This is a genomic window from Methylocystis iwaonis (assembly GCF_027925385.1).
GTDB lineage: Bacteria > Pseudomonadota > Alphaproteobacteria > Rhizobiales > Beijerinckiaceae > Methylocystis > Methylocystis iwaonis.
This window is the reverse complement of record NZ_AP027142.1, coordinates 931,762-1,385,337: the sequence shown is the minus strand read 5'-3', so window position 1 is coordinate 1,385,337 and position 453,576 is coordinate 931,762. Positions and strand designations below refer to the sequence as shown.

General features: G+C 64.2%; 410 protein-coding genes, 7 tRNA genes and 7 pseudogenes (1 of these 424 only partly in view). 212 read left to right on the top strand and 212 right to left on the bottom strand.

All coding sequences use genetic code 11. The features are described 5' to 3' along the window. Together QMG84_RS06625 and QMG84_RS06620 are read left to right on the top strand one after the other, a co-directional pair. A protein-coding gene (locus QMG84_RS06625) for an undecaprenyl-phosphate glucose phosphotransferase (protein WP_281931294.1) crosses the window boundary here: on the top strand, positions 1-367 show its 3' end. Its footprint begins 965 nt before the window's first position; 367 of the gene's 1,332 nt are visible here — the last part of the coding sequence; its start codon lies off the left edge, out of view; it ends in the stop codon at positions 365-367. A gap of 99 nt (positions 368-466) precedes the next feature. Further along, a complete protein-coding gene (locus tag QMG84_RS06620; RefSeq protein WP_165047983.1) occupies positions 467-721 on the top strand; it encodes a hypothetical protein in 255 nt (84 codons plus the stop codon). 146 nt (positions 722-867) lie between these two features. Here the strand turns inward: QMG84_RS06620 and QMG84_RS06615 are convergent, their stop codons facing one another. After that, positions 868-3,873, bottom strand: coding sequence for a hybrid sensor histidine kinase/response regulator (locus QMG84_RS06615; RefSeq protein ID WP_281931293.1), 3,006 nt, complete (start codon positions 3,871-3,873; stop codon positions 868-870). A 398-nt stretch (positions 3,874-4,271) separates the two neighbouring features. Next, on the bottom strand, positions 4,272-4,658 hold the full coding sequence (locus QMG84_RS06610; protein WP_281931291.1) for a hypothetical protein: 387 nt from the start codon (positions 4,656-4,658) through the stop codon (positions 4,272-4,274). A 314-nt stretch (positions 4,659-4,972) separates the two neighbouring features. On the opposite strand from QMG84_RS06610, the gene QMG84_RS06605 reads away from it, so the two are divergent. Further along, positions 4,973-6,004, top strand: coding sequence for a calcium:cation antiporter family protein (locus tag QMG84_RS06605; RefSeq protein ID WP_281931289.1), 1,032 nt, complete (start codon positions 4,973-4,975; stop codon positions 6,002-6,004). A 111-nt stretch (positions 6,005-6,115) separates the two neighbouring features. On the opposite strand, the gene QMG84_RS06600 is transcribed toward QMG84_RS06605, so the two are convergent. Beyond that, positions 6,116-7,096, bottom strand: a complete 981-nt coding sequence (locus QMG84_RS06600; protein ID WP_281931287.1) for a YihY/virulence factor BrkB family protein — start codon at positions 7,094-7,096, stop codon at positions 6,116-6,118. A gap of 91 nt (positions 7,097-7,187) precedes the next feature. Further along, positions 7,188-7,844: a glutathione S-transferase family protein gene (locus QMG84_RS06595; RefSeq protein WP_281931285.1), complete on the bottom strand. Its 657-nt coding sequence runs from the start codon at positions 7,842-7,844 to the stop codon at positions 7,188-7,190. Between the two features lie 114 nt (positions 7,845-7,958). Between QMG84_RS06595 and QMG84_RS06590 the strand changes: the two genes are divergently transcribed. Next, on the top strand, positions 7,959-9,173 hold the full coding sequence (locus QMG84_RS06590) for a polyhydroxyalkanoate depolymerase (RefSeq protein ID WP_281931284.1): 1,215 nt from the start codon (positions 7,959-7,961) through the stop codon (positions 9,171-9,173). 144 nt (positions 9,174-9,317) lie between these two features. Here QMG84_RS06590 and QMG84_RS06585 read toward each other — a convergent pair whose 3' ends face one another. Both QMG84_RS06585 and QMG84_RS06580 read right to left on the bottom strand, forming a co-directional pair. Continuing rightward, on the bottom strand, positions 9,318-9,581 hold the full coding sequence (locus QMG84_RS06585; RefSeq protein WP_281931282.1) for a hypothetical protein: 264 nt from the start codon (positions 9,579-9,581) through the stop codon (positions 9,318-9,320). 88 nt (positions 9,582-9,669) lie between these two features. After that, positions 9,670-10,002: a hypothetical protein gene (locus QMG84_RS06580; RefSeq protein WP_281931280.1), complete on the bottom strand. Its 333-nt coding sequence runs from the start codon at positions 10,000-10,002 to the stop codon at positions 9,670-9,672. 100 nt (positions 10,003-10,102) lie between these two features. Between QMG84_RS06580 and QMG84_RS06575 the strand changes: the two genes are divergently transcribed. From QMG84_RS06575 to QMG84_RS06565, 3 genes are all read left to right on the top strand, one after another. Further along, positions 10,103-10,804, top strand: coding sequence for an MOSC domain-containing protein (locus tag QMG84_RS06575; protein WP_281931279.1), 702 nt, complete (start codon positions 10,103-10,105; stop codon positions 10,802-10,804). Positions 10,805-10,857: 53 nt separating this feature from the next. Further along, positions 10,858-11,592, top strand: coding sequence for a class I SAM-dependent methyltransferase (locus QMG84_RS06570; protein ID WP_281931277.1), 735 nt, complete (start codon positions 10,858-10,860; stop codon positions 11,590-11,592). A 117-nt stretch (positions 11,593-11,709) separates the two neighbouring features. Beyond that, positions 11,710-12,612, top strand: coding sequence for a DMT family transporter (locus QMG84_RS06565; RefSeq protein ID WP_281931276.1), 903 nt, complete (start codon positions 11,710-11,712; stop codon positions 12,610-12,612). A 54-nt stretch (positions 12,613-12,666) separates the two neighbouring features. On the opposite strand, the gene QMG84_RS06560 is transcribed toward QMG84_RS06565, so the two are convergent. From QMG84_RS06560 to QMG84_RS06530, 7 genes are all read right to left on the bottom strand, one after another. Next, positions 12,667-12,750, bottom strand: a complete 84-nt coding sequence (locus tag QMG84_RS06560) for a PDDEXK family nuclease (RefSeq protein WP_281931936.1) — start codon at positions 12,748-12,750, stop codon at positions 12,667-12,669. A 361-nt stretch (positions 12,751-13,111) separates the two neighbouring features. Beyond that, complete coding sequence (locus QMG84_RS06555) at positions 13,112-13,366, bottom strand: Txe/YoeB family addiction module toxin (protein WP_281931274.1); 255 nt, start codon at positions 13,364-13,366, stop codon at positions 13,112-13,114. Further along, positions 13,363-13,617, bottom strand: coding sequence for a type II toxin-antitoxin system Phd/YefM family antitoxin (locus QMG84_RS06550; RefSeq protein WP_165047956.1), 255 nt, complete (start codon positions 13,615-13,617; stop codon positions 13,363-13,365). Before QMG84_RS06550 ends, QMG84_RS06555 begins: the two co-directional genes overlap by 4 nt. 51 nt (positions 13,618-13,668) lie before the next feature. Beyond that, complete coding sequence (gene lepA, locus QMG84_RS06545; protein ID WP_281931272.1) at positions 13,669-15,477, bottom strand: translation elongation factor 4; 1,809 nt, start codon at positions 15,475-15,477, stop codon at positions 13,669-13,671. Positions 15,478-15,618: 141 nt separating this feature from the next. Beyond that, on the bottom strand, positions 15,619-16,113 hold the full coding sequence (locus tag QMG84_RS06540; protein ID WP_281931271.1) for a hypothetical protein: 495 nt from the start codon (positions 16,111-16,113) through the stop codon (positions 15,619-15,621). A 235-nt stretch (positions 16,114-16,348) separates the two neighbouring features. Further along, positions 16,349-16,996: a hypothetical protein gene (locus QMG84_RS06535; RefSeq protein ID WP_281931270.1), complete on the bottom strand. Its 648-nt coding sequence runs from the start codon at positions 16,994-16,996 to the stop codon at positions 16,349-16,351. A gap of 180 nt (positions 16,997-17,176) precedes the next feature. Next, positions 17,177-17,449 carry a hypothetical protein gene (locus tag QMG84_RS06530; protein WP_281931268.1) on the bottom strand — a complete coding sequence of 91 codons (273 nt, stop codon included), beginning with the start codon at positions 17,447-17,449 and terminating at the stop codon, positions 17,177-17,179. Between the two features lie 252 nt (positions 17,450-17,701). Here QMG84_RS06530 and QMG84_RS06525 point away from each other — a divergent pair, with 252 nt between their 5' ends. The 3 genes from QMG84_RS06525 to QMG84_RS06515 are packed head-to-tail and all read left to right on the top strand — an operon-like array spanning position 17,702 to position 20,773. Beyond that, positions 17,702-19,540: a PAS domain-containing sensor histidine kinase gene (locus QMG84_RS06525; RefSeq protein ID WP_281931266.1), complete on the top strand. Its 1,839-nt coding sequence runs from the start codon at positions 17,702-17,704 to the stop codon at positions 19,538-19,540. Continuing rightward, on the top strand, positions 19,533-20,384 hold the full coding sequence (locus QMG84_RS06520; RefSeq protein WP_281931265.1) for a peptidoglycan-binding domain-containing protein: 852 nt from the start codon (positions 19,533-19,535) through the stop codon (positions 20,382-20,384). The genes QMG84_RS06525 and QMG84_RS06520 overlap by 8 nt, the downstream gene beginning before the upstream one ends. Before the next feature lie 47 nt (positions 20,385-20,431). Continuing rightward, the gene (locus QMG84_RS06515; protein ID WP_202073782.1) at positions 20,432-20,773 is read left to right on the top strand and encodes a DUF1491 family protein; all 342 of its coding nucleotides are present in this window, start codon (positions 20,432-20,434) and stop codon (positions 20,771-20,773) included. Positions 20,774-20,789: 16 nt separating this feature from the next. On the opposite strand, the gene QMG84_RS06510 is transcribed toward QMG84_RS06515, so the two are convergent. Both QMG84_RS06510 and QMG84_RS06505 read right to left on the bottom strand, forming a co-directional pair. Next, complete coding sequence (locus QMG84_RS06510) at positions 20,790-22,067, bottom strand: dicarboxylate/amino acid:cation symporter (protein ID WP_281931263.1); 1,278 nt, start codon at positions 22,065-22,067, stop codon at positions 20,790-20,792. 308 nt (positions 22,068-22,375) lie between these two features. Then, entirely contained in the window at positions 22,376-23,446 is a 1,071-nt protein-coding gene (locus QMG84_RS06505; RefSeq protein WP_281931262.1) for a DUF2336 domain-containing protein, read from the bottom strand. 203 nt (positions 23,447-23,649) lie between these two features. Between QMG84_RS06505 and QMG84_RS06500 the strand changes: the two genes are divergently transcribed. Further along, entirely contained in the window at positions 23,650-23,793 is a 144-nt protein-coding gene (locus tag QMG84_RS06500) for a hypothetical protein (RefSeq protein WP_202073785.1), read from the top strand. 270 nt (positions 23,794-24,063) lie between these two features. Then, the gene (locus tag QMG84_RS06495; RefSeq protein WP_281931260.1) at positions 24,064-26,319 is read left to right on the top strand and encodes a ComEC/Rec2 family competence protein; all 2,256 of its coding nucleotides are present in this window, start codon (positions 24,064-24,066) and stop codon (positions 26,317-26,319) included. A gap of 138 nt (positions 26,320-26,457) precedes the next feature. Here QMG84_RS06495 and lexA read toward each other — a convergent pair whose 3' ends face one another. The 3 genes from lexA to QMG84_RS06480 form a co-directional block, all read right to left on the bottom strand. Continuing rightward, positions 26,458-27,171, bottom strand: coding sequence for a transcriptional repressor LexA (gene lexA / locus QMG84_RS06490; protein ID WP_202073787.1), 714 nt, complete (start codon positions 27,169-27,171; stop codon positions 26,458-26,460). Positions 27,172-27,543: 372 nt separating this feature from the next. Next, positions 27,544-28,713, bottom strand: coding sequence for a L,D-transpeptidase family protein (locus tag QMG84_RS06485; protein WP_281931258.1), 1,170 nt, complete (start codon positions 28,711-28,713; stop codon positions 27,544-27,546). Between the two features lie 261 nt (positions 28,714-28,974). Next, positions 28,975-29,940 carry an acetyl-CoA carboxylase carboxyltransferase subunit alpha gene (locus QMG84_RS06480; protein ID WP_202073789.1) on the bottom strand — a complete coding sequence of 322 codons (966 nt, stop codon included), beginning with the start codon at positions 29,938-29,940 and terminating at the stop codon, positions 28,975-28,977. A 181-nt stretch (positions 29,941-30,121) separates the two neighbouring features. Here QMG84_RS06480 and QMG84_RS06475 point away from each other — a divergent pair, with 181 nt between their 5' ends. Both QMG84_RS06475 and QMG84_RS06470 read left to right on the top strand, forming a co-directional pair. Next, on the top strand, positions 30,122-30,994 hold the full coding sequence (locus QMG84_RS06475; protein ID WP_281931257.1) for an alpha/beta fold hydrolase: 873 nt from the start codon (positions 30,122-30,124) through the stop codon (positions 30,992-30,994). A gap of 163 nt (positions 30,995-31,157) precedes the next feature. Then, entirely contained in the window at positions 31,158-32,570 is a 1,413-nt protein-coding gene (locus QMG84_RS06470; protein ID WP_281931256.1) for a hypothetical protein, read from the top strand. A gap of 164 nt (positions 32,571-32,734) precedes the next feature. Here the strand turns inward: QMG84_RS06470 and QMG84_RS06465 are convergent, their stop codons facing one another. The 3 genes from QMG84_RS06465 to QMG84_RS06455 are packed head-to-tail and all read right to left on the bottom strand — an operon-like array spanning position 32,735 to position 38,275. Continuing rightward, complete coding sequence (locus QMG84_RS06465; protein ID WP_281931255.1) at positions 32,735-34,036, bottom strand: TolC family protein; 1,302 nt, start codon at positions 34,034-34,036, stop codon at positions 32,735-32,737. Then, complete coding sequence (locus QMG84_RS06460) at positions 34,033-37,149, bottom strand: efflux RND transporter permease subunit (protein WP_281931254.1); 3,117 nt, start codon at positions 37,147-37,149, stop codon at positions 34,033-34,035. Before QMG84_RS06460 ends, QMG84_RS06465 begins: the two co-directional genes overlap by 4 nt. A gap of 4 nt (positions 37,150-37,153) precedes the next feature. Further along, positions 37,154-38,275 carry an efflux RND transporter periplasmic adaptor subunit gene (locus QMG84_RS06455; protein WP_281931252.1) on the bottom strand — a complete coding sequence of 374 codons (1,122 nt, stop codon included), beginning with the start codon at positions 38,273-38,275 and terminating at the stop codon, positions 37,154-37,156. A gap of 249 nt (positions 38,276-38,524) precedes the next feature. Here QMG84_RS06455 and pepN point away from each other — a divergent pair, with 249 nt between their 5' ends. Continuing rightward, positions 38,525-41,173 carry an aminopeptidase N gene (gene pepN / locus QMG84_RS06450; RefSeq protein ID WP_281931251.1) on the top strand — a complete coding sequence of 883 codons (2,649 nt, stop codon included), beginning with the start codon at positions 38,525-38,527 and terminating at the stop codon, positions 41,171-41,173. Between the two features lie 123 nt (positions 41,174-41,296). Next, positions 41,297-43,726, top strand: a complete 2,430-nt coding sequence (locus QMG84_RS06445; RefSeq protein WP_281931250.1) for a PAS domain-containing sensor histidine kinase — start codon at positions 41,297-41,299, stop codon at positions 43,724-43,726. Here QMG84_RS06445 and QMG84_RS06440 read toward each other — a convergent pair. Beyond that, positions 43,630-45,036, bottom strand: a complete 1,407-nt coding sequence (locus tag QMG84_RS06440; RefSeq protein WP_281931247.1) for a sensor histidine kinase — start codon at positions 45,034-45,036, stop codon at positions 43,630-43,632. The genes QMG84_RS06445 and QMG84_RS06440 overlap by 97 nt on opposite strands. Before the next feature lie 158 nt (positions 45,037-45,194). Between QMG84_RS06440 and QMG84_RS06435 the strand changes: the two genes are divergently transcribed. After that, positions 45,195-45,653, top strand: a complete 459-nt coding sequence (locus tag QMG84_RS06435) for a hypothetical protein (RefSeq protein ID WP_281931246.1) — start codon at positions 45,195-45,197, stop codon at positions 45,651-45,653. A gap of 141 nt (positions 45,654-45,794) precedes the next feature. Here the strand turns inward: QMG84_RS06435 and QMG84_RS06430 are convergent, their stop codons facing one another. The 4 genes from QMG84_RS06430 to grpE all read right to left on the bottom strand — a co-directional run bounded on the left by QMG84_RS06430 (position 45,795) and on the right by grpE (position 50,097). Next, positions 45,795-46,478, bottom strand: a complete 684-nt coding sequence (locus QMG84_RS06430; protein WP_202073798.1) for a response regulator transcription factor — start codon at positions 46,476-46,478, stop codon at positions 45,795-45,797. A gap of 213 nt (positions 46,479-46,691) precedes the next feature. Further along, positions 46,692-48,200, bottom strand: a complete 1,509-nt coding sequence (locus QMG84_RS06425; protein ID WP_281931243.1) for a Do family serine endopeptidase — start codon at positions 48,198-48,200, stop codon at positions 46,692-46,694. A gap of 266 nt (positions 48,201-48,466) precedes the next feature. Then, positions 48,467-49,480: a magnesium/cobalt transporter CorA gene (gene corA, locus QMG84_RS06420; protein ID WP_281931241.1), complete on the bottom strand. Its 1,014-nt coding sequence runs from the start codon at positions 49,478-49,480 to the stop codon at positions 48,467-48,469. An 8-nt stretch (positions 49,481-49,488) separates the two neighbouring features. Beyond that, positions 49,489-50,097: a nucleotide exchange factor GrpE gene (gene grpE, locus QMG84_RS06415; RefSeq protein ID WP_281931239.1), complete on the bottom strand. Its 609-nt coding sequence runs from the start codon at positions 50,095-50,097 to the stop codon at positions 49,489-49,491. Between the two features lie 131 nt (positions 50,098-50,228). Here grpE and QMG84_RS06410 point away from each other — a divergent pair, with 131 nt between their 5' ends. Continuing rightward, a complete protein-coding gene (locus QMG84_RS06410) occupies positions 50,229-50,930 on the top strand; it encodes a hemerythrin domain-containing protein (RefSeq protein ID WP_281931238.1) in 702 nt (233 codons plus the stop codon). 277 nt (positions 50,931-51,207) lie between these two features. On the opposite strand, the gene QMG84_RS06405 is transcribed toward QMG84_RS06410, so the two are convergent. Together QMG84_RS06405 and gshB are read right to left on the bottom strand one after the other, a co-directional pair. Then, positions 51,208-54,015 (bottom strand): [protein-PII] uridylyltransferase, encoded by a 2,808-nt coding sequence (locus QMG84_RS06405; protein WP_281931237.1) that lies wholly within the window; start codon positions 54,013-54,015, stop codon positions 51,208-51,210. A 5-nt stretch (positions 54,016-54,020) separates the two neighbouring features. After that, positions 54,021-54,974 carry a glutathione synthase gene (gene gshB, locus QMG84_RS06400; RefSeq protein WP_281931236.1) on the bottom strand — a complete coding sequence of 318 codons (954 nt, stop codon included), beginning with the start codon at positions 54,972-54,974 and terminating at the stop codon, positions 54,021-54,023. A gap of 129 nt (positions 54,975-55,103) precedes the next feature. Between gshB and QMG84_RS06395 the strand changes: the two genes are divergently transcribed. Beyond that, positions 55,104-56,426 carry a methyl-accepting chemotaxis protein gene (locus QMG84_RS06395; RefSeq protein WP_281931234.1) on the top strand — a complete coding sequence of 441 codons (1,323 nt, stop codon included), beginning with the start codon at positions 55,104-55,106 and terminating at the stop codon, positions 56,424-56,426. A 1,117-nt stretch (positions 56,427-57,543) separates the two neighbouring features. On the opposite strand, the gene QMG84_RS06390 is transcribed toward QMG84_RS06395, so the two are convergent. From QMG84_RS06390 to QMG84_RS06380, 3 genes are all read right to left on the bottom strand, one after another. Then, positions 57,544-57,617: transfer RNA gene (locus QMG84_RS06390), tRNA-Cys, on the bottom strand. 88 nt (positions 57,618-57,705) lie between these two features. Further along, a complete protein-coding gene (locus QMG84_RS06385; RefSeq protein ID WP_202073805.1) occupies positions 57,706-58,419 on the bottom strand; it encodes an MgtC/SapB family protein in 714 nt (237 codons plus the stop codon). Between the two features lie 16 nt (positions 58,420-58,435). Continuing rightward, complete coding sequence (locus QMG84_RS06380; protein WP_281931233.1) at positions 58,436-58,921, bottom strand: cupin domain-containing protein; 486 nt, start codon at positions 58,919-58,921, stop codon at positions 58,436-58,438. A 368-nt stretch (positions 58,922-59,289) separates the two neighbouring features. On the opposite strand from QMG84_RS06380, the gene topA reads away from it, so the two are divergent. Further along, a complete protein-coding gene (gene topA, locus QMG84_RS06375; protein ID WP_281931232.1) occupies positions 59,290-62,163 on the top strand; it encodes a type I DNA topoisomerase in 2,874 nt (957 codons plus the stop codon). Between the two features lie 135 nt (positions 62,164-62,298). Here the strand turns inward: topA and QMG84_RS06370 are convergent, their stop codons facing one another. Both QMG84_RS06370 and QMG84_RS06365 read right to left on the bottom strand, forming a co-directional pair. Continuing rightward, a complete protein-coding gene (locus QMG84_RS06370; RefSeq protein ID WP_281931230.1) occupies positions 62,299-62,505 on the bottom strand; it encodes a hypothetical protein in 207 nt (68 codons plus the stop codon). A gap of 66 nt (positions 62,506-62,571) precedes the next feature. Continuing rightward, positions 62,572-63,834, bottom strand: a complete 1,263-nt coding sequence (locus QMG84_RS06365; RefSeq protein ID WP_281931229.1) for a sensor histidine kinase — start codon at positions 63,832-63,834, stop codon at positions 62,572-62,574. A gap of 338 nt (positions 63,835-64,172) precedes the next feature. On the opposite strand from QMG84_RS06365, the gene rnr reads away from it, so the two are divergent. Next, a complete protein-coding gene (rnr, locus tag QMG84_RS06360; RefSeq protein WP_281931227.1) occupies positions 64,173-66,455 on the top strand; it encodes a ribonuclease R in 2,283 nt (760 codons plus the stop codon). Between the two features lie 237 nt (positions 66,456-66,692). Here the strand turns inward: rnr and QMG84_RS06355 are convergent, their stop codons facing one another. The 5 genes from QMG84_RS06355 to glyA all read right to left on the bottom strand — a co-directional run bounded on the left by QMG84_RS06355 (position 66,693) and on the right by glyA (position 70,934). Beyond that, a complete protein-coding gene (locus QMG84_RS06355) occupies positions 66,693-67,298 on the bottom strand; it encodes a riboflavin synthase (RefSeq protein ID WP_281931226.1) in 606 nt (201 codons plus the stop codon). Then, entirely contained in the window at positions 67,298-68,422 is a 1,125-nt protein-coding gene (gene ribD / locus QMG84_RS06350; protein WP_281931225.1) for a bifunctional diaminohydroxyphosphoribosylaminopyrimidine deaminase/5-amino-6-(5-phosphoribosylamino)uracil reductase RibD, read from the bottom strand. The genes QMG84_RS06355 and ribD overlap by 1 nt, the downstream gene beginning before the upstream one ends. Then, complete coding sequence (nrdR, locus tag QMG84_RS06345) at positions 68,419-68,901, bottom strand: transcriptional regulator NrdR (RefSeq protein WP_202073813.1); 483 nt, start codon at positions 68,899-68,901, stop codon at positions 68,419-68,421. Before nrdR ends, ribD begins: the two co-directional genes overlap by 4 nt. Positions 68,902-69,068: 167 nt before the next feature. Continuing rightward, positions 69,069-69,491, bottom strand: a complete 423-nt coding sequence (locus QMG84_RS06340; protein ID WP_281931223.1) for a hypothetical protein — start codon at positions 69,489-69,491, stop codon at positions 69,069-69,071. Between the two features lie 165 nt (positions 69,492-69,656). After that, on the bottom strand, positions 69,657-70,934 hold the full coding sequence (gene glyA / locus QMG84_RS06335; RefSeq protein ID WP_281931222.1) for a serine hydroxymethyltransferase: 1,278 nt from the start codon (positions 70,932-70,934) through the stop codon (positions 69,657-69,659). A 387-nt stretch (positions 70,935-71,321) separates the two neighbouring features. Between glyA and QMG84_RS06330 the strand changes: the two genes are divergently transcribed. Further along, positions 71,322-71,990 (top strand): DUF3320 domain-containing protein, encoded by a 669-nt coding sequence (locus tag QMG84_RS06330; RefSeq protein WP_281931220.1) that lies wholly within the window; start codon positions 71,322-71,324, stop codon positions 71,988-71,990. Between the two features lie 302 nt (positions 71,991-72,292). Here QMG84_RS06330 and QMG84_RS06325 read toward each other — a convergent pair whose 3' ends face one another. Then, entirely contained in the window at positions 72,293-72,721 is a 429-nt protein-coding gene (locus tag QMG84_RS06325) for a hypothetical protein (protein ID WP_281931934.1), read from the bottom strand. A 291-nt stretch (positions 72,722-73,012) separates the two neighbouring features. Here QMG84_RS06325 and QMG84_RS06320 point away from each other — a divergent pair, with 291 nt between their 5' ends. Together QMG84_RS06320 and QMG84_RS21555 are read left to right on the top strand one after the other, a co-directional pair. Next, on the top strand, positions 73,013-74,368 hold the full coding sequence (locus QMG84_RS06320) for a MobA/MobL family protein (RefSeq protein WP_281931218.1): 1,356 nt from the start codon (positions 73,013-73,015) through the stop codon (positions 74,366-74,368). 215 nt (positions 74,369-74,583) lie between these two features. Beyond that, positions 74,584-74,775, top strand: coding sequence for a hypothetical protein (locus tag QMG84_RS21555; RefSeq protein ID WP_281931217.1), 192 nt, complete (start codon positions 74,584-74,586; stop codon positions 74,773-74,775). A gap of 96 nt (positions 74,776-74,871) precedes the next feature. Here QMG84_RS21555 and QMG84_RS21550 read toward each other — a convergent pair. Further along, positions 74,872-75,105: pseudogene (locus tag QMG84_RS21550) on the bottom strand (ATP-dependent nuclease); the annotation flags it as partial. A gap of 475 nt (positions 75,106-75,580) precedes the next feature. On the opposite strand from QMG84_RS21550, the gene QMG84_RS06310 reads away from it, so the two are divergent. Further along, positions 75,581-76,273 carry a hypothetical protein gene (locus QMG84_RS06310; RefSeq protein WP_281931216.1) on the top strand — a complete coding sequence of 231 codons (693 nt, stop codon included), beginning with the start codon at positions 75,581-75,583 and terminating at the stop codon, positions 76,271-76,273. A gap of 112 nt (positions 76,274-76,385) precedes the next feature. On the opposite strand, the gene QMG84_RS06305 is transcribed toward QMG84_RS06310, so the two are convergent. Continuing rightward, positions 76,386-76,814 carry a hypothetical protein gene (locus tag QMG84_RS06305; protein ID WP_281931215.1) on the bottom strand — a complete coding sequence of 143 codons (429 nt, stop codon included), beginning with the start codon at positions 76,812-76,814 and terminating at the stop codon, positions 76,386-76,388. Positions 76,815-76,878: 64 nt separating this feature from the next. Next, complete coding sequence (locus QMG84_RS06300) at positions 76,879-77,568, bottom strand: chemotaxis protein CheB (RefSeq protein ID WP_281931214.1); 690 nt, start codon at positions 77,566-77,568, stop codon at positions 76,879-76,881. A gap of 28 nt (positions 77,569-77,596) precedes the next feature. On the opposite strand from QMG84_RS06300, the gene QMG84_RS06295 reads away from it, so the two are divergent. Together QMG84_RS06295 and QMG84_RS06290 are read left to right on the top strand one after the other, a co-directional pair. Continuing rightward, positions 77,597-78,148 carry a recombinase family protein gene (locus QMG84_RS06295; protein WP_281931213.1) on the top strand — a complete coding sequence of 184 codons (552 nt, stop codon included), beginning with the start codon at positions 77,597-77,599 and terminating at the stop codon, positions 78,146-78,148. Beyond that, positions 78,145-79,125: a DUF2971 domain-containing protein gene (locus QMG84_RS06290; RefSeq protein WP_281931212.1), complete on the top strand. Its 981-nt coding sequence runs from the start codon at positions 78,145-78,147 to the stop codon at positions 79,123-79,125. The genes QMG84_RS06295 and QMG84_RS06290 overlap by 4 nt, the downstream gene beginning before the upstream one ends. A gap of 32 nt (positions 79,126-79,157) precedes the next feature. On the opposite strand, the gene QMG84_RS06285 is transcribed toward QMG84_RS06290, so the two are convergent. The 3 genes from QMG84_RS06285 to QMG84_RS06275 form a co-directional block, all read right to left on the bottom strand. Next, positions 79,158-79,727: a PIN domain-containing protein gene (locus QMG84_RS06285; protein WP_281931211.1), complete on the bottom strand. Its 570-nt coding sequence runs from the start codon at positions 79,725-79,727 to the stop codon at positions 79,158-79,160. Continuing rightward, positions 79,724-80,176, bottom strand: a complete 453-nt coding sequence (locus QMG84_RS06280) for an excisionase family DNA-binding protein (protein WP_281931209.1) — start codon at positions 80,174-80,176, stop codon at positions 79,724-79,726. The genes QMG84_RS06285 and QMG84_RS06280 overlap by 4 nt, the downstream gene beginning before the upstream one ends. Before the next feature lie 84 nt (positions 80,177-80,260). Then, positions 80,261-80,599, bottom strand: coding sequence for a hypothetical protein (locus QMG84_RS06275; protein ID WP_281931207.1), 339 nt, complete (start codon positions 80,597-80,599; stop codon positions 80,261-80,263). Positions 80,600-80,740: 141 nt separating this feature from the next. Between QMG84_RS06275 and QMG84_RS06270 the strand changes: the two genes are divergently transcribed. Then, complete coding sequence (locus tag QMG84_RS06270) at positions 80,741-80,926, top strand: ribbon-helix-helix domain-containing protein (RefSeq protein WP_281931205.1); 186 nt, start codon at positions 80,741-80,743, stop codon at positions 80,924-80,926. 28 nt (positions 80,927-80,954) lie between these two features. Here the strand turns inward: QMG84_RS06270 and QMG84_RS06265 are convergent, their stop codons facing one another. Beyond that, positions 80,955-81,356, bottom strand: coding sequence for a hypothetical protein (locus QMG84_RS06265; RefSeq protein ID WP_281931204.1), 402 nt, complete (start codon positions 81,354-81,356; stop codon positions 80,955-80,957). Between the two features lie 310 nt (positions 81,357-81,666). Here QMG84_RS06265 and QMG84_RS06260 point away from each other — a divergent pair. The 4 genes and pseudogenes from QMG84_RS06260 (at position 81,667) to QMG84_RS06245 (ending at position 85,109) form a co-directional block, all read left to right on the top strand. After that, positions 81,667-82,853 (top strand): IS3 family transposase gene (locus QMG84_RS06260; RefSeq protein WP_434085976.1). Its coding sequence is split into 2 segments (ribosomal slippage): positions 81,667-81,919 and positions 81,919-82,853, totalling 1,188 coding nucleotides; the frame shifts between segments, so codons are not numbered across the junction. Positions 82,854-82,873: 20 nt separating this feature from the next. Beyond that, a pseudogene (locus QMG84_RS06255) lies at positions 82,874-82,999 on the top strand (IS5/IS1182 family transposase); the annotation flags it as partial. A gap of 159 nt (positions 83,000-83,158) precedes the next feature. Next, the gene (locus QMG84_RS06250) at positions 83,159-83,635 is read left to right on the top strand and encodes a hypothetical protein (RefSeq protein ID WP_281931201.1); all 477 of its coding nucleotides are present in this window, start codon (positions 83,159-83,161) and stop codon (positions 83,633-83,635) included. Between the two features lie 1,012 nt (positions 83,636-84,647). Then, positions 84,648-85,109 (top strand): hypothetical protein, encoded by a 462-nt coding sequence (locus QMG84_RS06245; protein WP_281931200.1) that lies wholly within the window; start codon positions 84,648-84,650, stop codon positions 85,107-85,109. Positions 85,110-85,309: 200 nt separating this feature from the next. Here the strand turns inward: QMG84_RS06245 and bktB are convergent, their stop codons facing one another. After that, the gene (gene bktB, locus QMG84_RS06240; protein ID WP_281931199.1) at positions 85,310-86,497 is read right to left on the bottom strand and encodes a beta-ketothiolase BktB; all 1,188 of its coding nucleotides are present in this window, start codon (positions 86,495-86,497) and stop codon (positions 85,310-85,312) included. A 453-nt stretch (positions 86,498-86,950) separates the two neighbouring features. Here bktB and QMG84_RS06235 point away from each other — a divergent pair. Then, positions 86,951-87,913 (top strand): annotated as a pseudogene (locus QMG84_RS06235) (IS110 family RNA-guided transposase); the annotation flags it as partial. Between the two features lie 789 nt (positions 87,914-88,702). On the opposite strand, the gene QMG84_RS06230 reads toward QMG84_RS06235, so the two are convergent. Next, positions 88,703-88,903: a hypothetical protein gene (locus tag QMG84_RS06230; protein WP_281931198.1), complete on the bottom strand. Its 201-nt coding sequence runs from the start codon at positions 88,901-88,903 to the stop codon at positions 88,703-88,705. 83 nt (positions 88,904-88,986) lie between these two features. Here QMG84_RS06230 and QMG84_RS06225 point away from each other — a divergent pair. The 5 genes and pseudogenes from QMG84_RS06225 to QMG84_RS06205 form a co-directional block, all read left to right on the top strand. Next, a pseudogene (locus QMG84_RS06225) lies at positions 88,987-89,037 on the top strand (hypothetical protein); the annotation flags it as partial. Between the two features lie 134 nt (positions 89,038-89,171). After that, positions 89,172-89,444, top strand: a complete 273-nt coding sequence (locus QMG84_RS06220) for a DUF3363 domain-containing protein (RefSeq protein ID WP_281931197.1) — start codon at positions 89,172-89,174, stop codon at positions 89,442-89,444. Between the two features lie 117 nt (positions 89,445-89,561). Beyond that, positions 89,562-90,203, top strand: a complete 642-nt coding sequence (locus QMG84_RS06215; RefSeq protein ID WP_281931195.1) for a type IV secretory system conjugative DNA transfer family protein — start codon at positions 89,562-89,564, stop codon at positions 90,201-90,203. Between the two features lie 330 nt (positions 90,204-90,533). After that, complete coding sequence (locus QMG84_RS06210) at positions 90,534-90,671, top strand: hypothetical protein (RefSeq protein WP_281931194.1); 138 nt, start codon at positions 90,534-90,536, stop codon at positions 90,669-90,671. A 424-nt stretch (positions 90,672-91,095) separates the two neighbouring features. Beyond that, positions 91,096-92,757 (top strand): recombinase family protein, encoded by a 1,662-nt coding sequence (locus tag QMG84_RS06205; RefSeq protein ID WP_350356510.1) that lies wholly within the window; start codon positions 91,096-91,098, stop codon positions 92,755-92,757. Here QMG84_RS06205 and QMG84_RS06200 read toward each other — a convergent pair. From QMG84_RS06200 to QMG84_RS06165, 8 genes are all read right to left on the bottom strand, one after another. Further along, positions 92,714-92,790 (bottom strand) — tRNA-Met (locus QMG84_RS06200). The two genes, QMG84_RS06205 and QMG84_RS06200, sit on opposite strands and share 44 nt — an antisense overlap. 69 nt (positions 92,791-92,859) lie before the next feature. Beyond that, on the bottom strand, positions 92,860-93,651 hold the full coding sequence (locus QMG84_RS06195; RefSeq protein ID WP_202073818.1) for an NAD kinase: 792 nt from the start codon (positions 93,649-93,651) through the stop codon (positions 92,860-92,862). Positions 93,652-93,768: 117 nt separating this feature from the next. Beyond that, the gene (locus QMG84_RS06190) at positions 93,769-94,683 is read right to left on the bottom strand and encodes an ROK family protein (RefSeq protein ID WP_281931192.1); all 915 of its coding nucleotides are present in this window, start codon (positions 94,681-94,683) and stop codon (positions 93,769-93,771) included. Further along, entirely contained in the window at positions 94,680-95,453 is a 774-nt protein-coding gene (locus QMG84_RS06185) for a pentapeptide repeat-containing protein (protein ID WP_281931190.1), read from the bottom strand. Before QMG84_RS06185 ends, QMG84_RS06190 begins: the two co-directional genes overlap by 4 nt. A 410-nt stretch (positions 95,454-95,863) precedes the next feature. Continuing rightward, positions 95,864-96,322 (bottom strand): ribonuclease HI, encoded by a 459-nt coding sequence (rnhA, locus tag QMG84_RS06180; protein ID WP_281931188.1) that lies wholly within the window; start codon positions 96,320-96,322, stop codon positions 95,864-95,866. Further along, entirely contained in the window at positions 96,319-97,266 is a 948-nt protein-coding gene (gene thrB, locus QMG84_RS06175) for a homoserine kinase (RefSeq protein WP_281931187.1), read from the bottom strand. Before thrB ends, rnhA begins: the two co-directional genes overlap by 4 nt. A gap of 25 nt (positions 97,267-97,291) precedes the next feature. Further along, complete coding sequence (gene ispH / locus QMG84_RS06170; RefSeq protein ID WP_202073823.1) at positions 97,292-98,260, bottom strand: 4-hydroxy-3-methylbut-2-enyl diphosphate reductase; 969 nt, start codon at positions 98,258-98,260, stop codon at positions 97,292-97,294. 367 nt (positions 98,261-98,627) lie between these two features. Beyond that, positions 98,628-98,795, bottom strand: coding sequence for a Flp family type IVb pilin (locus QMG84_RS06165; protein WP_202073824.1), 168 nt, complete (start codon positions 98,793-98,795; stop codon positions 98,628-98,630). A 287-nt stretch (positions 98,796-99,082) separates the two neighbouring features. On the opposite strand from QMG84_RS06165, the gene QMG84_RS06160 reads away from it, so the two are divergent. Then, entirely contained in the window at positions 99,083-100,471 is a 1,389-nt protein-coding gene (locus QMG84_RS06160; protein ID WP_281931186.1) for a glutamate--cysteine ligase, read from the top strand. 45 nt (positions 100,472-100,516) lie between these two features. On the opposite strand, the gene QMG84_RS06155 is transcribed toward QMG84_RS06160, so the two are convergent. Continuing rightward, positions 100,517-100,831: a hypothetical protein gene (locus tag QMG84_RS06155; protein WP_281931184.1), complete on the bottom strand. Its 315-nt coding sequence runs from the start codon at positions 100,829-100,831 to the stop codon at positions 100,517-100,519. A gap of 240 nt (positions 100,832-101,071) precedes the next feature. Continuing rightward, a complete protein-coding gene (locus tag QMG84_RS06150) occupies positions 101,072-101,824 on the bottom strand; it encodes a 16S rRNA (uracil(1498)-N(3))-methyltransferase (RefSeq protein WP_281931182.1) in 753 nt (250 codons plus the stop codon). Positions 101,825-101,972: 148 nt separating this feature from the next. Between QMG84_RS06150 and QMG84_RS06145 the strand changes: the two genes are divergently transcribed. Both QMG84_RS06145 and ubiA read left to right on the top strand, forming a co-directional pair. Then, positions 101,973-102,422: a hypothetical protein gene (locus QMG84_RS06145; RefSeq protein ID WP_202073828.1), complete on the top strand. Its 450-nt coding sequence runs from the start codon at positions 101,973-101,975 to the stop codon at positions 102,420-102,422. Then, a complete protein-coding gene (gene ubiA / locus QMG84_RS06140) occupies positions 102,419-103,372 on the top strand; it encodes a 4-hydroxybenzoate octaprenyltransferase (RefSeq protein WP_281931181.1) in 954 nt (317 codons plus the stop codon). Before QMG84_RS06145 ends, ubiA begins: the two co-directional genes overlap by 4 nt. A 76-nt stretch (positions 103,373-103,448) precedes the next feature. On the opposite strand, the gene QMG84_RS06135 is transcribed toward ubiA, so the two are convergent. Continuing rightward, positions 103,449-103,745 (bottom strand): hypothetical protein, encoded by a 297-nt coding sequence (locus tag QMG84_RS06135; RefSeq protein ID WP_202073830.1) that lies wholly within the window; start codon positions 103,743-103,745, stop codon positions 103,449-103,451. 571 nt (positions 103,746-104,316) lie between these two features. Between QMG84_RS06135 and QMG84_RS06130 the strand changes: the two genes are divergently transcribed. Further along, positions 104,317-105,144 carry a L,D-transpeptidase gene (locus QMG84_RS06130; RefSeq protein ID WP_281931931.1) on the top strand — a complete coding sequence of 276 codons (828 nt, stop codon included), beginning with the start codon at positions 104,317-104,319 and terminating at the stop codon, positions 105,142-105,144. An 8-nt stretch (positions 105,145-105,152) separates the two neighbouring features. Here the strand turns inward: QMG84_RS06130 and QMG84_RS06125 are convergent, their stop codons facing one another. Beyond that, a complete protein-coding gene (locus QMG84_RS06125; protein WP_281931179.1) occupies positions 105,153-105,455 on the bottom strand; it encodes a NepR family anti-sigma factor in 303 nt (100 codons plus the stop codon). Between the two features lie 195 nt (positions 105,456-105,650). Here QMG84_RS06125 and QMG84_RS06120 point away from each other — a divergent pair, with 195 nt between their 5' ends. Then, complete coding sequence (locus tag QMG84_RS06120) at positions 105,651-106,424, top strand: bestrophin-like domain (protein ID WP_202073832.1); 774 nt, start codon at positions 105,651-105,653, stop codon at positions 106,422-106,424. A 179-nt stretch (positions 106,425-106,603) separates the two neighbouring features. On the opposite strand, the gene QMG84_RS06115 is transcribed toward QMG84_RS06120, so the two are convergent. From QMG84_RS06115 to QMG84_RS06105, 3 genes are all read right to left on the bottom strand, one after another. After that, the gene (locus QMG84_RS06115; protein WP_281931177.1) at positions 106,604-107,407 is read right to left on the bottom strand and encodes a cyclase family protein; all 804 of its coding nucleotides are present in this window, start codon (positions 107,405-107,407) and stop codon (positions 106,604-106,606) included. 174 nt (positions 107,408-107,581) lie between these two features. Then, a complete protein-coding gene (locus QMG84_RS06110) occupies positions 107,582-107,878 on the bottom strand; it encodes a hypothetical protein (RefSeq protein WP_281931176.1) in 297 nt (98 codons plus the stop codon). 258 nt (positions 107,879-108,136) lie between these two features. Beyond that, on the bottom strand, positions 108,137-108,415 hold the full coding sequence (locus QMG84_RS06105) for a hypothetical protein (RefSeq protein ID WP_281931174.1): 279 nt from the start codon (positions 108,413-108,415) through the stop codon (positions 108,137-108,139). Between the two features lie 482 nt (positions 108,416-108,897). On the opposite strand from QMG84_RS06105, the gene QMG84_RS06100 reads away from it, so the two are divergent. Further along, positions 108,898-112,329: an outer membrane beta-barrel protein gene (locus tag QMG84_RS06100; protein ID WP_281931172.1), complete on the top strand. Its 3,432-nt coding sequence runs from the start codon at positions 108,898-108,900 to the stop codon at positions 112,327-112,329. Between the two features lie 68 nt (positions 112,330-112,397). On the opposite strand, the gene QMG84_RS06095 is transcribed toward QMG84_RS06100, so the two are convergent. Beyond that, positions 112,398-113,150: a response regulator transcription factor gene (locus QMG84_RS06095; protein WP_281931171.1), complete on the bottom strand. Its 753-nt coding sequence runs from the start codon at positions 113,148-113,150 to the stop codon at positions 112,398-112,400. A gap of 562 nt (positions 113,151-113,712) precedes the next feature. Between QMG84_RS06095 and QMG84_RS06090 the strand changes: the two genes are divergently transcribed. Both QMG84_RS06090 and QMG84_RS06085 read left to right on the top strand, forming a co-directional pair. After that, on the top strand, positions 113,713-114,996 hold the full coding sequence (locus QMG84_RS06090; RefSeq protein ID WP_281931170.1) for a DUF763 domain-containing protein: 1,284 nt from the start codon (positions 113,713-113,715) through the stop codon (positions 114,994-114,996). Continuing rightward, positions 114,896-115,972, top strand: a complete 1,077-nt coding sequence (locus QMG84_RS06085; RefSeq protein ID WP_350356507.1) for a radical SAM protein — start codon at positions 114,896-114,898, stop codon at positions 115,970-115,972. Before QMG84_RS06090 ends, QMG84_RS06085 begins: the two co-directional genes overlap by 101 nt. A 12-nt stretch (positions 115,973-115,984) precedes the next feature. Here QMG84_RS06085 and glf read toward each other — a convergent pair whose 3' ends face one another. Then, positions 115,985-117,127 carry a UDP-galactopyranose mutase gene (gene glf, locus QMG84_RS06080; RefSeq protein ID WP_281931169.1) on the bottom strand — a complete coding sequence of 381 codons (1,143 nt, stop codon included), beginning with the start codon at positions 117,125-117,127 and terminating at the stop codon, positions 115,985-115,987. A 420-nt stretch (positions 117,128-117,547) separates the two neighbouring features. Here glf and QMG84_RS06075 point away from each other — a divergent pair, with 420 nt between their 5' ends. The 5 genes from QMG84_RS06075 (at position 117,548) to QMG84_RS06060 (ending at position 128,410) form a co-directional block, all read left to right on the top strand. After that, positions 117,548-123,316: a beta strand repeat-containing protein gene (locus tag QMG84_RS06075; protein ID WP_281931168.1), complete on the top strand. Its 5,769-nt coding sequence runs from the start codon at positions 117,548-117,550 to the stop codon at positions 123,314-123,316. Positions 123,317-123,502: 186 nt separating this feature from the next. Then, positions 123,503-125,539: an O-linked N-acetylglucosamine transferase, SPINDLY family protein gene (locus QMG84_RS06070; RefSeq protein WP_281931166.1), complete on the top strand. Its 2,037-nt coding sequence runs from the start codon at positions 123,503-123,505 to the stop codon at positions 125,537-125,539. Between the two features lie 25 nt (positions 125,540-125,564). Then, complete coding sequence (locus QMG84_RS06065; protein ID WP_281931164.1) at positions 125,565-126,911, top strand: DUF6250 domain-containing protein; 1,347 nt, start codon at positions 125,565-125,567, stop codon at positions 126,909-126,911. 165 nt (positions 126,912-127,076) lie between these two features. Next, complete coding sequence (locus tag QMG84_RS21380; RefSeq protein WP_350356506.1) at positions 127,077-127,433, top strand: DUF2946 family protein; 357 nt, start codon at positions 127,077-127,079, stop codon at positions 127,431-127,433. Positions 127,434-127,636: 203 nt separating this feature from the next. Beyond that, entirely contained in the window at positions 127,637-128,410 is a 774-nt protein-coding gene (locus QMG84_RS06060) for a methane monooxygenase/ammonia monooxygenase subunit C (protein WP_281931163.1), read from the top strand. A gap of 124 nt (positions 128,411-128,534) precedes the next feature. On the opposite strand, the gene QMG84_RS06055 is transcribed toward QMG84_RS06060, so the two are convergent. Together QMG84_RS06055 and QMG84_RS06050 are read right to left on the bottom strand one after the other, a co-directional pair. Continuing rightward, a complete protein-coding gene (locus QMG84_RS06055) occupies positions 128,535-128,873 on the bottom strand; it encodes a Rieske (2Fe-2S) protein (protein ID WP_281931161.1) in 339 nt (112 codons plus the stop codon). A gap of 115 nt (positions 128,874-128,988) precedes the next feature. Further along, on the bottom strand, positions 128,989-130,398 hold the full coding sequence (locus QMG84_RS06050; RefSeq protein ID WP_281931159.1) for an MFS transporter: 1,410 nt from the start codon (positions 130,396-130,398) through the stop codon (positions 128,989-128,991). 1,259 nt (positions 130,399-131,657) lie between these two features. Between QMG84_RS06050 and QMG84_RS06045 the strand changes: the two genes are divergently transcribed. Then, entirely contained in the window at positions 131,658-131,888 is a 231-nt protein-coding gene (locus QMG84_RS06045) for a hypothetical protein (protein ID WP_281931158.1), read from the top strand. Positions 131,889-131,936: 48 nt separating this feature from the next. Here QMG84_RS06045 and QMG84_RS06040 read toward each other — a convergent pair. From QMG84_RS06040 to QMG84_RS06030, 3 genes and pseudogenes are all read right to left on the bottom strand, one after another. Further along, positions 131,937-133,093: pseudogene (locus QMG84_RS06040) on the bottom strand (glutathionylspermidine synthase family protein). Then, positions 133,093-133,467 carry a hypothetical protein gene (locus QMG84_RS06035; RefSeq protein WP_281931157.1) on the bottom strand — a complete coding sequence of 125 codons (375 nt, stop codon included), beginning with the start codon at positions 133,465-133,467 and terminating at the stop codon, positions 133,093-133,095. The pseudogene QMG84_RS06040 and the gene QMG84_RS06035 overlap by 1 nt, the downstream one beginning before the upstream one ends. A 379-nt stretch (positions 133,468-133,846) precedes the next feature. Further along, a tRNA-Arg gene (locus tag QMG84_RS06030) sits at positions 133,847-133,923 on the bottom strand. A gap of 119 nt (positions 133,924-134,042) precedes the next feature. Between QMG84_RS06030 and QMG84_RS06025 the strand changes: the two genes are divergently transcribed. Further along, the gene (locus QMG84_RS06025) at positions 134,043-135,164 is read left to right on the top strand and encodes a methyltransferase (protein ID WP_281931155.1); all 1,122 of its coding nucleotides are present in this window, start codon (positions 134,043-134,045) and stop codon (positions 135,162-135,164) included. Between the two features lie 89 nt (positions 135,165-135,253). On the opposite strand, the gene pgi is transcribed toward QMG84_RS06025, so the two are convergent. Continuing rightward, a complete protein-coding gene (gene pgi, locus QMG84_RS06020; protein WP_281931153.1) occupies positions 135,254-136,894 on the bottom strand; it encodes a glucose-6-phosphate isomerase in 1,641 nt (546 codons plus the stop codon). A 174-nt stretch (positions 136,895-137,068) separates the two neighbouring features. Here pgi and QMG84_RS06015 point away from each other — a divergent pair, with 174 nt between their 5' ends. Then, complete coding sequence (locus tag QMG84_RS06015) at positions 137,069-138,112, top strand: hypothetical protein (RefSeq protein WP_281931152.1); 1,044 nt, start codon at positions 137,069-137,071, stop codon at positions 138,110-138,112. Between the two features lie 55 nt (positions 138,113-138,167). On the opposite strand, the gene QMG84_RS06010 is transcribed toward QMG84_RS06015, so the two are convergent. Together QMG84_RS06010 and QMG84_RS06005 are read right to left on the bottom strand one after the other, a co-directional pair. Next, positions 138,168-139,130: an L-threonylcarbamoyladenylate synthase gene (locus QMG84_RS06010; RefSeq protein ID WP_281931151.1), complete on the bottom strand. Its 963-nt coding sequence runs from the start codon at positions 139,128-139,130 to the stop codon at positions 138,168-138,170. Beyond that, complete coding sequence (locus QMG84_RS06005) at positions 139,127-139,879, bottom strand: proteasome-type protease (protein ID WP_281931149.1); 753 nt, start codon at positions 139,877-139,879, stop codon at positions 139,127-139,129. The genes QMG84_RS06010 and QMG84_RS06005 overlap by 4 nt, the downstream gene beginning before the upstream one ends. A 108-nt stretch (positions 139,880-139,987) precedes the next feature. Here QMG84_RS06005 and mtnA point away from each other — a divergent pair, with 108 nt between their 5' ends. After that, a complete protein-coding gene (gene mtnA / locus QMG84_RS06000; protein ID WP_281931148.1) occupies positions 139,988-141,082 on the top strand; it encodes an S-methyl-5-thioribose-1-phosphate isomerase in 1,095 nt (364 codons plus the stop codon). Positions 141,083-141,109: 27 nt separating this feature from the next. On the opposite strand, the gene QMG84_RS05995 is transcribed toward mtnA, so the two are convergent. Beyond that, entirely contained in the window at positions 141,110-141,757 is a 648-nt protein-coding gene (locus tag QMG84_RS05995) for a class II aldolase/adducin family protein (protein WP_281931146.1), read from the bottom strand. A gap of 76 nt (positions 141,758-141,833) precedes the next feature. On the opposite strand from QMG84_RS05995, the gene QMG84_RS05990 reads away from it, so the two are divergent. Next, a tRNA-Ile gene (locus QMG84_RS05990) sits at positions 141,834-141,909 on the top strand. Positions 141,910-142,062: 153 nt separating this feature from the next. On the opposite strand, the gene QMG84_RS05985 is transcribed toward QMG84_RS05990, so the two are convergent. Next, positions 142,063-142,458 carry a hypothetical protein gene (locus QMG84_RS05985; RefSeq protein ID WP_281931144.1) on the bottom strand — a complete coding sequence of 132 codons (396 nt, stop codon included), beginning with the start codon at positions 142,456-142,458 and terminating at the stop codon, positions 142,063-142,065. Positions 142,459-142,742: 284 nt separating this feature from the next. On the opposite strand from QMG84_RS05985, the gene QMG84_RS05980 reads away from it, so the two are divergent. Continuing rightward, complete coding sequence (locus QMG84_RS05980) at positions 142,743-143,573, top strand: sugar phosphate nucleotidyltransferase (protein ID WP_281931142.1); 831 nt, start codon at positions 142,743-142,745, stop codon at positions 143,571-143,573. A 467-nt stretch (positions 143,574-144,040) separates the two neighbouring features. On the opposite strand, the gene QMG84_RS05975 is transcribed toward QMG84_RS05980, so the two are convergent. From QMG84_RS05975 to QMG84_RS05935, 9 genes are all read right to left on the bottom strand, one after another. Then, entirely contained in the window at positions 144,041-146,530 is a 2,490-nt protein-coding gene (locus QMG84_RS05975; RefSeq protein ID WP_281931141.1) for an alginate export family protein, read from the bottom strand. Positions 146,531-146,871: 341 nt separating this feature from the next. Further along, complete coding sequence (gene tam / locus QMG84_RS05970) at positions 146,872-147,657, bottom strand: trans-aconitate 2-methyltransferase (RefSeq protein ID WP_281931927.1); 786 nt, start codon at positions 147,655-147,657, stop codon at positions 146,872-146,874. A gap of 26 nt (positions 147,658-147,683) precedes the next feature. Next, positions 147,684-148,778, bottom strand: coding sequence for a sulfate/molybdate ABC transporter ATP-binding protein (locus tag QMG84_RS05965; RefSeq protein WP_281931139.1), 1,095 nt, complete (start codon positions 148,776-148,778; stop codon positions 147,684-147,686). Position 148,779: 1 nt separating this feature from the next. After that, positions 148,780-149,673 carry a sulfate ABC transporter permease subunit CysW gene (gene cysW, locus QMG84_RS05960; protein ID WP_281931137.1) on the bottom strand — a complete coding sequence of 298 codons (894 nt, stop codon included), beginning with the start codon at positions 149,671-149,673 and terminating at the stop codon, positions 148,780-148,782. Beyond that, the gene (gene cysT / locus QMG84_RS05955; protein ID WP_202073864.1) at positions 149,666-150,529 is read right to left on the bottom strand and encodes a sulfate ABC transporter permease subunit CysT; all 864 of its coding nucleotides are present in this window, start codon (positions 150,527-150,529) and stop codon (positions 149,666-149,668) included. Before cysT ends, cysW begins: the two co-directional genes overlap by 8 nt. Continuing rightward, positions 150,526-151,488, bottom strand: coding sequence for a sulfate ABC transporter substrate-binding protein (locus tag QMG84_RS05950; RefSeq protein WP_246744963.1), 963 nt, complete (start codon positions 151,486-151,488; stop codon positions 150,526-150,528). The genes cysT and QMG84_RS05950 overlap by 4 nt, the downstream gene beginning before the upstream one ends. A 179-nt stretch (positions 151,489-151,667) precedes the next feature. After that, entirely contained in the window at positions 151,668-151,949 is a 282-nt protein-coding gene (locus QMG84_RS05945; RefSeq protein WP_202073865.1) for a hypothetical protein, read from the bottom strand. Between the two features lie 63 nt (positions 151,950-152,012). Then, on the bottom strand, positions 152,013-152,408 hold the full coding sequence (locus tag QMG84_RS05940; RefSeq protein WP_202073866.1) for an ArsC/Spx/MgsR family protein: 396 nt from the start codon (positions 152,406-152,408) through the stop codon (positions 152,013-152,015). Between the two features lie 148 nt (positions 152,409-152,556). Beyond that, positions 152,557-153,261: an SIMPL domain-containing protein gene (locus QMG84_RS05935; RefSeq protein WP_281931133.1), complete on the bottom strand. Its 705-nt coding sequence runs from the start codon at positions 153,259-153,261 to the stop codon at positions 152,557-152,559. Positions 153,262-153,372: 111 nt separating this feature from the next. Here QMG84_RS05935 and QMG84_RS05930 point away from each other — a divergent pair, with 111 nt between their 5' ends. From QMG84_RS05930 to QMG84_RS05915, 4 genes are all read left to right on the top strand, one after another. Continuing rightward, positions 153,373-154,053, top strand: a complete 681-nt coding sequence (locus QMG84_RS05930) for a glutathione S-transferase family protein (RefSeq protein WP_281931131.1) — start codon at positions 153,373-153,375, stop codon at positions 154,051-154,053. 85 nt (positions 154,054-154,138) lie between these two features. Beyond that, positions 154,139-155,263 carry a tRNA epoxyqueuosine(34) reductase QueG gene (gene queG, locus QMG84_RS05925; RefSeq protein WP_281931129.1) on the top strand — a complete coding sequence of 375 codons (1,125 nt, stop codon included), beginning with the start codon at positions 154,139-154,141 and terminating at the stop codon, positions 155,261-155,263. A gap of 96 nt (positions 155,264-155,359) precedes the next feature. Next, a complete protein-coding gene (locus QMG84_RS05920; protein ID WP_281931128.1) occupies positions 155,360-156,592 on the top strand; it encodes a hypothetical protein in 1,233 nt (410 codons plus the stop codon). A gap of 15 nt (positions 156,593-156,607) precedes the next feature. Then, the gene (locus QMG84_RS05915) at positions 156,608-157,615 is read left to right on the top strand and encodes a WD40 repeat domain-containing protein (protein ID WP_281931127.1); all 1,008 of its coding nucleotides are present in this window, start codon (positions 156,608-156,610) and stop codon (positions 157,613-157,615) included. 256 nt (positions 157,616-157,871) lie between these two features. Here QMG84_RS05915 and QMG84_RS05910 read toward each other — a convergent pair whose 3' ends face one another. Together QMG84_RS05910 and QMG84_RS05905 are read right to left on the bottom strand one after the other, a co-directional pair. Beyond that, on the bottom strand, positions 157,872-159,755 hold the full coding sequence (locus QMG84_RS05910) for an FRG domain-containing protein (protein WP_281931126.1): 1,884 nt from the start codon (positions 159,753-159,755) through the stop codon (positions 157,872-157,874). A gap of 289 nt (positions 159,756-160,044) precedes the next feature. Next, positions 160,045-160,569, bottom strand: coding sequence for a hypothetical protein (locus QMG84_RS05905; protein WP_281931125.1), 525 nt, complete (start codon positions 160,567-160,569; stop codon positions 160,045-160,047). A 111-nt stretch (positions 160,570-160,680) separates the two neighbouring features. Here QMG84_RS05905 and QMG84_RS05900 point away from each other — a divergent pair, with 111 nt between their 5' ends. Then, complete coding sequence (locus QMG84_RS05900) at positions 160,681-160,911, top strand: hypothetical protein (protein WP_202073873.1); 231 nt, start codon at positions 160,681-160,683, stop codon at positions 160,909-160,911. A gap of 23 nt (positions 160,912-160,934) precedes the next feature. Then, positions 160,935-161,756, top strand: a complete 822-nt coding sequence (gene thiD, locus QMG84_RS05895) for a bifunctional hydroxymethylpyrimidine kinase/phosphomethylpyrimidine kinase (protein ID WP_281931124.1) — start codon at positions 160,935-160,937, stop codon at positions 161,754-161,756. A 33-nt stretch (positions 161,757-161,789) separates the two neighbouring features. Here the strand turns inward: thiD and QMG84_RS05890 are convergent, their stop codons facing one another. Together QMG84_RS05890 and QMG84_RS05885 are read right to left on the bottom strand one after the other, a co-directional pair. Beyond that, positions 161,790-162,290, bottom strand: a complete 501-nt coding sequence (locus QMG84_RS05890) for an integrase core domain-containing protein (protein WP_281930873.1) — start codon at positions 162,288-162,290, stop codon at positions 161,790-161,792. An 8-nt stretch (positions 162,291-162,298) separates the two neighbouring features. Next, positions 162,299-162,982: a helix-turn-helix domain-containing protein gene (locus QMG84_RS05885; protein WP_281930871.1), complete on the bottom strand. Its 684-nt coding sequence runs from the start codon at positions 162,980-162,982 to the stop codon at positions 162,299-162,301. 211 nt (positions 162,983-163,193) lie between these two features. Between QMG84_RS05885 and QMG84_RS05880 the strand changes: the two genes are divergently transcribed. From QMG84_RS05880 to QMG84_RS05870, 3 genes and pseudogenes are all read left to right on the top strand, one after another. After that, on the top strand, positions 163,194-164,555 hold the full coding sequence (locus tag QMG84_RS05880; protein ID WP_281929448.1) for an IS4 family transposase: 1,362 nt from the start codon (positions 163,194-163,196) through the stop codon (positions 164,553-164,555). A gap of 426 nt (positions 164,556-164,981) precedes the next feature. Continuing rightward, positions 164,982-165,200, top strand: a pseudogene (gene rpsU, locus QMG84_RS05875) (30S ribosomal protein S21); the annotation flags it as partial. A gap of 113 nt (positions 165,201-165,313) precedes the next feature. Then, on the top strand, positions 165,314-166,180 hold the full coding sequence (locus QMG84_RS05870) for a tetratricopeptide repeat protein (protein ID WP_281931123.1): 867 nt from the start codon (positions 165,314-165,316) through the stop codon (positions 166,178-166,180). 348 nt (positions 166,181-166,528) lie between these two features. On the opposite strand, the gene QMG84_RS05865 is transcribed toward QMG84_RS05870, so the two are convergent. Beyond that, positions 166,529-167,236, bottom strand: coding sequence for a TerC family protein (locus QMG84_RS05865; RefSeq protein ID WP_281931121.1), 708 nt, complete (start codon positions 167,234-167,236; stop codon positions 166,529-166,531). 194 nt (positions 167,237-167,430) lie between these two features. On the opposite strand from QMG84_RS05865, the gene QMG84_RS05860 reads away from it, so the two are divergent. Next, entirely contained in the window at positions 167,431-167,850 is a 420-nt protein-coding gene (locus QMG84_RS05860) for a PRC-barrel domain-containing protein (protein WP_434085975.1), read from the top strand. Between the two features lie 73 nt (positions 167,851-167,923). Here the strand turns inward: QMG84_RS05860 and QMG84_RS05855 are convergent, their stop codons facing one another. Genes QMG84_RS05855 through dapF form a run of 3 tightly spaced genes read right to left on the bottom strand, consistent with a single transcriptional unit; the run spans position 167,924 to position 171,736 of the window. After that, on the bottom strand, positions 167,924-169,705 hold the full coding sequence (locus QMG84_RS05855; protein ID WP_281931119.1) for a CocE/NonD family hydrolase: 1,782 nt from the start codon (positions 169,703-169,705) through the stop codon (positions 167,924-167,926). After that, complete coding sequence (locus QMG84_RS05850; protein WP_434085986.1) at positions 169,650-170,828, bottom strand: MiaB/RimO family radical SAM methylthiotransferase; 1,179 nt, start codon at positions 170,826-170,828, stop codon at positions 169,650-169,652. The genes QMG84_RS05855 and QMG84_RS05850 overlap by 56 nt, the downstream gene beginning before the upstream one ends. A gap of 50 nt (positions 170,829-170,878) precedes the next feature. Further along, positions 170,879-171,736: a diaminopimelate epimerase gene (gene dapF / locus QMG84_RS05845; RefSeq protein ID WP_281931924.1), complete on the bottom strand. Its 858-nt coding sequence runs from the start codon at positions 171,734-171,736 to the stop codon at positions 170,879-170,881. A gap of 137 nt (positions 171,737-171,873) precedes the next feature. Between dapF and QMG84_RS05840 the strand changes: the two genes are divergently transcribed. From QMG84_RS05840 to QMG84_RS05830, 3 genes are all read left to right on the top strand, one after another. After that, on the top strand, positions 171,874-172,575 hold the full coding sequence (locus QMG84_RS05840; protein ID WP_281931117.1) for a GyrI-like domain-containing protein: 702 nt from the start codon (positions 171,874-171,876) through the stop codon (positions 172,573-172,575). 144 nt (positions 172,576-172,719) lie between these two features. Then, a complete protein-coding gene (locus QMG84_RS05835; RefSeq protein WP_281931115.1) occupies positions 172,720-173,040 on the top strand; it encodes a copper resistance CopC family protein in 321 nt (106 codons plus the stop codon). 1 nt (position 173,041) lies between these two features. Continuing rightward, a complete protein-coding gene (locus QMG84_RS05830) occupies positions 173,042-174,670 on the top strand; it encodes a copper resistance D family protein (protein ID WP_281931113.1) in 1,629 nt (542 codons plus the stop codon). Between the two features lie 124 nt (positions 174,671-174,794). On the opposite strand, the gene QMG84_RS05825 is transcribed toward QMG84_RS05830, so the two are convergent. Both QMG84_RS05825 and QMG84_RS05820 read right to left on the bottom strand, forming a co-directional pair. Next, positions 174,795-175,016, bottom strand: a complete 222-nt coding sequence (locus tag QMG84_RS05825; protein WP_202073881.1) for a helix-turn-helix domain-containing protein — start codon at positions 175,014-175,016, stop codon at positions 174,795-174,797. Beyond that, the gene (locus tag QMG84_RS05820) at positions 175,016-175,591 is read right to left on the bottom strand and encodes a DUF2975 domain-containing protein (RefSeq protein ID WP_202073880.1); all 576 of its coding nucleotides are present in this window, start codon (positions 175,589-175,591) and stop codon (positions 175,016-175,018) included. Before QMG84_RS05820 ends, QMG84_RS05825 begins: the two co-directional genes overlap by 1 nt. 241 nt (positions 175,592-175,832) lie before the next feature. Between QMG84_RS05820 and QMG84_RS05815 the strand changes: the two genes are divergently transcribed. After that, positions 175,833-176,462: a hypothetical protein gene (locus QMG84_RS05815; RefSeq protein ID WP_281931112.1), complete on the top strand. Its 630-nt coding sequence runs from the start codon at positions 175,833-175,835 to the stop codon at positions 176,460-176,462. A gap of 135 nt (positions 176,463-176,597) precedes the next feature. Beyond that, positions 176,598-177,317, top strand: coding sequence for an outer membrane protein (locus QMG84_RS05810; RefSeq protein WP_281931110.1), 720 nt, complete (start codon positions 176,598-176,600; stop codon positions 177,315-177,317). A 238-nt stretch (positions 177,318-177,555) separates the two neighbouring features. On the opposite strand, the gene carA is transcribed toward QMG84_RS05810, so the two are convergent. Then, the gene (gene carA, locus QMG84_RS05805) at positions 177,556-178,746 is read right to left on the bottom strand and encodes a glutamine-hydrolyzing carbamoyl-phosphate synthase small subunit (RefSeq protein WP_281931109.1); all 1,191 of its coding nucleotides are present in this window, start codon (positions 178,744-178,746) and stop codon (positions 177,556-177,558) included. Positions 178,747-178,985: 239 nt separating this feature from the next. Here carA and QMG84_RS05800 point away from each other — a divergent pair, with 239 nt between their 5' ends. Next, positions 178,986-179,435: a GatB/YqeY domain-containing protein gene (locus QMG84_RS05800; RefSeq protein ID WP_281931107.1), complete on the top strand. Its 450-nt coding sequence runs from the start codon at positions 178,986-178,988 to the stop codon at positions 179,433-179,435. 422 nt (positions 179,436-179,857) lie between these two features. On the opposite strand, the pseudogene QMG84_RS05795 reads toward QMG84_RS05800, so the two are convergent. From QMG84_RS05795 to QMG84_RS05785, 3 genes and pseudogenes are all read right to left on the bottom strand, one after another. Continuing rightward, positions 179,858-179,932 (bottom strand): annotated as a pseudogene (locus QMG84_RS05795) (hypothetical protein); the annotation flags it as partial. A gap of 65 nt (positions 179,933-179,997) precedes the next feature. Continuing rightward, positions 179,998-180,681, bottom strand: a complete 684-nt coding sequence (locus QMG84_RS05790; RefSeq protein WP_281930871.1) for a helix-turn-helix domain-containing protein — start codon at positions 180,679-180,681, stop codon at positions 179,998-180,000. Positions 180,682-180,824: 143 nt separating this feature from the next. Continuing rightward, a complete protein-coding gene (locus tag QMG84_RS05785) occupies positions 180,825-181,991 on the bottom strand; it encodes an IS4 family transposase (RefSeq protein WP_281927877.1) in 1,167 nt (388 codons plus the stop codon). A gap of 355 nt (positions 181,992-182,346) precedes the next feature. On the opposite strand from QMG84_RS05785, the gene clpB reads away from it, so the two are divergent. Then, a complete protein-coding gene (gene clpB / locus QMG84_RS05780; protein ID WP_281931106.1) occupies positions 182,347-184,974 on the top strand; it encodes an ATP-dependent chaperone ClpB in 2,628 nt (875 codons plus the stop codon). A gap of 162 nt (positions 184,975-185,136) precedes the next feature. Here clpB and coaA read toward each other — a convergent pair whose 3' ends face one another. From coaA to hisB, 9 genes are all read right to left on the bottom strand, one after another. Then, positions 185,137-186,099: a type I pantothenate kinase gene (gene coaA, locus QMG84_RS05775; protein WP_281931104.1), complete on the bottom strand. Its 963-nt coding sequence runs from the start codon at positions 186,097-186,099 to the stop codon at positions 185,137-185,139. After that, complete coding sequence (locus QMG84_RS05770) at positions 186,096-186,419, bottom strand: phosphoribosyl-ATP diphosphatase (protein ID WP_281931103.1); 324 nt, start codon at positions 186,417-186,419, stop codon at positions 186,096-186,098. The genes coaA and QMG84_RS05770 overlap by 4 nt, the downstream gene beginning before the upstream one ends. 148 nt (positions 186,420-186,567) lie before the next feature. Next, positions 186,568-187,344, bottom strand: coding sequence for an imidazole glycerol phosphate synthase subunit HisF (gene hisF, locus QMG84_RS05765; RefSeq protein ID WP_281931102.1), 777 nt, complete (start codon positions 187,342-187,344; stop codon positions 186,568-186,570). Then, the gene (locus QMG84_RS05760; RefSeq protein ID WP_281931100.1) at positions 187,344-187,640 is read right to left on the bottom strand and encodes a hypothetical protein; all 297 of its coding nucleotides are present in this window, start codon (positions 187,638-187,640) and stop codon (positions 187,344-187,346) included. The genes hisF and QMG84_RS05760 overlap by 1 nt, the downstream gene beginning before the upstream one ends. Further along, a complete protein-coding gene (locus QMG84_RS05755) occupies positions 187,637-188,017 on the bottom strand; it encodes a hypothetical protein (protein ID WP_434085974.1) in 381 nt (126 codons plus the stop codon). The genes QMG84_RS05760 and QMG84_RS05755 overlap by 4 nt, the downstream gene beginning before the upstream one ends. After that, a complete protein-coding gene (hisA, locus tag QMG84_RS05750) occupies positions 188,014-188,748 on the bottom strand; it encodes a 1-(5-phosphoribosyl)-5-[(5-phosphoribosylamino)methylideneamino]imidazole-4-carboxamide isomerase (protein ID WP_281931099.1) in 735 nt (244 codons plus the stop codon). The genes QMG84_RS05755 and hisA overlap by 4 nt, the downstream gene beginning before the upstream one ends. Next, positions 188,745-189,395 carry an imidazole glycerol phosphate synthase subunit HisH gene (gene hisH / locus QMG84_RS05745; RefSeq protein ID WP_281931098.1) on the bottom strand — a complete coding sequence of 217 codons (651 nt, stop codon included), beginning with the start codon at positions 189,393-189,395 and terminating at the stop codon, positions 188,745-188,747. Before hisH ends, hisA begins: the two co-directional genes overlap by 4 nt. Beyond that, complete coding sequence (locus QMG84_RS05740; protein ID WP_281931096.1) at positions 189,392-189,799, bottom strand: DUF2628 domain-containing protein; 408 nt, start codon at positions 189,797-189,799, stop codon at positions 189,392-189,394. Before QMG84_RS05740 ends, hisH begins: the two co-directional genes overlap by 4 nt. A gap of 43 nt (positions 189,800-189,842) precedes the next feature. Continuing rightward, positions 189,843-190,439 (bottom strand): imidazoleglycerol-phosphate dehydratase HisB, encoded by a 597-nt coding sequence (gene hisB / locus QMG84_RS05735; RefSeq protein ID WP_281931095.1) that lies wholly within the window; start codon positions 190,437-190,439, stop codon positions 189,843-189,845. Positions 190,440-190,850: 411 nt separating this feature from the next. On the opposite strand from hisB, the gene QMG84_RS05730 reads away from it, so the two are divergent. The 4 genes from QMG84_RS05730 (at position 190,851) to trpS (ending at position 195,062) form a co-directional block, all read left to right on the top strand. Next, positions 190,851-191,741: a hypothetical protein gene (locus QMG84_RS05730; protein ID WP_281931094.1), complete on the top strand. Its 891-nt coding sequence runs from the start codon at positions 190,851-190,853 to the stop codon at positions 191,739-191,741. A 223-nt stretch (positions 191,742-191,964) separates the two neighbouring features. Continuing rightward, positions 191,965-192,528, top strand: coding sequence for an ATP-dependent protease subunit HslV (gene hslV / locus QMG84_RS05725; RefSeq protein WP_202072308.1), 564 nt, complete (start codon positions 191,965-191,967; stop codon positions 192,526-192,528). Beyond that, on the top strand, positions 192,528-193,829 hold the full coding sequence (hslU, locus tag QMG84_RS05720; RefSeq protein WP_281931093.1) for an ATP-dependent protease ATPase subunit HslU: 1,302 nt from the start codon (positions 192,528-192,530) through the stop codon (positions 193,827-193,829). Before hslV ends, hslU begins: the two co-directional genes overlap by 1 nt. A gap of 198 nt (positions 193,830-194,027) precedes the next feature. Continuing rightward, a complete protein-coding gene (gene trpS / locus QMG84_RS05715; protein WP_281931092.1) occupies positions 194,028-195,062 on the top strand; it encodes a tryptophan--tRNA ligase in 1,035 nt (344 codons plus the stop codon). An 89-nt stretch (positions 195,063-195,151) separates the two neighbouring features. Here the strand turns inward: trpS and glcF are convergent, their stop codons facing one another. From glcF to QMG84_RS05700, 3 genes are read right to left on the bottom strand one after another with little or no spacing between them, the layout of a single operon-like run. Then, entirely contained in the window at positions 195,152-196,435 is a 1,284-nt protein-coding gene (gene glcF / locus QMG84_RS05710) for a glycolate oxidase subunit GlcF (RefSeq protein ID WP_281931091.1), read from the bottom strand. 1 nt (position 196,436) lies between these two features. Next, positions 196,437-197,654: a glycolate oxidase subunit GlcE gene (gene glcE, locus QMG84_RS05705; RefSeq protein WP_281931087.1), complete on the bottom strand. Its 1,218-nt coding sequence runs from the start codon at positions 197,652-197,654 to the stop codon at positions 196,437-196,439. Between the two features lies 1 nt (position 197,655). Next, entirely contained in the window at positions 197,656-199,149 is a 1,494-nt protein-coding gene (locus QMG84_RS05700) for an FAD-linked oxidase C-terminal domain-containing protein (RefSeq protein WP_281931085.1), read from the bottom strand. A 199-nt stretch (positions 199,150-199,348) separates the two neighbouring features. Here QMG84_RS05700 and QMG84_RS05695 point away from each other — a divergent pair, with 199 nt between their 5' ends. Further along, positions 199,349-199,759 carry a GlcG/HbpS family heme-binding protein gene (locus QMG84_RS05695; RefSeq protein WP_281931083.1) on the top strand — a complete coding sequence of 137 codons (411 nt, stop codon included), beginning with the start codon at positions 199,349-199,351 and terminating at the stop codon, positions 199,757-199,759. A 69-nt stretch (positions 199,760-199,828) separates the two neighbouring features. On the opposite strand, the gene QMG84_RS05690 is transcribed toward QMG84_RS05695, so the two are convergent. After that, a complete protein-coding gene (locus QMG84_RS05690; protein ID WP_202072299.1) occupies positions 199,829-200,134 on the bottom strand; it encodes a DUF3572 domain-containing protein in 306 nt (101 codons plus the stop codon). Positions 200,135-200,217: 83 nt separating this feature from the next. Between QMG84_RS05690 and QMG84_RS05685 the strand changes: the two genes are divergently transcribed. The 3 genes from QMG84_RS05685 (at position 200,218) to QMG84_RS05675 (ending at position 202,167) form a co-directional block, all read left to right on the top strand. After that, complete coding sequence (locus tag QMG84_RS05685; RefSeq protein ID WP_165053463.1) at positions 200,218-200,592, top strand: response regulator; 375 nt, start codon at positions 200,218-200,220, stop codon at positions 200,590-200,592. A 14-nt stretch (positions 200,593-200,606) separates the two neighbouring features. Then, positions 200,607-201,968, top strand: coding sequence for a PleD family two-component system response regulator (locus tag QMG84_RS05680; protein WP_281931081.1), 1,362 nt, complete (start codon positions 200,607-200,609; stop codon positions 201,966-201,968). Between the two features lie 123 nt (positions 201,969-202,091). Next, positions 202,092-202,167, top strand: a tRNA-Ala gene (locus QMG84_RS05675). Between the two features lie 420 nt (positions 202,168-202,587). Here QMG84_RS05675 and QMG84_RS05670 read toward each other — a convergent pair. Then, positions 202,588-202,740, bottom strand: coding sequence for a hypothetical protein (locus QMG84_RS05670; RefSeq protein ID WP_281931079.1), 153 nt, complete (start codon positions 202,738-202,740; stop codon positions 202,588-202,590). Between the two features lie 25 nt (positions 202,741-202,765). Between QMG84_RS05670 and QMG84_RS05665 the strand changes: the two genes are divergently transcribed. The 5 genes from QMG84_RS05665 to QMG84_RS05645 all read left to right on the top strand — a co-directional run bounded on the left by QMG84_RS05665 (position 202,766) and on the right by QMG84_RS05645 (position 209,569). Next, complete coding sequence (locus QMG84_RS05665; protein ID WP_202072296.1) at positions 202,766-203,335, top strand: hypothetical protein; 570 nt, start codon at positions 202,766-202,768, stop codon at positions 203,333-203,335. 207 nt (positions 203,336-203,542) lie between these two features. Further along, entirely contained in the window at positions 203,543-204,400 is an 858-nt protein-coding gene (locus tag QMG84_RS05660; RefSeq protein WP_281931078.1) for a xanthine dehydrogenase, read from the top strand. Positions 204,401-204,703: 303 nt separating this feature from the next. Continuing rightward, entirely contained in the window at positions 204,704-206,041 is a 1,338-nt protein-coding gene (locus tag QMG84_RS05655) for an ABC transporter substrate-binding protein (protein WP_281931077.1), read from the top strand. Then, positions 206,038-207,339, top strand: a complete 1,302-nt coding sequence (locus QMG84_RS05650) for a di-heme oxidoreductase family protein (RefSeq protein WP_281931075.1) — start codon at positions 206,038-206,040, stop codon at positions 207,337-207,339. The genes QMG84_RS05655 and QMG84_RS05650 overlap by 4 nt, the downstream gene beginning before the upstream one ends. Before the next feature lie 16 nt (positions 207,340-207,355). Then, positions 207,356-209,569 (top strand): TonB-dependent receptor plug domain-containing protein, encoded by a 2,214-nt coding sequence (locus tag QMG84_RS05645; protein WP_281931073.1) that lies wholly within the window; start codon positions 207,356-207,358, stop codon positions 209,567-209,569. 147 nt (positions 209,570-209,716) lie between these two features. Here the strand turns inward: QMG84_RS05645 and hypE are convergent, their stop codons facing one another. From hypE to QMG84_RS05560, 17 genes are all read right to left on the bottom strand, one after another. Further along, positions 209,717-210,799 (bottom strand): hydrogenase expression/formation protein HypE, encoded by a 1,083-nt coding sequence (gene hypE / locus QMG84_RS05640; protein WP_281931072.1) that lies wholly within the window; start codon positions 210,797-210,799, stop codon positions 209,717-209,719. Beyond that, the gene (hypD, locus tag QMG84_RS05635; RefSeq protein WP_281931071.1) at positions 210,757-211,881 is read right to left on the bottom strand and encodes a hydrogenase formation protein HypD; all 1,125 of its coding nucleotides are present in this window, start codon (positions 211,879-211,881) and stop codon (positions 210,757-210,759) included. The genes hypE and hypD overlap by 43 nt, the downstream gene beginning before the upstream one ends. Beyond that, positions 211,878-212,102, bottom strand: coding sequence for a HypC/HybG/HupF family hydrogenase formation chaperone (locus QMG84_RS05630; RefSeq protein ID WP_202072289.1), 225 nt, complete (start codon positions 212,100-212,102; stop codon positions 211,878-211,880). Before QMG84_RS05630 ends, hypD begins: the two co-directional genes overlap by 4 nt. Continuing rightward, complete coding sequence (gene hypF / locus QMG84_RS05625) at positions 212,093-214,384, bottom strand: carbamoyltransferase HypF (protein WP_281931069.1); 2,292 nt, start codon at positions 214,382-214,384, stop codon at positions 212,093-212,095. Before hypF ends, QMG84_RS05630 begins: the two co-directional genes overlap by 10 nt. Before the next feature lie 5 nt (positions 214,385-214,389). Continuing rightward, positions 214,390-215,322 (bottom strand): hydrogenase nickel incorporation protein HypB, encoded by a 933-nt coding sequence (gene hypB / locus QMG84_RS05620; RefSeq protein WP_281931067.1) that lies wholly within the window; start codon positions 215,320-215,322, stop codon positions 214,390-214,392. Beyond that, entirely contained in the window at positions 215,322-215,663 is a 342-nt protein-coding gene (gene hypA, locus QMG84_RS05615) for a hydrogenase maturation nickel metallochaperone HypA (RefSeq protein WP_281931065.1), read from the bottom strand. The genes hypB and hypA overlap by 1 nt, the downstream gene beginning before the upstream one ends. Beyond that, positions 215,656-216,783 carry a nickel-dependent hydrogenase large subunit gene (locus QMG84_RS05610; protein WP_281931064.1) on the bottom strand — a complete coding sequence of 376 codons (1,128 nt, stop codon included), beginning with the start codon at positions 216,781-216,783 and terminating at the stop codon, positions 215,656-215,658. Before QMG84_RS05610 ends, hypA begins: the two co-directional genes overlap by 8 nt. Then, positions 216,780-217,262 (bottom strand): [NiFe]-hydrogenase assembly chaperone HybE, encoded by a 483-nt coding sequence (hybE, locus tag QMG84_RS05605; protein WP_281931063.1) that lies wholly within the window; start codon positions 217,260-217,262, stop codon positions 216,780-216,782. Before hybE ends, QMG84_RS05610 begins: the two co-directional genes overlap by 4 nt. 36 nt (positions 217,263-217,298) lie before the next feature. Beyond that, positions 217,299-217,502, bottom strand: a complete 204-nt coding sequence (locus QMG84_RS05600) for a rubredoxin (protein WP_281931061.1) — start codon at positions 217,500-217,502, stop codon at positions 217,299-217,301. Beyond that, the gene (locus QMG84_RS05595) at positions 217,499-218,350 is read right to left on the bottom strand and encodes a hydrogenase expression/formation protein (protein ID WP_281931059.1); all 852 of its coding nucleotides are present in this window, start codon (positions 218,348-218,350) and stop codon (positions 217,499-217,501) included. The genes QMG84_RS05600 and QMG84_RS05595 overlap by 4 nt, the downstream gene beginning before the upstream one ends. After that, the gene (locus QMG84_RS05590; protein WP_281931057.1) at positions 218,347-218,784 is read right to left on the bottom strand and encodes a thioredoxin domain-containing protein; all 438 of its coding nucleotides are present in this window, start codon (positions 218,782-218,784) and stop codon (positions 218,347-218,349) included. Before QMG84_RS05590 ends, QMG84_RS05595 begins: the two co-directional genes overlap by 4 nt. A gap of 9 nt (positions 218,785-218,793) precedes the next feature. Further along, positions 218,794-219,093 (bottom strand): HypC/HybG/HupF family hydrogenase formation chaperone, encoded by a 300-nt coding sequence (gene hypC, locus QMG84_RS05585; RefSeq protein WP_281931055.1) that lies wholly within the window; start codon positions 219,091-219,093, stop codon positions 218,794-218,796. Positions 219,094-219,101: 8 nt separating this feature from the next. After that, positions 219,102-219,332 carry a hypothetical protein gene (locus tag QMG84_RS05580; protein WP_281931053.1) on the bottom strand — a complete coding sequence of 77 codons (231 nt, stop codon included), beginning with the start codon at positions 219,330-219,332 and terminating at the stop codon, positions 219,102-219,104. Between the two features lie 33 nt (positions 219,333-219,365). Beyond that, positions 219,366-219,929: a HyaD/HybD family hydrogenase maturation endopeptidase gene (locus QMG84_RS05575; protein WP_281931051.1), complete on the bottom strand. Its 564-nt coding sequence runs from the start codon at positions 219,927-219,929 to the stop codon at positions 219,366-219,368. Next, on the bottom strand, positions 219,929-220,657 hold the full coding sequence (gene cybH / locus QMG84_RS05570; RefSeq protein ID WP_281931049.1) for a Ni/Fe-hydrogenase, b-type cytochrome subunit: 729 nt from the start codon (positions 220,655-220,657) through the stop codon (positions 219,929-219,931). The genes QMG84_RS05575 and cybH overlap by 1 nt, the downstream gene beginning before the upstream one ends. An 11-nt stretch (positions 220,658-220,668) precedes the next feature. Then, entirely contained in the window at positions 220,669-222,459 is a 1,791-nt protein-coding gene (locus tag QMG84_RS05565) for a nickel-dependent hydrogenase large subunit (protein WP_281931048.1), read from the bottom strand. A 195-nt stretch (positions 222,460-222,654) separates the two neighbouring features. Then, positions 222,655-223,737, bottom strand: a complete 1,083-nt coding sequence (locus QMG84_RS05560; protein WP_202072275.1) for a hydrogenase small subunit — start codon at positions 223,735-223,737, stop codon at positions 222,655-222,657. 497 nt (positions 223,738-224,234) lie between these two features. Here QMG84_RS05560 and QMG84_RS05555 point away from each other — a divergent pair, with 497 nt between their 5' ends. From QMG84_RS05555 to QMG84_RS05545, 3 genes are all read left to right on the top strand, one after another. Further along, positions 224,235-225,017: an SDR family oxidoreductase gene (locus QMG84_RS05555; RefSeq protein WP_281931045.1), complete on the top strand. Its 783-nt coding sequence runs from the start codon at positions 224,235-224,237 to the stop codon at positions 225,015-225,017. Between the two features lie 73 nt (positions 225,018-225,090). Then, positions 225,091-225,621 (top strand): flavin reductase family protein, encoded by a 531-nt coding sequence (locus QMG84_RS05550; RefSeq protein WP_281931043.1) that lies wholly within the window; start codon positions 225,091-225,093, stop codon positions 225,619-225,621. A gap of 42 nt (positions 225,622-225,663) precedes the next feature. Beyond that, positions 225,664-226,722: an alkene reductase gene (locus QMG84_RS05545; RefSeq protein ID WP_281931041.1), complete on the top strand. Its 1,059-nt coding sequence runs from the start codon at positions 225,664-225,666 to the stop codon at positions 226,720-226,722. A gap of 277 nt (positions 226,723-226,999) precedes the next feature. On the opposite strand, the gene QMG84_RS05540 is transcribed toward QMG84_RS05545, so the two are convergent. Continuing rightward, positions 227,000-227,779, bottom strand: coding sequence for an SDR family NAD(P)-dependent oxidoreductase (locus tag QMG84_RS05540; RefSeq protein WP_281931039.1), 780 nt, complete (start codon positions 227,777-227,779; stop codon positions 227,000-227,002). Between the two features lie 431 nt (positions 227,780-228,210). Between QMG84_RS05540 and QMG84_RS05535 the strand changes: the two genes are divergently transcribed. Further along, positions 228,211-228,870: a hypothetical protein gene (locus QMG84_RS05535; protein ID WP_281931037.1), complete on the top strand. Its 660-nt coding sequence runs from the start codon at positions 228,211-228,213 to the stop codon at positions 228,868-228,870. Between the two features lie 196 nt (positions 228,871-229,066). On the opposite strand, the gene QMG84_RS05530 is transcribed toward QMG84_RS05535, so the two are convergent. Next, positions 229,067-229,143: transfer RNA gene (locus tag QMG84_RS05530), tRNA-Arg, on the bottom strand. A 160-nt stretch (positions 229,144-229,303) separates the two neighbouring features. Between QMG84_RS05530 and QMG84_RS05525 the strand changes: the two genes are divergently transcribed. From QMG84_RS05525 to QMG84_RS05515, 3 genes are all read left to right on the top strand, one after another. After that, positions 229,304-230,071, top strand: coding sequence for an alpha/beta fold hydrolase (locus QMG84_RS05525; protein WP_281931035.1), 768 nt, complete (start codon positions 229,304-229,306; stop codon positions 230,069-230,071). A 226-nt stretch (positions 230,072-230,297) separates the two neighbouring features. After that, the gene (gene cysE, locus QMG84_RS05520) at positions 230,298-231,146 is read left to right on the top strand and encodes a serine O-acetyltransferase (protein WP_202072269.1); all 849 of its coding nucleotides are present in this window, start codon (positions 230,298-230,300) and stop codon (positions 231,144-231,146) included. 1 nt (position 231,147) lies between these two features. Further along, the gene (locus QMG84_RS05515) at positions 231,148-231,741 is read left to right on the top strand and encodes a hypothetical protein (RefSeq protein WP_281931032.1); all 594 of its coding nucleotides are present in this window, start codon (positions 231,148-231,150) and stop codon (positions 231,739-231,741) included. A gap of 148 nt (positions 231,742-231,889) precedes the next feature. Here the strand turns inward: QMG84_RS05515 and QMG84_RS05510 are convergent, their stop codons facing one another. Then, a complete protein-coding gene (locus QMG84_RS05510) occupies positions 231,890-232,573 on the bottom strand; it encodes a L,D-transpeptidase (RefSeq protein WP_246744782.1) in 684 nt (227 codons plus the stop codon). A 234-nt stretch (positions 232,574-232,807) separates the two neighbouring features. On the opposite strand from QMG84_RS05510, the gene QMG84_RS05505 reads away from it, so the two are divergent. Both QMG84_RS05505 and QMG84_RS05500 read left to right on the top strand, forming a co-directional pair. Next, complete coding sequence (locus tag QMG84_RS05505; protein WP_281931030.1) at positions 232,808-234,610, top strand: family 1 glycosylhydrolase; 1,803 nt, start codon at positions 232,808-232,810, stop codon at positions 234,608-234,610. Next, positions 234,603-235,127 (top strand): hypothetical protein, encoded by a 525-nt coding sequence (locus QMG84_RS05500; RefSeq protein WP_281931028.1) that lies wholly within the window; start codon positions 234,603-234,605, stop codon positions 235,125-235,127. The genes QMG84_RS05505 and QMG84_RS05500 overlap by 8 nt, the downstream gene beginning before the upstream one ends. Before the next feature lie 128 nt (positions 235,128-235,255). Here QMG84_RS05500 and QMG84_RS05495 read toward each other — a convergent pair whose 3' ends face one another. Both QMG84_RS05495 and QMG84_RS05490 read right to left on the bottom strand, forming a co-directional pair. Continuing rightward, the gene (locus QMG84_RS05495) at positions 235,256-236,098 is read right to left on the bottom strand and encodes a DUF6456 domain-containing protein (RefSeq protein WP_281931027.1); all 843 of its coding nucleotides are present in this window, start codon (positions 236,096-236,098) and stop codon (positions 235,256-235,258) included. After that, positions 236,095-236,463 carry a helix-turn-helix domain-containing protein gene (locus tag QMG84_RS05490; protein ID WP_281931025.1) on the bottom strand — a complete coding sequence of 123 codons (369 nt, stop codon included), beginning with the start codon at positions 236,461-236,463 and terminating at the stop codon, positions 236,095-236,097. Before QMG84_RS05490 ends, QMG84_RS05495 begins: the two co-directional genes overlap by 4 nt. A gap of 116 nt (positions 236,464-236,579) precedes the next feature. Here QMG84_RS05490 and QMG84_RS05485 point away from each other — a divergent pair, with 116 nt between their 5' ends. Both QMG84_RS05485 and QMG84_RS05480 read left to right on the top strand, forming a co-directional pair. After that, on the top strand, positions 236,580-236,951 hold the full coding sequence (locus QMG84_RS05485) for a DUF6477 family protein (RefSeq protein WP_281931023.1): 372 nt from the start codon (positions 236,580-236,582) through the stop codon (positions 236,949-236,951). Positions 236,952-237,085: 134 nt separating this feature from the next. Beyond that, positions 237,086-237,889, top strand: a complete 804-nt coding sequence (locus QMG84_RS05480; RefSeq protein ID WP_281931021.1) for a hypothetical protein — start codon at positions 237,086-237,088, stop codon at positions 237,887-237,889. Between the two features lie 7 nt (positions 237,890-237,896). Here QMG84_RS05480 and yidD read toward each other — a convergent pair whose 3' ends face one another. Genes yidD through QMG84_RS05465 form a run of 3 tightly spaced genes read right to left on the bottom strand, consistent with a single transcriptional unit; the run spans position 237,897 to position 239,672 of the window. Continuing rightward, positions 237,897-238,208, bottom strand: coding sequence for a membrane protein insertion efficiency factor YidD (yidD, locus tag QMG84_RS05475; RefSeq protein ID WP_281931019.1), 312 nt, complete (start codon positions 238,206-238,208; stop codon positions 237,897-237,899). An 8-nt stretch (positions 238,209-238,216) separates the two neighbouring features. Then, on the bottom strand, positions 238,217-239,065 hold the full coding sequence (gene cysE, locus QMG84_RS05470; protein WP_281931017.1) for a serine O-acetyltransferase: 849 nt from the start codon (positions 239,063-239,065) through the stop codon (positions 238,217-238,219). Between the two features lie 10 nt (positions 239,066-239,075). Beyond that, the gene (locus QMG84_RS05465; RefSeq protein ID WP_202072260.1) at positions 239,076-239,672 is read right to left on the bottom strand and encodes a LemA family protein; all 597 of its coding nucleotides are present in this window, start codon (positions 239,670-239,672) and stop codon (positions 239,076-239,078) included. Between the two features lie 118 nt (positions 239,673-239,790). Between QMG84_RS05465 and QMG84_RS05460 the strand changes: the two genes are divergently transcribed. Beyond that, positions 239,791-240,213 (top strand): SufE family protein, encoded by a 423-nt coding sequence (locus QMG84_RS05460; RefSeq protein ID WP_281931015.1) that lies wholly within the window; start codon positions 239,791-239,793, stop codon positions 240,211-240,213. Positions 240,214-240,219: 6 nt separating this feature from the next. Here QMG84_RS05460 and QMG84_RS05455 read toward each other — a convergent pair whose 3' ends face one another. Continuing rightward, positions 240,220-240,453, bottom strand: a complete 234-nt coding sequence (locus tag QMG84_RS05455) for a DUF1674 domain-containing protein (RefSeq protein WP_281931013.1) — start codon at positions 240,451-240,453, stop codon at positions 240,220-240,222. A gap of 76 nt (positions 240,454-240,529) precedes the next feature. On the opposite strand from QMG84_RS05455, the gene QMG84_RS05450 reads away from it, so the two are divergent. The 6 genes from QMG84_RS05450 to QMG84_RS05425 all read left to right on the top strand — a co-directional run bounded on the left by QMG84_RS05450 (position 240,530) and on the right by QMG84_RS05425 (position 247,255). Next, complete coding sequence (locus QMG84_RS05450) at positions 240,530-241,939, top strand: RsmB/NOP family class I SAM-dependent RNA methyltransferase (protein ID WP_281931011.1); 1,410 nt, start codon at positions 240,530-240,532, stop codon at positions 241,937-241,939. 231 nt (positions 241,940-242,170) lie between these two features. Then, positions 242,171-243,337, top strand: coding sequence for an IS4 family transposase (locus QMG84_RS05445; RefSeq protein ID WP_281927877.1), 1,167 nt, complete (start codon positions 242,171-242,173; stop codon positions 243,335-243,337). Between the two features lie 214 nt (positions 243,338-243,551). Next, a complete protein-coding gene (locus tag QMG84_RS05440; protein WP_281931009.1) occupies positions 243,552-244,076 on the top strand; it encodes a hypothetical protein in 525 nt (174 codons plus the stop codon). Positions 244,077-244,265: 189 nt separating this feature from the next. Next, positions 244,266-244,532, top strand: a complete 267-nt coding sequence (locus QMG84_RS05435; RefSeq protein ID WP_281931008.1) for an ATP-dependent DNA helicase RecG — start codon at positions 244,266-244,268, stop codon at positions 244,530-244,532. Between the two features lie 387 nt (positions 244,533-244,919). Next, positions 244,920-246,620 carry an autotransporter outer membrane beta-barrel domain-containing protein gene (locus QMG84_RS05430; RefSeq protein ID WP_281931007.1) on the top strand — a complete coding sequence of 567 codons (1,701 nt, stop codon included), beginning with the start codon at positions 244,920-244,922 and terminating at the stop codon, positions 246,618-246,620. 62 nt (positions 246,621-246,682) lie between these two features. Beyond that, positions 246,683-247,255: a GNAT family N-acetyltransferase gene (locus QMG84_RS05425; protein ID WP_281931006.1), complete on the top strand. Its 573-nt coding sequence runs from the start codon at positions 246,683-246,685 to the stop codon at positions 247,253-247,255. 39 nt (positions 247,256-247,294) lie between these two features. Here QMG84_RS05425 and QMG84_RS05420 read toward each other — a convergent pair whose 3' ends face one another. From QMG84_RS05420 to QMG84_RS05400, 5 genes are all read right to left on the bottom strand, one after another. After that, positions 247,295-247,906 (bottom strand): class I SAM-dependent methyltransferase, encoded by a 612-nt coding sequence (locus QMG84_RS05420; protein WP_281931005.1) that lies wholly within the window; start codon positions 247,904-247,906, stop codon positions 247,295-247,297. Positions 247,907-248,070: 164 nt separating this feature from the next. After that, on the bottom strand, positions 248,071-248,577 hold the full coding sequence (locus QMG84_RS05415) for an RNA pyrophosphohydrolase (RefSeq protein ID WP_281931003.1): 507 nt from the start codon (positions 248,575-248,577) through the stop codon (positions 248,071-248,073). Next, positions 248,574-249,794, bottom strand: coding sequence for a divergent polysaccharide deacetylase family protein (locus QMG84_RS05410; RefSeq protein ID WP_281931001.1), 1,221 nt, complete (start codon positions 249,792-249,794; stop codon positions 248,574-248,576). The genes QMG84_RS05415 and QMG84_RS05410 overlap by 4 nt, the downstream gene beginning before the upstream one ends. 71 nt (positions 249,795-249,865) lie before the next feature. After that, positions 249,866-250,891, bottom strand: coding sequence for a Ppx/GppA phosphatase family protein (locus tag QMG84_RS05405; RefSeq protein ID WP_281931920.1), 1,026 nt, complete (start codon positions 250,889-250,891; stop codon positions 249,866-249,868). 212 nt (positions 250,892-251,103) lie between these two features. Then, complete coding sequence (locus tag QMG84_RS05400) at positions 251,104-251,895, bottom strand: dienelactone hydrolase family protein (RefSeq protein WP_281930999.1); 792 nt, start codon at positions 251,893-251,895, stop codon at positions 251,104-251,106. A gap of 243 nt (positions 251,896-252,138) precedes the next feature. Between QMG84_RS05400 and QMG84_RS05395 the strand changes: the two genes are divergently transcribed. The 11 genes from QMG84_RS05395 (at position 252,139) to QMG84_RS05345 (ending at position 264,782) form a co-directional block, all read left to right on the top strand. Beyond that, positions 252,139-254,094 (top strand): potassium transporter Kup, encoded by a 1,956-nt coding sequence (locus tag QMG84_RS05395; protein WP_281930997.1) that lies wholly within the window; start codon positions 252,139-252,141, stop codon positions 254,092-254,094. Between the two features lie 25 nt (positions 254,095-254,119). Further along, positions 254,120-256,042 (top strand): potassium transporter Kup, encoded by a 1,923-nt coding sequence (locus QMG84_RS05390; protein WP_281930995.1) that lies wholly within the window; start codon positions 254,120-254,122, stop codon positions 256,040-256,042. A 327-nt stretch (positions 256,043-256,369) separates the two neighbouring features. Beyond that, a complete protein-coding gene (locus QMG84_RS05385; RefSeq protein ID WP_281930993.1) occupies positions 256,370-256,492 on the top strand; it encodes an AbrB/MazE/SpoVT family DNA-binding domain-containing protein in 123 nt (40 codons plus the stop codon). A gap of 243 nt (positions 256,493-256,735) precedes the next feature. Then, a complete protein-coding gene (gene trpA / locus QMG84_RS05380; protein WP_281930992.1) occupies positions 256,736-257,626 on the top strand; it encodes a tryptophan synthase subunit alpha in 891 nt (296 codons plus the stop codon). After that, on the top strand, positions 257,623-258,486 hold the full coding sequence (accD, locus tag QMG84_RS05375) for an acetyl-CoA carboxylase, carboxyltransferase subunit beta (protein ID WP_281930989.1): 864 nt from the start codon (positions 257,623-257,625) through the stop codon (positions 258,484-258,486). The genes trpA and accD overlap by 4 nt, the downstream gene beginning before the upstream one ends. A gap of 21 nt (positions 258,487-258,507) precedes the next feature. After that, a complete protein-coding gene (locus QMG84_RS05370; protein ID WP_281930987.1) occupies positions 258,508-259,818 on the top strand; it encodes a bifunctional folylpolyglutamate synthase/dihydrofolate synthase in 1,311 nt (436 codons plus the stop codon). Between the two features lie 217 nt (positions 259,819-260,035). After that, positions 260,036-261,151: a (5-formylfuran-3-yl)methyl phosphate synthase gene (locus tag QMG84_RS05365; RefSeq protein ID WP_281930986.1), complete on the top strand. Its 1,116-nt coding sequence runs from the start codon at positions 260,036-260,038 to the stop codon at positions 261,149-261,151. 1 nt (position 261,152) lies between these two features. Next, positions 261,153-261,788, top strand: a complete 636-nt coding sequence (locus QMG84_RS05360) for an amino acid kinase family protein (RefSeq protein ID WP_281930984.1) — start codon at positions 261,153-261,155, stop codon at positions 261,786-261,788. Next, a complete protein-coding gene (locus QMG84_RS05355; protein WP_281930982.1) occupies positions 261,785-262,345 on the top strand; it encodes a flavoprotein in 561 nt (186 codons plus the stop codon). Before QMG84_RS05360 ends, QMG84_RS05355 begins: the two co-directional genes overlap by 4 nt. 444 nt (positions 262,346-262,789) lie before the next feature. Then, positions 262,790-264,208: a DUF6513 domain-containing protein gene (locus tag QMG84_RS05350; RefSeq protein WP_281930981.1), complete on the top strand. Its 1,419-nt coding sequence runs from the start codon at positions 262,790-262,792 to the stop codon at positions 264,206-264,208. Beyond that, entirely contained in the window at positions 264,192-264,782 is a 591-nt protein-coding gene (locus QMG84_RS05345) for a DUF447 domain-containing protein (RefSeq protein ID WP_281930980.1), read from the top strand. Before QMG84_RS05350 ends, QMG84_RS05345 begins: the two co-directional genes overlap by 17 nt. A gap of 82 nt (positions 264,783-264,864) precedes the next feature. Here QMG84_RS05345 and QMG84_RS05340 read toward each other — a convergent pair whose 3' ends face one another. From QMG84_RS05340 to QMG84_RS05325, 4 genes are all read right to left on the bottom strand, one after another. After that, positions 264,865-266,175 (bottom strand): IS4 family transposase, encoded by a 1,311-nt coding sequence (locus QMG84_RS05340; protein ID WP_281928760.1) that lies wholly within the window; start codon positions 266,173-266,175, stop codon positions 264,865-264,867. 178 nt (positions 266,176-266,353) lie between these two features. Beyond that, the gene (locus QMG84_RS05335) at positions 266,354-267,385 is read right to left on the bottom strand and encodes a hydantoinase/oxoprolinase family protein (protein ID WP_281930979.1); all 1,032 of its coding nucleotides are present in this window, start codon (positions 267,383-267,385) and stop codon (positions 266,354-266,356) included. A gap of 261 nt (positions 267,386-267,646) precedes the next feature. Next, positions 267,647-268,156, bottom strand: a complete 510-nt coding sequence (fae, locus tag QMG84_RS05330; protein WP_281930978.1) for a formaldehyde-activating enzyme — start codon at positions 268,154-268,156, stop codon at positions 267,647-267,649. A gap of 172 nt (positions 268,157-268,328) precedes the next feature. Next, positions 268,329-269,219 (bottom strand): NAD(P)-dependent methylenetetrahydromethanopterin dehydrogenase, encoded by an 891-nt coding sequence (locus QMG84_RS05325; protein ID WP_202072232.1) that lies wholly within the window; start codon positions 269,217-269,219, stop codon positions 268,329-268,331. Between the two features lie 389 nt (positions 269,220-269,608). Here QMG84_RS05325 and rpmB point away from each other — a divergent pair, with 389 nt between their 5' ends. The 3 genes from rpmB (at position 269,609) to QMG84_RS05310 (ending at position 272,457) form a co-directional block, all read left to right on the top strand. Next, the gene (rpmB, locus tag QMG84_RS05320) at positions 269,609-269,905 is read left to right on the top strand and encodes a 50S ribosomal protein L28 (protein ID WP_202072231.1); all 297 of its coding nucleotides are present in this window, start codon (positions 269,609-269,611) and stop codon (positions 269,903-269,905) included. A gap of 170 nt (positions 269,906-270,075) precedes the next feature. Then, positions 270,076-271,347 (top strand): family 1 glycosylhydrolase, encoded by a 1,272-nt coding sequence (locus tag QMG84_RS05315; protein ID WP_281930976.1) that lies wholly within the window; start codon positions 270,076-270,078, stop codon positions 271,345-271,347. Positions 271,348-271,431: 84 nt separating this feature from the next. Further along, entirely contained in the window at positions 271,432-272,457 is a 1,026-nt protein-coding gene (locus QMG84_RS05310) for an SDR family oxidoreductase (protein ID WP_281930974.1), read from the top strand. Positions 272,458-272,466: 9 nt separating this feature from the next. Here the strand turns inward: QMG84_RS05310 and mdh are convergent, their stop codons facing one another. Beyond that, entirely contained in the window at positions 272,467-273,429 is a 963-nt protein-coding gene (gene mdh, locus QMG84_RS05305) for a malate dehydrogenase (protein ID WP_202072228.1), read from the bottom strand. A gap of 271 nt (positions 273,430-273,700) precedes the next feature. Between mdh and QMG84_RS05300 the strand changes: the two genes are divergently transcribed. The 3 genes from QMG84_RS05300 to QMG84_RS05290 all read left to right on the top strand — a co-directional run bounded on the left by QMG84_RS05300 (position 273,701) and on the right by QMG84_RS05290 (position 275,436). Next, positions 273,701-274,246, top strand: a complete 546-nt coding sequence (locus QMG84_RS05300) for a hypothetical protein (protein WP_281930971.1) — start codon at positions 273,701-273,703, stop codon at positions 274,244-274,246. Positions 274,247-274,358: 112 nt separating this feature from the next. Next, positions 274,359-274,434: transfer RNA gene (locus tag QMG84_RS05295), tRNA-Lys, on the top strand. A gap of 240 nt (positions 274,435-274,674) precedes the next feature. Next, positions 274,675-275,436, top strand: coding sequence for an FkbM family methyltransferase (locus QMG84_RS05290; RefSeq protein WP_281930969.1), 762 nt, complete (start codon positions 274,675-274,677; stop codon positions 275,434-275,436). Positions 275,437-275,675: 239 nt separating this feature from the next. On the opposite strand, the gene QMG84_RS05285 is transcribed toward QMG84_RS05290, so the two are convergent. Beyond that, positions 275,676-276,746, bottom strand: coding sequence for a hypothetical protein (locus QMG84_RS05285; protein WP_281930968.1), 1,071 nt, complete (start codon positions 276,744-276,746; stop codon positions 275,676-275,678). 198 nt (positions 276,747-276,944) lie between these two features. Between QMG84_RS05285 and QMG84_RS05280 the strand changes: the two genes are divergently transcribed. The 6 genes from QMG84_RS05280 to QMG84_RS05255 all read left to right on the top strand — a co-directional run bounded on the left by QMG84_RS05280 (position 276,945) and on the right by QMG84_RS05255 (position 285,868). After that, positions 276,945-277,658, top strand: coding sequence for a hypothetical protein (locus QMG84_RS05280; RefSeq protein WP_281930966.1), 714 nt, complete (start codon positions 276,945-276,947; stop codon positions 277,656-277,658). 296 nt (positions 277,659-277,954) lie between these two features. Next, positions 277,955-279,130: an acetate/propionate family kinase gene (locus QMG84_RS05275; RefSeq protein WP_281930965.1), complete on the top strand. Its 1,176-nt coding sequence runs from the start codon at positions 277,955-277,957 to the stop codon at positions 279,128-279,130. 116 nt (positions 279,131-279,246) lie between these two features. Then, positions 279,247-280,275, top strand: a complete 1,029-nt coding sequence (locus QMG84_RS05270) for an HlyD family secretion protein (protein ID WP_281930963.1) — start codon at positions 279,247-279,249, stop codon at positions 280,273-280,275. 48 nt (positions 280,276-280,323) lie between these two features. Beyond that, positions 280,324-283,104 (top strand): ribosome-associated ATPase/putative transporter RbbA, encoded by a 2,781-nt coding sequence (gene rbbA, locus QMG84_RS05265; RefSeq protein ID WP_281930962.1) that lies wholly within the window; start codon positions 280,324-280,326, stop codon positions 283,102-283,104. Between the two features lie 2 nt (positions 283,105-283,106). After that, entirely contained in the window at positions 283,107-284,231 is a 1,125-nt protein-coding gene (locus QMG84_RS05260; RefSeq protein ID WP_281930961.1) for an ABC transporter permease, read from the top strand. A 59-nt stretch (positions 284,232-284,290) separates the two neighbouring features. Further along, the gene (locus tag QMG84_RS05255) at positions 284,291-285,868 is read left to right on the top strand and encodes an efflux transporter outer membrane subunit (RefSeq protein WP_281930960.1); all 1,578 of its coding nucleotides are present in this window, start codon (positions 284,291-284,293) and stop codon (positions 285,866-285,868) included. A 30-nt stretch (positions 285,869-285,898) separates the two neighbouring features. Here the strand turns inward: QMG84_RS05255 and QMG84_RS05250 are convergent, their stop codons facing one another. After that, positions 285,899-286,381: a hypothetical protein gene (locus tag QMG84_RS05250; protein ID WP_281930958.1), complete on the bottom strand. Its 483-nt coding sequence runs from the start codon at positions 286,379-286,381 to the stop codon at positions 285,899-285,901. A 62-nt stretch (positions 286,382-286,443) separates the two neighbouring features. Here QMG84_RS05250 and QMG84_RS05245 point away from each other — a divergent pair, with 62 nt between their 5' ends. From QMG84_RS05245 to QMG84_RS05230, 4 genes are all read left to right on the top strand, one after another. Further along, positions 286,444-287,262, top strand: coding sequence for an AraC family transcriptional regulator (locus QMG84_RS05245; RefSeq protein ID WP_281930957.1), 819 nt, complete (start codon positions 286,444-286,446; stop codon positions 287,260-287,262). Positions 287,263-287,790: 528 nt separating this feature from the next. Continuing rightward, positions 287,791-288,549 (top strand): helix-turn-helix domain-containing protein, encoded by a 759-nt coding sequence (locus QMG84_RS05240; RefSeq protein ID WP_281930955.1) that lies wholly within the window; start codon positions 287,791-287,793, stop codon positions 288,547-288,549. Positions 288,550-288,663: 114 nt separating this feature from the next. Next, positions 288,664-289,563 carry an isoaspartyl peptidase/L-asparaginase family protein gene (locus tag QMG84_RS05235; RefSeq protein ID WP_281930954.1) on the top strand — a complete coding sequence of 300 codons (900 nt, stop codon included), beginning with the start codon at positions 288,664-288,666 and terminating at the stop codon, positions 289,561-289,563. 72 nt (positions 289,564-289,635) lie between these two features. Then, positions 289,636-290,055 (top strand): DUF2267 domain-containing protein, encoded by a 420-nt coding sequence (locus QMG84_RS05230; RefSeq protein ID WP_281930953.1) that lies wholly within the window; start codon positions 289,636-289,638, stop codon positions 290,053-290,055. A gap of 208 nt (positions 290,056-290,263) precedes the next feature. On the opposite strand, the gene QMG84_RS05225 is transcribed toward QMG84_RS05230, so the two are convergent. Continuing rightward, the gene (locus QMG84_RS05225) at positions 290,264-290,551 is read right to left on the bottom strand and encodes a YMGG-like glycine zipper-containing protein (protein ID WP_202072213.1); all 288 of its coding nucleotides are present in this window, start codon (positions 290,549-290,551) and stop codon (positions 290,264-290,266) included. A 400-nt stretch (positions 290,552-290,951) separates the two neighbouring features. Here QMG84_RS05225 and QMG84_RS05220 point away from each other — a divergent pair, with 400 nt between their 5' ends. Genes QMG84_RS05220 through QMG84_RS05205 form a run of 4 tightly spaced genes read left to right on the top strand, consistent with a single transcriptional unit; the run spans position 290,952 to position 294,153 of the window. Further along, a complete protein-coding gene (locus tag QMG84_RS05220; RefSeq protein WP_281930951.1) occupies positions 290,952-291,884 on the top strand; it encodes a polyprenyl synthetase family protein in 933 nt (310 codons plus the stop codon). Between the two features lie 6 nt (positions 291,885-291,890). Further along, on the top strand, positions 291,891-292,640 hold the full coding sequence (locus QMG84_RS05215; RefSeq protein WP_281930950.1) for a DUF1345 domain-containing protein: 750 nt from the start codon (positions 291,891-291,893) through the stop codon (positions 292,638-292,640). Continuing rightward, positions 292,640-293,911: an MFS transporter gene (locus QMG84_RS05210; protein WP_281930948.1), complete on the top strand. Its 1,272-nt coding sequence runs from the start codon at positions 292,640-292,642 to the stop codon at positions 293,909-293,911. Before QMG84_RS05215 ends, QMG84_RS05210 begins: the two co-directional genes overlap by 1 nt. Positions 293,912-293,946: 35 nt before the next feature. Further along, on the top strand, positions 293,947-294,153 hold the full coding sequence (locus QMG84_RS05205; protein ID WP_281931918.1) for a type II toxin-antitoxin system HicB family antitoxin: 207 nt from the start codon (positions 293,947-293,949) through the stop codon (positions 294,151-294,153). Between the two features lie 210 nt (positions 294,154-294,363). Here the strand turns inward: QMG84_RS05205 and QMG84_RS05200 are convergent, their stop codons facing one another. From QMG84_RS05200 to dnaG, 3 genes are all read right to left on the bottom strand, one after another. After that, positions 294,364-294,993: a Uma2 family endonuclease gene (locus QMG84_RS05200; RefSeq protein WP_281930946.1), complete on the bottom strand. Its 630-nt coding sequence runs from the start codon at positions 294,991-294,993 to the stop codon at positions 294,364-294,366. A gap of 116 nt (positions 294,994-295,109) precedes the next feature. Next, the gene (rpoD, locus tag QMG84_RS05195; protein WP_202072208.1) at positions 295,110-297,128 is read right to left on the bottom strand and encodes an RNA polymerase sigma factor RpoD; all 2,019 of its coding nucleotides are present in this window, start codon (positions 297,126-297,128) and stop codon (positions 295,110-295,112) included. A 207-nt stretch (positions 297,129-297,335) separates the two neighbouring features. Beyond that, positions 297,336-299,243, bottom strand: a complete 1,908-nt coding sequence (gene dnaG / locus QMG84_RS05190; RefSeq protein WP_281930945.1) for a DNA primase — start codon at positions 299,241-299,243, stop codon at positions 297,336-297,338. Positions 299,244-299,414: 171 nt separating this feature from the next. Here dnaG and QMG84_RS05185 point away from each other — a divergent pair, with 171 nt between their 5' ends. The 3 genes from QMG84_RS05185 to QMG84_RS05175 are packed head-to-tail and all read left to right on the top strand — an operon-like array spanning position 299,415 to position 299,968. Continuing rightward, entirely contained in the window at positions 299,415-299,543 is a 129-nt protein-coding gene (locus QMG84_RS05185; protein WP_281930944.1) for a BrnT family toxin, read from the top strand. Positions 299,544-299,592: 49 nt separating this feature from the next. Continuing rightward, complete coding sequence (locus QMG84_RS05180; RefSeq protein WP_281930942.1) at positions 299,593-299,706, top strand: BrnT family toxin; 114 nt, start codon at positions 299,593-299,595, stop codon at positions 299,704-299,706. 34 nt (positions 299,707-299,740) lie between these two features. Continuing rightward, complete coding sequence (locus tag QMG84_RS05175; protein ID WP_281930940.1) at positions 299,741-299,968, top strand: BrnA antitoxin family protein; 228 nt, start codon at positions 299,741-299,743, stop codon at positions 299,966-299,968. Between the two features lie 61 nt (positions 299,969-300,029). On the opposite strand, the gene QMG84_RS05170 is transcribed toward QMG84_RS05175, so the two are convergent. Together QMG84_RS05170 and nikR are read right to left on the bottom strand one after the other, a co-directional pair. Next, positions 300,030-302,459: a TonB-dependent receptor gene (locus tag QMG84_RS05170; RefSeq protein WP_281930939.1), complete on the bottom strand. Its 2,430-nt coding sequence runs from the start codon at positions 302,457-302,459 to the stop codon at positions 300,030-300,032. 137 nt (positions 302,460-302,596) lie between these two features. Beyond that, positions 302,597-303,052 carry a nickel-responsive transcriptional regulator NikR gene (gene nikR, locus QMG84_RS05165; protein WP_202072203.1) on the bottom strand — a complete coding sequence of 152 codons (456 nt, stop codon included), beginning with the start codon at positions 303,050-303,052 and terminating at the stop codon, positions 302,597-302,599. A gap of 165 nt (positions 303,053-303,217) precedes the next feature. On the opposite strand from nikR, the gene QMG84_RS05160 reads away from it, so the two are divergent. Together QMG84_RS05160 and QMG84_RS05155 are read left to right on the top strand one after the other, a co-directional pair. Further along, on the top strand, positions 303,218-304,318 hold the full coding sequence (locus QMG84_RS05160; protein ID WP_281930936.1) for a HupE/UreJ family protein: 1,101 nt from the start codon (positions 303,218-303,220) through the stop codon (positions 304,316-304,318). 221 nt (positions 304,319-304,539) lie between these two features. Beyond that, positions 304,540-304,767: a hypothetical protein gene (locus QMG84_RS05155; RefSeq protein WP_281930934.1), complete on the top strand. Its 228-nt coding sequence runs from the start codon at positions 304,540-304,542 to the stop codon at positions 304,765-304,767. A gap of 139 nt (positions 304,768-304,906) precedes the next feature. Here the strand turns inward: QMG84_RS05155 and phaC are convergent, their stop codons facing one another. From phaC to QMG84_RS05135, 4 genes are all read right to left on the bottom strand, one after another. After that, entirely contained in the window at positions 304,907-306,937 is a 2,031-nt protein-coding gene (gene phaC, locus QMG84_RS05150) for a class I poly(R)-hydroxyalkanoic acid synthase (RefSeq protein ID WP_281930932.1), read from the bottom strand. Between the two features lie 231 nt (positions 306,938-307,168). Further along, complete coding sequence (gene ald, locus QMG84_RS05145; RefSeq protein ID WP_281930930.1) at positions 307,169-308,284, bottom strand: alanine dehydrogenase; 1,116 nt, start codon at positions 308,282-308,284, stop codon at positions 307,169-307,171. A gap of 122 nt (positions 308,285-308,406) precedes the next feature. Then, positions 308,407-309,036: an iron-containing redox enzyme family protein gene (locus QMG84_RS05140; RefSeq protein ID WP_281930928.1), complete on the bottom strand. Its 630-nt coding sequence runs from the start codon at positions 309,034-309,036 to the stop codon at positions 308,407-308,409. After that, positions 309,029-309,721 carry a hypothetical protein gene (locus QMG84_RS05135; RefSeq protein ID WP_281930926.1) on the bottom strand — a complete coding sequence of 231 codons (693 nt, stop codon included), beginning with the start codon at positions 309,719-309,721 and terminating at the stop codon, positions 309,029-309,031. The genes QMG84_RS05140 and QMG84_RS05135 overlap by 8 nt, the downstream gene beginning before the upstream one ends. 401 nt (positions 309,722-310,122) lie before the next feature. On the opposite strand from QMG84_RS05135, the gene QMG84_RS05130 reads away from it, so the two are divergent. From QMG84_RS05130 to QMG84_RS05120, 3 genes are all read left to right on the top strand, one after another. After that, positions 310,123-310,524 (top strand): DUF3775 domain-containing protein, encoded by a 402-nt coding sequence (locus tag QMG84_RS05130; protein WP_281930924.1) that lies wholly within the window; start codon positions 310,123-310,125, stop codon positions 310,522-310,524. An 86-nt stretch (positions 310,525-310,610) separates the two neighbouring features. Beyond that, positions 310,611-310,946 carry a small metal-binding protein SmbP gene (gene smbP / locus QMG84_RS05125; RefSeq protein ID WP_202072195.1) on the top strand — a complete coding sequence of 112 codons (336 nt, stop codon included), beginning with the start codon at positions 310,611-310,613 and terminating at the stop codon, positions 310,944-310,946. Positions 310,947-311,041: 95 nt separating this feature from the next. After that, positions 311,042-312,445, top strand: coding sequence for an amino acid permease (locus QMG84_RS05120; protein WP_281930921.1), 1,404 nt, complete (start codon positions 311,042-311,044; stop codon positions 312,443-312,445). Positions 312,446-313,063: 618 nt separating this feature from the next. On the opposite strand, the gene dnaJ is transcribed toward QMG84_RS05120, so the two are convergent. The 4 genes from dnaJ to dnaK all read right to left on the bottom strand — a co-directional run bounded on the left by dnaJ (position 313,064) and on the right by dnaK (position 316,863). After that, positions 313,064-314,182, bottom strand: coding sequence for a molecular chaperone DnaJ (gene dnaJ / locus QMG84_RS05115; RefSeq protein ID WP_202072192.1), 1,119 nt, complete (start codon positions 314,180-314,182; stop codon positions 313,064-313,066). Between the two features lies 1 nt (position 314,183). Then, positions 314,184-314,576 (bottom strand): HepT-like ribonuclease domain-containing protein, encoded by a 393-nt coding sequence (locus QMG84_RS05110; protein ID WP_281930919.1) that lies wholly within the window; start codon positions 314,574-314,576, stop codon positions 314,184-314,186. Beyond that, positions 314,573-314,863, bottom strand: coding sequence for a nucleotidyltransferase family protein (locus tag QMG84_RS05105; protein ID WP_281930917.1), 291 nt, complete (start codon positions 314,861-314,863; stop codon positions 314,573-314,575). Before QMG84_RS05105 ends, QMG84_RS05110 begins: the two co-directional genes overlap by 4 nt. 101 nt (positions 314,864-314,964) lie before the next feature. After that, positions 314,965-316,863, bottom strand: a complete 1,899-nt coding sequence (gene dnaK, locus QMG84_RS05100) for a molecular chaperone DnaK (protein ID WP_281930916.1) — start codon at positions 316,861-316,863, stop codon at positions 314,965-314,967. 320 nt (positions 316,864-317,183) lie between these two features. Between dnaK and QMG84_RS05095 the strand changes: the two genes are divergently transcribed. From QMG84_RS05095 to QMG84_RS05065, 7 genes are all read left to right on the top strand, one after another. After that, complete coding sequence (locus QMG84_RS05095; protein ID WP_202072188.1) at positions 317,184-318,278, top strand: efflux RND transporter periplasmic adaptor subunit; 1,095 nt, start codon at positions 317,184-317,186, stop codon at positions 318,276-318,278. Between the two features lie 12 nt (positions 318,279-318,290). Continuing rightward, positions 318,291-321,413, top strand: coding sequence for an efflux RND transporter permease subunit (locus QMG84_RS05090; protein ID WP_281930914.1), 3,123 nt, complete (start codon positions 318,291-318,293; stop codon positions 321,411-321,413). Further along, on the top strand, positions 321,410-322,024 hold the full coding sequence (locus QMG84_RS05085; RefSeq protein ID WP_202072186.1) for a TetR/AcrR family transcriptional regulator: 615 nt from the start codon (positions 321,410-321,412) through the stop codon (positions 322,022-322,024). The genes QMG84_RS05090 and QMG84_RS05085 overlap by 4 nt, the downstream gene beginning before the upstream one ends. Positions 322,025-322,127: 103 nt before the next feature. Beyond that, entirely contained in the window at positions 322,128-322,952 is an 825-nt protein-coding gene (locus QMG84_RS05080) for a carbon-nitrogen hydrolase family protein (protein WP_281930912.1), read from the top strand. Positions 322,953-323,171: 219 nt separating this feature from the next. Next, positions 323,172-323,507 carry an integration host factor subunit alpha gene (locus QMG84_RS05075; protein WP_202072184.1) on the top strand — a complete coding sequence of 112 codons (336 nt, stop codon included), beginning with the start codon at positions 323,172-323,174 and terminating at the stop codon, positions 323,505-323,507. A gap of 90 nt (positions 323,508-323,597) precedes the next feature. After that, positions 323,598-325,691, top strand: coding sequence for an ABC transporter ATP-binding protein/permease (locus tag QMG84_RS05070; protein ID WP_281930908.1), 2,094 nt, complete (start codon positions 323,598-323,600; stop codon positions 325,689-325,691). A gap of 229 nt (positions 325,692-325,920) precedes the next feature. Then, the gene (locus tag QMG84_RS05065; protein ID WP_281930906.1) at positions 325,921-326,643 is read left to right on the top strand and encodes an RlmE family RNA methyltransferase; all 723 of its coding nucleotides are present in this window, start codon (positions 325,921-325,923) and stop codon (positions 326,641-326,643) included. A 210-nt stretch (positions 326,644-326,853) separates the two neighbouring features. On the opposite strand, the gene QMG84_RS05060 is transcribed toward QMG84_RS05065, so the two are convergent. The 8 genes from QMG84_RS05060 to QMG84_RS05025 all read right to left on the bottom strand — a co-directional run bounded on the left by QMG84_RS05060 (position 326,854) and on the right by QMG84_RS05025 (position 335,022). After that, positions 326,854-328,200: a DHA2 family efflux MFS transporter permease subunit gene (locus QMG84_RS05060; protein ID WP_434085985.1), complete on the bottom strand. Its 1,347-nt coding sequence runs from the start codon at positions 328,198-328,200 to the stop codon at positions 326,854-326,856. A gap of 304 nt (positions 328,201-328,504) precedes the next feature. After that, positions 328,505-329,236 (bottom strand): RadC family protein, encoded by a 732-nt coding sequence (gene radC, locus QMG84_RS05055; RefSeq protein ID WP_281930902.1) that lies wholly within the window; start codon positions 329,234-329,236, stop codon positions 328,505-328,507. Then, positions 329,233-330,072, bottom strand: a complete 840-nt coding sequence (gene map / locus QMG84_RS05050) for a type I methionyl aminopeptidase (RefSeq protein ID WP_281930900.1) — start codon at positions 330,070-330,072, stop codon at positions 329,233-329,235. Before map ends, radC begins: the two co-directional genes overlap by 4 nt. 337 nt (positions 330,073-330,409) lie before the next feature. Next, positions 330,410-331,651 carry a hydroxysqualene dehydroxylase HpnE gene (gene hpnE / locus QMG84_RS05045; protein ID WP_281930898.1) on the bottom strand — a complete coding sequence of 414 codons (1,242 nt, stop codon included), beginning with the start codon at positions 331,649-331,651 and terminating at the stop codon, positions 330,410-330,412. Beyond that, entirely contained in the window at positions 331,648-332,514 is an 867-nt protein-coding gene (hpnD, locus tag QMG84_RS05040) for a presqualene diphosphate synthase HpnD (RefSeq protein ID WP_281930896.1), read from the bottom strand. Before hpnD ends, hpnE begins: the two co-directional genes overlap by 4 nt. Then, the gene (gene hpnC, locus QMG84_RS05035; protein ID WP_281930894.1) at positions 332,511-333,389 is read right to left on the bottom strand and encodes a squalene synthase HpnC; all 879 of its coding nucleotides are present in this window, start codon (positions 333,387-333,389) and stop codon (positions 332,511-332,513) included. Before hpnC ends, hpnD begins: the two co-directional genes overlap by 4 nt. Before the next feature lie 12 nt (positions 333,390-333,401). Next, positions 333,402-334,559, bottom strand: coding sequence for a glycosyltransferase (locus tag QMG84_RS05030; RefSeq protein WP_281930893.1), 1,158 nt, complete (start codon positions 334,557-334,559; stop codon positions 333,402-333,404). Positions 334,560-334,809: 250 nt separating this feature from the next. Next, positions 334,810-335,022: a ChaB family protein gene (locus tag QMG84_RS05025; RefSeq protein ID WP_281930892.1), complete on the bottom strand. Its 213-nt coding sequence runs from the start codon at positions 335,020-335,022 to the stop codon at positions 334,810-334,812. A 97-nt stretch (positions 335,023-335,119) separates the two neighbouring features. Between QMG84_RS05025 and QMG84_RS05020 the strand changes: the two genes are divergently transcribed. Next, positions 335,120-335,611, top strand: coding sequence for a hypothetical protein (locus QMG84_RS05020; protein WP_281930891.1), 492 nt, complete (start codon positions 335,120-335,122; stop codon positions 335,609-335,611). Positions 335,612-335,832: 221 nt separating this feature from the next. On the opposite strand, the gene pyrF is transcribed toward QMG84_RS05020, so the two are convergent. The 10 genes from pyrF to QMG84_RS04970 all read right to left on the bottom strand — a co-directional run bounded on the left by pyrF (position 335,833) and on the right by QMG84_RS04970 (position 345,424). Then, positions 335,833-336,525, bottom strand: a complete 693-nt coding sequence (gene pyrF, locus QMG84_RS05015; protein WP_281930889.1) for an orotidine-5'-phosphate decarboxylase — start codon at positions 336,523-336,525, stop codon at positions 335,833-335,835. 166 nt (positions 336,526-336,691) lie between these two features. Continuing rightward, entirely contained in the window at positions 336,692-337,306 is a 615-nt protein-coding gene (locus QMG84_RS05010; protein ID WP_281930887.1) for a class I SAM-dependent methyltransferase, read from the bottom strand. A gap of 209 nt (positions 337,307-337,515) precedes the next feature. Continuing rightward, positions 337,516-339,081 (bottom strand): hypothetical protein, encoded by a 1,566-nt coding sequence (locus QMG84_RS05005; RefSeq protein ID WP_281930886.1) that lies wholly within the window; start codon positions 339,079-339,081, stop codon positions 337,516-337,518. A 98-nt stretch (positions 339,082-339,179) separates the two neighbouring features. Further along, a complete protein-coding gene (locus QMG84_RS05000; protein ID WP_202072169.1) occupies positions 339,180-339,986 on the bottom strand; it encodes a MipA/OmpV family protein in 807 nt (268 codons plus the stop codon). Between the two features lie 329 nt (positions 339,987-340,315). After that, the gene (locus QMG84_RS04995; protein ID WP_281930884.1) at positions 340,316-341,566 is read right to left on the bottom strand and encodes a TadE/TadG family type IV pilus assembly protein; all 1,251 of its coding nucleotides are present in this window, start codon (positions 341,564-341,566) and stop codon (positions 340,316-340,318) included. 546 nt (positions 341,567-342,112) lie between these two features. Next, entirely contained in the window at positions 342,113-342,637 is a 525-nt protein-coding gene (gene gpt, locus QMG84_RS04990) for a xanthine phosphoribosyltransferase (RefSeq protein WP_281930882.1), read from the bottom strand. Beyond that, positions 342,634-343,383 carry a competence/damage-inducible protein A gene (locus QMG84_RS04985; RefSeq protein WP_281930880.1) on the bottom strand — a complete coding sequence of 250 codons (750 nt, stop codon included), beginning with the start codon at positions 343,381-343,383 and terminating at the stop codon, positions 342,634-342,636. The genes gpt and QMG84_RS04985 overlap by 4 nt, the downstream gene beginning before the upstream one ends. A gap of 99 nt (positions 343,384-343,482) precedes the next feature. Then, on the bottom strand, positions 343,483-343,836 hold the full coding sequence (locus QMG84_RS04980; RefSeq protein ID WP_281930879.1) for an HIT family protein: 354 nt from the start codon (positions 343,834-343,836) through the stop codon (positions 343,483-343,485). 447 nt (positions 343,837-344,283) lie between these two features. After that, positions 344,284-345,036, bottom strand: a complete 753-nt coding sequence (locus QMG84_RS04975) for a hypothetical protein (protein ID WP_281930878.1) — start codon at positions 345,034-345,036, stop codon at positions 344,284-344,286. Between the two features lie 16 nt (positions 345,037-345,052). Further along, entirely contained in the window at positions 345,053-345,424 is a 372-nt protein-coding gene (locus tag QMG84_RS04970) for a Rieske (2Fe-2S) protein (RefSeq protein ID WP_281930877.1), read from the bottom strand. Between the two features lie 240 nt (positions 345,425-345,664). On the opposite strand from QMG84_RS04970, the gene QMG84_RS04965 reads away from it, so the two are divergent. Both QMG84_RS04965 and shc read left to right on the top strand, forming a co-directional pair. Continuing rightward, on the top strand, positions 345,665-345,958 hold the full coding sequence (locus QMG84_RS04965; RefSeq protein WP_165051025.1) for a helix-turn-helix domain-containing protein: 294 nt from the start codon (positions 345,665-345,667) through the stop codon (positions 345,956-345,958). A gap of 30 nt (positions 345,959-345,988) precedes the next feature. Beyond that, on the top strand, positions 345,989-347,953 hold the full coding sequence (gene shc / locus QMG84_RS04960) for a squalene--hopene cyclase (RefSeq protein WP_281930875.1): 1,965 nt from the start codon (positions 345,989-345,991) through the stop codon (positions 347,951-347,953). 168 nt (positions 347,954-348,121) lie between these two features. Here shc and QMG84_RS04955 read toward each other — a convergent pair whose 3' ends face one another. Together QMG84_RS04955 and QMG84_RS04950 are read right to left on the bottom strand one after the other, a co-directional pair. Beyond that, positions 348,122-348,622: an integrase core domain-containing protein gene (locus QMG84_RS04955; protein ID WP_281930873.1), complete on the bottom strand. Its 501-nt coding sequence runs from the start codon at positions 348,620-348,622 to the stop codon at positions 348,122-348,124. Positions 348,623-348,630: 8 nt separating this feature from the next. Then, complete coding sequence (locus tag QMG84_RS04950; protein WP_281930871.1) at positions 348,631-349,314, bottom strand: helix-turn-helix domain-containing protein; 684 nt, start codon at positions 349,312-349,314, stop codon at positions 348,631-348,633. Positions 349,315-349,652: 338 nt separating this feature from the next. On the opposite strand from QMG84_RS04950, the gene QMG84_RS04945 reads away from it, so the two are divergent. Both QMG84_RS04945 and QMG84_RS04940 read left to right on the top strand, forming a co-directional pair. Further along, positions 349,653-352,631, top strand: a complete 2,979-nt coding sequence (locus QMG84_RS04945; RefSeq protein ID WP_281930869.1) for a bifunctional [glutamine synthetase] adenylyltransferase/[glutamine synthetase]-adenylyl-L-tyrosine phosphorylase — start codon at positions 349,653-349,655, stop codon at positions 352,629-352,631. Positions 352,632-352,720: 89 nt separating this feature from the next. Next, positions 352,721-353,608, top strand: a complete 888-nt coding sequence (locus QMG84_RS04940) for a peptidylprolyl isomerase (protein ID WP_281930867.1) — start codon at positions 352,721-352,723, stop codon at positions 353,606-353,608. A 218-nt stretch (positions 353,609-353,826) separates the two neighbouring features. On the opposite strand, the gene QMG84_RS04935 is transcribed toward QMG84_RS04940, so the two are convergent. Further along, positions 353,827-355,590, bottom strand: a complete 1,764-nt coding sequence (locus tag QMG84_RS04935; protein WP_281930865.1) for a patatin-like phospholipase family protein — start codon at positions 355,588-355,590, stop codon at positions 353,827-353,829. A 224-nt stretch (positions 355,591-355,814) separates the two neighbouring features. Here QMG84_RS04935 and argJ point away from each other — a divergent pair, with 224 nt between their 5' ends. From argJ to QMG84_RS04915, 4 genes are all read left to right on the top strand, one after another. Beyond that, the gene (gene argJ, locus QMG84_RS04930; RefSeq protein ID WP_281930862.1) at positions 355,815-357,062 is read left to right on the top strand and encodes a bifunctional glutamate N-acetyltransferase/amino-acid acetyltransferase ArgJ; all 1,248 of its coding nucleotides are present in this window, start codon (positions 355,815-355,817) and stop codon (positions 357,060-357,062) included. A gap of 465 nt (positions 357,063-357,527) precedes the next feature. After that, the gene (locus tag QMG84_RS04925; protein ID WP_281930860.1) at positions 357,528-358,046 is read left to right on the top strand and encodes a carboxypeptidase regulatory-like domain-containing protein; all 519 of its coding nucleotides are present in this window, start codon (positions 357,528-357,530) and stop codon (positions 358,044-358,046) included. Positions 358,047-358,054: 8 nt separating this feature from the next. Further along, positions 358,055-358,456, top strand: coding sequence for an 8-oxo-dGTP diphosphatase MutT (mutT, locus tag QMG84_RS04920; protein ID WP_202074147.1), 402 nt, complete (start codon positions 358,055-358,057; stop codon positions 358,454-358,456). 40 nt (positions 358,457-358,496) lie between these two features. Next, positions 358,497-359,882: a DUF2252 domain-containing protein gene (locus QMG84_RS04915; RefSeq protein WP_281930858.1), complete on the top strand. Its 1,386-nt coding sequence runs from the start codon at positions 358,497-358,499 to the stop codon at positions 359,880-359,882. Between the two features lie 264 nt (positions 359,883-360,146). On the opposite strand, the gene QMG84_RS04910 is transcribed toward QMG84_RS04915, so the two are convergent. Next, entirely contained in the window at positions 360,147-361,211 is a 1,065-nt protein-coding gene (locus tag QMG84_RS04910) for a sensor histidine kinase (protein ID WP_281930856.1), read from the bottom strand. A 272-nt stretch (positions 361,212-361,483) separates the two neighbouring features. On the opposite strand from QMG84_RS04910, the gene QMG84_RS04905 reads away from it, so the two are divergent. Continuing rightward, a complete protein-coding gene (locus tag QMG84_RS04905) occupies positions 361,484-362,650 on the top strand; it encodes an IS4 family transposase (RefSeq protein ID WP_281927877.1) in 1,167 nt (388 codons plus the stop codon). Positions 362,651-362,701: 51 nt separating this feature from the next. Here QMG84_RS04905 and parE read toward each other — a convergent pair whose 3' ends face one another. Further along, the gene (parE, locus tag QMG84_RS04900; RefSeq protein WP_202074145.1) at positions 362,702-364,717 is read right to left on the bottom strand and encodes a DNA topoisomerase IV subunit B; all 2,016 of its coding nucleotides are present in this window, start codon (positions 364,715-364,717) and stop codon (positions 362,702-362,704) included. Positions 364,718-364,791: 74 nt separating this feature from the next. Then, the gene (locus QMG84_RS04895; RefSeq protein ID WP_281930853.1) at positions 364,792-366,657 is read right to left on the bottom strand and encodes a putative bifunctional diguanylate cyclase/phosphodiesterase; all 1,866 of its coding nucleotides are present in this window, start codon (positions 366,655-366,657) and stop codon (positions 364,792-364,794) included. A 218-nt stretch (positions 366,658-366,875) separates the two neighbouring features. Here QMG84_RS04895 and QMG84_RS04890 point away from each other — a divergent pair, with 218 nt between their 5' ends. The 4 genes from QMG84_RS04890 to QMG84_RS04875 are packed head-to-tail and all read left to right on the top strand — an operon-like array spanning position 366,876 to position 370,578. Next, a complete protein-coding gene (locus QMG84_RS04890) occupies positions 366,876-368,108 on the top strand; it encodes a glycosyltransferase family 4 protein (RefSeq protein ID WP_281930851.1) in 1,233 nt (410 codons plus the stop codon). A 58-nt stretch (positions 368,109-368,166) separates the two neighbouring features. Beyond that, positions 368,167-369,132 (top strand): ABC transporter substrate-binding protein, encoded by a 966-nt coding sequence (locus tag QMG84_RS04885; RefSeq protein WP_281930850.1) that lies wholly within the window; start codon positions 368,167-368,169, stop codon positions 369,130-369,132. Next, the gene (locus QMG84_RS04880; protein WP_281930849.1) at positions 369,129-369,884 is read left to right on the top strand and encodes an ABC transporter permease; all 756 of its coding nucleotides are present in this window, start codon (positions 369,129-369,131) and stop codon (positions 369,882-369,884) included. The genes QMG84_RS04885 and QMG84_RS04880 overlap by 4 nt, the downstream gene beginning before the upstream one ends. After that, positions 369,835-370,578, top strand: a complete 744-nt coding sequence (locus QMG84_RS04875; protein WP_281931917.1) for an ABC transporter ATP-binding protein — start codon at positions 369,835-369,837, stop codon at positions 370,576-370,578. Before QMG84_RS04880 ends, QMG84_RS04875 begins: the two co-directional genes overlap by 50 nt. A 29-nt stretch (positions 370,579-370,607) precedes the next feature. On the opposite strand, the gene QMG84_RS04870 is transcribed toward QMG84_RS04875, so the two are convergent. From QMG84_RS04870 to QMG84_RS04860, 3 genes are all read right to left on the bottom strand, one after another. Continuing rightward, positions 370,608-371,144, bottom strand: a complete 537-nt coding sequence (locus QMG84_RS04870; protein ID WP_281930848.1) for a GNAT family N-acetyltransferase — start codon at positions 371,142-371,144, stop codon at positions 370,608-370,610. A gap of 146 nt (positions 371,145-371,290) precedes the next feature. Next, complete coding sequence (locus tag QMG84_RS04865) at positions 371,291-372,457, bottom strand: IS4 family transposase (protein WP_281927877.1); 1,167 nt, start codon at positions 372,455-372,457, stop codon at positions 371,291-371,293. A gap of 254 nt (positions 372,458-372,711) precedes the next feature. Beyond that, complete coding sequence (locus QMG84_RS04860) at positions 372,712-373,401, bottom strand: SDR family oxidoreductase (RefSeq protein WP_281930846.1); 690 nt, start codon at positions 373,399-373,401, stop codon at positions 372,712-372,714. 91 nt (positions 373,402-373,492) lie between these two features. Here QMG84_RS04860 and QMG84_RS04855 point away from each other — a divergent pair, with 91 nt between their 5' ends. Then, positions 373,493-374,569, top strand: coding sequence for a M48 family metallopeptidase (locus QMG84_RS04855; protein ID WP_281930845.1), 1,077 nt, complete (start codon positions 373,493-373,495; stop codon positions 374,567-374,569). A gap of 480 nt (positions 374,570-375,049) precedes the next feature. Here QMG84_RS04855 and rpoH read toward each other — a convergent pair whose 3' ends face one another. Further along, a complete protein-coding gene (rpoH, locus tag QMG84_RS04850) occupies positions 375,050-375,934 on the bottom strand; it encodes an RNA polymerase sigma factor RpoH (RefSeq protein WP_202072859.1) in 885 nt (294 codons plus the stop codon). A 215-nt stretch (positions 375,935-376,149) separates the two neighbouring features. Beyond that, the gene (locus tag QMG84_RS04845; protein ID WP_281930843.1) at positions 376,150-377,664 is read right to left on the bottom strand and encodes a helicase HerA-like domain-containing protein; all 1,515 of its coding nucleotides are present in this window, start codon (positions 377,662-377,664) and stop codon (positions 376,150-376,152) included. A 546-nt stretch (positions 377,665-378,210) separates the two neighbouring features. Between QMG84_RS04845 and QMG84_RS04840 the strand changes: the two genes are divergently transcribed. The 14 genes from QMG84_RS04840 (at position 378,211) to QMG84_RS04775 (ending at position 397,012) form a co-directional block, all read left to right on the top strand. Then, positions 378,211-378,855 carry an SCO family protein gene (locus QMG84_RS04840; protein WP_281930841.1) on the top strand — a complete coding sequence of 215 codons (645 nt, stop codon included), beginning with the start codon at positions 378,211-378,213 and terminating at the stop codon, positions 378,853-378,855. A gap of 280 nt (positions 378,856-379,135) precedes the next feature. Next, the gene (locus tag QMG84_RS04835; RefSeq protein ID WP_281930840.1) at positions 379,136-379,897 is read left to right on the top strand and encodes a M48 family metallopeptidase; all 762 of its coding nucleotides are present in this window, start codon (positions 379,136-379,138) and stop codon (positions 379,895-379,897) included. After that, positions 379,894-380,412 carry a DUF3280 domain-containing protein gene (locus tag QMG84_RS04830; RefSeq protein WP_281930839.1) on the top strand — a complete coding sequence of 173 codons (519 nt, stop codon included), beginning with the start codon at positions 379,894-379,896 and terminating at the stop codon, positions 380,410-380,412. The genes QMG84_RS04835 and QMG84_RS04830 overlap by 4 nt, the downstream gene beginning before the upstream one ends. 13 nt (positions 380,413-380,425) lie before the next feature. After that, on the top strand, positions 380,426-381,403 hold the full coding sequence (locus QMG84_RS04825; RefSeq protein WP_281930837.1) for a bifunctional enoyl-CoA hydratase/phosphate acetyltransferase: 978 nt from the start codon (positions 380,426-380,428) through the stop codon (positions 381,401-381,403). Positions 381,404-381,597: 194 nt separating this feature from the next. Beyond that, complete coding sequence (gene pheS, locus QMG84_RS04820; RefSeq protein ID WP_281930835.1) at positions 381,598-382,677, top strand: phenylalanine--tRNA ligase subunit alpha; 1,080 nt, start codon at positions 381,598-381,600, stop codon at positions 382,675-382,677. A gap of 19 nt (positions 382,678-382,696) precedes the next feature. After that, positions 382,697-383,011: a hypothetical protein gene (locus tag QMG84_RS04815; protein WP_281930834.1), complete on the top strand. Its 315-nt coding sequence runs from the start codon at positions 382,697-382,699 to the stop codon at positions 383,009-383,011. Then, positions 383,011-383,505: a hypothetical protein gene (locus tag QMG84_RS04810; protein WP_281930832.1), complete on the top strand. Its 495-nt coding sequence runs from the start codon at positions 383,011-383,013 to the stop codon at positions 383,503-383,505. Before QMG84_RS04815 ends, QMG84_RS04810 begins: the two co-directional genes overlap by 1 nt. Continuing rightward, positions 383,502-385,913: a phenylalanine--tRNA ligase subunit beta gene (pheT, locus tag QMG84_RS04805; protein WP_281930831.1), complete on the top strand. Its 2,412-nt coding sequence runs from the start codon at positions 383,502-383,504 to the stop codon at positions 385,911-385,913. Before QMG84_RS04810 ends, pheT begins: the two co-directional genes overlap by 4 nt. Positions 385,914-385,999: 86 nt before the next feature. Next, entirely contained in the window at positions 386,000-386,281 is a 282-nt protein-coding gene (locus QMG84_RS04800) for a hypothetical protein (RefSeq protein WP_281930829.1), read from the top strand. Positions 386,282-386,791: 510 nt separating this feature from the next. After that, positions 386,792-387,307: a 50S ribosomal protein L10 gene (rplJ, locus tag QMG84_RS04795; protein WP_202072868.1), complete on the top strand. Its 516-nt coding sequence runs from the start codon at positions 386,792-386,794 to the stop codon at positions 387,305-387,307. 45 nt (positions 387,308-387,352) lie between these two features. Beyond that, positions 387,353-387,730 carry a 50S ribosomal protein L7/L12 gene (gene rplL, locus QMG84_RS04790; protein WP_202072869.1) on the top strand — a complete coding sequence of 126 codons (378 nt, stop codon included), beginning with the start codon at positions 387,353-387,355 and terminating at the stop codon, positions 387,728-387,730. A 150-nt stretch (positions 387,731-387,880) separates the two neighbouring features. Then, a complete protein-coding gene (gene rpoB, locus QMG84_RS04785) occupies positions 387,881-392,023 on the top strand; it encodes a DNA-directed RNA polymerase subunit beta (RefSeq protein ID WP_281930826.1) in 4,143 nt (1,380 codons plus the stop codon). Between the two features lie 237 nt (positions 392,024-392,260). After that, a complete protein-coding gene (gene rpoC, locus QMG84_RS04780) occupies positions 392,261-396,436 on the top strand; it encodes a DNA-directed RNA polymerase subunit beta' (protein ID WP_281930825.1) in 4,176 nt (1,391 codons plus the stop codon). An 84-nt stretch (positions 396,437-396,520) separates the two neighbouring features. Next, a complete protein-coding gene (locus QMG84_RS04775; RefSeq protein ID WP_281930823.1) occupies positions 396,521-397,012 on the top strand; it encodes a P-loop nucleotide/nucleoside kinase family protein in 492 nt (163 codons plus the stop codon). Between the two features lie 456 nt (positions 397,013-397,468). Here QMG84_RS04775 and QMG84_RS04770 read toward each other — a convergent pair whose 3' ends face one another. After that, on the bottom strand, positions 397,469-398,269 hold the full coding sequence (locus QMG84_RS04770) for an enoyl-CoA hydratase (RefSeq protein WP_281930821.1): 801 nt from the start codon (positions 398,267-398,269) through the stop codon (positions 397,469-397,471). Between the two features lie 193 nt (positions 398,270-398,462). Between QMG84_RS04770 and QMG84_RS04765 the strand changes: the two genes are divergently transcribed. The 6 genes from QMG84_RS04765 to QMG84_RS04740 all read left to right on the top strand — a co-directional run bounded on the left by QMG84_RS04765 (position 398,463) and on the right by QMG84_RS04740 (position 405,215). Further along, on the top strand, positions 398,463-399,485 hold the full coding sequence (locus QMG84_RS04765) for an acyltransferase family protein (RefSeq protein WP_281930819.1): 1,023 nt from the start codon (positions 398,463-398,465) through the stop codon (positions 399,483-399,485). Between the two features lie 80 nt (positions 399,486-399,565). After that, positions 399,566-400,357: an SGNH/GDSL hydrolase family protein gene (locus tag QMG84_RS04760; protein ID WP_281930817.1), complete on the top strand. Its 792-nt coding sequence runs from the start codon at positions 399,566-399,568 to the stop codon at positions 400,355-400,357. Between the two features lie 24 nt (positions 400,358-400,381). After that, positions 400,382-401,128: an RluA family pseudouridine synthase gene (locus QMG84_RS04755; protein WP_281930815.1), complete on the top strand. Its 747-nt coding sequence runs from the start codon at positions 400,382-400,384 to the stop codon at positions 401,126-401,128. 170 nt (positions 401,129-401,298) lie between these two features. Next, positions 401,299-402,840 carry a TldD/PmbA family protein gene (locus tag QMG84_RS04750; RefSeq protein ID WP_281930813.1) on the top strand — a complete coding sequence of 514 codons (1,542 nt, stop codon included), beginning with the start codon at positions 401,299-401,301 and terminating at the stop codon, positions 402,838-402,840. A 3-nt stretch (positions 402,841-402,843) separates the two neighbouring features. Beyond that, positions 402,844-404,178: a TldD/PmbA family protein gene (locus tag QMG84_RS04745; RefSeq protein ID WP_281930811.1), complete on the top strand. Its 1,335-nt coding sequence runs from the start codon at positions 402,844-402,846 to the stop codon at positions 404,176-404,178. A gap of 47 nt (positions 404,179-404,225) precedes the next feature. Beyond that, positions 404,226-405,215: an ABC transporter substrate-binding protein gene (locus QMG84_RS04740; RefSeq protein WP_281930810.1), complete on the top strand. Its 990-nt coding sequence runs from the start codon at positions 404,226-404,228 to the stop codon at positions 405,213-405,215. Between the two features lie 185 nt (positions 405,216-405,400). Here the strand turns inward: QMG84_RS04740 and QMG84_RS04735 are convergent, their stop codons facing one another. Further along, complete coding sequence (locus QMG84_RS04735) at positions 405,401-406,711, bottom strand: IS4 family transposase (protein WP_281928760.1); 1,311 nt, start codon at positions 406,709-406,711, stop codon at positions 405,401-405,403. Positions 406,712-406,954: 243 nt separating this feature from the next. On the opposite strand from QMG84_RS04735, the gene QMG84_RS04730 reads away from it, so the two are divergent. The 3 genes from QMG84_RS04730 to QMG84_RS04720 are packed head-to-tail and all read left to right on the top strand — an operon-like array spanning position 406,955 to position 408,926. Continuing rightward, positions 406,955-407,716, top strand: a complete 762-nt coding sequence (locus QMG84_RS04730) for an ABC transporter ATP-binding protein (protein ID WP_281930809.1) — start codon at positions 406,955-406,957, stop codon at positions 407,714-407,716. Beyond that, the gene (locus tag QMG84_RS04725) at positions 407,713-408,489 is read left to right on the top strand and encodes an ABC transporter permease (protein WP_281930807.1); all 777 of its coding nucleotides are present in this window, start codon (positions 407,713-407,715) and stop codon (positions 408,487-408,489) included. Before QMG84_RS04730 ends, QMG84_RS04725 begins: the two co-directional genes overlap by 4 nt. Beyond that, positions 408,486-408,926, top strand: coding sequence for a GNAT family N-acetyltransferase (locus tag QMG84_RS04720; protein WP_281930805.1), 441 nt, complete (start codon positions 408,486-408,488; stop codon positions 408,924-408,926). The genes QMG84_RS04725 and QMG84_RS04720 overlap by 4 nt, the downstream gene beginning before the upstream one ends. Positions 408,927-409,196: 270 nt before the next feature. Here the strand turns inward: QMG84_RS04720 and QMG84_RS04715 are convergent, their stop codons facing one another. Beyond that, entirely contained in the window at positions 409,197-410,549 is a 1,353-nt protein-coding gene (locus QMG84_RS04715) for a L,D-transpeptidase family protein (RefSeq protein WP_281930803.1), read from the bottom strand. A gap of 227 nt (positions 410,550-410,776) precedes the next feature. Here QMG84_RS04715 and QMG84_RS04710 point away from each other — a divergent pair, with 227 nt between their 5' ends. Both QMG84_RS04710 and ychF read left to right on the top strand, forming a co-directional pair. After that, the gene (locus tag QMG84_RS04710) at positions 410,777-412,522 is read left to right on the top strand and encodes a di-heme-cytochrome C peroxidase (RefSeq protein ID WP_281930801.1); all 1,746 of its coding nucleotides are present in this window, start codon (positions 410,777-410,779) and stop codon (positions 412,520-412,522) included. A 121-nt stretch (positions 412,523-412,643) separates the two neighbouring features. Next, on the top strand, positions 412,644-413,741 hold the full coding sequence (ychF, locus tag QMG84_RS04705; RefSeq protein WP_202072884.1) for a redox-regulated ATPase YchF: 1,098 nt from the start codon (positions 412,644-412,646) through the stop codon (positions 413,739-413,741). A 236-nt stretch (positions 413,742-413,977) separates the two neighbouring features. Here the strand turns inward: ychF and QMG84_RS04700 are convergent, their stop codons facing one another. After that, entirely contained in the window at positions 413,978-414,862 is an 885-nt protein-coding gene (locus tag QMG84_RS04700; protein ID WP_281930798.1) for a GGDEF domain-containing protein, read from the bottom strand. A gap of 257 nt (positions 414,863-415,119) precedes the next feature. Next, on the bottom strand, positions 415,120-415,746 hold the full coding sequence (phaR, locus tag QMG84_RS04695; RefSeq protein WP_281930797.1) for a polyhydroxyalkanoate synthesis repressor PhaR: 627 nt from the start codon (positions 415,744-415,746) through the stop codon (positions 415,120-415,122). Positions 415,747-415,990: 244 nt separating this feature from the next. Between phaR and QMG84_RS04690 the strand changes: the two genes are divergently transcribed. The 3 genes from QMG84_RS04690 to QMG84_RS04680 all read left to right on the top strand — a co-directional run bounded on the left by QMG84_RS04690 (position 415,991) and on the right by QMG84_RS04680 (position 419,126). Then, positions 415,991-417,166 (top strand): acetyl-CoA C-acetyltransferase, encoded by a 1,176-nt coding sequence (locus tag QMG84_RS04690; RefSeq protein WP_202072887.1) that lies wholly within the window; start codon positions 415,991-415,993, stop codon positions 417,164-417,166. Between the two features lie 114 nt (positions 417,167-417,280). Next, positions 417,281-418,006, top strand: coding sequence for an acetoacetyl-CoA reductase (gene phbB, locus QMG84_RS04685; RefSeq protein ID WP_281930794.1), 726 nt, complete (start codon positions 417,281-417,283; stop codon positions 418,004-418,006). A 112-nt stretch (positions 418,007-418,118) separates the two neighbouring features. After that, positions 418,119-419,126 (top strand): lysylphosphatidylglycerol synthase transmembrane domain-containing protein, encoded by a 1,008-nt coding sequence (locus tag QMG84_RS04680; protein WP_281930793.1) that lies wholly within the window; start codon positions 418,119-418,121, stop codon positions 419,124-419,126. Positions 419,127-419,308: 182 nt separating this feature from the next. On the opposite strand, the gene QMG84_RS04675 is transcribed toward QMG84_RS04680, so the two are convergent. Beyond that, entirely contained in the window at positions 419,309-420,316 is a 1,008-nt protein-coding gene (locus QMG84_RS04675; protein ID WP_281930792.1) for a sulfate ABC transporter substrate-binding protein, read from the bottom strand. 144 nt (positions 420,317-420,460) lie between these two features. Here QMG84_RS04675 and QMG84_RS04670 point away from each other — a divergent pair, with 144 nt between their 5' ends. Then, positions 420,461-421,735 (top strand): T6SS phospholipase effector Tle1-like catalytic domain-containing protein, encoded by a 1,275-nt coding sequence (locus tag QMG84_RS04670; protein ID WP_281930790.1) that lies wholly within the window; start codon positions 420,461-420,463, stop codon positions 421,733-421,735. Between the two features lie 177 nt (positions 421,736-421,912). Here the strand turns inward: QMG84_RS04670 and QMG84_RS04665 are convergent, their stop codons facing one another. Further along, on the bottom strand, positions 421,913-422,107 hold the full coding sequence (locus tag QMG84_RS04665; protein WP_281930789.1) for a hypothetical protein: 195 nt from the start codon (positions 422,105-422,107) through the stop codon (positions 421,913-421,915). Positions 422,108-422,235: 128 nt separating this feature from the next. On the opposite strand from QMG84_RS04665, the gene QMG84_RS04660 reads away from it, so the two are divergent. Beyond that, positions 422,236-422,700, top strand: a complete 465-nt coding sequence (locus QMG84_RS04660) for a MarR family winged helix-turn-helix transcriptional regulator (protein WP_281930787.1) — start codon at positions 422,236-422,238, stop codon at positions 422,698-422,700. 34 nt (positions 422,701-422,734) lie between these two features. Further along, positions 422,735-424,027 carry an SCP2 sterol-binding domain-containing protein gene (locus QMG84_RS04655; RefSeq protein ID WP_281930785.1) on the top strand — a complete coding sequence of 431 codons (1,293 nt, stop codon included), beginning with the start codon at positions 422,735-422,737 and terminating at the stop codon, positions 424,025-424,027. Between the two features lie 3 nt (positions 424,028-424,030). Here the strand turns inward: QMG84_RS04655 and QMG84_RS04650 are convergent, their stop codons facing one another. Then, complete coding sequence (locus QMG84_RS04650) at positions 424,031-426,109, bottom strand: elongation factor G (protein ID WP_281930783.1); 2,079 nt, start codon at positions 426,107-426,109, stop codon at positions 424,031-424,033. 162 nt (positions 426,110-426,271) lie between these two features. Here QMG84_RS04650 and rph point away from each other — a divergent pair, with 162 nt between their 5' ends. The 6 genes from rph to QMG84_RS04620 all read left to right on the top strand — a co-directional run bounded on the left by rph (position 426,272) and on the right by QMG84_RS04620 (position 432,192). Further along, positions 426,272-426,985, top strand: a complete 714-nt coding sequence (gene rph, locus QMG84_RS04645) for a ribonuclease PH (RefSeq protein WP_281930782.1) — start codon at positions 426,272-426,274, stop codon at positions 426,983-426,985. Between the two features lie 183 nt (positions 426,986-427,168). Continuing rightward, complete coding sequence (gene rdgB / locus QMG84_RS04640) at positions 427,169-427,798, top strand: RdgB/HAM1 family non-canonical purine NTP pyrophosphatase (RefSeq protein WP_281930781.1); 630 nt, start codon at positions 427,169-427,171, stop codon at positions 427,796-427,798. 251 nt (positions 427,799-428,049) lie between these two features. Continuing rightward, positions 428,050-429,567, top strand: coding sequence for an aldehyde dehydrogenase (adh, locus tag QMG84_RS04635; protein WP_281930779.1), 1,518 nt, complete (start codon positions 428,050-428,052; stop codon positions 429,565-429,567). A gap of 174 nt (positions 429,568-429,741) precedes the next feature. Continuing rightward, positions 429,742-431,052: an IS4 family transposase gene (locus tag QMG84_RS04630; protein WP_281928760.1), complete on the top strand. Its 1,311-nt coding sequence runs from the start codon at positions 429,742-429,744 to the stop codon at positions 431,050-431,052. A gap of 148 nt (positions 431,053-431,200) precedes the next feature. Continuing rightward, positions 431,201-431,590, top strand: a complete 390-nt coding sequence (locus QMG84_RS04625) for a DUF779 domain-containing protein (protein ID WP_281930777.1) — start codon at positions 431,201-431,203, stop codon at positions 431,588-431,590. Between the two features lie 35 nt (positions 431,591-431,625). Continuing rightward, positions 431,626-432,192, top strand: coding sequence for a methylated-DNA--[protein]-cysteine S-methyltransferase (locus tag QMG84_RS04620; RefSeq protein ID WP_281930776.1), 567 nt, complete (start codon positions 431,626-431,628; stop codon positions 432,190-432,192). A gap of 149 nt (positions 432,193-432,341) precedes the next feature. Here the strand turns inward: QMG84_RS04620 and QMG84_RS04615 are convergent, their stop codons facing one another. The 8 genes from QMG84_RS04615 to QMG84_RS04580 form a co-directional block, all read right to left on the bottom strand. Continuing rightward, positions 432,342-433,508 carry an IS4 family transposase gene (locus QMG84_RS04615; protein ID WP_281927877.1) on the bottom strand — a complete coding sequence of 389 codons (1,167 nt, stop codon included), beginning with the start codon at positions 433,506-433,508 and terminating at the stop codon, positions 432,342-432,344. Between the two features lie 168 nt (positions 433,509-433,676). Continuing rightward, positions 433,677-434,186: a YchJ family protein gene (locus tag QMG84_RS04610; protein WP_281930775.1), complete on the bottom strand. Its 510-nt coding sequence runs from the start codon at positions 434,184-434,186 to the stop codon at positions 433,677-433,679. A 147-nt stretch (positions 434,187-434,333) separates the two neighbouring features. Continuing rightward, a complete protein-coding gene (locus QMG84_RS04605; RefSeq protein WP_330084169.1) occupies positions 434,334-434,525 on the bottom strand; it encodes a formate dehydrogenase subunit delta in 192 nt (63 codons plus the stop codon). 22 nt (positions 434,526-434,547) lie between these two features. Further along, a complete protein-coding gene (fdhD, locus tag QMG84_RS04600; protein ID WP_281930773.1) occupies positions 434,548-435,375 on the bottom strand; it encodes a formate dehydrogenase accessory sulfurtransferase FdhD in 828 nt (275 codons plus the stop codon). Beyond that, positions 435,372-438,251, bottom strand: coding sequence for a formate dehydrogenase subunit alpha (gene fdhF / locus QMG84_RS04595; protein ID WP_281930772.1), 2,880 nt, complete (start codon positions 438,249-438,251; stop codon positions 435,372-435,374). The genes fdhD and fdhF overlap by 4 nt, the downstream gene beginning before the upstream one ends. 10 nt (positions 438,252-438,261) lie before the next feature. After that, positions 438,262-439,812, bottom strand: a complete 1,551-nt coding sequence (locus QMG84_RS04590; RefSeq protein WP_281930771.1) for a formate dehydrogenase beta subunit — start codon at positions 439,810-439,812, stop codon at positions 438,262-438,264. After that, positions 439,809-440,285, bottom strand: coding sequence for a formate dehydrogenase subunit gamma (locus tag QMG84_RS04585; protein ID WP_165051135.1), 477 nt, complete (start codon positions 440,283-440,285; stop codon positions 439,809-439,811). The genes QMG84_RS04590 and QMG84_RS04585 overlap by 4 nt, the downstream gene beginning before the upstream one ends. 129 nt (positions 440,286-440,414) lie before the next feature. After that, positions 440,415-441,314, bottom strand: a complete 900-nt coding sequence (locus tag QMG84_RS04580) for a LysR family transcriptional regulator (protein WP_202072905.1) — start codon at positions 441,312-441,314, stop codon at positions 440,415-440,417. Positions 441,315-441,626: 312 nt separating this feature from the next. Here QMG84_RS04580 and QMG84_RS04575 point away from each other — a divergent pair, with 312 nt between their 5' ends. The 5 genes from QMG84_RS04575 (at position 441,627) to QMG84_RS04555 (ending at position 445,954) form a co-directional block, all read left to right on the top strand. After that, positions 441,627-443,111, top strand: coding sequence for a D-alanyl-D-alanine carboxypeptidase family protein (locus tag QMG84_RS04575; RefSeq protein WP_281930767.1), 1,485 nt, complete (start codon positions 441,627-441,629; stop codon positions 443,109-443,111). Positions 443,112-443,122: 11 nt separating this feature from the next. Beyond that, entirely contained in the window at positions 443,123-444,283 is a 1,161-nt protein-coding gene (locus tag QMG84_RS04570; protein WP_281930766.1) for a CobW family GTP-binding protein, read from the top strand. Between the two features lie 178 nt (positions 444,284-444,461). Next, complete coding sequence (locus QMG84_RS04565) at positions 444,462-445,235, top strand: ComF family protein (RefSeq protein WP_281931902.1); 774 nt, start codon at positions 444,462-444,464, stop codon at positions 445,233-445,235. A 53-nt stretch (positions 445,236-445,288) separates the two neighbouring features. Next, positions 445,289-445,552, top strand: coding sequence for a glutaredoxin 3 (grxC, locus tag QMG84_RS04560; protein WP_202072908.1), 264 nt, complete (start codon positions 445,289-445,291; stop codon positions 445,550-445,552). A gap of 3 nt (positions 445,553-445,555) precedes the next feature. Then, positions 445,556-445,954 (top strand): DUF1178 family protein, encoded by a 399-nt coding sequence (locus QMG84_RS04555; RefSeq protein WP_281930764.1) that lies wholly within the window; start codon positions 445,556-445,558, stop codon positions 445,952-445,954. A 197-nt stretch (positions 445,955-446,151) separates the two neighbouring features. Here QMG84_RS04555 and QMG84_RS04550 read toward each other — a convergent pair whose 3' ends face one another. The 3 genes from QMG84_RS04550 to QMG84_RS04540 are packed head-to-tail and all read right to left on the bottom strand — an operon-like array spanning position 446,152 to position 449,575. After that, positions 446,152-446,742 (bottom strand): DUF1254 domain-containing protein, encoded by a 591-nt coding sequence (locus QMG84_RS04550; RefSeq protein WP_202072910.1) that lies wholly within the window; start codon positions 446,740-446,742, stop codon positions 446,152-446,154. After that, positions 446,733-447,344: a DUF1214 domain-containing protein gene (locus tag QMG84_RS04545; RefSeq protein ID WP_281930762.1), complete on the bottom strand. Its 612-nt coding sequence runs from the start codon at positions 447,342-447,344 to the stop codon at positions 446,733-446,735. Before QMG84_RS04545 ends, QMG84_RS04550 begins: the two co-directional genes overlap by 10 nt. A gap of 11 nt (positions 447,345-447,355) precedes the next feature. Further along, the gene (locus QMG84_RS04540; protein WP_281930760.1) at positions 447,356-449,575 is read right to left on the bottom strand and encodes a transglycosylase domain-containing protein; all 2,220 of its coding nucleotides are present in this window, start codon (positions 449,573-449,575) and stop codon (positions 447,356-447,358) included. 139 nt (positions 449,576-449,714) lie between these two features. Between QMG84_RS04540 and QMG84_RS04535 the strand changes: the two genes are divergently transcribed. The 4 genes from QMG84_RS04535 (at position 449,715) to QMG84_RS04520 (ending at position 453,445) form a co-directional block, all read left to right on the top strand. After that, on the top strand, positions 449,715-450,206 hold the full coding sequence (locus QMG84_RS04535) for a YcgN family cysteine cluster protein (protein ID WP_281930758.1): 492 nt from the start codon (positions 449,715-449,717) through the stop codon (positions 450,204-450,206). 270 nt (positions 450,207-450,476) lie between these two features. Next, the gene (locus QMG84_RS04530; protein WP_281930757.1) at positions 450,477-451,079 is read left to right on the top strand and encodes a hypothetical protein; all 603 of its coding nucleotides are present in this window, start codon (positions 450,477-450,479) and stop codon (positions 451,077-451,079) included. 568 nt (positions 451,080-451,647) lie between these two features. Further along, positions 451,648-452,160: a hypothetical protein gene (locus QMG84_RS04525; RefSeq protein ID WP_281930755.1), complete on the top strand. Its 513-nt coding sequence runs from the start codon at positions 451,648-451,650 to the stop codon at positions 452,158-452,160. Next, positions 452,114-453,445, top strand: coding sequence for a DNA-packaging protein (locus tag QMG84_RS04520; protein WP_281930753.1), 1,332 nt, complete (start codon positions 452,114-452,116; stop codon positions 453,443-453,445). Before QMG84_RS04525 ends, QMG84_RS04520 begins: the two co-directional genes overlap by 47 nt. Positions 453,446-453,576: the final 131 nt, after the last annotated feature.

The following is a 453,576-nucleotide window of genomic DNA, read 5'->3' as shown; positions in this document are numbered from 1 at the left end:
TCCGCGCGTCACCCGCGTGGGCGCGATCCTGCGCCGCACCTCGCTCGACGAGCTGCCGCAGCTTTTCAACGTGCTGAGGGGCGAGCTTTCGCTCGTCGGCCCGCGGCCGCACGTCATGCAGGCGAAGGTTGGCGAGCACATCTACGACGAAGTCGTCGACGGTTATTTCGCCCGCCACAAGGTGAAGCCCGGCATCACAGGCTGGGCGCAGGTCAATGGCTGGCGGGGCGAAACCGACACGGTCGAAAAGATCGAGCAGCGCGTTGCGCATGATCTCTATTACATCGAAAACTGGTCCATGCTGCTCGATCTGCGCATCCTCGCGTCGACGCCTTGGGCCCTGATCACGACCAAGAACGCCTATTGATCGCTCGGGGGCCCGAGCGCCTCCGCAGCGCGCTTTCCTGGCCCGTATCGTGCTTCCCGCGCCCCTGATCGGCAAATCATGTCGGGAAAGGAACGCAGCATGTCCGAAGCGGCCGATGCGCCCAAAGGCTATTTCATTGATTGGGATGGGAAAATGCGGCCGGTCAGCGAGCCGGGAAAAGGGCTGCGCTGCGAAGTGGACCTGAAAGCCAAATATGTGATGGTCTTCAACAAATATGGCGGGCTCGACCATGAGTCGACCTGGTATCCCGACGAAGCGGCTGTCACGAAGGCGGGCATCAAAGTGGCTTATGCGGACGTAACGGCGCCGATCCGGATTTCCTCGATCGATTGATAATATTCCGCGTGAGGAACTCGCGTTTGGATTTGTAGCCCGTCATTGCGAGCGAAGCGAAACAATCCAGGGCGGCGACGCAGCCCTGGATTGTTTCGTCGGCTTCGCCTCCTCGCAATGACGGCGGTGCTGCGGCCGCCAGCTCTCTAATTCTGCAACAAGGAGCGGAGCGCCTCGAGCGACGCTGGCTTCGTCAAATGCGCGTCGAAGCCGGCCTCGCGCGTTTTTGCGCGATCCTCCGCCTGTCCCCAGCCGGTGAGCGCGACGAGCGTCAGCCTGCGGCCAATCTCGCTCTGCCGTATCAACCGCGCGGTTTCGAAGCCGTCCTGCAAAGGCATGCCGAGATCGAGAAACACGATGTCCGGTTCGAAGACCGTCACTTCGCGCAGCCCGTCTCGCCCGCCATAGGTCACGCGCACCGAAGCCCCGAGCAGATCGAGCACCATCGCCAAAGTATCCGCGACGTCGCGCTCGTCGTCGATCACCAGCGCGCGCCGGCCGGCCGGCGCCGCCCTGGCCTCGACGCGCTTGGCAGGCTCCGCCGCATCCGCCGCCGAAACGCTCACAGGGAGGCGCACCATAAAGACGCTCCCTCTGCCGAGCCCTTCGCTTGCCGCTTCGATCGAGCCGCCGTGCAGCTCCACCAGCTTGCGGACGAGGGTGAGGCCAATGCCGAGGCCGCTGTCGTTGGACGGGTTCCCCGTCTGGGCGAAAGGCTCGAAAACATGCGACAACGCCTCGGGCCCCATGCCGCGGCCGTTGTCTCTGACGATCACGACCGCTTCCCGCCCCCTGCGTTCGGCAAGGATTTCGATGCGTCCGCCCTCCGGGGTGTATTTTGCCGCATTGTTCAGAATATTGGCGAAAACCTGCGTGAGCCGCACAGGATCGCCGTAAACGAGCAATGTCTCCGGCGGCGTGGAAAGCGCGGCGCCGTGACGCCCTTTCTCGATCGACGGCCGGCTCGTCTCCAAAGCGTTGCGCAAAACTGTTGCGATGTCCGTCGGCTCGCGGCGCAGCTCTATTCTCCCCCTGGCGATGCGCGAAATTTCGAGGAGATCGTCGACGAGGCGCACAAGATGCGTCACCTGACGCTCCATCATATCGAGCAACTGCGGGTCGGATTCGACGCCTCTCTGCGCGCGCGCTCTCAGCAGATGAACGCCATTGTGGATAGGGACGAGCGGATTGCGCAGCTCATGCGCCAGCATGGCGATGAGCTCATCCTTCCGCCGGTCGGCGTCTCGCAGCGCCTCTTCCGCATTTTTGCGGTCCGTAATATCCGCTTCCACGCCCGTCATGCGCACGGGCTTGCGCTCGCCTCCGGGACCGTCCTCGAAATAGGCCCGCCCGCTGACGCCGTGCCAATTCACCGACCCGTCCGGCAGGATGACGCGGAACTCGGCCTGAAAGCCGCAAGCGCATTCCGGACTCAAGCAAGCTTCGACCGCTTGGCGAACGCGCGCGCGGTCGGCGGGATGAATGCGCTCGAACGCCTCTTCAAAGCGGATGTCCTCGTCTGGCTCGAGGCCCCAAATCCTTTTCATCTGGGCGTCCCAGACGACCTTGCCGCTTTGCGGATAATAAGCGAAGGAGCCGAATTTTGCGGCGTCCAAAGCGATGCGCAGCCGCTCTTCGCGTTCGCGCAAAATTTGCTCCGAGAGTTTTCGGTCGGAGATGTCCCGGACAATTCCCCACATCGCGTCCGGCGCGCCATTTCCATCTTTGGAGAGAACAGTGCGTAACTCGACGGGAAAAACACCTCCGTCCTTGCGGCGATATTCCTTCTCGTAGACCTCCGAATAGCCGCGCGGCAGGATCTGCTCCCGGACGATCGCGGCCTCCATCGCATGCCATTTTTCGGGCGTGAGCTCTTGATACGTCAGACCACGCAGTTCTTCTTCCGAATAACCGAGCATGTCGCGATAAAGGTCGTTGACCTCCAGAATGCGGCCGTCCATGGCGACGCGCACGAAAGGATCGCGCTGCGATTCATACAACAGGCGGTAACGACGCTCGCTGGCGCGCAGCGCCTCTTCGGCGTTCTTGAGTTCGGACACGTCGAGGACGACGCCATAGTAACGCTCCGGCGCGCCGTCCGGCCCCATAACGGGCCGGCCTCTCGACAGCAACCATCTGGGCGCCTGATCGCTTGGAAGATTGACGCGCCACTGAAGCTCGAATTCCTCGCCCGCGCGCCCCGCCGCCAGGACCGCCGCGGTCACGCGCTCGCGGTCGTCTTCATGAATAGATTTCGCCCAATTTTCGAAAGACGCTTCGCAGGCGCCGATATCGAGACCGTAAAGCGCCCAGAGATTCTTCGACCAGACCGCGCGATTATTTTCCGAGCTCCATTCCCAGGAGCCGGCATGCGCCGCGTCCTGCGCGAGACGCATCAAACTTTCACTCTCGCGCAGCGCTTCCTGCGCCAATTTGCGCGCATGGATGTCGAAATTGACGCCCACCCATTTGCGCACCGATCCGTCGCGATCGAACAGAGGCGCGCCGCGGACATTGGTCCAGCGCCAGCCGCCGCCGTTCCATTTGAGCCGGTATTCCGCGTCATATGGCGCGCGCATTGCGACGGCTTCCCGCCACCGCTCCTCCGCATGCGCGCGATCGTCGGGATGAACGGCGTCGAGCCATCCATAGCCGAGAAAATTTTCGAGCGTCTGGCCCGTATAAGCGCGCCAGCTCGGGCTGTCGGAGACGATTGCGCCATGGGCGTCGGCTTCCCAAACGGCCTGAGCGTAAGACTCGGTCAAGGCGCGAAATCGCTCCTCGCTTTCGCGCAGCGCATCTTCCGCCGCGCGGCGCGCCTCGATGTCGACGACAGAACCAACGTAACCTTGGAAAACGCCGCTTTCGTCGAAGCGTGGCGCCGCCGCGGAGAAGGTTCGGTGGTAGACGCCATCGAAACGCCTGACCCGATATTCGGCGCGATAGGGCGCGCGGGCGTTGAATGCACGCGTCCAAGCCGCGCCGACTCGCTCACGGTCCTCCGGGTGAACCGCTTCGATCCAGCCCGCGCGCGCCTGCTCCAGGCTTTGACCGGTGAATTCGGACCAGGCTGGATCGACGTAGCTGGCGCGTCCTTCAGGATCGCTTGCCCAACTGGTCAGCCAAAAGTGATCGCCTGTCAGATTCTCCATGCAATCTGCGCTCACGCCAAATTAAAACCACGAAATACATGAGATGGAGATGCCGATCAAATGAGACGGCTTTATGTTTTCTTGAACTGTACAATGCGCGGACGCCGCCCCGCATTCAGTTTCGAGCTGTGGCTTCGTAACGCTTTTTGTCGGCTTCCATCACATGGGCCAGAGCGTCGCATTTTTGCGGGTCGCTTGCGTTCTGCGCAGCGCACATCCGGTAGGCCGCCGAAGATTGCTCGTAGGAATCGGCGGCATATTGAGCGTTCGCAACGTCTCTGGACCCAGGGCTGTTACATCCCGCGAGAACCGCCGCAGCCACAAAAAGGAACAGCCAACGCATCATCGTCCTCGTAAGAGCCCGTTTTCGACAAAAGTTGAGAGACACTTTTCTCGAATCAAAAAGCGCGCGTGACTCCAGGCGTGCGGAAATCGCGCTGGCGCAAACGCTGCTTGGTTATCACGCCATTCGCTTCGATGGCCAGCGTAACCGGACTCATGCAGGCGTAAGGGATGTAGATCGGCTGGCCTGCGACGAAGCGGCGACCGGCGTAGCCGTAATCAAAGGCGTCGCATTTGCCGTTGTTGATAGCGACGCCGTCGATATCGACGGTCTCCTCGGCGCGACACTCGATCCAACGATAGCCGCTGAATGTCGAAAGCTCGGGAAGGAAGGCTTCTGTTTCGAGCAGCGTGCACGAGAAGGGAGACGACTGCGCCGCCGCATGGCTCCAGCCCCATAAAGTCATCGCGAGGAGAACGCGCGCAAGCGTCGACTTCATCATATCGCGAACCTCCAAATCTCGCTGCATCGAAGCGCAAAAGCCGGGGCGGCGCAACTTCGCCCGGTCCCGCGCGAACAGACTTCCTCATCTTGATGAGGAGCCGCCGCAGGCGGCGTCTCGTCGGCGCGACTGCCCTTGATTGGCGCGAGCCGAGCCGTCACGATGCGTCCCATAAATCCGTCATTGCGAGGAGGCGGAGCCGATGAAGCAATCCAGGGCCGCATCGCCGCCCTGGATTGCTTCGCTCGCAATGACGGGCGAAAGTTTGAAAGGATGCATAGGTGGCCGCAATTGATCGCCAGGAAATGATTGTCATGGGCGCCTCTGCCGCGCTCGTCGGCGTGGCTGGCGCCACGCATGTCTTACATGCCGGCGCGATCGTCAGCTTCCTGGCCTGCGCGCTCGCGCTCGCCGGCGTCGCTCATGTCATCGGCGAGGCGACGGATCAAGTCGGCAATCACTTGAGCCCCTCGACAACAGGGCTCATCCAATCGGCAGTGGGAAGTCTTCCCGAACTTTTCGTGTGTATCTTCTCACTGCAAGCGGGACTAGTCACCGTGGTGCAGGCCTCGTTGATTGGCTCGATCCTCGCCAATGTCCTGCTGGTGCTGGGCCTCGCCTTTGTCGTGGGCGGGTGGCGCCATGGCGTGCTGGAATTCAACGCCCGGACGCCCCGCATGATCGCTTCGCTCCTGCTGCTCGCCGTCTCGGCGCTGGTCCTGCCGACGCTCGCAAACGAGCTGCATCTGGCGGCCGCGTCGCATGAGCAGGAGCTTGCCGTTGTCTGCGCCGTCGTGTTGCTGCTGGTCTTCGCGATCCTGACGAAATCGATGCTCGAGCAAGGCCAGCGCGCCGTGCCGGCGGAGGCCCATGCGCGCGCCCACGCCTGGCCGCTCTCGACCGCGATCGCCGTGCTGCTCGTCTGCGCCGGCGGCGCGGCGCTGGTCTCCGATTGGTTCGTCGAGGCGCTGGAGCCCGCGATCGATACGCTCGGGTTGAGCCAGACTTTCGCGGGGCTCGTCGTCGTCGCCATCGCTGGCAATGCGATCGAGAATGTCGTGGGCGTGCGCCTTGCTGCGGCGGGCAAATCGGAGCTTGCGGTCAGCGTCGTGCTGACGAGCGCGCTTCAGGTCGCGGTGGTCATTGTGCCGGTCCTGGTGCTGGCGAGCTTTACCATGGGCGGCGCGGCCTTCACGCTCGCCGTCCCGCCGATCCTGGCGGTCGCGCTGTTTTTTTCCGTCCTGGTCGTGACGGTGGTGACCGTCGACGGCCAGGCCGACATGGTCGACGGCGCGGCGCTCATCGGCCTCTACGCGATCATCGCCGCGATTTTCTGGTGGGGCTAAATCGATCGGGTCGCCATCATTCCGACCGTCATTGCGAGCGAAGCGAAGCAATCCAGGGCCGCGATGGGGCTCTGGATTGCTTCGTCGCTCTGCTCCTCGCAATGACGGCGGCTACGACTTCGGCTGGCCAATCGTATCCGCCATCACGGCGCCGCGCTCGCCCAAGGGTTGCGGCGCGCCCGTTGTCGTGTCTTTCGCCGTCTGATGCTCCATCTCGGCGTCGAGTTCGGCGCCGACCAGCAGCACAATCGCCGACACCCACAGCCACAGCATAAAGCCGATGGCCGCGCCGAGCGACCCATAGGTTTCGTTGAACTTGCCCAGATTGGCCGCATACCAAGAGAAAAGCAGCGAGGCGATCAACCAGAAGATCGCTGCGAAAGCGGCGCCCCAGCTCACCCAGCGCCATTGCGCCCGGTCGCGGCTCGGCCCATAGCGATAGATGACCGAGGTCGCGATCGCGATGACGATGACCAAAGCCGGCCAGCGCAGCCACGAAGTCCAGGTTTCGAGCGCGGGGAGCCCAACCGCTTCAAGCGCGCGCGGCAAGATCACCATGGCGCCCAGGGAAAGGGCAAGCAGCGCCATGCCTGCGAGCGTGAAGCCCAGCGATATGGCGTTGAGCTTGAAGAAGCCGCGCTTCTCCTCTTCCTGATAAACGACATTGAGCGCGTCGAAGATCGCCTTCATGCCGGCATTGGCGCTCCAGAGCGAAAACAGCAGCCCGATGACCGAGGCGAGCCCGAGCTTTGTCGCGCCCTGCGCGGCGACGCGGCGGATTTGATCGCCGATGATCGACAGGCCTTCGGCGGGCAGAAAGCCCGAGAGGGCCTGAAGATGACCGCTGATCGTCGAAGGGTCGGCGACGAGCCCGTAGATCGCCACAAAGGCGGCGATGGCGGGAAAGATCGCCAGCAGCGCATAGAAAGTGACGCCCGCGGCGATGGCGAGAATGCGGTGCTGGTTGATATCGTCATAGACGCGCGCCAGCACATCCTTCCAGCCGCGCGACGGGATTTCAGACGGCGTCGCCGCCGCCCTGCCCCGCTCGACTGCCGCAGGATTTGCTGAAGGAGCCTCATTCGCCGCCATAACGCATCCTCCGGCGCGCATTCGCGCTTCCGGAAGAACCGCCTTTATTGCAGGACGTTCCTAGAGAAGAAGATTTCCGAAAATTGGATTTTCAGAACTCGACCTCGAGCTCTTCGATCTCGTCCTTCTCCAGCTTCGCCGCCTCGAGCCATTCCTGCATCGCCGGCCAGGCGAGAATGCGGTCGCAATAGTCCTCGCAGAGAGGATCGAGCGCGACGTCATAGGTGCGGAAGCGGGTCACCACCGGCGCATACATGGCGTCCGCCATGGAAATCCGATCGCCGAAGAGATAGGGCCCGCCGTGCAGCTCGATGCTCTCGCGCCAGATTTCCGCGACGCGCGCGACGTCGCCCTGCGCCTTCGACCACACTTTGAATTTCGGGAAATGCCCCTTGAGGTTCATCGGCAGCGCCGAGCGCAGCGCATTGAAGCCCGAGTGCAGCTCGCCGCAGATCGAGCGGCAACGCGCCCGGCTCAGGCGATCGGCCGGCAGTAGCTTGGCGTCCGGCGCGATCTCATTGAGGAACTCGCCGATCGCCAAAGTGTCCCAAATCCTGAAATCGCCGTAGGTGAGACAGGGCACGCGGATCGAGGGCGAGAGCAGCAGAATCTCCTCGCGCGCCGTCGCGTCGTCGGGGTCGACCGTGATCTCCTCGAAGGGAAGGCCGGAAAGCTTCATCAACAGCCAGCCGCGAAGCGACCAGGACGAATAGTTCTTGCTGCTGATGGTAAGCGTCGCGGTCGGCATCGATTTTCCTCATTGACTCAATGGCCCAGAGCAAGCCATGTGCCAATTTTTCGAGCAATGGCACAGCCCTTGCTCGCCACATGCTACCGAAACCCAGGGGTCTCATTCCAGCGCATGTATAACGCCTATAAGGCCTATGCCGACCTCTCCGACCAGATTCGCCTGGCGGCGGCAAGCAGCGAACGCATCCTGAGCCTCTGGGGGACGATGCAATTCGCCGCGCCCCTGCGCTGCTTTCAGGCCTATCACGAGCTCGTGGCGCTTGGCGGCTTCACGCATCGCCGGCCGGACTACGGCATTGCGGAGGTGACGACCGACGCGGGCGAGACGGTGCCCGTGGTCGAGGAGGTCGTCGCGACAACCCCTTTCTGCGACCTGCTGCGCTTTTCCCGCCAGGGCGCGAGCGGCGAGCCGCGCGTGCTGCTGCTCGCGCCCATGTCGGGCCATTTCGCGACGCTCCTGCGCGGCACGATCCGCACCATGCTGCGCGACCACGAGGTCTATGTCAGCGACTGGCGCAACCCGCGCGACGTTCCGCTTCATGAGGGGACCTTCGGCTTCGAGGATTTCGTCCAGCATATCATCGACTTCCTGAAATTTATGGGACCACAGTCGCATCTCGTGGCCGTCTGCCAGCCCACCGTCCCGGCGCTCGCCGCCGTGGCGCTGATGGCGCAGGACCAGGACCCCGATACGCCGGCCAGCCTGACGCTGATGGCGGGGCCGATCGACACCCGCATCTCGCCCACCAAGGTCAATGAGTTCGCCACCTCCAAGCCGATCGAGTGGTTCCGCGAGAAGATGATCAGCAAGGTGCCGCATGGCCTGCCGGGCGCAGGGCGGCGCGTCTATCCGGGCTTCATGCAGCTTTCGGCCTTCATGAGCATGAATATGGATCGGCACCGGAACGCCTTCGCCGACCTCTTCAAGCACCGTGTCGACGGCGATCACGCCAAGGCCGACCAGATCCGAACATTTTACGAGGAATATTTCGCGATCATGGATCTCGATGCGGATTTTTATCTGCACACGATCGAGACCGTTTTCCAGAAATACGCCCTGCCCGAAGGCAATCTGACCTTCAAAGGGCGCAAGGTCGAACCCCGCGCCATCAAGAAAACCTTCCTGCTCACGGTCGAGGGCGAGAAGGACGACATTTGCGCCATCGGCCAGACGCTCGCCGCGCAAGACCTGTGCAGCGGCCTGCGCCCTTATATGAAGTCACATCACATGCAGGCCGGCGTCGGCCATTATGGGGTGTTCAACGGCAGGCGTTGGGACAATCATATCTACCCCGTGCTGCGCGAACATATCCGCGGCAGCATGTGACGCTGTCATTCCCGTCATTGCGAGGAGCGAAAGCGACGAAGCAATCCAGAGTCGCGACCGCTGCTCTGGATTGCTTCGCACTTCTGCGAAGTCGGGTATACCCGACTTCGAAAAAATGCTCGCAATGACGGTAAAACGAGCGCCTCACCAATAACGCCAATAGGGGCCGCCGAATCCGCCATAGAAACGCGGATAGGTCGAGAGCTCCATCCGCCGTTCCCGGCGGTCGGCCGAGCGGTCGAGGTCGACGTCCAGAAGACATTTGGAGAAACCATCCGTCCCGCGCTTGAAACCGTAGGATTTGCAGCGCGCGTCATCCATCGCCCGCTGCTCGGCCGGCGTCGTCGACTCGCAGGCGCCGAGCGCCGCGCCCAAAGCCAGGACGGCAAATAAACTAGAAATCCGCATCTCTAGACCCTCGTTGGCCCGATTGAGATTCGCTCAAAAGTCCAGCCGAAAAATGGCTGCTTTGCGGCGCCCTTACCTTACCTCGCCGTCACCACGGGCGTTTGGCGAGCGGCGTCTCGCTATCGACGATATTGGCCTCCAACGCGCCCACCCGCTTGGCGAGAACATTGACGGCGCTCTGCAGCGCGGCGATCTGCCGTGCAAGATCGTCGATGCGGGCGGCAGTCGCCCTGTCGGAGACAGTCGCGTCATTGCGCAGCCGCGCCAATTGCTGACCGAGGCAATTGACGGCGCCGATCACATCCTTCTGATCGGCAATGACGCCGGAAACGCCGGAGGCCTGGACCGGGCAGGCGACATCGGCCCGCGCCGGCGCGGCGGCGGCCAGCAAGAGCAAAATCAGGCCGAGCGATCTTCGCATGTGATCCTCCCCGAACCACGACCCAAATCGCGCTTGCCGGCGCGCGGGCAATGCGCCTTTATGCCCGAGAGTTCCTGAAATATCCTTGCAGCCAACCAACATGACTCTCGCTCCTGCTCATCCTCTCGTTTTGATCGGGGCAATCGCGCCGCTCGGCGACGCCGGGCGGACGAGCGCGATCGTCAAAGCGCCCACCCCCGGCCCATGGCGAATTGGCCAGACGGGGTTAGAAGGCGACGCCCAGGCCGATCTCAAACATCATGGCGGGCCAGAAAAAGCGCTGCACCACTACGCATTCGATCATTACGCGCCCTGGCGCGCGGAGATCGGCGACGCCGCTGCCCTCGCCGCGCCCGGCGCCTTCGGCGAGAACTTGTCGACGTCCGGCTGGACGGAGGAGACCGTCCGCCTCGGCGACGTCATCCGCTTTGGCTCCGCGCTCTTGCAGGTGAGCCAGGGACGCCAGCCCTGCTTCAAGCTCAATCTGCGTTTCGGCCTGCGCGACATGGCGGCGCGCGTCCAGCGCAGCGGCCGCACGGGCTGGTATTATCGCGTGCTGCAAGAAGGCGTCGCGCAAGAGGGCGACGCCCTCGCGCTGATCGAGCGCCCCTGCCCCGATTGGCCGCTCGCGCGCCTCTCCCGGCTGCTTTACCGCGACACGCGCGACCGCGAAGGTCTCGCCGCCATGGCCGCGCTCCCGCAACTGGCGGAGGGTTGGCGCGCGCTGGCGCAGCGGCGTCTCGACACCGGCAAGACCGAAAACTGGAGCGCCCGGCTCTACGGCCGGCAGCGCCAGAGCTGATTGCCTCGCTCGCGCAACCGCCTTAAGGTGCGCGCCTGAATGCGGAGAAGGCCATGTCGTCACGCTCACAAGACTTGCTGCAGGACAATCTTTTCACGGGAAAGATCGGCGCGGAATACGACATTCTGCGGCTGATGTGCCCCAACCACGTCCTGCTCGCCAAGCGCCTCAGCGCGACGGTCGCCGCCTGGAAGCCCGACGAGACGCTGAAAGGTTTCGAAATCGGCTGCGGCACCGGCATCAGCACCACTTTGATGCTCGCCGCGCGCGACGCCCTCACGCTGACCGCCGTCGACAGCGCGGCGGCGATGCTCGATCAGGCGCGCGAAAATCTGGCGGATGACGTGAAGGCGGGCCGCGTGACCTTCCAGGAAGCCGACGCGCTCGACGCGCTGAAGGCGCTGCCCGACAATAGCCTCGACCTCGTCGCCTCCAATTACGCCATTCACAATTTCCTCGACGATTACCGTTCCAAGGTTCTCGCCGAAGTGCATCGCGTGCTGAAACCCGGCGGCCTCTTCGTCAATGGCGACCGCTATGCGATGGACGACCGCGCCGCGCATCTGCAGGACACGCAGGAGACGGTGCGCCGCTGGTTCAAGCTCTTCCGGGAAATCAACCGGCTCGACCTCCTCGAGGATTGGGTGGTGCATTTCTACAGCGACGAATCGCCCGAACACCTCATGTATTTCACGCCGTCGATGCGGCTGCTCGAAACGCTCGGCTTTGCGGTGACGGTCGATTATCGCGAGGGCGTCGATACGCTGGTGCGGGCGGTGAAAGCGTGATCGATACGTTTGGACAAGCGCGCCTGAAGGCGCGCGGTCCGGACCGGCGCTGGACCGCGCGCCTTCAGGCGCGCAGCCAACGAGCAGCACGAAACCCGGCGGTCGCGTCCTAACGGCATGGACCTCGCCCTGCTTGCTCTCCTCGCGGCGCTCGTCACCGCGCTCTGCCAATCCGCCACCGATCTCGGCACCAAGGCCGCGACGCGCTATGCCGACGACCGCGCGATCCTCGCCGCCCAATGGAACGCCGGCGCGCTGCTGCTCGTCATCGCCTGCCTCATCGTCTATCCGGGGCTCGCCGCCGCGCCGATCACGACGCTCGACGCGCTGACGCAGCCGGGCTTTACGAAGCTCCTCGCCTGGTCCGGCGTTCTCAACGTCGTCGCCTATTTCCTGTACATAAGGGGTTTCCGCCTCTCCGACGCCTCGCTCGTCGCGCCGCTGGTGCTGCTGACGCCGGTGCTGATGCTGGTCACCTCGCCGATCATGACCGGCGAGCAGGCGCCGCCGATGGGGATGTTCGGCGTGCTGTTCACCGTGCTCGGCGTCGGCCTTCTCGACGCCAACCGGGCGAACGGCAAAAGGTTCAATTTCGCCGTCTTCGTCCGGGACGCCGGCGCGCGCTACATGCTCGTCACCGCCACGATCTGGAGCGTCACCGCCAATATCGACAAGCTCGGCGTGAAGGCCTCGACGCCGCTCATCTGGATTGCGGCGGTGACCATCGTCATCGCGCTTTGCGCGAATGTCTATTGGGCGCTCGGTCCACGCAAGACGCCGCGCCTCTCCTCGCTACGCTACGCGCTGCTCGCGGGATCGGCCATGGCCTTCGGCAATACGGTGCAGATGTGGGCGCTGACGATCCTGTTCACGCCCTATGTCATCGCCATCAAACGCCTCTCGGCGCTCTTCACCGTGCTCGCAAGCTCCCATGTGCTGAAGGAGGAGACTGGCGGGCGCCTCCTCGGCGCGGCGGTGATGCTGGCGGGAGCGGTAATGATCGCGCTGGCTAGGACTTAAGCCCCTCTCCCCGCAAGCGGGGAGAGGCTGGGTGAGGGGCCCGGGTGATTATCCCTACTCTTGCAAGAGAGCCGCCAATATTGCCTCCGCAACAGCCTCGGCATTCTCATAAACCTGCTGGTTCGTGAAGCGGATCACCCGGTAGCCTTGGGCCTCATACGAGATCCGCTCGATTATTCGGCGCCATTCCCGACGCGCGCAGTTTGGACACACAGGAAATCACCACCGTCATTGCGAGGAGGCGGAGCCGACGAAGCAATCCAGGGCCGCATCGCTGCCCTGGATTGCTTCGCTTCGCTCGCAATGACGGCTCTGAACAAAACCAGCGCTCTTGTGGCTCTGGACGCGCCGAAGTGGCGTCCCGTCTCAGCTCACGAGACCGACGGGTTTCGATGAAACGCAGGCCGCGCATGGCAAATCTCTCAATTAATCCCCCGGCCCCTCACCCAACCTCTCCCCGCGAGCGGGGAGTGAGTTGGCGCCGCCATAACAAGCTCACTCAATAATGATGGCGACACTGCGCAATCAGCAGGCTCTCGCCTTCGACGCGATATACCAGGCGATGCTCCAGCGTAATCCGCCGAGACCACCAGCCCCGTAAATCCCCCCGCAAAGGCTCGGGCTTTCCAGTGCCTGTAAAAGGCGTGCGCTGGCATTCCTTGATGAGTGAATTAATGCGTTCGAGAATCTTCGCGTCCTGCGCCTGCCAGTGGAGATAATCCTCCCAGGCGCTTTCCGAGAAGATGAGCTTCATTCGGAAAGCTTACGCTCTGCGCCGCCGCCAGCTTCGAGTTCTTTGATCGACGCAAGCAGGCGCTCGGCGTTGCGCGGGCTTTTCAGCAGATAGGCCGTCTCCTCATAGGAGGCGAAATCTTCGAGGGAGATCAGCACGGCCGCCGGCTTTCCGCGGTCACGGGTGATGACGACAGGCTCGTGGTCCTCGGTCACGCGATCGAGCGTGGCCGCGAGGTTCTTCCGGAGGTCGCTGTAGGAGGTCGTGCGCATGGAGGGAATATGTACGTAACTGCGTACGTTCGCAAGCCCCCGCAAAGGCCCCTAGTCCTCCATCTTCAGCGCCGCGATAAACGCCTCCTGCGGGATTTCCACCCGCCCGAACTGGCGCATCTTCTTCTTGCCTTCCTTCTGCTTCTCCAAGAGCTTCCGCTTACGGGTCACGTCCCCGCCATAGCATTTGGCGGTCACGTCCTTGCGGAAGGCGCGCACGGTTTCGCGGGCGATGATCTTGCCCCCGAGCGCGGCCTGGATCGGCACCTGGAACATATGCGGCGGGATCAGCTCCTTGAGCTTCTCGCACATCTGCCGGCCGCGCCCCTCGGCCCGGGTGCGGTGCACGAGCATCGACAAAGCGTCCACCGGCTCGGCGTTCACGAGGATGCTCATCTTCACCAGATCGCCGGCGCGATAGTCGGTGAGCTGATAGTCGAATGAGGCGTAGCCCTTGGAGATCGACTTCAGGCGATCGTAGAAATCGAACACCACCTCGTTGAGCGGCAGGTCATAGACCGCCATGGCGCGCTTGCCGACATAGTTCAAATCCACCTGTATGCCGCGCCGATCCTGACAAAGCTTGAGCACCGAGCCCAGATAATCGTCGGGCGTCAGGATCGTGGCGCGAATCCAGGGCTCTTTGATCTCCTCGATCTTCACCACATCCGGCATGTCCGCCGGATTGTGCAGCTCGATCTCGTCGCCATTGGTCAGCAGGATTTGGTAGACGACCGACGGCGCCGTCGCGATCAGGTCGAGATTGAACTCGCGCGACAGCCGCTCCTGAATGATCTCCAGGTGCAGCAGGCCCAGAAAGCCGCAGCGGAAGCCGAAACCGAGCGCGGCGGAGGTCTCCATCTCATAGGAGAAGCTCGCGTCGTTCAGGCGCAGCTTGCCGATCGCGGCGCGCAAATCCTCGAAGTCGGCGGCGTCGACGGGGAAGAGGCCGCAGAACACCACCGGCTGCGCCGGCTTGAAGCCCGGCAGCGCCTCGTCGCAGGGCTTGCGCTCATCGGTGATCGTGTCGCCGACGCGCGTATCCGCGACCTGCTTGATCTGCGCGGTGATGAAGCCGACCTCTCCGGGGCCAAGCTCGGCGACGTCCTGCATCTTGGGGCGGAACACGCCGATCTTGTCGACCTCATAATGGGCGCCCGTGCCCATCATCTGGATCTTCTGGCCCTTTTTCAGCGTGCCGTCGAAGATGCGCACCAGCACCACGACGCCGAGATAGGCGTCGTACCAGCTGTCGACCAGCAGCGCCTTCAGGGGCGCCTTCTCGTCGCCCTGGGGCGGCGGCAGGCGGGTGACGATCGCCTCCAGCACGTCCGGAATGCCGATGCCGGTCTTGGCAGAGATGAGCACCGCGTCCTTGGCGTCGAGGCCGATCACCTCCTCGATCTGCTCCTTGATGCGGTCGGGCTCGGCCGCCGGCAGGTCGATCTTGTTGAGCACGGGCACGATCTCGTGCCCCGCGTCGATGGCCTGATAGACATTGGCGAGCGTCTGCGCCTCGACGCCCTGGGAGGCGTCCACCACGAGCAGCGAGCCCTCGCAGGCCTTGAGCGAGCGCGAGACCTCATAGGCGAAGTCGACGTGGCCGGGCGTGTCCATCAGGTTCAGGACGTAATCCTTGCCGTCCGCGGCCCGGTAATGCAGGCGCACGGTCTGCGCCTTGATGGTGATGCCGCGCTCGCGCTCGATATCCATGGAATCGAGCACCTGCTCGACCATCTCGCGCGCCGCGAGCGTCCCGGTCTCCTGGATCAGCCGGTCGGCGAGCGTCGACTTGCCGTGGTCGATATGCGCCACGATCGAGAAATTGCGGATGTTGTCGAATTTGCGGGGGGTGCTCATGGCGCTTCGGATAGCAGCGCCCGGCCCCAAAAGAAAGGGTTGCGATCATCCCGAAGGCGACGGCGCCTATGGCGGCGGGGGTTGAAAGCGCGCCGTCCCCGGCCGGCGCCCGGCGGGCGAGATCGAGGCCTCGAGTCGGGCTCAGACGGCGACATTCTGCGGCGTGCGAGCAGCGACGCGCGAAAAGAGCCATCCGGCGCTCACGTCTGTGCCTTCCGCCTCTTCGCGTAGAAGGCGTTGATGGTCTTTCATGATAGAAAGCGTTCTGATGAAAGTATCCAGTAGCTGCAAAGCTTCTTCGATCGGAAAATCCTGCGCCCGCAGTCGGACGATCCGCTCTCGCTGGCGCGCAACAATTCTTTCAGCCTGGACGACATGCCGGGTCGCTTTGGCGAGTAGCTTCTCGGGTTCGTCCATCAAGGCCACGGCGTCGCCTCGAGGCGCCTCGTCAGTTTCGGGACTTATAACCTTCCCCAGGGCCAATTGAAGCAGCAGCAGCCCGATTCGGTCGGGAAGCGGCTCATGGACAATCGTCTGGAACGACTCCTGAATGGCTTTTCCTAGCGCGCTTTGGAGCATCCGCTCATCCTGCGCGCGCTCATCCGCCAGAAACTCCGCCATCGAGGTCACGGTCACGGTCCCCATCCTGAGTTCCGCTTTCACGAAGTATCTGATGGTAAGTAGTTATCTCTAAGCGTTTTCTAGTCTTGCTTGAGTAAGTGAGCAGGTAGCGCTCGCTCGCGCGATTATGGACGACGCGGCCACGCTGAATCCAAAGGCGGCAATCATGCTGGATTCCCAGCGGACCTTACGGCCCGCCGGGAATGACAATGGCTCCAGTTTGGGCGCCAGCTCGGGCGCCCGCGCGCCTTTACTTCTTGCCCTGCTCGGCGACCAGCTCTTGGACCTTCGCCTTGCCGAGCTTGTAAAGCTCGATCGCGCGGGGCTTCGCCCAAATATAGAGCTCCTTGGTCAGCTTCACCGCCGCGCAGCCGAGCTTGGTCGAGGTTTCGACGGTCTTGTCGAAATAGGGCAGCGCCGGGCTGTCGGCCGGAATCTTCGAGCGCACCCAGGCGACGGCGGCCTTGGTGTTTTCCGCGAGAATCGCCAGGAGCACGCCGATGAGGTCCGTCGGCGGCTTGGCGTCGAGCGCGCGGCGCAGCCGGGCGATCTCGGCCGAAGCGTCATCGGCGCGGCGGATCGCCTCCTTCAGCGAGGTTTCGACGGCGGCCTTTTCATGGGCGAGCTGATCGCGCTGGGATGTGATGTCCGCCACGACCTTGTCGTGATCGGCGACGACATCGCCGATAATCTGGTCGCGCTCGGAGAGAACCGAAGCGAGCTGCTCTTTCAGATCGTCGCGCTCCTTGGCGTAGGCGTTGGCCTTGGCGACGATTTCGGTTTTCTCGAAGATTTGACGATCGCGCTCGGCGCGCGCCGCCTTGAGTAGCTCCTGCAAATTGTCGAGCGCGACTGGGGACTGGTTATCGTCGTGCTGCGAAACGGATTCGTCGGTCATACCGCCTCCTGGAAGCTGTAAAAGGGATGGCGCGCGCAACGGACGTTGCATGAAAACGCGCGGTCAGTGGAGCGCTTGGCCTCCGGATCGCTCGCCAACGAAATCCATCATTACGGTTAATTTTTCAATTACGCAAAAGCCGTTCTGTTTTGAAGCGGCTTGGCTGTTGCGCCCGGCGCTTTATCGCTCTTGCGCGGCGCCCTGCAGGCGCTGCAGCGTAGCGGCGCAATCGCGAGGCGCCGCAAGACATTTCTCGCGCGCCGCTGACGCCAGCGCATCGGCGCCGGCCTGGACCCATTCTCTGGCGCTGTCCTCGATCGAGGGACGACGCGGCGGCTTGGGCGCTGCGACATGCGCATGCGATTCGCGAGTCGGCGCCTCTGCTTCTTCGCGCCACTGGACGGCGAAGATCACGATCGCGATGCAAGCAAGGCATTTGAGGAGAAAAATCACCGGGCGCTCCCCGACATCGCGCGCAGCCTTTTCGACCGCGCCCAATCACGCTTGCGCTGTCGCCGGCGCGTACCAGTTTCTCGCGTCCGGAGATTAAGCAACGGTAAACAAGAAGGATCAAATCCCACTGCCGATCGCAAGGAAATACAAACCATCCTGACGTCTAAGATTGGGAAATAATACGCGGCTGCAGCCGTTTAGCAGTCACTTAAGATAGATCTGCGAGGTTCCGGCGCAGTAGGAGCGCGTGATTTGAGTAAAATAGACTCATTCGAGCGGTCAGTCCCGTGGATCGACCATCTCATCCATGAAAGCGTTGGCGAGCGTCCAATCGAAATGGCGCGCCAACGCTGTTTCATCATGCCGCGCTTGCTGATCGCCGCTTGCGCGCTTCTCAGCGCGCCGATCTGGCTGTTTCTCCACGAAGCCCCCACGACGTCCGAGGCCGGCATCTTCGCTCTGGCGCAAATCCCGTTGATTTCGGTGGGCGTTCTCGCGCGCACAGGCAATCTGCGTCTCGCGCAGACTCTCTCGATCTTCGGCTGGCTCGCGATGGCGGCGGCCGTCGCGGCGTCGACCCAGGGATATGAAGCCATCAGCGTTACTTTGCTGATCATCGCGCTGATCGAGAGCGCGATGACCGCGCGCATCGTCTCGACAGCGATCGTCGTCGCTTCGGGCGTTGCGCTCATCGGCTATGCGGGCTTTGCGAATCCGATCGATTTCGAACGCGCCGTCAACTCCGCGGTCGTCGCTGCGCCGCTCATGCTCTACATCGCCTTCGTGGCGGCTTGCGCGATTCGCGCCGAACGCGCGCGGGCGCGCGCCGATTCGATCAGCGCGCGCGACCTGCGGTTGCTGACGGACGCCATCGGCGACATTGTTCTGCAATTCGATCGAAGCGGCGCCGTCGAGAACATCGTCGGCGACGCCCATAAGGCCTATCACCTCGAACGCCGCGATCTCATGGGACGCGGTTTCTTCCAGCGCGTGCATATCGCCGATCGGCCCGCCTTTCTGAAGCTCGTCTCCGACGTCTTCGAACGGCGCGCGACGATGACGGCCTTGCTGCGCGTGCAGGTGGGCCTCGCGCCCTCGGCGTCGGGCAAATATGTCGAGCCGGTGTTCAATTATTTCGACGCGCGCATGGGTCTCGCGCAGCCTGTCGAAGGCGATTTTCCCAAGCTCGGCCAGGCGAACGCCGCGCCGCCGGTCGTTTGCATTTTGCGGGACGTCACGGTCGAAAAGCGCGCGGAAGACGCGATCGCCGCCGCGCGGGCCGAGAGCGAGCGCGCAACCGCCGGCAAGACGCGCTTCCTCGCCAATGTCAGCCACGAGCTGCGCACGCCGCTCAACGCCATCATCGGATTCTCCGAAATGCTCGCCAATGCGGAGCTCGCGCCGAACGATCCGGCGAAGCAGCGCGAATATGCGCAGATCATCGCCAATTCCGGAAATCACCTGCTCGAAGTTGTGAATACGATCCTCGACATGTCGAAGATCGAATCGGGCTCGATGCAGATTTTCCCCGAGCCTTTCGACCTCCCGTCGCTCATCGACCAATGCTGCGACATGGTGCAATTGAAAGCCGATCAGGGCGGCGTGACGCTCGATCGCGACTATCGCGGCAAAATGGACGAGTTCGTCGCCGACAAGCGGGCTTGCAAGCAGATTCTTCTCAATCTTCTCTCGAACGCCGTGAAATTCACCCCGGCGGGCGGGAAAGTCTGCGTGCGCGTCGCCCCGGAGGGCAATCTCCTGGCCGTGACCGTCGCCGACACGGGCATCGGCATTGCGCCGGGCGATCTCTCGCGTCTCGGCGATCCCTTCTTCCAGGCCAGCGCCGCGCATGATCGCGCCTATGAAGGCACCGGCCTCGGCCTTTCCGTGGTGCGCGGCCTCGTCGGCCTTCACGGCGGCGGCATCACTGTGGAAAGCGCGCCCAAGAAAGGCACCGCCGTCACGATCCGCCTGCCGCTCGATTGCCGCGAGCCGGCGCGCAGCACGAACCCTTCCGCCAAGATCGAAACCATTCCGCGGCACGGCGCCGACGCCGGCCACGAAAAAGGAACGGTGAAGAAAATTGCGTGACCTCTCGCTCAGCGCCTCCAGATACGACGAATTCCCCGAGGAACGCGCGCCCCGGCGGCGCGGCCCCGCTCCCGAACCGGAGTTCCACGACGAGCCGTTTCGCTTGCCGAAGAAGAAGCGTTCGGTGCTCGCGCGCGTTTTCGCGCCCCATCGCGTGGGCGTGATGTTGCTTTTGGGCATCGGCGGGCTGGCGTTTGTGGGCGTGCCGATGAACGCCCTCTTCCTGCAGGACGGCCATCACCCCGCCCCGCTCTTCTCCTCGCGCAAGCTTGCGCCGCGCTATGTCGAAGAGTCCGACGCGCCGACTCCGCGCGCGCGCCCGGCTCAGATGGAAACCGCCGTCGAGACGGATTTGGCGGCGAAGCCGGAGCCGGCGCCAGCGCTTCCCGCTGCCAAGCCCACAAAGGCGGACGCAGCGGCGCTGAAGGCCGTGATCCTGAAAACCGAGGCGTCGCCGGCCGCCAAGATCGAAAAGAAGCGCGAGCCCGTCTCTCACGACCAGATCGCGGCCGTGTTGGGCGGCCCGGAGACGGCGAAGACCACAGCCTCCAAGCCTGCTCGGGCGCAGACTCAGAGCAAGCCTCAGGCGCAGCCCCTGCCCAAGCCCGAGGCGCAGACGCAGCCCAAGCCCGAGGCGCAGACGCTGGCCCCGAGCGAGGGCGTGGCCTTCGCGCAGCGCGCGCTACAGCGGCTCGGCTATGTGGTGAAAGCTGACGGCGTGATGAGCGACGGCACCCGCCGCGCGATCGAAAAATTCGAGCGCGACAATGGCCTGCCCCCCAAGGGCGAGCTTACCGCCAAGGTCGCCAAGCTGCTGGCCAGCCGCGCCGCAACGCCGCACTGAGAGAGACAGGCTTAGACCGCGGACGCATTTCGCTCTAAGTTAGCGGCATGCGTCTGCGATCCGATATTTTTGTAGCTGCCCTCATCCGCCGCGCCGAGGTGGAGGGAGCGGTCGCCATGTTGCGGCGGCGCGGCGCCGCGGAAGCGGGCGCCGTCTTCATCAAGCTCGATCGCCTCGACGGCCGCGCCGCCGTCTACGGCCCCGCCCCGCAAAGCGAAGCGATGCCCGAGGGCGTCGATCGGCTGTTCTCCAAAGTCCACAAGGGCGACTGGGTCGAACCGGCCGAGGCGGAGGCCCGCCTCAAGCGCGAGATCATGTTCGACCCCGACCTTTGGTTCATCGAGATCGAAGACCGCGACGGCCGCGTCTTCGTTGAGCTGGCGGCGTGACGGACCTCACGCTGCGTCATGGCCGTGATGAGTGCGTGTCCTTATTTAGAAGTTCGTTCTCGCCGCCGCTGTGGCGTGTCTTGCCGTCCAAGAGGCAGCTCACCGTCACGTCGCCCATGACATTGATCGCGGTGCGGCAGCGGTCGAGGAGCCAATCCACTGTCAGCAGCATGGCGATGTAATCGGTCGGCAGCGCCACGGCCTTGAACACCATGGTCATGGTGACGAGCCCGGCCTCCGGAATGCCGGCGGCGCCGACTGAGGCGATGACCGAGGTCAGAACGACCGTGAACTGCTGGCCGAGCGTCAGATGCATGCCGAGCAATTGCGCCACGAAAAGCGCCGACATGGCCTCATAAAGCGCCGTGCCGTCATTATTGAAATTCGAGCCGACAAGCGCGCCCATGCTCGCCGATTGCTCGCGCAGCCCCACATTCTGCCGCAGGCATTCATATGTGACCGGCATGGTGGCGGTCGAGCTGCCGGTGGAAAAGGCCATCACCAGCGCGTCACGCACGCCACGGAGGAGGTCGAGCGGCCGCACCCAGCTCTGAAGCCGCACCCGCGTCATGTAATAGCCGGCCTGCAGCGCGAGCCCGATAAGGACAGCGAGCACGAAGCCGCCGAGCGCCACGAAATCATGGAAACCTTTCACGCCGACGATGCTCGCGACGATGCCGAAGACGGCGAGCGGCACGAAGTCGATGATCCAGTGCAGGATCGCGACGAGGCTCGTGAGCGCGACATGCACGAGGTCTTCGACCGTGCGCACCTCATGATGCCTGACGCCGCGCAAGGCGACGCCGAAGGCCAGCGCGATGAAGATGACGCCCATGACCGCGCCGTCGTCGGAAAAGGGCCCGGCGATGCTCTTGGGCACGGCGTCGAAGAACTGCGCGAGCGGATCGACGGCGCCGGAGGCCTTGGCGGCGGGCGCCGGGGGCGGGCCGGCCGTCGTCCAGGCGCCGGGCTGTACGATATTGGCGACAAGCAGGCCGACGCCGATGGCGACGAGCGTATTGGTCAAAAGCAGGGAGACCAGCCGCCGGGCCTCGCCGCCGCCCAAATGGGCGCGCATGAGCGCCTGGACGATGGCGAGCAGAATGAGCGGCGGCGCCAGCGCGCCGAGCACGCGCAAAACGAGCTTGGCGGGCATGGCGAGCGGCGCGGCGTCCGCGCCGAGCGCGACGCCCGCGAAGAGGCCGAGCGCGACGCCGGCGATGATGCGCAGATAAAGCGGAATGGCGCGCCAGCGCGCGAGGACGCCAGCGGGTTTGGCCTGGGCGGATTGCAAGGGACGGGTTTCCTAAAAAGGTTGCGCTCTCGCCGAGTATGCCAGCTTTTTGCGGCTGACATGGGTTCCGCGTGATCGGTTCGGCTGTCATTCCCGACGCTCGCGCAGCGAGCGATCGGGAATCCAGAGCAAAACTAGGCTCTTGTGGCTCTGGATTCCCGATCGGGCCTTCGGCCCGTCGGGAATGACAAACGCCAATGCGAGCTATTCAAACGGAAATGGTATGAGACGTGCGCAGCGGCATTGCGGCCTTTCAAGGCCGCAACGTCTCCGGGGGCGCCGCGTGCCCTTCCGCCCCACTCCCGGCCTTACGCCGATTGATCGAATTTGCGCACCGTCTCCGCGCGCGGCAGGGCGCGTCGCCAAGCGGATGCGGCCGCCCCCTCGTCGCGCGCATTGAGGCGGCGCGGCGCGTCTCTTTCACCTTTGGCCGCCCCCGTCATCGCGGCGACGAGCTGCATGGCGGCGCGCTGGGGCGTCGAGCGCACCAAAGCGACAAGCGCGCGCACGCGCTCCACATCGTGGGCAATCGCCGGATCGGCGCAGAGAAACAAACGGGTCGCGGCGTCGGGGTCCACGCCCAGCGCCGCCAGCGCCAAGGCCAACGCCTCCCCCTGACTATCCGAAATTACGGCGCGGGCGCGCTCTTTCCGGCAGTCCAGAGCGTCGGCGAGGAGCGCCGCCATCGCATCGCGATCCCGGCGCAGCGCGGCGCTTTCGAGACGCGCGACGAAAGCCGGCTCGGCGTGGCGTATCTCCATATGTCCGCTCGAGAGCGCGCGCCGGCAGGCGTTGAGAATGATCCCCGTGCGTTCGAGCCGCATCGCCGCCAGAAAAAGCGCCTCGGGCTCGATCGCGCGATCGTCGCGATCAAGGAGGATGCGCGCCAAAGTGACGTCGTCTCGCGCCGCCAGCAAGAGCGCGCGCCGCGCCGCCGTATCGAGATGCGCGGACCAATTGGCGGCAAGCGCGCGCAGCGTCTCCGTCTCGCCGCGCTGGGCGAGCGCGTCCACGATCTCGCGATCGAGATCCGTGCGTTGCGCCAGCGCGCGCGCGAGCGCCGGCTCTCCCTGCCGCGCCGTTGCAAGCAGATGCTCGCGCGGCAGGCTCGGCGCGAAGGCCAAAGCCAGCTCCGCGCAAGCGCCGCCTTTCTCGAACAGGCGGGCGAAGATCGTCCGCGGGGTTTCCGCATAAAAGCACAGCGGCCGCACGACGCGGGCGACCGACCCCGCGTCGAGAAGATCGATGAGGCCGAGCGCGAGCTGTTCGAATTGCTTTATGTCGCCGATCGGATGCGCGGGTCGTTCAACGAATTGATCGACAACCACCCGCAAAAGCGAGGCGTCGGCAATTCGCCCGCGACTCTTGTCTGACTGCATGACGCGTCCACTACTCAAACACTTACGCAGATTTTGCTTTTCAAATTAACGTCCCGACGTTGACGGAACATTAACCGTCGCGGCTCCCTAATCGCAGTAACGCTTGATTCACCTTTTCTGCAGCGGTTGCGGAGAGTGATATGGGGGACGTCGTCGAGTTCCGGAAGCGCGAAAAAAGGTCGCGCCAAAGCAGCGAGCCGCCTATGGGCGACGCGCAAATCCTGTTCTTCCTCGGCGTGCGCTATCTCCATATGGAAGAGCCGCAGGGCGTCGAAGGCGGCGCCTCTCCCACCCATGGCCGCGGCCCGAGCGGCGGCAAAAGACGCAAGGGCCGCGCGAGCGCGTGAGCGCATTTTAGCCTGCCGATAAACTGGCGTTGGCGCCCCTCGCGCTTCGAGACGCCTGCTGCGCAGGCTCCTCAGCAGGAGGGGCTTCTGCATCGGCGCCAAATATTTAGGCCTCTTCCTGAGGAGCGAGCAAAGCTCGCGTCTCGAAGGACGAGGCCGCCTCGGAGCTTTGCCGACAAACCGACACGGTTCTTCCTATAACCAGGGCGTGGCGCGCCGGCAGAATCCGCATTAACCTTATCCTGAGTCATCCGAACCCAGGGCGTTGGCGTGAGCGAGGCGACGCGCGCGGCCGAGAGAGACGAGCGCGAGGGCGCCCTCGCCCTCCGGCTCGCGCCGCACGCGCGAAGGCTCGCGAGCGCCCTGCGCGACGCCTATGCGCAGGAAACCGAGCTGCGGCGCCCTTTCCTGTGGCGCGCCGTCGCGACCGGCGCGGGCGTCGTCCTTTATTTCGCCGCCGAGCGTGAACCGTCTCTCTTTTTATGCCTCGGCGCGCTGACGGGTTTTGGCGCGCTCGCCTTCGCCACGCGCCGCCACGCCCGCGCATATGCGCTCTTTCTCGCGCTCGCATTGGTGGCCGCGGGCTTTACCTCCGGCGCCTGGCGCGCCGCGCGAGTCGCCGCGCCGATCGTGCCGCGCGTGGGCGTCGGCGAGCTCACCGGCTTCGTCGAAGAAATCGACCCGCGCCGCGCCGGCGCGCGCTTCGTGCTGCGGGTTGCAAGCGCCGAAGGTCTGCCGGGCGGCGTGGCTCCCTCCCGCGTGCGGCTCACCATGCGCGGCGAGCCGAATTTCGCCGCGGGCGATTTCATCGCCTTGAAGGCCCGGCTGATGCCGCCGGCCCGCGCGGCGCTTCCCGGCGGCTACGACTTCTCCCGCGACGCCTTTTTCGCGGGGCTGGGCGGCGTGGGCAATGCGCTGGGGCGGATCGAAACCATGCCGCCGCCCGATCCTGCGCCGCTGTCGTTGCGCTTTTTCGCCTCGGTCGATCGCATCCGCAACGCTTTGGCGCTGCGCGTCTACAAGACGATTGGCGGCGACGCGGGCGCCATCGCCGCCGCCATGGTGACCGGCAAGCGCGATTTTCTGTCGGAAAGCGCGAAGGATCTCATCCGCCGGGCCGGCATTTTCCACATCGTCACCATCTCCGGCATGCAGATGACGCTTGTCGCCGGCATTTTCTTCGTCGGCCTGCGGCGCTTGCTGGCCATGTCGCAGGCGCTCGCGCTCAACTATCCGATCAAGAAATGGGCGGCGGCGCTCGCGATGATCGGCGCTATTCTCTACGATATCGGCACGGGGTCGCGCGTCGGCACGGAACGCGCGCTGGTCATGACGCTGATCATGCTCGGGGCGGTGTTGTTCGACCGCCCCTCGCTCTCCATGCGCAATCTCGCGCTCGCGGCCTTCGCCGTCATGGCCGTCGAGCCCGAGGCGATCATGGGCGCGAGCTTCCAGCTTTCCTTCGCCGCCGTCGCGGCGCTCATCGCCATCTACGAATGGCGCGGCGAGCAGCTCACCGAGAGAAGCACGCGCACGGCTGGGGTCGGCCTGCGCAGCCGCCTCGCCGCGGGGCGAGAGACGATCGCCGAGCGTCTGCTGCATGGGCCGGGCGCGGCGCTTGTCGCAACGCTTTGCGCGACCTCCGCCACCGCCTCCTTCATGGCCTATGATTTCCACGAGTTGAGCCCTTATGTGCTCATCGGCAATCCGATGACGCTGATGGCGATCGAGTTCTTCGCCGTGCCCTGCGCTTTGATCGGCGCGGCGCTCTATCCCTTCGGCCTCGACGGTTTCATCTGGCGCTACCTCGAGATGGGGATCAATCTCGTGATCTGGCTCGCCGGCCTCATCGCCAACGCGCCTGGAGCGAGCCTGCATGTGAAGGCCTTCGCGCCCTGGGCGATGGTCTTTCTGGCGCTCGCCGTTCTATCGGCGGTTCTGTGGCGAACATGGATGTGGCGGGCGACGGCGATCCCGCTCGCTTTGATCGGCCTTATGGGCGCGACCAACGCCGAGCGCTTCGACATCGCCATTCCCGCGACCGGAGAGGCGGCCGCTCTGCGCCGGCCGTCGGGCGAGCTCGCGCTGCTCGGCAAGAAGCCCGGCGCCTTCGCCGCGGAACAATGGCTGCGCGCCGACGCGGACGCGCGCGCCGTCGACGAGGCGAAAGCGGCGTCCTGCGACGACTATGGCTGTATCGGCAAGGCCGCCGACGGGAGGATCGTCGCATTGGCGACGTCACGCGCAGCGCTTCTCGAAGACTGCGCCCGCGCCGCAATCATCGTCACGCCGCTGCGGGCGCCGGAAGGCTGCGAAGCGCCGATCGTGATCGACCGGCGCAAGCTCGCCGAAACCGGCGCGGTCTCGCTACGCATTCTGGAAGGCGGCGCGCTCGCGTGGACGACGGCGCGAGGCGTCGACGAAGACCGGCCCTGGTCGCCGAAACCCGCGCAGCAGATCAGACGCGCGGTGGCGCAGGAGGATGAAAGCGCTGAGGAAGCGGAGCTTGCGGAGCCGCTGGAGTAATCGCGTGAGAGGCGGATTGGGAATCCTTGCGAAAACCACCGCCGTCATTGCGAGCGAAGCGAAGCAATCCAGAGCCGCGACGGCTGCCCTGGATTGCTTCGTCGCTTCCTCGCAATGACGGCGGGGTGACTGTGGATGTCAGTACTTCCGCAGCAAGCTCACCAGCTTGCCCTGGATGCGCACCTTGTCCGGCCCGAAAATGCGCGTCTCATAGGCGGGGTTCGCCGCCTCCAGGGCGATCGAGGCGCCGCGCTTGCGCAGCCGCTTCAACGTCGCTTCCTCGTCCTCGATCAGCGCGACGACGATGTCGCCCGTGTCGGCGTAGTCCTGTTTCTTGATGACGACAGTGTCGCCGTCCAGAATACCAGCCTCGATCATGGAGTCGCCGCGCACTTCCAGCGCGAAATGCTCGCCGCTCGACAGCATCTCGGGCGGCAGGCTGATGGTATGGCTGCGGCTTTGGATGGCGGAGATCGGCGTGCCGGCGGCGATGCGGCCCATCACGGGAATCGCCACCTGTTGATTCGCCTCGTCCTCCCCGCGCTCGTGCAGCGGCCGAACGCGGCCCAGATTGCCTTGAATGACCGAAGGCGAGAACTTCCCGCCGCGCGCGGCCCCGCCGCCCCTGGGCGTCGCCGATTCGGGCAGCCGCAAAACCTCGAGCGCGCGGGCGCGATTGGGCAGGCGCCGGATGAAGCCGCGCTCCTCGAGCGCGAGAATAAGACGATGAATGCCGGACTTCGAGCGCAGATCGAGCGCGTCCTTCATCTCGTCGAAAGACGGCGGAACGCCGGTTTCCTTCAGCCGCTCGTGGATGAAACGCAGCAGATCGCTCTGTTTCTTTGTCAGCATAATCCGCCCCTCGCGACACGAACCGCCGCGCGCCTCGCCCTCAGGCCGCGAGCCTCAAAACAAATCATGAACGATTTATAGGCGTTCCCTGTGCGTTCCGCAACAACTATTGCCGAGGCCGGGTTAACAAAGGCTTTTCAAAAGGAAAGCCGCGCCCGAACGGGTAGCGCTCAATTATTCACAAAGTGGCGATGACGCCCCTCGTGCTTCGAGACGCCTGCTGCGCAGGCTCCTCAGCATGAGGGGCTTCTGCATCCGCGCCAAACACTTAGGCCTCATCCCGAGGAGCGAGCGAAGCTCGCGTCTCAAAGGACGAGGCCGCCTCGGAGCATTACCGACAAACTGAGTCGCGCCCGGACGGGGGGCGGCGCCCTACTTCTTCGGGTTGAGCGCCTTCTTGATCGACGCCGTCGGCCCGTTTTCATCAGCCAAAGCCGACATTTCGCGATGGTGCTCCGGCGCAAGCGCCCGAACGACGGTCGAGGCTTCATGGCTTTGCGCCGCGGCCTTGGCGGCGGCCATGGTCACGACCGGGGATTTCGTCGCAAGCTGCTGGGCGGATTTGTCCACGGCGCGCGCCGGCTTCTCTTCGAGCGCGATTTCCGTCGGCCCCGTCAGCGCCTCGGGCCGGCTGGCCTCTCCCGCCTTCGAGGCGAAGCTCGGATGCTGGCCGCCGTCCTCATAGACGACGCGCACCGGCTTCACGCTCTGGGAAAGCTCGGCGATCTTCTCGTCGTCCTTGGCGGCCTTGGCGGAGACGCTGGCGACGAGCTCGGGATCGCGTTTGAGGGGCGGACAGGCGGAGACCGGGTCCATGGCGCCGCTCGGCGTCGCATTGAAGACATAGCGGCGACCGCAGAAAGCCACCTGCGGCTCCTGCTTCGTCACCTCGAAAACGTCGTTGCCTTCCTTGAGATTCTTCCAGAAGCCGATATTCGCGTCCAGCCGATGCTTGGCCAGATTTTCCGCCGTCATGCGGAACGGATAGGACTGCATCTGGATCGCGCGCTGGCCGCCGTCGAAGCTCGAGCGGGCGATGGCGTAGATCTCGGCGATCTGCGCGTCGGTCATGGAGAAACAGCCGGCCGACGAACAGGCGCCATGCACCATGATCGTGCCGCCCGTGTGGCCCAGGGCGCGGTCGAGCTGGTTCGGATAGCCGACGTTGAAAGACAGATAATAGGACGAATTCGGGTTCATCTGGGCCGGGGTGATCGAATAGAAGCCCTCCGGCACCTGACGGTCGCCTTCCTGCGTCTTCGGGCCGAGCTGACCCGACCAGCGGCACATGGGGAAGGTCTTGAGGTGGATGTAATTCCCGTCCGCGCCCTGTTTCCAGATTTCGAGCTCCGCCTCTTTCTTATAGGCGCGGATCAGCATCGGCGCTTCTTTGGTGGTGCCGAGCTGCGCCATCTTGGCGAGCGTCTCCGGCGGCACGGGCGCGAGCGAGCGATGCGACAGACCGCTGTCCTGGCAGGCGGAAAGCGACAGGCCGGCGAAAGCGACGGCGACCGCGGCCGGCTTCAAGATCCGATGTTCCATGCGCTCAGCTCCCCTTAGCGCCCCGGCGCCCGCGCATTTTGTCGGTCGCGAGCCGTCGGGCCCGCCAGATGAATGCGAGCTTGAGGGCTCGCGGTTCAAGATTGTGCAACTGCAGGATGTTTACGCTGCGTTGCGTAACTCGATTCTTACCGGGCGCAGACTCTTTGCCGCCCGTCCGGCAAGCTAACGAGCAGAATGGGACCAGAAAGTGTCCAAACCCCTCGCCACCCCAGGAAAACGCTGCAATTCGATTTGTTTACCTTAACTTTTGGCTTCTATCTTGCGGCCCATGTTAAGGAATTTGTCCGCCCGCGCGGCGCGTAGCTGCTCGCGCGAGAAATTGGCCAAACGGGACAACTCCGACCAGATGGCCTCGCCCACTGCGGCGATGGCGGCGGCGGGATCGCGATGCGCGCCGCCGGCGGGCTCGGAGACGATCACGTCGATGATGCCGAACTTGAGCAGATCCTGCGCGGTGATTTTCATGCTGGTCGCAGCTTCCTGCGCCTTGCCGGAGTCGCGCCACAGGATGGAGGCCGAGGCCTCGGGCGAAGCGACCGTATAGACGGCGTGCTCCAGCATCAAAACCTTATTGGCCGCGGCGATGGCGATGGCGCCCCCGGAGCCCCCTTCGCCCACGACGACGGCCACATTCGGCACGCCGAGCGACAGCGACACATCGGTCGAGCGCGCGATCGCCTCGGCCTGGCCGCGCTCCTCGGCGTCGATGCCCGGAAACGCGCCCGCCGTGTCGACCAGCGAAATCACCGGCAATCCGAAACGATCGGCAAGCTCCATGAGCCGCACGGCTTTGCGATAGCCCTCCGGCCGCGCCATGCCGAAATTATGCGCGAGCCGGCTCGCCGTGTCGGAGCCCTTCTCCTGGCCGATCACGCAGACGGATTCGCCCTTGAAACGGCCGAAGCCGCCGACAATGGCCGAGTCCTCGCCAAACAGCCTGTCGCCCGCGAGCGGCGTGAACTCGGTGACGAGCTGCTTGACGTAATCCGAGAAATGCGGCCGCTGCGGATGGCGCGCGACCTGAATCTTCTGCCAGGGCGTCAACACTGCATAAAGATCGCCAAGCGCCTTCGCCGCCTTGGCCTCGAGCTTGCTGAGCTCCTCCGCGATCGAGACGCCGTCGCCCTTGTCGGCCAGCGCCCGCAGCTCCTCCACTTTGGTTTCGAGTTCGGCGACGGGCTTTTCGAAGTCGAGATAGGAGCGCATGAGCGGTTGGATTTCCTGCCGGTTATTGGTGGCGCCCGGCGGCCTCTCGGGCGCGCGCAAACTCGCTGCATCGGCGCGGGAAGTCAAGAAAGGTCGGCGTTGCGGCGTTCTTCCTGCAATAGCAGCGTTTGGCGCAATCCGCCCGGCGCGGTAAAAGTCTGCGAGACATTGGAGCAATTGCGTGAGCTCGACCTTCGCCCCCGAAAGCCATTTCATCACCGCCCGCGATGGCCTGCGCCTGCATTATCGCGACTACCCCTGCCCGGCCGCGACGCGGCTGCCGTTCGTGTGCCTGCCGGGGCTCGCGCGCACGGCGGATGATTTTTGCCTCGTGGCCGAAGCGGCGCAGCAATCGGGCCGGCGCGTGCTCGCGCTGGATTATCGCGGACGCGGGCGCTCCGAGTGGGACAAGGACTGGCGCCGTTACAATCCCGACGTCGAAGAAGAGGACATCTTTGCCGTTCTCGCCGACGCCGGCGTCGCCAGGGCCGTCTTCTTCGGCACCTCGCGCGGCGGGCTTCACACGATGCGCCTCGCGCGCGCCCGGCCGGGATTGATAAGCGCCGCGATCCTGAACGACATCGGCCCCGTGATCGAAAAGAAAGGCCTGCTGCTGATCAAGGGCTACGTCGGCAAAATGCCGCCGCTCCAGAAAATGAGCGACGCCGCCGCGCTGATGCGCCTGACCGCAAGCGTGGCCTTCCCCGCGATCACGCCCGAGCAGTGGGAAATCTTCGCGCGCCAGACCTTCGAAGAAAGGGACGGCAAGATCGCGCTGCGCTACGATCCCGAGCTTGCGCATACGCTCGACGACATCACGCCGGAATGCGAGGTCGAGGATTTGTGGGAAGCCTTCGCGGCTCTCGCCCAGCACCCCATACTCGCGCTGCGCGGCGAGACCTCGAACATCCTCTCCATCGAAACCTTCGCTGAAATGGCGCGACGCGCGCCGAGGCTCGAACGTCATACCGTACCCGGCCAAGGCCACGCGCCGCTGCTGCTCGACCAGCCGACAATCGAGCGCGTGATGCAGTTTTTGAATAAGCAGGACTGATACGCGCGCGCGACGCGCAGAATGTGAAACATCGTTGGCCCTTGCCTGTCGCCGCCCAACCGCATTAGCTTGCAACGCGGCGTTTCAAGAAAAACCTTATGAGGGGCGAGAGATGGCTTCCAATTATTTTCGTAACGGCTTTCGTGCGCGCTTAGCGTGCTCAGTGTTCGCACTGGCGACAGCAGCCTCGACATCCACTCATGCCGCCAAGCTGCGCCACGCACAAGCGGCGATAACGGCTCCAACCGCATCGGCAGGCGCGCCGCTGTCGGCGGATGACGTCTCCTGGCTCTTCCCGCCGCCCAAAAACGCCGAGGGCCTCGCCGACACGATCGCGATCGCCGATCTCACTGCGCCAGACCCGAAGGACGCTTCGAAACGCGAAGCCCTATGGCCCGCAGCCGCCTTTGCGCAATTCCTCGCCAACGCCGAAGGCCCTGCGACGCAGATCGGAAGCCATCATGTGCAATTGCCCAAGGAGGCGCATGACATCAAGGCATGGCGTGTCGCTGGTTTGCGCATCGACCCCGGCGCGCCCGGGCTCACGCACGGCGTCACCGAGCAATTCGGACAATCTCCGCAAGTGCGCTTCATCCTGCAGCCGGTGACGACGCAAGCCAATGGCGCCGTGCAGGTTCACGACGTCGCCGCGCATCTTGTCTACACTTTCGCCGCCGGGTTCGACGCGCCCGCCGAACAAGGCTGCCAGGCGCGCGTCAAGCCGGACATGGACGCGTTCAAGAAAGTCGCGCGCGACTTCGCCGGTCTGCGCGACGATCTCGCGAACGGCCGCTTCGGCGCCGTGAAAATCTCGACGCAAGGGAAGCTGCTCGGCGTGCATCCGGGCCTCGCCGATCGCCGCTCGGCGAAACCGCTGCGCGACGCGCTTGTGAATGTTCTCGAGCGCCATCTCACGGGCGGAAAGCTCAGCGCCATGGCGGTGATGGGGCTCGCCGACAATGGGCCCGAGCCCTGGATTTTCCTGGCCATGGCGCCGGTCGGGCCGGGCGTCGTTCCCTCATTGCCCAATGGCGGCTTCATTCCGGTGCGCGGGCCGGCGCTCGACGGCAAGCAATTCGCCGAGGGCCTTGCGGTGTTGGAGACGCCGCATCAGGTCATCCCGACGCCGGCGCCCAATAATCTCAATCCCATCACCTGCAAGAACGCGGCGCTGCCTGCGGGCGAGGCGGCGCTGCCGGTGGCGCAACGCAAGGGGCTCGCGACCGCCGAACTCTTCGACCTCGGCGACGCTAAAATCTCCAACCCCGCCACCATCAAGAAAATTCAAGAAACCGTCGATCTCATCGCCGATCCGGCCCGCAGCCATTTCTTCAACACCGACTGCGTGAGTTGCCACACCGATACGCGCCGCGCGATGGATCTCTTGAAAAACGCCAGGATTCCTGGCGTCGATCCGGCGGCGCTGCCCCAGGAAAAATGGAACGTGCGCAATCTCGGCTGGTTCCCGTCCTTCCTGCGCCCCGGCAAGCTCGAGGCGACGGCGACGCGGCGCGCGGCGTCGGAAACGGCGGAGGTGGTTGATTTCATCAACAGCAATGGATTGGCCAAGCCGTAGAGAACCGTCATTGCGAGGAGCGAAGCGACGAAGCAATCTAGGGCAGCGATGTGGCCCTGGATTGCTTCGCTCCGCTCGCAATGACGGGCATGGCTCAGCCGAGTGTCCCAGCGATCTACACCGTCGCAATCAAGCGACCGGCGTGTTTCGCTCGCAATGCCCCATCACGGCGCGTAACCCTGCGCCTGATTTACCCGCGATACCGCCGCGCCCACATTCACCGAGGCGCTGGCTTGCGCGCGCTGCGCATCTAACTGCAATTGCCGCACGCGGTAGAGATCGAAGGCGCTGATCTCGCCGAGCGCGAAGGATTTGCGCGAGAGCTCGAACTGCTCATTGGCGACCGAGAGGCGCTTGTTGGCGAGGCCCGCGGCCTTCTGCGCGGCGGCGAGATTGGCGCGCGCCGCCTTTATGTCGGCGAGAACGACGCGCTCGGCCTTCTCATATTCAGCCCGCGCCCGCGTCATTTCGGCGAGCGCCTCGGCCTGGCGCGGCGCCTGCCGGCCTTCGGTCGGGAGCGGTATGCGAATGCGCACGCCGACGGTCGTTGCGTCCGTGCGCTGATCCGTCACCGACTGCGACGGGTCGGTCGAATATTGCCGATTATGCTCCTGACGGCCGAAAACGCCGACATCCGGATTGTCGATCGGCGTCGCCTCGACGAGCTGCAATTGGGTCTCGGCGCGGCGCAGCGCGGCGAGCGGCGCGCGTAGCGCCGGATGATCCTCGATGTCGCCCGGGGGCTTGATCGATTCGAGCGCGCCATCCGGCGTCGCGCCGCCGGTAAGCGCCGCATAGTTTACGCGCGCGACTTTTTCGGCGCCTTCCGCCTGCGCGAGTTCTGTCTCGGCGGCGAGCAATTCATTCTTCGCCAGCAGCGCGTCGGCCTGCGCCGCTTCGCCGAGTTCCACGCGCCGGGTCATGTCGGAGCCGATCTCGCGCGCCGTTGCGACGCGGTTGCGCGCCACGGTCGTCTCTCGCGCCGTGCGCTGCGCCGTCCACCAGGCGTCGCGCAAAAGCCCCGCGACGTCGAGCCGGCGCAGGCCGATCTTTTCCTCGATCTCGATGACGCCGCTCGAGACGGTCGCCTCCAGCGCGTCGCGCTGGCCGGGCAGCCAGAGCGGCAGGCCCGCCTCGATCTCCGTCTCATTGTAGTTACGCAGATTGCCGGCGACGGCGTTGCGCTGCGTTCCGCCGATATAAGGCGAGCCGGGCGAGATCGAGCGCGTCGTGGCGTAGCGCGCCGAGACCGCGCCGAATTGCGCCGCCAGCGCCCTGCTCTGCGCGTCGATCGCCACCGCCATGTCGAGATGGCGCACCAGCGCATGGCCGAGCGGCTTCTTGCTCTTCTTTTGGCTGGCGCCGTCGATGTTTCTCGCCGTCACTTCGCCGCGCGGCTGCGGCGCGGCGAAGGCGGGGCCCGCGAGCCCGAGTATCAAAGCGGCGAGAAGCGGCGCGCCGGTCATAGCGAAGCCGTTCTCTGCACGGCGATGCTGTTGCGCTTCCTGCGCAAGCGCCAGCTCATGGCCCGATCGTAGAGGATCGGCAGCAGCACGAGCGTCAGCGTGGTCGCCGTGATGAGGCCGCCGATAACGACGATCGCCAGCGGGCGCTGGATCTCGGCGCCCGGCCCCGTCGCGAAGAGGAAGGGGATGAGGCCGAAAGCGGCGATCGTCGCCGTGAGAGTCACCGGACGCATGCGGCGGCGCGCGCCCTCGACCACGGCGTCGCGCGTCGTCCCCACGCCCTCGGCCATCAGCTTGTTGATGTAGGAGATGAGCACCACGCCGTTCAGCACCGCAATGCCGATGAGCGCGATGAAGCCGACCGAGGCCGGCACGGAGAGAAACTCTCCGGAGAGCCAGAGCGCGAGAATGCCGCCGATCGCCGCGAAAGGCACGTTGCAAAAGACGAGCGTCGCCTGCAGCGCGGAATTGAAGGTGAAGTAGAGCAGCAGGAAGATCAAAGCGAGCGCGATGGGCACGACGATCGCAAGGCGCGCCGACGCGCGCTGCTGGTTCTCGAACTGGCCGCCCCATTGATAGGCGTAGCCCCTTGGCGTCGTCACATGATGCGCCACCGCGGTTTTGGCGTCGTCGACGAAGCCGACGAGATCGCGGCCCTCGACATTGGCGAGCACCGTCGCGAAGCGTCGGCCTTCCTCGCGAATGACCTGAATGGGGCCGTTCTCGATCTTTACGTCGGCAAGCTGAGACAGCTCGACGACCTTCCCGTCGTTCGACACCATCGGCAGGCGCGCGAAATCGACGGAGGAGCGCCGCGAGGTTTCGGAGCCGCGCACGACCAGCGGCGTGCGAATGGGCCCTTCGAGCACGATGCCGACCTGTTGCCCGTCGACCCAGACGCGCAAGGCGTCCTGAATATCACTGGCGTCGAGACCGAAACGCCCCGCCGCCAGCCTGTCGACGCGCGCCGTCAGATAACGCATCCCGTCGTTCTGTAGCGCGAACACGTCGCGCGCGCCGGGGATCGTCTTCAACTGCGCCGCGACGTCGCGCGCGAGGCGGTTCAACTCGTTGATGTCGTCGCCGAAGATCTTCACCACCACATCGCCGCGCGCGCCGATGATCATCTCCTGCACGCGCATGTCGATGGGTTGCGAGAAAGCGTAGGAAATGCCCGGGATGCCGTCGAGCACGGCTCTGATCTCGTCCAGGAGCCAGTCCATGCCGCGCCCGCGCCATTCCTTCTGCGGCGCGAGGGTGAGGAAATTATCGGTCTCGTTGAGGCCGACCGGATCGATGCCGAGCTCATCGGCGCCGGCGCGCGCCATCATGCCTTTCACCTCCGGCACTTTCGTCATGATCTCGCGCTGAATGCGGCGGTCGGTTTCCGCCGCGACGGCGACGCTGATCGTCGGATGTTTGCGGATGGTAATGACAGGCGTGCCCTCGTTCATCACCGGCATGAAGGTCTGGCCGATTCTCGACCCCGCCACGCCAGCGATCGCAAGCCCGCCCAGAGCGATGGCCGCGACGACGAGCGGCCGCGCCAGCGCGCGCTGCAAAAGCGGCTCGTAGATCGCGGCGATTTTGCGGACGAGCCACGGCTCCCCACCGTGGCCGGGCCGCAGCAGGGTGGCGCTGAGCGCCGGAACGACGGTGAGAGAAAGCAGCAAGGCCGAGCCCAGGGCAAAGGCGATGGTGAGCGCGACCGGCGCAAAAAGCCGTCCCTCCAGCCCTTCGAGCGACAGCAGCGGCAGGAACACCGTGACGATGATGACGACGCCCGAGACAAGCGGCGGCGCCACTTCGCGCGTCGCCTCGAAAGTCATGAACACGCGGTCAGCGAAGCTTGCGTCATGCGCGTCCGCGAGCCGATGCTCGACATTCTCGACGACGACGACGGCGCAGTCGACGAGAAGGCCGATGGCGATCGCGAGACCGCCGAGCGACATGATATTGGCCGAGAGCCCCCACCATCTCATGACGCCGAAGGTGGCGAGCGCCGCAAGCGGCAGGATCACCGAAACCACGAGCGCCGCGCGGAGATTGCCGAGAAACAGAACCAGCAGGATCACCACCAGCACAATGGCCTCGATCAGCACCTTCTGAACGGTCCAGACGGCTTTGCCGATCAGCTCGCTGCGATCGTAGAAAATCTCGATCGTCACGCCCTTGGGCAGCGTCGGCGCAAGCTCGGCGAGCCGCGTCTTCACCCCGGAAACGACCGTGCGCGCGTCGGCGCCGCGCAGGCCCAGAACCAGCCCCCAGACCGCCTCTTCCTGGCCGTTGCGGCTGACGACGCCGTTGCGCGGCAGGGCGCCGTTGCGCACTTCCGCCACGTCGCCGACGCGAACGACGCCGGTGGGGCGCGCCGCGATCACGACCGAACGAATATCCTCCAGCGAGCGCAGCCTTCCCTCGGCGCGCACCAGCAGCGCTTCCTCGCCGTCCTGCACGCGGCCGGCGCCGTCGTTTCTATTATTGTCCTTGAGCGCCGATTCCAGCATCTCGACCGTGACGCCGCGCGCCGCCATGGCCGAGGGCGACGGCGCCACCTCGAAGGTGCGCACATAGCCGCCGAGAACATTGAGATCGGCGACGCCGGGCAGGCCGCGTATCGCCGGGCGGATGGTGAAATCGAAGAGGCTTCTCTGCTCCTTCGGCGTGAGATCGCCGCCGACGATGGTGAACATCACCATCTCGCCGAGCGGCGTGACGATGGGCGCCAGCCCTCCGGATGCGCCCGCCGGCAATTGATCCTGGACTTGCGAGAGGCGCTCGTTGACCTGCGCGCGCGCCCAGTAAATATCCGTCCCCTCCGCGAATTCGAAGGTGATCAGCGCGATCGAATAGCGCGTCGTCGAGCGCATATGCGTCAGCGAGGGAATGCCCTTGGCGGCGATTTCGATCGGCGCGGTGACGCGCGCCTCCAGCTCTTCGGGCGTCAGGCCCGGGGCGCGCATGGCGACAAGAACCTGCACGGGCGCGACGTCGGGAAAAGCGTCGATCGGGAGCTTCAGATAGCTCACGGCGCCCCAGGCGGCGACAAAGAGCGCGCAAAGGAAGGTAATCAGCCGCTGACGCAGCGAGAAGTGGATCAACTGCTCTAGCATGTCGTCATGGGCTCTCGGTCTTCGCGAGTTCGGCGAGGAGCGTCAGAAGACCATGCACGGCCACGCGCTGGCCGACCGCGAGCTCTCCCTGCACCGAGGCGAACTGCGGCGTCTCGGAGACGAGCGTCACCGGTACGGCGCGGAAGCCCTGAGGGGAACGCACGAAGACCCAGCTATGGTTGAGATAGCTCGCCACGGCGTCGGCGGACACGCGCCACTGTGAGGCGTCGGCGCCTTTCACGTGCAGGATCGCCTGCAGCGCCTGCCCCGGCCGCAAGGAGCTTTTCCCGGGGTGGAACTCCGCCACCGCCGTCACCGATTGCGTGGCCTGGTCGACGGTGTGACCGACGCGAATGAGGCGGCCCGCGAGATCGATCGACGGCAGAAGCACGCGATCGACGCTCCCGAGCGCCGCGACGCGGCCGAGCGGCGCCTGCAGATTGACCCAGATGGGGTCGAGGCGCGCAATGGTGACGAGCGGCGCCGAGGCCTGCACGCGTTCGCCCGTCGTGCCGTGCCGCTGCAGGATGGTTCCGCTGATCGGCGCGCGCACCAGAAGCGCGCTCGCGAGCTTGCGGTCCTTGCGCAATTGCGCGACATCGGCCTCGCTCATGCCGGAAAGGGTGAGGATCTGGCCCCGCTCCTCCAATGTCGCGCGGGCCTGGACGGCTTCGGCGCGGGTGATGATGAGCCGCCGCTCGGCGATGATGCGCTCCTTGAAGAGCTGCTCGTCCCGGCGCAGCTTCTCGGTGGCGAGATCGGCGTCGGAGACGGCGTGCAGAAAGGCCCGCTGCGCCTCGACCAGCTCCGAGGAGCGCAGCGTCGCAATCGGATCGCCCTCCTTCACATCCTCGTCGGGCGCGACGAGCAGGGTCTCGACAAGGCCCGCGGCCGGCGCGGCGACAACGCGGAGCTGCTGCGGCGGCACGGTCACAACGCCCGGCACGACGATCTCTCCGGCCCCGGTTTCCGCTTCGACCGGCTGCGTCTCGACGCCAGCGGCGCGTATCTGCTCCTCGCTGAGCGGCACGAGAATCTCCTGAGGCGCCGCGGCTGGCGGCGCGCCGAAAGCGTCCGGCGCGCCGCCAGCCGCGAGAACGAGAGTCAGGAAAAGCTTTCGCCACATGGGGAGAGACGCACCGGCTTAGAGCGAAAACGGCGCCAAGCGAGCGAAGGCGTCGGTCGGCGGATCGGAGGAAGCTCGGGGCGACTTTGCCCGCCAATGGCCGCCGGCTCAAGGCCTACCAAATCTTTGCCGTGAGTTTCCAATTAAAAATTCGTCACCCCGCCGCCCTGGCGCGGGCGCGGCCGGTCGCAAATCTTGCATAGCCGCCTATATTCGTCCGAAGCTCCGATTCCCTGCCTAGAGGTTTTCATGCGCCACCCCTCCAATGTCGCCGTCCGCCTTGCAGACTATCGCCCCGCCGACTTTCTGATCGACACTGTGGCGCTCGATATTTCCCTTCACCGGACGGAGACCAAGGTGGTGGCGCGGCTCGCGCTGCGCCGCAATCCCAAGGGCGCGCCCGGCGCGCCGCTCGTCCTCGACGGCGACGAGCTGACGCTGGTCGGCGTCAAGGTCGACGGGCGCCCGCTCGGCGCGCAGGACTATACGGCGACGCCCGACCAGCTCACCCTCACGGCGGTTCCCGAGGCGCCCTTCACGCTCGAGATCGAGACGCGGGTGGACCCGACCGCCAATACCCAGCTCTCGGGACTCTATCGCTCGGGCTCGGCCTATTGCACGCAATGCGAAGCGGAAGGCTTCCGCCGCATCACTTATTTCCTCGACCGTCCCGACGTGCTCAGCGTCTACACGACCCGCATCGACGCCGATAAGAGCGAGGCGCCGATCCTGCTTTCCAATGGCAATCCCGGCGAGACGGGAGACCTTCCCGGCGGCCGCCATTACGCCGTCTGGCGCGACCCTTTCCCCAAGCCCTCTTATCTCTTCGCGCTCGTCGGCGGCGACCTCGGCGTGGTGCGCGATCATTTCAAGACGACGTCGGGGCGTCAGGTGACGCTCGCCATTCACGTCGAGCATGGCAAGGAGGCGCGCGCCGAATACGCCATGGATGCGCTGAAGCGCTCCATGCGTTGGGACGAGGAGAAGTTCGGCCGCGAATATGATCTCGACGTCTTCAACATCGTCGCCGTCTCCGATTTCAACATGGGCGCGATGGAGAACAAGGGCCTCAATATCTTCAACGACAAATATGTGCTCGCTTCGCCCGAGACCGCGACCGACGTCGATTACGCCGGCATCGAGGCGGTGATCGCGCACGAATATTTTCACAATTGGACGGGCAACCGCATCACCTGCCGCGACTGGTTCCAGCTCTGCCTCAAGGAAGGGCTCACCGTCTTCCGCGATCAGGAATTTTCCGCCGACATGCGCTCGCGCGCGGTCGAGCGCATCGGCGACGTGCGCGGCCTGCGGCTGGCGCAATTCCCGGAAGACGCCGGTCCGCTGGCGCATCCGGTGCGGCCGGAGGTCTATCACGAGATCAACAACTTCTACACGGCGACCGTCTATGAGAAAGGCGCCGAGATCGTCCGCATGCTGCGCACGCTGATCGGCGACGATTGCTTCCGCCGCGGCATGGATATTTACTTCGAACGCTTCGACGGCACGGCGGCGACGGTCGAGGATTTCCTGTCCTGCTTCGCCGAGGCTTCCGGTCGCGACCTCTCGCATTTCGCGCTCTGGTACAGCCAGGCCGGCACGCCCGTGCTCTCGACAGAAGGCTCTTACGACCAGAACGCGAAGACCTTTGCTTTGACGCTGCGTCAGGAGATCGCGCCGACGCCGGGCCAGCAGGAGAAAAAGCCGGCCGTCATTCCCGTCGCCCTCGCGCTCTTCGGCCAGAACGGCGAAAAGCTCGACCTCGAAAGCGCGGATGCGCGTCCCGACGAATTGGCGCGCGGACTGTTCGAGCTGTCCGACTCAACCAGAACCGTCACCTTCAAGAACATTCCCTCCCAACCGGTCGTCTCGGCGTTGCGGGGCTTCTCCGCGCCCGTGCGGCTGGAACCGGCGCCCGCGAGCGCCGATCTCGAAAAGCTGCTCGCCTGTGACGACGATCCCTTCAACCGTTGGCAGGCGGCGCAAAGCCTGGCGCTGCGGGCGATCTTCGCGCGCGTCGACGCCGCCCGCGCCGGCGCGCCGCTGCCCTCGGCCCCGGGCTATGTCGCGGCGCTGCGCACGATCCTGAGCGGCGCCGACGCCGATCCCGCCTTCGCCGCCCAGGCGCTGTCGCTCCCCTCGGAAACCGATCTCGCGCGCGAAGCGGGCTCGAACGTCGACCCCGACGAACTCTTCGCCGCACGCTTCGGACTGCTCGAGGAGATCGGCCGCGCGCTGGCCTCTGAGGCGGAAGCGATCTATGCGCGCCTCTCTGAGGCCAGCCCCTATAGCCCCGACGCCGCCAGCGCCGGCCGCCGCTCGCTGAAAACCGTCGCGCTCGATCTCGTCGCCGCCGGCGACCCGGCGAAAGGCTCGGCGCTGGCGGAGAGTCAATTCGCCGCAGCCGGCAATATGACCGATCGTCTCGCCGCGCTCGCGCTCCTGGCGCTTCTCGGCGGCGACGCGCGCGAAAAAGCTTTCGCGGCCTTTTACGCGCAGTTCGAGGGCGACGCGCTCGTCATCGACAAATGGTTCGCGCTGCAGGCGACGATCCCCGAACCCGCAACGACGCAGCGCGTCATCGACCTCATGTCGCATCCCGACTTCTCGCTGAGCAATCCCAATCGCGTGCGCTCGCTGATCGGCGTGTTCGCCAACGCCAATCTCACCCGCTTCCATGCGCTCGACGGCTCCGGCTACGATCTTCTCACGAAGATCATTCTGGAGCTCGATCCCAAGAACCCGCAGGTCGCCGCGCGGCTTCTCTCGTCGCTGCGCTCCTGGCGAACGATGGAGCCGCGGCGGCGCGCTTTGATCGAGGCGCGTTTGCGCCGGATCGTTGCGCAGGAAGGTCTTTCCGCAGACACGAAAGACATTGCGACGCGCGCGCTCGCTTGAAACTTACCAAAGGCGTTAACCGCTCATTAAGCATCTGGACAATTTGCGCCCAAAGGATTCGAATGAAGGTGATTCGAGCGCGCAATCGCTCGGTTTCAGGATCGCCAGATTTCGGAGAATTGGATGGCGCGCGTCACCGCAGCTCGTGCGATGAGTCACGCGGAAACGGTGTGGGGCGCTTATCGTTTCGACGGCAATGGCGAGAAGGAGACGAGAGAAAGCCCCTGGCTGAAGCGGGCGGCTTTCATTGTCTCCGTCATCTGCCTCGCGTCGCTTGCCGCCTTCGCCGTGACGCTGGTCCACTCCATGCAGGATCAGCTTGTCCAGGATGCGATCGCCGATCTCGAGGTCTTTGCGCGCGTCGTGCGCCACGACCTTTATGAACAGATCCAGGCCGACGCGAAATTGCTCGCGCAGCCCTTGAACAAGATCCTGCCCGGCCGCGCCATGGCGCGCGGGCGGCGCGTTCTCGTCACTGACGATAGCGGCCATGTCGCGGCGGCCTTTCCGCCGATCGACGGCAAGAGCGTCACGCTCACCGACGTGCTCGGCGCCGAGCAGGCGCTGACCGCATTCGCCGACAAGGCGGGCGTCATGCGCGTTACTTTGCCCGACGGCGCGCCCGCGCTCGCCACGGTGCAAAAGCTCCCGGCCCCCTATGGCCAGGTGGCGATGATCTATCCGCTGGAGAATGTGCTCGGCGAATGGCGCACCGTCGCCGCGCATTACGCCATCGTCTTCGCCCTGACGACCGCGATGCTGCTTGCGGTCCTCTACGCCTATGTGCGCCAGTCGCGGCGCCGCCACGCGGCCGAGCAAGTCAACGCCTGCATGCGCCGCCGGCTCGACGCGGCGCTGTCGCGCGGGCGCTGCGGCCTGTGGGACTGGGACATTGCGCGCGGGCGTATCTATTGGTCGGACTCGATGTACGAGATGCTCGGCCTGCCGGCCGAGCGGCGTTGCCTCTCCTTCGGCGAGCTCAACGCTTTGCTGCATCCCGACGACGGCGATCTCTCGGTGATCGCCCAAATGGTTTCCGCCTCGCGCAGCAACAGCGTCGACCACGAGTTCCGCGCGCGGCACGCCGATGGCCATTGGGTCTGGCTGCGGGCGCGCGCTCAGCTCATCAATGACGCCGCGGATGCGGGCCACCATCTCGTCGGCATCGCCGTGGACGTGTCGGAGCAGAAGGCCCTCGCCGAACATACCGCGACCGCCGACATGCGTCTGCGCGACGCCATCGACGCCATCTCCGAGGCTTTCGTTCTCTGGGACGCGCAGAACCGGCTGGTGGTCTGCAACTCCAAATTTCTCGATCTCCATGGCCTGGCGCCCGAAGCAGCGACGCCTGGCGTGACCTACGCAAAGATGATGTCGCGCGCGACGGCGCCGATCACCCACACGGAGAGCGCAGCGGCGGAAGCGCGTTCGCCCGATGCGCGGACATATGAAGCCCGGCTCGCCGACGGCCGCTGGTTGCAGATCAACGAACGGCGCACCAGAGACGGCGGCTATGTTTCGGTGGGCGCCGACATCACCGCGCTCAAGCGCAATCAGGAGAAGCTCATCGAGTCCGAGCGCCGCCTCACGGCGAGCGTGACCGATCTCACGCGCTCGCGCCAGACGCTCGAAATGCAGGCGCAACAACTCGCGACGCTCGCCGAGAAATATCACCACCAGAAAGCCGAAGCCGAAGCCGCCTATCTCGCCAAATCCGAGTTCCTCGCCAATATGAGCCATGAGCTGCGCACGCCGCTCAACGCCATCATCGGCTTTTCGGAAATGATGCTGGCCGAGCCGTTCGGCGCGCTCGGCTCGCCGAAATACACCGAATATTGCGGCAGCATCCGGCAGGGCGGCGCTTATCTCAACGAGGTGCTGTCCGATATTCTGGACATGTCGCGGCTGGAGGCCGGCCTCGTGCGCCTCGCCGAGCGTGAAGTCGACGTCGCCGACGCCGCGCGCCGCGCCGTGAACGATTGGCGCGCCCGCGCCGAGGAAAAGCAGCTTTCCCTCATCGTCGAGGTCGATGAACGGCTCCGCTGCGTCGGAGACGAGGCGGCGATCATCAAGACGCTCAATGTTCTGCTCTCCAACAGCGTCAAATTCACCGAGCCGGGCGGCGTCGTGCGCCTGCGCGCGCGTCATCACGGCGCGTCGATCGCTCTTTTCGTCGAGGACAACGGACGTGGCGTCGATCCCGCCGTCATGCCGAGATTGGGGCGCCCCTTCGAGCAAAGCGCCGGGGTCATGGAAAATGGCATGAAAGGCTCGGGGCTCGGCATCGCCATCGCGCGCGCGTTGATCGACCTCCACGGCGGCGGGCTGCGCTTCCGTTCGCGGCTCGGCAGGGGCACGGTGGCGATGGTGCGGCTCTCCTGCGCCTATTGCGCCGGCAAGAACGTCACGCAGATCAAGACGCGGCCGGCCGAGAAGCCGGCGGCCAGAAGCGCCATTTATGCGCGCTCGCGCGAGACGATCGCGCGCACCGCCGGCAGCGACAGCACGACGCGCAACCCCGGTGCGTTGTCCTCGATCCGCAGGGCGCCGTGATGCAGCCTAGCGACGGCCGCCGCCATCGACAGGCCAAGCCCCGAGCCCGGCCGCGAGCGTGAATTCTCCAGCCGGACGAAGCGCCCCACGACCCTTTCGCGGTCTTCCGGCGCAATGCCGGGCCCATGATCAGCGACAGTGATCTCCACGCGTTCGCAGACGCGCCTGGCGCGCACGTCGATGCGCTGGTTTTCTCCCGTCGCGCCATATTTCAGCGCATTGTCGACGAGATTCACCAGCGCCTGCCCCAGAAGCTCGCGGCTGCCGGTGACGGCGAGGCCCGGCTCTGTCGAAAACTGCAGATGCACGCCCTGCTCTTCCGCCACGGGCTCGTACATTTCGACGATGTCGCTCACGACGGCGTCGGCGTCATAGGTCGTCAAATTGTCGGTCGAGCAGCCGGCCTCGGCGCGCGCGATCATCAGCAGCGCGTTGAAGACGCGAATGAGCGCATCCGACTCCTCGATCACCTTGGTGAGCGCCTCGCGGTGCTCGCCATTGCCGGAGGCGCCGCGCAGCGCCGCCTCGGCGCGGTTGCGCAGCCGCGTCAGCGGCGTCTTGAGGTCGTGCGCGATATTGTCGGAGACTTCGCGCAGCCCCGTCATCAGCTCCGATATGCGCTCCAGCATGGCGTTGAAATTCTCGGCCAGACGGTCGAGCTCGTCGCCGGCGCCCGAGACGGCGAGACGTTCGTTCAGATCGCCCGCCATGATGCGCCGCGCCGAAGCCGACATCATATCGACGCGCTCCAGCATCCGATGCGAGACGAACATGCCGCCGAGCGCGCCGACGAGCGCGAGCCAGAACAACGAGACGCCGAGCGCCTGGCGCAAGATGTCGCGCAGCACCTCTTGATCCTCGATGTCATGGCCGATCAGCAGCCGGAAGCCGCCGGGAATGAGAAAGAGCCGCATCAGGGCCGGATGCTCGACCCCCGGCTCGCCGCGACGCTGGTAGCGGGTCTCGACGAGTTCCCGGCCGCCCGTGGGCGCGGTGGCCGGCGACTCGATATTGCCGACGATGACCTCATCTGAATGCGTCGTCAGCAAATAGAGCGAACCGCCGGGCGCACGGACGCGGCGCTCCAGCGCGGTGGTGAGCTGGCGCAGCCCGCCTTGCGCATATTGCTCCGACAGCGCGCGGATCTCGGCTTCGACGGTCTGCTCGATCTGCTCGTTGAGCACCTCCTTCACGCGCGCGCCGACGCGCGTCAGCACGAGGCCGGCGCCGATGGAGAACAGGATGAGATAGGCGAGCGACAGCTTGAAGGCCGTCGTGCGAAAGAGCTTCCCGAGTTTTCCAGTAAACAAGCGATCTTCCTATCAGCCAGCGCCGCGCCCCCCGGGGGCTCTGCGAAGATATAGGCGTTCCGGCGCAATATGTCGCACGATCGCCCGATTGCCTTTTGGGGAACCAACCACACGGATTCGACGTTCATTGGCCAAGGGGCCAGCCAAGGTTCACGAAGATGCGAAAGAGCGTAAGAAACGCAATCCTTGCGTCGCTGAGCGGCGCAACCGCCATCGGCGCCATTCCGCCAGAAGCGTTTGCAGGGCCAATGACCATCGCGCCGCCAGGCGTGGTCAGCCTCGCCGCGCCGACGGTGGAAGCGCATTACTACCGCCGTTGGGGTCATCGCCACTGGGGATATTATCGCCCGCACTATTACCGGCATTGGGGATACTATCGCCCACACTACTATCGGCACTGGGGCTATTACCGGCCGCATTACTACCGCAGGGCCTATTACGGTTACCCGCGCTACTATGGCGGCTACTACGATCCCGCTGGCGCCGTCTTCGCGAGCGCCGCGCTGGGCCTGATGGGCGCCGGCATCGCCGCGGCGACCGCCCCGTCCTGGGGCTATGGTTGGGGCGGCTGGGGTGGCGGCTGGGGGCCCGGCTGGGGCTGGGGCGGCTGGTGGTGACCGCAGCCTGAGCGGGTTTTCTCCGAAATCCCGACTAGAGCGCATTCCGCAAAAGTCGATAGAGTTTTGCAATAAGAATGCGCTCCAGCTTCTGACTCTGCGCGCTTTCCGCTCTCATGAACTCGTGCAACGGAAAGCGCGTCAGCGCATGCCATCTCTAATCATGTAACCCGCCCCGCGGATCGTGTGCAGCAAGGGGGTCTCGCGCCCCTTGTCGATCTTGGCGCGCAGCCGCGAAATATGCACGTCGATCACATTGGTCTGCGGATCGAAGTGATAGTCCCAGACATTTTCCAGCAGCATGGTGCGTGTCACCACCTGCCCGGCGTGCTTCATCAGATATTCCAGCAGCCGGAATTCGCGGGGCTGGAGCACGATCTCCTGCCCGCCGACCATCACCTTATGTGAGAGCCGATCCAGCTCCAGATCGCCGACGCGGTAATGCGTCTCCTCGCCGCGCGGCCCGACGCGGCGGCGCGCCAGCGCCTCGATGCGCGCCAGAAGCTCCGAGAAGGCATAGGGTTTGGGAAGATAGTCGTCGCCGCCGGCGCGCAGGCCCTTGACGCGATCGTCCACCTGTCCGAGCGCCGAGAGGATCAGCGCCGGCGTCTCGACCTTTTGCTCGCGCAGGCTGGAGATGAGCGACAGGCCGTCCATCTTGGGCAACATGCGGTCGACGATCAGCACGTCATAGTCGCCTTCGCGGGCGGCGGCGTATCCTGCGAGCCCGTCTGCGGCATGGTCGGCGACATGCCCCTGCTCGCGGAACGCTTTGACGAGATAATCGCTCGCCTCTTTGTCGTCTTCGATGATCAATATGCGCATTGCGCCCATGATACTCGACCTTGCCAAAAAAGGCAGGCCGGCGCGAAAAATTGCGCCGGCCCGCCACGACGGGAGCCAGGAGGGGGCTGGCGACTACCCGTCGCTCTTCGTTGCGGGGGACCACCTGCGGGCGGGTGCAGTCGTGTGGTCCACGTCGCAAGAAGCTCGTTTCATATGCGCGTTCTCACCATAACTTCGGCCGAGCCCGCTGGTTCAGCCGGCGCTCTGTTTCAGCGGAACGGCGATGAATTTCGCGCCGTCGGCCGATTTCACCCGCAGCAGCACCGACCGGCGGCCTTCCTTGCGGGCGCCGTCGATGGCGCCGGTCAGATCGGCCCGCGAATTCACCGTCTGGCCGCCGGCCTCGACGATCACGTCGCCCCGGCGCAAGCCCTTCTGGGCCGCCGCGCCGCTCGGATCGATGTCGACCACGACGAGCCCCTCGCCGCCGGCGCCCGGAACCTGCGCGGCCGGCGCTACCCCTATGCCGAGGCTCGAGAGCTGCGCCCCGCCGCCCGCGCCGCCGCCTAGGTCTTCCTCCTCGGCGCGCGCCTCCTTCTCCTCGGGCAGCTTGCCGAGAGTGAGCTTGGCGTTCTTCTCCGCGCCGCTGCGGATATAGGTGATGTCGACGATCTTGTTCGGCCCCATGGCGGCGATGCGGCGCGCAAGCTCGCGCGGGTTGTCGATCTTCTCGCCATTGACGGCGGTGATCACGTCGCCCGCCTTCAGCCCCGCGGCTTCCGCCGGCGCGCCCTTTTGCGGCTGTGCGATCAGCGCGCCCTTGGACGACTTCAGCCCGAGACTATCGGCGATCTCCGGCGTCACTGGCTGGATCTTCACGCCGATCCAACCGCGCGACACAGAGCCCTTCTCCTTGAGCGCCGCGATCACATCCTTGGCGACCTCCGTCGGGATCGCGAAGCCGATGCCGACGGAGCCCCCGGAAGGCGAATAGATCGCCGTGTTCACGCCCACGATCTGGCCATGGGAATCGAAGGCCGGGCCGCCCGAGTTGCCGCGGTTCACCGGCGCGTCGATTTGCAGGAAATCGTCATAGGGGCCGGCGCCGATGTCACGTCCGCGCGCCGAAACAATGCCCGCCGTCACCGAGCCGCCGAGCCCGAAGGGATTGCCGACGGCGATCACCCAATCGCCGACGCGCGGCTGCGTGTTCGACCATTCGACATAGGGCAGCTTGTTCCCGTCGCTGACCTTCAGCAAGGCGAGATCGGTGCGCTTGTCCGTGCCGATGACCTTGGCCGGCAAGTTGCGGCCGTCTTCGAGCGAAATCTCGACATCGGTGGCATGTTCGACCACATGGTTGTTGGTCACGACATAGCCGTCGGCGCTGATGATGAAGCCAGAGCCCTGCGACTGCGTCATGCGTTTTTGCGGGGTCTCGCCGAAGCGCTTGAAGAAGCGATACATCGGATCGTCCGGCGAGAGCTCCTGGCCCTCGAACGGGCTGCGGGACTCCTCATAGGCTTTCACCTTGATGGCGACGACGGCGCCCTTCACCCGATCGACGATGTCGGCGAAGGAGGCGGGGCCGCTTGCCGGCGCGACAGTGACGGAAGGCGCCTCGGCGAAAGCAGTCCCGACGGGCGCGCCGAAAGCTGCGCCGAGCGCGATTGCGGCGCTCGCCGCCGTCAGCGCAAGGCGCGAGGCGCGGCGACGATCGGCCGTCAGGCGAGGGCTGCGCGCGAAAATCGGTTGATGCATTTCAAATACACTCCATTCCGCAGCGGCGTCTTGGGGAGAGGCTCCAACGCCGCCTGCGACATCAACATGGAGACCTGCCTCTTGCCGTCCAATGGCCGGCGGATGAAACTTTCGTAAGGGGAGGCGCGGCAGGAAAGTTCGCGAGCGGCGGCCGTCGAAACGAAACCGATGCGCTCATGCTGGAAAATTGGACCGCGAGCCTTCAGGCTCGCTGGCAAGGGGCGAGCCTGAAGGCTCGCGGTCCGCACGCCGGAATCACACGGTCTTCACAGCCACCCTGCCCTGCGAAAGCGCCAGTAAAGCGTCGCGCAAATCGCGAAGGTCACGCCGAGCACCGCATAGTAGCCATACCGCCATTGCAGCTCGGGCATGTGCTCGAAGTTCATGCCGTAAATGCCGGCGATCGCCGTGGGCACGGCGAGAATGGCGGCCCAGGCGGCGAGGCGGCGCGAAATATTGGTCTGCTGCATCTGCGCGTTCATCAGCCCCGCCTCGAAGGCGAAGGCGAGCGTCTCGCGCAGCGTGTCGATGCGCTCTTCGGCGCGGCGCAGATGGTCGCGCACGTCGCGGAAATGCGGACGCATCATGGGGTCGATCAGCACGATGTCGGTGCGTTCCAGACGCCGGCAGACGTCCTGCAGCGGCGCCACGGCGTTGCGCAGCCGCAAAAGGTCGCGCCGCAAAGAATAGAGCTGCTCGATCTCGCTTTGCCCGATGGCGTTCGTCAGGATGCGATCTTCGATGTCGTCCACCCGCTCATGAATGCGGTCGAGGACCGGAAAATAATTATCCACGATGAAATCGAGCAGCGTGTAGACGATGAAATCCTCGCCCTCGGAGAGCTGCCGCGCCCGCGCCTCGCAGCGCTGGCGCACGGCGGCGTAGCTCTGCGAGGGGCCATGGCGCACGCTCACCACATAGCCGGGCCCGACGAAGAGATGCGTCTCGCCGAAAGCGATGTGGTCGTTCTCCATCTGCGCGGTGCGCGCCACGATGAAGATGCTGTCGTCGAATTCCTCGAGCTTGGGGAATTGATGGGCCTTGGCGGCGTCCTCGATGGCGAGCGGATGCAGCGAGAACTGCGCCCGCACGCGCTCCAGCAGCTCGACGCCGGGCTCATAAAGCCCGATCCAGACGATATGCCCTTCGCGCCGCGCCCAGTCGCCGGCCTCGTCTATGTCGATGTCGGCGACCTTGACGCCCTCGTGATAGGCGACGGCGTTGACGACGCCGGGGCGGACGCCCGCCGGCCCGATCTGCGCGCGCGCGGGGGCGTCCATGGGGCGGATCAGGCCTTGGGGCCGCCGCGGGTCACGCCGACCTTGGCCGGGCGCAGCACGCGTTCGCCGATCGTATAGCCCTGCTCCATCACCTGCGCGACCGTGCCGGCGGGCTTGGTCTCGTCGGGCATCTCGTAGAGCGCCTCGTGCAGATTGGGGTCGAATTTGGCGCCCAAGGCCTCGATCGGCTTCACCCCGTAGCGGGCAAGGCGCGACAGAAAGTCGCGCTCGATGACCCCGATGCCGTCGAGCAGCGTCGCCGCAACGGGATCGAGAGCGGCGCGCGCCTCGGCCGGGACGCTTTCCGCGGCGCGGCGCAGATTATCGACGAAGGCCAGCATCTCGCGGGCGAGGCTGGTCACGCCGTAAAGCTTGGCGTCGGCCACCTCCTTCTCGGCGCGGCGGCGGACATTCTCCGCCTCCGCCATGGCGCGCAGGAGCTTGTCCTTGAGGCTGGCGTTCTCCTGATAGAGATTCTCCAGCTCGCTGAAGGGCTCCGGCTCGCCGATGGGCGCTTCCGCCGAGGGTTGCGACAGGGAGGACGGATGCGCCGCATTCTCCTCCGCGCCCTTGCGCGGGGTCTCGGCGTTGTTTCCGGCGTTGCTCTGGTCGCTCATGCTCTTGTCCGTCTTTTTAAGGATAAGGGGCGTTCTTCAAAGGCCTCGATATCAGCGCTCGGGGCGCCAAAATCAAGTCGGCGGAGGGTCGGCCACGGGGCGAGCCGGCCCATATCGAAAAGGAGCCTCCCATGAGCGCATTCAACGACGCCCGCCGCCGCTTGATCCTCGCCGCCGGCGCAGGCCTCCTGCTGGCGGGGACCGATCGCGGCATGGCGGAGGCGGCCGAGAAGGAGGTTGGCGCGGTGGAGGACCTCATGCGCGAGCATGGCGTCCTCCGCCGGGCGATTCTCGCCTATCGCAACATGGCGGCCAAGCTCCGCGCCGATCCGGCAAGTCTCGATCCCGCTCTACTCGAACGCATAGCGAGGCTGTTTCGCAGCTTCGGCGAAGACTATCACGAGAAAAAGCTCGAAGAGGCGCATATCTTTCCGACGATCAAAAAGGCCGGCGGACCGGCGGCGTCTTATGCCGACGTTCTCATCGCCCAGCACCGGCGCGGCTGGGAGTTGACCGACTATTTTCTCGACGTCGCCCGCAGGGGCGCGATCGGAACGGGCGAGGCGGAAAGGCTGGCGCGCTCCCTGGACGGCGTCGAGCTGATGTACGCCCATCACGCCGCGCGCGAGGATACGATCGTCTTTCCGGCCTGGAAAAACGCGCTCTCAGACCGTGATCTCGACGACATGGGCGAGCTGTTCGAGGACATCGAGCGTCGCCAGTTTGGCAAGGACGGTTTCGAGGACGCTGTGGCGGAAATCGCGAAGGTCGAAGAGGCGCTCGGCATCGCCGACATCTCCCAATTCACGCCACCCCTGCCGCCGCATGCGTGATACCGTTTCCGTTTGAATAGCTCGGATTGGGGCTTGTCATTCCCGGCGGGCTGAAAGCCCGACCGGGAATCCAGAGCCACAAAAGCGCTGGTTTGGCTCTGGATTCCCGATCGCTCGCTGCGCGAGCGTCGGGAATGACTCCGAACCAATCAAGCGGATCTCGTATGACCGTCTTGCGACGTGAGTCGTCATTGCGAGCGAAGCGAAGCAATCCAGGGCCGCAATCACTGCTCTGGATTACTTCGTCACTTCGCTCCTCGCAATGACGGCGCGCGCCCTACCCCACGCTCTGCGCTTTCTCCGCCCGCTTCTCCGCCGGCGGCTCGAAAACCTCGAGCAGCGCCCGCTTGATGGCGGCGTGGCGTTGCGGCGAGACAATTTTCGCGCCGGTGAGGTCGGTCACATAGAAAGCGTCCACCGCCCGCTCGCCGAAGGTCACGATATGCGCCGAGGCGATGTTGAGATTGAGTCGGGAGATAGCGTTGGTCAGCTCGAACAGCAGGCCTTCGCGATCGAGACCCGAGACCTCGATGACCGTATAGACGTTCGAGAGGCTGTTATCGACCACCACCTCCGGCGCGACAGTGAAGGCGGCGAGCGGCTGCTGCTGCTTGGCGCGCGCTTGCACGGCGTCGGAGACGATCACCTCGCCGCTCAGCGCCTTGGCGATGAAGTCGGCGATGCGGCGCGCGCGGCGCAGCTCGTCTTCGTCGAAATCGAAGGCGCGCGAAAAGAAGATCGTGTCGAGCGCGAGCCCATCGGCGGTGGTGAAAATATGCGCGTCGACGATATTGGCGCCGCTCGCCGCGCAGCCGCCTGCGATGATCGACAACAGCCGGCGGTGGTCCGGCGCGATGACCGTCAACTCCACCGCGCCGCGCGTGCGATCGAGCTCCACGGCGGTGGCGAGCGGCGTCGTCGCGCCGGCGAGCTTTTCGAGCATATGCGCGTGGCGCAGTTTGCGGGCGACGTCGACCTTGAGCCAATAAGCGGGATAGTGCCGCTTGGCGTAGGTCTCGAATTTCTCGTCGCTCCAGTCGGGCAACGCTGCGCGCAGCTCGGCGACGGCGGCGGCCACGCGGCTCTTGCGGTCGGCGGAGGAATGGCCGCCGCCGAGCACGACCTCCGTCTCCCAATAGAGAACGCGCAGAAGCTGCGATTTCCAGGTGTCGAGCACGCCGGGGCCGACAGCGTTGATGTCGCACACGGTCAGCACGAAGAGCATTTTGAGCCGCTCGACGGTCTGCACGATCGCCGCGAAACTTTCGATCGTCACGCGATCGGAGAGATCACGGCTCTGCGCATAGGTCGACATTGTGAGATGATGCTCGACGAGCCAGGCGACGGTCTCCGTCTCGCCCGGTGTGAAGCCGAGACGCGGGCACAGCGTGCGCGCCACCTCCTTGCCGGCGATGGAGTGATCCTCCTTGCGGCCCTTGGCGATGTCGTGAAGGAAGAGCCCGAGATAGAGCACCTTGCGATTGACGATCGTCGGCAGGATCTCGCCCACGAGCTGCTGATGCTCGGGCAGGCGCCCGGCCTCGAGATCGGAGAGCGCGCCGACCGCGCGCAGCAGATGCTCGTCGACCGTATAGTGGTGATACATGTTGAACTGCATCATCGCGACGATGCGGCCGAAATCCGGGATGAAGCGCCCGAGCACGCCCGTCTCATTCATGCGGCGCAGAATGATCTCGGTCATGTTCCGCGACAGCAGGATTTCGAGGAAGAGCCTGTTGGCCTCCTTGTCGGCGCGCAGATCGGCGTCGATCTCGCGCAGAGAGAGCGTCACGGCGCGCAGCGCATCTGGATGCAGCGGCAGGCCGTGATGATCGGCCATCCAGAAAAGCCGGATGATGTTCACCGGGTCACGGTGAAACACATTCTCGTCGGCGACGCTGATGCGGTCATGCGCGATGATGAAATCGCCATGCGGCGCCCGAGCGCGCCGGCGCCGGAAAGGCTGCATGAATCGTTCGAAAATCGCGCGCGGCTTCGCCTGCTTTTCTTCGAGCGCCGCGCAGACGATGGCGGTAAGATCGCCGACATCCTTGGCGACAAGAAAATAATGCTTCATGAACCGCTCGACGCGCGACAGGCCGGCGCGGTCGTGATAGCCGAGACGCTGCGCCATCAGCGGCTGAATATCAAAGGAAATCCGCTCCTCCGCGCGTCCGGTGGCGAAATGCAGATGGCAGCGCACGCGCCATAAAAACTCTTCGCAGCGCTCGAAGAGGGAAAGCTCCGCCGAGGTGAAGAGCCCCGCCGCGACCAGCTCCTCCACGTCGCGCACGCGATAGACATATTTGGAAATCCAGAAGAGCGTGTTGAGGTCGCGCAGCCCCCCCTTGCCCTCTTTCACATTCGGCTCGACGAGATAGCGCGAGGCGCCGGCGCGGCGCACCCGCGTGTCGCGCTCCGCGAGCTTCGCCGCCACGAATTCGCGCGCGTCGGAGCGCGCCACCTCGCGGTCGAAGGCGTCCTGCAACTCAATGAACAACTCGGCGCTGCCGAGGATGAAGCGCGCTTCCAGCAGCGTGGTGCGGATCGTCATATCGGCCCGCGCCTGACGCATGCATTCGGCGACCGAGCGCGTGGCGTGGCCGACCTTCTGACGCAGATCCCAAAGAACATAAAGGATCGCCTCGACGACGCTCTCGCCCCAGGGCGTCTGCTTATAGGGCAGCAAAAACAGGAGATCGATGTCGGAGCCGGGCGCCAGCATGCCGCGTCCATAGCCGCCGACGGCGACGATGGTTAGCCGCTCCGCAAAGGTTGGATTATCGGCGGGATAAACGTAGGCGACGACGTAATCATAGATCGCGCCGATCAGCTCGTCCTCGAGCTGCGAAATTAGCCGCGCGCACGCCAGTCCCGAGCCCCTGGCCTCCAACCCGGCGCGGGCGCGGGCGCGGCCCTCGGCGAGGATCGAACGGAAGAGATCGACGACCGAGGTCCGGCGCGCATGGCCCTTCTCGACCTTGCAGATTTGCGCGATCGGGGCCGCGAGCGCGGCGCGCAGCCCGAGAAAGCCCGAAGCCGGTTCAAATCTGTCGAAAATGCTTGGCGTCAAAGCCTGGTCCATCACGCTCATCCTGCGCGCAGCGCCGTCAGCCGCCGCTCGATCGCGTCGAAGAGCGGCGGGGCAAGATCCGGGCCGCCGACCCTTTTCAGCGCGCGCAGCCCCGTCGGCGAGGTCACGTTGATTTCGGTCAGCCGGCCGTCGATCACGTCGATGCCCACAAAAACCAGCCCGCGCGCCTTGAGCGCCGGCCCGAGCCTTGCGCAAATCTCCTGCTCGCGCGGATCGAGCTCGGTCGCCGCCGCCGCGCCGCCGCGCACCATATTGGAGCGAATGTCGTCCTGCGCCGGCACGCGGTTGATCGCGCCCATCGCCTCGCCGTCGACGAAGATGATGCGCTTGTCGCCTTTGGCGACCTCCGGCAGGAACTGCTGAACCACCCAGGGCTCGCGGAAGCTCGCGCTGAACATGTCGAAGAGCGAGCCGAAATTGGGGTCGCGCGGCGTGACTTTAAAGACCGCCGCGCCGCCGTGGCCGTAAAGCGGCTTCATGACGATGTCGCCATGCGTCGCCCGGAAGCGCTCGATCGCCGCCCGGTCGCGGGTGATGAGCGTCGGCGGCATGAGGTCGGCGAACTCCATCACGAAGACTTTTTCCGGCGCGTTGCGCACATGGCCGGGGTCGTTCACCACCAGCACGCGCGACTGGATGCGCTCGAGGAAATGCGTCGAGGTGATATAGGCGAGATCGAAGGGCGGGTCCTGGCGCAGCAGGACGACGTCCATCCTGGCGAGGTCGAGCTCGGTCGCCTCGCCCAGCGCATAGTAGCGCGAGGGGTCGTCGAAGACCTCGATCGGGTGGGCCCGCGCGGTGAGCGTCCCGCCTTCGAGGGACAGCTTGTCCGGCGTGTAGAACCAGAGCCGATGCCCGCGCCGCTTGGCCTCCAGCATCAGGGCGAAGGTCGAGTCCCCGGCGAAATTGATCCGCTCGAGGGGGTCCATCTGCACTGCGATTTCCAGCATTTCTCGCTCCCGCCAAGGCTTTATAGCGCCTATGCCGCCACCGTTAACCGACTGTGAAAGTCTGCGGATTAAACTGATCCCGATCAATTTGCACGGCTGTCGGGGACCATTAGCAGGACTATCGAGCACATGCGCAATCTTTCCATTGGCGCCGGCCTCGTCCTTCGCCAGTTCCTTTTCCTCGCTCTGCTGCTCATCATGGGCGCGGCCGCCTATTTCGGCGCGGCGAATGTGCGCGATCTGACTGCGGCGGCGGCAAGCACGGCGGACCACGCCCAGATGGCGGCCCTCGCCAAAGCCGCGCATGATTCGGCAAACGCCCTTTCGATCGAGCTGTTCATCGGCACGCTCTTCTCGGGCGTGCTGATCGTCGGCGTCTCGGTGCCCACCATGCATAAAACAGTCGCCGTGCCCATCAAGAACATCGCCCGGCAAATGACCGACCTCGCCGCCGGCGACACGAGCCTCGACGTCGACGACACGGCCCGCGCCGACGAAATCGGCGACATCTCCCGGGCGCTCGTCGTGCTGCGCGACGCCGTCCGCGCCAACAACGACATGGCCGCGGAAATCAAGGCGAGAGACGATCGCGAGGAGCGGCTGCGCCGCGAGGCCGCGATCCGCGACAAGGTCGAGCATTATTCCGTCGAACTCTCCGCCACCACCGCAATGCTCGGCGACATGACCAAGCGCATGGCCGCCGCATCCGAGGAAATGATCGTGCACGAACGCCGCGCCCGCGCCGACAGCGATTTCGCCCGCACCGCCTCCACCCAGGCCGCCGCCGACGTGGGCTCGGTCGCGACCGCCTCCGACCAGCTTCTCGCCGCCATCGGCGAGATCAGCAAGCAGGCGGTGGAATCGACGGCGGTCGTGCGTCAGGCGGTGGTCGAGACCAACGGCTCCTCCGCCGAGATGCTGCGCCTCTGCGCCGCCGCCAACCGCGTCGGCGACGTCGTCAATCTGATCTCGAAAATCGCCGCCCAGACCAACCTCCTCGCGCTGAACGCCACGATCGAGGCCGCCCGCGCGGGCGAAGCGGGCCGCGGATTCGCCGTGGTGGCGCAGGAGGTCAAAAGCCTCGCCACCCAGACCGGCAAGGCGACGCAGGACATCGCCGACCAGATCGCCGAAATCCAGGCGGCCACCAATATGTCGGTGGCGTCGATGGACAAGATCAAGGCGAAGATCGCGGAAGTGGAGCATATTTCCGCGATCATCACCCAGGCTGTGCACGAGCAGGACACGGCGACCAAGGAAATCGCCCGCAGCGTCCGCTCGGCGGCGACCAGCGCGGAGGCCATGTCCGCCCATGCCGATCAGATGGCGAACGCCATGACGCAGACCGGCGCGGGCGTCGAATCCATGGTGTCGATGGCGCGCGAGATCGACCAGATGGCCCGCGCCATGCACGCCCATACGGACGAGCTGGCGAAGAGCCTCGCGAGCTGAGGCGCTACGCATTCCCGCATCCAAGCCCCTCTCCCCGCCTGCGGGGAGAGGCTGGGTGAGGGGCCGGGGCCGGAGCCCGGACGTGCATTATGGGCCCGAGCGCCTTGCGGCATTTTTCGTTTCCACTCATCCCCCAAGCCCCTCATACGTTTCCGTTTGAATAGCTCGGATTGGGGCTTGTCATTCCCGACGGGCCGAAGGCCCGATCGGGAATCCAGAGCCACAAAAGCGCTGGTTTGGCTCTGGATTCCCGATCGCTCGCTGCGCGAACGTCGGGAATGACACCGAACCAATCAAGCGGATCTCGTATTACCCGACCTCTCCCCGCGCGCGGGAAGAGGAGTAGAGCTTGGCCGGCATCGAGAATTTACTCCCTAATTTATCCCCACCCCCAAAAACCGCATTATCCTTCCCCCCGCCTCGCCAACTTGCAGGGGCGCCGTCAGGGTCGGCGGCGCCGGTGGGGTCGGTTAAGCGCGGGACGCGACCCTCGTTCCGCGCGGGACTCCGGCGCCGCCCGCCGGGTCTCTCCTTCGTGGGGAGATGCGTGGCGCAAGTCACGCAAGGCTGGGCATAGTTTCCGCGCCCGCGACACGCGGCCCGAGTACCGAAAGGGAAAGCGCCGGCGGGCCGGAGGCGGCGCATGTCGAGGCCCTTGCGACGCGCTCGGAGGCCCTCAAGCCTCCGGGAAAGAAGCAGGCGCCGTCTGGCGGCTGCGCCCGAAGGGCCAAGGTCACAAGATGACCCCACCCCGGACGGAAAGGTGCGCGCGAATAAAGACCGCAGCCGGGACGCCTTGGCCCCGATGCGTTTATTTCCTTCACGCTACCGGCCGAACGGGGTCGGGGCGTCCCGGCTTCCTGTATCGCCTCGCGTCGGAAACGGCGGCGGGAGTCGTGGCGCTGCGCGGCTTTGTGGAGGCATGAATAATACGAGATCCGCTTGATTGGTTCGGTGTCATTCCCGACGCTCGCGCAGCGAGCGATCGGGAATCCAGAGCCAAATCAGCGCTTTTGTGGCCCTGGATTCCCGATCGGGCCTTCGGCCCGTCGGGAATGACAAGCCCCAATCCGAGCTATTCAAACGGAAACAGTAATTGCTTGATTTTACTGGCTTTTGGAGGCCTCGGAGGGAATCGAACCCCCGTACAAGGATTTGCAGTCCTCTGCGTAGCCACTCCGCCACGAGGCCATCCGGCAAAGCGCTCAGCGCTTCGAGTGAGCCGCTCTTACAGGAGGGCGGCGCCGCGAGCAAGGGGATGTGACGTAAAAGCGAAGGATCAGTCTGAGGCGCGCGAGGACCAGGCGGCGTGGGCGACATTGGTCAGCCGGCCGAGCTCCTCGGCGATGGCGTCGAGCTCCTCGGCCTCGACGCTGGTCGCCGCGAGCGTGGCGACGATTTCCACGCCATCCTCCCGCTCCATTTCCCGGATTTCGCGAGCCGGATATTTGGCCGCCTCCAGCCGTTCGTCGAGCAACTCCCGCAGCGCGTCGCGGCTTCCCTCGTCGGTCGTCACGCGCATCTCGAAGATCGACTCGGTCCGGCTCTCATCAATCGGCGCGCGCTCGATGAGATTGACGAGCGGCCGCAGGAAGGTGTTGCCCGCCAGCACGAAACCGCACATCAGCGCCGCCTCGGCCGGATGGTCGGCCCCCGCGAAGGCGCCCGTCACCGCCGAGCACCAGACGGTCGCCGCCGTATTGAGGCCGCGGATGTTCATCCCCTCTTTCAGGATCACGCCCGCGCCCAGAAAGCCGACGCCCGAGGCGACATAGGCCAGCACCTGGGTCGCGCCCTGATTGCCCATGAGCCGCATGCCGAGATCGACAAAGGCCGAGGCGCCCAAGGCCACGAGGGCGTTGGTGCGCAGCCCGGCGTTGCGCTGGCGATATTGCCGCTCCGCGCCGATCAGCGTGCCTAAAAGCAGCGCGACGAAGAGAGAGACGAAGGTGTTGACGAATTCGACGCCGTTGAAGTCGATGATCCCGGCCATAGGCTCACATTTCTATCTAATAGGGACGGCCGTCCTTGTGGAAGAATTGCCAGCGCCCGTCGAGGCCAAGGCGCGCTTCGAGGTCGTCCTCGGGATAGTCCGCGCCGTCCCCTGCGGTCCGGTCGCCGATTTCGAGATAGACCGCGACTGTGTCGGTTCGATTGACAAGATGATGGGCAAGGCCGCCGGCCGGGAACCCGGCGCACATGCCGGGAGAAAGCGCTGTCTCGCCTGATTCGGTCACCAGAGTCGGCGCGCCTTCCAGAATATAAATGAACTCGTCCTGCCGGCTGTGCCGGTGCATGAGCGCCGACTGCGCGCCGGGCGCGAGCCGCGTCAGATTCACGCCGAAATTGCCCAATCCGAAGAGATCGCCGAGCACGCGCTTCTCGCGTCCGGCCATTCGCGCAGCGAAAGGCTCCGGATAGGCGGAGGGGCGGCTGCGCGGGGCGACCGCCGCCGCCTCGACCGCGGCCGGAAGCTTTTCTTCGTCGCGCCTCACCCTCTCTCCCTTTTCCCGCAATTCGCCAAGGCAATGGAATGAATAGCGATCTGGCGTCGTTAGCCCCATACCTCCCCTTTACGGGGAGGTCGGCGGCCAAAGGCCGCCGGGTGGGGTTCTCGCCGCTACGACTCCGATTGGGGCTTTTTACCCCACCCGACCCCGCCATAGCCCGTCTTTTTTAAGACGGACGTCTTAAAAGACGCCCTATGACGGGGCCACCCTCCCCGTAAAGGGGAGGGATCGGCTCACGCCCCGCTTTCACCTGGTTGCCCTGCTCTATCCGCCCCCAATTTGACAGGCGCCGCTCATTCTGCCCATCTTCGCGCCCCGTGCGCCAGAGCGGCGCCTTGTGGGATCGCGCTGAAATGAACGTCGTCATCGTCGAGTCGCCGGCCAAAGCCAAGACCATCAATAAATATCTGGGCCGCGATTTCCACGTCATCGCCAGCATGGGCCATGTCCGCGACTTGCCGGCCAAAGACGGCTCGGTCGACCCCGAGGCCGATTTCGCCATGGTCTGGGAGATGGACGCCAAGGGCTCGAAGCGCGTCACCGAGATCGCCCAGGCGGTGAAAGACGCCGACAAGGTCATCCTCGCGACCGACCCGGATCGCGAAGGCGAGGCCATCTCCTGGCATCTGATCGAGATTCTGAACAAGAAGAAGGCGCTCAAGGACAAGAAGATCGAGCGCGTCGTCTTCAACGCCATCACCAAGGACGCGGTGCGCGACGCCATGGCGCATCCGCGCCAGATCGACCAGGCGCTGGTCGACGCCTATCTCGCCCGCCGCGCGCTCGACTATCTCGTGGGCTTCACCCTCTCGCCGGTGCTGTGGCGCAAGCTGCCCGGCGCGCGTTCGGCCGGCCGCGTGCAATCGGTGGCGCTACGCCTCGTCTGCGACCGCGAGCTGGAAATCGAGAAATTCGTCTCGCAGGAATATTGGTCGCTCGTCGCGCATCTCAAAACCAAGGCGGGCGAGCCCTTCACGGCGCGGCTCGTCGGCGCGGACGGCAAGAAGATCACCCGCCTCGACATTGGCAAGGGCGAGGAGGCCGAGGACTTCAAAAAGGCGCTGCTCGCAGCGACTTATACGGTGCGCTCAGTCGAGGCGAAGCCGGTCAAGCGCCATCCTTACGCGCCCTTCACCACCTCGACGCTGCAGCAGGAGGCCTCGCGCAAGCTCGGCCTCGCCCCGGCGATCACCATGCGCATCGCACAGCGCCTCTATGAGGGCGTCGATGTCGGCGGCGAGACCGTCGGCCTCATCACCTATATGCGAACCGACGGCGTCGACATGGCGCCCGAGGCCGTGACCAGCGTGCGCAAGGTCATCGCCAAAGAATATGGCGACCGCTTTGTGCCCAACGCCCCGCGCAAATATACGGCCAAGGCAAAGAACGCGCAGGAAGCTCACGAAGCCATCCGCCCGACCGACGCCTCGCGCCTGCCCAAGCATGTCGCCAAACATCTCGAGCCGGATCAGGCGCGGCTCTACGAACTGATCTGGACCCGCACCATCGCGAGCCAGATGGAGTCCGCCGAGCTGGAGCGCACGACAGTCGACATCGACGCCAAAGCCGGCGCCCGCACGCTGGATTTGCGCGCGACGGGTCAGGTGGTGCGCTTCCCCGGCTTCCTGGAGCTGTATCAGGAAGGCCGCGACGACGACGGCGATGAAGAAGGCGGCCGCCTGCCGGCGATGAAGCAAGGCGAGCCGGTGACGCGCGAGAAGATCGACGCCACCCAGCATTTCACTGAGCCGCCGCCGCGCTACACGGAAGCCACGCTGGTGAAGCGCATGGAGGAGCTCGGCATCGGGCGCCCCTCGACCTATGCCTCGACGCTGGCCACGCTGCGCGACCGCGACTATGTGCGGCTCGATAAAAAGCGTCTCGTGCCGGAGGACAAGGGCCGCCTCGTCGTGGCCTTCTTGGAAAGCTTCTTCTCGCGCTACGTCGAGTTCGACTTCACGGCGTCGCTCGAAGAGAAGCTCGATCTCGTCTCCAATAATGAGATCGACTGGAAACAGGTGCTGCGCGATTTCTGGCGCGATTTCTCGGCGGCCGTGAACGAGACGAAGGATCTGCGCACGACGCAGGTGCTCGACAGCCTCAACGAGCTGCTGGGTCCGCATATCTTCCCGGCCAAGGAAGACGGCTCCGATCCACGCCTCTGCCCTGCTTGCAACGCCGGGCAATTGTCGCTCAAGGTCGGCAAATTCGGCGCCTTCATCGGCTGCTCGAACTATCCCGAATGCCGCTACACGCGCACGCTCTCGCCGCCGACCGGCGACGCCGCCGCGGACGCCCGCCCCGGCGTGAAGGTGCTGGGCCAGGACCCGGAGACCGGCGCCGAGATCACGCTGCGCGACGGCCGCTTCGGCGCCTATGTGCAGGAGGGCGAGCAGGAGGACGGCGGCGAGAAGCCCAAGCGCGCTTCCGTGCCGAAAAACATCAAGCCCGACGAGCTCACCTTGCAGCAGGCGCTCGCCCTGCTCTCGCTCCCGCGCGAGGTCGCCAAGCACCCGACGACGGGCGAGCCGATCGTCGCCAATATTGGGCGCTTCGGGCCCTATGTTCAGCACGGCAAGACCTACGCCAATGTCGGCCGCGACGATGACGTGCTGACGATCGGCGCCAATCGCGCCATCGACCTCATCGTGCAGAAGGAATCGGGCGGCGGCGGCTCGCGCTTCTCGCGCGCCTCGGAGCCCGGCCGCACGCTCGGCGACCACCCGGAAGGCGGCGGCGTGACGGTGAAGTCCGGCCGCTTCGGTCCTTATGTCAATTGGAAGAAGGTCAACGCCACCATTCCCAAGGGCGTCGATCCCGCGAGCGTGACGCTAGAACAGGCGCTGGAGATGATCGCCGCAAAATCGGCGGGCGGCGGGGGCGGCTCGGCCGGCGGGCGCGTGCTCGGCGAACATCCGGACGGCGGCGCCATCACCGTGCGCGCCGGGCGCTTCGGACCTTACGTCAATCTCGGCAAGGTGAACGCCACTCTGCCAAAAAGCATGTCCGCCGAGGATGTGACGCTCGACGACGCGATCAAGCTCATCGAGGAAAAAGGCGGCGCGCCGAAGAAGAAAGCCCCGGCCAAGAAGGCGCCCGCCAAGGCGAAGAAGGTCATCGAGGACAGCGACGAGGCGCCCTTCGACGACGCTAAGCCGGTAAAGAAAGCGGCGGCGAAAAAGGCGCCGGTCAAGAAGACCGCGACGACGAAACGCAAGACGGCTTAGGGCGCCGGCGGAGCGGCTGTCATTCCCGACGGGCCGAAGGCCCGATCGAGAATCCAGAGCCACGATAGCCGCCTTTGCTCCGATCGCTCGCTTACGCGAGCGTCGGGAATGACAGACCTGTCGCGATGATCGCGTTCAGTATCCGCTGCTACCGACCAAAGGATGAATTCCACTCGATGCGCCGCTCTTTTGGCGGCGCGGCTGCGCGCGGGTCTTCTTCGCAACCTGCGCGATCGTCTCCGCCTTGGACATCTCGAGAGCTTTGGAGCCGGTCGTCGGCAGGGCCTGCGCCGCAGGGGCGCCGATGGCGCAAACAAGAACAAGGGCAAGAATAGAACGCATTTAAATCACTCCTTCGAGCGAGCAGCGCCTCCGATGCTACCATAATTTGCCGCAGGCGCGGCGCGATCACGCGCTGGGCGCACGGGCTGTAATTGTTCCGTCGGATAGCGGCAGGCGAAGGGAAAATTCGCTCCCGCAACCGAGCCCTTCGCTCCTCGCCTGCAACGTCCCGCCATGCATTTCGATGATGCGCCGCGACAGGTTCAAGCCGATGCCGAGGCCGCCGCTATAGCCCTCGATCTGCTCGAACATGCTGAAAATCGTCTCCAGCCTGTCCGCCGGAATCCCAACCCCATTGTCGCGTACGATCACCAGAGCTTCCAAGCCCTCCACCATCGCCTCGACATCGATCTCGCCGTCCGCCGACGTGTATTTCGCCGCATTGTCGATCAGATTGGCGATGGCCTGCACCAACCGCACGGGATCGCCGTTCACCAGGAGAGCTTCTGACGGAAGGAACAAGCCGAGCTTGTGATTACGCGACGCCAGGGCGAACTCGCAGGCCTCGATCGATCGGTTGACGACCGCGACGAGATCGACGGCTTCCATCTTCACTTCGATCTTGCCGGTGGCGATCCGCCCGATGTCCAGCAGATCATCGACGAGGCGGACCATATGCGCGAGCTGCCGTTCGATGATCGGCTGCAGGATCGGAATGGCATTGTCGCCGATCCTGGCCATCGCGTGAAAGCCGTGATGGATCGCGGCGAGCGGGTTGCGCAGCTCATGCGCAAGCGTCGCGATGAACTCGTCCTTGCGCCGGTCGCATTCGCGCAGCGCATGTTCCATATGCGACCGGGCGACCGCGATCGATACGTAATGGCTCAAGGTTTCCATCAGCATCGTCGCGGAGTCGTCGAACCCCGGACGCGTCCGCGAGCCGAAGGAGAGCGTGCCGATGATCCGGCCGTAACTTGTGAGGGGGAAGCAATAATAGGCGGTCAGGCCATAGGCGTTAGCCAACTCGTCACGCAGATCGCGCGCCGTGCAGGTGTTGTCACATTCGCAGTCGCGGGTTGCGCAGCCGAGCAGAAGCGTCTTGTAGTCGAGATCCAGAAACTTGTGCGCCTCCTCCTCGGGCAGCCCGGCGAAGGCGTTCAGCCGCAGTCCCTTCGTTTGCTCGTCGAAAAGGAAATTGAAGAAAAACTGACAATCCAGATCGTGCATTGCATTTCTGCAAATCTCGTCAATCGCGTCTTTGGGATTGTCTACCTGCAGAAGCAGTCCTGCCGCTTGCGACAGAAATGCGTTGCGGCGCGCGCCCGCTCCAAGCGTCTCCTCGGACTCGCAACGATTGCCGATCAAGGCGTCGAACACTTGCTGCCTCATCTACACTACCTTCAACGCACGCGCTTTGGTGATAGGCAGCCTATCGTTCGCTCCTTGATTCCGCCTTTTTTCAAGAAAGTTAATCGAGGCGGCGCCCGCCTTTTAGCTTGGTGGGATGACTTATGACATTGCGCCCATATAGGGCAATACGTAAAATTACCTAAACTTTTACGTTGTTTAGCGCGCAAGATACAACCCAGTTGCACGATTCTCTCGCGCCAGAAAGTCGCGACGGCGCCCGTCTGACAAATCTCGACCATGGATGGCGCAAGGACGTATTTGCAAATATTGTGGGCAGGGATTGCATTGCCGCGCGATGTCCCCATCTGAGCCATATCTTGACAACTAAGAAGACACCCCAGCAGCCCTCCCGCGAAGACCTTCTCGCCTTCCTTCAGCGCGAACGCGAAGCCACAGGCGCCCGTAAGATCGGCGTGCGCGAGATCGCCCGCGCCTTCGGCCTCAAGGGCGACGACCGCGTCGCCTTGAAGCGCATGATTGCGACGCTCGCCGACGAAGGCGCGATCGAGAAGCGCGGCCGCCGCGTCAACAAAAAGGGCGCGCTGCCGCCCGTCGTGCTGGTCGACATTACCGGGCGCGACCGAGACGGCGAGCTGATCGCAACGCCCGTGGAGTGGGACGAAGACGAACTCGGCCCCGCGCCGCGCATCCTCATCCACTCCGGACGCGGCGCCGGCTTCGGCAAAAAGCTTTCCGGCGCGCCGGTGGCGGGCGTCGGCGACCGCGCGCTGGTGCGGGCCGAGCCCGACCACGACGCCGAAGCCGGCGAGCCGCCCTATACCGGGCGCGTCGTGAAACTCCTCTCCCGCGCGCGCAACCGCGTGATCGGCGTGTTGAAGATCGAGCCCAACGGCAATGGCCGCATCCTGCCGATCGACAAGAAACAGGCGGGCCGCGGCGAGCTTTCGGTCGCCTCGGCCGACATCGGCGAGGGCAAGGACGGCGATCTCGTTGCGGTCGATGTCGCCGGCAAGACGCGCTTCGGCGCGCCGCGCGCCCGCGTGCGTGAGACGCTCGGCTCGGTAACGAGCGAAAAGGCCGTGAGCCTCATCGCGCTGCGCGCCCATGACATTCCCGACGTCTTCCGCACTGAAGCGATTGCGGAAGCCGAACGCGCGAGACCTGCGACCATGCACGGCCGCGAGGATTGGCGCGATTTGGCGCTCGTCACCATTGATCCGCCCGACGCGAAAGACCATGACGACGCCGTGCACGCCGCGCCGGATGTATCGCCCGACAATGAGGGCGGCTTCGTCCTCACCGTCGCCATCGCCGACGTCGCCTATTACGTGAAGCCGCATTCGCCGCTCGACAAAGACGCGGTGGAGCGCGGCAACTCGGTCTATTTCCCCGACCGCGTCGTGCCCATGCTGCCGGAGCGCATCTCCAACGATCTCTGCTCGCTGCGCGAGAACGAGGACCGGCCCGCCATGGCCGTGCGCATGCGCGTGACGAGCAAAGGGCGCAAGATCGGCCATAGTTTCCATCGCGTGATGATGCGTTCGCGCGCAAAGCTCTCCTATCAACAGGCGCAGGCGGCCATCGACGGCAGGCCCGACGAGAAGACGCAGCCGCTGCTCGACAGCGTGCTACGGCCGCTCTACGCCGCGCATGAAGCGTTGCAACATGCGCGCAATCTGCGCGCGCCGCTCGATCTCGATCTGCCCGAGCGCAAGATCCTCTTGAAGCCCGACGGCGCTTTCGATCGCGTCATCATTCCGCCGCGTCTCGACGCGCATCGGCTGATTGAGGAATTCATGATCCTCGCCAATGTCGCCGCCGCGGAGACATTGGAGGAGCATCGCCAGCAGCTCATCTATCGCGCCCATGACGAGCCCTCGAAAGAGAAAGTCACGGCGCTCTCCGAGTTCCTCGCCACCATCGGCGTCAAGCTCGCCAAGGGCCAGGTGCTCAAGCCCGAGCATTTCAACGTGATCCTGGCGCGCGTGAAAGGGCTCGAGCACGAGAACATCGTCAATGAGATCATTCTGCGCACGCAGGCGCAGGCCGAATATACGCATGAGAACTACGGCCACTTCGGCCTGAACTTGCGCCGCTATGCGCATTTCACCTCGCCCATCCGCCGTTATGCCGATCTCATCGTGCATCGCGCGCTCATCCGCGCCTTGAAGCTCGGCGACGGCGCGCTGCCGGAAATGCCGGTCGGGGAGCTCGCGGAAATCGCCGCGCGCATTTCCGCCGCCGAGCGGCGCGCCATGGCGGCCGAGCGCGAAACAGTGGATCGGCTGATCGCGCATTATCTTGTCGACCAGATCGGCGCGCGTTTCGGCGCGCGCATCTCGGGCGTCACCAAATCGGGGCTCTTCGTGCGGCTGATCGAAACCGGCGCCGACGGCTTCGTGCCGGCCGCGACGCTCGGGCGCGAATATTATTCCTATGACGAAGCGAGCCATTCGCTCACATCGCGCTCAGGAATGAGCTATCGGCTCGCCGACATCATCGAAGTGCGGCTCGTCGAGGCCGCGCCCATAGCGGGCGCATTGCGCTTCGAGGTGGTGGGCGGCGGCGAGCGACGAACGCCGCCGCGCAATCCGAAATCCTTCAAGCCGGGGCCGCGCGGCGGACGCTCCAAACGGTGAGCGGCGCCGCGCCGTCATTGCGAGGAGCGCAATCGACGAAGCAATGACGGGGCGCAGAGACGAGAATAATACAATTTCCGTTTGAATAGCGCGCATGGGGACGTGTCATTCCCGGCGGGCTGAAAGCCCGACCGGGAATCCAGAGCCACAGATGAGCTGGTTTTGCTCTGGATTCCCGATCGCTCGCCGCGCGAGCGTCGGGAAAGACAGCGAACCAATCAAGCGGATCTCGTATAACTACCGGGCGGACTCGCTCAACCGCGCCGCATAGCGCGCCATCAAATCGACTTCGATATTGAGCGCATCCCCTGCCCCGCGTCCGCCAAAAGCCGTGACGGCGAGCGTATGCGGAATGAGCAGGATCGAAAACCGGTCGCCCTCGACCTCATTCACTGTCAGCGACACGCCGTCGAGGGCGACGGAGCCTTTCTGCGCCACAAAGCGCGACAGCGCATGCGGCGTCTCGATCCAGAAGCGCGCCATGCCGTCGAAATCGTCTCGAGAGACGATCTGCGCGACGCCGTCGACATGGCCGGTGACGATATGGCCGCCGAGCTCGTCGCCGATCTTCAGCGCGCGTTCGAGATTGACCCTCGTTCCCGCTTTCCAGCTTCCGACCGTCGTTTTCGCCAGCGTCTCGGCGGCGGCGTCGACGTCGAACACCGTGCGCCCGCCTTCCCGCGCCACCGCCACCACGGTGAGGCAGACGCCGCAATTGGCGATGGAGGCGCCGAGCGCGATCGTGTCGGCGTCATAGGCGCAGGCGATGCGCAGCCGCCTGAGATCGCCGCGCGGCTCGACCGAGATGATCTCGCCAACGTCCGTGACAATGCCTGTAAACATCAGTCCATCCTCGCATAGCGCGTCATCTGGTCCGCGCCGAGCATACGGCTCTCGATCATGCGGTAACGGCCTTCCAGCGCCGCGCCTGCGGCGGGGGTGAGCGCCGGCCGGCCGGGGCGTCCCAGCGGCTTGAAGCCCGTGTGAATGATGACCTCGTCGGCAAAACCCGCGGACAGCAGGCTTTCGGCGACGAGGGGGCCGCCTTCGCTGAAAACGCGCGTAATCCCGCGATCCGCGAGCAGGCGCAAGGCCGCGAGCAGATCGAGCCGGCCGTCGAGCGTTGGAATGCGCGCGACATCGGCGCCCGTGGCCTCCATAAAGGCGCGCGCCGCGTCTTCGCTCACATCCTCGCCGACGATCACGAGCAGCGGCGTCTCCCGCGCCGTCGCGGCGAGCCTAGAGCGGGCCGAGAGGGTCAATCTACGATCCAGCACCACGCGCAGCCGCTTGGCGCCGTCGAGGCCAGGCAGGCGTACGGTCATCAGCGGATCGTCGTCGCGCGCCGTGCCGGAGCCCACCATGATGGCGTCATGGAGCGAACGCTGCACATGGGTGAAGGCGTCGGCGATGGGACCGGTGATATGCAGGCGCGGGTCATGCGCGGCGCCGGCGGCGTAGCCGTCCGCCGTCTGGGCGAGCTTCAGCGTCACCATCGGCCGATGCTTGGTGACGCGCAGAATATGGCCGAGATGGTCGCAGCGCGCGGCCGCCTTCTCGGGGCCGACAACGACCTCGATCCCAGCCTCGCGCAGCAGCGCATGGCCCCTGCCCGCGACGCGCGGGTCCGGGTCTTCGATCGCTGTCACAACCCGCGCAATCCCCGCCGCGATAATGGCGTCGACGCAGGGCGGCGTACGGCCGTGATGAGAACAGGGCTCCAGCGTGACATAGAGCGTCGCCCCACGCGCTTCGGCGCCCGCGGCGGCGAGCGCGATGGTCTCGGCATGGGGACGGCCGCCCTCGGCCGTATAGCCCCGCGCGACGATCACGCCGTCCTTCACTACCAGGGCGCCGACAGCCGGATTGGGGGCGGTGCGGCCCATGTTGCGGCGTCCGAGCGCCAGCGCCGCCGCCATATAGGCGCCGTCTGTCGGGGCGAGCAGGATCTTTTCGTGGAGGCTCATTCGTCTTCGGCCGCGTCGGCCGTTTCGGCCCCGCTTTCCAATTCGTCGATCAGCGCGTTGAAATCGCGCGCCTCGCGGAAGTCGCGGTAGACGGAGGCGAAGCGCACATAAGCGACGGCGTCGAGCAAGCGCAAGCCCTCGATGACCAGCTCGCCGATGCGTTGGCTCTCGATCTCCGCCTCGCCGAGGCTCTCGAGCTGGCGGACGATGCCGGAGATCATCTGCTCGACGCGATCGGGCTCCACAGGGCGCTTGCGCAGGGCGATCTCGACCGAGCGCGTGAGCTTGTCGCGATCGAATGGCGCGCGCTTGCCGGATTTCTTGACGACGATGATCTCGCGCAACTGCACGCGCTCGAAGGTCGTGAAACGGCCGCCGCAGGTCGGGCAGACGCGCCGGCGCCGGATGCAGGACGAATCCTCGGCAGGCCGCGAGTCCTTCACCTGTGTGTCGAAGGAGCCGCAATAGGGACAGCGCATGGGCGGCCGAGACTCCCGGCGATTTCTGATGCGCCTGCTTAACTGCCCGCGCGCTGGCGAACAAGTTCGATTTTCTGCCCTTTGCATAAGCAAGTGCGGCTCGAACCATTCGAGAGTATTGTCGTCAGGCGCTCGCTAGACTGCAGCATGTAACTCACTTTAGTGGATTATAGATGGGCGCCTCTCGTCGGCTGGTAAATGATCCCATCCGTCGGCTGCCACATCAGCCATGCCATGAAAGGCACGAACATCATCAGAAGCAATCCATCAAGCATGTAATACGCACTCAAATTTGCGGGATAGATCACGGCTTTCGCAGGATGCCCTTTTGGAAATTCAACGTAGACCTGTCCACCGACCGGTTCCTCGGTATAGTCGCGGATCTTGTAAGTTTCGTCCCCGATTGTAAACTCGATCAAGGCTTCGTGGTATTGCGAGCCATCGTCATGGACGACTTTCGATCGGATAACGACACCATTCACTGACTGCCGCGTTAGGGTCCGCCATAGTCTCTCGTCGGTGCCAAAATATATCAACAAGCGTAAAATGGCGATGCCTGCTGGCAATAATAGACCGCTTATACTTTCCATCGGCGCACCCTAAGCGTTCTCTAAACTTCATCAATCAAAGCACCCGATCGTAGAATAAGCAACCATATGAAAGATGGCGCGCGGCGAGGAAATCCAGATGCCTTCGACCGCCGCGAGCGGAACCTCTCCCCGAGCACGAGCGCGCACGGGGAGAGGAAACTATTTTTACGCGTAAATCGGGAACTTGGCGGTCAGCGCGTGAACCTTTTCCTTCACCGCCGCTTCCGTCGCCGCATTGGCCTCTTCGCCCTTCGACGACAGGCCGTCCAGAACCTCGACGATCAGGCCGCCGACTTCCTTGAACTCGCCCACGCCGAAGCCGCGCGAGGTCGCCGCCGGCGAGCCGAGACGAATGCCGGAGGTGACGAAGGGCTTCTCCGGGTCGAAGGGGATGCCGTTCTTGTTGCAGGTGATGTGGGCGCGGCCGAGCGCGGCTTCCGCTGCCTTGCCGGTGATCTTCTTCGGGCGCAGGTCGACCAGCATCAGATGGTTGTCGGTGCCGCCCGAGACGATGGCGAGGCCGGCGTCGACGAGCGTCTTGGCCAGAACCTGGGCGTTGTCCTTCACCTGCTGCTGATAGGCCTTGAACTCCGGCTTCAGCGCTTCGCCGAAAGCCGCCGCCTTGCCGGCGATGACATGCATCAGCGGGCCGCCCTGCAGGCCGGGGAACACGGCCGAATTGATCTTCTTGGCGATGTCTTCGTCGTTCGTCAGCACCATGCCGCCGCGCGGGCCGCGCAGCGTCTTATGCGTCGTGGTGGTGACGACATGCGCGTGCGGGAACGGCGAGGGATGCAGGCCCGCGGCGACGAGGCCGGCGAAATGCGCCATATCGACCATGAAGTAAGCGCCGACTTCGTCCGCGATCTTGCGGAACGCTTCGAAGTCCCAAATGCGCGAATAGCCCGAGCCGCCGGCGATGATGAGCTTCGGCTTATGCTCGCGGGCGAGCGCGGCGACCTGCTCCATGTCGATGCGCTGATCGTCCTTGCGGACGGTGTAGGGGACCGGCTTGAACCACTTGCCCGAGAGGTTCACGGGCGAACCATGGGTGAGATGGCCGCCGGCCGCGAGGTCGAGGCCCATGAAGACGTCGCCCGGCTGCGCCAGCGCGAGGAAGACCGACTGGTTCGCCTGCGAGCCGGAGTTCGGCTGCACATTGGCGAAGCCGCAGCCGAAGAGCTGCTTGGCGCGCTCGATCGCCAGATTCTCGGCGATGTCGACATACTGGCAGCCGCCGTAATAGCGCTTGCCCGGATAGCCCTCGGCATATTTGTTGGTGAGAACCGAGCCCTGGGCCTCCATCACCGCCTTGGAGACGATGTTCTCCGACGCGATGAGCTCGATCTCGTGGCGCTGACGGCCGAGCTCGAGCTCGATCGCCTTGGCGAGCTCCGGATCGGACTGCGCAAGGGAGGTGGTGAAGAAACCGGACTGGCTCATTGAATGTCCTCTAGCCTAAGGGGCGCGAGAGATAGCGAAAAAACCGGCCTCCCCGTCTCGAGCGGCGAACCCGGGCCCTCCATGTCGCGCATTGTTGAGGCGTTCGCTCTATCACGGCCCGCGCGGGACGGGAAGAGCGGGGATGGAGGGCTGGGGACAGGTTGGGCGCGGGGGAATTCCTGCCCTGGGCCGAGATTTTCACCTTTTTACGCGGTTTCGCGACTGGGCGAAAGCGGATGCCTGGAAGCGATTGTTCGACGCCGTCTCGGACGGGCCAGCCATAGAATATGCCATGAGCGACGCCACGCTCGTCACGACGCCGCCGATCCGCAACGGCGATCCGAAGAACGGGCCCGAGTTTCATGGGAAAATTTGCGGGAGGAATTCATGAGCCGGGACGCCGATGGCGAGGAGCACTATGGCTCTCGAAACTATCTGCTCGGAATCGAGTGTGACGGCGCCCCCTATCACGACTCCCGCTCGGCGCGCGACCGCGATCGGCTACGGCAGGCGGTGCTCGAAAATCGCGGCTGGACCATTCATCGCGTATGGAGCGCCGATTGGTTTCAACGTCCGGCTGAGCAGCTCGATCTCATCATCGCCAAAATACAATCGGGCAAGGAGGAGCATGACGCTACGGCGGTGAGAACGGCTCGCGCGGCGCCGGTCGACATCGTCACCATCGAGCGGGAGGACGTCACGGAGATCGGCTTCGTTCCCGTTGGCGAAGAGTCTCAGAGTTCAAGCGACGCTTATATCGAAGCGGTGTTGAGCCGACCCTCGAATTGGGCCGGTGAATTGCACGAAGCGCCGATCGGTATTCTGATCGCGCTCGTCGAGGAGGCGGTGCGGATCGAGGGCCCTGTCCATTCCGACGAAGTTGTCAGTCGTCTTCGCCACTTCGCCGACGACAAGCGCAAGCTGCTCGAGCTGCTGGAGCCCGTCAGCCATGCGGCCGAGCGGCTGGACTGGCTGAAGGAGATCGCGCCGGGACGCACAGCCCGAGCTGCTATTCAGAAGCGGTATGGCGGCTCGTGCAAAGCTTGCTTTCGATAGAGAGCACGCCCCGCGTCGCTGTCCGCCTTTGCCCGAGGAGGAAAGGCGCAGGCGCCGGTTCGGTGGCCGCGGCCTCCGCGACGGCCAAATCAGCAGTCGAGGCTCGGTCTCGCTACTCAGACGCAAGCATTTGATTTCAGACAGATTGGCGGAGAGTGGTAGCGGAGGTCCGCTACCGCCTTTCCCCACAACACCCAAACATACGCTATTGCCTCCATTCTTGCGCTTAAGGCCCCAGGCCGAGCGCGGGGGCGGGTCTGCGGCTCTTTTTCGCACATTCGAATCCCCTGGAGATCAATCCGTCACGGAAGTTTTCTCACCGATGGCTCACGCGCAAAATAGCGGGTCGCTGCATTTTGCGCGATCACTTTCGGGCCCCCGCCGAAAGACGCCTTCATCGGGCGACACCCCAGCCTTTTCGAGCAACGTTGAGAAGCGCCGTACATCCGGCCTTGGATAGGACAAGCGCAATGGCGTCGAAAGGACAGAGGGCGAGCCCGCGAGCTGGCGGCAGGCAGATGCGCGCCGCTTTTCAGCTTCACGCCACCGATCCGTGGCGTGACGACATTGACCGCTGCGCCAACTTCCTGCGCGGCGGCGAAGATCGCTTCAATCGTCGCCGTCGGACACATCCTTCGCCAATATGCCGCGCGCGTTGCGAGGTCCGCATCCACATTGATCAAATTGGCGAGCACGCGTTCGCGAATGTGCGGCAGCGTGACCTTCGACAGTTCAAAGACGAGTGCGGCGCGCAGATGCGTCTGTTCCGTCTCGCTCTCTGAGCGATAAAAAAAGCCGAGCTTGACTGTAGTGATCCGCGAACGTCTCGGAACGTATGCGCGACTTCGTTCCCGAAACCGGGCGCGGGATAGGTGACGAAGCGCGCTCGGTCTCTCGCGGCCCGCCTAGCCAACCTCCGCGAGACTGTTCGGAGCCCGAGACTCGCAGCTTGCCCGAGATTTCACGGCGGCCATTCCGCATGAATTCACCGAGCAGCAAATGCATGGGCGGTTGGCGATTTTGTGCGGGAGCACTTCGCCCGCAAGGGGTATGTCGCCGACGTTGCGATCCACGCGCCGGAGGAGGGGAAAGACCAGCGAAATTTTCACGTTCACATCATGGTGACGATGCGCAAGCTGGATGGCGACGAGTTTTCAAAAGCGAAAGACTGGAGCTTTCTCGACAAAGAGCTTTTGATGAGCTGGCGCGAGGGGTGGGCAAATGTGATGAACCGTCATCTTGAAAGGTGGGAACATGATGCCCGCATCGACCACAGGAGCCTAAAAGATCAGGGGATCGACCGCGAGCCGACGATTCATTTGGGCTACGCCGCGAAGGAGATGGAGGCGCGGGGCGCGCAATCCGACCGCATGGACCAGCTTCGCGCCATCCTGCAGCACAATGACGCCATCCGCGTTTCCGAGAGTGCCGCTCAGCGGGCTCCGGAAATGTTCAGCACGGCGGCGCGGCCTCACGACCTTGCGGCCGAGACGCCGCAGCAGAAGGAGGCCCGCGAGCTTCGCGGGAAGCAGAGCGCGGCGCGCGCGGAATTGAAGGCCCAGCAGAAATTCGAGCGCGACGAATTGAAAAAGGAGCTTGCGAAGGAGTGGGAGGCGTTCCGCCGCCAATCGCGCGGAGACTATCGCGCGGCGGCGGGGCAGGCTTACGCCGATATGGGCGAGCAGTTCAAAGCGGATTGGAAGGAGCTTTACCGGACGACCCCGAGGGAGCGACGCGAGGAGGCGAAGGCGGCGCTCGCCGCCAAACAGCGCGAGGCCCTTGCTGAGCGGCGCAAGGAGCTATTCGCGGAGGTGCGCGACAATCGCGCCGTCTCATGGGAAACGGCGCGGCGCGTTCAGTCTACCGCGCGGCGGCTGTTGCGGGAGGAACAGAAAAGCCAGTGGGAGCAGTTGCAGGGCGAGTGGCGCGACGCGGCGGAGCGCTGGGCCGAGCGCCGCGAGAAAGAGTTTGCGGCCACGCACCGCGACCACCTGCCCAACGTTCTTTCGGGCAGCATGGCGAAGGTGCAGTCCGCCGCCGTGGAATATCTGGTCAATCGCGCCAACCGGCAGGCCCGCGAGCAGCGCGCCGCCGATCACGTCGCCACGCCCGCCAATCCCCCCCAGCCCCGCAAGGAGCCTCTCGCGGAGGAGAGGCGGGCCAAGGACGACTCCGCCGCCGCGACTGGCCGCGACAGCACCAGCAAGGCGGAGGCCGCGCCCGCGCCGCGCGCGGACTCCGGCGACTATTACGCCAAGCTCCAAGAGCGCATCGCGCGGGAGGCCGCGAAATTGGTTGAGAAGGACAAAGCCAAAGAGCGCCGCGACGACAGGGGCGGACGCGAACGCACTCGCGGCGACGACGGACGCCAACGATAGGGAGGGCTGCGACCGCCTCGCCGAGGCGCAGACCGATAACCGCCGGCGTCCCGCGCCCGTGAAGACCTCGATCCGCCGCGTCGGAGCCACTTCAGGCTCCGACATATGTTTACGCTCTGAAATCGACATGTGTCGGAGCTCCCATCGCTCCGATTATCGTACGCCAATCGCTCAAAACAGGTGGGATCAAAACAGCGCCTACGATTGGCCTCTTCATGTGCGCGCAACGCGTCCCTCATCCCGTCTTTGGTGGCGATCGCAGGGAGCGCACTATTTTCGGCCCGGAGCTTTGCATACTCGGCCCGAAGATCGGCAACCGGTTTCCCGCTGTTATACAACTCAAAAAACGGCCTGAATTGCTCAATTGCCAGCCGCTGGCCGAACTGCTTGACGGCGGCAATGCCTGAAGCAGGATCGAAAACGGCTTTGGCAGTGACTGTTAATTCGTTCTGTCGGAAATAGTCGGCAAAGTCCTTTTGTGCATCCTCATTTAGATCATTGAATGTGACCGTAATTTCTATCGGCTCACTGGCGTCTCTCGCATGAAAATCCTCGATATCCAGATCGTTCAAATTGGTGGCTGACGCCTCCACTTCTCGAAAAAAAACGTTCAATGCGCAAAGCACTGTTGATTTTCCGGCACCGTTTGGGCCGACGAACGAAGTATAACTGTCAAAATTTATTGTGCTGTCTTTGAATGACCTGAAATTTTTTATGCGAATGGACTTTATCCTCATAGCCGTGCCCCGGAGTCGCAACCGAATCAGCAAAATCGGGGGAAGCCTACTCGACCTCGCAACCTAAGGGGTTAACCGGCAGGTTCCCCTTGTTGCACCCGCCACGGCGGATGATCGCGGACGCGGATGGCTACGAGTGATAGCTTGAGGAATGGAGCGGGCCATTCTGGAGAAGCATTTGGCCGAGGCCGAAGCGCGCGTAACGCTCGGCGCGCGCCATCTTGAGCAGCAACGAGCCCTCATTTTGAGGCTGGAGTCGAACGGTTATGACTCAGCCGAAGCAAAAGCTTTGCTTAGGCTGTTCGAGGAGCTTCAAGTCGAGCACGTAGCTCACCGAGATCGACTTCGTAGCGAGTTGGGCGTCCCCCCCCCCCCCGAGTAATGCAAAAATCAAGACTTTTGGGACAGGCGCGAAACTCGTAGCCGTTTCGATTCGATCTCGGCACCCCATTTATGGACCAACGGAGTGAAGGAAATGAAAGAGAATTCCACGCTGAACCTCAGTTTCAGTCGCGAGGCTGCTGCGGTGCTCCTTGATCTCTTAAGCCAGGCTGAAACGCCGCCGGGTGACGAGAAAAAAGACGCGCTACGCGACATTATCAAGGCGGCCTTATACGCGCCGCAACAACCCACTCTCGAAGAGATTAAGGAAGAGGCGCGGACCAGTTTGGCGCAAGCGGTTAAAAATCTTGCGCAGGTGGAGAGCACGTTTGAGGAGTCGTTCGCGCATGGCAGCGAAAGCAACCAGCGCACGGCCTTGGCGGCGCTCAGCGCCGGGGAAACCCGGCTACAAGGCTCCCAGGCGGCGTATGACGCCGCTTCAAGAAACGCGCTGGAGGCAGCGGCTGAAAGCGCCGAGGGAAAGCGCCGGGCCGCCTATGCGAAGTCTGAGAAAGCCTATGACGAAGCGCTTGCGGCCCTGCGGGCCTATGAGCCCTTGGCACAAGAGATATCAAAGCTTTTCAGAATCCTTTCGTTTCACACCGATCTCGCGCTAGCGGATACCGAAGCAGCCGACGCGGCGAGGATCAGCCCTCACGCGGCAAACGCAGCCGACCATCTCAAGAAAGTTCTCCAAGAGCAGAAACCGGGTCTTCCGGAATCGGTGACGAAACACGTCCTTGCGGCCTTGCACGAGCTGGAGCTGGCGGCGCATGTCCGAAGCTAAATGTATCAGCGTTAATGCCTGTGTGCAGACGACAAAAACCCGCTGAACAGCGAGCGACTTGGTGAAGCAGACAGGAAACGTTCGTTTTTAGGGCATCCGAAGGCGACCGCACTCAAGGCTCACTGAACCAGTGCAGAACTAAATCGCCATATCCGTGAATGGCTGTGCCCAAAAGAATCGTTCCAACGCCAACGATGCGTTCAGCCACAATGTCATGAACGATTGCCGGACGGATGAGCTTGTGCTCCGTCTTCTTGCGCCTGAGATGCCGGAGTGACGAGTATTCTCCATGAGGCGCCGATTGTTCTGGCTCCTTAATAGCGTCCAGCAACCCATGAGGTAGCTGTCGATTTACCTGCTCCCCCAAGCCTGTCCGGAAATAAGGTAACGCTGTCACAACTATACCTAGGCACGTCAGGGCCGCACCCAAACGCCCCCCTATTTCGTCGTCGCCGGTCGCAACAAACCAAGCGACATGCGCCCCGAATATGGCAGCAAAGATGGCTGCAAAGCCGAGCCAAGACCACCACTGCCAGCTCATTTCCGCCTCCCGCGCCGGGCTAGCTAGATTTGCTAAAAGGACAAAATCCTTTCAGATGAAAGCTCTAGAGGCGAATTTCGCCGCAACATTCCATCAGCTTGGCAATCTGCTCCGCAGATAAGCGCGCGTCTGGATGGTCTCTCGCGATTGCCGTTTCCGGCATGGACGGTTCCGCCGCCTCCTCTGGTTTCTGAATTACCGCCTGGCCGCCATGCTCCTTGATGACGCGCAGACCTTCAGCCCCGTCATTGTCACCACCACTGAGGATGATGCCAGTAACGCGGTGTCCGTAAACCTTTGCGGCCGAGATAAAGAGAGGGTCTGCGGCGGGGCGCGTGTGGTGCACTTTCGGTCCACGATTTAGGCGGATGCGGTCGCACTCTAAAACCATGTGCTGATCTGGCGGAGCGACGTAGATATGCCCCGCTTGGATGGGTGAGTTGTCCTTCGCGAAGGACACGCTCAGCTTGGAAGACCAAGACAGAATTGTAGGCAAATCGCTGCGATGATCGCCGATGTGCATGACGATGAAAATCGCAGCCTCGCACGTTGCAGGTAGCGCCGAAACAATCTGGCGCAACGGTTGCAGCCCGCCAGCCGAGGCACCGATTACGATAATTCTTTCCATGGGGAATAAATGCTGTTCGGGCTGGCCGCGTCCAGTAGAGCCCGCTGTTGTAAAACTTAAGATTTTTGCAACACGTGCCAGGCCCTTAAAAATCAGGGCTTTGCGATGTGCAAAAGTTTGTTGCAAAAGTTTAGCGCTTCCCTACCCTTCCCGCATGACCATTTTCGCCTATGCCCGCGTCTCGACGGACGGCCAGAGCGTTGACGCCCAAGTGAAGGCGCTACGCGCCGCCGGAGCCGAGAGGGTTTTCAAGGAGACGGCCAGCGGCGCGAAGACTGACCGCGCTCAGCTACGCCGAGCGCTCGCCGCCTTGGGCAAGGGCGACGTGTTGCTCGTGACGCGCCTTGACCGCCTCGCCCGCTCGACGCGCGACCTTCTCAACACGCTCGACGCTATCGCGAGGGCCGGAGCGGGCTTTCGCTCGCTTGCCGACGCATGGGCGGACACGACAACCGCGCACGGGCGGCTCATGTTGACAGTGTTGGGCGGGCTCGCTGAATTCGAGCGCGAACTAATTCGTGCCCGCACCAGCGAAGGGCGCAGCCGCGCCAAGGCGCGGGGCGTTCACATGGGGCGGCCCCCTGCCCTCACCCGCCATCAGCGCGAGGAGGCGCTTGCGGCGCTCGCCGAAGGCAGCGCGACGCAAGCTGATCTCGCGCGGCGGTTCAATGTTTCACGCAGCACGATTTCGAGGCTTCAAACATGAACGATTCATCATCGCAGTTCGATTTGAACCTTCTCCAAGCGCTTTCGCAGCCGCTTTGGGCAGACCTTTCAGACACCCCCGAATTTTATGAGGCCAAGCCTCTTTTGGCGCACTACACGTCGATACAAACTCTTGAGGCTATACTGAAATACAGAGAGTTTTGGTTTTCGAACCCCCTATACATGAACGACCTTGAAGAAGTCCGCTTCGGGATGCTCGAAGGCCTTACAGCTTTCATGTCTAATCAAAAGATAGAACAGGCATGTAAAACATCAGAGCGGGCCGCACTATTAAGGCATAGTTTCGACTTTTATTTTAAAAAATTCGACAGTGAGCATGTTTTAGATATCTATGTTTTCTGCCTTTCAGAGCACAGACGTGACGACAAAGACGGACTTTTGTCGATGTGGCGAGGCTACGCATCAAATGGCAATGGGGCAGCATTGGTATTCGATGCCGCTAAATTGAATCCGCGTGAGAATTCTCCATTGACTATTGCGCGCGTTAAATATGCTTCTACTGAAGAGCGAAAAATCTGGATAAATAATAAGATAGAACTCCTTGCTGATTTGATTTCTAAAAATGATTTGCCAGATGAAAAATTGTGGGCAGCAACGTATGTATTTTTTGAGCGCCTAAAAATGTTCGCTCTTTTCACCAAGCACCCTGGATTTGAGGAGGAACGTGAATGGCGCGTAGTTTATCTTCCAGAACGTGACATAACTGCAGCATTTACCCACTTCATAGATTACGCCATCGGCCCTCGCGGCATTGAAGGGAAGCTTAAAATCAAAATTGCGCCTTTAGCTGGTTTTATCGATGACGATTTTTCTCTGGATAAAATCGTGCACAGCATAATTCTGGGCCCAACAATTTCGTCACCTCTTGCGCGTGGTGCGGTAGCAAGAATGCTCGACCGGCACGCGCCAGAACTTAGGGACAGAGTGGTAGCCTCGACCATTCCATTCAGGGCCTAATGCGTCGCAAAAGGTAGAGCTTTTGCAAGTGCTCAAATCATCCCGCCGAGCGCATCGGCCGTCGCCGGCAGGCCTTGCCGCTTCATGACTTCCAAGACCTCGCGAAGAGATTGCGGCGGGTTTTTCCGGTTCTCGCATAGCTCGCGGAAGGCCGAGAGAGCCAGCTCCCTACTCTCGCTCAGCACCCGCGACAGGAAAGCGTCGGGGTGTTCGGCGACGAGGCCGAGCGGCGCGAGCACGGATTCCGGAAAATCCCGCAGGTTCGCCGTGACGATGAATTGCGCCCCGCAGTGGAGCGCGGCGGCGACCACGTGCCGGTCATCAGCATCGGGGAGCGTAATGCCCTCGATGCGGTGTTCGTATCCTTCAACAAGCGCATCGAGAACATGCGCATCCATCAGCTCGCGCGTCCTCTCCAACTGGACGCGGGAAATATCCGGCCGGTCGCGCAGAAGCGACCGCATCCATTCGTCATGCACCCGCGCCGACCAGTGCGCTCGAAACAAGTCGGCGACGGCAAAGTGCATCAGCAGGTTGCGAAGAAGTGCGGGATAGAGAACGCTCGCATCAAGGAACGCGACAGGCAAAAGGGCTTCAATCATTCAAGCCCCAAGGCTTGGTCATGCGCGGCCAGTTCGGCGAGCGCTTCGCGTCGTTTGGCGCGGTTTGCGGCTTTGTAGGCGAGCACATCTTGAAGGGGCAGCCGGCGCTGATTGCCGACCATCCGCGCCGGAAGAATCCCCTTCTCAACCATGCCGACGAGATGGGGGCGCGAGACGTTCAACAGGCTTGCCGCTTGTTGCGTCGTGACTTCCGCCTCGACGGGGACGAGCGACACCGCCTTGCCGGCGGCAATCGCCTTGAGAATATCCTTCAGCATTTCCGTGACGAGCGGCGGCAGGTCGAGCGTTGTCTCCTGCCCTGCCGCGCTCACTTGCACGTTGAGCGCAGCGCCGGCCGCGTCGCTGCGTTCGAGCGCGACTTGTACGGCTTTGGCGAGCGCCGCATCTTCGCGGGAAGGCACAATCGGGTCTGCAAGGGCGTGAGCCATGTGGAAGCCTCCTAAATTTCAAAGCACTATACCACTTTTTAGAAATAGACGCAATACTCGAAATACTCGAAACAGCCTGAACTGCTAGCAAGTCAGCAATTTAGCATGGACGCCGCTATTTCCCCCCATCACCGCGAATTCCCAGCCGACCGACACGCTTTCCCACGGGCCGAAGCTTTTCCCGTCCGAAGATTTCCGCACCTGAATTTGCACATCGGCCGAACCCTTCGAGGGCAGCGCCGTGCCTGAAACCTTGCAGCAGAAGGCGATATTCAGCACGACGACGCTATCCGGCCGGATCGTAGTGGCGTTGCTTTCCGTTTTCGCCTTGTCGTCTGTCAGGCAGCGGCTTCCGCTCCAGCAGACCGCAATCCCCTTCACGTCCGGCCCGCTCAGGCTCGTGGCGGTGTAGGCGTTCCCCACATCGTCATTCGCCGCCGGTTCTGTGCCGACGAAGGCTTGCAGCGTCTTGCCCGACAGGGCGGGAATTGACGGACGAGCAGACGGGGGAGGTCAAATCCTATGGCCGCAAGGAGCGCGTGATTTTCGAGGACGCGCGAGGGCATGAAGAAGCTTCTCACCCCCATCGAGCCGGAAATGCACAAGCGGCTCAAAATGCTGGCCGTCCGGCATGAGACCACGCTTGAAGCGCTCACCCGCGCCGCGCTCGCCGCCTATCTTTCCAAGCATGATACCTGCCGTAGCCGCGCCCCGACCGCGAGTGCCTCGGCGCCGGCGTTGCTCACGTGATGACAGGCTGGCCGAGCTAACCTGGCGCTCAGTCGCCCGTGCCACTCTTGCTCTGCGGCGTTAGAGAGATGTCACGGTCACCGGCCTTGTGTTGAATCGAGCCCTCCGTTCGACCTAGCTTTCTGCCGATTTGGCTCGGCGTGAGCTGATCAGCCGCGAGTTGCTTGAGTTCCTCGATATTTTCCCGGGTCCATTCCCTGCTCGGATTTGGAACGGTCTCTAAGGCACTACATAAAGTCGAGATCACGCGCTGGACGACCGCGTTTTCCTCTTCGAAAAAAGCCCCCTCTTCTCGCCCGAGTTCGTCGGAAGATTCGGGCTCGCAGAGTTGCTGTCTGATATCGCAGAGCCTTTCGTTCCGGTTCAGCAAGGTTCTAAGCAAAATCTCGGCGTGTTCCCGACTAAGCGTGAGCGTGATTTCTCCTGTCATCGTGTTCTCCTCGACGCTTCTCCAGATGGTGCACGAAGGAGCTGCCGACAGACATCTATGATTTTATTTCGGAATTGTTGAATGGCGCGGTCGAGCCGTGCGCCTGAAGTTTGTCGTCGTCTTCTCCTCGGCTGCGCCAGTGACCCGCCCACGTCAGTAGAAAATTGGGCAGCCGGTTTCATCTGCGCCCGCACTCCAAAAACCTTGATCACCCTTGCAGCGACAGAGCGGCGCCGGAAGTATTGCCAGCGGCGCGCTCATCTCCTTCCGCCGCCTTGCGGAGGCGGCGGAGGCCGGCTGATCAATCGCCTTGCGCAGAAACCGCAAGGCGGCTCTGCGGATCATCGGGATTTTGCGGGAGCATGAGGCTGGCGCGAAAGCGGCGGACTTGGCGCGCAAATATGCGGTGTCGGAGACGACGCTCTACAACTGGAAGGCCAAATTCGGCGGCATGGACGTCTCAGAGGCCAAGCGTCTGAAAGCGCTCGAGGAAGAGAACGCGCGGCTGAAGAAGCTTCTGGCCGACCAGATGCTGGAAGCGGCGGCGCTGAAGGAGCTTCTGTCAAAAAAATGGTAGGGCCCGCCGCAAAGCGCGACGCCGTCGCGCACCTTCGAGCCGTCATGGCTTTGTCGGAGCGCCGGGCCTGCCAGATTGTCGCCGTCGATCGCTCGACCGCCCGCTACGTCTCGAAGCGGCCGGCGGACAAGCCGTTGCGGGAACGACTGCGCGAACTCGCCAATGAGCGCCGCCGCTTCGGTTATCGGCGTCTGTTCGTTCTTTTGCGGCAGGAGGGCGAGACCTCGGGCAAGAACCGCATCTACCGGCTCTATCGCGAGGAAGGACTGACGGTGAGGAAGCGCCGCGCCCGTCGCCGGGCGGTCGGAGCACGTGCGCCCATTCCTGTCGAGGCGAGGCCGAACGCACGCTGGTCCCTGGACTTCGTGCATGACCAGTTCGCCTGTGGCCGGCGGTTCCGCATCCTCAACATCGTCGACGACGTCACGCGCGAATGTCTGGCGGCGATCCCCGACACGTCGATCTCGGGCAGGCGCGTCGCCCGTGAGCTGTCGGCGCTGATCCGGCGGCGCGGCAAGCCGGGCATGATCGTTTCGGACAACGGCACGGAATTCACCTCGAACGCCGTTCTGTCGTGGTCGAGCGAGAACAAGATCGAATGGCGTTACATTGCGCCGGGCAAGCCGATGCAGAATGGGTTCTGCGAGAGCTTCAATGGGCGCATGCGTGACGAGCTGTTGAACGAGACGCTGTTCTTCGGGCTCGACCATGCGCGCGAGAAGATCCGCGATTGGGTTCACGACTACAACCATCGGCGACCGCACTCGGCGCTCGGATATGCGACGCCCGCGGCCTTCACGGCCAATCTCACCGCAACAGGCGATCGGCTCCGCAACCCTGACCAGCTCCGCCGAGCGCCTGTTGCTACATTCGCGCCCTCGGGCGTATCAACCCAAAGGACTCAACTCGCCGCTGGATGAAAGTTCAGGGGCAGGTCAGGATCAAGACGGTCGCCGGGCAGGAAAAAACGAAGTTCCGGGGCTGCGACAGGGTCGGCTTCGCGTTCACCTTCGCAGCCGCCGCCTATAATCTGGTCCGGCTGCCGAAGCTGCTCGCCGCGGCGTGACGAGAGGGAGCGCACTACGCGCCCCCAAGCAAGATAGACCGCCGTGAACACGACCTGAAAATACCGCTCGAAGCGGAATGACTACGGCGCGAACCCCTTTTTCAACGGCCTGTTAGACGTGAACGCGACAACGCCTCGCTCAGTTTGGGGGCGAGCAGGTTGAATTTGAAAATTCCTGGCCTGACCGGCGTGGAAAACCATCCCGATCAGTCCCATATTTTGGAAATGACAAACGTAAAAAAAGTTGCGACGGACGCCGACAGGAAAGCTTTCGAAAATTGGGATAATGAGGGTGGCGCTCCGACGTCTCGCAAGCAGGCGCTGCCCGATAATCCAGAACGCACTGGCGATGCTACCCAGTTCGCTAAGCGAAACCTAGATAGGACAGAGAGAACAACCGTGGCTGGTAGGGTGAAAAATATTGAACAGCACCCAGATGGAAGGCTGGTTTTTAACATTTGCGTGAACGGTCCCGAGCGGAAGATGGACCTTGTGGTCTCAATACAAGACAAGGGAACTGTGGCTCGGAACGATGAGGCGGTCCTTCGTACCGCGCTCCGCTTTGCCGAGGATCTCGCCAATTCCCTTCGTCAGCGGCTCGAAAAACAAGTCGCTGAGATGAAACCGCTCATTTAAAACTTCTACACGCGACAACGCGGTTTCGTCTCAACGCCATCTCTTGCCCAATCGCTGACTCCAAAATACGCACGCGGTGGTTCCGCGCCGTGGGATTAAAGCCGAGGGATGCGAGCTGCGCTGATCGATACGTGCCTTGTCACTGTCCGACTTAGATGTCGATCTTGGATGCGTCCAGCTCGTGCTCGGCAACTTCCTTCCTCAGATCTTCAGCAACAACCCGTCGCCGCGACGCCAGTCGGGGCATTAGGAATCCACAAGTCCGCGCTAGGAAAATTCGTTCTTGGGCAACCAGGCCCGCAGCCTTGGGCTAACTCTCAACGCTTCTCTTTTTCAATATCCTTCAACGCCACCATCGTGCGCTCTACGACTGCGCTTTCGACCTTGAAAAAGACGGCCTCCTCGCGTTCCATTTCGTCGGCTGCTCCGTCTCGCGAGCGGTTGTCGAATATCGGAATGTCTTTCCGACAGCAGCTGCAAAACCCGTAAAAGCTCGGCCGCTTCCGTCTGGCTTAGACTCAGCGTCACTTCATTTCCCCTCGCACTCTCCGCGCCTTCCTTAAAATGGAGAGCGTAAGAGATATTTTCATAGGCCCTTCCTTCAGATGGAGATTTTTGCTTAAGTTCGACCCAGGCTCGTGTCGGGCTGGCCCTCGTCATATTCTCGTCGAGCTGCAGCGCTGGCCCCGAGGAATGCCGCACACTCATCGCTATGCCCCTGAGCTCTACGGGCGCCATGAGATGGCTCCAGACTCCGTGCTAACTCAATACGGCAATCCCGCGAAGATGTGCGCGCTTTTCGTATCGATTTGCGATTGGACGGTATAGCGGTCCAGCTCATGTGTACTGGCTATGCGGCATACCTTTGATTCTCTACCTTTGCGGGCCTCAGTAATTTAAGGACGCTTCTCCCGCAGCATCGCTTTACTTGGGCCGGATTCAGTGTCAATTTAGAACGGGATGACGAGTGACCAACCTAACTTCGCCTCTTCTCGCCACGAGGAAAGTTGCAATGGTTACAAATAGTCTGCAATTGAGCGCTGAGGAAGTTATCCGTTTTCTTCGCGCCGATATCGAGGCTGAACCTGGTCATCATGAACTGAATATCTCCGTGACTAAGCGATATCTGATCCACGAGGACTGCAACGCAAGCTACGGAGTGACGAACGGCCAGGATTTTGATCTTATCAATTCAATTGTAAAGATGTCAGTCGAACCTATTGGCGAAAACGTGTGCTGGACACTTGACGCGGTCGTCGAGCGAACAGTTGGTCCGGTTGAAACTTTTATAGAAGACAAGTTTGCATTCGAGGAGCTGAACCTGGACGAGTTCGAGGCGGAGCTCCGCATCCCCGGAAAGAAGCGGATTATGCTGCGTCTCGAGGCGCTCGCCCCTGACAGCCGTGAGAGTTTCAATCATTGGCTTGCCGCCGCGCGGGCTCGACATCTCCGGGGGGACATGCCTACCACATAAGTCCCATTGATAACGATGAGCCGAGCCGTCGGCGATTCGCCAACATCTCTGCCGCTCCGCATTGCATACGCCTCGTCGGAGGGATCGTGCATGTTGACGCGGCATTGCGCCGCGTCGGCAAAACGACCTCGGGACTTCGGCGTAGGTTGCGCCGAACTGCTGCTCGCGAAAGAAAGCCGGCCCCGGTTTTTTGACAGCTGTTACGCTGCCGCGAGAAGCAAGGCGATTCCCTGGCCGCCGCCGATGCACATGGTGGCCAGCGCGTGGCGGCCATTGATTCGGTTCATTTCGTAGGCGGCCTTGAGGGTAATGATGGCGCCGGTTGCGCCGATGGGATGGCCCAGGGCGATGGCGCCGCCATTTGGGTTGGTCCGCTCCGCCGGAAAATCGAGCTCCTTTGCGACGGCCAAAGCTTGAGCGGCGAAAGCTTCATTGGCTTCGATCACGTCGAGTTCGGCAACGGATAAGCCGGCTTTAGCGAGAAGTTTGCGAACCGCAGTTATGGGACCGACGCCCATCTCCTCGGGCGCGACGCCCGAATGGGCATAGGCGACCAGACGGGCGAGCGGCTTCAGTCCGCGTTTCTCGGCCGCGTTGGCTTCCATCAGCACTATCGCCGCCGCGGCGTCGTTTATCCCCGAAGCGTTGGCGGCGGTTACCGATCCGTCCTTGACAAAGGCGGGCCTCAGCTTGGCGAGACTGTCGATCGTGACGTCGCGGCGCACATGTTCGTCGGCGTCAAAAGACACGGGACCTTTCCCGGTCTTGATCTCCAGCGGAACAATCTGATCCTTGAAGCGGCCATCGTCGATGGCCGCCGCCGCCCGGCGATGGCTCTCGACGGCGAAGCGATCCTGCTCTTCTCGGCCGATCTGCCATTTCTGGGCCACCGTCTCAGCCGTAACGCCCATATGACCATGACCGAAAGGATCGGTGAGGGCGCCGGTCATGGCGTCGATCATACTGGCGTCGCCCATCCGTTGTCCCCAACGCAGGGCAGGAGCCATATAGGCGCTACGGCTCATGCTCTCGGCGCCGCCGGCCACGGCGGCGTCGATATCCCCCAAAGCGATCATTTGAGCGGCGGAGATAATCGCTTGCATGGCGCTGCCGCATAGACGGTTGAGGGTCAGCGCAGGCGTCTCCTTTGGCAGGCCGCCCTGAATGGCCGCGACACGGGACAAATACATATCCTTTGGCTCGGTATGGATCACGTTGCCGAAGACGCAGTGGCCGATCTCCTCAGGGGCCAAAGTGGAGCGGCTTACCGCCTCGCGAACGCACATCGCTCCCAACTCGGTCGGCGGAACATCCTTGAGGGCGCCTCCGAAGTCGCCGATCGCCGTACGCACGCCGCTTACCAGAACCACGTCCCGAGCCTGAACCATAGTGTCTTTCCTCCAACGCGGCCGCGCTGCCGTCCGAGTCCTAGTGCTTGACTTTGCAAAACTTTCGGATGGCCTCCGGTTTCGGCCGAACCTGCGGCCGTTTGGCGTTTCTGGCAATCCGTAGCATTACCGAGAAATGTGGACGGACGCGGAGGGGGCCCACCGAGCGGGTTTAAAGCGTCGTCGCTTGCTGCTCCTTCGCGCGCCTCCGGCCTTTTCGCGCTCCAATTTTCGTAGATTGCGTATGTCCTCGCGCCTTTGTGCGCGAGCCCCGCGAGGGAGCGCAAGCGACCGAGTTATTGCCCGCGTAATTGGGCTTGCTGCGGGGATTGCGAAATTCCCCGGAGAGGAAGCGGCGGCTGTCCACAGTGCCTACGCAAAATCGGGATGGGTTGAGCGCTCCAAGCGACGACGGAGAACCGCCATGGAGTATTTTCCTGGATTGACGTTTCGATGGATGAAACAACAATCTGCGTCATCGACATGAAGGGGAAATTCGTGCTCGAAACCAAGGTCGAAACCGATTCCGACGCGATAGTCACGGCGCTCGGCCGCTTGCGGCGCGTCGGCCATGAGGCCGGATCCTTGTCGCCCTGGCTGCAGGTGGAACTGCAGCAGCGCGGTCTGCCGGCGGTCTGCCTCGAAGGCTATCATGCACGAGCGGCGCTGTCGGCGATGCGCAACGAGACCGACCGCACGGACGCCCAGGGGGTCGCCCATATCTTGCGAACGGGCTGGTTCAAGCAGGTTCACGTCAAGAGCGAGGGAAGTTACCGGTTGCGGCTCTTGTTGACGCACCGGCGAAACTTGAAGCGCAAGTTTCTCGACATTGAAAACGCGATCCGTCACTCGATCAGGACGTTCGGATTGAAGCTCGGCGCCGTCAGTCGCGGGCAATTCGAAGCGCGCGTTCGCGAGCTCACGGCGCGCGATGCGCTGATCGCAGGCATCGCCCATTGCATGCTGCGGGCGCGCGCTGCGCTGTGGGAGGAGTATCTGCGGCTGCACAAGCTCGTCGTCAATGCGGTGAGCAGGAATGACGTCTGCCGGCGCTTTTTGGGGATTCCGGGGATCGGGCCCATCAGCGCTTTGGCCTTCAAGACGTCGATCGACGACCCGCAGCGCTTCGGCCACTCGAAGACCGTCGGCGCCTATTTGGGATTGACGGCCAGGCGCTGGCAGTCGGGCACGTCGATCGACGTTTCCGGCCGCATCTCCAACGCGGGCGACGGCGAGGTTCGACACCCGCTTTATGAAGCGGCCAACATCATGTTGACGCGCTTCAAGGGCTTCAGCAGCCTCAAGGCCCGGGGTCTGAAGATCGCCAAGAAACGTGGTCACAAGCGCGCCTGCGTGGCGGTCGCGCGCAAGCTTTCTGTGATCATGCATGCGATGTGGCGCAATGGCTCCACGTTCCAGTTCAAGGCGCCGGCGGCGCGGGAGAAGCAGCAGACCAAGCGCGCGCCAAAGCTGCTCGCAGGTCCGGTAGGGATCCAAGTCGAGGCGCCGACACGTCGAAGTGAGGGAATCCGCGTGAGCGGAGCAACGGTTCTGATGCAGACCAAGGGCAGCACGATATCTTGCCTGTGGCGCGTTCTCGCGACCCCGCGTTAATGCTTGTGGATGATGCCCCGCGATCCCGATGCGGACATGTGCCGCGGCGCGGTTGTGACGCCGCAGAGCACGGAGGAGTGCATGGCGCTTCAGAGCTACTTTCGACGCCGGAGGGTGACTGACATGTCGACGCCAATCGTCTGCGTCATCGAACGATAACGCGCGCTTTCGCGCGCGACATCACGCTTGCCTGCGACCAACCGATGGAGGAAGATATGGCGAAGAAAGTCCGGGACGACGCCCAATTAGGAGGGCAAGATAAAAGGGACAGCCTGCGGCTTTGTCCAGCGGTCGGTTTGTCGTTGCGCTTCAAAGCATTCACACAGGCTGCAATTTGCATTGCGCAGCCTTTCGCTCGTGGCAAGTCATTGCGACGGCGTATCAATTTCCACCTCGCCTACGCTTAGCGACGTCGCGTGACGATGACATTCGTATCCGCGCGGCGCCGGGCGCGGCGCCTTCGGCCGCGGGCGCTCTCGGGACCAGACTGGACTGGAGGGCGATCGACCATTGGAACACCGAGCATCCCCACATCCATGTCCTGATGCGGGGCCGGGCCAATGACGGCGGCGATATCGTTATCAGCCGCGACTAGATCAGCCACGGGCTTCCCATCCGGGCCGAGCGGCTTGTCACCTTGAGTTCGGCCCCCGCAGCGAGCAGGAGATTCGTCAGTCGCTCGGGCTGCAGGTCGACGCCTGCCGCTGGATGCCGCTCGATCAGGCGCTGGCGCGCGAAGCGAGGTCGCAGGATTGCCTCGTCGACCTTCGGCCGAACGCCGGTCAGGAGCATGATGTCGAGCGGTCGATGCTGATCGGCTTGGCCGCAAGCTTGAGAGGCTTGGCCTCGCCGCACGGCTCGGCCCCGACCAATGGATAATCGGCGAGGAAGCCGAGAACGTCCTGCGCGCGCTCGGCGAACGCGGCGACATTGTCAAGCGCATCCATCAGAATGAGCACGCGATTGAACGTGTCGCCGCCAACTTTGCGATGTGCGCCGCGAGCCGATTATCGGCCGCCTCATCTCGCGTGGTCTCGACGAGAACTCAAGGGCTCGGCCTTTGCGATCATCGCGTCGACGTCGCAGGCATCACGTTCGGCTCAAAGACCTCGACGCCACGAGCGACAGCGGGACGCCCCATCTCGTCCTTGCCGTTCGATCCGACCTTTCGATCGAGGAGCAAATCAACGCGACAGGCGAGACCTGGCTCGATCGACGCCTCATCGCCACGGAGCGCCTGCCCCTATCGGATTTGGGCTTCGACCGCGAGGTCCGGGACGCCATGGAAGCGCGCGCCGACCATCTCGGCGCTGAAGCGCTCGCCCATCGCTAATGCCAGCGCTCCTCTTTGCACGCGATCTTCTCGACGCTCAGGGGTCCTGTCGACCGCCGTGTACTTCCTTGGGCTCCGCCGGGACCCTGTCGTCGCGAAGGTCACGCGGCGCTGCAATTGGCGCATCGCCATCTTGTCTCCGCCGAGAATCCGCGACGACGCTATCTCGTCGTCCCGCCGTCCGACACCTCCCGAACCAAGCCGCTCGTGCACCTTATCTTGAACCAGATCGGGCGGCGCCTGACCGAGGAGCTGGAGTCCAAGCAGCGACGCCATCGCCTGCTGCTCACATTGGGCGAACTCCCGGCGTTGGGCCAGCTGGACTGCTTCGAGTCGGCGCTCGCCTTCACGGTCGGCTACGGTCTCAAGAGCTTCCTCATCGCCCAGTCGCTCAATCAGGTCGAGAAGGCCTATGGCCCCAACAACGCCATTCTCGACAATTGTCATGTCAGACTGTCCTTCGCGACCAATGACGATCGCACGGCTAAGCGCGTCTCCGACGCCCCTCGGCGCCGCGACGGAAATGCGCGCAATGAAGAACTACGCTGGCCATCGGTTGAGCCCTTGGCTCGGCACCTGATGGTCCCGCGCCACGAAACCGAGCGGGAGCTGTTGACGCCGGGCGAGGTCATGCAGCTGCCGACGGCCGACGAAATCATCCTCGCCTCCGGCCTGCCGCCGATCCGCGCCCAGAACGCGCGCTACTATGACGACCGTCGGTTGATGGACGGATACTGCCGCCCCCGCTCCCAACGGTGAAACCGGATCCGACCAAAATCCTGCGAATGGTGGAATCCGCCGTGAGCCAGAACTTCCGGAGCACGAGGACGTCGCGCCGCTCGAACCGACCCTTGGCCCGCCGCTCGAAGCTTTCATCGCCGACGAACCGGACGATGAAGAAGCGATCAAGGCCCGCCTGCTCCGCAATCAGGGTCGTGCGCTCGCTCGCCAACTCGCCGCGAAAGAGCGCGCGCCGAAATCGTCGATCGCCTTGCGGCGATCATTTCCTTCCTGACTGCAGACGATGCTGTCTGTTGGGAGGCGGCGCTGACCCGACGGCTCGACCAGCACACCCGCTCCGTCGATCGCGTGGAGCGCGGCCTCGAATTCTCGGTCGAGGCGCTGGCGCTCTATATCCGCTCCTGGCTCACCGCAACGCCGCCCTTACCAGAGGGCGCGCAAGCGGCGGCACAGGCCAAGGGCGAGAGCTTCATCGAGGCTGCATAAGGCGTCCGCACTTAATCGGCGGTAACGGGCCTGTTTCCTTCTTCCCTCGGTGCCACACTTCATGGCCTTAAAGACAAATCGAAAGCACCCGGCATCCGATTTGCGCGCAAAGATAGCCTTTGCTTCGACTCGCAGCGCGCTCGACTTTCGACAATTGGATTGCGCAGCCATGATCGGAATATGGACAACTTTGGAAGGATCATACGGCCCAAGAGAACTCTGCATGCTGTTGCCGTCTCCGAGAGCGGCGCGAACCGGCATTCATGTCCTGAGAGAGACAAGGACTCGCCATTAGATTGTCCTCTATCACAGCTTCAGCAAAATGGCGTGAATCAGTTAGAAAAACGGGCCTTGCAAGTCGCAGCGGATAGCGCGATTCTTCGTATTGCGCGCGCTCTCGCTCGCCAGGCCGCGCGAGAAGATCATGCACGAGAGTGCGCTGACAAGGCCCGAGAAAATGATACGTGCAGCGATCTACGCCCGCTTTTCGACCGATCTTCAGGATGAACGCTCGATAGAAGATCAAGTCAATCTTTGCAAAAATTACGCTGAGCGCGAGCAGCTTCATGTCGTCGCGGTATTCGATGATCGCGCGCGCTCCGGCGGATCAATTCTCGGCCGCGACGGTTTGCTTGCTCTCATGGATAAAGCGCGCGAAAGGGCGTTTGAAGTGATTGTTGTTGAAGCCCTCGACCGCCTCTCCCGGGATATGGAGGACCTCGCTGGCATTCACAAACGCCTGTCGTTCTTGGGTATTGAAATCCGCGCGGTTCATGAAGGCGTTGTGAACACCGTTTTGGTTGGCTTGCGCGGTTTGGTCGGGCAGCTCTACCGCGAAGACAATGCGCACAAGGTGCGAAGGGGACAGGCGGGACGCATCGCCAAAGGCCTAAATGCGGGCGGTCTCACCTATGGTTACGCGCCCGCGCCCGGCGCCCGTGGGAGGCGAATAATCGTCGAGGCGGAAGCGGAAATCGTACGCCGAATTTTTAGCGATTATGTCGATGGACGCACGCCGCGCGACATAGCTCGCGGCCTCAACGCGGAGCTGATCACCCCGCCTCGTGGTAGGGCGTGGAACGCTTCTACAATCAACGGAAATATGCGACGCGGAAACGGGATCCTGAACAACGAACTTTACGCGGGTCGGCTGGTTTGGAACAAGGTCCGCATGGTCAAGGATCCGGACACGGGGAAGCGAATCTCTCGCCCAAACGCCGAGAGCGATTGGCAGGCGACTGAGGTTCCTAGCTTAGCAATTGTCAGCCGAGAGCTTTTTGACGCTGCCCAGAGGCGAAAGAAAGCGCGCAGCGTCACGCACCCAAGTCAGCAACGTCGCCCCCGTCATATTCTATCGGGATTGTTAAAATGCGGGGCATGCGGCGCCGGGATGGCGAGCAATGGCAAGGATCCATCTGGACGTATTCGCATCCGATGCTCGGCCGCGACCGAGAGTGGGATATGTCCAGATCCAAAGACCTTCTATCTCGACACTGTTGAAGCCGCTGTCCTCAATGGACTGACGACAGAACTCCGACACCCCGGAGTCATCGCCGAATACGTTCGGACTTATCAAGCCGAGCGTAAGCGGCTCACCGCCGAAGCGAGTCGCAATCGGGTGCGGCTCGAGCGTCGGCTGGGAGAGCTAAACCGTGAAATTGACCGTCTTGTCGATGCCATCGCAAAGGGCCAGGGCGACCCGGCTGTTCTGGGTCCCAAGTCGACGGTCTTGGACGGCGAACGAAAAAAACTCGCCGCGGAATTAGGGGAGGCGGGTCCCTCCGAGGAGGCCGTCTCCCTGCATCCGGCCATGCTCGCACGCTACGAGGAGCAGCTGACTCGTCTCCAGGCTGCTTTGGCGGGTGGGATCAGAGACGGTGACACCGAGTGTTCAGAGGCGATTCGGGACTTGGTCGAGACAGTCACCGTGTTCCGGGATAACTCCCGAGCAGGCGGTGTGCAGGTAGAGGTCTCCGGCCGCTTAACAGCCTTGCTCGGGGAGCGCGCGTACCCAAACCGGGTCAGTGGAGTGTGGGGTAAGATGGTAGCGGAGGAGGGATTCGAACCCCCGACACAGGGATTATGATTCCCCTGCTCTGGCCAACTGAGCTACTCCGCCCCAGACTGTTTCGGAGCAGTCTTGAGATGCCAGCGATATAGGTCGCGCCAGCAGTCCAAGTCAAGACCGCTAATAGCCGAATTGCTCCCGCAAAATGCGCTCTTCGAGGGAATGGCCCGGGTCGTGGAGCAGCACGAGATCGGCGTCGTGATCCATCTCTATGGTCACGAACGCCAGGTCGCGGAACTCGTCGTGATCGGCCACCACGGAAACGGGACGCTTTTCCGGCTCGAGGACTTCTATCCGGACCTTGGCCGCGTCCGGCAGCAGCGCCCCGCGCCAGCGGCGCGGACGAAAGGGCGAAATCGGCGTGAGCGCCAACAACGGCGAGTCGAGCGGCAGGATCGGCCCGTTGGCGGAGAGATTATAGGCCGATGAGCCCGCCGGCGTCGACAGCAGCACGCCGTCGGTGATCAGCTCCGGCATGCGCTCCTGGTCGTTGATGAGGATGCGCAGCTTCGCGACCTGCGACGTCTGCCTCAGCAGCGAGACTTCGTTGATCGCATGGGCGGAGAACTCGTCTCCCCGCACATTGGTGGCGTTCATCAGCAGCGGGTGGATGATCGACGCCTTGGACTCCGCGAGGCGCTTGCGAAGGTTGGTTTCGCGGTATTGGTTCATCAGAAATCCGACCGAGCCGCGGTTCATGCCATAGATCGGCTTGCCGGAATCCATGTAGTTATGCAGCGTTCGCAGCATCAGGCCGTCGCCGCCGAGCGCTACGATGCAGTCGGCCTCTTCGGGCGGAATGTCGCCGTATTTCTCGACGAGCCGCACCCGCGCCTCCTCGGCCTGAGGCGTGCCGGACGAGAGAAAAGCCAGTTTCTTAAAGGGGTTGGGGGTATCGCCGCCGGCGCCCATGTCTGCTGACTTTCCTGATTGCTCGAAAGCGTGACGACTGCGCCTATCCGCGCCCAGCGGCGCGACGTCCGAGGCAATAGGTTTTTTGTCGCTCAGTGGCAATGCCCCGGCGTCTCCTCACGCCTCCCGCCACAACCAGGCCGCGCCGCGCACGCCGCCGGAGTCGCCATGAACATTGCGCAGAATCTTCGTATCCAGCGCGTCGGTGAAGGCATGGCCCGCGACGCGCGCAGTGAGCCCGTCATAGATGCGCGCGATATTCGAAACGCCGCCGCCGAGCGCGATCACATCCGGGTCCAAAATATCGATCACCATGGCGAGGGCGCGGGCAAGACGATCTTGATAGACGTCGAGCGCGGCAAGGGCCGCCGCCTCCCCGCGCTCGGCGCGCGCGACGATCTCCTGGCCTGTCGCCGAGGCGCCGGCGCGCCGCTCATAGTCGCGCGCGAGGCCCGGCCCGGACAGAAAAGTCTCGATGCAGCCGTCATGTCCGCAGAAACAATGGGCGCCGGGATATTCGTCGGGCTGCATCCAGGGGAGCGGCGTATGCCCCCATTCGCCGCCGATGTGATTACGGCCAGCGATGATCTTGCCGTCCACGACGACGCCGCCGCCAACGCCTGTGCCAATGATGACGCCGAAGACCACGCGCGCGCCCTGCCCCGCGCCGTCGATCGCCTCCGAAAGCGCAAAGCAATTAGCGTCATTCTCGACGCGCACAGGCCGATCGAGCGCCCGCGACAGGTCGACGTCGAGCGGCTTGCCGTTGACGCATTGCGTATTGGAGCCTTTCGCCAGCCCCGTATGCGTCGAGATCGAACCGGGCGCGCCGACCCCCACCAGGCCGCGCTGGCCGGTCTCAGTTTCGATGTCGAGAACGAGCGTCGCGACAGCGCGGATGATCGCGTCATAATCATGCGCCGGAGTGGCCACGCGGCGGCGGGCGAGAATGGCGCCGGCGCGATCGAGCGCGATCGCCTCGATCTTCGTTCCGCCAAGATCGACGCCGATGCGGATGGGTCCATCGTTCATTGGCGGCGCGCGCGGTCGAGATGCTGGGCCTTTTGAAGCGGGCCTTCCATCGCCGCGTCGATTTGCGCAGAGTCGAGATCGAGGTCCTTGGTGTTGGCGCCGGCGAAAATCGCCCCGGTGAAATCGGCCCCCGAGGCGTCGGCGTTCGCGAGATTTGCGTCGCTGAAGTCGGCGCCGGCGGCATGGGCGAAACGCAAATCGGCGCTCATCAGATTGGCTTTCCGCAGCAGCGCGTTTTCGAGATGCGCCGACCGCAAGACAGCGCGCATCAGCCCCATGGACTGGTTCTTCATATCCGCTGAGAGATCCGCGTGATCGAATCTGGCGCCGCGCAGCGAGGCGCCCGTTAGATCGCCAGCGAGGCGCGCGCCGGAGAAATCGGCGCCATCGGCGTTCATCCGCTGCATCTGCGCTGCGAAGGCCTGCGCGCCCTTCAGCGAGGCCCCGGTAAGATCGGCCTCGATCAGCCAAGCCTGGTCGAGAACGGCGGCATCGAGCTTCGCGCCAGAAAGCCGAACCTTGTTGAGGCGCGCCGCGCGGAAATTGGCGCCCGAAAGATCGAGATGGGAGAGGTCGAGGCCGTTGAGGCTCTTTCCCGAGAAGTCGATATTCCGAGCGTCGAGCGCCGCCTCGACCTCGGCGCGCGTCATCTCGGATTGCGAATAGGCCGGCTGCGAAAGATCGACGCCTTTAAGCATATCCTGCGCATGAAGCGGCGTTGCAATAAGGAGCCCCGCGAAAGCGGCGCGCGCCAGAAAATGCCTGTTCATCTTCGCTCCCCGGCGCAGCGACGCGCCTCCGGCGATAAATTTACAGCAGGATGGCCCGCAGCGAAATCTGGCGGCGCGGACCGCGAGCCTTCAGGCTCGCTCAGACTGCCGCCAAAGTAGCGATGACGCCCCTCGCGCTTCGAGACGCCTGCCGCGCAGGCCCCTCAGCATGAGGGGCTTCTGCATCTACGCCAAACACTTAGGCATCATCCTGAGGAGCGAGCGCAGCTCGTGTCTCGAAGGACGAGGCCGCCTCGGAAGCTCGCTATTCTAAAAGCGAGCCTGAAGGCTCGCGGTCCGAAGGCCCGAAAAAAAGGGGCGCGGCCACGGCCATGCCCCTAGGGTCCGGAGAAGAGAAAACCCGGGATTAATCAAGAGATAGGCTTGCGCGGGCGCCGTGCAAGCCCGGCTCACCCGGGCGCGCGCCTCTGGCGCAGGAAAGGCGCCATGCCGGCGCGCGCCAGGGCGTCGGCGCGCTCGTTCATCTCGTCCCCCGCATGGCCGCGCACCCAATGCCAGGCGACGTCGTGACGCTCCTCGGCGGCCTCGAGCCGCTGCCAGAGCTCGACATTCTTCACCGGCTTACGGTCCGCAGTCTTCCAGCCGCGCGTTTTCCAGTTCTTGATCCAGGAGATGACGCCGCCACGCACATATTGAGAGTCGGTGTAGAGATCGATCGCGCAGGGTCGCGTCAGCGCCTCCAGCGCCATGATCGCGGCCATCAGCTCCATGCGGTTGTTCGTCGTTTGCGGCTCGCCGCCACAGATTTCCTTCTCGACCTCGCCAAACCGCAAGATGGCGCCCCAGCCGCCGGGGCCGGGATTGCCGGAGCAAGCCCCGTCCGTCCAGATCGCCACGCGGCGCGTCATAGAAAGGCGCCGGCCGTCTGATGGAAACGAAGCTTGGCCAGATACTCGCGCGGGTCCTTGGGCCGCACGAGCGCGCCCTTCGGCACGTCCAGCCAATCGACATAGCGCGTGAGAAGGAAACGCATCGCCGCCCCGCGCGCGAGAGTGGGAAAAGCGTCGAGCTCCGCGCCATCCAGGGGCCGAACGCGGCGGTAGGCAGAGAGAAGCGCGGCGCCCTTCTCCATGTCGAAGCGATGCGCCTCGTCGAAGCACCAGGCGTTCAGGCAGATCGCAAGATCATAGGCGTAGGCGTCGTTGCAGGCGAAATAGAAGTCGATCACGCCCGAGATCTTGTCGCCCAGAAAAAACGCATTGTCCGGGAAAAGATCGGCGTGGATCACGCCGCTCGGCAGATCGCGCGGCCAGTTCTGCTCCAGATAATCGAGCTCGGCTTCGACCGTCTCCCGCAGCCCCGGCTCAACTTCATCGGCGCGCGCGGCGGCGGGCGCGAAAAGCGGGCGCCAGGCCTCGACCGAGAGCGCATTCGGGCGGCGCAGCGGAAAATCCGCGCTGGCGAGATGCAATTGCGCCAGCGCCACGCCGAGCGCCGCGCAATGCGCGACCTCGGGGTGATGCACCGAATAGCCGTCCAGGAAAGTGACGATGACCGCCGGCCGCCCCGCGAGGCGCCCGAGCGGCTTGCCGGCCCGGTTGGGCACCGGCAGCGGGCAGGTGACGCCGCGCCGCGCGAGATGCTCCATCAGCCCGAGAAAAAACGGCAGGTCCGCCTCCGCCACGCGCCTCTCATAGAGGGTGAGGATGAAGCTTCCAGCGCTGGTGTGCAGGTAGTAGTTGGAGTTCTCGACCCCCTCGGCGATGCCCTTGCAGGAGAGGAGGTCGCCGATGTCATAGGTTGCGAGGAAAGCGAGCAGCTCCGCGTCGTCAACCTGCGTGTAAACGGCCATTGGGTTCTTTCCGGAGCGCCGCCTGTCAGGCGAGCGCCCGCAGCTCCTTCGGCAATGGGAAGGAGACGCTCTCGTCGGCCGTCGAGACGGTTTCCACGGTGATGTCATAGCGCTCGGCGAAAGCGTCCATGATTTCCTCGACGAGAACTTCCGGCGCAGAGGCGCCGGCGGTGATGCCCAGTGAGGCGATATTGCTGAAGATCGACCAGTCGATCTCGCGCCTGCCCTGCACGAGCTGGGCGGGGGCGCCGGCCCGCTCCGCCACTTCGCGCAGGCGCTGCGAATTCGAGGAATTCGGCGAGCCGACGACGATCACCGCATCGACAGTGGGCGCGACCTGCTTGACCGCCGCCTGACGGTTGGTCGTCGCGTAGCAGATGTCTTCCTTGTGCGGACCGACGATCTTGGGAAAGCGCTTCGTCAGCGCATTGACGATTTCCTGAGAGTCGTCGAGCGACAGGGTGGTCTGGGTGACATAGGCCAGATTATTCTCGTCCGGAAGGCTCAAAGCGTCGATATCCTCGACGGATTCCACGAGCACCACCGCGCCCTCGGGGAGCTGCCCCATCGTGCCGACCACCTCCGGATGGCCCGAGTGGCCGACGAGCAGCACGCGCCGCCCGCGCTTCCAGTGGATTTCCGCCTCGCGATGCACCTTGGTGACGAGCGGACAGGTGGCGTCGATGGCCAAAAACTTGCGCTCCTGCGCTTCGGCGGAGACGGATTTGGCCACGCCATGGGCGGAGAAAATCACCGGCGCGTCGGTCTGCGGGATTTCGTCGAGCTCCTCGACGAACACCGCGCCCTTGGATTTCAGCGACTCCACCACGTAACGATTATGTACGATCTCGTGACGCACATAGACAGGCGGGCCATATTTGGCGAGGGCGCGCTCGACGGCGTCGATGGCGCGCACGACGCCCGCGCAGAAGCCGCGGGGCGAGCACAGGAAAATCTTGAGCGGCGGTTTCATTCCGCGAGGCTGAGCATTCATTTGGGCGCCTTCGGCAATGGGCGCCGCGCGGCTGCGCCGGCGGCTCGAGTGGCGTCTCGCCCGTCTGGACGTCCGCCCATATTTGGCGTCGATTGGGGCGAAGCAATGTGGCGCCGGTCCGAGTCTGTCAAGCCGGCCGCCAAGGCGCTGGGCGGGAGGCTGCTCGCGCGCTTTCCGCGCGCATGGGGTCGTGCGAGCGATCAGAAAGCGCGCAGAGTCAAAAAGCTGCGGCCGGGACGCGAGCGCCCGCCGGGCGGGCGAATCCCCCGTTTCGGAAGTCCGCCTGCAGGATTTTGGGAAACGGCGACGCCGACAATAGGCGCCCGCTGCGTTTTGTCCCGGCGCGGCGCGCCAGGCGTCATCCGAGCTATTTGAGTCCGGCGGCGGCCTTGTCGTAGTACAAGGTCGACATTTTCGTGCCGATGGCCGTCGCCCCGCCGATAATGATGATGGAAACAAGAGAAGCAATCACCGCATATTCAATAGCGGTGGCCCCGCCCTCGCCTGCAATAAATCGATGAAACAAGCTGCGCATCGGGCCTCCTTTGGCAAAAGATTAAGCAGGAAAACTCTCCAAACGCTTAATTGCGACGCTCCCAATCTAGGAGCCCCGCCGCCGCCCGGCCCGATCAGCAATCCTGGCGCCAGCGGCGCCGCGGCCCGCTCTTGCATCCAATCGGCTTTTACGGCATCCATCTGCGCCGACCGCTTGGTGCCACGCCAGCCTCTCGCGTATCCTGAAACTTGGCGCGGCCCTGCCTTCCTTCACCGCGCGCTCTTTTGGTCGCCACGACCTCTATCAGACGGAAAATTAAGTCAAAAATGGCTCGCGACGTAACTGACTCGACGCCGATTGCGTCCCGGGACGCGCTCGTTGAATGGCTCGCGGCCGGTTGCAAAAGCGCCGGCGCGCCGCTGCTCGTCGGCACAGAACACGAAAAAATCGCCTTCTACTCCGATCTGCTTGCGCCGGTTCCCTATGGCTGTGACGGCGGACGCTGCGGCGTCGGCCGCCTGCTCGAAGGCGTCCAGGAAGCGACCGGCTGGGAGCCGATCATGGACCGCGACGCGCTCATCGGGCTCGCCCAGACGGACGGCGGCGGCGCGATCTCGATCGAACCAGGCGGGCAATTCGAGCTTTCGGGCGCTCCCCTGCTCGACATCCACGCGACGGACGCCGAGCTCGGCGCGCATCTCTCGGCGCTGGCCGGCGTCGCGCATTCCTTGGGCGTCCAGTTTCTTGATCTCGGCGCCAGCCCGAAATGGTCGCGCGCCGAGACGCCGGTCATGCCCAAGCAGCGTTACAAGATCATGGCCGCCTATATGCCCAAGGTCGGCGCGCGCGGCCTCGACATGATGTTTCGCACCGCGACGATCCAGGCCAATCTCGACTTCGTCAGTGAAACGGACATGGTCGAGAAAGTGAGGGTGGGGCTCGCGCTGCAGCCGCTCGTCACCGCGCTTTTCGCCAATTCGCCGTTCCTGGACGGCAAGCCCACCGGGCGGCTATCCGAACGCTCCAATATCTGGCTCGACACCGACGCCGATCGAACCGGCATGCTGCCTTTCGCCTTCGAGGAGGGGTTTGGCTTCGAGCGCTACGTCGATTACGCGCTGGACGTGCCGATGTATTTCGTCAAGCGCGGCGACGTCTATCACGATGTTGCGGGCGCGAGCTTTCGCGACCTGCTCGACGGCCGATTGCCGCAACTGCCCGGCGAGCGCGCCGTCATGTCCGATTGGGCGAATCATCTTTCGACGATCTTCCCCGAGGTCCGGATCAAGACCTATCTCGAGATGCGCGGCGCCGACGGCGGCCCGCGCGCCCATATGACCGCCCTGCCCGCGCTCTTCGCCGGACTTTTCTACGACAGCGTCGCGCTCGACCAGGCGCGCCAGCTCACCAAGGGATGGAGCGCCGCGGCCCGGCAGCAACTACGCGAGGATGTTCCTAGTCTCGCGCTCGACGCGACGATCGACGGCCGCAGCTTGCGGGAGATCGGACGCGACGTGCTCGCCCTAGCGGAGGCGGGCCTCAAGCGACGCGCGCGCGTGAATGCGGAAGGCGCAGACGAAACCATCTATCTCGCGCCGCTCCAGAAGATTGTGTCGGAAGGCCGCACCTTGGCGCAACTGCGCCTCGAGGCCTTTCACGGCGCTTGGGGCGGCTCCGTCGACGGCGCCTTCAGGGACTGCGTTATCCCACTTTGAGATTAAAAATCCCGCGGCCATGCGCGGGATGATCTTCTTCGCTTCTCAGCGCGGGAAGAGGTCGTTGAGACCGAACGGCGCCATTGGCTGCAGATGAGACGCGCGCTGCACGCCGTCGCCCAAAGCCGCATAACCCATCGGGGCGGCTGCGGCGGCGGGGGCGCGTGGAATGTCGACGCGCACATGCCCGCCGATTTTCACGCACCCGCTCGAACCCGAGACCGCGACATAGTTCGCGCCATAACGCGCACAATTATTCGACGACTCGGCGTTGGCCGGAGCCGCGTCGAGCGACGCGCCAATTGCGAGACCCACGATAAGGCCGAGCGGCGCAAGGGGGCGGACATTGGCGAACATCATCAGGCGATCAGCCTCTCTTCAGATTGGACGACAAAGCGTCGTCTCAATCGCGAGCCCCGAAATCTCGAGCAGAAAGGAATCTACGCGCAGTTGCGCGCGGCTCGTTTCCGCGATTCCGGCACTAGACCCAAACATCGTGGCGGGATCGTGTCCCGGCCTTCTGCGTGCTTTCACTGTTGTGGAAAAACAACACGACGAAATTTATTTTTCGTATACGGCGCACGATCGATTAATGATTCGTTACAGAGCTTTACCATCCCAGTCGCCGATTGCGGCCTGAACGATCGCCAGCGCCGCAACCGCCGCCGTGTCGGCGCGCAGCACCCGCGGCCCAAGCGAGAGTCGCGCGACATTCGAGAGGCGCGCGATGGCGGCGCGCTCCTGTTCGTCGAACCCGCCTTCAGGACCGATGAGGACGCTGACGCCCTCCCCCGACCGCCCCGAAAGCGCTGTGACGGGATTGGCGATCGGCGCGTCCTCGTCACAAAAAACGAGCAGTCTTTTCTCCGGAAAGCTGACCAAAAAATCAGCGAGATCGACCGCCTCCGAAGCTTCCGGGACGGCAAGCACGCCGCATTGCTCTGCGGCCTCTACCGCATTCGCCCGCAGCCGCGCCGAATTGACGCGGCGAACCTGCGTTCGATTGGTGATGACGGGAACAAGACGCCCCGCGCCCATTTCCGTGGCCTTCTGCGCCATGTAATCGAGGCGCGCCTGCTTCAGGGGCGCAAAGCAATAGTCGAGATCGGCGAGCGGCGTCTGCGGCCGTAAAAGCTTCTCGACCCGCAATGTCGCAGCGCGCCGCGTCACCGCCGTAAGATGCGCGAGGAACTCGCCGTCCCGCCCGTTGAACAGAAGAATGGCGTCGCCCTCGCGAAGCCGCAGCACGTTCAAGAGGTAATTGAGCGCGTCGGGCGGCGGGGCGACGTCCGCGCCCGGCGCCAGATCCGCCTCCACGAAGAGCCGTTGCGCTGAAAAATCGTAATGTGACAAGATGGTGTCCCGACCAGGCGCGCTGTGTTCCGCCGCAATGCCGCCGCCATGAAGGCGCCGCTTTGTTCGCGGACAGGTTGACCAAAACTTGCGCCGACGGCAAGCCTGCTGTTAACAGAATGAAGCTATTGAAAGCGGATCCAAACAAATGAAGATCAGCGCCTCCTCTTTCTTGCGCTCGGTCGCGAGCCTATCCGTCCTGGCGCTGCTCGCCAGCGCGGGCGCCGCCGATGCGCAGTCCTGCCAGGAGGATTTCCAGAAGCTGACGGAGCGCCGCATGGCGCAAATCCAGGTGCTCAACAATCTCGGCAAGGCCGGCAAGGGCAAGATGGACCCGAACGCCGCCTGCCCGGCCGCCAAAAAGCTCGCCGCCGTCGAGAGCGAGATGCTCGGCTACATGACCAAGAACAAGGAATGGTGCAACATTCCGGATAACGTCGTCGAGGGATTCAAGCAGGCCGGCGCGAAAACGAAGAATTTCGCCTCCCAGGCCTGCTCCGCAGCCGCGAAAATGAAGCAGATGATGCAACAGCAGCGCGAGCAAGCGGCTAACGGCGGCATGGGCGCGCCGCCCAAGCTGCCTTCTGGTCCGCTGTGAGCCTCGCGCAGCAAGGCGGCGGCGCGGGAGCCGCCCTCCCCGACGCACAGACCAACCACCCGCTCTGGCGCTACGCGCCGGAATGGATGCGGCCCTTTGTCCAGCTCGCGCGGCTCGACCGGCCCATCGGCTGGTGGCTGCTGCTGCTGCCCTGTTGGGAAGGCAGCGCGCTCGCCTCGGCGACGCTGCATCGCGCGCCCAATCTCTGGCATCTGACGCTGTTCTTTATCGGCGCCGTGGTCATGCGCGGCGCCGGCTCGACCTATAACGACTATGTCGACCGCAAGATCGACGCCCAGGTCGAGCGCACGCGCAATCGCCCGCTCGCCAGCGGGCGCGTGTCGCCGCGCGCGGCGCTGTGGTTCATCGTCGCGCAATGTCTCATCGGCCTTGCCGTGCTGCTCTCCTTCAACGGCTACACCATCGCGCTCGGTTTTCTGTCGGTGCTGATCGTGGCGGTCTATCCCTTCGCCAAGCGCTTCACCTCCTGGCCGCAGGCGATCCTCGGCTTCGCCTTCGCCTACGGGGCCATGCTCGGCTGGACCGCGCAGACGGCCGCTATCGGCCTGCCGGCGCTGCTCCTTTACGCGAGCTGCATTCTCTGGACGATCGGCTTCGACACGATCTACGCGCTGCAGGACGTGCGCGACGACGCCATCGCCGGCATCCGCTCGACGGCGCGGCTTTTCGGCGCGCAGGTTAAGCTGGCGGTCGGGGGGCTCTATGCCGGCTCCGCGCTTTGCGCGGCGCTCGCGGCCTATGGCGGCGGCGGCGGGATTTTCTCTTATCTGGGCGTCGCCGCCTATATCGCGCATCTTGCGTGGCAGACGTCGCTCACGCGCGAAGACGCGCCGCCGGGGCTCGCGCTGAAGCTCTTCCGCTCGAACCGCGACGCCGGCCTTCTGCTATTCGGGGGCTTTCTGCTGCAGAGCCTCTCGAGCATTGGCTGAGGCCCAAACATCGGGAGAGCCGAGGCGCAGGGCGCCTCGCGCTCCAGACGTGAAACGATTGGTTGCCTGACGCCTCTTATCTCCCCGGCCGCATAAACGCCCCCACCGCAATTCCGGCGATCGCTGCAATCAGCAGGGCCGTTATCGGCTGGGCGCGGACCGAGGTTTCCACCGTCGAGCGCAGATCCGAGAAGGCTTCGCTCGCGTCTTCCACCGCTTGCTGGCTCTGATCGCGAACATTGGCGAGGGCGGCCGAGGCCTGTTCGACTCCTTCCTCCGCCATGCGTCCCAACTGATCGGAAGCGGAGATCGCCTGTCGGGCAGCGGAGTTGAGGCTGCTCGCGTAGTCCTTGTTTCGTCTAAAGAGCGGCATCTATCGACCCTCGCTTGGAGCCCCTCCAATTCCCACGGATCAACCGGAGGCCGCCAACGGTTGTTCCGCATCTGCTGACAAAAAGGGGCCGGCGGCGCGAGGTGAGCGCCGTGCAGGCGCTTGGCGCCGGAGCGCCGCAAGTCCCCGGAATTGGCCCGCGCGCGCGGGCTGCCGGCGCCTGCGGGAGCGCCCGGCGCAAGCTTTCGACGTTAGGAAGGATACCATTTCCGTTTGAACAGCTCGCATCGGGCGCGTGTCATTCCCGGCGGGCTGAAAGCCCGACCGGGAATCCAGAGCCGCAAAAGCGCTGGTTTTATTTAGAGCCCGTCATTGCGAGCGAAGCGAAGCAATCCAGGGCGGCGATGCGGCCCTGGATTGCTTCGTCGGCTCCGCCTCCTCGCAATGACGGCGGTGAGTCCCTGTGTGTCCAAACGGCCTCGGCCCGGCGGCGTCTGCGCCAAACGGCAAGCGCCCCCGGTTCGTCCCCTTTTCGCCGCGATTTCAGAGATAAATGCAGTCTGCCTCGCGCTTCCGCGCGTCGCTGCTTGCTCCCAAAAGACGGATAAGGATGTTGAGACGCCGCAACTCCCTCATGCTGGTTCTCGCCGGTCTTTCGCTCTTCCTCGGCCAGACGCCCGAGGCGCTGGCGCAATATTACACGCGCGAGCCGAGCGATCCCTATCTTTATGACCGCGGCCGCCAGGGCGACTATTACGCGGAGCCCGACCTTTACAGCGGCGAATTCGACCGCCCGACGCGCGCGCTCCCGAGGCGCGGCCTGGCGCCGGAGGAGCGCGATTACGGGGCTTACGGGCCCGAAAGGGACTTAGAGCCGCCGCCGCCCTCGCGCGCCCAACGACGCCCCGGGGCGCGCATGGCCGCATTGCCGCCGGACGCCGACCCAGCCTATTCGACGCCGCTCGATTTCGACGCACAGGTCGACCCCGGCGTCGCAACGAAAAACCTTGTCGATGACCCGACAGGCCAGGCGCCCAACACGATCACGATCGATACGAAGGCGCGCAAGCTCTATCTGTCGGTCGGCCGGGGCCAGGCCATCGAATATGGCGTCGGCGTCGGACGTGAAGGATTCGCCTGGAAAGGCGCCGCGCAAATCGGCCGAAAGGCCTATTGGCCGGGATGGACGCCGCCGAAGGAAATGCTGCTGCGCCGGCCAGATCTTCCAGATCACATGGAAGGCGGCATGGACAATCCGCTCGGCGCGCGGGCGCTGTATCTCTTCAAGGGAGCCAAAGACACGCTTTTCCGAATCCACGGCACCAATGAGCCGGACACGATCGGCAAAGCTGTGTCTTCTGGCTGCATCCGCATGCTGAACGCGGATGTGATCGACCTTTACGGCCGTGTGTCCAAGGGAACGCGCGTCGTCGTCTTATAGGCGCGCGCTCAACGGCCCTTCGACTCGAGACCCTCGACAAGGGCAATGAGTCTTTCGGGAACCGGTTCGCGCAAAAGCGTCTGGTAGAAATTGCGCAATTGCGCGCCGACGCGATCCTCGGGCTCGCTCTTGCGACGGGACGCGAGAATCGTCGTACCCTGATCGCCCAGACGCGCAGGCGCAATGCTCGCCTTTCCGGCGCGGCGCAACAAGGCGGAGCCTGCGAGATCGTCGTAGATTTTTCGGGCCCCGCCCCTTTTGGCGTTGGGGGCCGCAGGGCCAGCCGCGGTTCTGAGCTCCAAGCGATTCATGGGCGCCTCAAATCGTCTGCGCGGGTCTTCTCCGAAGAAGCCGAATCGAACGCTCCCGCGCATTCGAGCAAAATTGAAAAGAATTAATTAACCGTAAACGTTCCGGCCGCCCGGGATTTTTGCGATTTGACAAGCTGTGGCGCTTCAGCCTGAATCGCGCTTGGCGCCAACGTCAGATTTTTGCGGAGTGAGAACTTGCTGCTTTTCCTTTGCTCGCTTCCCGTGTGGCTCGGGGCGTTTTTTATTGTGTTGTTGCCGACGGCGCTCGCCATGGTCGGACCGATCGTCGTGCGCAAGCGCTATCCGCTTTCGCTGCTCGTCAAAAATAATGAAGTCGCCGGCTTCAACTTCGCGACCGTCGGCGTGATCTACGCCGTGATTCTTGCCTTCGCGATTATCTCCGTCTGGGAGAAATTCAGCGAAACGGAGCTTCTCGTGCTGCAAGAGGCCGGAGCCTCGGCGACGCTGTACCGCCTCTCGAAGGGCCCCGACGCCGACGCCGCTGCGACCCGCGCGGCAGTGGACGCCTATTTGAGGGTCGTCGTCGAAGACGAATGGCCGCGCATGGCCCAAGGCGCGGAAAGCCGCGAAGCGGCCAAGGCGCTCGATGAGGTTTACGCCGCCGCCACGCGGCTGGGTGAAAACAAGCCCGTTGCAGTCGGCGCCGAGATCATGAGAGAGCTGGGCAATATCACCCAGGCGCGGCGGGGGCGGCTGCATCTTGCAATGGGCGTCGTTTCACCGGCGCTGTGGACGATGCTGATTTTCGGCGCGCTGCTGACAGTCGGCTTCACCTATTTCTTCGGACTCGAAAATTTTCGCGCGCAAGTGACAATGACGGGAGGTCTCGCCGCCATCGTCTTTCTCGGCCTTTTTGTCATTGTCTCCTACGATCACCCTTTCACGGGCGAGGTTTCCATCGAAACCCATCCGCTGGTTTCGGTCTTCGAAAACTTCCATCGCGAGTGATACGATTTCGTTTGAACAGCGCGGCATCGGGCGCTCGTCATTCCCGGCGGGATGAAAGCCCGGTCGGGAATCCAGAGCCACACGATAAGCCGCCTTTGCTCTAAATTCCCGATCACTCGCTGCGCGAGCGTCGGGAATGACGCGCAACTAAATAGCCGGATCTCGTATAAGTCGTGCTCTCAGCGCGGCGCGAAAGCAATGACCCGCGCCGGAGCGCCCGACCCCTTTGCGATCTTCATCGGCATCGCCATGATAATCGCGCCCGTCGGGGGAAGCTGATCGAGATTGGCCAAGTTTTCGAGGCCCGGAACATTCGCTGCGCCGATGGCGCGATGCACGAGGAAGTCCTTGGACGCGCCGACGTCGACGCTCGCCGTATCGACGCCAATAAGCGACACATGCCGCTCGGCGACCAGCATGGCGGCGGCCTCGACGCCGAAAGACGGGAAATGGAGATGATCGACCGCGCCCGGCGTATCGTCGCCGAGATAGGCCTTGCGATCCGGCCAGCGCGCGCTCCATCCCGTGCGCAAGAGCACGATGGCGCCGTCGGGAATGCGGCCGTTCGCCCGCTCCCACGCAGAGACGTCTGCGGGCGTAAGGGCGTAATCCGCGTTTTTCGCCGCGCTCTCAGAAACATCGATGACCACCGCCGGGCGAATTAAGCGATCGAGCGGGATGTCCGAATTGGTCCAGCGGCTCTCTGCGAAATGCATCGGCGCGTCGATATGGGTGCCGCCATGTTCGGGAGAGCAGAAGGCGTTCGAGTAATAGAAGAAACCGCCCTTGGTTAAGCCCTTGTGCTCTTGCTTGAGCTGGAAGCCTGTGGGCTCGGTCGGCCAGTAGATCGTGTCGGCGTCGAAGGGATGGCTCAAATCCACCACCTTGGACGCCGAGAGGTCGATCGTCTGAGCGCTTGCGGCGCTGAGCGCCGCCACGCAAAGCGCCAGCCCGTACATCGTTCCCCGAAGAAACTCCGGCATCGCGTTTCTCCATCACCCGCGTGCTGCGAGAAGCGATAAGATTGCCTGCTCGAAACGCATTTGCCAATGCGGTTGCGGGGCGAACAACCGCTTCAAGGTTGCGCCCCGCGCTCCAAACAGAGCTTCACCGCTTTTCATTGTTTTTCTGGCGCGCCGACGCCCTGGATGAAACCGCTATTGGAAGGGACCGACGAAAGGCTGGCCCGGTGCGATCTGCATGACCGTCGCGCGATTGACATAGCCCATCTGGGTTACGTCGGCATAGGAGACGGGAGCGATCTGATTGGCTCGGAAAATGTTGACCGCGCTCCCTTGGCGAGCGGCGACGCCCACGCCCGGCCCGATCTGGACGGCGGCAATGACGCTGATCTGCGGGGAGTCGAACCAGTAAATTTCATTGAACTGGAGAGGCTCGGCGTTGGCTGCGAGCGTTCCGCCGCAAAGAACGGCGGCAATGGCGATAGAGCGCATGCTTTGCTCCAGCTAGCGCGCTTTCCGCGCGCACGGAATCATGCGAGCGAAGAGAAAGCGCGCAGAGTCAAAAATTGGAGCGCATTCTCATCGCACTTTTGCGGAAAATGCGCTCTCGGATGGCCGGTCGACCGCGGCTAACGACACGGCCGCGGCCTGTTTCGCGTGGGCAGTCCCCTAAAACCAGCACTTTGGGTTCCCGATCGCTCGCCGCGCGAGCGTCGGGAATGACAGCGAACCAATCAAGCGGTTCTCGTATCAGAAGCCGTTCGAGAAGGGAGACAGGGGGACGACCGTGATTTGATTGATGGTCGCGTTTTGGATGGCCACGGAGCCCGCTGAAGCGCCAAAAATATATTGGCCGATGTGCGCCAGGTTATCCGTGCCTTTCACCGTGCTTTGCCCGATTTGAGCCTGCTGGAGCGCAAGGGCGCCGTCGATGCCCCCCACGAACTGAGCGATCGAGCCGTATGAGCTTGCCAAGGCGGCGCCGGAGAAAAAGGAAAAAACCACGGATAACGCCAACAGTTTTCTCATGAGTAGCTCCCTTGCTTACTTGAGACTTTTTGAGATTTTACTTCGTCAATCCAGCAACGAGCCTATTCCCGGAAGCGCCAACCTCATAGGCGCCCTTTCGGCTTGGATGAGACGAAGTAGTTTCGAGGATTCTCACCGCGAGCATCTGCTTCCGACCCATAAGGGCGCAGCCATTGGGTTAAACGCCGCGGCCCTGCCTTTCTAAGTATAAATACATATTAGTACGTATAATTACGTATGCATGCTGTTGCAAAAACAGCGCAACGCGGGAAAACGACCGCAATTACCCATTCTAATACTGGCGCGGTCGTCGTGACGGCGCTTAGAGTTACGCGATGGTCTCCCCCGCCCCAGGCAATCCTTCCCGAAAACAGGCAAAGAAACCTTTGGCTAAGAACCAGAAGTGCTCGAAGCGTCGCCGCCTCGGTCCTGGCGCTTATTGTCTGGCCGCCTGCGCCGCAGGCGTCGCATGGCCGGCGTCCATGGCTCGCGCGCAAGTATTGAACCCGACGGTTCTCGCGCCTGCGGCAAAGCTGCCGCAGGAGCGCGAGCTGCAAACGGTGGCCTCGCATGGGCGCGCCGGCCTCCAAATGCCCAAGGCGGCGGACAAGAAATTCGTCACTGTGCGCGTCGTGACGATTGCAGGCGCGTTCCCCGAGCTTGCCGAGCAGAACGCCGCGCTCGTTCAGAAGCTCCAGGGCAAACGGCTGAGCCTCGCCGAAATTTATAAGGTGGCCGCCGAACTTCAGGCCGCCTATTCGAAGTCCTTTCCGCTTGCGACGCTTTCGGCTCCGCGCCCCGACTTCGCCGATGGCGTGGTAAAGCTCGACGTCACCGATGGCGTCATCGAGAAGCTCGAACTCTCCTCCGTTCCCGAACGCGCGCGCGAGCTTGTGCGCGCCCGGCTGCAGCCGCTCGTCGGCCAGCGCCATCTGGCGGCCGCCGAGTATCAGCGACGCACCCTGCTCGTCGGCGCCATCGCCGGCGTCAGCGGCCAAGCCTCGACGACGCCTCTCGATTCCCCTGACGGCTACTCTCTGAATGTCGCAGTGGTGGAGAGCCGCGTCGCGGGCGCGAGCGCGATTACCAATCGGCTGCCGAAGGAATATGGGACGTGGGAATTTGCGCAGACCTTCGCGCTGAACAACGCCCTGGGGTTGGGCGAACAAATCGCTGGCGCGGTTTCGTCGACGCCGGATTTCGACCGTTATTTCAGCGGAACCTCGAAAAGCGAAGCTTATAGCACCGATGTTTTTGTGCCCATCGGGGCCGACGGCCTGGTTTTCGGCGCCGGCTATCTCATGGCGCGATCCCGCCCGTCGCCCTATTTCTCCACGCTTCCAGACGAGCTTCTCTTTGCGGGGGAGCGCGTCACGGGAAGATTCGACCGCGTCTACGCCCGCGTCGCCTATCCGCTTTTCCTCACAACGGACCTCACCCTGCGCATTCAGGCGGACGCCGAGCACATCAACAACCGCTACCGTTACCGCCCCCTGCCGCTCGGCTTCATTCAACCGGCCTGGGCGCCTTTCCCGTCTCCGATCCAGGATGTTTTCCGAGACCGCTACAATGTCCTGAGGCTGTCCGCGGACGTCAAATACCGCATCCCCTGGCTGGACAACGCGACCTTTGCGGGTCTTATCGCTTATGGGCGGGGCCTTGGCGGCCGTTTGGACAGCACGGACTTCGCCTTTGGCCCGCCGCTGTCGCGCCTTGGCGCGAGCCCCAGTTTCGACCGGCTCAATCTGAAAGGCCGCCTCGACGTCGGACTGCCGGAAAACTTCATCTTCTCCGCGATCGGCCGCCTGCAAACGAGCTTCGGCAAGCCGCTCATGATCCCGGAAAACTTTTTGCTCGACGGCCCGGAAGCGGTGTCGGGCTATGCGTCGGGCACGCTCAACGTCGACCGCGGCGTCACAGCCCGCGCCGAACTGTCACGGCCGGTCAATCTGGCGCTGCTCGGCTATAATCATTTGGTGTCGCCTTACGTGTTCGGCGCCTGGGGCAGCGGCGTGCGCGAAGAGCGCTCGCCGGGATTTTTCCGGCATATATGGGCCGAGACCTTCGGCGGCGGCGTGCGGACCGATACGAATTTCACGGGCACGCCCTTCGGCGAGTCGCTCTCGATCGAGGTCGGCCGCGACTTGTCGAACATTCCGTTTCGCAACAGCGGCTATCGCACCAATGTGACTTACAATATGCGCTTCGCGGGCGACCCCTTCGCGCCCGAGGCGACGCCGGCCGCGCCAAGCGGCATTTTCAAAAAGGGCCCGCCTGATGAAAAGCCCGCCTCCCCTTTATGGGAGGGCTTCTACGCCGGTTTGAACGCCGGCTACACTTGGGACCCGAGGCCCGAGATCGCGACGGCCGGCGTGCCGCTCTGGACGGGCATCGACACATTTTTTACGGGGCTCGTTCCCCATTGGCTCGCGTCGGCGAATGGGCTGAGAGGCCGAGCGATCGAAGCCGGCGGCGGTTTCGCCGGCGGCGCCCAGACTGGCTACAATCTGCAATTCGGCAAGGTCGTCGCCGGCCTGGAGACCGACATTCAGGGGTCAAACGCACGAACCCGGCATGCGCTCACAAATGGGGGGGCTTCGTTTTTCGAGGTCGACGTCCAAAACCGGCTGTTCGCGGTCGAGCCTTTAGCGACAAGCATCGACCACACGAAGAACGTCGACTGGCTCGGAACGACGCGCGCGCGGCTCGGCTATCTCGTTACGCCGAGGTTTCTGGCCTATGCAACGGGCGGCGTGGCTTACGGCGAGGCGCGCGCGAGCACCTTCGTTCGTCAGAATTGGGCGCCCTTCGCGCCACTCGGCCCGTTCTTGCAATCCGCCGGCGCGACCGGCGGCTACTCCGGCTTCAGAGTCGGATGGACGATCGGCGCCGGTCTCGAATGGATGTTCGCGCCCAATCTCAGCGTGAAGGCCGAGTACCTTCACTATGATCTCGGGAGCGTCAACTACGCGCTCTCTCCTCTCGTCACCACCCTTACCCTGACCGGCGACACAAACGTCATCCTGCCCGGCGCGCACACGCAATTCCGTGGCGACGTCGTGCGCGTGGGTCTCAATTATTTCTTTGGACGCCCGGCGGGCGAATCTCCTGCGCAAGCGCCGGCGGCCTTCGCGCAAGGCTTCTATGCCGGCCTCAACGCCGGTTACGCTTGGGACGCGTCCCCCTCCGTCGCGCTGGCCGCGGGACCGATCCAGGCCGACATCGACCGAGCCGTTTCCGGCACTCTCGCGGGCGCGATGGCCGCAAGCGCGACAGGCGTCTCGAGCGCTTCCGCCAATGGCGCGCTGGGCGGCGGCCAAGCTGGCTATAGTTGGTTGATTGGCAATTATGTCCTCGGCGTCGAAGCGGATTTGCAAGGGGCGAGCCAAAAAGGCCGCGGCGGCTTCATTGGTTTCGCGCCAAACTCTGTCGCCGGCGTCCCCTCCGGGGCCTCCAGCACGGCGGTTCACAGCGAGAAAACGCTCGACTGGTTCGGCACGCTACGGATGCGCGGCGGTTTCCTGGTCACGCCGTCCCTGCTCGCCTATGGAACCGGCGGCTTCGCCTATGGCGGCGCCACGGTTCAGAACTTGACCGCGCATCAAACCGACTCCGCGCTTCTTTTCCTTCAGTCGACGGGTTCCGTCGGCAGTTATTCGGCCGGCCGTATTGGATGGACTCTCGGCGGCGGCATCGAATGGAAATTCGCTCCCGACATAAGCCTGAAGGCGGAGTATCTGCACTATGATCTTGGCCGTGCGCAATATGGCGCCGGCGTGATTGCGACCGAGTTCCTCGGCCGCGCCAATAAAGCCGCCCTTACAGCCAGCACGCGGTTCAGCGGAGACATTGCGCGCCTGGGACTGAATTACCACTTCGATCCCATTGCGGTCCTACCGGCCCTCACCCGGTAGCGCCGCGACCACGCACGAAAAAGCCGCGCGCTTTTCGCGTCGCGGCCTTTGTTTTACGTGGACGAGTGTTACGCGCAGTAGGACGTCGGCGTTTCTTCCTGCTGCCCCGGCTGGCCGCGGACGATCTCCGCGATCCGGATCACCGCCTCGGTGCGGTTGCGCACTTGCAGCTTGCGCATGACGTTGCGGATGTGAACCTTCACGCTGCTCTCGCTCATGCTCAGCTCATAGGCGATGACCTTGTTGGATTTGCCTTTGAGCAAGGCTTTGACCACATCGTTTTCGCGGACCGTAAAATCGAACTTTGCATCACAGCGGATGCTCTCGTTCGACTCCTCCGGCCGCGTTTCCATCACCGCATTCGCCGGGACGAACACGCCTCCCACGAGAACGAGCTTGATCGCCCTGGCGACGACTTCGAGCGGCGTGTCGCTCGGAATATAGCCCTTCGCGCCGCTGCGGAGGCTGTTGGCGATGTGGCTGCGGCTTTCATTGTCCGAGAAGAGAACGAGGGGGACTTCTTTCTCCCACTGCGACAATTCCCGGATCAGCTCCGATTGCTCGGCCTCGATCTGCTTGTCGACGCCGCTGAGGATAATGACGCAGGCGGAGGCGCCGGTCGGGTCCTGGCTCCAGGACGCCACGTCCGGATAGGTCAGGATCGGCAATCCGAGCTTTTTTTGCAGGCACATGGCCAAGCATTCTCGGATAAGCGCTCTCGTTTCGATGATGATGACGGACGGCGAGAAGGCGTCGGATAAGTTCTGGCTCGCGAAAATCTCCTCGCGCGAAAAGATCTCGTCTTGAGCTTCTCCAATCATGGCAACCCCCTACGCAAACCACAACACAACGTGGAATTAAACTTTAGCCGGATTAGTTTTCGTTGCAAGATAAATTTAATCACCTCCGTCAAGACTGAGAACCCGCGATTAACAGCAAAATTATAAGGCCAAGCTGCTTGCAGCATATACAGTATTATACGTATGTAAAACTACTTACCCAGGAAGGAGTGCGGAAAAACCACAAGACATTACACAACCCCGGTATGTCGCCCGTTACAACTCGCGCATCTTCGACAACAGTGAACAAGTCCGCCGCATACCGATCGTCCAGGACTGTCCCTGCTCTTGCTTCTCCCGCTATTTTGCCGACTCCAAAACCCCGCAGTCTGTCACATCGAAATCCATCCCTCGCCAATTCACGCGGGTTCCGCAAAAGCTCAGGAAGAAACGAGGAAAGAAAGAAGCTCTTGGGAGAGGCGAAAGAATATTAGGTTTCGAATGTCCGCGCCGCTCGAAAGGCTGAGGCCGGATGCAACGGCCTTGCATGTCGCGCCCGAGCGGATACATCCTGCCCAACACGCTCGCTTTCGGGATTCACAACGTGACACGACGTTCAGGCAGCGCCGATCTGCCGCTTCATTACGGGCGCGTTCCGGCGTGGCTCAGCCAGCGCATGGCGCGCCTCGGCGCGGTGATCGCCGAAGCGATCGTGCATCATTACGGCCGCGACGAGTTCCTGCGCCGTCTCGCCCATCCGTTCTGGTTCCAATCCTTCGGCGCCGTCATGGGCATGGATTGGCACTCCTCCGGCGTCACCACCAGCGTGATCGGCGCGCTCAGACGCGGCCTCACGCCGCTCGCGGGAGAGCTTGGCCTACATATCTGCGGCGGACGCGGCGCACGCTCTCGACAAACCCCACTCGAGCTGACGACCATCGGGGAGCGCGTGGGCTTCGATGGAGCGGCGCTCGCGCGGGCGAGCCGGCTGGTCGCCAAGGTGGATAGCGCCGCCGTTCAAGACGGGTTCGACATCTATCTGCACGGATTCATCGTAGCCGACGACGGCAAATGGGTGGTTGTTCAGCAGGGGATGAACGGCGAGACGCGCTATGCCCGCCGCTATCATTGGCTCTCGGAAGGGCTCAAGGATTTCGTCGAGGCGCCTCATGCAGCCATCGATGGCGAGAACCAGGGCGAAATCGTCAATCTCACCGACTACAGGGCCAGCGCCTCGCGCGCGCGCCAGCTCGATCTTCTGCGCGACCTCGGGCCGGACGGCCTGCTGCGCGAGGTCGCCGCCGCCGAAGGAAAAACCGAGCCGCCGCCCGCGCAAGCCACGCTCCCGCACCTTTTCATGCCGGCCCATCACGATGTCCGCCCCAAGGATGTGATGCTCCGCAGGCTGCACGGCGCCCTCGCCGCCGCGGCGGATCAGGGACCGCAAGACTTCGCCGATCTGCTGCTCGTGCCGGGCGTTGGCGCCCGCACGGTTCGCTCGCTCGCGATGGTGGCGGAAGTTGTCCACGGCGCCCCCTGCCGCTTCGCGGACCCGGCGCGCTTCTCGCTCGCTCATGGCGGCAAGGACCGCCATCCTTATCCGGTCCCGATCGACGTGTATGACAAGACCATCGATGTGTTGAGAAGCGCGGTCAGCAAGGCCAAGCTCGGAAACGCCGACAGGCTCGACGCCCTTCGCCGACTCGACGAGCGCGCGCGGCGTCTGGAACGCAGCGCGACAGGCCCGTCTCTGCCGCAATTCATTGAAGAGGAGCGGCAGCGCTCGCATGAATATGGCGGGCGAAGCGTCTTCGGCTGGGAGCCCGCTCCCGAGGGCGCCACGGAACCGCCCGCGGAAAGTGGGCAAAACAAAGCGACGCGCGCCTGAGCGGAAGAAAAACGGCGTTTCGGCTGGCGCCGCAGTTGCGTTAAACTCCTGCCGCCTCTCCTATCCCAGCCGCTTGCACATGACGACTTTCCCTATTCGCTACGTCGAACCTGTCTACCGCCCGCCGAGCGAAGCTGACTCGCTTATCCTGCCCGTAACCAATGGCTGCTCGTGGAATCGCTGCACATTTTGCGAAATGTACAGCGCGCCACAAAAGCGCTTCCGCCCCAGAGACGCGCAGGAAGTGCTCGAAAGCATAAAGCGCTGCGGGGAACAATTCGGACCAGACCTCAAACGCGTTTTCCTCGCGGATGGGGACGCGATGACGCTCTCGACCCGCCGGCTCGTCGCCGTGCTCGAGGCGATCCAACGCGACCTACCGGGCGTGCGCCGGGTGTCAAGCTACTGCCTGCCGCGCAATGTCAGAAAGAAGTCGACCGCGGAGCTTAAAGAGCTCAAGGAACTCGGGCTCTCTCTCGTCTATGTCGGCGCGGAGTCCGGCGACGATGAGGTGCTGGCGCGGGTCGACAAGGGCGAAACTTTCGCAACCACGCGCGAGGCGCTGGAAAAATTGCAGGAGGCGGGCGTCAAACGCTCCGTCATGATCCTCAACGGCCTCGGCGGAACGGCGCTGTCGCGCCAACATGCGCTGAACTCGGCGGCGCTGATGAATGCTGCGCAACCGGAGTTCCTCGCCACGCTGGTGGTGAGTTTTCCCTACGGCGACGCGCGGCTGCGCGGAAATTTCCCAGACTGGGAGCCGCTCGACGTCTTGGGGCTCATGCGGGAGATGGAGCTGTTCATCTCAGCATTGGAGCTGAACAGAACGGTCTTTCGCAGCGACCACGCCTCGAATTGGCTCGTCCTCAGAGGAACGCTTGGCGCCGACAAGCCGCGGCTGCTTCAAGACCTGCGCAGGGCGATCGCCGAGCCGGATTCTGCGCCGCTGCGGCCCGCCTGGGCGCGCGGGCTCTAGCGCCGTCGCCCCTCACGGCTCGACGAAGAACGACGGCGGCGCCTCTCCGCGCGCAATCAGCTCCAGCAGCCTGTCACTGGCGGCCAGGGCTTCCTCGATCGTCACGTCCATATCCAAATATCGATAGGTGCCGAGCCGCCCGACGAAACTCACCTTTTCGGTCGCCTGAGCGAGCTCGATGTAGCTGCGCAGCAGTTTCTGCTCATTGGCGAGCCGGATCGGATAATAAGGAATGTCTTGCGCGCCGGCGGCGCGGCTGTATTCCCTGTAGCAAAGCGTCATATCGAAGTTGTCTTTTTCCCAGGGCGCAAAATATTTGTGTTCGGTTATTCGCGTGAAGGGCACATCGGCGTCGCAATAGTTAATAACCGCAGCGCCCTGGAAGTCGCCCTTGTCGATCATTCGTTCGAAGTCGAGCGTGCGGTAGCCGAGCCGGCCAAGCCGGAAACCAAAAAAGCGGTCGAGCGGCCCGCTATAGAAGACATGAGCGAAATTCTCGCTCAGCTCCTCGAAGCGGCAGTTCAACCGGACCTCGACATTCGGCGCGCGGAGAATATTCTCGGCCATCGCCGTGTAGCCGCCGCTCGGGATCGCCTGATAATGATGCGCAAAGTAACTGTCGTTGTAATCGAATCTGGCGGGCAGGCGCTTCAGCACGGACGCCGGAAGGTCCGTCGGGCTCATGCCCCATTGTTTCGACGTGTATCCTTTGAAGAAGGCCTCGTAGAGCTCCTCGCCCATCAAGGCGAGCGCCTGCTCCTCGAAATTTCGCGGCTCTTCGATTTTACGCACTTTCGAGGCGATGAAGGCGCGCGCCTCCGCCGGCCCCATGCATCGTTTGAAGAACTGATTGATCGTCATCAGGTTCAAAGGCAGCGAATAGACGCCCGACTTGGCGACGGCGACGACGCGATGGTTATAGGGCCGCATCTCCGCGAAGCGCGTGACGTAAGACCAGACCCGTTCGTTCGAGGTGTGAAAGATGTGAGGGCCATAAATATGAGTCATCACGCCCGTCTCAGGGTCACGGGCGCTGTGACAGTTGCCGCCAAGATGCGATCGCTCGTCGACGACCAGAACCTTGTGCCCCGCCTCGCCCAGGCTCCTGGCGATCACGGCGCCACTCAAGCCCGCGCCAACCACGCAATATCTCATCTGGCCCCTCGCAAGTTCATCGAGGGAAACTACGGGGTCAGGCTGGCGCGACGCTGCCGGGCCCCGGCCAGAAAATCGACCTATGACGCGCCTTTAAGCGTCGCTGGAAACTTCTTGTTAGAAAGATGCCGTTACTGTGGTCAAGCCGGCCGTTCGCCCGGCTAGTTCGCGCGTAGGACAGATGATCTGTCCACCACTGTCCGAAGACTCCTTGGCGACGTTTTCCTGATCCGCCGATCTCGAGCCTCGGTCCACGCGACGTGTCCTGCCCCTTTTCGTAGCTTTTGTGCCCCGGCCGCATTTGCGCGCGGGGATCGCCGCCACTCGCGCGGCGGCGATGGCGCGCGCAGCAGCGTCTGCGGAGGGGGGCTTTCAAAGTGAACTCTTTGGGACGCACACCAACAGCTCAAGGGCCGGCATATGACCTCCATCATTTCTTCGCTCACCCCCAGCCAAGTCGCCTCGCTCTCGACGAGCACGATCTCAAAGCTCACGACCGACGATATAGCGGCTATGACGACCGCTCAGGCGGCGGCGCTGACGTCGACTCAGGTCCGCGCCCTGAATACGGATGACGTCGCGGCGTTTTCCGCGACGCAGATGAGCGCCCTGAGCTGGAGCGCCATCCTCGGCTTCACGAGCACCCAGATCACCGCGATTACCAGCAGCGACCTCACGTCGCTGTCCACCGGTCAGGTCGCCGCTTTCACCACGAGCCAGCTACACGCGCTCTCGACCGACCAGATCGCGTCTCTCTCAACGGCTCAAATCGCGGTTTTCGTTTCCGCCCAGGCCAATGCGCTGACCACTGACAGCGTCGCCGCGCTCTCCACCGGTCAGATCGAGGCGATGAAGACCAATGCGATCGCAGGATTGAGCTCCGCACAGATACAGGCGCTCTCCTCGGTGCAGATCGGCGCGCTCACAACCGCCCAGATCTCGGCGATGACCTCCTCCCAGGCGGCCGCCTTGTCGTCGGATGACGTCGCCGCTCTTTCCGCAAGCCAATTCAGCGCCTTCGGCGCCCGCGACCTCGCCGCGCTGACCACCAGCGCCTTCGCCGGCGTCTCGACCTTGGACATCGCCGCGCTGAACACGTCGCAGGCGGCTGCGCTCACGAGCGCGCAGATGCACGCGCTTTCGACGGACCAGGCCGCCGCCCTGACCACGGCGCAAATCGCCGTCCTCGGCTCTAGCCAGATTGCGGCGCTGACCACCGACGCCGTCGCCGCTCTGTCCACGGATCAGATCGCGGCGTTGAAAACGAGTTCTTTTGCAGCGCTGGGTTCCGCGCAAATTCAGGCCCTCTCGACCAACCAGGCCGCCGCGCTGACCACGGCGCAGGTCGCGGCGCTGACGACCGCCCAAACGGCCGCGCTCACCTCCGACGACGTCGCGGCCTTCTCCACCGCGCAGTTCGGCGCCCTCTCGGCCCGCGACATCGCCGCTTTGTCCACGAGCGCCCTCGCCGCGGCCTCCACTGCCGATATTGCGGCGCTGAGCACCGCTCAGGCAGCCGCCCTGACCACGGCTGAAATCGGCGCCCTCTCCACCGATCAGGCGGCCGCTCTCACCACCGCCGCCGTCGCCGCGCTAGGCTCCGGCCAGGCCGCCGCGCTGACGACGGACGCGGTCGCCGCGCTCTCCACCGATCAGGTTGCGGCGCTCAAGACCCTCGCCGTCGCGGCGCTGACCACCGCGCAGATCGGCGTCCTCTCGGCCGGTCAGACAATCTCGCTGACCACCGCGCAGGTTGCCGCGCTGAAGACCACGCAGATCCAAGCGCTTTCGGCGATCCGGGTCGCCACCCTGACCACCGAGCAGGTGGCCGCGCTCGGCTCCACCCAGGCCGCCGCGCTGACCACCGACGAAATTGCCGCGCTCTCGACAGACCAGGTTGCGGCGCTCAAGACCAGCGCCATCGCCGCGCTGAGCACGGCGCAAATCGACACATTGTCGACCAGCCAGGCCGCCGCCCTCGGCACTGCCCAGATTGTCGCGCTCACCACCGCGCAGGCGGCGCGCCTGAGCTCGGACGACATCGCGGCGCTCTCGACGGCGCAGCTTGCGGCTTTCGAAACGCGCGACCTCGCGGCTTTGTCCTCGAGCGCCTTCGCCGGCGTCTCGACGGCGGACATCGCCGCTCTCAGCACGGCGCAGGTCGCCGCTTTGACGACCGCCGAGATGCGCGCGCTGTCGACCGATCAGGCGGCGGCGCTCACCACGGCGCAAGTGGCGGTCCTCGGCTCCCGTCAGGCGGCCGCGCTCACCACGGATAGCGTCGCAGCGCTCTCCACGGATCAGGTCGCGGCGTTGAAATCCAGCTCTGTCGCCGCCCTGACCACGGCGCAAATCGTTACGCTGACGACCGCTCAGGCGGCGGCGCTGACCACCGCTCAAGTGGCGTCGCTGACCACCGCGCAAGCGGCGGCCCTTTCCTCCGACGATCTGGCCGCCTTCTCGACCGACCAATTCGCGGCGCTGAGCTCTCGCGATCTGGCGGCGCTCACCTCCACCGCCCTTACCGGCGTGTCGACGGCTGAGATCGCCGCGCTGAGCACCGGGCAGATCGCGGCGTTCACGACCGTGCAGATGCGCGGCTTGTCGACCGATCAGGCCGCCGCTCTGACGACCGCCCAAGTGGCCGTCCTCAGCTCCGGCCAGGCCGCCGCCTTGACGACCGATAGCATCGCAGCGCTCACCACCGACCAGATCGCCAGCCTGAGGACGTCCACTGTCGCGGCGCTCGGCAGCGCGCAGGTCCACGTCCTGACGACGGCTCAGGCGAGCGCGCTGACCACCGCCCAGATTGGCGCCCTGACAACGGCGCAGACGGCCGCGCTGACGACCGACGACATCGCCGCCTTCACCTCGACGCAGTTCGACGCCCTCAGCTCCCGCGACCTCGCGGCGCTGCAAACGAGCCAGTTGGCGGCGGTCGCGACCGAGGATCTCGCGGGGCTGTCCACCTCGCAGGTCGCCGCCCTGACGACCAGGCAGCTCCATGCGCTCTCGTCCGAGCAGTCCTCCGCGCTGACGACCGCTCAGATCGCCACGCTGTCGTCCGGGCAGGTGGCCGCGCTCACGACCGACAGCCTCGCCGCTCTCTCCACGGATCAGATTGCGGCGCTCCGGTCGGCCGCCATCGCGGCGCTGAGCACGGCGCAGATCGACGTGCTCTCGACCGCCCAGGTTGGCGCGCTGACGACCAGCCAGATCGCCGCGCTGACGACGACGCAAAGCGCGACGCTCTCCTCGGACGACGTGGCCGCCTTCACCACGGCGCAGTTTGGCGCGCTCGAGGCGCGTGACCTTGCCGCGATGTCGACGAGCGCGCTCGCCGGAGTGTCGACGGACGACGTCGCCATCCTGAGCGCCGCGCAGGCCGGCGCGCTGACGAGCGCGCAAGTTCGCGCGCTGTCGACGGACCAGGCGGCCGCGTTGACGACCGGTTCGGTCGCGGTCCTGGGCTCGGCTCAAGCCGCCGCGCTCACCACCGACAGCGTCGCGGCGCTGTCGACGAATCAGCTCTCCGCCTTCAAGACGAGCGCAGTCGCCGCTTTGACCACCGCGCAGGTCCAGTCCTTGTCGACGGCTCAGGCCGCGGCGCTGACCACGGCCCAGGTCGTCGCCCTGACCACCACGCAGACGCGCGCTCTGTCGACGGATCAGGCGGCGGCGCTGACAACCGATCAGGTGGCCGCTTTGAGTTCCCGGCAGTCGGCCGCTCTCACGACGGACAGCGTTGCGGCGCTTTCCACCGATCAGGTTGCGGCGCTCAAGACCAGCGCAGTCGCCGCGCTGAGCACCGCGCAGATCCACGCGCTCTCCACGGCGCAGATCGCGGCGCTCACGACCGCGCAGATTGGCGCCCTGACGACGTCCGGGGCCTCGGCGCTGTCGTCCGACGACATCGCCGCCCTCTCGACGGCGCAGTTCGCGACGCTGAGCACCCGCGACATCGCCGCCTTGACGACCGCCGCTCTCCTCGGCGCCTCGACCGACGACCTCGCCGCGCTCAGCACGGGCCAGTCCTCGGCCCTGACGTCGAACCAGGTGCACGCGCTGTCGACCGACCAGGCCGCGGCGCTGACGACCGCGCAGGTCGCCGTCCTCAGCTCGGGCCAGGCGGCCGCGCTCACCACGGACAGCGTCGCGGCGCTCTCCACGGATCAGATCGCGGCGCTTTCGACCAGGGCTGTCGCGGCCCTCGGCACAGCGCAGATCAGCGCTCTGTCGACGGCTCAGGTGGCGGCCTTCGCCACCGCCCAGATCGCCGCTTTGACCTCGGCGCAGGCCGGCGCTCTCTCCTCCGACGATGTGGCGGCCTTCTCGACCGCCCAATTCGCGGCCTTGAGCACGCGCGATATCGCAGCCCTGTCGACGAGCGCCATCGCCGGCGCCTCGACGGACGACATCGCAGCCCTGAGCACGGCCCAGGCGGCCGCGCTCACCACCGGCCAGGCGCATGCTTTGTCCAGCGCTCAGACAGCCGCGCTGACGACGGCGCAGGCCGCCGTTCTCAGCTCGGCCCAGGCGGCGGCGCTGACGACCGATAGCGTCGCGGCTCTGACGACGGACCAGGTGGCGGCTTTGAGATCGGCCGCCATCGCAGCCCTGAGCGCCGCTCAAATCGGCATACTGTCGACCGATCAGACGGCCGCTCTCACCACGGCGCAGATCGTGGCGCTGACCAGCTCGCAGACGCATGCGCTCTCGACCGACCAGGCCAAGGCGCTGACGACGGAGCAAGTCGGCGCGCTTTCCTCGCGCCAGGCGGCGGCGCTGACCACCGACAGCGTGGCCGCGCTTTCCACCAGTCAGGTTGCAGCGCTCAAGACCGGGTCGCTCGCGACCCTGAGCGCGGCGCAGATACGCGCCCTGTCGACCGATCAGGCGGCGGCGCTGACCACGGACCAGATTGTCGCTTTGACCACGGCGCAGACCGCCGCGCTCTCCTCGGACGACGTGGCCGCGCTTTCCACCGCGCAGTTCGGCGCGCTGGAAACCCGGGATATCGCCGCCTTGTCGACGGCGGCGATCGCCGGCGCCTCGACGGCCGATATTGCGGCCTTGAGCACCGCCCAGGCGGCGGCGCTGACGGCGGCTCAGGTCCATGTCTTGTCGACCGATCAGGCGGCCGCCTTGACGACGGCGCAGGTCGCGACGCTCGGCTCGGCTCAGGCGCACGGGCTGACGACGGACAATGTGGCGGCGCTCTCCACGGATCAGATCGCTGCGCTCTCGACCGGCGCCTTGGCCGCGTTGAGCAGCGCCCAGATCGCCGCCCTCTCCTCGGCTCAGGCCGGGGCGCTGACCACGGCGCAGATCGCGGTTCTGTCCACCACGCAGGCGGCGGCTCTGTCGTCCGACGACGTGGCGGCCTTCACCACTGATCAGTTCGCGGCGCTCAGCCCCCGCGACATCGCCGCGCTGTCCACCGCCGCCATCGCGGCCGCTTCGACCGCCGATATCGTGGCGCTCAGCACGGCTCAGGTCGCGGCTCTGACAGCGAACCAGCTCCCAGCGTTGTCGACCGATCAGGTGGCGGCGATGACCACGGCGCAGGCCGCGGTGCTCCAGGCGTCGGCCTTGACCACCGCCGGCGTGGCGGCCATGTCGACCGACCAGGTGGCGGCGCTCAGGACCAACGTGGTCGCCGCCTTCAGCACCGCGCAGATCAGCGTCCTGACCACGGCCCAGGCCGCCGCGCTCACCACCGCGCAGGTGACGGCCCTGACGTCGAGCCAGGTCGCCGCTCTCACGACGGACGATATCGCAGCTTTCAGCGCCACGCAGTTCGACGCGCTGGACGCCCGCGACATCGCCTCGCTGCTCACGACCCAGATTGCCGTCGTCTCGACTGCAGACATTGCGGGCCTGTCGACGGCGCAGCTCTCGGCAATGACCACCGCGCAGTTGCAGGCGTTGTCGACGGATCAGACTGTGTCGATCACCACCGCCCAGATCGGCGCGCTCAGTTCCACGCAGATCGGGGCGCTCGAGAGCGCGGACTTCACGGCCTTCTCGACCGATCAACTGGTCGCGATCTCCACGCAGTCCATCGCCGGCTTGTCGACCGACGACATCGGGGCCCTGAGCACCACGCAAGCCAGCGCGCTGACCACCACGCAGATCAATGCGATGTCGTCTGCGCAGGTCAACCGGCTGATGCAACTGTTCCAGTAAGCGCGACACACTGGAACAGCCACAATTGCCGCCGAGGGTGCGTAAGCCTCCTCGGCGGCTGCTTTTGAAGCTCGAGCAAATTCGGCCGCAATCGCCCTCCCGAGCGGCTGCACATGCCTGGCGCAAGCTCTCTTTGCCAAGGTCCGTTGGGATTGCCCTCAATGTTCCCAACTGGACTGCCAACGCATGCTGACGCCGGCCTCCCCCTTGGCGAGCGGGATCGAAATTTTCAACCTCGCCGTTCATCGCGCCAAGCGCCGAAACCTGCCGCTCGTCGAACTTTTCGACAGCGCCGATAAATTGCGACGCGCGGGCCAGCCGGCGTTGGCCAGCGAGCTTTACAAGACATGGATCGCCTTCAACGGCGAACATGAGCTGCTCCACATGGCCTATTTCAACTATGCGGTCGGCCTGCGGGAACAGGGCGACATTTCCGGCGCCGCCATCGCTTTGCGGGAGTGCCTTCGGGTCAAGCCGGATTTCGCCCAGGCGCATATCAATCTCGGCCGCGCATTCGAAGATGCGGGAGACATCGGCGCGGCGGTTCAGCAATGGCGCGCCCTGAGCGAAAAGCTCGCCGAGGTGAACGGCGAGACGGTCGCGCATAAAGTTCTCGCCTTGCACCAGATTGGCCGCGTCCTCGAAGGCGTCGAGGATTTACAGGGCGCCGAGGAGGCCCTGAAGCAGGCGCTCGAACTGCGGCCGGACAAGACAGAGGCCGCGCAACATTGGATTTCGTTGCGGCAGCGCCAGTGCAAATGGCCGGCCGTCGCCGCCGCCGAACGCCTGCCGCGTCGCAACCTCATCGACGGCATGTCGTCGATGTCGCTCGCCGCCTATGCCGACGATCCCATGTTCCAGCTCGCCAAGGCGTATCGCTACAATAAATCCGTCGTCGGTCGTCCGGCGGGCGCGCCGCTCGCGCCGCGCGACAGAAAACCACGCGCGCCGAACGCGCGCCTGCGGATCGGCTATGTCTCCTCCGATCTGCGCGAACATGCCGTCGGCTTTGCGCTCGTCGAAGTCCTGGAAGGGCACGATAAAGCCCGTTTCGAGATCTTTGCTTATTACTGCGGCGAGGATCGCCCCGCGGACGAAACGCAATCGCGCATAAAGGCGGCCGTCGATCACTGGATCGACATCAAAGCGATGGACGACGCCCAGGCGGCGATGCGGATCGCCGACGACGAGATCGACATTCTCGTCGATCTCAACGGCTACACCAAACATGCGCGCACGCGGATTTTCGCCTATCGCCCCGCGCCGGTCATCGTGAACTGGTGCGGTTACCCCGGAACGATGGGGAGCCCCTATCATCATTACATGATCGCCGATCCGGTGATCGTGCCGGAAGAAAACAAGATCTTCTACTCCGAGAAGGTCCTGTGGATCGGCTGCAATCAGCCGCTCGACCGCAAGCGCCGCATCGCCGAGCGCCGTCCGACGCGCGAAGAGGCCGGACTGCCCAATGACGCCTTCGTCTTCGCCTGCCTCAATGGCATGCAGAAGATCACGGCGAATACATTCGCCTTGTGGATGTCGATCCTGAAGACGACGCCCAACAGCGTCCTGTGGCTTTTGACGGGCGGAGCCGACGTCAACGAGCGTTTACGCAAAGCCGCGGCGGATCATGGCGTCGCGCCGGAACGCATTCTCTTTGCCGAGAAAGCGCCGAACCCGCTTCATCTGGCGCGTATCCCGCTCGCAGATCTTTTCCTCGATACTCTGCCCTATGGCGCCCATTCGACCGCCGCCGACGCGCTCACCATGGGCCTGCCGGTCCTGACGTTGCGCGGCCGCAGCTTCGCGGCCCGCTTCTGCGCAAGCGTTGTCACGGCCGCCGGGCTGGATGATTTCATCTGCGCCACGCCCGAGGAATTTTTCGCGCGCGCGACGGAGTTCGCACGCAACCCCGCCGGGCTGGCGGCGCGTCGCAAGGCGCTTGTCGAAAACCGGGATCGCAGCGCCTTGCGGGACATCGAAGGAACCGTGCGACGGCTCGAATCGGTCTTCGACGAAATGCACGGGGATTTTGTCGAGGGACGCACGCCGACGCCCGATTTGACCAATCTCGACGTCTATTACGAGATCGGCTGCAAACTCGATCTAGAGTCCATCGAAACGCTGGGCGAAGACGCCTACCGCGCGCTGTATCGAGATAAGCTGAAGGAATGGAGCGAGCATATGCCCATTCCACAAGACCGCCGGCTGGCGGATTTTTAAGAGCGCGTTTCAGGAGAAACCCGACATGGAAAAGCAGAAGACGATTCTGGTCACTTTCGCGGGGAGAAAGGATCGGATGAGCCTGCTGACGCGTTACGTCGACGCCGCGATCGAGCGCGGGCTGATCGACGAGTGGCATGTCTGGGACTTCACCCGCAACGCCGCCGACGCGCGCTGGCTTCGCGAGCGCTTCCCCATCGCGCAAGTCACGCCGAGCCATACGGACGAATATTTCCTTCTGCCCGGAACGCTCTCGGTGCGGGGAAACAATCGCTGCGTCAAATTCAGCGTTCGCGCCACAAATGACGTGCATATCGGATTGCGGCGTCGCGGCGCGTCGGGAACGAGCTACGAGGTCGTCATCGGCGGATGGAACAATCGCGCAAGCGCCATTCGGCGCTTTGCAAATCCACTCGCGCTGACCGCCACACAACTGAGAAATCACGAGGAGCCGCCCGCCGTTTACGCCTCCACGCCCCAGATTCTCCCCGAGTTCGATTTTGTCGATGTCGAAATCCGTTTCGGCGCCGATGGCCTGAGAATATCCGTCGCCGGCGACGACATCCTCCGTGACGACCTGCCTGTCGCCGACGGCGAGTTCGAAGCCCTGTACCGAACCGGATTTGGCGCCAATGGCGACTGGCGTTTCGAGTGTTTCAATTCGCACGCGGCGCGTCTGTTCGTCGGCGGCAGGGCGCCTTTTTATTCGAAGGACGTCATGTTCTACACGACGGCCTATCAATATTACGCCGCCAACCGCGACGCGCATGCGCGAGACGTCTTTCTCAAATGCGACGACGACATCGTCTATGTCGATCTCGACCGGCTCGGCGATTTCATCGATTTCCGCCGCGCCAATGACGACTATTTCCTGATCAGCGCGAATGTCGTGAACAATGGCGTCTGCGCCCATTTCCAGCAGCAATTCGGCGCGATCCCGCACAATGAGATGGCGCTAGAGCTGCCGCCGGGGGGGATGTGCGGATCGCTCTGGAGCAGCGGCGCCAAGGCGGAAGCGCTTCACCGGCTCTTTCTGCGCGCGCCGTCGCGCTTCACGCTCGAAGAGCCGACCGCTCTCGCGTGGAACGAAAGGGTCAGCATCAATTTCGTCGCCTTCCTCGGCCGCGATCTCGTGCATATCCCCGACATCATGTCCGACGACGAGCATGACCTCTGCTATGGCGTGCGCAAGCGCACCCGCAAGGAGAACAGCGTCTATTTCCCCTTCGTCGTCTCTCACTTGTCGTTCTGGCGCCAGGACGCGGAAATGAATGTCGCCGGCCTGGTGTCGGCTTACGAAAGACTCGCCGATCAAAGCCTGGGGCGCACGATCGCAGCGCCACGATCTCAGGCGGCGAAGAGCGCGGCGTAACTCCGGTCGGGAGCGCCGGCGCGTCTCACAGACGCGCGGCGTTTCGCCGCACATCGGCGCCATTTGCGCTTGCTTGACCGCCTTCCTGTCCGTCTTTAGCCTTCAGTCCTGGAACCAAAGGCGGCGGCGGTGGATCCTGTAAGGCGACAGAGCGGCTTTGCGCGCATGTTGGCGACTATTGTCGCCGGCCTGCTGCTCTTGCAGCTTGCTTTCGCGGGCGCGCCTGCGTTCGCGGCCGCAGGGCCCGGCGTTATCTGCTCGACGCAAGACGCCCCAAGCGGGAACGAACGGCCAGCCGTTCCTCATGGCGGTCATCATCACGGCCTGTGCTGCATCCTGCATTGCGGGTCGTTGGATGCGCCGCCGCCCAAGCCTTACGCTTCCATCAGGGTTCCAATTTCTCCCGCGACGTCAGTCGAGTCTCCACCCACGAGATCAGCGCCGGAACGTCGCCTGGAGCCCAAGAGAGCTCCGCAATCTCCGCGTGCGCCGCCGGCCCAAGCGCATGCGGTTTCCGCCTGAGATCGTCTCGTAGCGGCTTCTCCCGGCCGCTTGGGAGAGATGATCCGGATCGGCGAGAACAACCGCGCCGCGCCACGCCAATTAACGCTCCTCCTCTTTTTCAGAACGCTCAGCGAAGCGGCTTTTTCCCGGGCCGCTTCGCCCCGATAGCACGCGCGCGGAGACCCCCTTCGCGCGCCCCATAGACATTTTCGGAGACAACGATGAGCACCATCAACACGCAAGCCGTGGGCGCCGCAGAGCGCGCCGAGCGGATCGTCGATACGAAGCCGCTTCTTTTCGGCGTTCTGGCTCTGACCCTTTTCGTCGCCGCGCTGCGCCTCTTCGAACAGGCTTTCGGCTGGACCGTCGGACTGGATTCATTCGCTCCAGAATTCGAGCTTTACTGGATCAATCTCCTCAAGGCCGCCGTCGTCCTCTCTATCGCCAGCGTCGCGCTCCTCGCGGGATTGCTGTGGCGCACGCGCGATCGCGAGCTCGAGAAGCTCTCGCCCGCGCGCGAAACGCGGCGGCTTCTTTATCTCGTGCAATGGCTGGTCGTCTTTGCGCTGGCTCTGTTTTGGGGCCTGAGCTTCTTCTCCGAGCAGACCGCCGTCTGGCACATGACCGCGGTCCGCGACACGGATTTCACCCCGAGCAATATCATCACCTTCTATATTTCATATCCGCTGTTTTCGATCATCGGGGTCGGCGCGTTCTTCTACGCGAAGACGCGCCTGCCCTTTTTTGCCCAGGGCTACTCGCTCGCCTTCCTCGTGCTGGTTGGCGGGGTCTTCATGACGATCCCGAACGTGGGGTTCAATGAATGGGGCCACACCTCCTGGGCGATGGACGAGGGATTCGCCGGCCCTCTGCATTGGGGCTTCGTCTTTTTCGGGTGGATGTCGCTCGCCGTCTTCGGCGTGACTCTGCAGATCCTCGGACGGCTCCGTCAGCTCCTCGGAAATGAGGGTGTCGACGCGCTGCTTCGGCGCTGATCGACAATGCGCGCTTGAACCCGGCGCGCATTGTCCCGGCCGGCGCCCCGTCCCCTCCCTCGACGGGCGCCGGCCGCCAAAGCTCGCTCAGCTTTGGCGACAATCCTTCCCCGGCGGATGACGATCACACCGGCGCACGCGCCGCCTTGACCGGGCCGACGTCGACCTGAATCTCGTCGCCTTCCACGCGCAGCTCATAGGGATGCAGCGTGTTGCGCACGAGATGCGTCACGCATTTGCCGCTCGCGCCGTCGAACCCCCACTGGTGGTGCGGACAGGACACCACCTGCCCGTTGAAGGTCGCCTCGCTCAGCGGCATGTCCGCATGCGGGCAGCGCCCGCGATACGCCTTGAGCTCGCCACCCATTGGCCAAACCAGGAGCACGCTTTTGCGGCCGGCCTGGAAGAGGCCCATGCCCCCCTCGCTTACGGCGCTTGTCTGACAGATGAAGGTGAAGGCCATCGGGGTCGCCTCCCAAAAAAGGAACGTCTGGCCGCCGACTCGCAAGTTGCGGACCAGCAAGCGCCGGCGTAGGCTCCTCAAAAGACTGGGCGCGTGGAACCGCGCCAACCCGGCCTCAAGCCAGTTCCGTCTGCGCACGACTGACGCTTGCGCCATCGGACTTGCGCAATCGCCAGAAAGAGAGAGACGAGAGGACGGTTAGCGCGCCGAGAGACAGATAGGCGCCGTGAAGGGCGGCAATGACGGCGTGAGGATTTGACTGTGGCGCCGCGCCCAGAAATGCGGCCGCCACCAGAGACCCGATCGCAAGACCGAAGCTCATCGATATTTGCTGGAAAGAGCTCGCAATGGTGGCGGCCATGCTCGACTCCGACGGCTCGACATCCGCATAGGCGAGGCTGTTGATGCTCGTGAACTGAAGCGAGTTGAAGAAGCCGAGAAGGAAACCGATGGCGACGACGGCCGCGAGCGGCGTGCGTTCGGTCACCAGGGAATACAGGCAGATCGCGACGCCGATCATCACAGTGTTGCTGACGAGGACCGTGCGGTAGCCAAAACGCGCGAGTATGGGCGCGGAGATGAATTTCATGCCCATGGCGGCGGCCGCCGTCGGCATCATCAGCATGCCCGACTCCCACGCGGGAAGCCCAAGGCCCACCTGAAACAGCAAGGGTGTCAAAAAGGGCAAGCCTCCGACGCCGAGCCTTGTGAGGAAGCCGCCGGCGACCGAAACCCGGAATGTCCGCTTCTTGAACAAGGCAAGATCGAGCAACGGAAAAGCGGCTCGGCGCGCATGCGCCCAATAGGCGAGAAGCAGCGCCATCGCCACGGCGAAAAGCGCGACACCCAGCTCGGGGCGGATTTGATGTTCTCCGAATATTTCGAGAAGCCAGGAAAGAAGCGCCATGCCTGATCCAAAGAGGACAAGGCCCAGCCAGTCGAAAGGACGCTCACTCTCTCCCCGATAATCGGGCATGTAGCGATGGACCAACCACTGCGCGACGATGCCAATCGGGACATTCACGAAGAAGATCTCGCGCCAGGAAAGCCAATGCACGATGAGGCCGCCGACCGTCGGGCCGAGAAGCGGCCCGATAAGCGCCGGTATGATGACGAAGTTCATCGCCGTCAGCAGCTCGGCCTTTCCGAAGGTCCTGACGACGGCCAATCTTCCGACCGGCGTCATCAAAGCCGCGCCGGCGCCCTGGAGTATTCGGGCGAGAACCATTTGCCCTGCGTTTTGGGATAATCCGCACAGGATCGACGAGAGCGTGAAAACGGCGATCGCGGCGGCGAAGACCTTTCTCGTCCCATAGCGGTCGGCGACCCATCCGCTTACGGGGATGCCCACGGCCAGGCTCAAAACATAGCTCGCCGCGACCGCTTTCAAGCTCAGCGGCGTGACCTGTAAGCTTTCGGCCATCGCCGGGACGGCTGTATTGACGATCGTCGCGTCGAGCTGCTCCATAAAAAGGGCGGTCGCCACCACCCAGGGCAGGAAGCGCTTGATTGTAAGCTCGTCCATCAAGCCTCCCGATCGCAAATCACGCAGAACTTCGCCTTCGCCGCTTCTAGACGGGCGCCCTGCGCCAACGCAACGCGGGTCCGCTCAGCGCGCCCTCGCAAATTTTTTGTCGTCTCAGGCGAACTTCTCAGCGTTCAAAAGATTGATTCCATGCAACGCCTTCGGGGGTTGCGATCGAGCGCACGGAAAGCTCCGAGGCCTCCCTCGAGGGGGAGACCCAACGACGACCAGCTCGACCTGGCGGCTGACTTGTGAGCTTCAGGCAGCCGCCACATTCTTGTCTGCTAGCAGTTGCTGCGGCTCGGCGAAGAATAATCGCCGGGCCGTCGCCGTTTTCGTCCTCTCTCGCCTCCCACTCCAGCGCCAGATACAGCAGCACGGCCGCCGTGTGCGTGCGAGAACATTCCCTCAGCCGCGGCAATCTCTCGGCCGATAATACGAAATCCGCTTGATTGGTTCGGTGTATTCCCGACGCTCGCGCAGCGAGTGATCGGGAATCCAGAGCAAAACCTGCGCTTTTGTGGCTCCCGGATTCCAGATGGCCTTCGGTCCGTCGGGAATGACAAGCGCCAATGCGAGCTATTCAAACGGAAACGGTATAAGAATGCGCTCCTGCTTTTTGACTCTGCGCGCTTTCTCATCGCTCGCGCGATTCCATCCGGGCGGAAAGCGCGCTAGGGAACAATCAAAAAGCCGGCAGGTTGATGAGGTCTCATTTACTCCCTCCCAACTCGAGCGCCTGGCCTAAAACCGGGCGCTTCTTTGTGCCTGTCAAAAAGGAGCGCGCCTCGTTGATAAGGAGCGCGATAGACATGCCTTTTACCCCGTTCGGTTTCATGACGAAGCGGCTCGATGACCGCCCTTCATGCCTTCTTGGGCGCCTCGCTGTCGCTGCGACTCTGCTCGTGGCGCCGCCGTCGACGGCAGCCTCACAAAAGCGCAGTCGCGCCGCCGGCGATCACGTGACGATGTGCGCCTATGAGGCGCAAAAATCGGTGGCTCGACGGCACGGTCTTTCGGGCCAACGCAGCGATTCCTTGGCGCTGCGGATTTATGCGAATCCGGAGATGGCCCGGGAAGCAGATAACGCCTTCGACGCCTGCGTGAGACATCAGAGCCGATAGGCTCGAGGCGCCATTTTGCAGGTCGGAGACCGTCTCCGTCGAGCGACCGCCTCGACCGGTGCCTCGATCCTTGCCTTATTTTTGCTTCAGCCGATTGGTTGAATTTAATACATTCGTTTGAAATGGACGTTCGCCATGTCTGAAAGCCTTGTCCGTAAAATGGCCGCCCTGTTCCGCGCCGCCTTTGCCAATGCCGCTCCCGGCCTGATTGCAGCGCTTCTGTTTTACTGGACGCCAAGCGTGCAAACGCCCGACGCCCGGCAGGCGGCCCGAACCGAAAGAAGCGAGGCGATCAGCGTCGGCGGCGCCTCCAAGGCCGGCCCGGTCGGCCACGCGGGAGTCGCCTCGGAGGTCCCGCCTCGTTGAGTTACCTGGTCAAACATTTGATTTTGGCGGGCCACTCACGCGCCGATTTCACCCGATGATCGCGTGTGGCGTAAAGCGCGCGCGATTGGAGGTGATGAGCGCCTTATCCTCGCGGATGCCAAGGCCCGCCGGCGCATCGCCGACGAGCCAGCAGCCAAGGACGGGGCGCCGACCGTCGAATGCCGGCAGGGGACAAAACGCCTGGCGGACATATCCTTCCCGGCCATAGCCGTCCGTCTCGCCCCGGGCGATGCAGACTCCGTCTACGAGTTCGATGTCGGCCCCCTCGCGCGAATAGATCGGCTTGCGCGCATATTTCGCGCCGAGCCTTTCTGCTTGCGGGTCGTCCTCGAAATAACAGGGCAAGAGATTCTTGTGTCCCGGCGCCATATCCCAGAGCAGCGCCAGCGCGCCCTTGTTCGATAGGATCATCCTCCAGGGCGGCTCGACGAGGCGCGTCCGCCCGACGGCTGAGGATTTGCCAAAAGAGTCGGCAAACATCCATTCCCAGGGATAGAGCTTGAAGAGGAACTCGATCCTGCGCCAGTCTGGATCGACGAACTCATTGTGTTTCAACCCTATTCCACTCATGTCGAGAAGCTTCGTCACGAGCCCCGCCTCGCGCGCGCATTCGGCGAGATAGGCTGTCGTTCCTGCATCTTCGGCGTTTTTCGACATGCAGCAGAGATGCAGCAAGCGGCTCGGCGCGATCTCTCCCATACGCGCGACAAGCTTCTCGTGCAGCGAGTTGAACTGATCGGCGTCTTGCGGCAGCTCGCCCCGCGCGACTTGGGATTGAAGCCAATGCCATTGCACGACCGAGGATTCATAAAGGTTCGTCGGCGTGCGGCGTTGAATTCGAGGAGCTTGGGTTCGCTTTTGCCATCGTAGACGAAATCGAAGCGGCCGTAGAGCGAGGGGTCGCGCCGCCTCCAGCTTGCGCGTATCACGTCGAAGGCGCATTCTGGAATCCTCAGTCGTCGCATCAGATGATCATGTTCGACGACGTTTTCGACGAGCGAAAGGCAAAGCGCATTCAGCTCGGCCGTCGCCGCCTCGAGCCTGTCCTCTATCTCCGCCAGTGAGAAGACGTAGCGCGCGCTTTCCTCCCAATAGGGCTCGCCATCCGCATAGGCGTAGTCGAAGCCTATCTTTTTCGCCTCGGCTTCGAAGTTTGGACGCGGCGAAGAAGCCTCGCGCTTCATCAACCGCCTCCGCCGCCATGGCCGGCGCCCACCGCCCCGAAGCCGCCGAATCTCGCAGCGCCCCCGCCGCCGCCGCCGCCACCACTACCACCGCCACCTCCGGAACCCGATGAGTCGGAGGAGCAGGCGGTCTCCATGGCTGAGTCCGTTGCGTTCCCCGGAGAGCATCTGGCTTGTTCGATCCACTGAACGAAAAGAAGCACCGCGAATCCCACCGCGAGAGGCACATAGATGGCGAGGTTGGCGAGGAAGAGCGCGCGCCGCTGCTCTTCCTCGGTCGGTACCGGCGCTCCGGCAAAGCCTTCTCGCGCGTGGAAGATGATGGGCGGCGGATTGTGGCCGCGCTTGCCGGGGGTTTCGCCCGCATTGGTCATCTTATACGAGATCCGCTCGATTGGTTCGGCGCCATTCCCGCCGCTCGCGCCGTTTGGACACGGGCAATCACCGCCGTCATTACGAGAAGGCGGAGCCGACGAAGGAATCCGGGCCTGCATCGCTGTTCTGGATTGCTTCGCTTCGCTCGCAATGACGGGCTCTGTGCAAAACCGCGCTCTCGTGGCTCTGGATTCCCTGCCGGGCTTTCAGCGCGCCGGGAATGCACTCGGACGCTTACAGCGACGAAGCTCCAGGCCACGAATTCGATGACACGAAAGACCGCGCAAAAGGCGACGGCGGCGGCAAAGTGGCGTGCAAAACCAAGGAGTCCTGAAAAAATGTCATTCAGAGCGTCGTCCGTGAAAATCTCCGTCGACCTGGCGCGCCCGAGAGGATTCGAACCTCTGACCTCTGCCTTCGGAGGGCAGCGCTCTATCCAGCTGAGCTACGGGCGCCTGTCGCGAGTCGACGCGTCTCCCTTCTACATTAAGGCGGGCGCGCCCGCAACGGCGGCGCCTCTTCGCGCGCCTCGGGGCGCATGCTATCGGGGCGCGGTCAAAAGCGGGGGCGGGATATGGCAGGTCTTTTCGAGCGCTGGCTGGATGATCTGCGGGCCCGTCGCGACAGGCTGATCGCCGATCCCAAATTCCAGCGCTGGTCGCTCGCCAACCCTTTCACCCGGCCGATCGCCCGACGGCGGGCGCGGGCGGCGCTCGATCTCACAGCCGGCTTCGTCTATTCGCAAGTGCTGTTCGCTTGCGCCCGGCTGAAGCTCTTCGAGGCGCTTGCTGGCGGGCCGCTGACGGTTTCCGATCTTGCCACGCGCCTCGCGCTCTCGGAAGCGGCGACGCGGCGGCTGCTCGACGCCGCCGCCTCGCTCGACATCACCGAGCGGCGCGCGGGCGAGCGTTACGGGCTGGGCCAGCTCGGCGCGGCTTTTCTCGGGAATGCGGCGGCGCGCGCGCTCGTTGAGCACCAGCCCCTGCTTTACGCCGACATCGCCGACCCGGTGGCGCTGCTGCGCGGCGAGAAGCGCGCGGCGCTCGCCGATTACTGGCCCTATTCGGACCTCGAGCAACCCAAGGCGCTGAGCCCGGGAGACGTCGCGCCCTATAGCGCGCTGATGGCCGCCTCGCAGCCCATGGTCGCCGAGCAGGCGCTCGACGCCTATGACATGAGGCAGCACAAGCGTCTCATGGACATCGGCGGCGGCGAGGGCGTTTTCCTTTGCGCCGCCGCCGCGCGCGCCCCAGATCTGCAGCTCGCGCTCGTCGATCTCCCTGCCGTTGCGGACCGCGCGCGGATGCGGCTGGAGGCGGCGGGCCTCATGGCGCGCGCGCAAATTCACGGCGGCGATTTCTTGCGCGACGATTTGCCGAAAGGCGCCGACGCCGTCACGCTGATCCGCATCGTGCACGATCAGGATGACGAACGAGCGCTGATGCTCCTGCGCAACATCCGCCGCGCGATGGAGCCGGGCGCGACGCTGCTGATTATCGAGGCGATGTCCGGCGTGAAGGGGGCCGAGACCCTCGACGCCTATTACGGCTTCTACACGCTCGCCATGGGCCGCGGCGAGCCGCGCCGGGTTGAAGAGATCGAAGCGCTGCTGCGGCAGGCGGGGTTCGGCGGGTTCAGACTGCTCGACAACGCCTTGCCGACGCTGACGAGCATTCTTGTGGCGAAGGCCATTTAGCGTTCCCGTCATTGCGAGCGGATCGACGCAATCCAGAGCAGCAGTAGCGGCTCTGGATTGCTTCGTCGCTGCGCTCCTCGCAATGACGACTATTGCTTCGATCGCCGCCAGGCGATCAATCCCGCCGTCGAGCCATCCAGCCCCACGGTCGACGCGCTGGCGTTCTCCACGATCGGCCCCAGCTTGTTCGCGAGTTCCTTGCCGAGCTCGACGCCCCATTGGTCGAAGGGATTGATGTCCCAGATCACTGACTGCACGAAAACCTTGTGCTCATAGAGCGCGACGAGGCGCCCCAGAGTGCGCGGATCGAGCCGGCGATACAGCAGCACGCTCGTCGGACGATCGCCGGAGAAGACCTTATGCGGCGCAAGCCTTTCGACCTCGTCTGCGCCAAGCCCCTGCCCGCGCAATTGCGCCTTTGCCTCTTCCAACGTGCGACCGCGCATAAAGGCTTCGGACTGAGCGAGGCAGTTCGAGAACAGAAGCGCGTGATGGTGCGCGTCGGCGGCAGTAGGCTCGGCGGCGACGAGGAAGTCGATCGGCGTGACGTCCGTGCCTTGATGCAGCAATTGGAAGAAAGCGTGCTGCCCATTGGTGCCCGGCTCGCCGAAAACGATCGGCCCGGTACGATGCGTGTCGAAACGGCCGTCGCGCGTCACTGATTTGCCATTCGACTCCATGTCGAGCTGCTGCAGATAAGCGGGAAAGCGTGCGAGGCGCTGATCATAGGGAATCACCGCATGGGCGCGGCGATCGAGCGGGTTGCGATGCCAGACGCCGAGCAGGCCCATCAGCGCCGGGATATTTTTGTCGAGCGGCGCCGAACGGAAATGCTCGTCGATATCGAAGCCGCCCTGCAGGAACTGCGTGAAGTTCTCCGGGCCGATGGCTATCACGAGCGCGAGACCAATCGACGACCAGATCGAATAACGCCCGCCGACCCAATCCCAGAAACCGAAGACGCGCGAGGCGTCGATGCCAAAAGCCGCCACCTTGTCGAGCTTGGTGGAGACAGCGGCAAAATGCTTGTTCACCGCCGCTTCACCGAGCGCCGCGACGACGCGCGCGCGGGCGCTCGCGGCGTTCGCCATGGTCTCTTGCGTGGTGAAGGTCTTCGACGACACGATGAAAAGCGTGCGCGCGAGATCGAGCCCGGCGAGCGTATCCGAAAGATCGGCGCCGTCGACATTGGAGACGAAATGCGCGCGCGGGCCATTCTCCCCATAGGGCGAAAGCGCGCGCGCGGCCATGACCGGCCCGAGATCGGAGCCGCCGATGCCGATGTTCACGATGTCCGTAAAAGGAAGCCCCGTCGCACCCTTGGCCTCGCCGCTGCGAATGGCGCGCGCGAAGGCGAAGACCTTCTCGCGCTCGGATTCGATTGCCGGGCGCATATCGGCGCCGCCGATGACCAGCGCTCGCGACGAGAGATCGCGCAGCGCCATATGCATGGCCGGGCGCTTCTCGGTGTTGTTGACGGGCTCGCCGGCGAAGAGCGCGTCGCGCCGGCCTTCGAGCTGACGCGCCTTGGCGAGCGCCACGAGCAGATCGATCGTTTCGCGAGTCACCTTGTGCTTCGAGAAATCGAAGAGAAAATCCTCGTCGAGCGAAACGCTAAAATTATCGAAACGCGCGCCATCCTTTTCGAACAAGTCGAGCGTGCGGACGTCGTCGAGCGAGGGCGCGTGGGTCTCCAGGGCGAGGAAAGCAGCGGCGACAGCGTGAGTCATTTTCGTCTCGGTGCGTTGCGCGGGCCGAATCGGCGGCCCTCAGGCGGAGGAAACTTACCTGAACGCCGGGCCTATTGCAGCGCGGCGCAGCTCAAGGGATTTTTCGCTGTATTATGACATCCAGATGTGGGAACGATCTCCGTTCAGTGAATGTTTTTTGACAAAAGGACGACGATGAACCCGATTCCGCTCCTCGACGTGCGCGACGGCGGTCCCGTGGCCCATGCGCAGGCGCGGATCGACGCCGCTGCGGCCCTGCGCGACGCCTGCCTTGGCGCGGTCGCGCCGCTGGCGCGCTATTGTCTGTCGCCGATCGACCAATTGGCGACGAACTGGCTGCGCAAATCGGCGTCCGCCTATCGCGCCGAGCTTGAGCACGTCGCCGCGATTCTTGGTTTCCCGGGCGCGATGACGCTCAACATGTCCTATCTCTTCGCCTGCACGACCCAGGCCTATGAGGGGCCGGACGGCCTGCCCCGCATCCGCCGCACGCTGGACTGGCCGTTTCGCGGCTTGGGCGAGGCGGTGGAAATGGCATGGCAGTCGGGGCCGGCCGGCGATTTCTACAACGCCACCTGGCCGGGCGCCGTCGGCGTGCTCAGCGCCATGGCGCCGGGCCGTTTCTGCGCGGTCATCAATCAGGCGCCCATGCTACGGCGAACGACTGGGAGCCTGGGCTTCGCTTTGGACGCCGCGCTCAATCTTCGCAACGCCCTGGCGAGTGAAGGCGGCTGGCCGCCCGACCATTTGCTGCGCTACGCTTTCGAAACCTGCGAGACTTTCGAGGACGCCGTCCAGCTCATCGCCCGCGAGCCGCTGGCGCGGCCGACGCTCTTCACGCTGGCCGGCGTCAAGCCGGGCGAAATGGCGCTGGTCGAGCGCACGGAGCGCGAGGCGCGCATCTATCGCGGGCCGGTGATCGTCGCCAATAACTGGCAGGAGCCGCAGCCAGGCTGGCAGGCGCGCATGAGCCAGGCGAACAACGACGCCCGCGTATCACTGATGCAGGGTATCGCGCCCGACGCGCCGCGCTTCTCCTGGGTGGTGGAGCCGGTGCTGAACCGGCTCACGCGGCTGGCGGTGGAAATGTGCTCCGCCGGTGCGGGCGATCTGGTCGCGCGCGGCTATGAAAGCCCATCACTGCTGAAAGGTTCGCCGCATCCGGTGACGCAAGATTTCCATTTGCGCGCCGCGAGCCCGGTGGCGCTGGCGGCTTAACTGGACCGCGCGCCTTCAGGCGCGCATCCTTGCGAGCCTGAAGGCTCGCGGTCCATTAGACCCGCGGCGCAGCCGCCCGTCTCAAACGGTCATTGATCGCCTCGCCCAGCCCCCTTTCGGGAATATGCGCGACGGCGACCTTCTCGACGCCGCGCGCGTCGAGCTCCCGCAGATAGGCGAAGAGATTGGCCGCAGCTTCGACGAGATCGCCCTGCGGCGAGAGATCGAGGACCACCGCCCCCTGCGCCGCAAGCGCCGTCAGCCGGGCGTCGAAATCGAGCGCGCCCTCCCCCGCCTGCACCTCATGCGCTTCGAGCCGCAGCCGCGCATTCGGCGCGTAGTGGGAGGCGGTCATGCCCGGCGCCATCACTTCGGCACGGGTGGGCGCGCAGAGCTTGGCCCCCAGAACCTTCTCGATCTTCTCACGCGCAATGGCGCCCGGCCGCAGCAGGACCGGCGACGCGTCGCAGAAGGAAACGATCGTCGATTCTAGGCCCGCCGTCGCGCGCCCGCCGTCGAGGATCATATCGACCCGCCCGGACAAATCCTCCGCCACATGCGCCGCCGTCACCGGGCTCACATGGCCCGAGCGGTTTGCCGAGGGCGCGGCGACGGGCTTGCCCAGCGCCGAGATCAGCTCCCGCGCCACCGGATGATCGGGAATGCGCAAAGCGACGCTCGGCAGGCCGGCGCGAGCCAGCTCGCAGACGGAGCCGCCCGGCGTGACCGGCGCGACGATCGTCAGCGGCCCCGGCCAAAAGGCTTCCGCGAGTTTGAGCGCCGCCTCCGGCAGCAACGCCTCGCGCCGCGCCGCCTCCAGGTCGGCGACATGAGCGATCAGCGGATTGAAGGAGGGCCGCCCCTTGGCGTCATAGATGCGCGCCACGGCCCAGGCGCTGGTGGCGTCGGCGCCGAGCCCATAGACCGTCTCGGTTGGAAAGGCGACGAGCCCGCCGGCGCGCAAAATCTCCGCGGCGCGCGCAATCTCTGCGGTGTCGGCGGGCGCGAGAATAGTCAAGGCTCGCGGCCGCGATAGGGCGGCGCGGGAATGGCCATATGCGCCGCGCGCAGCGCCTTCGACCAGCTTTCACGAAGATCGCGGAAATATTCGTCATTCGCGTCGATGCGCGTCGAGACTTCGAGCTTCATGTCGCCCCTGCGCAGAAGCGCAATGTCGATCGGCAAGCCCACCGAAAGATTGGAGCGGATGGTCGAATCCATCGAGATCAGTCCGATCTTGAGCGCGTCATAGAGATCGCTCTCATAGTTCACGGCGCGGTCGAGAATGGGCTTGCCGTATTTGTGCTCGCCGATCTGCAGATAATTGGTGTCCGGCGTGCATTCGATGGCGTTGCCAGCCGTATAGATCATGAAGAGGCGCGGCGCGCCGCCGCCGATCTGCCCGCCGAGCAGCAGCGAAACATCGAAGCTGACGCCGCTCGCTTGCTCGCCCGACGGCGACGCCTCCTGCAAGGAACGGCGCACGGCGCGGCCGACGAGATGCGCCGCCTGCAGCATGGTTTGGGCGGTCATGGCGCTTTCGATCTCGCCCGTCTCCGGGTTCTCGAACCCCTCGTTGAGGAAATTCACCACGCCCTGCGTGACCGAGAGATTGCCCGCCGTGGCGAGCATCAGCACGCGCTCGCCCGGCTTCTCGAAGACATGGAGCTTGCGGAAGGTCGCGATATTATCCAGGCCGGCGTTGGTGCGCGTATCCGCGATGAGCACCAGCCCGTCGCGCACCAGAATGCCGCAGCAATAGGTCATGGAAGCTCTCCAGCGACGCCGCGACGCTCGCGGTCGCCCCGGTTTACAAGTTCCTCACCTGAAGGCACAAGGGCCGAAAGCAAGAGGCATCGTGTGCGGGGGCGGAGGATGCGGATCGACGGCCGCGACTATCGGACGATATGGCTCGACCCAGATGGGCGGCGAGTCCATGTGATCGACCAGACCCGCCTGCCCCACCGCTTCGAGACGCTGGCGCTGGACAGTCTCGACGACGCCGCGCGCGCCATTCGCAACATGGTCGTGCGCGGGGCGCCGCTGATTGGCGTCACCGGCGCCTATGGCCTCGCGCTCGCGGTCGCAAGAGACGCGAGCGACGCCGCAATCGAGGCCGCCTACGCGCGATTGCTCGCTACGCGTCCAACCGCGGTCAATCTGCGCTGGGCGCTGGACCGCGTGAAAGCGCTGCTTCTTGCGGCGCCCGCCGAGACGCGCGCGGCGCGCGCCTATGCCGAGGCCGGGCGCATCGCCGAGGAGGACGTCGCCTGCTGCGAGTCGATCGGCGACCATGGCGCGACGCTCATCCGCGCGGCGGCGGAGAAGAACCCCGGCCGCCCGCTAAATATCCTGACCCATTGCAACGCCGGCTGGCTCGCGACCGTCGATTGGGGCACGGCGCTGGCGCCCATCTACAAGGCGGCGCGGGCGGGCGTTCCGCTTCATGTCTGGGTCGACGAGACCCGCCCGCGCAATCAGGGCGCAAGCCTCACCGCTTTCGAGCTTTTCAGCGAAGGCGTTCCCCATACGGTGATCGCCGACAACGCCGGCGGCCATCTGATGCAGCATGGGCGCGTCGATCTCATTGTCGTCGGCACGGACCGCACCACCCGCGCCGGCGACGTCTGCAACAAGATCGGCACCTATCTCAAGGCGCTCGCGGCGCATGACAATGGCGTGCCCTTCTATGTCGCTTTGCCCAGCTCGACGATCGACTGGCGCATCGCCGACGGCGTCGCCGACATTCCGATCGAAGAGCGCGACGCGCGCGAGGTGACGCATATCGCCGGCCTGGGCTCCGACGGCGTTGTCTCGGAGGTTCGACTGACGCCGGCGGGCTCCCCCGCGCGCAACTGGGCCTTCGACGTGACGCCCGCGCGCTATGTCACCGGGCTCATCACAGAGCGCGGCGTCTGCGCGGCGTCTAAGGAAGGGCTAGCGCGGTTGTTCCCGGAGCTTGCGGCCTAAGCCCTGGGTCTTGCGACGACGGCTCGCCTACTGGCGCGGCCCGTAAGTCTTGAACCGCTCCACCGTCCGCCAAATCTCGTCATCCGGCAAGATGACCGGCGCGCCCGCCAGCGCGCCGAGATAATAGACCCGCGCCAGCGCCTCCAGCTCCACCGCCCGCCACAGCGCCTTGCGCATGTCGGGCCCCGTGACGATCGCGCCGTGGTTCGCCAGCAGCACGCCATCGCGATTTCTCAGCCCCTCGACGACGAGCCCGGAAAGCTCCGCCGTGCCATAGGCGGCGTAGCCGACGCAGGGGACGGTCGGCCCGCCGAAGGCCGCGATCATGTAATGAACGGCGGGAATCTCCCGCCGCAGCGTCGCGAGAGTCGTCGCGTAGGTGGAATGCATATGGACGACGGCGCCGACGTCCGGCCGGGCGCGATAAATATCGAGATGGAAACGCCATTCGCTCGACGGCGGCAGCGGCCCCTCATAGGCGCCGCTGTCGTCGGCGAGCGTCATGCGCGCAATCGCCTCGGGCGCAAGCTCCCGCGCCGGCACGCCGCTCGGCGTCACGAGAACCGCCGCGCCCTCGCGCAAAGACAAATTGCCGGCGGCGCCATGATTGAGCCCGAGGCGCTCGAGTTCGAGCGCCCCGTCCAAGATGGCCCTTCTTTTCTCGGCTTCCGCCATCCCCGCCCCATTTCGCGCGACGATATTGCCCGCTCGGCAGATTGCTGTATAGGACGTAACGTCCCCGCGACGACAGGGGCCGGTAGCTCAATGGTTAGAGCCGACCGCTCATAACGGTCTGGTTGGGGGTTCGAGTCCCTCCCGGCCTACCAATGTTTTCGATGCTTTTAAAAATTTTCGCTCGCGCGAACATGCGCGCGCCGTCCATGGCGGCTCCCGCCATGGACGGCTCATTCTCAGCCCCTCAGGAGGGGCGGCGTATCTTTTCCGGAGATTTTCCCTTCAGCGTGAGACGAGGCGCCGGCTCACTTGCGCGGGGTCTCGCGCTCGTTGCGGCTCTTGCTCGAAATTTCCTCCGGCGGCTGCCACACGATATTCGCATTGGACGCCGTCGCCGCGCCCTGCCCGTTTCTGGCCGAGCGCAGCTTCTCGACGGCGCTGGCGGCGATTCGCCACTCGTCCGCGCTCCAATAGGTCGAGTCTGGCTTCACAGATGACGCAGGCTGCGTGGGCGCGGCGTAATTGTAGAGCTCGCGTGGCGCGTTTTGAACCGCGGAAAGCAAGCTCGACGCATCGATCGTATCATTCAGGCTTTCTGTCATACGGTTAGACCTTGTACCGCCAACAAGGCCGAGTCCGACGATCAGCGCGAGCAGCGCCGCAGGGCCGGCCACGTGTCGATTGAGTCTTGGCATGGTCATGACCACGGTCTCCTGTTTGGAAGATAGGTCATAACGCTCCGATCCAGCGTGTGTTTCAGTGATTTTTGATCTTACGCGACTCTCTTGGCCGAGCCGACGCCCGCCGCCAAGACGCGGCGCGCTTCATCCGAATCGCCAAATTGCGGTCCATGCCTGCGCCCAGTACAAACAATCCCCCGCGCCCCGACGAACAGACGGGAGCGCAACGCCTGGCAGGGACAAAAAGCGGCGTTCGTGCGGGAGAAAGGTAACGCCTGCGTTGGCGCGCTATGCAGGAGGTCGCAGTGCATCGTCACGCTGATTCCGGCGTCATTGGATATGCGCCTCCCATGCCGGAGGCGCGCGAGCAGGCGCTTCCGCCGCCATCCGGCGCAACGGCCGGCGCCGCGAGGCCCATCCTGCGCGCGGTCGTGATGGCGGGTGGGAAGGGAACGCGCCTGTATCCTTATTCGGCGCATTTTCCCAAACCGCTCATCCCTTTGGATGATATGCCAATCCTCGAGCTGCTGCTGAGGCGGCTGAAAATGGCCGGCGTCACCGAGGTGATCTTGGCCGTCGGTCATCTGCGCCATCTGATCGAAGCCTATTTCGGGGACGGCGCGTCTCTCGGCCTCGATATTCGCTACAAAGGCGAAGATCGTCCGCTCGGCACGGCTGGCGGGCTCGGCGCCGTAGTGGGCGACCTCGACGGCGATTTCTTCGTGACGAACGGCGATCTCCTCACGACGCTCGACCTAGACGGCATGCTGCGCCAGCATCGGGAGACTGGCGCGCATGCTTCCGTCGGCGTCTTCCAACGCAATGTGAAGCTCGAATTCGGCCTGGTGGAGATCGACTCCGAGCGCCGATTGACCGCCTATTACGAGAAGCCGCAGAACAGCTATCTCGTCAGCATGGGAATCTACATTCTGAACGCGGACGCTGTCCGGCCGCATATCGAAACGAATACGTATCTCGATATGCCTGAGCTTCTTTTGCGGATGAAAATGGCGGGAAAAGACATTCGCTGCTTCCAGGACGATTGCGTCTGGCTCGACATCGGCCGGCCGGACGATTTCGCGCTGGCTCAGAAAATGTTCGCCGAGGATCGGCAGCTCTTCCTGGGGTCGGAATGACTGGTTCTTGCCGGCAGCGGCGGCGACGTCGCCAAACAGGCCGGCGAGAACTCCCGCGGGCCTCGGTTCGTTGAGGAACAACCTCCGAGGCGGCCTCTTCCTTCGAGACGCGAGCTCCTCAGGATGAGGCCTAAGTGTTTTGTGTAGATGCAGAAGCCCCTCATGCTGAGGGGCCTGCGCAGCAGGCGTCTCGAAGCGCGAGGGGCGTCAACGCCACTTTGCCGGCAGCCGGCGCCATTCCCGACGCTTGCGCCGTTTGGACACACAGGAAATCACCGCCGTCATTACGAGGAGGCGGAGCCGACGACGCAATCCAGGGCGGCATCGCTGTCCTGGATTGCTTCGCTTCGCTCGCAATGACGGGCGCTGAATAAAACTAGCGCTTTTGTGGGTCTTCATTCCCGGTCGGGCTTCAGCCCGCCGGGAATGACACGCGCTTGATGCGAGCTGTTCAAACGGAAATGGCGTCAGTCCTTGCTCAGCATATCGAAATGCCGGCTGATCCCAGCCTGGATGAGATTCCCGTCGAATGTCGTGCGCGTATTCGTTGCGACGGCATAGAAGCCGTTGGGCTGAACGGCGACGCCGCGGGCGTAGACTGATCCGAGGTCGTAACGAAGATACTCTGCCTTCGCCGACCAATTCGGCATGAACATCCATTCGACGCCGCCGCCCGCCGTCCAGCCGATGCGCGAGTCGTCGAACGTCGCCGTGGCGTTGGTGATATTCGCGCCCGCCGCGCGCCGCGTGAACAGCGCCGTATTGGAGGTCACGCCGCCATAGGCCATGCCGCCCGTGCCGTAGAGCTGAACGGTGGGAGTCACCAGATAGCCGAGCCGGCCGCGGATCGTGCCGAGATAATTGAGCGTCGCGGTACGTTGGTCGTAATTGATGAAGGCGTTCGCCCCGACGGGAACCAGGTTCGCCTGCCACTTCGTCGCCGTATTGCCGGAGACACCGTGAAGATCGGCCTCCAGGCCCGCCACGACATTATTGTCGAATCTCCAGTTCGTGCCGAGATGGAGGCCGCCGATGAAACCGGCAAGATTGCTGGAGCCGGCGGGCATCGTCGACGCAAGCGCCACGGGCGTGCTCGCGGCCGCATTGCTGATGGGATAGACGGCGCCGTTCCAGAACGGGCTCGACCAAGCCCCGCCCCCGTTCAGACCGACATAGACGTCGCGCCAGCTCGGCGCTTTCGCTTCCGTAGCATTCAGCTTGACGCCGTCCCAGAACTGCGATGCCGGATCCTTCGTAATCGGCTGGCCGTCGCCAAAGGCGTTCACGCTCGCTTCGAGATAGAAGAAGTCGGTCGGCTTGGCCGTCAGCCCGTTCGTCGTTCCCGTCTGACCGGGGAAGGACTGCGGATAATAAGGCTGCAACGCCACCGCCTGCGCGAAGCTCGACGTAAAGGAGCCCGGCCAGAATCGGGCGTAGCTCGCCGTCAGATTGATAAATTGGGAAAGCTTGTAGCGGGCGCGGATGTCGAACTCCGTACCGACGAAAGTCCCTCTATTGCCAAGCGGGGCAGAGAGATTGGCGCGGTCCCACGCCCCGGCGGCGCTTGCCAGCCAATAGGCGCTGAAGGCCGTGTCGATCTGCAGGTTTTTCGCTGGCGTGAACTCGAGGCGCGCCTTCGGCGCCTTCATATTGTTCCACGCCATATAGTCGTTTCGAGAGAAGGGCTGGTTGAAGCCGTAGAAGATGTCGAAGTTTTGGCTGGCGCTGTCGTAAGGGCTCTTGTCGCCGGAGCCATATGTGTAAACCAAGCTGACGCGCGGCTTCCAGGGGTGATCGGCGAAAGTATAGCCCGCCTCGATGCCATAAGCGATGGAGTCGAGCTGCACGGTCCTTTGCACGGCAGTCGTATTCGCGCCGATCGCCGCGAACTCGCCGGTGTAGCCGAGCTGCTTGTTGATGTCGAAGTCATAGTCGAAATTGCCGAGCACGCCATAAATGCGCACGCCCGGCGCATAGGTCTCGCGCGCGACCTTGAGCGAATTCGATGTGTTGAAGGGGTCAGCGAATTGCTTTCGGCCAATGAAGTAAGGCTGCACCGTCGCATATTCGGACCAACGGCGGATACTGAGCACGCTGCCGTAAATCCAGTTCTGCCAGTCGGGCCGGTCGAACTGATAGGGGTAACGCACCACCGGCCGCATCAGGAAGCTGTCGAGATCCCAGTCGTTGTCCTTCTTGCCGATCTTGACGCGAAACCCCTCGAAATTATTCGTCGTGTTGCGGAATTCATTTTCCGCGATCAGACGACGGTCGAGCAGCTCGAAATGGAAGCGGCCGGCGCGCGCCATCAAGGGACGATCGTTGCCGCGATCGTCCTTGCCAAAGGCGTCTTTGAAGTAGAGTTCGCCATAGGCGGAGATCAGATCGGTCTCGTTTATCTCCTGGCCCTGGTACTGATAGATGCTGTTGAATGCGCGCGAATCCTGGAACTCGACCACAGCGCGGAATGGGTCGAGAATGTTCTGGATGCCGAGATAGACGCGCGTCCGCGATAGCCAGAGCGAATTCGGGAACATTTTGCGCTGCGACGACGGCGGGTTCTGCGACGTGTTGGTCCACGGCCGATAGTCGTTCTGGCGATATTCGAATCGCGCGCGTGAATCGAGGCCGACGTTCAGCCAGTCGATTCCCTCGAACTCCTTATAGGTCTTGCCGAGGTTGCGCACATAGGGCGGGATGTCCGGCTGCGGCTCCAGACGATAGGCGCGCGTGGGCACATAATAGCTTTTCGGTCCTTGGGGCTTGGCTTCGGCCGGCTGACCAGCAACGGGCTTCAGCGGCTTGTTCGACCCGGAAGCCTTCTTTTTTGTCTCCTGCCCTTTCGTCTCGACCACATTGGCGGCGGCCTTTTCTTCGGCAAAAGCCCAAGCGGGCGCGATCGCCACAAGCGCCGCGACCGCGACCCCGAGCTTCAACTGCCGCTGCAAATTTAGCATCCCCACCCCTCGTCCTTTAATTGTCCCCTGCCCGCGCCGCATCGTCGCTAGCATTTCCGATTCCAATTCAAACCCAGCCAGCCCTACCTGTCTATGGAATTAATAGACTATATAATCTTTCACGCTAAACCGTTGCCGTAATGCCACACTGTTCCCGCGCCCGTGGCGACCAAATGCTCGCATGAAAGCGCGCCAGCTTTCTGAATCTGCGCGCTTTCTCACGCTCGCATGATTCCATGCGAGCGGAAAGCGCGCTAGGCTAGCGGTCGTTCCGCGACAAGGCAAAATATGGGGAGATTGGGCTTTTGGCTCGCGCTCGCCCGGCGAGAGCGCCGCTATTGCTATTTCTGCAACACAAAGAAGAGTCGCGGGTAACGCAGAAGCACTTTGCCGTTGGGTTGCCTCGGATAGGCTTGCGCGAGACGATCGCGATAGCGCGAGAGAAAGTCCGCGCACTCTTCCGCATTCAATAAATCGAGGAACGGACGCAACCCGGAACCTTCGAACCAATCGACGACGCCCTGGTGACCATCGAGCGGATGGATATAGACCGTTTGCCAAATGTCGATATGCTGGCAAAAAGGCGCGAAAAGATCGTAATATTCGTCGGCCTGTCCGATGACCGTGAATGATTTCGCGACAGGCACCAGCCGATTGGCCCAAGGACCGTCCGCCGCCACCATGCGCATGGCGGCGTGAGAGAACTCATGGGTGTTGTCTGGCATTTGCACCGCGAGGCGCCCACCCGGACGCAGCGAATCGAGCAACGCCTGCATCAGTTTTCGATGATCGGGAAGGAAGTGCAGCGCGGCGTTTGCGAATATGACGTCGGCATGTTCGGGCGGCGCCCAATCGGCAATATCTTCCTTGATGAAGCGCGCACTTGGCACGCGCTCGCGGGCGACAGCGAGCATATTGTCGGACTTGTCGACGCCCACGACCTCGGCGCCCATAAAGCTGCGCGTCAGCAATTCCGTGCTATTGCCCGGGCCGCAGCCGAGATCATAAACGAGCCGCGTTTCGCAAAATGGGATGCGCGCCAGCAAATCGCGCGCGGCGCGCGTGCGCTCTTGCTCGAACTTCAGATAGAGATCCGAGTTCCAGTCGCCCGTCGCGGCGCGCGTCAAAGGGGAATCGTCGACCGAGACGGCGGTCAAATGCCCTCCCCCGCCTGCACGTAATCGACTTCTTTTTGGCTCGCTGGAAAAATCCGGGCCTTGGCGAGCGACAAAGGCACGCGATCGCCGAGCGCCGCCGCCCGATCGAGCGGCGAGTCGATTTCGAGCGTCTGGTCGTAGCCGTCGATCGCAATGGTCGCGCGCACGCCGGCCGGCGTGCGGCGCAGGCTTTCCACGCGCCCTTCCAGCTCGCCCGCGCCGTCGGCCGCGACAGCAATATCGGCCGGGCGAAAGAACACGCGCGCCGGGCCGCTGCGCAGGCCATGCGTGTCGATATGAAGCTTTCGATCGCCGAAGACCACATGGCCGGCGTCGACGTTGACAGGAAGCGCCACCGCCTCGCCGACGAAGGAGATCACGAAAGGCGACGCCGGTTGGTCGTAAAGTTCCGCAGGCGTGCCGATCTGTTCGATGCGCCCCTCGTTCAACACGACGACGCGATCGGCAAGCTCCATGGCTTCGTCCTGGTCGTGCGTGACGAAAACCGTGGTGAGGCCCGTCTCCTTGTGCACCTCACGCAGCCAGCGACGCAGGTCCTTGCGCACGCGCGCGTCGAGCGCGCCGAAGGGTTCGTCGAGCAGCAGCACGCGCGGCTCGATGGCCAAGGCGCGGGCGAGCGCGACGCGCTGGCGCTGGCCGCCCGAGAGCTGCGCCGGATAACGATCGCCGAGCCCCTCGAGCTGCACGAATTTCAAAAGTTCCGCAGCGCGCGCCGCAATATCGCCGCGCGACGGCCGCGAACGTCGCGGACGCACCTTGAGGCCATAGGCGATGTTGTCGGCCACCGTCATGTGCTTGAAGAGCGCATAGTTCTGAAAGACGAAACCGACGCGCCGATCCTGCACGGGAAGATTGGTGGCGTCCTCGCCGTCGAAGTAGACATGGCCGCGATCGGGCGCGTTCAGCCCCGCGATCACGCGAAGAAGCGTCGTCTTGCCCGAACCCGAAGGACCAAGCAGCGCGACGAGCTCTCCCGGCTGAATGTCGAGGCTGACGTCGCGCAGCGCGGCGAAAGCGCCGAAGTCCTGCGCGACATTTTCGACGCGGATCGAAAAACCCTGCTTCCTCATGTCAGTGCCGCCTTCCGCGCGCTGCGAGAGCGTCGGCGTGCCGCCATTCGAGGAAAGTTTTGATTCCGAGCGTGACGAGCGCCAGCCCTGCAAGGAGAACCGCGAGCGCGAAAGCGGCGACGTTGTTGTACTCATTGTAGAGAATCTCCACCTGAAGCGGAATTGTGTTGGTCGAGCCGCGAATATGACCGGAGACGACGGAGACGGCGCCGAATTCGCCCATTGCGCGGGCGTTGCACAGAAGCACGCCGTAGAGCAGGCCCCATTTGATATTGGGCAGCGTCACGGTGAGGAAGGTGGTGAAGCCCGAAGCGCCGAGCGTAAGCGCCGCTTCTTCTTCCACAGTTCCCTGCTCCTGCATCAACGGAATGAGCTCGCGCGCGACGAAGGGAAAGGTGACGAAAATCGTCGCGAGCACAATGCCCGGCACGGCAAACACCACTTGCCATCCATGCGCCGAAAGCCAATGGCCGAAGAGACCCTGCGCGCCGAACACCAGCACATAGACGAGACCTGAAACGACCGGCGACACGGAGAAGGGCAAATCGATCAGCGTGACCAAAAGGCTCTTACCGGGGAAAGAGAATTTCGCGATCGACCAGGCGGCCGCGAGGCCGAAGACGAGATTGGCGGGCACGGCGATGGCTGCGACGATCAAAGTGAGCTTCACCGCCGCGATGGCGTCCGGCTCGCTGAACGTCTCCAGAAAGGTCGGCAGACCCTTGGCCATGGCCTCGGAAAAAACCACGGCCAGCGGCGCGAAGAGAAAGATCAACAGAAAGAGGAAAGTCGTCGCAATCAGCAGATGGCGCGTGGCGGGCGCATCCTGCGTGACGGGACGCACTTTCACGCCCGCATGGGCGCGTGGGAGAGATGCGACGGCGGTCTCAGACATGACCGAACCTCTTGCGGCTCCAGGCCTGGATCAGATTGATGACGAGCAGCGCGATGAAGGAAATGGCGAGCATGATGGTCGCAATGCCCGTGGCGCCGGCGTAGTCATATTGCTCCAGCTTCACGACGATCAGCAGCGGCGCAATCTCCGACACATAAGCAATGTTGCCAGAGATGAAGATCACCGAGCCATATTCGCCGACGCCGCGTGCGAAGGCGAGCGCGAAGCCGGTCAGCAGCGCGGGCACGAGCGGCGGCAAAAGCACGCGCACGACCGTTTGCAGGCGCGAGGCGCCAAGCGTGCCGGAGGCTTCTTCGAGTTCGACTTCGAGTTCGGAAATAATCGGCTGCACGGTGCGCACGACAAAGGGCAGGCCGATGAAGACGAGCGCGACGAGAATGCCCCAGCGCGTGAAGGCGATCTTCACGTCAATATCCGCGAGCGGCGCGCCGAACCAGCCGTTGGGCGCGTAAAGCGCGGCGAGCGAGATGCCCGCGACGGCCGTGGGCAAAGCGAAAGGCAAGTCCACGAAAGCGTCGAGCAGGCGCCGGCCGGGGAAATCGTAACGCGTCAGCGTCCAGGCGACGATCAGGCCGAAGATGAGATCGATGATCGCCGCCAAAAAGGCGATCGAAAAGGTTGTCTGCAGAGACGCCGCCACGCGCGGCTCGATGGCAATATGATAAAGGCCGGAAAATCCGAGCCCCGACGAACGCCACACCAGCGTCGCCAGGGGAAACAGCACGACAAGCCCCAGATAGAGCAGCGTGTAGCCAAAGGTGAGGCCGAAGCCGGGGATGACGCTCGGCGCTTTGAAGCGCCGAGCGTTGCGTCCTGCGAAGGTCGGGGAGGTCACTTCGCAGGCTCTTGTTTCTGGATGTCGTCGAACACGCCGCCGTCGGCGAAGAACTTCTTCTGCGCAGCGGCCCAGCCGCCGAAGGTCTTATCGACCGTGAAGAATTCGATCTTCGGCAGTCTTTTCAGATCTTCCTTCGCCGCAGCTTCCGGATGCGCCGGGCGATAGAAATTCTTCGCGATGATCGCCTGCGCCTGCGGCGTGTAGAGGAAATTGACATAGGCCTCGGCGACTTTCTTATTGCCCTTGGCCTCCGCATTGCCGTCGACCACCGCGACGGGCGGCTCGGCCAGCACCGAGAGCTTCGGCGCAATAATCTCGAATTTATCGGCGCCGAATTCCTGCAGCGCCAGGAAAGCCTCGTTCTCCCAAGCGATCAGCACGTCGCCCAATCCGCGCTGGGCAAAGGTGATGGTGGAGCCGCGTGCGCCCGTGTCGAGCACAGGGGCGTTCTTGTAGATAGCCTTGACCAAGTCCTTGGTCTTGGCCTCGTCGCCCTTGAATTTATCCAATCCATAGCCCCAGGCGCCAAGGAAGTTCCAACGCGCCCCGCCGGAGGTCTTGGGATTGGGCGTGATGACCGCGACGCCCGGCTTGGCGAGATCGCTCCAATCCTTGATCCCCTTCGGATTGCCCTTGCGGACCAGGAAGACGATCGTCGAGGTGTAGGGCGAGGCGTTGTTCGGAAGGCGCTTTTGCCAATCGGCGGGAATCTTCCCCGTCTTCGTCGCAATGGCGTCGATGTCGGCGGCGAGCGCCAAGGTCACGACGTCGGCGTTGAGGCCGTCGATCACCGCACGGGCCTGCGCGCCGGAGCCGGCATGCGAGGCTTGCAGCTCGATCGTCTCGCCGGTCTTGGCCTTCCAATCCGCGGCGAAGGCCGGATTGATCTGCTTATAGAGCTCGCGCGTCGGATCGTAGGAGACGTTCAGCAGCGCCTGCCCCGCCTGGGCGGACATGCCGCCGAATACGCCAAAAGCCCCAGCCAACGCCAACATGCGAAGAAGCGCGTCGACCTTCCCCCACCCCTTATGCATCTTTCTACTCCATCTATTAGACCTAGAAAGTCTATAGTCGGAATAGACTATTTGGCAAGGGGGTTTTTCGCCCCGGTTGAGGTTTCAAAATTATCCACAGTCTAATCGATGAATTTGACCACATCCGAAAGGGTGATCGCGACGACGCCGTCGGCGGCCACCTGGCCGCGGGCGTATTTCTCGCTGGCCACGGCCTCCAGCGCCGCACGGTCGGCGTCGAGCTGGCCTCTCAGCTCGTCGTCGTCGGGGAGCGCGGAATCGCCCTCCAGAGCGTCGTCCGAAATGAACACCCGCACGGTCTGCTGGGCGCCCCGAATGCGCATCGAAAAGGAGAAGCCATTGTCCTCCCGCACGATTTCTGAATCGATATGCTCAAGCGGCATCAGCCCGCGCCCTCTCGCTCCGTTTCGAAAGAAATGCGCAAGACGCCGTTCGGTTCCCGTTTATCAGGCGTCCATCGCGCAGCGATCCGAGACGCCCTCGGCATCGGGCTTGAGCCCGATCCAACGGTTCACGGCGGCGGGATCGAAGCCCGACTCGCAGTGATCGCCGACCCGCATGAGCGGCCGGCGGATGAGGCCGGGGTCGAGGATCAACATCACCAGCGCCTCCTGCGGATTCACGGCGTCGGGGTTCACCTCTCCCGATTTCACGCGCGGGGAAGCGGCGTTGAACCATTCGCGCACAGGCTTGGCCCCGAAATAGGGACGCAGGCTCGACGCGCTCCAGGGCTCGTGGAGAAGGTCGCGGACGTCCACCTGATGGCCCGAGGCGAGCAGCAGCGCTTTTTGTTTCGCATTGCTGGCGCAGCCGGGCTTTTCATAGAAAATGACATTCGCCATGGGCAGCCTCTCTACGAGACGGCGATATACATTTTGCCTATCGCACCACATATTATAGCGCGTAATGCCGCGATGCGGCGCCCGAATGACATGCAAGCGCCCAGGCGCCACGCTCTAATTTCGCGCAGTCTGCCCAACTCTTGAGAAATCAACGCGCGAGCGCCCAGGTGACGGAGACGCGCTCGGTGACGCGCTGCAAACCCGGCCGCAGGGGCGCCGAAAAGGCGTCGCGCGCCATCGCGACGCGGGCCTCCGACATCGGCCTCGGCGCGGCTTCGTCGAACGGGCGAATCTCCACGACGCGCCCGAGCCGCAGGCCCGCGGCTTCGGCGTAAACCCGCGCGCGCCGCTCGGCGTCCTTCACCGCCGCAGCGCGCAAAGCGTCGCGTTTCGCGGTCAGATCCGAATTGTCGTAATCGACGCCGTCGACGCTGTTGGCGCCCTTGTCGATCACCGCGCCGATGACGTCTCCGGCTTTCTCGGCGGGCTTCACGAAAACCGCCAGGCTATTGCTCGCCCGATAGGCTTGAACGGTTTTCGCCTTGCCCTTGGCGTCCCGATCCTCGGTGGATATTGGGGACAGAAAGACGCCTTGCGTCTGCATATCGGTCTCGGCGACGCCCATTGTCTTGAGCTGCGAGAGGATGGCCCCGATCGTTTGAGCGTTGTCGGAAGACGCCGCCGCCGCTGTCGGACGCTCGGTTATGACCCCGAAATGCAAGACGGCCCGGTCCGGAGCCACCTCCTCCGCCGCCTCGCCGACGACGGAGACATTGGGCGTCGTGTCCTTGAGGGATTCTGCCCGGGCAAAGCCGCAAAAGATCATAGTCGCTGCGAGGATGAAACGAATCATGGCATATCCCTGCGCCCAAGTGCAGCCGCAAAAGCGCCCGCTTGCGGCTTTAGCCGAGTTCAACCATACAGGAACCGAGCGTGGTCGTCCCGCGCGCCGCGAACAGGCCTCATGCCCCTTCTTTACCATTACCCGCTTTGCCCGCATTCACGCTTCGTCCGGCTCATCCTCGCGGAATATGGCGTCGCCGTTGAGTTGATCGAGGAACGCGCCACAGACCGCCGACCGGAATTCCTCTCGCTCGATCCCGCCGGTCGGACGCCCGTCTTTATCGACGACGACGGGACAATCGTGCCAAGCGCCGTGATCGCCGAATATCTGGACGAGACCTACGGCGCCCAGCAGGGTCCGCAACGCCTTCTGCCGCCGGAAAAGCACGCACGGATCGAGACGCGCCGGCTGGTCGACTGGTTCAATGTGAAATTCTTCGAGGAAGTCACGAGCTGGCTGGTCACTGAGAAGGTCTATAAGCGCTTTTCGCCGCAGGGCGGCGCGCCGGACATGGATCTGGTGCGCATCGCGCGCGCCAATGTCCGTCATCACATGCGCTATATCGGCTATCTGACCGGCGCGCGGAATTGGATTGCGGGCGATCGCCTCACTTACGCGGATTTCGCCGCCGCCGCGCATCTCTCCTGCGTCGACTATCTCGGCGACGCCCCCTGGGAGGAGGACGAGGCGGCCAAGCATTGGTATCAGCGCATCAAGTCGCGGCCGGCCTTCCGCCCGCTCCTCGCCGATCGCGCGCCGGGCATGACGCCGGGCCCCTATTACGCCGAGCTGGATTTTTAAGCCTGCCCGGACCGCGCGCCTTCCGGCGCGCATTTTTCTAAAGCGAGCCGGAAGGCTCGCGGTCCGATGCTATATGTGCGGCCGTATGACAACCGAGAGCGCGATCCGCGCCCACGCCCTCAGCCTCGGATTCGACGCCTGCCGCTTCACCACCGCAGAGGCTGATCCGCTATTGGCCGAACGCCTGCGCGCATGGCTCGAATCCGGCGCGCATGGCGACATGGGTTGGATGGCGGAGACCGCCGACCGCCGCGTCTCCCCGAAAGCGCTATGGCCCGAGGCGAAGAGCGTCGTCATGCTCGGCCTCAATTACGGCCCCTCGGTCGATTCCCTCGCCGCGCTCGCCAACCGCGAGGCCGGCGCGATCTCGGTCTATGCGCGCCACCGCGACTATCACGACATCGTCAAAGGGCGTCTGAAACAGCTCGCCGCCTTCATGCTCAAGCGCGCCGGAGGCGGCGACGTCAAAGTCTTCGTCGACACCGCCCCGGTCATGGAGAAGCCGCTCGCGCAACAGGCGGGGCTCGGCTGGCAGGGCAAGCACACCAACCTCGTCTCCCGCGATTTCGGCTCCTGGCTCTTTCTCGGCGCAATCTTCACCGATCTGGCGCTTACGCCCGACGCGCCCGAGCGCGACCATTGCGGCTCCTGCCGCAACTGCCTCGACGCCTGCCCGACGGGCGCCTTCACCGGGCCCTACCAGCTCGACGCGCGCCGCTGCGTCTCCTACCTTACGATCGAGCACAAAGGCCCGATTCCCCATGCGCTCCGGGAGGCGATCGGCAACCGGATTTACGGCTGCGACGATTGCCTCGCCGCCTGCCCCTGGAACAAATTCGCCCGGGTCGCGCGCGAGGCGAAGCTCGCCGCCCGGCCCGATTTGGAAAGCCCCGCCCTCGCCGAACTCGCGCAGCTCGACGACGCGGGCTTTCGCGCCCTCTTCTCCGGCTCGCCGATCAAGCGCATCGGCCGGGCGCGCTTCATCCGCAATGTTCTCATCGCCATCGGCAACAGCGGCGCGGCCGCGCTCGCGATTCGAGCCGAGCGGCTCCTCGCAGACCCCGATTCGCTCGTCCGCGGCGCCGCCGTCTGGGCTCTCGCCAAGCTCGCGCCACAACGTCTCGTTGCATTGCGGCAGCTCTACGCCTCCGAGCGCGACGAGAGCGTCCGCGACGAATGGGCAAAAGTGACACACTTTGGAAAAAAGTAGCCCCTAGGATCAATTTCGTGCGATGCAGCACACTTGCCGATCAGCATTTCGATCTAATCTGAAGAAGATAAAGACCCGATCGAGCCAGCCGGCGCCATGACCAGTTTCTCACGCGGACCTGCAGACGACCCATCCGAGGAGGCCGCGCGCCTTCTGCTCCGGATCGGCGTATTCATGCTCTTCGTGATCTCGCTGCTCGCGCCGATCCTCGCGCGGCAGACGGTCTATATCCTGCTGCCAGTCGGCGCGGCGCTGCTCCTCGCCTCCGCCCTGCTCTCCAGCAACAATTATTCTGGAAGCTCGCTGAAGGCGCTTCTGGCCTCGCCGCCGGTCTGGGCGGCGCTGCTTCTCGCATTTTGGGCGGGCGTGTCGCTTGTCTGGACGCCTTTCGAGGGGCCGGCCGAACGCTTCGGCAAGGCGGCGGCGACCATGGCGCTCGTCGCGGCCGCGGCGAGCTTCATGCCGCTGCGCACCAAGACCTCCAATCTCAATCTGTTGCCGATCGGCGTCGCCGCCTCCGCGGTCGCGCTCGTCGCCATCACTTTGCTGACCGCGCCGAAATATTCGGTCGAGGATATTCTCGACGTGAGCCCGCTCGGGCGCGCTGGTCTCGGCCTCGCGCTGCTGGTCTGGCCGGCGATGGGCGCCCTCGCCGTGCGTGGCCGCTGGGTCATGGCCGGCGGTTTGGGGCTCGCCACCTTCCTCGCCTGCTTCCTCGCGGGCGCGCCGAACGCGCTGCCGGCCCTGGTCGGCGGCGGGATCGTTTTCGGCTTCGCCTTCGGCCGGGCGCGGGCCGCATCGCTCGCGCTCGCTGGCTTGATGGCGGCGGTTGTGCTGGTCGCGCCTTTGGCGGCGCTCGCGACGCAGGTCGTTTGGCCGGAACATTCGCCCGAATTCTTCAAGCACCTCGCCTTCTGGGGCCGGATGATCGCCAGCGACGGGCCGCGCACGCTCCTCGGCCACGGTTTCGGCGCGGCGACCTGGGGCGTGCTCGGCGGCTATCTGCCGCCGACGACCCCGCGCAGCCTGATCTTCCAGATCTGGTTCGATCTCGGCGCGCTGGGCGCGGCGGCCCTCGCCCTTGCCCTCGCCCGCGCGAGCCTCGCCGTCGGCCGGGCGCGCGCGGCGCTTGCGCCTTTCCTACTCGGGGGCTTGACCGCAAGCTTCGTCATCTGCCTGCTGGGGCCGGCCGCCGAGCAGCTCTGGTGGCTGACGCTCGCGGGGCTCGACGCCATCGCCTTCGCTCTGGTAATGCGCGGTCAATTCCGCAAGCGCCGCCCGGTCCTGCCGATCGGCCTTGGCGCGCGCCCGGCTGACGACGCCGTCTGACGAAAGAGTTTTTCCTTGGCTGAATATCCGTCGCTGACCTCCGCGGTCGAGCCGCTCGCGCTCGGCGAATCCATCGTCGCAGGGGCCTGGCTCGGCGATACGCCCGCTTTCGCGCTGGCTGACGGAAATATTTTTCTCGGCGACGCCGAGGAAGGCCGCAGGGTCCCGGCGCATCCGGACGCCGCCATTCTGGTGGCGGCGCGCGACGGCCGGCGCCTCGTGACCGGCGGCGACGACGGCCGCGTGGTCGCGATCGACGCCAATGGCGCGCTCGAGACCGTCGCCGATGAGAACGGCAAATGGATCGACGCGCTCGCCCTGCACGAAGGCGCCATCGCATGGTCGGCCGGCCGCAACGCCCGCGCCCGCTCGGCCAAGGGGGAGGTCAAATCGATCGATCTGCCCTCGACCTGCCGGGGCCTCGCCTTCTTCCCCAAGGGCTACCGCCTCGCCGCCGCCCATTACAATGGCGCGACGTTGTGGTTCCCCAATGCCGGCAAGCCCGAGGTCCTCTCCTGGAGCGGCTCGCATCTCGATACGACGATCTCGCCCGACGGGCGCTTCCTCGTCACCTCCATGCAGGAGAACACGCTGCACGGCTGGCGCATCGCCGACGCCAAACATATGCGCATGGCGGGCTATCCCGGCAAAACCCGCAGCTTTTCCTGGTCCTTCGACGGAAAATGGCTCGCCACCTCGGGCGCCGACGCCTGCATCCTCTGGCCCTTCTCGGGCAAGGACGGACCGATGGGCCAAAGCCCGCGCGAATGCGGCGTGCGCACGAATGTGCCGGTGACGCGCGTCGCCTTCCATCCCGGCGCGCTGGTCGTCGCGATCGGCTACGAGGACGGGATGGCGCTGCTCGCGCGCGTGACGGACGGTTCGGAAATCCTCGTGCGGCGCCCGGCGCAAGAGGCTAAGAACGCCCGCATCAGCACGCTGGCCTGGGACGCCAAAGGCGCGCGCCTGCTGTTCGGATCGGAAAGCGGCGACGCGGGCCTGCTGACGCTGCCGAAGGGGTAGCGGGGAAATCGAACGCTTGGTTTGCGCGACTGAGGCGGGTGAGAGCAGGTGGGGTGAGACCGCTTTTGACCCATATCCGACCTCACGCATGTCTGCTTCTGGCGGTTCCGGGGCATGTGATCGAATCCAGGGTAACGCGCTTGCGCTTGAGATCGCGATGCACGGCGACTCAGTCCGGCTCCTGGAACCGCCGGTGACCGCGCTTGCTGCGCCGATTGGCGTGAGGAGCCCCTCCAGCGCCGATCACATAAGGAGGCTAATGATAGCGAGCCACCTGATCAGCGCCAATTGATCTGAACTGCGGAAGCTCGGAAAAGCGCAACATGGCGGCGTAAGCGGGATCTTCGTGGGGCGGCGGGAAGAGTTCGTCGAAGGTGGCCTTGGTAGGCCAATCGCCAGGCTTCAAACGAAAAGCGCAGACCACGGCCTCGCCCAGCCGGTTCTGATGGTCACCATGTCCGCCCAGGAAGAAGCTAGCTTTCTGGCGTAGGGGACGGAGCGCGCCTAATCCGAAAGCATTGAGCTCACGACAGCCCTGCAGCGACATGCCCGTTGAGTGAGTGATTTGCTGGCAGGCGAAGATGACGGGCCACTTCTGCGGCTCGCGTTCCCAGTCTCCTGGGGCCATGGCCGTGTATGTGGCCGGCGGTCCACCTGACCACTTATTTGTCGCGAACCAGAGCGCGATGTCGATGTCAGTGGTGACATCCAGCCCGTGGCTCGGCAGTCCATAATGCTGGGCGAGCGCCATGATCGCGTAGTCGATGTCGCAGGTCAGCCGCCCCGACTCCTCGACCCAGGCGCGATAGTCCGCTTCGTCTTCGGCGTCTGCGCCGCGGGCGCCGAACAGCTCCGCCTCCAGGAAGTGGCGCAGCGCAAAGTGCAGCGAGTCGTAGTCGAAGCGCTTACGTGCCGCCGATGTCACCAAGGATGGTTCCGGCCGCGCGTTGGCGCCGAATAGAAGGCGCTGAATCTTTGAGTGGCGCTGCAAGGGGTAGAGCATTCCCTGGCCGCGATAGAACACCCCTTCATCACTCCGCTTCGGAATGGCAGCTGCGATGTTACGCAATTCCATTTCCGACCCAACCTCGATGATCGGCGCGCAGTAGTGCTTGCACCGGATCAGGCCAGCATGAACAGTGTTCGCGTAGAAGTCCGTGTAGTGGTCTCGAAGCACATCCTCGCCGCCGAGCAGCGCTTGGTTGCCGAAGCGCCGGGCCCAGAACGGGGTGCGATAGTTCGTGTCCACGATCAAGCCCGGCAGGACGTCGGGTCCTCGTGGGCCGGTCCCGAGAATAGCCCGGTCAGGCAGGTTGACGGCGTTGAACTCGTCGACCGACAGGCCGCCGAAATGGGTGAAATCTCCCTGAGCCTGCTGCAGTGGCGCGGCCAGGGAGATCGGCACAACGACGATGCCGCTATCAGTCAAGGCCTTGGCGTCGTCAGCGTCGTAACCGACGCGGTCCGCGTAGTCCTGATTGACCTTGGGGTTCGCAATCTGCGGGCTCGTGGCATATTGGCTGAAGAACTGCACGTTCCGCGCGCCGCCGCCCCAGGCCCCCAGCGAAGCCGCGGCATAATGAAATCGCGTCGGCAATACGCGCGAGGAGTGGTCGAGCACGTGCAGGTTCGGATCGGCGAAGCCTTGGGCCGCCATGCCGGCGTGAAGCTCTTCGCGGCGACGGGCTATCAGCAAGGCATAGCCTTCGACCAAAGTCCGAAGGTGGCCCAGGAAGTGACGATAGGCGGCTGGCCAGGGCGAGGTTTCGTCCCAGCGGAGCGCCGTTGGTCCAATCTGCCGGATGAGGTAGGGCTTGACGCCAGGACCAAACAAGGCCTCGATCCCGGCAAGAGCGGCCGGTGTGTTGCGCACGGCGGTTGAGCCACACAGCAGCGCGATGGATTGATCATTGAGGTCGATGCGCGATATCAGGCCCCTGATGGCGTTCAACACCGCACCGCGCCGATCAGGTTGCACCGAGGGGAAGTCCAGGATGAGATGACAACCCTCCGCTGCGCGGGGATTGGCCAGGAACGCGGCCAAGGCGACGGTGTCCGCGCTGAGGAGCGGAAAGTGGGTATCGGCAAACACCACCCGGAACAACTCCGCCGGCGGCATCCCAGTGTCCGAAGTCACCATTTCAACTTTCGCCTCTTGACCTGCGAAGTGTTGAGCAAGTTGCCACGGATCGTCAATCGCACCTACAGGACAATTGCGTCCCGGGGGCCGATTGGTCGCCGACGAGCGCGATGATTGCTTCTAATCACTCCTACGCTACTAGCCCTTTAATTCGACGCCGAACCGTGGCGGACCGCCAGCGCGAACTTACGTGGTTTGAACTGTCACGAACCCATTGTGTCCGGAACCAGGTCGGCAATCAACGTCCGCTCCTGGCGCTTTTCGGCCTTTAATGACGTGCCCGCTCAAACTAAGAGTCCGGCCGCCAGATGATATCCCCCGCGCGCTCCACCGGCCACGCCAAAACCGCCGCCTTCAATCTTAGCGCCCTGGCGCTTGCTGTGCGCGGCTCCGCGAAATAGCGGCCGAGGGCCGCCCGCGTATCCTCGTCCGGCTCGGCGGGGATGCAGCGCCAGAGCACATCCACGCGCCGACCTATATATTTGGCTGGATCAAGCAGGCTGCGCCCAAATCTCGACGGACCGAAATCCGCCGTGAAGGGCTTGCGGTTCCACAGCCGCGCGCCGGGCCGCCGCCGGAAGAACGCCCACATGTCGAAGTCTTGCACCCCGTCGCTCGCCGCGGGGGCGAGGAAGTGATCGGCGGCGCCCTGGCAGAGGCAGATTGCGAGAAGATGGCCGTCGTAGAGCGCGCGTTTGGCCGGATGCGCGACGAACGCCTGTTCGATCCGCTCGCGCGCAATATCCGCCAGCCGGCGCAGGTCCGCGATGTCGATCGTCTCGAAAGAGCGGGCGTTGCGCGGCGCCTTGCTCATGCGGTTTGCCCCTCTCAGCCCTCCATCGCGGAACGCCCCCGCTCCCTTCGGGTTTAAGTGTTACCCCGATGAACCGGCGCCCAAGAGCCACCCCGCCAAAGAGCCACGTCCATGACCAACAAAGCCGAAAGCGATCCTCACCAGCATATCCGCCAGATGGCCGCCTATCTCCAGGAGACGATCAACCGCCTGCACGAGGACATCGAGAAGGTCGACGAGCCGCAACTCAAGGCCATGTTCGAAACCTCGGCCGAAGTGTTGAGCGGGCTCAAAAAGGCCTATAGCGACTACGAAGAGAAGAAGGAGCCCGCCTGGCCCGGCGGGCGCGAATTACATAGCTGAGACGCGAAAGGAGCAAGCGGGATTTGAACAAAACGCGCAAGCTCCTCTCGATCGCCGGCTCGGACCCCTCTGGCGGCGCCGGCATACAGGCGGATCTGAAAACCTTTTCCGCCTTCGGCTGCTACGGCATGGCGGCGATCACCGCGCTCACCGCGCAAAATACGCGGGGCGTGGTCGCCGCCTTCCCGGTCGCGCCCGACATCGTCGCGGCGCAGATCGCCGCGGTGATGGCCGACATCCCGCCCGACGCCGTCAAGATCGGCATGGTCGCGACGCCTGAGATCGCGGCGGCGATCGCCGGGGCGCTGGGCGCCGCGCCGCGCAATGTCGTGCTCGACCCCGTGCTGATCCCGACGCAAGGCGCGAGCCTTGCCGCCGCGGGGCTGGAGCGCGCGCTGATGACGACGCTGCTGCCGCTTGCCCGGCTCGTGACGCCCAATATCTTCGAGGCCTCGGCTCTTTCCGAGACGCCGCTTGCCCGCACAACCGACCAAATGATCGCGCAAGGCCGCATGCTGGTCGACGCCGGCGCCAAGGCGGCGCTGGTGAAGGGTGGCGATCTCTCCGGCGAGCCGGTCGACGTGCTTGTCGCCGACGGCGAAACCCGCCTCTTCCATGGCCGCCGCGTCGCGACCCGGCACACCCATGGCACCGGCTGCGCGCTCTCCTCCGCCATCGCCGCCGGCCTCGCCAAGGGCGAACCGCTCATCGACGCCATTGCGGCGGCGAAGGTGTGGCTCGAGGGGGCGCTGGAAGCGGCGGACGGGCTGGAACTGGGCGAGGGGCGTGGGCCGCCGAACCATTTCTATGGGATGTGGCGCTTGAACGACCGGCAACTCTCCTGACAGTTTGGACCGGCAACATCCCTGACAGAATTGCTACTCTGGTTTGCGCTGCGTTTCCACTGCTGAGCGCAGCCGCGCGCGCGGCGGAGCGAAGCGGTGGAAACGCAGCGCAGGATCAATGACGCCGAGATCGCGGCCGATGAAGCGGACGATATGGCCGCCGTCTTCCAGCTCCGCGAGGCCGACCAGCTCTCCGGCCAGAGCCTCGCCGATGAACACGGTCTCGCCGCGCCATTTGATCGATCCCTCGGAGCGGACCCGGCGGACCTCATGGTCCGCGTCGTACCAGGGCTCGTCGATCCTTTCCGGCAGGAGCCGTCCCGGCCGCGACCAATGACTTGCCGGCGTCGTCTGTTCGAGCGCCTCATGCGGACGCTCCTCGTTGTAGCTGCGCCGGAACGCATCGAAACGCGCCTGCTGCTCCATCCTGTCGCTCGCTGGGGACTTCGCCGTTTCATCCTTCAAGGTGCGATGCATGCGTTCGTGCCGGCCGTTGTGCTGCGGCGCGGCCGGCGGGATGAAACGCGGCTCCACGCCGAGCTTCAAAAGCCAGACCGAAAGCCGCGAAAGTCCACCGGCGCCCGTCGCGCCGAAGGGCGCGCCATTGTCGGAGCGGCCGGCAGGCCGATGTCGCTGAAAATGCGCAATAGCGCGCCCTTGACCCCATCATGCGTCGGCGGCGTGATCCGAACGTCGACGAGGTAGCGGCTCGCCGTGTCGGAAACCGTCAGCGGATCGATGCGTCGGCCATCGCGCGTGCGAAACCAGCCCTTGAAGTCCATCGCCCATTCGCCGTTGGGCGCATCCGAGCCGGCGATGATCTCGCCTCGGCCGACCGGGCGGCGACACCGCGGCTTTGCTGCGATCAGGCCCTCACGCTTCAAGATATCGCCGATGGTCGACGCCGCGGGCCACGCTGTTTCGGGGGCGCCGAGCAAGAGGCGCGCCCTGATCTTCTTTGGCCCAAAGTGCGGAAAGCGGCGGCGCAGATCCAGGATCCTGGCGATTGTCTCGGCCGTCGCCGCCTGCGGCGCACGCAACGGCGCCCGGCTCCGCTCCTCGAACCAGCGCGCCTCGCCGCTCTCGCGCCGGCGTTTCCAAACGTAGAATGTCTCGCGGCTCACGCCGTAAAGCCGGCACAACTCCGACACGGTGAAGACCCCCGTGTCGAAATCCCGAAACAAAGCGATCCGCTCTTCCACCGCCGCGCGCTCCCTGATAGGCATCGCCCGCATCTCCTCTCGAAGACACGAACTTGACTGTCAGGAATGCTCCCGGTCCAATCTGTCAGCTATCTCGCCGGTTCATACCGCTGATACGCCCCCTCCCCGACCCTCCCCCCCGCCATAGCTACCGCATGCACACAAGTCTGGGCTTGCGGGGGCGGGCTTGGTTTGATTCCTTTCTGGTGATGAATCGGGAGGGATCGAGGATGGCTTGGCTCGGCGAACTCGGGTCGTTCGGCGACGAACGGCTCAAAAAAGGGGGCGCGATTTTCTGTCGGCGCTGGTCGAGAAGAAGCGCTGCTGCCTGCGCAAACTCGGCGGCTCCCGCGCTGGCGAGGTGCGGTTCGGGCGCTTCTTGCGCAACCCGAGCGTGACGAAAGAGGAGATGCTGGCGACGGCCGCCGCGCAGACGGGCGGGCGCGTCGCGGGGCGCAAGCTCCTCGTCCTGCAGGACACGAGCGAGCTGAATTTCTCGGGGCACGCGGCGAGCAAGCGCGGCTTCGGCACGGTCGGCAACGGCGCGGACATCGGCTTTTTCATTCACCCGCAGCTCGTCGTCGATGCGCTGACGGGCGGGATCATCGGGCTCGCCGGCGCGAGCGTGATCAACCGGACGGACGGCGCGGCGACCGATCGGCGCAAGCGCGGGCCGGATGAGAAAGAGTCGCGCCGTTGGCTCGCCGGCGCGCAGACGGCGGGCGCGGTTCTCGGCGCGGCCGAGGAGATCACCGTCGTCGCCGACCGGGAAAGCGACATCTACGACGAATTCGCCCGCCGCCCCGCCAATGTGCATCTTCTGACGCGCGTGGCGCAGGACCGCGCGCTGGCGAACGGCTCCCGGCTGTTCGCCTTTGCGCGCGCCCTGCCGGAGGCGATGCGCTACGAGATCGAGGTTCCGGCCAAGGGCGCCCGGGCGGCGCGCAAGGCGGTCGTTTCGTTGAGCTTCGGCAAAGCCGCGATCGCGCGCCCGCTGACCGCCGACAAGGCGTTGGCGCCGAGCGTGACGCTTTCCCTCGTCGACGTGCGGGAGATCGATCCGCCTGCGGGCGAGGCTCCCGTGCATTGGCTGCTGTCGACGACGCATGCGGTCGACTCCGTCGAGGACGCGCGGCGCATGGTGTTCTGGTATCGCCGGCGCTGGCTGATCGAGCAGATGTTTCGCACCTTGAAGGGCCAATGCCTGCGGGTGGAGGAGAGCCAGATCATCGAGATGGAGCCGCTGGCGAAACTCACCGTGGCGGCGATGATTGCGGCCGCGCGCGTGCTGCAACTGGTGCAGGCGCGCGACGGAGCCACGGGGCAGACGCTCGCCGACGCCTTCGAGGAAGCCGACGCGCCTTTGATCGAAGCCTTGACGGCGAAGCTCGAAGGCAAGACCGAGAAGCAGAAAAACCCACACGCCAAGGGCACGCTGGCGCGCGCCGCCTGGGTAATCGGCCGCCTCGGCGGCTGGTCCGGCTACGTCGGCGGCGGCTACAAGCCGCCCGGCCCCAAAACCATGTATGACGGCCTCGTGGAATACGACGCCATCAGGCGTGGCTGGACCATCGCGAGACTTGTGCGACTCCCGTAGGCCGCCATAGGGCGTCTGAAAGACGCCCGTCTTTCGACGGGCTATCGCGGGAGAGGGGGAAGAATTGTGGCCTTCATCAGCAAAGCTGATCGTGAGCGTCCCCTCTCCCGCAAAGCGACGCGAGCGGGAGAAGGTGGCCCTCGCGTCAGCGAGGGTCGGATGAGGGCGGCCCTCACCCGACCCCTGCTCACGCAGGGGCCACCCTCTCCCGCATGCGGGAGAGAGGAGTTCCGCAGCGTTCGTGGCGCGATTTGCCCGAGGCGCTCTAACCGCAATTTTGCTTTTCTCGGGCATGGACAGCGCTCGCCAACTCTGCTATGTCCCCTGCTTACGGGTCAGGCGCTCCGTCAGCGCCCGGAGACCTATTCCCATTTCGGACAGGCTCACGGCAATCCCGCGGGCGGCCCCAACCAGCAGGATGGTTTCGTGCAAGTTCTCGTTCGCGACAACAATGTCGATCAGGCTCTGAAGGCGCTGAAGAAGAAGATGCAGCGCGAAGGCATCTTCCGCGAGATGAAGCTGCGCGGCCACTATGAGAAGCCCTCCGAGAAGCGCGCCCGCGAGAAGGCCGAGGCCGTTCGCCGCGCCCGCAAGCTCGCCCGTAAGAAGCTGCAGCGCGAAGGCCTGCTGCCGGTGAAGGCCAAGGCCACCGGCCGCTGAGCCTGTCGAATTCCTGCCATATCGAGACGCTTTTTTAGCTGCGTCCGGCAGGAATTGGCCAAGTTCCAGATAAGAGACGGTCGAGAGGATTTTCAGGCATGAGCTTCCGCCTCACGGCGACGTCGGTTCGCTTGTGTCCTCTCTCCCGCAGTTTGCTCTTGAGCGGCGCGGCGCTCGCCGCCCTGGCGCTCGCCGGATGCGAGACGGCGACGGGCATTCGTCCGCCGGGGCGCGGCATCGCCGAGATCGCCGACACCGATCCCAAAGCCGCCTCGGTGAATATCGATTCGCTTTCCGAGGTCATCCGGCGCAACCCATCGAGCGCCGAGGCCTATAATACGCGCGGCGTCGCCTATGCCCGCGTCGGTCGTTTCCAGGAGGCGATCGCCGATTTCTCGCAGGCGATCAAGCTCGACCCCAACAACGCCGCCGCCTTCACCAATCGCGCCCTGGCAAACCGGCAAATGGGGCAGAGCGATCTCGCCCGCGCCGATTTCGACCACGCCATCCAGGTCAGCCCGAATCACGCCCCGGCCTATATCGGCCGCGCCAATCTGTTGCGCGCGCAGGGCAATCTCGATCTGGCGCGCTCCGATCTCGACACGGCGATCCGCCTCAACCCCGAAAATGCGCAGGCCTTCCACGCGCGCGGGCTGATCCACCAGAAGAACGGCGACAATGCGCGCGCGGTCACCGATTTCGACAACGCCATCGACCGCGATCCTTTCGCCGCCGCTCCCTATCAGGCGCGCGGCGAGAGCCTTGTCGCCCTGGGCAAATATGACAAGGCGATCGAGGACTTCAACGCCGCCCTGAACGTCGACAACAAGAGCGCGCTCGCCTGGGCCTGGCTCGGCGTCGCCTATGACAAGAGCGGCAATCGCGGCAAGGCGCAGGAAGCCTATCAGCGCGCCCTGCAAATCGATCCGCAGCAGCCGGTCGCCAAGCAGGGCCTGAGGGGCTGAATCGAGGGCGAGCCCTCGGTTTGGCGCCAAGCCTCCGAGGCGGGCCTCGTCCTTCGAGACGAACGTCGCTCGCGCCTTCAGGAAGAGGCCTTATACCATTTCCGTTTAAACAGCTCGCGTTGGGGCGTGTCATTCCCGACGGGCCGAAGGCCCGATCGGGAATCCAGAGCCACGATAAGCCGCCTTTGCTCTGGATTCCCGATCGCTCGCTCAAGCGAGCGTCGGGAATGACGGCGAACCAATCAAACGGATTTCATACTTAAGGTGAGGAGCCCGCGCAGCAGGCGTCTCGAAGCATGCGGGGCGTCATCGCCACTTTGTCAAGCAGTCTGAGGGCGAGCCGGCGGCTCAGCCCTTTTGCTTTTCCTGATCGCGCTTGTCCTCGCGCCATTGCCGATAGGCTTTCACGGCAAAAGCGACGAGAAGCACGAACGCCGCGCCGCCGATCGCCAAAGCCTGTTCGATCGTTGCGTGGTCGGCGCCGTGGAGGCGCTCGATCACGGCCGCATCGGACGCCGCCATTTCGCCGGAGACCCAACCGAGCAAACCTGCGCCCGCCCAGACGAGAACAGGAAAGCGCTCCAGCGCCTTGAGCAAGAAGCCCGCGCCGAACATCACGATCGGCACCGAAAGCGCCAGGCCGAAAACAACGAGATAGGTCGACCCATGCGCGGCGGCGGCGATGGCCAGCACATTGTCGAGCGACATCACGGCGTCGGCCATGATGATGGAGGTCACCGCGCCCATGAGATTGGGCTTCGCCTTGACGTCGCTATGTTCTGTTTCGTCGATCAGTAGTTTTACGGCGACAAAGAGCAGCAGTAGCGAGCCAAAGGCTTTCAGAAACGGAACGCTCATGATCTGCACGACGAGCAACGTGAAGATCACGCGGAGGAGAACGCCGCCGAGCGCGCCGAGAAACACGCCCCAGCGCCTTTGCGTCACCGGCAATTGCCGGCAGGCGAGGGCGATGAGGATCGCATTGTCGCCGGAGAGCAGGATGTTGATCCAGATGATCTCCAGGACTTCCCAGCCGACGGTGATTTCCGAATTCATTTCCTTGTCCTGATTAACGCCGCGTTACAGGCTCGGCTTGCCTTAAACTGTTTTGCCGTCCCGCGATAGCGCGGCGCTCGCGATGAGCCCGCGCGCGACGACGCATTCTTGAACAACGAGCGGAACATTGGCGCCGTCAATTTGTTCTCAAGGCTCAACGAACCAAAGGGTTCGACGGCTTCCAGGAGGCGACGATGGGAATGGCGACACAGGGCAATAATCTCATTTCGAGCGAAAATGTCGAAGGCACGGCCGTCTATGATCCCTCCGGCAACAAGATTGGCCAGATCGACCATCTGATGATCGACAAGGTTTCCGGCGTGATCCGCTACGCGATCATGACCTTTGGCGGGTTTCTCGGGATTGGCGAAGGCGAGCATCCTCTGCCGTGGAAGGCGTTCAAATACGACACCAATCTTGGCGGCTATGTGACCAACGTCACGGCCGACCAGTTGCAGAGCGCGCCGGAATACAGCGAGGAAAGCTGGAAGGATCGCGACTGGGAGTCGCGCCTGCATCAGCATTTCGGCTCGAAACCCTATTGGGAAGAGGCGGGCCCGAGTTCGGGCGTCGGCTCGACGACGCGCGGGACGGACCAGACGGCCGGCTTCTAAGAAACAACCCCAAACACAAGCTCGAAGCGGGGCCGCAATCGCGGCCCCGTTTTTTCGTTTTGGGGGGCCTTCCCTAGATCGCCGGGGTTTCTTGCAAGGTGAGGTAGCTGCCCGCGCCATAGTGCAAGGTATTGCGCGCCAGATAGGGCGGCCCCGGCAAGTCGAAATGCACATAGCCGTTACTGACATTTCTGCGCAGCAGGTCCAGCCGGCTCGCGAGATCCAGCCGCAGCCGATCGCCCGGTCGAAGCTCGGTAGGTCCGGGGGTGAGGCTGAAGGCGAGGTCGACGGGGACGCCCGGCTCGAGAGGCATGGGCGCCGAAGTGTTGTGCACGATCTCGCAGGCAGTGTCGCGCGCGGAATCCCGCAGGCGCCGCGCGGGGCTCATGGCGCCCAGCGAAAGCAAGTGATAGCCGCCGTCCGCCGCGACGCGCCCCACTCGGGCGACGACGTAAGAATCGATTTCATTCGAGCTGAAGGAGAGATGCAGAGACACGGGGCCAGCAAGCCGCGTCGCGCGCTCGATCGGCAATTCGAAGGTGAGGATCTGGTTCGCGACCTCGTCGAAGCCGCCGAGCAACGGTAGGCCCAGGGGCACGGCGGCCCAACGGCTTTCGCCGCCGTTTTCTGGCGGGGTTTCCGTCAGCAGATGGGTGGCTGCATCGGGCCCATTGGGGGCGAGAAAAAAGCGCCGCGCCACTGCGCCCGGCACGGGGAAATCCGCAGCGCCTTCGAAACGCTCCGCTCCTTCCAGCCAGTAGCGCACCGGCGGCTGGCCGGCATAGCCATTGTCGGCGCCATGGAGCACATGGTCGAAGAAGGCGAGCGCTTCATTTTGCCAGGCGTAGACTGGCAACTCATAGCGCGGCGGCGCGAGGATCATCCATTTGCGGTCACGGGGCGTCGCGGCGTTCCGGAAAAGGTCGTAGGCGCCATATTGGTGCAAATTGAAGTAGCCGAGGTTCTGCACCACGACGAAAGGAATGTCGATCCGGCCCAACTCCTTCGAGGGGCCGGGCGCAAGCGTGCTCGTCTCGCGCGACTTCGCGTCGAGCATCCAGTTGGCGTACCATTCGCGGACGGGTTTTGCCGGCGTCTTCGCCATGAAGCTGCGAAAGAGGGCGTCTGCGCGTTTCATCAGAAACGGTTGCCAGAATCGCTTCAACGGCGAGTTCGTGACATGGCTCAAAAGCGCGCGAACGACCGGCGGAACGCGCAGGGAAAACAGCGCCGGCGTGAAATTGGCGCCCATCCAGAGATTGCAGAAAAACAGATTGAAGACGCCGCCGAAGTGCAGCAGGTGGCGGAAATAATCCGTGCAGATTTCATTGCAGAAGAAGGCCTTCAGCGCCTCCGGCCGGCGTACCGCCACCAGAGGCTGCGTCATGCCGTAATAAGACGTGCCGAACATAACGACGCGCCCGTCGCACCAGGGCTGCTCAGCGGCCCAGGCGATGCAGCGTTCAATATCGTCCACATCTTGAGGGTTGAGGAAGACGCCCGCCTCGCCATTGGAGCGCCCCATGCCGCGGCGTGTGGCGACCACTTGCGCATATCCGCGACCGGTGAAGACGGGTGGGCAGCCGATCTCATTGCTGCCGGTGGGAACGCCGGCCGTGTGCAGCTCGCGCGTATAGGCGGCGCATTGGACAATCGCCGGATAGCGGCCGGGCGTGCGTGGGATATAGACGTCCGCCGAGAGCGAGACGCCCGGCTCCACCTCGATGCGCTGGTCGGCGAGCAGGCGGCACCCGAGGCCCTCGGCCGCCTTTCGCGTTGGGCGCCAGCCCGCGAGTTGCTCATGCTCGAGGGGCGGGACCTTCAACGGGATGAGATTGTCCAGCCACTCGCTCATGGTTGTGCTCCAAATTCGCCGCTGAAAAATTGGTTATTGCGCTCAGCGCTTTCCCGTCATGCCCGGTAACGTGCGCATCGATCATTCGGCCCGCTTCTATGCCGGGCGTGCGCGCCAGCGTGAAATCCGCCGCCCGCGCCACGCCGCCGCGCTCGGTCAAGAAACGCAGCGTCTTTCCTTTCTGCGCATCGAGATGACGCACAAGCGCGCTTTCTCCGACCTCGCGCAAGCGCGCCGCCCGTTCCTTCGCGATCTCGCGCGCCACCTGCGGCATGCGCGCCGCCGGCGTGCCGGGGCGCGGTGAGAAGGGAAAGACGTGCAGATGCGTCAATCCGCATTCCTCGGCGAGCGCGAGCGTCTGCGCGAACATCTCTTCGCTTTCCGTCGGAAAGCCGGCAATGAAATCGGCGCCGAAGACGACGTCCGACCTTGCCTTGCGCAACGCGTCGCAGAAACGGATGGCGTCGGCGCGCGAATGGCGGCGCTTCATGCGCTTCAGGATCAGATCGTCGCCCGCCTGTAGGGAAAGATGCAGATGCGGACAAAGGCGCTCTTCCTCGCCCATCGCGACCAAAAGATCGTCGTCCGCTTCAATGCAGTCGATCGACGAGAGGCGTAGACGCGCAAGCTCCGGCAGCTCGCGCAGCAGCCTTCGCACGAGTGCGCCGAGCTTCAACCCATCTGCGTCGTAGCTCGTGAGATCGACGCCGGTGAGCACGATCTCCTGCTTGCCGCTGTCCACGAGCGCGCCCGCTTGCGCGATGATCTCGTCCGGCGGCGCCGAGCGCGCGGCGCCGCGCCCGAGCGGGATGATGCAGAAAGTGCAACTGTGATCGCAGCCGTTCTGCACGGCGAGAAAGCCGCGCGTGCCTTCTTCCGCCGCGCGCGCGCGATTCTCGGGCTGTTCGGCAATGACCCGCGAAACGCCTTCCATCGTCTCGAAGCTCTGCGGATCGATGCGCGCCGCGCAGCCCGCGACGACGATGCGCGCCTCTGGGCGCTCGCGATGCAGGCGGCGGATCGCCTGCCGCGCCTGGCGCGTGGCTTCATTGGTGACGGCGCAGGTATTGACGATCACCGTATCGCTCGCGCTCTGGCGCGCAAGCTCTTCGGAGTCGACCATATTCAGCCGACAGCCGAAGGTGAGAACCTCGACATTCGGCGAGCGCGCGCTCACGCCGCGCCTTCGAACAGCGTCGACGTCAGGCGCGTCTCGAATTCGAATTCGACGGGCCCCGTCATCATCACATGATCGTCGGCGCGCCACTCGATATGTAGGTCGCCGCCGGGCAGCCGCACGCGCGCGCGTCTATCCGTGAGACCGGCGCGCACCGATGCGACCAGAGTCGCGCAAGCGGCCGAGCCGCAGGCCTTGGTCGCGCCCGTGCCGCGCTCCCAGACGCGCAGGAGAATATCATCGCGCGCGACGATCTGCGCGAAGGAGATATTGGCGCGCTCGGGAAAAAGCGGGTGATGTTCGAGCCGCGCGCCGAGGTCTTCGAGCGCAATCGCCGCGGCGTCCACGACGAAAAAAATCGCATGGGGATTACCCATGCTGACGGCCGAGAATTGCGCCGGCGCGCCCGCGACCGGCGGATCGAGCGCAACAGCGCTTGTGTCGGCCGCACGCGCGAGCGGAATCTCGCGCCAGTCGAGCCTCGGGCGGCCCATGTCGACGGTGAAGACGGTCTCGGCCTCGCGCCGCGTCTCCAAGCGGCCGGCCTGGGTTGCGAGCGAGAGCCGCTCCTTGCCTTCCCGCGCCAGCGCATAGGCCACGCAGCGCGTGCCATTGCCGCAGGCCCCCGACAGCGAGCCGTCGATATTGTAGATGCGCATATAGGCGTCGTCGCCCGGCTCGTGCGGGTCGTGCAGCGCCATGAGCTGGTCGAAGCGCAAGCCGGGGGCGGCGGCGATGGCGCGGGCCTCCTGCGGCGCCAGCACATGCGTCAGCCCGCGCAGATCGAGCACGAGGATTTCATTGCCGGCGCCGTTCATGCGCAGGATCGGAAGATTTTCGAGCGGATGGTGCATTGGTTTTTCCATCGGGACGCGCCCGGTATATAGAGACTGCGCCGCTCTAGCGCCACAGTTGCGCCGCCCGACGCCCGTCGTAATTTCGCGCAAGAAGCGGTCATGAGAGACCGCATCTCCAAAAGGACGCTTCGAGGATGGACGAGGAACCCGGTCTGATCGACAGCCTGCGCACCCATTGGCGGGCGCTGGCGATTTTCACGCTGCTCGTCGTGTCCGCCGCCATTCTCGCTGAAAGGCGCTTCTTGCCGGCGGGCTCCGATGAAGACGAGGCGCCCGCCTCGCGCGCCGCGACGGCGCCCGCGACCCCTGAGGCCACCAAGCCCGACGACAAGGCCGAAGCGGCCAAGCCCGCGACCCCCGACCTCGCGCCCGCCGTCATCAGCGAGACCATCGACGTGGATGCGCGTCCGGCGGTCGTGATGAAAGGGCAGGGCAAATGGGAGGACGCCGCCAAGACGCTCGCCGACGCGCTGAAAAAGCTCAGCGGCGCCGTCGCCAAGGCGGGGCTGACGGCCAACGGCCGGCCGATCGCCGTTTTCACCAAGACCGACGATGCGGGGTTTTCCTTCGAGGCCATGGCACCGCTCGCCGCCGCGCCGGAAGGCAAGGCGAAGCTCCCCGAGGGCGTGGAGATCGGCGCGTCTCCCGCCGGCAAAGCGCTCAAATTTCAGCATCGCGGCGCCTATGATGAAATCGACGCCACTTATGAGGCGATCGCCGCCTATCTCGATGAGAAGGGCCTCGACACCAAAGACCTCATCATCGAGGAATACCTGACCGATTTCAAAAGCGACGACGCCAGCGTCGACGTCGACATTTACGTCTTTCTGAAGTGAGGTGCGGCAGGAGAACCCCATCCATCAGCCATTGCTAAGGTCTCGCGGAATAGGATAATCGGCAAGGCTTGAGCCCATCCGGGCGCGGTTTCGCACGGGTCGATTCTCATGAGATATCTTGGATTAATATGCGCCCTGGCTTTCATGCTCGGCGCGAGCGAGACGGCCCTGGCCCACGCCATTGTGCTCTCCTCGACGCCGCGCGCCGACCAGACGGTCAGAAGCGAGGAGCTCGCGATCGAGATCCGCTTCAATAGCCGGATCGACGCAGCGCGCTCGCATATGAAGCTTTTCAAGATCGGCGGCGAGGCTGTCGCGCTCCCCATTCTCGATGCGGCGTCCGCCGACACGCTGAACGCCAAGGCGACGGGACTCGAGCCGGGCGCCTATCGCCTCCATTGGCAGGCGTTGAGCCTCGACGGGCATATCACGCAAGGCGACATTCCCTTCGCCGTGAGCCGCTGACATGCAGCTCTTCATCGAGATCTATGGCTTTCTGAGCGTCGTGCTGCGCGGCGTCATCCTGGCCGCGCAGTCGGTCGCGGTCGGCGGGCTTGCCTTTCTGATGCTGCTCGTCTGGCCGCTGGCCCCGAAGCTCGCGGGCGCGGGCGCGGCGCTGGAACGGCGGGCGTTGCGGCTGATTTTCGTCTCCGCCAGCGGGCTCGCCGCCGCCGAATGGCTCGCCGCCGCCTCGCTCACTGTCATGTTGGTCGGCACGCTCGAGATTCCCGCGCAAGAGGCCGCCGGCGCGCGCGCCGTCGCTGTCGATCTCGTTGCGGGCGTCATCGCCGCTGTCGTCGCCGTCTCCGCCCGGCGCGCGCAGCGCGGCGGCGTCGCGCTTCGTCAGTCGGCGCCCGTGCTCGCCGCGCTGCTCATCGGGGTCCAGGCGGGTTCGACCCATGCCGCGAGCCAGTTCGAGGGGGCGGTGGTCCTCGCTTGCGCCGAATTCCTGCACATGGCCGGCGCCGCGGTGTGGATCGGCGGCATTCCCTATTTTCTGATGGCGCTGACCGATGTCGCCGACCCGACGGCCCGCGCGCGCGTCGCGGCGCGCTTTTCGGCCATGTCCGTGGGCGCGGTGGCGGCGCTGCTCGCAGGCGGCGCGCTGATGGCGGCGTTTTATGTGGGCGCGGCGCCCGCCATGTATGGCACCTCCTATGGAGTCATGCTCAGCGCCAAGATCGTGCTGCTTTTGGGCCTGCTCCTCCTCGGCGGATTGAACTTCCTGGCCGTGCGCAAGCTGAAACAGGAGCCGGCCGGCCCGCTGCTGCGCACACGGCGATTCGCCGAGACGGAGATCGGCGTCGGCCTCACCGTGCTGTTCTGCGCCGCTTCGCTCGCCTCGCTGCCGCCGGCGCGCGACCTGCCGAACGATCGGGCGAGCTTCGCTGAAGTCGTCGACCGCCTCGAGCCGCGCCTGCCGGTGCGGCTGGACAGTCCCGACTTCGAGGCGCTGTCGGCCGCTCTGCCGCCCGAAGCCTTGAAGAATCTGCCGCCTGGCGCCCAGCCGCCGCGCTCGCCGGCCGATATTGCCTGGTCGGAATATAATCACCATTGGGCGGGGCTTTTCGTTATCGCCATGGGCGTGATGGCGCTTCTGGAGCGCGTGAGCCGCCGTCTCGCCCCGGTCATGCGGCATTGGCCGCTCGTTTTCCTGGGCCTCGCTTGCTTTTTGTTCCTACGCGCGGACGAGATGGTCTGGCCGCTCGGGCGCCTGGGGCTCATCGAGAGCCTGCGCGATCCCGAAATCGCCCAGCACCGCCTGCTGACGCTGCTGATTGTGATCTTCGGCCTGTTCGAATGGCAGGTGCGGCAAGGCCGTATCAAGGCCTGGTGGGCTCCTTATGTCTTCCCGGTCAGCACGGCGACGGCGGCGGCTTTTCTCCTCACCCACTCCCACGCGCTCGCCAATCTCAAGGAAGAGACGCTGATCGAAATCACCCATACGCCGCTGGCGCTCGTCGGCGTTGCGGCCGGGTGGTCGCGCTGGCTGGAGTTGCGGCTCGATGGCGGGGCGAAGCGGATGGCGGGCTTTGTGTGGCCGATCGGCTTTATCCTCGCCGGGTTGATGCTGGTGTTTTACCGGGAGGCCTGAGCGGCGGCGGGGGAGGCCGCGGCCTTGCATACTGCCGTCATTGCGAGCGAAGCGAAGCAATCCAGGGCCGCCGCGTGGCTCTGGATTGCTTCGTCGCTGCGCTCCTCGCAATGACGGAGCGGCGTCAATCCTTCGGGGGCTCGTCCGGGCGATATTCGAGTATGTCTCCCGGTTGGCACGCGAGCGCCTCGCAGATTTTCTCCAGCGTATCGAAACGCACGCCCTTCACCTTGCCGGATTTCAGCAGGCTCACATTCTGCTCGGCGATGCCGATCAACTGCGCGAGATCGCGCGAGCGCATCTTACGCTTGGCGAGCATGACGTCGAGATTGACGATGATGGCCATCAGACGATCTGCGCGTTTTCGTCGGCGATGTCGGCCGCGGTTTTCTGGATATGGGCGAGGGCGAGAAGCATCAGGACCAGGATGATGTGGACGATGTCTTCCGATCCAATGAAGATATGTTTGGTCTTCGCCGACGCCGGCAGATGCATCGCCAGCGTATAGATGACGGCCGAACGCTCGACGAAATCGGCGACGATCGCCACCAGTCCCGCAATCCCGATCCGTCGCAGCCAAACGGCGGCTTCAAGAGAAAACACTTCGCCCGCAAGATAGATCGAAAAAAGCCGCCAGATGGAGAAGGTGAGGGCGGCGACGCATAGCCACAATGCAAGGCTCATCGCCAACACGGCGTTCCATTGCGTTGCAGACGCAGCGGAAACGTCGAGTTTGAAGAGCTCCATCGCTCTTGTTTCATAGGGGGCGCGCGTCGCCCATGCGTCGCAAAAAACCCATAGCAGGAGCAGCGCGTAGCTCATGGCGAGCAGCCGGATGGTCTGGCAAAGCCAGCCGATCTTGGCGCGCAAGGTCGAGAGCCGCGGATTGGCCGGCGAAATAAGGGCGATCGTATCGGTCATTGTTTTTTCTCCATGGCCGCGGCGCGGCGGGCCGATTTTTGAAATTCATGACGCGTGGCGGATTGACGCCGAGCCGATAAAGCGGATCTCGCATCGGACAAAGTGACGCGCCGAAAACTCGCGACGCGGCGAAAGAGCATGCCCGCCGCCACGCGGGCAAGCTTTCTCCGCGCGCCAATATTGACGCATAAAAAATTTAATGCAATACATTAAAAAATGATCGTGGAGGATGATTGTTATCATGCGACTCATAGGTTTGATTTTCATCGCCTTTTCCGCCGCTTTGCTCTCGGGGTGTAGCTGGGACGTCCCCATCGCCACCCAATGGAAGCTCCGCGCCTTCGATATGGGGACGGCCGATCTGACGAAGTTGCGCTTCGCTTTGCGAACGCCGGAATGGGCGGCTCCGACGCCGGACAAGACGGTTCTCGTGACGACGCTCGCGTCCGAGGGCGAAAAGGACGGCGAGCGCAACGTCGAGATTCACCTGCATCGCGCCGCCTATGCCAAAGACGCGGAAGACATCGCCAATCTCTCGCAGAAGACCGGCCCGCTCGACGTCTATGAGATCGCGCCGCGCGATCTCGCGACGGCGCAGGCGTTGCAGGCGGAAGCGCGCAAGTTGAAGGCCGAGGGGCGCCACGGTCATAACGGCGTCAAGGTCGACCGCGGGCTCGCCTGCCGCAAGGCGAATGTGCCTGACGGCGCCATTCCCATCGACGTCTTTATTCACCCCGACGACGAGATCGGCTGGCTGCCGCTTCTCGAAAATTACGATGTGCGCGCTCTGCTAAAGACGCCCGAGGATCTGCGCAAATTCGAAGAAGGCGCGCCGCTCTGCGACAAGCACGCCCAACGCGCCTCCCGATGACGACGCGAAAGCCGATCCGCGCGCCCCCGCGATGACAACGCGCTGAGCCAACCGAAAGGACAATCGCCTTCCCCAACGCCGGAGCCCTCGCTCCGGCGGACACAGCCTCTTTGTCTTCAAACTGGAGATCTCTCAATGAAACGCTTGGTTCCCGCTATTCTGGCGCTCGGCGCCGCCAGTGCGGCCGCCGCCGCCGCCGATCTGCCGTATCGCAAAGCAGCCCCGCCCTTCGTTCCGCCTCCGCCGCCTCCGGCGCTCTTGTTCCAGGGGCTTTACGCCGGCGTGCAGGGGGGCTTCCTCGGCTTTGCCGATCGTTCGCGGGATTATCTAGCCGTGAACAACGCTTTGCTGTTCACGAGCAAGACCGGGCATGGCGGGAGCTTCCAGGGCGGCGCGCATGTCGGTTACGATTGGCGCTTCGGCTCCTTTGTCGGCGGTCTCGTCGCCGATGTGACGGGCGCGCGGGCGGTCAATGATGTCTACGATCCGCTCGGGCAATACTCGGTGCGCAATGTGCTCGGCGTTTCCGGCTCGCTCCGCGGGCGCGTCGGCGTCGTCGCCTTCGATCGGCTGCTGGTCTATGCGACAGGCGGTCTCAATGTCGCCGACGTGCGCCACGAGTACAGATCGGTTTTCGGCCTGAGGGCAAATAAGAATTCTGTGCTGGGGTCGCCCACGGTCGGAGTCGGCGCGGAATATGCGATTTCCGACCGCTGGAGCGGGCGGATCGAATATCGCGTCACCGGCCTTGGAACGCCGCGCGAGACGACGCCTGTCGCTTGGGGGTTGAAGACGGCGCATCAGGCGGGCTCGGGCGCCATCACCGCGGGCGTCAGCTATCGCTTCGGCAACTGACGCAAGCCGGACCGCGCGCCTTCGGGCGCGCTGTCCATTCAGCGAGCCTGAAGGCTCGCGGTCCAGAAAGGCCGCCTGACACTCGCTGACGCCCCTCGTGCTTCGAGACGCCTGCTGCGCAGGCTCCTCAGCATGAGGGGCTTCTGCATCAAACACTTAGGCCTCATCCTGAGGAGCGAGCGAAGCTCGCGTCTCGAAGGACGAGGCCGCCTTGCAGTATCAATAAACTAAGGCGGCCTCAGGCCGCCTTCGCCTTTTCCATCATCTCGACGAAGCGCTTGAAGAGATAATGGCTGTCCTGCGGGCCGGGCGAGGCCTCGGGGTGGTGCTGCACCGAGAAAGCCGGGCGGTCGGTGAGGGCGATGCCGCAATTGGAGCCGTCGAACAGCGAGCGGTGCGTCTCGACGGCGTTCGCCGGCAGGCTGTCGCGGTCGACGGCGAAGCCGTGGTTCATCGAGACGATCTCGACCTTCCCGGTGGTGAAGTCCTTCACCGGATGGTTCGCCCCATGATGGCCCTGCGGCATCTTTTGCGTTTTCGCGCCGACGGCCAGCGCCATCATCTGATGGCCCAGGCAAATGCCGAAGACCGGCACTTTCTTGGCGAGCAGATCGCGGATCACGGGCGTCGCGTATTTGCCCGTCTCGGCCGGGTCGCCCGGGCCGTTGGACAGGAAGACGCCATCGGGCTTCAGCGCCAGGATTTCAGCGCTCGTCGCCGTCGCCGGCGCGACGATCACCTCGCAGCCTTCCTCGGCCAGCAGGCGCAGGATGTTGCGCTTCACGCCATAGTCGATGGCGACGACGCGAAACTTCGCCGCGCCGTCGCGCGCGCCATAGCCCGCGCCGAGGCGCCAGGGGGTTTCCTTCCAGTCGTAGCGCTCCTTGGCGCCAACGCTGGGCACAAGGTCCATCCCGTCGATGCCCGGCCAGGCGGCGGCCTTGGCCTTGAGCGCTTCAATGTCGAACTTGCCGTCCGGCGCATAAGCGATGACGGCGTTGGGCATGCCGCGCTCGCGAATGAGCGCCGTGAGCGCGCGCGTGTCGATCCCATAGAGCGCCACAATGCCGCGCGTCGCCAGCCAGTCGGTCAGCGGCGTCTCCGAGCGGAAATTGGAAGGGTCGGTCACCGGCTGACCGAAGATCGCGCCGACGGCGCCCGCGCTGCGGGCGAGGTCGACAGTCTCTATGTCCTCGTCATTGGCGCCGACATTGCCGATATGCGGGAAGGTGAAGGTGACGATCTGCGCGGCGTAGGAGGGGTCGGTGAGGATTTCCTCATAGCCCGTCATCGCCGTGTTGAAGCAGACTTCGCCCACGGCCTCCCCGACGGCGCCGAGGCCATAGCCTTCGATCACTTCGCCGCTCGCGAGCACCAGCACGCCGGTATGCACCGGCTTCGTCCAGCCATTGTCTTGATCGAGGGTCATCTTCCGTCCGTTGCGCTCGGGTGGGGCGAGCCGTTATGACAGCCGCTTCACCGCGCGTCATGCCCGCGCTTGACGCGGGCATCCGTCTGGATGCTTGCTCATGTGCATCGCTTTGCCCCGCGGGCTTTGCAGCCCGGGGCGTGGATGGCCGGGACGAGCCCGGCCATGACGCGAGAAATTCACTTGAGGTGGATGTAATCCATCCGCCCCCGAAATGGAAACCCCCAAGAAAGTCCCCCATGCGCGAGAAGATCAACCAGGACCTCAAGGACGCCATGAAGGCCCGCGACAGCGCCAAGGTCGACGCGCTGCGGCTCATCAATGCGGCGCTGAAGGACAAGGACATCGAGGCGCGCGGCGCGGGCAAGACCCTGACCGAGGACGACGTGCTTGCGCTCCTTCAGAAGATGATCAAGAGCCGGCAGGAGTCGCTCGACATTTACGAAAAGGCCGGCCGCGCGGATCTCGCCGACAAGGAGAAAAGCGAGATCGCGGTGATCTCGAGCTATCTCCCGCAGCAGCTCTCGCAAGAGGAAGTCGCCGAGGCGGTGAAGGCGGCGATCGCCGAGGCTGGGGCGACGTCGATCAAGGATATGGGCAAGGTCGTCGCCGCTCTGAAGGCGAAATATACTGGCCGCATGGATTTCGGGAAGGCGAGCGCTGCGGTGAAGGCGGCGCTGGGGGGCTGAACGACCGGCAACTCTCCTGACAGTTTGGACCGGCAACATCCCTGACAGAATTGCTCCTCTGGTTTGCGCTGCGTTTCCACTGCTGAGCGCAGCCGCGCGCGCGGCGGAGCGAAGCGGTGGAAACGCAGCGCAGGATCAATGACGCCGAGATCGCGGCCGATGAAGCGGACGATATGGCCGCCGTCTTCCAGCTCCGCGAGGCCGACCAGCTCTCCGGCCAGAGCCTCGCCGATGAACACGGTCTCGCCGCGCCATTTGATCGATCCCTCGGAGCGGACCCGGCGGACCTCATGGTCCGCGTCGTACCAGGGCTCGTCGATCCTTTCCGGCAGGAGCCGTCCCGGCCGCGACCAATGACTTGCCGGCGTCGTCTGTTCGAGCGCCTCATGCGGACGCTCCTCGTTGTAGCTGCGCCGGAACGCATCGAAACGCGCCTGCTGCTCCATCCTGTCGCTCGCTGGGGACTTCGCCGTTTCATCCTTCAAGGTGCGATGCATGCGTTCGTGCCGGCCGTTGTGCTGCGGCGCGGCCGGCGGGATGAAACGCGGCTCCACGCCGAGCTTCAAAAGCCAGACCGAAAGCCGCGAAAGTCCACCGGCGCCCGTCGCGCCGAAGGGCGCGCCATTGTCGGAGCGGCCGGCAGGCCGATGTCGCTGAAAATGCGCAATAGCGCGCCCTTGACCCCATCATGCGTCGGCGGCGTGATCCGAACGTCGACGAGGTAGCGGCTCGCCGTGTCGGAAACCGTCAGCGGATCGATGCGTCGGCCATCGCGCGTGCGAAACCAGCCCTTGAAGTCCATCGCCCATTCGCCGTTGGGCGCATCCGAGCCGGCGATGATCTCGCCTCGGCCGACCGGGCGGCGACACCGCGGCTTTGCTGCGATCAGGCCCTCACGCTTCAAGATATCGCCGATGGTCGACGCCGCGGGCCACGCTGTTTCGGGGGCGCCGAGCAAGAGGCGCGCCCTGATCTTCTTTGGCCCAAAGTGCGGAAAGCGGCGGCGCAGATCCAGGATCCTGGCGATTGTCTCGGCCGTCGCCGCCTGCGGCGCACGCAACGGCGCCCGGCTCCGCTCCTCGAACCAGCGCGCCTCGCCGCTCTCGCGCCGGCGTTTCCAAACGTAGAATGTCTCGCGGCTCACGCCGTAAAGCCGGCACAACTCCGACACGGTGAAGACCCCCGTGTCGAAATCCCGAAACAAAGCGATCCGCTCTTCCACCGCCGCGCGCTCCCTGATAGGCATCGCCCGCATCTCCTCTCGAAGACACGAACTTGACTGTCAGGAATGCTCCCGGTCCAATCTGTCAGCTATCTCGCCGGTTCATACCGCTGATACGCCCCCTCCCTGTCCCTCCCCCGTTTCACGATCAGGGCTGTCCGGGGAAATCATAGGGCCGCGAGCTGGAGCTGCAGACTGGAGAAGTCTCGGCCGGGCTTGGGCCTGATTGGCGGCTTGTCGATAAGCGCGATCGGCCGGCGGTCGAAGAGGAAGCGGCCGACGAGCTCGGCGAAACGCAGGGCCGCCATGTCGATCTTGTGGACGCAGGCGGCGATGCGCAGCAGGGTGAAGGCGATCATCGCGGCGAAGAGCTGCAGGCGCACGGCGTTTTCGGCCTCGCCGATGAAGCTCTTGATGTTGAGATGCTGCTTGATCCAACGGAACAGCAGCTCGATTGCCCAGCGGCCCTTGTAGAGCGCGGCGATTTCCGCGGCCGGGCGGCGCATGTCGTTGACGATGAGGACGATGCGGCCTTTGGCCTCGTCTCTTTCCACGGTGATGCGCCGCAGCGGCATGGGCAGCTTGGAATCGCCTTTGCTGGCCAGCGCCACCTCCTCGTCGGCGATCACGGCGAAGCCGTCGCCCCGCGCGCTTTCGGGGTCGAGCGGGCGGGCGGCGATCGCCCGGAAGCGGGCGTTCGCCTTCGGCCGGGTGACGAAGAAAGCGCCTTGCGCGGCGATCTCGGTCCACCAGCGATAGTCGCAATAGCCTTTGTCGAAGACATAAGCGGCGCCCGGCTCGATATCGGTTTTCTTGCCGATCTCTATGTCGTTCACATTGGCGGGCGTGACTTCCGCGCGAAGGGGCCGATTGGCGCGCGGGTCATGGACCACGTGCATTTTGAGGCCGTGAGTGCGGCCGTTGGAGCGGGCGTAATCGAGGAATTTGCTCAAAGGGATGGGCGTCGAATCGATGAGGCGGATCATGTCCGCGCCCTCCCGGCGCGTATGACGGTCGAGCGCGCCGGAGAGCATGGCGAAGAGATCGGCGAAGACGGCGACGGGCCGGCGGGCGTTGGCGTCGGAAAGGGTCGTGCGCGCGAGCCGCCGCGTCCCGAGGTGATAATGCGCGCGCGCGTCGGCGTTGAAGGCGGGAACGAGGGCGCGCAGGCTGGAGACCCCGGCAAGCTGGGCGTAGATGAGCGCGACGAGGTGATCCCAGCTCTTGAAGGATTTGTCGTAGGCGTCGCCGCCATGCCGCTCGACGATCTGCTTGAAGGCGCGCCGATCGACCGGCTTGAGCAGTTGGGCGAATACAGTAGAGTGCACGGGCATGTCCGGTCCTTTTTTCCAGTCTCGACAACCGGAAAATACCCGACAACCGTCGGGAAAACCGGGCATGCGCCCGCGACCTTTCGACTCATTCCCCGGACAGCCCTGCGTTTCAGAGGAGAGGGGCGGATCGCCGCTGATGGACCAGCGTATGCCGGGCCCGCAGCAAATACAATTTTCATAAAGCCGACTTGCCGCCCCCACGTAAAGGCCGCGCTTTCGTGTCGCGCCCTCTTCAACTCCCGCCGACCCTCCCCATATCGCTTTCGAAGGCCGCCGAAAGGGGCCCGAAAAATTCCATGACATGGGGCGCCTCGCTCGAAGAGAGGCTGCGCCCTTCCGGTCGAGAGGGGATCTTATGAATTTCGAGAAATACACCGAACGCGCGCGCGGATTCGTGCAGAGCGCGCAGTCGCTTGCCACGCGCGAGGGGCATCAGCAATTTACGCCCGAGCATATTCTGAAGGTTCTGCTCGACGACGATCAGGGCCTCTCCGCAGGGCTCATCGACCGCGCGGGCGGGCGCTCGCGCGAGGCTTTGGCCAAGACCGAGGCCGCCCTCGCCAAGCTTCCCAAGGTCGCGGGCTCCGGCGCCGGGCAGCTCTACCTCGCGCCGGCGACGGCGCGGCTCTTCGCCAACGCCGAGCAGATCGCGCAAAAGGCGGGCGACTCCTACGTCACCGTCGAGCGCCTGCTGCTGGCGCTGGCGATGGAAAAGGATTCCGAGGCCGCGAAAATTCTCGCGGCCGCCGGCGTGACGCCGCAGACGCTCAACGCCGCGATCGAGGATTTGCGCAAGGGCCGCACCGCCGACACCGCCTCCGCCGAAAACCAATATGACGCGCTGAAAAAATACGCCCGCGACCTGACGGAAGCGGCGCGCGAGGGCAAGCTTGATCCGGTCATCGGCCGCGACGAAGAAATCCGCCGCACCGTGCAGGTGCTCTCCCGCCGCACCAAGAACAACCCCGTGCTGATCGGCGAGCCCGGCGTCGGCAAGACGGCGATCGTCGAGGGGCTGGCGCTGCGCATCGTCAATGGCGACGTGCCGGAATCTCTCGAAGACAAGAAGCTGCTGGCGCTCGACATGGGCGCGCTCATCGCCGGCGCGAAATATCGCGGCGAGTTCGAGGAGCGCCTCAAGGGCGTGCTCAACGAGGTCACGGCGGCCGAGGGCAGTGTGATCCTCTTCATCGACGAGATGCACACGCTGGTCGGCGCCGGCAAGGCGGATGGGGCAATGGACGCCTCCAATCTGCTGAAACCTGCGCTGGCGCGCGGCGAGCTGCATTGCGTCGGCGCAACCACGCTCGATGAGTATCGCAAGCATGTCGAGAAGGATGCGGCGCTGGCCCGTCGCTTCCAGCCCGTCTTCGTCGACGAGCCGACGGTCGAGGATACGATCTCGATCCTGCGCGGCTTGAAAGAAAAATACGAGATGCACCACGGCGTGCGCATCACCGATAGCGCCATCGTCGCGGCGGCGACTTTGTCGAACCGCTACATCACCGACCGCTTCCTGCCCGACAAGGCCATCGACCTTGTGGACGAAGCCTCGTCGCGCCTGCGCATGCAGATCGACTCCAAGCCCGAGGAGCTGGACGAGCTCGACCGCCGCATCATCCAGCTCAAGATCGAGCAGGAGGCCTTGAAGAAGGAGACCGACACGGCCTCGAAGGACCGGCTCGCAAAGCTCGAAGGCGAGCTCGCGGACCTCGAAGAGAAGTCGGCGGCGCTCACTGCGCGCTGGAAGGCGGAGAAGGACAAGCTCGGCAGCGCCCAGAAGCTGAAGGAGCAGCTCGAACACGCGCGCAACGAGCTCGCCCAGGCGCAGCGCCGCGGCGAATATCAGCGCGCCGGCGAGCTGGCCTATGGCCAGATCCCGGACCTGGAGAAAAAGCTCGCGGCGACCGAAGCCAGCGAAGGCAAAGGCGCGCTGATCGAGGAAGCCGTGACGGCGAATGACGTCGCGGCGGTCGTGTCGCGCTGGACCGGCGTGCCGGTCGATAAAATGCTCGAAGGCGAGAAGGAGAAGCTTCTCCATATGGAGGAGGAGCTGGCCAAGCGCGTCGTCGGGCAGCATGAGGCGGTCATTGCGGTCTCGACCGCCGTGCGCCGCGCCCGCGCCGGCCTGCAGGACCCCAACCGTCCGATCGGCAGCTTCATCTTCCTCGGCCCGACCGGCGTCGGCAAAACGGAGCTGACAAAAGCGCTCGCGAGCTTCCTCTTCGACGACGAGACGGCGATGGTGCGTCTCGACATGTCCGAATATATGGAGAAGCACTCGGTCGCCCGCCTCATCGGCGCGCCTCCCGGCTATGTCGGCTATGAGGAAGGCGGCGCGCTGACCGAAGCGGTTCGTCGCCGGCCCTATCAGGTCCTGCTGTTCGACGAGATCGAGAAGGCGCATCCGGATGTGTTCAACGTGCTGCTGCAGGTGCTCGACGATGGGCGCCTGACGGACGGGCAGGGCCGCACGGTCGACTTCAAGAACACGCTGATCATCATGACGTCGAACCTCGGCGCCGAATTTTTGGTGATGCAGCAAGAGGGCGAGGACTCGACGGCCGTCCACGACGAGGTGATGGCGGTCGTGCGGTCACACTTCCGGCCCGAGTTCCTGAACCGCGTCGACGAGATCATCCTGTTCCACCGCCTGCGGCGCGAGGACATGGGCGCGATCGTCGATATCCAGATCAAGCGGCTCCAGAAGCTCCTGGAGGATCGCAAGATCACGCTGCATCTGGACTTGAAGGCGCGCGACTGGCTCGCGGCCAAGGGCTATGACCCCGCCTATGGCGCACGCCCGTTAAAGCGCGTGATGCAGAAGGAGCTGCAGGACGCTTTGGCCGAACGTCTGCTCGCCGGCGACATCATCGACGGCGCGACGGTGGAGATCTCCGCCGACGGCCCGTCGCTCACGATCGACGGCAAGCCGACGCACGGGCCGGCGAAGCCGCTGCTGCGGACCGTGGGGAACGCGTGACGAGAGCGCCCTCATCCGACCCCTGCTGACGCAGGGGCCACCTTCTCCCGCACGCGGGAGAAGGAGAAAGCGGATAATGACCAAATAAGGATACGATCACCCCTTCTCCCGCCAGCGGGAGAAGGTGGCCCTCGCGTCAGCGAGGGTCGGATGAGGGCCACCTCACAACTTCCGCAGCGCCACTTCCTCGATGCGGTGATCGGCGCCCTTTGTGAGGATCAGGCTCGCGCGCGGTCGCGTCGGCGCGATATTCTGGCGCAGGTTTTCGAGATTGATCCGCGTCCAGATGTCTTTCGCGACGCTCACTGTCTCGTCGTCGGAAAGATCGGCGTATTTGCGAAAGTATGACCGCGGGTCGCGGAACGCGGTCTCGCGCAACTGCAGGAAGCGCTCGACATACCAGCGCTCCAGCAGCTCCTCGCTGGCGTCGAGATAGACCGAGAAATCGAAGAAATCCGAGACGAAGGGAATTTCCTTCGGCTGACGCGACGGCCGCGCGGCAAGCACATTCACGCCCTCGACGATGAGAATGTCCGGCCCGTCGAAACAGGCCGACTCGCCCGGGACAACATCATAGGTCAGATGCGAATAAACCGGCGCGCACACTTGGCGCTGGCCGGCCTTCACGGCCGAGAGAAAACGCAGCAGCGCCTTGTTGTCGTAGCTTTCGGGAAAGCCCTTCTTCTCCATCAGCCCTTCGCGTTCGAGCACGGCGTTGGGGAGAAGAAAGCCGTCGGTGGTGATGAGCTCCACTTTTGGCGTGTTCGGCCAGCGCGACAGCAGCGCCTTGAGAATGCGCGCGGTCGTGGATTTGCCGACGGCCACGGAGCCGGCGACGCCGATAATATAGGGAACCTTGCCGTCCTCGGCGCCCAGGAACCGCTGCGTCGCCTTGAAGAGCCCCTGCGTCGCGGCGACGTAAAGGGCCAGCAGGCGCGAGAGCGGCAGATAGATTTCGATGACTTCTTCGAGCGAGATCGGGTCGCCGACCGATTTCAGCCGCGTGAGGTCGTCGAGCGTCAGCGTGAGCGGCGTGTCGGCGCGCAGGCTCGCCCATTCGGAACGCATGAAGCGGCGATAGGGCGAGAGCGCCGCCCCATTCGCCTGCCCGGCGACGTCGATCATTTGCCCGCTCCGCGCGAAGCTTTCTCGGCGAGGCCGGATTGCGCCGTGCGGCGGCCAAGCTCCGCCACCACCTCGTCGAGAGAGACGCCGCGCGCCTCGAGCAGTACGAGTAGATGGTAAAGGACGTCGGCGGCTTCGCTGGTCAGCGCTTTCTTGTCGCCCTCCATGGCGGCGATGACGGCTTCCACCGCCTCCTCGCCGAATTTCTTGGCGATGCGCGGCGGGCCGGCCTCGAAGAGCTGCTTCGTGTAGGAATTCGAGGCGCTGTCGTCGCGGCGTGATTTGATCAGCGCTGCGAGATCATCGAGGGTGAAGGTCATTTCCCCCTCCCCAGCCCTCCCCCGCTTCGCGGGAGAGGGAGCAGACCGTCGCCTTCTTCACCAATGCTGATCGCGAGCGTCCCCTCTCCCGTGAAACGGGGGAGGGACAGGGAGGGGGCGAGTCGAATATCCAAGAAGCCTCCAGCCATTACGCCGCCTCCAAGCCATCGAGTCGCATCGGCAGACCCGCCGCAGCCATATGGCGCTTCGCCTGCGGAATCGAATATTCGCCGAAGTGGAAGATCGACGCCGCCAGCACGGCGGTCGCGTGGCCCTCGCGAATCCCCGCGACCAGATGGTCGAGATTGCCGACGCCCCCCGAGGCGATCACCGGCGCGCGCACGGCGTCCGCGACCGCGCGGGTGAGCGCAATGTCGAAACCGATCTTGGCGCCGTCGCGATCCATGGAGGTGAGCAAGATTTCGCCGGCCCCGAGCGCCGTCACCTCGCGGGCGTAATCGACTGCGTCGATGCCTGTCGGCCGGCGCCCGCCATGGGTGAAGATCTCCCACTTCCCGGGCCCGACCTGCTTGGCGTCTATGGCGACGACGATGCATTGCGAACCGAATTTCTCGGCGGCCTCGCGCACGAACTGGCGGTTGGAGACGGCGGCCGTGTTGATCGAGGCCTTGTCGGCGCCGGCGAGCAGAAGATTGCGGATGTCGTCGAGCGTGCGCACGCCGCCGCCGACGGTGAGCGGCATGAAGCAGGCTTCGGCGGTGCGCTGCACGACATCGAAGAGAATGCCGCGATTCTCGTGGCTCGCGGTGATGTCGAGAAAGCAGAGCTCGTCGGCGCCGGCGGCGTCATAGGCGATGGCGCATTCGACCGGATCGCCGGCGTCGCGCAGATCGACGAAATTGACGCCTTTGACGACGCGGCCTTCCTTGACGTCCAGGCAGGGGATGACGCGTGCTTTGAGCATCAGGCGGCAGAGGTCAGGAGGTCGTTGGCGCGCAGATAGTTCCAAAACGTCGGCGCCATATTGCCAGCGCGCGGCGTCTCGGTGACGTCCGCAAGGAAAAACTCATGCGCGCCGATTTGTCCCTGTTTCAATCGCGTCGTAAGCGCTTCGACACTTTGGCGTGTCTTCAAAAACAGCACGTTGTGGTCCAGCATGTAAAGGCTATCCCCCTCGTCCAAAAGGGCAGGAATAGCAGTCGCGCCGGACATCTGCCGGGAGCCAGACGAGAAAACGAGCATGTAAACCCTGCGATTCATGGCTTTTTCTCCCCTGGACTCGGCTCGACTTCCAATCTCGGCGCCTCGGTGATGACTTCAACGCTCTCGGTCACCGCATCCTTTTTATACAAAATCTGCATTGCCTGATGCTGTAATAGATATTCTTCCGATTGCAGGCGGTCCGGGTCTCTAAAAAGAAAAATAAAGTAAGCGATGATGGTTACAAGCACCGGAAAGGCGCCGAAGGCGGCGAGCGCATATTTGAGAATATCGTCGTCGCGAAAGAAATAGGCAGCCAGCAGGCTGGTCGGAAAGACCACCGCCGTTGTCCAGAGCATGGGATTGAGGGCGTTTCGGACGCGCACCACGCCGGCGCGGGAGGTGAAGCTGCCGATGGCGTCTCCCGGCTTCATCACGCCCTCGCGCTCCGGATCAGCGCCAGCGCCTCAGCCGGATCAAGCCGGCCGTCGTAAAGCGCGCGGCCGGTGATGGCGCCGGCGAGCTTGGCGCAGTCGGGCTGCAGCAGCCGCTCGATATCTGCAAGCGACGCCAGCCCGCCAGAGGCGATGACCGGAATCGTCAGCGCATTGGCGAGCGCGAGCGTCTGCTCGATGTTCAGTCCCGTCAGAATCCCGTCGCGCGAGATATCCGTGTAAATGATCGCCGCGACGCCGGCGTCCTCGAAGCTTTTGCCCAAATCCAGCGCCGACATGCGCGTGGTGCGCGCCCAGCCGTCGACGGCGACCATGCCGTTTTTGGCGTCGATGCCGACCGCCACGCGTCCCGGATAGACCCGCGCCGCCTCGCGCACGAAGGACGGGTCCTTCACCGCCGCCGTGCCGATGATGACGCGCGTGACGCCCTTCTCCAGCCAGCCCGAGAGCGTGCGCATGTCACGAATGCCGCCGCCGAGCTGCACCGGAATGGTCAGCGCGGAGAGAATCGCCTCGACCGCTTCCGCATTGCGCGGCGCGCCGGCGAAGGCGCCGTCGAGATCGACGACATGCAGATATTCGAAGCCCTGGCGCTCGAAGGCGCGCGCCTGCTCGGCGGGATCGTCGTTGAAGACGGTGGCGCGGTCCATGTCGCCCTGGGCGAGACGAACGCACTGGCCTTCCTTCAGATCGATTGCCGGAAAAAGTATCACGGGCGCCACCTCAGGAAATTGGCGATGAGCGCAAGGCCCAGCCTCTGGCTCTTTTCGGGATGAAACTGAACGCCGACGAGATTGTCGCGCGCGACCGCGGCCGTGAGCGGCCCGCCATAGTCGCTGGTCGCCAGCACATGGCCGGGCTCGGCCGGGGTCAGATGATAGGAGTGCACGAAATAGGCGTGCAGGCCGGTCTCGCCGGTCGGGATGCCGGCAAAGACCGCATGTTCGCGCGCGAGCGACAGCGTGTTCCAGCCCATATGCGGGATTTTGAGCGACGGGTCCTTCGGCTCGATAGCGACGACGTCGCCGCCGACCCAGTCGAGGCCGGGCGTCTCGCCATGCTCCAGCCCGCGCGCCGCCATGAGCTGCATGCCGACGCAAATGCCAAGAAAAGGGCGGCCCCGCGCAATCGCCGCCTCTTGCAGCGCCTCATAGAGGCCGGGCAGCGCCAGCAGGCCGGCGCGGCAATCGGCGAAGGCGCCGACGCCCGGCAGAACGACGCGGTCCGCCGCGCGCACGATCTCGGGGTCGTTGGTCACGCGAATGGCGCCCTCGAGCCCCGCCTCGCGGGCGGCGCGCTCAAAGGCCTTCTGCGCCGAGTGCAGATTGCCCGAACCATAATCGATGATCGCCGTCGTCACGCGCGACTCTCCGAGGGAAGCGTTTCAGGGGAGAACGCCCGCAGCCGGCCGAAGTAGACCATTTCGGCCTCCTCCTCGGTGTCGGCATTCACCAGGTCGCCCTCGACATAGCCGCGCCGCTGCAAACTCCATGCGAGAATGCGGTCGCCCTCGAAGCCCAGCACGAGCGCGGCGGCGAGCGCGAGAAAAGACGTGGTCAGCTTTGGAAGCAGGAAGGATACGCCCAAGGCCGAAATGGCGGCGAGCAGGAGCGACCAGCCGAGAGCGGCGATCCAGGCGCGCTTCCAAAGCAGCCAGAGCGGCCCGAAGATAAAGGCCGGGGTCGAGAAGGAATCGCGCAGGAACACGATCTTCTCGGGGCGCGCGGCGCCCTCAGGCGGCAGATGAACGGTGAATATCGCCAATTCGGCTTCCCTCCTCCTCTTTCGGACTCTGGCCGGCCGCCCCTCAGGCGGTCAGCGTGCCCTTGGTGGAGGGCGCTTCGCCCTGGACGCGGCGCGGGTCGATCGCCACCGCCTTGCCGAAGGCCCGGGCGAAACCCTTGAAGGCGCTTTCGGCGATATGATGGCTGTTGACGCCCTTGAGGCTGTCGATATGCAGCCCAATCCGCGCCTGCACGGCGAAAGCCTGGAAAAATTCGCGCATGAGCTCGGTATCGAAGGCGCCGATGCGCTCCGCCGGAAAATTCACGTCATAGACGAGAAAAGGCCGGCCCGAGACATCCACGACGACGCGGGTCAGCGCCTCGTCGAGCGGCGCATGGGCGTCGCCATAGCGGGCGATTCCCTTGCGGTCGCCGAGCGCGCGATCCACCGCCTGGCCGAGCGCGAGGCCCACATCCTCGACCGTGTGGTGGCCGTCGATATGCAGATCGCCCTTGGCGAGCACGGTCAGATCGAGCGGCGCATGGCGGGCGATCTGGTCGAGCATATGGTCGAAAAAGCCTATTCCCGTCGAAATGTCGGATTTCCCCGCCCCGTCGAGGTCGACGGCGACGGAGATCGTCGTTTCCTTGGTGACGCGCTCGATCTGGGCGCTGCGCATGGAGAATGGGCCTTCCAAAAGGACGCGGGCCGAACATTCGCCGGCCGCAAGCGGGCGGGTTGTAGCAATTTCGTCGCAACGGCGCCAGCCAGAGCCGTGCGCCAGGGCTCTGAATCCAGATTAACAACCCTACGCAGCCGCGTCATGCCCGCGCTTGTCGCGGGCATCCACGCCAGGACATTAAGACAAGCGGGAAGAAGAAGCGGCGTTGTTCCGCTCATGTTCTTAAGCTTTACGCCTCGGCGCGGCGTGGATGGCCGCGACAAGCGGCCATGACGCTGGAACACATCTCTCCTCATTAACCGGAACTCGGAGCCCTGGGCCGTGCGCCAAGTCACTGGCCGCTGCGCCCGCGCTTCTTTATGCTCGCCGGAGGTTCCTAGCCAGAATAGCACGTTTTCAGGAGAATTGATGAAGCTCGCCTATTTCGCCGCTCCCGCGCTGCTCATTGGCCTTGCGGCCGCCGTCGCCGGGACGCCCGAGGAAGATTACGTCGCCGCCCGCGACGCGGCCACCGCCAAAATCAAGAAGATCGAGGCGAAGAACCCCGACGCCGACATTTCGAAAATCAATAAAAGCGCTCTGGCCGCTCTCGAGAAACGCCTGCAGGCGATCATCGGCCCGGTTGCGATCAAGCCTTATCCCGAGACGGGGAGAATGGAGTACGACAGTCTTTCCGAGGGCGAGCTCGGCGCGAACGGACTGGACGGCCTGCGCTTCGGCAAGGACGGCGACGGGCCGCAGCTCGTCGTCACGACGGACGGCCTGCTGGAAACATGGCTAAAGCGGCCGCGGGACTGGGGGACGAAGAAAGGCAAGCGGCCGTCGATCGACGAGGCGCTGGCCAATGCCGAATTCTATACTTTCGCCGTTGGACAGGACGCCGCCCTGACAAAAACCGCCGACATCCCCATCGCAAAGCCCGAAGGGGCGACCTTCGCGGTCGCGCTGCTCGGCGGCTGGGCGCAGGATGACGGCCCGAACCCGATACAGGATATTGTCCTGGCGGTGCGCCGGGAGGGAAAGGTCTATATCGCGAGCGAGCGCGCCACGGCCTATAAGCCCATCCCCGCCTGCGACGCCAGCCTGAAGGCGGCGGAAGCGAAAGCCGACGTGATCTTCAAGAAATATCAGGCGAGCGGCGCGAAGGACGAAAAGATCTTCAACGACTATACGCAGACGCGCGAAAAGGGCGACGCCGACTTTCGCGCCTGCTACCGGCAGCGCGCGCCGAACGAAGCGTTTTTCCCCGCGCTGGTGAAGGAGGCGCAGGAGATCGCCGACCGTTTCGGCGGGAAGTAGCGCGCCCTCATCCGACCCCGCTTCGCGGGGCCACTTTCTCCCGTAAACGGGAGAAGGAATCGCGTTGCAATCTTTGTGATCTCTAAACACGGGGTTCTCTCCTTCTCCCGCGCGCGGGAGAAGGTGGCCCTCGTGTCAGCGAGGGTCGGATGAGGGCCCCCGCCCTTGCTCAACACCCGCCAAACGCCTACATCCGCCTGACATATTAGTCTGGATGGCGAGAATGGAAAGCGAACGCGAGAAGTCGCTCCTGATGCATGCGACGACGATCATACTGGTGAAAAAACAAGGCGAAACCGTCATTGCCGGCGACGGCCAGGTCAGCCTCGGCCAGACCATCATGAAAGGCAACGCCCGAAAGGTCCGCCGTCTCGGCAAGGGCGACGTCATCGCGGGCTTCGCCGGCGCCACCGCCGACGCCTTCACCCTCTTCGAGCGTCTCGAGACCAAGCTCGAGCAATATCCAGGGCAGCTCATGCGCGCCTGCGTCGAGCTCGCCAAGGATTGGCGCATGGACCGCTATTTGCGCCGTCTCGAAGCCATGATGCTCGTCGCAGACAAAAATGTCGGCCTGGTGCTGACAGGGTCCGGCGACGTGCTGGAGCCCGAAACCGCCGAGGGCGGCGCCGTCGCGGCGATCGGCTCCGGCGGCAATTATGCGCTGGCCGCCGGCCGCGCCCTCATCGACACGCCGGCAGACGCCGAAACCATCGCGCGCCGCGCCATGAACATCGCCGCCGACATTTGCGTCTATACGAACCATAGCATCGTGGTGGAGAAAATCTGATGGCCGACTTCTCCCCCCGCGAGATCGTCTCCGAGCTGGACCGCTACATCGTCGGGCAGCAGGACGCCAAGCGCGCCGTCGCGATCGCGCTGCGCAACCGCTGGCGCCGGCTGCAACTGCAAGGGCAGATGCGCGAAGAGGTGATGCCCAAGAACATCCTCATGATCGGCCCGACGGGCTGCGGCAAGACCGAGATCGCCCGCCGCCTCGCCCGCCTCGCCAACGCCCCCTTCCTGAAAGTGGAGGCCACGAAATTCACCGAGGTCGGCTATGTCGGCCGCGACGTCGAGCAGATTGTGCGCGACCTCATCGAAGTCGCGCTGGTGATGGTGAAGGACCGCCGCCGCAAGGATGTGCAGGCCCGCGCCGAAAAGGCCGCGGAGGAGCGCGTGCTCGACGCGCTCGTGGGCCCCGCCTCCTCGCCCGCGACGCGCGAGACCTTCCGCAAGCGGCTGCGCGACGGCGAGCTCGACGACAAGGAAGTCGAGATCGAATTGCAGCAATCGGGCGGCTCCACGCCAATGTTCGAGCTGCCGACCATGCCGGGCGCCAGCGTTTCGGCTTTTTCGCTCGGCGACCTCTTCGGCAAGATGCAGCGCGGCAAGCCGCGCAAGCTCACGGTGAAGGAAGCGCATGGGCCGCTGATTGCCGAAGAGAGCGACAAGCTCATCGACCAGGAGGCGAGCGTTCGCGAGGCGATCCACGAGGTCGAGAACAACGGCATCGTCTTCATCGACGAGATGGACAAAATCTGCGCCCGCGAAGGACGCGGCGGCGCCGATGTCTCGCGCGAGGGCGTGCAGCGCGACCTGCTGCCGCTGATCGAAGGCACGACCGTCGCGACCAAGCATGGGTCGGTGAAAACCGACCATGTGCTCTTTATCGCCTCGGGCGCCTTCCATGTCGCGAAGCCTTCCGACCTCCTGCCCGAGCTTCAGGGCCGCCTGCCGATCCGTGTGGAATTGGCCTCGCTCAATGAGGAAGACTTCCGCCGCATCCTGACCGAAACCGAAGCCTGTCTCAGCAAGCAATATGTGGCCTTGATGGGCACGGAAGGCGTGACGTTGGAATTCGCGCCCTCGGCCATCGACGCGATCGCCAAAGTGGCCGTGGCCGTGAACACCTCGGTGGAAAACATCGGCGCCCGGCGCCTGCAGACGGTGATGGAGCGCGTGCTCGACGACATCAGCTTCACGGCCTCCGACCGCGCGGGCGAGACGGTGACGATCGACGGCGATTTTGTCGAGAAGCACATCGGGGATTTGGCGAAGAACCGGGATTTGAGCCGGTTTATCCTGTAAGCTTGGGCTCCCTCCTTCTCCCGCTTGCGGGAGAAGGTGTCGCCGCGAAGCGGTGACGGATGAGGGCCCTCACCCGACCCGGCTTCGCCGGGCCACCCTCTCCCGCAAGCGGGAGAGGAGAGATTCCCACACTTGCGCCCGCGCCCGCGCATTGTCATAACCCCCGCCAAAGTTCCTCAACCCTCGACGGCGCAATCCATGTCCAGCTTCCCCCAGCGCGTTTTCTCGGGCGTGCAGTCCACCGGCAATCTGCATCTCGGCAATTATCTCGGCGCCATCGTCAAATTCGTCGAGCTGCAGGAGCGCTTCGAGTGCCTCTATTGCGTCGTCGACCTGCACGCGATCACCGTGCCGCAGGACCCGATCGAGCTGCGCAACAACACGCGTGAGATCGCGGCGGCCTTCCTCGCCTGCGGCATCGACCCCAAGAAGAACATCGTCTTCAACCAGAGCCAGGTCGCCGAGCACGCGGAGCTCGCCTGGGTGCTGAACTGCGTGGCCCGCATCGGCTGGCTCAACCGCATGACCCAGTTCAAGGACAAGGCCGGCAAGGACCGCGAGAACGCCTCGATGGGCCTGTTGGACTACCCTGTCCTGATGGCCGCCGACATCCTGCTCTATCGCGCCACCCATGTGCCGGTCGGCGAGGACCAGAAGCAGCATCTCGAGCTCGCGCGCGACATTGCGCAGAAGTTCAACAATGATTTCGGCGCCTCGATCGAGCGCAATGGCTTCGGGGAAGGCTTCTTCCCCCTGCCCGAGCCGCTGATCGCCGGCCCGGCGACGCGCGTCATGAGCCTGCGCGACGGCACGAAGAAAATGTCGAAATCGGACGCCTCGGATTATTCGCGCATCAATCTCTCCGACGACGCCGACCAGATCGCGACGAAGGTGAAGAAGGCCAAGACGGATCCCGAGCCCCTGCCCTCCGAGGAAAAGGGTCTCGAAGGCCGGCCGGAGGCGGACAATCTCGTCGGCATTTTCGCCGCGCTGTCGGGGCGCGCGAAAGCGGAGGTTCTAAGCGAATACGGCGGCGCGAATTTCTCGACCTTCAAAAGCGCGCTGGTCGATCTCGCGGTCGCGAAACTCTCCCCGATCACCGCGCAAATGCGCCGCATCCGCGAGGATGAAGGCTATATCGACCAGGTGCTGCGCGACGGTTCCGACCGCGCCCGCGCGCTGGCGCGCGAGAATATGAACGCCGTGAAGGATATTGTGGGGTTCTTGCGGTAACGCCCGTCATTGCGAGCGCAGCGAAGCAATCCCGAACCCGCGACGACTGCGCTGGATTGCTTCGTCGCTACGCTCCTCGCAATGACGCCCTAAGCCAGCGCCTCCGGCTTCTGCCCGCCTGTCGCCCAATCCAATAGTTCGACCGTATGCACGATCGGGATCGCGGTCCCCGCCCCGATCTGCGCCATGCAGCCGAGATTGCCGGCGGCGATGACCTGCGCCGCGACGCTCTCGATATTGGCGACCTTGCGCGCGCGAAGCTGGTCGGCCAGCTCGGACTGCAAAAGATTGTAGGTCCCCGCCGAACCGCAACAGATGTGCCCCTCGGGCACGGCGACAACCTCGAAGCCAGCGCGCTCCAGCGCCGCAACTGGCTCGCGCGTGATTTTCTGGCCGTGCTGCAACGAGCAAGCCGCGTGATAGGCGACCCTCAGGCGCGGGACGTCGACGCGCTCGAACTGCAATTTATCGATAAGCTCGCTCACGTCGCAGGCCAGCGCGGAAATGCGTGCGGCGTTGCCCGCAAGCGCGGCGTCGTTGCGGAACATGAAGCCGTAGTCCTTCACGCTCGTGCCACAGCCCGACGTGTTGATGACGATATGATCGAGGCCGCCTGTCTCTATCTCGCGCGTCCAGGCGTCGATGTTCCTGCGCGCAAATGCATGGGCCTCATCGACCTTGCCGAGATGATGCGGCAGCGCCCCGCAACATCCGGCGCCCTCGGCGACGACGACCTCGACGCCGTGGCGCGTGAGGAGACGCACGGTGGCTTCATTGATACGCGTGTCCAGCGCGGTTTGCGCGCAGCCATTCAGAAGCGCGACGCGCATCTGGCGGGCGCCCTGCGCCGGGAAAACTTGCGGGCGATCGACGTCCGACGGCGCTGGCAATTCAGCGGGCGCGAGCGATAGCATCGCGCGCAGGCGCTCTGGCAAATAGCAGGCGAACGGCCTCGCGGCGGCAGCGAAACGCAACGCGAACCGGAACAAGGACGGGCGCGGGAGAACGAAAGCAAGCACGGCGCGCAGCGCCTTATCCGCGAAGGACCGCTGATAGGTCGCCTCTATATGGGCGCGCGCATGGTCGATGAGATGCATGTAATGCACGCTCGACGGACAAGTCGTCATGCAGGAAAGACAGGAGAGGCAGCGATCGACATGATGCGCCGTGCGCGCGTCGGCGGCGCGCCCATTCTCCAACATCTCCTTGATGAGATAAATGCGCCCGCGCGGCGAATCCAATTCGTCGGCCGTGAGAAGATATGTCGGGCAGGTCGCCGTGCAGAAGCCGCAATGCACGCAAGCGCGCAGGATCTTCTCCGATTGCGCCATGTCCGGGTCCGCGAGCGCGGCAAGAGAGAAATGCGTCTGCATCTCAAAACGCCTCGCGCATGCGGCCGCGCTCCAGAATATGCGCGGGATCAAAACTCTCCTTCACGCGCTTGGTCAGCGCGGCAAGCGGCGCCGGCTGCGGATGAAAGACGTCTACGCGCGCGCGAATATCGTCGGAAGCGCGGATGAGAGTTGCATGGCCGCCACAGGCATCGACAGCGGTGCGTATTGTTCCCGCATGAGCGTCGCCCGCCGGCTCCAGGCAAAGCCAGACGAGCCCGCCCGCCCAATCGTAGTAATAGGCAATGATCGGCGCGCCAGCGTTGCGCAGCTCGTCCAAGACGGCGAGACCGTCTGTCGGCGCAACGGAAAGGCGCCAGATCTGCCCGCTATGCGCGGCAAGCGGCGTGACGTCGCGCAGCGCCGCCCAAAGCGCCCCGGACTCGTTTTGCGGCAATGTCTCGAAGCGCGCGCCGGTATCGCCAAGTTGCGCGATCAGCGCCTCGCGCCGAGTCGAAACCGAAATCTCGGGGCCTTCGATCCGCAGCAGCGCCGCGTTGGCGTCGAGCCCGAGCGGCGCGGCGCCCGCCGGCAGCATGGCGAAGGAGGACACTTCATGCGGCGATCCCGACGCGCGGCGCAATTGCGCAAGGCTTTGCGCTTCGTCGAGACCGAGGACCAGGAGAGTCTGCTCTGTCTCCGCCTTCGGCAGAACCTTCAACGTTACTTCGGTGAGAAGCGCCAACGTGCCGTAGGAGCCGCAGACAAGCTTTGAGAGATCATAACCCGTAACGTTTTTCATGACGCGGCCGCCGGATTTCACCACCTCGCCGCGCCCGGTCACACAGTGAAACCCCAACAGATGATCGCGCGCGGCTCCTGCCTTGATGCGGCGCGGGCCGGAAGCGTTGACGGCGATCGCCCCGCCGATCGTCGCGCTCCTGGTCGCGCCGCCGAGCAGCGGCGCATAATCCATCGGCTCGAAAGCGAGCTGCTGGTTATGCGCGTCGAGTAGCTCCTCGATCTCGCGCAAAGGCGTCCCTGAGCGGGCGGAGAGTACGAGCTCCTCGGGCTCATAGAGCGTCACGCCCGTCAGCGCGCGCGTGGAGATGTGTTGCTGCAAAGGCGCATGGCGGCCGAGGCGCTTTTTCGAGCCGGCGCCGACAATGGCGAAAGGCGTTTTGCGCGTGTTGGCGGCGCGCAAGGCGTCGACGGCGTCGGCGGCGTCGCGAATATCGAGCGTGGCCAGGAGAGCGTCCATGTCAGAATCTCGGCAGATCGGGGAACGGCGTCTTGCCGCCCGACACATGCATCATGCCGAACTCGGCGCAGCGATGCAGCGTTGGGAAAACCTTGCCGGGATTGAGTCTGTTCAAGGAGTCGAAGGCGCATTTGACGCGCAATTGCTGATCGAGATCGGTCTCGTTGAACATCTCGCCCATCAGATCGCGCTTTTCGACGCCCACGCCATGTTCGCCGGTGAGCACGCCGCCGACGGCGACGCAAAGACGCAAGATGTCGAAACCGACCTTCTCGGCCCGCTCCATTTCCCCTTCGATCGAAGCGTCATAGAGAATGAGTGGATGCAGATTGCCGTCGCCCGCATGGAAAACATTGGCGACCTGCAGGCCCTCGCGCTTGGCGATTTCATCCATGCCCGCGAGCACCTCCGGCAGGCGCGCGCGCGGAATCGTGCCGTCCATGCACAGATAATCCGGCTTGATGCAGGAGACCGCCGGAAAGGCGTTCTTGCGGCCGGCCCAGAATTGCAGGCGCTCGGCTTCGCTTTTGGAGACCTTGGTCGTCGTCGCGCCTTCGTCGCGCGCAATCGTCTCGACAAGACCAACGAGGTGGTCGACCTCCGCCTGCGCGCCGTCGAGCTCGACGATCACGATCGCCTCGGCGTCGAGCGGATAGCCGCAGGGCTGGAAACGCTCGACGGCGTGGATCGTCGCCTTGTCCATCATCTCCATGCCGCCGGGGATAATCCCCCGCGCGATGACGGCGCCGACAAAGCGCGCGCCGGCCTCGACGCTCGAAAAGCCGACGAGCAGCCCGCGCGCAACGGCGGGCTTTTGCAGAATGCGCACGGTGACTTCGGTGACGACGCCGAGCAGGCCTTCCGAGCCGGTCATCAGGCCGAGAAGATCATAGGCCTCGCTATCGAGATGTTTGCCGCCGAGGCGAATGATCTCGCCCCCCATCAGCACCACTTCAAGCCCGAGGATATTATTGGTCGTCAGGCCATATTTGAGACAGTGCACGCCCCCGGCGTTCTCGGCCACATTGCCGCCGATGGAGCAGGCGATCTGCGAGGAGGGATCGGGCGCGTAATAAAAGCCGCGACTCTCGACCGCCTTGGAGATGGCGAGATTTTGCACGCCAGGCTGCACGCGCGCGCAGCGGTTCTCATAGTCGATCTCGAGAATGCGGTTGAACTTCGACATGCCGAGCAGAATGCCGTCTTCGAGCGGCATCGAGCCGCCGGAAAGCGAGGTGCCCGAACCGCGCGGCACGATCTTGACGTTCATTTCGGCGGCAAGCGCCAGAACGGCGCTCACCTGCGCCACGGTCTCGGGCAAGGCGACCACGAGCGGCAGCGCGCGATACATAGTGAAGGCGTCGCATTCGTAAGCGCGGCGCGCCGTCTCGTCCATGATGAGGTTCTGCGTCGGCAAAATGGCGCGCAGGCGCTCGATCAGCTCGTCGCGCCGCGCGAGAATCTCGGGCTCCGGCGCAGGCATGGCCAGCGTCATTAATCAGCGCCTCCTCAGCGCATCGAGCGCGCCGTTGCGCCGGCGCTCCGGGCGTGGGATTGCAGCGGCCTCGGAAATTTTCCCTAGTCGAGGCGCAGGATGGGCGCAAGTCCGACGCTTCCGGACCGCGCGCTTCTCGAGCGAGCCTGAAGGCTCGCGGTCCAATTAAAGGCTCACGGTCCAATCAAAAGGAGACGAAATGAAAATGAAGTTCGTTTTGACGCTCGCCGACGCCAAGCGCGTGGCGGCGGCGGCTGCGGAGGAGGCCCAGCGCAATGGCTGGAGCGTGGTGATCGCCATCGTCGACGACGCGGGCCTGCTCGTCTATCTCGAGCGCCTCGACGGCGTGCAGCCCGCCTCCTGCGACATCGCCCAGGCGAAGGCGCGCGCCGCGGCGCTGTTTAAACGTCCCAGCAAAGCGCTGGAAGAGACCGTCGCCGGCGGCAGGGTCGCGCTGCTGAGCCTGCCCCATATCATCCCTGTCGAAGGCGGCCTGCCGCTCGTCTATGAGGGGCAAGTCATCGGCGCCATCGGCGTGTCCGGGGTGCAATCATTCGAGGATGGGATCGTCGCCAAAGCCGGCGCGGATGCCCTTGGCGCAAGCGCTTAAGCCTCTCGTTACGATAACGGCGAAGGCCCGCGCGATCTTTCGAGCATGTCCAATCAGGCAGGGCCTAGCCTAATCGCCGCCGCCGAGAGACCTTCGGGCGCGACCCACGGCCTCCGGCGACAGCCCTTCGGCGGCGGCGAAGGCCAAAAGCACATCCTCATCCCCGGCCAAATGATCGAGAACCGCGAGATGAAAGCCGCGATCGCCGAGGAGCGCGGGCACATCGCCCGCGTCGAGCCCTGTCAAAGCGAGAAATCGCGACACGCGCTCTTCGTCGTGGGTGAGATAAGCCAGCGCGCGCAAAGCCAATTCCGCCGGCGCCGGCTCGATCGTCTTTGGGGCGCGAATATCTCGCGCATTCCGGCCGATTTTCATTAATACTCCCATGTTAGGCATGAACGAAACGGCCCTTCGATCCTTTTGCCGCCTCGAAGCAGCCGCGTTTCAAGAGCTGGGCCATGAAGAAAACAGTCCTCATCGTAGAGGATAACGAATTGAACATGAAGCTCTTCAACGATCTGTTGGAGGCGAATGGGCACGCGACGCTTCGCACCAAAAGCGGCGTCGACGCGATTTCGCTCGCGCGCGAGCACCGGCCCGATCTCATCTTGATGGATATTCAATTGCCGGAGGTCAGCGGCCTGGAAGTCACCCGCTGGCTGAAGGATGACGATGAACTGAAAGATATTCCGGTCATCGCCATTACCGCCTTCGCGATGAAGGGCGACGAAGAGAAAATCCGCCAGGGCGGCTGCGAGGCTTATCTCTCCAAGCCGATCTCGGTCGCGAAATTTCTGGAGACGGTGAATTCCTTCCTTGCGGACAAGAACTAGGAGACGTCAGCCCTATGACCGCGCGCGTCCTGATCGTCGACGATCTGCTCCCCAACATCAAACTGCTGGAAGCCCGCCTCTCTGCTGAATATTTCGACGTGGTGACGGCGACGAACGGCCCGCAGGCTCTGGAGCTCTGCCGCGAAGGGCGCTGCGACATCGTTCTGCTCGACGTCATGATGCCGGGCATGGACGGATTCGAGGTCTGCTCGCGGTTGAAAGCCGACCCCGCCACAATGCATCTGCCGGTGGTGATCGTGACGGCGCTCGATCAACCGGAGGATCGCGTGCACGGCCTCGAATGCGGCGCCGACGATTTCCTCACCAAGCCCGTCGACGAGATCGCGCTGATCGCGCGCGTCCGGTCGCTGGCGCGCCTCAAGATCACCATCGACGAATTGCGCGCCCGCGCCAGCACCTCGGCCAATCTCGGCCTCGCCTCCCGCGAGCCCAACGACGGGGCGCGCGGCCGCATCCTGCTGGTCGAGGATCGCCCGAGCTCGGCCGACCGGATCGACTCCGCGCTGCGCGACTTCCACGACATCGACATCGAACAGCATCCGCAGGAGGCCTTGTTCCGGGCCGCCGAGAATAATTACGAGCTCGTCGTCGTCAGCCTCAACCTCGCCCATTTCGACGCGCTGCGGCTGTGCAGCCAATTGCGCTCGCTGGAACGCACCCGCACGCTGCCGATCCTCCTGTTGGCCGATATGGACGACCGCCAGCGCGTCCTGCGGGGTCTCGATCTGGGCGTGAACGACTATATCATGCGGCCGATCGACCGCAACGAGCTTCTGGCGCGCGTGCGCACGCAGTTGCGGCGCAAGCGCTACACGGACTCGCTGCACGAAAACGTGCAGGCGGCGATTGAGCTCGCGGTCGTCGACGCGCTCACCGGGTTGAACAACCGCCGCTTCCTCGAGACCCATCTCGCCACGGCGCTCGACCAGACCGCCCATAAGGGCCGGCCTCTGTCCTTGATGATTCTCGACATCGATCACTTCAAATCGGTCAACGACACCTATGGCCACGACGCCGGCGACGAGGTGCTGAAGGCCTTCGCCCAACGCATCAAGCGCGTCCTGCGCAGCGCCGATCTCGTCTGCCGCCTGGGCGGCGAGGAGTTCGTCGTCGTCATGCCCGATACGCCGCTCGCCGTTGCCGAGCGAATCGCCGAACGCGTGCGCGCGGCGGTCGAGGGCGCGCGCTTCCCCGTCGACCCCAAGGCGACGCGGACGATTCCGGTCACCACCTCCATCGGCCTCGCCGAGCGCGGCGCCGACGCCAACGCCGACGCCCTGATGCGGCGCGCCGACAAGGCCCTCTACGCCTCCAAAACCTCGGGCCGCAACAGGGTGACGGCGGCGGCCGCTTGAGGCCTGTGAGAAAATTGACATAAAGCCGCTCGCCGGGCTTGCAGACAAAGCCCGGCTGAACTATACACCGCCCGTCGACGCCGCGTCGGCCGCAGCCTCCCCCAAGAGGCCCGTAGAAAAGATGGGGCCATAGCTCAGTTGGGAGAGCGCTTCAATGGCATTGAAGAGGTCGTCGGTTCGATTCCGTCTGGCTCCACCATCAATCAATAATAGATAAGCATACTGGCGTCGAGTTGACAGCGACTCGTCTTAGGGACGGTTGGCCGCGCCGCTGCTCTACCGAAGAACTCTTGTAGGCCGATAACGCTTATACCGGTTCGCGCAAAATCGCGCGCCCACAAGCGAGCGGCCGATCGTTCCCTACCTTGGGCACCACCAATGTTCAGCGACTCGGGCGATCTGCTCGCGCCTCGGCGCTTCGCGGCTAAACGCTGGTTTCAAAAGTAATGGCGGCTACAGAAAGCGGCCTCGGTCATTTCAACACTCGGAGCAGCAAGAAACCGTATACGCAGTCCCTCACACCCTCTGACTAAAAAATCAATATTTCCGCTACCTTAGTCTACGACTCCATGGAACCTTCAGCTTGGGGAACTGAGCCCGCTTCTTTTTGCTTCACGAATCAGTCATTAAACAGCAAGAATTGCCAAGGTTCCACGCGCATATGGTTCGACTTGCCTTTACCGATGACACCGATGCCCCAGCCGCGGAGAGCGAACGGCGCCGGCTTCGAGACGACGCCCTGCGCCGTCTCTTCGTTCTCGAAATCCTCCACTGACTGGCAGACTTCGATGGCCGTTATGAAGCATCAATTTATTCAAAATCCCCTGGGTTCCGCGCTGGACAACGACCTCGACGTCTTGCGGAAAAAGCTGAACAGCGCGCTCGGCTTTCCTCCGCGCCCGGCGCTGACGGCCGCCCTCGACCTCCTGACGAGAGCGAACACGGCTCTGGAGTTTCTCGAAAAGCGGAACGCCGACATAGAGAATTGGGCTGTCGAGGCTATTCGCCAACTTCAGGCGGATTTTGCATCCTCTGAGAACACAGTTGCGCTTTACCGCGATCGCGTCCGCGAGGCCGAGCAGCTCAACTGCGACCTCGGCAAGAAACTCTCCGCCGCCGAGCGCCGCGCCGTTCAGGCCGAAGAAAGGGCCGTGAGAGCGGAAACCGAGCTTTTGAAGGAGCGGACGAGGGCCGGGGCCGCCGAAGCACGGGCCGCCAAGGCGGAGGCTGACGCCGGCGATGCGGAACAATGGCTTTCGCAGGTCAGCGATCTGATCAACGCGAATCTTGCCGGGGCGGCGATCGTCTTGGACAATCTGGAAACGTCGGACCCCGTAGCGGCGCTCAAAAAGAAGCTCGGCGCCTGAGGCCGGCGCGGGCGAGCGCCCTCGATGTCCGCTTTGCCACAAAATTGCGTCAGACGGCACAAGGCTGGCCCAATGAAGCTTCAAGACGCCAGAAACCAGACGCCTCTACTTTGCAGCGCTATATATATTGAATTCCTTCCGATTGCCCGTTAGTCGCCTCATTGGCCCGCTCCTTGCTGCCAATCTCCCGAGAAAAGGGATGCAGCGATGAACGATCTCCAGCCGCGTAGCTTTCTGCATAATCAGGCCGATCCATACGCGATTATCCTCGGGACGAATGAGATCGCCTCGGCGATCGCCGTCAGGCTCTGCTGGGAGCGTTTTCGCGTCGTGCTGAGCCATGACCCGTTTCCACCCGTCATCCGGCGTGGGATGGCGTTCCATGACGCGCTATTCGACGATCAGGTCGCCGTCGACGGCGTCGTCGGGCAGCGCGCCGAGACCGCTTTGGAGATCATCGACGCCCTCGCCTTGCGCGGGCGGGCGGCCGTCACGCATCTACAATTGACCGATCTGATCACCTTGCGCGCCCCCGTCGCCGTCGTCGACGCGCGACTTCAAAAACACCGCGTCACGCCGGACCTTCGCGGCGTCGCCGGACTCGCTATCGGCGTCGGACCAAAATTTGCTGTGGGCGAGAACTGCGACATCGCCATCGAAACCCACCCCACGAAGACGGGCGCGCTTCTCGACGCCGGCGAGACGCGCGACGCCGATGGGGTCGCGCGCGCCTTGGGCGGCGTCGGCAAGGAGCGTTTCGTCTATTCGGCGCGGCCGGGCGTGTGGCGCACGCCGCTCGACATCGGCGCGCAGGTCTTCAAGGGCTTTGTTCTCGGCCATTTGGACAGCCAGCCGATAAAGGCGCCGATGGATGGTTTTCTGCGCGGAATCGCGCGCGACGGCGTTGCTGCGCCCGCCGAAGTGAAGCTCGTCGAGATCGACCCGCGCGGCCGCGCCGCTTGTTGGACGGGCACGGACGAGAGAGGCCGCGCCATCGCAGAGGCGGTGATTGCGGCGATGGCGAGGGCGCCAATCAGCCAGCTTCTCATCCCGTTCCAACTCTAGCGCGCTTTCGCTCGCATGGAATCAAAAGTCTACTAACTCTTGCGGAATGCGCTCTGAGCCGGCCGCGCGCCGCCACAGGATTATCTGCGCACGCCCCTGCCCTCCGCGGGCGGGCGATCTGCGCTTGCGCCCGCCTTCGCCACGCCGGCGCGCCATATACATATAGGCGCCATATATAATGCAGGACTGCGATACCGCGCTTGCTTGCAAGCCTTCTGGCGCCGTCATTTAGCGCTATATTCGCGTACTTTTTAAGCTTGGCCTCTGTTGACAGTATTGCACAGCTTGTCATAGCTTTCCGTTATGTACCAGATAAACATATCGAATCGATTCAAGCGCGGCGTCGCCGCCATCTCCCGCGCGACGCTCCTGGGATGCATCGCATTTGACGCCATCCCGCTTCGCCTGGCGCAGGCGGAGGAAACCAAGATCGTCGTCGTCACCAGCTTCCCGGAAGAGCTCACGACGCGTTACGAGCAAGAATTCGAGAAACGCTATCCGGACCTCCATATTCAGTTCGTCTGGAAGCAATCGCGGGACGCGCTTGCCGAGCTCAGCAAGCCGGCGCAAGGCGGCGCCGATGTCTATTGGGCGCCGACCATCGCCAATTTCGCGACCCTGCGCGAGCGCGGCGCCTTCCAGAAAATCTCGGTGGACCGCACGGCGCTTCCGGGCCGCCTCGGGCGCGAGCAAATCTCCGACCCGGCGGGGTTTTACGAGGCCTATGACGTCGCGGGCTATGGCGTCGTGATGAATCCGGCGCTCGCCGCGGCGAGCGGTCTCGCGGCGCCGAAGCGCTGGCGTGATCTCGCCGCCCCGAACTATGCGCGCCACTTGGCGATGCCCATTGCGGCGAAGGTCGGCTTTTCCCCTGCGCTCTACGACATCTTCCTGCAAAGCGAAGGATGGGAAAACGGCTGGGCGCAGTTGAGCGAGATGGCGGGAGAAGCCGCGCTCCTCGCCCAAGGCGCCCTGCCGACCGCGCAAGTGCGCGACGGCGCGGCGGTCTTTGCACTCACCATCGACTTTTTCGCCGTAAGCGCCAAGGCCAATGGCGCGCCGGTGGAGATGATCTATCCCGAGCGCACCGCCTTCCTGCCCGCGCATATCGCCGTCACCGCCGCGACGAAACATGCGGCGGAAGCCAAGTCCTTCGTCGATTTCGCGCTTTCCGCGGACGGCCAAAAGCTGATGATCGAGCGCGACAGCATGCGCCATCCGGCAAGGCCCGACTCCTATCAGGGCGCGCCGGCGGCGCTCGTCGATCCCTTCAAACTGCCGGCCGACTCGATCCTCGATTACGATATGGACATCGGGCGGCGGCGGCCGCCATTGATCACGCTTCTCTTCGACCTCGCCATCGTCGAAGGCCATGACGAGCGCGCGGCGCTGTGGCGCGCCGTCCACGAGGCCGAGAGCAAGGACAGCGGGGCCAAAGCCAAAGAGACGCTGAGCGAGGTGCGCCGGCTCTTGAGCGTCGTGCCGGTCTCGGAGCGCGAAGCGAAAGACCCCGCCTTCCTCGACGCTTTCGGCGATCGCGACGCGGTCGATCCCCAGCGGATCGCCAAATGGCGCGACGATCTCGCGACGGCGCGCCGCCAAGCGAAAGAAAAGCTCGCGACCCTCGGGATCGCGCCGTGAAACGCGCCGGTCTTCTTCTCGGCGCGCTGCTGCTCATGGGCGCGGCGCGCTATGAAACCAGCGCGCCGCCGACAGAGGCTTTCACCCAGCCGATTGACAGCCTGACGGCCGCGCAGACGCCGATCTTCCGACGCGGCTCGGGGCTGTTCCGCCAGGCGTGGCTGATCGGCCCCTCTGACGATCACCCCGACCTCATCGGGCTTGGCCCGCTCTACAACCGGCTTTCCTGTATCGCCTGCCATGTGAAAAACGGACGCGGCGCCGCTCCTGATCCCGAGAATGGCGTCACGCGGCATATGGTGGCGAGGCTGAGCGTCGAGGGAACGGACGCGCATGGCGGACCGCGCGCCCATCCCATTTACGGCGCTCAGCTCAATCCCGAGGGCGTTCCCGGAGTCCCTGGAGAAGGCCAGGCGACCGCCGCCTTCGACGAGACAACCGTCGCTCTCGCCGATGGCGAGCGCGTGTCCCTGCGCCGCCCCAAGCTCGCTTTCCGCCGCCTTGCCTATGGCGAGCTGGGACAAGAGACGAAGACCTCGCTGCGCAACGCGCCGCCGGTCTTTGGCCTGGGATTGCTGGAGGCCGTGCCGGATGCGGAAATCCTCGCCGGCAAAGGCAGACCTAATTTTGTCTGGAGCATCGAAGCCAACGCCAGGACGCTCGGTCGGTTCGGATTGAAGGCCAATCAACCGAGTCTGCGCCAGCAGATCGCCAACGCCTTCGCCGAAGACATTGGCGTCACCTCCTCGATGTTTCCGACCGAGACGTGCACGGCGACACAGGAAGCCTGCCGCGCCGCGGGCTCGCTAAAGCCCGATCTGACTGACACACAGCTCGACGCGGTCACGGATTACATCCGCTGGCTTGCGGTTCCCGCGCGCCGCGCGGCCGACGCGCCGCAGGTCGTCGCCGGCGAAAAGCAATTCCACACGCTCGGCTGCGCGACTTGCCATCGCGAGACGCTGCGGCTCGGGGCCCTTCCGGCGCTCCCTGCGCTGAGCGGCGCCGAGATTCACCCCTATACGGATCTGCTGCTGCACGACATGGGCGAGGGCCTCGCCGACGGGCGCCCGGATTACGACGCCGGCCCGCGCGACTGGCGCACGCCGCCGCTCTGGGGCCTCGGCCTCGCCGGCAAGGGCGGCGACGGCGCAAATTATCTGCATGACGCACGCGCGCGCACGCTCACGGAAGCGATCCTTTGGCATGGCGGCGAAGCCCAACCTGCCGCCGAGGCCTTTCGTCAACTTCAAAAGCAGGAGCGCGACGCCCTGCTCGCTTTTCTCAACTCTCTCTAGCGGCCGGGGGGCGCGCGTGACCAGATATCTCACGTCCACTTCGCTTTCCGGCAGCCTGCTGCTGGCGCTCTGCGCGCCGGCGCTGACGCAAACCGCCCTGCCGCCGATCGAAATTCGCGCGCCAAAGGCTTTCGAGCTCGGCCAGATCAAGGTCGGCGAGCGACGACTGGCGACGCCGACCGGCCCCACGAGCCAAGGCAATGGCTCTGGCGCTGACGGCGCCTCATCATCTGCTGCGCCCGCCAATGCCGATAACGCGCCGACGCCCAAGCAGCATACCGACGCCTTCGGCGGCTACACGATCACCAATCGCCAGATCGAAACCTTCGCGCGCGACACGCTAGATCGCGCCATCAATATTGCACCGGGCGTCAACGCCAACACGACCGGCACCGCGCGCAACGAGCAGAATATTTATGTACGCGGCTTCGATCGCTGGCAGGTTCCGCTCACTGTCGATGGCGTGCGGGTCATGCTCCCTGTCGATAACAGGCTCGATTTCGCCCGGTTCATGACGCCGGACATCGCCGAGGCGCAAATCGCCAAGGGCTATGCCTCTGTGCTCGACGGGCCCGGCGGCATGGGCGGGCAGATCAATCTGGTTTCGCGCAAACCCTCGCGCGAGATCGAAAGCGAATTCAGAAGCCGTGTCGAGTTCGGGCGCGACGGTACCTATCAGGGCGTCCAAAACTACGGTTTCGTCGGCACGAAGAAGGATCTCTATTACGCGCAGCTCAGTGGCGCCTGGCAGAAGTTCGACGGCTGGTTACTGCCCGCGAGCTATGTCTCGACGCCCATCCAAGGCTGGGGCTTCCGCAACCAGTCTTACACGCAGGACTACAGCGTCAACGCCAAGGTTGGCGTGACGCCCAACGCTACGGATGAATATTCGCTGACCTTTTCGCGGCAGGATGGCGACAAGGGCGCGCCGTTTCATGTCTCTCAGCCGATTAACACGCAAAACAACTGGAAATGGCCTTACTGGCGCGTTCAAAACCTCTACTTCCTCTCGAAGACGAAGCTCGGCGACGCCTCTTATGTCAAGACACGCGGCTATTGGAGCAAATATGAGAACTCCATCCTCGCCTTTGATAACTTCGGCTTCTTCAACCAAGCGGCGCCCAAATCCTTCGACAGCCATTACTCCGATTACGCGCTCGGCGCCGAAGTCGAGGCCGGAACGCAGTTCGAAGACATCGATACGCTCAAGGGCTTATTCTACTACCGCCTCGACACCCACACCGAGTGGCAAAACAACTACGGCACGAATTATCAGGGCAAGCCCAAAGGATGCGTGGCGAATGTGCCTTGCTCCTTCCAGCCGGTGATCGCGAGCCTGGAAGACACTTATTCCGTCGCGATCGAGAATACGTTTCATCCGCGCAAGGACATCGATATCGTCGGCGGCTTCAGCTACGACTGGCGACATCTGCGTCAGGCGCAAGGTTTCGCTCTGCCTCAAGGCACGATCACCTATACGCCAAAAGACATGAGCGCACCGAACTACCAGGGCGCCGTCATCTGGCGCTATAACGGAACCGACGCCGACCGCGTCTATTTTAACGTGTCCGACCGCGTGCGCTACCCGACGCTGTTCGAGCGCTTCAGCACGCGTTTCGGCGGCGCCACCTCTAACCCCACGCTTCAACCCGAGCGCGCCGTCAATTACGATCTCGGCTGGTCGACTCAATTTGCGCCCAATGCGCGTCTCACGGTCGATCTGTTCCATAGCTGGGTTCAAAATCTGATCCAGAACGTGCCCATGCCCGCCTACGGGCCGAATGTCACGCAATCGCAGAATGTCGGCGCGGGGCGTTTCACTGGCGCAGAGGTTTCCGTGGATTATGAGCCGCGCGAAGATTTCTCGCTCGGCGGCAATCTTACGGTCATGCGCCGGCGCGTCTACGCGCCTTATATTCCGACGTTCCAGCCGATCGGCGTGCCGGACATCAAGCTCTTCCTTTATGCCGGCTACCGCCCCATCCCAGAGATCACGCTCACGCCGAATATCGAAATCGCCAGCAGCCGCTGGACGGCTTATCAGAATACGCAATCCTACTACCGCACGGGGGCCTATTTCCTGACGAACTTCAACGCCGATTATCAGGTGACCAGCAATTTCAAAGTGACCGCCGGCGTGCGCAATCTCTTCGACCAGCTCTACGTTCTGACCGACGGCTTCCCCGAGCCGGGGCGCAGCATGTATTTGGCGGTGAAGGCGACGTTCTGAGTGAGTTGAGGCTCGATGGCTCACTGTCATTCCCGACGCTCGCGAAGCGAGCGATCGGGAAACCAGAGCCAAACCAGCGCTCTTGAGGCTCTGGATTCCCGGTCGGGCTTTCAGCCCGCCGGGAATGACATCCCCCAGCAAGCCGCTCTAACAAATCCGCGGAAGCTGCTCGCCCGCAAGCCAATCCACAATGCGCGCGCCGCCGAAGGACGATGTCATCTGCACGAAGCGCCGCTCATCCTCGACCGCGGCGCCGATGATCGCGGCGTCGCGACCGAGCGGATGGGCGCGCATCGCCTCGAGTAGCGCCGGCGCGGCCTCCGGGGCGACGACGGCGATCAGCTTGCCCTCATTGGCGACATTCAGCGGATCAAGACCAAGCAGCTCGCAGGCGGCGGCGACTTCCGGCTTCACCGGAATGGCCGCTTCCTCGATACGAAAACCAACCCGCGACTGCTGCGCGATCTCGTTCAAGGTCGCGGCGAGGCCGCCGCGCGTCGGATCGCGCATCAGCCGCAGCGCGGCGCCCGCCGCCGCGACCATATCCGCGACGAGCCCATGCAGCGCGGCGGAGTCCGACAAGATCTCACAGTCGAACTCCAGATTCTCGCGCTTCGACATCACGGCGACGCCGTGATCACCGATCGAGCCGGAGACCAGCAGAACATCCCCCGGCCGCGCCTTGTCGCCGGAAAGGTCAAGCCCTTCGGGAACGGCGCCGACGCCTGTCGTGGTGATGAAGACGCCATCCGCCTTGCCGCGCTCGACGACCTTGGTGTCACCGGTAATCACGGGAACGCCCGCCGCGCGCGACGCCGCGCCCATGCTCTCCGCGATACGCGCGAGATCGGAAAGCGGAAAACCTTCCTCGATGATGAAGCTCGCCGAGAGATACAGCGGCTTGGCGCCCGACATGGCGATATCGTTCACCGCGCCATGCACCGCGAGCGAACCGATGTCGCCGCCGGGGAAGAACAGCGGCGAAACAACAAAGGCGTCGGTCGTCATCGCCATGCGGCCTTTGGGCGCCTCGAAGACGGACTGATCATTGCCCTGCCGCAGCCAGTCGTTGTCGAGCGCCGTGTGGAAAATGTCGGCGATGAGCTGCGCCATCGCCCGCCCGCCGGCGCCATGCGAGAGATCAACGCGGCCATTGCCGATATCGAGCTTGCGACGATAAGTCTTGGTCACGACGCAACCCTCTGCGTGTCGAAGCGGCGATAGGTCCATTGCGCGGCGCAGGCGCCCTCGGACGATACCATGCAGGAGCCCATTGGCGTTTCCGGCGTGCAGACCGTGCCGAACAGCTTACAATCATGCGGCCGCTTGGCGCCGCGCAGGATCGCGCCGCATTCGCAGGCGGGATTGTCCTTGGCGCTAGGCGTCGTGACGCCGAAGCGGCGCTCTGCGTCATAATCCGCATAAGCCGCGCGCAGCCGCAGAGCGCTCGCCGGAACTTCACCGAGCCCGCGCCACTCGAAGGAGTCGCGAAGCTCGAAAATATCGGCGACTTCGGCCTGCGCTTTGAGATTGCCCTCGTGCGTGACGGCCCGGCCATATTGGTTCTCGACCTCGCAGCGGCCCTCGTTCAACTGGCGCACCAGCATCAAAATGGACTGCATCACATCAAGCGGCTCAAAGCCCGCGATCACGATCGGCTTGTTGAATTGCTGCGCGGCGAATTGATAGGGCCGCACGCCGATGACGGCGGAAACATGCGAGGGCCCCACAAAACCGTCGATCTCCACGCCCTCGCCTTCCCCAGCGAGGATCGCGCGCATGGCGGCGGGCGTCAGCACATGGTTGCAAAAGACGGAGAAGTTCGAAAGCTTCTTTTGCGCGGCAAGCCTGATGGCCAGCGCCGTCGGCGGCGTGGTCGTCTCGAAGCCGATGGCGAAGAACACGACTTCGCGAGACGGCTCGGCCTCGGCGATGCGAATGGCGTCGAGGGTTGAATAAACCATGCGGATGTCGGCGCCCGCCGCCTTCGCCTTTATGAGGCTCATGCCGCCCGAGGCCGGCACGCGCATGAGGTCCGCATAAGTGCAGAGGGTCACCTTCGGATCGCGCGCGAGCGCAATCGCCGCATCGATGCGCCCCACAGGCAAAACGCAGACGGGGCATCCGGGCCCATGGATCATGCGAATATTGGGCGGCAGCAGATCTTCAAGCCCGTAACGCGAAATGGCGTGGGTATGACCGCCGCAAAATTCCATGAAGCGATACTCGCGGTCGTCGCGCGCCGAAGTCGCGAGGCTGCGCGCGAGACCGCGCGCCAAGTCGCCGTCGCGAAACTCGTCGACATATTTCATGGGTTCATTCCGGCGAAATCGCGGATCATGGCGAGCGTGCGCTCGGCTTCCTCGGCGTCGACCTTGGAAAGCGCGAAGCCAACATGCAGGATCACATAATCGCCAACCGACACATCATCGACCAGCGCGATCGATATGCTCTTGGAAACGCCGTCGAGCGATACTTTCGCCATCTGATCGGGCAGCAGCTCGGTGACGCGCACGGGAACGGCTAGGCACATGCCGCGCTCTCTTTCTCTCTCTCGGCGGCCGCGAAAGCGGCGCGCGCCATCGCGGCCTGTCCCAGCGACAGGCCGCCGTCATTGCATGGAACGGCCCGCGCCAGCAAAGGAAAAAGCCCCCGCAAGCGCAGGGCCTCGACGAGGCCCTCGGCCAGAATCCGGTTCATCATGCAGCCGCCCCCGAGCGCCACACGCGAATGCCCCTGCGCTTGCGCCGTAGCGGCAATCCATTCGGCGCAACCCTCTATCAGCGCGCCGTGGAAAAATTCTGCGGCCTCGCGCGGGCTTGGTCGCTCGGTTGCGATGAGGGACAGGAGTGGCGAGAAATCGAGAACGCCGTCACGAAGGGCGAAAGCGCCCGGCAATGTACGCGGCGCTTCGACAAGCGCTTCGAATTCCATCGCCGCCTGTCCCTCGTAACGCTGTTCAAGGCAGACGCCTGCGAGCGCCGCCGCCGCATCGAAGAGGCGCCCCATGCTGGTGGTTTTCGGCGCCATGCCGCGACGCAGGCTCTCGGCGATCTTATCGGCGAGCGCCGCCTCGGGAAACAAGCGCTCGGCGAGTTCGAGACGCCCGATAGCTGCTAGTGCCGCCATCCCCATGCGCCAGGGCTCGCGCGCGGCGCGGTCGCCGCCCGGCAGCGCGAGCGGCGCGAGATGGCCGAGGCGCGTCCATGTCGACCCGTCGACGCGCATCAATTCGCCGCCCCAGGCGCCGCGATCGTCGCCCATGCCATAGCCGTCGAGCGCCACGCCGAGCGCCGGCCCCGAAACGCCATGCTCCGCCGCGATCGCTGCAACATGCGCCGCGTGATGCTGGGCGCGCAATAGCGGCAGTTCCATCTCCTCCGCGAGGCGTGTGGAATAAAAATCAGGATGAAGATCGCAGGCGACGGCTTCCGGCGTGACGTCGAGTATCGAGAGGAGATGGCGCAGGGTCTCATCAAAGAACCGCACGCTCTCTGCGTCATCCAGATCGCCGATATGCTGCGAAACAAAAGCCTCGCGCCCGCGCGTCACCGTCACAGTTGTCTTGAGATGCGCGCCCAAGGCGACGACGCATGGCCCGTCTGCGCCAAGATCGATCGGGTCGGGCGTATAGCCGCGCGCGCGCCGCAGAAAGGCGGGCGCGCAGTCGACGACCGCAGCGACGGAATCATCGGCGCGCACGACGATGGCGCGATCGTGGCCGACAATGAGGTCAGCGATGGAGGACAGCCTGCGGCGCGCGTCTGCGTCATCGACCACCAGCGGCTCGCCGCCCGGATTGGCGCTCGTCGCGACGATGACGAAATCATTCGCTTCCTCGCGCCAGTCGCGCCCGGCAGGAAAACCCGCCGCCGCGTGAAACAGCAAATGATGCAAAGGCGCATAAGGCAGCATGACGCCGATGCGCGTAAGACGCGGCGCAATGGCGGGCGCAGGCGTTCCTCTCGATTTCACCACGACGATCGGCCGCGCCCGATGCTGGATCAGATCGAGCTCGGCCTCGGTCGGCTCGGCGAAAAGTGCGAGCGACGCGGCGTTAGCCGCCATGATGGCGAAGGGCTTGGCGTCGCGTTCCTTGCGGCGGCGCAGTTCGGCGACGGCCCCCGCATTGCGCGCGTCGCACATGAGATGATAGCCGCCGATCCCTTTCACCGCGACGATGGCGCCGGCGCGTATCCGCTCCACAATGACGCCGGGCTCGACATCGAGCCGCGGGCCGCATGTCGGGCAGGCAATCGTCTCGGCATGGAAGCGCCGGCTGCGCGGATCGGCATAGTCGCGCGCGCAATCCGCACACATGGCGAAGGGCGCCATAGAGGTCTGCGGGCGGTCATAAGGCAGCGACGACGAAATGGTGAAGCGTGGCCCGCAATGCGTGCAGGTGATGAAGGGATAAAGGTGAAAGCGGCTCGTCGCGTCGAAAAGCTCGTCGAGGCAAGCCTCGCAAGTCGCCGCGTCCGCGACGATGCGCGTCTGGCTTCGCCCGCCCGCGCTTTCGCGGATCGAGAAATCGCTGTCGCCACATAAATCGATGCGCTCGACGTCGATCGAGTCGATTGTCGCGAGCGGCGGCTTCTCCCGGCGCAGCGCCGATAAAAAATCCTCGTGCCGCGCGCCTTCGATTTCGAGCAGCAGGCCCTCGCCGTCGTTCAGCGCGAAGCCGCTCAAGCCGTAACGCGCGGCGAGGCCATAGGCGAAGGGTCGGAAGCCCACGCCCTGCACCGCCCCACGCAGCCGGATACGCAGCCGCGCGCTCGGCTCGCGCGAAGCGCCCGTGGCCGCGACGACGCTCATGCCTCTCAGCCCGCTGTTGCGGCGCCGGCGGCGGCGTGCGCGGCGCGGGCCTCGATCCAGGCGTAGAGCGCCGCCATTCCCTCGCCGGTCTGCGCGGAGACGACAAGCGTCTGCAGGTGCGGATTGACCTTCAGCGCATTGGCGAGACATTTGCCGACGTCGAAAGAAAGATGCGGCAGCAGATCGGACTTGTTCAGCAGCATGAGATCGGCGGCCGCGAACATATCCGGATATTTGAGCGGCTTGTCCTCGCCTTCCGTCACGGAAAGCACCACGACCTTATGCGCCTCGCCGAGATCGAAGGCCGCCGGGCAAACAAGATTGCCGACATTCTCGATAAACAGCACGCCGCCTTTTTTCAGATCGAGGCTCTCGAGCGCATGGCCGACCATATGCGCGTCGAGATGGCAGCCCTTGCCGGTGTTGATCTGAATAGCGGGCGCGCCTGTGGCGCGAATACGCTCGGCGTCATTCGACGTCTGCTGATCGCCCTCGATGACGGCGACGGCGGCTTTTTCCTTCAAATCGTTGATGGCGCGCACCAGCAGCGTCGTCTTGCCCGAGCCGGGGCTGGAAACAAGGTTCAGCGCCAGCACGCCTTTCTGCGCAAAGACCGCGCGATTGCCCCGCGCATAGGCGTCATTCTTGGAAAGAATGTCGCGCTCGATGCGGACGATGCGCTCCTGGCTCAGGCCGGGGACATGCACGCCCGCCGCGCCGGCGCCGAAATCGATGGCCTCGCCATGCGCATGATCGTGATGGTCGTCATGCGCGTCATCGTGATGATGATGGTGGTCGTGATCATGGCCATGGTGATGATGCCCATGGTCATGATCATGCGCATGGTCGTGATGATGATGGTGATCAGCCGCGTGCTTGTCCGCGCCCGTCTTCTCGCCTTCGACCGTCGCCGTTCCGCAGCCGCACACTGTGCACATTAGTCGACCTCCAACTCCTCGATGCGCAACTCGTCGCCCGAGGTCATCTGCACATGCCGCCTGCCGCATTCGGGGCAGGCGCCGAAGCGCTCGTCGAGCGGCACCGTCTTGCCGCAGTCGAGACACCAACCTTCGCCCGGCGCACGGATGATGTCCAGAGTCGCGCCGTCAGCCACCGTGCCGTGCGAAACGGCGTCGAAGCAAAAGCGCAAAGCCTCGGGCTCGACATGCGCCATGGCGCCGACCTTGAGCCGCACGACGCGCACCTTGCCGAAGCCCTGCTTGCGCGCCTCCTCGCAGACGATGTCGACGATGCTTTCCGTCAGCGCCATCTCATGCATGAAGCGGCTCGCGCAGCTCGACCTGAAAGGCGACGCAAGGGTCGAAGACGGCGGCAAGGCGCCGAATGCGCAGCCGCGCCTCGGGGCCAAAGCCGATTGGAGCGCCAAGCAGCGCCGCCGCGAAGGGGCCCGCCGGATGGAAATTCCACTCGGTCGGCGCGAGCAGCGCATAGTCGCGCACGCGCAAGGCGTCGTCGAGGCGCGCCCAGTGATAGAGGCGCCCGCGCGCGGTCTCGACGGCGGCGAAGCCTTCTTCCGCGCCAAGCGGGCAAAGGACGGCGGCGCCGCTCATGTCGGCCTCGCCCCGCGACAGCGCGCGACGCAGAATGTCCAGCGCCTCGCCGATGGCGATCAACCGCGCCGCCAAGCGCGCTGCGACCGCCGAACCGCCGCTCTCTGTCTCCCGCCAATGCCGGGCGAAAGCCCCCGTCTCCACGATGCGATGCGGCAAGGTTGGAGAGGCGGCGAAATGATCCCGGCCCTTACGCAAGCACTCGATGACACTGGCGTCGTCCGCCGCCGCCAAGGCGTCGGGCGCGTGCGGGCGCAGGAAGGCGTCGGCCTGGGCTTGCGCCATGACCGCCGCCAGGAAGCTCTCGCGCTCGGGCGCATCCGGCGCCTCGCAACGCAGGCCCAGGGACCGCGCGCCGTCCTCGATGGCCTTTACCGGCGCGCCAAGCTCGGCGCGCTGCGCCCAGGCCTCCCCGCGCGCCGCAATGGCCATGACGAGACGCGCCGCGCTCATGGCCTCGCGTAGAGGCGCGGCGGCGGGCGCCATATCCATCGACTCGCCCGCCTGCGGCCAGCCGAGGGCCAGCGAGCGAAGCGATTCAACAGCCTGTTCGGCGGCAAGGCCGATCGTGACAGAGAATTGCGCGGCGTCGCTCAACGCTTCGTCCCGCGCGGCGGCGATAGCGAGCTGCGCCGCGGCTCCATGTGAAAAACCGCACAGGCTGAAGAGCTGGCCGGCGAGCTGGGGGACTTCTTGCGGGCCGCGCCCCCGAAAGATACGCGCGATTCCCGCCGGCCGGCTCGAATTCACGAACACCGAGACGACGCGCCCATCCGTATCGACGTCCGCGCCGATGCGGATGGCGCCGGGGCCGGCGAGCGCGCTCATGACGCCGCCTCTTGCCCCGAGAGCCTCCCACGCAGCAAGGCGCGGCGATCCAGCCTGGCCGGTTTTTGCGCCGGCTTTTCTTCGAGCAGACCAGGATCGAAAAGCGCCTTCATCGCCTCTCCCGCAGCTTCTCGCGCCGACGACATATCGGAAAACTCGAACATGGGCGAGAACAACGAGCAGGCAAGGATCGCGCCGAAGCCGTCGAGCTGGGCGGGGACGCATTCGACGTCGCCGGCCGGCAGGGCGACGCGGACCGAGGTGCCAGCGGCGATGGGCGGTTCCGGAACGACGATCAAATTCATGAACCAGGGCGTCACCACGACGCCGACAGCGCTCTCTCCGAAGGCGCGAAAGCCGATCGCCGCCACGTCGAGCGCGTCGTTGCAGATCGGCACGTCGCGCATCGGCCCGGCGCGCACGCCTGCGTAGATCCCGGCGAGAGTCTCGCCAATCGTCCTGGCCGCCTCATCGTCCATCGCCGAGTCTCACGCGCCAAATCTCACGCCCAAACCTCACTTGCCCAGCCGCATGAAACGCGCACGCGGCGCGTCGCAATTCGGACAACGCCATTCCTCCGGCAGGGCGGAGAACGGCGTGCCCGGCGGTATCTGCCAGACGGGATCGCCCTCGGCCGGATCATAGACGCTCCAGCAGACGCCGCATTCCATGCGGTCGTCGTCGGAGGTTTCCGTCTGGCCGAAATTCTCGAAGCTCATTTGAAATAAGCCTCGTCGATCTCGCGCAGCCGCTCCGCCGAGTCGTGGAAATCTTCATCGGCCGCGCAGGCGGCCGCGGGAACGTCGCCGATTTCGAGCGTATCCAGAATGATCGTATCCATGGCGTTGAAGAATTGCACGGACCAGACATTGCGCGCGCCGGTCGCGAGCACCCGGCAGGTTCCATAGCCGCGCGAGACCAGTCTTACAGGCCCGTCGCCGAGCGTCTCCTGCAAAAATCCCATATCCGCTTCGCTCATCGGCAGAAGGGAGAAGTTGATGATATGGCTGGCGGCGCCCGGCGTGTGAGCCGCCATCCGTTCGCGAATTTCCGCCAACACCGGCATGACGTTCATTGCGCCCTGGGGCGGCGCGCCGAAGCTGATGTCGGCGGCGGCGAGCTCTGCGGCCTTGCGCACCGCCTGCGGAATGGCGCCGATCTCGAGATAATCTGCGACCAGCGCGCCGCCGGCGTCGGTGAAGCGCACCCGCCACAGGCCCGCCATGACGGACTCCTGAACTTGCGCGACGACGCCGTCGGTCAAGACCGCAACCCCGGCGACCTCGCCCTCGCCCACCACTTGGGACAAAAGCTCGCGGTCGTCCGCCGGCAGATCGGTGATGTCGAACAGCCTGTTCGGCTCTTGCGCCGTTTGGGCGGCAAGCGCGTCGGCAAGCTGCGGCAGCAGCTCAGCGACAGTAGGGCAGCGCGCGATGAGCTCAGCCGCAGATCGCGTGGCGAGGAAGTTCACTTCCCGACGCGTATCGAGCGCCTCCTCGCCGCCGATCGGCAGCAGCGTTATGGCGTCGTCGGCGCCGTCGGGCGCCACCCAAAAGCCGGCCTTCACGCGGTCGCTCCTTTTTGCGAGAAAGTGATTTCGACGCGAGGGCCCGCCTTGGCGAGCGGCGCCGCGTCGGGCGCGAGGAAAGCCTCGATCTTTTCGAGATACTCCGACCAGTCGCGGATGCGCGGAATGACGCCGATGGTCTTACCGGCTCGGATCACGGCGAGGCTCGGCAGCACGTCGACCTGAAATCTTTGGCCGAGGCTCTTCTCGGCATGCGCGGCGACGAGCGCGCCGGAGAGACGGCCGTCAAAGGCGATCAGAAGCTCGGGGAAAATCACCGCGACATCCGTCGCCTCTGGACGCTGCGCCGGGTCGCCGGCGAAAAGCAGAAGGAAACGCCCGTCTTCGCCCTGCGCGCTCAAAAGGGCGTCGGCATTCGCCTCATCGATGAGCGGGGCGCCGATGCGGTCGATGATAGCCTGCGGCAGGGGCATGCCTACTCCTTACTTCTGATCCCGCAAGAAATCCGGCAATTGCGGCTCGCGGTCAATCAGATCGGCAAAATATTGCTCGAAGTCGCCGCCGCTCAGGGCCGCCGCAAGCCCATCGAGCGCATCGTCGATCGATTGCGCTTCATCGGCGTCGAGAACGCGCATGGCGGTTCCAAGATGTACCAGCACTTTCGTTCCCGGCGTCTGCGCCCCGACGAGCAGCATCGAGACGGATTGCGTTTCGCCCTTGCGCTCGCAAAGCGCCCGCGCGTCATCGCCGGAGAGCACGGTCATCGGGAAGCCGAGACACATAGGGGCGTTTATTTCGCGTGGGCCGCCAAAGGACGACGACGCGCCGTCGCGTGAGCTTCCGCGGCCCAGACGAGAGCCGCCCAGCACGCCACGGCGAGCGCCAGCCCCAGCGCTGGATGAAGATCGACCAATGGGGCTTCAGTTAGATGCGGATGGACATGCAACCCGGGATTGGCCTGCGCCGCCCCGGCCGCGACCATGAGGGGGAGAGCGAGGGCGACTTTGGCGAAGGACTTCATGGCCAGCTCCTTGTGAACCTCCGACGCGCCGGATCAGACGCGCCTTTCATAGCTCTGATGATCGATGTCATTGGCGAGCAACGCGATCGCCGTATTGTCCTCACGCAAGGACAAGGCCACTCCCCACTCGGCGAGGAGCTGTGCGCCCGCCTCGACCGCGACGTCGATCGCCTCTTGAACAGGCGCCGTCAGCGCGCCGCCCCAATTTTCGAGATCGAGCGGCTGACAGCCGATGAGCGCGAGCTTTTGCGGGTAATGGCCGAGCAAATCCGCGGCGCTCAGCACTTCCTGAAAGCCGGTCTGATGCAGGCTCATTTTCTTGGAGCCGGTGAATTTCGGGACTTCTTCGTCGCGGACGATCTTCAAGGCGCCGGGCTCGAGGCCGTAATCGATGGCGTCGAAGACGAGGAGATAATCCGCCTCCTCGACGAAATGCACGAGATAAAGCCCCTGCGTGCCGCCATCGAGCACGGTGACATTCTCGGGCGTCTCGAAGCGCCGATGGAAGGCCTCGACGGCGCGCACGCCGAAACCCTCGTCCCCCCACAGAATATTGCCGATGCCCAGCACGAGGATTTTCGGGGCGCCCGCGCTCATCACTCCGCCGCCTCGTCCTTGAAAATGCGCTCCCCGGAGATCATCGAGGAGATGATGCTCTGACGGCTCACAATATCCTCGCGGACGGCGGCATAGATATGAACGATCGTGAAGGTGACGAGCGCCCACATGCCGATGTGATGCAGCGTATGCACCTCCTGGCTGTTCGGCCAGATCAGGAACACCCAGCCGAAAACCTTATACTGCCAGGAGTCGATCCCCTCGCCTTCCGAATAAAGCGCGAAGCCCGTCACGATCATGAAGATCAGCGGCACGGTGAACATGGAGAACATGATGAGCTGCGCCAGCGGATTGTGCCCGACATATTTCTTCGGCGCCTTGGCGAGGAAGAGATACCACGCAGCCTCATGCGCCACGCCCGCCCAATAGTCTCGGCTCCAGAAGGGCACGTAAAATATCTGCCGGGAATGCGCATTGCCGGCGAATATCCAATAGATGCGCAGCAGATAGAAAGCCGCGAGAATCTGCCCCGCCGCAAAATGGGCGAAGCGGATATAGCCCATCAGGAAGCTGCTGCTCGCGTCGCCGGTCACGCTCGGAAAAGGGCTCGCGATGAAATAGCCCGTAACGAACAGCACGGTGATGCAGAGCGCATTTATCCAATGCCAGACGCGAACGGGCGCCTCATAGACATAGACGGTCTGACGCTCGACGGCGCGCGCGCCATGCGCGTCGCCGACGCCAGCAACTTGGATGCCGTCGACCATGGACGCCTCCTTTAACGGACCTTCACCGACGCCATCTCCTGCCCGTCCGGACTCATCACGTGAGTCGAGCAGGCCAGGCACGGGTCGAAGGAGTGAATGGTGCGTAGGATTTCAAGTGGCTTTTCGGGATCGGCCATGGGCGTGTCCATGAGCGACGCCTCGAACGCGCCGATATTGCCCTGCGGGTCGCGCGGGCTGCCGTTCCAGGTCGTCGGCACGATGCACTGGTAATTGTCGATCTTGCCGTTTTTGATCTTGATCCAGTGCCCGAGCGCGCCGCGCGGCGCCTCGGTGAAGCCATAGCCCTTGGCTTCCGTCGGCCAGCTCTTGGGCTCCCACTTATCGACATTGGCGGTCGCCGTCTCGCCATTCTTGATATTGGCGACGAGCTTGTCCTGGAAATGGCGCATCTTGCGCGCCGCCCACTGGCATTCGAGACCGCGCGCGGCGGTGCGGCCGAGCGTGGAGAACAGCGCCGTGACGGGAACGCCGAGAGTCTTGAGGAGACGATCCGCCGGCTCCTTGAACTCGGGATTGCCCTGCGCATAGCCGATGATGTAGCGCGCGAGCGGGCCGACCTCGACCGCATTGCCGCGCCAGCGCGGCGATTTGATCCAGGAATATTTGCCGCCTTCGTCGAGCGACTCGATATTGGTCGGCGTGCCCTTGGCGTTGGGGCCGAGCTTGTAGTTCGGCTCGGTGACGCCGTCGAAAGGATGCAGCCCCTTGGTCTCGTCCGGATATTTGTACCAGGAGTGGGCGACAAACTCCTGTATTTGCTCCGGATCGGCATTGTCGATTGGCAGAACCTCTTTGAGATTGCCGTTCAAGATCACGCCGCGCGGCAGCAAGAGATTGCCGGCGGAATAGTCGTTGGCGTGCTCGGGAATGTCGCCATAGCTCATGACGCTCTTGCCCGAGAGCCCGCCACCATAGAGCCAATCCTTGTAGAAGCCGGCGATGGCGACAAGGTCCGGAATATAGACCTGCTCGACGAACTCGATTGAGCGGTCGATGATCTGCGAGACGAGATTAAGGCGCTCCATATTGATCGCGCCGACCGCCCCCGTTCCATCGACATTGATGGCGCAGGGCACGCCGCCGACGAGCCAGTTGGGATGCGGATTCTTGCCGCCATAGACCGTGTGAATCTTGACGATGTCCTTCTGGAAGTCGAGAGCTTCCAGATAATGCGCCACCGCCATCAGATTGGCTTCGGGCGGCAGCTTATAGGCCGGATGCCCCCAATAGCCGTTCTTGAACGGCCCGAGCTGGCCGGACTCGACGAATTTCTTCAGTCGCGTCTGCAGATCTTTGAAGTAGCCCGGCGAGGACAGCGGCCAGGGCGAGATCGACTGCGCCAGCGCCGAGGTCGCCTTCGGATCGGCGGACAGAGCCGAAACGACGTCGACCCAATCCAGCGCATGCAGATGGTAGAAATGCACCAGATGATCGTGCACCTGCAGGCAGAGCTGCATGATGTTGCGGATCGAATTGGCGTTCTCGGGAATGCTGATGTTCAGCGCATTCTCGACCGCGCGCACCGAGGTGAGCGCATGGGTGCCGGTGCAGACGCCGCAAATCCGCTCGGTGAAGGCCCAGGCGTCGCGCGGGTCGCGGTTCTTGAGGATGACTTCGATGCCGCGCCACATCGTGCCGGTGGAGACGGCGTTGCGAATGACGTTCTTGGAGTCGACATTCACCTCGATGCGCAAATGGCCTTCGATGCGCGTGACCGGATCGACGACGACGCGCTTGCCGGAATTGTCGAGTTTGAAGCCGTTGGGAGTCTGGATGCCCATGATTGCGTTTCCTCGAAGATCGGCCGTTGGTTCGGCGTCTTTCGTGTTTCGTCCTGGGTGATCGGCCGAAAAGATTTCCTCATCCTGAGGAGCCCGCGAAGCGGGCGTCTCGAAGGAAGAGGAAACCGTCGTCCGTGGATCGCCCTCGTGCTTCGAGACGGCGGCTTCGCCGCCTCCTCAGCATGAGGGCAAGGATTACACTTGGTTTCCGTCCCGCTTCGTCACGACGCGCTTGACCGCCGTGACGGCCGCATGCGTCGCCACCGCCGCGCCGACGACGCCGACGGCCGCCAGACCGATCTCATCGGCGTTCTTCTCGATGCCGAATTGCCGGATGTTCGAGAGGCGCTCGTAGAACGGCCCCTTGTCCCAGAAGCCCTCTTCCGAGCAGCCGATACAGCCATGGCCGGATTGGATCGGGAAAGAGACGCCGCCGTTCCAGCGCACCGTCGAGCAGGCGTTGTAGGTCGTCGGCCCCTTGCAGCCCATCTTATAGAGGCAATGCCCCTTGCGCGCGGCCTCGTCGTCCCATTCCTCGACGAACTGCCCGGCGTCAAAGTGCCCGCGGCGATAGCATTTGTCGTGGATGCGCTGGGAGTAGAACATTTTCGGCCGCCCCTGGCGGTCGAGCTCCGGCAGGCGGCCGAAGGTCGTGATGTAAGTCACGACGCCGGTCATGACCTCCGCAATCGGCGGGCAGCCGGGGACCTTGATGATCGGCTTGTCCTTGATGACCTTGTCGATCGGCGTCGCCTGCGTCGGATTAGGGGCAGCCGCCTGCACGCAGCCCCAGGAGGCGCAGGCGCCCCAGGCGATGATGGCGAAAGCGTCCTCAGCCATCCATTTCAGCTTTTCGACGAAAGGCTTGCCGCCGTCGATGCAGAACATGCCGCCCTCGTTGAGCGGCGGATTGCCCTCGACGGCGAGAATGTATTTGCCCTTATATTTTTGTTTGGTTTCCTCGAGGATCGCCTCGGCCTGATGGCCGGCGGCCGCCATGATCGTGTCGTCATAGTCAAGCGAGATCATGGAGAGGACGACGTCCTTCACCAGAGGATGCGCCGAGCGAATGAAGCTCTCGGAGCAGCAGGTGCATTCGAGGCCATGCATCCAGATGACCGGCACGCGCGGATTTGTCTCCAGCGCCTGCGCCATCTTGGAGGCGGCAAGGGGACCGAGCCCCAGGCTCGCAGCCGTCAAAGAGCAGAATTTCGTGAAGCTGCGGCGCGTGATCCCCTGACGTCGGATCACGTCGTAAAACGACTCGATGGCGGGCATTCCTCTCCCCCATTGCGTTTCCAAAAAGCGGCGGCTTCTCGCGTCGAGGACGGGAGCCACTCTTCTTTCGCAAAGATCGCAGCAAGGAACGAGCCAATCGCGATCCTGCGACGTAGTCTTCAAACCTGCAGGAAAACAGGCGCTTCAGAACGATCAGCCGCTGCTTCACGCCCGGAAAAGCCGACAATTTCGTTTCTATCACGACAAGCATGTCATGGTTTGCACAAAACTGTCTAGTTTGCGCGACCTAGAGTCGCAGGGGGCGGGCCGCAACGCGCCTGGAAACGAGAAAGCGGCGCTCGTACCTTCCGTTATGTGGGCGTGCTATTCAGCGCGACGATCAGCGTTGATTTACTCTGAATTTCCTGACGGCTGCTTTGGGAATCGCTCGAACGACGACGCATCGATCGATCGGATTCCCCTCGTCGGAACGCGCCGGGGCGTCACTCGCCTGAACGGCGCAAATCCGTGAAATGGCGCGCATTTGAGGAAGACGAATGGATTTAGGCATCAAAGGCAAACGCGCGATCGTCTGCGCCAGCTCGAAAGGGTTGGGTCGCGGCGTCGCACAAAAGCTCGCTGAAGCTGGCGCGATATTGACGCTGAATAGCCGCACGGTCGCAACGCTGGAGCACGCTGCAAGCGAGATACGCGCAACTTACGGCGTCGAGGTGCAGGCCGTCGCCGCCGATGTGACGAGCGAAGAAGGGCGGCAGCGGCTACTCGAGGCGGAACCACGGCCCGACATCCTCATCACCAACGCCGGCGGGCCGCCGCCCGGCCTGTGGTCGGACTGGGATCGCGACGCATGGCTCGACGCCATCGACGCCAATATGTTGACGCCAATTTTCCTGATGACGAGCGTGCTGCCCGGAATGATCAGCCGCAAGTGGGGCCGGATCGTCAATATAACGTCGGCGACGGTCAAATCACCCGTGGCGGAGCTGGGCTTGTCGACTGCGGCCCGCAGCGGATTGACCGGATTTGTCGCCGGCGCCGCCAGACAGGTGGCGAAAGACGGCGTTATCATCAATAATCTGTTGCCCGGCCCACACGAAACCGACCGCATGGTTTCGCTCCTGAGTAAAATGGCCAGCGCCCGGGGGCTGTCCGTCGAAGACGTTCGAAACGAGGCCTATGCCGCCAATCCGACCGGGCGTTTCGGCTCCCCTGAGGAGTTCGGCGCGATGGCTGCATTCCTGTGTAGCGAATATGCCGGCTATATCGTCGGCCAAAACATCTTGCTGGACGGCGGCGCCTTCGGGTCGACGCTGGGATAGGAGACGGCGCCCCCTACAATCCAAGGCCGAGAGAGCGCTCGCGCGCGGCGGCAAGTATCACGGAGGTCCGGCCATGAAAGATTTGGCTCTGGGCGAGGTTTACCGGCTCATCGAGCCCGGCCCGGTGGTTCTGCTGACGACCGCCCATAAAGGCCGGGCCAATGTCATGACCATGTCCTGGCACATGATGGTGGACTTCGACCCGCCCCTCATCGCCTGCGTGGTCAGCGACCGCGACCACAGCTTCGCCGCCTTGCGGGCGACAAAGGAATGCGTCGTCGCCATTCCGCCGGCGGGGATGGCGGAAACGGTCGTGGCGATCGGCAATTGCTCCGGGCGGGACGTCGATAAATTCGAGGCTTTTGCGCTCACCAAGCGGAAGGCGGAAAAAGTGTCGGCGCCGCTGGTCGCAGAATGTTTCGCCAACATCGAGTGCAAGGTCGTCGATACGCGCCTTGCCAACAAATATTGTCTCTTTGTGCTGCAAGGCGTGAAAGGCTGGATCGATCCGGCACGCAAAGCGTCGAAGACGATCCACCACCAAGGGCTCGGAAGCTTCGTCGTCGATGGCGACAGGATCAAGCTGAAATCCGCCATGCCTTAAGCTATAAAAAAACCACCCCGTCTCGCACTGACCGGAGCCTCGATGTCCAATCTCTTCGACCCTTTGCATATCGGCGATCTGCGCCTCCCCAACCGGATCGTCATGGCGCCGCTGACGCGGTGCCGGGCAAGCGAGGGCCGCACGCCGAATGCGCTCATGCGGGATTACTATGTCCAGCGCGCCTCGGCAGGGATGATCTTATCGGAAGCCACCTCCGTCACGCCGATGGGCGTCGGCTATCCTGACACGCCCGGCATTTGGTCGGACGCGCAAGTCGACGGATGGCGCGAGATCACGCGCGCGGTGCATGAAGCAGGCGGCCGCATTCTGCTGCAATTGTGGCATGTTGGGCGCCTCTCCCACCCGGTCTATCTCGATGGCGCGCCGCCGGTCGCGCCCAGCGCCATCACCGCGGAAGGGCATGTCAGCCTGCTGCGGCCAAAGCAGCCCTATCCCGTCCCGCGCGCCCTCGACATCGACGAGATTCCCGGCGTCGTCGCGGCCTATCGGCAAGGCGCCGAGAACGCCAAGCGCGCCGGCTTCGACGGCGTGGAGATCCATGGCGCGAATGGCTATCTGCTCGATCAGTTTCTGCAAGACAGCGCGAATAAAAGAACCGACCGCTACGGCGGCTCGATCGAGAACCGCGCGCGTCTGATGCTGGAAGTCACCGACGCAGCCATCGACATCTGGGGAGCGGGGCGCGTTGGCGTGCATCTCGCGCCGCGCGGTGACGCCCAATCCATGGGCGACTCAGACCCAAAGGCGACCTTCGGCTATGTCGCGCGCGAGTTGGGCCGACGCAAAATCGCCTTCATCTGCGCGCGGGAGCATCAAGGCCCGGATGCGCTGGGGCCTTATTTGAAGAAAGAATTCGGCGGGGCCTATATCGCCAACGAAGCCTATACGCGCGAAACAGCCGAAGCCGCGATTGCGGCGGGCGAGGCCGACGCCGTGGCTTTCGGCAAGCTCTACATCGCCAATCCCGACCTCGTCGAACGCTTACGCCTGGGCGCGGCCCTCAACGAGCCAAAGCTCGAGACCTTTTATTCGAAAGGCCCGGAAGGCTACGTGGATTATCCGACGCTCGCTCGAGGGTGAGGGCGTTACACGGCCGATGGATCGAGCGCGGCTTCGCGCGGGCGCTCGATCAATCCCCGACGCTCGCGCCGTTTGGACACACAGGGAATCACCGCCGCCATTGCGAGGAGGCGAAGCCGACGAAGCAATCCAGGGCCGCATCGCCGCCCTGGATTGCTTCGCTTCGCTCGCAATGACGGGCTCCGAGTAAAACCAGCGCTTTTGCGGCTCTGGATTCTCGATCGCTCGCTCGAGCGAGCGTCGGGAATGACAGCGAACCAATCAAGCGGATTTCGCATCAGCCGGGGGATGCGGCGGACCCCGCCAGCAACCCGCCGTCGATGTGAATCTCGGTCCCCGTCACATAGGTCGCTTCATCGGACGCCAGAGTGACGGCGATCGCCGCGACTTCCTCGGGCATCCCGAAACGCTTCAACGGCGTGTCGGCAACCAAGGCTTGCATCTTGGCCTCGCGGTCGGGGCCCGTTCCCAGCATCGGCTCCCAAATTTGCGTCAGTATCGCTGCGGGATGGATCGAGTTGCAGCGGATTTTCCATCCTTTCTGCGCGCAATAGAGCGCAACGGTCTTGCTGTGGTTGCGGATCGCCGCTTTGGATGAGGCGTAAGCAGCCGCCAGCGGAATGCCAACCAAGCCGGAACGCGACGAGATGTTGATGATCGAGCCGGCGCCCTGCGCCTTCATCGCTTTGATGGCGTAGCGACACCCAAGGAAGGTCCCATCGAGATTGACCCGATGGACTTCCCGCCAATCCGCAAGGCTGGCCTGTTCGGGATCATGCGCCGCGGCGCCCTGCTCAAAACCCGTTACGCCAGCATTGTTGACCACCACGTCGGCTGTCGGGACGCGTTCGGCCAGGCGCCGCCAATCGGCTTCCTCCCGCACGTCGAGCGTCTCGAATCGACAGCCGATTTCTGCGGCTGCCGCGGCGCCAGCCGCTTCGTCTATGTCTGTGAGAATGACGATTGCGCCTTCGTCGTGGAAGCGGCGCGCAATCGCGCGACCAATGCCACGCGCCGCGCCAGTAATGACGCAGGTCTTTTTGTGAAGTCTTTCCATGATGATCTCGAAAAAGAGTCCAGCCGGCGGATCGCTCCGCCATCGAATGCCTTCCCGCCTTAGCGGTGACGCTGGATCATTTCGAAAGTCTCCCGAGACAAGATTTATTTACCTGTGCCCACGCCGCCCCGCAACGCCCGCCCCTAAAATGTCTCTGCGCGGCGCTTCGGCGCGGCCAGCAGCGCGCCTACCCGAACAAGGGCGGCGGCCAAGGCCCATCCCCATGATTTCAACGCAAATCTAGACAAAGATAGTAAGGCTCGAGCGCGGCTATGTCGCATTATTCGGACACGCCTCAAAAACGACCTTTTTTCGCGGCATTTTTCTACGCACCCATGAAGTAATATTTACATAAGTCGCGGTTTTATCTTACAGAATCAACATCACCCACGTCGTTTCCACTGCGTATTCAGCATAAAGGGCGCGCGAGCATGAGGAAATTATTTATTGCCTCGCTTATGTCTTTGTTCTTCTCGGGAATATCGGCGCTCGCTGGCGACTTGTCCGCTTTGGCGCCTCCTGCGTTACCTTGGATGCTTACGCCAAAGCCACAGCCAACCCTCAGAGTCGGGGCCTATGTTGGGGCGCTCAGCAATCAATCACTGATCAACATCACAGTGCGTCGCCCTTGGGACGCGCATTTCGTTCCGGGCGCGATGGTGGACGCCCATGCAATTTATACCGCTTATCGCTTCGAGCGCGTCCCTTTAGACCTCGAAATCGAGGGCGGCGTCGCCAAGCGTTTCGGCAGCGACGCTGGCGGGCGTCAGTGGGAGTTCGACCTCATTCCAATGGCGCGGTGGAAATATTTTCCATGGAACGATTTCATTTATACGAACTTCAGGGTGGGTCTTATCGGCGCAAGCTATGTGACCGGCATTTCAGATTTCGAAAGGCAGTTCGATAGTAGCCATCACAGCGCGCGATTCCTGAATCTGCTTGTGCCGGAATTTACCTTCGCGCCGTCTAAAGACGCGCCATTCGAAGTATTCGTACGCGTCCATCATCGATCCGGCGTCTACGGCCTCATCGACGGCGTGCATGGCGCTTCCAACTACATATCGACCGGGATGCGATTTTCAGTCTTTTGATCCGACTGACGCGACGCGTCGAAGCCCCTCGCTATTGGCCCCTTCCTCTCACAGAGACGCAGGCGCGGCGCGCCGGGGCTAACTCCGCCAAGGCGCAGCAGCGCGCGACCTGGAGCGCCCCCTCGGCGCGGCAAACAGCCGCGCATGCTTCCCCTTGCAGGGCTCGGTTTGGCGTTTTTCAACTGCTCGGGTTTAATGGCGCGCCCGAAAGGATTCGAACCTCTGACCCCCAGATTCGTAGTCTGGTGCTCTATCCAGCTGAGCTACGGGCGCCTGTCGGCCGGCGGTTTCGATCCCGCTTGGGGATCAGCGCCGCGACATGCGACCGTTTAGCGACAACCGGAGCGCTTGGCAAGGCCTGTTTATTTTTATGGGCCCGCGCTTGCGCCGCCGATCTGATTCTTTAAGTAGGAATCGTCACACAGGATTTGCCATGGAAACTTTCGTCTCGCACGGCGTCGAGATTGCCTATTCGGATTTCGAGCCCCTTGGCGACGACCGACGCGAGCCGATCGTCCTCATTCATGGCTTCGCCTCCACCCATGCGGTGAACTGGATGTTCACCCAATGGGTGAAGACGCTGACCGAAGACGGACGCCGCGTCGTCGTCCTGGATAGCAGGGGCCATGGCCGGTCGCAGAAGCTCTACGATCCAGCGGAATATGCGCTCGACCTAATGGCGCAGGACGTCGCCAATCTCCTCGACCATTTGTCCATCGCCCGCGCCGACGTCATGGGCTATTCGCTCGGCGCGCGAATCGGGACGGTGCTGACGCTCGCCCATCCGGAGCGCGTCCGCTCGCTGATTCTCGGCGGCATCGGGCAATATCTCGTGCAGGACGCCGGCCTGCCCTCAGGGCTCGCCGAAGCCATGGAGGCCGAGCGAATCGAGGACATCGACAATTCGATGCTCAAAATTTTTCGAGGCTTCGCCGAATCGACCCGTAGCGATCTCAAGGCGCTCGCCGCCTGCGTCCGCGGCGCCCGCAAGGCGTTGGACCCGGCGCTCCTCTCGAAGGTCGAATGCCCGGTGCTGATTTGCGTCGGCACGCGCGACGACGTCGCCGGCGATCCCTCGCCCCTGCAGCCGCTGTTCCGCAACGCCCGCGTTGTCGACATTCCTGGCCGCGACCACAACCGCGCCGTGGGCGACCGCATCTACAAGCAGGCTGTGCTGGAATTCCTGGGCCAACGCCCCTGATGCGCGGCCGCGCCCGAGGCGCTATATAGCCGCTTGCGCGCTTTCGTTCCGAGATGCGCGCTTTCCGGGAACGGCTCACTGTCATTCCCGACGCTCGCGACGCGAACGATCGGGAATCCAGCGCCAAATCAAAGCCATCGTGGCTCTGGAGTCCCGGTCGGGCCGTCGGCCCGCCGGGAGCCGAACGCGAGCTGTTCGAGCGGAAACGGAGAAGAGGAAGCGTCCCATGGCCGCCGAACAGCGGGAAATAGCCGCGTCCGTCATCGATTTCGACCCGCTCCTCGCCCGCCTGCGGCTGGAGGCGGAGGATGTGTTGCGCCGCGAGCCGGAGCTCGGCGGTTTCATCTACCCCGCGATCATGGCGCAGGAGAGCGTCGCCGGCGTCGTGGTCCATCGCGTGGCGCAGCGCCTCGACCGACCGGAAGCGCCCTATGCGGCGATTCGCCAGGCGTTCGATTCCTGCCTCGCCCATGACGGCGCCCTTGCAGAGGCCTTCCGGGCGGATCTTTTGGCCGTCGTCGAGCGCGACCCGGCCTGCACGCGACTCCTGGAGCCGGCGCTCTATTTCAAGGGCTTCCACGCCTTGCAGACCTATCGGCTGGCGCATTGGCTGTGGAAAAACGGCCGCAGCGATTTCGCCCTGACGCTGCAGAGCCTGTCCTCGCAGATTTTTCAGACCGACATCCACCCCCAGGCTAGGATCGGCAAGGGCGTCTTCATCGACCACGCCACGGGCGTCGTCATCGGCGCGACGAGCGTCATCGAGGACGACGTCTCCATGCTGCATGGCGTGACGCTCGGCGGCACAGGCAAGGCGCGCGGCGATCGGCATCCGAAGGTGCGGCGCGGCGTGCTGATCGGCGCCGGGGCCAAGGTGCTCGGCAATATCGAGATCGGCCGCTGCGCCATGATCGCGGCGGGCTCGGTCGTGCTCGATTCGGTGCCGGCCAATAAAACCGTGGCGGGCGTGCCGGCGCGAATCGTCGGCGATTCGAAATGCGCCGAACCGGCGCTGGCGATGGACCAGATGCTGGCGGTTCTAGATGCGGGAATGGACAAGAGGGCGGGGTTGTAAGGTGAAGAAACTGTTTCTTGGCGCGGCGCTCGCCATTCTGGCGTCCGCGGGCGTCTCATCGCATGCGCTTGCCGCCGGCTGGCATTATTACGATCCCGACTGCCCCATCGCGATCGGGCCGAAGTCGATGAAATTCGTGGCCATGCAGCCAAAGAAAAACATCGACCGCGAATGCGACGCTTTGCCCGACACCGGCGCCTCCGTCATCGTGCTCGACGCCAGCGACAATGAGCTGCGCGACATGAACTGGGACGTCCGCGTGCTGCGCGCCAAGGCGCCCGACAGCCAGCCCGACCCAGAGGCCGACGTCGTCAGCCGCCAGCCGATCCAGAAGTTCCGCAACGGCATGATGAATTTCGACCAGAATTTCAAACAGGCCGGCAATTATGAGCTCTATGTGAAGCTCACGAGCGACGACGGCGCCAAGAGCTACGAGGGCCGCCATCCCTTCTCGGTGGGGCTCGTCACCGACGAGGAATTCTACCTCTACATCGGCTTCGGAATTTTCATCCTCCTGGCCGGCGGCGTGGCGTTCACCATGTGGCGGCAGGGGAAGCTCTTTTTCAAAATCCCGAACTTCGCCAAACCGTCATAACGCGACGTTGCTTTCGGTGTCATTCCCGACGCTCGCGCAGCGAGCGATCGGGAATCCAGAGCAGAACCAGCGCTTTTGCGGCTCTGGATTCCCGGTCGGGCTTTCAGCCCGCCGGGAATGACATCCGCGGCGTCGCGACGGAGCGTTGCTATGCCGGCAGCATTACGACCTTCGTCTTGACCGGCGTCCGGGAATAGAGGTCGATCATGTCCTGGCTGAGCAGGCCGGTGCAGCCGCTCGTAATGCCGTTCCCGATCGTCTCGGGGTCGCTGGTGCTGTAGATCGTGTAAACCGTATAGACGCCATTCTTATAGAGATAGAGCACGCGGGCGCCGAGCGGATTGTCCAGACCTCCCGGCATGCCGCGGGCGTATTGGCGCGCCTCCGGCTGGCGCGCGATCATCTCCTTGGGCGGCGTCCAGGTGGGCCATTCCGCCTTGCGCCCGACATAAACTTCACCGCTCCACAGGAAACCGGGGCGGCTGACATTGGCGCCATAGCGGGTAGCCATTCCGTCGCCTTCGACGCGGTAAAGGTGGTAATTCTTGGGATCGATGATGATCGTGCCGGGCGCTTCCTTGGTGTCGTAGCGCACGAGCCGGCGAAAATATTTCGGATCGATCTTGCTGATATCGACCGCCGGGATCGGGAATTTCTCGCTCGGGACGGCCGCGTAAAACTTCGCCGCCTCGGCGCGGCCCATGTCGTCGGAGGTCACACAACCGGCGAGCCCCAGGGCGCCGAGACTGGCGGCGGAGCCGGACAGAAACGACCGCCGGTCGAGCCGCCCTGACATCCCGTCCTTCGTGATCACGATTTTGGAGTTTCCCATGTCCTATCACCCGAGAATACGCTGACATAAACCCGCCGAACGTCTTTTGGCGAGCTGTGAGATTGCCGTCAACTCGCTTTCAGGAATGTGAAGAACCTCGGCTTTTCTTGTGGCCGCGCTGGCCCCGGCCGCGCAGAGGAACTTGCCGCGTCGGCCCGGGTTTCCGCCATTGCATTCAAGAGCAAACGGCGTGCCGCTCGGAATGGATGCGGCGGGAGACCGGGAGCGCGGAGCATGATCCGTTACGTCGCTTATCGCAAGGCGGTCCTCGCGGGCATGGCTGGCGCCGTCGCTTGGGAGGCCGTCGCGCGCCCGCTCATCCTCGCCGGCGTCCCCTACTTCGACATTGTGGGCACGCTGGGCACGCTGGCGCTCCCTCACGCCAGCGCATGGGCGTGGTGGGCAGTCGGCATGTCGCTGCATTTGCTGGTGGGCGCGATCTGGGGCGTTTTCTACGCTTATTTTTTCTGGTCGGTCCTGCCTTTGCCGCCGATGCTCCAAGGCTTGCTGTTCGCCTTTGTGCCCATGCCTCTGGCGCTCTTCATCATGCATCCGCAGTTCGAACTCATGCACCCGCTCGTCCAAAGCGGCGAGCTGCCGTACTCGGGCCTGTTCGGCCTTTCGGGTGGATGGCGCGAGCCGGCGTCGATCGCCGCCGGGCATCTTATCTGGGGCGCGGTTCTCGGCCTCGTCTATGTCAGACCCGTCGGCTATGCCGCCGAGCGGCTGCCCCGCTTCATCTTCGAAGGGCGGAGACCTGCGCGTCCCATCGCCGCGGCGCGCCCGCCCGCCGAAGACAGGTTCATGTTCGCCACCGGCGTCGAATGCAGTTATCCAACACTCGACGGCGGGCGTTGGCGTATCGATGAGATGGCCGCTTGCGGCCATTATCGTCACTGGCGCACGGACCTCGCGCTGGTGCGCGACTTAGGGCTGCGCTATTTGCGTTACGGTCCGCCGCTGCATCTCATCAACCCGCGCAGGGGCCAATACGACTGGGCTTTTCTCGACGACGTCGCTGACGAAATGCAGCGGCTCGGCATTACGCCGATTATGGACCTCTGCCACTTCGGCCTGCCCGACTGGCTCGAGAATTTCCAAAATCCCGAGGCGCCTTATGCGCTCGCCGACTATGCACGCGCCTTCGTCCGTCGCTACGATTGGGTGCGCTTCTACACGCCTGTCAACGAGATGTATGTGTGCGCCAAGCTCAGCGCGCTGGAAGGAGTGTGGAACGAGCAACGCCGGGACGAGCGCGCCTTCGTCACGGCGACGCGACATCTCGCGAAAGCCAGCGTGCTGATGATGCAGGCGATCTCGACCGCGCGGCCAGATGCGGTGTTCGTCAACAGCGAGAGCGGCGAGTTTTATCAGCCTTGCTGCCCCGATCCGAAGGTCCGCCGCATCGCCGACTTCGAAAACCAGCGCCGTTTCATCGCGCTCGATTTGCTCTATGCGCGCGGCGTGCGCGACGATATGCGCGGCTATTTGATCGAAAACGGCATGCCGCCCGAAGAATACGCATGGTTCATGCAACAGGACGTCGGCGCGCGCGCCATCCTCGGCGTCGATTACTACGAATGGAACGAAAAGCTCATCAACGCCAATGGCGACGCGCAGGCGCTCGGAGAGTTGTTCGGTTGGTACGTCATCGCCCGTCAGTATTACGAGCGCTACCAACGGCCCCTGATGCACACTGAGACAAACCGCCTGGACGCGCGCGACGCGCCGCGTTGGCTGTGGCGGCAGTGGCATAATGTGCAGCTCATGCGCCAGGCGGGCGTGCCGATCGTCGGCTTTACCTGGTATTCGCTCACCGATCAGGTCGACTGGGACATCGCGCTGCGGGCGCCGCTGGGCAACGTCAACCCGGTCGGGCTCTTCGATCTCAATCGCGATCCGCGTCTCGTCGGCCTGACCTACAAATATTTGGCGCAACTCTTCGAGCCGGATCTTCGCCAGGCGCCGACCATCGAAGCCGTGCTGAGCGACGCCCAGCAACTGACGACCGCGCAGAAGAGAAGACGTCATGCTTGAGATTCTGCGCGCCCATGGGCTGGACGCCGGTCCGACGCAGCGGCCGCTGCTGGCCGGCATGGCGGCGAGCATTGTCGCCGACATTCCAGCCTTAGGGTTGCTGCAAGCCTTTGGATCGCTGGGCGCCCTCGCTCAGGCGACGCATGCTTCCGTCTTCCTCCCGGCCCTGGCCTATATCGGCCTGATGCTGCTTGGCGGCGTGCTGTATGGCTGGCTGTTTCAGCGGGCCGCGAACGACCCGCGGGGAGGCTGGCTTTTCGGCATGGCCTTCGGGTTCGTGTTGTGGATGCTCGGGCCGATCCCGCTCCTGCAATGGCTTCCCGCGCAGCCCTTATTGACCGGCTATCCAGCGGTTGGGCTTCTGCTAGGCGAGTTGCTTTGGGGCTTGGTCCTGGGGGTGGCTTTTCCCTATGTGCATCGTCCGCTGCGCCCCAACTTGAGCGCCCAGCTCGCGCCGCCTACCGCGCGCACGGGCCCGCAAGCCGCCTGCGACCCGCATTTGGCGCGGGGACGCTGACGTGCTCCGGCGTTGCGAGCGAAGCGAAGCAATCCAAGAGCCGCCGTAGCTGCCCTGGATTGTTTCGTCGCTTACGCTCCTCGCAATGACGGGGCCGGCCGGCGCGAAGCATCGGAAGGCCATAGGCCTCACATTGTCGGCCGGTAATCCTCCGCCCCCCAATGCAACGTCCCTCTCGCCCGCGCCGGCCCGACGGCCGCGCTGGCGATGCCGTAATGCTGGGCTAGACGGTCGAGCGCGATTTTCAAGACGACCTTGCCGGAGCGGGCCGGCCAGCCGCGTTCGCTTTCGACGGTTTCGAGCCCCTTGAGATAGCCGCAGACGTCGGTGAGAAGGCCGGCGAGCTCCGGGCCGACGGCGTCATAGGCGCGCGCGAGACGACTGCGGGCGTCCATGGCGATCTCCGTCACCACGACGCCGGCGTCGGCGCCGCGCCGCGCGCCGGCGCCAGAAACCTCCCAATTGGCGGTGACGCGCTGGAGGATTTGCGCCTGCTCGATGTCGCGCCGGAAGCGTTCGCCGGCGTCCACTTGCGTACGATCCAGAAAAGGCTTGCCGTTTGCGCCCTTGCGCCTTGCGAGCCAGGCGAGCGGGCTTTCGGCCTCGTTGACGAGCGTCGGCCTTTCGCCTTGCGGCCCCGGACGTTTCTCGATTTCCCCATGCTGAGCGCGGAACGGATCGAGCGCCGGCTCGGCCACGGCCAGCCGGCGCAAATAGGCGCGGCCAGAGTCGTTGAGGCGCAGCCGCCCTGCCCCGCTGTCGACAACGAGCCCTTCGGCCAAGGCGGCCTTGCCCGTCGCCTCCGGCAGGCGCGCGCGCACGACGGTGATCCCGTTCCGCGGCGCCGCCACGACAAGCGCGCCATCGTCGAGGCCACTCGGCGCCGCATGGGCTTGGGGCTCGTCCAGCGCCTGCAGGAAACGCCGCAGCATTCGGGTCGACGCCTCATTTTTGCGGTCGCTCTTGCTCATTGCGGCGCTCCTTCACAGTCCGCGAGCAACGCCAGAACCATGTCGCGCTGCGCCGCGACCGCGCGCTCCATTCGCGCCGCCGCGACGTCGAAGCGCGGCGCGTCTCTGAGATTTTCGATCACCGCGCAGGCGTGCCGCATGGTGGCGCGATCGCGCCGGAATTGCCGCGCGCAAGCGGAAAGGCTCGCGCCCAAAGCCACATGGTGCAGATAGACCGCATATTGGCGCGCCCGGGCAATCCTCGCCCGGCCGCGATCCGGCGCCGCCAAGGAAGCGGCAGGGACGCCCGACGCCGCCGCGGCGGCCGCAATGCTCAAGCCGGGGATGGGGGGAAACAGCTTTCGTTTGGAAAAGGCGTTGGGCATGAGACCTCCTAATCGACGTCGATCAGGCTAGTTCTGAAAAAAATCCTATTCAAGGAAAAAAATCTATCCCCAGGGGCGCGCCGCCGGTCATGCTCACCGCAAAGGAGGAGCAAGCCATGCCCATCGCCCATCCAGCCCCCGCCAAGTCAGACGCCAGATCCATCGCCATCAGGCGCCTGAGAGCCCAAGCCCGCCCTGCCGTCGAGGCCGCGCTCGGGGCCAGTCTCGCCGGTTACGACCGGCTCGACGCGCTCGCGCGTTTTCATCGGCTTTCGCGAGACACGATCCTCAGCGAAACGCCTGAGGCGGCGCGCGCCGTGCTCCGTGAAATCGAGCAGGCGTTACGAAAAGAGCGCGCCAGGCGCGGCCATTGGACCTATGATCTCAACCGCCATATCGCTTTGCTCGTGGCGCATCGCGCGGAGAGCGCCCGGCTTGCGGGCATGGGGCGATCGGCTGAAGGATTGTTTTCCTCTCCTCCATCGTGAAAAGGCCTCGAATATGGCTCCTGCGACGCGGACGTCCGTCGCCCGGCCACAGAGCGCGCGCGTGGGAAGCGCTTTTCACACAGCCTCGTTTTGCTTAAATTGCGAGCGTCTTTCCGCCGCGCCCAGGGCTTGCGATGATGATCGAACGAATTCTGGCCCTTGCCGCCGCCGCTGTCGTCGCCGTCGCGCTCGGCGTCGGCCTGACGATGATGGCTCTGTCGCCGCCGCCTGCGCGGGGCGCGCTGAGCGCGACAACGGCCCCTTCCGAAAAGCCGAGCCCACGGCAAACCGTCGAGACCACCATCGCCTCCGCGCCGGAATATGGGCGTTTTTTCGCGCGGCTGCGCGAGAAATTCCCCCAGGACTATGAGGGAACGATCGGCGGCTTCGCGTCGCGTCTCTCGGAGACGAAGGCCGATCAGGGCGCCGATTATTATCTGTCCGAGGCGATGCGCCGCCTGCGTCAGTCGCGTGGCGCGCTCGCCGCCAAAGCCGAGCCCGAGGCCATGTCGCGCGTGTTCGCCAAGCAGCTCGCTGTTCTGCAGGCGATCGCGCGCGAGGACAAAAAATTATGCGTCGCTTTCCTTTACGGCGCGAATAATCTCGATTTCCAGCGTTTTGCCGCCTCGCGGCGCCCGCTCGTAGCCGATATGGCGAGCGCGAGCCTGGAGGCCATGGTCGACGGCCAGGCCAAGAACATCGCCCGCGAGCAACCGACCGAAGCCGACTTCAAGGCGCTGGAGACGGCGCTCGCCGCGCGCGGCCTCGCCAAGCCGGAGATCGAAGCGCTGCTCGACGGCAAAATGCCCGACCCGCCGCTGGAAGACGCCAAAATGTGCGCCGCAGGACAAACCTATCTCGAAGTCTTGCGGACCTTGCCCGAGGCCCCGCGCTCGCGGATTTATGGGCTGGCGCTGGAGCTGATGGCGAAGTCGTAGGGAGGCGCTACTCTTCTTCGACCTCATCGCAGCGGAACGGCCCGCGCCAGCGGGCGTAGCGCCAGGGCGTGAGCGGGCCGGCGTTTTCCGGCAATTTTTGGGGAACGGGGTCGAACCCCTCGCCCCCGCCCGGCCGGCAACGGCAGATGCGCGCGAAGCCCATCCAGCCGCCGGCCCAGAGGCCATGGCGCGCAATGGCTTCGTCCGCATATTCCGAGCAGGTCGGCGCATAACGGCAGCTTCTTCCGGCAAAGGCCGAGAAGGTCACGCGATAGAGTTGGATCAAGCCCCGGGCGAGCAGAGCGACGGGCGATTTCATCGGCGCCTTCAGATCACATAATCGAAGGAATCATAGGCCAAGCCGCGCAGGAGCTGGTCCATGTCCCGCGCCGGCAACGCTCGGGGCTCAACGCCGACAACCTTCGCCGGCGCGCCCGCCACGATGGAATTCGGCGGCACGGGATGCAGCACGACCGAGCCGGCCGAGATGCGCGAACAGGCGCCGATCTCGATATTGCCGAGAATCTTCGCGTCCGCGCCGATCATGACGCCGCGCCTGACCTTGGGATGCCGGTCGCCGGCGACCTTGCCGGTGCCGCCGAGCGTCACGCCATGGAGGATGGAGACCTCATCCTCGACCACCGCCGTCTCGCCGACCACGAAGCCGGTGGCGTGATCGAGAAAGACGCCCTTGCCGAAGCGCGCCGCCGGATGAATGTCGGCGGCGAGCGCGTCGGAGGTCCGGCTCTGGATATAGAAGGCGAAGTCGCGTTTGCCCGCCCGCCACAGCGCATGGGCCAGGCGCGACGCCTGAATCGCGTGATAGCCTTTGAAATAGAGCAAAGGCTCGATCAGCCGGCGGCAGGCGGGATCGCGCTCGACATAGGCCGCCGCATCCAGACGGAAAGCCTCGCCGAGCTCGGGCTCGCCCTCCAGCGCCGCGAGAAAGGCGTCGGCGATGGCGGCGGCGTCCAGCGCCGAGGCCCCGAGCCGGCCACTGACGCGATGGATCACCGCCTCTTCGAGACTGTGGCGGTTCAGAAGCTCGCCGATGAAGAGCGGCGCCAGCGCCGGATCAAGGCGCAGCGCATCCTCCGCCTCCTGTCGCATATGCGCCCACATGGCGTCGCCGCGGGCGCAAAGCGCGGACAGCTCATCGGGCTGGCGCGGCTCCATCGTTGCTCCGTTAGAATTTCACTTGTGGCGGCTGCTGGGCCGCTTCGCTTGCAGAGAATTCCGCCATGGGCTTCGTCCCCGCGAAGAAGGTCTTGGCCCAAAGTAGCGTCGGGAAGGTGCGCAGCGAGAGGTTGAACTCGCGCACCGCCTCGATGTAGTCGCGCCGCGCCACATTGATGCGGTTTTCCGTGCCTTCGAGCTGCGACTGCAGCGCCAGGAAGTTCTGGTTGGATTTGAGGTCCGGATAGGCTTCGCTCACCGCCAACAGCCGTCCCAGCGCGCCGGTCAATTGCGCCTGCGCGTCCTGGAATTGCTTCATTTTCTCCGGGTCGGTGAGGGTCGAAGCGTCGATCTTCACCGAGGTCGCCTTGGCGCGCGCCTCGACGACGGAGGTGAGCACGTCCTTCTCTTGCTTGGCGTAGCCCTGCACGGTGGCGACGAGGTTCGGGATGAGGTCGGCGCGGCGTTGGTACTGGGATTGCACCTCCGACCACTTGGCTTTGGCGTTTTCCTCGAGTGTCGGGATCGTGTTGTAGCCGCAGCCCGAAAGCGAGAGGGCGGCGACAATCGCGACGACGAGGGCGCGCCACCGGGACGTGAGGCTCATATGCATCTCCGTAAAAGCGGGGCGGACCCGCGCGTGTGACAGGCGCAAACTTAAGGGCTCGCCAAAAGCATGAAAAGGGCGCGCGTTTCGTTTAGAATAGCCTGAGAAGGAAACAGCCATGGTTATAGACGACATCATCGGTAATTTCGAGATGCTCGACGAGTGGGAGGATCGCTACCGCTATCTCATCGAGCTCGGCCGCACGCTCGAGCCGCTGCCGAAGGAAGCCTATACGGACGACAACAAAGTGCGCGGCTGCGCCAGCCAGGTGTGGCTGGAGACGACGCCCGGCGAAGACGCCGCTGGCGCGCCGACGCTCACCTTCCGCGGCGACAGCGACGCCCATATCGTACGCGGCCTCGTGGCGCTGGTGCTGGCGCTCTATTCGGGGCGCCCCGCGCAGGAAATCATCGACACCGACGCCGCGCCGCTGTTCAAGCAGCTCGGGCTCGCCGAGCATCTGACGCCCCAGCGCGCCAATGGACTGCGCTCGATGGTGGAGCGGATCAAGAGAGAGGCGCGCGAGGCCGTTGCGGCGTAGCGCGACTTAAAAATCGCTCGCCACCCCTTTGACCTCCCAGTCGCCATATCGCGCCGGATCGAGACCGCCCCGGCCGCCGCGCTCCTCGGGAGCGGTCGCGTCAGCGGCTGCGGCGTTTCTACGCGCCTGCGCTTCGGCCAGCGCGCGCTGCGCGGCGGACGGCAGATCCGCTATTTTTCGGGCAGACTCCGCTGTTTGGGCAGGCTTGGCGTCGCCACCCGTCCCTTCGGCTTGAGACATATCCGGCTCCTGAGCGTCTCGCCCCTCGACCGCCCCATGTGCTATGATTCGCGAAGCGGGGCAGCGGAGAGACCGTTTGAGCGACAGTAGATCATTCGGGCGGTCGAAACCATCGCGCTACTCCTCACGCCAGGGATTCGTGCCGGCCGAGGCGGCCCGCGAGGCCGAGGCGGCAAGGACCCCCGGTCTCCCCGCGCGTCTCGCCGCCGCCAGCATCATCGGCGACGTCATTCAGGGCGGCCACCGGCTGGACGAATGTTTTTCGCCCCAGGCCGTGCCTAATCGCCTCGCGGGCCTCGAGCCGCGCGACGTGGCGCTGACGCGCTCCATCGCCACCGTCTCGCTCCGCCGGCTGGGCGTCATCCGCCATGCGCTGGGCGAGCTTCTCGAAAAAGGGCTGCCGCGTCAGGCCGGGCGGCTCGAATATACGTTGATCGCCGCCGCCGCCCAGCTTCTCTTTCTGGAGGCAGCCGACCATGCGGCGATCGACCTCGCCGTGCGCGCGACCAAGCTCGAACCCAAGACCGGCGCCTATTCCGGCGTGGTGAACGGCGTGCTGCGCAATCTCGTGCGTCGGCGCGACGAGTTCCTGGCGCTCGCGGCGAGCGGCGAGCATGACGCGCCGCCCTGGCTCGCGCAGCGCTGGCGCAAGGCCTATGGCGAGGCGGGCGCGCAGGCGATCATCGCCATGCATATGCAGGAGCCGCCGCTCGACGTTTCGGTAAAGTCTGATCCGCAAGGATGGGCCGAGCGCCTCGACGGCGTCGTTCTGCCAACAGGCTCGGTGCGGCTCAAGACCCGCACGCCGATCACAGAGCTCGACGGCTACAGCGACGGCGAATGGTGGGTGCAGGACGCCGCCGCCGCGCTGCCGGCGCGGCTGCTGGCGACGAAGCCGGACGAACGCGTGCTCGACATGTGCGCGGCGCCCGGCGGCAAGACCGCGCAGCTCGCTCTCACCCGCGCCCATGTGGTTGCGCTGGACCGTTCTGCCGAGCGGCTGAAGCTTCTGACCGCCAATCTCTCGCGCCTCGACCTCCACGCCGATGTCGCGGTGGCCGACGCCACCGGCTATCAGGCGCAGCCTTTCGACGCCATTCTCATCGACGCGCCCTGCTCCGCGACCGGCACGTCACGTCGCCACCCGGATGTGCCCTGGACGAAAAAGCCCGGCGACATAGAGACGCTCGCCGCCTTGCAGGCCAAGATGCTGGCCCGCGCGGCGCTGCTGACGAAAGCGGGCGGGCGGCTGGTTTATTGCACCTGTTCGCTCGAACCCGAGGAAGGCGAGCAGCAGATCGCGGCCTTCCTGCGCCGCAACCCGGATTTCCGTCGCGAGCCGGTGACGACGGCCGAGGGCATACCAGCCGAATTCATCAATCGCGACGGCGATCTGCGCACTGTGCCAAGCTTTTGGCCGAATGACGACGCCCGGCTCGCGGGGATCGACGGTTTTTTCGCGGCGCGGCTGGTGCGGCAGGCATAGGCGGGGGCGGTGCTCTTCGGTCGAGCGTGTGACATCGTGCATCGTCCTCATCACTGAAACGCCCCCCACACACTTGATCCCAAGTGCGCGAGGAAGGCCGCGCTCTGCCCCTCTCCCCGCAAGCGGCAGGGCTGTCCGGGGAATGAGTCGAAAGGTCGCGGGCGCATGCCCGGTTTTCCCGACGGTTGTCGGGTATTTTCCGGTTGTCGAGACTGGAAAAAAGGACCGGACATGCCCGTGCACTCTACTGTATTCGCCCAACTGCTCAAGCCGGTCGATCGGCGCGCCTTCAAGCAGATCGTCGAGCGGCATGGCGGCGACGCCTACGACAAATCCTTCAAGAGCTGGGATCACCTCGTCGCGCTCATCTACGCCCAGCTTGCCGGGGTCTCCAGCCTGCGCGCCCTCGTTCCCGCCTTCAACGCCGACGCGCGCGCGCATTATCACCTCGGGACGCGGCGGCTCGCGCGCACGACCCTTTCCGACGCCAACGCCCGCCGGCCCGTCGCCGTCTTCGCCGATCTCTTCGCCATGCTCTCCGGCGCGCTCGACCGTCATACGCGCCGGGAGGGCGCGGACATGATCCGCCTCATCGATTCGACGCCCATCCCTTTGAGCAAATTCCTCGATTACGCCCGCTCCAACGGCCGCACTCACGGCCTCAAAATGCACGTGGTCCATGACCCGCGCGCCAATCGGCCCCTTCGCGCGGAAGTCACGCCCGCCAATGTGAACGACATAGAGATCGGCAAGAAAACCGATATCGAGCCGGGCGCCGCTTATGTCTTCGACAAAGGCTATTGCGACTATCGCTGGTGGACCGAGATCGCCGCGCAAGGCGCTTTCTTCGTCACCCGGCCGAAGGCGAACGCCCGCTTCCGGGCGATCGCCGCCCGCCCGCTCGACCCCGAAAGCGCGCGGGGCGACGGCTTCGCCGTGATCGCCGACGAGGAGGTGGCGCTGGCCAGCAAAGGCGATTCCAAGCTGCCCATGCCGCTGCGGCGCATCACCGTGGAAAGAGACGAGGCCAAAGGCCGCATCGTCCTCATCGTCAACGACATGCGCCGCCCGGCCGCGGAAATCGCCGCGCTCTACAAGGGCCGCTGGGCAATCGAGCTGCTGTTCCGTTGGATCAAGCAGCATCTCAACATCAAGAGCTTCATCGGCGAGGCCGAAAACGCCGTGCGCCTGCAGCTCTTCGCCGCGATGATCGCCTTCACCCTGCTGCGCATCGCCGCCTGCGTCCACAAGATCGACATGGCGGCACTGCGTTTCGCCGAGCTCGTCGGCCGCTTCCTCTTCGACCGCCGGCCGATCGCGCTTATCGACAAGCCGCCAATCAGGCCCAAGCCCGGCCGAGACTTCTCTAGTCTGCAGCTCCAGCTCGCGGCCCTATGATTTCCCCGGACAGCCCTGCGCAAGCGGGGAGAGGAGCGGGTCGTCGCCTCTACTTGTCGCAGGCCGAGAACAAGCGAGGCAAAAAGGTAGTTCCAAAGCGATAATCCTAAGAATCCATAGAGTTACGCTAAAAGACTCATTCCCAACATATATGCGACCTAGCTTCCGCTCCGCGTCGAGTCAAACAAGCAAGACTCGGCCGGATGGAGCTCACATGAAGACGAATATTCACGCCAGAAAACTGATTGCTTACGCCTGCCTCGCCGTTCTCGCTGTAGCGCCCGCGCGCGCCTTGGCCGACACGGCGACCTTCACCGCAGCGCCGGTCTCGGGCTGCCCCGACTGCGCCGCCAAGGATACGACCGGCCTCGTCGTCTACGCCAATGGCACGCTGCTGCCGAATGGCTGGGACGTGAAGACCAGCAGCAGAGGTCTCTATATCGCCAATCGCATCGGCGGCTATTTCAAGCTGCCCGGCAAGACCTTCGATCTCACGGGGCTGAAGCTCTTCGCGACGAATGTCTTCTCCAGCACGACAGCGCCCGTCACCTATACGCTCTACGCCTTCCACCCCGGCAATCCGATCGCCGACCAGGTGCAGGTGACGATCAACTCGCGCGTCGTGAAGGATGTGCCGCTGACGGACACGCGTCTCCTCAATCTCGATTCCGTCTTCGTGCGTTTCGGATCGGAGATCGGCTACAGCTATTTCATCGAAACGCGCTTCACGCCGCATTGATGTAAAGCCGGCGCAAGCCCCTCGCCTTTCGAGACGGCCGCTTTGCGGCCTCCTCAAGGCGAGGGGCTTCGGTGCGCGTGAGGCTCGAGTTATACGATCGCACGATGGCGAGCCGCAGCCTGGATTACGGCGGCGCCAGCAGCTAATCCGGCTACATCATTGTTCCATTTTTTAATCGGGAGAGCGCAAATGAGTGTGAAACGGTTTTTCCCCGCTGAAAGGGATGTGTTGCTCGAGGTCAAAGGGATTGGCCCGACGGTTGTCGAGCGCTTCGAGCAACTTGGAATCCACACGCTGCGAAAGCTTGCAGAACAGGATGCGCGAGCGATCTGTGAGCAGGCTTCATTGCTGGTCGGCGGCACATGCTGGAAGAACAGCCCACAAGCACGAAATGCAGTCGCCGCAGCAATATCCGCCGCACAATCCGCTTCAAAGAAAGTGAACGGCGAAAGCTGAGGTGTGCTGGTCACGGCCCGCTGTAGCGGAGACCAAGAAATCGCTGCAAGCTTAAGCTGACAGTCGGCGGTTAGATTTAAACTAACACAAGCTACGCCTTACAAGTTTATGCACATCGAAGTCCAATAAATCATTTGAATTAGCCGCGCGTTGCATTGACACCCTCGTATTTCTGCGGATAGTTTTTAGGCAGAATTCCAGAGCCCCTCCCCGAGAGCGTAAATCGCGAGGCGGAATAGACATTTGTAGCCATAATTACTGTATAAAATTCAAACTGAGTTTATGAGGGCCTCGATGCGCCTATTTCGCGATTTGCTCTTCTGCGGCTCCTGCGCCCTGGCAATCGGAGTGGCGGGCCAAGCATCGGCGCAAAGCGCTGGATTGTCTTTGCCGCCTGGCCAAATCGTCACAGGGCCGATCGTGCTGGGACAGGCGTTCTGCAGAACGACCAAGGCCTGCGTCGGCATGATCGGATCGCCCTCGATCTCGAACGGCTTCGACGCCAATCAATATTTGCTCAACAGCAACCCGCCGATCGTGAACCCGCTCGTCACGCCGTCGACGCTCTCTTACACCAATTCGACATCGTCGCCGGCAGTCGTCGTCCTGACCACCGCCCCGACGCAATATGTGCGTTTCTATTCAGGAAACAGCATCCTCGGAAACTTCATCGCCGGCTCCAACATGGTGCGCGGATTGACCCCGGAGCAGGTAAGGGACGTGCTTGCGCTGCCCGGCACGCCTACGATGGAAGCGATCGTGCAGGTGCCCGCTGGCACCTGCCTTCTCGTTGGAACGGCGGGGCCAATTCTCGATGCACAACCTCCTGCGAGCCCGGTTGGCGTCTGGGGACGCGGCGGCGCCCTGCAGGAATTCATCATTGGCAAAAGCGCGGTTCCCGGATGCGGGCCGGGCTCTCAGCCGGTGTTCCTGTCCGCCAGCAGTTTCGTCAATGGCCAGCCGATCGGCGCATATGCGCTCGCCTATGTGCCGCGCGCCGGCGCCGGGAACGCCGGAGCGGTCGCCTTCGCGCTCGATCACGCGCTGCCGCCGCCTTTGTTCAGCGACATGGACTCGATCTACAATGCGCTCGACCTCTTAAATTTCGGCGATCCCGCAGCGCTGCGCTCCGCCCTTACTCAACTCGACGGCGAGGTTTACGCGGATTTGCCGTCGGTCTCGATCGGCGTGTCGCGGATGTTTCTCGACGCGGTGCGCGCCCAGACCCATTTGGCCCGGGCCACCGGCGCCGGAGGGCTGCGGACCTGGATCAGCGGTTTGGGCGGCGGCGGCGCGATCTACGGCAATGGCGACTTGCACGGCGTCAGCTTCAGTGGCGGCGGCGTCTCTGTGGGCGCGGACTATCGCCTGACGCCCGAACTTCTGGCGGGCGTCGCCTTGAGCTATATGCGCAGCTCGTTCGGCCTGAATGGCGCTTCGGGAAGCGGCGGGCTGGATAGTTTCGCTGTCATCTCATACGCCGGTTACGCGGCTGGGCGTTTCTATGTCGACGGCGCGCTCGGCTATTCCTACAATCGTTTCGGCGCGGGACGTAACATCGCCTTTCCCGGCGTTACCCGCGGCGCTTCGGCGAATGTGTATGACAATGTTTTCCTGTCGCGCCTCGAGGCGGGGTATCGCCTCCCATTCAGCGAGCAGATCAGCGCGACCCCCTTCGCGTCGTTGCAAGGCATTATGGCCGCGCAAAACAGCTTCGCCGAGAACGGCGCGGGCGCCATCAACCTCAACGTCTACGGTCGAACAGCAGCATCCGCCCAAAGCACGCTCGGCGCCGAGCTGACTTATGATTTGCCGCTGCGGCTCGCAAAGCCCTTGAGCTTTTCGGCGCGGGCCGGCTGGATGCATGATTATGCGGACGTCCGTCGCAGCGTTCTGGCGAATTTCCAGGGCGCGATGGGTTCGAACTTCATCGTCAATGGCGCGCGTTGGCCGCGCGATTCGGCGGCAGTCGGCGCGCGTTTGAGCCTGCCAGTGGATAGCGCGAATATTTTTGTTCGTTATGACGGCATGGTCGCGAGCAGCGCCGCCATTCATAGCGCCACCGGCGGGGTGCAGATTGCGTTTTGAACGCCCGGCGCTATTTTCGTCGAATTACGCGGCGTGCACTCAAAATGCTTTCGGAAACAGATATGGATGAATCGTATTCAATACGGGAGCTGAGCGAGGAAGAGTTCGAGCCACTCTTCGACAAACACAAATTTTCGATGTTCGCGGGCGTCCACAGCTATGACATGCAGCATGTTCTAACTGACGCCGAACAACAGCGAATTAAAGAGCTAGAGGAGAATCTGGGCGCGCCCTACAAGCTCTACCTCGGTGTTTTCGACATCGATAATGAATTTGTCGGTTGGAGCTGGGGGAAGCAGGAGAATGCGTCGACCTTCTACATGGTCAGTTCCGCCGTTCTTGAAAGACATCGGCGGAAAGGAATTTATAGCGCCTTGATCGCTCACAACATTGAGCGCCTTTCGAAAGCGGGATTCCAACTGGTTTATTCCAGGCATTGCGCCACAAATAACGACGTCATAATTCCTAAGCTGAAAGCCGGATTTATCATCTCGAAAATGGAGCTCGATGACAGATATGGCGTTTTGATACACTTGCATTATTACACAAACAGCTATCGCCGCAGAATAATGGATTACAGATCGGGACAGGAGACACCTGATATGAAAATCAAACAAGTGTTCGGCCTCGTGTAACGCAACGTCCTAGCAGCAGCGCCTTCCGAGCCTGCCTCGCTAAATAAACTGCGCGAGCCAAATTGTATGACGCCCACAGGCCTCGTCCTCGACCACATGCGCGACGACCGCAAATCCATTCTCGTCGAGCAGAGTGCGGTATTCATCGACGTCCAGGCTCGCGTGATACAGAGGTTCGCCTTCGAATTCTCCGATTGCGACGCCGTGGCTGGGCCCCGATGTGAACATCAAGGCGGCGCGGGGCGAAGCGTGGTCGCGAAAGATGGGGAACATCTTTCTTTGGTCTTCAGGACACAGGTGGAAGAAGCTGTCCCATGCGAGAAGTCCGTCAAAACGCACGGACAGCGACAGGGACCGCATGTCGGCCACCCGCCAACTTTGGCAGGGCAACGCGCCTTTACACAAAGCGATCATTTCGGGCGAAGAATCTATCCCGGTTACTGCGCAGCCGCGCTCGACCAAATAGCGGCTCATCGGCTCGCCAGACCCGCAACCGATGTCGAGAACGGCAGGCTGGCGCGGCATGAGACCGATAAAACGATCGAGCCAGTGCGCCTCCATGAGCTGTCGAACTCCACGCCCCCGCTTCTTCGCCCAAGCGTGCGCGTGTCGCTGATAGAGGCTGATAATTGCTTCGGAAGCGCCGCTCATTCCGTTTCCGTTAAACAGCTCGCATGGGGTCCTTGTCATTCCCGGCGGGCTGAAAGCCCGACCGGGAATCCAGAGCCGCAATAGCGATGATATTGCTCTGGATTCCCGATCGCTCGCTTTGCGAGCGTCGGGAATGACGGTGAGCCAATCAAGCGGATCTCATGTTACGCCGCCGCAAATGGCCTGAACGCCTCCACGACATCCAAATAGACTTGCCGCTTGAACGGCACGATCAAATCGGGAAGCCTCGACAGCTTCTCCCAGCGCCAGTCGTCGAATTCCGGCTTGTGCTTGCCGCCGCCCGGCGCGTGAATGTCGATCTCGCTCTCGGACCCGACAAAGCGCAGCGCGAACCAGCGCTGGGTCTGGCCGATATATTTGCCGCTCCAGCGCTTATTGGCCTCGGGCGGCAGATCGTAGGAGAGCCACAGCGGCGCCTCGGCGAGGAACTCGACGCTCGCGACGTTTGTCTCCTCCTGCAGCTCGCGCAGCGCCGCCTCATAGGGCGTTTCGCCTGCATCTATGCCGCCCTGCGGCATCTGCCAGAGATAGGGCTCCGTCGTCTGATCGAAGGTCCCCTTTGCCTTGCGATGGCCGATGAAGACGAGCCCCTCGGCGTTGATGAGCGTCACGCCGACGCAGGGGCGGTAGCGGTTGTCGGGCGTGATCATCTGATTGGGCCCATGTTTGCGGCGGCTCCATTCGAAATTTTCTGCGACAGCACGGCGGAGACCGGCGCCAGCGCAATGCCGCGCCGCTCCAGATCCCGCGCGAAACGCGCGACGCGCGCGATCGCCGCGGGCGTGGCGCTGGCGAAGCCGATGGCCGCGCCCTTGTCGCGCGCCGCCGTTTCGAGCTGCGATAAAGCCGCGTCCATGGATTGCAATGTATTGCGCTGGTCGATGACGACGTCGACCTTGGCGTTGGGCAGCGACAGCTTGGGCGCGAGCTTTCCGGCAAGCGATTGCGCCGAGGCGCCGTCGTCCAGGAAAAACAAGCCGCGCTGCGCCATTTCGCTCAAGGCGCCGTAGAGCGCCGTCTCATCCGCCATGAAGCGACCGCCGAGATGATTCATCACGCCCGCATAACCCGTGAAACGGCTCATCAGCCAACGCAGATCGTCGAGGCCGCCATCCTGCGCGCTGGTGACGAGCGTATGGGGACCGGGGTTATTCTGCGGATAGTCGAAGGGCTCCATGGGCGCCTGCAGCAAAGCCTCATGGCCGCGCGCGCGCGCCTGGGCGACGAGCCGGTCGAGATTGGCGCCATAGGGCGCGAAGGCGAGCGTCACGCCCTCGGGTAGCTGGTCGATCGCCTCCAGCGACGATTGGGCGTTGAGCCCCACGCCGCCGACGACGAGCGCAATGCGCGGGGCGCCGGGCTTGATTGTCGTCGCCGTGACGAAGGGGCGGGAATAGACGTCCATCGGCCGCGCGCCGTCGGCGCCGATCTTGGGCAGCAGGCCGTAGGGCCCTTTTTCGGTCACGCGGCGGTCCGGCGCCGGCGTGAGCCGCACCCCGGAGGCGGGCTCGACCCGGATGATGCGGGCGGTCGACCCCTCGCCGCCAGGGCGGGTGACCTTGACGCCGGAAAGCTGCTCGATCTCGCTGATCCCGGAGTCGTCCGGGAGTTGCCCCTGCGTCTGCTCGACGGCGGCGGTCTGCGGCTGAGCCGGCGGCAGGGCGGGCGCGGTCTCCGGCGGTTTATAGGGCTCGATCCTGGCGATGGCGTAGGGTTCGCCGCCGAAGGGATCGCGGGGGAGGAAGTAAAGCGCGCCCACGCCCGCCGCCGCCAACGCGCCAATCGCAAAAGCGAGCGGACGCCGCGGCTCCCGCTTCGCGGGCCGCGGCGCTTCCCGTCCGAGGGGCTGGTTCAATTCATCGGTCATACAGGCGGGCGCTCGCGGGGCGAATCATCTTGGCTACATTGTGACGGCTGAGCCGCGACCCGTCGAGACGCTCACAGCGCCCCATCCGCCTCCATCAGCTCCAAAAGCATGCCCTCGCGCAGGCCACGGTCGGCGATGCGGGTGCGCGCGGCCGGGAACATCTCGCGGATCGCCTCGAAAATCGCGCAGCCGGCGAGCACGAGATCGGCGCGCTGCGGGCCGATGCAGCCATTCGCCACACGCGCCTCGAAATCCATGCCGCGCAGGCGGTCTATGGCCCTGGTGGCCTCGGCGTCGGTCATCCACAGCCCGTCGACCCGCCAGCGGTCGTAGCGCTCGAGCCCGAGATGCACGCCGGCGAGGGTGGTGACGGTGCCCGAGGTGCCGAGCAGATGGAAGCGCGAGCAACGCCGCACCTCGGCGGTCTCGCGCACGAAATGCGCCAGCGCGTCCACCGCGTAATTTTTCATCGCCGCGAATGTCGCCGCGTCGACCACCCGGCCGCCGAAATGTTCGGCGAGCGTGACGACGCCGAGCTCCAGCGACGTCCAGCTATGCAGCTCGCGGCCCTCGGCGCCGGCCGGCGCGCGGGTGAGCCAGACGAGCTCGGTCGATCCCCCGCCGATATCGAAGAGCAGCACGCTCGCGGCCTGCGGATCGGCGAGCGAGCCGCAGCCGCGCGCGGCGAAGCGCGCCTCCGTCTCCCGGTCGATCACCTCCAGCTCGAGGCCGGTGCGCTCGCGCACCCGCGCGACGAATTCATCGCCATTGGCGGCGCCGCGGCAGGCCTGGGTGGCGACGAGCCGCGCGCGGGTGACGCCGCGGGCCTCCATCTTGTCGCGGCAGATTTCCAGCGCGACGATGGTGCGCTCAATGGCGGCCTCGCTGATGCGGCCGGCGCGGCCCAGGCCCTCGCCGAGGCGCACGATGCGCGAGAAGGCGTCGATGATCCGCAGAAATTCATTGGCGCGCCGGCGGGCGCGCCGCTCGGGCCGGGCGATCAGTAGGCGGCAATTATTGGTGCCGAGATCGAGCGCGGCATAGGTGTGGCCGTTGCCATGCGCCGCGTGATCGTCGCCGGCCGGGTCAGCCGTCAACGCCGCCTGCGCCCGCGCCGCATGGCCAGCCGCCCCCAGACCTGGGCCCGCATAAGCGGGCCGAACGGTCCCTGCCAAATTCCTGCTCCCGCGATAAGCTTCGTCGCGTGTTGCCGCTCGCGCGACCCAATTCGCGTCAAACGTCTTAATTGCCGGATTGCGAACCCGCCCGCAAGGCGAAAATGGCTCAGCGCAATGCGCGCCCATGTCAGCTAGCCGACGCCCTGCGCCCGCAAAAAGGCGCGCATGCGCCCCCAGGCGTCATGCGCTTCCCTCTCGCGATAGCTCGGCCGATAGTCGGCAAAAAAGCCATGCGGCGCGTCGTCGTAGACGATAATCTCCGCGGGCGCGCCGGCCGCTGCGAGCCTGTCCTGCATTTGCGCGATGACGTCGCGCGGGATGGACGGATCGTCGCCGCCATAAAGCCCGAGCGTCGGAACATCGATCTCGCCGGCAATATCGATCGGCCAGCGCGGCTGCACGGCGGTATGCGATCCATCGAGGCGCCCGTACCAGGGAACGCAAGCCGAAAGCGCCCGATTATGCGCGGCGTAGAGCCAGGCGATGCGCCCGCCCCAGCAAAAGCCTATGACGGCGGCGCGCGCCGCATCGGCGCCCTTGCCCGTGGCGAAAGCCAGCGCTTCGTCGAAGATCGCCATCGCTTCAGTGTCGGGAACCTTGGCGGCGATCGCGCGAAGCGCGTCGATGTCAGGCGCCGCCATCGGGTCGCCATAGCGGGCGAGGTAGTCCGGCGCGATGGCAAAAAAGCCGAGCTTGGCGAGGCGGCGCGCGACGTCGCGAATATGCTCGTGCAGGCCGAATATCTCCTCGGCGACGAGAACAACCGGCAGGCTTTCGCCGACCTGGGGCCTCGCGAAATAAGCGGGGGCGCCGCCGGGAAGCGTCGTGAGGCCGGTCTCCAGACCCGCGGAATCCGTATGGATCGTGTGGGCGGACACCGATCCGGCGGCGGCGGCGAAGCCCGGGCCATGCTTGTCTTTCATCGACGATCCTCTTTTGTCCACATCAAATTGCGCGCCGGCGCCTCCCCCCGCAAGGGGGTTTTCGCAGCGCAAAACTAAGCCTTCTCTTCGACCACAAAAGGGCGTATATCGCGGCGCCCTTCGCGGGAGGGAGAGACCTCTCGCGCTGAGAGGGCCGAGGTTGCGTTTGTTTGAAGCTCGTGGTCGAGCCACTCCCGGCGCGGCGCGCTGCGCGCTATATCCGCTTTCCCGAAGGGACGTTTCATGACGCAACAATCGGGCGCGGAAATACGAACGGCCCCGCCGACCCAACAGCCTCCCGGCGCGCCGAAAGAGGCCCCGGCGGATTACGCGCATGAACAGCCCCGAGGCGGGCTCATCGGCCTTATCCTCGGCTCGATCGGCGTCGTTTACGGCGACATCGGCACCAGCCCGCTTTATGCCTTGCGCGAGTCGCTCGCGCATGTCGTGCAGGCCGACCTCTTAACCGAAGAAGCCGTCATCGGCGCCCTCTCGCTGTTGATTTTCGCGCTGATCTTCACGGTCACCATCAAATACGTCGTCTTTCTGATGCGGGCGGACAACCGCGGCGAAGGCGGCACGCTCTCGCTCATGGCGCTGGCGGAATCGTCGATCGGTGGAAAGTCGCTTTTCGTGTTTCTTCTGGGCGTGGCCGGCGCGGCTCTCTTTTCCGGCGACGCGATTATCACGCCGGCGATTTCCGTGATGTCTGCGATCGAGGGACTGGAGCTTGTCACCCATCGCTTCAGCGATTTTGTGATCCCCGCGACCGTCTTCATCCTGGTGACTTTGTTCTGGGCGCAGAGCCACGGCACGGCGCGGGTCGCGGCGCTTTTCGGCCCGGTGATGATGATTTTCTTCGTGACCATCGGCGCGCTGGGGGCGACCCATATTCAAGACGCGCCGCAGGTGCTGAACGCCTTCAATCCCGCACTCGGCGTCGCCTTCTTTGCAAAGCACGGCTGGCTCGGCTTTACCGTGCTCGGCTCGGTTTTTCTGGGCGTCACCGGCGCCGAGGCGCTTTACGCCGACATGGGGCACTTCGGGCGCCGGCCGATCCGCGTGGCCTGGCTCACTTTCATCCTGCCGGCTCTGCTGCTTAATTATCTCGGCCAAGGCGCGCTGATCCTGTCGCGGCCCGAGGCGATCGGCAATCCCTTCTTCCTTCTGGCGCCGGAATGGGGAGTATTGCCGCTCGTCATCCTCTCGACCGTCGCGACTGTCATCGCAAGCCAGGCCGTCATCACCGGCGCATTTTCGATTTCGCGGCAAGCTGTGCAGCTCGGCTTGCTGCCGCGTCTCGAGATCACCCATACCTCCGCGACGCAGGAAGGGCAGATTTATATCGGCAAGGTGAACCGCCTGCTTCTGGTCGGCGTGCTGCTGCTGGTCGTAGCGTTTCGCGGCTCCTCGGCGCTTGCTTCCGCTTACGGCATCGCGGTGACGGGCACGATGGTCGTCACCACCGCCCTCGCTTTCGTCGTGGTGTGGAAAAAATGGGGCTGGCCGGTCTGGCTTGCGGGTCTCGTCGTCGCCGCCTTCCTCACGGTTGATCTGACCTTCCTCGCCGCCAATCTTCTGAAGGTCGCCGAAGGCGGCTGGGCGCCGCTCGCCCTCGCCGCCTGCGCCATGATCGTGATGTGGACCTGGGTGCGCGGCACGCGCCTCCTCGCCGAGAAAACGAGCCGCGACTCCATTCCCATCATGGATCTCGTCTCCATGATGCAGAAGTCTAAGCCCACGCGCGTTCCCGGCATGGCGGTCTTTCTGACGAGCGACCCCAATGTCGCGCCGGCTGCGCTTCTGCATAATCTGAAGCACAACAAAGTGCTGCACGAGCGCGTGCTGATCATTTCCGTCAAGACCGAAAACCGCCCGCGCGTTGCGCCCGAAAAACGCTACGAGCTGACGAGCCTCTCGGAAGACTTCTCCAAAGCGATCCTGCATTTCGGCTTCATGGAAAGCCCGCGCGTCCCCGCGGCGCTCGCCGCCATGCGCAAGGCGGGTTTCAAATATGACATCATGACGACGAGCTTCTTCCTTGGCCGACGCACGATCAAGGAAAGCCCCGCCTCCGAAATGCCGGCCTGGCAAGACAAGCTTTACGTCACTTTGACAAAACAGTCCGCGAACGCCACGGACTTCTTCTCCATTCCGTCCGACCGGGTCGTGGAGCTCGGCGCGCAATTAACCATCTGATCCGCTTTTTTATCGGAGACGGTAAATGACCAAGCATATGCAGATCGGCGCGGGCGCATCCGAGTCCGCCGGCGCAGAAGGCGCCGAGCACGCGAAACAATCGACCGCCGCGCTGATCCTGGGCTCCATCGGCGTCGTTTACGGCGACATCGGAACGAGCCCGCTCTACGCCTTGCGCGAGTCGCTCTCGCATAGCGTGAAGGCCGACGCGTTGACCCAGGAGGCGGTGATCGGCGCGATCTCGCTCCTCATTCTCGCGCTCGTCTTCACGGTCACGCTGAAATACGTCCTCTTCCTGATGCGCGCCGACAACCGCGGCGAAGGCGGCACGCTGTCGCTGATGGCGCTCGCCGAATCCTCCGTCGGCGGGCGTTCGCTCGCGATCTTCCTATTAGGCGTCGCCGGCGCGGCGCTCTTCTCGGGCGACGCCATCATCACCCCGGCCATCTCGGTTCTGTCGGCGGTCGAGGGTCTCGAGCTCGTCACCCATCGCTTCAGCGATTATGTGCTGCCGATTACGCTGTTCATCCTCATCACCCTGTTCTGGGTGCAGAGCCATGGCACGGCGCGCGTCGCGACGCTCTTCGGCCCGATCATGGTCGTCTTTTTCGCCGCCATTGGCGCGCTGGGCGCCATGCATATCGGCGACGCGCCGCAGGTGCTTTGGGCCTTCGATCCGCGCAGCGGCGTGAGCTTCCTGCTCAACCATGGCTGGCTCGGCTTCGCGATCCTCGGCTCGGTGTTTCTGGGCGTGACCGGCGCCGAGGCGCTCTATGCCGATATGGGCCATTTCGGGCGCTTTCCCATTCAGGCCGCCTGGCTCGGCTTCGTGCTGCCGGCGCTGCTGCTGAACTATCTCGGCCAGGGCGCGCTCATTCTGTCGAATCCGGAAGCGGTCAGTAATCCCTTCTTCCTGCTCGCGCCCGATTGGGCGCTGCTGCCGCTCGTTCTGCTCTCGACGGTCGCGACCATCATCGCCAGCCAGGCGGTGATCACCGGCGCATTTTCGATCGTGCGTCAGGCGATCCAGCTCGGCCTGCTGCCGCGCCTCGAAATCACCCACACCTCGGAAGCGCAGGAGGGGCAGATCTATATCGGGCGCGTCAACCGGCTGTTGCTGCTGGGCGTGCTGCTGCTCGTCATCGTCTTCCGCAGCTCCTCGGCGCTCGCCTCGGCCTATGGCATTGCGGTCACGGGCACGATGGTGGTGACGACCAGCCTCGCCTTCATCGTCGTCTGGCGCGAGTGGAAATGGCCGCTGTGGTTGAGCGTCGGCGCGATCGCCTCCTTTCTCACCGTCGATCTCGCCTTCCTCGCCGCCAATCTCCTCAAGATCGTCGAGGGCGGTTGGGTGCCTCTGGCGCTCGGCGCCTGTTCGATGATCGTGATGTGGACATGGGTGCGCGGCACGCGGCTGCTCACCGAAAAGACTCACCGCGACTCGATTCCGCTGACCGAGCTTATCCCGATGCTCGAGAAATCGAAGCCGATGCGCGCGCCGGGCACGGCGATCTTCCTTACCAACGACCCCAATGTCGCGCCGACCGCGCTCATGCACAATATCAAGCACAACAAAGTGCTGCACGAGCGCGTGCTGATCCTGTGCGTGCGCACGGAAAACTGCCCGCGCGTGCCGCCGCACAAGCGCTTCGAGCTAACGAAAATCTCGAACGATTTCGACCTGGCCATACTGCATTTCGGCTTCATGGAAAGCCCGCGCGTGCCCGCGGCGCTCGCCCTGATGCGCAAGGCCGGCTACAAATATGACATCATGACCACGAGCTTCTTCCTCGGCCGGCGGACAATCAAAGAAAGCCCGTCCTCTGAGATGCCGCCCTGGCAGGACAAGCTCTATGTCGCGCTCACCAAGCAATCGGCGAACGCCACAAACTTCTTCTCGATCCCGTCGGATCGCGTGGTGGAGCTTGGGGCGCAGGTGACGATCTGAGACGAGATCCGCTGGAGTGGTTCGGCGTCATCCCGACGCTCGCGCCGTTTGGACACACGGGGAAACACCGCCGTCATTGCGAGGCGGCGGAGCCGACGAAGCGATCCAGGGCCGCATCGCCGCCCTGGATTGCTTCGCTTCGCTCGCAATGACGGGCGCTGGGCAAAACCAGGCTTCCAGCCCGCCGGGAATGACACGCGCCCGATCCGAGCTGTTCACACGGAAATGGTATGAGACGAACGGAGAGGCGCCCTGACCACGAAAGCCAGACACTTCCCGGAGAGGGAGGAAGCCTTCGTCCGCCGGAACGAAGAGGCAGGCGACGCCATGCCTTTGAAACGCCCGGCTAATTGGGACGACTTCTTTGCGCTCGCGGCGGAAACCGAAGCGCCGGCGGATTTCCTCTCCGACCGAGACACGAGCCCGCCCCCGACGCGCGGTTTTCTCTGATCCGCACGCGTCACGCGCGCCCCAAAGCGCGCCAATGCGTATCGCGCCGCCCACCCGGATTCATAAAGAGGGTGGACGGAACGCTGGCCACGGAATAATCAGCACCCACGCTCTCTCCTCTCCCGCTTGCGGGAGAGAGTGGCCCCAGCGTGAGCGGGGGCCGGTGAGAGCCCGCATCGGCCGCGCCTCCGCGCGGCGCCTTCTCCCTCAGGAGAAGGGGGGAACCGAGAGATCGCCGCCAATATGTCCACCCGTATCGACGACCGTTTCGCCGCCCTGAAATCCGAAGGGCGCGCCGCTCTCGTGACTTTCGTGATGGCGGGCGACCCTGGCCCCGTGACCTCGCTCGACATCCTCAAGGCGCTGCCCGCCGCCGGCGCCGACGTCATCGAGCTGGGCATGCCCTTCACCGACCCCATGGCCGACGGCCCGGCGATCCAGGCCGCGGGGCTCAGGGCGCTCAAGGCCGGCATGACCGTGAAAGGGACGCTGCAGCTCGTCAAGGATTTCCGCGCCGGGGACAACGCCACCCCCATCGTGCTGATGGGCTATTACAATCCGATCTATGTCTATGGCGTCGATAAATTCCTCGCCGACGCCAAGGCGGCAGGCGTGGACGGCCTGATCGTCGTCGATCTGCCCCCGGAGGAAGACGCCGAGCTGTGCATCCCGGCGCGCAACGCGGGGCTGAACTTTATCCGCCTCGCCACCCCCACGACCGACGACAAGCGCTTGCCCAAGGTGCTCGCAAACACCTCAGGCTTCGTCTATTATGTGTCGCTGACCGGCATCACCGGCGCGGCGCTCGCGGATTACGCCGGCGTGAGCGAGGCCGTGAAACGGATCAAGGGACATACGAAGCTGCCGATCGCGGTGGGCTTCGGCGTCAAAAACACTCAAAACGCCGCCGAGATCGCCCGCTATGCGGACGGCGTCGTGGTTGGCTCGGCGCTGGTCGACGCGTTGAAGGAGTCGCTGGACGAGGGCGGCAAGGCGACTGAAAAGAGCGTCGAGGCCGTAACCTCGCTCGTCGTGAGCATCGCGGCCGGCGTGCGGAGCGCGCGGGCGCCGGCCGGCGGGGCCCCGGCCAAAAACGGCGGCGTATTTTCCTGGCTCAAGAGGCTTTGGGCATGAACTGGTATTCCAACGTCGTTCCGCCGAAGATCAAAGCCCTCATCAAACGCGAGGCGCCGGAAAATCTTTGGGTCAAATGCCCCGAGAGCGGCCAGCTCGTCTTCCATAAGGACATCGAGGCCAATCTCTATGTCGTGCCGAGTTCGGGCTATCACATGCGCTGCCCGGTCGACGTGCGCTTGACCAACCTCTTCGACAATGGCGAATTGGAGCTGCTGCCGACTCCGGAAGCGCCGATTGACCCCTTAAAGTTTCGCGACATCAAGCGCTATGTCGACAAGCTGAAGGAATATCGCGTCAAGACCGGCGCGCCGGACGCCGTGACGCTCGCGACCGGCAAGCTCAACGGATCGCAGGTCACCGCCGCCGTGCAGGATTTCGACTTCCTCGGCGGCTCGCTCGGCATGGCCGCCGGCGAGGCGATCGTCGCGGGCATCGAGCATGCGCTCGCCAAGCGCACGCCTTTCATCATCTTCACCGCCTCCGGCGGCGCCCGCATGCAGGAAGGCATGTTCTCGCTGATGCAGATGCCGCGCACGACCATCGCCGTGCAGCGCCTGCGCGACGCGCGCCTGCCCTATATCGTCGTGCTCACCAATCCGACGACGGGCGGCGTCACCGCCTCCTACGCCATGCTCGGCGACGTGCAGATCGCCGAGCCCGGCGCCATCATCGGCTTCGCCGGCGCCCGCGTCATCGAGCAGACCATCCGCGAGAAGCTCCCCGAAGGCTTCCAGCGCGCCGAATATTTGCGCGATCACGGCATGGTCGACATGGTGGTGGCGCGCCAGGAGATGCGCGAGACGCTCGGGCGCCTGTGCGGCCTTCTCACCAAGACGCCGCCCCGCCGGGCCGCCTGATTTACGAAAGGCGCGACGGCAATGGACGCGATCCTGTCGCGGCTGCTCACACTCCACCCGAAGAAAATCGACCTGTCGCTCGGCCGCACCGAGCGCCTGCTGGAGGCGCTCGGCCGTCCCGACCTGCGCCTGCCGCCGACGATCCATGTCGCCGGCACCAACGGCAAGGGCTCGACCATTGCCTTTCTGCGCGCCATGCTGGAGGCCGCCGGGCAGCGCGTGCATGTCTATACCTCGCCGCATCTGATCCGCTTCAATGAGCGCATCCGGCTCGGCGCAGAAGGCGGCGGCAAGCTTGTCGACGACGCGCGCCTCAACGCCATTCTGGAGCGCTGCGAGGAGGTCAACGGCGGCCAGCCCATCACCTTCTTCGAGGTGACAACGGCGGCGGCCTTCTCGCTCTTCGCGGACAACCCCGCCGACTGGCTGCTGCTCGAAACCGGGCTTGGCGGGCGCTACGACGCGACCAACGTCATCAAAAGCCCCAAGGCCGCGATCGTCACTTCCGTCTCGCTCGACCACATGGAGTTCCTCGGCGATAGCGTCGAAAAGATCGCCTATGAGAAGGCCGGCATTTTCAAGCGCGGCGCCCCCGCCATCATCGGCTTCCAGCCGGAGGGGGCCGAGAGGGTGCTGGAGCGCGAAGCCCGCCGCGTCGGCGCCCCGCTCTGTGTCGCCGGACAGGATTTCTACGTCCGCGAGGAAAATGGCAGGCTCGTCTTCGAGGATGAACGCGGGCTGCTCGATCTGCCCCTGCCCCGCCTCCCCGGGCGCCACCAGCATCAGAACGCCGCCAACGCCATCGCCGCGCTGCGCGCCGTCGCGCCTGATCTGCCGACCGCCGCCATCGAGGCCGGCCTCACCCGCGCCGAATGGCCGGCGCGGCTCCAACGGTTGGTGCGCGGCCATATCGTCGATCTCGCGCCCGCCAATGCGGAAGTCTGGCTGGACGGCGGCCACAATGACGACGGCGGCCGCGTGCTGGCCGAAGCGATGGCCGAGTTCCACGACCGCGCGCCTCGCCCGCTGGCGCTGATCTGCGGCGCGCAGACCACCAAGGACGTCCGCGCCTTGCTGCGCCATTTCGCGGGCCTTGCGCGCGAGATGGTCGCCGTGCCGGTGGAGGGCGAGCACAAAAGCTGGCCGCCCGAGGAAGTCGCGGCGCTCGCCAGGGCCGAAGGCATTCCTGTGGCGGCGCACGCCAATAATGCCGAGGAAGCGCTGCAAATCCTCGCCTCGCACCACTTCGATCAGCCGCCGCGCGTGCTGATCGCCGGTTCGCTCTATCTCGCGGCGGCGGTGCTCTCGGCCAATGGGTCGCAGATCGAGTAGCCAGCGCGGCAATTCACAGAAGTGACAAGAGCGTATATGGAGAATCCGCCCCGCGCGGAATTCTTCCTTCTCCCGCTTGCGGGAGAAGGCGTCGCCGCGAAGCGGTGACGGATGAGGGCGGGCCCTCACCCGACCCCTGCTCACGCAGGGGCCACCCTCTCCCGCAAGCGGGAGAGGGAGAAAACTGCGCGATGAGTTTCTCCCGGAGCCTGAATAAATGACACTGATGTTGGCCAGCGTTCTGTCGCGAGAGGAGGCGGAGACCGCCCTCGCCTATGGCGCCGACATCATCGACTGCAAGGACCCTGCCCGCGGCGCGCTGGGCGCGCTGTCTTTGGCGCAGATCAAGGAGATCGTCGCCGCTGTGGCGGGCCGGCGCCCGGTCAGCGCCGTGGTGGATCTCCCGCATGACGCCGCACACGCCCGCCAGGCCTTCGAGGAAGCGATCGAGACCGGCGTCGAATATGTGAAATTCGCGCTGCCCTCGACGCCCGACGCCGACGAGATCATCGCTGCCCTCGCGCCGATCGCCAAGCGCGTGAAGCTCGTCGCCGTGCTCTTTGCCGATCTGCATCCGGATTTCTCGCGGCTGCCGGCGCTGGCCAAGGCCGGCTTCCACGGCGCCATGCTCGACACGGCGCATAAGCACAACGGTCGTTTGATCGACATCATGACGGTCGGCGCGCTTTCCGAGTTCGCCGCGAGCTGCCACGAGCTGCGTTTGGCGGCGGGCCTCGCCGGCGCGCTGGAGCCGCCGGACGTGCCGCGTCTTCTCGTCACCGGCGCCGACGTCATCGGCTTTCGCGGCGCGCTCTGCGAGCAAGGCGACCGGCAGGGCGCGCTCTCCGCCGCCGCCGTGGCGCTGATTCGCGACCTCATCCCGACGCGCCCGGACGTCGTCGAGGAAATGGCGGCCGAATGGGCGCTGATCGCCCGCGGCTTCATCCAGCCGCCGGGCGTCGACGACACGGATTGCGTCTTCCTGCACGACTATGTGCTGCCCATGGAAGTCGGCGCCTATGCGCATGAATATGGCCATACGCAGCGCGTGCGCTTCAATGTGGACGCCGAGGTGACGCGCGCCGAAATCTCCGACGATATGCGCGCGGTGTTCTCCTACGACGTCATCATGGACGCGATCAAAATGATCCTGGCGAGCGGCCATGTCGCGATGGTGGAAACGATCGCCGAGCGCCTCGCCGAAAGCGTGCTGCTGCATGAGCGCGTGCGCGCGGTGACCGTGCAGGTCGAGAAGCTCGACGTCGCGCCCGGCGCCGTCGGCGTGAAAATCCGCCGCGAGCGCCACGACCATAAACGCGCTGTGCCGGATTGACATGACGACGCGCGCGCCTCTCCTCGTCGCGAAGATCGGCGGCAGTCTCCACGACTCGCCCCATCTCGCGCGCTGGATCGAGGCGCTTGCGCGCTGGCCGCACCGGCTGACGCTCGTTTGCGGCGGCGGCCCCTTCGCCGACGCGGTGCGCGCCGCGCAGCCGAAGCTCTTGTTTTCCGAAGAAGCCGCGCACGCCATGGCCATCCTTGCCATGGAGCAATATGCGCTGGCGCTCGCCGACCTCTACGGCCTTGCCCTCGCAGCGACGCGCGAGGAGATCGACGCGGCGCATAAGCGCGGCCAGATCGCTTTGTGGCGCGCCGCAAAGATGGCCGGCGCGGCGCGCGACATTGCGCCCGGCTGGGACGTCACCTCGGATAGCCTCGCCGCCTGGCTCGCGCGGCAAACGGGCGCAGGCGCCCTGTTACTGATCAAAAGCGTCGATATCGGCGCCGATTCTGCTTTGGAAAGCATCGCCTCCGCCGGCATTGTGGATCCGGCTTTTCGTGACTATGTCGACGGCATGCCCGTCAATGTCGCCGGCCCCCGCGCGCTCGCCACTGCGGGCGCGCTCATGGCCAGCGGCGCCCTGCCCGGCGCGCCTGTCGCTTCCGCAACACAGAAGATCGCTTCATGACAAAAAAGAAAGACGTCGTTTCGCCGCGTTGGGGATGGGCGCTCACGGGTTCGGGCCATTTCTTCACGGAATGTCTCGAGATGATCCGCGGCCTCGACCATTGCGACCTTTTCGTTAGCAAGGCGGCGGCGGAAGTCGTGCGGATGTATAAGCACGACCTCGATCTGCCGGATACGATCCGCATCTTCAAGGACACGACCGCAAGCGCCGCGCCGGTCGGCAATTTCTACTACAACGTCTATCATACGCTGGTCGTCGCGCCCGCGACCTCGAACACGGTCGCCAAGGCCGTCGCCGGCATCTCGGATAATCTCGCGACCAACGTCTTCGCGCAGGCGGGCAAATGCCGCGTGCCGACGATCGTCTTCGCCTGCGACACCGCGCCGGAGCTGGAGACCCGCGCCCCCAAGGGCATGGTGATGGTCTATCCGCGCCGCATCGATCTGGAGAACACCGACCGGCTGAAATCCTTCGAGGCGACGCAGGTCGCCGAAAGCCTCGCCGCGCTGCAGGAAGCCGTGGAGCGGCGCAAGCGCGAGCTTTCGGGGCAGAGCTGAGCCCTCGGTCCGTGGCGTGGCGCCGTCATCGGGCGAGTGTTATTCCCGACGCTCGCAAAGCGAGCGATCGGGAATCCAGTGCAAAACCAGCGATTCCCGGTCGGGCCTTCGGCCCGCCGGGAATGACAGCGCCCCATGCAAGCCGTTCAAATGGGGTCGGCCTGCAAAGCAGGCCGGGGTGGGGTAAGGCCCCTACTTCATGCTAAATCGGATCGTAAGGTAGTTGGGCAAATGGCGATCTGGCGTGGTTGATCCCCTTACCTCCCCTTTACGGGGAGGTCGGCGGCCGAAGGCCGCCGGGTGGGGCTCGAGCCGCTACGACAGTGGTTGGGGCTGACCCCACCCGTCGCGCTTCGCGCGCCACCCTCCCCGTAAAGGGGAGGGATACGCTCACGCCCAGCGACCAAGCGTGACGCCAAGAAACCTTGCCAAGAAAGCCCAAGCATGAGCGAGCGCCTGCTGTTTCTCACCGGCCATCTGGCCTATCCGCGTCTGGAGCGGATGGTCGCCGGCTTCGGGGAGGCGGCGCAGGGCTGGCGCATTCACAATATCGGCGTGAAAGTCGCGGCGCTGATGACGCAGGAGATTATCGAGCGCCGCCTGCCCCGCCCCGTCGAAGCCGACCGCGTCATTGTGCCCGGCCGCTGCCGCGCCGATCTCGACGCGCTGTCGAAGAGCTTCGGCGTGCCCTTCGAACGCGGGCCGGAGGAGGTCGCAGACCTGCCCGCCTATCTCGGCCGCGGCGGCGCCAAGCCCGATCTCTCGCGCCACGACATGCGCATCTTCGCCGAGATCGTCGACGCCTCGAAGATGAGCGTCGCAGAGGTCGTCGCCAAGGCGCGGGCGCTTAGGGGCGCCGGCGCCGATGTGATCGACCTCGGCTGCCTGCCGGACACGCCCTTCGACCATATGGAAGAAACGATCGCGGCGCTGAAATCAGAAGGCTTCAAGGTCTCGGTCGATTCCGCGAGTGTTGCAGAGCTGACGCGCGCCGCGCAGGCCGGCGTCGATCATCTTTTGAGCCTCGACGAAGAAACGCTGTCGATCCTGCCCGACAACTCCCCGCTGGCGCCGATCCTGGTGCCGCGCCCGCATGGCGATCTCGATTCGCTGCAACGCGCCGCGCGCATCGCAAGACGTCGCGGGATCGACTTCATTCTCGATCCGATTCTCGATCCCATTCACTTCGGCTTCGCAGCCTCGATCGCGCGTTACGTCGAAATCCGCGCGCGCGAGCCCGACGCCGAGATCATGATGGGCACGGGCAATCTCACCGAATTGACCGACGCCGATTCGGCCGGCGTCACGGCGGCCATGCTCGGCATCTGCTCGGAGCTGAATATCCGCCATCTTCTCACCGTGCAGGTGAGCCCGCACACGCGCCGCACGCTGCAGGAGCACGACGCGGCGCGGCGCCTGATGTATGCGGCGCGCGCCGATCGCGCTTTGCCGAAAGGCTACAGCGACGCGCTGCTGCAAGTGCACGACAAGCGCCCCTATTCCGCGACGCCGGAAGAGATCGCCGAACTCGCCCGCGAATTGCGCGACGTAAACTTCCGCATCGATGTGACGCGTGACGGCGTGCATGTCTTCGCCAAGAATTTCCACTGTGTCGAGGCCGATGCCATGTCGCTATTTCCGCATTTGAACGTGGCGCAAGACGGCGCGCATGCCTTCTATCTCGGCGCAGAGCTGATGAAGGCGGAGCTCGCCTTCAAGCTCGGGAAGCGCTACCGCCAGGACGAACCGCTCGATTTCGGCGCCGCCATCGACAAGGACGAAGAAGACGCGGCCCGCTTCAAGGAAATGGGACACACCATGCGCAAGGCCCGCGAGGAAAAAGGCAATGCCTCTGATTCATGAATGCGTCGTCACTACGCTGGCGGCAGAAGGCCAGCCGCATGTGGCGCCGCTCGGGTTGATCGAGGAAGGCGGCTATTGGATCGCCGCGCCCTTCCGCCCCTCGACGACGCTGAGCAATCTCGAACGCAATGGGAAGCTCACGGCCAGTTTTACCGATGACGCGCGCATCTTCGCGAGCCTTGTAACGGGCGTGCGTAACTTTCCTTTGACGGATGTGACTGGCTGGCCGGCGCCGCGCCTGTCGGCGGCGCTCGCGCATGCGGCGCTCGAAGTGGAGCGCGTGGAAGAGGACGCTATGCGCCCACGCTTCTTTTGCCGCGTGCAGCACACGGAATCGCACCGTCCGTTTCTCGGCATGAATCGCGCGCGCGCCGCTGTGTTGGAGGCGGCGATTCTCGCAACGCGGCTCGATAGGCTCTCGCGCGAGAAGATCGACAGCGAGATCGCTTATCTCAAGATCGCGATCGACAAGACGGCCGGAGAGGACGAGCGCGAGGCCTGGGAGATGGTGATGGGGAAGATCGCTGCGCATTTGGAGAAAGCCGCGGCCCCCTCCCCGACCCTCCCCCGCTGACGCGGGAGAGGGGGCACATCGCAGCCTTCATCGGCAAGGCGGATCGTGAGCGTCCCCTCTCCCGCAAAGCGGGCTATCGGATTCACACATCGTAGAAGGTCAGCGCGGCTCCGAACTTTATTCGTCGAAAGTCGTCGAGGCCCTGGCGCATTACTTTGGGGCCGGGCTTTCCGTAATAGGCGGTCCAGCCGCCGAGCCTGGCGACGACCCAGGCGGCGAAGGCGAGGCTGCCTTTGCGGTGGGGGTTCTTCTGGCGGGCCGTCGCGCCCTCGAGCTTCGCCGAGACGGCCTCGAGCAGCGCTTCGTCCTCGGGCTCGAAAGCGTCCGTCAGCAACTGGTCGGTCGCGCCGTCGCGCGCCTTGACCAGTTGCATGACCGTCACAGCGGCGACCGCCGTCGCCGCCACCAGCTTGATCATCACTTTCGGATCGCAGATGTCGGCCTGCTCGATCTCGAAGCCCGCCGTCTTCAGCGTGCGGAAGAATTCCTCGATGGTCCAGCGCATTCGATAGAGGTCGATCACCCGGCGCGCCTCGGCCAGGCTCGTCGCCGCATGGGTCGTGAGAAGCCGCCAATGAATGGGCGCGACGCCCTCGGCGGCCCCGACCTCGCGCACGTCGACCAAAGTCACGCCGACCGCGTCCGGCAAGTCGCGCGCGCCGTGGCGCGGCTTGCGCAAAGTGACCGGCGAGACGCGGACCGCGAGCGCCGCCTTGCGCGCCTTGCGTCCCGGAGCCGCCGGGATCTCGGCGACGAAGCGGCCCGCCTCGGCCAATCCGTCGGCGAAGGGGAACAAAAGCTCGATCGCATCCTCGCCGTCTGCGGCGATCGTCCGGTTCTGGCAGGCGCGCACAATCAGCTCCACGCCGCCCGGACGCTGCGCGAGATGCGCGTAGATGTCGCTCTCCCGATCCGAGACGACAGTGATCCGCTTCGCCGCCGCGAAATCCTCGCGCGCATGCGTCGCCACATCGAGCCAGCGCTGCGATTCCTTGTCCGCGAGCGCGCGCGAGCGCCGCGCCGCGACCTTGGCCCCCGTGTCGCGGTTCCAGACCTCGGCATGAGCGAGGCCGAGCAGCGCGCCCGTGCCGGCGTCGAGCGCCAGGGCCGCGTGCAGCAAAAGGCCGCGCGTCCCGCCGCCCTTGCCGACCGGCCCATAGCCGTTCGCCTGCGCGCGCTTGCCGCCGAGCGCCAGCTCGCTGGTGTCCTGCGCCACCACTATGTCGCGACCCGCCGCCCGCGCCGCTGTGAGCCCGGCGGCGTGCCGCGCCATCTCCTCGGCGGTCACCGCAGGATTGCGCAGGAAGCGCGCGAGCCGCACCTCCTGCGCCCGCCGCCCGCCGGCGATCCGACGGATGCGCGCGCACGGCCGCGCGACGAGGCCCCGATGCAACGAGACCCCCCTTTTTCCAGGCGGCGGTCGCCGAACCGCCCCAGTCCATACGAAATCGCCATGCCCCACCCCGCGAATCAAAACGCGACCCACGGAATCAAACAGACCCGACCGAGGCAATCACGATGTGTGCATTCGATAGCGCAAAGCGGGGGAGGGACAGGGAGGGGGTCGCCGGTTAAACCGAAAGAAGCGCCAACGCCGCCGCTGGCGCGCAATTAGCGGCTAGCGCACGCAGCTCGTCGGGCGCTGCGATAAAGTCGGCAAAATCCCGATAGGCGCGGCCCTGCGCCTGCGCGAGACGCGCGACAAGCGCGCGGCCGACGCCGGCGCCGATGACGGGCGCATCGGGCGCGACGGCTTCGCGGGAAGCCAGCAGAGCGATCTGATCCTCTATCGCGCGCATCTGCACGCGGGCAAAATGCGCCGCAAGTGCGCGCCCCTGCAATGGCGTGAGCCGCCCTGTGTCGAGACCGACGAGGCGCGCGAGACGCGCGTGAGACGCCGCAACCGTCTTCGGCCTGCCATCGGCTGTCGGCGACAAATCCGCGCCGCAGTCTCCTTCCGGCAGATCACCCAGAATGCGCCGCACATCGGCCATCGACGCGAAAGCTTCGTTGACAAGCGGCGTCCATCGACCGTCGATGGGCGCCCGCGTGGCGTAGGCCTGGGGCGCGCCGCGCGAAAACCCTGCGTAGCAAAGCTCGCCGCTCACGAGCCGCTCGGCGTCGGTCGCGCCCTGGGTGCAGACGCGGCCGCCGCGAATCGGAACAAGATCAGTCGTCGTCGAGCCCATGTCGATGAACAGTGCGTCGGCGCAATGCTGCGCGACAAGCTCCGCGCTGGCGCGCCAATTGGCGGAGGCCACGGCCTCTGCGGCCTCACGGATTTGCGCACGAGCGATAAACCCGCGCGCGCCGGCGTAGAAGCAAATATCGCCGGCCCCAATCTCTCGCGCCGCGATCGCCGCCACTGAAACGACGCCGCTCGCGCGATCCTCGAAAGCGTCTGAAAGCTCGGCCGTCATCGTCACGCGATGATGCGCCGCCGGTCCCAGCTCTTTCAGCGTCTCGCGGATCGGCGCCTCGAGATGCGCGAGGCCAAGATGCGGCGCGCAGGCGCGCTGCGTCACGGCGACGAGCCGCCCATTCTCCGCGCGCGCCGCCTTCACATGGGCGCCGCCAATGTCCCAGCCGATGATCGCCGTCATGTTTAAATTGCCCTGCGGACGATGGGGGCGCCCATACCTCCCCTTTACGGGGAGGTCGGCGGCCAAAGGCCGCCGGGTGGGGTTCGCGCAGCAACGGCAGGGGTTGGAGCTGGGCCCCACCCGACCCCGCCTTTCGGCGGGGCCACCCTCCCCGTAAAGGGGAGGGATAGCTCACGCCCGGCATCCGCTACGCCCACGGCTCCATACAACAAAAAAGGGGAGCCCGTCGGCTCCCCTTCAATTCCAAGCCTTGGCTCGAACTCAGTTCGGAGCGAAGGGGTGCTTGGCGTCGTTGCGCTTGGCGACGACTTCGGCGGCCTTCGGCTCGCCGGCGACGGCGCGGGCGATGGCTTCCTTGGTGGCCTGGTAGTTGTAGTCCTGGATCTTCTTGTCGTCGTTGGCGTCCCAGTGAATGAACACGCCGACCGAGATGAAGAGGTCGTCAGCTTCGTCAACCGGGATCACGCCCTCGGCGACCGAGTCGGCGACGGCCTTGGCGACGCCGTGCTGAGCCGGGCCGAACATCTGGACGGCCTGCTTGGCGCCCTTGATGGTGACCTTGTTGAAGAGGATCGTGTTGGGCTTGCAGAGCAGGTTCGGCGCAACGACCGCGAGAAGCGTCGTGAAGCCGTCCTTGTTGTTGACGAGAGCGTTCGCGAAAGCGAGCTCGGCGGCCGAGCCGCGCGGGCCCAGGATGAGGTCGATGTGAGCGACTTCGTTACCCTCGCCGACGAGCGACTCGCCGACCAGCATCTTGGTGATCTTGGCCATGTGCGTTTCCTTTCGAAGAAACCTACGCCCTGCCTCGACGGCAGGCGTTTCGGAAAGGGCCGTGCGCAAAATTGCGCCGGCCTTGAGAAGCGCCGCGGGCCCTTCCGCGGCGCGCACTCAATCAGTTTCGCGCGTCCTTGCCAAGGCGGAAAATCCGCGGACGCGCGGTATGTTAAACGAGCTCGCGCGCCAGAGCGAAAGCGTGGCGGAAATCGAGGCAGAGCGGCTTGTCGGAGGTGACCATCTGCTTGAAAAGGCCCGATTCGGCGCCGTATTTGACGTTGCCGATGGCGAGCGCGCCGATGCCGAGCGCGCCATGCTCCGAGATCACGACGCCATTGTCGTGCAGACCCAGGCCCTCGACGCCGAGCGGCGGCACGGCGTTGACATCGGCGGCGATGAGCAGATTGCTGGCCGCTGAGAGGTCCGCCTTCGAGAGCACCTGCACGCCGGCGCGGGCGCAGCAGAGCGCGATCTCATGATCGAGCAGCAGCGCGCGCACGAGATCCTGGGTGCTGCCGTCGGCCGGGGCCACCTTGATATTGAAGCGCTTGTTCATCTCCTCGGCCTGGACCGTGACGCGCTCGAGGCCGCTATAGCCGACGATCGTCACCTCGGCGCCTTCGAGCGCCGCGATCACCGCGGAGGAATAGCCGACGACGCCCGTCGCGCCGTAGATGACGATCTTGGCGCCCTTGAGGTCGCGCTGCTTCTTGTCCTTCAGCACTTTCTCGGTGCAGGCGACCATCGCGCCGGCGGTGGTGAAGGAGCCATAGGGGTCGGCGAAGAGCGAAATTTCGAAGGGCTTGAGCAGCGCCTTCTTGGCCGCTTCCAGCATGTCGAGCGCGAGGACTGCGTCGCGGCCGGCGAAGAAAATGCCCGTCTTCAGCGCGGCGGAGGGGGCGCGGGAGAACATGGCGTCCTGCACCAGCGCGGTGACCTCGTCGAGCGTGACATTGGTGTAGGGAATGGCGGCGTCATAGCCGGCGTCGAGGGCCATGTTCACGTCGAACGGACTCATATGCTTCAAGGTGCTGAGCATATGCAGAATTGCTTTGGCCATAGGAAGATCCCCAACCTTTGTCATTATGGCCCGGCGCCCTGGCGAGGCGGGCGCGTCTGAAGGACAGGCGCCGGCGCTGTCGATTTCTCAAGTTTATCCGGGCAAGATAAGCGCTGGCGCGCCTCACCCCCGGAGCCGACAGGCTTAGAGCCCAGAACGAAGCCAATGTCCAGAGGCGAATATGGCGCCGCGAAACGCCATGTGCGCCGCCGCAAAGCAATGCGCTTGGCCCGGTTGACGCTCGGCGGGCTTTGCTCTTATAAGGCTCGCGAACAGGGCTCGGCGCGGGAGTGACGAGCTTTTTTGTCGTTTTCCCCCATCGCCGGTGGAAACTGGGCCTCTGGCTCTCTCGGCGTTTGGAAGCACTAAACGGTTCGAAAGGAAGTTCAATGTCCCGGCGTTGCGAGCTGACCGGCAAGGGCGTGCAGACGGGCAATCTCGTCAGCCACTCCAATCGCAAAACGCGCACGCGTTTCCTGCCCAATCTCGTCAATGTGACGCTCGCCTCCGACGTCCTCGCCCGCTCGGTGCGCCTGCGCATCTCGGCTGCGGCGCTGCGCTCGGTCGAGCATCGCGGCGGCCTCGACGCCTTCCTGGCCAAGGCGCGCGACGAGGAGCTGTCGCAGGGCGCCCGCGTCCTCAAGCGCGAGATCGAGAAGAAGCAGGCCGCCGCCGCGACGGCCTGATCTTCCGGAACCGGACCGCGAGCCTTCAGGCTCGCTCCCTGAATTGCGAGCCTGAAGGCTCGCCCAAACCCTGTCGCCTCTGGCGGCGGGGTTTTCCTGTTTGATCGCGCCTTTCCGTCCGCAGCGTCTCCCATAGCTAATCGTCTGGGCGGCGGTCGGCGAGGCGCGCGATGACGCATTTCATGTTCAGCACGGGGATCGAGAACAGCAGCCCGACGATCGACAATGGCCGCAAGCGAATCGACGAGATGGAAATCTGCGACCATTATCGCCGCTGGCGGGAGGATTTCGATCTCACCCAGGATCTCGGCGTCAAAACGCTGCGCTACGGCGTACCGCTGCATATTACCTGGCTGGGCCCCGACCGCTACGACTGGAGCTTCGCCGATCTGACCTTCGGCGATCTCGAGAAACGTGGTGTGATTCCGATCACCGATCTCTGCCATTTCGGTGTGCCGGATTGGATCGGCAATTTTCAGAACCCGGACTTTCCCGACCTCTTCGCTTGCTACGCCCGCGCCTTCGCCAAGCGCTTCCCCGCCGTGCAGCTCTATACGCCCGTCAATGAGATGTTCGTCTGCGCCACCTACTCCGCCGCTTACGGCTGGTGGAACGAGCAGCTCACGACCGATCGCGGCTTCGTCACGGCGCTCAAGCACATTGTGAAGGCAAATGTGCTGGCCATGCACGCCATCCTCGCCGTGCGGCCGGACGCGATCTTCATCCAGAGCGAATCGACCGAATATTTCCATGCGGAAAATCCGCAATCGCTCGATCACGCCGAGCGGCTCAACGAGCGGCGTTTTCTCTCGCTCGATCTCAATTACGGCCGGCGCGTCAACTCGGAGATGTTCCGTTTCCTCATGGATAACGGAATGAGCGTCGACGAATATGACTTCTTCATGCGCGAGCATCTCAAGAGCCATTGCATCATGGGCAATGACTACTATTGGCGCAACGAGCACACCGTGACGAAGGACGGCAAGACCGCCTCCTCCGGCGAGATCTTCGGCTACAACGAGATCACGCGCCAATATTACGAGCGCTACGGCCTGCCGGTGATGCATACGGAAACCAACACCAGCGAAGGCCCGTGCTGCGACGAGGCTGTGCGCTGGCTTCGCAAGGAATGGGCGAATGTGCTGCGCGTCAGAAACTCCGGCATGCCGATCGTCGGCTTCACATGGTATTCGCTGATCGACCAGATCGACTGGGACATTGCCTTGCGCGAAGCGCGCGGCAGGGTGAATCCGCTTGGTCTCTATGATCTCGACCGCAAGCCCAGAGCGGTCGGAAAAGCCTATAAGCAGCTCATCAAGGACTGGCGCGAAGTGCTGCCGGCGCAAAGCGTCTGCCTCAAGGTGCCGCTCGCGCCCTATGGCCCCGAACGCGCCGAGCCCCGCGCCGTCCAGCAGAAAACGGAAACATCGGAAAATCGGTAGGGGCGCCGAAAAAGCGCCGCGCCTGTTGCCGCGCGCGGCGCGCGTCTCACATGTCTGTCGCGGGCGGCTGAATGGAGTGGCCCCATGTCACGAGAGTCTGCCCCGAATGAGGAAGCCCCCGTCGCGGTCGTCACCGGCGCCTCGGCAGGAATCGGCCGCGCGGTAGCCGTCGCCTTCGCGCGCTGCGGCTATCGCGTTGCTCTCCTGGCTCGAAGCCCGGAGGGCCTGGACGGCGCCTATCACGACGTCGCCCATGCGGGCGGCCAGCCCTTCGAGCTTCTGGCGGATGTCTCCAAAGCCGACGACGTCTTCGCCGCGGCGGAAGCGGTCGTCGCGCGCTGGGGCCATATTCATGTGTGGGTGAATGACGCGATGGAAACGGTCGTCGCCCCCGTCGATGCGATCACCCCCGAGGAATATCGGCGCGTGATGGAGGCCACCTTTCTCGGTTACGTTCACGGGACGCTCGCGGCGCTGAGGCACATGCGCCAGCGCGACCAGGGCCACATCATCCAGATCGGCTCCGCCCTCTCCTATCGCGCCATTCCGCTGCAATCGGCCTATTGCGCCGCGAAATTCGCGATCCGCGGCTTCACCGATTCGCTGCGCGCCGAGCTTATTCACGATCGCAGCAACATCCGCCTCACCATGGCCCAGCTTCCCGGCGTGAACACGCCGCAATTCGACTGGTCGCATACGCATTTTGCAAAGCGGCACCAGCCGATCGGGACCGTCTATGAACCGGAAGCCATCGCGCAAGCGATTGTCGAAGCGGCGCAGGCCCGGCGCGCGCCGCGCGAATTGTGGCTCGGCGCGCCGACCGTGCAGTCGATTGTCGGGCAGATGGTCGCGCCGGGATTTCTCGACCGCTATCTCGCCTGGAACGCTTACGAGAAGCAGCTCTCCAACGATCCGGTTTTACCGGGAGACCCGGACGAGCTCATCGGCCCCGACCACCGGGATCATGGTCCGCGCGGCCGCTTTACGCAAAGGTCGAAGGATCACATTATGGCGGTCGATCCGGCGCATTTGCGCGGCGGCGCCATTATGGCGGGGCTGGGCTTGCTGACGGGCGCCTTTTTATGGGGGCGCGCCTCACGCCCCCATTGAGGCGCCGCCTCAGGCGAAATCCGAGTTGAGCTTTTTCGCGGCCTCGATCAGCGTTTTCACGCTGTTCACAGATTTGTCGAACATGGCCTGCTCGATCACGTCGAGCTTGATCTCCATCACCTTCTCGACGCCGTTGGCGCCGATAATGGTCGGCACGCCGGCATAAAGGCCGTTCACGCCGTATTCGCCATTGAGATAGGCGGCGCAGGGCAGCACCCGGCGCTTGTCCTTGAGATAGCTCTCGGCCATGTCGATGGCCGCGGTCGCCGGCGCATAATAGGCCGAGCCGGTCTTGAGCAGGCCGACGATCTCGCCGCCGCCTTTGCGCGTGCGGTCGACGATGGCGTCGATGCGCTCCTGCGTCGTCCAGCCCAAGGCGATGAGATCGGGCAGCGGGACGCCGCCGACGGTGGAGTAGCGGACCGAGGGCACCATGTCGTCGCCGTGGCCGCCCAGCACGAAGGCGCTGACGTCCTCGACCGAGACATTGAATTCCTCGGACAGGAAATAGCGGAAGCGGGCCGAATCGAGCACGCCCGCCATGCCGACGACGCGGTTGGTCGGCAGGCCAGAGGCTTTCTGCAGCGCCCAGACCATGACGTCGAGCGGATTGGTGATGCAGATGACAAAGGCGTCCGGCGCATATTGCTTGATGCCGCCGGCGACTTTCGACACGACGCCGAGATTGACGCTCAGAAGGTCGTCCCGGCTCATGCCCGGCTGGCGCGGCACGCCCGCGGTGACGATGACGACGTCGGCCCCCGCGATGGCCGAATAGTCCGAAGCGCCCGAGAGATGCGCGTCGAAGCCGGCGACGGGCGAAGACTGGGCAATGTCGAGCGCCTTGCCCTGAGGCACGCCATCAACAATGTCGAAGAGAACAATATCGCCAAGCTCCTTCAGGCCCGCGAGGTGAGCGAGCGTTCCGCCGATGTTGCCGGCGCCGACCAGAGCGATTTTCTTTCGCGACATAATCAATCTCGTGCTGGGATCTTCGCGAAAACTGCTAGCGCGGTTTGGCGCCGGATGGAAGACGCGCGGACCGCTTTTTCGACACAAGAAAGGCCCGGCGTAACAAAGGGCCCAACTCTGTCGCACTTCGCCCAAATCCATGGCGCCCGCAGGACGGCGCCTCAATCCCGCGCATCCCGCCCCCGGGCGCATGAGCGCAGGGCTTGCGGGCGCAAGCGCCGCTTCCCACCTGCCAAGAAGCGCGTTTCGCAGCGCCTGGAGGGGATCATAAATGGGCGTTTCTGTTTTTCGCAGCCTTATCGTCGCCGCCGCTCTGATGGCCGCCGGCTCCGCCATGGCCGCCCAGGACAAGGACGAGGCGGACCTTTTGCAGCAATTCGACAAGGTCGATGTCTGGCATTTCCCGGTCGATACGACGGTTCGCTACAATAATCAGGACACCATCGTCACGCGCGAGCTGGTCTTCCAGCCGGCCCCGCCCAAGGGCGAGCTTTGCTATGTGCGCTTCGACCTCGTGAAGGGCGAAGGCGACTATGGCTATGGGTTCAAGCCCGGCGTCGCCCCGGCGGAACGCAAAAATACGGTCTGGGGCGTGAATGTGCTGAAGCGCGGCACGGTGCTCGACCAGCATTATTCGACGCTGAAGCTGAACGTCGTCTATTTCTTCGTGGAGGGCCCGAAATCGGCCTCGGCCAAGGACGTTTGCGAGAAAAAGCAATCCGCGGCGACGGCGGAGGCCGGCAACGCCTACAAGGGTCCCTGGGCCGATCTCGTCACCAAGGCGCGCGCTATCCATGGCTGGCCGGCGCAAAAATAGGGGATAAGTCCCCGCACGACAGAAATTTGACGGCGGACGCAAGACGGCGCTGGACAGGGGCGCCGGCATTTGTTATTCGCACCCTCGTTCCGAGGGCGTGAGCCCGCCGGACGGGCGCATAGCTCAGTTGGTAGAGCAGCTGACTCTTAATCAGCGGGTCCAAGGTTCGAGCCCTTGTGCGCCCACCACTAAAAATCATAGGCTTATATCGCTGAGGTAGGATCGAGTGGCGCACGGGCGGCGAGCCCTCCCTCGTATCCGTAATAGCCCATCGTGGCAGGCCCAACGAACCATCCAGCAACGACAGATGGACGTGGCCCCAGTCTCAATCGGCGGCGGGTCAGCATGGATCAATCGAACTACCCCTGAATCTCGCTTGTCCGAAGCGCCGACGACAATAGTCTGATCCGTCCCGGAGGATCGGACAAATGATCGTGAGCAAAATTAAATCACTCGTTCAGAAGGGTCTCGGGCGCTGTGGCTACCGGCTCTCGCCAATCAAACGGCGAATGGAGGCGCCGATCGATTTCCTGGAGCTGGCTCTGATCCAGGCGTCGACGGACCGGCCGGGCTTTTCTTTCGTGCAGATCGGAGCCAATGACGGGATCAAGGATGATCCGCTTCGTCGCTTCGTGCTGAAACATCACTGGCGCGGCCTGCTTGTCGAACCCCAGCGGCGGGTCTTCGAAAGCCTTAAGCAAAACTACGCTTGCGAACCGCAGCTATGCTTCGAAAATGCGGCGATCGGCGACGTCGACGGCGTCGCAAAGCTGCACGTCGCAGACTCGCCGGATGGCTCGGCGAACCTGACGGTCTTCGCAAGCCTCAAGAAAGACGCATTGCAGCGCGCGGTGCACGATTTCGACGCTGAGACGCGGTCGATCGAGGTGCCCTGTCTGTCGGTTCGCTCCCTGTTTCGAAAGCACGGCATAGAGTCGGTCGATGTGCTGTTGACCGACGTCCAAGGCTATGACGTCGAGATCGTCGACCAATTCCTCGATTGCGGCGTGAAGCCGCAAATCATTCATTTCGAACATTGCCACTCGACGCGCGCGGCGCTCGAGAAGCTCTACCGCAGGCTCCTGAAGGAAGGCTATCGCTTCAGCGAGCTCGAGTTCGACACACTTTGTCTCCTGTCTCAGCTCGGCGAGGGCGTCGCGAATCCCGCCAGCGCAAGGGAAGCGGCGTAAGGGAATGCACGCCCGGCCATGCATAGCTTTGTCTTTCCCCGCATTGGGCTGACACGCCCCGCGACGGGCCAATAAGAGATCCGCTCGATTGGTTCGACGTCACCCCGACGCTCGCTCGAGCGAGCGATGGGGAATCCAGCGCCGAACCAGCGCTTTTGCGGCGCTAAATTCCCGGTCGGGCTTTCGGCCCGCCGGGAATGACGAAAAAGCCCCAAGCGAACTGTTCAATCGCGAACCGATCACGCCGGACAAACGTCGCTCTCGGCCGCTTTTATCACCTCGGTCAAAATATGTTCGGCAAGGGCGATCCGCCCGCTGTCCTTGTAATAGTGATAGTAGAAACCCGGATCGCCATTTATGTCTATGACTGCGCCATGCGCTTCCCCGAGAGGCTTGCTGATATCCGGCGTCATTATATCCAGACCCACCAATTTCAGGCCGAATATCGCTGCAATATGTTGGCCGATTTCGATCGTGGACACCGCCACACTATCGATCATCGACACATTCTCGTTTGCCGAATTGTCGTTGGCGACATGCTTGATCATGAACTTCTGACCGTCTGTCGGGACAGAGTTCAGGCCGAGCCCTTGCGCGGCGAGCGTCGCCTTCATGTCCCGGTCGATCTTCAGAAGGGATTGGCTGCGTTTGAACCCCTCGGAAAGCCGCAAACGATTCTCCTCTTCGACCAGCTTTCGGACAGTCGAGGTTCCGTCGCCCACGAGACTCGGCGACATTCGCAGCACGCAATCCAAGAGATTGCCATTCAAATAAAGGAGCCGGTATGTGTCTCCTTCGATTTGGCGCTCGACGAGCACGCGGGAGCAATAAGCCCCAGCCCACGCCATTGCATGTCTCAGCTCCGACGCAGTGCGAACATTCGACGTCACCCCGACGCCGCCCGCAGTTCCCGACGCCGGTTTTACAACGAACGATCCGCCGTGGGACTGAATGAACTCCAAAGCCGCCTTGTGCGCATCGGCGCGCAGGACGACGTGGTCTGGAACAGGCGCCCCGAGTTCTCGAACCAGCCGGTAGGTCGCCGGCTTGTCATCCGTTGCCTGAACCGCGGCGTGACTGTCGAGCACGTTCAAGTTACGGTCCACAAAAATAGGCCGGCGCACGATCTTGTGGGTAATCCGGGAAACGCCTTCCCCGATGCGCGCATATTCCCCGCCACACGATTGAGCCGCCTCTCGCCAGCACTGCTCATAGAACTGATCGCGAATCCTGTCCGCCTGCGCCTGTTTTTCGTTACGGCGAGCTGAAGTCAGAAACCGGCGAATAAGGTAAGCCCCGCGCAAAATCATTCTGCCTCCAAAATCACAGGGCTTCTCCAAACACCCCGCCGCCTGTACGTTCTCGAGCGCCTTATAATTACGCCTCCGATCTGCGGAGAAAAGGCGCATCGGGGAGTAGCGCGCGGCAAAAACGAATTACGCATCATGACCCGTTCCTTTGCGCGACGGCTTGTGCGAGCAATTCGCTGTCGCAAGAGGGCTCGAGCTATGATGAAACTGTTCGGATCGTGGCGGGACAATTTGAGCGCGTACGCGGATGATTTCGCCGCGAATGGTTTTATCGTCATCAAACAAGGAATGCACACCGAGTTCCTCGACTATGCGAAGGCGCAGATCGAGCGCTGCATAAGCGGCGGCGACATCTCCCGCTCGAAGCGGCGTCTCAAGCAGGAATATCTCTTTACGTTCCCCGAGCAGCGCGAAGCCGTCGCGGAATTCGTCGAGACGATCGGCCGATTGACCGGGCTGCCCTACACGGATCTCATCATCTCGGAACGGCATTTGAAAGTCTATCGTGAGGACGCGCCGCAAAATCCGCCGCCGCACAAGGACAGGCACGGAACGCAACTCTCGATCGGCGTTCCGCTGGAGGTCGGAGCCGCCTCGCGTCTTATTCTTTATCCCTATCACGAGCGTAGCGAAAACACCTTCGACAGCTACGACGAATTCCTCGCTTCGCTTTCCGAAAGCGAGAAACCCGAAAACGCATTGAGGGGCGTAGACCCGGTGACGATAGACACGCGGCCAGGCGATTTGATCGTTTTCTGGGGCTCCACGATCTGGCACGAGCGAACCAATGCGGCGGGCGCCAAGGTGCTTTACTTCAAAATGAACGCTTTGGGCCTCGATCCGCTCGGCGAAAACCTGGCGGCTTTACCGCTTGCCGCGCAGCGAGAGCCGCAGAGCGCCGACGTGAGTTAGCATTTGGCCAGCGTGGCCCTCGAAGCGATCGAGACGGGCGCGCGCGGCCCATGCGCCGGGTTCCAACCCCGACGTTCACGCCGACGCATATGTTTCATGACGATCCGAGCCGGGCGGCGACACGACGATGCGTGTGCATACATTCGCGCGCTGCGAGGGCCCTATGCGCCATGAAGACAGCGCGCCCGCGCGCCGACCCATAAAACCAGCCGGAGAGCGGTTTTAGGCGGACCCCGGCGTCGACGCAGCGTATACTGACGGCGACTCTCCTCTCGTCGCCGTAGCGGATCAACGACATGTCCAGCATCGCCGTCGTCAACGCCGGCTCCTCCAGCATAAAATTCGCGGTCTTCGACGCGGCGGCCGCGCCTCAATTGCGGCTCAAGGGGCTCGTCGAAGGCATTGGCGCGACGCCGCGCGCCAGGCTCTCGAACGCGGCCGGCGAAACGCTTTTGACGGAAAGCCCGCCGCCCGAAGGCTTCGACCACGCCGCCGCCACAAGGACAATGATGCGCATCGCCGCAGACTGGCTCGACGGCAAGGACATCTCCATCATGGGCCATCGGGTCGTGCACGGCGGGCCGGATTTCGCCGCGCCCCTGATCGTAACCGGGGACATCGCCGAAAGGCTTGCGTCCTTCATTCCGCTCGCGCCGCTGCATCAGCCGCATAATCTCGCGGTCATCCGCGCCATGCACGCCGAGCATCCCAACCTGCCCCAGGTCGCCTGTTTCGACACGGCCTTCCATCGCGTTCAGCCGCCGATCGCCCAGTTCTTCGCCATTCCCCGGAAATATTCGGAAGCGGGCGTCAGGCGTTACGGCTTTCACGGCATCTCCTATCAATATGTGACGGGCCGATTGAGAGAGATTGCGCCAGAGATCGCGAAAGGCCGCGTCATCATCGCGCATCTCGGCAATGGCGCGAGCCTCTGCGCGGTAAAGGACGGGCGCAGCGTCGCGAGCACCATGGGATTTACCGCCGTCGACGGGCTGATGATGGGCACGCGCTGCGGCGCGATCGATCCCGGCGTGCTGCTGCATATGATCGACCAATACGGTTTCGGCCCGCGCGAGATCGAAGATTTGATCTATCGCAAGTCGGGGCTCCTCGGCGTCTCCGGCATATCCTCCGACATGCGAACGCTGCGCGCCTCATCCGAGCCCGCGGCGCGGGAAGCGACCGCGCTTTTCGTCTATCGCATCCTGCGCGAGATCGGCTCGCTCGCCGCGGCGCTCGGCGGGCTCGACGCCATCGTCTTTACCGGCGGAATTGGCGAGAACGACAAAGAAACCCGCGCGGAGGTCTGCGAAGGCTGCGCCTGGCTCGGCGTCGCGCTCGACCCGGCCGCGAATCAACCGGGAGAGCAAAGAATTTCTGCCGCGCGGTCCCGCGTGGCCGTTTTTGTCATAAAAACCAATGAGGAACTCGAAATCGCGAAAAGCGCCTGGGAGATCCTGAGCGCCGGATGACGCTTCGCCATCTCCTGTGAACAAGGGCGCCAATGGCCCTGCTCCCGCCGAAAAAATGCTAGTGTTCCGCTCGCGGATGGAATCGCTCCGTTGTGGCGGCCGGGGAATTTGCTCCGATGTCTCGAAGAACCACTTTGATCATCGTCGCGGCTGTCGTCGGCATCGGCGGCTATTTTGGTTATCAATATTGGCTTAGCCGGCAGAATGCGCTGCCCGCGGGCATTGCGTCCGGCAATGGGCGCGTCGAGGCCAAGCTCGTCGACATCTCGCCGAAGGAATCCTTGCGGGTCAAGGAAATCCGCTTTCAGGAAGGCGACCTCGTCAAGCCCGGCGACATTTGCGTCCTGATGGACACCAATACGATTGAAGCGCAGCTTGAGGAAGCCAAGCTCAATGTCGTCGCCACTCAGGAAAAAGAAGCGGTTGAGAAGGCGACGATCGAGCGCATCAAGGCGCAGATCGAGCTTGCAAAAGTAGAGGTCGTTCGCAGCAAGAATCTTGTCGCCCAGCGCGCCGGCTCCCAGCGCGAGCTCGATGTGCGCAATACGCAATTGAAGACCACGACCGCAAGTCTCCAGGAAGAAGAAGCCAAGTTGCGCACGATCCTGCAGGAGGTCGCGGTCGCACAGGCGAAGGTTGCGACGATCCAGACGCGAATCGACGACGCGACGCTGCGCTCGCCGGTGCTCGGGCGCGTCCTCTACAAGCTCGCGGAGGTCGGCGAAGTTCTCGCGGCCGGCGGCAAGGCGATGACGCTGGTCAATCTCCAAGACGTCTATATGGAAATCTATCTTCCCGCCGCCGACGCGGCGCGCGTGAGGCTCGGCGCGCAAGCGCGCATCGTCCCGGATCACGTCGAGGGCCGCACCGTCGCGGGCTATGTGAGCTTCGTCTCGCCGGAAGCGCAATTCACGCCGAAGCAGGTCGAGACGCGTAGCGAGCGTGAGAAGCTGATGTTTCGCGTCAAGATCAAAGTGCCGGAGAAGACGGTCTCCGCTTTCATCGAATATTTGAAAACCGGCGTGCGCGGGGTCGGCTATGTGAAGCTCGACGATTCCGTCGAGTGGCCGTCCTGGCTGCAGAAGACGCTGGAGCCGCCCGAGACCAATGGCAAGGCGGCCGCCGCCAAAGAGAACGGCCCGTGAGCCGGCGCTGATGCGCCCAACCGACACGCGCGCAGAAGCTCGGAGATCATGAGCACAGAGCCGCCGCTCTCCGCCACAAAGGCCAAAACGCCGGGCGCCGTCGTCTCGATCGAGCGCGTCACCCATCGCTATGGCGCGACGGTCGCCGTGGATGATCTCTCGCTCGAGATCCCGTCAGGCCGCATGGTCGGCGTGATCGGGCCCGACGGCGTCGGCAAATCGACTCTGCTGGCGTTGATCGCCGGCTCGAAACAGATTCAACAAGGGAAAGTGGTCGCGCTCGGCGGCGACATGTCCGACGCGCGCCACCGCCGCGACGCCTGCCCGCGAATCGCCTATATGCCGCAGGGCCTCGGCAAGAATCTTTATTTCGAGCTGAGCGTGCAAGAGAACGTCGACTTCATGGCGCGGCTCTTCGGCCTCTCGAAAGAGGAGCGCGCAGACAAAGTCAAAGAGCTTCTCGACGCCACGGGTCTCGGCCCCTTCCCCGATCGTCCGGCCGGCAAGCTCTCTGGCGGCATGAAGCAGAAAGTGGGCCTGTGCGGCGCACTGGTGCACGAGCCGGACCTGCTCATACTCGACGAGCCCACGACCGGCGTCGATCCGCTGTCGCGCCGCCAATTCTGGAGCCTGATCGACGACATCCGCGCCAGCCGTCCATCTATGAGCGTCATCATTTCGACGGCCTATATGGACGAAGCCCAGCAATGGGATTGGATCGTCGCCATGGACGCGGGCAAGGTGCTCGCGACCGGCGCGCCCGCCGAGCTGATGGCCCGCACCGGCGTCAGCGATCTGGAAAAATGCTTCATCCAGCTTCTGCCGGAAGAAAAGCGCACGGGGCATGTCGATCTGACGATTCCGCCGCGCCCAGCAGGCAAGACGGACATCGCGATCGACGCAAAAGGACTGACGCGCCGCTTCGGCGATTTCGTCGCGGTCGATCATGTGACGCTGACCATCGAGCGCGGCGAAATCTTCGGATTTCTCGGCTCGAATGGCTGCGGCAAGTCGACGACGATGAAGATGCTCACCGGCCTGCTGCCGCCCACGGAAGGGACTGCGACGCTGTTCGGCCAGTCTGTCGAAGCCGGCAGCATAGAGGTGCGCAACAATATCGGCTATATGACGCAGGCCTTTTCGCTCTATGGCGAATTGACCGTGCGTCAGAACCTCCTGCTCGACGCGAAGCTCTATCATATCCCGGACGAGACGGCGCGTGCGCGCATCGACACTCTCGTCGAGAAATTCGGCCTTGGCCCCTATATGGACGCGCTCGCCGGCGATTTGCCCATGGGCCTGCGCCAGCGCCTGTCGCTCGCTGTCGCGGTTCTACACGATCCGCCGCTCCTCATTCTCGACGAACCCACCTCCGGCGTCGATCCGGTCGCGCGCGACAGCTTCTGGGAACTGCTGATCGATTTGTCGCGCAATCAGGGCGTGACGATTTTCGTCACCACCCACTTCATGAATGAGGCGATGCGCTGCGACCGCATCTCGCTCATGAACGCCGGCAAGGTGCTGGCCTGCGACGCGCCGCAGAAGCTCATCGAGGCGCGCGGCGCCGACACGCTGGAGGAAGCCTTCATCGGCTACATGGAGGATGCAATCGGCGCGGGCGCAGCCGGCAAGAGCGAGGCCGCCGCCAAATCCGCGGATGACAGCCAAGAAAAGAAAACGCCGGCCCCTCTCTCCGGCATTGCGCTGCGGCTCGAGCGCATGCGCGCCTATAGCGCCAACGAAGCTATGCAAATCCTGCGCGACCCGGTTCGCCTCGCCTTTGCGTTCGTCGGCTCGGCTTTGCTGATGCTCGTGTTCGGTTTCGGCATCACGACGGATGTCGAGCATGTTCGTTACGCGACCTTCGATCACGACCAGTCTTTCGAAAGCCGCGCCTATCTCGACGAGTTCCGGGGCACGCCGCGCTATTTCGTCGAAACGCCGGCGGTGGAGTCAGCCGAGCAGGCGCTGAAGCGGCTGCAAGCCGACGACATATCGCTCGTTCTGGAAATTCCACCCCGTTTCGGACGGGATCTGCGCAAAGGCGCGCGGCCCGAGGTGATGGCCCAGGTCGACGGCGCCAATACGTTTCGCGGCGAGACAGTGTCGCAATATGTGCAGAATGTGCAGAGCACGGCGCTGCGCGATCCCGCCAACGGGCTCGATCTGAAGCCGCAAAAATACAGCGCGAATTTTCAGGAACGCTACATGTATAATCCGACGTTCGAGAGCGTCTATGCGATGGTCCCGAGCGTTCCGCCGATCCTGCTGATCCTGATCCCCGCCATTCTGATGGCGATCAGCGTGGTGCGCGAGAAGGAGCTCGGCTCGATCATCAATTTCTACGTCACGCCGACGCGGCGGATCGAATATCTGCTCGGCAAGCAGCTTCCCTATATCGCCATCGGCATGCTGAATTATTTCATCCTCGTCGCCATGGCGGTCACCGTATTCGCCATACCGATCAAGGGGAGCTTCCTGATGCTCACCCTGTGCACCCTGCTCTATGTCACGGCGACAACCGGCATCGGCCTCGTGATCTCGACCTTCGTGAGCAGCCAGGTGGCGGCGGTCTTCATCACCGCCATCGTCACGCTGCTGCCCACGATCCAATTCTCCGGCATGCTGCAGCCGGTTTCGACGCTCTCCGGCAACGCCAAAATCATCGGCTCGATCTGGCCGACCAGCTACTACATGCATGCGAGCACCGGCGCCTTCACCAAGGGGCTGGGCGCCGATCTCCTGATGCGCGACGTGATCTTCCTCGCCTGCTGCATCCCCGTTCTCTGGACCGTGAGCACGCTCGGGCTCAGAAAGCAGGAGAAGTAGCGATGAAGTCGCTGCTCAATATTTTCTGGCTCGGATTGAAGGAGCTTCGCAGCCTCGCCAGCGACTCCGTCATGCTCTTCTTCGTCGCCTATGCTTTCACGGGCTCGATCTACGCCCAGGCCACCGGCACGTCGAGCGAGGTGAACAACGCCTCCATCGCTTTCGTCGACGAAGACCGCTCGGCGCTCTCCAAAGAGCTGATGAACGCCTTTTATCCGCCGCGCTTCCAGGAGCCGGAAATGATCACCGCCGATGAGGCGGAGCCGGCGATGGACGAGGGACGCTATATGTTCGTTTTGTCGATTCCACCGCGTTTCCAGTCGGATCTCAGCGCCGGACGCCATCCCGATATTCAGCTCAGCATCGACGCCACCGCAATGCAGCAGGCGTCGATCGGCGCCGGCTATATCAAGAATATCGTCAATCAGCGCATCACGTCCTTCTTCAGCCGCGCCAGCGGGGCGACGCCCCAACCCATCGATCTCGTCATTCGCCGCCTGTTCAACCCGAACGGCGTCACCGCCTGGTTCGCGAGCATTGTCGGCATCATCAACGAGATCACCATACTGACTATCATTCTCACCGGGGCAGCGGTGATTCGCGAACGCGAGCATGGGACGCTGGAGCATCTCCTCGTCATGCCGCTCACCGCCTTCGAGATCGCGATGGCGAAAGTCTGGGCGAACAGTCTCGTGATCCTCTTCGCCACAGCGGCGTCGCTCTATCTCATCGTGATGAAGGCGCTGGAGGTTCCCTTCGCGGGCTCGGTCGGCCTATGGTTCTCCGGCGTCGGGCTCTATCTGTTCTTCGCCACTGCGCTCGGCATCTTCCTCGGCACGATCTCACGCTCCATGGCGCAATTCGCGCTGCTCATCATTCTCGTGGTCGTCGTGCTGGAATTGCTTTCGGGCGGCAACACGCCGGTCGAAAGCCAGCCGGTGTGGCTGCAATACATCACCGTCTTTCTGCCGTCGCGGCACTTCGTCAGCTTCTCACAGAAGATCATCTATCGCGGCGGCGGCTTGAGCGCCGTTTGGCCGCAATTTGTCATGGTCGCGGCGATCGGCCTCGCTTTTTTCAGCTACAGCCTCTCGCTGTTTCGAAAATCCATCACGGTGACGAAATGATGCGCGCAAAGAAAAAGCCGCGGCCGTCGGCTACTTTCGTCGGAAGCGCCCTTTCTGCGATGGGCCTGGCGTTCGCAATCAGCGGCTGCGCGGTCGGCCCGGATTTCCAGCCGCCGGAAGCCTCGGTCCAGGACAATTGGATCGAAAAGAGCGACAAGCGCGTTTCCAACAAACAAGTGATGAGCAATTGGTGGCGGACCTTCAAGGACCCGGCGCTCGATCGGCTCGTCCATCTCGCCGCCGAGCAGAACCTGCCCGTGCAGATCGCCGGGCTGCGCATTCTCGAAGCGCGCGCCCAGCTCGGCGTCGCCATCGGCCAGCTCTTCCCGCAGCAGCAGGAGGGCAGCGGCGCCGCGACCTGGAACAAGATCAGCGAACAGGCCGCGAATAGAGCCAGCCTGCCGACGCACGCCTTCGCCGATTATTCGATCGGCTTCGACGCGAGCTGGGAGATCGATTTCTGGGGCCGCTACCGCCGCAACGTCGAGGCTGCGGAAGCGCAAATGTCGAGCGCGATCGCCGATTACGACAATGCGCTCGTTTCGCTCACGGCGGAAGTGGCGCGCAGCTATGTCAGCGTACGCACTTTCGAAAGGTTCATCGAGATCGCGCGCGAGAACGTGCGGCTTCAAAAGGAAGGATTGCAGATCGCCGAAGCGCGCTTCCGCGCGGGCGCAACGTCCGAGCTCGACGTCGCTCAGCAGCGCGCTTTGCTCGAAAATACGATCGCCAGCATTCCCGATTTGGAGACCGGTCTGCAGCGCGCCAAAAATGCGCTCAGCGTATTGCTCGGCCGCCCGCCGGGTGGCGTGGATAAATTGCTGCAAGGGCCGCGGCAAATCCCCTCCGCCTCGCCGCGCGTCGCCGTTGGCCTGCCGGCGGAGCTGCTGCGGCGCCGGCCCGATCTCCACAAGGCCGAGATGAACGCGGCCGCCGAGAGCGCGCGCATCGGCATTGCGGAAGCCGATCTCTATCCGCGCTTCTTCCTCTTCGGCGAGATCGGCGTGCAGGCCTCGGATTTAGGCAAAATCTTCGCGCCCGGCAGTCTTTTCCTCTCGACGGGACCGAGTTTTCGCTGGTCGCTTCTCAACTATGGCCGCATCGCCAACAACATCCGGGCGCAGGACGCGCGCTTCCAGCAGGCGCTGGTCATTTACGAAGATACGGTGCTCAAAGCCGCCCGCGAGGTCGAGGATGCGCTTGTCGGCTTCCTGAAGGCGCAGCAACGCGCCGCCAGTCTGCAAAATTCCGTGAAAGCAGCCGAGCGCGCCGTCGAGCTTTCCTTCATCCAATATCGCGAAGGCGCCGAAAATTTTCAGCGCGTGCTCGACGCGCAGACGCGATTGCTGGAGGAGCGTAACAGGCTCGCTGACACGCGCTCGAACATCGCCACCAATCTTGTCGCCCTTTACAAGGCGCTCGGCGGCGGTTGGGAAATTCGCAATGGCAAGCCGATCGTGCCGGAGATCATGCAGGCAGGCATGATGAACCGCACCGATTGGGGCAATCTTCTGCCCGCCGAAACCCCGCCGCCGGCCGATCAACTGACGCTGCCCACGCCGGCCGGGCAAACGCCGCTTCTGCTGCCGCCCGATTACGAAGCGGCGCCCATGCCGCCGGGCAGACCCGCGAATTAGAGCGGGTCCTTTGGCCGGCGGCGGACGGGTTTAAATAGCGCTGGCGTCCGCGCGGGCTTGCGATGCGAAAGCCTCGCTCCTAGCCTTGGATGATCGCCATGCAGCTCCGATTATGAGCACGACGGCTGCGAGAAATCCGACCGTCGTGCAGGTGAAAGTCGCCGCTCCCTGAAGCGAGAAATGAGGCTCGATCGGCGGCGCGTCTGCAGGGGGCTTCGCAATTAGCGCCCACTTCAGAAATCCCAGGGGATTGAAGAAAGCTCCATAACAGCTAGCGCCCATCACCCACCACGGCGGAATGATCGAATACTGCCGGAAAAGCAGCGCAAAGAGAAATATGAATTGGGCCATCATCAGGTAGTCTATATGCGATCTGATGAGACTGTTGCGATCGACAATGAGCCCTGCGAGTTGCCCGTGCGGGAAGAACAGCGTTTCCGCCAAAACCCAGGCGATCGTAAGGGCGATTGCCAGCAACAGGCCGGCAAACGCTAAAAGAAAAGTAATCCGCATTTTTGGCCTTCTTTAAATGACGACGCGTTTCAGCGTCGAATTGCGATCTGAGGAGATTATCGATGGCGGATGCGACGCGCTTGTATAAACGTGCTGCGGGAGTGGAGCAGCCAGCGCCAGTTCTGCACGTCGGGAGGGGCTGCGCCTTCTGGGCCGGGGCCACAGCCTATCTCGGCGATCACCAGGGCGGCGCGCCGGTTCTCTTGGTGGGCCTCTACGGGAAGTTTCGTTTGCGCTTGCAAGGCGGCCCTTGGCTTACATGCCGCGCCGCAATCATCCCCCCCGGCGTCTCCCATGAATTGGATTTTGCCGGAGAGCCTTTCGCCGCTCTCTATTTGGAGCCGAATTTGGGCGCGTCGGGGGTTCTGTCTCCGCTTCTTCGAAATTTTTCGGAGACCAACCGCGCGCTGATCGGCGACTCGGCCGAAATCCCGCTGTTCCGCTCGTTTTATGAAGACTCATCGAGCGTGCAATGGCTTGAAGATGCGCTGTCAGACGTAACGATGTTTGCCAGGGAAACATCGAATGCAGAGCTCATCGACCCCCGTCTTTCCGCTGCAGTCGATTTGCTCCACGCGCATTACGCCGACCTGACGCCGGTGGACGATCTTGCGCGGAGGGTTGGATTATCCGCTTCTCGCTTTCAGCACCTGTTTACGCGACAGATCGGAGTTCCGTTTCGTCGGTATCGCGCCTGGAGCAGGCTGCGCGGCGTCTGGCGTCAAGTCGCCGAGGGGGCCTCTCTCACCGAGGCCGCACACGCATCGGGCTTTTTCGACTCGGCCCACTTTGCTCACGCGTATCGGAGGACCTTTGGCAAAGCGGCTTCCGATGGTCGACGAATCGCACGAACCACGCAATCGGCCGACGGTCCCAGATGAGATGAGCGTGGAAGCCCGATCGGCCCTGCGCCACTACTTGTAGCCTCGCGCGCGTCAAAGAGAGCCGGCGACAGCACAAGCACGCCCTGTCCCGAGGAAAACTCAGATACAGACGCATTCGCATGCCAAAACAAAATATTAATCGCCGCGTTCACAATCAATGTATACGTCAGACAAACAAATAAAGGACGCATACATGCTGTTTACTATTATAATTCTCTTGACCTGAGCCTTATCTACACATTTAATCTTGAGACAGGTCAATGCCGCTCCGACATCTCGTTCTCCTATGGAGAAGGACGTCGCCCGGATTTTTCCGACCCCGCCCTGGCGGGGCGTGGCGCGTCGACATTTTACCGCGGAGCGCGGCAATAGACGGCGGACATAACGATGAATTATTTCAGCAAAGCCACCAATGGGGATTTCTTCATTGCGCGAGGAGAAGCGGAGCTGTGCGACAGCTTGCCTCCGTCATCCGCAAAGAACCGCATCTGGTACGTTTCCGCCTTACATCCAGAAGCTAAGCTCGTGCATCTCTCAACTGATCTGAGCCGCATCGTGAGCGCGGAGAGAAGCCGCCTGGCGGGGACGCGGACCTCCTGTCTGTATCGGGTGATCGGCGTCGAGGACAAAAACAAATCCAGACAGCATGCCTACCACAAGAAATACGACCCTGCCGCGTCCGACAATGAAATCGCCTGCCTGTTGAGACTGCTCGACAGCGTCACCGACGGCATTTTGGATACATGCGTCAAGAACGAGGAAATCGACGAAAAAACCAGCCGTTTGATCGATTCGACGCTGAAGTTATTTGTGATCGACAGCGTTTCCTACCTGCTGAACGCCTGCGAGGATCGGACGGCGCCACCCGGACTGACGGGCTTGCCCGCGAAGCATATGAGCAACATTTTAAGGGAAATTCAGAGGAACTACACAGACCCGCAGCTCTCACCGAGGAGGGTGGCGCGGAACCTGTCGATCACCGTTCGATATGTGCATGCGCTGCTCAAGCAAAGTGGAAAATCATTTTCGGAACGCTTGCAGGAGCTTCGTCTGACCGCCGCCCTCCGCATGCTGAATTCTTCCTGCTTCGACACGAGCCGCATCGGCGACATCGCCTATCAGGTCGGTTTCTCGGACCAGTCGCATTTCAATCGCTGCTTCAAGAAACGCTTCGGCGCATCGCCGCGCGAGATAAGGAGGCAGGGCCGCGCCAAGCATGGTCGATATACGCCCCTCGCTCCGCATGGCGCGGTGGTGGAGCCCGAAGACTATCCCAGCGACTGAACGCTCGAGCGCCCATCCTCGCTAGCGCCCGTCCTCGCTAGCGCCATGTCGTAAAACTTGCGAACGCGAGTATCCGGCGTTGCCGGGCGGCGCAGGAGACGCCATTCTTACGACATGGGCTACTCACTGATGATCCATGGCGGCGCCGGCGCCATAGGCGCGCCCGAGCGCTTCGCTCCCTCCCTGCGCGCGATTATCGAAACCGGCGCCGACATGCTGACAAAAGGCGCTTCCGCGCTCGACGCTGTGACAGAGTGTGTGCGCCTGCTCGAAGACGATCCGCTCTTCAACGCTGGCCGTGGCTCTGTGCTCAACGCGGATGGCGCGGTCTATTGCGACGCATCGGTCATGGATGGACGCGGCCTGTCGGCCGGCGCCGTTGCGGGCGTCAGACGCGTACGCAATCCGGTCCTGCTCGCCCGGCTCGTGATGGAACGGACGCCGCACGTCTTCCTCATCGGCGAAGGCGCGGAGCGCTTCGGCCGCGCGCAAGGCGTCGTCATCGAAGAAGACGCCTATTTTCTCACGCCCGAGAGGCAAGCGCAGCTCGCCCGCGCAAAGGCGCGCAGCGCAACGACGCTCGATCACGGTGCAACAGAGGACGGCAAGCTTGGGACCGTCGGCGCTGTGGCGCGCGACAGCGCCGGCAATCTCGCGGCGGCGACCTCGACGGGCGGCCTCGTCAATCAAATGTTCGGCCGGATTGGCGATTCGCCGGTGATCGGCGCGGGCGTCTTCGCCGATAACGACTCCTGCGCGATTTCTTGCACGGGGATCGGGGAGCAATTCATGCGCACCACGCTGGCGCGCATCGCCTCCGTCTTCGTGGAGACGCAAGGCATGGCCGCGACGGACGCAGCAACGGCCGCGATTGCCTATCTCGTGAGAAAAGTGAAGGGCTCGGGCGGCCTGATCATCGTTGATCGCAACGGCGGATGCGGCGCCGCCTATTCGACCCCGGGGATGCTCAGGGCTTCTTTCGAGAACGGCAAAATCTCCGTCGCCGCAGGCTGATCCCAGCCCAATGGTTGCGCCTCGTGCCTCGGCGCGCGAGAAGGCTCCCAGACTGTCGATCTTGGAGAATTTATGGACCAGTGGATTGCCCATATCGCCCATTCCGTCGGGACCGACCCCGCCATTGCGCGTCTTGCGGTCGGCCACGTCTTCGGCTTCCTCCTCAAGCGCTATCCCAACGGCCCCGCCGACGAATTGATCGACGGCGTTCCGGGCTCCCGGGCGGCCATCGCCGAGGCCGAGGCGGCGCCGCGCAAGAAGAGCCTGTTGAGCGGCGTGCTCGGCGGGATGGGCGGGCTGATGGGCGGCGCCAAGGGCGATATGCTTGCGCTGACCTCCGAGCTTTCGGCCCTCGGCCTCTCGACGGATCAACTCAAGCGCCTCGCCCATGAGATTTTCGGCGGCGCGGAGCTCGTCATCGGCAAGGAGAAGCTGCGCGTGATGACCGACCCTATTCCGGGCCTTTCGCAATTCCTCTGGCCAAACGGATAAAGATGGCCGCGCGGGCAAACGCCGCGCGGCCTTCGTAACTTATTACGAGATCCGCTTGATTGGTTCGCTGTCGTTCCCGAGGCTCGCAAAGCGAGCAATCGGGAATCCAGAGCAAAGCCAGCGCTTTGGTGGCTCTAGATTCCCGGTCGGGCTTTCAGCCCGCCGGGAATGACAAGCCCCAATGCGAGCTGTTCAAACGGAAATGGTATTATTGGTTATAATAGGCGACGCAGACGCGCTGACCGTAATAATCATAGCCCCATTTGGCGCAGCGCGGCGCCGGAGCCGTCGCGGCGCCGACAAGCGCGCCCGTTCCGGCGCCGATCGCCGCGCCCGCCAGCGTGCCGGTGGCGCTTCCGCCCGAGGCCAGCGCGCCGATGCCGGCGCCGCCCAGGCCGCCGATCGCCGCGCCGCCAAGCGCGCGGTCGGTGGGCGAGTTGCAGCCGGCGAGCGGCGCCGCAACGATCGCCGCCGTCAGCAGCAGAATCTTTTTCATATCCGTCTCCTTTCGGGAATGACCGCGCGCGCCTCGCGCGGCGGCCGCAAGTCGTCGCCAAAACCAAGTTTTGAACTCTTCGGCGAAACCGAGTCTTCGACGCAAACGCCCAGGAACCCGCCGCGCAGCTTGGCGACATTCGATCGACCCGCCGCGCGGGTGACGCGCCAGCGATGCCTCTGGCGCGACGGGAGACTAAAGAAAAGCTCCGCGCGTCGCTGTCGCGAAAATACAACAGGCCGTTTGTTTCCGCCGGGGGCCATTCTAACTTGGCCTTTCGGGCGCCTTTGCGGCGGCGACCGCCTCGGTCGGCTTGGGCGGAGGGCTTGGGCGGAGGGCTTGGGCTCGCCAGCCAAATTTGGTAGCAGGGGCGCACCCCTTAAGTTGCAAAGGATAGCCAATGGACGCCGCCCACCGCGCCGAAGAGTTTCGCCGCCGCCTGGATTCCGCCGCCGAGGCGACGGAAGCCGCGCTCGACGCCTTGCTCGGCCCGGCGACGCTGCCCGACGAAATCACGCGCCCTGCGCGCCTGCTGGAGGCGATGCGCTATTCGACGCTGGGCGGCGGCAAGCGGCTGCGGCCGTTTCTCGTCATCGAGAGCGCGCGCCTCTTTGGCGTCGAAGGCGCGAGCGCGCTGCGCACGGCCTGCGCGCTGGAGATGATCCATTGCTATTCGCTGGTCCATGACGACCTCCCGGCGATGGACGACGACGATCTGCGCCGCGGTCGCCCGACGGCGCATAAGGCCTTCGATGAGGCGACCGCCATTCTCGCCGGCGACGGCTTGCTGACCTACGCCTTCGACGTCGTGGCCGATCCCGCGACTCACGCCGACGCTGCTCTGCGCGCCGCTTTGGTGCTGGCGCTCGCCCGCGCCGCGGGGCTCGGCGGCATGGTCGGCGGCCAGGCGCTGGACCTCGCGGCCGAGACGGCGGCCGTGCCTCTGACCATCGAAGAGACGCTGCAGATGCAGGCCATGAAGACGGGCGCGCTGCTGCGCTTCGCCGTCGACGCCGGCGCCATTCTCGGCGGGGCGACAACCGCGCAGGCGGCGGCGCTCACCCGTTACGGCAAAGCGCTCGGCGCGGCCTTCCAGGTCGCCGACGACATTCTCGACGCCGAAGGCGACAGCGCCGCGCTCGGCAAGCGCGCCGGCAAGGACGCCGAACGCGGCAAGGCGACGCTGGTCGGACTTCTGGGATTGGACGGCGCAAAGGCGCGCTGCGATACGCTCGTGAAAGAAGCGACAACCGCGCTCGCCGACACCGGGCTAGCGGAAAAAACCGAAATCCTCGCCGAAGCCGCTCGCTTCGTCGCCGCACGGCGCAACTGAAACGACATGCCCGCGCGCGAAACGAAGCCGCGCCGGTCGCCATTTCTCGCGCCGTGGCGAGTGCTGCGCGCGCACGACAGGCTTGCCGTCTGCGGCGCGATCGGCGCCGCCGCCGGGCTTGCCATCCCGCAAGCGATCGATCGAGCCGAGGTCGCCATCGACTGGCTTCCAACCGAATTTGCGCTCGTGACGCGCGCGCTGATCGGCTGGGATATCGCCGTGCTGCTCTATCTCCTCACCGCGGCGCGGATCATTCTACGCGCGACGCATGAGTCGATCCGCCGCCGCGCCCAGCTTTCCGACGAAGGCCGCAGCGCCGTGCTTTTCCTCACCGCCACGACAACTTTCGTGGCGATCGGCGCCATCATCGCAGAGCTTGGGCAGTCGAAGATGCTCTTCGCCGACGAAAAAGGCGCGCATATTGCGTTGGCGGTGACAACCGTCGTCGCCTCATGGACCTTCATGCATCTGATTTTCGCATTCCATTACGCCCACGAATATTACAGTGAAGAAGCCCATGCGTCGGATAGCGCCTCGCCGTCGCGCGGCGGCCTGAATTTCCCGAACACGCCCGCGCCGCACTATATCGACTTCCTCTATTTCTCTTACGTCATCGGCGTCGCCTGCCAGACCGCCGACGTCAACATCTGCTCGCGGCCGATGCGGGCCGTGGCGCTCGTGCATGGCGTCGTCTCGTTTTTCTTCAACACCACCATCCTCGCTTTGATGGTGAATATTGCGAGCCAATTCGTCTGATGCTTTGCGCCGACGACAAAGCGCGCATCCGCGCCATTCTCGTTGGCTCGATCGGCAATCTGGTGGAGTGGTTCGACTTCTACGTTTATTCGGCGTTCTCCCTCTATTTCGCCGACGCTTTCTTTCCCGGCGACGATCCCGTGGCGCAGATGCTTTCAGCTTCGGGCGTCTTCGCGCTCGGCTTTTTCATGCGCCCCATCGGGGCCTATATTTTCGGACGCATCGGCGACGGGCGCGGGAGACGCGCGGCCTTGATGCTCTCCGTGCTTCTGATGTGCGCAGGCTCGCTCATCATCGCCTTTGCGCCGACCTACGCCACGATCGGCGCGGCGGCGCCGGCGCTGCTGCTGTTCGCGCGGCTGCTGCAGGGCGCGAGTCTGGGCGGCGAATATGGATCGAGCGCAACCTATCTCGCCGAGACGGCGACGCCGGAGAAGCGTGGTTTCTACGCGAGCTTCCAATATGTCACGATGATTGCGGGGCAGCTCCTCGCCCTTGTCGTGCTGCTGGTTCTGCAAAATGTCTTGCTCGACGATCATGCGCTGCGCGCTTGGGGCTGGCGCATTCCTTTCGCCATCGGCGCGCTTCTCGCCATCGTCGCTCTGCTGATGCGCCGCGATCTTGTCGAAACCGCCGCTTTCGAAGCGGCGCGCGCGGAGGAGACGCGCGGCTCGCTACACGCGCTGCTCTCGCATAAACGCGAGACGGCGACGGTCGTGGGGCTGACGCTCGGCGGCACGATCGCTTTCTACGTGTACACGACCTATATGCAGAAATTCCTCAAGCTCTCGGCGGGGCTGAGCGCCGCGGAGACCACATGGATTTCGGCGGGCTCTCTGCTTTTCGCGCTTATGCTGCAACCCATCTATGGGGCGCTCTCCGACCTGATCGGACGCCGCCCCATGCTCATCGCCTTCGGCCTGCTCGGAACGCTCTGCACCGCGCCGCTGCTGACCGCCATCCAAGAGGCGCGCAACGCCTGGACAGCCTTCGGCCTCATCTGCGTGGCTTGGCTGATCGTCGGGCTCTACACGTCGATCAATGCGGTGGTGAAGGCCGAACTTTTCCCGGCTGCGATCCGCGTGACAGGGGTCGCCCTGCCCTATGCGGCGACCGTCTCGGTCTTCGGCGGCTCGGCGGAATATGTGGCGCTGTGGTTCAAGACGCAGGGCCATGAAAGCTGGTTCTATTGGTATGCGAGCGCGGCGATTTTCGTGTCGCTGGTTGTTTATGCGACGATGCCGGAGACGAGGGAGAAGATGCGGAGCTAGCTGGAAGCTGATAGCCCGGCATAAAGGAAAAAATGATGCGCTACGCTATCGTCATTGAAAAAGCAGCCGGTAATTTCTCCGCCTACGTCCCAGATTTGCCCGGTTGCATCGCCACGGGCGCCACGCTGGAAGAGATTAAGCAAGAGATCCGCGACGCCATTCGTTTCCACATCGAGGGGCTCGAAGCGGACGGGCTTCCGGTTCCGGCGCCAGTCGCAGTCGCCGAGTATATCGACGCCTGAATCGAAATCGCGCCTTGTTCACGGCTCGACGGTCGGACGGGCGTTCACACCGTTACCGTTTGAACAGCTCGCATTCGGCCTTGTCATTCCCGACGCGCGCAGCGCGATCGGGAATCCAGAGCCACAAAAGCGCTGGTTTGGTTCTGAATTTCCGATCGCTCGCTTCGCGAGCGTCGGGAATGACACCGAACCGATCAAGCGGATCTCGTATCAAACCGAAACCGGGCCGACGCCCAAATCCGCCAAGCGGACAGCAAGCTCGGGCGCAAGCATCGGCGTTACCACCGCGCTCGCCGGCGCCTCTATAATTTCCGCATAGCCTGCCGCCCCCAAATGGCGGTGAGCCCAGATCGTCGCTCGTAGGGCGTCGACAACCCAGACTTCTCGAACGCCATAGGCGGCGTAAATGCCGATCTTGCGGCCCTTGTCGTAATTCAGGCTCGAATCCGCGACCTCGACTGCGAGCAAAACGGCAGGGCCGTCGAGCGCGGTTAAATCCAAGTCGCGCCGAAAGACGCAGAAATCCGGCTCGATAAAGGTGGAGGCGTCGAGACGTAGCGTTGTCTCGGGGATGATCGCGAGATGGTCGGGCGCGGCGCGCTGGAAAAACCGGTTCAGTTCGCCCTTGATCCACTCATGCCGGGCGCCTTTTGGCGACATGGGCACGACCTCCCCGCCGATCAGCTCAAACCGCTCGTCCGCGTCGATAATGCCGACGCGGACCATCTCCTCGATCTCACCCACGCTGAAGCGCCGCCGGAGCATGCCGTCGGCGGCCTGGGTAACGAGAGGCAAAGCGTCTGGTCGCAGATGCGGGTTCATGGCGCAGGATGATAACACGCCGCGCGCCAGGGCGGCGTTGTTTTTCGCGAGATGCAGCGAGCCTGAAGGCTCGCGGTCCTGGGCGCCTCTGGACCGCGAGCCTTCAGGCTCGCATTATCTTCCCTAACTGGGACTCAGTTATCCAAGAAGCTCCGCAGCTTCCTCGACCGGCTCGGATGCTTCAGCTTCCTCAGCGCCTTCGCCTCGATCTGGCGGATACGCTCGCGGGTCACCGAGAACTGCTGGCCGACTTCCTCCAGCGTGTGGTCGGTGTTCATGCCGATGCCGAAGCGCATGCGCAGCACGCGCTCCTCGCGCGGCGTCAGCGAAGCCAGAACGCGGGTCGTCGTCTCGCGTAGATTCGACTGGATCGCCGCCTCGATCGGCAGCACGGCGTTCTTGTCCTCGATGAAATCGCCGAGATGCGAATCCTCCTCGTCGCCGATCGGCGTTTCGAGCGAGATCGGCTCCTTGGCGATTTTGAGCACCTTGCGCACTTTTTCGAGCGGCATGGCGAGCTTTTCGGCCAGCTCCTCCGGGGTCGGCTCGCGGCCGATCTCGTGCAGCATCTGGCGCGAGGTGCGCACGATCTTGTTGATCGTCTCGATCATATGCACCGGAATGCGAATCGTTCGCGCTTGATCCGCGATGCTGCGCGTGATCGCCTGACGAATCCACCAGGTGGCGTAGGTCGAGAATTTGTAGCCGCGGCGATATTCGAACTTATCGACCGCCTTCATCAGGCCGATATTGCCTTCCTGAATGAGGTCGAGGAACTGCAGGCCGCGGTTGGTGTATTTCTTGGCGATAGAGATGACGAGGCGCAGATTGGCCTCGACCATCTCCTTCTTCGCCTGACGGGCCTCGCGCTCGCCCTTCTGCACCATATGCACGATCTTGCGGAACTCGGAGATCTCCAAGCCCGTCTCGGTCGCCAGCGCATGGATTTCGGCGCGCAGATCCTTGATGCGGTCCTTCTCTTCGGCGACGAATTCCTTCCAGCCCTTGGAGCGAAGCTGCGCGACGCGCATCACCCATTTGGGGTCGAGCTCGGAGCCGTGGAACTTGTCGAAGAAGTCCTCGCGCGCGACGCCATAGCTGTCGGCAAGGCGCAACAGCTTCGTCTCATAGCCGATGAGACGCTTGTTGATGTCGTAGAGCTGCTCGACCAGCGCCTCGATGCGATTCTGGTTCAGGGAAAGAGACTTGACGTCGGTGACGATCTCTTTCTTGAGCTGCTTGTATTTGCGCTCCTGAGCGGGCGTCAGCGTCTCGTTCTTGAGCTTGTTCTCGACATTCTGGTCCTGCAGGCGGCGCAGCTTCTTATAGGCGTCGGCGACGCGCGCGAAGGTTTCCAGAACCTTGGGCTTCAGCTCGGCCTCCATGGCCGAGAGCGACACGGAATTCTCCATGTCGTCTTCTTCCTCGAAGGTTTCCTCTGAGGGAGCGCCTTCGGCAAGACCTGCTGGCGGCGTGCGCGGCGCGGTGGCCGGCGCCATCTCGCCGCCCTCGCCCTCTTCCTCCTCGGCGGGTTTCGCGCCCGCCTTGCCCTCGGGGCCGGCGTAGGTCGCCTCGAGGTCGATGATATCGCGCAGCAGAACCTTTCCGGCCTCGAGCTCCTCGCGCCAGATGATGATCGCCTGGAAGGTCAGCGGGCTCTCGCAGAGGCCCGCGATCATCGCCTCGCGGCCGGCCTCGATACGCTTGGCGATGGCGATTTCGCCCTCGCGCGAGAGCAGCTCGACCGACCCCATTTCGCGCAGATACATGCGCACCGGGTCGTCGGTGCGATCGGCCGGCTCGGAGGAACGCGTGGCCACCGCCGTCGCGCGCGTGTTCTCGACGAGCTCGCCGCCCTCGGCTTCCTCTTCCTCGGCGGCCTGCTCTTCCTCGGCGTCGTCCGGATCCTCGCCCTCGGAGACGGTGATGCCCATTTCGGAGAGCATCGCGTAGACGTCCTCGATCTGGTCGGAGGAAACCTCCTCCGACGGCAGGACGGCGTTCAATTCGGCATAGGTGACGAAGCCGCGCTTTTTGGCGGACTTGATCATCCGCTTGACGGCGGCGTCATTGAGGTCGAGAAGCGGCCCGTCGGCGGCGTCTGCCGTCACGGCGCCTTCATTATCGACCTTGTCTTCGTCTTTCTTCGCCATACACAGCTCCACACGCTCCCGACCGCAGCGCCTCATGGGGCTGCTGGCCAGGCCTCGTATCTGTCGATCGAGCCGGAGGTCGCGAACTCCGGCTTTCCCCTGCCCGGGCGCGGGCCAAAAGCCCAGGCGCCGGCTCGTATTCCACATTCCGCGCGGGGTCTTAAAGTCCCGCTAACCACACTCAAATTGCGCGCTGGGTCCAGAAAGTCAAAGCGAGCGCGTCGAACGGCCCGAAGAGGCGCCGAACCCCTCCAGAGCCGCTTCCGCGCCATCTAGCGCGGAGAGTTGCGTTTGAATATCCCTCAGGCGCGCTAAATCTTGCTCGCTGGAGTTCGCCGCCAGTCGGGCTTCCACCGCGCGAAGCTCCTTATTTAGCGCCCAGAAACGGCGATGCAAGACCAAAGCCTGACGCAGGCTCTCCGCGGCGTCGGCAGGCGACGCCTCCGGCCGCACGCTCCAGAGCGCGGCATGCGCAACCATGCCCTCGAGCCGCGACGCGACGCCGCCAAGACCCGACTCTTCAAGGTGTTGCATTAGATCGGCGCGTTCGCCGCCGCCGGTTTCGGTCCAGCGCACGAAGGCGTCGCGCAGGGCGGCGGCCTCGTTCGAGGCAAACTCCAGCCCCGCCACTTCTTCGACTTGGGCGGCGAGCACGTCCGGGTGATTCATCAAAATGAGCAGAATCAGGGCGTCGCGCGGCGCGATCGGCGGCTTGACGCCGCGAAAGAGCGGGGAATTGGCGAGCGATTGGCTGATCCGGACTGGCCCCGCCTCCGTTGCGCCGGGACGGTAGGCCCCGCTGCGCCGTGGGGTAAAATCGCGCCCCCTGGCCGGCGCCGCCGGCGCGCGGCCGAAAAGGCGGCCGAGGCGGTCGCGCAATTCCTCGCCATAGTAGCGGCGCAAAGTTTCGTCGCCGATCTGGCCGGCGATCTCGCGCAAGCGCCGTTCGAGCCCGGCCCGACGCTCGGGCGTATCGAGGGCGACGCCCTCGGTCTCGCGCATCCAGAGCAGATCGACGAGCGGCAAGGTCTGGCTCACCGCCTGCTGCACGGCGCCCGGGCCGCCGGCGCGCAATAATTCGTCCGGGTCCTGCCCATCCGGCAGCAGCACGAAGCGCAGCGTCTTGCCGGGACCAATGAGCGGCAGCGCCGTATCGACCGCGCGGAAGGCCGCCTTGAGCCCCGCCTTGTCGCCGTCGAAACAGAGGATGGGCTCCTCGGCCATGCGCCACAGGAGATTGCATTGTTCGGGCGTCAGCGCGGTGCCGAGCGGCGCGACGGCATGCGCGAACCCGGCCGCCGTGAGGGCGATGACGTCCATATAGCCCTCGACGGCGATGACCGTCCCCGCGTCATGGGCGGCTTTGCGGGCGTTGTGGAGATTGTAGAGCGTGGCGCCTTTATGGAAAAGCGGCGTCTCGGGGGAGTTCAGATATTTCGCCTGTGCGTCCGCTTCCATGGCGCGCCCGCCGAAAGCGATGACCCGCCCGCCCCGGTCGCAGATCGGGAACATCACGCGATTACGAAAACGGTCGTAGGGAACCGGGATGTCGTCGCCATGGATAAGGAGCCCGGCCTCGATCATGGTCTCGACCGTCGCCCCCTTGCCCGCGAGATAGTCGCGCAGCGCATGGCGTTCGGCCGGCGCGAAGCCGAGGCGGAATTTTTCGCGCGAGGCGGCGGAGACCTGCCGGCGATCGAGATAGGCGCGCGCCTCGCGCCCGGCGGGGGCCGCGAGCTGTTTTTGGAAGAATTCGGCCGCCCATTCCGAAACCTCTTGCAGCGTCGCGCGCTTTTGCTCCTCGACCCGCTGCTCGTTCGTTTCGAGAGGCATAGGCAGGCCCGCCATGGCCGCCAACCGCTCGACAGCCTCGGGGAAAGAGGCCCCTTCGGATTCCGTGAGAAAATCGAAGATGTCGCCACTCTTGCCGGCCGAGAAATCGAACCAGCGCATCTTCTGGTCGTTGACGTAAAAGGAAGGCGTCTTCTCGGCGTTGAAGGGCGAGAGCCCGCGCCACTCGCGCCCCTGCTTCTTGAGCTTCACCTTATGGCGCACCACCTCGGAGACGGGCACGCGCGCCCGGATTTCGTCGAGGAAGGAGGGGGAGAAGCGCATAGCTGTCTTCTACAGGCCCAAACGGTCGAGGCAAATGGACTTGACTCCAGGCAGGGCGTATATACGATTATATATGCGATTTTGCGCCACGCCACTTCTCCGAAGCGATAATTTTCAAAAAAATCACTGATATGCGCCGCATCTCCGGTGCAAAAATCATAGGTGAAATCTATGGCAGGCGTCCATTTTGGGGCCTTCGAATGGGACCCGGCAAAGAATGAGGCGAACTGGGAGAAACACGGCATCGACTTCGAAACGGCGATTGAAGTGTTCGAGGGGCCCTATCTGCGGATCCCGTGAACGAAACGGTGAAGTTCGCTGGATCGCAGTCGGCTCCGCGGCGGGTCGGGTGGTCGCGGTAGTCTGCACCGAACGGAACGAACGGACGCGCATCATCTCGACCCGAGTGGCGAGGACCAAGGAACGTGAAACCTACAACAAGCTTTGCAGCGACGCCTCTTGAAGACGGCGCTCGAAAAAAAAGACCCATCCGGGATATGGGCGACGCGGAAAAGGACGCCGCGATCGCGAGCGATCCCGATTGGGCGGAATATGAACCGATCGACTGGAGCAAGGCGGAACTCGTCGTTCCGCCGAAGAAGCAGGCCATCTCGATCCGCCTGGACCAGGACCTGATCGACTTTTTCAAGTCGGAAGGGCCTGGCTATCAACGGCGCATCAACGCCGTCTTGCGCAGTTACATGCAGGAGCGCAAACGCGCCTAGATGCGGCGGCGGCTTATTTGCGACTCGCTTCCCCAAATAGCCGCGACCGCGATCGCAACCCTCAGTTTTTCGCAAGCGCCCCAAACGGCTCGGCGAAATTCGGCAGGGTCGTCACCGGCCCGCCGTCGAAATTCAGCGGCCCCGAGAAGGTCACACGCACCGCTGGCGGCTCCACGGGCTTGAAGTGGCGGTCCATCACGCCGACGCCGCAGACCGCGCTCGGCGCGACGCCCGCGCGGCATTGGCCGTAGAGCGGATCGCTCGGCAGCAGCGAGCCATAGCCATAGGTGATCTGGTCGGAGCGCGAATTGAAGATGTTGAAGGCGTCGAGCTGCAGGCGCCAGCCGTCCGCCCAGCGATAGCCGAGCCTGGCGTTGACCGTGCCCGTCGCCGGCGACTTCAGATAGCCGTCCTCGGTCAGCGGGCGGGGGCCGATGTAGCGATATTTGATCGCCCCGAACCAGCCCGTCGCCTCGCCGATCTCCAGCCCGCCCATGGCCGTTATGGCGACGGAATTTTGAAGGAAATTGCCCGGCGCATTGCCGAGGAAGGTTCCGTAAGGGAGAGCCTCCGGCGTCAGCAGATCGGCGTAGGCGAGCGCCTGGCCTGTGTCGAAGCCGCGATAGCGCGCATGCACCAGCGCGACGTCGCCGTCGAAATTGATCCAGGACACGGGACGGTAATGGTTGGCGATTTCGACGCCGTAGCGGCGGCTCGGACGGCCGTATGTCGTCGTGCCGCTGTCGCCTTCGAATTGGTTCTCGGAGTCGAGATTGAGCCAGAAGAAGCTGACGCTCGAATCGAGACCCTCGATGAATTTGGTGCGCGCGCCGATCTCGGCGCCCCGCGACTTCACCAGCAGCGGAATGGGCGCGACAACCGAGAAACTATCCTGGTCGGAAAGCTCCGAGGTCGAGAAACGCTGCACCGTCCCGCGCGCGTCGGTCGAATGGAAGCCTTCGCCGTAGTTGGCGAAGAGCTCCGTCTTCGCCCAGGGCCCGAGGATGATCGAGGCTTTGGGGCTGAAGAGGGCCGAGTCTTTCGAGCCGCTGTTGAAGGGCCCGGTCCAGAGAAAGGCGGGCAGGCCCGCGCTCGTCGCAACGACAGGAGAACCCCAAAGCGACTGCAATGAATTGACGTTGGCGTTGAAATAATCGAAGCGCCCGCCCGTGACCGTTTTCAGCCAGGGCGTCCAACGCACGGTCGTATCGGTCCAGAAGCTGATGCTGCCCTCGCCCACGCCGTCGTTGCGGACCGTCTCGAAGGGCGTGCGGCGGAACGCGTTCTGCAAGCCGAGGCGAATATCGTCATAGCGGCCCTGGGCGCCGATGCGCGTCTCGACCGGCAGGCCGAAACTGTCCCATTTGATATTGTGCTGCGCATTGACGCCCGCCATCCAGCGCCGGTCGAACTGGCTGAACTGGTCGCCGAGATTCTGGTTCGACAGGAAATAAGTGAAGTCGTTGTAGAGATCGAGCGTGGAGCGCACGACATAGGCTTCGACGCGGCTCGAATGATTGCCCTCAGTCTGACTCCATCGGCCCGAGAGTGAGAAGCGGGTGGTGTCGCCGCCGTCCGTCGGGTTCAACGTGCCCCAGAGCGAGAGAAGCCCGCTATTGACCGCCCGCTCGGGGATTTGATCCGTCGAATACCAGCGGTTGGCGTAGCCCATGAAGGTGACCGCCGCGCCGTCTTCCTGCGTGCCGCGCTGCCAGCGAAACACGCTGTTGATGCGGCGCAGATTGTCGCCGCGCTCCCAGGGCCCGTTGTAATATTGCGACTCGACGGCGCCATAGGCCGAGCCGCCGGCAAAATCCTTATAGGGGGCGATGGCGAGCGCGCGGCCATAGCCGAAGCTGCCGCCGGTGAACTGATAGAAGCCCTTGTCGATCTTGTCTTTGTATTGGAGATAGATCGAGCCGGCCGAGGAGAAATCGCCGTCCTGCGCGTCATAGGGCCCCTTGCGGGCGAGCACATAGCCGAGCAGCTCTGGGATCATGAAATTGGCGTCCGCATAGCCCTGCCCGTGGCCATGCGTGCGCATGTTGAGCGGCATGCCATCGAGATAGAGCGCGAGGTCGCTGCCGTGGTCGAGGTTGAAGCCGCGTAGATAATACTGATTCGCCTTGCCCTCGCCCGAGTGCTGGGTGACGGCAAGCCCGGGCACGATCTCCAGAGCCTCGCCCGGACGCGCGAAGGGGATGGAATTGACTTCCTTGCCGGTGAAGAATTTCTCGCTCGAGGAGGTGATCGGCGGCGGCGTGGGGCCGGCCGGCGCGGCGGGCGCCGGCTGAGCGACGGTCAAACGCGGCGCCGGCACGACATGGGTGTGGTAAACCTCGTGGGTGTGCGTCTTGCCGCCATGCGTATGGGAAACGGCATGCGTATGGCCGATGGTGATCGTCGGCAACGCCTGTTGCGCAAAAGCCGGGGAAACGCCGAGAGCCGCCCCTATAGCGAAGACAGAGACGGACGTGAGACGGTGCTTCATTAGCCTCCCCCAGTCAAACTTTATGCGTGTGATCTTTTTTTAAAAGTTTCTTACGCCAAGTTCAGGCTGTCAATGACGCCGCAACCAAATTGAGGATCACGTCACATTTTTGCAACAGAAATACAGCGTTGCAAAAATCAACGATGCGCATGACCCGCGCTGGCGGGCCCCAAAGACGGCTTCTCATCCTCGGGCTGCGCGGGAACCACGACAAGCTGTCCATAACGCACGCCGCGCTCGCCGATGAGATGGCTCGCGAAATGCTCGACCTCGGATTTCCGCCCCTTGAGCAGCGAGACTTCGAGACAACTGGCTTCATCGAGATGCACATGCAGCGTCGCGATGGACATATCGGCGTGGCTGTGATGGTCGTGAACGAGCTTTTTGGAGAGCTGCCGGGTCTCGTGGTCATAGACATAGACGAGCGCGGCCACGCAATTGCGCGCCTCGTCGTCAACCTTGGGCTCTTTGAGCAACCCCGCCCGCACGAGGTCGCGCACGGCTTCCGAGCGGTTCCGATGGCCGCCGGCCTCCATGTAGAGATCGAGCGCGCTCATCAGCTCGTCGTCGATCGTCACCGTCACGCGCTGCATCGTCTTTCCCGCAATGGCCGCCGCCCGCATCCGACGAGCCTTCTAGCTTCGCCTTCCCTGCGCCGCAACGCTCGGGCGATTCGCTCCGCCCTTATCACTTGGCCTTGTCGGGGCGAAGCGCCTTTGGCATGGTGCGCGCCAACCATAACAAAAAGGAACGTCGAGATGACCGGGTTCGGGAGGAGACTGGCCGCCCTTCTACTCTTCTGCATGGGGATCGGGCTTGCCGCGCCGGCGCTGGCGCATACGCCGGACATTTCCACCGCCAAAATCACGCCGCAGCCAAACCGCGTCTATGTGGTGGACGTCGGCTTCCTCGCGACCGACCTCGAGCGCATGTTCCAGGACACGATGGACGAGCGCGCCGGCGTCGATCTCTCGCCGCCCGGCGTGCTGGAGGAGGAGATCGGCAAATTCGTCGCCAAGCGCGTCGCCATGCGCGACGAGGCCGGCCGCGCCTGCCTCGCCAAGGTCGAGAAGGCCGGCGAAGACCCGACGAACCAGGACAGCGCCCTGATCGTGATGCGCTTCGACTGCTCGGGGACGACCGGCAAGGCCTTCTACGACGCGACCAAGCTTCTCGCCGCCCAGGGCTCCAAGGGCAAGCATCTCGTCACGCTCAACGGCGAGAACGCCGGCGAGACCATGCTCTATCCGCAAAACCCGCCGCTCGACCTCTCGCAGCCCATGGAGACGACCGGCCAGCTCATGGTGAAATTCTTCGAGGCGGGCGTCGAGCATATCGTCACGGGCTACGACCACCTCTGCTTCCTCTTCGCGCTGATCCTCTGGGCGCATAGCGTCATGCCCGTGGTGAAGATCGTCACGGCCTTCACCATCTCGCACTCGATCACGCTATCGCTCGCGGCGCTCAATATCTTCACCCTGCCCTCGTCGCTGACCGAAGCGCTGATCGCCGCCTCGATCATCTTCGTCGCGGCGGAGAATTTCTGGTCGCGCAAAATTGACCAGCGTTGGCGCAACACCTTTCTCTTCGGCTTCATCCACGGCTTCGGCTTCGCCTCGGCGCTGACCGAGATGGGCGTTCCGCAGGGCGCGGTCGTGCCGGCGCTGGCGGCCTTCAACATCGGCGTCGAAGCCGGCCAGATCGCCATCGTCATGGCGGTGCTGCCGATCCTGTTCTACATCGACCGCCACACCGACGGAAAACGCCACGACAAGCTCGTCTACGCCCTCTCCGGGCTGATCGCGCTCGCCGGCGCCTTCTGGTTCCTGCAGCGCATCGGGGTCATTCCGGGGGCGTGAGCCAATCCCTCCCCTTTACGGGGAGGGTGGCGCAGCGAAGCTGCGACGGGTGGGGTAAAGCCCCACCAGAGTCGTTGCGGCTTGAACCCCACCCGGCGGCCTTCGGCCGCCGACCTCCCCGTAAAGGGGAGGTATGGGGCCGATCACGCCAGATCGCTATTCGGATAGCTTGCCCGCCGCTCCCCCTGCCCTATCTGCCGCCGCCAACCGGAGCGGCTGCAATGAACGCGCTGAAAACCGACGACTTCCGTGTCGAAAAACAAAACGCCGAATGGGTCGTGACCTTCACCCCCACCGGCGCCCGTTTCTTCTTCGGCGACGACGGCATGGAGACGCGCACAAGCGAATCCGACGTGCCGCCCGAAGATTTACCGACCGACTATGATCCGCTGGAGATCGAACGCATGGCTGCGCGGCTGGCCTATCTCGCCCGAGGTCACGCGATTTGAATTGGACAGCGACGCCGACATGGCGACCACCGCCGTCATTGCGAGGAGCGAAGCGACGAAGCAATCCAGAGCCACATCACGGCTCTGGACTGCTTCGCTTCGCTCGCAATGACGGCGGGGTTCCCCGGCGCTCGCAGTATTACGCCTTCACGCGCACATAGTCGCCCGGCGCGTCGCAAAGAACCTCTAACTTGCCGCCGCCGGGCTCGCGCGCGGGAACCTTGCGCGGCGCCTGGGCGGTGATCCACTCCAGCCAATGCGGCCACCAGGAGCCGGGATGCTCCTCGGCCGCCGCGACCCACTCGTCGAATCCGCCCTTCACCGGCCCGCCGGTCATATAGCCATATTTGCCCTTCGCCGGCGGATTGATGATGCCGGCGATATGGCCCGAGCCCCCGAGCACATAGGTGACCTCGCCGCCGAAGAATTTGTCGCCGCGGAAAACCGAGCGCGCCGGCGCGATGTGGTCTTCCTTCGTCGCGACGGAATAGACGGGAATCTTCACGAGGCGCAGATTGATCGGCACGCCGCTCATCACCATCTCGCCGCGCGTGATGCGGTTTTCGAGATAGCAGCTCCGCATATAGAAGGAGTGATTGGCGCGCGGGATGCGCGTTGAATCAGAGTTCCAGTAGAGCAGATCGAAGGCCACGGGCTCGACGCCCTTCATGTAATTATTGACCACATAGGTCCAGATCAGCTCGTTCGGTCGCAGCATGTTGAAGGCGTTGGCCATCTTCACGCCTTCGAGATAGCCGGTCTTCGCCATGGCCTCGTCGAGCGCCGCCATGCGCGCCTCGTCGATGAGGATCTGAAGATCGCCCGCCTCGCTGAAATCCACCTGCGTCGCAAAGAAGGTGACGCTCTCGATGCGGTCGTCGCCCGTCGCCGCCATATAGGCGAGCGTCAGCGCCAGCAGCGTGCCGCCGACGCAATAGCCCGCCGCCGTCACCTTGCGCTCGCCGGTCGCCTTCTCGATGACGTCGAGCGCCGTGAGAATCCCCTCGTGCATATAGGCCTCGAAACCCTTCTCGGCCTTGCTCTCGTCGGGATTGACCCAGGAGATGATGAAGACGGTAAAGCCCTGCTCGACCGCCCAGCGCACGAAGCTCTTGTCCTTGTTGAGATCGAGCACGTAGAACTTATTGATCCAGGGCGGCATGAGGAGCAGCGGACGCGCATAGACCTCCTCGGTCGTCGGCGAATATTGGATGAGCTCCATCACGTCGTTGCGCCAGATGACCTTGCCGGGCGTGTTGGCGAGATCGATCCCAAGACGGAACTTGCTGTCGTCGCTCTGGCGAATCTTCAGCACGCCGCCGCCGGCGTTGATGTCCTCGGCGAACATCTTCAAACCGCGGATCAGGTTCTCGCCCTTGTTCTCGATCGTTGCGCGCAGCAGCTCGGGATTGGTCGCGACGAAATTCGACGGCGACACCGCGCTCGCCAGCAGCCGCGTGTAGAAGGCCGCCTTGGCGCGCGTTTGCGGATCGAGCCCCTCCGCCTTGTCGACCATCTCGCCGGCCCAGCGGGACGTATAGAGATAGGACTGGCGCAGCCAATCGAAGAAGGGATTCTGCTCCCATTCGGGCGAGGCGAAGCGCTTGTCGGCGGGATCGGGCGGCACGATCGGCGGAACATTCTCGCCCGTATAGCGGCGCATGGTCTGGCGCCAGATTTCGCTCAAGCCGCCGTAAAGCTCGGCCTGCGCCACGGCGGCGCGGTCGGGTTTCGCCAGCCAATATTCCGCGACGACGCCCAGCGTCTTGGTGGCGTCGGCGACGCTCGCCGCAAGCTCGCTGCGCGGCCCGCCCGCGTCGACATTGCCGATTGCCGCGGCGATTGCCTTGCGGCCCTGGTCGACGAGCTTGGCCATATTCTCGGCCATGAGTTCGAGCTCGGCGCTCGTCAGCGGCGATGGAATCGGCGGCATCAGCATCGATTGCGCGCCCGCCTCCGCGGCACGCGACTCGGCCTTCCGTTCCTTGCGCGGCGCGCTGGCGGCAGGCTCCGCCGCCGTCTCCCGCGTCTTGGCGGCCGCCGCCTTGGCTTTCTTCTCGCCCTTCTTCTTGGATTTCTTCTTGCGCCCCGTCGCCTCCGACGCCGCCTCGATCCCTGGCGGGGCCTTCCGCCCCTCGACCGCAGGCTCTTCGTCGCGCGTGACCGTCATGCTTTCTCCTCGAAATTTTCCCGCGGGCGGCGGCTTTTGGCGGCCTGGGCGCTATGCCCATAACGACCCGGCGCGCCTCGGTCTATCGGCGTTTTGGCGGCCAAGAAAGCGGCTGGCCGGCCGCGCCGCGCCTCCGCGCGAGCCGAAGGAAGGTATCGTCTATTTCTTACAATCACATAGAACTCCGGACGCCGCCACTCCGCCATGATGTCGCGGGATCGGGCCTATCGCTCAATAGAAAACACCGGGCAATGGCGTGAGCGGCAGCTCATGCGCCGCCGCGACAGGGGCCGAGACGACGCGCCCGTCGAAGATGTCGAGCCCCGCGCGCAAATGTGGATCGTCGGCGAGCGCCGCCCGCCAGCCCTTGTTCGCGATCGCGAGGACGAAAGGCAAAGTGGCGTTGTTGAGCGCGAAGGTCGAGGTGCGCGGCACGACGCCCGGCATATTGGTCACGCAGTAATGCACCACGCCGTCGACGACATAGACCGGGTCGGAATGGCTCGTCGGGCGCGAGGTCTCGCAGCAGCCGCCCTGGTCGATGGCGACGTCGACGATGACGGCGCCGCGCTTCATCGTGTGCAACATGTCGCGCGTGACGAGAATGGGCGCGCGGGCGCCCGGCGTCAGCGCGGCGCAGATGACGAGATCGGCGCGCCTGATGGTTTCGGCGACGGATGTGCGGGTGGAATAGATGCTCCGTACAATCGACCCGAATCTCGCTTCGAGACGGCGCAGGGCCTCGACGTTGCGATCGGCGACAAGCACGCTCGCGCCCATGCCCAGCGCTATCGCCGCCGCCTGCAAGCCGACATTGCCGGCGCCGAGAATGAGAACCTCCGCCGATGGAACGCCCGGCGCGCCGGCGAGCAGCACGCCTCTCCCGCCCTCGCCTTTTTCGAGAAAGCGCGCGCCCACCTGCGGCGCAAGACGGCCGGCGATTTCCGACATCGGCGCCAGCAGCGGCAGACCACCGCCGGCGGACGTCACCGTTTCATAGGCGATGCAATTGGCGCCGCTCTGCATCAAGCCCCGCGTGAGCGCGGCGTCGGCGGCAAGATGCAGATAGGTGAAAAGGACCATCCCCGGCCGCAGCAGCGCGATTTCGCTCGGCTGCGGCTCCTTGACCTTCACGATCAATTCGGCGCTCGCAAATATCTCCGCTGGGCCTTCGACGAGTCGGGCGCCGGCCAGCGCATAATCGTCATCCGTCAGGCCAGCGCCCGCCCCTGCGCCTTTCTCGATCAGCACGTCGTGGCCGGAATGAACCAGCTCCGCGACGGACGACGGCGTCAGGCCGACGCGATATTCATTGTCCTTGATTTCCCTGGGCGCGCCGACACGCATCCGCCGCTCCGCAAAATTTCTCCATCACTATATGCGAAGCGCGCCGGTCGGGGACAAGGGCTCCGGTGAAGCCGCGTTCACGACGCGCACGTCGGGCGCGCGCGTCGCATTTGTCGATATTGCTAAGCCGCCCTCGCGCGCTCGACGCTCCGGCCTCGAGCCGCCTGCGAGATGATCTGGCAGTAAAGATCGGCGGTCTGGGCCATGTTTACCAGAATGTCGCTCTTCTGGCCCGCCGACAGGCTTTCGATCTGGGCAAAAGCTTTCGGCAGATGATCGACGTCCTCCTCGACATGAACCCTCAAGAAGTTGGCGCAGCGCTTGCCGTGCGCGCGCTCGACGCGCTGATAGATGTCAGGGCAAACGGATACCGCGACTCCTTCCAGGAGAAGGATGTAACCAAAGAGCGCGGTCGGATCGAGGCGCTCGATCTTGTAGTATTGCGACTCGTAAAACGCCTTTGTTATGGAATGTTCGGGAAAATCCTCGAGCTTCGACCCCAGGCCGCGCAGATCGTTCAACGCCAGGCGCTCATGCAGTTTTTCCTCGCCGATATGCTGAACGAAGCGGCGGTGAAGCAGGTCTCTGTCGACCCGGCAAAGGCCCGCCGCAAGACCCAAAAGCCGCGTCGAGTGGCAGACGTAGTAATAGGTCTGCGCGAGAAAATCGGCGTAGGCGTAGGGATTTTCCCAAGGGCACGCCGACATTTCTTTTTTCACGTTGTTGAGAAGAACATCGAGCGCTTCACGCATTTTTCGCCCCCTTGTATCGAGCCCTTTGGATGGGATGTTGCCGCTTGACGCCCCAGAGGTACCGTACTGCGCGGGCAACCTCCGCTTCCCCGCCGGTCATGTTTTGCGGAAAGAAGGCGACGAGATCGACCGGCGAATTGTGGTGGACCAGACCGGTCGCCAGAGGCGTCGCGCCGAGTCGATAGGTCGTCTTGTGCATGCCGCGATCAGCGCGCATGGCGCCCGTCATGGCGTCGGCGCCCGACTCCAAAAAGCGCTGGATGAGAAGGCCCATCATGACGTCTTTCATCGGCAGCCCGAGGGCGTTGCTCCGCGCCATCGGATGGATTGTCAAATTGCAGCAGATGATGATGTCTTTGCCATTGGCGCGCAGCCCATCGATGGATTCCGCGGGCCACATCTGAAAATAGGAATCCTCGCGCACGCTCGGGAGCTCGATATCCCGCCAGCGCATCAGGCCCAGCGCCAAACATACGGGGCCGCGAAAGACGCAGAGGATTTCGTCTTGCCGGGCGAAATCGTCCGAGAACATTTTGTCGAGCCCATCCAGCTCCCTGAATGTCTCCGACCAGACCATCTTCCACATGGCGTAAGCGCTTTTGTAGTCGCTCAATTGAGCAGACGACGGGTTGGCGCCGGGAAGCGAAACAACGCGTAATGTTGGTAGAATGTCGCTGGCTATCATGTCATTTTTACTCCTAATAATTACAACAATTAAGTATTACATTGATCTCATGGCACAATGTTGGCAAAAAGTTGACTATTTTGCGAGTTTATTATAGAGTTAATACATAGTGCAAGAATCAAACTTCTTTCTCATAAATATATACTGTAACAGCTTGACTATATACTTCAGCAATAAGTGATTGAATGGATATGACTTGATTTCTAGACAGCCATGCCGTGCAATAAGCTCGGCAGAGGCCGCCCGCGGCCTCTCCCAGGCGCAGGGCGCTCGAGCGCCTCGCAAAATTGTTGCCTCGAGACCGGTCTAAATTGGGCAGGATGAATATATGCAAAGGGCGCCGCTCGCGAGAGCGGCCACGGTAAAGCCGCCGGCTCGCATCGAAACGGAGAGGAACGGCCATGCCCACAATCAATACCGACAAGGTTTGCTTCATCGTCGTCAAAGCGCGCGAACTCGAAAGCGAGGACGAAGGCATGGACGCCGACGCCTCCAACGCCACCGACGACAATTTCGTGAGCGTCATGACCGAAGAGGCCTTTGCTACGGTGCGTGACGAAATTGCTTCCTTCATCGACGCCATGGACGAAGACGAGCAGGCTGAGCTCGTGGCCCTCACCTGGATCGGACGCGGCGATTATGCAGGGGCGGATTGGAACGAGGCGGTGCGTGAGGCGCGCGCCCGGCGTCAGGGCTCGACCTCGGCCTATCTCATCGGCATCCCCCTTCTTTCCTCTCTGCTCGAAAATGGCCTCGGCGAATTCGGCGAAAGCTGCGCGCTCTACGCGGCCGACAGACAATAGAGCGCGCGGGCGCCAAGGGCGACGCTGGAAGGATGACGCGAGCGCGCCATATCGCTTCTGCGGCACGTATTTGAGGAGTCGGTCAAATGAACCGCAGAGTTTTCGCTCTTGCGCTTTCCCTTTCGCTCGGACTGGCCTTCGCGCCACGACTGGCCTTTGCGGAAAACCATCTTTCCGAAGCGATCGCGCATACCAAGCAGGCGATCGATCACGGCAAGCAGGGTCATGGCGACGTGCTCGCCACCCACGCCGAACAAGCGCTGAAACACGCCGAAGCGGCCGAGAAGGAAAAGGCGAACCCGCATATCAAGCAGGGCATCACCCATCTCGAAAAGGCCATCGAAACGGGCAAGGAGAAAAAAGCTGAAGCCGCGACCAAACACGCGGAAGAAGCGCTGATGCATCTCGAGCAAGCAAAATAAGCCGCGCAAAAGGGCGGCTTTGCCCGCTCTTTTGTCAAACATGACAGCGCTGGCGCGATCGCTTATGTGAAGCCTCGGGTATGAAGGGGGCGAGCATGAGCCTGCGCGAACTGGCGCGCGCCAAATCCATCGAGCGTCTTCGATCGGAAGCCGACGGCGCAGGCGGCTTCCCCCGCGTGTTGGGCGTGTGGCAGCTCACCAGCATCGGGCTCGGCGGATTGATTGGCGTCGGCATTTTCGTGCTGACCGGCGTCGTCGCCGCGACGCAGGCCGGCCCGGCCGTCGCCTTGTCCTTTTTGATCGCCGGCGTCGCCAGCGCCGCCGCCGCGCTGTCCTATGCGGAATTCGCCGGGCTGATTCCGGTCGCGGGCAGCGCCTACACTTATTCTTATGCGGTGCTCGGCGAGCTGGTCGCCTGGATCATCGGCTGGGACCTGCTGCTCGAATATGCGCTGGTGGTCGCCGTCGTCTCCATCGGCTGGTCCGGCTATTTGCAGGCGCTGCTCGCCCAGCTCGGCATTCCCCTTCCCGATTGGGCGGCCGGCGCGGCGGGGACCGGCCCCGGTCATGTCGTCGATCTTCTCGCGGCGCTCGGCGCCTTGGGCGTCGCAGGGCTGCTGACGCTGCGCATCGAATGGGGCGCGCGTTTCAACACGGCGATGGTGGTTGTTAAGGTCGCGGCCGTGCTCTTCGTCATCGCCGCCGGCCTGCCCTATGTGCGCCTAGAGAACTGGCGGCCTTTCATGCCCTTCGGCTTCTCGGGTGTCGCCGAGGGCGCGGCGGTCGTGTTCTTCGCAGTCTTTGGCTACGACACGCTGACGACGGCGGCGGAAGAAGCGCGTCATCCGCAACGTGACCTGCCCCGCGCCGTGCTGCTGTCGCTCGCCATATCGCTCACGCTCTATGTCGCCATGTCGCTGGTGCTGACAGGCATTGCGCGCTTCGACACGCTGGACACGCCGGCGCCCGTCGTCGCCGCTTTCGCCTCGATCGGCCTGCCCTGGGTGGCCTTCATCGTGTCGATCGCCGCCGTCGCCGGCATCACCAGCGTGATGCTGGCGTTTCTGTTGGGCTGCGCGCGCATCTGGTTCGCGATGAGCCGCGACGGCCTGCTGCCGCAGTGGTTCGCCGTGGTGCATCCGCGCTTTCGCACGCCCTATCGGCCGACGCTCATCGCCGGCGCGCTGACGGCGATCGTCGCCGCGCTTTATCCGATCAAGGAAGTGGCCGAACTCGTGAATATCGGCACGCTTTCCGCCTTCGTGGTCATTTGCGTCGCCGTCATCGTGCTGCGCAAAACCCGGCCCGATGCGCCGAGAAGCTTCCGCACGCCTTTCGTGCCCTTCACGCCGCTCGCCGGCGTCGGCTTCTCGCTGTGGCTTTTATCCAGGCTCCCAGCCATCGCCTGGGAGCGCTTTCTTATTTGGATGGCGATCGGGCTGGCAATTTATTTCCTCTACAGCCGACGCCATAGCCGGCTGGCGCGCGGGCTGCGTTGATAGGTAATCCACTTGGTTGGTTCCGTGTCATTCCCGACGCTCGCAAAGCGAGCGATCGGGAAATCCAGAGCAAAACCAGCGTTCTTGTTAGCGGCAGCTCACGGCCACCTGGTCACCTGCAACTCGTGCGTATAGCCCACCGCCTTTGCATTGCGGACGCACGCTTGATGGGTGGCTTCGAAAGCCCTTCTGGAAATCGCGGGTGCTGAAGCGTTAATACGCCCTCCACACACAACAACTTGCCCAGTGTTAGGATTTTTCAAAACATCCTGGCTGAACTTGACAGTTGGATTTCCCGACGTTGCACATCCGCCGACAAATAAAGCAACAATCACCCGAGAGAACTTTAACGCCGCATTTTTCATTTTCTTAGTCCTTGAAATACCGACACAAATAAGTCGCTCGCAGACTGGTGGCCGCTTGTCTGCTTAGATATTCTGGCGCGCTTGAGAACTGGAAAGCCTATAACAAACGGCTAAGCTACTGGCAAGGACTGGAGCGGTCGCGTGCTTCCCAGTGCAGCTATGATCAACTGTCATTTCTGCCGAAGAAGCGGACGCGCAAGCGCGCCAAAGTCGCGCGCACAACGGGCAGCCAGATATGGCGAGTCTCGCCCTGCTATCCCCCGAACAAATCCTTCATCCGCGCGAAGAAACCATGCTCCTCGGGATGCGTCTCGTGCGATGATTCCTTCTCGAACTCCGCCAAGAGCTCTTTCTGCCGCTTTGTGAGCTTCTGCGGGGTCTCGACGCTGAGCTGCACATGCAAATCGCCGTGGTCGCGCCCGCGCAGGACCGGCATGCCCTTGCTCTTGGCCTTGATCTGCCGGCCGGACTGGGCGCCCTCCGGCACCTTGATCTTGACCTCCGAGCCGTCGAGCGCATGGACCTTGATCTCACCGCCCAGCGCGGCGCGGACCATCGAGATCGGCACACGGCAATAAAGGTCGGCGCCGTCGCGCTGGAAGAAGGGGTGCGGCTTCACGGACAGGAAAATGTAGAGGTCGCCGGGCGGCCCGCCGCGCATGCCGGCCTCGCCCTCGCCCGCAAGGCGAATGCGGGTCCCGTCCTCGACGCCCGGCGGCACATTGACGGAGAGCGAGCGCTCCACAGTCTTGCGGCCCGAGCCCGAGCAGGAGGGGCAGGGATTCTCGATGATCTCGCCGCGCCCCTGACAGGTCGGGCAGGTGCGTTCGATGGCGAAGAAGCCCTGCTGCGCGCGCACGCGGCCATGGCCGGCGCAGGTGGTGCAGGTCTTGGGCTTGGAGCCCTTCTTGGCGCCCGTGCCGGCGCAGGCCTCGCAGGTCGCCGAGGTCGGAATCTGGAGCGAGGCGGTCTTGCCGTGATAGGCCTCCTCGAGCGTGATCTCCATATTGTAGCGCAGGTCTGAGCCGCGCTCGCGCCCGCCAGAGCGGCCGCGCCGCCCCATGACGTCGCCGAAGAGATCCTCGAAAATATCGGCCATGGAGGCGCCGAAGCCTTCCGACGCGCCGAAGCCCCCCATGCCGCCTTGCTCGAAGGCGGCGTGGCCGAAACGGTCATAGGCCGAGCGCTTCTGCGGATCGGTGAGGGTCTGATAGGCCTCGTTCAGCTCCTTGAAGCGCGCCTCCGCCTCCGCATCGCCGGGATGGCGGTCGGGATGGCATTGCATCGCCATCTTGCGAAAGGCGATCTTCATCTCGACTTCCGTCGCGGTCTTCGAGATGCCGAGGACTTCGTAATAATCGCGTTTGGACATTTTAGTCTTCGGTTGGTCCGTTCGGCGCGCCGCCTAATTGCTCTCCAGCAGCCTCATAAATCGTATCGAGGCGACAAAGCAATTCCGGCACGTCTGACAGCACTGTTTGCCAAATGACGCGAAAGTTCAGCTCGGTATAGCCGTGGGCGATCCGATTGCGCAATCCAACCATGTGTTGCAACGGCAGGTTAGGATGCGCCGCGATAAACTCCCGGTGATCTCGTCCGAGCCGCGTCGCCGCCTCGCCAATAATGAGAAGGCTCATGGCGACCGCCTGCTGCGTTCGGACATCGGCGAGAAAATCCTGTTCCTGCATTCCCTCTATAAAAGACGTGGCTCGGCGACTCGCCTCCAACATTTGGTCGAGGACGAGGAAGACGTTCCGGTCCCTCATATCGGCTCCGCCTCGGAAATCACCTGGGCGCGAATGCGCTTAGGCAGTTCCTGCGGCGTCAGCAGATCAACTCGCACGCCCAGAATACCCTGCAGGTCCATTTGCAGGCCGCCAAGATCGAACAGGGTCGCTCCCGGGAGCGCATCGACCAGAATGTCGATGTCGCTGCCCTCGTGATCCTCCCCATACAGAACGGAGCCGAACACGCGCGGATTGGCCGTGCGGTAGCGAGTCACCGCCGCCCGGACAGCTTTGCGATGTAATTCAAGCGCCGCGGAGGGTCTCATTTGGGGCCTTCCCTGGCCTCACTTGGATGCAACGAAACCCGGCGCTTTCACGCCGGGCTTCCGTTGGCTAGCGCATTCGGCCGCTCGAGGCCAGAGCGCGCTTACTTCTTGTGGTCGTCGCCGACGTCCTTGAACTCGGCGTCGATCACGTCGTCCTTCGGGGCCTCGGCTGCGCCGGCGCCGGTTGCGTCGGCCTGCTGGGCCTTGTACATCGCCTCGCCGAGCTTCATCGAGGCCTGCGCCAGCTCATTGGTCTTGGCCTTGATGGCCTCGACATCATCGCCTTCGAGCGCGCTCTTCAGCGAGGCGATTGCCGCCTCGATCGCGCTCTTGTCGGCGCCGGAGACCTTGTCGCCGTAATCGGCCACGGCCTTCTCTGCCGTATGGATTCCGGCTTCGGCATGGTTCTTGGCGTCGACCAGCTCGCGGCGCTTCTTGTCCTCGGTGGCGTGCAGCTCGGCGTCCTTGACCATCTTGTCGATGTCGGCGTCCGACAGACCGCCGGAGGCCTGGATGCGGATTTGCTGCTCCTTATTGGTGGCCTTGTCCTTCGCCGTGACGTTCACGATGCCGTTGGCGTCGATGTCGAAGGTCACCTCGATCTGCGGCATGCCGCGCGGGGACGGCGGAATGCCCATCAGGTCGAACTGGCCGAGCAGCTTATTGTCCGCCGCCATTTCGCGCTCGCCCTGGAAGACGCGGATGGTCACGGCCTGCTGATTGTCTTCAGCGGTCGAGAACACCTGGCTCTTCTTGGTCGGGATGGTCGTGTTGCGGTCGATGAGGCGCGTGAACACGCCGCCGAGCGTCTCGATGCCGAGCGACAGCGGGGTCACGTCAAGCAGCAGCACGTCCTTCACGTCGCCCTGCAGAACGCCCGCCTGGACCGCCGCGCCGATGGCGACGACCTCGTCCGGGTTGACGCCCTTATGGGGCTCCTTGCCGAAGAACTGCTTCACGACTTCCTGCACCTTCGGCATGCGCGTCATGCCGCCGACGAGCACCACTTCGTCGATCTCGGCCGCCGTGAGGCCGGCGTCCTTGAGCGCCTTCTTGCAGGGCTCGACGGTGCGCTGGATCAGATCGTCGACCAGCGCCTCGAACTTCGCGCGCGTCAGCTTCAGGGTCAGATGCTTCGGACCCGTGGCGTCGGCGGTGATGTAAGGCAGGTTGATCTCGGTCTGCGTGGCGGAGGAGAGTTCGATCTTCGCCTTTTCGGCCGCTTCCTTCAGGCGCTGCAGGGCGAGCTTGTCCTTCGTGAGGTCGATGCCCTGCTCTTTCTTGAACTCGCTCGCGAGATATTCGACGAGCCGGTTGTCGAAGTCCTCGCCGCCGAGGAAGGTGTCGCCATTCGTCGACTTCACCTCGAAGACGCCGTCGCCGATCTCCAGAACCGAGACGTCGAAGGTGCCGCCGCCGAGGTCGTAGACCGCGATCGTGCCCGATTGCTTCTTGTCGAGGCCATAGGCCAGCGCCGCCGCGGTCGGCTCGTTGATGATTCGCAGAACCTCGAGGCCGGCGATCTTGCCGGCGTCCTTGGTGGCCTGACGCTGGGCGTCGTTAAAGTAGGCGGGAACCGTGATGACGGCCTGCGTGACGGTCGAGCCGAGATAGGCCTCCGCCGTCTCCTTCATCTTCTGCAGGATGAAAGCCGAAATCTGCGAGGGCGAATATTGCTTGCCCGCGGCTTCCACCCAGGCGTCGCCGTTATTGGCCTTCACGATCTTATAGGGGACGAGGCCGATGTCCTTCTTGGTCATCGGATCTTCGAAGGTGCGGCCAATGAGGCGCTTGATGGCGAAGAAGGTCTTGTCGGGGTTCGTCACCGCCTGACGCTTCGCCGGCTGGCCGACTAGACGCTCGCCGTCGTCGGTGAAGGCGACGATCGAGGGGGTCGTGCGCGCGCCTTCGGCGTTCTCAATGACTTTGGGGCTCGACCCTTCCATGACGGCCACGCAGGAGTTGGTCGTGCCGAGGTCGATGCCGATAATTTTGGCCATATGTCGTTCCTTTCGCTTTCGAATTTGGACCCCGAAGCGGTCCCTTCGACGCTGCTGGACAGCGGCTCGCCATGAGCCCGCCGCGCGATCCAGAAGCGCTATCGTTCCCCAAGATTGTGTTCGCCCGAGCCTGCCGCAAGGGTTGGCCGCATATAGAAGAAGGAATCCTCCTCGACAAGCGGCATGGAGCCGGCGCTCAGGGCGCTAGCAAGATTCTGACCGTTCGCCGCCCGTCAGGGCTTGACCGCGCGTGACGAGTGATGAATATTGAAATTCATCAGACGTTACTCGTCCAGGCGAGCGGAGGCTCCCTTCATACAATGGCCAAGCTTCATTCATCAATTCCTTCGGCGGTTGCTGGACTTATCGTCGCGCTCGGGCTCGCGGCCTGCGAGCGTCACGACCAGGCGGGCGACGCGTCCAATGATCGGCCTGTGCTTGTCGCTCAGCCGCGGCTCGCGGCGCAGTCGCAGCCGCGGGATTTTGTCGCGACCATCCGCCCGCGCGTCGAATCGGACCTCGGTTTCCGCGTCACCGGCAAGGTTGTGAAGCGTTTCGTTCAGGCCGGCCAAAAGGTGAAGGCCGGCGCCCCCCTGGCGGCGCTGGACGAAAACGACCTCAAGCTCCAGGCGGAGCAGGCCGAAGCCGAATTTGCCGCCGCGAAAATGGTCCTGGCGCAGGCGCAAGGCGACGAGAAGCGCGCGCTTGCCTTGCGCAAGAACGGCTGGACGACCGACGCGGCGCTCGATCGCATTCGCGCCGCCGCGCAGGAGGCGCGCGGGCGCCAGCAACGGGCCGAACGCGCGCTGGAGCTGGCGCGCAACTCGCTCGAATACGCCACCCTTCGCGCCGACGGCGACGGCGTGGTGACTCAAACACTGGTCGAGCCGGGTCAGGTCATGATTGCCGGGCAGACGGCGATCAAGCTCGCTCATTCCGGAGAGCTCGAGGCGGCGGTCGCGCTGCCGGAGGATTTCGTTCCCCTGGCCGACAAAGGGACCGCGACGCTGACGCTATGGTCCAACAAGGGGAAGACCTATCAGGCGAAGCTTCGCGAGCTGAGCCCCGCCGCCGACGCCGCGACGCGCACTTTCGCCGCGCGCTATTCGATCCTCGACCCCGACCAGGCGGTGCAGCTCGGCATGAGCGCGACGCTCGCCATCGCGGCCCCTGGCTCCCAGACCGTTATGAGCGTGCCGCTCTCGGCCCTCTATAATCAGGGCGACGGCCCCTCGGTTTGGAAGGTCGAGGCCGACGGCCGCCTGAAGCTCGCCCCGGTCAAGCTCATCCGCTACGCCTCGGATGCGGCGTTGGTCGCGGGGGAAATCTCCGAAAAAGACCAGATCGTCATGCTCGGCGTCCACAAGCTGGAAGCCGGCCGGAAAGTGCGCGTCATGACGCGCCAGTCGCTTTAGGAGACCGGCGCCATGGGCTTCAACCTGTCGAAATGGGCGGTCTCGCGGCCGGCCCTCATGCTCTTCCTGATGCTGGCGATCGCCGTCGCAGGCGGCTACTCCTATTTGCGTCTCGGTCGCGCGGAGGATCCGTCCTTCACGATCAAGGTGGCGAATGTCACTGCGCTGTGGCCGGGAGCGACGGCGAGCGAGATGCGCGACCAGGTTGCGGATCTCTACGAAAAGAAGCTTCAGACGCTGCCCTATCTCGAGAAGATCGACACCTACACGAAGCCGGGCTTCCTGGCGATGCAGGTGACCTTCAAGGATAATACGCCGCCGAAGGAGATTCCCCAGCTCTTCTATCAGCTCCGCAAGAAGCTCAACGACATCAAGGGCGATCTGCCGGCAGGGGTGCAAGGGCCGCTGGTCAACGACGAATATGGCGACGTCGACGCCGTGCTCTACGCCGTCACCGGCGACGGCGCCGATTACAACATGCTGGACAAGGTCGTCGAAGCGCTGCGCCAGCGGCTCATCGAGACGCCGGACGTCGTGAAGGTCGATGTCTATGGCGAGCAGCTACGGCGCATTTTCGTTGAGTTCAACGAAGCCAAAATCGCCAATCTCGGCGTCGAGCCGCAGGCCATTTTCGACTCGCTCGCCAAGCAGAACGCCGTCAATGACGCCGGCGTCTTCGAGACCTCCTCCAATCGTGTCCGCATCCAGGTTACGGAAGAGTTGAAAGGCTCCGACGCGATCGCCGCCATTCCCGTTCCGGCGAATGGCAAAGTGATCCGGCTGGGCGACATCGCCAATGTCTATGCCGGCTTCGAGGACCCGCCGTCATTTCTTGCGCGCTACAAGGGCCAGCCCGCGCTCGTCGTCGGCGCCGTCATGGCGAAGGGCGGCAATGTCTTCAAATTCGGCAAGGCTGTGACGGCCGCCGTCGACGAGATCCGCGCGAAGCTTCCGATCGGGATCGACATCGACCAGATCGCGGATCAGCCGAAGGTCGTCGAGGACGCGGTTGGCGAATTCACCCGATCCTTCCTCGAAGCGCTCGTCATTGTTCTTGGCGTCAGCTTCGTTTCGCTGGGCTTTCGCACGGGCATCGTTGTCGCGCTCTCGGTGCCGCTGGTGCTCGCCTTCGTGTTCATCTTCATGAATCTGATCGGCGTCGATCTTCAGCGCATCTCTCTCGGCGCGCTCATCATCGCGCTCGGCCTTCTCGTCGACGACGCCATCATCGCGGTCGAGATGATGATGGTGAAAATGGAGCAAGGCTACAGCCGCATCAAGGCCGCGACCTTTGCCTGGGAGTCGACCGCCTTTCCCATGCTGAGCGGCACGCTCATCACCGCAGCGGGATTTCTGCCTGTAGGCTTCGCCAATTCCGCGGTCGGCGAATATACGGGCTCCATGTTCTGGGTGCTGCTCATCGCCCTTCTCGCATCCTGGGTCGTCGCGGTCATGTTCACGCCCTTTCTCGGCGTGAAGCTCCTGCCCGATTTCGGCAAGGGGCATGCCGCGCATGATCCGGACGAGATCTATCGCACGCCGTTCTACAAGCGTCTGCGGGCGCTCGTCACTTGGGCGGTGGACCACCGGCTTCTCGTGATCGCCTCGACGGCGGGCGTCTTCGCTCTGGCGATTTTAGGCATGATCGTCGTGCAGAAGCAGTTCTTTCCCTATGCCGAGCGGCTGGAGCTCTTCTTTCAACTGCGGCTGCCGGAGGGTTCCTCGATCAGCGCCTCTTCGGAGGCGGCGCGGCAGGCCGAGGCGCTCATCAAGGACGATCCCGACGCGGCGTTCTACACGAGCTATATCGGTCAGGGACCGCCGCGCTTCTGGCTCGGCCTCAATCCGCAACTGCCGAACGAAGCCTATTCCGAGATTGTCATCGTCGCGAAAGACATTGCGGCGCGCGAACGGTTGAAGAAAAAGATCGAGGCGGCGATCGCCCATGGCGCCGTGCCGCAAGCGCGCGCTCGCGTCGAACGCTTCAGTTACGGCCCGCCGACAGGCTTCCCCGTGCAGTTCCGCATCATTGGCGACGATCCCGAAAAGGTGCGCGCCATCGCCTATCAGGTGCGCGACGTGATGGCGACGGACGAGGGCGTCGACGATCCGCATCTCTCGTGGAACGAGCAGACGCCAAGCGTGCGGCTCGTCATCGATCAGGATCGCGCCCGTCTTCTCGGCGTGACGCCGCAGGACGTCTCCAATCGCCTGCGCATGGTGATCTCGGGCGTCACCGTCACGACGCTGCGCGACGGCATCGACCAGATCGACGTCGTGGCGCGCGCCGAGCCCGGCGAGCGCGGCGACCTTGCGCGGCTCGGCGACATGGTCGTCTATTCGCGCGACGGCAAGCCGGTGACGGTCTCGCAGGTCGCCAAGATCGTCTATGAGCACGAGGAGCCGATCTTCTGGCGGCGCAATCGCAACATGAACATCACGGTCCGCTCGGGCGTCAAGGACGGCGTGCAGGCGCCCGACGTCTCGACGCGCCTTTGGCCGAAGCTCGCCGAAATCCGCGAGCAGTTGCCGCAAGGCTATCGGATGGAGATGGGCGGGGCCATCGAGGAGTCGGCCAAAGGCAACACCTCGATCTTCGCGGTCTTCCCCATCGTCGGCCTCGCCATGCTGACCATCGTGATGTTCCAGCTCCAGGACTTCACGCGCGTCGCGCTCGTCATGATGAGCGCGCCGCTCGGCCTTATCGGCGCCTCGCTCGCGTTGAATCTGGCGCATGCGCCCTTCGGCTTTGTGGCGCTTCTCGGCCTTATCGCGCTTTCAGGGATGGACATGCGCAATTCGATCATCCTCGTCGATCAGGTGCGGCAGGACCTCGAAGGCGGCGCCAATTATCGCGAGGCGATCATCGGCGCGACGGTGCGTCGCGTGCGTCCGGTGGCGCTGACCGCGCTTGCCGCTATTCTCGCCATGATCCCGCTGTCGCATTCGGCCTTTTGGGGGCCGATGGCGCTGACCATCATGGGCGGCCTGTTCGTCGCGACCTTCCTCACCGTGCTGTTCCTGCCGGCGCTCTATGCGATCTGGTTCCGCAAGCATCTCGACGAGGGCGCCAAGCTCGCGGCGCCGGATGAAGCGGGCCTCCCCGCCGGATTCATCGGCGAGGCGGCGGAATGAGCGCAGTCGAAGACGCCCCCAACGCACGTGAGAACGAGCAGCGCGCGCGGATCGTCGCGACAGCCGAGCGTCTCTTTCGCGAGATCGGCTTTCAGAAGACGACCGTGGCCGATATTGCGCGCGAGCTGCGCATGTCGCCGGCGAATGTCTATCGCTTCTTCGGCTCCAAGTCGGAGATCCATATGGCCGTCGCCCGCCAGTTGATGGGGGAAGTGGAGGCGGCCGCCGAGCGCCTCGCCTCTGGGCCGGGCCCCGCCGCCGAGCGGCTGCGGACGCTGGTGCTGGCGAGCGAAGCTATGAACGCCGAACGCTATTTGGCCGATCGCAAGCTGCACGAGATGGTCGAGGCGGCGCTGAACGAACATTGGCCTTTGATCGACGACCATATCGACCGGCTGGACGCGATCTATGAGCGGATCATCGCCTCGGGCATGGAAAGTGGCGAATTCGCCAAGGGCGACGCCAAGCTCGCCAGCAAGCTCGTTCGCACCGCCTGCGTGCGTTTTTGCCATCCCCACCTGATGGTCGAATTCGCACACCGCCCGCATCCAACGAGCGCGGAAATGGTCGATTTCTGCCTCACGGCCTTACGCGCGGGCGTGGGCTCCTGACCGCGAGGATTTAGCCTATACGCCGCCCGCGGCGCCTGTATAGAATGTCTTATTCGGGTAGAGACGCGCCGCCGCGCGGCTTCAGGAAAACAGCAGAGCGGTAATGAAAGTCACACTGGTTCAGATGAATTCGATTGGCGACAAGGCAGCCAATCTCGCCGCCGCCCGCGCCCTCATCGAGCGGGCCGTCTCCCAGGAAAAGCCGGATTGGATTTGCCTGCCCGAGGTTTTCGACTTCATCGGCGGCTCGCGCGCCGAGAAAATGGCGGCGGCCGAAGAGTTGCCCGGCGGCCCCGCCTATGAGATGTGCCGCGCTCTGGCGCGCGAGCATAAGGTTTTCATCCACGCTGGCTCGATCCTCGAGCGGATTGCGGGCGAAGAGCGGCTCCACAACACCAGCGTCGCCTTCGATCGCGACGGCAAGGAAGTCGCGCGTTACCGCAAAATCCATATGTTCGACATCACCGCGCCGGACGGCGCGAAATATCACGAGAGCGCCGCCTTCAAGCCCGGCGACGAGGTCGTGACCTATGACTGCGAAGGCGTCACGGTCGGCTGCGCGATCTGCTACGATCTGCGCTTCCCCTATCTGTTCCAGGCGCTCGCCGAAAAGGGCGCCGATCTCATCGCGCTGCCGTCGGCTTTCACCCTCGTCACCGGCAAGGACCATTGGGAAGTGCTCTGCCGCGCCCGCGCCATCGAAACGCAGACCTATTTCTGCGCGCCGGGGCAGACCGGCGCCCATAAGGCCGGCCATGAAACGCGCTTCACCTATGGCAATTCGCTGATCGCCGACCCCTGGGGCCATGTCGTGGCCAAGGCGTCGGACGGTCCGGGCCTCGTCTCCACTCACGTCGACGTGGATCGCATCCGCAAGGTCCGGGCGATGATTCCCGTCGCGCAGCATAGGGTGAAGCTGGCGGTTTAGCCGAATCGGATGAGGTTGTGCGGCGCCGTGGCCCCATAAATGTGGCGAAGCGGCGCCACGGCCTTGCATCCCTCTGATTTTTGATTACTATATGGCCTCGTAAGCTGTTCTGCTTGCGAAAATAATCAGTTTCGTCGCGTTGGCCTGAAATTAGAGGAATAGCGTGTCTACGCCGATCCGAAATGATGTGACCGACGCTCGCTTTCGTGTTCGTCCCGCATGGTAAGAAAAATCGACCCAGGCAACACGTTGACGCGCGCCTCTTTGCGAGAGGCCGTCTATAGCTGCTGCCCCACACTATCCCGTGCGGAAGCGCGCAAGATTCTCGACGCCACATTCGAGGAGATCGGCGAGGCTTTGCTGCGCGGCGAGCCAGTCAAACTGCGTTCATTCGGCACCTTCAACGTGCGCTCCAAGCGGGAGCGGGTGGGCCGTAATCCAAAAACCGGCGTCGAGGCCACAATTACGCCGCGCCGCGTGCTCACTTTCAAAGCGTCTCCCGTGCTTGTCGCGCATGTGAACGGCGACGCCATCATTCCCATAGAGGAAGATTGAGAAGTCGCGCCGGCCGTGCATAGGTGAGGGGAGCGTTATTGCGTCCGCGCCTGCGCGCGCTGACGCCGCCATTCCTTCAAAGGGCCAAAGATGCGAAAACTGAGCGCGGCCGTCGCCGCCTTCGCCGTTCTTGCCGCGCTGGTCGGCGCGCATAGGGCGGACGCCGATCTCTTCATCCTCGCCGTCGCCGCCGGACTCTGCGCCGTCACTACCTGGCGCGGGGCCGAGATGTCGACCTTCATGAAGATTTTCGCCGCGATCTTCTCGACCGAAACAATCGTCTTCGGCCTCACGAAGCTTCTCCAGTCAGAGGAGCTGTGGCCTCAGGCGCTCGCGGATTTCGCGCCGCCCGAGAGCATGGCGGTCACCGTCGCGGTATTCTCGATCCTCGTCTACGCCGTCTCCCGCATCGCTGTCGTCCAGGAGATGACGCGCATCGCGGATCTTTATTTCGACGCGCCCGATCGCGGAGAAGCCCGCGTCTGGCCCTTCCCGCGCTTTACGGCCGGAGAGGCGGCGATCGCAACGGCGATGATCGTCGTTCTCGTGCTGATCAATCAGGGGCAGGTCGGCATTTCCGTGCGCCTCTCCTTCTTCAACCGCGACTGGTTCAACGCCATCCAGGAGAAGAACTCGGCGGAGTTCTGGCGCCAGCTTCTCTTCGTCTTCACGCCATGGGCGTTCTTTTACGTCGCCATCGCCGTGATCGAATATGTGCTGAAGTCCATGCTGGTCATTCGCTGGCGCCGCTGGCTCACCGAGCATTATATTCAACGCTGGCTCAGCTCGCATACGCATTACGGCATGGCGCTGGCGGGCGGCGACGCCGACAACCCGGATCAGCGCATCGCCGAGGACGTGAACCGCTTCATCGACGGCGGCGAGGAAGGCTACGGCATCTATTCCTATTCGATCCTGCTCATCTCGACGATGAGTTCGCTCGTCTCCTTCGCCTTCGTCCTATGGGGGCTTTCGGGCGCCTATCCGCTGCCCGGCACGGATATTCACATTCCCGGCTTCTTGTTCTGGGTTGCGCTCGCCTACGCCTCTCTCGGCACGTTGGTGACGCATCTCATCGGCCGGTCGCTGACGGGGCTCTTCTTCGAGCAGCAACGGCGCGAGGCCGACTTCCGCTTCTCGCTCGCGCGCCTGCGCGAATATAGCGAGCAGGTCGCGCTTCTCTCGGGCGAGCACGCGGAGCAGGGCTCGCTGGTGCAGCGTTTCCGCGGAATCGTGTTCAACTATCTGGGGATCGTGCGCAAGCGCAAGCAACTGGTGAGCTTCACCGCTTCCTATGGCCAGCTCTCGCCGATCATTCCCTATGTGATCACCGCGCCCTTCTATTTCGCGGGGAAGATCCAGCTCGGCGTAATGACGCAAACGGCCAGCGCCTTCGGGCGGGTGGAAGGCGCGCTGACCTTCTTCATCACTTATTACACCTCGCTCGCGCAGTACAAATCCGTGCTGGATCGTCTCGCCTCTTTCGACGCCGCGATCGATTCCGCCGAGACCAACCGCGCCCATGTCGTTTCCCGCGCGCCCTCCGATCGGCTGGCGCTCGACGACCTCACTTTGTCGCTGCCGGATGGTCGCCGCATCGTCCATATCGACGCGCTCGTCTTCGAGCCGCGTCAGGCGGCGCTGCTCACCGGTCCGTCAGGCTCGGGCAAATCGACGCTGTTCCGCGCCATCGCCGGCATCTGGCCGCATGCCGCGGGCTCGGTCGTCGTGCCGCAGGGCGCCCGCGTGATGCTCGCGCCGCAGCGCCCCTATATCCCGATGGGCACGCTGGCCCAGGCGGTCGTCTACCCGGCGGACCTCGAGGATTATGCGCGCGCCGACATCGAAGAGGCGCTCCGCGCCGCGCGGCTGGCGCCCTTCGTCGAGCGGCTGGACGAAAGCAATAATTGGGGCCAGCGCCTTTCCGGCGGCGAGCAGCAGCGCGTCGCCATCGCCCGCGCGCTTCTCGCCAAGCCCGATTGGCTGTTCCTCGACGAGGCGACCTCGGCGCTCGACGAGAAGCTGGAGGGCGAGATCTATCGCATGCTGCGCGAGCGCCTGCCGCAGACGACGATCGTCTCGATCGGCCACCGCTCGACGCTGCTCGATTACCACGACCGGCAGATCGAGATGGAAGCCGGCGCCGACGGCCTCTTCGCGCCACGCGACAAAGTGCTGGCGTAACAGGCCAGACGGCGACCGGCCCGCCGTCATTGCGAGGAGCGTAGCGACGAAGCAATCCAGAGCAGCTATAGCGGCCCTGGATTGCTTCGCTTCGCTCGCAATGACGACATTCCCCACAGGCTGAAGGTCTGATCTGGAATCCAGCGCAAAACCCGCAAGACTGTGCTACTTGCCTCTGGGTTCCCGGTCGCGCTTCGCGCGCCGGGAATGACATGCGGAGCGAATGGACATGGCCGAAGGCAAGGGATCGGGGCGCGAGGGCGGACGCTCGCTGAAGACGCGGGTGAAGACCGCGCGCAAGCGTTCGCTCTCCTCCACCCTCTGGCTGGAGCGCCAGCTCAACGACCCCTATGTGGCGCGCGCCAAGCGCGAGGGCTATCGCTCCCGCGCCGCCTATAAGCTCATCGAGATGGACGACCGCTACCATCTCCTCAAACCGGGCGCCCGCATCGTCGATCTCGGCGCCGCGCCGGGCGGCTGGTCGCAGATCGCCGCCGACCGCGTAAAGGTCAAGGACGGCAGAGGCAAAGTCGTCGGCGTCGATCTCCTCGACATGGAGCCGATCCCCGGCGTGCAATTCGCCGTCAAGGACTTCAACGACGAAGACGCGCCGGATTTCATCAAGGAAATGCTCGGCGGCGAGGCCGACGGCGTGATGTCCGATATGGCGGCCAACGCCACGGGGCATAAGCAGACGGACCATCTGCGCATTGTCGCGCTGGCCGAGCTTGCCGCCGATTTCGCGATGGACGTGCTGGCGCCCGGCGGATTCTTTGTCGCCAAAGTGCTGCAGGGCGGCACGGAGGGGCAATTGCTCACGCGCCTGAAGCGCGATTTTGCCGCCGTGCGCCATGTGAAGCCCGCCGCGAGCCGGGCGGATTCAGCGGAGCTTTACGTGCTGGCCACGGGGTTCCGGGGCAAGCGCGCGGAACCGGAAGACATGCGCGCCTGAAGGCGCGCGCAGACTGCTGACAAAGTGGCGGTGACGCCCCTCGTGCTTCGAGACGCCTGCTGCGCAGGCTCCTCAGCATGAGGGGCTTCTGCATCTTGGTCAAACACTTAGGCCTCATCCTGAGGAGCGAGCGAAGCTCGCGTCTCGAAGGACGAGGCCGCCTCGGAGGTTTGTCAACAAACTGAGCGCACCGCTTTGGACCGCGCGCCTTCAGGCGCGCAAAGCCTTCCGCCCCGTCAGCTCGTCGCCCGCATTCGGCGCAAGCCGCACAAAATTCACGATCGACACTGCCGATATCGACGCCACCACAAAAAACGCCGGCGGGAAATCCAGCGCCATCAACGTCCCGCCGCCGTGCAGCGCCCGCGCCGTCTCCAGCGCCGCAGCGCCGATCGCGACGCCGGTCGAGAGCGACAATTGCTGCCCGACCGCCGCAAAGCTCGTCGCATTGCTCATCGATTCGGGCGGAATGTCGGCGTAGCAAATCGCGTTCAGCGCCGTGAATTCCAGCGAGCGGAAGAAGCCGCCGACAAGCAGCATGGTCATGATCAGCCAATGCGGCGTCGCCTGCGTGAAAGAGCCGTTGGCGGCGAGGAATCCCGTGCAGATCAGCGCATTCACGATCAGCACGCGGCGGAAGCCGAAGCGCTTCAAGATCGGCTGCGCCGTCGTCTTCATGACCATGGCGCCGGCGGCGGCGACGAAGGTCAGCAGGCCCGATTCATAGGCGCTGAGTTCGAAGCCGACCTGCAGCAGCAGCGGCAGCAGAAAGGGAACCGCGCCGAGCCCAACGCGAAACAGAAATCCACCATAGATCGCCGCTCGAAAGGTCGGGATGCGCAGCAGCGCAAGGTCGATGATCGGATGTTCCGTGCGCTGTGCGTGAATGAAATAGGCGTAGAGCGCCGCGGCGCCGACGGCGACAATCGCCGCAACCACGACCGGCGGCGCGAAACCACGCCCGAGAATCGTAAAGCCGAAGACGATGAAGGAAAGCCCCACGCCAGATAGCGCGGCGCCCGTCACATCGAGCGGCCGGACATTCTCTTCGTAGAGATCGGGAATGAAGCGCGTCGTCAGCGCGGCGCCGATAAGGCCGATCGGCACATTGATCCAGAAGATGTAGCGCCAGTGAAAATAGGTGGAGAGAAAGCCGCCGAGCGGCGGGCCGATCAGCGGGCCGACAAGGGCCGGAATGGTCAGATAGGCCATGGCGCGCACGATCTCTTGACGCGGCGCCGTGCGCAGCAAGACGAGCCGCCCCACCGGCACCATCATGGCGCCGCCCAGCCCCTGCACCACGCGCGCCGCGACGATCGCCGCGAGTGAATCAGAGAAGCCACAGAGGATGGAGCCAAGCGTGAACACGCCGATCGCCGCGCGAAACACGCGCCGTGCGCCGAATTTATCCGCCGCCCAGCCGGACAGCGGGATGAAGACGGCAAGCGACAGGAGATAGGCGGTGAGCGCGAGTTTCAGCGCCACCGGGTCTTCGTGCAAATCCGCCGCCATCGCCGGCAAAGCGGTGGCGAGCACCGTGCCGTCGAGTTGCTCCATGAAGAGCGCAGTGGCGATGATGAGCGGGGTGATGACGAAGGCGGGCAAATCTTTCCTATTCCGGCGAGGGAAACACGAATTCTGGGGCGTGAGCTCCTCCCTCCCCTTTACGGGGAGGGTGGCCCCGCGAAAGCGGGGTCGGGTGGGGCACGCCACAACGACGTCATCGCGGCGCGAACCCCACCCGGTGGCCTTCGGCCACCGACCTCCCCGTAAAGGGGAGGTATCAGGCGCCAACCATGCCAGACTGCCGCTCAACCGAGCGCCTGCCTTTCCCGCGCTTTGGAGGTAGGGCCGGGAATTGTCAAATCAGCTTCAGCCCCCTGAAGCTGGTCTGCCCATTACGCCCGACGATCAAATGATCATGCACCGCGATGCCGAACGGCTGTGCGATGGTCACGATGTCCTTGGTCATGCGAATATCCGCCGTCGAGGGCGTAGGATCGCCGGAGGGGTGGTTGTGCGCGAGGATCAGAGCGCTTGCGCCAAGCTCCAGCGCGCGGCGCACCACTTCGCGCGGATAGACGGGCGTGTGATCCACCGTGCCGACGCCCTGCACTTCATCGGCGATGAGCGCGTTGCGCTTGTCGAGGAAGAGGATGCGAAACTCCTCGCGCTCGGCATAGGCCATGGCGGTGCGGCAGTAATCGGTCACGGCGGAGAAGGAGGAGAGCACGGTGCGCTTCTCCAGCGCGCCGCGCGCGAGGCGCCGCGCCGCGGCTTCAGTGATCTTCAATTCGGCAATCGCGCCCTCGGAGAGGCCGTCGATCTCGCGCAGACGCTCGGGTCGCGCCGCGACCGCCTCGGCGAAGGAGCCGAAGCGCTCGATGATCGCCTTGGCGAGCGGCTTCACGTCGCGTCGCGGAATGGCGCGAAAGAGCAGCAGCTCCATCAGCTCGTAATCTGCGAGGGCGGTGTCGCCGCCCTCCATGAAGCGATCGCGTAAGCGTTGGCGATGGCCGTGGAAATGGGGGGCTTGCGCCTCCTCCAGGCCTGCCGTCGCGTTCTTTGCCGGCTTGCCCTTCGGCTGCTTCATGAGGCCGCGCGAGGCGCGGCCGAGGGATTGTCGAGACCTTTGGGGGAGAGCGTGAAAATTTCCGCTCCCGTTTCGGTGACGCCAATCGAATGTTCAAATTGCGCCGAGAGCGAGCGGTCGCGCGTCACCGCCGTCCAGCCGTCTGAAAGAATTTTCACCTGCGGGCGGCCGAGATTGATCATCGGCTCGATGGTGAAGAACATGCCCGGACGCAGCTCCACCCCCTGCCCCGGCTCGCCGTAATGCAGAATATTGGGCTCGTCGTGGAAGACGCGGCCGAGCCCATGGCCGCAGAAGTCGCGCACGACGGAGCAGCGCTCGCTTTCGGCATATTTCTGGATGGCCGCGCCGATATCGCCGGTCGTGGCCCCGGGCTTCACCACCGCGATACCGCGCAACAGCGACTCATAAGTGACGTCGATCAGCCGCTGCGCCTTGCGGGGGATCTCCCCCACGGCGAACATGCGGCTCGCGTCGCCATGCCAGCCGTCGACGATGAAGGTCAGGTCGATATTGACGATGTCGCCCTCGCGCAGCGGCTTAGTGTCCGGCACGCCGTGGCAGACGACATGGTTGATCGAGGTGCAGATCGACTTGCGATAGCCGCGATAGTCGAGCGGCGCGGGATAGGCGCCGTTGGCGACGGCGAAATCGAAGACGAGGTCGTCGAGATACTGGGTCGTGACGCCCGGCTTCACGTAAGGAACGAGCATATCGAGGCCCTCGGCGGTCAGCCGACCGGCCTTGCGCATGCCCTCGAAATCTTCCGGCCCATGCAGCTTGATCTGACCGCTCTTGCGGCCGGCGGGGGCGAGATGGGACTCGATGAAGGTCATACGCGCTCGTTTTCGTGTTTTCGGGGGTCGATGGTTATCGACAAGGTAGTGATTTGGCCGCGCAAAGCAAGGACGGCGTGGGAAGCCAAAGGAGTCACACAATCTCGGGGGCCGTCATGGCCGGGCTTGTCCCGGCCACCCACGCCCAGGGGCACAGCCGAACAAGACGCGTTGTCACTATGGGTAAAGTTCTTGCCGGGCTTTGGAGGCTCTTGAGTCCTATTCCCAGCATTCGCTGCGGCTGCGCGGCGTGGATGGCCGGGACAAGCCCGGCCATGACGTGGGAAGCGACTAGGAAGATGTGTGCATGTGTGGCCCGCAAGAGGGAGGGATAGGCTCACGCCCCAGCGAGCGCCGCAGCCTTATACCCCGACCTTATCGTGCCCTCGATGGTCGCCGGCAGCCCCGTCGCGGTCCAATCGCCCGCGAGGAACAGATTGCGCCATTGCGTCTGCGCTCCCGGACGGCGCGCCTCCTGCGCGGGCGTCGCGGCGAAGGTCGCGCGCTTTTCCTTCACGATCTGCCAGGGCGGCAGTTCGCGCGGCAGTCCGGATGCGGTCGCGACCTCGGCCCAGATTTTCTCGGCCAAAGCCTCGCGCGGCGCGTCCATCAGCCGGTCGGCGCCGCTGATCGTGACCGAGAGCCGGTCGTCGAAGGCGAAGAGCCATTCGGAGAGCGAGCCCACCATGCCGAGCAGCAAGGGCTGGCCAGGCGGCGGCGCGATCTTGAAATGCACGTTGAGAATCGCGCGGTGATCGTCCGGCGTGACGAGCCCCGGGATCAGCTCCTCAGCAATCCAGGCCGGAACCGCCAGCACGACGCGATCCTGATCGCCAAGCGCAATCTCCTCGTCGGCGAAGCGCAGCGCGCGGGCGCCCTCGCCGTCGAAAACGATCTCGCGCAGCCGCGCCCCAAAGCGCGGCTCAACGCCCTGCGCCTGCAGCTTGCGCAGCGCCGGCTCGATGAAGGCGTGGCCCAGCCCGCCCTTGGCGACGAGCGGCCGACAGGCCGCGCCGCCTGCCGCAAGCGTCTCGCGCAGCACGGCGCCGGCGAGCGTGGCGGCGGCTTCGCTGGGCTCGATATTGAGCGCCGAGAGCATCACCGGACGCCAAAGCTTCTCCCAGAGCAGGCCCTCGCAACGCATGGTCGCGCCGATGGTCGCGCCCTGCTTGGCGAAAAGGAGCCTGCCGGCGTCGAGATAATCGAGCGGTCCCGTGCCCGGCACGCGTCGGTCGGCGAAGAAAACCCACCAGGGGAGCTTCGAATCGTTGGGACGCAGCTTCCAGCGCCGGCCCGTCTCGAAATCGAGGAAGTCGAATTCGCACTGTTCCGGGCCCACGAGCGCGTCGCTCGCGCCGATGCGCGCGCCGTAATCGCGCGCGGCCGTGTTGCCCGAGAGCAGCAGATGGTTGCCATTGTCGATCGTCAGGCCGAGCGTCGCGTCGACATAGGAGCGGCAGCGCCCGCCCGCCATGCGCGCGGCTTCATACAGCCTGACCCTCTTGCCTTCGTCCGCGAGGCGCACGGCGCAGGAGAGGCCGGCGAGCCCCGCGCCAATGATGTGGATCGTTTCGCTCACAGGAAGGCGTGCCGAACCAGAGCGCCGACGAGCTTCAGCTTGGACACCCGAACGGGCGCGCGCGGCGGCGCGAAGCCGCGCGTGGTGAGGCCGTCGAGGATGGAGCGGTAGCCGGCGGCCATCAGATAAGGCGCCTTCACCGCCGCCTTCGGCAGGCCCGCCATCACGAGGTCCGCCTGCTCGAAATGCTCGCGCGCCCGCTGCATCACCGGCGCGCAGACCTGATCGAGCGCCGGGCTCGCAAGGGCGGCGTGCGGCGCCTGCGTCGTGACGCCGGCCTCATCCAACGCCTCGCGCGGCAGATAGAGCCGTCCGCGGGCGGCGTCTTCGTCGAGGTCGCGCAGGATATTGGTGAGCTGCAGGGCGCGGCCGAGATGATAGGCGAGGAGCTTGGGGCCGGTGGGCAATTGGGCTTCGTCTTCTTCGACAAGGCCGAAAGCGCGCACCGACAGACGCCCCACGGCGCTGGCGACGCGGTCGCAATAAAGCTCGAGCGTTTCCCAATCGGGCGCGCAAATGTCTTCTTCGACATCCATCGCCATGCCGTCGATGATCGCCTCGAAATCGGCGCGGTCGAGCCGGTAACGGCGGACAGGATCGGCGAGGAAGGCGCTGCGCGGGCGGATGCGGCCGGCGTAGAGTTCATCGAGATCGTAGCGCCAGTGATCGAGCGCCTCGCGGCGCGCCTCGCGATCGCCTTCGTCGTCGGCGATGTCGTCCACCGCGCGGCAGAAGGCGTAGATGGCGAACATGGCGTCGCGCCGCGCCGGCTCCAGAATGCGCATGGCGAGATAAAAGGAGCTTTTGACCGCGATGGGCTGCGTGTTCAAAGGCGCGATGTCGTTGAAGCTTTCGATGGTCATTGGGGAACATCCGCCGTTTTGCGGCGCGGGCGGGAGATGCGCCGGATCAAGGCGCCGGCTGCGCCCATCGCGCCCGCGAGCGCAAAGCCGAGCTTGCCTTCATGCACCTTCTCGCACAGCGGATCGGCGATCCGCAACCGCAAGACGAGCCGCTCGGCGAGCGTTTGAATCGCGCCGACTTCCATCGCCAGCCGCGTATCGTCGATCAGATCGGCGAAAATGCGCGACTCGTCGAGCAGCGCGGCGGTTTTCTCGTTGAGGTCGCGGATAGCGGCCAGAAGCGGCGCCGGCGCGCGCGCCGCGTTCAGCATCTCGACCGCCCCGCCATGGGCGGAAAGCGCCTCGGCGGTGATGTAGACGCGGTTCAGATTGCGATAGTCCTTCGCGCAATCCTGCAAATGGTTGATCACCTGCAAGGCGGCGCAAAGCGCGTCATTGGCGGCCCAGACGCGCGCCGGGTCTTCGCCGTGCACATCGCAGACGAAACGGCCGACCGGCATCGCCGAATAGCGGCAGTAGTAGATGAGGTCGTCCCAATCGCGATAGCGCAAGTAAGTGACGTCGCGCTTGAAGGCGACGATGAGATCGCGCGCGTGCTGCGGATCGAGGCGGCGCGCGCGGCATTGCTCCCGCAGCCGCGCCGCGACGGGCTCGTCGGGGCCATTGCCGACCAGGGCGGCGTCGAGCCGGTCGAGGAGGTCGAGCTTCTGCTCGGGCGTCAGCGTGGCATGGTCGGAGATGTCGTCCGCCGCGCGCACGAAATCATAGAAGGCCAGGATCGGCGCGCGATGGCGCGGCGCGATGAGAACCGAGGCGACGGGAAAATTCTCGTCGCGGTGCGTCTTGCCGGAGCTTGTATCGGCAATGTCGATCATAAATCCTCTCGCTCAGGCGGGCGCCTGGAAACGACCTTTCCACTCGCCGCCGCGGCCGCGCATGTGCCGCGAGGCCGAAACGACGGTAAACCACGTATAACACGCCGCGATTAACGGCAAAGCGAAGGCCCGCGCCCGCGACAGGCCGTAGAAGCGCAAGCTCGGCATATAGGCCTGCGCCATGATCATCCAGGCGACGAGCCCGATCTCCCGCGCCGGCGGCGCCCCGAAGATGGCGAGCAATGGCGGCGCAAGATAGACGACGATCATGCCGAGCAACGCGCCGGCGAGCTTCACGGGCGAATAATCGAGCTGGGCGTAGGCCGAGCGCGTCACCATTTTTTCGATGTCCGCAAGACGCGGATAGGGGCGCAGGCTGTGGACATCGTCGGTGAGGCCGAGCCAGATCGGCCCCTGGCGCTTCATCAGCGCGCCGAGCGCGCAATCATCGATCAGCGCCTCGCGGATCGCCGGCAGGCCGCCTGCCTCGGCCAAAGCCCCGGGACGGACCAGCATCACCCCGCCTGCCGCGCCCGCGACCTTGCTCTTGGGGTCGTTCACGGCGCGGAAGGGGTAGAGCATCTGGAAAAAGAAGACGAAGGCCGGGACGAACCATTTCTCCGCCGCGCTCTCGCAGCGCAGCTTCACCATCAGCGAGGACAGCACGGTCTTGCGCGCCGTGGCGCCGGCGACGAGGCGGGAGAGAACCGGCGGCGCGAAGGCGATGTCGGCGTCGCAGAAGAGCACGAAGTCGGGCTGCTTCTCGAGGCCGCGCATATAAGTGAAGCCGCGGTGCATGGCGGCGATCTTGCCGGTCCAGCCGTCCGAGGGGCCGCCGGATTGGAGGATGGTCAGGCGCTCGGCGGCGCCAAGCTCGGCGGCTTTGGCCCGGGCGACGTCGGCCGTGCCGTCCGTGCTCTCGTCGTCGACCAGAACGACCTCGAAACGGCCGGAAAATTCCTGCTGCAGCAGGGAGGCGACGCTGGTCGCGATCACCTCCGCCTCATCGCGCGCCGGGACGATGGCGACGACATGGGCGCCCTGCGGAACGACCGCGCCTGCGGGCGCGAATCTTCGGTCGTGCTCGGTGAGCCGCCAGAAACCCGAATTGAAAATCAGGAGATAGAGCCAGGCGGCGAGCCCGGCGAGAGCGATGAGGGTCAAAACCATGGCGCGGCGGTTTCTACCATCGCGGGCGCCGGCTGGCCAGAGCGGCGCTTCAATCGCGAGGCAATTCGGCGAAGGCTGGAAGCGAGCCAATCCCTCCCCTTTACGGGGAAGGTGACCCCGCGAAAGCGGGGTCGGGTGGGGTCAGGCCAAACGGAGTCGATGCGGCTTGGACCCCACCCGGCGGCCTTTGGCCGCCGACCTCCCCGTAAAGGGGAGGTATTCAGCGGCTAATGACGAAAGATGCCTGTATTCAATCCTCCCGGCGCCGCCAGCCTTCTTTCGTCTTCACATAGCTGCGCTTCACCGCCGCCCAGGCGATCCGATGCGCCGCCTCCTCCTGGCGGGGATCGCCTTGGTGATCGGCGAAAGCGTGGTTGAAGGCCTCGCGGAAAATATCCTGCGCATGCAGCGGCAGAAGCCGCTGGAGATTTTCGGGCAGGTCGTCATTCGTCCGATAAGGCAAGCTTTTCTCCGACAGTTGAATTTGTTTTCGCGCGACGCAAAACTAAAAATAGAGGGCTGGCTGAATTTGGCGCGCCAGCGCCAGAGGAGAGGCCGTCTTGTTTTATCTTGCTGTCTTCTTTCTTCTTGCCGCCGGCGCCGCGCATTGGGCGGCGAACCGGGAAGCGCAAAAACACGGCGAGACGGTCCTGGCGCGGCGCTGGGAGACCTCCGTTTTTTATCGCGACGAGGAATTCATCGGCTGGGTGACCAGCGGCTCCGCCTCCGTCGACGGATATAGAAGCGTCCTTGCGCCTTATGATTTGGCGCTGCTCGCCTGTCTCGGCGCGGCGCTCGCGGCGGGATCGCTGGCGGCCGCCGAATCGCTGCAATGCGTCGACGGCGGCCGTTGGGTTCTTTGTGTGGCGCCCGTCGCCTTCAGCGCGGCTGATTTCGTGGAAGACCGCCTGCTGCTCGCCCGCATGGCCGCGCGGTCGGCTACGCCCGCCGAGGTGCAGAAGCTGCGACGGGCGACGCTCGGGAAATTCCTGGCTTTGGCGGCGGCCGTGAATCAGACGGTCGCCCTCGCCCTCTGGGCGTTTTTCGCCTGAGAGACGGCTCGTTGTCATTCCCGACGCTTGCGAAGCAAGCGATGGGGAATCCAGAGCCACAAAAGCGCTGGTTTTTACTGAGAGCCCGTCATTGCGAGCGAAGCGAAGCAATCCAGGGCAGCGATGCGGCCCTGGATTGCTTCGTCGGCTCCGCCTCCTCGCAATGACGGCGGTGGTTTCCTGTGTGTCCAAACTGCGCGAGCGTCGGGAATGGCGCCGATTTAGGCGCCCTCGATCTCCGCCACGATGGCCTGCGCCGCCGCGCGCGGGTCGGCGGCGCGGATGATCGGCCGGCCGACGACGAGGTGATTGGCGCTTGCGGCGATCGCCTGGGCCGGGGTTGTGATGCGCTTTTGATCGCCGACGTCCGCGCCGGCGGGACGCACGCCGGGGGTGACGAGCAGCATGTCCGGGCCGACGAGCGGCCGGATTGTCGCAAGCTCCAGCGGAGAAAGGATCAGCCCGTCGATCCCCGCCGCCTTGGCCTGGCCGGCGCGGCGGGCGACGAGGTCGGCGACGCCATAAGCGTAGCCCGCCTCCTCGAGATCGGCGTCGTCATAAGAGGTCAGCGCCGTCACGGCGAGAAGCTTCAGCTCGCCCGCCCCGGCGCGCGCCGCCGCCATGGTCTGCGGATAGGCGTGGATGGTCAGGAAATCCACGCCCATGCGCGCGATCTGCCGCGTCGCGCGCTCGACGGTGGCGCCGATGTCATGGAGCTTCAGGTCGATGAAGACGCGCTTGCCGGCGTCCTTGAGCTCATGCGCCAGCGCCAGCCCGCCGCCATAGGCGAGCTCCATGCCGATCTTGTAGAAAGAGACGGCCTCGCCGAGCGTCGCGATCAAGGCGCGCGCGTCCGCGACCGTTTCGAAGTCGAGGGCGACGATCAGGCGGTCTCTAGCGCTTTCTTGCGACACGGAAGAGTCTCCGGCGTGAGTTGGAGGACGTCCTTATCCTGAGGAGCTGCCGAAGGCGGCGTCTCAAAGGACGAGGACGTCCGATCGCGACGCGTTTTCCTCTCCGTCGTCCTTCGAGACGGCCTCTTCGAGGCCTCCTCAGGATGAAGGAGAGGAAAACAACCCCTCACCCGACTGCGCTGCCATGGCCGGCCTTGCGATAGCGCCAGACGCGGGCCGGGGGGATGTTCAACAGAACGGGCGCCGAGCCCTTCCCGACATAGGAGCCTTTGAGCCCATGGGCATGGATCGGCATGGGCGAGACGGTCAGGCCATAGGTGAACTGGATGAACAGACCGTCGTCACCCATCAGCTCGAAGGCCTGATGCAGCAGCTCGACGCGATCGCGTTCCGGGCGCACGAGAAGCGGCAGGCTGGAGACCACCGTCGCCACCTGCCCGTCGATCTTGTCTGCGAGCGTCTTCTTGAGCCCATAGGCGTCGCCCTGCACGATCTTCACGCCGGGATAGCGCTCGGCGAGCATGTGGCAGAAGCGCCCCTCATATTCGACGAGCACCAGCCGCTCGGCGGGAATGCCGCGCGCGAGCAGCGCCTTGGTGACGGGACCGGTGCCCGGTCCAAGCTCCACGATCGGACCTTCGCGGGAAAGATCGACAAAGCTCGCCATGGTTTTGGCGAGCGCGGGCCCCGAGGGCTGGACGGCGCCGATGAGCCGCGGATTTTCGATCCATTGCTTGATGAATCGGGCGCTGTCGGCGAGCGAGGCTTTGGCGTTCTGCAAGGGCGGTTTCCCCAAATGCGGCTGTTATTTTTTGGTTTTGCGGCGCGCAAACGGCCCCGCTGCGGGGGCCGTGGGCGTAAGAATAGAAGAGAGCCCGGATAAAGACAACGCGACGGGTCGCTGGGTTCGCGCCGGTTCGCGAGACAGAAACGAGAAAGCCCCAGCCAGTCCTGCGTTTCATGCGACCCGGGCCGCATGGCGCGGTTCGATCAGTTGGACGCCGCGAGCGTCAAGCCGCCAGTGGCGCCGATATGCCTGGCCAGCGCGCCCCATTTGCGGAACAAGAATTCCATGTCGCGGCGCAGCGGCAGGAAAGCGGCGTCGATGTCGAGGCCCTGCCCCACGCGCTCGGCGACGGCGTTCACCTGCGGCATGCCGAGACACAGGCGCAACGCCGCCCGGCCGCCGATCAGCACGGGCTGACCGACGTGACAGGCGCGCGAATAGTCGTCGCCGACGAGCGCGCCGCGCGTCGCGCGCAGCGCCTCGTAGATCAGGCGCGCCTGGGCCGGATCGCCGTGATTGGCGAGGATCGGAAAGAGCGTCGCGGGCTTGCCGCCGAGACGCCAGTTCTCGGCGTCGAGAAAGTCCAGCTCGGCGTTGCTGGCGACGCCGCGACGGGCGGCCTCCACAAAACGCATCTTGATCTCGTCGCGCAGGCCCGCCTCTATTTTTGCGTAAGTCTCGATTTCCGCCAGCGCGGCGGTCCAGCGCAGCCCTAGTCCGAGATTGGCGGGCGCGAAATTCTCCGCCTCGAAGGCGCGGCCGAAGGATTGCGGCCAGTCGGATTGCGCGGCATAGGCGGCGAATCCCGGCGGCAAGGCGATGTCGCGCAGCGTTTCGGCCTTGTCGGCAGGAATGAGCAAAGCGCCGCAGAACGGCGGCCCGCCGGCGAATTTCGATCCTGTGATCATCACCAGAAAGCCGGCCGCGAGATCGGCCTTGATGTCGTCGAAAGAGCAACGAAGCTGGCTGGCGTCGACGAGAACGAGCGCCCGGCCTCTGGCGCTCGCAAGAATTTCGCGCGCGGCGGCGCGGCGCGGCCCGGCCCGGCCGGTCTTCGAGGAATCGAGCAGATGCAGCAGCGTGGCGCGGCCCATGCGCAGGGCTTCGGCGACGGCGAGACCGGCGGCGCGGTCGACTTCCGCCGCCGCGCGCGGATAGCCTGAGGGGTCGCGGATCGCGACGCGGCGCATGACCACATCGTCATTTTCCCAGCCGGCGAGCGGGGCCCCTTTTTCGACATTCGGCTCGAAAGCCGCCGTCCCGGCAAAATGCGCGCCCGTGGCCGCCAAAGGCACGCCGCTGCCGGTTTCTTCCGGCGCGACGACAATCGTCGCGATCGGGCGGCGCAGCAGCGCCTTGGCCACTGCGAGCGCGGCGAGCCCCGCCTCCGTGCCCGAGGCGGTGAGAACGACCTCGACGCCCGGCGCGCCGAAGAGCGCAACGATCCGCGCGCGAATCTCGTCGAACCAGCCCGCAAGATCGGCGCCCGGTCGCGACAGGGCGTCGAGGGCGCCGCCGGCGGCGTCATAGCCGCGCGGGCTCACGGCGCTCGCCGTCGAGGAAGAAAACCAAAGCTCGTCCGGCGCGGGCGCCGCGGGAACGCCATAGCGGTTGCGGCGCGTGACGGGATCGAGCCAAATCCGCTCGTCGCCGCCGGAGACGAGCATCATATCGAGCCGCGGATTTTTGGCGGCGCGCGCGTCTTTGCCGGCGCGGGAGGCGCTCGCAAAAGCCGGGTCCGCCAATAATCGCCTCGCTGCGTCGCTCATCAGTGCCCGTCGAATCATGGCCGCGCGACCATCGCGCGCCCGGCCAGTCTTGGCGGCGAGTGCTTAACAAAGGCTATGGATGCCGACGCAGGCGCGCCTCAAAACATGTCGACGTAGAAGCTGTAGGAAACGCTCAGGCCGAGCATCCATTGATTAGCCGAGCCGAGATTGGTGACCAATGGGCTGGCCGCCGCGCTGCCGACGAGGCGGTTGTAGCGAAGGAAGGCGGTCGTCGACCAATCCTGCGACCAGTCGTATTTCACGGCGGCCATGGCGCCGAAGGATTTCACGCCCCAGGCCGCGACATAGGGTGGAACGGAGCCATTGCCCAGCGCGTCCTTCCAGGTGACGCCGAAAAGCTTGTTCATGTAAGCCTGATCGCCGATCGTCAGGCGCGGGCCGATGGAAAAGGTCCAGGCGCCGTGCTTTTCCACCCAGTCGAGATAAATCTCGGCGATCATGCCGTGATGGCCGAGGAAGCCATGGCGTAGCTCGGCCCGCGCGCGCAGCTTCTGGAAGGTCCAGAATTCGGCAAATCCGCCCGCTTCGACCGTCCAATCGATGTCATGGACGCCATGGAGCTCTCCCCATGATGATTGTTGGCGCGGGCCGCGCAGCCGGCCGGAAACGCCCGCTTTCAGAAAGCCGTTGTCATAGAGCGCAAAGCCGGGCGCTTCGTCCGGCGCGCTGAAGCCGACCGAAGCGCCAGGGCGCCGCATCGACAAGCCCGGCAGAAGGAAGGGCGACAGATTTTTCGACCCCTCCCAGGTCTGCGAGAAGCCGCCATGCGCGCTCACGGTGACGATCCATCCGGAGACCGGCTTGGGATCGGCGAGACTTTCCGCTTTTGCAGCCGACACGGAAACAAGGGCGGCCAGACAGCATTTTCCAAGTAATTTCGACATCGACCCGACACGAGGCTCCCCAAAAGGCCCCGCGAAGGTGCGCCGTTAAGCTTACCGCGATGGAAACGAGCATCGTAAACAGAAGGTTACGCGATATAAGCTGAATGGCGCGCGCGATTATCTTGGCAAAATATTTTTGGGCGTCACGATCGAAGCCACATTCCATTTCCGTTTCGAGCAGCGCGCATTTGGGGCCTTGTCATCCCATGCCCGTCATTGCGGGCGAAGCGAAGCAATCCAGGGCGGCGATGCGGCCCTGGATTGCTTCGTCGGCTCCGCCTCCTCGCAATGACGGCGGTGATTTCCTCTGTGTGGCCTTCAGACCGGCGTCAATTCACGAGCCGCGGCACGGCGCCGCCGCTAGAGCCGCCTGCGCCGGCGATCGAATAGGCGGAGCTCTTGAAGCTCCAATTCAGCGTGTTCAAAATGACCGAGTTGACCACGATCGTCAGGGCGTCCGAGGTGACGTTGGACATGCTGTTGAAGGTGATGTTTCGGCTCGGCAGGTAAATGAGCCCCTGGAAGCTGTGGCCCGCCTGTCCGTTGATGGTGAACCCTGACTGCGCCAGGCCGACGGGCTCGTACATCAGGATATTCGCGTAGGTTCCGGAGGTCGGGGCGGTCAGATTCGCCGTTACGCCGCTGTTGATCTGCATGTAGGACGAATCGGCAAAATAGAAGGTCACCCCATTGCCGTTCATCGTCCAGCCGCTGTTCATGTTCCAGCCGACGCCCTTGAACACATAGAGACCTGGATTGAAGGTGACCGTCCCGCTGCCGTTGAAATTGAATCCGCCGCAATAGACCCCGGGGTTGAGCGTCACATTGCCCGAGTAATTCTGATTGCTGACGGTGCAGGCGCCGACGGAGACCGCCGGGAGCTTGCCCGCAAAGGGATCGGAGACGACCGGGCACCCCGTGCTGAGCGCCGGGATCGATCCGGCGTTGTTGAGGATTTGCGTGCCCGCGACGCAGAGCTTGGAAACGGAGAAGCTGTCGCCGCCGTTGAAGGTCGCCGCAGGCCAGCCCTTGGAGGCGACGTCGATCTCGCAGGTCGGCGCATCGATGACGACACTGGAATTGGCGAGCAATCCAGGGCTCGCGGTCGTGCTGAGCGCCAAGAGGCAAACGCTGTTCGAGCTCGCCGCCCCCGCTGTCCCGAGGCTCGCGGCGGCCTTCGCGCTGACCGTGGTCGAATTGATATTCACAATTCTCATGACGGTCGTCGGGACGACGAGAGCGCCGTTCACCTGATAGAGGCCGGCGGACGGCTCTGTTTCAGAGACGGTCAAACTCAAGCCGCTCGCCGCCGAGCCCATATTCGTGATGACGGACGACTGAGCCAGTTGCTGGCGCGCCGCCTGGGTGAGGCTCGCGTTTCTGGCCGCGACGAGCGCCGCCTCGTCGACCGCGTGCTGCAGACGCGACTTCAACATGGAGGCCGAGGCGAGATCCAAGGCGGCGCCGATCGACGCCATGACCGGCACGGCCGCGAGCGCGAAGATCATCGCTACGGAGCCCGAGCGTGAGCGCCGGAAGAGTCCAGCCAAGTGTGAGATGCAGCGTTTCGCGCGATTCATAACCCCCGCTCCCGATAGGCGTAAGCACAGCGACTAGCTTGACTGTGTAAATCCCTTTCCTTTGCAATGGCTTAACTGGATTGGACAGACGACGGGAAATTGCTCGGGCCGCGCTCGGCCAAGGCGCCGGCTTCCTTGGGCGCCGACAGACGCATGTTCGCCAAACGAAGGGAGGGTGGTGCGGGCGGCCGGAATCGAACCGGCACAGGCCTTGCGGCCCTACGGATTTTCATACCCGCTACGGCTTTCGCCGCCCCGCATGCGCGGGTTTGGGGTCTGGACTATCCCTTCGCCGTAGCGCGTTTCGCGCCTTAGGCGCCGCCCGTCTAGTCTCTACACCTTCCCGCCCAAAGGGCGGGCTTGGCTCGGGATCGCCACTTTCGAGGGTTCCCCGACTTTGAGCGGTTCTACTCCGTCGGTTTCCCGGGTGGAGCACTCAAATTTCTTCAAGTCCGTTGCGTCTACCAGTTTCGCCACGCCCGCGATCTGGAACGTCAGGCGCGTTATAGGGCGGCTGCGGCGACGGCGCCAAGCCTCATTTTAGTCTCACCGCCCCCGCGCCGGCTTGTGGATCGGCGCCTGGAAGGAGAGCCCCGTGTCCCAGGGGAAATAAATCCAGGTGTCCTGCGAGACTTCGGTGACGAAAGTGTCCACCATCGGCAGGCCCTGCGGCTTGGCGTAGACGGTGGCGAAATGCGCTTTGGGGAGCATTTCGCGCACGGCCTTGGCGGTCGCCCCGGTGTCGACGAGGTCGTCGATGACCAGCACCTCCTCGCTCGGGCGCGACAGGATGGTTTCCGTGAGCGGCTTCAAGACTTCGAGCGCTTCGCGCTCGGTCTCCTCGTGGTAGCTCGCGACGCAAATCGTCTCGATGACGCGAATCCCCAATTCGCGCGCGATGATGCCGGCCGGCACCAGCCCGCCGCGGGTCACCGCGACGATCGCCGAGAAACCGCCGATCGCCGCAAGCCGCCAGGCGAGCGCCCGGACGTCCCGGTGGAACATGTCCCAGGAGACGGGAAAGATTTTTTCCGGCCCATCCTGCATTTGAATCATCTGTTCCGGGCTCATGGCGCGAGTTCTACGAGCATGGCGCGGACGGCGCGCGTGGCAAGGTCGAGACTGGCGGCGTCGCGGCTGCGCAGCACGATCTGGTTTCTGATGCCGGCGCTGGAGAAACGGGGATAGGAGCCGATGCTCACCCCCTCATGCGCCAGCGCGATTGCCTCGAGCTTCAATGCGTAAGTCCCTTCCGGGATCGCGCCCGCTTCGATGGTTTCAACCTGGATGGGCGGGCCGGACCTGAGCAGCGGCCCGACCGTATCCATCATCGATTGCATGATAACCGGCACGCCGGCCATGACGATGACATTGTCGATCCAGAAGCCCGGCGCCTTGGAGGCGGCGTTGCGCACCAGCGCCGCTCCCTTAGGCACCCGCGCCATGCGGCGGCGGGCGGGGTTGAGTTCTTGCTCGGTGAAGCGCTCGCTCAGCAAGGCGATAGCGTCCGGGTCTTCCACAACCTCGACGCCGAAGGCCTTGCCTACGGCGTCGGCGGTGATGTCGTCGTGGGTTGGGCCGATGCCGCCCGTGGTGAAGACGTAACTATAACGCGCGCGCAGGGCGTTGAGCGCCGCGACAATCTCGACTTCGTCGTCCGGCACGACGCGCGCTTCACGCAGATCGACGCCGATCTGGGCCAGATAATTGGCGATGTAGCGCGTGTTCACGTCCTGCGTGCGGCCGGAAAGGATCTCGTCGCCAATGATGAGAACCGCCGCCGTCGCGGGCGCCTCGCCTGTTGCGGCTTCTGTCATTTTCTGCCGGCCTCCCTGGAGGCATTATGGCGATCACAGTCCGGAACGCCAAGCCTGGCGCCAGAGAAGCAGGCGTGATCTTCGCCGATCGCTTCCGCCTCAGCCTTGGCGTGCGGGCGGCGGCGGCGTATCGCCGGCTCTGCGCGGAATGAGATGCAGATGGGCGTGAAAAATCTTCTGCCCCGCCGCCGCGCCGATATTCGAGCCGAAATTGAAGCCCCCCACGCTGTGGTCGGCGCGCATGATGTCGCCACGCAGCGCCTCCGCCAGCCGATGCATGCATTCGCGCTCGTCCAGCGTCGTATCGAAAACATCGAAAGCGTGCCGCTTCGGCAGGATCAGACTGTGAAGCGGGCGGACTGGATATTTGTCGTGCATGGCGAAAGCGAGATCATTCTCGCAAAGGATCGATAATGAAGCTCGATCGCAAAAAGGGCAGGAAGCGTTCGTCATTTTTAATTCCCATAGAAACAAAAAAGCGCGGAGCCAGGCGCCGCGCATAGTTTATCAACAAACCTCCGAGGCGGCCTCGTCCTTCGAGACGCGAGCTGCGCTCGCTCCTCAGGATGAGGCCTAAGTGTTTGGCCCAGATGAAGAAGCCCCTCATGCTGAGGAGCCTGCGCAGCAGGCGTCTCGAAGCACGAGGGGCGTCAACGCCACTCTGTCAGCAATCCGAGCGCGGAGCAGCGCCTCGCGCGTTGCAAAGATGAGCCCAAGTGATAATGGATCCGCTTGATTGGTTCCGTGTCATTCCCGACGCTCGCTTGAGCGAGCGATCGGGAATCCAGAGCCAAACCAGCGCTTTTGTCGCTCTGGATTCCCGGTCGGGCTCTCAGCCCGCCGGGAATGACATCTCCCGATGCGAGCCATTCAAACGGAAAGGGTATGAGCGTTGTCTCGCTACGCGCGACGCGCCAGCGATCTCAAAAACCCTTGCATATCGTCGCTCAAATCCTGCTCGATCGCCGGCGCCATTTTCAACAGCATGTTGGCGATGAAAGCCTGATCATTGCGCGATTCGGCGAGCGCTTCCTGCAGCACCGGAACGCTGTCTTCGATATGCGCGAGGAAGGAGACGCCCTTCTCCAGCGTCTCGCTCCATTTTGTGCGCGTCCAAACGGCAAGCGGATACATGATCTCCTGCACGAAATTGGATTGTCGCGCTTTCTCGAAGAAGCGCAGCCCCGCATTCCAATTCTCCCGCGCGCGCATGGGCGGCGGCGGAATATCGCCGCCGAGCATCTTATACGCCGCAGCGCCGACGTGATCTTCGAGGCTCATCGGCGAGTCGTTCGCGGCGCGGAAGCCCCAAAACGCCACCGAACCCGGAAAATCCTTGCCCAGACTTTCAGCCAGCGCGGTCTCGACCTTGTCCACCGCGGCCTTGTCGCCTTTCAGCGCGGCGGTCATGCAAAAGGCGAAGACGGCGTCGTTGCCATAGTTGGCCGCGACGCCGCCCTTCATCTGCTGCGGCGTGAGGGTCGGCGTCACGCCATCGGCCGGGGCTTGAACGTCGCCCGCGCGCAGCGCCGTGATGAAGGTCGTGATCTCCAGCCAGGGGACATAGTTAGCGATGAAAGCGTCGGGATCGACATAGACGATCGCGAGATTGATGAGCTTCTTGCGCCTTTGCAGCTCGGCCATATCCGTCATGAAAGCGTCCCCTTTCTCATTCGTCTGCAAGCATCACGCCGGTCACGCAGACGTCGCCGTCGTCGATGACGAGCTTGACGGGAGTCAGACGCCGCCCCTGGCAGGGACCGATGAAACATTCGCCCGTGTCGATGTCGAATTGTGCATGGTGCCGGCCGCATTCGAGGAAATTGCCTTCCTCGTCCATGAACTGGCCCGGCTGCGCGTCGAGCCGGAGACCCTCATGCGGGCACACATTTTCGAAACCGTAGAAGTTGTTGCCCTTGCGCGTGACGATGATCGGCCAGGGCGAGGTTTCGCCACTCTCTTCCGCCTTCATCAGCACGAAGCCGTGGGCCTGCGCGTCGTCGATCTCGACTGTTCGACAAATCACAAAAAGCTCGTCCATGGGCCTGCCCCTTTCGAACAATGTCGAGCGCCTCGGGTCGAAAGAGGCGGGTTCGAATTCGGGTAGCAAGCGATGCGCCATCACTCAGGACCGCGCGCCTTTGGGCGCGCATTCTGGCGGCGCGCCTGAAGGCGCGCGGTCCAATCTGGTGGCCCCAGCCTTGACCATATGGTTAAATCACTATAGTTGAACCACGCTCGCGAGCCGGGCGGAAGAACAGGCTTGAACAGGCTTGATAAGATGAGTGAAAGCCAGCCGACGCCGAGACATGCGGAGGATCACATCCTCAAGGCGCAGCTGGTCCGTAAGATCGAAGCGCTTCTGAAGGCGCGCGGTCTCAAACAGGTCGAGGCTGCGCGGCTCTTCGGCGTCAGGCAGCCGGACGTCTCCAAAATGCTGCGCGGCGACTTCCGGCAGTTTTCCCTGGAGCGGCTCCTGCGCTTCCTCGTCGCGCTGGGCCAGGACGTCGAGATCGTCGTCACGCCGCATGGCGAGGGCGACGCAGCGGAAACCGCCACGCTTCGCATCGCATAGCGCTATGAAATTGAGCAAAAAGGACAAACCATGACCGCAGCCCTTCGCGCCAGTGACGCCCCGATCGCAGATGCGCTCGAAGCGAGCATCCAAAGCGCCAAACACGCGCTTCTGGACCTCGGCAAGGCGGACGGCCATTGGTGCTTCGAGCTCGAGGCCGACACCACCATCCCCGCCGAATATGTGCTGATGCGCCATTTCCGCGCCGAGCCGGTCGACGCCGAGCTGGAGCGCAAGATCGCGGTCTATCTGCGCCGCATGCAGGGCGATCACGGCGGCTGGCCGCTATTCCAGGACGGCGCCTTCAACATCTCGGCGAGCGTGAAGGCCTATTTCGCGCTCAAGATGATCGGCGACGACATCGACGCTCCGCACATGGCGCGCGCCCGCGCGGCGATCCTCGCCCATGGCGGCGCGGCGACCTCCAATGTCTTCACGCGCTCGCTGCTGGCGCTTTACGGCCAGATCCCGTGGCACGGCGTGCCAGTGATGCCGGTCGAGATCATGTTGCTGCCGAGCTGGTTCCCCTTCCATCTTGACAAGATTTCCTATTGGGGCCGCACCGTTCTCGTGCCGCTCCTTGTCCTTATGACCTATAAGCCCTGCGCCAAGAACCCGAAGGACATCCACATCCAGGAGCTCTTCACGACGCCGCCGGAAGAGGTGAAAGTCTGGCCGAAGGGCGAGCATCAGACCTGGCCCTGGGCGCATATTTTCGGCGAGATCGACAAGCTGCTGCGCCTGCTCGAGCCTCATATGCCGAAGCGCTCGCGCGACTATTCCGTTCAGCTCGCCGAACGCTGGACGACCGAGCGCCTCAACGGCGTCGATGGCCTCGGCGCCATCTTCCCGGCGATGGTCAACAGCCTGCTGATGTATGACGCGCTCGGCATCCCCGAGACCGACCAGCGCGTGAAGGATGCGCGCGAGTCGATCGAGCGGCTGCTCGTCGTCAATGAGACGGAAGCCTATTGCCAGCCCTGCGTCTCGCCGGTGTGGGACACCTCGCTCGTAGCGCATGCGCTGCTCGAGACCGGCGACGCCGACGCGCGCGAAAAGGCGCGGGCCGCCTGCGACTGGCTCGCGCCCCTGCAGGTGCTGGATGTGAAGGGCGATTGGGCGGTTCAGCGGCCCGATCTGCGGCCCGGCGGCTGGGCCTTCCAATACGCCAATGCGCATTATCCGGATGTCGACGACACCGCCGTCGTCGCGACCGCCATGGACCGTCTCACCAGCGCCGAAGAGAAAAAGCCCTATGCCGAGCGCATCGCCCGCGCCAAGGAATGGGTCGTCGGCATGCAGTCGAAGAACGGCGGCTGGGGCGCCTTCGACGCCGACAATGTCTATCATTATCTCAACCACATCCCCTTTGCGGACCACGGCGCGCTGCTCGATCCGCCGACGGTCGACGTCTCGGCGCGCTGCATCTCCATGCTGGCGCAGCTCGGCGACACCATGGAGTCGAGCGAATGCGTGCGGCGCGGCGTCGACTATCTCTTGAGGGAGCAGGAGAAGGACGGTTCCTGGTTCGGCCGCTGGGGCGCCAATTACATCTACGGCGCCTGGTCGGCGCTCTGCGCGCTCAACGCCGTCGGCCTGCCGCACGAACATGAATCCTATCGCCGCGCGGTGGACTGGCTCGTCTCGATCCAGAACGCGGACGGCGGCTGGGGCGAGGATCTCGCGAGCTACAAGCTCGACTACAAGGGCTACGAGCCCGCGCCCTCGACCTCTTCGCAAACCGCCTGGGCGCTGCTCGGCTTGATGGCGGCTGGCGAGGTCGACCATCCGGCGGTCGCGCGCGGCGTCGCCTATCTGCAGGCGACGCAGGCGCAGGACGGGCTCTGGAACGAGCCGCGCTTCACGGCGACGGGCTTCCCGCGCGTCTTCTATCTGCGCTACCACGGCTATCGGAAATTCTTCCCGCTCTGGGCGCTGGCGCGCTACCGCAACCTGCTGCAGACGAACAGCAAGCTGGTGCAGGTGGGGCTGTAAGAGCCTTTCCGCCGATCGACAATTTCGGTGCGCCCCATCCCTCCCCTTTACGGGGAGGGTGGCCCCGCGACAGCGGGGTCGGGTGGGGCCCGGCCGGGATCACGCCCAAAATTGAACGACCGGCAACTCTCCTGACAGTTTGGACCGGCAACATCCCTGACAGAATTGCTACTCTGGTTTGCGCTGCGTTTCCACTGCTGAGCGCAGCCGCGCGCGCGGCGGAGCGAAGCGGTGGAAACGCAGCGCAGGATCAATGACGCCGAGATCGCGGCCGATGAAGCGGACGATATGGCCGCCGTCTTCCAGCTCCGCGAGGCCGACCAGCTCTCCGGCCAGAGCCTCGCCGATGAACACGGTCTCGCCGCGCCATTTGATCGATCCCTCGGAGCGGACCCGGCGGACCTCATGGTCCGCGTCGTACCAGGGCTCGTCGATCCTTTCCGGCAGGAGCCGTCCCGGCCGCGACCAATGACTTGCCGGCGTCGTCTGTTCGAGCGCCTCATGCGGACGCTCCTCGTTGTAGCTGCGCCGGAACGCATCGAAACGCGCCTGCTGCTCCATCCTGTCGCTCGCTGGGGACTTCGCCGTTTCATCCTTCAAGGTGCGATGCATGCGTTCGTGCCGGCCGTTGTGCTGCGGCGCGGCCGGCGGGATGAAACGCGGCTCCACGCCGAGCTTCAAAAGCCAGACCGAAAGCCGCGAAAGTCCACCGGCGCCCGTCGCGCCGAAGGGCGCGCCATTGTCGGAGCGGCCGGCAGGCCGATGTCGCTGAAAATGCGCAATAGCGCGCCCTTGACCCCATCATGCGTCGGCGGCGTGATCCGAACGTCGACGAGGTAGCGGCTCGCCGTGTCGGAAACCGTCAGCGGATCGATGCGTCGGCCATCGCGCGTGCGAAACCAGCCCTTGAAGTCCATCGCCCATTCGCCGTTGGGCGCATCCGAGCCGGCGATGATCTCGCCTCGGCCGACCGGGCGGCGACACCGCGGCTTTGCTGCGATCAGGCCCTCACGCTTCAAGATATCGCCGATGGTCGACGCCGCGGGCCACGCTGTTTCGGGGGCGCCGAGCAAGAGGCGCGCCCTGATCTTCTTTGGCCCAAAGTGCGGAAAGCGGCGGCGCAGATCCAGGATCCTGGCGATTGTCTCGGCCGTCGCCGCCTGCGGCGCACGCAACGGCGCCCGGCTCCGCTCCTCGAACCAGCGCGCCTCGCCGCTCTCGCGCCGGCGTTTCCAAACGTAGAATGTCTCGCGGCTCACGCCGTAAAGCCGGCACAACTCCGACACGGTGAAGACCCCCGTGTCGAAATCCCGAAACAAAGCGATCCGCTCTTCCACCGCCGCGCGCTCCCTGATAGGCATCGCCCGCATCTCCTCTCGAAGACACGAACTTGACTGTCAGGAATGCTCCCGGTCCAATCTGTCAGCTATCTCGCCGGTTCATACCGCTGATACGCCCCCTCCCTGTCCCTCCCCCGCTTCGCGCCGCAAGCGGGAGAAGGGGAGAGCGCCGCGTTTTGGGAATCATAAGCAGCCCATCCCCGGATCGCCGGGCGGCCCTAGACCGCGAGCCTTCAGGCTCGCCCTGCGATATGCGAGCCTGAAGGCTCGCGGTCCGTGGGTTCCGAACCCGCTTTCGCGTGTTAAGGGAAAGAATCGCGCAGCCATTTAGCGCGCCGATGAAGCTTTAGAGGACAGCCTTGACGCTCGACGCCGACGCCCTGCTCTCCCGCGTGAAAATCATCATCTCGCCACCCGACGCCGAAAAAGCGCAAAAGGCGCTCGATCGCGTGTTGGAGAAAGATAAGGGCCCGCTCGCGGCCTTCCTCGCCGCACACCCCAAGGCGCGCGACCTGCTCTTCGGCGTCTTCGGCTCCTCCCCCTATCTCACCGATCTTGCGGCGCGCGACCCGGCGCGTCTGACGACGGCGCTCGCGGCCGATCCACAGACGCGCGTCGGCGCGTTGATCGACGAAACCAAGGCGCTGGAGACCGACGACGAAGCCGAGATCATGCGCCGCCTGCGGCTCATCAAGCAGGAGGCGGCGCTCGTCATTGCGCTCGCCGATCTCTCCAAGGCGTGGGACACGCTGCAGGCGACCGAGGCGCTCACCCGCATCGCCGACGCCATGCTTTCCGCCGCCATTCGTTTCACGCTGCGCCAAGCCCAGCACGCAGGTAAGCTCGAGCTCGCCGACCAGCGCGACCCCGAACGCGCCTCGGGCTGGATTTTCCTCGGCATGGGCAAGGGCGGCGCCTATGAGCTGAACTACTCCTCCGACATCGACCTCATCGTCTTTTTCGACCGTTCCCGCGCCCGTCTGACCGATCCTTCCGAAGACGTCGATCTCTTCGTGAAGCTCACCAAGCGCATCGTGAAGATCATGAGCGAGCGCACCAGCGACGGCTATGTCTTTCGCACCGATCTGCGCCTGCGCCCAGACCCCGGCGCGACGCCCATCGCCATTCCGCTGGAGGCCGCCCTCTCCTATTACGAAAGCATGGGCCAGAACTGGGAGCGCGCGGCCTATATCAAGGCGCGGCCCGTCGCCGGTGACATTTACGCGGGCGAACAATTTTTGCAGGAGCTGTCGCCCTTCGTCTGGCGCAAATATTTCGACTTCGCCGCGATCGCCGACGTGCATTCGATCAAGCGGCAGATCCATGCGCATAAAGGCCACGGCAAGATCGCCGTCATCGGCCACAATATCAAATTGGGGCGCGGCGGCATTCGCGAGATCGAATTCTTCACGCAGACGCAGCAGCTCATCACCGGCGGACGCGACAAAAGATTGCGCGGCCGCGCGACGCTGCCCATGCTCGATCAGCTCGTCGAGAGCGGCTGGGTCGAGGCGCAGGCGCGCGACGATTTGCGGGAAGCCTATCTCTTCCTGCGCGACGTCGAGCATCGCATTCAGATGGTCGCCGACGAGCAGAAACATACGCTGCCCGACACGAAGGAAGGCGTCGAGACTATCGCCCGCATGATGGGCTTTGGCGGTTACGACGGCTTTGCCGAGGCGCTCATGAAGCGGCTCGACATCGTGCAGGGCCATTATGCGCGGCTCTTCGAAAGCGCCCCCGAGCTTTCCGCCACCGGCGGCAATCTGGTCTTCACGGGCGACGACGACGATCCCGAGACGATCGAGACGCTCGCGCGCATGGGCTACAAAGACCCGAAAATGGTGACGGCAACTATTCGTGGCTGGCACTTTGGCCGCTACGCCGCGACGCGCTCGACCGTCGCGCGCGAACGCCTCACGGAGCTGACGCCAAAACTGCTGGAAGCCCTCGCCGCGACGGAAAACGCCGATCAGGCCTTTCTTGCGTTCGACAAGCTCATCCAGAAGCTTCCCGCCGGCGTGCAGCTTTTCTCGCTGCTCGTCTCGCAGCCGCGCCTGCTCACGCTGCTCGCCGCCATCACCGGCGCAGCGCCAAAGCTTGCCGCCACCATCTCGAAACGCCCGCGCGTGCTCGACGCTTTGATGGAGCCGGCGTTCTTCCACACTTTGCCGAGCGACGCCGATCTGCGCGAGCGCCTTGCGGCGCAATTCGCCGAGGCGCGCAGCTATGAAGACGCGCTCGACCGCGCCCGCATCTTCGGCCAGGAGCAGAAATTTCTCATCGGCGTGCGCGTGCTGACCGGCTCGATCTCGGTGGCCGACGCCGGCGCCGCCTATACGCGCCTCGCCGAGACGCTGATTGCCTGCCTCTTCGAGGAGGTTTGCAAGGAATTCGAAAAGGCGCATGGGCGCATCGAGAACGGCGCGGCGGCGGTCGTCGCCATGGGCAAGCTCGGGGGGCGCGAAATGACCGCCGCCTCCGATCTCGACCTCATGCTGCTCTACGAGGCCGATCCGCACGCGGAGTCTATCGGGGGCGAGCGTTCGCTCTCGACAGCGCAATATTACGCCCGCCTCACCCAGCGCCTCATCACCGCGATTTCGGCGCCGACGGCCGAAGGCACGCTTTACGAAACGGATTTTCGTCTGCGCCCCTCCGGCAATATGGGGCCGATCGCGGTGAGCCTTAAATCCTTCGAGGCTTACCAGGCCGAAGAAGCCTGGACATGGGAGCATATGGCGCTCACCCGCGCCCGCGTCGTCGCCGGGCCGGCCGAATTCGCCGCCCGCGTCGAGACGGCGATCCGCGCCGCGCTGACGCGGCCGCGCGATCCGCAAAAGCTGAAAATCGACGTGCTCGCCATGCGCAAGCGCATCGCGCAGGCCAAGGGCTCAACCAGCCCTTGGGAGGTGAAGCAGGTCGCGGGCGGGCTGATCGACATCGAATTCATCGCCCAATATCTGATGCTTCTGCATGGCGCGGCGCATCCGGCGATTTTCTCGACGACGACGCCCCTGGCGCTGCGCGGACTGCGCGACGCCGGCCTGCTCGACGCCGGCGCGGCCGAGACGCTTCGCGCCGCCGCGAGCCTTTACCAGGGGCTCACGCAAGTGCTGCGCCTCGCCGTCGACGGCCCGTTCCGGGCGACGGACGCGCCGCGCGGGCTGACCGAGCTTCTGCTGCGGGTCGGGGATTCGCCCAATCTCTCTCATCTCGAGGCGCTGCTCGCCGATTCTCAGAAGAGAACGCGGGAGATTTTCCTGTCTGTCATCGGACCGTTTTCTGGGCCCGCTACCGGCGCTGGGGAGTTGTCAGAGGCGCCGCCTCCGGCATAGATACGCCCCATTCGTCACGCAGGAACTTTCCGCGCCGACCGTGGCGGCGGCTTTTCTGGGGCCTTCTGCCTCGATTTCTGGAGCATATCATGTCAAATGCCCGCTATAACGCGCGTTCCCTGGCCGGCGTCGCCTTCGGGACGCTCGGTCTCGTCGCCCTGATGGCCGCCGCCGCGCCCGCGCAGGCCAAGGTGCTCGCCAAGGTGAATGGCGTCGAGATCACCGACGACGACCTCAAAATCGCCATGGAGGACCTCGGCCCGGGCATTCCGCGTCAGCTCGAAGGCAAGGCGCGCGACAGCTATATTATCGACTTCCTCATCGACGAGCAGCTCGTCGTGCAGAAGGCGCAGGCCGACAAGCTCGCCGAAACCCCGGAATTCGCCAGGAAGATGGCCTATCTGCGCGACAAGGCGCTGATGGAGACCCTGCTCGGCAATGTCGCCAAGAACGCCGCGACCGACGCCGCCATCAAGGCGACTTATGACGAGGCGGCCAAGAACCAGAAGCCCGAGACCGAGTTCCACGCCCATCACATCCTCGTGCCCACCGAGGAAGAGGCCAAGAAGGCGCTCGCGCGCGTGAAGGGCGGCGAGGATTTCTCCAAGGTCGCCGGCGAAGTCTCCAAGGACCCGGGCTCCAAGGGCGGCGACCTCGGCTGGTTCACCAAGGACCGCATGGTGCCGGAATTCGGCGAGGCGGCCTCGAAGATGAAGCCCGGCGACATCTCCGAGCCGGTGAAGACCCAGTTCGGCTGGCACATCATCAAGCTCGACGAGACCCGCCCGAAGACCTTCCCGCCGATGGATCAGGTCAAGGAGCAGGTCGCCCGCTATGTCGTGCAGAAGGCGCAGAGCGACCTGGTGATGAAGCTGCGCGAAGGCGCCAAGATCGAGCGCACCGACCAGCCGGCCGACGCCGCCAAGGGCGCAGCGGCTCCGGCTCCGGCGGCGAAGCCGGAAGAGAAGAAGAAGTAAGGCGACCGCTCGACCGGGTCGATGTCATTCCCGACGCTCGCAAAGCGAGCGATCGGGAATCCAGAGCAAAACCAGCTCCGTCATTGCGAGCGACGCGAAGCAATCCAGAGCAGCGATGTGGCTCTGGATTGCTTCGTCGCTTTGCTCCTCGCAATGACGGGGCCGGATTCCTGGTCGGGCGTTCAGCCCGACGGGAATGACGGCACATTTTTCCGTCTTCAAACTTTCGTTTCGAAAAAAGCGTTTCTGACGTTGTCGATTGCGCCCCCAATGCCGAAAATGGCGTCATTGGCTTTCGCGACCACCATATCCGTTCCGAAATGCCGGGCGCCGAGACGCTTGAAAAAGCCGAGCGGTCCCGAGGTGAAGGCTTTGAGATCGTTTTCCACCAAAGCGGCGACGACCGTCGCGGCGCGCTTCTCGATCGCGCTCTGCAGATCGCCTCTGACAACCGGATTGTCGAAAACCTGAGGGCGCGGCAGATCGCTGGCGCCGATGGCGATTTCTTTCATCATGTCGGGCGTGGCCCCTTGTATCTCCGGCGTGAGCGGGATGATCGGCAGGCCCGGCTCCTTGCCGCGCTCGGTGTCGTGCAAACGCAGATCGCCGCTGTCGATGTCGCGCACGAGCCATTTTTCGCGCAAGGCCTCGGGGAATTCCGCAAACAGCGGATTGCTGACAGGTAGCGAGAAATTCGCGCGGAAAAACGCCTGCGCATTGCGCCGGCCGAGCAAATAATCATGGTGGCGGAAGGATTGGTGCAGGAAGCCGCCGAAGCCGCCGAGAACGCCGCAGGCGATCGGATAGAGCTTGGAGTCGGGATGCGCATTGGGCGCCCGCTCCGGTTCGATCATGTAGCGCGAATAGACGCGCTCGTCCTGCGCCAGCGCCAGCTCGTCCGGCTTGAAGCGCGCCTGATCGATCAGCGTCGAGAATAATCTGGGCAGGACGTCGAGAAGCCTCTCTCCGCGGCCCTCGAGGGTCGTCTTCTGCAGATTGGGGAAGGGCGAAATGAGGATGATCGATCGGTTCGCTCTGTCGGCGCTGCGCTCGTTGCTTCCGCCTGTCCCGGCAAGATAACGCCGCACAAGCTCGAGTGGTTCGTTGTCGATCGTCCCGCCGTCGACCGCGACGAATGAATAGGGCTGGACCGATTTTACCCAGTCGTCCGGATAGACAGGCGTGAAGCCGCCATCGGAGTCGAAGCCGACCCGCTGGCTATGCCAGTAATCGAGCTCGTTCCTTTGGATGAAGCGCGGCGCGAGGCCGACCGGAAAGGCGCCTGTCGCCTTGGCGGCCGTGCGGAAAAGCTCCCAACCGTCGGTCTCAGTGCTCCCAATGTCCAGCGCCAGCGCGCCATCCGCCTGCCCCGGCGCCACACCGATGTTGAAATCGAGATAATCGCCGTGATTGAGCATGCCGTATCGGCGCGGATCGTCGGAGCCGAAGAGCTGGAAGGAATAGGGCACGCCGCGCAGATTGGTGAGCGTGAGAAAGACGCGCAGATCGCGCGAGGCGCCGCGCCCCACCCAATTTGGCCGCCGTATTTCGCCCGAAAGCTCGAAAGCGTTAGCGACGATCTCGTCGATGACGTCGCAGCACAAGGCCGATTTCACGCCCTGCGCCGCCCTGGCGCCGTCGAGATCGGTGGTCTCGAGAAGGCGCATGATGTCGATGTCGTGAACCCAGCTCGAATAAAGTCGATTGGCGGGCGGCAGCGGCAACGGCTTGCCGGGCCACACATGCTCGGGACGGCGAAAGGCGTGGAGCGCGGAAATCGCCGCGGTCATGCCGCCCGCCGAGGCGCCGGCCATGATCGGAATGCGCACATCATGCGTGGGGCCGTCCCAGCCGGGATGCGCCTTGGCGCTCTCATAGGCGTCGAGCGCTTCGATGAGAAAGTCCATGACGCCGGCCGAATAGGCGCCCGCCGAGATGGCGCCGGATAACACCACGCCGATTTCGTAGAAAGGCTTCGACACATCAATCTCCTTGAAAAGTGCTTTGCGGCGAAGAGCCAGACAAGCAGGCCGCCGTGACGGGAGTATAAACTTTTGCACGCAACGGAGAATGACTGCGCAAAATGCCGCCGCCGCGCGCGTCGCGGCTTGACGGCGCGGCTCCATGCCGCCAAACCCCATTTGCAAACACATTCTCCGCGCCGCCCTCTTCAGGCGGCCGCATCGATATACGCAGGGTTTTCACCATGGCCCATGACGCCCCCCTCTCGCCGCTCGCGCCCGCAACCATTCCCGAAATCGCGCCGCTCGACGGCGTGCGCTTCGCCGCCGGCGCGGCGAACATTCGCTACGCCGGCCGCACCGACGTGATGCTCGCCATCATGGACGAGGGCGCCGCGGTCGCGGGGGTCTTCACCAAATCCAAATGCCCCTCGGCGCCGGTCGACTGGTGCCGCGCGAAACTGAAGGGCGGCAAGGCGAAGGCGCTGCTCGTCAATTCCGGCAACGCCAACGCCTTCACCGGCAAGGTCGGCGCCGAAGCGGTGAAGCGCTCCGCCAAGATCGCCGCCGCCGCGACGGGCGCGAGCGACCGGCAAGTCTTCATCGCCTCGACGGGCGTGATCGGCGAGCCGCTCGACGCGACGAAATTCGAGGGCGTGCTGGAGACGCTCGCCGCCGAGGCGCGGCCCGACGGCTGGCAAGAGGCGGCGCGCGCCATCATGACCACCGACACCTTCCCCAAGCTCGCGACGCGCACCGCGACGATCGGCGGCGTGGAAGTGACGATCAGCGGCATGGCCAAGGGCGCCGGCATGATCGCCCCCGACATGGCGACCATGCTCTCCTTCGTCTTCACCGACGCGCCCATCGCCGCCGAAGCGCTGCAGACGATGCTCTCCAAATCCGTGCAGGGCTCGTTCAACGCGATCACGGTCGACAGCGACACTTCTACGTCTGACACGCTGCTGCTGTTCGCGACGGGCGCCGCCAAGAAGCGCGGCGCGCCGAAGATCGAAAAGGCCAGCGACCGGCGTCTCGTTGAGTTCAAGAAGGCGCTCGACGCCGTGCTGCTCGACCTCGCCCATCAGGTGGTGAAGGATGGCGAGGGCGCGCGCAAATTCGTCGAAGTGACGGTGACCGGCGCCGAAAGCGCGAAAGCGGCGAAGCGGGTTGCGCTTGCCATCGCCAATTCGCCGCTGGTGAAGACGGCGATCGCCGGCGAAGACGCCAATTGGGGCCGCATCGTGATGGCGGTCGGCAAGGCCGGCGAATATGCCGAGCGCGACAAGCTCGCCATCTGGTTCGGCGGCGTGCGCGTCGCCTTCAAGGGCCTGCGCGATCCGGATTACAACGAGCAGGAAGTCTCGGAGATCATGAAGCGGCAGGAGATCGTCATCAATGTCGACCTCGGCCTCGGCGACGGCGCCGCCACTGTGTGGACGTGTGATCTGACGAAGGAATATGTGGCGATCAACGGGGATTACCGGAGCTGAGTTTCCTGAAGGCTCGCAAGAGCGTCGCCGTTGCTCTGGATTCCCGGTCAGGCCTTCGGCCTGCCGGGAATGACGGGCGCGGGTTGGCCGCGCAAATTGCATCCGCCGTCATTGCGAGAAGCGTGAGCGACGAAGCAATCCAGCGGCGTCGGCGCGGCTCTGGATTGCTTCGCTTCGCTCGCAATGACGGCGCTTGCTTTTCACACGCCATACTGAAACTCTTCTTCAGGCAATCGCGTGGATGCTGGGCGTGAGCCGATCCCTCCCCTTTACGGGGAGGGTGGCGCAGCGAAGCTGCGTCGGGTGGGGCCCAGCCCCATCGAAATGGTTGCGGCGCGAGCCCCACCCCGCGGCCTTTGGCCGCCGACCTCCCCGTAAAGGGGAGGTATTGGGGCTAACGACGCGAGTTCGCTATTCACTCGATTGCCCGGAGACCTGCATTTTTTCATTTTTAAGGCGTTGCATATGTTTCTATCGCGTCTTTTCCTTATTCTCCTTCCTCTCCCCCTCCTCGCCTGCAATTCGACGTCCGCCTCGCCGCCACAGGCGCGCTTCGACGCAGCCGAGGCCGCCTTTCTCGACAAGCCCGGCAAGGCCGCGATTCATGGCCAGGCTTTCCTGCCGGATAAAACGGGCGCGCATGTTCACTACGCGATGGGCGAAGTCGTGCGGCTGATACCGTTGACGAGCTACGCCCAGGCGCGCCTCGATTATTATTTCCACGGCGCCAAATTCGCGCCCGCCTCGTCCATCCCGAAGAACGACCCCGACCCGGATTATGTCGCCCACACCCGCACGACCAAGGCCGGGCCGACCGGGCAATTCAAGTTCGAAAACGTGCCGCCGGGCCGCTACTATCTGTCCACGCAGGTGATCTGGAAGCCTGAGCAGTCCTTTGTGACGGAAGGCGGCCTGATATATGAGGAAGCCACAGTGACCGGCGCCGAGACCAAGCCGGTCGAAGTCGTTATCTCCGGCAAATAGGGCTTTGCATGAAACTCCTTCTCGTCGTCGCTTGCGCGCTTGTCGACGCCGATAATCGCGTGCTGATCGCGCAGCGTCCCGAGGGCAAGCAGCTTGCGGGACTATGGGAGTTTCCCGGCGGCAAGATCGATCCCGGCGAGCGGCCCGAGGATGCGCTGATCCGCGAGCTTGCGGAGGAGCTGGGCATTACGGTGAAGGCGCCTTGCCTCGCGCCGCTCACTTTCGCGAGCCACGCCTATGAAGAGTTCCATCTCCTCATGCCGCTTTATGTCTGCCGCAAATGGGAGGGCTTCGTGACGCCCGCGGAGGGCCAGGCGGTGAAATGGGCGCGCGCGCGGGATTTGCGCAAATATGACATGCCGCCCGCCGACGCGCCGCTCATTGCGCCGCTGATCGATCTGCTTGGGTAGACGACTTGGTAACGCCATGTGGGCGGGCTAACATCCGCTCATGACGGAAATCGATTGGCAAGATCTCGGACATCGCGACGCCGCCGGCCTCGGCCGGCGCGACTGCTACAAGCTCGGGAAAAGCCTGCGTGAGGCGGTCCCGCGCGAGGCGCTCGCGGATTTTGTCCCGCCCGAAATCCGCGATCCGATCGCGATCATTGCCGAGACGGAACGCCCGCGTCTGCAATCCTTGCTGCCCATGCGGCGCAAAGCGATGGCGGAGTCCGCCTTTGCGTTCCTGCGCGGCGCAGCCGATGTCATGGCGTTCGATCTCGCAAGCCAGCTCGCGCCCGGCGTGACCGCGCAGGCCTGCGGCGATTGTCATTTGATGAATTTCGGCGCCTTCTCGTCGCCGGAAGGCAACATCCTCTTCGACGTCAACGACTTCGACGAGACGCTGCCGCATGTCGACATCATCTTCGATCTGCGGCGTTTGGCGACGAGCGTCGCAGTGGCGGCGCTGGATATGAATTTCTCCAAAAGCCAAGCGCGCCAATTCGCCCGCCGCACGGTAAAGACCTATCGCGCGCGCCTGCTGGAGCTCGCGGCCATGTCGCCGATCGAGGTCTGGAATGTGCGCGTTCACTTGCGCGACATTGTCAAAGCCCTGCGCGACCGCGTGCTGCACGACAAGCTCAGCGCTGCGATCTATGAGGGGAACGGCCCGCAGGACCGCATCGACGGTCTGCCGAAAATCGAAAAGGTCGGCGACGGTTGGCGCTTCGTCGACAAGCCGCCGAAGCTTCAACATCTCGAATCGCTGCGCGATCCGGGCGCGGACATCGATCTGCCGAAGCTTTTCGAGCATCTTGTGCAAGACGGCCTACAGGCGCCCTTCGCCACGCTTTTCGAGCGCTATCGGCTCAGCGACACCGCCTTCAAGGCCGTGGGCGTCGGCAGCGTCGGCACATTCTGCGCCATCGGCCTCTATATGTCGGAAGATGACCAGCCGCTCGCTTTGCAGATCAAGGAAGCGCGGCCTTCCGTGCTGGAGCGCTTCGGCCAGGGAGGCTGGAAAGAGTCGCAAGGAAAGCGCGTGACCACTGGGCAGCGGGTCATGCAGGCGGCGTCGGATATTTTCCTCGCCCATGCGGACGACGCCGAAACCGGGCGGCGCTTCTATATGCGCCATCTCAAGACGCGCCGTCTCGGCTCGATCTCCGAATTGCTGAAAGACGAAGCCTTCCCGCGTTACGCGGAGCTCTGCGGCAGCACGCTGGCGCGCGCCCATGCGCGTTCGTCGCGGCCCGCCGTGCTCGCGGGCTATATGGGCAAGGGCGAGGCTTTCGAGGATGCGCTGGCTTCGTTTGCCATGCTCTATGCGAAGCAAACGAAGGATGATTTCGACGCCTATCGTGCGGCGCAGAGTGACGCCATTTCACGTTGAACAGCTCACATCGGGACGTGTCATTCCCGGCGGGCTGAAAGCCCAACCGGGAATCCAGAGCCGCAATAGCGCTGGTTCGGCTCTGGATTCGCGATCGCTCGCTTCGCGAGCGTCGGGAATGACACCGCACCAATCATGCGGATCTCGTGATAAGGGCTCCCGCTGCCGACCCCCGCCGTCATTGCGAGGAGCAAAGCGACGAAGCAATCCAGTGCCGTGATGACGCTCTGGATTGCTTCGCTTCGCTCGCAATGACGGCTGGCGCTACTCGCGCAACATCGCGAAGCTCGCGGGAATCGACAGCGTCCAGATCAGCCCGTCCGGCGGGAAGCTCAATGTGGCTTCGCCGTCGAGCGCCTGGGCGACAAGCTTCTTGACCACCTTGTGGCCGAAGCCTTCCTTCGGCGGCGTCACGAGCGGCGGGCCGCCGCTCTCGCGCCATTCGATGTTGAGCCGGTCGTCCTCGAAATCCCATGTCAGCGAGACGCTTCCCTCCGGCACGGAGAGCGCGCCATAGCTCAATGCATTTGTGACGAGCTCGTGCAGCGCAAGGCCGATGTTCTGCGCGGCCTCCGGCTTCAGATTGATCTTCGGGCCCTCGATCCGCGCATGCTCGGGAAGGTCGTCCTTGGGAACGTCCATGCAATAGGCGAGCTGCGCGCCCACCAATTCGCGCATGGAGGCGCCGCGCCAATCCTGCGACACGAGAAGATCATGCGCCATGGAAAGCGCCTGAAGGCGCGCGCTGAACTTGCGCTGAAACTCTTCCACGGATGGCGCGCCCGCCGCCGTCTGCCGCGACATGGCCTGCACGACGGCCAATAGGTTTTTCGAGCGATGCACCAATTCGCGCAGCAGCACGCGCACATGCTGCTCGCGCATCTTGCGCTCGGTGATGTCGCGCGCCGTGCCGAGGATACGCACGGGCCGTCCGTTCTCGAAGAAGGTGCGGCCGCGGATCGACACCCAGCGCTCGATCTTGTCCTTCACGCCGATGACGCGATATTCGATCTCGTAATCGCCTTCATAGGTCGGATCGAGCGCGAGGCCGACGGCCTCCTTGCTGCGGCGTTTGTCCTGCGGGTGCAGCGCATTGCGGAAGACGTCGAAGCTCGGCTCGGTGTCGTCGTGGAGGCCCCAGAGCTGGCGCACGCGGGCGTCGAGATGCACCGCGCCGGTCACGAGGTTCCAGTCCCAGACGCCCGTGCGGCCGGCGTCGAGCGCGAGCTGCATGCGCTCGAGCGCATAGGCCTGATCCTGGATCGCGCCGCAGTCCGAAGCCGCGCCGCGCGCCTCGCCGGCGTCGGGGAATGTGTCCGTATCGCTCACGCATCACCTTTCGGAGATGCGGCATTATAGTGGCAGACGGGCGCGGGCGCGAGCGGGTGGTAGCTGGTTGGCCCCCTCCCCAACCCTCCCCCGCTTCGCGGGAGAGGGGGCAGATTGCGGACTTCATAGACCATGCTGATCGTGAGCGTCCCCTCTCCCGCTTGCGGCAGGGCTGTCCGGGGAATGAGTCGAAAGGTCGCGGGCGCATGCCCGGTTTTCCCGACGGTTGTCGGGTATTTTCCGGTTGTCGAGACTGGAAAAAAGGACCGGACATGCCCGTGCACTCTACTGTATTCGCCCAACTGCTCAAGCCGGTCGATCGGCGCGCCTTCAAGCAGATCGTCGAGCGGCATGGCGGCGACGCCTACGACAAATCCTTCAAGAGCTGGGATCACCTCGTCGCGCTCATCTACGCCCAGCTTGCCGGGGTCTCCAGCCTGCGCGCCCTCGTTCCCGCCTTCAACGCCGACGCGCGCGCGCATTATCACCTCGGGACGCGGCGGCTCGCGCGCACGACCCTTTCCGACGCCAACGCCCGCCGGCCCGTCGCCGTCTTCGCCGATCTCTTCGCCATGCTCTCCGGCGCGCTCGACCGTCATACGCGCCGGGAGGGCGCGGACATGATCCGCCTCATCGATTCGACGCCCATCCCTTTGAGCAAATTCCTCGATTACGCCCGCTCCAACGGCCGCACTCACGGCCTCAAAATGCACGTGGTCCATGACCCGCGCGCCAATCGGCCCCTTCGCGCGGAAGTCACGCCCGCCAATGTGAACGACATAGAGATCGGCAAGAAAACCGATATCGAGCCGGGCGCCGCTTATGTCTTCGACAAAGGCTATTGCGACTATCGCTGGTGGACCGAGATCGCCGCGCAAGGCGCTTTCTTCGTCACCCGGCCGAAGGCGAACGCCCGCTTCCGGGCGATCGCCGCCCGCCCGCTCGACCCCGAAAGCGCGCGGGGCGACGGCTTCGCCGTGATCGCCGACGAGGAGGTGGCGCTGGCCAGCAAAGGCGATTCCAAGCTGCCCATGCCGCTGCGGCGCATCACCGTGGAAAGAGACGAGGCCAAAGGCCGCATCGTCCTCATCGTCAACGACATGCGCCGCCCGGCCGCGGAAATCGCCGCGCTCTACAAGGGCCGCTGGGCAATCGAGCTGCTGTTCCGTTGGATCAAGCAGCATCTCAACATCAAGAGCTTCATCGGCGAGGCCGAAAACGCCGTGCGCCTGCAGCTCTTCGCCGCGATGATCGCCTTCACCCTGCTGCGCATCGCCGCCTGCGTCCACAAGATCGACATGGCGGCACTGCGTTTCGCCGAGCTCGTCGGCCGCTTCCTCTTCGACCGCCGGCCGATCGCGCTTATCGACAAGCCGCCAATCAGGCCCAAGCCCGGCCGAGACTTCTCTAGTCTGCAGCTCCAGCTCGCGGCCCTATGATTTCCCCGGACAGCCCTGCGTGAAACGGGGGAGGGACAGGGAGGGGGCCAATCAAATATCCAGCAATTCCGTCGCGAAGGCCGCCTTCTCCTGGATGAAGGCAAAGCGCGCCTCGGGCTTGTTGCCCATCAGCCGCTCGACGCAATCGGCCACCTCCTCGCGCTCCTCTCCAACCAGAACCACCTTGAGCAGCGTGCGCTTACCCGGGTCCATGGTCGTCTCCTTGAGCTGGGCGGCGCTCATTTCGCCCAGGCCCTTGAAGCGATTGGTCTCGACCTTGCCCTTGCCGGTGAGCACGGTGCGGATCAGCTCGTCGCGATGCGCGTCATCGCGGGCATAGACCGTTTTCGCCCCTTGCGTGAGCTTATAGAGCGGCGGCTGGGCCAGATAGAGATGGCCGTTCTCGATGAGCCGCGGCATTTGCCGGTAGAAGAAGGTGATGAGCAGCGACGCGATATGGGCGCCGTCGACGTCGGCGTCGGTCATCACGATGACCTTCTCGTAGCGAAGCTCCTCCTCGCGATAATGCGCGCCGAGCCCGCAGCCCAGCGCCTGCGTGAGATCGGCGAGCTGCTGATTGGCGAGGAGCTTGTCCTTCGTCGCCGAGGCGACGTTGAGGATTTTGCCGCGCAGGGGAAGAATGGCCTGCATGGTGCGATTGCGGCCCTCCTTCGCGGAGCCGCCGGCCGAATCGCCTTCGACGATGAAAAGCTCGGAGCCTTCCGCCGAATTATTGGTGCAGTCGACGAGCTTGCCCGGCAGCCGCAATTTGCGCGTCGCGGTCTTGCGGGCGACGTCCTTCTCGGCCTTGCGGCGCAGGCGCTCCTCGGCGCGCGTCACCGCGAAATCGAGCAGCTTATTGGCCTGCGTCGGCGCGGCGGCGAGCCAATGGTCGAAGGCGTCGCGGACCGTTCCCTCGACGATGCGCGCGCCATCGGCGCTCATCAGCCGGTTCTTGGTCTGGCCTTGGAATTGCGGATCGCGGATGAAGACGGAGATCATCGCCGCCGCCTGGCTCATCAGATCGTCGGCGGTCACGTCCTTGAAGCGTTTTGTCTGACCAGTGCGATCGGCGTGGTCCTTCAACGCCTTCAATAGCGCGTTTCGAAGACCCGCCTCATGCGTGCCGCCGTCCGGCGTCCAGACCGTGTTGCAGTAGGAATGGATGAAGCCGTCATCCTCGGCGAACCAGGCGACCGCCCATTCGAGCGAGCCATGGCCCCCTTCGCGCGTCACCTTGCCGGAGAAAGGCTGGTCGGTGACGAGCTCCTTGTCATGCGTCTCGCGGGCGAGATAGTCCTTCAACCCGCCGGGGAAGCACAGCACCGTTTCGGCGGGAACGTCCGAGCCTGGCTCGATGAGCGACGGGTCGCAGCGCCAGCGGATTTCCACGCCGCCGTAGAGATAGGCCTTGGAGCGCGCCATGCGGAAGAGCCGCGCCGGCTTCCAATGGGCGTTCGCGTCGAAAATCTGGGCGTCCGGCTTGAAGCGCACGCGCGTGCCGCGGCGATTGTTGATCTTGCCGACATTGACGAGCTTGCCGAGCGGCAGGCCGCGCGAGAACGCCATGCGGTAGAGCTGCTGCTCGCGCGCGACCTCGACTTCCACCTTCTCGGACAAAGCGTTCACAACCGACACGCCGACGCCGTGCAGGCCGCCGGAGGTCTGATAGGCGCCGGAATCGAATTTGCCGCCCGCGTGAAGGACGGTCATGACGACCTCCAGCGCGGATTTGTCCTTCATCTTGGGATGCGGGCCGACCGGGATGCCGCGGCCATTGTCGTTGACCGTCAGCCAGCCATCGGGCTCCAGCGTCACTTCGATGAAGGTGGCGTAGCCGGCGACAGCCTCGTCCATGGCGTTGTCGAGCACCTCGGCGAAGAGGTGGTGCAGCGCGGTCTCGTCCGTGCCGCCGATATACATGCCGGGGCGCCGGCGGACGGGCTCCAGCCCCTCGAGCACCTCGATGGAGCCGGCGTCATATTCCGCGGGGGTCGGTTTCGCGGCGGTTTTGGGCGCGGGCGCCTTGCGCGGCGCGCCGCCGAAAAGATCGGGTTTCGTGGCCATGCGGCCATCTTAGCGCGATTCGGAAGGCGATGCGCGAGGCTCCAGCCAAAGGACTGGCGGACGAATGGCCGCGCTTACGCCGTCTTCGCCGGGCGGGAGCCGCCGACCGCCAGCTCCTCCAAATTCTGGAAGGCCCCGAGCGGCTTGGGGCGGCTGACGAGATAGCCCTGGATTTCGTCGCAGCCCAGGCTCTTGAGCTTGCGCAACTGCGCCTCGGTTTCGATTCCCTCGGCCGTCGTCCTGACCCCGAGCTCCCGCGCCAGCCCGGTGATGGCGCGGATGATCGACGCCGTTTCGGGGTTTTTGTCGGCCTCCTGCACGAAGGACCGGTCGATCTTGATCCGGTCGACCGGGAAAACCCGCAGATGCGACAAAGCCGAAAATCCCGTGCCGAAGTCGTCGAGGGCGACGGAAATGCCGAGGCGCCGCAGATCCTTCAGGCAAGCGAGCGTGGCGCTGTTCTCCAGAAAAAGCGCCGATTCGGTGATTTCGAGCTCGAGCCGGCGTGGGGAGAATTTGCTTTCGCCGACGATCCTGGCCACCTCCAGCGCAAAGCCGGGCTTGAGCAATTGCGTCGGCGAGAGATTGACGGCGACGCGAAGCGGGTGCGGCAGCGACGCCCCGCATGTGCAGGCCTCCTTCAAAACCCAGGCGCCAATGTCGTTGATCAGCCCCATGCGTTCGGCGATGTCGAGAAACAGCGGCGGGCTCAGCAAACCGTGGCCCGGCCGGCGCCAGCGCAGCAGCGCCTCGAAGCCTGCGAGCTTCGCCTCGGCAAGATCGACGATCGGCTGGAAATAGAGCTCGAACTCCTGACGGGCGAGCGCCAGCTTGAGATCTTGCTCCAATTGCCAGCGCGAGGCGAAATGGGCTTCGATCTCGGCGTCGAAAAAGCAGAACCGCCTGCGGCCGGCGAGCTTTGCCTCATAGAGCGCGAGGTCGGCCTTTTTCATCAGATCGGGAAGCGCCAGGCCGTCCTGCGGCGCGCGCGCGACCCCGATGCTGGCGCCGATCGAGGTGAAGACCCCGAAGCCGAAATCGACGGGCTCGCTCGCCGCCGCGATCAGCCGGCGGGCGAGCGCCTCGACCTCCTCCTGCTTGCCGGCGGCTTGCTGGAGCACCACGAATTCATCGCCGCCGATCCGGGCGAGATACTCTCCAGAGCGCAGCACGTCCGCAATCCGCTTGGCGATGATTTGCAGCGCCGCGTCTCCGGCCCCGTGACCAAGCGTATCGTTGATATTCTTGAAGCCGTCCAGATCGATCCAATGGATGGCGAGGCTGGAGTCGTTCTTGACCGCCTCCGACACCGCCTCGCGTCCACGCTTTTCGAACGCCGCGCGATTGGCGACCCCGGTCAGGCCGTCGAAATAAGCGAGGCGATGGATGCTGGCTTTGCGCTCCTCCTGCTCCAGAGCAATGGCGCAAAGGTTTATGCAGGCCTCGACAATGGTGCGGTCGAGCGCGCTCGGGCCACGGCAGGTGCGGTAATAGAAGGCAAAAGCGCCGATGACCCGGCCGTCGGAGGCGCGTATGGGCGACGACCAGCAGGCGCGCAGCCCGATCGGCAAAGCGAGATCCTTGAAATCCGCCCAGAGCGGATCGGTGGCGATGTCCGTCACCTCGACGGATTTTCCGAAATAGGCGGCCGTGCCGCAGGAGCCGACCGACGGGCCGATCAGCAGACCATCGATCGCGGCGGAATAATCCTCCGGCAGACTTGGCGCCGCCAGCACACGCAATTTTCCCAGAGGGTCCACCGACAGAATCGAGCAGATGACGCCCGGCGCCAGCCGCTCCACCTGAAGGCAGAGCCGGTTCATGATCGCCTTCACGGGCTGGTCGCGCGCGACGCCTTCCAGAGCCGCGTGCTGTATTGCTTTCAGCCCGAGCATGGAAGGCTTCCCGCAGCCGCTGCAGTCCATGTCCGCCCTATCCATGAAGCGCTTCCCGTGCCCGCGCTAAAATCAAATGGATTGTCTCTCGCTCGCAACGCGTTTCGCAGACAAAGCACTCGATAATTGCACAGTTGCCAGAATTGCGCGCAAAAGATTAATAAAGCTTAGCTTTAAACCTATGAATACATTGAGGGCGCCGCGCATTTACGCCCGCGCAAGCTCGCCTCGGTAAGGTTCCGCGTCTTTTCCCTGGAGCCGCCATGCGCCCGTTCACCGTCGTCATCTGCGTGGATCATGCCTTTGTCAGCGGCGGCCAATCCAAGGTCGCGATCGAAAGCGCGCTGGGCCTGAAGGCCGCGGGCGCCCGGGTGATTTTCTTTTCCGCCTGCGGCCCGGCCGATGCGCGCTTAGAGGCGGCCGGCGTCGAAACCGTTAGTCTCGGCCAGCATGATATTCTCGGCAATCCCTCCCGCCTCGACGCGGCCCGGCAGGGAATCTGGAATTTCGAAGCCGCAAAGGCGCTCGACGAGACACTGAGCGCACTCGCGAGGGAGCGAGCGATCGTCCATGTGCATGGCTGGGCGAAGGCGCTGTCGCCGTCGATCGCCAGGCCGATACAGGCGAGCGGCTTGCCCGCCGCCTATACGATGCATGAATTCTTCCTGAGCTGCCCGAATGGCGGATTCTACAATTTCCAGAAAAACGAAGTCTGCCCCTTGAAGCCCATGTCCTTCGCCTGCTGGACGACGCATTGCGACTCGCGCAACTATCCGTTCAAGTTATGGCGCAACATCCGCCTTTTCATCGCCGAGCATGTCGCGCATCTGGCTGAAACCTTTTCAGATATTCTGCTGCTCTCCGATCTGCAGGAGAAAGTGCTCGCCTCCTGTCTGCCGGCAGGTGCGGCCATCCATCGCGTGACCAATCCGGTGGAAGCCGAGCCGCTGGGCCATAAGGGCGACCCGACAGACGGCGGCTTCCTTTTCGTGGGCAGGCTTTCGGCCGAAAAGGGCGCGTTTCTCTTCGCCGAAGCGGCGCAGCGGGTGGGCGTGACGCCGATCTTCATCGGGGACGGCCCGATCGCCGGGGAGCTTGCCGCGCGCTATCCGCAAGCGCAACTCCTCGGCTGGCGCTCGCCGGCAGAGGTGCGCGCGGCGATGCGCGCTGCGCGCGCCTTGGTGTTTCCCTCGCTCTGGTACGAGACCTTCGGGCTTACCGCGCTGGAAGCGAAGGCGATGGGCACGCCGGTCATCGTGGCCGACGGCTGTGCGGCGCGCGAGGCGGTGGAGGATGGCGTTACCGGATTATGGTTCAAGAGCGGCGACGGAGAGTCGCTTGCCTCCGCCATCCGCGAGCTGAGAAACGACGCAGTGATCGCGCAAATGTCGAACCGTGCCTATGACGCCTATTGGGCGTCGCCGGCGACGCTGGAGCGCCATGTCGCGGAAACCCTTGCAGTTTACGACCGAATGCTCGCGCGCGCGACCCGGTAGCGCATCGACGCAGGGCTTTTCCTGCGGTAAGACCATCGCCCCTAATCCAGGAAAGCACATGAAACGCCTCGCCTTTCTCGCCGCCGCTGTTCTTTTCGCCGCGCCAGCGCAGGCGGAAAAACTACGGCTCGCCTTGCAGAAGACCGGCACGACCGGCTGGGAGATGGCCGTCGTGAAGGCCTTCGGCCTCGACAAGGAGGCAGGGCTGGAGCTCGAGGTGACGGAGCTTGCCTCGCCAGAGGCCGGCAAGATCGCCATTCAGGGCGGAAGCGCGGATCTTATCGTTTCGGACTGGCTCTGGGTGGCGCGCGAGCGCGCCCAGGGCGCGAAGCTCACGCTTTACCCCTACTCCACCGGGGTCGGCGCGGTGATGACGCGGGACGCCTCGATCAAAAGCGTGAAGGATCTCGTCGGCAAGAAGCTCGGCGTCGCCGGCGGGCCTTTGGATAAAAGCTGGCTGATGCTCGAAGCCTTCGCGCTGAAGCAAGGCGTCGATCTCGCGAAAAGCGCCACCATTCTTTATGGCGCGCCGCCGCTCATCGCCGAAAAGGCCCTGCAGGGCGAAATCGACGCGGCGCTGGAATTTTGGAATTTCGCGGCCGACCTCGAAGGCAAGGGTTTCGCGCGCGCGATCGACATCGTCGATGTGGAGAAGGCGCTCGGCGCCAAAGGCAATGTCGTCATCACCGGCTATGTGTTCGACGACGCTTTCGCCGCCAAAAACAAGGACGCGCTGGCCCGGTTTTTCGCGATGACGGGCAAAGCCAAAGCGCTCATCGCCACGGACGACAAAGCCTGGGCGGCGGCCGCGAGCCGCATCGGCCAGAAGGACGCCGCGACGCTCGACATCTACCGCAAGCGCTATGTCGCGGGCATCCCCAAGCGACCGATTGCGGAGGAGGAGAAGGACGCCGCCGCGCTCTACAAGGTGCTGGCCGAGACAGGGGGCGAGAAGCTCGTCGGCCCCGGCAAAACCCTCGCGCCGGGAACCTTTTACAAGGGCGGCGAGGCCGCCGCGCGTTGATCCGCCTCATATCGCTCGCGACGCTTCTCGGCCTTTGGCAGATTGGCGCTTGGTGCTCGGAGCCGCGGCGCCTGCCGGGGCCGGCGCTCGTATTCCAGGCGATCATGGAGGAAGCGCGTTCCGGCGCGCTATTCTCCAATCTCGCGATCACGCTCGCGCGCGTGATCGCGGCTTTCGTTCTCGCCATGAGCCTCGGCGCGGCGATCGGCTACCTGATGGGCCGCAACAGGATCGCCGACCGCCTGCTCGACCCCTGGCTCGTCGCGCTGCTCAATCTGCCGGCGCTGGTCGTGATCGTCTTGGCCTATGTCTGGGCGGGCTTGACGGAGGCGGCCGCCATCGGCGCCGTCGCGCTCAACAAGCTGCCGAACGCCGTCGTCATGATCCGCGAAGGCGCCCGCGCGCTCGATCCGCAGCTCGAGGAAATGGCGCAGGCCTTCAAATTCTCACCGGCCGTGCGGTTGCAGCATGTCGTCCTGCCGCAGCTTGCGCCCTATTTCGCCGCGGCGACGCGCTCAGGCCTCTCGCTCGTGTGGAAGATCGTGCTCGTCGTCGAGCTGCTCGGGCGCTCCAACGGCGTGGGCTTCGAGATCAATATGGCGTTCCAGCAATTCGACATGAAGCTGCTGTTCGCCTACGCTCTTCCCTTCGTCGGCCTCATGCTCGCCGTCGAAACCTTTCTGGTGCAGCCCCTTGAACGACATGTCGCCCGCTGGCGGCGCGGCGGCGCTCGACGTCGCGATCGCGCATAAGGATCACAGGAGCGCCGACGGGCGGGCGTTGCGCGCGCTCGACGATCTGCGCCTGACTCTGCCGATCGGACAGGCGGGCGCCCTCGTCGGCCCCTCGGGCTGCGGCAAGACGACTTTGCTGCGGCTGATCGCCGGGCTCGACCATGATTATGCCGGCGATATTCATTTGCCCGCCCATGGCCGGCTCGGCATGGTGTTTCAGGAGCCCCGCCTGCTGCCCTGGCGCAGCGTCGCCGACAATATCCGCATCGCCGCGCCGGAAGCGAGCGAGGATGAGATCGCCGCGCTGCTCGACGAACTCTCGCTTGGCGAGCATGCAACGCATTATCCGGGCGAATTGTCGCTCGGCCTGGCGCGGCGCGCGGCGCTCGCGCGGGCGCTCGCCCTCAAACCCGACCTTCTCATCCTCGACGAGCCGCTCGTGTCGCTCGACGCCGCGCTCGCGCGCGCGCTGCGCGACAAGATCGCAGCGCTGATCGAGGAGAAACGCATCACGACGCTGATCGTGACGCACGACATCGCCGAGGCGATCGCGCTCGCGGACCGGATTTTCCTGCTCTCGCCGCGCCCCGCCCGCGTCGTCGCGACGCTCGATATTGCGACGCCAAGGGGGCGGCTCAGCAAGGAAGCGGCCGAGACGCTGGAGGCGCAAGCGCGCGAGGCGTTGGCCGCGGCGCGTCGCCAGCCTTCATAGTCGAACAACAAGCTGGAAGACCTGGACGGCTATCGTCGCGCCGTCCACTCTTTACGCAGGATGGCGTATTGCATCGTGTTCTCGAATATTTGGGCGCCGTCGTCATCGGTCACGAAGGACACGAACTCTCTGAACAGCCCCTCCCTCCGCATCCCCAATCTTTCGCACAGGCGCTGCGAGGCGACATTGTCTTCTTCCACATAGGCGTAGAGACGCCGGGCCTGCTTCACCGTGAACAAATACTCGACGAGCGCCCGCGCGGCTTCGGTGGCGTAGCCGGCGCCGCCAAAATCCGCGTTGAAGTTCCACCCCACAGAAAATGTGTCGGGCGGCTCATGGACGCAGAACAAATCGCCGATCAGCCTGTCGACGCCCCGCAAGCACACAGCGATATGCTCATCACTGCGACTGCGCGTCTCCACTTCCGCTTGCGCGGCGTCGATATCCGCAAGTCTGAGTGAGACGAAACAATTCGACCTGGGTTGACGCAGATAGGCAAACAGATTGGCGGCGTCGCCCTGCCTAAAGTTTCTCAAAATCAGCCGGTCGGTTTCGACAATGTCCATTCGAACTTCCTGTCGGGTTTCATTCCTGCGGTTCGTAGTCCGTCTTGTTGTAGACGCCGCGCGATGCAAGCCTTCATAGCCATCGACAATGAGGAGGCGCCCCCTCCCTGTCCCTCCCCCGTTTCACGCAGGGCTGTCCGGGGAAATCATAGGGCCGCGAGCTGGAGCTGCAGACTAGAGAAGTCTCGGCCGGGCTTGGGCCTGATTGGCGGCTTGTCGATAAGCGCGATCGGCCGGCGGTCGAAGAGGAAGCGGCCGACGAGCTCGGCGAAACGCAGTGCCGCCATGTCGATCTTGTGGACGCAGGCGGCGATGCGCAGCAGGGTGAAGGCGATCATCGCGGCGAAGAGCTGCAGGCGCACGGCGTTTTCGGCCTCGCCGATGAAGCTCTTGATGTTGAGATGCTGCTTGATCCAACGGAACAGCAGCTCGATTGCCCAGCGGCCCTTGTAGAGCGCGGCGATTTCCGCGGCCGGGCGGCGCATGTCGTTGACGATGAGGACGATGCGGCCTTTGGCCTCGTCTCTTTCCACGGTGATGCGCCGCAGCGGCATGGGCAGCTTGGAATCGCCTTTGCTGGCCAGCGCCACCTCCTCGTCGGCGATCACGGCGAAGCCGTCGCCCCGCGCGCTTTCGGGGTCGAGCGGGCGGGCGGCGATCGCCCGGAAGCGGGCGTTCGCCTTCGGCCGGGTGACGAAGAAAGCGCCTTGCGCGGCGATCTCGGTCCACCAGCGATAGTCGCAATAGCCTTTGTCGAAGACATAAGCGGCGCCCGGCTCGATATCGGTTTTCTTGCCGATCTCTATGTCGTTCACATTGGCGGGCGTGACTTCCGCGCGAAGGGGCCGATTGGCGCGCGGGTCATGGACCACGTGCATTTTGAGGCCGTGAGTGCGGCCGTTGGAGCGGGCGTAATCGAGGAATTTGCTCAAAGGGATGGGCGTCGAATCGATGAGGCGGATCATGTCCGCGCCCTCCCGGCGCGTATGACGGTCGAGCGCGCCGGAGAGCATGGCGAAGAGATCGGCGAAGACGGCGACGGGCCGGCGGGCGTTGGCGTCGGAAAGGGTCGTGCGCGCGAGCCGCCGCGTCCCGAGGTGATAATGCGCGCGCGCGTCGGCGTTGAAGGCGGGAACGAGGGCGCGCAGGCTGGAGACCCCGGCAAGCTGGGCGTAGATGAGCGCGACGAGGTGATCCCAGCTCTTGAAGGATTTGTCGTAGGCGTCGCCGCCATGCCGCTCGACGATCTGCTTGAAGGCGCGCCGATCGACCGGCTTGAGCAGTTGGGCGAATACAGTAGAGTGCACGGGCATGTCCGGTCCTTTTTTCCAGTCTCGACAACCGGAAAATACCCGACAACCGTCGGGAAAACCGGGCATGCGCCCGCGACCTTTCGACTCATTCCCCGGACAGCCCTGCGCTAAAGCGGGAGAGGGGACGCTTACGATCAGCATTCTTGATGAAGACGACGAACCGCTCCCTCTCCCGCGATAGCCCGTCGAGAGACGGGCGTCTTGCAGACGCCCTATGGCGGGGGAGGGTTGGGGAGAGGGCCTGTCGGCCGCGCTCACCAATCGATTTCCGCGCCCTTGTAATCGACGAACCGCCGCGTATCCGCGAGCGTCAGTCGCTCGACGACGCCAATGATTCCTGCGGCGCTTTCCTCGACGCCGACCGGCGCGTCGGGCCCGCCCATGTCGGTGCGCACCCAGCCCGGATGCATGGAAATGACCGCGACGCCCTCGGGCTTCAGATCGTCGGCGAGACATTGAACGATCTTGTTGAGCCCGGCTTTGGAGAGGCGGTAGCCGACGTTGAACGTCCCTTCCAGCGCCATGGAGCCCAGCACGCTCGACATCACCGCGATGCGCGGCCGCTCGCCCTGCCGCAGAAGCGGCAGAAACGCCTGAACGACGCGCAAAGGCCCCAGCGTATTGATGTTGACGAGATCGAGCACGCCGTCGAAATCCATATCGAGCGTCGATTGGCGCTGCGGCCCATAGGCGCCGGCGTTGGCGACAAGCGCGTCGATCGGCTCGCTCACCTCCGCGGCGGCCGCATGAATTTGCGCCGCGTCGCGCGTGTCGAAGATGAGAATTTGCCCCCTGTCGCCCAGCGGCGCCAGCGCCTCCTGCAAGGCCGCGCGGCCGTTTTCGCTCCGCACGCTCGCGGTGACGCGCGCGCCCCTGAGCGCGAGCTGGCGCGCCAGCTCCAAACCAATGCCCCGGCTCGCGCCGGCGATAAACCAATGCGACATAATCGATCTCCCGCTGCGCTTCGCCTTTCAATATAGCGCCGCGTTTTATCTTTGGCTCTCGCGGTGCTAGCCTTCGGTCGAGGAGGGGCGCGTGACGAGGGAAGCGACCGGCAGCGCCAGTTTTTTCGACGGCTATGTCGAAAGACGCCGCGCCGTCACGCTCATCTTCGGCCCCGCGCTCGAAATCGTGGAAAACGGCGTCCTCGTCGCGGCCTGGCCCTATGCGGAGGTTCGCCGGCTGCCGCCGCCCGGCGGCCTCATGCGGCTCGCGGCGCTCGGCGCGCCGAAGGGCGCCCGGCTCGAAATCGACGATCCGCAAACGCAGGCCGACATTGCGCGCCACTGCCTCCTGCTTTTGGGCGAGAAGGACGCGCCCAACCTCGAAGGGCGCAAGAGGCTCGTCTATGGCCTCGCCGCCAGCGTGATCTTCGGCGCCTTTCTCTGGGGCGGCGTGCCGCGCATGGCCGGCCTCATCGCCCCGGCCATTCCCGTGGACTGGGAAAAGAAACTCGGCGAAAGCGCCGACGAAGAAGCGCGCAAGACCTTCTCCGGCAAAAGCTGCAACGCGCCCAAGGGCGTGGAGGCCTTGCAGAAGGTCTCCCGCCGCCTCCAGGGCGCCGCCCATCTGCGCCTGCCCGCGACGATCGAGGTCGTCGCCGCGACGACGCCGAACGCCTTCGCCTTGCCCGGCGGCAAGGTCTATCTGCTCTCCGGCTTGCTGGATAAGGCCCGCTCGCAGGACGAAGTCATTGGCGTGCTGGCCCATGAGCTGGGGCATCTGGAGCACCGCGACCATCTGCGCCGCCTCGTCGAGACGGGCGGCGCGGCCATGCTCGTCAGCCTTGTCTTCGGCGACGTGACCGGGGGCTCGGCCATGGTCGTCATCGGCAACTCCGTGTTCACCGCCGCCTATTCGCGCGACAACGAGGCGCAGGCCGACGCTTTCGCCGCCAGGACGCTCGGCGCGCTCGGCCGGCCCGCAAAGCCCATGGGCGAATTGCTGGTGCGCATCACCGGCGCGGACGGCGGCGGCCCGTCGAGCATTCTTCACGACCATCCGCTGAGCGCGGACCGGCTGGAGGCGCTGAAAGCCGCCGACAAAGGCGAAACGGCGCCGCCGCTTTTGAGCGAGGAAGAGTGGGATGCGTTGAAGGGAATTTGCGGTTAAAGGTTCATCATTGCGAGCGAAGCGGCTGCTCTTCCCTCAAATGTCGAACTGGCTGCCGGAAGCCGAACGGGATCAGCTTCGTTTGGAGTTCGAGGCCGAGCTGAAGCGCCTCGACATCGCCGCTTAGCGCGCGTTCCTTTCTGAATCTGCGCGCTTTCTCATCGCTCGCATGATACCGTTTCCGTTTGAATAGCTCGGATTGGGGCTTGTCATTCCCGACGGGCCGAAGGCCCGATCGGGAATCCAGAGCCACAAAAGCGCTGGTTTGGCTCTGGATTCCCGATCGCTCGCTGCGCGAGCGTCGGGAATGACACCGAACCAATCAAGCGGATCTCGTATGATTCCATGCGAGCGGAAAGCGCGCTAACGCCGCTTACTCACTGCGAGCGAAGAAAAGCAATCCAGAGCCTCATCGTGGCCCTGGATTGCTTCGCTTCGCTCGCAATGACGGGGAGAGCGCGTGAAGGGGCTCTCGCCCCCTCACATCGCCGCGGCGTGCGTCTCTTCGATCCGCGCCACGCCGGTCTTCACCGCCGCCTGCACTTTCTCGAAGGCGCGGACCTCGATCTGGCGGACGCGCTCGCGGGAGACGCCGAATTCTTCGGAAAGCGCCTCGAGCGTCACCGGATCGTCGGCGAGGCGGCGCGCCTCGAAGATGCGGCGTTCGCGCGGGTTGAGCACGTCGAGCGCGCCGCGCAACGCCTTCAAGCGATTGTTGCTCTCCTCCTGCGCGGCGAGAATGCGCTCCTGGTCGTCGCTCTCGTCGACGAGCCAGTCCTGCCATTCGCCTTCGCCCTCCTCCCGCAGCGGGGCGTTGAGCGAGGCGTCGCCGCCCATGCGGCGGTTCATCTCGATCACGTCCTGCTGCGAGACGCCGAGACGCGTCGCGATCTTCTCGACATTCTCGGGCCGCAGATCGCCCTCCTCGAAAGCGGAGATGCGGCTCTTGGCCTTGCGCAGATTGAAGAAGAGCTTCTTCTGGCTCGCCGTCGTGCCCATTTTCACGAGCGACCAGGAGCGCAGGATGTATTCTTGAATCGAGGCGCGGATCCACCACATCGCATAGGTAGCGAGGCGGAAGCCGCGGTCCGGCTCGAAGCGCTTGACGGCCTGCATCAGGCCGACATTGCCCTCCGAGACGATCTCGCCGATCGGCAGGCCGTAGCCGCGATAGCCCATGGCGATCTTGGCCACGAGGCGCAGATGCGAGGTGACAAGCGCGTGAGCGGCCTTCGGGTCTTCATGTTCGCGCCAACGCTTGGCGAGCATATATTCCTGCTGCGGCTCCAGCATCGGGAACCGGCGGATTTCGGCAAGGTAACGGGCGAGCCCGCCTTCCGCGACGATGGGCAAAGTATTCGCCATATCTCGTCCCTCCCCTGACGGGCTCCCGGGGCGGCAAGCCCGCGACGGTCGATCGCGCATTCGCCGATCGCAACGAGGATAGTATAGGCCGGAAACGACGGGCAGGAAAATGACCGCTACGTGACAACTCGCTAAAGTCGGGATTAAGATTCCGTAATAAAGGCCCGGCGAAAGCGTCGCCGGGGGCGTCCCGACACTTCGCGAAGCTTAAGATTCTATTTACTGATGCCACCCAGGACGCCGCGCAAAATTTCCTTGGCGATGCGATTTCCCGCTGTGCGCGCAGCGCTTTGGACGGCCGACCGCAGCGCGGCCTCGGCCGGCGAGAGATTCTTGCCCTTGGCCGAGCCGAAGAGCTTGCCCAACACGGAGCCGATGGTCCCGATCAAGCCGCCGCCTGCGGCGTTTTGTCCGCCCCCCTGCAGCTTCTCGTAAGCCGAGTCGCGATCGACCGGCGTGTCATATTTGCCGGCGAATTTGCTCTCGCCCATGACCGCGGCGCGCTCCTGCGGCGTCGCCGGCCCGACGCGGGCGGCGGGCGGCGCGATCAGCACGCGGTCGACGATCTCGGGCGCGCCCTTGTCGCCGAGCATGGAGACGAGCGCCTCGCCGACGCCAAGATGCATGATGGCGTCCGCCGTATCGAAAGAGGGGTTCTTGCGGAAGGTTTCCGCCGCCGCGCGCACCGCTTTCTGGTCGCGCGGCGTGAAGGCGCGCAGCGCGTGCTGGATACGATTGCCGAGCTGGCCCAAGACGGCGTCCGGCACGTCGAGCGGATTCTGCGTGATGAAATAGACGCCGACGCCCTTGGAGCGAATGAGCCGGACAACCTTCTCGATCGCCGAGAGCAGCGCCTTCGGGGCATCGTCGAAAAGGAGATGGGCCTCGTCGAAGAAGAAGACGAGCTTCGGCTTATCCTGGTCGCCGACCTCGGGAAGCGTCTCGAAAAGCTCCGAGAGCATCCACAGAAGAAAAGTGGCGTAGAGCTTGGGCGCGCGCATCAGCTTGTCGGCGGCGAGAATATTCACCACGCCGCGCCCGTCGCGATCCGTTCGGATGAAATCCGTGATCTCCAGCGCCGGCTCGCCGAAGAATTTGTCGCCGCCCTGCGTCTCCAGCACGAGGAGCTGGCGCTGAATCGCGCCGACGCTGGCCGGCGCGATATTACCGTATTTGACTTTGTATTCCGCCGCGTTTTCGGCGACATGGGCGAGCGCGGCGCGAAGATCCTTCAGATCGAGCAGCAAAAGCCCCTGCTCGTCCGCGACCTTGAAGACGATATTGATGACGCCTTCCTGCGTCTCGTTGAGGTCGAGCAGGCGGGAGATGAGCAGCGGGCCCATTTCCGAAACGGTGGCGCGCACCATATGGCCCTGCTCGCCGAAGACGTCCCAATAGACCACCGGAAAACGGTCGGGCTCGTAATCCAACCCGATTTCCTCGGCGCGTTTGACGAAGGGTGGCTTGGCGTCGCCCGGTTGGGAGAGGCCCGAAAGGTCGCCTTTCACATCGGCGAGAAAGACCGAGGCGCCCGCATTGGAGAAGCCTTCCGCGAGGAGCTGCAAAGACACCGTTTTGCCGCCGCCGGTCGCGCCGGAGATAAGCCCGTGGCGGTTGCCGAGCGACAGCGTCAGATAGCGATAGGCGCGCGCCCCCGCCCCGCCATGCGCCGCGCCCACGAGAATCTTACCGGGGACGGCGTTGGGGCGACTTTCGCTGGCTTGGCTCATGACGTGGCGCTCTCGCTGGGAATCGGCGGAGACGGAAGCTACATCATTCTCGCCCCACCCGCATCCGCGCTGCAGCGCAGCATCTTCACGCAGGCGAAAAGCCGTGGAAGCCGTGACTTGGCGAATGCGCTGCGCCGGGCTAAATTCGTGTCGGAGAGGTTCGCCGTCGCAACCGGGCGCATGCGGCAAGCGCCCCGAGCCACGGCCGGCAGCCCTCTAGCTTGCAGCCGCCGTCAATCTGGAGAACAAAGCCCGGCAGCGCCGTCGACGTTACGATCGTCCCGCACCCGAAGGACAGAATGCCACGGCGCGACGTCGCGAAACTCGAGACCGACGGCGCGATGACTTCGACGCGCACATCGCCTGGCCTGCTTTCCGCTGGACTCGAATGGCGGAGCGACAAGAAACCGCGCTGACCGATAAGCGAAGCGAGTTCTCCATCGCGAAAGCGGCCAACTTTTGCGGAATTCGATTCAGGCGGATAAGTTCGCAAATCAAAACGAGACGCCGTAACGCGACGGCCGACAAGACGCAGGGAAGGCACGCATGTCCAGAGGGTCGGTGAAGGGAAACGGCAGGAACAAGCGCGGCGACAAAAAGGCGGCGAACGGTCCTGCGATCTCCAAAGGCCTGCTCATCGGCGCGGGCGCAGTTTTCGCCCTTATCTTCGGCGTCTTCGTCGCCGTAACGAGCAACACGCCGCCTGCGCCGCCGGCCTCCGCCATCGGCGGCCCGTTTCAACTGACGTCGCAGACGGGCGCGCAGGTCAATGAGAAGGAGCTGCTCGGCAAGCCCTATCTCATCTTCTTCGGCTACACGCATTGCCCCGACGTGTGCCACACGACGCTGTTCGAGATGTCGGAGATTTTGCGCGCGCTGGGACCCGACGCGAAGGTCGGCGGCCTTTTCGTCACCGTTGATCCCGAACGCGACACGCCGGACGTTTTGAAGGACTATCTGGCGAATTTCGACCCGCGCATCACCGGCCTCACCGGCCCGCGCGCGCAGCTCGAACCCATGCTGCGCTCCTATCGCATCTACGCGAAGCGTGCGCCGGGCAAGGATGAGGACTACGCCGTGGATCACACCACGGTTGTCTATCTGATGGACAAGAACGGCCGCTTCGTCACTTCCTTCAACGTCAACCGGAAACCCGAGGAAGCGGCGAAGGATCTGGCGCGTTATCTGTAACGCCATTTCCGTTTGAATAGCTCGCACTGGGGCATGTCATTGCCGGCGGGCTGAAAGCCCGACCGGGAATCCAGAGCCACAAAAGCGCCGGTTTTGCTCTGGATTCCCGATCACTCGCTCGAGCGAGCGTCGGGAATGACGCCGCCCGAACAAGCCGATCTCCTATCACGCGCCCTCACCGCGGCGCAGGACGACTCGCAAGTCTACGCCAAGCGAATTTTTTGCGGTAGTTGCGTTTTTCGAACTCGCGACTCACGCAGCCTTTCGCTAGCATGTCCGCATGCTTCGCCTTTTGCGCGACGGCCCTTCCGGCAAGGGAACGTCCCTCCTTACGTTAGAACACGCCGGCGAAACGATCGTCGTCGCTTTGCGCCGCGCGACCACTGCGCGGCGTTTTACCCTGAGGGTTCGATTCGCCGCGCGCGACGCGGTTCTCACCATGCCGAGCCGCGCCTCGATTCGCGAGGCGCGCGCCTTCGCGCAGCGTCACGCCGCCTGGATCGCCACGCGGTTGAACCGGCTGCCCGAGACGATTCCCTTCGCACATGGCTCGCTCATTCCTTTGCGCGGCGTCGATCACGCCGTCATCCATCTGCCCGATCGACGCGGCACCGTGTGGACGGAAGAGCGCGACGATGTAGAGACGCGGCTGGCGCTTTGCGTCGCCGGCCAGGCCGAGCATGTGCACCGGCGCGTGCAGGATCACTTCAAGCGCGAGGCGCGTCGCGACCTCGAAGACGCCGTCGCGCGGCACACCTCGGCGCTGAGCCTGCCGCCGCGCGGCGTCGGGCTGCGCGATCCGGTCAGCCGATGGGGTTCGTGCTCATCGACAGGATCGCTGAATTTTTCGTGGCGGCTGATCATGGCGCCGCCTTTCGTTCTCGACTATCTCGCCGCCCATGAGGTGGCGCATCTGGTGCACCTCGACCATTCGCCGCGGTTCTGGTCGCTGGCGCGCCGCCTGTGTCCCGAGACCGATCGCGCCGAGGCATGGCTTTCGGCGCATGGCGCGCATCTGCACAAATATGGAGCCAAGGGATGATGCTCGACCGGCGGCGGCTCATCGCTGCGACGGCGCTTCTTCCCTTCGCGGCCCCTGCGCAGGCTGGCGTCAAGACCGGGAAACGTCTTCTCGTCCTCGATTTCGAAATTATCGACACCTCCAACGAACCCGTGGATCAGCGCGCCGAGCACGCGCGGCGGCTCGCGGACGTGCGCGACGCCATCGCCTCGGGGCTCGCGGCGCAGGGCACTTATGAGATCGTCGACCGCGCGGCGGTGCAGGACGAGCTCGATAGGCTCCTCGCCCAGACCTATATTCGCACCTGCAATTGCGCCGCCGCGCTCGGCAAGAAGGCCGGCGCCGATCTCGTCATGACCGGCGTCGTCAACAAGGTGAGCACGCTGATATTGAGCCTGGGCGTCTCCATCACGCAGGCGTCGTCCGGGGAGCTTATCTTTCATCAAGGTTTCGACTTCCGCGGCGACAACGACCAATCTTACGCGCGGGCGGCGAAATTCTTCATCGAGCGGCTGGCGCGCGACCCGGCCATCTGAAAGGGCGAAAGAGATGAGCGAGTGCGACAGCGGCAAAGCCCCTCCGCCCTGGAGCGCCGTCTTTGCCCGGCCGCGCGGGGCGCTGCTGCAAGAGCTGGTCACGCGCGCGCAATCCCTGCCGCCGATCCGCATGGGGGTGGTTCACCCCTGCGACCGGCCCTCGCTCGAAGGCGCGCTCGCTGCGCGTGACAAGGGGCTAATCGTGCCCACGCTGATCGGCCCCTGCAAGAAAATGGAGGCGGCCGCGCGCGAGGCCGGCGTCTCGCTCGAGGACGTCGACATCGTCGAGGCCCCGCATAGCCATGCGGCGGCGGATCAGGCGGTCGAGCTGGTACGGCGCGGCAAGCTTCACGCCATCATGAAGGGCGCGCTGCACACCGACGAGCTGATGGCGGCCGTGGTGCGCGACGGCACGGGCCTGCGCACCGATCGGCGCATCAGCCATGTCTTCGTGATCGACGCGCCGACCTATCACAAACTGCTGTTCGTCACCGACGCCGCAATCAACATCGCGCCCGCGCTCGACATCAAGCGCGACATCGTGCGCAACGCCGTGGACCTCGCCCACGCCATCGGCATGGAACGCCCGAAGGTCGCCATCCTCTCGGCGGTCGAGACCGTCGAGGCGAAAATCCCCTCGACCGTCGAAGCCGCCGCTTTGTGCAAAATGGCGGACCGCGGCCAGATCGCCGGCGCGATCCTCGACGGTCCGCTCGCCTTCGACAACGCCATTTCGCGCGACGCCGCCGACGCCAAGCATATCGCCTCCGAGGTGGCTGGCGACCCCGACATTCTCGTCGCGCCCGACCTCGAATCCGGGAATATCCTCGCCAAACAGCTTGTGTTTCTGGCCGGCGCCGACACGGCGGGCGTCGTGTTGGGCGCCCGCGTGCCGATCGTTTTGACCAGCCGCGCCGACGATGTGAAGTCGCGCGTCGCCTCCTCGGCCCTGGCCCAGCTTTTCGCCCACAGGCCGCGAACGGCGACCTAGCCTCGACAGAAGGCCCCGCGCGTGGCAGAAGGCGCGGGAAATCTTTCAGGCAGCGGAGCAGGCTCTGGCTTCCGCCGTCATTGCGAGGGGAAAGCCGCCACGCAAGCCAGGGGTCGCCATCGCCGCCCTGGATTGCTTCGCTTCGCTCGCAATGACGGGCGCTTACCGCCTATTCCGCAAACAGACGCGCCGACATGACCGATATCGCGAAACTCGAAGAAGACACGCTCCGCCAGATTGCAGAGGCCGCCGACGAGCCGGCGCTCGAGGCCGTGCGTCTCGCCGCGCTGGGTAAAAAGGGCGCGATTTCGGCGCTGCTCTCGACGCTGGGCAAAATGTCGCCCGAGGAGCGCAAGACCGAAGGCGCCAAGATCAACGCGCTGAAGGACAAGGCGACCGAGGCCCTCACCGCCCGCCGCGCCGCCCTCGCCGAGGCGGCGCTGGAGGCGCGGCTCCAGGCCGAAACGCTCGACGTGACGCTGCCCGCCGCGCGGAGCCCGCTGGAGCGCGGCCGCATCCATCCCATTTCCCAGGTGATGGACGAGCTTTCGGTCATCTTCGCGGATATGGGCTTCGCTGTGGCCGAGGGGCCGGACATCGAGAGCGACGACTATAATTTCACCCGGCTGAACTTCCCCGAGGGCCACCCCGCCCGCGAGATGCAGGACACCTTCTTCCTCTCGCCGGAGGCCGGCGAGAAGAAGCTGCTGCGCACCCATACGAGCCCGGTGCAGGTGCGCACCATGCTCTCCCAAAAGCCGCCGATCCGCGTGATCTGCCCGGGACGCGTCTATCGCTGCGACTTCGACCAGACCCATACGCCGATGTTCCATCAGGTCGAGGGTCTCGTGATCGACCAGTCGACGCATCTGGGCCATTTGAAATGGGTGCTGGAGGAGTTCCTCAGGAGCTTCTTCGAGGTGAAGGGCGTGAAGCTGCGTTTCCGCCCCTCCTTCTTCCCCTTCACCGAGCCCTCGATGGAGGTCGACGTGCAGTGCCGGCGCCAGGGCGGCGAAATCCGCTTCGGCGAGGGCGAGGATTGGATGGAGATTCTGGGCTGCGGCATGGTGCATCCCAATGTGCTGCGCAACTGCGGGCACGACCCGGACGTCTACCAGGGCTTCGCCTTCGGCGTGGGCATCGACCGCCTCGCCATGCTGAAATATGGCATGTCGGACCTGCGCGCCTTCTTCGACGCGGACACGCGCTGGCTGGAGCATTATGGATTCAGGCCGCTGGATTTCCCGACGCTTGCGGGCGGGTTGGGCAGTTGAACAGGAGAGGAGAAGTCGAATGACTGTCTCGACGTCAACGAGATGCGCAATCGAAAAGGCTCTCATTCAAACGCTCGGCCCTTCCGCGATCGATCATATCGTGATTCGCGAGGGTCTCGATCATGCTGACGAAGATGCGCTCTTCTTGGAAGTGGTTATGAAGCGGAGCGACCAGCCGCTAACAGCTCATAAGTCGATCGATGCGAGAGTCGCCGTGAGCGACGCGCTGCTGGAAATCAGTGACGCCCGGTTTCCTTACATGAGGTTCACGCATCCCGATGATGTCCCGGTCGACGATGAGTCGCCCGAACCTCATTCGACGCATTCTCACTGATGATCGATGACCTCCTCGACATAGCGGACGACCTCGCGGGAAGAGACAAAGGCAAGCCGCGCCAAGCTAGCCTGCGGCGGGCTATGTCGTCGGCTTACTACGCGGTGTTTAATGCGCTCGCCTGGATGTGCGCCGATACGCTCATCGGAACCCGGATTGATTGGCAGGCGTCGCGCGTCATCCATCGATCGCTCGACCACGAAGCCTTGCGTCGAGTTTTCCAGCAGGCCCGCGACAAGAAAGCGTTCGGGTCAGTTGTCAAACAGCTCAGCCCTGTGCTTCTCGAGCTCCAAGAGGCGCGGGAAAGCGCCGATTACGACCCGGAATGGTCCGGCCATTCGAGGGAGGAAGTGCGCAGATTGATTGCCGGAGCCAGGGACGCCGTAGAAAAAATCCGCAATCTCGACGAAGCAACGAAACGATTGCTTGCAGTCAATTTGATCAGCAAACCTCGACGGGCGAGTAGAGCGCAAATCCGGAATTCAGCACGATGAAACTCACCCTCTCCTGGCTCAAAGAGCATCTCGACACTTCCGCCACGCTCGCCGAGATCGTCGAGACGCTCACGCGCATCGGCCTCGAAGTCGAGCATGTGCACGATCCCGCCGCACAACTGAAAGCCTTCACCATCGCGCAGATCGTCGAGGCGGCGCAGCACCCCAACGCCGACCGGCTTCGCGTCTGCAAGGTGGATACAGGCGCGGGCGATCTCGTGCAGGTCGTCTGCGGCGCGCCCAATGCGCGGGCCGGTCTCAAGACGGTCTTCTCGGCGCCGGGCACATATATTCCCGGTAAGAAGATCACGCTCGGCAAGGGCGTCATTCGCGGCGTCGAGTCGCTCGGTATGATGTGCTCCTTCGAGGAGCTCGACCTTGCAACGGAAAGCGAAGGCATCATCGAGCTGCCCGAGGACGCGCCCGTGGGGGCCGTCTACGCGCAATGGGCGGGGCTCGACGATCCGGTCATCGAGATCAATCTCACGCCCAACCGGCCCGACGCCGCGGGCGTCTATGGCGTCGCGCGCGATCTCGCGGCGGCGGGGCTCGGCGTGCTGAAGGAGAAGGACATTCTCCCCGTCGAGGGCAAATTCCCCTGCCCTGTCGGCGTCACGCTGGATTTCGCGGAAAACGACAAACATCTCGCGCCCTTCTTCGGCCTACGCCTTGTGAAGGGCGTCAAGAACGGCCCGAGCCCGTCCTGGCTGCAAAAGCGCCTGCGCGAGATCGGCCTGCGCCCCATCAATGCGCTCGTCGACATCACCAATTTTCTTACCTTCGACCGGGCGCGTCCGCTGCATGTCTTCGACGCCAATAAGGTGACGGGCAATCTTGCCGTGCGCCGTGCACGCGCCGGCGAGACGCTGCTGGCGCTCGACGGGAAGACACATGCGCTCGACGAGACCATGGTCGTCATCGCCGACGACAATGGCGTCGAATCCATCGCGGGCGTCATGGGCGGCGAGGTGTCCGGCTGCAACGACGACACGACCGACGTGCTGATCGAGTCGGCGTTGTGGGACCCGCAGAACATCGCCCATACTGGCCGCAAGCTCGGCATCGTCACCGACGCGCGCTACCGTTTCGAACGCGGCGTGGACGCCGACTTCGCTCTCCCCGGGATGGAGTTCGCGACGCAGCTCGTCTTGGAGCTATGCGGCGGCGAGGCCTCGCAGCTCATCATCGCCGGAGAGATTCCGCGCGAGCGGCGCGCGGTCGATTTCCCCTGGAGTGAAACGCAGCGCCTTGCAGGCGTCGACGTCACGCAAGCGGAAGCGACCGCCATTCTCGAGCGCCTGGGCTTCACCGTCGAGAAGACCGGAACGGAGCGCGCCAAGATCACTGCGCCGACATGGCGGCCGGACATCGAAGGCAAGGCCGATATCGTCGAGGAGATCGTCCGCATCTATGGCGTCGACAATGTGCCCTCGACGCCGCTGCCGCGCACGGAAGGCGTCGCGGCCGCCGTGCTGACGCTGATGCAGAAACGCGCCCGCAACGCCCGCCGCGCGCTGGCGTCGCAGGGGCTCGTCGAGGCCGTCACCTGGTCCTTCGTCTCCAAGGAGCAAGCGGAAGCCTTCGGCGGCGGCGCGCCGGGCCTCGCCCTCGCCAATCCGATCGCGGCGGACCTTTCCGACATGCGGCCGAGCCTGCTGCCGGGCCTCGTCGCCGCCGCGCATCGCAACGCCGCGCGCGGGCTGGGCGACCAGGACCTCTTCGAGGTCGGCCAAATCTTCATCGACCCTTCGGAGAAGGGCCAGCGCCTCGCCGCCGCCGGCATCCGGCGCGGTCTTGCCGGCGCGGGCCGACACTGGTCCGCGCCCGCGCAGCGCGCCGGCGCCTTCGACGCCAAGGCGGATGTCATGGCGCTTCTGGGCGCGCTTGGCGTCGCGACCGGCGGCCTGCAGGTCGTCCCGGGCGGGCCGTCGTGGTTCCATCCGGGCCGTTCGGCGACATTGCAATTCGGCCCTAAGGCCGTGGTCGGCTATTTCGGCGAATTGCATCCGCGCGCGCTCAAGGCGCTCGACGTCGAGGGACCGATCGCCGCCTTCGAGATCATTCTCGACGTGCTGCCAGCGCCGAAGGCCAAGCCCACGAAGATCAAGCCGAAACTCGATCTTTCCGACCTTCAGCCGCTCTCGCGCGATTTCGCCTTCATCGTCGACCGCTCGGCGTCAGCGGGCGATCTCGTCAAGGCGGTCGCGGGCGCCGACAAGGCGCTTATCACCGACGTCAGCGTCTTCGACGTCTATGAGGGCGTCGGCGTGCCGGAGGGCAAGAAGTCTGTTGGCGTCGCCGTAACGCTCCAGCCGCGCGAAAAGACGCTGACCGACCCCGAGATCGAGGCCGTTGCGCAGAAAATCGTCGCCGAGGCGAACAAGAAGACCGGGGCGACGCTGCGGTGAGCGCGACTCTGCCTCGTTGCGCGCCTAAAGGCGCGCGGTCCAAACGCAGCCAAGGACCGCGAGCCTTCAGGCTCGCCTTATTGGTCTTGGTCGGGGCCCTCACTGCCCCCGCCCTCGCCGGTCCGCGCAAGATCGACGACTGCGAGGCGATCAAGGACGCCAACGCCTATAATCTCTGCCTCGCCTCCTTCGGCCCGATGCGGGGCCAGCATGGCGCGAGCTATCCGGGCGTCGCAAGCGAGGGGGAGAAGGGCGGAAGGAGCGGAGCCTCGAAATACAGCTCAGGCCACGCAACCGCATCGAGCTACGGCCGGGGTTTTCACACGCACGGCCGGATACGGATGGAGTTTACGCCGGGGAGGCGCTAGATCGGATACCCGAGGGGCAAGGGGATCAAAATTGCCTCTTGGCAAACGCGCGCAGCCCCATTAAATAGGCCGTTCCGGGGCTAGACACGCAATCGACCCCGACCTCAGTTTTGAAGCTTCCGTCCGAACCTCGGCTTTGTCAATGGCTCAAGGGAAAGACGGTGGATAGGCCGGCGGACCCGGGGCTTCAGCCTCGCGTCCTGTCCGGCCATGTCCTGTCCGAGACTGCCGGCGCCGGCGCGGAGTTATCCACAACTCCAAGCGGCTCAATCGCCCAGAGGACCTCAGAGAAATCTGTCGTCCGAAGGCGGCCTGCACAGACGGGGAAACCGAAATTTTTGGCCGCTGGCGGAAACGCCACCGTCCTTCGAATTTGGTTCGCGCCCCTTCAACCGGAGCGGTTCGCCAGTTGGCGCTTCGTTTCGGGGACAGGATCTACGGCGCCGCCTGCTTCCCGCGGGCGGCATGTCGCAACCGGCGGGGTTTCCCGCCTGTTAGAAGAGAGCAACCGTGGATAGAGCGGAGAAAAAAGAAGCCGTAGCGGAGCTGCAGCAGGTCTTTTCGAAGGCCGGCGCAGTTGTCGTTGCGCACTACTCCGGCTTGACCGTCGCCCAAATGCAGAGGCTGCGCAAGCAGGCTCGCGAAGCGGGCGCCACCGTTCAGGTCGCCAAGAACCGCCTCGCCAAGATCGCTCTGGATGGCACGGACGTCGCCGACATCAGCCCCTTGCTCAAGGGGCCGACCCTGATCGCCTATTCGGACGATCCGGTGGCGGCGCCGAAGGTCGCCGTGGCATTCGCCAAGGATCACGACAAGTTCGTGATTTTGGGCGGCGCCATGGGCGCCACGCTGCTGAATACGGACGGCGTCAAGTCGCTTGCGACCCTGCCGTCTCTCGACGAACTGCGCGCCAAGCTCGTGGGCCTCATCAATGCGCCCGCGACCAAGATCGCCCAGCTCTCGACCGCGCCAGCCGCCAAGCTCGCGCGCGTGTTCGGCGCTTACGCCAACAAGGACGCGGCCTAAGAGGCTTGCAGAACCAAATCGAACCAAATTCAAAGGACGCTACAAATGGCTAATCTCGAAAAGATCGTCGAAGACCTCTCGGCTCTCACCGTCCTCGAGGCGGCTGAGCTCGCGAAGCTCCTCGAAGAGAAGTGGGGCGTCTCCGCCGCCGCCGCCGTCGCCGTCGCCGCTGCTCCGGCCGGCGGCGCCGCCGCTCCGGCCGCCGAAGAGAAGACCGAGTTCAACGTGATCCTGGCTTCGGCCGGCGACAAGAAGATCGAGGTCATCAAGGAAGTCCGCGCGATCACCGGCCTCGGCCTGAAGGAAGCCAAGGACCTCGTCGAAGGCGCTCCGAAGCCGCTGAAGGAAGGCGCTTCGAAGGAAGAGGCCGAGAAGATCAAGGCGACCCTCGAGAAGGTCGGCGCCAAGATCGAGCTCAAGTAAGCTCGCGATTGTTTCCCCTCTCCCGCTGCGGCGGGAGAGGGTTTTTCCGCATCGGGAGAGGGAGTGGCGAATAGCGAGCAGCGCAGGACGGATAGATCCGCTGTTCGCTAATCCCCATTCGCTCTCATCACAAGAGGCTCGAAAAGCGACATGGCTCAGACGTTGGCCCGCAAGTTCACCGGTCGCAAGCGCGCACGCAAATTCTTCGGACATATCCGGGAAGCCGCGGCGATGCCCAATCTGATCGAAGTGCAGAAGGCCTCCTACGATCAGTTCCTGCTCGTCGACGAGCCCAAGGGCGGCCGCCCCGACGAAGGCCTCCAGTCCGTCTTCAAATCCGTCTTCCCGATCTCCGACTTCTCGGGCGTCTCGCTGCTGGAATTCGTCCGCTACGAATTCGAGCAGCCGAAATATGACGTCGACGAGTGCCGCCAGCGCGGCATGACTTTCGCCGCGCCGCTGAAGGTGACGCTGCGCCTGATCGTGTTCGACGTCGATCCCGACACGCAGGCGAAGTCGGTCAAGGACATCAAGGAGCAGGACGTCTATATGGGCGACATGCCCTTCATGACGTCGAACGGCACCTTCGTCGTCAACGGCACCGAGCGCGTCATCGTCTCGCAGATGCATCGCTCGCCGGGCGTGTTCTTCGACCACGACAAGGGCAAGAGCCACTCCTCGGGCAAGCTGCTCTTCGCCGCCCGCATCATTCCCTATCGCGGCTCCTGGCTCGACATCGAATTCGACGCCAAGGACATTGTCTACGCGCGCATCGACCGCCGCCGCAAGATTCCGGTGACGTCGCTGCTCTTCGCCCTCGGCCTCGACGGCGAAGAAATCCTGTCGACCTTCTACAAGACCATCACCTACGCGGCCGATGGCGAGAACTGGCGCATGCCCTTCGACGCCGAGCGCATGAAGGGCGTGAAGGCCGTCGCCGACATGATCGACGCCGACACCGGCCAGGTCATTCTCGAAGCCGGCAAGAAGCTCGCCGTGCGCGCCGCGCGCCAGCTCGCCGAAAAGGGCGTGAAGGCGATCCGCGTTTCTGCGGAGGACCTTTACGGGCAGTATCTCGCGCAGGATCTCTTCGATCCGTCGACCGGTGAAATCTTCGCCGAAGCTGGCGACGAAATTACGGCGAAAACGCTTCCGACGCTGCTCGAGAAGGGTTTCGACGAGCTGCCGATTCTCGACATCGACCACATCAACATCGGCCCCTACATCCGCAACACGCTTGCGGTGGACAAGAACTCCAGCCGCGAAGAAGCGCTGTTCGACATCTACCGCGTGATGCGTCCGGGCGAGCCGCCGACGATGGACACGGCGGAAGCCATGTTCCATTCGCTGTTCTTCGACGCCGAGCGCTATGATCTCTCGGCGGTCGGCCGCGTGAAGATGAACATGCGCCTCGACCTCGATGCGCCCGACACGATGCGCACGCTGCGCCGCGACGATATTCTCGCGGTGGTGAAGGCGCTCGTCGATCTGCGCGACGGCCGCGGCGAAATCGACGACATCGACCATCTCGGCAACCGTCGCGTCCGTTCGGTCGGCGAGCTGATGGAAAATCAGTATCGCCTCGGCCTGCTGCGCATGGAGCGCGCGATCAAGGAGCGCATGTCCTCGGTCGACATCGACACGGTCATGCCGCAGGATCTGATCAACGCCAAGCCCGCCGCCGCGGCGGTGCGCGAGTTCTTCGGCTCCTCGCAGCTCTCGCAGTTCATGGATCAGACCAACCCGCTCTCCGAGATCACGCATAAGCGTCGTCTCTCGGCGCTGGGTCCGGGCGGCCTGACGCGCGAGCGCGCCGGCTTCGAGGTCCGCGACGTGCACCCGACGCATTACGGCCGCATCTGCCCGATCGAGACGCCGGAAGGTCCGAACATCGGCCTCATCAACTCGCTCGCGACCTTCGCGCGCGTGAACAAATACGGCTTCATCGAAGCGCCCTACCGCCGCGTGCGCGACGGCAAGGTGACGGATGAGGTCGCCTATCTCTCGGCGATGGAAGAGGCGAAATATCACGTTGCCCAGGCCAATGCGCCGGTCGACGCCGACGGCAATCTGACGGAAGACCTCGTGCTCTGCCGCCACGCCGGCGACGTCATGCTCGTCCCGCGCGAGAAGGTCGACGCGATGGACGTGTCGCCCAAGCAGCTCGTCTCGGTCGCCGCGGCGCTCATCCCGTTCCTCGAGAACGACGACGCCAACCGCGCGCTCATGGGCTCGAACATGCAGCGTCAGGCCGTGCCGCTGGTGAAGGCCGACGCGCCGCTCGTCGGCACCGGCATGGAGGCTGTGGTCGCCGCCGACTCCGGCGCCGCCATCTCGGCGCGCCGCACCGGCGTCGTCGACCAGATCGACGCGACCCGTATCGTCATCCGCGCGACGGGCGACCTCGATCCGGCGAAGCCCGGCGTCGACATCTACCGGCTGATGAAGTTCCAGCGCTCGAACCAGTCGACCTGCATCAACCAGAAGCCGCTCGTTCGCGTCGGCGATCTGGTGAAGAAGGGCGACATCATCGCCGACGGCCCCTCGACGGACCTCGGCGATCTCGCGCTCGGCCGCAACGTGCTCGTCGCCTTCATGCCGTGGAACGGCTACAACTTCGAAGACTCGATCCTCCTCAACGAGCGCATCGTGAAGGAAGACGTCTTCACCTCCATCCATATCGATGAATTCGAGGTGATGGCGCGCGACACCAAGCTCGGCCCCGAGGAAATCACCCGCGATATTCCCAACGTCTCTGAAGAGACGCTGAAGAATCTCGACGAAGCGGGCATCGTCTATATCGGCGCCGAAGTGCAGGCGGGCGACATTCTCGTCGGCAAGATCACGCCGAAGGGCGAGAGCCCGATGACGCCGGAAGAAAAGCTTCTGCGCGCCATCTTCGGCGAAAAGGCGTCGGACGTTCGCGACACCTCGCTGCGCGTGCCGCCGGGCGTGCAGGGCACGATCGTCGAAGTGCGCGTGTTCAACCGCCACGGCGTCGAGAAGGACGAGCGCGCCCAGGCGATCGAGCGCGAAGAGATCGAACGCCTCGCCAAGGACCGCGACGACGAGCTCGCCATCCTCGACCGCAACACCTATGCGCGTCTCGCCGAGACGCTCATCGGCAAGAACGCGATCGCCGGCCCGAAGAGCTTCAAGAAGGATCAGGCGCTCACGCAGGCGATCCTCGACGAATATCCCCGCTCGCAGTGGTGGACCTTCGTCATCGAGGACGACGCGCTGATGGCCTCGATCGAAGCCGTCCGAAAGCAATATGACGAGTCGAAGAAGGGCCTCGAAAACCGCTTCCTCGACAAGGTCGAGAAGCTGCAGCGCGGCGACGAGCTGCCGCCCGGCGTGATGAAGATGGTCAAGGTCTTCGTCGCGGTGAAGCGCAAGATTCAGCCCGGCGACAAAATGGCCGGCCGCCACGGCAATAAGGGCGTCGTCTCGCGCATCGTGCCGCAAGAGGACATGCCGTTCCTCGAGGACGGCACGCCCGTCGACATCGTGCTGAACCCGCTCGGCGTGCCGTCGCGCATGAACGTCGGCCAGATTCTGGAGACGCATCTGGGCTGGGCCTGCGCGGGTCTGGGCAAGCAGGTCGCTCGCGCCGTCGACGCTTATATGAAGTCGCGGGACGCGAGCGTGCTGCGCAACGCGCTGACCGACGTCTATGGGCCGGACGAGGAGATCGACACTCTCGACGAGACGATTCTCGTCGAGACGGCGAAGGACTTGAAGCGCGGCGTGCCGATCGCGACGCCCGTCTTCGACGGCGCGCGCGAGAAGGACATCGTCGACATGCTGACCAAGGCCGGGCATCAGTCGTCCGGTCAGGTGACGCTCTTCGACGGACGCACGGGCGAGCCCTTCGACCGTAAGGTGACCGTGGGCTACATCTATATGCTGAAGCTCCACCATCTGGTTGACGACAAGATCCACGCGCGCTCGATCGGCCCCTATTCGCTCGTCACCCAGCAGCCGCTGGGCGGCAAGGCGCAGTTCGGCGGCCAGCGTTTCGGCGAAATGGAGGTCTGGGCGCTCGAAGCCTATGGCGCCGCCTATACGCTGCAAGAAATGCTGACGGTGAAGTCGGACGACGTCGCGGGCCGCACGAAGGTCTACGAGTCGATCGTGCGCGGCGACGACACTTTCGAATCGGGCATTCCGGAGAGCTTCAACGTGCTCATCAAGGAAATGCGGTCGCTGGCGCTCAATGTCGAGCTCACCAATGCGACGCCCGAGGAAGAAGAGCTCGCGCCGCCGACCGCCGCGGAGGCGGCGGAGTAATCAACACATGCCTCCCTTCTCCCGCTTGCGGGAGAAGGTGTCGCCGCCATAGGGCGTCTGCAAAGACGCCCGTCCTTACAGACGGGCTATGGCGATGACGGATGAGGGCCCTCACCCGACCCTCGCTCACGCGAGGGCCACCCTCTCCCGCAAGCGGGAGAGGGATCGAGCGGAAAGATTTTCGGCGTAACGGCAAGCCGGTTAGAAGCTGCTTCCGCTGCGCCTCAGGAGAAGACCATGAATCAGCAAGAGGTCATGAATCTCTTCAATCCGGTCGTGGCGACGCAGGCCTTCGACCAGATTCAGATTTCGATCGCGAGCCCGGAGAAGATTCTCTCCTGGTCCTTCGGCGAAATCAAAAAGCCCGAGACAATCAACTACCGCACCTTCAAGCCCGAGCGCGACGGCCTGTTCTGCGCCCGCATCTTCGGGCCGATCAAGGATTACGAGTGCTTGTGCGGCAAGTACAAGCGCATGAAGTACAAGGGCGTCATCTGCGAGAAGTGCGGCGTCGAAGTCACGCTGGCGCGCGTGCGGCGCGACCGCATGGGCCATATCTCGCTCGCCGCGCCCGTCGCGCACATCTGGTTCCTGAAGTCGCTGCCCTCGCGCATCGGCCTTCTGCTCGACATGACGCTGAAGGACCTCGAGCGCATCCTCTACTTCGAGTCCTATATCGTCATCGATCCGGGCCTCACGCCGCTCAAGGAGCGCCAGCTCCTGTCGGAAGAGGAATATCTGACGGCGCAGGACGAATATGGCCAGGATCACTTCACGGCCATGATCGGCGCAGAGGCGATCCGCCGCCTGCTCGAGTCGATGGACCTCGAAGGCATCGCCGCGAGCCTGCGTCAGGAGATCGCCGAGGCGAAGACCGAGCTGAAGCCCAAGAAGCTCGCCAAGCGTCTCAAGATCATCGAGGCCTTCACCCAGTCGGGCAACCGCCCGGAATGGATGATCCTGAAAGAGATCCCGGTCATTCCGCCGGATCTGCGTCCGCTCGTGCCGCTCGACGGCGGCCGCTTCGCGACGTCGGACCTCAACGATCTCTACCGCCGCGTCATCAACCGTAACAATCGCCTGAAGCGGCTGATCGAGCTGCGCGCGCCGGACATCATCATCCGCAACGAAAAGCGCATGCTGCAGGAGGCCGTCGACGCGCTGTTCGACAACGGCCGCCGCGGCCGCGTCATCACGGGCGCCAATAAGCGTCCGCTGAAGTCGCTCGCCGACATGCTGAAGGGCAAGCAGGGCCGCTTCCGCCAGAACCTGCTCGGCAAGCGCGTCGACTACTCCGGCCGCTCGGTCATCGTCGTGGGTCCGGAGCTGAAGCTGCATCAATGCGGCCTGCCCAAGAAGATGGCGCTGGAGCTGTTCAAGCCCTTCATCTATTCGCGCCTCGACGCGAAGGGCTATTCGGCGACCGTCAAGCAGGCGAAGAAGCTCGTCGAGAAGGAAAAGCCCGAGGTTTGGGATATCCTCGACGAGGTCATTCGCGAGCATCCGGTGCTGCTGAACCGCGCGCCCACGCTGCACCGTCTCGGCATTCAGGCCTTCGAGCCGGTGCTGATCGAGGGCAAGGCGATCCAACTGCATCCGCTCGTCTGCGCGGCCTTCAACGCCGACTTCGACGGCGACCAGATGGCCGTGCACGTCCCGCTGTCGCTCGAAGCGCAGTTGGAAGCGCGCGTGCTGATGATGTCGACGAACAACATCCTGCACCCGGCCAATGGTCAGCCGATCATCGTGCCGTCCCAGGACATTGTTCTCGGCCTCTATTATCTCACGCAGGAGCGCGACGGCGAGCCGGGCCAGGGCATGTGCTTCGCCAATCAGGGCGAGATCGAGCATGCGCTCGCGGCCAAGGCGATCACGCTGCACAGCAAGATCAAAGGCCGCGGCTGGACCTATGACGCGGCGGGCAATCGCGTGGCGAAAATCTTCGACACGACGCCGGGCCGCATGATGCTCGGCCAGCTCATGCCCAGGCACAACAAGATTCCCTACGACGTCGTCAACAAGCTGATGACCAAGAAGGAAATCTCGAACATGATCGACACCGTCTACCGCAACTGCGGTCAGAAGGAGACGGTCATTTTCTGCGACCGCATCATGGCGATGGGCTTCCGCGAAGCCTTCAAGGCCGGCATTTCCTTCGGTAAGGACGACATGGTCGTGCCGGAGACGAAGGAGCGCATCGTCGGCGAGACGCGCGCCGCCGCCAAGGAATATGAGCAGCAGTACAACGACGGCCTCATCACCCAGGGCGAGAAATACAACAAGGTCGTCGACGCCTGGGCGAAATGCGCCGAGAAGCTGGCCGAGGAGATGATGCAGCGCATCTCCGCCGTCCGTAAGGACGATGCGGGACGCGATATGCCCATCAACTCGATCTATATGATGTCGCACTCGGGCGCGCGCGGTTCGCCGACGCAGATGCGCCAGCTCGCCGCCATGCGCGGCCTGATGGCCAAGCCCTCGGGCGAGATCATCGAGACGCCGATCATCTCGAACTTCAAGGAAGGCCTGACGGTTCTCGAATACTTCAACTCCACCCACGGCGCCCGTAAGGGCCTGGCGGACACGGCGTTGAAGACCGCGAACTCGGGTTACCTCACGCGCCGCCTCGTCGACGTCGCGCAGGATTCGATCATCTCCTCGACGGATTGCGGCTCCACGGGCGGCATCCGTATGCGGGCGATTATCGACGCCGGCCAGATCGTCGCCTCGCTTGCGTCGCGCATCCTCGGCCGCACGGCCGCGGAGGATTTGAAGGCGCAGGATGGGTCGGTGATCGTGCCCGCGGGCGAGATGATCCAAGAATGGCATCTCGATCCGATCACGAAGGCTGGCATTCAGGAGGTCAAGATCCGTTCGGTCCTCACCTGCGAGGCCAAGAACGGCGTCTGCGCCAAATGCTACGGTCGCGACCTTGCGCGCGGCACGCCCGTCAATATGGGCGAGGCCGTCGGCGTCATCGCGGCGCAGTCGATCGGCGAGCCGGGCACGCAGCTCACCATGCGCACCTTCCACATCGGCGGCGCGGCGCAGCTTGCTGACCAGTCCTTCCTGGAGTCGAACTTCGAAGGCACGGTTCACATCCGCAACCGTCACGTCGCTCGAAACTCCGACGGCGATCTGATCGTCATGGCGCGTAACGTCGCCGTGGTGATCCTCGGCCCCGACGGAACGGAGCGCGCGGCCACCCGTATCCTCTACGGCGCGCGCTTGAAGGTCGACGACGGCGATCAGGTGAAGCGCGGCCAGCGCCTCGCCGAATGGGACCCCTACACCCGTCCCATCATCTCCGAGGTGGACGGCGCCATCGGCTTCGAGGATCTCGTCGAAGGCCAGTCGCTGGCGGAAACGGTCGACGAGTCGACCGGCATCGCCAAGCGCATGGTCATGGACTATCGCCTCAACCTCCGCTCGGCGAGCCTCAAGCCCTCGATCGTCATCAAGGGCCCGGACGGCAAGGTCGCCAAGCTGCAACGCGGCGGCGACGCCCGCTATCTGCTGCCCGTCGACTCGATCATCGCGGTCGAGCCCGGCGGCACGGTGAAGGCCGGCGACATTGTCGCGCGTATTTCGGTGGAGAGCGCCAAGACCCGCGACATCACCGGCGGTCTGCCGCGCGTCGCCGAACTCTTCGAAGCGCGCCGTCCGAAGGATCACGCGATCATCGCGGAAGTCTCCGGCACGGTGCAGTTCGGTAAGGACTACAAGAACAAGCAGCGTCTCAGCATCGTGCCGTCGGAAGACGGCGCGGAGCCGGTCGAATATCTGATCCCGAAGGGCAAGCATATTCACCTTCAGGACGGGGACGTCGTCGAGAAGGGCGATTACATCGTCGACGGCAATCCGGCGCCGCACGACATTCTGGCGATCAAGGGCGTGGAGGAGCTTGCCGCTTACCTCGTCAACGAGATCCAGGAGGTCTATCGTCTGCAGGGCGTGAACATCAACGACAAGCACATCGAAGTGATTGTCCGTCAGATGCTGCAGAAGATCGACATCGTCGATCCGGGCGACACCGGCTTCCTCGAAGGCGAGCAGGTCGATAAGCTCGAGCTCGAAGAGGCGAACGCCAAGGCGATCGAGAACGGCGGCAAGCCCGGGCACGGCACTCCGGTGCTGCTCGGCATCACCAAGGCCTCGCTGCAGACGCGGTCCTTCTTCTCCGCCGCCTCCTTCCAGGAGACGACGCGCGTCCTCACCGAGGCCGCGGTCAACGGCAAGATCGACCCGCTCGTCGGCCTCAAGGAGAACGTCATCGTCGGCCGTCTCATCCCGGCCGGCACCGGCGCGGCGATGGCCAAATACCGCGGCATCGCCGGCGGGCGTGACGAACTCATCATCACGCAGCGCGCGGAAGGCGTCGAACCTGCCCCGGCCCTGCCGCCGGCGGAGTGACGCTGCTCAGCGCGTGAGAAACAGAAGCCGCCCGGAAACGGGCGGCCTTTTTTTTAGCTATTCTTTCTCCCGACAGTGGCGACCATGGCCGAGGAACCGACGCTTCATCTGGTGTGCGGCAAGATCGCCGCAGGAAAGTCCACGCTCTGCCGGCGTCTCGCTGCGTCCCCAGAAGCGGTGCTGATCAGCGAGGACAGGTGGATGGCAAGTCTGTTCGAGCCGGAGCTGCGGACCGTCGAGGACTATACGCGCTATTCTGCGCGGCTCCGCGCCGCCATGGGCGAGCATGTCGAAGATTTGCTGCGCGCCGGGCTTTCCGTAGTGCTGGACTTCCCCGCCAACACTATCGCGAACCGAAAATGGATGCGCGGCCTGTTCGAAAACACGGGCGCTGCGCATCAGCTTCACTATCTGAAAATTTCAGACGCAACCTGCCGGGCGCGCCTCCAGAAGCGCAACGCCGACGGTGGCCATGAATTCCAGGTGACGGACGAAGCTTTCGACAGGATTACCGGATATTTCGCCCCTCCGACGCCGGAAGAGGGCTTCAACGTCATCGTTTATTCCGAGGATTGATACGAGATCCGCTCGATTGGTTCGGCGCCATTCCCGACGCTGGCGCCGTTTGGACACACAGGAAACCACCGCCGTCATTGCGAGGAGGCGGAGCCGACGAAGCAATCCAGGGCCGCACCGCCGCCCTGGATTGCTTCGCTTCGCTCGCAATGACGGGCTCTGAGTGGCTCTGGATTCTCGGTCGGGCTTTCAGCTCGCCGGGAATCCGCTTGATTGGTTCGGTGTCATTCCCGACGCTCGCGCAGCGAGCGATCGGGAATCCAGAGCCAAACCAGCGCTTTTGTGGCTCTGGATTCCCGATCGGGCCTTCGGCCCGTCGGGAATGACAAGCCGCAATCCGAGCTATTTAAACGAAAATGATATGATCGCGGCCGTCATTGCGCAGCGAAGCAATCCAGGGCCGTGATGTGGCTCTGGATTGCTTCGTCGCTTACGCTCCTCGCAATGATGGCGTGCTTATTTTCCGGTGAACTTCGGCGCGCGCTTTTCCAGAAAGGCCGCCCTGCCCTCCATGTAATCGGCGCTGTCGAAACATTTCGCGGCGAGCGCCTCGCATTCCTCCAGCGTCGGCGTATTCGGCAATTGCGCTGCGGCGCGGATCGCGGCCTTTGCGGCGCATAGGGTCAAGGGGGCGTTGGCGGCGATTGTTTCGGCGAGCTCGTCGACCGCCCCCTCGAAGGTCTCCTGATCCAGAAGGCGGCAAAGAAAACCGGCGCCCAGCGCCTCTCGCGCCGTGAGGCGGCGGGCGGTGAAGAACATTTCCATGGCGCGTTGCGCGCCGACCGCCGTCACCACATAGCGCATGGCGGAGGGCGGATAGCCGACGCCGAGGCGCCCGGCCGGAATGCCGAACACCGTCCCCTCCCGCGCCACGCGCAGATCGCAGGCCGAGGCCAGCCCCATGCCGCCGCCCATGCAAAAGCCGCTGATCGCGGCGACAGTCGGCTTGGAGCAGGACGAAATGGCGTCGAACGCCTCGACATTGGCCTGCTCATAAGCGCGGCCGCCGCCGCTCGTGGCGCGCACGGTCGAAAACTCCGAAATATCGGCGCCCGAGCAGAAGGGCAGCCCCGGCGCCCCGGAGAGCACGATGACGCGCGCGTCGGCTTTTGCCTCCAAAGCCGCCATCAGCGTCGGCAAGGCGCGCCACATTTCCAGATCGAAGGCGTTGCGCTTCGAACCATTGTCGATGAGGAGCCGCGCGACGCCATGAGCGAGTTCGACGCGGAGCTTGGGTGTGGGAGAGATAATGGCCATGCCGGATTAGTACAGGACTTGGTTTGCGCCGCAAACACCAGTCTCGCGGACAATCCACGCAAGCATTTGGGCTTGCCGCCTGCGACCCCACGCCGCAGGCGCCCGCGCCCCCTCGCGACCTCTTGCCACACCGCCGCGGCGCAACAAGCGCGTAATGGTGGCAGCTTCGATCCCGGCGCGACTTGGAGCAGCAATGTCGGTCACAACGGATAAGTTCGCCGCGCCCGGCGCGCTGAGAATGGCGCTGGCCTTGTCGGTCTTTCTGCATCACACGACCAAGTTCAACCTCGGCATGTCGGCCGTGCTGATCTTCTTCGTGCTCAGCGGCTATTGGGTCGCGACCATGTGGACGAAGACCTATTCGAAGACCAACTGGTCCTATGTCACCTTTCTCGTCTCGCGCGTGTGGCGCGTCGCGCCGGTCTTTGCGCTCTGCTCGGCCATCGCTTGGGCGCTGCTCTGGTGGCGCGGCGGCGCGCCGGAAAATGTCGGCGGGCTCATCCACCAGCTTTTCTCGAATGTGATGATCCTCGGCTACAACTCGCTGCCCTATCAGGCGAATGTGCCGGGCTGGTCGCTCGATATGGAAGTCCAGTTCTATCTCGTCGCGCCGATGGTCGTTTTCCTCGTCTCGCGCAACCTTTACGCCGTGCTCGGCTGCGTGGCGCTCTCGCTGTTTGCGCCCAAGCTCGGCGGCTCGGCGACTGTCCTGCCCTTCCTTTACTTCTTCGGGATCGGCGTCGCCGCGGCGACCCACGACCTCAGGCCCTCGCGTCGTCTCGCCTATGGCTCGCTTGCGGCGAGCGTCGCGCTGCTCCTGGCCTATGGGTCTGTCTTTTTCATAAATCTCGACCCGACACAGACCACGGCGCTCGCCTTCAGCAGCAAGGCCAATCTGTTCATCGCCGTGTTGATGACGCCCTGGGCCATCTACACCACGCGGCAGGCGTCCGGTTCGACCGACCGCATGGTTGGGGACATGTCTTATATCTTCTACCTGCTGCACTGGTCGGTGATCGGCGCGATCGGGACGGGCGAAGGCTCCTATATGGATCGCCTTCTGCTCAGCGCCGAGGCGATCGCCCTCATCCTCGCCGGCTCCTATCTCATCTGGCTGCTGATCGACCGCCCGATCGGGAAATTGCGCGCGGCCTGGGTCTCCGGCCGACGCATGGCGGCCGAGCCGATGGGGGCGGCGCAAGCAGCGGCGGCGTGATCTCGTCGATGTAGCGGCTGGCGCGCGAAGCTGATAGCTTCCGGCCGCTGCGGCGTCATGCCGCAGCGGAGGGCGGCGCTTTGCTGAGGCTGAGGTTTGCGGTTCTGCTGCCAAATCTGCGGCGCGCGTTCTTCCTCCTCGCCGTCGTGACCGGCCTCGGCCTATTGAGCCTCAAGCGGTCCGACGCGCCGACGGTCGATTGCTCCCTCGTCAACGACGGCCCGAATAATTACCGGATTTTGGTCGTCGGCGAATCCTGGGCTTCCGACGGCAAGATTTTCCCGGACCTGCCCAGGACCGTCTCGGAGCGGCTGGGCGGCCGGGGCGTGCGGGCCTGCAGCATCGGCTTCAACGGCCGCAACTCCCGCCTTCTCTACGCGGAGCTGCGCAAGAAATTCCCAAAAGACAGGCTCTACTCCCTCTATGAGGGCAATGCGCCGGACAAGGTCATTCTGATGACCGGCGTCAATGACGCGATCCAACATATCGGCGCTAGCGCCTATGTGGAGTTCACCGAGAAGCTCGTCGATTATTTTTCGGACGCGAGCGAGGTCGAAGTCGTCTCCATCCCGCGCGTGAACGAACGCTGGTTCAAGCCGCCGAACCTCTTCAGCCTGATCAAGCGCACAATCTTCCGCTGTCTCTACGACGGATGCGATTATCAGGTGAACGACGTCTATCGCGTCGCGCTGTGGCGCGATCATCCCCGGCTGCAGACGATCGAGTTCGATAATTTCATCGACAAATTCGAGGGGCATGAAGATAATTACACGCTCGACGGCGTGCATCTGACCGACGCGGCCTATCACAAATACGGCGGGTTCATCGGCTCGGCCATGACGCTCGCCCGCAACGACGCGGCGCGCAGGTAGAAGCCGCCCTGATATAAGCTGCTCATGGATCTTCTCTCCCGACTGCTCCACCGCGACGGGCTGATGCTCGTCATCGACAAGCCTGCCGGCGTTCCCGTGCATCGCGGCCCCAAGGGGGGCCCGAGCCTCGAAGACGCTTTCGACCAGTTGCGCTTCGGCCTGCCGCGCGCCCCGGCGCTCGCCCACCGGCTGGATAAGGACACCTCCGGCTGCCTGGTGCTGGGCCGCCACCGCAAGGCGCTCGACCGGCTGGGCAAGCTCTTCAAGACCGGGCGCATCTCCAAGAGCTATTGGGCCGTCGTGGAAGGCGCGCCGGAAGGCGACGCGGGGGAGATCGACCTTGCGCTCGGCCGGCTCGACGCCACGCGCGGCTGGTGGATGCAGCCGGACCCCATGGGGCTGCCCTCGCGCACGGGCTGGCGCGTGCTCGGCCGCGCGCCCGAGGCGGGCTTGTCCTTCATCGAATTCACCCCGCATACCGGCCGCACGCACCAAATCCGGGTCCATGCGCAGGCGATGGGCTGGCCGATTTTGGGCGACCCGATCTATGGGGGCGGACGACGCGAGGGCGCGCCGCCGCTGCATCTCCATGCCCGGGCAATCACTATCCCCATGCAGGACAGCAAGGAGCCCGTGCGCACGCAAGCGCCGGCGCCGGCGCATATGCTGGAGGCCATGGCCGCTTGTGGCTGGCGGAAGGACAGCAACGCTAGCGCCACAATGGCGCCAGAATTGCTAAACCAGCCGGAAGCGCTCAATATAACCGAGTAATGCCCTGCGCTTGAGCCTTGGGCCTTGTCATTCCCGGCGGGCTGGAAGCCTGACCGGGAATCCAGAGCCAAAACAAGCGTGTACCGGCTCTGGATTCCCGATCGCCCGCTTCTCGAACGTCGGGAATGACGCCGAGCGCAGGATTGGGATGAACCTAGGAGGAAGCTGAAGTGGCGCCGACATATGCGCCTGTCAGGGACGCGCCCGAGCGCGCGACGGCCAGCGGCGACCGCTTCGCGCTGGACCGCGCCTTGCTCGACAGTCTCGCCGATCTTGCGCTGGATGGCGCCAAGCGCGGCGGCGCGCGCTATGCGGACATTCGCCTGGGCGAAACGCTGCAAGAATATGCGCAAGCCGAGGATGACCGGCTCGAACATTTCGACGAACGCATGTCGCGCGGCTTCGGGCTGCGCGTGCTGCTCGACGGCTCCTGGGGCTTCTATGGCGCACGCCGTCTCGATCCGGCAAGCATTCGGGAAGGCGTCCAACGCGCCTTGGACAACGCCCGGGCCATGCGGGTGATCCAGCCGCGCGCGATCGAGCTGGAGCAGCTCCCGGCGCATGAGGCCGAATGGATCATGCCCATGGGCGTCGATCCTTTATCGGTCTCGTCGCGGGAGAAATCCGACCTGCTTTTGTCCATCTGCGCTACGGCGCGCGACAATGGCGCGGATTTCTGCTCGGCCTCGCTCTCCATCGCGCGTGAAGAGCGCCTCTTCGCCAATAGTCTCGGCGCGCGCATTCGGCAGACGCGCACGCGCGTGCATCCCTCCTTTACCGCCACCGCCGTCGATCGCGCCGCCGACCGCATGGCCTCGCGCGAGAGCTTGGTCCCGGCGCGCGGCGCCGGCTGGGAATATGTGACGAGCGCCCGCCTTCTCGAAGAAGCCGCAACGGCCGGCCGCGAGGCGCGCGCCAAGCTCACGGCCAAACCCGTCACCGCCGGCGATTACGACCTCGTCATCGACCCGACCAATCTCTGGCTCACGATCCACGAAACGGTCGGCCATTCGACCGAGCTCGACCGCGTGCTGGGATGGGAAGCGAATTTCGCCGGCACCAGCTTCATCAAGCCGGCGATGCTCGGCAATCTCCGCTTCGGCTCGGAGCTGATGACCATCGTCGCCGACCGTTCGCAGCCCGGCGCGCTCGCGACCATCGGCTATGACGACGACGGCGCGCCGGCCGCCTCGGCCGAATTCAACATCGTCGAGAAGGGCGTGCTGAAAAACTTCCAAATGGCGCTGGGGCAAGCGCATCATATCGGCCTTTCCGCCTCGAATGGCTGCGCTTATGCAGATGATCCGACCTCGTTCCCGATCCAGCGCATGCCCAATATCTCGCTCGCGCCGAACCCGGAAAAATGCACACTCGACGACCTCGTGACCGGCGTGGAGAACGGCGTCTATGTCGTCGGCGCCGGAAGCTGGAGCATCGACCAGCAGCGTGACAATTTCCAATTCGGCGGCCAGCTCTTCTACGAGATCAAGAACGGCAGGCTCGGCGAGATGCTGCGCGACGTCGCCTATCAGGGCCGCACGATTCCTTTCTGGAATTCGCTCGACGGGCTCGGCGACGCGAGCACCTATCATCTCGACGGCACCTTCACCTGCGGCAAGGCCGAGCCCGTGCAGGTGGCGCCCGTCTCACATGGCAGCCCGCCCGCGCGCTTCCGCAATGTGCGGGTGCTCAACACAAGCCCTGGCGCGTAACGCATGCTTCTTTCTTCTGACGACGCCAAAGCCATCAGCGAGAAGATCATCGCAGGGTCCAGCGCCGACGCCTGCGTGGTGAAGATCGACGGCGGCGAGGACAATAGCCTGCGCTTCGCGCGCGGCGGCGCGACGACCAATATCACAACCTCGAAAGCGCGCCTGCGCATCTCCTCGCATATTGGGGGGCGCGTCGGCGCGGTCACCACGACGCGCCTCGACGATGATGCGCTTAACGCCGCGCGCGCGCGCTCGGAGGAGATCGCGCGCATGTTGCCGGTCGACCCCGACTATGTCGCGCCGCTCGGCCCGCAGACTTACGACGCCTCGGCGCGCTATGACGAAGACGCATCGGGCTTTCGCCTCGACGCGCTTGCGGCGCAAGCGGCGCGCGTCATCGCGGAAGGCGTCAGACAGGGCGTCGATACTTTCGGCTGCGCGACCGGCGCGCGGCGCTATTCCGCGCTCGCCACGAGCAACGGGCTCTTCGCCTTTGAACGCTGGAGCGAGATCGACCTTTCGGCGACGGCGCGCAACAAGACGGACACATGGTCGGGCTGGGCGGGCGCGCATGAATTCATCAGCGCCCGCCTCGATGCGGACAGCATTGCGCGGCGCGCCTGCGCGAAGGCGGCTCATGACGCAGAGCCCGTTGATCTCGAGCCCGGCGATTACACGGTGATCCTTGAACCCGCCGCCGTCGCGGAGCTCGCTTTCTGGGTGATGAGCGCCATGGACGCCCGCGCCGCCGACGAAGGCCGCAGCTTCTATGCGCGGGCGGGCGGCGGGACGAAGATCGGCGAAAAGCTCTTCGACGAGAAGCTGACGATTCGCGTCGACCCCGCCGATCCGCTTGCGCCGGAGGGCGGCGTCGGTTGGGAAGGCGTGCCGCATCGCGCCCGCGCTTTCATCGACAAGGGCGTGGTGAGCGCGCTCTATCGCTCGCGCGCATGGGCGCAGAAGACCAACGCGGAGGCCATTCCCTTCGCGGCCAATTTCGTGGTCGAAGGCGGCGACGCTTCGCTCGACGACATGATCCGCTCGGTGAAGCGTGGCGTGCTCGTCACGCGCTTCTGGTACGAGAATATGGTCGACCGGAAGAGCCTGCTGCTCACCGGCCTCACCCGCGACGGCAATTTCCTCATCGAGAATGGCCGCGTGAGCGCGCCGGTGCGCAACATGCGCTTCAACCAGCGGTTGGGCGAACTCTTCGGCAATATCGTCGCGCTGGGCAAAACCGAGCGGACTTGGCGCGCGGCGGGGGGCGGCGGCGCAGCGGCGGCTCCGCCCATGCTGGCGGAGAAGTTCCACTTCTCGTCCAAATCCAGCGGCGTCTGAGGCGGGTTTGATATATGCTGCTACGGCCTAACGGAGCGCCGCAGCAGATGTTTCCTCGTCTCTTTATTGCAATTCTGACGATCCTCTTTGCCCTGCCGGCGCACGCCCTCGACAAGGTGAGTTTCGCCACCAATTGGCGCGCGCAAGCCGAGCACGGCGGATTTTATCAGGCTGTGGCCGACGGCACTTATGCGCGCTACGGGCTCGACGTGACGATCCAGCAGGGCGGGCCGCAGATCAATGCGCGGCTGTTGCTCGCAGCGGGCCGCGTCGATTTCGCCATGGGCGCCAATACGATCCAGATGTTCGAATCCATCCAGCAGAACGTGCCGATCGTCACCGTCGCCAGCATGTTCCAGATCGACCCCGTGATCTTCATGTCGCATCCGGGCGTGGGGCTCGACCGCTTCGAGGATTTGCCGAAGGCGACCGCCTTCATCGCCAGCGACATGCGCGCCTCGGTGTGGCGGTGGCTGAAACAGGCCTATGGCTTTAGGGACGAGAAAGTGAAGCCCTATGGCTTCAATTCGGCGCCTTTCATCGCTGACAAGAATTCCATTCAGGAGGGGCTTTTGACCTCCGAGCCCTATGCGATCGAGATGCGGGCCGGCTTCAGGCCTAACGTCTTTTTGCTGTCGGATATTGGCTATGATGGCTATTCGACGACGATAGAGACGCGCGCGGAGACGGTCGAGAAGAAAGCTGATCTCGTGCAGCGCTTCGTCGACGCCTCAATCATCGGCTGGTACAACTACATCTATGGCGATAACGCCAGCGCCAACACCGCCATCAAGCGCGACAACCCCGAGATGACCGACGGCCAGATCGCCTTCTCGCTCGCCAAGATGAAAGAACGCGGCATTGTGGATTCTGGCGACTCTCTGACATTGGGCGTCGGCGCCATGACTGACGCGCGCATGAAGAGCTTTTTCGACAAGATGGCCAGGGCGGGAGTTGTTCCGGCCGACCTCAATTACAAGAAGGGCTACACGCTGCGCTTCATCGGCAAAAAGGTCGGGATGGAGTTGCGCCGGTGAGACCAACGACCGTCATTGCGAGGAGCGCCAGCGACGAAGCAATCCAGAGCCGCTATGGGGCCGCTGGATTGCTTCGCTTCGCTCGCAATGGCGGGGGGCATCCCCGCCGACCTCGATTAGTTGCATTCGTTATCGCGGCCGTTTTGCCCCCTCCCTGTCCCTCCCCCGCTAAAGCGCTATCGGATTCACACATCGTAGAAGGTCAGCGCGGCTCCGAACTTTATTCGTCGAAAGTCGTCGAGGCCCTGGCGCATTACTTTGGGGCCGGGCTTTCCGTAATAGGCGGTCCAGCCGCCGAGCCTGGCGACGACCCAGGCGGCGAAGGCGAGGCTGCCTTTGCGGTGGGGGTTCTTCTGGCGGGCCGTCGCGCCCTCGAGCTTCGCCGAGACGGCCTCGAGCAGCGCTTCGTCCTCGGGCTCGAAAGCGTCCGTCAGCAACTGGTCGGTCGCGCCGTCGCGCGCCTTGACCAGTTGCATGACCGTCACAGCGGCGACCGCCGTCGCCGCCACCAGCTTGATCATCACTTTCGGATCGCAGATGTCGGCCTGCTCGATCTCGAAGCCCGCCGTCTTCAGCGTGCGGAAGAATTCCTCGATGGTCCAGCGCATTCGATAGAGGTCGATCACCCGGCGCGCCTCGGCCAGGCTCGTCGCCGCATGGGTCGTGAGAAGCCGCCAATGAATGGGCGCGACGCCCTCGGCGGCCCCGACCTCGCGCACGTCGACCAAAGTCACGCCGACCGCGTCCGGCAAGTCGCGCGCGCCGTGGCGCGGCTTGCGCAAAGTGACCGGCGAGACGCGGACCGCGAGCGCCGCCTTGCGCGCCTTGCGTCCCGGAGCCGCCGGGATCTCGGCGACGAAGCGGCCCGCCTCGGCCAATCCGTCGGCGAAGGGGAACAAAAGCTCGATCGCATCCTCGCCGTCTGCGGCGATCGTCCGGTTCTGGCAGGCGCGCACAATCAGCTCCACGCCGCCCGGACGCTGCGCGAGATGCGCGTAGATGTCGCTCTCCCGATCCGAGACGACAGTGATCCGCTTCGCCGCCGCGAAATCCTCGCGCGCATGCGTCGCCACATCGAGCCAGCGCTGCGATTCCTTGTCCGCGAGCGCGCGCGAGCGCCGCGCCGCGACCTTGGCCCCCGTGTCGCGGTTCCAGACCTCGGCATGAGCGAGGCCGAGCAGCGCGCCCGTGCCGGCGTCGAGCGCCAGGGCCGCGTGCAGCAAAAGGCCGCGCGTCCCGCCGCCCTTGCCGACCGGCCCATAGCCGTTCGCCTGCGCGCGCTTGCCGCCGAGCGCCAGCTCGCTGGTGTCCTGCGCCACCACTATGTCGCGACCCGCCGCCCGCGCCGCTGTGAGCCCGGCGGCGTGCCGCGCCATCTCCTCGGCGGTCACCGCAGGATTGCGCAGGAAGCGCGCGAGCCGCACCTCCTGCGCCCGCCGCCCGCCGGCGATCCGACGGATGCGCGCGCACGGCCGCGCGACGAGGCCCCGATGCAACGAGACCCCCCTTTTTCCAGGCGGCGGTCGCCGAACCGCCCCAGTCCATACGAAATCGCCATGCCCCACCCCGCGAATCAAAACGCGACCCACGGAATCAAACAGACCCGACCGAGGCAATCACGATGTGTGCATTCGATAGCGCTAAAGCGGGAGAGGGAACACTCGCGATCCACTTTGTTGATGAAGGCCACAATCTGCCCCCTCTCCCGCAAAGCGGGGGAGGGTTGGGGAGGGGGCTCCATGGGAACTGATCCCCTCCTCTCCCTGCAAAGCATCGCCAAAACTTTCCCCAATGGCGTCACCGCGCTCTCGGGCCTCGATCTCGACATCTATCAAGGCGAAACGCTCACGCTGCTCGGTCCTTCAGGCTGCGGCAAATCCACGGTGTTGCGCCTCATCGCGGGTCTCACGCAACCGAGCGAAGGCGTCATCTCCTGGGCCTATCCGCGCGCGCGTAAAAAGCTCAGCGTCGTCTTTCAGGAGCCGACGCTGCTGCCCTGGGCGAGCGCCTTCGACAATGTCTATTTGCCGCTTCGACTCGCAGGCGAGAGCCGCGCGGCGGCTGGAGAGCGCGTGATGGAGGCGCTCGCGCGCGTCGGCCTCGCCGATTTCGCCGATGCGCTGCCGCGCGAGCTTTCGGGCGGCATGAAAATGCGCTGTGCCATCGCCCGCGCGCTGGTCACCGAGCCGGCGCTCATTCTGATGGACGAGCCCTTCGCGGCGCTCGACGAAGTCACGCGCTTCAAACTCAATGACGATCTCGTCGCCTTGAAGAAGGACCTCGGCGCCACGATCGTGTTCGTCACCCACTCCATCTTCGAAAGCGCCTTCCTCTCGACGCGCATCATTGTGATGTCGACGCCTCATGGAAAGATCATCGATGAGATCGACGTCGATCCTGCAATAGTGCGCGACGCCGAGTTCAGGATGAGCGACACATTCGCCCAAATCTCGCGCCGCGCTTCGCGCGCGCTCGGCCACGCGGTGAGAGAAGAAGCGTGAAACTTTCCGATATATTCATCCCCCTCGCCGTCTGCGCAGCAGCGCTTGGCGTGTGGGAATGGGTCGTGATGTCGCGAGACATTCCGCCCTATGTTCTGCCGGCGCCGAGCGCAATTCTCGAGAGGCTGATCGAGGATCGGGAGTTGCTCTTTTCCTCGCTTCTGGTCACGCTGGGCGTGACGCTGAAAGCGCTTCTCCTCGCCACATCGAGCGGCGTGGCGCTCGCGCTTCTCCTTGCGCAGTCAAAGTGGCTCGAGCGCGCGCTGTTGCCTTTCGCCATTGTGCTGCAGGTGACGCCCATCGTCGCCATAGCGCCGCTGTTGCTCGTCTATCTGCAGCCGGATAACGCCGTGCTCGTCTGCGCCTTTCTCGTCGCCTTCTTTCCGATCCTCTCCAATACGGCGCTCGGCCTCGCCTCTGTCGATCACGCGCTGCAAGACCTCTTCGATCTTTATCACGCCTCGCCATGGCAAAGGCTCATCTATCTGCGCCTGCCGGCGGCGCTCCCGCAATTTCTCGCGGGGCTGCGCATCGGCGGCGGGCTGTCGCTGATCGGCGCCATTGTCGCGGAGCTGGCGGCGGGCGCATCGGGCCAGGGATCGGGCCTCGCCTATCGCATTGTGGAGGCGGGCTTCCGGCTCGATATTCCGCGCATGTTCGCGGCGCTGGCGCTGATCTCGGCGGCGGGGCTCGCAATCTATGGCGCGCTAACGGCGCTGTCCTATTATCTGCTGCGCGGCTGGCATGAGAGCGCGCGGGAGCGGGGTGAATGACGATCGTCAGAGACATGCGTGCGCCCGACGCCGAAGACTGGCGTAGGCTCTGGGCAGGCTACAACGCCTTCTATGAGTCGACCGTGCCGGCCGATGTGACGGAATATACTTTACGCCGGCTACTCGATCCCTCCTCGCCTTTGATCGGACGGATCGCCGAGACCGACGGGCGGATCGCCGGCTTTACCATTTCCGTGCTTCACGAAAGCACCTGGACAATGGCGCCGAGCTGCTATCTCGAAGACTTGTTCGTCGATCCTGGCCTTCGCGGCGGCGGCGTGGGACAGGCGTTGATCCAGGATTTGATAGATCTCGGGCGCGCGCAGGGGTGGTCGCGCATCTACTGGCATACAAGAACAGACAATGCGCGCGCTCGTCGGCTCTATGATAAATTCGCCGGAGCCGACGATTTCGTGCGCTATCGCTTAACGCTGTAGCAGCGGTTCGGACACACAGGGACTCACCGCCGTCATTGCGAGGAGGCGGAGCCGACGAAGCAATCCAGGGCCGCATCGCTGCTCTGGATTGCTTCGCTTCGCTCGCAATGACGGGCTCGGATTCCCGGTCAGGCTTTCAGCTCGGCGGGAATGACCAAGCCCCGATGCGCGCTATCAAACAGAAATTCTATAAGAGCCCCCTCCCCAACCCTCCCCCGCTTCGCGGGAGAGGGGGCAGGTTCGGGCCTTTATTGGAGGGTAGATCAGCGCCTACAGCCGCGCGTCGCCGCCCACCTCATCGAGATGATACACATCGTCGCGGAAATGCACCGTGCCGTCCGCGGACGCCCAGCCGGTCATATAGACCCACACCACCGGCACCGCGCGGGCGAGCTTCACTTCCTCGCGCTCGCCGCTCGCAATCTTTGCGGTGATGTCTTCCTTGCTCATCTGCGGACCATTGGCGCCGTCGAGAATCCAGGTCGCGAGATCGACGACGCCCTGCACGCGCACGCAGCCGTGCGACAGGAAGCGATAGTCGTTGGCGAAGAGATTACGCGACGGCGTGTCGTGCATATAGACCGAATGCTGGTTGGGCATTGAAATGCGGATCGAGCCCAGCGAATTGCCCACGCCGGAATCCTGCCGCAGCGTGTAATTCACCGCGCGTTCGCTCGCCCAATTGATCGAGCGCGGATCGACCTCGTCGCCCTTGTTGTTGAGCACGCGAATGCGCTGCCGGGTGAGATAGCTGGGGTCCTTCAGCATATGCGGCGCGATCTCGTTCTTGATGATCGAGACCGGCACGGTCCATGTCGGGTTGATGTTGACCGCGACGACCTTCGCCTGCACTTCCGGCGAGTGGTGCTCGGGGTCGCCGACGATGGCGGCATAGCGGCGCACCACCCGGTCGTTCTCCACCGCGTCGACCGCCGTCGAGGGAATATTGACGATGATGTAGCGCGGTCCGAAGGGGAAATCGACGCCGGCGAGCCGCTGCGCGCTGGAGGCGAGCTGGCGGAAGCGCACGGTCGCGGGCACGTCGAGCGCGCGCAAAGTTGCGCCGGCGACGACGCCGGTCTGCTTCAGACCCATGCGAAACTGAAAGCGCTTCACCGCCGCCGTGAGATCATTGTCCCAGACCTGCTTGCGCGTGTCGGAAAGCGTATCGTCCTCCGCCGCGAGACGCCGGCGCAGAGTGGCGACCGCCGGGCCCTTCGCGCCGGCGCGCAAGCTGACGCCCACTGTCGGCCAGCCGCCGAGATCGACGATCTGGGCGTATCGTTCCGAGGCTTTGGAAGTGGTGAAGAATGTCTCCGGTTGAAGCACCGGCGTGGGATCGTCGGAAAGCGCCATCTCGCGCGGCGGCGCAGGCGGACGGGGCTTGGGTTTCGGCTTTGGCGCCGGCGCGCTGGCTTCAGTGGCGGGAGCCGGCGCAGTCTGTTCGGCAGGCGCGGCCGGAGTCGCCGGCGCGGGAGCAACGGGCGGCGCGGCGGCGGGAGCCGGCGCAGGGGCGGGAGCGGGCGCGACCACCGGCGGCGCGCTTTGCCCCAACACCGGCGCCGCGCCGATCCATGCGCCCGCGATAAGGCCCGCGCCGATCAACCGTGCGCTTTTCGTCATCCTGCTCGTCGCCATCCGTCAGCCATCTCTCTCACGGCCCCTGCTCCGCCGGGGCGCGCCTTGAATATTTTCCCGGTTTGTCAACCGCGAGGCGGCAAGGGTCAACTCAATTTCTCGCAATCTTGTCGCGCAACATGAGTTGCCCAATGCAACGCCAGTTGATGAAAGACATATTCTGTGCTTTTCTCCCGCGAAATATTCATTCTGATTCATTTGAGGGAGGAAACATGTCAAAATATGATAGATTTATGTCGTCGATCGCCACACTCGGCGCCGCATCGCTCCTGACTCTGACGAGCGTGTCTCCATCCGCAGCGGAAGTGACTTACGCGAACCAGGGGAGCCAATGGACCCAGGCGAGCCGTAACGACTTTTATACGCGGGACCAGGGCGCGCGAATCATACCGTTCGACTGGTTCAAAGCCTTGAAGCGCGCCGACGGCACGGGGTTTCTCGACGACAGCATGGCCCGCTACGGCTATCTGCCCAATTCTGAAAGTCCGACGCCCGGCCTGCCAGTCGGTTTCCTGACCGCGTCGGAAGGCGGCGTCCGGACGCTGAGCATGACCTGCTCCGGCTGCCACGTTCGTCAAATCAACGTCCAGGGCGCCTCCTGGCGCATCGACGGCGGGCCGGCGCTATCCGACTTCCAGGCCTTCCTCGCCGATCTCGATACGGCGGTCGATAAAATCCTTACCGATTCGGCCGCCTTCGACGCATTCGCAAAAGCCGTCGGCGCGCAGAGCCCGCATGCGCATAAGCAGCTACACGACGACGTCGAGGCCTGGTTCAAGCCCTATCACACGCTGATGGCGCGCGCGCTTCCGACGCCCGGCTGGGGCGTGGGCCGCGCCGACGCCGTGTCGATGATCTTCAACCGCGTCGCGGGCCTGGATATCGGCCACCCGCCGCTGCGGATCATCGAAGAGAATATCGCGCGCGCCGATGCGCCCGTGCGCTATCCTTTCGTTTGGAATGCGCCCATCCAGGACATCACCCAATGGCCTGGCTTCGCCAAGAACGGCGACGACATTCTCGGCCTCGCAAGAAATGTCGGCGAGGTTTACGGCGTGTTCGGCGTCTATCGCCCGTCGAAGATTTTGCCCGACGTCAATATCGTCGATTATCTGAACGAGTCGTCGCTCAATTTCGCCGGCTTGCAGCAACTCGAATTCCTGCTCAAGAAAATCGACCCGCCGAAATGGCCCTGGAAGCTCGATGGGGATCTCATCAAGCAAGGGAAGGCGATTTACGAAAAGGATTGCGCGAGCGGCTGTCACGCGGAAACGGCGGGAGACCCGCGTCTGTGCAATCCCAACACCTGGGCGACGCCGCTCCAGGATGTCGAGACGGATTCGCGCGAGTATAAGATTCTTGGCCGCGAGGCCGACACGGGCGTGCTGGAAGGGGCGTTTATCCCGCTGGTTCCCGGCGCCGACACGCCGCTGAAGCCCAAGGACAAGATTTTCTCCATCCTCGGCGTGTCCGTGATCGGCTCGATCCTCGAAGCGCCGCTGCATTTTGGCCTGGATGTCTTCAAGCCGATCGTCGACGCCTGCATCCAGCGGGATTCGAGATCGCCGCAGCAGTTGCAAACTTTGATCAACAGCCAGATCAAGACAGCCCTGCAGAATCTTTATGCAAAACCCCAACAGGCGCCCCAGTTCAAATATGAGGCGCGGGTCATGAAGGGCATCTGGGCGGTCGCGCCCTACCTGCACAATGGCTCGGTGCCGACGCTCGCCGATCTGCTGAAGCCGGCCGCGGAACGCCCGGCTTCCTTCAAGGTCGGCGTGAACTACGATATCGAGAATGTGGGTCTTGCCAAGGATCAGCCTGGGCTGAGCTCGACCTATACGGCGGACGACTGCTCGAAGCGCGACTCGGGCAACAGCCGTTGCGGCCATGAGTTCGGGACGAAACTGGCGCCCGACGAGAAGAAGGCGCTTCTCGAATATTTGAAGAGCCTCTGACGGCGGGCGGTCGCCGGAATAAACAGAAATAGCGGGGGCGCTTCGGCGCCCCTTGCCTTTTCGGCCGCCGCCGCCCATACCGCCCGCCAACGATCACCCTCACCAATCGAACGGGACGACTATGGGCTTCAAATGCGGCATCGTCGGCCTGCCGAACGTCGGCAAGTCGACCCTTTTCAACGCGCTGACCCAAACGGCGGCGGCGCAGGCCGCAAATTACCCCTTCTGCACCATCGAGCCGAACGTCGGCGAAGTGGCGGTGCCGGACCCGCGCCTGGAAGATCTCGCCAAAGTGGCCGGCTCCAAGCAGATCATCCCGACGCGGCTGACCTTCGTCGATATCGCCGGCCTCGTGCGCGGCGCCTCCAAAGGCGAAGGGCTCGGCAATCAGTTCCTGGCCAATATTCGCGAGTGCGACGCCATCGCCCATGTCGTGCGCTGCTTCGAGGATGGGGACGTGACCCATGTCGAGGGCGGCGTCGATCCGATCCGCGACATCGAGACGATCGAAACCGAGCTGATGCTCGCCGATCTGGAGAGCCTGGAAAAGCGCGTCGTCCCGCTGGAGAAGAAGGCCAAGGGCGGCGACAAGGAATCCAAGGAGCTTCTCGACCTCATGAACCGCTGCCTCGTCCTGCTGCGGGACGGCAAGCCGGCGCGCATGGCCAAAGTCACTCAGGAGGAGCGGATCGCCTTCAACGGCCTCGGGCTTTTGTCGTCGAAGCCGGTTCTTTATGTCTGCAATGTCGAGGAAGGCTCCGCGGCCGAAGGCAACGGCAACTCCGCCAAGGTCGCCGCCCGCGCGGCAGAGGAAGGCGCCGCCTCGGTCGTGGTCTCCGCCAAGATCGAAAGCGAGATCGCGGTCATGCCGATCGAGGAGCAGAAGGACTTTCTGGAAGCCGTCGGCCTGACCGAGCCAGGCCTCAATCGCGTCATCCGCGCCGGCTACGATCTTCTGCAGCTCATCACCTATTTTACGATCGGCCCGAAGGAAGCGCGCGCCTGGACCATCGAAAAGGGCACGCGCGCGCCGCAGGCCGCGGGCGTGATCCACACCGATTTCGAAAAGGGCTTCATCCGCGCCGAAACCATCGCCTGTGATGATTACGTGGCCTACAAGGGCGAGGCCGGCGCGCGCGACGCCGGACGGCTGCGGCTGGAAGGCAAGGACTATGTCGTCGCCGACGGCGACGTGATGCACTTCCGGTTCAATACGTAGCGACCCTGGACCGCGAGCCTTCAGGCTCGCTGGACAAATGCGCGCTCTGACAAATGGGCGATGACGCTCCTCGTGCGTCGAGACGCCTGCTGCGCAGGCTCCTCAGCATGAGGAGCTTCTGCACCAAACACTTAGGCCTCATCCTGAGGAGCGAGCGAAGCTCGCGTCTCGAAGGGCGAGGCCGCCTCGGGGATTATCGACAAATATGCGCGCCTGAAGGCGCGCGGTCCGAGGGCTCAGAACAGCTCGACGTCCTGCCCGACGGCGATCCTGCCCTGTATCAGGCCGTCGGCCACCAGCATCTCATGCGATCGGATTTGGTTACGCCCGCTCTGCTTGGCGATATAGAGCGCGGCGTCGGCGCGGCCGAAGGCGCTGGCGCCCGTGTCGCCGGCGACCGCCTGCGTGTATCCGATGCTGGCGGTGATCGGCCCGACCTGCGGGAAACGAAAGGTTTCCACCCGCGCCCGGAAACTTTCGAGGGCGTGGTAGGCCTCATCGATCGTCACATGGTCGAGAATAACGAGGAACTCCTCCCCGCCAAATCTGAACAGACGATCGTGGTCGCTGAAGCATTCGCGCAGCACGCCCGCGAAGAGAACCAGGACCTCGTCCCCGAAGGGATGGCCGAAGCTGTCGTTGACGCGCTTGAAATGGTCGATGTCGATGACGGCGAGATAAGGACAGCGGCCGCAACATGTCCGCAGCTCGCCGCATTTTTCCGAGCAGCTCCCGTAGTTGAGCCTTGCGAAACTGTCGTGAAAGGTTCGCCTGTTGCGCAGCCCCGTCAGCTCGTCGCAATCGCCATAGTCCAATATGCCGAGATGGTTGCGGTAGATGCGCAGCATCCCCGTCACCATCCGCTCCTGTTCATGGCTCAGCGGCGACGAACGCGTGACCTCAAGAAGGTCGATCACCTCCTGGCCATCCATGACGGGAAAGACGTAACGCACGCCGTTCGCCGGGCCCGCCGAGCGGCACAAGGGCTCCTTCGAATAGAAACAATCGCGCAGGCCGCCGAACGTCTCGAGAGGGAGGAGCATATTGCCCGGATGAGGCGCGGACGTTTGCGTCTCGTCGCCGCGCGGCGAGCCGAAATCCGCCCGCCGGCGAATCCACATGGATCCCCTCCTGTCGACAATGTTCCACAAGGTCAGCCGCGATGCGCCCAGCAAACCGTGAAACACCGACAGCAATGTATCTACGAGCGCGTTCCTGTCCCGGTGGTCGGTAAGGTTGGCAACCGTATCGATAATGTGGCCCATGCTCTCAAAACGCCCAAAGCGCGCTCCACCGGCGCAATCTGAGCCTCTATTGAACGGCAAAGTCCCTTAAAATTCGTATCTAATCGCTCGGATTGCGGTCTCGACTCGGCGCCTCAGTCCTTCGAAAGATTGTCGATCCGCTTATTGAGCTCATCGAGCTGCCGTTTCAGCTCGGCGACGTCGCCCGCCTCCTTGCTTGGAACGGCCGACGCTTCGTGCCCGTCCACCGAGGACACGGCGGCGTTCGAAACGGTCTCGGCCGGAAGGCCGAACGGGTTGAACATGGTCAGCGCCTGCCGGAACACCGCCATGTTCTTGCGCGCCTGCTCCTCCATCGCCTGGAAAGCCTGGCGGGTGGGCTCGGTGAAGGGGCCCGCCGGCAGCGCGGAGGAGAACTGGTCGCGGAATTTCTGTTGTTCTTTCGTGAGCTTGTCGATCGAGAACTCGAGATAGCTCGGCACCAGCATCTGCATGCTGTCGCCGTAGAAGCGGATGAGCTGGCGCAAAAAGGCGATCGGGAGCAGGCTCTGGCCGTCCTTGCCCTCCTGCTCGAAGATGATCTGGGTCAGAACCGGCCGGGTGATGTCCTCGCCGCTCTTGGCGTCGCAAACGACGAAATCCTCGCCGCGCTTGACCATGGCGGCGAGATCCTCCAGCGTGACGTAAGTGCTCGTCCCCGTATCATAGAGCCGACGGTTGGCGTATTTCTTGATTACGGTAGGTTTCTTCTCGTTCGCCATACGCCTGACACCGCTCCCCTCGCCGGCGGGCTGCCTGAAAAACGGTCAAGCCCAGCGCCTTGACGATAAGCGCATTTTGGCGCCTGCGGCAATATTTTCCTCATGGACAGCTTTCGCTCGCGGCTAATTCCGTGCAAAACGGGCCGCGGCTTGACGAACGCAAGCGCGAAATGCTCAACAACGTCCGCCCCGGCTGGGCGCTCAGGGCTCGAGAGCCCGACCTATCTTTTAGAGGGAGACAGAAATGACGACCGATATCGTGATCGTTTCCGCGGCGCGCACCGCCGTTGGATCGTTCAACGGAGCCTTTGCGACGGTTCCGGCCCACGAGCTCGGCGCCGCTGCTGTCAAAGCCGCCCTCGAGCGCGCCAAGCTCGAAGCCGGCGTGGTCGACGAGGTCATCCTCGGCCAGGTGCTGACGGCCGCCCAGGGCCAGAATCCCGCCCGCCAGACGGCGATCAAGGCCGGCGTTCCGGACGACAAGACCGCTTTCACGGTCAATCAGGTCTGCGGCTCGGGCCTGCGCGCCGTTGCGCTCGCCGCCCAGCAGATCAAGGCGGGCGACGCCCAGATCGTCGTCGCCGGCGGCCAGGAGTCCATGTCGCTCTCGACCCATGCCGCGCATCTGCGCGCCGGCACCAAGATGGGCGACATGAAGTTCATCGACACGATGATCATGGACGGCCTCACCGACGCCTTCAACAACTACCACATGGGCATCACGGCCGAGAACGTCGCCAAGAACTGGCAGATCAGCCGCGAGGAGCAGGACGCTTTCGCCGTCGCCTCGCAGAACAAGGCCGAAGCCGCCCAGAAGGCCGGCAAGTTCAAGGACGAGATCGTCCCCTTCACCATCTCGACCCGCAAGGGCGACGTGACGGTCGACGCCGACGAATATGTCAAGCACGGCGTGACGCTCGAAGGCGTCTCCAAGCTGCGTCCGGCCTTCATCAAGGACGGCACGGTGACGGCGGCCAACGCCTCCGGCATCAATGACGGCGGCGCGGCGCTCGTCGTGATGAGCGCGGCCGAGGCGGCCAAGCGCGGCCTCACCCCGCTCGCCCGCATCGCCTCCTGGGCGACGGCCGGCGTCGATCCGTCGGTGATGGGCTCGGGCCCGATCCCGGCCTCGCGCAAGGCGCTGGAGAAGGCCGGCTGGAAGATCTCCGACCTCGATCTCGTCGAGGCCAATGAGGCCTTCGCCGCTCAGGCCCTCGCCGTCAACAAGGACATGGGCTGGAACACGGACATCGTGAACGTCAATGGCGGCGCCATCGCCATCGGCCACCCGATTGGCGCTTCCGGCGCGCGCATTCTCATCACCCTGCTGCACGAGATGGGCCGCCGCAACGCCAAGAAGGGTCTCGCGACGCTGTGCATCGGCGGCGGCATGGGCATCGCCCTGACCGTGGAGCGCTAAGAACAGACCGCGCGCCTTCGGGCGGGCATTATTCCGGCGCCGTCGACGAGCGAGCCTGAAGGCTCGCGGTCCGGCGCCGGCTTTTTTCAGACGAAACCAAGGGAGACATCCAAAATGGCGAGAGTTGCAGTTGTCACGGGTGGCACGCGCGGCATCGGCGAGGCGATTTCCAAGGCGCTGAAGGCCGCCGGCTACAATGTCGCCGCCACCTACGCCGGCAATGACGAGGCCGCCAACAAGTTCAAGGCCGAGACGGGCATTCCGGTCTACAAGTTCGACGTGTCCGATTACGACGCCTGCGCCGCGGGCGTCGCCGCCATCGAGAAGGACCTCGGCCCGGTCGAGATCCTCGTCAACAACGCCGGCATCACCAAGGACCGCCTGTTCCACAAGATGGAGCTGGCGCAGTGGCAGGCGGTGATCAACACCAACCTGAACTCGCTCTTCAACGTGACGCGCCCGGTCATCAACGGCATGCGCGACCGCGGTTTCGGCCGCATCATCGTCATCTCGTCGATCAACGGCCAGAAGGGCCAGGCCGGCCAGACCAACTATTCGGCCTCCAAAGCCGGCGACATCGGCTTCGTAAAGGCGCTGGCGCAGGAGAGCGCCTCCAAGGGCATCACCGTCAACGCCATTGCGCCGGGCTATATCGGCACCGACATGGTGAAGGCCGTGCCGCAGGACGTGCTCGACAAGCACATCATCCCCTATATCGCCGTCGGCCGCCTCGGCGAGCCGGAGGAGATCGCCCGCGCGGTTGTCTTCCTGGCGGGAGATGACGCCGGCTTCATCACCGGCTCGACGCTGACGATCAACGGCGGCCAGTATATGGCGTAAGCCGAGCCGTCACCGAAAGAACGATATGGCCGGCCCTTGCGCCGGCCATTTTTTTGATGTCCATCTGAGCCACTCGAAAGCCCTCAGGCGCATCTTTCAAGAGGCGGCCAGCATGCCCCCGGCGCTATCGCCGTCAAGCAATATGCTTGCTTTATCGACGCGGCTCCTCGCCGGACACGGCCGGCGCATCGCGCTGGCGCTCAACGCATGCTTTTTCATTTTCATCGCTTATTGGCTCAGCGATAAGGTGAGTTACCGGAATGTGCTGGACCAGTTGCGGCAAACGCCGGCGCAGGCGATTCTCGTTGCAATGGCCATGAACGCGGCGGTTCTGGCGCTTTATGGATTGCGCCTCGCGGCGATATTGCAGACAAAACCGCTTCCCTGCTTTCTCATCGCGAATGTCGGCTTCACACTCAACAGCCTGATCCCGTTCCGCCTCGGGGAAGCCGCCAAGATCTATGTAGGCGGGACATATTTTGGCTTTCCGCTCGGGAGCCTCGGCGCCGCGGTCGTGATCGAAAAGCTTTATGATCTCTTGGCGGTCGCCGCTCTTGCCGTAACTGTCGCCAGCACGCATTCGCCGTTCGTCGACATCCCGCCGTCGACGCCTCTTGCACTTGCCCTGATCCTTACCCCGAGCATTTTGCTGCTCGTGCGGGTTCGACCAAAGACGGGCTTGCGACCGTCCGAATGGAAAATACTGAAAAGCGCGCGGATGGAGTCTTTCGTGCGACAGGTGGAAACGCTGCTCGCACATCAAAGCGTCCCACGAGCTGCGCTTTGCACCGCGCTGATCTGGACTATGAATGTCTGCCTGGTCCTGGTCCTCTTCAGAACGATCTTTCCCGAGATCGACTTTGGCTTGCTCTCCGCCATGACGCTGCTGGCGATCGGCGCTCTGGCGATCGCCGTTCCCGCCAGCCCCGCGGGGCTCGGCGTGTTCGAGGCGGGCATCGTCGCCTATCTGACAACGGCGCATGGGGTGTCGGCGGAAAAAGCGATCTCGGCGGCGCTGGCCTATCACTTCTCGATCACCGCGCCGCATACGGCGATCGCCTTTGCCTTTCTGGTCGCGGGATTTCCACGCTTGTTTGGCAGAGGCCAGCCGACAAAATGAGAGGCCGCCTTGGTTCAGTGTCAGTCCCGACGCTCGCAAAGCGAGCGATCGGGAATCCAGAGTAACAAACAGCGCTCTTGTGGCTCTGGATCCCCGGTCGGGCCTTCAGCCCGCCGGGAATGACAACGCCCCAATTGCAAGCTATTCAAACGGAAACCACATATCACCAATGGGCCCCGCCCTCACCGTTTCTGAATCTCGTCGAACACCCCGCCGTCCGCGAAGAACTTCTTCTGCGCCGCCGGCCAGCCGCCGAACTGCTTGTCGATGGTGACGAGGTCGATCTTGGCGAAACGCCTTAAGTCCTCTTTGGCGGCATGCTGCGGATAGGCCGGGCGATAACCGTATTTCGCAATGGTCGCCTGTGTCGCCGGCTCGAAGAGAAAGGCCAGGAAGGCTTCCGCCGGCTTGCGCGTTCCCTTGGCGTCGACATTGCCGTCGACGAGCGAGACGGCGGGCTCGGCGAGAATGGAGATCGAAGGCGTGACGATCTCGAATTTATCCGCACCGAATTCCTGCAAGGCAAGAAAAGCTTCATTCTCCCAGGCGATCAGCACATCGCCGATGCCGCGCTGGGCGAAGGTGACCGTCGAGCCGCGCGCGCCGGTGTCAAGCACGGGCGCATTGGCGTAGATCGCCTTTACGAATTCCTGCGTCTTCGCCTCGTCGCCCTTGAAGGCCTTCAGCCCATAGGCCCAGGCCGCAAGGAAATTCCAACGTGCGCCGCCGCCGGTCTTGGGATTGGGCGCGACGACGACGACGCCTGGCTTGGCGAGCCCGTCCCAATCCTTGATCCCCTTCGGGTTGCCCTTTCGCACCAGCAGAACGATGGTCGACGTATAGGGGGCGGAATTATTCGGCAGCCGCTTCTGCCAATCGGCCGGAATCTTTTTCGTTTTCGACGCGATGGCATCGATGTCATTGGCGAGCGCCAAAGTCACGACATCGGCCGGGAGCCCGTCTATCACCGAACGCGCCTGTGCGCCGGAGCCGCCGTGCGAACTCTGGAGAGAAATCTCCTCCCCGGTTTTTTTCTTCCAGTCCTCGGCAAAGGATTTGTTGACCGCCTTATACAGCTCGCGGGTGGGGTCGTAGGACACATTGAGCAGGGTCTGCCCCGCAAGAGCCGGGACCGCGAATAGACCGGCGAGAACGACGCAAGCAAGTTTCGAGAACGGAAGATGGCGCATGCCTGACTCCAGGAGAGTAATCCATTAATTCAATAGACTATGTAATCTGATAGTCAAGCGCTCTCGGGGACAGCGCGTTGCGTCCTATTTCAAACTGGCGGATAAAACCCCATTGCGGCGTCGTTTTTGGTCGAGGTGGTTTCAATGAGCGACACTATGGCGAAGGCCCCGGCAAGCCAGCGTTTCAAGCGGCTCGTCGTTTTCTGCGACGGCACCTGGAACAAGGAAGATCAGAAAAGCCGGAACGGCCAGCCCTGCCCGACCAATGTGTTGCGTCTCTTCGAATTGACGCGCATCGACGACGGAAACGGCTGCCCGCAGGTCGCTTATTATGTCCGTGGCGTCGGCACGCGCTGGGACGAGCGCATCAAGGGCGGCGGCTTTGGTTACGGCATCTCCGACAATATCAAGGACGCCTATCGTTTTCTCGTCAGCAATTATGCGCCCGGCGACGAAATCTTTCTCTTCGGCTTCAGCCGCGGCGCCTACACGGTGCGCAGTCTCGCGGGGATGATTTACAACGTCGGCATTTTGCAGCGCGAGTATCTGCATCTGGTCGACGACGCCTTCGATCATTACCGAAGCGCCGACCCGCAATGGCATCCGAGCAGCCAAGCCTCGCAGGATTTCAAAAACGCCTATACGAGTGGTGGGGAGACGATCACATTCCTCGGCGTCTGGGACACGGTGGGCGCGCTCGGCGCGCCATTCGGCGTCGTGCTGGGTTGGCTGCTGAACAAATTCTTCCCCACGCAATTTCACGACACCAAGATCAGCCCGATCATTCTCAACGCCTATCACGCGGCCTCCATCGACGAGAAGCGTTGGCCCTTCCGTCCAACGCGCATGGAGCTGACGCCCACACGCAAAGAGGAAGCCGACAATCTGCGCGCCAAGGGCGACAAATCGACCTTCAACTATGAGGAGGTCTGGTTCCCCGGCGTGCATTCCGACGTCGGCGGGGGCTATGAGGATTCGAGCCTCTCCGACTGCGGTCTGAAGTGGATGGTCGACAAGGCCAAGGCGCACGGCTTGTGCGTGCGCGATTATGGCGACGTGCCGTCACGCGCCTTCCACCCGAATCCGCAAGCCCCGCTGCATAATTCCCAAACGGTCTGGTACGAGTGGACGACGAAGCTCTATGTCTACTGGCCGAGAGCGCTGCTGAAGATCATCCGCAAGGACGACGCGCCGCAGATCGATCGCGTGCAGCCGAACGGCGACTTCATTCGCCAGATCGACCATTCTCCGGCGCTTGCGGCGGAGGTCACGGCGTTTCCGATCAAAAACGATTTCGAAATCGATCTCTCCGATTCCGTGCGGGAAAAGCTGGCGAAAGACGAAACCTACCGGCCGCTCAATCTGGCGCGCGACACGGCGCCCGCCAGCGGGCCGGCCGCCGAAGACGCAGAAGCTTAATAAGATTGGTTCACTGTCATTCCCGACGCTCGCGAAGCGAGCGATCGGGAATCCAGAGCAACACTAGCTACTATTGCTCTGGATTCCCGGTCGCGCTTCGCGCGCCGGGAATGACAGTGAGCCGACCCCTGCCCTTTTCATGCTGGAACGTCGTCTCCGTCTTCGCAGAAGACGGCCTTACGCGCGCGCCTTGCGTTTTTGCATCAGACAAGCGGTCTCGGTCCCGCGGGGACCGACCGCAATCTTCTTGGCGCAGCGCACGCCCGCCTCCTCCGTTTGCGCTTCTTGCTTTCCCGGCGAATTCTCGGAATTCGTGAAGAAGCCCAAAGCGCTCGCGAAGATCGCCGCCGTCAGGACCACGAAAAAGCGCATGTCGACGCTCCGATAGCTGTTTGCGGGCCGGCCGGCCACGCGACCCTGCGATCGTCTCAGAGGCGCACATAGGGCGCTGTGTCGGCGCGCACATTGACGAAGGACACATAGGGGCATATACATCTTTTATGACCGCGCCCGACCCCGCCGACGTCAAAGCCTGTGCGCAAAGCTGCGCCGCCGCCAATGTCCGCCGCACCAGCCGCGCCGTGACGCGGCTCTACGGTCAATTCATGGCCGAGACGGGGTTGGAGCCGACGCAATATTCCTTGCTCGTCGCCTGCTCGCTGACCGGCGGCGTCACAGTGAGCAAACTGGCGGAATTCTTCGTGATGGACCGCAGCGCGCTCGCCCGAAACCTCGCTGTTATGCAAAAGCGCGGGCTCGTGAAGGTGAGGCCCGGCGAAGACCGGCGCACGCGCAAAGTGGCGCTGACGCCCTTCGGCGAGTCGACGCTCGCCAACGCCATGCCGCATTGGCGCGAGGCGCAGGACGCCGTCGAAAAACAATTCGGCGCCGAACGGCTGCAAAAACTGCTCTCCGAGCTGCGCGAGCTGATGAAAGCGAGCGCCGAGATCGGAGAGAGGGACTGACGCGCGTCTTTTTAGCCAAAAAGGGGTATATGCCATGAATGTGCTTGCGAACGCCGTTTCACCGACGCTCGACGCCCAAGGACTACGGCAGATCGCGCTCGCCGCCGGGGCCGACGACGTCGGCTTTGTGGCGATCGACGACGCCGCCCTCGACGATCAACGCGCCGACATCCTCGCCGCATTCCCTTTCGCGCGCACGCTCATGCCTTTTGTCGTGAAAATGAATCGCGAGAATATTCGCAGCCCCGCGCGCTCGCTGGCCAACACCGAATTTCACCACACCGGCCGCGAATGCGACGGGATCGCGCACGCCATCGTCGAAACGCTCGAAACACTCGGGCGCCGCGCCGCTTATCCGCCGCTTGCCTTTCCGATGGAGGCGGAGAGATGGCCCGGGAAGATGTGGGTTATCGCGCATAAGCCCGTCGCCGTCGCAGCAGGTCTCGGACGCATGGGGATTCACCGCAACGTCATTCACCCCAGGTTCGGCAATTTCATCCTGCTCGGCACGGTCGTGACCGACCTGGACGTCGCTCATGATTGCGCGCCGATCGACTTCAATCCCTGTCTCGAATGCAAGCTCTGCGTCGCCGCCTGCCCCACCGGCGCGATCGCGCCCGACGGCCATTTCGATTTTTCCGCCTGCTACACGCATAATTATCGCGAGTTCATGGGCGGCTTCTTAGATTTCGTCGAGACGATCGCCGACGCGAAGAGCGCGCGCGCTTATCAGCAAAAATTCAACGACTCCGAAACCATCTCGATGTGGCAGAGCCTCGCCTATGGGCCGAACTATAAGGCGGCTTATTGCCTCGCCGTCTGCCCGGCGGGCGAAGACGTCATCGGCGCCTATCACGCCGACAAAAAGAAGTTCCTGCACGCCTTCCTCGATCCGCTGAAGGAGAAGGTCGAGACCATTTATGTGAGGCGCGGGTCCGACGCGGAGGATTATGTCGCGCGCCGCTTTCCGCATAAGCGGGTCAAACATGTCGGCGCCGTGCTGCGACCGACGAATGTCGACGGCTTCCTCGGCGGCATGCGCAACCTCTTTCAGCGCAACAAAGCCGAAGGGTTAGAGGCGGTCTATCACTTCATCTTCACCGGCGCGCGTCGCCGACAGGCGACCATCACCATCGCCGACAAAAAACTGCGCGTAGAAAACGGCCTGATCGGGCAACCGGACCTCGCCGTCACCGCCGACAGCGAGACCTGGATACGCTTCCTGCGCAAGGAAACGAGCCTGCCATGGGCGCTCCTGAGTCGCCGCATTAAACTACGCGGCGACCCAAGATTGCTCATGGCCTTCGGCAAGTGTTTTCCCGGCTGAGCGTTACCCCACCGCCATCCGCGCCGGCTGGCTCGAATGCGCGGCGACAATCTCGCGCGCCTGCTTGCCGACGACTTCCGCGAGATGGTCGAAGCGCGACTGGAAGAAACCGGCGCCGGCCGTCGCCGAGCGCAGCTCGACGATGAGATTGTCCATCTCCGCCTCGGGGATGAGCGCCTCCAGTCTGTCCCAGCCGGTCCAACCCTCGCGCGGGCCGAAGCCGATGATCTGCCCGCGCCGCGCCGAAACGAGCCCGGTCGCGCGCGACATGGCCTCGCTCGGCACGAAGATATCGACGGCCAGCACGGGCTCGAGCAGAATCGGCTCGGCCTTGCCCAGCGCCTCGCTCATGCCGATGCGCGCCGCCGTGCGGAAGGCCATGTCGGACGAGTCGACCGTATGGTACGAGCCATCCGTCAGCACCGCTTCGACATCGACCACCGGAAAGCCAAGCGGCCCATGGATCATCGCATCCTGGCAGCCCGCTTCGACGGAAGAGAAATATTGCCTGGGCACCGCGCCGCCGTGCACGCGCTCGGCGAAGGCGAAGCCCTCTCCACGCTCGCGCGGCGCGACTTCCAGCACGACGTCTCCGAATTGGCCGTGACCGCCCGATTGCTTTTTGTGACGCCCGCGCACCGTCACCTTGTGGCGGATCGTCTCGCGATAGGCGACGATCGGCCGCGATACCTCGACGGTGACGCCGAATCGCGATTGCAGCCGCTCGAGCGCGACGCGCAGATGCATCTCGCCCTGGCCATAGAGCTTGATCTGCGACATCTCCTGATCGTGCACGAAGATGAGCGAAGGGTCTTCCTCGACGAGTTTGGCCATCGCCGCCGCGAGGCGCATTTCGTCCTTGCGATCCTTCACCACGAGCGCCAGCGCATGCACGGGGTCTGGCGCGCGCGCGCGCGTTGCGAGACCGGCGATGTCCGCCTTTCCGTCAGCGATCACCGTGTCGCCGGTCTGCGCATGTTCGAGCCGGCCGAGCGCAACGACGTCGCCCTCTTTCGCGTCAGTCACCTTGGTGAGAGCGGCGCCCGCGAAGCGCGACATGCCGGAGACGCGATCCTCGCCTTGCGGAGAGCGAAGCGTCTGCCCGTCCGCAACATCGCCGCGCAACACGCGCGCAATCGAGAGCTTGCCGCCATGCGACGTATGCGTGGTGCGAAGGACGCGCGCCATCGGCGGGCCATTCTCCGCGACGCCGAGCCGCGCCCGCGTCTCTGCGACGCCCGGCGCCTCGTGGCGCAACGCTTTCAGCAGCCGCGTGACGCCCGCCCCGCGCTCCGCCGAACCGATGAAAACCGGAACGACGAGCCCCCCGCGCAATTCTTTCGTGAGATCGTCGAAGACCTGATCGCGCGGCGGCTCGATGTCGGAAATCAATTCCTCCATCAGCGCGTCGTCGTAATCGGCGAGGCGCTCCAGCATGGAATAGCGGGCTTCTTTTTCGAGCGCCGCCTCGCCTTGCGGAATTTCGACGACTTCGGAAGGCGCATGTTCGCGATAGACGTAAGCGCGCTCCAGAGCGAGATCAATGAAGCCGACGGCGACGCCATTGCTCCAGATCGGGATCTGCCGCAACAGCAAGGGCGCGCGCGACGCCGGCTGCAAAATAGTCAATGCGTCGCGCACGTCGATCGTCGCCGCATCGATCTTGTTGAGAAACAGCAGATGCGGAACCCCCAATTCCTCGAGCTGACGCAGCGTCAGTTGCAACGCCGCGACCTTGCGCTCATCCGCCTCGCAGACGACGATCGCGGCGTCGACGGCGGGAAGAATGTTGCGCGCCTCATGCGCGAATTCGACGGAGCCCGGCAGATCGACGAAAGTGTAGCGGTCGCCCATGTAATCGACGGCCGCGATATTGGCCTCGACGCTCATCTTGTGCTCGCGCGCTTCGGGGCTGGCGTCGCCGACGCTCGAACCGTCTGCAACCGAGCCTTGTTTTGCGATTGTCTTGTTGGACGCGAGAATGGCTTCGAGCAGCGTGGTCTTGCCACATTGGAAGGGGCCGGCCAGCGCAATCAGCCGGGAGCCCCGCGCTCTCGCTTCGTGGGAGAAGGTCTCGCCCATTCTATCCTCCCTTTTGCATCGGAGCCTTTTGGACTTGGCCCCGTTGCGGGATGGTCCCACCATGTCTCTATAAGCGCAAGTGAGATGAACGCCGCAGGCGCTTCCAACGCAAGCCAAAGCGCGTTAGAACCGCTCTAATATTGAACGCAAAAAGGAGCCTTCATGCGTCCCAGCAAGCGCGCGCCAGACGAGATGCGCCCGGTAAGCTTCGAGCGCGGCGTCACCCGCTACGCCGAAGGCTCTTGTCTCGTGAAATTCGGCAACACGCACGTCTTGTGCACCGCATCACTCGAAGACAAGCCGCCGCAATGGCTGCGCGGACAAGGCCGCGGCTGGGTGACGGCGGAATATTCCATGCTGCCGCGCGCCACGCATACGCGCACGCGCCGGGAGGCTTCCGCCGGCAAGCTGTCGGGCCGCACGCAGGAAATCCAGCGCCTGATCGGCCGCTCGCTGCGCGCCGTGACCCATCTCCCGGCGATTGGCGAACGCCAGATCATGCTCGACTGCGACGTGATCCAGGCGGACGGCGGCACGCGCACGGCCTCGATCACCGGCGCCTGGCTCGCGCTGCGCGATTGTTTCGAATGGATGCGTTCGCGCTCCATCATCAAGGAAAATCCGCTGCGCGACCATGTGGCGGCGGTCTCCTGCGGCATCTTCAACGGCGCGCCGGTCATCGATCTGGATTACGCGGAAGACTCGACCGCGCAGACCGACGCCAATTTCGTGATTACCGGCTCTGGCGGCCTCGTGGAAATTCAGGCGACGGCGGAAGTAGCGGTGTTCTCGCAAGACGAGCTTTCCGCCATGCTGGCGTTGGCGCAGAAGGGCGTCACGGAGCTGGTTGCGCTGCAAAAAGCGGCTCTGGCTTAGCCCCCTCCCCAACCCTCCCCCGCTAACGCGGGAGAGGGGGCAGATTGTGGCCTTCATCGAGAATGCTGATCGTGAGCGTCCCCTCTCCCGCCACAGCCCGTCGAGAGACGGGCGTCTTCCAGACGCCCTATGACGGGGGAGGGACAGGGAGGGGGCGCTTCCGCAAAAGAAACGCTGACGCACATGACCTACCGAAAAATCCACGGCAAGCTCGTCATCGCAACGCACAATCCCGGCAAGCTCTGGGAGCTTCAGCAGTTGCTGGCCCCGCATGGCGTCGACGCCGTTTCGGCGGGCGATCTCGGCCTTCCCGAGCCCGAGGAGACGGAGACGACCTTCCGCGGCAATGCGGCGTTGAAGGCGCGCTCCGCCGCGATGGCCTCGGGCCTGCCCGCCTTCGCGGACGACTCCGGCCTCTGCGTCGACGCGCTCGACGGCGCGCCGGGGATCTATTCCGCACGATGGGCGGGTGAGAACAGAGACTTCAAGGCGGCCTGCGAACTCGTGCGGCAAAAGCTCGAGGAGCGCGGCGCAACGCCCCCCTATCGCGCCAACTTCACCTGCGCGCTCGCACTGGTCTGGCCCGACGGACATATCGAGGAATTCGAGGGCCGCGTCGATGGCGTGCTCGTCTTTCCGCCCAAGGGCGACAAGGGCTTCGGTTATGATCCGATCTTCAAGCCCGACGAACTCGACAAGACCTTCGGCGAGATGATGTCGGCGGAGAAACACGCCCTGCCCGGCGACGGCTCGCGGGCGCTCTCGCATCGGGCGCGGGCGTTTCAGACCATGGCGAAGGCGTGTTTGGATTAGTCTTTTATTGACCGCGGCTTACCCGTCATTGCGAGCGAAGCGAAGCAATCCAGGGCCGCAAAGGCTGCGTTGGATTGCGTCGTCGCTACGCTCCTCGCAATGACGGCGTCCACGAACGCCGCGTCGCAATTACACAGGATCAAGCTTCCCGGCCGCCTTTCCCTTGGCGCGGAGCTGTGCCTTACTATCTTCCAACGGTAAAGACGCGCCGCCAAGGCGCACGACGCTGGAAACCCGAGGGAAGGCCGCCCATGACCAAGCATGAGAGTTTCGCCGCCGCAAAGCCCCCTTTCAAGGCGCGCTACGGGAATTTCATCAATGGTGAATGGGCCGACGCCAAATCCGGCCGCGTCTTCGACAATCTCTCGCCGATCACGGGCCAGAAGGTCTGTGAGATCGCCCGCTCGGACAAGGACGACATAGAGGCTGCGCTCGACGCCGCCCATGCCGCGAAAGACGCCTGGGGCAAGACCAGCGCCGCCGAGCGCGCGCGCATTCTCAATAAGATCGCCGACCGCATGGAGGAGAACCTCGCGCTCCTCGCGACCGCCGAGACCTGGGACAATGGCAAGCCGATCCGCGAGACCATGGCGGCCGACATCCCGCTTGCGGTCGATCACTTTCGCTATTTCGCCGGCGCCGTGCGCGCGCAGGAAGGCGGCATTTCCGAAATCGACCACGACACGGTGGCCTATCACTTCCACGAGCCGCTCGGCGTCGTCGGCCAGATCATCCCGTGGAATTTCCCGCTGCTGATGGCGGCGTGGAAGCTCGCGCCCGCGCTCGCCGCCGGCAATTGCGTCATCATCAAGCCGGCTGAGCAGACGCCGGCGAGCATTCTCGTCTGGGCGGAGGTCGTCGGCGATCTGCTGCCCAAGGGCGTGCTGAACATCGTCAACGGCTTTGGCCTGGAGGCCGGCAAGCCGCTCGCCTCCTCCAACCGCATCGCCAAGATCGCTTTCACCGGCGAGACCACGACCGGCCGGCTGATCATGCAATACGCCAGTCAGTCGCTGATCCCGGTGACCTTGGAGCTCGGCGGCAAATCGCCCAACGTCTTCTTCGAGGATGTCGCGCGCGAGGACGACGATTTCTTCGACAAGGCGATCGAAGGCTTCGTGATGTTCGCGCTCAATCAGGGCGAGGTCTGCACCTGCCCGAGCCGCGCGCTGGTGCACGAGAAGATTTATGACCGCTTCATGGAGCGCGCGCTCGCGCGCGTCGCCGCGATCAAGCAAGGCCATCCGCTCGACCCCGAGACGATGATCGGCGCGCAGGCCTCTTCCGAGCAGCTCGAGAAGATCCTGAGCTATATCGATATCGGCAAGCAGGAGGGCGCCAAGGTGCTCGCTGGCGGCGAGCGCAACACGCTCGAGGGCGACCTCGCCGGCGGTTACTATGTGAAGCCGACAGTGCTGCACGGCCATAACCGGATGCGCGTCTTCCAGGAGGAAATCTTCGGGCCCGTGGTGTCGGTGACGACCTTCAAGGACGACGAAGAAGCGCTGCATATCGCCAATGACACGCTCTACGGCTTGGGAGCCGGCGTATGGAGCCGCGACATCAATCGCTGCTACCGCTTCGGCCGCGCGATCCAGGCCGGCCGCGTCTGGACGAACTGCTATCACGCTTATCCCGCGCACGCGGCCTTTGGCGGCTACAAGCAGTCGGGCATCGGGCGTGAGAATCACAAGATGATGCTGGATCACTATCAGCAGACGAAGAACATGCTGGTGAGCTACAGCCCGAAGAAGCTGGGGTTCTTCTGAGGGCCCCCTCCCCAACCCTCCCCCGCTTCGCGCTATCGAATGCACACATCGTGATTGCCTCGGTCGGGTCTGTTTGATTCCGTTGGTCGCGTTTTGATTCGCGGGGTGGGGCATGGCGATTTCGTATGGACTGGGGCGGTTCGGCGACCGCCGCCTGGAAAAAGGGGGGTCTCGTTGCATCGGGGCCTCGTCGCGCGGCCGTGCGCGCGCATCCGTCGGATCGCCGGCGGGCGGCGGGCGCAGGAGGTGCGGCTCGCGCGCTTCCTGCGCAATCCTGCGGTGACCGCCGAGGAGATGGCGCGGCACGCCGCCGGGCTCACAGCGGCGCGGGCGGCGGGTCGCGACATAGTGGTGGCGCAGGACACCAGCGAGCTGGCGCTCGGCGGCAAGCGCGCGCAGGCGAACGGCTATGGGCCGGTCGGCAAGGGCGGCGGGACGCGCGGCCTTTTGCTGCACGCGGCCCTGGCGCTCGACGCCGGCACGGGCGCGCTGCTCGGCCTCGCTCATGCCGAGGTCTGGAACCGCGACACGGGGGCCAAGGTCGCGGCGCGGCGCTCGCGCGCGCTCGCGGACAAGGAATCGCAGCGCTGGCTCGATGTGGCGACGCATGCGCGCGAGGATTTCGCGGCGGCGAAGCGGATCACTGTCGTCTCGGATCGGGAGAGCGACATCTACGCGCATCTCGCGCAGCGTCCGGGCGGCGTGGAGCTGATTGTGCGCGCCTGCCAGAACCGGACGATCGCCGCAGACGGCGAGGATGCGATCGAGCTTTTGTTCCCCTTCGCCGACGGATTGGCCGAGGCGGGCCGCTTCGTCGCCGAGATCCCGGCGGCTCCGGGACGCAAGGCGCGCAAGGCGGCGCTCGCGGTCCGCGTCTCGCCGGTCACTTTGCGCAAGCCGCGCCACGGCGCGCGCGACTTGCCGGACGCGGTCGGCGTGACTTTGGTCGACGTGCGCGAGGTCGGGGCCGCCGAGGGCGTCGCGCCCATTCATTGGCGGCTTCTCACGACCCATGCGGCGACGAGCCTGGCCGAGGCGCGCCGGGTGATCGACCTCTATCGAATGCGCTGGACCATCGAGGAATTCTTCCGCACGCTGAAGACGGCGGGCTTCGAGATCGAGCAGGCCGACATCTGCGATCCGAAAGTGATGATCAAGCTGGTGGCGGCGACGGCGGTCGCCGCTGTGACGGTCATGCAACTGGTCAAGGCGCGCGACGGCGCGACCGACCAGTTGCTGACGGACGCTTTCGAGCCCGAGGACGAAGCGCTGCTCGAGGCCGTCTCGGCGAAGCTCGAGGGCGCGACGGCCCGCCAGAAGAACCCCCACCGCAAAGGCAGCCTCGCCTTCGCCGCCTGGGTCGTCGCCAGGCTCGGCGGCTGGACCGCCTATTACGGAAAGCCCGGCCCCAAAGTAATGCGCCAGGGCCTCGACGACTTTCGACGAATAAAGTTCGGAGCCGCGCTGACCTTCTACGATGTGTGAATCCGATAGCCCGCTTCGCGGGAGAGGGAGCAGAGCCCGGCCTTCATCAAGAATGCGGATCGCGAGCGTCCCCTCTCCCGCCATAGCCCGTCGAAAGACGGGCGTCTTTTAGACGCCCTATGGCGGGGGAGGGACAGGGAGGGGGTCTTTGAACTCAACGCGCGAGCCCCAAAGAGTCATCGCCACCGAAACCGCGCTCGCCCTCATCGAGCGCCTCACCCGCGCGCACGGCCCCCTCCTGTTCCACCAATCCGGCGGCTGCTGCGACGGCTCGGCGCCCATGTGCTATCCAGAGTGCGAGTTTCTCGTGGGGGACAATGACGTGAAGCTCGGCGAGATCGGCGGCGCGCCTTTCTACATCGGGCGCGGGCAATTCGATTACTGGAAACACACGCAGCTCATCATCGACGTTGTGCCGGGCCAGGGCGGCATGTTTTCTCTGGACAATGGCACAGGGGAGAGATTCCTGGCCCGTTCCAGGCTATTCTCTGACGAGGAGCTCAGCGCCCTCGCGTCGCAAGACCCAAGTCGTTACTAGCTAAGCCGTTGGTCGCTTTACGTTGGAAGGTTTCGATGAAAGCTCAAAGCCTGCTTGAGACGCCGCTAGCGGTTCCGACGCCCGGGGTAGAGACGATCCATTATTCGCTGCGAAGATGCAGCCTCGGCAAGGCGCTGATCGCCGTGAGCGAGAAAGGCGTCTGCGCCATATTGCTCGGCGACGACGCCGAAGTTCTGCAGGACGACCTTCGCAGGCGTTTCAAAAAGGCCCTGCTGATCGAGGATGCGGATGGCGATGCGCTTGTCGACGCCGCGTTGGCGATGATCGAACGGCCCAACTCCCCCGTCGCCTTTCCGATCGACGCGCGCGGCACGGAGTTCCAGCGCCGCGTCTGGGCCGCGCTGCGTGAGATCCCGCCGGGCCATACGACAAGCTATGGCGAGATCGCCCGTCGCATCGGCGCGCCGAAAGCGACGCGAGCGGTGGGAAGCGCCATTGGCGCAAATCCTGTGGCGGTCGCGGTCCCCTGCCATCGCGTGCTGCGCAGCGATGGCGCCCTTTCCGGCTATCACTGGGGAGCCGATCGCAAGCGTGTCCTGCTGGCGCGGGAGAAGGCGGTCCTGCCCCGCCATGTCGCGTGATCGGCGCGCCCTCATCCGACCCCTGCTAACGCAGGGGCCACCTTCTCCCGCGAGCGGGAGAAGGAGTTGCCTCGTTCAAAGATCATTTCCAAGGTTCCGAAACCTCGTGTTCTCTCCTTCTCCCGCTTGCGCAGGGCTGTCCGGGGAAATCATAGGGCCGCGAGCTGGAGCTGCAGACTAGAGAAGTCTCGGCCGGGCTTGGGCCTGATTGGCGGCTTGTCGATAAGCGCGATCGGCCGGCGGTCGAAGAGGAAGCGGCCGACGAGCTCGGCGAAACGCAGTGCCGCCATGTCGATCTTGTGGACGCAGGCGGCGATGCGCAGCAGGGTGAAGGCGATCATCGCGGCGAAGAGCTGCAGGCGCACGGCGTTTTCGGCCTCGCCGATGAAGCTCTTGATGTTGAGATGCTGCTTGATCCAACGGAACAGCAGCTCGATTGCCCAGCGGCCCTTGTAGAGCGCGGCGATTTCCGCGGCCGGGCGGCGCATGTCGTTGACGATGAGGACGATGCGGCCTTTGGCCTCGTCTCTTTCCACGGTGATGCGCCGCAGCGGCATGGGCAGCTTGGAATCGCCTTTGCTGGCCAGCGCCACCTCCTCGTCGGCGATCACGGCGAAGCCGTCGCCCCGCGCGCTTTCGGGGTCGAGCGGGCGGGCGGCGATCGCCCGGAAGCGGGCGTTCGCCTTCGGCCGGGTGACGAAGAAAGCGCCTTGCGCGGCGATCTCGGTCCACCAGCGATAGTCGCAATAGCCTTTGTCGAAGACATAAGCGGCGCCCGGCTCGATATCGGTTTTCTTGCCGATCTCTATGTCGTTCACATTGGCGGGCGTGACTTCCGCGCGAAGGGGCCGATTGGCGCGCGGGTCATGGACCACGTGCATTTTGAGGCCGTGAGTGCGGCCGTTGGAGCGGGCGTAATCGAGGAATTTGCTCAAAGGGATGGGCGTCGAATCGATGAGGCGGATCATGTCCGCGCCCTCCCGGCGCGTATGACGGTCGAGCGCGCCGGAGAGCATGGCGAAGAGATCGGCGAAGACGGCGACGGGCCGGCGGGCGTTGGCGTCGGAAAGGGTCGTGCGCGCGAGCCGCCGCGTCCCGAGGTGATAATGCGCGCGCGCGTCGGCGTTGAAGGCGGGAACGAGGGCGCGCAGGCTGGAGACCCCGGCAAGCTGGGCGTAGATGAGCGCGACGAGGTGATCCCAGCTCTTGAAGGATTTGTCGTAGGCGTCGCCGCCATGCCGCTCGACGATCTGCTTGAAGGCGCGCCGATCGACCGGCTTGAGCAGTTGGGCGAATACAGTAGAGTGCACGGGCATGTCCGGTCCTTTTTTCCAGTCTCGACAACCGGAAAATACCCGACAACCGTCGGGAAAACCGGGCATGCGCCCGCGACCTTTCGACTCATTCCCCGGACAGCCCTGCCGCTTGCGGGAGAAGGTGGCCCTCGCGTTAGCGAGGGTCGGATGAGGGCGCGCCGGCGTTAATTACGCGGCGGCGCCGCAGCACTTCTTATATTTCTTGCCGGAGCCGCAGGGGCACGGATCGTTGCGGCCGGGCTGCTTGCCCTTCACGATCGGCTCGTTCTTGCGGTTGGCCTCTTCCTGGAAATACCAGCGGCCGTCGACCTTCTTGAACAGCGAGCGCTCGCGATGGTCGTAGCGTTGCCCTTCGATGGTGAAGCTCGCGACGAATTCGACAAAGCCGCTGTCGTCACTCTCGCCGCCCGCTTCGGTGGAGAGCACTTCGAGGCCGAGCCATTGCGATTGCTTCGACCAATGGGTGATCGCCTTGCGGTCGAAATCGTCGCGCGTGCCGGGCGCGAGCGTCTCTTCGAGATAATCGATGTCAGCGCGCGTGAAGGCCGTGTAGCGCGAGCGCATCAGCGCTTCGGCCGTCGGCGGCGACTTGCCGTCTTCAAGATAGGGCTTGCAGCAATCGGCATAGGCGCGCTTGTCGGCGTCGGTTACGCGGCAGGGGCAGATTGCGTCGGTCATGCTGGACTTTCTGATGAGTAATCTTGCGGGCGAAGAGCTAAGGGATGGCGCGCGCTCCGTCCATCACTTTCGGCGTCAGTAGCAGAAACGAAAAGAGCGGCCCGGCATCGCCGGCGCCGCTGCTTCTTCGTCTAGCGACAGTTCGTCTTACTTCTTTTCGGCCTGGAGAATCTTGACCGCTTCGATCGCGATCGGCTCGAGGCCCGCGCCGCCATGGCTCACATGCTCGGAAATCGTCGCGCGCATATGGGGGGCCCAGAACTTGCGCAAATGCTCGGCCATGCCGGCGGCGGCGCCGATCTTCTGCGCGCCGAAGAAGGAGCCGATCTGATTGGCCATTTTCACGAGCTTCTCAACTGAATCATGCGACATGTGCGGAAACCTGTTCGACGATGCGTCCTGGATGGGTGAAGATTTCGAAGTCGCGGCCCCGCATCACGGCCACGAGCGTCATACCGCATTTTTCGGCGCTGCGAACAGCCAAGGCCGTCGGCGCCGACACCGCCGCGATGATCGGCGCGCCGATGCGGGCGGCCTTTTGTACGAGCTCGACGGAGACGCGGCTCGTCATCAAAACTACCCCCTGCGACGCGGCGAGGCCTTGGCGCGCAAGCGCGCCAGCGAGCTTGTCGAGCGCATTGTGGCGCCCGACGTCCTCGCGCACGATGAGCGTGTTGGACGCGGGGCTCCAGAAAGCCGCGGCGTGAACCGCGCGCGTTTCCTGATTGATCTTCTGCGCGCCGGGCAGCCGGTCCATCGCCGCGATCAATCCTTCGGCGTCGACCGTGAGCGCATTGTCGAGCGTCGGCAGCGCGCGCGTCGCCGCCTCCAGGCTCTCGATGCCGCACAGCCCGCAACCGGTCGGCCCCGCCATGGAGCGCTTGCGCGCCGCATAAGCGTCCTGCCGGCCGCCGCCGAGCCATGTGCGCAGCTCGATGCCCGCGTCCGAAGTAACAATCTCGACCTCGCCCGCGTCCTCGGGCGCGTCAATGAGCCCCTCGGTGATGGCGAAGCCGACCGCGAAATCTTCGAGATCGGCGGGCGTCGCCATCATCACTGCATGGGTTGAGCCGCCATAGGTGAAGGCGATCGGCGTTTCTTCGGGGATCACGCGTGAAGAGCGCGCCGTCACATCGTGACGGCGCGCCAGGCATTCTACCCGAAGAGTGGCCGACGGCGTCTCGGTCATTCCGCCGCGTCGATCGTGCTCGCAATCCGCCGAGCGGACTCGGACAGCTCGCGATACTTCTCCTGGAACTCGGTGGGGCCGTTGCTCTTGGAGATCTGCACGGCCGTCACTTTGTATTCAGGGCAGTTCGTCGCCCAATCCGAATTGTCGGTGGTCACGACATTGGTGTTGCAGAGCGGATGATGGAAGGTCGTATAGACCACGCCCGGCGCCACGCGATCGGTGATCTTGACGCGAAGCGTCGTCTCGCCGGCGCGGCTCGCGACCTTCACCCAATCGCCCTCGACGACGCCGCGATCCTCCGCGTCATGCGGATGGATTTCGAGAACGTCCTCGGGATGCCATTGGCTGTTCTCGGTGCGGCGGGTCTGCGCGCCGACGTTGTACTGCGACAGGATGCGGCCCGTCGTCAGCAGCAGCGGGAAGCGCGGCCCGACCTTCTCGTCGGTCGGCACATATTCGGTGATGACGAATTTGCCCTTGCCGCGCGCGAAGCCCTCGATGTGCATGATCGGCATGCCGTCCGGCGATGCGTCGTTGCACGGCCACTGCACGGAGCCGACCTCTTCCAGCATCGTATAGGAGACGTTGCGGAAGGAGGGCGTCAGCCGCGCGATCTCGTCGATGATCTCGGACGGATGCGCGTAGCTCCAACCCAGGCCGAGCTTATTGGCGAGGTTCTGGGTGATCTCCCAATCGCCGTAGCCGTTCTTAGGCCTCATCACCTGGCGGATGCGCTGGATGCGGCGCTCGGCGTTGGTGAAGGTGCCGTCCTTCTCGAGGAAGGAGCAGCCCGGCAGGAAGACATGGGCGTAATGGGCGGATTCGACCAGGAACAGGTCCTGCACGATCACGATTTCCATATTGGCGAGAGCCGCCGAAACATGGCGCGTGTCGGGATCGGACTGCAGAATGTCCTCGCCCTGCAGATAGAGGCCCTTGAACCGGCCCTCAACCGCCGCGTCGAACATATTGGGGATGCGCAGGCCGGGCTCGGGGTCGAGCTTGACGCCCCAGTCCGCCTCGAAAGCGGCGCGCGCCGCCTCGCCCGAAATGTGCTGATAGCCCGGCAGCTCGTGCGGGAACGAGCCCATGTCGCAGGAGCCCTGCACATTGTTCTGGCCACGCAGCGGGTTCACGCCGACGCCGCGACGGCCGAGATTGCCGGTCGCCATGGCGAGGTTGGCGATGCCCATGACCGTGGTGGAGCCCTGCGAGTGCTCCGTCACGCCGAGACCGTAGTAGATCGCCCCATTGCCGCCGGTCGCATAAAGACGCGCGGCGCCGCGGATGTCTTCGGCCTTGACGCCGATGACCGACTCCAGCGCCTCGGGGCTGTTGCGGTCGAGCGACACGAAGTCGGCCCAAGCCTGGAACTCGTCCCAATCGCAGCGCGCGCGGACGAACTCTTCGTTGACGAGCCCTTCCGTCACGATGACATGGGCGAGCGCCGTGACCATCGCGACATTGGTGCCGGGCTTGAGCGGCAGGTGGAAGTCCGCCGCGATATGGGGCGAACGCACCAGGTCGGTGCGGCGCGGATCGATGACGATCAGCTTGGCGCCCTCGCGCAGGCGCTTCTTCATGCGCGAGCCGAAGACCGGATGCGCGTCGGTCGGATTGGCGCCGATGACGAGAATGACGTCGGAGTCGTCGACCGAGTCGAAATCCTGCGTGCCGGCCGAGGTGCCGAAGGCCTGGTTGAGGCCGTAGCCGGTCGGCGAATGGCAGACGCGGGCGCAAGTGTCGACGTTGTTGTTGCCGAAGCCGGCGCGCACGAGCTTCTGAACGAGATAGGTCTCTTCGTTCGAGCAGCGCGACGAGGTGATGGCGCCGACCGAGCCCTTGCCATATTTCGCCTGCACCGCCTTCAGACGGTCGGCGGCGAAGGTCAAAGCCTCATCCCAGGAGACGACCTGCCACGGCTGATCGATCGACTCGCGGATCATCGGATTGAGGATGCGGTCGCCGTGATGGGCGTAGCCGTAGGCGAAGCGGCCCTTGATGCAGCTATGGCCGTGATTGGCCTTGCCGTCCTTCCAGGGCACCATGCGCACGAGCTCTTCGCCGCGCATCTCGGCCTTGAAGGTGCAGCCCACGCCGCAATAGGCGCAGGTGGTGACGGCGGAATGCTCCGGCTGGCCGATGGCGATGACCGACTTCTCGGTGAGGGTCGCCGTCGGGCAGGCCTGCACGCAAGCGCCGCAGGAGACGCATTCCGACTCCATGAAGGCTTCGTCCATGCCGGGCGAAACGCGCGAGTCGAAGCCGCGTCCGGAGATCGTCAGCGCGAAAGTGCCCTGCACTTCCTCGCAGGCGCGCACGCAGCGGTTACAGACGATGCACTTCGCCGGGTCATAGGTGAAGTACGGGTTCGACTCGTCCTTCGGCTTCCAATTGAAATTGGCTTCGCCATTGTTGCGGGCGAAGACATGGTTGGAGCCGTCATAGCCATAACGCACGTCGCGCAGGCCGACAGCGCCGGCCATATCCTGCAGCTCGCAATCGCCATTGGCGGCGCAGGTCAGACAGTCGAGCGGATGGTCGGAGATATAGAGCTCCATCACGCCGCGACGGATGGCGGAAAGGCGCGGCGTCTGGGTCTTGACGGAGATGCCCGGCGCGACCGGCGTGGTGCAGGAAGCGGGCGTGCCGTTGCGGCCCTCGACCTCGATCACGCAGAGGCGGCAGGAGCCGAAAGCCTTGATGCTGTCCGTGGCGCAGAGCTTCGGGATCTCGGTCCCGGCCTCCATCGCCGCGCGCATGATGGAGGTTCCCTCGGGAACAGTGACGCTCTTGCCGTCGATGGTCAGCGTGACCATGTTCGCCGACTTGGACTCTGGCGTCCCGTAATCTGTCTCTTTGATAAGCGTCATGGCGGCTACCTCACTCAGCGGCTTCAAGGGCCGACTTGCGGAAGTCCTCTGGGAAATGGCGTAGAGCGCTCTCGACGGGATACGGCGCGAAGCCGCCCAATGCACACAATGAGCCAAACTTCATGGTGTGGCAGAGGTCCTTGAGAAGCTCGATATTCTTCTCGACATCCTGACCATTGCGAATTTTGTCGATCGTCTCGACGCCGCGCGTCGAGCCGATACGGCAAGGCGTGCATTTTCCGCAGCTTTCGATCGCGCAGAATTCCATGCCGAAACGCGCCATCCACAGCATGTCGATCGTGTCGTCGAACACGACGAGCCCGCCATGGCCGATCAGGCTGTCTTTCGCCGCAAAAGCTTCGTAGTCGAAAGGTAGGTCGAAAAGCGACACAGGCACATAGGCGCCGAGCGGACCGCCGACCTGCACCGCTTTCACCGGACGGCCCGTGCGCGTGCCGCCGGCGATGTCATTGACGATCGTGCCGAGCGGAATGCCGAAGTCGGTTTCGAACAGGCCGCCGAATTTCACATTGCCGGCGATCTGCAGCGGCATGGTGCCGCGCGAACGGCCGACGCCGAGATCGGCGTAATGCTTCGCGCCCTTCTCCAGAATCATCGGCACGGTGGCCATGGAGAGGACGTTGTTGACGACCGTAGGCTTGCCGAAGAGGCCGACATGGGCCGGCAGCGGCGGCTTGGCGCGCACGATGCCGCGCTTGCCCTCGAGGCTTTCGAGCAGCGACGTCTCCTCGCCGCAGACATAGGCGCCGGCGCCAATGCGCAGCTCGACGTCGAAATCGAAGCCAGAGCCCTTGATGTTCTGGCCGAGCCAGCCGGCGTCGCGCGCCTTCTCGATCGCAGCCTGGAAGACCTTGGCGACGACCGGATATTCCGAGCGCAGATAAACGTAGCCCTTGGAGGCGCCGATCGCATAGCCGCAGATGGTCATGCCCTCGATGAGGGAGAGCGGATCGCCTTCCATGATCATGCGGTCGGCGAAAGTGCCGGAGTCGCCCTCGTCGGCGTTGACGACCACATATTTTTGCCCGGGCGCGCAATCGGCGACCGTTTTCCACTTGATGCCGGTCGGGAAGCCTGCGCCGCCACGGCCGCGCAGGCCGGACTTGGCGACCTCGTCGACGATCGCAGCCGAGCCGATCTCGAAAGCGCGTTTCAGACCCTTGAAACCGTCATGCGCCTCATAGTCGGCGACCGACAGCGGGTCGATCACGCCGCAGCGCACGAAGGTGAAGCGGTTCTGGCGCTTCATCCAGGGGTGCTCTTCGACCACCCCGATGCTCAGCGCATGCGCGCCGCCGGTGAGGAAGCCCGCGTCGAACAGCGAGGCGACGTCCTTCACCTTGGCGGGGCCGTAACCGACACGGCCCGCGGGCGTCTCCACCTCGATCAGGGGCTCGAGCCAGAGCATGCCGCGCGAGCCGTTTCTCACGATCTCGACTTGCTGGCCGCGCGCGGCGGCCTCCTTGGCGACGGCGGCGGCGAGGCGATCGGCGCCCATCGCCACGGCGGCCATATCCAGCGGAATGTAGATCTTGGTCATTCGCCTTTCGCCTCTGCTACGATCTCGTCGAGCGTCGCGGCGTCGACCTGTCCAATCGGCTCGCCATCGTACAGGGCGGCCGGACTATGGGCGCACAGGCCCAGACAATAGACCGGCTCGACCGTGAGGGAGCCGTCGGGCGTCGTCTGATGCCATTCGAGCTTTTGGCGGGCGAGGAAGTCGTTGGCCTGCTTCTCGGCGCCCATCGACTGGCACGATTCGGCGCGGCAGATTTTCAGCGTGTGGCGGCCGTGCGGGGCGCTGTGGAAGTCGTGATAAAAGGTGACGACGCCATGCATTTCGGCGCGGCTGATGTTCAGCGCCGTCGCCATTTCCTTCACCGCGGAATCCGGCACATAGCCGAATTCAGCCTGAAGCGCATGCAATATGGGCAGTGCAGGTCCTTCGAGGCCCATATGGGCCGCAATGATCTCCCGCGCCCGCTCGTCGCTATACTGAGCAGCGCCAGCCATTTCTTCCCTCGCTTTGGGGCGTCGACCTTCGAGACAAGGCGCCCTTCATTTATATTATTCCGATGACACTGCCGGAATTCCCGGCGCCGATCAATACCGTCCCGGCCGTTGCGCCATAGGGCTTGCCTATCAATCGGCCAGACTGCCGCTTTCGGCGAGCGCTTTTGCCTCTGCAACGAGCGCGCCAACCAGCGGAATGACCGGATCGCGCAGCGGGGCGACCAGGCCGATCTCATGGCCGGCCTCGGGCTCGACAATGGGGATCGAGCGCAGCGGCGGCTGCGTCCCCAAGGTTTTCGCGAGCTTTTCCGGCATGATCGTCGCCCAGCGGCCGGATTTGACGTGGTCGTAGAGCAGAATGACCGAGTTCGACTCGAGAATCGGCGCGAGCTCGGCGCCATTGGCGCCGATCAGCCGTTCGACGATCCGGCGATTCTGCATGTCGGGCGTGAGCAGGCACAAATCGATCCGGCCGACGTCGGCCCAGGTGACCCGATCGCGGTCGCTCAACGGATTGCCCTCGGCTGTCAGCAGCCGGTAGCGTTCCGAACAAAGCGGTACGGTTCTGACACGGCCGAGCGGTTCATTATCGAGATAAGTAATGCCCGCGTCGATCTCGAGATTATCGAGCATGGCGAGCACCTCGGTCGATGACGCCGAGACCACCTTGAAGCGCACATGCGGATGCTTGGCGCGATAGGGCGTGGTGAGCGCCGAGACGATTCCCTCCGCCGTGGGAATGACGGCGATCTTGAGCTGCCCGCAGAGCCCTTCGCGCAGCGTGCGGACCTCCTGGCGCATGGCGCGGGCGTCGCCGACGATGCGCTTGGCCCATTCCAGCACCCGCTCGCCTTCGGCGGTCAGGCCGTGGAAGCGGGACGAGCGGTTGACCAGCAGCACCCCGAGCGAGTCCTCGAGCTGCTTGACGCCGGCGGAGAGCGTGGGCTGGGTGACGCCGCAAATCTCCGCCGCGCGAGAGAAGCTTTTCTCGCTGGCGACCGCGATGAGAAATTCGAGTTTGTCGATCACTTCGGAACGTGTCGGCGCCGATGGCGCCGCCTCTTGGGTTCATTCGCGGCATGCCCGACCACTTGGGCGGCGGCTCCCCCAGGCGCCTCTGCCTCGCGCTGGCCGTGCCATACCATACCGGCGACGCAAACGCCCGCGAAATCGAGAGGAAACGAGTCGCTCCGAGTCGGTGGATAGCGGCGCGCGCGATTGAGGCTTGCAAAGCTTTTGACTGGCGCCTGTCACAATTTGCCCATATTTGAACCGTCTCGAAAGGCCAGTATGTTTTTTGCAGCGCTCTCAACGGGCGGCGACCAAGGAGACGTTTTGCCAATGGCCAAGATAAAGGGGCTTTCCCGTCTCGGGGCATTCGCATCTTGCCTCGCCGCCGCCGCGCTCCCCGCCCCGGCTGCGCGAGCCACCCCGTCGCTCGTCATCGACGTGGCGTCCGGCTCGGTTCTCGAACAGGACCAGGCGACCGCCTCCTGGTACCCGGCCTCGCTGACCAAGCTGATGACCGCCTATGTCGCGCTCGACGCCGTGCGCGCCGGGCGCCTCACGATGGACACGCCCTTGATGGTGTCGCCGCGCGCCACGCGCATGGCGCCGTCCAAGATGGGCTTCCGCTCCGGCTCCGAGGTCACCCTGCAAAATGCGCTCATCATGCTGATGGTGAAGTCGGCGAACGACATCGCGGTCACCATTGCGGAAGGGGTTTCGGGCTCGGTCGAAGCCTTCGCCGACGATATGAACGCGGCTTCGCAGAAGCTCGGCATGACGCAATCGGTCTGGGTCAATCCCAACGGGCTGCCCGATACGCGCCAGGTCACTTCGGCCCGCGACCTCGCTCTTCTCGGCCGCGCCCTTTATGTGCAGTTTCCCGAATATTCAAACCTTTGGAACATCGGCGCCATGAAGCTCGGCGCCAGCGTCCACGCCACCCATAACGGCCTGCTCGGCCGCTACCCCGGCGCCGACGGCATGAAGACCGGCTTCACCTGCCCCGCCGGCTTCAATCTCGTCGCCTCGGCCACGCATGGCGGCCAGCGTCTCATTGCGGTCGTGCTCGGCGCGCCCTCCGCCTCGGCGCGCACGGCCAAGGCGGCGGCGCTGCTCGACCGCGCCTTCCAGACCGGCGGCTCGATCGGCTCGCTCGCGTCATTGCCCAGCGCCGGCCCGACGGCTGCGCCCGACATGCGCGACAGCGTCTGCCATCACCGCGGCGCGGCGACGGCGGAATTCATGAACGAAGTCGAGGATATGAGCATTCCGGTCGGCTCTGCGCCAACGGGCATTCCGCTGCTCGACGCGGTCGGCGCCGGCCAGCAGCAGATCAGCGTGAAAGACATCGCCCGCTTGCCGCGTCCGCATTTCGAGCCTGTGCCGGTCTTTGTCGGACGCGCGGCAGGCTATACCGGCCCCGTGGCCCGCGCCCGCGCGCCCGGCGCGCCGATCGGCGAGCAGCCCGATCTCGCCGCCTACGCCAATGTCGAGCCCACGGGCGGGGAGGCCTCGCCGATCAGCCGCGCCGCCCCCGACGCCGTCACGATGCGAAAGGGCAAGGGCAGAGCCGGCAAACACATTAGCCACGCCCATGTCCCCGCGCCGGCGCCCGTCGCGGACATCATTCACGAAGACAAGGCCGCTTCACACGACAAACCGGCGAAGGGCAAAGCGGCGAAGAAAGGCAAGGCGCAGGCGGAGAAAGCCGCGCCGGTGAAAATCGTCGCCAAGCCCGCCGAAAAGGCCGCGGCTGAAAAGCCGAAGGCTCCCGGCAAGGTCCACGCCGAGACCAAGCCGCACGGCAAAACCCAGTGAGTGAACACGCCGTGAGCGAAACTCTCGACGCCGCCGGCCGTCGGCCGCCGCCGCCCCTTCCATTGACCGTGCTGACCGGTTTTCTCGGCGCCGGCAAAACCACTTTGCTCAACCGCCTGCTCGCCGCGCCGGAGCTTTCCGACACGCTCGTCCTCATCAATGAGTTCGGCGAGATCGGCCTCGACCATCTCTTCATCGAGAAGATCGAAGGCGACATGGTGATGATGAGCTCGGGCTGCATCTGCTGCACGATTCGCGGCGATCTCGTGAACACGCTCGAGGATCTGCTGCGGCGGCTGGACAATGGGCGGATCAAGCCGTTCCGCCGCGTCGTGCTGGAGACGACGGGCCTCGCCGATCCGGCGCCCATCCTCCATACGATCATGAACCATCCTTATCTCGTGCTGCGCTTCCGGCTCGACGGGGTCGTGACCGTGATCGACGCCGTGAATGGCGAAGCGACGCTCGACGCCCATGAAGAGGCGGTGAAGCAGGCCGCCGTCGCCGATCGTCTGGTCGTCACGAAGACCGACCTGCCCGAGGGGGCCGCAAAGGCGGCGAGCCTGAAGTCCCGATTGGCGGCGCTGAACCCGGGCGCGCGCATCCTCGACGCCAGCGAGGCGACGCCCGCCGCTTTGCTCGACTGCGGCCTCTACGACCCGGCGACCAAGACGCCGCGCGTGCGCGACTGGTTGAACGCCGAGGCGGTGGACGAGGCGCATGAAGATGGCCATCATCACGAGCATGGCCACGCGCATCACGATCACCACCATCACGACGTTAATCGCCACGACGCGCACATTCAGGCGTTTTGCCTGACGGGCGACGAGCCCTTCACGCCCCCATCCTTCGACATTTTCATCGATCTGCTGCGCCATACGCACGGGCCGCGGCTGCTGCGGGTGAAGGGGATCGTCGCGCTTTCCGACGAACCCGAACGGCCTGTCGTCATCCATGGCGTGCAGCACGTCTTCCATCCGCCGCATCGGCTGGAGGCTTGGCCCGATGACGACCGGCGAACGCGCATCGTCTTCATCGTGAAGAATTTGGACCGGAAATTCGTCGAGGGGCTTTATGCGGCGCTGATTCATCGGCCGGCGGTCGGCACGCCCGACGCCGAGGCGCTGACCAATAATCCGCTGGCTCCCGCGAAGGGCGGGTTGCTGGGCTGAGGCCCCCTCCCCAACCCTCCCCCGCTCTCGCGGGAGAGGGGGCAGGTTGCGGCCTTCATCGACAACGCTGATCGCGCGCGTTCCCTCTCCCGCGCATAGCCCGGTGAAAGACGGGCGTCTTCCAGACGCCCTATGGCGGGGGAGGGACAGGGAGGGGGTCTTGCGCCATACTCCCAAGATGCAGTTCGACCGGCTCCCCCTCGACCGCCTCACCACCGCCGCCCGCCGCGCCGGCTCCGCGCTGCTCAACCTCGTCTATCCCCCCTCCTGCCTCGTCTGCCGCAAGGCGGTGGCGGAGCATGGGGCCTTGTGCGCGGCGTGCTGGCGGGAGATCGCCTTCATCGAGCGGCCCTTCTGCGAGCGGCTCGGCACGCCTTTCGCGCTCGATCTCGATCAGCCCGGCCTCATCTCCCCGGAGGCCGCCGCCAATCCGCCGGTCTTCCATCGCGCCCGCGCGGTGGCCCGCTACGATAGCGACAAGGCCCGCTCTCTCGCGCATCGGCTCAAATATTACGACCGGCTGGAGCTCGCCGCCCCCATGGGCCGCTGGATGGCGCGCGCCGGCGCAGATATTCTCGTCGACGCCGATCTGCTCGTTCCCATTCCGCTCCATCGCCTGCGCCTCGCCGCGCGGCGTTTCAACCAATCGGCGGAGCTGGCGCGGGCTATTTCCCGCGAATGCGGGGCGCCGGTGGAGACGCAAGCGCTTCTGCGCGTGAAGCCGACGGCGCCGCAGGTCGGCCTCTCCCGCGCCCAGCGCGCGGTCAATCTGTCGGGCGCCTTCCGCATCGATCCCGAGCGCGCCGCCCTCATCGAGAACGCCAAGCTTGTGCTGGTCGACGACGTGCTCACCACCGGGGCCACCGCCAACGCCGCCGCCCGCGCGCTTTTAAAATCGGGCGCCGCGCAGGTCGATCTGCTGGTCTTCGCGCGGGCGGTGACAAGCGCGTGACATCGGGGCTATAAGCGAGCCAACGAAACCATAGGTCCAGGCCTTCCCCCAAAATGGCGCGTATCGAAATCTACACGACCCCGACCTGCCCCTATTGCATCGCGGCCAAGCGGCTTTTGACGCAAAAGGGCGCTGCGTTCGAGGAAATCAATGTCGCGGGCGATCCGGCGGGCCGCCAGGCGATGAGCGAACGCGCCAATGGCCGCACCACCGTCCCACAGATTTTCATCGACGGAAAACATGTCGGCGGCTGCGACGATCTCCATGCGCTCGACAGCGAGGGCGGCCTCGACCCGCTCCTCGCCGCAGGAGCCTGATCAATGGTGCATTACACGCTGGTCTGCGACGAAGGGCACCAATTCGACGGTTGGTTTCGCGACAGCGAGACTTTCGAGAAGCAAGTCGAGCAGCATCTCGTCGTCTGCCCTTTCTGCGCGTCGGAGAAGGTCACACGCGGCGTGATGGCGCCGCATGTCGCGCGCAGCGGGCGGGAAGAGGCCCCTGCGCGCCTTCGCCAGATGATCAAGGAATTACGCGAGCATGTCGCCGCCGGGACCGAAGATGTCGGCGATCGTTTCCCCGACGAGGCGCGCGCCATCGAAGACGGCGAGGCGGAGCGCCGCCCGATCCGCGGCCGCGCCACTTTCGAAGAGGCCAAGGCGCTGCTCGAGGATGGGATCGAGATTCTACCGCTGCCGGATTTGCCGCAGGACAACTGACGCCATTGCCGTTTGGATAACGGCGTTATTCCCGACGGGCTGAAAGCCCGACAGGGAATCCAGAGCCTCCCGTCATTGCGAGCGAAGCGAAGCAATCCAGAGCCGCGATAGCCGCCCTGGATTGCTTCGTCGCTTACGCTCCTCGCAATGACGGCGGGCCAAGATAGCGCCGGTTTTGCTGCCATTGGGCGACGCCGCTAATCCTTCGGCGGATCGACGCGCTCGCACATCACCGTCGCGAGCCGCTCCCGCGCGCGCGTCATATCCGACGGGCGCTTCGCCAGCGAACGCACCAGCACGAAGCCGCGCTTGGCCGGCGCCGTGAGGCGCACTTGCTGCTGCGGCGCGTCGTCGCTGGCGCTCAAAGCGTCCATCTGCCTGTCGTCGCCGATCACGATGTCGATCTTGCCCTTGATCGCCGCGCGGTCGGTGATGGCGTGATAGATGCGGCCGGCTTTGGCGTGGAAGGAGAGCGCAAGATAATCGTCGCCGTCCGCCGGCGCCGTCACCCGCAGCATCCCTTTCGACAAATCATAGACGCAGACGCCTTCCGCAAAGGCCGGGTCTTCGAACGGCAAGGGCTCGGCGCCGGGCGCCATCGGCGGCAGCGCGACGAGCGCGAATGTCGGCGCGTCCCCGACGGCCGCGCGTGCGCGCGCATAGGCGTCTTGCGGCGCGACCGCCGGCATCAGCAGCACGGAAACAATATGCACGATGCCTGCGACGAGCAGCGTGGCTGCGGCCCAGGGCAAATAATCGAAAAAGCGGTCGGGAGGAGCTAGGCGCACTTCAGCTTCACGATGCGGGGGAAAGTATTGGGATCGGGTCGGGCGTCGACATCGAGCGGCGTATCATAGAGACGCAGCATGAGCACGAATTTGCGCGCCTCTCCTGGAGACAGCCAGTTGCCGGCGCGGGCGTGACGGGCAATCACGAGTTCGAAGCCGCCGCCCTCGCGCCGCAACACGTCGACCGACGAAAAGCCGTAGCGCCCCGCCGGATTGTCGATGAGCCCGCCGCTCGGCGTCGCGAGCGACAGAGTCCAGAAACGCGCCGGCGGCAGCGGATCGACGACGCTATATTCGCAGGCGCCGTCGAGCGGGGCGCCGCTCGAATCCGCCGTCGCGATAAAGGCCAGGCCTTGGTCGCGCCCCAAGGGCGCTTCTCCCGAACGCGCGATCGCGGCGCGGGCGTAGGGATCGATATTCGGGCCGCCGACGGATGGCCAAGCCGTCCAGGGGCCCGCCCGCAAGGCGTTGAAGCCATGGCCGGCGTTGAGCGAAACGACCGTCGCCGCGAGCCCGAGCGCGAGGCCGCCCATCATCGCCGAAGCGGCTCGGAGATATTTCGCGTAAGGGGGATTCGCTCCAAAAGCCGTCTGGCGTTTCATTTGGCCCCTCGCTATTGGACCGCGCCGATCGTGGGGAAATCGCCGCCGCGCGTCTGCGCGATCGTCGCCGGCGAGACGAGCGAACTCTGCCTGCCGGTCGCGGCGCTCCGCGCCTTTTTCTCGATCGACTCCAGCGCCTGCGCCGCGCCCTTGGAGAGGGTCGCCGGCCGTTGCGGGGCGCCGAGTTCCAGAGGCTTTGCGCCGTTCTCACTGACTGTGGCGGCCTCCGGCCTGGCTTGCGGCGTGAGCCCGACAATGGGTTTGAGCGCCACGCCCTGATGCGCATAGGCCATGACGTCGTGCCAGGTGCCGGCCGGCAACGTGCCGCCGGTCATGTTGTTCATGGGCTCATTGTCGTCGTTGCCATACCAGACGCAGCCGCCCATCGTGCCGGAATAGCCGCAGAACCAGGCGTCCTTATAGCCATTGGTCGTGCCGGTCTTGCCGATCACGTCGATGCCCTCGCCAAGCTGAGCGCGCCTGCCTGTGCCCTCTTCCACCACCTTCTTCATCATGCCGGCCAGGTCCACGACTTTCTCGTAAGGCAGCACCTGTTTTTGCGGCGGCGCGTCGCGGTCGTGGCGATAGAGCAGATCGCCCTGGCGATTGCGGATTTCGACGGCGGCGAAAGGAATGACGCGCTTCCCGCCATTCACGAAGGCGGCGTAGGCGGAAGAATGCTCGATGAGGATCACGTCGCTCTGGCCGACAGGCAGCGACGGCGTGTCCTCGAGCGGCGTGCTGATTCCGAGCTTGCGGCAAGTCTCGATGATCTTCGCGCGGCCAATGCGCGAATCGCCATTGCCGATCGCCTGCGAGAGCTGGATGGCGACGGTATTGAGCGATTTCGCCAGCGCCATGGCGAGCGGCATGGAGCCCGCATAACCGCCGCTATAGTTGTGAACGCAATAATTGCCGATGCAGGTCGGTCGGTCGGTGACGATGGTCGTGGGCTTGAAGCGGCCGGTCATCAGCGCCGTGAGATAGACATAGGGCTTGAAGGAAGAGCCCGGCTGACGCGAGCCGTCGGTCGCGCGGTTGAATTGGCTCGCCCCATAGTCGCGGCCGCCGATAATGGCGCGCACGGCGCCGTCCGGCTCCATGACGACCATCGCCGCCTGCTTGACGTGATAAGAGCGGCCCTGCTCGCGTAGATTTTTCTCGATGACCTCTTCCGCGCGTTTCTGCACATTGGAATCGAGCGCCGTGCGAACCGCGAGCACGCGATTGTCGCTAAGCTTGCCGGCGGCAGCGAGCTTGCGAATTTCGCCATAGGCAAAGTCGAGATACCAGTCGGGACTATCCTGCCGCTGCCGATCGACGGGCGTCGCCGGGCTCTTTTGCGCCGCGATGACCTGGCTCTCGGTCATGAAGCCGGCGTCGACCAGATTGTTGAGCACGTCATTGGCGCGCGCGCGGGCGGCGGGAAGATTATTGTGCGGGGCGTATTTTGTCGGCGCCTTGAACAGGCCGGCGAGCATCGCGGCCTCTGCGAGCGTGACGTCCTTGACCGACTTGCCGAAGTAGAACTCCGCAGCGGCCTGAATGCCGAAAGCGCCGCCGCCCATATAGACGCGATCGAGATAAAGCTTGAGGATCTCGCGCTTGGTGAGGTGATGCTCCAGCCACAAGGCGAGAAAGGCCTCGTTGATCTTGCGGGTGATGGTGCGCTCGTTGGAGAGGAAGAGATTCTTGGCGAGCTGCTGCGTGATGGAGGAGCCGCCCTGCACCACGCCCGAGGAGCGCGCATTGACCGTCAGCGCGCGCGCCGTGCCGATCACGTCTATGCCGAAATGCTCGTAGAAGCGGCGATCCTCCGTCGCGAGCACGGCCTTGATGAGATAGTCGGGATATTCCTCCAGCGGCACCGCGTCGTCGTGCTTGATGCCGCGCTGGCCGACTTCATTGCCGTAGCGGTCCAGGAAGGTGACCGCGAGATCGGTCTGCTTCAGCCAGTCGCCCTCGCTGGTCATTTGGAAGGCCGAGCTTGCGAGCGCCGCCATGGCGATCAGCCCGATGACGCCCCAGGTGAGCGTCTCGCAGGCAAGCTCGACCCCGAGGCGCGCAAAGCCCGAGACATGGAAGCGCTCCATGAAGGTCGAGAAATTCTCGTAAAGCTCGCGCGACCGCCGGCCGCTGTCGAAGACGCTCGAATCGATGAGCGCGTCCGCCGACAGCAGAATGCGCCGGATGCGCTTCACAAAGGACGAGGACCAAAGACGCTCGAACAAGGCTCGCAGGCTCCCGGCGGGACAATTAAAATCGCGGCGCGCGACGTTAGCATCTTTTAAACCATCTTGACGACGACGCCGCCGCCCCCCATTCCGATTATGGTTTCCGCCAGATGGCGGAACAGCCGGACAGGGAAGAATGTCAGGGGAAAAAGGCGAAAAAGGCGCGGCGACCCCATTTTGGGAAAAGCCGCTATCCGAGCTTACGCGCGCACAATGGGAGAAGCTCTGCGACGGTTGCGGGCGCTGCTGCCTGGTAAAGCTCGAGGATGAGGATACCGGCGCGATCTACCATACGAGCGTCTCCTGCAAGATGCTGGACCACGAGTCCTGCCAGTGCGGCGACTATAAGAACCGCCGCGACCATGTGCCCGACTGCGTGCGGCTGACCTTGAAGAAGCTGCAGGAAATCGACTGGCTGCCGCCCACCTGCGCCTATGTGCTGCGCGACGCAGGCAAGCCCCTGCCACCCTGGCACCCGCTGATCTCGGGCGACCCCGAGAGCGTGCATCGCGTAGGGGTCTCGGTGCGCGGAAAGGTTGAGGTCAGCGAGGCTGACATCGACGAGGAGGATACGCCGGACTACATCCGGCTGTGGCCGAAGCGCTGGCCGAAGAAGGCGCGGTATTGAGGTGACTATTGAGCGCGCCGCGCTCGCGATGAAGGGCACCAAAGTCAAGCGCCTCACCTATAACCATCCCGTTGGGGGGGGGTAAGGCCGCTCGCTTCCTTCATAGGAGGAAGAAGGTGAAGAAAGGGAAGCTTTAACGGGCTTCCCTTTTTCTTTTTTCGGAGTCACGCTCTTAGCTGGAGCGGGACTAACGATCTGCGCGCCACGACGCGCACCATCCATACGCTGTTACGCTTCCTTATCGCCATAAGAGCCAATCGGATCGCCTTTTTGGCCGCAGAATTCACAGGACTGGATATGAGCGACCCAAAGTATCTTAGTGATTTAAGAAAATATGGATCAGGTGATCCAACACAAGATGACCTACAGTCGCTTGAGGCAGAGCTATACGAAGGACCGGACCGCGCTATGGCGGTTGTGATGGGGTCGCTGGTGGAACGCTCGCTAGGCAAGCTTTTGCGTAACCATATGAGAGAAGATGAAGTAGAGGAACTCTTCAAGCCATCTGGGGTACTCGGCGATTTCAGCTCAAAAATCGAGATGTCGTACGCCCTAAAGTTGGTCGGAAGAGTCACTCGACACGACCTCAACATAATCCGACTTTTGAGAAATCAGTTTGCTCACTCTCGAAGGCCAATCCAGTTCACAACAGACGTTGTTAAGCGCTGCTGCAACGAGCTTTCATACCCTGATATGCCAAGTGTATTCATCCCATTCGACTACTTAAACAAGGTCACAGAAGCCCGCCTTGCTGAGGCCTCAGACAAAACCCACCCAAGAACTCGCTTCATGGTAACATGCAATGAAATTGCCCAAAGAATATATTTTATCAGGAGCGGCGATATTAGCGATAAACGAAATGACCTTCCTTAAAGGCGATGCGCGCCAGCTCAACAGATAATTAATAATATTTTCCATTCGCAAAACACATCGCATACGTCCACCTTGGCCGTCCGTCCAAGCGCAACAATCTCACCCCCAGAGGTACTTGGCAATTTTATACCTTCCCCCGGCTCACTCTTGAGGACCACAATGCCCTTCGAGAGATAACCTTTATCGGCCCGAACGCAGGGCACAGCCCGCGATCTGCAAAAGGGATTTTTTCCTAACATCTACTCTTCATGCAAATCAGAAATACAGCCCTATTTTTGATGGACTATTGCGATTTCAACGGCTTTCGCCTCCTGTGACACCCCGACTTCGCAAGGATTTTATTCTTGACAGCGGGACGCTAGTCGGGTAGATAAAGCCCATGCTCCACAATTGCGCTCGAGCGGCGAGGCCGCCGAAGCGCCGCGGGGACTATCCGCCCATCAAGCGAAGCCATCCAGAGCCCGGCTCCGGATGGCTTCGTCGTTTTCGGCGCCTTGAGCGGGCCTGAAGGCCCGCGGTCCGGACCGCGCGCCTTCAGGCGCGCATTGCAACGCCACAACGAGAACGCATGGCGACAAGCCCCTCCCCGCCGCGCGCGAAAGTCGCGCAGGCGAAACTTCTCTATGACGCCGGCGCGCCGCTCACGGAGATCACGAAGCTCCTCGGCATGACCGACGGACAATTTCGCAGCTTTCGCGAAAGGAACGACTGGCCCAAACGCGCCTCGGCCTGCAAGCGCAAGGCGGACGCCGAAACGCCGCCGCCGCAGACAAAACCCGCCGACCCGGCCCGGCTCATCGCGCGGCTCGAAGATGCGGTCGAGCGCGAATTCGCGCGCGCCGAGACGGCGCTCGACAAACATGCGCCCAAGACAATCGAAGCCAGCGCACGAACCCTCGCAACGCTCGTCAAGACGCTCGCCGAATTGAAGCGCATGCGGCGCGAGGCCGACGAAACCAGAAAGGACGCGACGGCCCCCGATGACGACGCCAGCGACGCGCCGCCCCGCGAATTGGCCGAGCTCCGCGCGGAGCTTGCTCGACGGCTCGAGCGCTTGCGCGGCGGCGGGCCGCCTGGATGAGCTGCTCGACGGTTTTGCGCCGCGCGAGCTGGAACGATTGCTCGCGGACTGGGAATTCGTCGCGCGCAAGGATCAATGGCCGCCGGACGCCACATCGAACGGCCTGCCCTGGCGTCAATGGCTCATTCTCGGCGGACGCGGCGCGGGCAAGACGCGCGCCGGCGCCGAATGGGTGAAGGGCCTTGCGCTCGGGCGCCCGCAATTCTGCCTGCATCCCGCTGGCCGCATCGCGCTTGTCGGCGAGACGGCGGCGGATGTGCGCGACGTGATGGTCGAAGGCGTCTCCGGCCTTCTCTCCGTGCATGACAGACGCGAGCGGCCACGCTGGGAAAGCTCGCGACGACGTTTGCTATGGGACAGCGGCGCCGTCGCGCAGGCCTTTTCGGCGGAAGACCCGGAAAGCCTGCGCGGCCCGCAATTTCACGCCGCCTGGTGCGACGAGCTCGCCAAATGGCGCTACGCCAGGGAGACTTGGGACATGCTGCAATTTGGCCTGCGTCTCGGCGATTGGCCGCGCCAGCTCGTGACTACGACGCCGCGACCCACGCCCTTGCTGAAAGAGCTGATCGCCCATCCCGCGACGGCGCTCACCCGCGCGCTGACGCGCGAGAACGCCGCCAATCTAGCGCCCTCCTTTCTGGAGAGCGTGATCGCGCAATATGCCGGCACAAGGCTCGGACGCCAGGAACTCGACGGCGAGATCGTCGAAGAGCGCAAGGATGCGCTGTGGACGCGCGACATGATGGACGCGGCGCGCGTGACGGAGGCGCCGCCTCTGGCGCGCATCGTCGTCGCCGTCGATCCGCCGGCGACCTCCGGCAAGCGCGCCGACAATTGCGGCATCGTCGCGGCCGGGGCCGACGCTGCGGGGCTTGTTTATGTGCTCGAAGACGCCACGCTGGAAACAGCGCGGCCGGCGCAATGGGCGCGCGCGGCGATCGCGCTCTATCACAAGCTTTCCGCCGATGCGCTGATCGCCGAAGTCAACCAGGGCGGCGAAATGGTGCGCGCCGTGTTGAACGAAGCCGACGCGAGCGCGCCTGTCACGATGGCGCGCGCGACAAGGGGCAAATATTTGCGCGCCGCGCCGGTGGCGCAGCTCTATGAGCAGGGCCGCGTGAAGCATGTCGGCGCCTTTCCGGCGCTCGAAGACGAAATGTGCGATTTCGGGCTCGACGGATTGTCGTCGGGGCGTTCGCCGGATCGGCTCGACGCGCTCGTATGGGCGGCGACGACGCTGGCGCTGGTGCCAAAAGCCCCGGAGCCGCGCATGCGGCGGGTGTAATTAGCCAGCTTTTCCCCTCTCCCGCCTGCGGGAGAGGGTGGCCCTCGCGTGAGCGAGGGTCGGGTGAGGGCCGCCCTCATCCGTCACGCGTTCCGCGCGACACCTTCTCCCGCAAGCGGGAGAAGGGAAAT

Bases quoted from the DNA above. Each gene is read 5' to 3' on its own strand.
- QMG84_RS06195 (WP_202073818.1), bottom strand. From the start codon at position 93,651: ATGGGCGCCGGCGGCGATACCCCCAACCCCTTTAAGAAACTGGCTTTT.
- QMG84_RS05490 (WP_281931025.1), bottom strand. From the start codon at position 236,463: ATGCCCAACGCCTTTTCCAAACGAAAGCTGTTTCCCCCCATCCCCGGC.
- QMG84_RS05810 (WP_281931110.1), top strand. From the start codon at position 176,598: ATGAAACGCTTGGTTCCCGCTATTCTGGCGCTCGGCGCCGCCAGTGCG.
- QMG84_RS04620 (WP_281930776.1), top strand. From the start codon at position 431,626: ATGAAAGCTCAAAGCCTGCTTGAGACGCCGCTAGCGGTTCCGACGCCC.
- QMG84_RS04755 (WP_281930815.1), top strand. From the start codon at position 400,382: ATGGATCTTCTCTCCCGACTGCTCCACCGCGACGGGCTGATGCTCGTC.
- cysE (WP_202072269.1), top strand. From the start codon at position 230,298: ATGGCCGCCGAACAGCGGGAAATAGCCGCGTCCGTCATCGATTTCGAC.
- QMG84_RS06055 (WP_281931161.1), bottom strand. From the start codon at position 128,873: ATGGCCTTCACCTTCATCTGTCAGACAAGCGCCGTAAGCGAGGGGGGC.
- QMG84_RS05285 (WP_281930968.1), bottom strand. From the start codon at position 276,746: ATGATTTTGCGCGGGGCTTACCTTATTCGCCGGTTTCTGACTTCAGCT.
- QMG84_RS05410 (WP_281931001.1), bottom strand. From the start codon at position 249,794: ATGACCGATGAATTGAACCAGCCCCTCGGACGGGAAGCGCCGCGGCCC.
- QMG84_RS05140 (WP_281930928.1), bottom strand. From the start codon at position 309,036: ATGCGTGAAGCGCTCGATGTTCTTCTCAACAACGTGAAAAAAGAAATG.
- QMG84_RS05385 (WP_281930993.1), top strand. From the start codon at position 256,370: ATGCCTTTGAAACGCCCGGCTAATTGGGACGACTTCTTTGCGCTCGCG.
- QMG84_RS05485 (WP_281931023.1), top strand. From the start codon at position 236,580: ATGCCCATCGCCCATCCAGCCCCCGCCAAGTCAGACGCCAGATCCATC.
- QMG84_RS06160 (WP_281931186.1), top strand. From the start codon at position 99,083: ATGGCTCGCGACGTAACTGACTCGACGCCGATTGCGTCCCGGGACGCG.
- QMG84_RS05415 (WP_281931003.1), bottom strand. From the start codon at position 248,577: ATGATCACGCCCGACAACCGCTACCGCCCCTGCGTCGGCGTGACGCTC.
- map (WP_281930900.1), bottom strand. From the start codon at position 330,072: ATGACCTTCATCGAGTCCCATCTCGCCCCCGCCGGCCGCAAGAGCGGT.
- QMG84_RS05250 (WP_281930958.1), bottom strand. From the start codon at position 286,381: ATGCGGATTACTTTTCTTTTAGCGTTTGCCGGCCTGTTGCTGGCAATC.
- QMG84_RS05965 (WP_281931139.1), bottom strand. From the start codon at position 148,778: ATGAGGAAGCAGGGTTTTTCGATCCGCGTCGAAAATGTCGCGCAGGAC.
- gpt (WP_281930882.1), bottom strand. From the start codon at position 342,637: ATGAGCCCGGAACAGATGATTCAAATGCAGGATGGGCCGGAAAAAATC.
- hypE (WP_281931072.1), bottom strand. From the start codon at position 210,799: ATGGACCTATCGCCGCTTCGACACGCAGAGGGTTGCGTCGTGACCAAG.
- shc (WP_281930875.1), top strand. From the start codon at position 345,989: ATGACCGCAGCCCTTCGCGCCAGTGACGCCCCGATCGCAGATGCGCTC.
- QMG84_RS06600 (WP_281931287.1), bottom strand. From the start codon at position 7,096: ATGGCGGCGAATGAGGCTCCTTCAGCAAATCCTGCGGCAGTCGAGCGG.
- QMG84_RS04835 (WP_281930840.1), top strand. From the start codon at position 379,136: ATGCTTCGCCTTTTGCGCGACGGCCCTTCCGGCAAGGGAACGTCCCTC.
- hypC (WP_281931055.1), bottom strand. From the start codon at position 219,093: ATGTGTCTCGGCTTCCCGATGACCGTGCTCTCCGGCGATGACGCGCGG.
- QMG84_RS05060 (WP_434085985.1), bottom strand. From the start codon at position 328,200: ATGGAGCAACTCGACGGCACGGTGCTCGCCACCGCTTTGCCGGCGATG.
- hpnC (WP_281930894.1), bottom strand. From the start codon at position 333,389: ATGATCGACATTGCCGATACAAGCTCCGGCAAGACGCACCGCGACGAG.
- QMG84_RS06610 (WP_281931291.1), bottom strand. From the start codon at position 4,658: ATGATGAAGTCGACGCTTGCGCGCGTTCTCCTCGCGATGACTTTATGG.
- QMG84_RS04590 (WP_281930771.1), bottom strand. From the start codon at position 439,812: ATGACCAAGATCTACATTCCGCTGGATATGGCCGCCGTGGCGATGGGC.
- QMG84_RS05540 (WP_281931039.1), bottom strand. From the start codon at position 227,779: ATGGAAAGACTTCACAAAAAGACCTGCGTCATTACTGGCGCGGCGCGT.
- cysW (WP_281931137.1), bottom strand. From the start codon at position 149,673: ATGTCTGAGACCGCCGTCGCATCTCTCCCACGCGCCCATGCGGGCGTG.
- QMG84_RS04985 (WP_281930880.1), bottom strand. From the start codon at position 343,383: ATGACAGAAGCCGCAACAGGCGAGGCGCCCGCGACGGCGGCGGTTCTC.
- QMG84_RS05355 (WP_281930982.1), top strand. From the start codon at position 261,785: ATGACAAAAAAGAAAGACGTCGTTTCGCCGCGTTGGGGATGGGCGCTC.
- rdgB (WP_281930781.1), top strand. From the start codon at position 427,169: ATGACCTACCGAAAAATCCACGGCAAGCTCGTCATCGCAACGCACAAT.
- fdhD (WP_281930773.1), bottom strand. From the start codon at position 435,375: ATGACCGAGACGCCGTCGGCCACTCTTCGGGTAGAATGCCTGGCGCGC.
- trpA (WP_281930992.1), top strand. From the start codon at position 256,736: ATGTCCACCCGTATCGACGACCGTTTCGCCGCCCTGAAATCCGAAGGG.
- QMG84_RS05685 (WP_165053463.1), top strand. From the start codon at position 200,218: ATGAAGAAAACAGTCCTCATCGTAGAGGATAACGAATTGAACATGAAG.
- QMG84_RS06135 (WP_202073830.1), bottom strand. From the start codon at position 103,745: ATGCCGCTCTTTAGACGAAACAAGGACTACGCGAGCAGCCTCAACTCC.
- mutT (WP_202074147.1), top strand. From the start codon at position 358,055: ATGAAACTCCTTCTCGTCGTCGCTTGCGCGCTTGTCGACGCCGATAAT.
- QMG84_RS04670 (WP_281930790.1), top strand. From the start codon at position 420,461: ATGAGCGACACTATGGCGAAGGCCCCGGCAAGCCAGCGTTTCAAGCGG.
- QMG84_RS06185 (WP_281931190.1), bottom strand. From the start codon at position 95,453: ATGAACAGGCATTTTCTGGCGCGCGCCGCTTTCGCGGGGCTCCTTATT.
- radC (WP_281930902.1), bottom strand. From the start codon at position 329,236: ATGAAGCAGCCGAAGGGCAAGCCGGCAAAGAACGCGACGGCAGGCCTG.
- QMG84_RS05870 (WP_281931123.1), top strand. From the start codon at position 165,314: ATGAGCTTCCGCCTCACGGCGACGTCGGTTCGCTTGTGTCCTCTCTCC.
- QMG84_RS05985 (WP_281931144.1), bottom strand. From the start codon at position 142,458: ATGACCATGCCAAGACTCAATCGACACGTGGCCGGCCCTGCGGCGCTG.
- QMG84_RS04840 (WP_281930841.1), top strand. From the start codon at position 378,211: ATGTCCAGAGGGTCGGTGAAGGGAAACGGCAGGAACAAGCGCGGCGAC.
- QMG84_RS06075 (WP_281931168.1), top strand. From the start codon at position 117,548: ATGACCTCCATCATTTCTTCGCTCACCCCCAGCCAAGTCGCCTCGCTC.
- QMG84_RS05225 (WP_202072213.1), bottom strand. From the start codon at position 290,551: ATGAAAAAGATTCTGCTGCTGACGGCGGCGATCGTTGCGGCGCCGCTC.
- QMG84_RS05610 (WP_281931064.1), bottom strand. From the start codon at position 216,783: ATGAGCGCGCTCGCCGGCCCCGGCGCCATCCGCATCGGCGCGGACGTC.
- rpoC (WP_281930825.1), top strand. From the start codon at position 392,261: ATGAATCAGCAAGAGGTCATGAATCTCTTCAATCCGGTCGTGGCGACG.
- QMG84_RS05465 (WP_202072260.1), bottom strand. From the start codon at position 239,672: ATGAGCCTCACGTCCCGGTGGCGCGCCCTCGTCGTCGCGATTGTCGCC.
- QMG84_RS05420 (WP_281931005.1), bottom strand. From the start codon at position 247,906: ATGAGCGGCGCTTCCGAAGCAATTATCAGCCTCTATCAGCGACACGCG.
- ychF (WP_202072884.1), top strand. From the start codon at position 412,644: ATGGGCTTCAAATGCGGCATCGTCGGCCTGCCGAACGTCGGCAAGTCG.
- QMG84_RS06190 (WP_281931192.1), bottom strand. From the start codon at position 94,683: ATGAACGATGGACCCATCCGCATCGGCGTCGATCTTGGCGGAACGAAG.
- QMG84_RS05680 (WP_281931081.1), top strand. From the start codon at position 200,607: ATGACCGCGCGCGTCCTGATCGTCGACGATCTGCTCCCCAACATCAAA.
- QMG84_RS21555 (WP_281931217.1), top strand. From the start codon at position 74,584: ATGTGCGCGCAACGCGTCCCTCATCCCGTCTTTGGTGGCGATCGCAGG.
- QMG84_RS05315 (WP_281930976.1), top strand. From the start codon at position 270,076: ATGACGCATTTCATGTTCAGCACGGGGATCGAGAACAGCAGCCCGACG.
- QMG84_RS05550 (WP_281931043.1), top strand. From the start codon at position 225,091: ATGAAAGATTTGGCTCTGGGCGAGGTTTACCGGCTCATCGAGCCCGGC.
- QMG84_RS04690 (WP_202072887.1), top strand. From the start codon at position 415,991: ATGACGACCGATATCGTGATCGTTTCCGCGGCGCGCACCGCCGTTGGA.
- queG (WP_281931129.1), top strand. From the start codon at position 154,139: ATGACAACCGAGAGCGCGATCCGCGCCCACGCCCTCAGCCTCGGATTC.
- QMG84_RS05275 (WP_281930965.1), top strand. From the start codon at position 277,955: ATGTCCAGCATCGCCGTCGTCAACGCCGGCTCCTCCAGCATAAAATTC.
- QMG84_RS06205 (WP_350356510.1), top strand. From the start codon at position 91,096: ATGCACGAGAGTGCGCTGACAAGGCCCGAGAAAATGATACGTGCAGCG.
- QMG84_RS04810 (WP_281930832.1), top strand. From the start codon at position 383,011: ATGATCGATGACCTCCTCGACATAGCGGACGACCTCGCGGGAAGAGAC.
- QMG84_RS06405 (WP_281931237.1), bottom strand. From the start codon at position 54,015: ATGGACCAGGCTTTGACGCCAAGCATTTTCGACAGATTTGAACCGGCT.
- QMG84_RS05365 (WP_281930986.1), top strand. From the start codon at position 260,036: ATGACACTGATGTTGGCCAGCGTTCTGTCGCGAGAGGAGGCGGAGACC.
- QMG84_RS06550 (WP_165047956.1), bottom strand. From the start codon at position 13,617: ATGCGCACGACCTCCTACAGCGACCTCCGGAAGAACCTCGCGGCCACG.
- QMG84_RS05345 (WP_281930980.1), top strand. From the start codon at position 264,192: ATGCCTCTGATTCATGAATGCGTCGTCACTACGCTGGCGGCAGAAGGC.
- QMG84_RS05690 (WP_202072299.1), bottom strand. From the start codon at position 200,134: ATGAAAATCGGCCGGAATGCGCGAGATATTCGCGCCCCAAAGACGATC.
- gshB (WP_281931236.1), bottom strand. From the start codon at position 54,974: ATGCTGGAAATCGCAGTGCAGATGGACCCCCTCGAGCGGATCAATTTC.
- QMG84_RS05905 (WP_281931125.1), bottom strand. From the start codon at position 160,569: ATGAGCAAGGCGCCGCGCAACGCCCGCTCTTTCGAGACGATCGACATC.
- hypA (WP_281931065.1), bottom strand. From the start codon at position 215,663: ATGCATGAGATGGCGCTGACGGAAAGCATCGTCGACATCGTCTGCGAG.
- QMG84_RS04975 (WP_281930878.1), bottom strand. From the start codon at position 345,036: ATGACGGATATGGCCGAGCTGCAAAGGCGCAAGAAGCTCATCAATCTC.
- QMG84_RS06115 (WP_281931177.1), bottom strand. From the start codon at position 107,407: ATGCCGGAGTTTCTTCGGGGAACGATGTACGGGCTGGCGCTTTGCGTG.
- QMG84_RS04535 (WP_281930758.1), top strand. From the start codon at position 449,715: ATGTCAGGGGAAAAAGGCGAAAAAGGCGCGGCGACCCCATTTTGGGAA.
- QMG84_RS21380 (WP_350356506.1), top strand. From the start codon at position 127,077: ATGTTGGCGACTATTGTCGCCGGCCTGCTGCTCTTGCAGCTTGCTTTC.
- QMG84_RS06460 (WP_281931254.1), bottom strand. From the start codon at position 37,149: ATGCTAGAGCAGTTGATCCACTTCTCGCTGCGTCAGCGGCTGATTACC.
- QMG84_RS05030 (WP_281930893.1), bottom strand. From the start codon at position 334,559: ATGGTTTTGACCCTCATCGCTCTCGCCGGGCTCGCCGCCTGGCTCTAT.
- corA (WP_281931241.1), bottom strand. From the start codon at position 49,480: ATGGACGCCCCCGCGCGCGCGCAGATCGGGCCGGCGGGCGTCCGCCCC.
- QMG84_RS06035 (WP_281931157.1), bottom strand. From the start codon at position 133,467: ATGACCAATGCGGGCGAAACCCCCGGCAAGCGCGGCCACAATCCGCCG.
- QMG84_RS04700 (WP_281930798.1), bottom strand. From the start codon at position 414,862: ATGTGGATTCGCCGGCGGGCGGATTTCGGCTCGCCGCGCGGCGACGAG.
- QMG84_RS06385 (WP_202073805.1), bottom strand. From the start codon at position 58,419: ATGGCCGGGATCATCGACTTCAACGGCGTCGAATTCGTCAACACCTTC.
- QMG84_RS05910 (WP_281931126.1), bottom strand. From the start codon at position 159,755: ATGGTGACTTCGGACACTGGGATGCCGCCGGCGGAGTTGTTCCGGGTG.
- hisF (WP_281931102.1), bottom strand. From the start codon at position 187,344: ATGCTCAAAGCACGCGTCATCCCCTGCCTGGACGTCAAGGAAGGCCGC.
- QMG84_RS04970 (WP_281930877.1), bottom strand. From the start codon at position 345,424: ATGGACGAGCTTTTTGTGATTTGTCGAACAGTCGAGATCGACGACGCG.
- QMG84_RS05350 (WP_281930981.1), top strand. From the start codon at position 262,790: ATGAGCGAGCGCCTGCTGTTTCTCACCGGCCATCTGGCCTATCCGCGT.
- QMG84_RS06615 (WP_281931293.1), bottom strand. From the start codon at position 3,873: ATGGAGAATCTGACAGGCGATCACTTTTGGCTGACCAGTTGGGCAAGC.
- QMG84_RS05455 (WP_281931013.1), bottom strand. From the start codon at position 240,453: ATGTCTCAAGCCGAAGGGACGGGTGGCGACGCCAAGCCTGCCCAAACA.
- QMG84_RS06445 (WP_281931250.1), top strand. From the start codon at position 41,297: ATGGCGCGCGTCACCGCAGCTCGTGCGATGAGTCACGCGGAAACGGTG.
- QMG84_RS05930 (WP_281931131.1), top strand. From the start codon at position 153,373: ATGCCCCTTCTTTACCATTACCCGCTTTGCCCGCATTCACGCTTCGTC.
- QMG84_RS04655 (WP_281930785.1), top strand. From the start codon at position 422,735: ATGAATGTGCTTGCGAACGCCGTTTCACCGACGCTCGACGCCCAAGGA.
- topA (WP_281931232.1), top strand. From the start codon at position 59,290: ATGAACGTCGTCATCGTCGAGTCGCCGGCCAAAGCCAAGACCATCAAT.
- QMG84_RS04665 (WP_281930789.1), bottom strand. From the start codon at position 422,107: ATGCGCTTTTTCGTGGTCCTGACGGCGGCGATCTTCGCGAGCGCTTTG.
- QMG84_RS06370 (WP_281931230.1), bottom strand. From the start codon at position 62,505: ATGCGTTCTATTCTTGCCCTTGTTCTTGTTTGCGCCATCGGCGCCCCT.
- QMG84_RS05335 (WP_281930979.1), bottom strand. From the start codon at position 267,385: ATGACGGCGATCATCGGCTGGGACATTGGCGGCGCCCATGTGAAGGCG.
- QMG84_RS06005 (WP_281931149.1), bottom strand. From the start codon at position 139,879: ATGACCTATTGCTGCGGCATTCTGGTGCGCGACGGGCTGGTGCTCATC.
- QMG84_RS05370 (WP_281930987.1), top strand. From the start codon at position 258,508: ATGGACGCGATCCTGTCGCGGCTGCTCACACTCCACCCGAAGAAAATC.
- QMG84_RS05075 (WP_202072184.1), top strand. From the start codon at position 323,172: ATGGTAAGAAAAATCGACCCAGGCAACACGTTGACGCGCGCCTCTTTG.
- QMG84_RS05105 (WP_281930917.1), bottom strand. From the start codon at position 314,863: ATGAGACCCTCCGCGGCGCTTGAATTACATCGCAAAGCTGTCCGGGCG.
- QMG84_RS05835 (WP_281931115.1), top strand. From the start codon at position 172,720: ATGCTCGGCGCGAGCGAGACGGCCCTGGCCCACGCCATTGTGCTCTCC.
- QMG84_RS04770 (WP_281930821.1), bottom strand. From the start codon at position 398,269: ATGGCCATTATCTCTCCCACACCCAAGCTCCGCGTCGAACTCGCTCAT.
- carA (WP_281931109.1), bottom strand. From the start codon at position 178,746: ATGACCCTCGATCAAGACAATGGCTGGACGAAGCCGGTGCATACCGGC.
- QMG84_RS06430 (WP_202073798.1), bottom strand. From the start codon at position 46,478: ATGCGCATATTGATCATCGAAGACGACAAAGAGGCGAGCGATTATCTC.
- QMG84_RS05665 (WP_202072296.1), top strand. From the start codon at position 202,766: ATGAAGCATCAATTTATTCAAAATCCCCTGGGTTCCGCGCTGGACAAC.
- glf (WP_281931169.1), bottom strand. From the start codon at position 117,127: ATGAGATATTGCGTGGTTGGCGCGGGCTTGAGTGGCGCCGTGATCGCC.
- QMG84_RS04610 (WP_281930775.1), bottom strand. From the start codon at position 434,186: ATGACCGACGCAATCTGCCCCTGCCGCGTAACCGACGCCGACAAGCGC.
- ribD (WP_281931225.1), bottom strand. From the start codon at position 68,422: ATGAGCCTCCACGAAAAGATCCTGCTCGCCCCGACAGACGGCGCCTAT.
- QMG84_RS05920 (WP_281931128.1), top strand. From the start codon at position 155,360: ATGACCAGTTTCTCACGCGGACCTGCAGACGACCCATCCGAGGAGGCC.
- QMG84_RS04660 (WP_281930787.1), top strand. From the start codon at position 422,236: ATGACCGCGCCCGACCCCGCCGACGTCAAAGCCTGTGCGCAAAGCTGC.
- QMG84_RS06465 (WP_281931255.1), bottom strand. From the start codon at position 34,036: ATGACCGGCGCGCCGCTTCTCGCCGCTTTGATACTCGGGCTCGCGGGC.
- QMG84_RS06580 (WP_281931280.1), bottom strand. From the start codon at position 10,002: ATGCGAAGATCGCTCGGCCTGATTTTGCTCTTGCTGGCCGCCGCCGCG.
- QMG84_RS06245 (WP_281931200.1), top strand. From the start codon at position 84,648: ATGGTTACAAATAGTCTGCAATTGAGCGCTGAGGAAGTTATCCGTTTT.
- QMG84_RS05005 (WP_281930886.1), bottom strand. From the start codon at position 339,081: ATGAGCGACGCAGCGAGGCGATTATTGGCGGACCCGGCTTTTGCGAGC.
- QMG84_RS06435 (WP_281931246.1), top strand. From the start codon at position 45,195: ATGCGAAAGAGCGTAAGAAACGCAATCCTTGCGTCGCTGAGCGGCGCA.
- QMG84_RS04815 (WP_281930834.1), top strand. From the start codon at position 382,697: ATGACTGTCTCGACGTCAACGAGATGCGCAATCGAAAAGGCTCTCATT.
- hybE (WP_281931063.1), bottom strand. From the start codon at position 217,262: ATGGACGATGAGGCGGCCAGGACGATTGGCGAGACTCTCGCCGGGATC.
- QMG84_RS05215 (WP_281930950.1), top strand. From the start codon at position 291,891: ATGCCCGCGCGCGAAACGAAGCCGCGCCGGTCGCCATTTCTCGCGCCG.
- QMG84_RS06500 (WP_202073785.1), top strand. From the start codon at position 23,650: ATGGGCGACGCGCAAATCCTGTTCTTCCTCGGCGTGCGCTATCTCCAT.
- QMG84_RS05130 (WP_281930924.1), top strand. From the start codon at position 310,123: ATGCCCACAATCAATACCGACAAGGTTTGCTTCATCGTCGTCAAAGCG.
- QMG84_RS04565 (WP_281931902.1), top strand. From the start codon at position 444,462: ATGCAGTTCGACCGGCTCCCCCTCGACCGCCTCACCACCGCCGCCCGC.
- phaR (WP_281930797.1), bottom strand. From the start codon at position 415,746: ATGGCGAACGAGAAGAAACCTACCGTAATCAAGAAATACGCCAACCGT.
- QMG84_RS05110 (WP_281930919.1), bottom strand. From the start codon at position 314,576: ATGAGGGACCGGAACGTCTTCCTCGTCCTCGACCAAATGTTGGAGGCG.
- QMG84_RS05560 (WP_202072275.1), bottom strand. From the start codon at position 223,737: ATGCCCGCCATCGAGTCGTTTTACGACGTGATCCGACGTCAGGGGATC.
- QMG84_RS05505 (WP_281931030.1), top strand. From the start codon at position 232,808: ATGATCCGTTACGTCGCTTATCGCAAGGCGGTCCTCGCGGGCATGGCT.
- QMG84_RS04915 (WP_281930858.1), top strand. From the start codon at position 358,497: ATGACGGAAATCGATTGGCAAGATCTCGGACATCGCGACGCCGCCGGC.
- cysE (WP_281931017.1), bottom strand. From the start codon at position 239,065: ATGGAGCCGCGCCAGCCCGATGAGCTGTCCGCGCTTTGCGCCCGCGGC.
- QMG84_RS05760 (WP_281931100.1), bottom strand. From the start codon at position 187,640: ATGAATCGCAGGGTTTACATGCTCGTTTTCTCGTCTGGCTCCCGGCAG.
- QMG84_RS06480 (WP_202073789.1), bottom strand. From the start codon at position 29,940: ATGCGCTCCTATCTCGACTTCGAAAAGCCCGTCGCCGAACTCGAAACC.
- QMG84_RS04775 (WP_281930823.1), top strand. From the start codon at position 396,521: ATGGCCGAGGAACCGACGCTTCATCTGGTGTGCGGCAAGATCGCCGCA.
- smbP (WP_202072195.1), top strand. From the start codon at position 310,611: ATGAACCGCAGAGTTTTCGCTCTTGCGCTTTCCCTTTCGCTCGGACTG.
- QMG84_RS04710 (WP_281930801.1), top strand. From the start codon at position 410,777: ATGTCAAAATATGATAGATTTATGTCGTCGATCGCCACACTCGGCGCC.
- QMG84_RS06265 (WP_281931204.1), bottom strand. From the start codon at position 81,356: ATGACAGGAGAAATCACGCTCACGCTTAGTCGGGAACACGCCGAGATT.
- QMG84_RS06555 (WP_281931274.1), bottom strand. From the start codon at position 13,366: ATGAAGCTCATCTTCTCGGAAAGCGCCTGGGAGGATTATCTCCACTGG.
- QMG84_RS05065 (WP_281930906.1), top strand. From the start codon at position 325,921: ATGGCCGAAGGCAAGGGATCGGGGCGCGAGGGCGGACGCTCGCTGAAG.
- QMG84_RS06105 (WP_281931174.1), bottom strand. From the start codon at position 108,415: ATGAGAAAACTGTTGGCGTTATCCGTGGTTTTTTCCTTTTTCTCCGGC.
- QMG84_RS04940 (WP_281930867.1), top strand. From the start codon at position 352,721: ATGTCAAATGCCCGCTATAACGCGCGTTCCCTGGCCGGCGTCGCCTTC.
- QMG84_RS06230 (WP_281931198.1), bottom strand. From the start codon at position 88,903: ATGCTCCTGACCGGCGTTCGGCCGAAGGTCGACGAGGCAATCCTGCGA.
- QMG84_RS05695 (WP_281931083.1), top strand. From the start codon at position 199,349: ATGAAAATGAAGTTCGTTTTGACGCTCGCCGACGCCAAGCGCGTGGCG.
- QMG84_RS06270 (WP_281931205.1), top strand. From the start codon at position 80,741: ATGAAGAAGCTTCTCACCCCCATCGAGCCGGAAATGCACAAGCGGCTC.
- QMG84_RS05185 (WP_281930944.1), top strand. From the start codon at position 299,415: ATGGCAGGCGTCCATTTTGGGGCCTTCGAATGGGACCCGGCAAAGAAT.
- QMG84_RS05575 (WP_281931051.1), bottom strand. From the start codon at position 219,929: ATGAGCGCGGGCGCCCCGAAAATCCTCGTGCTGGGCATCGGCAATATT.
- QMG84_RS04895 (WP_281930853.1), bottom strand. From the start codon at position 366,657: ATGGATAGGGCGGACATGGACTGCAGCGGCTGCGGGAAGCCTTCCATG.
- grpE (WP_281931239.1), bottom strand. From the start codon at position 50,097: ATGAGCGACCAGAGCAACGCCGGAAACAACGCCGAGACCCCGCGCAAG.
- QMG84_RS06125 (WP_281931179.1), bottom strand. From the start codon at position 105,455: ATGAATCGCTTGGAGCTCAGAACCGCGGCTGGCCCTGCGGCCCCCAAC.
- QMG84_RS05855 (WP_281931119.1), bottom strand. From the start codon at position 169,705: ATGAGCGAGTGGCTGGACAATCTCATCCCGTTGAAGGTCCCGCCCCTC.
- QMG84_RS06165 (WP_202073824.1), bottom strand. From the start codon at position 98,795: ATGCGCAGCTTGTTTCATCGATTTATTGCAGGCGAGGGCGGGGCCACC.
- thrB (WP_281931187.1), bottom strand. From the start codon at position 97,266: ATGGCCGTTTACACGCAGGTTGACGACGCGGAGCTGCTCGCTTTCCTC.
- QMG84_RS05245 (WP_281930957.1), top strand. From the start codon at position 286,444: ATGGCGGATGCGACGCGCTTGTATAAACGTGCTGCGGGAGTGGAGCAG.
- QMG84_RS06050 (WP_281931159.1), bottom strand. From the start codon at position 130,398: ATGGACGAGCTTACAATCAAGCGCTTCCTGCCCTGGGTGGTGGCGACC.
- QMG84_RS05700 (WP_281931085.1), bottom strand. From the start codon at position 199,149: ATGACGCTGGCCATGCCTGCGCCGGAGCCCGAGATTCTCGCGCGGCGC.
- QMG84_RS04715 (WP_281930803.1), bottom strand. From the start codon at position 410,549: ATGACGAAAAGCGCACGGTTGATCGGCGCGGGCCTTATCGCGGGCGCA.
- QMG84_RS04740 (WP_281930810.1), top strand. From the start codon at position 404,226: ATGTTTCCTCGTCTCTTTATTGCAATTCTGACGATCCTCTTTGCCCTG.
- QMG84_RS05310 (WP_281930974.1), top strand. From the start codon at position 271,432: ATGTCACGAGAGTCTGCCCCGAATGAGGAAGCCCCCGTCGCGGTCGTC.
- QMG84_RS04885 (WP_281930850.1), top strand. From the start codon at position 368,167: ATGAAACGCCTCGCCTTTCTCGCCGCCGCTGTTCTTTTCGCCGCGCCA.
- QMG84_RS05325 (WP_202072232.1), bottom strand. From the start codon at position 269,219: ATGGCCAAAGCAATTCTGCATATGCTCAGCACCTTGAAGCATATGAGT.
- QMG84_RS06515 (WP_202073782.1), top strand. From the start codon at position 20,432: ATGCGTCTGCGATCCGATATTTTTGTAGCTGCCCTCATCCGCCGCGCC.
- dnaK (WP_281930916.1), bottom strand. From the start codon at position 316,863: ATGGCCAAAATTATCGGCATCGACCTCGGCACGACCAACTCCTGCGTG.
- QMG84_RS05230 (WP_281930953.1), top strand. From the start codon at position 289,636: ATGGACCAGTGGATTGCCCATATCGCCCATTCCGTCGGGACCGACCCC.
- grxC (WP_202072908.1), top strand. From the start codon at position 445,289: ATGGCGCGTATCGAAATCTACACGACCCCGACCTGCCCCTATTGCATC.
- QMG84_RS05070 (WP_281930908.1), top strand. From the start codon at position 323,598: ATGCGAAAACTGAGCGCGGCCGTCGCCGCCTTCGCCGTTCTTGCCGCG.
- bktB (WP_281931199.1), bottom strand. From the start codon at position 86,497: ATGGTTCAGGCTCGGGACGTGGTTCTGGTAAGCGGCGTGCGTACGGCG.
- QMG84_RS06070 (WP_281931166.1), top strand. From the start codon at position 123,503: ATGCTGACGCCGGCCTCCCCCTTGGCGAGCGGGATCGAAATTTTCAAC.
- QMG84_RS05500 (WP_281931028.1), top strand. From the start codon at position 234,603: ATGCTTGAGATTCTGCGCGCCCATGGGCTGGACGCCGGTCCGACGCAG.
- hypB (WP_281931067.1), bottom strand. From the start codon at position 215,322: ATGTGCACAGTGTGCGGCTGCGGAACGGCGACGGTCGAAGGCGAGAAG.
- QMG84_RS04865 (WP_281927877.1), bottom strand. From the start codon at position 372,457: ATGCCCGTGCACTCTACTGTATTCGCCCAACTGCTCAAGCCGGTCGAT.
- QMG84_RS05220 (WP_281930951.1), top strand. From the start codon at position 290,952: ATGGACGCCGCCCACCGCGCCGAAGAGTTTCGCCGCCGCCTGGATTCC.
- QMG84_RS05175 (WP_281930940.1), top strand. From the start codon at position 299,741: ATGGGCGACGCGGAAAAGGACGCCGCGATCGCGAGCGATCCCGATTGG.
- lexA (WP_202073787.1), bottom strand. From the start codon at position 27,171: ATGCTGACAAAGAAACAGAGCGATCTGCTGCGTTTCATCCACGAGCGG.
- QMG84_RS06280 (WP_281931209.1), bottom strand. From the start codon at position 80,176: ATGGCTCACGCCCTTGCAGACCCGATTGTGCCTTCCCGCGAAGATGCG.
- dapF (WP_281931924.1), bottom strand. From the start codon at position 171,736: ATGCACCATCCGCTCGAAAATCTTCCGATCCTGCGCATGAACGGCGCC.
- glyA (WP_281931222.1), bottom strand. From the start codon at position 70,934: ATGAGCCAGTCCGGTTTCTTCACCACCTCCCTTGCGCAGTCCGATCCG.
- parE (WP_202074145.1), bottom strand. From the start codon at position 364,717: ATGGCCACGAAACCCGATCTTTTCGGCGGCGCGCCGCGCAAGGCGCCC.
- rph (WP_281930782.1), top strand. From the start codon at position 426,272: ATGCGTCCCAGCAAGCGCGCGCCAGACGAGATGCGCCCGGTAAGCTTC.
- pheT (WP_281930831.1), top strand. From the start codon at position 383,502: ATGAAACTCACCCTCTCCTGGCTCAAAGAGCATCTCGACACTTCCGCC.
- QMG84_RS06285 (WP_281931211.1), bottom strand. From the start codon at position 79,727: ATGATTGAAGCCCTTTTGCCTGTCGCGTTCCTTGATGCGAGCGTTCTC.
- QMG84_RS04680 (WP_281930793.1), top strand. From the start codon at position 418,119: ATGCCCCCGGCGCTATCGCCGTCAAGCAATATGCTTGCTTTATCGACG.
- QMG84_RS06595 (WP_281931285.1), bottom strand. From the start codon at position 7,844: ATGCCGACCGCGACGCTTACCATCAGCAGCAAGAACTATTCGTCCTGG.
- QMG84_RS05085 (WP_202072186.1), top strand. From the start codon at position 321,410: ATGAGCGCAGTCGAAGACGCCCCCAACGCACGTGAGAACGAGCAGCGC.
- glcE (WP_281931087.1), bottom strand. From the start codon at position 197,654: ATGGACGCTCTCCTGGCCACGCTCGATATTCGCGACGCCGCCGACGCC.
- QMG84_RS05850 (WP_434085986.1), bottom strand. From the start codon at position 170,828: ATGGTCGACTCCGAAGAGCTTGCGCGCCAGAGCGCGAGCGATACGGTG.
- QMG84_RS06575 (WP_281931279.1), top strand. From the start codon at position 10,103: ATGACTCTCGCTCCTGCTCATCCTCTCGTTTTGATCGGGGCAATCGCG.
- hpnD (WP_281930896.1), bottom strand. From the start codon at position 332,514: ATGACCATCGAAAGCTTCAACGACATCGCGCCTTTGAACACGCAGCCC.
- dnaJ (WP_202072192.1), bottom strand. From the start codon at position 314,182: ATGTCCAAACGCGATTATTACGAAGTCCTCGGCATCTCGAAGACCGCG.
- QMG84_RS05545 (WP_281931041.1), top strand. From the start codon at position 225,664: ATGTCCAATCTCTTCGACCCTTTGCATATCGGCGATCTGCGCCTCCCC.
- QMG84_RS05425 (WP_281931006.1), top strand. From the start codon at position 246,683: ATGGATGAATCGTATTCAATACGGGAGCTGAGCGAGGAAGAGTTCGAG.
- hypF (WP_281931069.1), bottom strand. From the start codon at position 214,384: ATGAGCGTCGTCGCGGCCACGGGCGCTTCGCGCGAGCCGAGCGCGCGG.
- QMG84_RS06620 (WP_165047983.1), top strand. From the start codon at position 467: ATGTCCGAAGCGGCCGATGCGCCCAAAGGCTATTTCATTGATTGGGAT.
- pgi (WP_281931153.1), bottom strand. From the start codon at position 136,894: ATGACTCACGCTGTCGCCGCTGCTTTCCTCGCCCTGGAGACCCACGCG.
- phaC (WP_281930932.1), bottom strand. From the start codon at position 306,937: ATGACGGTCACGCGCGACGAAGAGCCTGCGGTCGAGGGGCGGAAGGCC.
- QMG84_RS04555 (WP_281930764.1), top strand. From the start codon at position 445,556: ATGGTGCATTACACGCTGGTCTGCGACGAAGGGCACCAATTCGACGGT.
- QMG84_RS05565 (WP_281931048.1), bottom strand. From the start codon at position 222,459: ATGGGCATCCAGACTCCCAACGGCTTCAAACTCGACAATTCCGGCAAG.
- QMG84_RS06570 (WP_281931277.1), top strand. From the start codon at position 10,858: ATGTCGTCACGCTCACAAGACTTGCTGCAGGACAATCTTTTCACGGGA.
- yidD (WP_281931019.1), bottom strand. From the start codon at position 238,208: ATGAAATCGCCCGTCGCTCTGCTCGCCCGGGGCTTGATCCAACTCTAT.
- QMG84_RS04765 (WP_281930819.1), top strand. From the start codon at position 398,463: ATGTCGGTCACAACGGATAAGTTCGCCGCGCCCGGCGCGCTGAGAATG.
- dnaG (WP_281930945.1), bottom strand. From the start codon at position 299,243: ATGCGCTTCTCCCCCTCCTTCCTCGACGAAATCCGGGCGCGCGTGCCC.
- QMG84_RS06585 (WP_281931282.1), bottom strand. From the start codon at position 9,581: ATGCGGATTTCTAGTTTATTTGCCGTCCTGGCTTTGGGCGCGGCGCTC.
- QMG84_RS05995 (WP_281931146.1), bottom strand. From the start codon at position 141,757: ATGGCGGAAGCCGAGAAAAGAAGGGCCATCTTGGACGGGGCGCTCGAA.
- QMG84_RS04845 (WP_281930843.1), bottom strand. From the start codon at position 377,664: ATGAGCCAAGCCAGCGAAAGTCGCCCCAACGCCGTCCCCGGTAAGATT.
- hslU (WP_281931093.1), top strand. From the start codon at position 192,528: ATGGCCGACTTCTCCCCCCGCGAGATCGTCTCCGAGCTGGACCGCTAC.
- rpoB (WP_281930826.1), top strand. From the start codon at position 387,881: ATGGCTCAGACGTTGGCCCGCAAGTTCACCGGTCGCAAGCGCGCACGC.
- QMG84_RS04825 (WP_281930837.1), top strand. From the start codon at position 380,426: ATGAGCGAGTGCGACAGCGGCAAAGCCCCTCCGCCCTGGAGCGCCGTC.
- QMG84_RS04650 (WP_281930783.1), bottom strand. From the start codon at position 426,109: ATGGGCGAGACCTTCTCCCACGAAGCGAGAGCGCGGGGCTCCCGGCTG.
- QMG84_RS04925 (WP_281930860.1), top strand. From the start codon at position 357,528: ATGTTTCTATCGCGTCTTTTCCTTATTCTCCTTCCTCTCCCCCTCCTC.
- QMG84_RS04720 (WP_281930805.1), top strand. From the start codon at position 408,486: ATGACGATCGTCAGAGACATGCGTGCGCCCGACGCCGAAGACTGGCGT.
- lepA (WP_281931272.1), bottom strand. From the start codon at position 15,477: ATGAGCACCCCCCGCAAATTCGACAACATCCGCAATTTCTCGATCGTG.
- QMG84_RS04585 (WP_165051135.1), bottom strand. From the start codon at position 440,285: ATGGCTGGCGCTGCTCAGTATAGCGACGAGCGGGCGCGGGAGATCATT.
- hslV (WP_202072308.1), top strand. From the start codon at position 191,965: ATGGAAAGCGAACGCGAGAAGTCGCTCCTGATGCATGCGACGACGATC.
- QMG84_RS06310 (WP_281931216.1), top strand. From the start codon at position 75,581: ATGAAAGAGAATTCCACGCTGAACCTCAGTTTCAGTCGCGAGGCTGCT.
- QMG84_RS04980 (WP_281930879.1), bottom strand. From the start codon at position 343,836: ATGACGAACGCTTCCTGCCCTTTTTGCGATCGAGCTTCATTATCGATC.
- hisB (WP_281931095.1), bottom strand. From the start codon at position 190,439: ATGCGCAGCGCCCAGATCGAGCGCGTCACCAAGGAAACGACGATCTCC.
- QMG84_RS06535 (WP_281931270.1), bottom strand. From the start codon at position 16,996: ATGACCGACGAATCCGTTTCGCAGCACGACGATAACCAGTCCCCAGTC.
- QMG84_RS06455 (WP_281931252.1), bottom strand. From the start codon at position 38,275: ATGTGGCGAAAGCTTTTCCTGACTCTCGTTCTCGCGGCTGGCGGCGCG.
- QMG84_RS05865 (WP_281931121.1), bottom strand. From the start codon at position 167,236: ATGAATTCGGAAATCACCGTCGGCTGGGAAGTCCTGGAGATCATCTGG.
- QMG84_RS06505 (WP_281931262.1), bottom strand. From the start codon at position 23,446: ATGCAGTCAGACAAGAGTCGCGGGCGAATTGCCGACGCCTCGCTTTTG.
- QMG84_RS04525 (WP_281930755.1), top strand. From the start codon at position 451,648: ATGGCGACAAGCCCCTCCCCGCCGCGCGCGAAAGTCGCGCAGGCGAAA.
- QMG84_RS05800 (WP_281931107.1), top strand. From the start codon at position 178,986: ATGCGCGAGAAGATCAACCAGGACCTCAAGGACGCCATGAAGGCCCGC.
- QMG84_RS05820 (WP_202073880.1), bottom strand. From the start codon at position 175,591: ATGACCGATACGATCGCCCTTATTTCGCCGGCCAATCCGCGGCTCTCG.
- QMG84_RS06045 (WP_281931158.1), top strand. From the start codon at position 131,658: ATGTCTGAAAGCCTTGTCCGTAAAATGGCCGCCCTGTTCCGCGCCGCC.
- QMG84_RS05590 (WP_281931057.1), bottom strand. From the start codon at position 218,784: ATGCCCCTGCCGCAGGCTATCATCGACCGCATCGGCGCCCCGCTCATC.
- QMG84_RS06425 (WP_281931243.1), bottom strand. From the start codon at position 48,200: ATGCATCAACCGATTTTCGCGCGCAGCCCTCGCCTGACGGCCGATCGT.
- QMG84_RS04545 (WP_281930762.1), bottom strand. From the start codon at position 447,344: ATGAAACGCCAGACGGCTTTTGGAGCGAATCCCCCTTACGCGAAATAT.
- mtnA (WP_281931148.1), top strand. From the start codon at position 139,988: ATGCGGATCGACGGCCGCGACTATCGGACGATATGGCTCGACCCAGAT.
- QMG84_RS05730 (WP_281931094.1), top strand. From the start codon at position 190,851: ATGAAGCTCGCCTATTTCGCCGCTCCCGCGCTGCTCATTGGCCTTGCG.
- QMG84_RS06065 (WP_281931164.1), top strand. From the start codon at position 125,565: ATGGAAAAGCAGAAGACGATTCTGGTCACTTTCGCGGGGAGAAAGGAT.
- QMG84_RS05900 (WP_202073873.1), top strand. From the start codon at position 160,681: ATGACCAACAAAGCCGAAAGCGATCCTCACCAGCATATCCGCCAGATG.
- QMG84_RS04995 (WP_281930884.1), bottom strand. From the start codon at position 341,566: ATGAATCGCGCGAAACGCTGCATCTCACACTTGGCTGGACTCTTCCGG.
- accD (WP_281930989.1), top strand. From the start codon at position 257,623: ATGAACTGGTATTCCAACGTCGTTCCGCCGAAGATCAAAGCCCTCATC.
- adh (WP_281930779.1), top strand. From the start codon at position 428,050: ATGACCAAGCATGAGAGTTTCGCCGCCGCAAAGCCCCCTTTCAAGGCG.
- QMG84_RS05095 (WP_202072188.1), top strand. From the start codon at position 317,184: ATGGCCAAGCTTCATTCATCAATTCCTTCGGCGGTTGCTGGACTTATC.
- QMG84_RS04675 (WP_281930792.1), bottom strand. From the start codon at position 420,316: ATGCGCCATCTTCCGTTCTCGAAACTTGCTTGCGTCGTTCTCGCCGGT.
- QMG84_RS05600 (WP_281931061.1), bottom strand. From the start codon at position 217,502: ATGAGCTTCGAGAATTTCGGCCAGACGGAAACCTCCGACGACGACCGC.
- rpoD (WP_202072208.1), bottom strand. From the start codon at position 297,128: ATGGCGAAGAAAGACGAAGACAAGGTCGATAATGAAGGCGCCGTGACG.
- QMG84_RS06305 (WP_281931215.1), bottom strand. From the start codon at position 76,814: ATGAGCTGGCAGTGGTGGTCTTGGCTCGGCTTTGCAGCCATCTTTGCT.
- QMG84_RS04965 (WP_165051025.1), top strand. From the start codon at position 345,665: ATGAGTGAAAGCCAGCCGACGCCGAGACATGCGGAGGATCACATCCTC.
- QMG84_RS05815 (WP_281931112.1), top strand. From the start codon at position 175,833: ATGCGACTCATAGGTTTGATTTTCATCGCCTTTTCCGCCGCTTTGCTC.
- QMG84_RS05300 (WP_281930971.1), top strand. From the start codon at position 273,701: ATGGGCGTTTCTGTTTTTCGCAGCCTTATCGTCGCCGCCGCTCTGATG.
- QMG84_RS05825 (WP_202073881.1), bottom strand. From the start codon at position 175,016: ATGGCCATCATCGTCAATCTCGACGTCATGCTCGCCAAGCGTAAGATG.
- QMG84_RS06340 (WP_281931223.1), bottom strand. From the start codon at position 69,491: ATGGAAAGTATAAGCGGTCTATTATTGCCAGCAGGCATCGCCATTTTA.
- QMG84_RS05860 (WP_434085975.1), top strand. From the start codon at position 167,431: ATGGGAATGGCGACACAGGGCAATAATCTCATTTCGAGCGAAAATGTC.
- rpoH (WP_202072859.1), bottom strand. From the start codon at position 375,934: ATGGCGAATACTTTGCCCATCGTCGCGGAAGGCGGGCTCGCCCGTTAC.
- QMG84_RS05840 (WP_281931117.1), top strand. From the start codon at position 171,874: ATGGACGAGGAACCCGGTCTGATCGACAGCCTGCGCACCCATTGGCGG.
- pepN (WP_281931251.1), top strand. From the start codon at position 38,525: ATGCGCCACCCCTCCAATGTCGCCGTCCGCCTTGCAGACTATCGCCCC.
- QMG84_RS05630 (WP_202072289.1), bottom strand. From the start codon at position 212,102: ATGTGCCTAGCCGTTCCCGTGCGCGTCACCGAGCTGCTGCCCGATCAG.
- QMG84_RS05390 (WP_281930995.1), top strand. From the start codon at position 254,120: ATGACCAAGCATATGCAGATCGGCGCGGGCGCATCCGAGTCCGCCGGC.
- QMG84_RS06060 (WP_281931163.1), top strand. From the start codon at position 127,637: ATGAGCACCATCAACACGCAAGCCGTGGGCGCCGCAGAGCGCGCCGAG.
- QMG84_RS05090 (WP_281930914.1), top strand. From the start codon at position 318,291: ATGGGCTTCAACCTGTCGAAATGGGCGGTCTCGCGGCCGGCCCTCATG.
- QMG84_RS06085 (WP_350356507.1), top strand. From the start codon at position 114,896: ATGAATATGGCGGGCGAAGCGTCTTCGGCTGGGAGCCCGCTCCCGAGG.
- rpmB (WP_202072231.1), top strand. From the start codon at position 269,609: ATGTCCCGGCGTTGCGAGCTGACCGGCAAGGGCGTGCAGACGGGCAAT.
- QMG84_RS06410 (WP_281931238.1), top strand. From the start codon at position 50,229: ATGAGCGCATTCAACGACGCCCGCCGCCGCTTGATCCTCGCCGCCGGC.
- QMG84_RS05935 (WP_281931133.1), bottom strand. From the start codon at position 153,261: ATGATTCGTTTCATCCTCGCAGCGACTATGATCTTTTGCGGCTTTGCC.
- QMG84_RS05445 (WP_281927877.1), top strand. From the start codon at position 242,171: ATGCCCGTGCACTCTACTGTATTCGCCCAACTGCTCAAGCCGGTCGAT.
- QMG84_RS05270 (WP_281930963.1), top strand. From the start codon at position 279,247: ATGTCTCGAAGAACCACTTTGATCATCGTCGCGGCTGTCGTCGGCATC.
- QMG84_RS06590 (WP_281931284.1), top strand. From the start codon at position 7,959: ATGTATAACGCCTATAAGGCCTATGCCGACCTCTCCGACCAGATTCGC.
- QMG84_RS05945 (WP_202073865.1), bottom strand. From the start codon at position 151,949: ATGCCGCTTGAGCATATCGATTCAGAAATCGTGCGGGAGGACAATGGC.
- QMG84_RS05435 (WP_281931008.1), top strand. From the start codon at position 244,266: ATGAGTGTGAAACGGTTTTTCCCCGCTGAAAGGGATGTGTTGCTCGAG.
- trpS (WP_281931092.1), top strand. From the start codon at position 194,028: ATGTCCAGCTTCCCCCAGCGCGTTTTCTCGGGCGTGCAGTCCACCGGC.
- QMG84_RS05770 (WP_281931103.1), bottom strand. From the start codon at position 186,419: ATGACCTTCACCCTCGATGATCTCGCAGCGCTGATCAAATCACGCCGC.
- glcF (WP_281931091.1), bottom strand. From the start codon at position 196,435: ATGCAGACGCATTTCTCTCTTGCCGCGCTCGCGGACCCGGACATGGCG.
- QMG84_RS05495 (WP_281931027.1), bottom strand. From the start codon at position 236,098: ATGAGCAAGAGCGACCGCAAAAATGAGGCGTCGACCCGAATGCTGCGG.
- QMG84_RS05785 (WP_281927877.1), bottom strand. From the start codon at position 181,991: ATGCCCGTGCACTCTACTGTATTCGCCCAACTGCTCAAGCCGGTCGAT.
- QMG84_RS06605 (WP_281931289.1), top strand. From the start codon at position 4,973: ATGGGCGCCTCTGCCGCGCTCGTCGGCGTGGCTGGCGCCACGCATGTC.
- QMG84_RS05440 (WP_281931009.1), top strand. From the start codon at position 243,552: ATGAAGACGAATATTCACGCCAGAAAACTGATTGCTTACGCCTGCCTC.
- QMG84_RS06485 (WP_281931258.1), bottom strand. From the start codon at position 28,713: ATGGAACATCGGATCTTGAAGCCGGCCGCGGTCGCCGTCGCTTTCGCC.
- QMG84_RS05395 (WP_281930997.1), top strand. From the start codon at position 252,139: ATGACGCAACAATCGGGCGCGGAAATACGAACGGCCCCGCCGACCCAA.
- fae (WP_281930978.1), bottom strand. From the start codon at position 268,156: ATGGCCAAGATCACCAAGATGCTGGTCGGCGAGTCGCTCGTCGGCGAG.
- mdh (WP_202072228.1), bottom strand. From the start codon at position 273,429: ATGTCGCGAAAGAAAATCGCTCTGGTCGGCGCCGGCAACATCGGCGGA.
- QMG84_RS04830 (WP_281930839.1), top strand. From the start codon at position 379,894: ATGATGCTCGACCGGCGGCGGCTCATCGCTGCGACGGCGCTTCTTCCC.
- QMG84_RS04950 (WP_281930871.1), bottom strand. From the start codon at position 349,314: ATGCCTATCAGGGAGCGCGCGGCGGTGGAAGAGCGGATCGCTTTGTTT.
- QMG84_RS05885 (WP_281930871.1), bottom strand. From the start codon at position 162,982: ATGCCTATCAGGGAGCGCGCGGCGGTGGAAGAGCGGATCGCTTTGTTT.
- argJ (WP_281930862.1), top strand. From the start codon at position 355,815: ATGGCCCATGACGCCCCCCTCTCGCCGCTCGCGCCCGCAACCATTCCC.
- QMG84_RS05535 (WP_281931037.1), top strand. From the start codon at position 228,211: ATGAGGAAATTATTTATTGCCTCGCTTATGTCTTTGTTCTTCTCGGGA.
- QMG84_RS05210 (WP_281930948.1), top strand. From the start codon at position 292,640: ATGCTTTGCGCCGACGACAAAGCGCGCATCCGCGCCATTCTCGTTGGC.
- nrdR (WP_202073813.1), bottom strand. From the start codon at position 68,901: ATGCGCTGTCCCTATTGCGGCTCCTTCGACACACAGGTGAAGGACTCG.
- QMG84_RS05170 (WP_281930939.1), bottom strand. From the start codon at position 302,459: ATGAAGCACCGTCTCACGTCCGTCTCTGTCTTCGCTATAGGGGCGGCT.
- QMG84_RS05975 (WP_281931141.1), bottom strand. From the start codon at position 146,530: ATGCTAAATTTGCAGCGGCAGTTGAAGCTCGGGGTCGCGGTCGCGGCG.
- QMG84_RS05660 (WP_281931078.1), top strand. From the start codon at position 203,543: ATGAACGATCTCCAGCCGCGTAGCTTTCTGCATAATCAGGCCGATCCA.
- rnhA (WP_281931188.1), bottom strand. From the start codon at position 96,322: ATGACGCGCCGCGTGGCGATCTGGACGGACGGGGCTTGCTCCGGCAAT.
- QMG84_RS05000 (WP_202072169.1), bottom strand. From the start codon at position 339,986: ATGTCGAAATTACTTGGAAAATGCTGTCTGGCCGCCCTTGTTTCCGTG.
- QMG84_RS06355 (WP_281931226.1), bottom strand. From the start codon at position 67,298: ATGTTTACAGGCATTGTCACGGACGTTGGCGAGATCATCTCGGTCGAG.
- QMG84_RS04575 (WP_281930767.1), top strand. From the start codon at position 441,627: ATGGCCAAGATAAAGGGGCTTTCCCGTCTCGGGGCATTCGCATCTTGC.
- QMG84_RS04860 (WP_281930846.1), bottom strand. From the start codon at position 373,401: ATGTCGCATTGGTTTATCGCCGGCGCGAGCCGGGGCATTGGTTTGGAG.
- QMG84_RS04905 (WP_281927877.1), top strand. From the start codon at position 361,484: ATGCCCGTGCACTCTACTGTATTCGCCCAACTGCTCAAGCCGGTCGAT.
- QMG84_RS05525 (WP_281931035.1), top strand. From the start codon at position 229,304: ATGGAAACTTTCGTCTCGCACGGCGTCGAGATTGCCTATTCGGATTTC.
- pheS (WP_281930835.1), top strand. From the start codon at position 381,598: ATGACCGATATCGCGAAACTCGAAGAAGACACGCTCCGCCAGATTGCA.
- QMG84_RS05120 (WP_281930921.1), top strand. From the start codon at position 311,042: ATGAGCCTGCGCGAACTGGCGCGCGCCAAATCCATCGAGCGTCTTCGA.
- QMG84_RS05655 (WP_281931077.1), top strand. From the start codon at position 204,704: ATGTACCAGATAAACATATCGAATCGATTCAAGCGCGGCGTCGCCGCC.
- QMG84_RS05280 (WP_281930966.1), top strand. From the start codon at position 276,945: ATGATGAAACTGTTCGGATCGTGGCGGGACAATTTGAGCGCGTACGCG.
- QMG84_RS04745 (WP_281930811.1), top strand. From the start codon at position 402,844: ATGCTTCTTTCTTCTGACGACGCCAAAGCCATCAGCGAGAAGATCATC.
- nikR (WP_202072203.1), bottom strand. From the start codon at position 303,052: ATGCAGCGCGTGACGGTGACGATCGACGACGAGCTGATGAGCGCGCTC.
- QMG84_RS05255 (WP_281930960.1), top strand. From the start codon at position 284,291: ATGGGCCTGGCGTTCGCAATCAGCGGCTGCGCGGTCGGCCCGGATTTC.
- QMG84_RS06110 (WP_281931176.1), bottom strand. From the start codon at position 107,878: ATGCGCTCTATCGCCATTGCCGCCGTTCTTTGCGGCGGAACGCTCGCA.
- QMG84_RS06365 (WP_281931229.1), bottom strand. From the start codon at position 63,834: ATGAGGCAGCAAGTGTTCGACGCCTTGATCGGCAATCGTTGCGAGTCC.
- QMG84_RS05290 (WP_281930969.1), top strand. From the start codon at position 274,675: ATGATCGTGAGCAAAATTAAATCACTCGTTCAGAAGGGTCTCGGGCGC.
- QMG84_RS06015 (WP_281931152.1), top strand. From the start codon at position 137,069: ATGAACCCGATTCCGCTCCTCGACGTGCGCGACGGCGGTCCCGTGGCC.
- QMG84_RS04870 (WP_281930848.1), bottom strand. From the start codon at position 371,144: ATGGACATTGTCGAAACCGACCGGCTGATTTTGAGAAACTTTAGGCAG.
- clpB (WP_281931106.1), top strand. From the start codon at position 182,347: ATGAATTTCGAGAAATACACCGAACGCGCGCGCGGATTCGTGCAGAGC.
- QMG84_RS05480 (WP_281931021.1), top strand. From the start codon at position 237,086: ATGATGATCGAACGAATTCTGGCCCTTGCCGCCGCCGCTGTCGTCGCC.
- QMG84_RS05260 (WP_281930961.1), top strand. From the start codon at position 283,107: ATGAAGTCGCTGCTCAATATTTTCTGGCTCGGATTGAAGGAGCTTCGC.
- QMG84_RS05360 (WP_281930984.1), top strand. From the start codon at position 261,153: ATGACGACGCGCGCGCCTCTCCTCGTCGCGAAGATCGGCGGCAGTCTC.
- QMG84_RS06100 (WP_281931172.1), top strand. From the start codon at position 108,898: ATGGCTCGCGCGCAAGTATTGAACCCGACGGTTCTCGCGCCTGCGGCA.
- QMG84_RS06155 (WP_281931184.1), bottom strand. From the start codon at position 100,831: ATGATGTTCGCCAATGTCCGCCCCCTTGCGCCGCTCGGCCTTATCGTG.
- QMG84_RS06295 (WP_281931213.1), top strand. From the start codon at position 77,597: ATGACCATTTTCGCCTATGCCCGCGTCTCGACGGACGGCCAGAGCGTT.
- QMG84_RS05510 (WP_246744782.1), bottom strand. From the start codon at position 232,573: ATGGGAAACTCCAAAATCGTGATCACGAAGGACGGGATGTCAGGGCGG.
- QMG84_RS06565 (WP_281931276.1), top strand. From the start codon at position 11,710: ATGGACCTCGCCCTGCTTGCTCTCCTCGCGGCGCTCGTCACCGCGCTC.
- QMG84_RS05580 (WP_281931053.1), bottom strand. From the start codon at position 219,332: ATGAAGTCCTTCGCCAAAGTCGCCCTCGCTCTCCCCCTCATGGTCGCG.
- QMG84_RS05160 (WP_281930936.1), top strand. From the start codon at position 303,218: ATGACCGGGTTCGGGAGGAGACTGGCCGCCCTTCTACTCTTCTGCATG.
- QMG84_RS05460 (WP_281931015.1), top strand. From the start codon at position 239,791: ATGGTTATAGACGACATCATCGGTAATTTCGAGATGCTCGACGAGTGG.
- QMG84_RS06145 (WP_202073828.1), top strand. From the start codon at position 101,973: ATGAAGATCAGCGCCTCCTCTTTCTTGCGCTCGGTCGCGAGCCTATCC.
- QMG84_RS05400 (WP_281930999.1), bottom strand. From the start codon at position 251,895: ATGAAAGACAAGCATGGCCCGGGCTTCGCCGCCGCCGCCGGATCGGTG.
- QMG84_RS05080 (WP_281930912.1), top strand. From the start codon at position 322,128: ATGAAAGTCACACTGGTTCAGATGAATTCGATTGGCGACAAGGCAGCC.
- QMG84_RS05555 (WP_281931045.1), top strand. From the start codon at position 224,235: ATGGATTTAGGCATCAAAGGCAAACGCGCGATCGTCTGCGCCAGCTCG.
- QMG84_RS05235 (WP_281930954.1), top strand. From the start codon at position 288,664: ATGGGCTACTCACTGATGATCCATGGCGGCGCCGGCGCCATAGGCGCG.
- QMG84_RS06290 (WP_281931212.1), top strand. From the start codon at position 78,145: ATGAACGATTCATCATCGCAGTTCGATTTGAACCTTCTCCAAGCGCTT.
- QMG84_RS04615 (WP_281927877.1), bottom strand. From the start codon at position 433,508: ATGCCCGTGCACTCTACTGTATTCGCCCAACTGCTCAAGCCGGTCGAT.
- QMG84_RS05205 (WP_281931918.1), top strand. From the start codon at position 293,947: ATGCGCTACGCTATCGTCATTGAAAAAGCAGCCGGTAATTTCTCCGCC.
- cybH (WP_281931049.1), bottom strand. From the start codon at position 220,657: ATGGTCGACGGCATCCAAGTTGCTGGCGTCGGCGACGCGCATGGCGCG.
- QMG84_RS05135 (WP_281930926.1), bottom strand. From the start codon at position 309,721: ATGATAGCCAGCGACATTCTACCAACATTACGCGTTGTTTCGCTTCCC.
- QMG84_RS06395 (WP_281931234.1), top strand. From the start codon at position 55,104: ATGCGCAATCTTTCCATTGGCGCCGGCCTCGTCCTTCGCCAGTTCCTT.
- QMG84_RS06330 (WP_281931220.1), top strand. From the start codon at position 71,322: ATGAGCCGGGACGCCGATGGCGAGGAGCACTATGGCTCTCGAAACTAT.
- coaA (WP_281931104.1), bottom strand. From the start codon at position 186,099: ATGATCGACGTCGCCGGGCAGGCGAATGGGGCGGCGCTCTCGCCCTAT.
- QMG84_RS05155 (WP_281930934.1), top strand. From the start codon at position 304,540: ATGAACGCGCTGAAAACCGACGACTTCCGTGTCGAAAAACAAAACGCC.
- QMG84_RS06095 (WP_281931171.1), bottom strand. From the start codon at position 113,150: ATGATTGGAGAAGCTCAAGACGAGATCTTTTCGCGCGAGGAGATTTTC.
- fdhF (WP_281930772.1), bottom strand. From the start codon at position 438,251: ATGACGCTTATCAAAGAGACAGATTACGGGACGCCAGAGTCCAAGTCG.
- ispH (WP_202073823.1), bottom strand. From the start codon at position 98,260: ATGAATGCTCAGCCTCGCGGAATGAAACCGCCGCTCAAGATTTTCCTG.
- QMG84_RS05950 (WP_246744963.1), bottom strand. From the start codon at position 151,488: ATGTCCGCCCAGGCGGGGCAGGCGCTGCTGAACGTCTCCTACGATCCG.
- phbB (WP_281930794.1), top strand. From the start codon at position 417,281: ATGGCGAGAGTTGCAGTTGTCACGGGTGGCACGCGCGGCATCGGCGAG.
- QMG84_RS04890 (WP_281930851.1), top strand. From the start codon at position 366,876: ATGCGCCCGTTCACCGTCGTCATCTGCGTGGATCATGCCTTTGTCAGC.
- QMG84_RS06025 (WP_281931155.1), top strand. From the start codon at position 134,043: ATGGCAGGTCTTTTCGAGCGCTGGCTGGATGATCTGCGGGCCCGTCGC.
- QMG84_RS04875 (WP_281931917.1), top strand. From the start codon at position 369,835: ATGTCGCCCGCTGGCGGCGCGGCGGCGCTCGACGTCGCGATCGCGCAT.
- QMG84_RS05830 (WP_281931113.1), top strand. From the start codon at position 173,042: ATGCAGCTCTTCATCGAGATCTATGGCTTTCTGAGCGTCGTGCTGCGC.
- hypD (WP_281931071.1), bottom strand. From the start codon at position 211,881: ATGAAATATGTCGACGAGTTTCGCGACGGCGACTTGGCGCGCGGTCTC.
- rplL (WP_202072869.1), top strand. From the start codon at position 387,353: ATGGCTAATCTCGAAAAGATCGTCGAAGACCTCTCGGCTCTCACCGTC.
- QMG84_RS05790 (WP_281930871.1), bottom strand. From the start codon at position 180,681: ATGCCTATCAGGGAGCGCGCGGCGGTGGAAGAGCGGATCGCTTTGTTT.
- rbbA (WP_281930962.1), top strand. From the start codon at position 280,324: ATGAGCACAGAGCCGCCGCTCTCCGCCACAAAGGCCAAAACGCCGGGC.
- QMG84_RS04605 (WP_330084169.1), bottom strand. From the start codon at position 434,525: ATGGCCAATCAGATCGGCTCCTTCTTCGGCGCGCAGAAGATCGGCGCC.
- QMG84_RS05940 (WP_202073866.1), bottom strand. From the start codon at position 152,408: ATGGCGAATGTCATTTTCTATGAAAAGCCCGGCTGCGCCAGCAATGCG.
- QMG84_RS04730 (WP_281930809.1), top strand. From the start codon at position 406,955: ATGGGAACTGATCCCCTCCTCTCCCTGCAAAGCATCGCCAAAACTTTC.
- ald (WP_281930930.1), bottom strand. From the start codon at position 308,284: ATGCGTGTCGGCGCGCCCAGGGAAATCAAGGACAATGAATATCGCGTC.